The sequence below is a fragment of the Stenotrophomonas sp. YAU14D1_LEIMI4_1 genome, from assembly GCF_003086815.1.
Lineage (GTDB): Bacteria > Pseudomonadota > Gammaproteobacteria > Xanthomonadales > Xanthomonadaceae > Stenotrophomonas.
This window is the reverse complement of record NZ_CP025997.1, coordinates 507,134-965,693: the sequence shown is the minus strand read 5'-3', so window position 1 is coordinate 965,693 and position 458,560 is coordinate 507,134. Positions and strand designations below refer to the sequence as shown.

Genomic DNA, 458,560 nt, shown 5'->3' with positions numbered 1-458,560 from the left:
TGCCTGCAACCAGGCCTGCCTGGACCATGTGTTCGAAAACAAGCTGGCCAGTTGCCTGGTGAACCCGCGCGCCGCGCACGAAACCGAACTGGTCTACCGCCCCACCGCCGCGCCGAAGAAGATCGCCGTGGTCGGCGCCGGCCCGGCCGGGCTGGCTTGCGCCACGGTGGCCGCCGAGCGTGGCCACCAGGTCACCCTGTTCGATGCCGGCGATGAGATCGGCGGCCAGTTCAACGTGGCCAAGCGCATTCCCGGCAAGGAAGAATTCCACGAGACCCTGCGCTACTTCCGCCACAAACTGGCCGAAACCGGGGTGGACGTACGCCTGGGCACCCGCGCCGGCGCCACCGCGCTGGCCGGCTTCGACCACGTGGTGCTGGCCACCGGCATCGTGCCGCGCCGGGTCGATTTCCCCGGTGCCGACCACCCCAAGGTGGTGAACTACCTGGACGTGCTGCTGGGCCGGGTGCAGGTGGGCGCCAGCGCGGCGATCATCGGCGCCGGCGGTATCGGCTTCGACGTGGGCGAATTCCTCAGCCATGACGGCCCCTCACCTGCGCTCGACCCACAGCGCTGGATGGCCGAATGGGGCGTGGATGCCCGCTTCGAGGCGCGCGGCGCGCTGGCCACGCCCGCGGTGGAAGCCTCGCCGCGGCGGCTGTGGCTGCTGCAGCGCAGCCCCGGCAAGCCCGGTGCCCGCCTGGGCAAGACCACCGGCTGGATCCACCGCGCCACGCTGAAGGCCAAGGGCGTGCGCATGCTCGGTGGCGTGGAGTACCTGGGCGTGGACGATGCCGGCCTGCGCATCCGCGTGGACGGCAGCGAACAGCTGCTGCCGGTGGACCACGTGGTGATCTGCGCCGGGCAGGAACCGCAGCGCGCGCTGCAGGCCGAACTGCAGGCGGCGGGCATCACGGCGCAGCTGATCGGCGGAGCCGATGTGGCGGCAGAACTTGATGCGAAGCGTGCGATCAATCAGGGCAGTCGCGTCGCCGCTGCGCTCTGATACGCAGATGAATGGGGGCGCGAATGTGATTTCCATCACGCCCCCGAAGCTGAATGTCAAGCCGAGCGATTCAGGAAACGTTCGGTAACAGCCCCCTACCTTGCGCCAACTTTCCGCTCACCAGCCAGTTTCCGGTGAGCCGGTGCGGTCCTCCCTGATCGGTTCGTGATCAACATTTTGGAGGCCGCCCACGGGGCGGCCCCGATGGCCGCCTCCCCATCACGCCAAGTCGTACCCAGCCCCCCGGCCGCCCCCCGCAGCCGGAACCGCGCGGTGCGGCCCATACGGAGCAAGGAGTCATATGAAACTGGCCTGGATTCTCTGGCTGTCGCAGTTGTTGCCGCAGCCGGCGGCTGATTCGCTGTGTTTGAGCACCACCGTTTACCTGGAAGCCCGCGACCAGACCCTGCGCGGCCAGCAGGCCGTGGCCGAAGTGGCCCTGCGCCGCCTCGACAGCGGGCTGTGGGGCGATTCGATGTGCCAGGTGGTCACCGCGCGCAAGCAGTTCGCGCCCACCCTGGTATCGCCCGGCACTCAGCTGGGCAACGATGCCGCCTGGAGTGAAGCCATGAACGTGGCCTTCGACGCCGAGCGCAACTGGGCGCTGCCGGCCGGCGAACGCCGCGAGATCGTGCCCGGCGCCAGCCACTTCGCCGCACTGGCCATTGCCAGCCCGAACTGGCGCAATGCCTACCAGGTGGCCACCATCGGCGATCACACCTTCTATAAGGTGCAGAACCTCAAGCCTCGCCAGTCGTAACGATCTGTTGCCGGCCGCAGCGTTGCCGCCGCTGCCGGGGCTCTGGGATAGTGGGTGTTTCCACCACGCCCTACCCTGGAGTTCCCATGAAGCTGTACAGCAAGCCCGGTGCCTGCTCCACCGCCGACCACATCGCCCTGCAGTGGACCGGCCAGCCGTTCGAAGTGGAACTGCTGAACAAGGACACCCTGAAGGGTCCGGAATTCCTGAAGATCAATCCGGCAGGCGCCGTACCGGCGCTGGTCGATGGCGACTTCGTGCTGGTGCAGAACGCCGCCATCATGGGTTACATCGCCGACAGCTTCCCGCAGGCCGGCCTGGGCGGCGATGGCAGCCCGCGCCAGCGCGCCGAAGCAGCCCGCTGGCTGTCCTTCGTCAATTCCGACGTGCACCCGGCGTTCTCGCCGCTGTTCGCGCCGGGCAAGTTCATTGCCGACGAAGGCCAGTACGATGCGGTCCGTGCCGCCGCCCGCAAGCGCCTGCGCGCGCTGTTCGAAACCGCCGACAAGCAGCTGGCCGACAAGCCCTGGCTGGCAGGTTTCCGCAGCTTCGCCGACCCGTACTTCTACATCACCCTGCGCTGGGCAGCCGGCACCAAGGTGGACCTGTCCGGTCTGGACAACCTGGCCGCCTACAAGGCGCGCATGGACGCCGATGCAGGCGTGCAGGCCGTGCTGAAGGCCGAAGGCCTGGCCTGATGCCAGTGCGGGGTCGGATCCGCCTGCGCAGCAGGCGGCTCCGACCCCATCGGCTTCAGCGGTACGCTCAACCGATCTCGCGGATCACGTTGCCCTTGCCGTCGCGCAGCTGGGTCGGCACCACCTCGATCTGCAGCGCCGCGTTCAGCGGGTAGACCCCGCGCCGCGCCGGAACCGCCGCAGCCGCCTGCAGGCCGGCCTCGTCCAGCACCCAGTACGCGCTGTCCTCGTCGATCCCGCTGGCAGCCTCTGCCCCGCCTGGCGCGAACGTCCACTGCCGTTCACCGCTGACCAGTTCCAGCGGCTTGCCGTGGCGCAGGCGAAGGCCCAGCAGTTCGGCAACGCTGTGCACCTGGCCCGCGCCGAGCACCAGCGTGGTCACGCCGTCCTGCTGGCGCCAGCGCAGCGTCTCGACGAACAGCATGCCGGTGGTCGACCCTTCGCGCTGGCTGCCTTCCTGCACCTGCGCGGCCAGCGCCGGATCATCCAGCAGGTTGCCGCGGTGCAGATCACTGATCCACAGCGGCATCGCCGGCTGCAGCACCTGCAGCACGCCGCGGGTCGACCAGCGCTTGATCGCTTCCATTTCCTCGTCGGTCAAGCCGACCAGCTGCAGGAACTGCAGATGACCGTTGGCGGTGTCGCGCGGCGGCAGCTGCGGGTCGGCCACGAAGGCCAGGTGGCACAGGCGGGTGTCGGTCTCCAGCGCGATCGGGCCGTTGGCATTCAGATGGTGGCCATCCTCGAACACGTTGCCGCTGCCGAACACATAGCGCGCCAGGTTCTGCAGCAGGTTCATCGGCCACACCGGCGGGGTGCTGCCGGCGCTTTCACCGGCACTGGCGGCCAGGCGGAAGGTCAGCTCGAACCCATAGCCACTGACCTGCGCATCGCTGCTTTCCTTCGCATACAGCTCGGAAAAGCCGTAGGTGACGTAGTGCCAATGCGGTTGCGGCGCATCGGCCCAGTACACGCTGATGCCATCCAGCGGATCCTGGCCGCCCAGCGTATGGGGCAGTGCCGTGCCGAAATGCTGCGGCGTCTGCCCGGCATACAGCGGCGCCAGGGCTGCATTGATCGCATCCCAGCCGGGGGTATCGGTGTCGTCGATGTCGTCCTGCACGTGGCGCTTCCCGTGGAAAGAGCAGGCCACTGTACGCCCTGCATCAGCCGGGCACGACCCCGGCGACGGTGGTGGCCAGGCGCGCCTGGGTTTCCTGCCACCAGCGCTGGGCCAGTGCCGGGCTGCGCGCACTGCCCACGGCCGCAAGCAGTTCCGGGCACAGCCGCTCCAGTGCCAGCGCATCCTTGCAGCGTTCGATCTTCAGCTGCAGGAAGTAGCCCTTCAGGCCCAGATGGCGGCGCACCGCCTCGCTCATTGCGTCATACAACTGCTGGTAAAGCGCCGGATCCTGTTCGCGCCCACTGCTGATACCGCGCGCGGGCACCGCGTCGGCGGCGCCGCCGACCACCTCGATCAGACCCATCGCGCTGAGCTGCTGCAGCGCATCCGCTGGCGCACGCAGGCCGTCGAACAGCGCCTGCAGTTCCGTGTCGTTGCGTTGCCCGTCGACCATCAGCAGCAGCGAACGCAGCGCCGCCGGCAGGCGCCGGCCGCGGTCTTCGATTTCCTGGCGGCCAGCGGCCGTCTTGCCATGCAGCAATGCCATGCATCCCCCTTGCCTGGTGCGCCGTATCTGCGCGCCCTGCGGGGCGCGCTCCCCGAGGCCGAGCTTAGCGCATGTTCCGGGGGGTAGAGTCGAGCTCGCTCGACTGCTCTTGGCTGGGCAGTCGAGCAAGCTCGACTCTACCGGGCTGCCAGAAGCAGTCGAGCAAGCTCGACGCTACCGGGGCAGCGGTCAGCGTCCCAGCGCGCGGCGGATCTCTTCCAACGCGCCCGGATCGTCCAGGGTGGACAGATCGCCCGGGTCGCGCTGTTCGGCCAACGCCTGCAGTGAGCGCCGCAGCAGCTTGCCCGAACGGGTCTTGGGCAGTGCGTTGACCACGTGGATGTGCGCCGGCCGCGCCACTGCACCCAGCGAGGCGGTAACGGCGGCCATCATCTCGGCCACCACCGGCGCCGGATCATCGCCCTGCAACCCTTGCTTCAGCGTGACGAACACCAGCGGCACCTGCCCCTTCAGTTCGTCCTTCACCCCGATCACCGCCGCCTCGGCCACCCGCGGATGGCCGGAAATGGCTTCCTCGATCTCACGCGTGCCCAGCCGGTGGCCGGCCACGTTGATCACATCGTCGGTGCGGCCGAGGATGAAGGTGTAGCCATCGTCATCGCGGATCGCCCAGTCCAACGAGCTGTACAGCAGTTCCTTGAAGTGGCTGAAGTAGCTCTGCATGAAGCGTGCATCATCGTTCCACACCGTGCTCATGCAGCCCGGTGGCAGCGGTGGGGTGACGACCAGCACGCCCTTCTGCCCAGCGGCGACTTCTTCACCCGTGTTCTCATCGATCACCTTCATGCGGTAACCGAGGTTGGGGAAGCCCGGCGAGCCGAAGCGCACCGGCTTCATGTCCAGCCCAGGCAGCAGGGTCAGCGCCGGCCAACCGGTTTCGGTCTGCCAGTAGTTGTCGATGATCGGCTTGCCCAGCGCATCGTTGATCCAGTGCGCGGTAGGCTCATCCAGCGGCTCCCCGGCCAGGAACAGGTACTTCAGCGCGTCCAGGTCATGGCGGTGGATGAAGTCGGCATCGTGCTTCTTCAATACGCGGATCGCCGTAGGCGAGGAGAACATCGTGCGCACGCCGTACTGCTCGCACAGCGCCCACCAGATGCCCGGGTCCGGGTTGGTCGGCAGCCCTTCGTACAGCAGTGACGTGCAGCCGCCGATCAGCGGGCCATACACGTTGTAGGAATGGCCCACGGCCCAGCCCACATCCGAGGTGGAGAACATCACCTGGCCCGGACGGCAGTCGAACACCGTTTCCATCGACTGCGCCATGGCCACCGCATAGCCGCCCACATCGCGCTGCACGCCCTTGGGCTTGCCGGTGGTGCCAGAGGTGTAGAGCAGATAGCTGGGCTCGCTCGATTCAAGCCAGGTGACCGGCACATCCACCTCGCCCACCTGCGCGCGCAGTTCGGCGTAGTCCACATCGCGCCCCGGCACGCGTGGTTCGGCAGCATCCAGCCCGCGCGAGACAATCAGCACATGCGGCGGCGGATTGGCCGCCTCGGCACAGGCGGCATCGACCATGCCCTTGTACGGAATGACCTTGCCACCGCGCATGCCGGCGTCGGCGGCGATCAGCAGCTTGGGCTTGGCATCGTCGATGCGCAGCGCCAGGTTGTGCGCGGCAAAGCCACCGAACACCACCGAATGCACCGCGCCGATGCGCGCGCAGGCCAGCATGGCGAATACGGCCTCGGCCATGTTGGGCATGTAGACCACCACCCGGTCGCCCTTGCCCACGCCCAGGTGCTGCAGCACCGCGGCGAAGTCATTCACTTCGCGATGGAGCTGGCGGTAAGTGATCTCGCGGGTGACGTTGGTTTCGGTGGACACCGCCACCAGCGCCAGCTGGTTGGGGCGATCGGCCAGATGGCGATCGACGGCGTTGTAGCAGAGATTGGTTTCACCGCCGACGAACCAGCGGCGGAACGGCGGGTTGCTGTAATCGAGCACCTGCTTTGGCGGGGTATGCCAATGGATGCGCCTGGCTTCCTCGCCCCAGAATGCCTCCGGCTCGTCGATCGAGCGGCGGTAGGTTTCCTCGTAGTTCATGACGCAGCCCTCCCAGACAAAGTCATTGGTTCGAGCATAGTGCCGGGCTGGCGGCCGGGCCGCCCTACCTTGGTAGGGGGTGGGTGTGTTCTGCAGGGCTTGCAGCCCTGCACCTGCTTGGAGCAACGGCAAAGGCAACGGCAAAAGCAGGGTGTCCGTGGGATGGCGGGGTGGGTCCGGTTGCGGGGGACGCCGCAGGTACGTCCCTGTAGGCTTGGCCGCGGCATCCATGCCGCGGACACCCCCGCAACCGGCCCCACCCCGCCTTCGACAGTTTCCTGCGATCTGTCGGAACGGCATTCTGCTCTGGTAGGTGTCGACCTTGGTCGACACGAATGAATTCATTCGATCAAGAGGCGGGGCGGCGTGGGGTCGGATTCCGTTGCTGCGCAACGGGCTCTGACCCCAGAAGTATTTCGATATCTGACAGATGTGTCGACCAAGGTCGACACCTACCAACAGCCGCGCGGAACGACAGGCGCCGTTGCCAACAGCCGCGTGAACCTGTCAGAGGCGGGGCGGTGTGGGCTTGCAGGACCGCAGGCGCCATGGATGGCGCCTACGAGCCCCCATGGACGGGTTTACGGCGTGTCCTGCAAGCCCACACCGCCCCGCCATCCCACGGAATGCCCGCCTTTGCTGTTGCTTCAGTCGAGCATGGCTCGACTCTACAGCAGGTGCAGGGCTGCAAGCCCTGCCGAAGCCCCTAGAACGGCGCAGCGGACTCGAACGCCAGCGCAGCACCCGTTACCGGATGCGTGAACGCCAACGCGCACGCATGCAGATGCACCCGCTGCGCCAGCGCGGCGCCATACAACACGTCACCGACGATGGGATGGCCAAGACTGGCCATGTGCAGGCGCAACTGATGGCTGCGGCCGGTCACCGGCTCCAACGCCACGCGCGTGGTGCCCGCCTCCACATCGCGCGCCAACACCTGCCAGCGCGTCAGTGCCGGCTTGCCGCGCGCGTGGTCGACCATCTGCTTCGGCCGGTTCGGCCAATCCACGATCAACGGCAGGTCCACGTAACCGGCATCGTCGGCCAGCAGGCCCTGCAGCACGGCCTCGTAACGCTTGCCCACCTGCCGTTGCTCGAACTGCATCGACAACGCCGCCTGCATCGCCTTGCCGCGCGCATGCAGCAGCAGGCCCGACGTCACCTGGTCCAGCCGGTGCACGGTCAGTGCATCCGGGCATACCGCCTGCAGGCGTGTGACCACGCAGTCCTGGTTTTCCTCGCTGCGGCCCGGCACGGACAGCAGGCCGGCCGGCTTCTCGGCCAGCAGCAGCGCTTCATCGATGTAATGCAGGTGAATCATCGGTGTCCGTAGTCATTCAAACGAAAACGGGGAAGCCGAAGCTTCCCCGTTTTCTGCGTACCGGCCTAGGCCCGTATCAGCCCAGCAGGTGGGCCACGCCGGAGCGCTCTTCTTCCAGCTCGGCCAAGGTCTTGTCGATGTACTTCTGGCTGAAGTCGTCGATCGGCAGATCCTTCACCAGGGTGTACTTGCCGTTTTCGGTGGTCACGGCGAAGCCGAAGATCACGCCTTCCGGAATGCCGTAGGAACCGTCGGACGGCACACCCATGGTCACCCACTTGCCGTTGCTGCCCAGCACCCAGTCACGCACGTGGTCGATGGCGGCGTTGGCAGCCGAAGCGGCCGAGGACGAGCCACGGGCTTCGATGATGGCCGCGCCGCGCTTGCCCACGGTCGGGATGAAGGTGTTGGCGTTCCACTCCTGGTCGTTGATCGCATCGGCGATGGAGGCACCATCGGCGGTGGCGAAACGGTAGTCCGGGTACATGGTCGGGCTGTGGTTGCCCCACACCACCAGCTTTTCCATGCCGCCAACCGGCTTGCCCAGCTTGTTCGACAGCTGGCTCAGGGCGCGGTTGTGGTCCAGACGCAGCATGGCGGTGAAGTTTTCCGGCTTCAGGTCCGGGGCCGACTTCATGGCGATGTAGGCGTTGGTGTTGGCCGGGTTGCCGACCACCAGCACCTTCACGTCACGGCTGGCGACCTTGTTCAGCGCCGCGCCCTGGGCGGTGAAGATCTTGGCGTTTTCCAGCAGCAGGTCCTTGCGCTCCATGCCCGGGCCGCGCGGACGCGCGCCGACCAGCAGGGCGATGTCGGCGTCCTTGAACGCCACTTCGGCGTCGTCGGTGCCGACCATGCCGGCCAGCAGCGGGAAGGCGCAGTCTTCCAGCTCCATCATCACGCCCTTCAGGGCGGCCTGGGCCTTGTCCACCGGCAGTTCCAGCAGCTGCAGGATGACCGGCTGGTCCTTGCCCAGCATTTCGCCGGAGGCGATGCGGAACAGCAGGGCGTAGCCGATCTGGCCGGCAGCGCCGGTCACGGCAACACGAACGGGTGCTTTCATGGGGGTTTCCTCTTGCTTGCAAGCGTTGGATAGGACGCCGCGGGCGTGGCCACGCAGGCCTGGCGGGCGGCGGGGAACGTGGAAACGGCCACCCGTGGGTGGCCGTTTCAAAGGGGAATCAGGCGGCGAGGATCTTGTTCCACTCGGCCACGCGATCAGCCTTGGCGGCCAGCGCGGCGTCGACATCGCCTTCCAGGGTGATCGAATGGATCACGTCGCCCTGCTTGACCGAATCCACGATGGCCTGGCCTTCCAGCACCTTGCCGAACACGGTGTGGCGGCCGTCCAGCCAATCGGTCTTGATGTGGGTGATGAAGAACTGGCTGCCGTTGGTGTTCGGGCCGGCATTGGCCATCGACAGCGAACCGACCTCGTGCTTCACGCCGTTGTTGGTTTCGTCTTCGAACTTGTAGCCCGGGCCGCCGGTGCCGCGACCCTGCGGGCAGCCGCCCTGGATCATGAAGTCGGCGATCACGCGGTGGAAGATCAGGCCGTCATAGAAGCCCTGCTTGACCAGGTTCACGAAGTTGGCCACGGTCAGCGGCGCCTTGTCGGCGAACAGCTCGACCTTGATCGGGCCCTGGGTGGTGTCGAAAGTGGCGATGAGGGACATGAAGATCCTTGATGCAAAGGGGAACGCGTCTAGCCACCTAGTTTACACCCGCCCCGCGGCGCTGGCGGCTTCGACCATCGGCGCAGCCCCGGGCCCCCGTTCAGGCCACAGCTGAATGGGGCTCAGGCGGTCCTGCAACATGGGTTTTCGCCAAGCGTCAAGTTAGACGTATAATGTTGGACTTCTTTTTCCAAATCCGGCGCCGACTGGCCCCCTTTCGCATGTCCATCGAAAATCTTCGCAACATCGCCATCGTCGCCCACGTCGACCATGGCAAGACCACCCTGGTCGACCAGCTGCTGAAGCAGTCCGGCACCCTGTCCGAGCGCACCGTCCTCGCCGAGCGCGTGATGGACAGCAACGACCAGGAAAAGGAACGCGGCATCACCATCCTGGCCAAGAACACGGCCATCACCTGGGAAGACAAGAAGACCGGTATCAAGAACCGGATCAACATCGTCGACACCCCGGGGCACGCCGACTTCGGCGGCGAGGTCGAGCGCGTGCTGTCGATGGTCGACACCGTGCTGATCCTGGTCGACGCGATGGACGGCCCGATGCCGCAGACCCGCTTCGTTACCCAGAAGGCCTTCGCGATGGGCTTCAAGCCGATCGTGGTGGTCAACAAGGTTGACCGCCCGGGCTCGCGTCCGGAGTGGGTGATCGACCAGGTCTTCGACCTGTTCGACAAGCTGGGCGCCACCAACGAGCAGCTGGACTTCCCGATCGTCTACGCCTCGGCCCTGAACGGCTATGCTGGCCTGGAAGACACCGTGCGCGACGGCGACATGACCCCGCTGTACGAAGCGATCATGCAGCACGCGCCGAAGCCGGAAGTCGATCCGGAAGGCGCCTTCCAGATGCGCATCAGCCAGCTGGACTACAACAACTTCGTGGGCGTCATCGGCATCGGCCGCATCCAGCGCGGCACCCTGAAGAAGAACATGCAGGTCGCGGTCATCGACCGTGAGGGCAAGAAGCGCAACGGCAAGGTCGCGCAGGTGCTGGGCTTCCTGGGCCTGGAGCGCATCGAGCAGGACACTGCCGAAGCCGGTGACATCGTCGCCATCTCCGGTATTCCGGAGCTGACCATCTCCGACACCCTGTGCCACCCGGACACCCCGGAAGCGCTGCCGGCCCTGACCGTCGACGAGCCGACCATCTCGATGACCTTCCAGGTGAACAACTCGCCGTTCGCCGGCAACAAGGATCTGTCCGGTGGCAAGTTCCTGACCAGCCGCCAGATCAAGGACCGCCTGGACCGTGAAAAGGTCCACAACGTGGCCCTGAAGGTCGAACAGCTGGAAGACGCCGACAAGTTCCTGGTCTCCGGCCGTGGCGAACTGCACCTGTCGGTGCTGATCGAGAACATGCGTCGCGAAGGCTACGAGCTGGCCGTGTCGCGCCCGGAAGTGATCATCAAGGAAATCGACGGCCAGATGATGGAGCCGATCGAGCAGCTGGTGGTGGACATCGAAGAAGTGCACCAGGGCGGCGTGATGGAAAAGCTGGGCACCCGCAAGGGCCAGCTGAAGAACATGGAGCCGGACGGCAAGGGCCGCGTGCGCCTGGAATACTCGATCCCGGCCCGTGGCCTGATCGGTTTCCAGAACGAGTTCAAGACCCTCACCCAGGGTTCGGGCCTGCTGTTCCACGTGTTCGACCACTACGGTCCGAAGGAACAGGGCGCCATCGCCAAGCGCATCAACGGCGTGATGATCGCCAATGCGCCGGGCGTCACCCCCGCCTACTCGCTGGGCCCGCTGCAGGAACGCGGCAAGCTCTTCGCTGCTGAAGGCGACAACGTGTATGAAGGTCAGCTGGTCGGTATCCACTCCAAGGACAACGACCTGACCGTCAACGCGATCAAGACCAAGCCGCTGACCAACATGCGCGCTTCGGGCAAGGACGATGCGATCCAGCTGACCCCGGCGATCAAGTACTCGCTGGAACAGGCCCTGGACTTCATCGAAGACGACGAGCTGGTCGAGATCACCCCGAAGGAGATCCGTCTGCGCAAGAAGTTCCTGACCGAAAGCGACCGCAAGAAGGCCTCGCGCGGCGGCTGAGCCAGCAGACCGTGAGCCAGAACGGCTACAACCCGGATCCGCATCGGCATCCGGGTCTCCATGTCATCGCCCTGCTCGAAGCGAGCAAGGCGATGCTGGCGTTGTTGGCCGCGACCGGGCTGGAAATGCTCGGTCCGCAGCCGCTTCGCGACGGGGTCAATGCCCTGATCCGGCGTTTCAGTCTGGACCCGGATCACGGCACCCTGCCCTCGCTGTTGAACATGATCAGTCCCGACGCGGTGCACCTGGCCGCGGCGGCGATGATCGGCTACGGCCTGCTGCACCTGGTCGAAGCCTGGGGCCTGTGGAAGGCCAAGGCCTGGGCCTCGTGGCTGGGCTGCCTGACCGCCTCGATCTACCTGCCCTTCGATATCTACGCGATCATCCGCCACCCGGGCTGGGCCTCGGGCAGCGTACTGGCCATCAACCTGGTGGTCGTCTACGTGCTGGCGCGCGACCTGCGCAAGCGCAAGCGCTGAGCAGCGGCTAGACTGGCCGCCGGAGCCTCGCACGCCCAGCCATGCGCCTGTCCCTGCCGACCCTGCCCAGCTGTCTGATCCTCGTCCTGGCGGCACTGTCCAGTGCAGGCTGCAGCGCGCCCGCGCCCAGCGCCCATGCCGCCGAACCTGCGGCCAGCAGCGCGCCCTTCCCCTACGCCGAAACCGACGTGGCCGACCTGCAGGCGCGCATGGTGTCCGGCGAACTGGACAGCGTCACCCTTACCGGTGCCTACCTGCAGCGCATCGCCGCGCTGGACCGCGCCGGGCCGCGCCTGCGTGCGGTCATCGAGCTCAATCCCGATGCCTTGAAGGAAGCCGGCGAGCGTGACCGCGAACGCCGCAGCGGGCGCCTGCGCGGCCCCCTGCACGGCATCCCGGTGCTGCTGAAGGACAACATCAACGCCGCGCCCATGGCCACCAGCGCCGGCTCACTGGCCCTGCAGGGCTTCCGCCCGGGCGATGCCTACCTGGTGCGGCGCCTGCGCGAGGCCGGCGCCGTGGTGCTGGGCAAGACCAACCTGAGCGAGTGGGCGAACTTCCGCGATGCCAACTCGGTATCCGGCTGGAGCGCACGCGGCGGCCAGACCCGCAACCCCTACCGGCTCAGCCATTCCCCCTGCGGTTCCAGCAGCGGCAGTGCGGTAGCCGTGGCCGCCAATCTGGGCAGCGTTGCCATCGGCACCGAAACCGACGGCAGCATCGTCTGCCCGGCCGCGATCAATGGCGTGGTCGGGCTGAAGCCCACCGTCGGTCTGGTCAGCCGCGAGGGCATCATCCCGATCAGCTTCAGCCAGGACACGGCCGGGCCGATGACCCGCAGCGTGGCCGATGCGGCCGCCGTACTCACCGCCATTGCCGGTCGCGATGCGGCCGATCCGGCCACCGCCACCATGCCTGGCCGGGCCGTCTACGACTACACCGCCCGGCTGGACCCGGACGGCCTGCGCGGCAAGCGCATCGGGCTGCTGCAGACGCCGCTGTCGCAGTACCCCGGCATGGCCCCGCTGATGCAGCACGCGGCGGCGGAACTGCGCCGCGCCGGCGCCGTGGTGGTGCCGGTGCAACTGCCCAACGCCGGCGCCTGGGCCGACGCCGAGCGCCTGGTGCTGCTGTACGAGTTCAAGGCCGGGCTGGAGCGCTACTTCACCACCTACCACGCACCGCTGCGCAGCCTGTCCGAACTGATCGCCTTCAACCAGGCCAACCGCGGGCAGGAACTGGGCCGCTTCGGCCAATCGCTGCTGGAGGAAGCCAACGCGACCCCGGGCCTGTCCGACCCCGCCTACATCCGCGCGCGCAGCGATGCCCGGCGCCTGGCGGGCCCGGAAGGCATCGATGCCACACTGGCCGCACAACGGCTGGACGCCCTGGTGGCGCCCACCACCGGCACCGCCTGGCCGCTGCGCAGCCGTGGCGACGATTTCCCGGGCGAGAGCTACAGCGTCGCCGCCGTGGCCGGCTACCCCAGCCTGACCGTGCCGATGGGGCAGATCGATGGCCTGCCGGCGGGCCTGCTGTTCATGGGCACCGCGTGGAGCGAACCGAAGCTGATCGAAATGGGCTATGCGTACGAACAGCGCACCCGCGCGCGCCGGCCGCCGCACTTCGATACCGATGCCCTGATCGACACCGGCGATCCCTGATCGCCCGACGCCGCCGCGTTCACCGGGCATGGCCCGGCGCTACCGCTCCGGCAGCGATTCCACCGGCACGATGGCGGCCTCGCCATCCTCGGCACCAGGCGAACGCACATCGGCAGTACGCGCGCGTGGCCCACGCGGCATGTCCATCTCATCATCCTGGTGCAGCCGTGCCCGCACCTGCGGCAGCGCCTGCGGGTGTTCACGGGCCAGGAAATCCAGCATGCGCTCGCGCACCAGGCAGCGCAGATCGAACGCGTCGCCGGAATTGCGCGCACTGACCAGCAGACGCACCTGGATCGCCCGTTCGCTGGTTTCGGTCACCTGGGTCACGCAGACACGACCATCCCACAGCGCCTCGCCGCGACAGATCCGCTCCAGCTCGGTACGGATCGCCGCGATGGGCGCGCGATAGTCCAGCCACAGGAAGGCCGTGCCGAGCAGATCGGCACTGCGCCGCGTCCAGTTCTGGAACGGGTGCTCGATGAACCAGGTCAACGGCACCACCATGCGCCGCTCGTCCCAGATGCGCACCACCACGTAGCTGCTGCCGATCTCTTCGATGCGGCCCCACTCACCTTCCACGATCACCACGTCGTCCAGCCGGATCGGCTGGGTGAGGGCAATCTGCAGGCCGGCAATCAGGTTGCCGAACACCGGCTTGGCCGCGATACCGGCAACCAGGCCGATCAAGCCCGCCGACGCCAGCAGCGCGGTGCCGATCTTCTGCACCATCGGGAAAGTGAGCAGCACCAGCGATGCGCCGAGCACGATGATGCCGCCCATCAGCACGCGACTGAGCACGCGCGTCTGGGTCTGGATACGCCGCGCCTCCAGGTTGTCGGACACATCGATTGGATGGCTGCGCAGGATCGCGCGTTCGCCGGCCGCCACGCCCCGCACCAGCAGCCAGATGAAGCAGGCCGTCAGGCCGATATGCACGCCACGCAGGACCTGGTCCAGCATGCGCTCGGGCAATGGCGTGGCCTGCAGCGCGGGCACCAGCAGCAACAGCGGCAACGCCATCGCCAACGGCGGCCCGATCACCCGACCGATGCGCGCGCGCCGCCGGTCGCGCCCGCGCAGGCGGCGATACAGGGCCAGTACGCCCCACGCGGCCAGGCCGCCGAGCAGCAGCGCCGCACCGATCGGCCACAGATAGTCCTGCACATGTTGCCAGCCCACCGCAGACCCTCGCTCATTGCATGAACCCACAGGGTCGCGCAGGCGGCATGAGCATCACGTCAGCGGGTGGGGTTTGATGCAGGGCCTGCGGCCCTGCAACTGCCTGGAGCAACGTCAACAGCAACGTCAAAAGCGTGCATTCCGTGGGATGGCGGGGCGGGTCCGGTTGCGGGGGACGCCGTAAACCCGTCCATCGGGGCTTAGCCGCACCATCCATGGCGCGGATACCCCCGCAACCGGACCCACCCCGCCTTCGACAGATTTCCGCGGTCTGGTAGATCCACGCCATGCGTGGATGAATCTCAATCGGAATCGAAATGAATCCGGGATCCGACCCCGTGCCGGTCCAACAGATCGCGTGAACCTGTCAGAGGCGGGGCGGTGTCGCAGTGCGGGGTGTCCGCCGCATGGATGCGGCGGCCAAGCCTACACGGACGTACTTGCGGCGTCCCCGCACTGCGACACCGCCCCGCCCACTCGCGGAAAACCCGCTTTTGCCGTTGACGTTGATTCGGCAGGTGCAGGGCTGCAAGCCCTGCCGAAAAACCCCTTACCGCGCCTGTTCCTGCTTGCGCACGATCGCCATCGCGATCTCCAGCGACTGTTCGTAGTTCAGGCGCGGGTCCACCGTCGAGCGGTAGGCGCGCTCCAGATCGCGCTCGGTCAGCTCACGCGCACCGCCGGTGCATTCGGTCACATCCTCACCGGTCAGCTCCAGGTGCACACCGCCCAGCCGCGTGCCCGCCGCCGCATGCAGATCGAAGGACAGTTCCACTTCGCTGCGCACATTGTCGAAGCGACGCGTCTTGAAGCCATTGGCCGTGCTTTCGGTGTTGCCATGCATGGCATCGCACACCCACAGCACGCGGCGGCCATCGCGCTTCACCGCATCCAGCAGCGGCGGCAGCTTTTCCGCAATCTGCGCCGCGCCCATGCGGTGGATGAAACTCAGGCGGCCCGGTTCGTCCTCGGGGTTCAGCACATCGATCAAGCGTAGCAACTGGTCCGGCTGCACCGACGGGCCCACCTTGATCGCGATCGGATTGCGCACCCCGCGCAGGTACTCCACGTGCGCGCCGTCCAGCGCCGCTGTGCGCATGCCGATCCACGGGTAGTGCGTGCTCAGGTTCAACCAGCCCTGCTGGCGCGGCACCTGCCGGGTCAGCGCCTGCTCGTAGGGCAGCAGCAGCGCTTCGTGCGAGGTGTAGAAATCAATGCGGTTGAGGTTGTGGACGCGGGCCCCGGCCAGGGTTTCCATGAAGTGCACGGCGTCGCCGATCGAGGCCACCATCTTCTGGTACTCGGCAGCCAACGGCGAATGCCGCACCCAGTCCAGGTTCCAGTACTCGGGGTGGTGCAGATCGGCGAAGCCGCCATCGATCAGCGCACGCACGAAGTTCATCGTCATCGCCGAATGCGCGTGGGCCTGCAGCATCCGCTTCGGGTCCGGCAGCCGCGCCGCTTCGGTGAAGGCCGGCGCGTTGATCACATCGCCGCGGTAGCTGGGCAGGGTCACGCCGTCGCGGGTCTCGGTGTCGGCCGAGCGCGGCTTGGCGTACTGGCCGGCAAAGCGACCCACGCGGATCACCGGCTGGCGCAGGCCGTGCACCAGCACCAGGCTCATCTGCAGCAGCACCTTCAGCCGGTTGGAAATCGTGCCTGATTCGCAGTCGCTGAAGTTCTCGGCGCAGTCGCCACCCTGCAGCAGGAAGCGCTTGCCTTCCTGCGCGTCGGCCAGCTGCTGCTTCAACGCCAGGATCTCCCAGGAGGTCACCAGCGGCGGCAGGCGCTTGAGCTCGTGCAGGGCGGCATCCAGCGCCACCGGGTCCGGGTAGGTCGGCATCTGCAGCGCGGTCTTGCCGCGCCAGCTTTCCGGCGACCAGGCAGCGCCCACGGCGGCGGTGGCAGGGTCAGCGGCAGGCGTAACGGCGGACAGGCTCATTGCGGACATCCGGAGGAACAAGAGGGGGACGTTCATGGTCGCAGAGGGCGCGGCTGACGCAAAGCACCTGGCCCGGGCCGGCCAGCTGAACGGCACAGAAAGCGCATGCCGATCCGCCACAACCGGCATGCCCACAGCGCCCCGGGCAGGCGCATGATCCGCACTCAGTTGTTAGGAAGTAACACTTCCCGTCATGGACCGGCCCCTCCCTCCCATCGACCCCATCCCGACCATGAAGCCCTCCCCGCTCGCAACGGCCGTCACCCTCGTCCTGGCCCTGGCCAGCCTGCCCACCGTCGCCCTGGCCGCCGACAGCACGTCACCGGCCGTGAAAGACCTCGACGTGGTCACCGTCAGCGCCCAGCTCGACCAGGCGCGCAACGCGCTCTCCCCGGATATCGGCAGCAGCCAGTACCAGATCACCGCCGAGGACATCCAGAAACAGCCGCTGGGCGCCGCAGCGCCGCTCAGCCAGGTGCTGCTGCAGGCACCGGGTGTGGTCCAGGACTCTTACGGCGGCGTGCACGTGCGCGGCGACCACGCCAACCTGCAGTACCGGATCAACGGAGTACTGCTGCCCGAATCCATCTCCGGCTTCGGCCAGACCCTGGATGCGCGCACGATCAAGAGCATCCGCCTGATGGACGGCGCCTTGCCGGCCCAGTTCGGCGAGCGCACCGCCGCGGTGGTCGACATCACCACCCGCAGCGGCGCCGAGTTGGGCAATGGCGGCAGCGCCGGCATCACCACTGGCTCGTACGGCAAGGTGAACCCCAACGCCTCGTGGTGGGGCAGCCAGGGGCGCTGGAGCTGGTTCCTGACCGGCAACTACGACCAGAACGAGGTCGGCCTGGAAAGCCCGACCAACGCCCGCCGGCCGCAGCATGACGACACCCACCAGGGCAAGGCCTTCGCCGACCTGACCTACCTGGTCAACGACAACACCCGCCTCAGCCTGTTCGCCGGCTTTGCCAACAACCGCTTCCAGATTCCGGTGAACCCCGGCCAGGAACCGCAGTTCGGCTATCTGGACACCACCACGTTCGACTCCAGCCAGCTGGACGAAACCCAGCGCGAAACCACCCGCTTCGGCATGCTGGTGCTGCAGGGCAACCTGGGCGACACCGCCTACCAGCTCTCGGCCGGCCAGCGCTACAGCGATGTGGGCTTCAACCCCGACATCGCCGGCGACCTGGTGTTCAGCGGCGTCGCCTCGCAGGTACAGCGCAGCAACCGCGCCAGCACCGTGCAGGCCGATTTCTCCACCCCGCTGGGGATGAACCACACCCTGCGCTATGGCCTGTACGGCAACCACGAGGATGCACGCGCCAGCAACGCCAGCTGGGTGTTCCCGGTGGATGCGCAGGGCCAGCAGGCCAGCACCACGCCGCTGCAGATCGCCGATGCCAACGCATTCACCGCGCGCACCGCCGCCCTGTACGTGCAGGACGAATGGCGCATCGGCGACGACTGGACCGTGAACTACGGCCTGCGCGGCGACCGCTACACCGCCTTCGGCCATACCGAAGGCCAGTTGAGCCCGCGCCTGGGCGTGGTCTGGAACGCCAGCGACAGCACCACCGTCCACGCCGGCTATTCGCGCTACTTCACCCCGCCGGCCAGCGAACTGATCGGCAGCACCGACATCGCCCTGTACGACGGCACCACCAACGCACAGCCCGCCGGCGGCACGACCACACCGCTGGCCGAGCGCAGCGATTACTACGACATCGGCGTTTCGCAGCAGGTCGGTGATCACCTCACCCTGGGCCTGGATGCGTACGACCGCCGGGTGGACCGCCTGCAGGACGAAGGCCAGTTCGGCGCCGCCTACATCTATTCCACCTTCAACTACCGCCGTGGCCATATCCGCGGGCTGGAATTCAGCGCCGACTACAGCAACGGGCCGTTCAGCGCCTACTTCAACGCGGCACTGAGCAAGGCGATCGGCACCGACGTCATCACCGGCCAGTACAATCTGGATCCGGACGCGCTGGCCTATGCGGCCCAGCACTGGATCCACCTGGACCACGACCAGCGGCTGACCTCGTCCGGCGGCTTGAGCTACGCCTTTGCCGGCCACAACCGGGTGGGTGCGAACTATGTGTTCGGCAGTGGCCTGCGTTCTGATACCGACACCGTGCCCAATGGCGGCGAACTGCCGTCCTACCTGCAGGTGAACCTGAGCGCCGGGCACGATTTCAACGCCGACAGCGGCCACCCGCTGCACGTGCAGCTGGCGGTGATCAATGCGCTGGATCGCAGCTACCAGCTGCGTGACGGCGGTGGCGTGGGCGTGTTTGCCCCGCAGTGGGGGCCGCGCCGCGGCGCCTACCTCAGCCTGCAGCAAGACTTCTGAGCAGACAGGGGTCGGACAGGGGTCGGATCCCTTTGCGCAGCAAAGGGATCTGACCCCGCTTGTTTCTCAGCGCGCTACCTTGCGCAGCGACACCACCAGCGCCCACAGCGCCAGCAGCGCGAACCACACGCCCGACCACATCGGCATGGTCAGGCCCAGGAACGTCCAGTCGATGTTGCCGCAGTTGCCAGTGCCGGTCAGCACCGTGCGGAATACCTCCAACGGCCCCATCGTCTCGCTCAGGAAGCTCAGCGGCGGGCCACAGGTCGCGCCCATCTCCGGCGGCAGCAGCTGCACGTACACATGGCGCGCGGCAATGCCGAACCCGACAGCGGCGGCGATGAAGGCGAGAATCCCGTAGGTCGCCCGGCCCGGCCGGTTCGACGGCCCGTGCAGTGCGCCAATCAGGAACAGCAGCCCCAGGGCGGCGAAGGCCAGGCGCTGGAAGATGCACAGCGGACAGGGCTCCAGCCCCATCTTCAGCTGCAGGAAGATGGCATAGCCCAGCAGGCCTGCGCAGATCAGGAAGCCCAGGAAAAACTGGGCGCGGAAGGGCCAGCGCAGTGGATTCATCGTCAACGCTCAAGTGATCAGGCGCCAAGCGTAACCGAGAGCGCGCGCCATTCGAACCGCTGCAGGCCACGCCTGTCGGAACGGTGTGGGTCAGATCCCTTTGCGCAGGCAAAGGGCTCTGACCCGTTGCGCGGCGATCATGGGGTCAGAGCCCGTGCCTGCGGCACGGGATCCGACCCCGGAAACGCAAAAGCCCGGCAGTCGCCGGGCTTTCGCTGTTTCGCGTTGGAGCGGTCCGATTACTCGGCCACTGCCTCGGCCACGGCCGGACGGTCGACCAGCTCGACGTAGGCCATCGGTGCGTTGTCGCCGGCGCGGAAGCCGCACTTCAGCAGACGCAGGTAGCCGCCCGGACGGTTCGCGTAGCGCGGGCCCAGGATGGTGAACAGGTTGCCCACGGCTTCGTTGTCGCGCAGACGGGCGAAGGCCAGACGGCGGTTGGCGACGGAGTCGACCTTGGCCAGGGTGATCAGCGGCTCGGCAACGCGGCGCAGTTCCTTGGCCTTCGGCAGGGTGGTCTTGATCAGCTCGTGCTTGAACAGCGAGGCAGCCATGTTCTTGAACATTGCTTCGCGGTGGGCGCTGGTGCGGCTGAACTTACGGCCAGACTTCTGGTGACGCATGGTGGAATTCCTTGGTTAATGATGAGGCGTTGTGGATCGATGTCGCCTTCCTGGCGTTGCTGCACGGACTGCGGATGGTCCTGGTCATCCGTCCTGGACGACCTGCCCGCGAACCTTCGGTTCGTCGTGGCGTGTTTCGTAAACCGGTTGAAGGCTCCACCGCGAACGGTGGAGCCTTCAGGTACACCAGGAGGCTGTATCAGCCCAGCATGCCGTGGCTGGCGACACCGGCCGGCGGCCAGTTTTCCAGCTTCATGCCTAGCGACAGGCCACGCTGGGCCAGCACTTCCTTGATTTCGGTGAGCGACTTCTTGCCCAGGTTCGGGGTCTTCAGCAGCTCCACTTCGGTCTTCTGGATCAGATCGCCGATGTAGTAGATGCTTTCCGCCTTCAGGCAGTTGGCCGAACGCACGGTCAGTTCCAGATCGTCGATCGGGCGCAGCAGCACCGGATCCACGCCGTTGTTGGCCGGCTTGGCCGCACCGCGGTCGCGGTGGGTGAAGTCACCGAACACCGACAGCTGGTCGCTGAGGATGTCGGCGGCGGTGCGCACGGCTTCCTCGGCGTCGATGGTGCCGTTGGTCTCGATATCGATGACCAGCTTGTCCAGGTCGGTACGCTGTTCGACACGCGCCGCTTCCACGGCGTAGGCGACACGGCGGACCGGCGAGAACGAGGCATCCAGGACCAGGCGGCCGATGGCACGGGTTTCTTCGTCCGGACGACGACGCGCAGCAGCCGGCTGGTAGCCGAAACCACGCTCGATCTTCAGACGCATGTTGATTGCCGTGTCCTTGGTCAGGTGGCAGATCACATGTTCGCCGTTCAGGATCTCCACATTGTGGTCGACCTTGATATCGGCAGCGGTGACAACGCCCGGGCCCTGCTTGGACAGGGACAGGGTGGCGCTGTCGCCGGAGTGCATACGGATGGCCACGTCCTTCAGGTTCAGCAGGACTTCGAGCACGTCCTCCTGCAGACCTTCGACCGTGGTGTACTCATGCAACACGCCGTCGATTTCGACTTCCGTGATGGCGAAGCCCGGGATGGACGACAGCAGCACGCGACGCAGGGCGTTGCCCAGCGTATGCCCGTAACCCCGCTCCAAAGGTTCGATAACGACCTTTGCACGGGTGTCGGTAAGGCGTTCGATCTGCGGACCGCGAGGACGCAGAACCTGGTTGGCGGTAACCGTCATGTTGCGGGTTCTCCTAGTGAACCCCCGGCCGTCGCCGGGGGCTCTCCAATGTGAATTACTTCGAATACAGCTCGACGATCAGCGCTTCGTTGATGTCCGCAGGCAGGTCCGAACGATCCGGAACAGCCTTGAAGATGCCGGTGAACTTACCGGAATCCACTTCGACCCACGACGGGCTCAGGTCATGCTGGGCGGCGACGGTCAGGGCTTCCTGGACGCGCAGCTGCTTGGCAGCCTTTTCCGACAGAGCGATGGCGTCGCCAGCCTTGACCTGGTACGAAGCCAGGTTGACCGACTTGCCGTTCACGGTGACGCCGCGGTGCGACACCAGCTGACGGGCAGCCGGACGGGTCACGGCGAAGCCCATGCGGTAGACGACGTTGTCCAGGCGGGTTTCCAGCAGCTGCAGCAGGTTCTCGCCGGTGTTGCCCTTCTTGGTCGAGGCCTTCTTGTAGTAGTTGCGGAACTGACGCTCCAGCAGGCCGTAGATACGCTTGACCTTCTGCTTTTCACGCAGCTGGGTGGCGTAGTCGGACAGCTTGCCCTTACGGGCAGTGGCGCCGTGCTGGCCGGGCTTCTGCTCCAGCTTGCACTTGGAGTCCAGCGCACGCGCCGGGCTCTTCAGGGACAGGTCGGCGCCTTCGCGACGGGCGAGCTTACAGGTAGGACCGATATAACGAGCCATTTCTTATCGCTCCCTTTAGACGCGACGCTTCTTCGGCGGACGGCACCCGTTGTGCGGGATAGGCGTCACGTCGATGATGTTGGTGATCTTGTAGCCGACGTTGTTCAACGAACGCACGGCCGACTCACGGCCCGGACCCGGGCCCTTGATGCGGACTTCCAGCGACTTCACGCCGTAGTCCAGCGCAGCACGACCGGCCTTCTCGGCAGCCACCTGGGCTGCGAACGGGGTCGACTTGCGCGAACCGCGGAAGCCAGCGCCACCGGAGGTCGCCCACGACAGAGCGTTGCCCTGGCGGTCGGTGATGGTCACGATGGTGTTGTTGAACGAAGCGTGGACGTGGGCAACGCCATCAGTGATGACGCGCTTGATCTTCTTCTTGGTCTTAGCAGCGGGCTTAGCCATTTGTCAGTCCCTTACTTCTTGATCGCCTTGCGCGGACCCTTGCGGGTGCGGGCGTTGGTACGGGTGCGCTGGCCACGCAGCGGGAGGCCACGACGGTGACGCAGGCCGCGGTAGCAGCCCAGGTCCATCAGGCGCTTGATCGCGATACCGATCTCACGGCGCAGATCGCCTTCCACGATGTACTTGCCGACTTCGGCGCGCAGGCGCTCGATTTCCGGCTCCGACAGATCGCGGATCTTGGTGGTCGAAGCAACGCCTGCGACTTCGCAGACCTTCTTCGAACGGGTACGGCCGATGCCGTAAATGCTTTGCAACCCGACCCAGACGTGCTTCTGGGCTGGCAGGTTGACGCCTGCAATACGCGCCATGACGCGGTTCTCCAGCTGAGTGATGGCCGACAGCGCACCGTAGGCGCGCCAATCCGGCAGGATGGATCAAAAAAGTGAACTAGCGATACTAACAAGGTTCCGGTTTACATGGAAGCCCGTGAAACCATTGGTTTCATGAACCCGGCCTGGGGAGTGTGCCCAGGCTCCGGCGCCGGATGGGGTTGGACCTGGAGTTTCCTCCGGGGCCGCCCGCGCTACTCCTGCGCGGGACCACCTCATCACACCCCCACCCGGAACCGCTGCGGGGGCCGCCCTTCGTTTGTGTGGCCGGAGTCCGCGAAGCGGAGGGACCATCACGTCAGGAAGACGAAAGTATAACAGGCTGATCAGCCGCGAGCAAAGCCGCCGCGGTTGCCGCCCTTCAGGTTGGCCTTCTTCAGCAGGCTCTCGTACTGGTGCGACATCAGGTGCGCCTGCACCTGGGCGATGAAGTCCATCACCACCACCACCACGATCAGCAGCGAAGTACCACCGAAGTAGAACGAGGCGTTCAGCTGCGTGCGCATCAGTTCCGGCAGCAGGCAGACGATCACCAGATAAGCCGAACCGGCAGCAGTCAGGCGGGTCAGCACGCCGTCGATGTAGTCGGCGGTGGCCTTGCCCGGACGGATGCCCGGAATCAGCGCGCCCGACTTCTTCAGGTTGTCGGCGGTTTCCTGCGAGTTGAACACCAGCGCGGTATAGAAGAACGCAAAGCCAGTGATCAGCGCAGCGAACACGATCATGTGCAGCGGCTCGCCCGGGCCCAGGGCATTGGCGACCTTCTGCAGGACCTGGCCAAAGGTGCTCTGGTTGGCAGCCTGGCCGGCCCACATGGTCAGCGTGGCCGGGAAGGCCAGCAGGCTGGAGGCGAAGATGGCCGGGATCACGCCCGCCATGTTCAGCTTCAGCGGCAGGAACGAGGTCTGGTTCATGTACGCGTTGCGGCCGCCCTGGCGACGTGCGTAGTTCACCGTGATGCGGCGCTGGCCGCGTTCGACGAACACCACGAAGAAGGTGAAGGCCAGCACCACGATGGCGATCAGCAGCAGCTGGATGAACTGGATGTTGCCGTCGCGGTAGGCATCGAAGGTATGGATGACCGCGGCAGGCAGGCCGGCCACGATGCCGGCGAAGATGATCAGCGACACACCGTTGCCGATGCCGCGCTCGGTCACCTGCTCACCGACCCACATCAGGAACATGGTGCCGGCGGTCAGCGCGATCACGGCGGTGAGCACGAAGCCCATGCCCGGTGCGTAGACGACCGGAGCGCCCGACGGCGAGACCTGGCCCTGCAGCGCCAGGGCGATCGAACCGCCCTGCACCACTGCCAGCACCACGGCGCCGATGCGCGAATACTGGGTGATCTTGCGGCGGCCGGACTCACCTTCCTTCTGCATCGCCTTCAGCGCGGGGAAGATGTGGACGGCCAGCTGCATCACGATCGATGCCGAAATGTACGGCATCACGTTCAGCGCGAAGATGCTGAAACGGTGCAGGGCGCCGCCCGAGAACATGTTGAACATGTCCACGATGCCGCCGCCCTGCTGTTGCATCATGGCAAGCATGGCATCGGGATTGACGCCCGGCACCGGCACGTAGCAGCCAATGCGATAGACGATCAAAGCCCCGACGACGAACAGCAAACGTTGGCGAAGTTCAGTGAACTTGCCCATTCCGCCCGCGAGGTTACCGATGCCAGCTTGCGCCATGATTTTCTTACTCCGTTACGCTGCCGCCGGCAGCTTCGATCGCGGCCTTGGCACCAGCCGTGGCAGCAATACCCTTCAGGGTGAACGCCTTGGTCACTTCGCCCTTGACGACGACCTTGGCCTTCTTGGCAGTGCTCGGGACCAGCTTGGCAGCACGCAGGGCGGCGAAGTCGATCTCACCGGCCGGCAGCTTGTCCAGCGCGTACAGCAGCACTTCAGCGGTGTCCTTGGCGATCGGCGAACGGAAGCCGATCTTCGGCAGACGACGCTGCATGGGGGTCTGGCCGCCTTCGAAGCCAGCCTTGATCTTGCCGCCACCCTTACGGGCGAACGAACCCTTGTGGCCGCGGCCGGCAGTCTTGCCCAGGCCCGAGCCGATACCGCGACCGACGCGGGTGCGCTCGGTGCGGGCGCCCGGTGCCGGGCTCAGTTCATTGAGACGCAGAGTCATGATCGATTACTCCTCAACCTTGACAAGGTAGTGAACGGTGTTGATCAGACCGCGAACCTGCGGGCTGTCCTTCAGTTCACGCACATCGTTGAGCTTGTTCAGACCCAGAGCACGCACCGACAGGCGGTGACGCGACTGAGCACCACGCAGGCCGCGCACCAGGCGCACCTTCACAGTCTTGTTGGACTCATTAGCCATGGTTGAGTTCCTCCACCTTCTTGCCGCGCTTGGCCGCGATGCGAGCCGGCGACTGCGCTGCAGTCAGGCCCTTCACGGTGGCACGCACCAGGTTAATCGGGTTGCGCGAACCGGTGGCCTTGGCCAGCACGTTCTTCACGCCAACCGCTTCCAGCACGGCGCGCATGGCACCGCCGGCGATGACGCCCGTACCTTCCGAAGCCGGCTGCATGAACACGCGTGCAGCGCCGTGGCCATCCTTGATGGTGTGCCACAGGGTGCCGTTGTTCAGGTCAACGCTGACCAGGTTCTTGCGAGCCTGTTCCATCGACTTCTGGATGGCGACCGGCACTTCGCGCGCCTTGCCATAGCCGAAACCGACCTTGCCTTCGCCGTCGCCGACCACGGTCAGGGCGGTGAAGGTGAACTGGCGACCGCCCTTGACGGTCTTGCTGACGCGGTTGACCGCGACCAGCTTTTCAATCATGCCGTCGTCGACTTTCTCTTCGCGGTTGCGGTCGCGATCGCGACCCCGCTGCTGACGTTCTTCTGCCATCTTGATTCCTTGGTTGTTTGGGTATGTACGGCTCGGGGCCGCTTATGGTTGTGGAGTACCGCGTTGTTCCGGTGGGCCGCTGCAGAAGAGCGGCGCCGTCCAGCCTCGCTCAGGCTGGCGAGCAGGCGGGCAGGAGACGAACGTCCCCTGCCCTGACCTCTTAGAACTGCAGGCCGGCTTCGCGGGCGGCGTCAGCCAGGGCCTTGATGCGGCCGTGGTAACGGTAACCCGAACGATCGAAGGCAACCTTCTCGATGCCAGCGGCCTTGGCGCGCTCGGCAACGATGCGGCCAACCTTGGCAGCGGCGTCGGCGTTCTTGCCGTTCTTCAGGCCGTCCTTGACGTCGGCCTGGGTGGTGTTGGCAGCAGCCAGCACCTTGGAGCCGTCGGCGGTGAAGACCTGTGCGTACAGGTGCTGGCCGGTGCGCAGCACCGACAGACGGGCCACACCCAGCTCGCGGATGTGAGCACGGGTCGACTTGGCGCGACGCAGGCGGGCGATGTTCTTGTTCATGATGTGTTTTCCTTGAAAGCTGAAGGTCAGGCTTTTCCCTGGTGAGGGACTCGCGCTTAGGCCTTCTTGGCTTCCTTACGGATGATGACTTCGTCGGAGTACTTCACGCCCTTGCCCTTGTACGGTTCCGGCTTGCGGAACGCACGGATCTTGGCGGCAACTTCACCAACGACCTGCTTGTCGGCGCCCTGGACCAGGATCTCGGTCTGGGTCGGGGTGGAGATGGTGATGCCTTCCGGAGCAACGAACACCACCGGGTGCGAGAAACCGAGCGACAGGCTCAGGTCCTTGCCCTGCATGGCAGCACGGTAACCCACGCCGACCAGCTCCAGCTTGCGCTCGAAGCCTTCGGAAACACCCTTGACCATGTTGGACAGGATGGCGCGGACGGTACCGGTCAGCGGGATCAGATCCGCATTCTCGGTGCTCAGGGTGGCAACGCCGTTCTCGACGTTGATGGCAATGCCGGCCGGCTTCGGCAGCGACAGGGTGCCCTTCGGGCCCTTGACGGTGACGGATTCGGACTGGACGTTCAGTTCAACCTTACCCAGGTCGACGGGCTTCTTGGCTACGCGGGACATATTCTTACTCCTCTCGCCTTAGGCCACGAAGCACAGGACTTCGCCGCCGACGCCCAGCTGGCGCGCCTGCGCATCAGTCATGATGCCCTTGGAGGTGGAAATGATAGAGATACCCAGGCCGTTCATGACCTTCGGCAGTTCGCTCTTGCCGCGGTACTGGCGCAGGCCCGAACGCGAGAAGCGCTTCAGGGTCGCGATGACCGGCTTGCCTTCGAAATACTTCAGCACGATTTCCAGCTCGGACTTGTTGTTTTCCAGCTGGGTCACGCGCAGGTCGGTGATGTAACCCTCGTCCTTCAGGACCTGGGCGATCGCAACCTTGATCTTGGACGACGGGGCTTTCACCGTCTGCTTGCCAACCGCGGCCGCATTCTTGATGCGGACCAGCAGGTCGGCGATGGGATCAGTCATGCTCATATGAGTACCTTTGAGTGCACCGATATCCGCTTTCGCGAAAATCTGTTGTCTCCTGGAAACGGGCCAGGTCCCTTCTTGCGGCAGGCCAATGACCTACCCCTGCAACCCCGCTCGCGCAGGGCAAGACGCGGGAGTATACGCCAAAAGAGCCCGACTTGCGCCGGGCTCTTCGGGTTTTTTTGCTTGGGCAAGCCTGAATGCCTGCCCTGACCTGTTCAGGAACCCCCGGAGGGGTTCCTGGTCGCAGGACCGGCTGGGATTACCAGCTGGCCTTGCGCAGGCCCGGCACGTCGCCGCGCATGGTGGCTTCACGCAGCTTGTTGCGGCCCAGGCCGAACTTGCTGTAGACGCCACGCGGACGGCCCGACAGCTCGCAACGGTTGCGCTGGCGGCTCGGCGACGAATCGCGCGGCAGCTTGGCCAGCTTGGTTGCGGCTTCGATCTTCTCTTCGTAGCTCGACTCCAGCGAGGAGACGATCTTCTTCAGAGCGGCACGCTTGTCGGCGTACTTCTTGGCCAGCTTTTCCCGCTTGATGTCGCGGTTGACCATGGAGGTCTTTGCCATTTCGGTATCCTCGACGAATCAGTTACGGAACGGGAACTTGAACGCTGCCAGCAGCGCCTTCGCTTCCGCGTCGGTCTTCGCAGTGGTGGTGATGGCGATATCCATGCCGCGGATCGCGTCGACAGCGTCGAAGTCGATTTCCGGGAAGATGATCTGTTCCTTCACACCCATGTTGAAGTTGCCGCGACCGTCGAAGGAACGACCGGAAACACCACGGAAGTCGCGCACGCGCGGCAGCGAGATGTTGATCAGGCGATCCAGGAACTCGTACATCTTGTGGCGACGCAGCGTGGTCTTGCAGCCAATCGGCCAACCATCACGGATCTTGAACGACGCAACCGAGATACGCGACTTGGTGACAACCGGCTTCTGGCCGGAAATCTTGGTCATGTCGCCGACGGCGTTTTCCAGGATCTTCTTGTTGGTGGCCGCTTCGCCGACACCCATGTTCAGGGTGACCTTGACCAGCTTCGGCACTTCCATCGGATTGGTGTAGCCGAACTGCTTCATCAGCGCCGGCACCACTTCTTCCTTGTAAAACTTTTCGAGACGGGAAGTCATCTTCACATTCCTCAGGCGTCGAGCGCCTCACCGCTGGAGCGGAACACACGCAGTTTGCGTCCATCCTCCAGCACCTTGAAGCCAACGCGTTCGCCCTTGCCCGAAGCCGGGTTCAGCACATTCACGTTGGAGATATGGATCGACGCTTCACGCTCGACCACGCCGCCGGCAACGCCTGCCTGCGGATTCGGCTTGGTGTGGCGCTTGACGATGTTCACGTTGGCAACGACCACGCGGTCGCCGTCGACGCGAAGCACTTCGCCACGCTCGCCCTTGTCCTTGCCGGCATTGACGACAACCTGGTCGCCCTTCTTGATACGGTTAGCCATGATTATCTCCTGTCGCTCACAGCACTTCGGGAGCGAGCGAGACGATCTTCATGAACTTCTCCGAACGAAGTTCACGGGTCACCGGCCCGAAGATACGGGTACCGATCGGCTCCTGCTTGTTGTTCAGCAGAACGGCAGCGTTGCCGTCGAAGCGGATCAGCGAGCCGTCGGCGCGACGCACACCCTTGCGGGTACGCACCACGACGGCGTCATACACTTCACCCTTCTTGACCTTGCCGCGCGGAATCGCATCCTTCACGGTGACCTTGATGATGTCGCCGATACCGGCGTAACGGCGCTTGGAACCACCCAGCACCTTGAAGCACATCACCTGCTTGGCACCCGAATTGTCCGCGACGTCAAGGTAGCTCTGCATCTGGATCATGATTCAGACTCCTTATTCAGCCGCACGCGTGATGACTTCCACCACGCGCCAGTTCTTGGTCTTGGACATCGGAGCAATCTCGGTCACGCGGACGACATCGCCTTCCTTGCAGGCGTTGTCGGCATCGTGGGCGTGCAGCTTCGTCGAGCGCTTGATGTACTTGCCGTACAGCGCGTGCTTGACCTGACGCTCAACCAGGACGGTAACCGTCTTGTCCATCTTGTTGCTGACGACACGGCCTTCGACCGTGCGCAGCGCCTTGTTTTCAGTATTGTCGCTCATAGCGGCCATCCTTACTTCGTGCTGCCGAGCAGGGTCTTGACGCGAGCAATCTCGCGACGGACCCGGCGGATGTCGTGGGTCTTCGGCAGCTGGCCGGTGACCTGCTGCATACGGACAGAGAACTGTTCCTTACGCAGGTCGATCAGGTGGGCCTTGAGTTCGTCAGCCGACTTTTCACGGAGAGTTTTGATATCCATCAGCGCACCGTCCGGGTCACGAAAGTGGTGGTGACCGAGAGCTTGGCGGCGGCCAGGCGGAATGCCTCGCGTGCCACTTCTTCGGTAACACCCTCGATTTCATAGATCATGCGGCCGGGCTGGATCTGGGCCACCCAGTATTCCACGTTACCCTTACCCGAACCCATTCGAACTTCGATGGGCTTCTTGGTGATGGGCTTGTCGGGGAACACACGGATCCACATCTTGCCGCCGCGCTTGACGTAGCGGCTGATCGAGCGGCGGGCCGCTTCGATCTGGCGCGCGGTCAGCTGACCGTGGGCGGTTGCTTTCAGACCGTACTCGCCGAAGCTGACAGCGTTGGCGCTCCAGCTCAGGCCTTCGTTACGGCCCTTGTGTACCTTGCGGTACTTGGTTCGCTTGGGTTGCAACATTGTCGTTACCTCGCTTCACGAGCCGGGCGCTGACGGTCACCGCGGTCGCCGCGATCGTGACGATCGTTGCGCGACGGGGTGTCGTCCTGCTTTTCCTGGCCAACCTGGGAGAAATCGAAGACTTCGCCCTTGTAGATCCAGACCTTGATGCCGATGATGCCGTAGGTCGTCTTGGCTTCAGCGAAGCCATAGTCGATGTCGGCACGCAGGGTGTGCAGCGGCACGCGGCCTTCGCGGTACCACTCCGAACGGGCGATTTCTGCACCGTTGAGGCGGCCACCGACGTTGACCTTGATGCCCAGGGCACCCAGGCGCATCGCGTTGCCGACCGAGCGCTTCATTGCGCGGCGGAACATGATGCGACGCTCCAGCTGCTGGGCGATCGACTCGGCAACGAGCTGCGCGTCCAGTTCCGGCTTGCGCACTTCGGTGACGTTGATGTGCGCCGGGACGCCCATCATCTCGCTCACTTCCTTGCGCAGCTTCTCGATGTCCTCACCGCGCTTGCCGATCACCACGCCCGGACGGGCGGTGTGGATCGTCACGCGAGCGGTCTTGGCCGGACGCTCGATCAGGATCTTGCTGATGCCGGCCTGAGCCAGCTTCTTGCGCAGCATGTCGCGCACTTTCAGGTCGGCTGCCAGGTAACCAGCGAACTCGGCCTTGTTGGCGTACCACTTGGAGTTCCAGTCCTTGGAAATACCCAGGCGGATACCAATCGGATGAACTTTATGACCCATGGTCTTTTCCTTATCCGCTTACTTGCCGGCGCCCACAACCACAGTGATGTGGCTGGTGCGCTTGAGGATGCGGGTACCGCGGCCTTTCGCCCGCGCCATGAAACGCTTCAGGGTCGGACCTTCATCAACCATGATGGTCTGAACCTTCAGCTCGTCGACGTCGGCGCCCTGGTTGTTCTCGGCGTTTGCAATAGCCGACTCCACCACCTTCTTGATCAGGTGGGCAGCCTTCTTGTCCGAGAACTTCAGCAGGTTGACCGCACGCTCGGCCGGCAGACCGCGCACCTGGTCAGCGACCAGACGAGCCTTCTGCGGGGAGATGCGCGCAGTGCGCAGGATGGCTTTCGCTTCCATTGTCATCTCTCCTTACTTGCCCGACTTCTTGTCACCACCGTGACCCTTGAAGGTCCGGGTGATGGCAAATTCGCCGAGCTTGTGGCCGACCATGTTCTCGTTGACGAGAACCGGGATGTGGTTCTTGCCGTTATGCACGGCAATGGTGATGCCTACCATGTCAGGCAGGATCATCGAACGGCGCGACCAGGTTTTGATCGGCTTCTTGCTGCCCGCAGCGGCCTCCACCTTCTTGACGAGGTGGTGATCGACGAACGGGCCCTTCTTGAGTGAACGTGCCATGGTCGATTAGCCCCTACGATCGCGGACGATGAACTGCTGAGTGCGCTTGTTATGGCGCGTCTTGTAACCCTTGGTCGGAACACCCCACGGGGTGACCGGATGCGGGTTACCCTGGCCGGCCTTCGCCTCACCACCACCGTGCGGGTGGTCAACCGGGTTCATGGCAGCACCACGAACGGTCGGGCGGACGCCGCGCCAGCGCTTGGCACCGGCCTTGCCCAGCTTTTCCAGGCTGTGCTCGTCGTTGCCGACTTCACCGATGGTGGCGCAGCACTCGACCGGAACCTTACGCATTTCACCCGAGCGCAGGCGCAGGGTGGCGTAGATGCCTTCGCGGGCAACCAGCTGCACGGCCGCACCAGCGGCGCGGGCGATCTGAGCGCCCTTGCCGGGCTTCAGTTCGATGCAGTGGATGGTGGTACCGACCGGGATGTTGCGCAGCGGCAGGGTGTTGCCAGCCTTGATCGGGGCGTCCGAACCAGCGATCACCTGATCACCAGCCTTCAGGCCCTTCGGGGCGATGATGTAGCGGCGCTCACCGTCGACGTAGCACAGCAGGGCGATGTGGGCGGTGCGGTTCGGATCGTATTCGATGCGTTCCACGCGCGCCGGGATGCCCAGCTTGTTGCGCTTGAAGTCGATGATGCGGTAGTGCTGCTTGTGGCCACCACCGACGTGACGCACGGTGATGCGGCCGTGGTGGTTACGACCACCCGAGCGGCTCTGCGACTCGACCAGTGCGGCGTGCGGAGCACCCTTGTGCAGGTCGGGAGTAACCACGCGCACGGCCGAACGGCGGCCGGGAGAAGTGGGCTTGAATTTCATCAATGGCATGGGATGTACCTCAGGCCTTGGCCGTTACATCGATCGACTGGCCGTCGGCCAGGCGAACGTACGCCTTGCGCCAATCGCCGCGGCGGCCAGCACGGTTACGGAAGGACTTGTTCTTGCCCTTGACGTTGACCACGTTGACGGCTTCGACCTTGACGTCGAACAGCTGCTCAACCGCGGCCTTTACATCGGCCTTGGTGGCTTCGTTCGAAATTTCGAAGACATACTGGTTGGAGAGTTCCTGCAGGCGCGCGGTCTTTTCGGAGACACGCGGGGCACGCAGCACGCTGAAGATTTTTTCGTTGCTGTTCATGCCAGCCACTCCTCGACCTTCTTGACCGCGTCAGCGGTGATGACGACCGTGTCGGCACCAACCAGGGACACCGGGTCCAGACCCTGCACGTCACGCACTTCCACGTAGGGAACGTTGCGGGCCGACAGGTACAGGTGCTCGGAGGCTTCCTCGGTGACGATCAGCGGGCGCTTGCCCACTTCCAGGCCGGCCAGCTTGGCGATCAGACCCTTCGTGCTGGTCGCTTCGACGTCGAAGGACTCCACGATGGTCAGACGGCCCTGACGGTTCAGCTCGGACAAGATCGCGCACATGGCGGCACGGTACTGCTTACGATTGACCTTCTGCTCGAAGCTGCGCGGCTTGGCCGCGAAGGTGACACCGCCGCCGACGAAGATCGGAGCCGTCAGTGCGCCATGACGCGCGCCGCCGCCCTTCTGCTTCTTCGACTTCTTGGTGGTACCAGCCACTTCGGAGCGAGTCTTCTGCGCCTTGGTGCCGGCGCGACCGGCGTTGCGGTAAGCAACGACGACCTGGTGGACCAGATCTTCGCTGAAATCGCGACCGAACACGGCGTCGGAGACCGAGACCTTGTTGTTGCTACCCGTGATAACGAGTTCCATCGTCATCTCTCCTTATGCCTTGCTCGCCGGACGGACGATCACGTCGCCACCCGCCGCGCCCGGAACGGCGCCGCGAACTGCGATCAGACCGCGCTCGACGTCGACCTTGACCACTTCCAGGTTCTGGGTGCTCTGCTGCACCGCGCCCATGTGGCCCGACATCTTCTTGCCCGGGAAAACGCGACCCGGGGTCTGGCGCTGACCCAGCGAACCCGGCGCGCGATGCGACAGCGAGTTACCGTGGGTTGCATCGCCCATACGGAAGTTGTGGCGCTTGATGGTGCCCTGGAAACCCTTACCCTTGGTGACACCCTGGACGTCGACGATCTGGCCGACTTCGAAGATGTCCGCCTTGACTTCGCCGCCAACGGCGAAATCGCCGAGCTGCGCGTCTTCAACGCGGAATTCCCACAGGCCACGGCCCGCTTCCACCTTCGCCTTGGCGAAGTGGCCGGCTTCCGGCTTGTTGACCAGGGCAGCGCGACGCGCGCCGACGGTCACCTGCACGGCGCTGTAGCCGTCGGTTTCGACGGTCTTGATCTGCGCGATGCGGTTGGGGGTTGCTTCGATCAGGGTCACCGGGATGGAGCGGCCATCTTCAGTGAACACGCGGCTCATGCCAGCCTTGCGGCCCACGAAGCCCAACGAATACTTCTTCGTCATGGTCGTAGTCCTCAGGTCAGCTTGATCTGAACGTCGACGCCGGCAGCCAGTTCGAGCTTCATCAGCGCGTCCACGGTCTTGTCATTCGGGTCAACGATATCGAGCACGCGCTTGTGCGTGCGGGTCTCGTACTGGTCACGCGCGTCCTTGTCGACGTGCGGGGAAACGAGGACGGTGTAACGCTCGATCTTGGTCGGCAGCGGGATCGGGCCACGCACTTGCGCGCCGGTCCGCTTGGCCGTTTCAACGATCTCGCTGGCCGAACGGTCGATCAGACGATGATCGAACGCTTTCAGCCGGATCCGGATCTTTTGGTCCGCCATGGCGGTAGGTTCCTTCGTTAAAAGAGCGACAGACAAAGCCTCTGGGTTGCTTTGTCCCGTGAAATCCCTGAATACAGACGGCCCGCACTCCTGCAGGCCGACAAGGTCAATCCATAGACCCCAAAAACGTAGGCAGGCCAGTTTCCCGGTCTGCCCAGACGTGGAAGCATAATGGCACGCAAGGCAGCTGTCAACAGTTGCCTGTTGACGCCGCCTGAATGGCATTGACCGTTCCTGGTCCGGGGAACACAAGGCACATCCTGTGCCTGCTTTCCCATTTGATACGCCCCGATGCCCTACCCAGGCAACATCGGGGCGCAGATACTACCAGATTACGCGATGATCTTCGAGACCACGCCGGCGCCGACGGTACGGCCGCCTTCGCGGATGGCGAAGCGCAGGCCTTCGTCCATTGCCACCGGGTTGATCAGCTCGACAACCATCTTCACGTTGTCGCCCGGCATCACCATCTCCACGCCTTCCGGCAGGTTGGCCTTACCGGTGATGTCGGTGGTACGGAAGTAGAACTGCGGGCGGTAGCCGTTGAAGAACGGGGTGTGACGGCCGCCTTCGTCCTTCGACAGCACGTACACTTCGCCTTCGAAGGTGGTGTGCGGCTTGATGGTGCCCGGCTTGGCCAGAACCTGGCCGCGCTCGACGTCGTCACGCTTGGTGCCGCGCAGCAGCAGACCGGCGTTGTCGCCTGCCTGGCCCTGGTCCAGCAGCTTGCGGAACATTTCGACGCCGGTCACGGTGGTCTTCTGCACCGGACGGATGCCGACGATTTCGATTTCTTCGCCGACCTTGATCACGCCGCGCTCGATACGACCGGTCACCACGGTGCCGCGGCCCGAGATCGAGAACACATCTTCCACCGGCATCAGGAACGGCTTGTCGACTGCACGCTCCGGCTCCGGAATCCAGGTGTCCAGCGCGTCGACCAGCTTGATGATCGCCGGGACGCCGATTTCGCTCTGGTCGCCTTCCAGCGCCAGACGAGCCGAACCCGAGATGATCGGGGTGTCGTCGCCCGGGAACTCGTACTTGCTCAGCAGTTCGCGGACTTCCATTTCGACCAGTTCCAGCAGCTCGGCATCGTCAACCATGTCGGCCTTGTTCAGGAACACGACGATGTACGGCACGCCGACCTGACGCGACAGCAGGATGTGCTCGCGGGTCTGCGGCATCGGGCCGTCAGCGGCCGAGCACACCAGGATCGCGCCGTCCATCTGGGCGGCACCGGTGATCATGTTCTTGACGTAGTCAGCGTGGCCCGGGCAATCGACGTGGGCGTAGTGACGGGTGGTGGATTCGTATTCGACGTGCGCGGTCGAGATCGTGATACCACGAGCCTTCTCTTCCGGAGCGGCGTCGATTGCCGAGTAATCCTTGAATTCGCCACCGAAGCGCTCGGCACCGATCTTGGTCAGTGCTGCGGTCAGCGTGGTCTTGCCATGGTCGACGTGACCGATGGTGCCGACGTTGACGTGCGGCTTGGTGCGCTCGAACTTACCCTTTGCCATTGTTGTTTACCTTGATTTTGAAAGTGGTTTTCAGGAGAGGCTGAGCGAGGCTCAGCCCTTCTTCATGACGGCTTCGGCGATGTTGTTCGGCGCCGGCTCGTAATGGTCGAATTCCATGGTGAAGGTGGCGCGGCCCTGGGTCTGCGAACGCAGCGCAGTGGCGTAGCCGAACATTTCACCCAGCGGGATCATCGCGTTGATGATCGAAGCGGAGCCGTCACCGGTGGTGTCGGAACCCTGCAGCACGCCGCGACGACGGCTGACGTCGCCCATCACGTCACCCTGGTAGTCTTCCGGGGTCACGATCTCGACCTTCATGATCGGCTCCAGCAGGACCGGCTTGGCCTTGGAGAAGCCCTGCTTGAAGGCCATCGACGAGGCCAGCTTGAACGCCATTTCCGACGAGTCGACGTCGTGGTACGAGCCGAACACCAGCTTCACCTTGACGTCCACGACCGGGAAGCCAGCCAGCGGACCGCTGGTGATGGTTTCGCGCAGGCCCTTTTCGATCGACGGGATGAATTCCTTCGGAATCACACCACCGGTGATGTCGTTGATGAACAGGAAGTCGTCCTTGATCAGCGGAGCGATCTTGGCATCGGCACGGTCTTCAGCGGTGATCGGCGACAGTTCGATCACGACGTGACCGTACTGACCCTTACCACCGGACTGCTTGGCGTGCTTGTAGTCCGACTTCACGTCAGCCAGGGTGATGGTTTCGCGGTAAGCCACCTGCGGCGCGCCGACGTTGGCTTCAACGTTGAACTCGCGCTTCAGGCGGTCGACGATGATGTCCAGGTGCAGCTCGCCCATGCCCGAGATGATGGTCTGGCCGGATTCTTCGTCGGTCTTGACGCGGAACGACGGATCTTCCTGCGCCAGACGGCCCAGGGCCAGACCCATCTTTTCCTGGTCCGACTTGGTCTTCGGTTCGACGGCCATCGAGATCACCGGCTCCGGGAACGTCATGCGCTCCAGGATGATCGGCTGGTCGATCGAGCACAGGGTGTCACCAGTGGTGGTGTCCTTCAGGCCCACAGCAGCGGCGATGTCACCGGCCAGAACTTCCTTGATTTCTTCGCGGTTGTTCGAGTGCATCTGCAGGATGCGGCCGATGCGCTCCTTCTTGCCCTTCACCGAGTTCAGCACGGTGTCGCCGCCATTCAGGGTGCCCGAGTAGACACGGAAGAAGGTCAGCGCGCCGACGAACGGGTCGGTGATGATCTTGAAGGCCAGCGACGAGAACGGAGCCTTGTCGTCGGACTTGCGGGTCATGGCGACGTTTTCGTCGTCCACGTCGGTACCGGTCACGTCCGGCACGTCAACCGGCGACGGCAGCAGCTGGATCACGCCGTCCAGCATGGCCTGCACGCCCTTGTTCTTGAACGCCGAACCGCAGTACATCGGGACGATTTCGGTGGCCAGGGTACGGGTACGCAGCGCGTTGATGATTTCCGACTCGGCCAGCTCTTCGCCGCCCAGGTACTTTTCCATCAGCTCTTCGCTGGCTTCAGCCGCGGTCTCGATCATGAAGGTACGGGCTTCTTCAGCCTTTTCCTGCAGCTCGGCCGGGATTTCGCCGTACTCGAACTTCATGCCCTGCGAAGCTTCATCCCAGTGGATGGCCTTCATCTTCAGCAGGTCGACAACGCCCTTGAAGCCTTCTTCAGCGCCGATCGGCAGCTGCATCGGCACGGCGACGGCGCCGAGCTTGGCCTTCAGCTGGTCACGGACCTTGTAGAAGTTGGCGCCGGTGCGGTCCATCTTGTTGACGAACGCAATGCGCGGCACCTTGTAGCGGTTGGCCTGGCGCCACACGGTTTCCGACTGCGGCTGCACGCCACCGACGGCACACAGCACGAACACCGCACCGTCGAGCACGCGCAGCGAGCGCTCCACTTCGATGGTGAAGTCGACGTGCCCGGGGGTGTCGATGATGTTGAAGCGGTGCTCCGGCAGGGACTTGTCCATGCCCTTCCAGAACGCGGTGGTGGCAGCGGACTGGATCGTGATGCCACGTTCCTGTTCCTGCTCCATCCAGTCCATGGTGGCGGCGCCGTCGTGCACTTCACCGATCTTGTGGCTCTTGCCGGTGTAGAACAGGATGCGCTCGGACGTGGTGGTCTTGCCGGCATCGATGTGGGCCATGATGCCGAAGTTACGGTAACGCTCGATGGGAGTGGAACGGGCCACGGGGAGCCTCTCAGATTTCTTGGATTTCGGATGGCCGAACGCCGCCTTGCGGCGGCCTTCGGATTGGCGCAGCCCTTCTGGGGCCGCGAGGCAGCACCTTGATGGTGCTGCCCTGCCTGTTTTACAAGGCCGTCAAACTCACCAGCGGTAGTGGGCGAATGCCTTGTTGGCTTCGGCCATGCGGTGGGTTTCTTCGCGCTTCTTGATAGCGCCACCACGGTTTTCCGCGGCGTCGATCAGTTCAGCAGCCAGCTTCTTCGGCATGGTGTTCTCACCACGCTTGCGCGCGGAGTCGATCAGCCAACGCATGGCCAGGGCCATCTTGCGCGAGGCGCGCACTTCGACCGGCACCTGGTAGGTGGCGCCGCCGACGCGACGCGACTTCACTTCGACCGCCGGAGCGACGTTGTCCAGAGCCTTCTGCACCAGCTCGATCGAGTTGGCGTTCTTCTCGGAGATGACGTCCATGGCACCGTACACGATCTTTTCAGCGACGGACTTCTTGCCGCTCTGCATGACCATGTTGATGAAACGGGCGATGGTTTCGCTTCCGTGCTTCGGATCCGGCAGGACGGAACGCTGCGGAGTATTACCCTTACGCGACATAGTGCTCTCCCCTTAGGCCTTCGGACGCTTGGCGCCGTACTTGGAACGGGCCTGGCGACGCTTGGCAACGCCGGCGGCGTCGAGCGAGCCACGAACGGTGTGGTAACGCACACCCGGCAGATCCTTGACGCGACCGCCACGGATCAGGACCACGGAGTGCTCCTGCAGGTTGTGGCCTTCACCGCCGATGTAGGAAATGACTTCTTCCTGGTTGGTCAGGCGGACCTTGGCAACCTTGCGCAGAGCCGAGTTCGGCTTCTTCGGGGTGGTGGTGTAGACGCGCGTGCAGACGCCACGGCGCTGCGGGCACTTGTCGAGCGCCGGCGAGGCACTCTTGTACGTAGTAGCTTGCCGCGGCTTGCGGACCAGCTGGTTGATCGTCGCCATCAGTAGGTTCTTCTGATTGGTGGCCGGAAATCCGGCCAGAGATGCGGAAATGTTAAAGCAGGCCAAAATTCTGGCCTGCTGAGACAGACGATTGTAGCAACCTGTCAGGAACGCAGTCAAACGCGTTCTGTCAAGCCCGTTCCTGATCCTGGAACGTTACTGGGGGGCCTCCATGTACCCCGTTCAGGTTGGCGGGGTGAACCGCGAGCGGTCCACCCTGCCCTGTCCCAATCCCGTCGTTGCACGGACGGGGTGGTCCGGCGTTACGGCCGGACCGGTGTTTCAGTCTTCCGAAGCCTGTTCAGCTTCCACTTCGGCGGCCGGTGCTTCAGCCGCGGCCGGGGTACCGGTCAGGGCCTGCATCTCCGAGTCGGTGAGACCCGAAGCGCCACGACGGCGGCTGCTGTGGTAGGACAGGCCGGTACCGGCCGGAATCAGACGGCCGACGATGACGTTTTCCTTCAGGCCGCGCAGGTTGTCCTTGGTGCCGCGGACGGCAGCTTCGGTCAGCACGCGGGTGGTTTCCTGGAACGACGCCGCCGAGATGAACGATTCGGTCGCCAGCGATGCCTTGGTGATACCCAGCAGCACCGGATCGAAGTGAGCCGGCAGTTCGCTGCGGGTAGCCAGGCGCGCATTCTCCTCGATCACGCGCTGACGCTCCACCTGTTCACCGTTCAGGAACTTGCTGCTGCCCTGGTCGGTGATCTCGACCTTGCGCAGCATCTGGCGGGTGATGACTTCGATGTGCTTGTCGTTGATCTTCACGCCCTGCAGGCGGTACACGTCCTGGATTTCCTTCACCAGGTAGGCGGCCAGCGGTTCGACACCCAGCAGACGCAGGATGTCCTGCGGGCTCGGTTCGCCGTCCACGATGGTTTCGCCCTTGGTCACGTGCTCACCTTCGAACACGATCACCTGGCGGTACTTCGGAATCAGCTCTTCGTGTTCCGAACCATCGGTGTCCTTGATGATCAGGCGCTGCTTGCCCTTGGTGTCCTTGCCGAAGCTGATGATGCCCGAACGCTCGGCCAGCACCGCCGGATCCTTCGGCTTGCGCGCTTCGAACAGATCGGCCACGCGCGGCAGACCACCGGTGATGTCGCGGGTCTTGGACGCTTCCTGCGGAATCTTGGCGACCACGTCACCCACGCCGACGGCAGCGCCGTCCTGCAGGTTGACGATCGAGCGCGGCGGCAGCAGGTACTGCGCCGGCAGGTCGGTGCCCGGAATCGACAGGTCGTTGCCCTTGGCGTCGACGATGCGCACGATCGGGCGCAGATCCTTGGCCTGGGTACCACGACGCTTCGGATCGGTGATTTCGCGCGAAGCAAGGCCGGTCAGCTCGTCGGTCTTCTCGATGACGGTGATGCCGTCGACGAAGTCGATGAAGCGGATGAAGCCGGCCACTTCCGACACGATCGGGTGGTTATGCGGATCCCAGTTGGCCACGGTCTGGCCCGCCTTGATCGCATCACCGTCCTTGGACGTGATGGTCGCACCGTACGGCAGCTTGTAACGCTCACGCTCACGGCCGTGGGCATCGAGCACCGAGATTTCGCCCGAGCGCGACACTGCCACCAGCGAGCCGTTGGCATGCTCGACGGACTTGAGGTTGCTGAACTTGACCGAGCCGGTGGTCTTGACGGTGATGTTGTCGACCGCAGCAGCTCGCGACGCCGCACCACCGATGTGGAACGTACGCATGGTCAGCTGGGTACCCGGCTCACCGATGGACTGGGCGGCGATGACGCCGACCGCTTCACCGATGTTGACCAGGTGACCACGGGCCAGATCGCGGCCGTAGCAGCGCGAGCAGACACCGAAGGCCGATTCGCAGGAGATGGTCGAGCGGACCTTGATGGTCTGCACGCCGGCATCTTCCAGCTTGGCCACCCAGGCTTCGTCCAGCAGGGTGTTGCGGGTGACGATCGGATCTTCGTCGTTGCCCGGCAGGAACACGTCCTCGGCAACCACGCGACCCAGCACGCGGTCCTTCAGCGGCTCGACCACGTCGCCGCCTTCCACGATCGGGGTCATGATCAGGCCTTCGGTGGTACCGCAATCCACCTCGGTGATCACCACGTCCTGCGCGACGTCGACCAGACGACGGGTCAGGTAACCCGAGTTCGCGGTCTTCAGCGCGGTATCGGCCAGACCCTTACGGGCACCGTGGGTGGAGTTGAAGTACTCCTGCACGTTCAGGCCTTCGCGGAAGTTCGCCTTGATGGGCGTCTCGATGATCGAGCCATCGGGACGGGCCATCAGGCCGCGCATGCCGGCCAGCTGACGGATCTGCGCCTGGCTGCCTCGCGCACCGGAGTCGGCCATGATGTACAGCGAGTTCATCGACTTCTGGTCGATGGTTTCGCCCTTGGCGTTGACCACCTTTTCGGTACCAATGGTGTCCATCATCGCCTTGGCGATGCGTTCATTGGTACGCGACCAGATGTCGACCACCTTGTTGTAGCGCTCGCCGGCGGTGACCAGGCCCGACTGGTACTGCTCCTGGATTTCCAGCACTTCGGCTTCGGCCTCGGTGAGGATGCCCTTCTTCTCGTCGGGGATCAGCATGTCGTCGATACCGATGGAGACGCCGGCGCGGGTCGCGTAGGCGAAGCCGGTGTACATCAGCTTGTCGGCGAACACGACCGTGTCCTTCAGACCCAGCTGGCGGTAGCTGGAGTTGATCAGGCGGCTGATGTTCTTCTTGGTCAGCTCGGTGTTGGCCAGCGCGAACGGCAGGCCTTCCGGCAGGATTTCAGCCAGCAGGGCGCGACCGATCGTGGTGTCCACGATCGAGGTCTTGTTCTGCTTGTTGCCTTCCTCGTCGGTCACCACTTCGGTGATGCGGACCTTGACGCGCGCGTGCAGTTCCACCACGCGGTTGTCGTAGGCGCGCTTGACTTCGGCGATGTTGGCGAAGGCCATGCCCTCGCCCTTCTTGTTTTCCAGCGAGCGGGTCATGTAGTACAGACCCAGCACGACGTCCTGCGACGGCACGATGATCGGCTCGCCGTTGGCCGGCGACAGGATGTTGTTGGTGGACATCATCAGCGCACGCGCTTCCAGCTGGGCTTCCAGCGAGAGCGGCACGTGGACGGCCATCTGGTCACCATCGAAGTCGGCGTTGAACGCGGTGCAGACCAGCGGGTGCAGCTGGATGGCCTTGCCTTCGATCAGCACCGGCTCGAACGCCTGGATGCCCAGACGGTGCAGGGTCGGCGCACGGTTCAGCATCACCGGGTGTTCGCGGATGACCTCTTCCAGGATGTCCCAGACTTCGGCTTCTTCGCGCTCGACCAGCTTCTTGGCGGCCTTGATGGTGGTGGCCAGGCCACGACGCTGCAGCTTGGCGAAGACGAACGGCTTGAACAGTTCCAGCGCCATCTTCTTCGGCAGGCCGCACTGGTGCAGGCGCAGGTACGGACCGACCACGATGACCGAACGGCCCGAGTAGTCCACGCGCTTGCCCAGCAGGTTCTGGCGGAAGCGACCCTGCTTGCCCTTGATCATGTCGGCCAGCGACTTCAGCGGGCGCTTGTTGGTGCCGGTGATGGCACGGCCGCGACGGCCGTTGTCCAGCAGCGCATCGACCGATTCCTGCAGCATGCGCTTTTCATTGCGCACGATGATGTCCGGCGCGCTCAGTTCGAGCAGGCGGCGCAGGCGGTTGTTACGGTTGATGACGCGGCGGTACAGGTCGTTCAGGTCGGAGGTCGCGAAGCGGCCGCCGTCCAGCGGAACCAGCGGGCGCAGGTCCGGCGGCAGCACCGGCAGCACGGTCATGACCATCCATTCCGGACGGTTGCCCGATTCCAGGAAGGCTTCGATCAGCTTGATGCGCTTGGTCAGTCGCTTCAGCTTGGTTTCCGAACCGGTGCTGGCGATTTCTTCGCGCAGGCGGGTCATTTCCGACTGCAGGTCGATGGTGCGCAGCAGCTCGTACACGGCCTCGGCGCCCATGGCGGCGTCGAAGTCGTCACCGTGCTCCTGGCGGGCCTGCAGGTACTGTTCTTCGGTCAGCAGCTGGCGGCGCTCCAGGGCGGTCAGGCCCGGCTCGGTCACCACGTAGGCTTCGAAGTACAGCACGCGCTCGATGTCGCGCAGGGTCATGTCCAGCATCAGGCCGATGCGCGACGGCAGCGACTTCAGGAACCAGATGTGCGCGACCGGCGACGCCAGGTCGATGTGGCCCATGCGCTCGCGGCGTACCTTGGCCAGGGTCACTTCGGTGCCGCACTTTTCGCAGACCACGCCGCGATGCTTCATGCGCTTGTACTTGCCGCACAGGCACTCGTAGTCCTTCACCGGGCCGAAGATGGCGGCGCAGAACAGGCCGTCACGTTCCGGCTTGAAGGTACGGTAGTTGATGGTTTCCGGCTTCTTCACTTCGCCGAAGGACCACGAACGGATCAGGTCCGGCGAGGCCAGCGCGATCTTGATCGCGTCGAAGTCCAGCGTCTGGCGCTGCTGGTTGAAGAGGTTGAGCAGGTCTTTCATGGTGTTCTCCGAAAGGAGGAATGCTGTGTCGATGGGCTTTCAGTTCACTGCCAGCGGCGCGGCGGCGGTAACCGCCGCGCCGGCATGGATCAGTTGTCTTCCAGTTCCATGTTGATGGCCAGCGAGCGGATTTCCTTCACGAGCACGTTGAAGGATTCCGGCATGCCCGCGACCATCTCGTGCTCACCGTCGACGATGTTCTTGTACATCTGGTTGCGGCCCTGCACGTCATCGGACTTCACCGTCAGCATTTCCTGCAGGGTGTAGGCCGCGCCGTAGGCTTCCAGCGCCCAGACTTCCATTTCACCGAAGCGCTGGCCGCCGAACTGCGCCTTGCCGCCCAGCGGCTGCTGGGTGACGAGCGAGTACGGACCGGTCGAACGGGCGTGCATCTTGTCGTCGACCAGGTGGTTCAGCTTCAGGTAGTGCATGTAGCCAACGGTGGTGTGGCGATCGAAGGCTTCACCGGTGCGGCCGTCGTACAGCTGGGTCTGGCCACTGCTCGGCAGGTCGGCCAGTTCCAGCATGCGCTTGATCTCCGCTTCGGTGGCACCGTCGAACACCGGGGTGGCCATCGGCACGCCGTCGGTCAGGTTGCGGGCCAGGCGCAGCAGTTCCTCGTCGCTGAACTGCGACAGGTCGACACGGTTGGCCACGTTGGTGTCATCGTGGTTGTAGATGTCGTCCAGGAACTTGCGCAGGTCGGCCACGGCCGCCTGGGCTTCCATCATCGCCTGGATCTTGCGACCCAGACCCTTGGCGGCCCAACCCAGGTGCACTTCCAGGATCTGCCCGATGTTCATACGCGACGGCACGCCCAGCGGGTTCAGCACGATGTCCACGGTTTCGCCCGAGGCCATGTACGGCATGTCCTCGACCGGCACCACGTTGGACACCACACCCTTGTTACCGTGGCGGCCTGCCATCTTGTCGCCCGGCTGGATGCGGCGCTTCACGGCCAGGAACACCTTGACCATCTTCAGCACGCCCGGGGCGAGGTCGTCGCCGGCGGTGATCTTGCCGCGCTTGTCGGCGAAGCGACGCTCGAATTCCTTCTCGTGCGCCTGGATCTGCTTCTGTGCGCGCTCGATGGCTTCCGAAGCGTCCTCGTCCTTCATGCGCAGGGCGAACCAGTCGGCCTTCTTCAGACCGTCCAGGAAGGCGTCGGAGATCACGTCGCCCTTCTTCAGGCCGGCGCCACCGTTGACCACCTTGCCCACGATCTGCGAACGCAGACGCATGTAGATGGCCGCTTCCAGGATGCGGAACTGGTCGTCGAAGTCCTTCTTGACGCGCTTGATTTCAGATTCTTCGATCTGACGGGCGCGCTTGTCCTTCTCGATGCCATCGCGGGTGAAGACCTGCACGTCGATGACGGTGCCGTCCATGCCCGGCGGAACGCGCAGCGAGCTGTCCTTCACGTCCGAAGCCTTCTCGCCGAAGATCGCGCGCAGCAGCTTCTCTTCCGGGGTCAGCTGGCTTTCGCCCTTCGGGGTGACCTTGCCGACCATGATGTCGCCGGCGCGGACTTCGGCACCGATGTACACCACGCCGCTTTCGTCCAGGCGGTTCAGCGCCTGCTCGGAAACGTTCGGGATGTCGGCGGAGATTTCTTCCGGCCCCAGCTTGGTGTCACGCGCGACGCAGGTCAGCTCTTCGATGTGGATCGTGGTGTAACGATCCTCTTCCACCACGCGCTCGGAGAGCAGGATGGAGTCTTCGAAGTTGTAGCCGTTCCACGGCATGAACGCGATCAGCATGTTCTGGCCCAAGGCCAGTTCGCCGATGTCGGTGGACGGACCGTCGGCCAGCACGTCGCCGCGGGCGATGATGTCGCCCACCTGGACCAGCGGACGCTGGTTGATGCAGGTGTTCTGGTTCGAACGGGTGTACTTGACCAGGTTGTAGATGTCCACGCCGGCATCGGTGGCGCCGACGATTTCTTCTTCAACCACCTTCACCACGATGCGCGCGGCGTCGATCTGCACGATCTCGCCACCACGACGGGCATTGACGGTCACACCCGAGTCACGGGCCACGGCGCGTTCGATACCGGTACCCACCAGCGGCTTCTGCGCACGCAGGGTCGGCACGGCCTGGCGCTGCATGTTGGCGCCCATCAGTGCACGGTTGGCGTCATCGTGCTCCAGGAACGGCACCAGCGCGGCTGCGATCGACACGGTCTGCATCGGCGAGACGTCCATGAAGTGGACTTCTGCCGGCGGCTTCAGCAGCGATTCGCCCTGGAAGCGGCAGGGAACGAACTGCTCGGTCAGCACGCTGTTGGCGTCGGTCAGCGCGTTGGCCTGCGCAATGACGTACTCGTTTTCTTCGATGGCCGACAGGAATTCGACTTCGTCGTACACCTTGCCGTCCACGACCTTGCGGTACGGGGTCTCGAGGAAACCGTACTGGTTGGTGCGGGCGTACACGGCCAGCGAGTTGATCAGGCCGATGTTCGGGCCTTCCGGGGTTTCGATGGTGCAGACGCGGCCGTAATGGGTCGGGTGCACGTCGCGCACTTCGAAGCCTGCGCGCTCACGGGTCAGACCGCCCGGGCCCAGGGCCGAGACGCGACGCTTGTGGGTCACTTCCGACAGCGGGTTGTTCTGGTCCATGAACTGCGACAGCTGCGAGGAGCCGAAGAACTCCTTGATGGCTGCGGCGACCGGCTTGGCGTTGATCAGCTCCTGCGGGGTCAGGCCTTCGGATTCGGCCATCGACAGGCGTTCCTTGACCGCGCGCTCGACGCGGACCAGGCCCACGCGGAACACGTTCTCGGCCATTTCACCGACCGAACGCACGCGACGGTTGCCCAGGTGATCGATGTCATCGACCACGCCGCGACCGTTGCGGATCTCGGTCAGGACCTTGATCACGTCCAGGATGTCGGAGCTGTCGCCGTGGGCGGCAACCAGGCGCTTGGATTCTTCGTCGTTACGCTCGCCGTAGTACTTGCGGTCGTACAGCACGGCTTCGCCGGTGGTTTCCTTGCGGCCCACGCGACGGTTGAACTTCATGCGGCCGACCGCGGACAGGTCGTAGCGCTCGAAGGTGAAGAACAGGTTGTGGAACAGGTTCTGCGCGGCATCCTTGGTCGGCGGCTCGCCCGGACGCATCATGCGGTAGATTTCGACCAGGGCTTCCAGCTGGGTCTTGGTCGGATCGATGCGCAGGGTGTTGGACAGGTACGGGCCACGATCCAGGTCGTTCACCCACAGGGTGCCCACCGCATCGACGCCGGCCTTGCGGAAGTTCTGCAGCTGTTCGTCGCTGATTTCGTCGTTGGCCTGGGCCAGCAGTTCACCGGTCGACGCATCGACCACGTCGTGCGACAGGATGCGGCCGACGATGTAGTCGTCCGGCACGGCCAGGGCGGCAATGCCCGAGGCTTCCAGCTGCTTGATGTGGCGCGCGGTGATGCGCTTGCCGGCTTCCACGATGACCTTGTCGCCGTCGGCGAGGTCGAAGCCCAGGGTTTCGCCACGCAGGCGCTCGGGCACCAGCTCCAGCTGGACGCCTTCATCCGGGTTGATGTGGAAGGTGTTGATCTCGAAGAACTCGGCCAGCATCTCTTCGTTGCTGTAGCCAAGCGCGCGCAGCAGGATCGACACCGGCAGCTTGCGGCGGCGGTCGATACGGGTGAACAGCGCGTCCTTCGGGTCGAACTCGAAGTCCAGCCAGGAGCCGCGGTAAGGAATGATGCGGGCGCTGTACAGCAGCTTGCCCGAGCTGTGGGTCTTGCCACGGTCGTGGTCGAAGAACACACCCGGCGAGCGGTGCAGCTGCGAGACGATGACGCGCTCGGTGCCGTTGACGATGAAGGTGCCGTTTTCGGTCATCAGCGGGATTTCGCCCAGATAGACCTCCTGCTCCTTCACGTACTTGATGGCCTTGGTCGACGACTCACGGTCGTAGATGACCAGGCGCACGGTAACGCGCAGCGGCGCGCCGTAGCTCATGCCACGCTGGCGGCACTCACGCTCGTCGAAGACCGGGTCGCCCAGCTTGTAGCCGACGTATTCCAGGGCGGCATTGCCGCTGTAGCTGGCGATCGGGAAGACCGACTTCAGCGCAGCGTGCAGGCCGTAATCGGCGCGCTTGGCCGGATCGACGTTTTCCTGGAGGAAATCACGGTAGGAATCCACCTGGATGGCGAGCAGGAAGGGAACTTCCAGGATCGAGCGCTGCTTGCCGAAATCCTTGCGGATGCGCTTTTTTTCGGTGAACGAATAGGACGTCATGAGGTCTTCCACCTTGTTGTGCGGGTCGTGCGTCCACAACCCGAAGGGAACTTGAAATTGTCAGTTGGAAGTCGCTGGTATTGCCGGCACCAGCACGCCTTCTCCCGCTACTTCCAACTGCCAACTCGTCTGCTACCACGCCCCTGCTGCCGCGCGCTACGCTGGCCGGCCGGGGTTTGACTGCAGCCCGTGTTGGGCTTTTTGCCGCTTGTTGCATCCACGCATGGCGTGGATCTACCGATGGGTTCGGATCCACAGCACCGCAGGAACGACCAAAGGCCGGGGGCTTACGCCCCCAGCCTTGGCTGCATCGCCGTGAATCGATGACGATGCAAGGGAAGTGCTTACTTGACTTCGACAGTCGCGCCAGCAGCTTCCAGGTCCTTCTTCATCTTCTCGGCTTCGTCCTTCGAAGCGCCTTCCTTCAGGACGCCACCGGCTTCGGCCAGGTCCTTCGCTTCCTTCAGGCCCAGGCCGGTGATGGCGCGGACGGCCTTGATGACTTCGACCTTCTTGTCGCCGGCAGTCTTCAGGGTGACGGTGAATTCGGTCTGCTCTTCAACAGCGGCAGCCGGGCCAGCGGCAGCAGCCACGGCAACCGGAGCAGCGGCGGAGACGCCGAACTTTTCTTCGATGGCCTTGACCAGCTCCATCACTTCCATCAGGGACTTCTCGGCGATGGCGTCGACGATCTGTTCGTTGGTAAGGGACATGATAATTACCTTTGGATGTTTTTCTGGATTGAGGTTCCGTCAGGAACCACGATTAGTCGAAACTCAGGCGGTCTCGGCGGCCGGTTCAGCAGCGTCGGCGGCGACGTCGCCACCACCCTGCTTGTCGCCGATTGCCTTGATGGCGCGGGCAAACATCGTGACCGGCTCGGTCAGGACGCGGGCCAGCATGGCCAGGGCCTGGTCGCGGGTCGGCAGCGATGCCAGCACGTCGACGTGGCTTGCCGGGAACACTTCACCACCGATGGCGACGACCTTAGCCTTCAGCTTGTCGTTGCCCTTGGCGGCTTCCTTGATCAGGCGACCGGCTGCGCCGGGCTCCTCGAGCGAGAACGCGTACAGCAGCGGACCAACCATCTGGTCCTGTGCGACTGCGAACTCGGTGCCTTCAACAGCGCGCGACGCCAGGGTGTTCTTGACAACCTTCAAGAAAACACCGGTTTCACGAGCCTGCTTACGCATCGCGGTCATCTGAGCGACCGTGGTGCCAGCGTATTCAGCTGCGATCAAGGAGTGGGCCTTGGCGGCGACGTCTGCCAGCTCGGCGACTACTTCTTGCTTCTGGGACAGATTGAGAGCCATTGCACTCCTCCAATTGAACTCCGCTTACGGCTCCTGCCGTGTGCGGTCCTGTGCGGCATCCGTCCTGGACGCCGGGAACATCGGAATGATGTTCCGGGGGTGGGCCGTTCCAGACCTGGAGTGCAATCGGGGAAGATCCCAGACGTGCGTGAACCAGAAAAACTCCAGAAGGGCACCATCTACGCAGGTTGATTCCGGGGAATCGATTAAGCGGTCATTGCTGCGCCGGCGGCGACTCCCTGCCATATCGAGCTTCCGTGCCCGTCGCCGGTATTGCCACGACCGCGCCTGCGGTCTTTGACGGCTACCGCCGGCGGTGTACGGCCGGCGATGCCTTCAAATGTCACGGTCACGGTGCCCGAAGGTACCGTGACCGCTTGAAACAATTACTTCAGGGTCAGCGACGACTGGTCGACGGTGACGCCCGGGCCCATCGTCGAGCTGACCGAAACCTTCTGCAGGTAGGTGCCCTTCGAGGTGGCCGGCTTGGCCTTGATCAGGTCCAGCAGCAGCGCGGTCAGGTTCGACTTCAGCGCGTCTTCGGCGAAGTCGGCCTTGCCGATGGTGCAGTGGATGATACCGGCCTTGTCGGTGCGGTAACGGACCTGGCCCGACTTGGCGTTCTTCACGGCTTCACCCGGGTTCGGGGAAACGGTGCCGACCTTCGGGTTCGGCATCAGGCCGCGCGGGCCCAGCACGGTGCCCAGCTTACCGACGACGCGCATGGCGTCCGGGGTGGCGATGACGACGTCGTAGTTCAGATCGCCGGCCTGCATCTTCTCGGCCAGGTCATCCATACCGACGGCTTCGGCGCCAGCGGCCAGGGCTTCGTCAGCCTTGGCACCGGCCGGAGCGAACACGGCAACGCGGACCGACTTGCCGGTACCAGCCGGCAGCACGGTGGAGCCACGGACCTGCTGGTCGGACTTCTTCGCATCGACGCCCAGGCGCACGGCAACGTCGATCGACTCGACAAACTTGGCCTTGGTGGCGCTCTTCAGGATGTTGATCGCGTCCTCGAAGGCGTACGACTTGCCCGGGACAACGGCGGCCTTGATGGCCTTCTCACGCTTGGTCTGTGCCATCTTATTAACCCTCCACCACGAGGCCCATGGAACGGGCAGAGCCAGCGATGGTACGCACGGCGGCGTCCAGGTCGGCGGCAGTCAGATCCGGTTCCTTCGCCTTGGCGATCTCTTCCAGCTGCTTACGGGTGACCTTGCCGACCTTCTCGGTGTTCGGGCGCTTGGAGCCCGACGAGATGCCAGCGGCCTTCTTCAGCAGGGTGGTGGCCGGGGTGCTCTTGGTGATGAAGGTGAACGTACGGTCCGAGTAGGCCGTGATGATCACCGGAACCGGCAGACCCGGCTCGAGCTTCTGCGTGGCAGCGTTGAACGCCTTGCAGAATTCCATGATGTTCAGGCCGCGCTGACCCAGTGCAGGACCGACCGGCGGCGAGGGGTTGGCCTGACCGGCCTTCACCTGCAGCTTGATGTAACCGACAACTTTCTTTGCCATTTGAGTGCTCTCCGGGTGCTAGCGCCTTTCGACAACAGGCTCCCCATCGGACCGGGAATCACGCGTCCCGGCATCGCGTTTTGAAATCATGCCGAAGGCCACCTTGCGGCGGCCTGGCTCCGCTGGCATCCCAGCGGGAGCCGCGCACTATAGCAGGTTTTTTCTTCACGTGCCTGAAGCGGCACGTAAACGAAGGAAACCGGGCAATGCCCGGTTCCTCTTGTAGAGTCGAGCCATGCTCGACTGCACCACCCTCCGAAGCCGGGAGTCGAGCATGGCTCGACTCTACAGGCGGTCAGACGGCCTTTTCGACCTGGCCGAACTCGAGCTCGACCGGGGTGGCACGACCGAAGATCAGCACCGAGACGCGCAGACGGCTCTTCTCGTAGTTGACTTCTTCGACGACGCCATTGAAATCGTTGAACGGGCCGTCGGTGACGCGGACCATCTGGCCCGGCTCGAACAGCACCTTCGGGCGCGGCTTTTCCACACCTTCCTGAACGCGGTTCAGGATGGCCTCGGCTTCGGAATCGGCGATCGGCAGCGGACGATCGGCAGTGCCGCCGATGAAGCCCATCACGCGCGGGGTTTCCTTCACCAGGTGCCAGCTTTCGTTGTCGATGCGCGGAATACCGGCTTCTTCGTGGGTCTCGATCTGGACCAGCACGTAACCCGGGAAGAACTTGCGCTCGGAGCGACGCTTCTGACCGGCACGCATCTCGACCACTTCTTCGGTCGGGACCAGGACGTCGCCGAAGCGCTCTTCCATGCCGTCACGGGCGATGCGATCACGCAGGGCCTGCGCAACCGACTTCTCGAAGCCCGAATAGGCGTGAACGACGTACCAACGCTTCATGCATTTCTCCTTAGCGGCTCAGGAACCACTGAGTCAGTTTCTGGATCAGGAAGTCGAAGCCACCCAGCAGCAGGCTGAGGATGACCACCACGACAATCACGACCCAGGTCATGCGAACGGCTTCCTGGCGCGTCGGCCAGACCACCTTGCGCAGTTCGAAGCGCGACTCGGAGAGGAATTCGCGGGTGTCGCGCCCCTTGCCGGTCAGCATGAACACGCCGACACCGCCAACCAGACCGACCACCACCGCCAACGCACGCAGCTGACCCGTCCACGCCCCCAACTGGGTGGCACGACCGGAATCAGCGGAGAACCAGAACCAGACGAACAGACCAGCCAGCACCAGCAGCGAGGCCAGGGCGTACTTGACGATATCCCCACCGGGGGCGGAAGTATCCTTGGAGTGTTCGATCTTGCTATTCATCGGGCTATATCTGCTTTAGCGACGGCTGGGCCGCTGGATAGGGTGGCAGATGGCACGCCAGGAGGGACTCGAACCCCCAACCTGCGGTTTTGGAGACCGCTGCTCTGCCAATTGAGCTACTGGCGTACAGATTGAAACTTGCCTTCCCTTAGACGGCGAAGGCGGACCGAGGTTCCCGGCCCGCCATTCGCGTAACCGGCGGCGCTATGCAACCGCCGGCACTGCAGGCTTACGCGATGATCTTCGAGACCACGCCGGCGCCGACGGTACGGCCGCCTTCGCGGATGGCGAAGCGCAGGCCTTCGTCCATTGCCACCGGGTTGATCAGCTCGACAACCATCTTCACGTTGTCGCCCGGCATCACCATCTCGACGCCTTCCGGCAGGTTGGCCTTACCGGTGATGTCGGTGGTACGGAAGTAGAACTGCGGGCGGTAGCCGTTGAAGAACGGGGTGTGACGGCCGCCTTCGTCCTTCGACAGCACGTACACTTCGCCTTCGAAGGTGGTGTGCGGCTTGATGGTGCCCGGCTTGGCCAGAACCTGGCCGCGCTCGACGTCGTCACGCTTGGTGCCGCGCAGCAGCAGACCGGCGTTGTCGCCTGCCTGGCCCTGGTCCAGCAGCTTGCGGAACATTTCGACGCCGGTCACGGTGGTCTTCTGCACCGGACGGATACCGACGATTTCGATTTCTTCGCCGACCTTGATCACGCCGCGCTCGATACGACCGGTCACCACGGTGCCGCGGCCCGAGATCGAGAACACGTCTTCCACCGGCATCAGGAACGGCTTGTCGACTGCACGCTCCGGCTCCGGAATCCAGGTGTCCAGCGCGTCGACCAGCTTGATGATCGCCGGCACGCCGATTTCGCTCTGGTCGCCTTCCAGCGCCAGACGAGCCGAACCCGAGATGATCGGGGTGTCGTCGCCCGGGAACTCGTACTTGCTCAGCAGTTCGCGGACTTCCATTTCGACCAGTTCCAGCAGCTCGGCATCGTCAACCATGTCGGCCTTGTTCAGGAACACGACGATGTACGGCACGCCGACCTGACGCGACAGCAGGATGTGCTCGCGGGTCTGCGGCATCGGGCCGTCAGCGGCCGAGCACACCAGGATCGCGCCGTCCATCTGGGCGGCACCGGTGATCATGTTCTTGACGTAGTCAGCGTGACCCGGGCAATCGACGTGGGCGTAGTGACGGGTGGTGGATTCGTATTCGACGTGTGCGGTCGAGATCGTGATGCCACGCGCCTTTTCTTCCGGCGCGGCGTCGATCGCCGAGTAGTCCTTGAATTCACCACCGAAGCGCTCGGCACCGATCTTGGTCAGTGCGGCGGTCAGCGTGGTCTTGCCGTGGTCGACGTGACCGATGGTGCCGACATTGACGTGCGGCTTGGTGCGCTCGAACTTACCCTTGGCCATGGCTGCTTATCTCGAATTCGTCTGAGAGGTGATGCTTAAGATGGTGCTCACGAAAGGAATCGAACCTTCGACCTCTTCCTTACCAAGGAAGTGCTCTACCGACTGAGCTACGTGAGCCGAGTTTTGCATTATGACACGAACTCGATAATATTCAAAGTTCATTCAATGGAGCGGGAGACGGGAATCGAACCCGCACCATCAGCTTGGAAGGCTGAGGTTCTACCATTGAACTACTCCCGCGCCGGGAATGTCACAACGTGAAACTGGTGGAGGGAGGTGGATTCGAACCACCGAAGGCGTAAGCCAGCAGATTTACAGTCTGCCCCCGTTGGCCGCTTGGGTATCCCTCCTTACCGCCCCATCCCGTGCCGCCGAAGCGGTGCGGTGTGTGGTGGTGAGCCGCTTATTCTGCTGATGAGGCGGGGGGCTGTCAACGCTTTTTTCCACTTTTTTCACACGTTGTTGCAAACCCCTTGATGCACAAGGTTATTGCCCGGGAAGCGGCAGGGGATCGCTGGCGAAAATAGCGACATGTGGCACGCCGTCGGCGCCAATCCAGCCCCGATACATGCCCTGGGTGTTGAACGGCGTGGCCATTTTTCCGTCTGCCGCGAGCACGATCGCGCCACCGTCGCCGCCCATCTTCGGAATCATCTCGTTGATCACCGCCCTGCCCGCCTGTTCCGGCGACTGCGCCTGGTAGCGGATGCGCGCGCAGATCTCGTGCGCCGCCGCGGTACGGATGTAGTACTCGCCCCAACCGGTACCCGACACGGCGCACTGTGCATCGGCCCAGGTGCCGGCGCCGATGATCGGCGAATCACCGACCCGGCCGTAGCGCTTGTTGGTCATGCCGCCGGTGGACGTGCCCGCCGCCAGATGGCCCTGCGCATCCAGCGCCACCGCACCGACCGTGCCGAAATGCCTGGCCGTTTCCAGATCGGCATGGGCCTGGCCACTGGCCTCTTCCTTCAGTGCCCGCTGCAGCTGCTGCCAGCGCTTGTCGGTACGGAAGTAGGAGGGGTCGACCAGGGTGATGCCCTGCTCGGCGGCAAACGCCTCGGCCCCCTGCCCCACCATCATCACGTGGCGGGACTTCTGCATGACCGTCTGCGCCAGCAGGATCGGGTTGCGCACCCGCTGCACGCCCGCCACCGCACCGGCGGCCTGGCTGGCGCCGTCCATCACCGCCGCATCCAGCTCGTTGCGCCCGTCATGGGTGAACACCGCGCCCTTGCCGGCGTTGAAGGTCGGATCGTCCTCCAGCACGGTGATCGCGGCCGTCACTGCGGCCAGCGCGGGGCGGCCCGCGGCCAGCTCGGCGTGGCCTTTCAACAGTGCCGCCTTCAAGGCATCGCGCGCCGCCTTTTCCTCGACAGGCGACAGGTCCTTGCGCTCCACGCCGGCGCCGCCATGGATGACCAGCAGCGGCGAGGGCGCGGCCGCCTGCGCGAGCAGGGGCAGGGACAACAGAGCAGACAGCGCCAGGCGCAGTTTCATCGGGTACGTCTCCAGGGGAATGAGGTTCGGTAGCGCCGGGCCACACCCGACGCTAGCGGCGGGTGAGCTCGATCAGGCCGCCGTCGATGTCAGCCAGCAGCTGATCGTCCACATCGGCCTGGAAATCATCAAGCCGCAGGCGGCCACCCGAGGCCACCACCATGACCGGCACGGCATGGAAGCGCAGCGGCTCGCCTTCGACCAGGTGGTCGGCGCCACGCCCGGGGCGCACCACCCAGACCTTGCCCTGCCCGTCCGCGCTGTAGACACGCGCGTGGCCATCGGGCTCCACGCACAGGGCGGTATCTTCGTCCACGCCGATGCCGACCATGTCCGGATCGCCACTGTCCTGCGCGGCCCGGGCGACGAAGACGATCAGGCGGCCGAGGCGGTCGCGCTTGTCGAAGTGGGTGTCGGTGACCACGCGCTGCAGGTAAGGCATCTGCAGGAAGCCATGGTCGAGGGTGACGGCCGCGCCACGCGGGTCGGCCAACGCACTGGCCGAATCGATGCTGCCGCCATCCAGCGCGCCATAGGCATAGCCGCCCAGGATCGCCAGTCCGGCACTGGTTCCGGCGATCGGCTTGCCGGCGCGGACGTGGGCATTGAGGGCCCGATTGAGCGCCGTGCCCTTCCAGAAGCGGATATAGCGGGCCTGGTCGCCACCGGCAATGAAGATCGCGTCGGCCGCCGCTACCACGCGCAGCACGGCGGGATCGTCGGCACCGCGGCGACTGTCGAAGACCAGGGTCTGGACCGCGGTGGTGCCGCCAATGTCGTTGTGCAGGCGTTGCTGCAGGTCGTCGCCGCCGGAGGCGCGCAGGATCAGCACACGGCCGTTGCCCGCCTGCCGCAGCCACCACTGGAAGGCCTCCGGCACCCACTCGCCGCCGCCCATCAGCATCATCGCCGGCGCGCGCGGGCCCGGTCGGGGCGCGTCGAGGTCGCCGGTCTCGTAATAGGCAAAGCCGGGATCCTGCAGGGTCTGTGCAGCGGCCGGGAGCGCCCACGCCAGCGCCATCCCCGTGCACAGGGCCAGGCGAAGCCAGAGACCGGAAGAGGCCTGTCGCATGCTGATCTCCCTGAACAGAATCGACTTGCAACCGTTTTCACTCTTTGCCAGATAGAAAGACAGTAGTCAAGTACATAAAAAAGGCGTTAAATGCGCGCGCCCATCCGGGAAAACTGAATGGGGGACAGGGCCCCTCCTCTGCGGGCCGGCATCACTTCCGGGAATTCTTCATGCGTAGACAGGCGATGGCGTGGTCGATCCAGCTGGCGTTGATGGGGGTGGCTGCTTCGGCCGCAGCCCAGGACCCGGCGACCGCTTCGGTTCAACAATTGGACGCGGTGCAGGTCACCGGCTCGCGCATTCCGCGTGCGCAGGTGGAAGGCCCGGCACCGATCACCGTGATCAGCGCCGAGCAGATCCAGTCGGCCGGCTTCACCAGCGTGCCGGACGTGCTGCGCGCGATGACCCAGAACGGCGGCGAGACGCAGAGCCAGCAGTCGTCCAGCGGCGCCGACTTTTCGCCCGGCGCACAGCAGGTCGATCTGCGCGGGCTGGGCCCGAACCACACGCTGGTGCTGGTCAACGGCCGCCGCATTGCCGACTTCCCGATGCCGTTCCAGGGCCGCAGCAACTTCACCGACGTGTCCAACATTCCGCTGGGCATGATCGAGCGCATTGAAGTGCTGACCGGCAGCGCCTCGGCCATCTACGGCTCGGACGCGATCGCCGGCGTGGTCAACTTCATCCTGAAGAAGCAGGCCGATGGCACCACGGTGGACGTGCGCATGGGCACCACCACCGAAGGCGGCGGCGACTCGTTCGACATGAGCCTGGCCAGTGGCTTCAGCCGCGGCAACTTCAACGCGGTGTACAGCGTGGAGCTGCAGTCGCAGACCCCGCTGTGGGCGTACGAGCGCGAACAGCAGGATTCGACCCAGGACGGCCCCACCGAGGGCTCGCGCATCGCCCGCCGCGCTTACCTGCGCACCGAGTACAACGATGACTACCTGGACCCGGGCGCAGCCACCTGCGATGCCCTGGCCGGGCAGAACAACGGCAGCACCTACCATGCCTTCCGCCCGCGCTACGGCTACTACTGCGGCAGCGATGCGTCGATCGGCTACGGCACCATCCTCAGCAAGCGCCGCGGCGCCAATGGCTACGCCTCGCTCAGCTACGACTTCGACAACGGCCAGCAATGGTTCGCCGACGTGCAGCTGGGCTACCACAGCCTGGCGCTGATGCGCGATGTCACTTCGTGGGGCCGCATGGCGCCCGATGGTGACGAGTCGGGCTACTTCAACAATGCCGCCACCGGTGAAATCGAGTTCTGGCAGCGCCAGTTCTCGCCGGAGGAAATGGGAGGCCTGCGCAACGCCATGGTGCGCAGCACGCAGAAGACCTTCAGCGTGACCACCGGCTTCAAGGGCAACCTGACCGGCAACTGGGATTACGAAGCCGCGCTGAGCCATTCGCAGTACCAGTCGCGGATCAGCTGGCCGCAGATCGTGGCGGCCAAGGCCAACGATCTGTTCCTGGGCCCGCAGCTGGGCGAGGATGACGACGGCTTCCCGATCTACAACGCCGATCCGGACCGCCTGTACCGTCCGCTGACCCGCGCCGAATACGATTCGATCGCCGCGCGCACCACCTATACGCCGAAGTCGCGCACGGAAACGGCCGCCTTTACCCTGACCAATGGCGCGCTGTTCGGTCTGCCCGGCGGCGATGCCGGCTTTGCCGCCACCGTGGAAGTGGGCCAGCAGGCCTACGCACTGAACCCCGATCCGCTGGCCACGCAGTACTACTACTACAGCTGGAAGGATTCCAACGGCGAAGGCTCGCGCAACCGCTGGGCCACCGCCGCCGAGCTGCGCATGCCGCTGCTGGACAGCGTGAACCTGAGCGTGGCCGGCCGTTACGACCAGTACCGCTATTCGGGCAACACGATCGGCAAGGCCACCTGGAGTGGCGGCCTGGAGTGGCGACCGATCGACACGCTGCTGGTGCGCGGCTCCTACGGCACCGCGTTCCGTGCGCCGGACCTGCACTACGTGTACGCCGGCCCCGGCAACGACGAGACCGCCGGCAACGACTACTACGGCTGCCTGAGCGACGGCGCCGATGACTGCAGCGACTACGAAGAGAACCTGATCCGCAGCCGCGAAGGCAACCGTCGCCTGGGCCCGGAAACCAGCACCTCGTGGAGCGCCGGCTTCGTCTGGTCGCCCGGCGGCGGCTTCGACATCAGCGCGGACTGGTTCGACATCGACATGCGCAACCAGGTGCAGGACATGAACGTGGATGCGATCCTGCGCGACGAGGCGGCCTGCCGCCTGGGCGAGCTGGACGCCACCTCGGCCACCTGCGTGGATGCCCTGGCCCGGGTGACCCGCACCGACGACGGCCGCCTGTACGGCGTGCACGTGAACCCGGTCAACATCGCCCGCGAGCGCACCCAGGGCGTGGACGTGGGCCTGCGCTGGCGCGTGCAGACCGGCATCGGCGAGTTCTCCTTCAACGGCAACCACACCTGGGTGAAGAAGCACGACTTCCAGCAGTTCCCGGGCGATCCGGTGGAAGACCAGTTCGCGGTGAACAGCGGCTTCGACATTCCGCGCACCAAGACCAGCCTGAGCGTGACCTGGGAAAAGGCCGCCTGGTCGGCCACGGTGTACGGTTCGCGCCTGGGCAAGCTGCCGACCTCGGACAGCTACGACCAGGTGTTCGACTGGGACAGCGGTGACAGCCCGTACATCAAGGCGACCTACCGCTACAACGCGTCGGTGCAGTACCGCTTCGACGACCATGCGCGGCTGTCGCTGTCGGTGGTGAACGTGTTCAACAAGATGCCGCCGAAGGACGCCTCGTATACGGCGTACCCCTACTACGATGTTTCCTGGTTCGACACGGTGGGGCGCACGATCAACCTGCAGTACACCCACAAGTTTGGTGGCAGCGCGCTGTAAGGCGGGCTGCAGCGCAGGCTGTGGAGAACAAGGCCCGCCATTGGCGGGCCTTGTTCGTTTCGGAACCGGGCTTTGGTAGATGCCCACCTTGGTGGGCATGAACCTGCCGCGCGCCCACCCAAGTGGGCGACTACCAGAGCGCGCCGCCAGGGTTTTCCACACCGCGCGTGGAAAGCGATGCGAACTTGGTGTGGACAAGTGGGTACGAGCGTTGCCGTACAAGCGTTTGCAGGTGTGGTGATTTTTTGTCCAGGCCCACGTTTGTTTTCCACACGGTACGTGGAGAGCGATGGGAACTTGGTGTGGACAAGTGGGTGCGAGCGTTGCGGCGCAGGCGTTCCGGGGCGTGGTGAAAATTTATCCACCACGCGCTGTGCCAACCAAGGTTGGCACCTGCCTGGCGGGCACCCCATGGTTTTCCACACCGCGCGTGGAAAGTGGTGGGGGTTTGGTGTGGACAAGTGGCTGAGAGCCACGCACGGCAAGCATTTCAGTGCGTGGTGATTTTTTCACCAGCCATCGCCGCGGCGCCAGAAACGCGAACGCCCCGCACAGGGCGGGGCGTTCGGGGTCGATCCGTTGCGGCAGGATCAGACGTTGAAGCGGAAGTGCAGCACGTCGCCTTCCTGCACGCGGTATTCCTTGCCTTCCAGGCGCAGGCGACCGGCTTCCTTGGCGCCGGCTTCGCCCTTGTACTTGATGAAGTCGTCATACGCGATGGTTTCCGCGCGGATGAAGCCCTTCTCGAAGTCGGTGTGGATGACCGCGGCAGCCTGCGGGGCGGTGGCGCCCTTGCGCACGGTCCATGCGCGGACTTCCTTCACGCCAGCGGTGAAGTAGGTCTGCAGGCCCAGCAGGCTGTAGGCCGCGTTGATCACGCGGTTCAGGCCCGGCTCGCTCAGGCCCAGGTCGGTCAGGAAGGTGTCGCGGTCTTCGTCGTCGAGCTGGGACAGCTCTTCTTCGATCGCGGCCGACACCGGCACCACCTGCGCGCCTTCGGCGGCGGCGTGGGCGCGCACGGCGTCCAGGTGCAGGTTGTTCTCGAAACCGTCTTCCAGCACGTTGGCTATGTACATCACCGGCTTGAGGGTCAGCAGGAACAGGTCACGGACCAGCGCCTTCTCTTCCTCGTCCAGGCCGACCGAACGGCCGGACCTGCCGTCGGACAGGGCAGCCTGCAGCTTGGCCAGCACCGGCTTGCGCGCGGCCGCTTCCTTGTCGCCACCCTTGGCGGCGCGCTCGGCGCGGTTCAGGGCCTTCTCGACGCTGTCCAGGTCGGCCAGCGCCAGTTCGGTATCGATGGTTTCGATGTCCGAGATCGGGTCGACCTTGTTGTTGACGTGGATGACGTCGGCGTTCTCGAAGCAGCGCACCACGTGGGTGATCGCATCGACTTCGCGGATGTGGGCCAGGAACTTGTTGCCCAGGCCTTCACCGCTGGCGGCACCGGCGACCAGGCCGGCGATGTCGACGAATTCCACGGCGGTCGGAATGACCTTCTGCGGATTGATGATGCCGGCCAGTTCGCCCAGGCGCGGGTCCGGCACCGGCACGATGCCGACGTTCGGTTCGATGGTGCAGAACGGGAAGTTCGCCGCGGCGATGCCCGCCTTGGTCAGCGCGTTGAACAGGGTCGACTTGCCGACGTTGGGCAGGCCGACGATGCCGCATTTGATACCCATGGGTGACAGCTCTCTGGGGTGAAAGTGATTGGGGAAGCAGCGAGGTAGGCGCTGCTTTTCCAATCATTCTCCGTACCGACCAACGGTCGGTACCTACCGGTCTGGTTGCTTCCGTACCGACCAACGGTCGGTACCTACCGATCTGGTTGATTCCGTGCCAACCAAGGTTGGCACCTACCGGTCTGGCTGATTGTGTGCCAACCAAGGTTGGCACCTGCCAGAAGCGCTATTTCGGGGTGTGCAGGCGCTTCATCGCTTCGTTGAAATCGCCTTGTACGGCCAGCGGCAGCACGTCGATGGCGTCGTCGATGGCACGGGCAATCAGGACGTCGTCGTCCTTGCTCGGGCGACCCAGCACCCAGCCCACGACGCGATCCTTGTGGCCGGGGTGGCCGATGCCCACGCGCAGGCGATGGAACCTGCCGTGGCCGAGCAGGCGCATGGTGTCGCGCAGGCCGTTCTGGCCACCGTGGCCGCCGTCGAACTTCAGCCGCACCGCACCCGGCGGCAGGTCCAGCTCGTCGTGGGCCAGCAGGGTTTCTTCCGGTTCGATCTTCCAGAACCGCTGTGCGGCGGTCACCGACTTGCCGCTGAGGTTCATGAAGGTGGCCGGCTTCAGCAGCCAGACCGTCTGCCCGGCGATTTCGACCTTGGCGGTCTCGCCGAACAGCTTGCTGTCCACGTTCCAGCGCGCACCGGCTTTTTCAGCCAGGGCCTCAACGAAATGAAACCCGGCATTGTGCCGGGTCCGGGCGTGTTCCGATCCGGGGTTGCCCAGACCGACGATCAGTCGCAATCCTGCCATGGTTCCTTCCAGCACGGTGCCTGCCCGAAGGCAGGCACCGCTTGGGTATTACTCGGCAGCCGCTTCTTCGTCGGCCGCGTCGGCCTTGCCGGCCTTGGCGGTGACGATGGCGTCGTCGTGGTCCTTGCCCAGCGCCAGGGCCGGGATTTCCACGCCCTTCGGCAGCTTGATGTTGGACAGGTACACCACGTCACCGGCCTTCAGCTCGCCCAGGTCGACTTCGATCGACTCCGGCAGGTCCTTCGGCAGGCAGGTGATGGTCACTTCCTTCAGTTCGTGGGTGACCACGACGTCGGCAGCCTTGCCAGCCGGCGAGGTCTCTTCGTTGATGAAGTGCAGCGGCACCGAAGCGGTCAGGGCTTCGTTCTCGTTCACGCGCTGGAAGTCCAGGTGCATGATCAGCTGCTTGTACGGGTGGCGCTGCATGTCACGCAGCAGCACCTTCTGCACCTGGCCGTCCAGGTTCAGGTCCAGGATGGAGGCGTAGAACCACTCGTTCTGCTGGGCCAGCCAGATTTCGTTGTGGTCCAGGCTGATGGCGACCGGCTCGGCGTTGCCGCCGTACACGATGGCCGGGATCACACCAGCGTGACGCAGGCGGCGGCTCGCACCCTTACGCTGCAGTTCACGCTTGGTGACCTTGATTTCATGGGTCTTCGACATTTTCGACTACTCAGGTTGTTGCCTTGCCGTGCGGCGAGGCGGTTTGAAGATGCTTCCGCGACCAGAAGCATCCGGGGCATGCCCCCGCCGTTGCCGGCAGGGGCGGATTCTCAATCGACGTACAGCGAGCTGACCGACTCGCCGAAGGCGATGCGGCGCATCGTTTCGGCCAGCATTTCCGCCACGCTGAGCTGGCGGATCTTGCTGCACACGCGAGCGGCGTCCTTCAGCGGGATGGTGTCGGTCACCACCAGTTCGTCCAGCTGCGAGTTGGTGATGTTGTCCACTGCCGGGCCCGACAGCACCGCGTGGGTGCAGTACGCGGCGACCTTCAGCGCACCGCGCGCCTTCAGGGCAGCGGCAGCAGCGCACAGGGTGCCGGCGGTATCGACGATGTCATCGACCATTACGCAGGTCTTGCCTTCGACGTCACCGATGATGTTCATCACGGTGGAGACGTTGGCGCGCGGGCGGCGCTTGTCGATGATGGCCAGGTCGGCATCATCCAGGCGCTTGGCCACGGCGCGGGCGCGGACCACGCCACCCACGTCCGGCGAAACGACGATCAGGTTCTCGGTGCCGTAGGCGCGCCAGATGTCGGCCAGCAGCAGCGGGGACGCATACACGTTGTCCACCGGGATATCGAAGAAGCCCTGGATCTGGTCGGCGTGCAGGTCGACGGTCAGCACGCGATCAGCGCCAGCGGTGCTGAACATCTTCGCCGCCAGCTTGGCGGTGATCGGCACGCGCGAGGAGCGCATGCGGCGATCCTGGCGCGAGTAACCGAAGTACGGCACCACGGCGGTCACGCTGTTCACCGATGCGCGCTTGAGCGCGTCGATCAGCACCAGCAGTTCCATCAGGTTTTCCGCGCTCGGCGCGCTGGTCGGCTGGATCACGAAGACGTCCTGCTTGCGCACGTTCTCTTCGATTTCCACCTGCACTTCACCATCGGAGAAGTGCGAGACCAGTGCCTTGCCCGGGCGAACCCCCAGTTCCTTGCAGATGTTCTGCGCCAGACGTTTGTTGGCGTTGCCGGAAAATACCAGCAGGTTCGGGGACTCTTGCATCATGATTGTCTCGGGCGGGGACGAGTGGCGGGGATCCGGTAGCGGCAAGGACCGTTGGGCCCTTGCTGCTGACAACACCGCGGCTGTTTCCACGTCCCGCGCGGTCGATGCGCTGGAAGGCGCGGACACAGCCGCAATTGGCAGGGGCGGTAGGATTCGAACCTACGAATGCCAGGATCAAAACCTGGTGCCTTGGGCCTCTTGGCGACGCCCCTGCAGTGATGAATCAGTGTTGCTCGAGTGCTTCCAGCAGTGGCGAACGCATGACGCCCGCTGCCACCCTTGCCCGCAACTCCTTCGGCAATTTCGCTCGTCCCTGCTCTGCGGCAGCCTGCGAATCGAACTCGACGAAACAACCACTTCCAGACCCGGTCAAACGTGCCCGGCCTATGCGGCTCAACGCGGCAAGCACCTCCTCGACGGCAGGCTCGCGACGGCGCAGCACCGGCTCGAACACGTTTCCGACCAGAGCGCCGGAAGCGAAGTCCTCTATTTTCGCAACTGGGCTGTCGCGCGTCAAATCCGGGTCAGCAAACAGGGCCGGGGTCGGAACATGAACGCCCGGTTCGGCGATCACATACCAGGCCGCGGGCAGCGCGATCGGCTGCAGGCGCTCGCCCACCCCTTCGGCCCAGGCATTGCGGCCGCGTACGAACACCGGCACGTCGGCCCCCAGCTGCAGGCCCAGCGCGGCCAGCGCATCTTCGTCCAGGCCGGCCTGCCAGAGCCGGTTCAGCACCACCAGCACGGTGGCCGCGTCGGACGAGCCACCGCCGAAGCCGCCGCCCGCAGGAACCCACTTTTCGACGATGATGTCGGCGCCTTGGGCGACATTTGCCGCACTTTTCAGCAACCGCGCGGCGCGCACGGCCAGATCCTGGTCTTCCGCCACGCCGGCCAGGCCGTCACCTTCGCGGCGTACCTGACCGTCTTCACGCAGGCGCAGGCCGATGCGGTCGCCCCAGTCCAGCAGCCGGAACACGGTCTGCAGTTCGTGGTAGCCGTCGGCGCGGCGCCCGGTGATATGCAGGAACAGGTTCAGCTTGGCCGGGGCCGGCCACCAGGACCAGCCGTCGGCGTCAATCTGCGCAGTCATGGGGCGTCGGCGCCCCACTGGTCCACCAGCAGGCGCACCTTGGCGTCCTCGCGGCTGGCCTCGATGCGCCGCGGCAGGGCCGGGCGTCCGTCCTGCGCCGGGTACCAGTCCAGGTACTGGATCAGCCAGCCGGCCTGCTGCATGCGCCGCGGGCGGCCCTCGGCATCACGCTCCACGGCACTTTCGCCGCTGCCGCGCAGCACCAGGCCGCGGGTCCAGTCGGACAGTTCATTGACCGGGATGTCCCAGCCGGTGGCATCGAGCAGCAACAGGCGCGCGTCGTCGCCCGTGCGCGGGCCGTCGCCCAGCCCTTCCAGCCGCGCCCCACCCTGCACGGCGTCGCCCTGCAGGGTCCAGCTCTGGCGGGTGACCGGCGCGCTCAGCTGCACGCGGTACTCGCTGCCCTGCTGCACCCAGTCGATGCGGCCACTGCCGCCGTTCTTGCCCTTGCTGACCGCGACCCGGCCCTGGAAGGCGTAATCCGGCTGCGCACGCAGCGCCTGCACGCGCGCCTCTTCGGCGCGCTCGGCGGCCGGCGAAACGGTGTAGACGACTTCCGGCGCGGGGGTCTTCTGGGTGCCGACGCTGGTGCAGGCACTGACCGCCAGGGTCACCGCCGCCAGCAGCAGCGGGCGGATCGAGGAAACACTCATGGATTGAATTTCTCGCGGGCGCGCAGCAGCGCGCGGTTCTCGGGGTCCAGCTTGGCCGCTTCGTCGAAGAAGTGGCGGGCCTCGTCATGCTTGCCCAGCACCCACAGCACTTCGCCCACGTGAGCGGCTATTTCCGGGTCCTTGGCCAGGGTCCAGGCGCGGCGCAGCTGCACCAGGGCCTCTTCGTTGCGCCCCAGGCGGTAGAGCACCCAGCCGTAGCTGTCGACGATGGCGGCGTTGTCCGGTTCGGCCACGCGCGCACGGTCGATCAGCTCCAAGGCCTCCTGGTAACGCCCGGTACGGTCGGCCAGGGTGTAGCCCAGTGCATTCAGCGCCGGCACGTTTTCCGGCTCGGTCACCAGGATCTTGCGCAGGTCGGCCTCGGCACGGGCGATATCGTCGCGGCGTTCCCAGGCCAGGGCGCGCGCATACAGCAGCGCGTTTTCATCCGGATAGGCGGCCAGGCCACGCGCCAGGGCATCCAGCTCACCGGGCAGATCGTCGGCGCGCTGGCGCAGTTCGGCTTCCAGCAGATAGGCATCGCGGCGCACGTCATCGTCCACCGTCGCGTCGGACTGGATGGCATGCACTTCCTGCAGGGCCAGGTCCTGGCGACCGGCCAGGCCCTGCGCGTTGGCCGCACGCAGGCGCGCCTCGCTCAGTTCTTCACCGCCGGGCACGCTGTGGTACCAGTTCACCGCCTCGGCATAGCGCTGCAGGTACTCGGCGATCTTGCCCAGCAGCAGGCGCTGCGCCGGATCGGGCTTGGCCGCCTGGCGCGACAGTTCGTTGTACAGATTGCCCAGCGCGGCCTTGTCGCCCTGCTTGGCCAGCAATGATGCGCGCATGCCCCAGGTCTGCACGTCCTGCGGGCCGAATGCCAGCACGCGTTCAGCCGCGGCCGGCTGACCCAGGCTGTCATAGGCAATGGCCACCGCGTTGCGCAGTTCGGGGTCCTGGCGGGTCTGCGGCTCCACGCCCTGCAGCAGGGTCAGCGCCTGCCCGGTCTGCCCGGCCTGCTGCAACTGGCTGGCGCGCAGCAGCGCCACCCGCGGTTCCTGCGGGAAGCGGCGCACCACTTCGTCGATCATGCGCTGCGCCAGCTCCGGCTTTTCCATGCGCAGGGCCAGCCGCCCGAACTCCTGCCAGGCCTCGATCCTGGCGGGAATGGCATTGGCATCGACCAGCTCGCCCAGCACCTGCGCCGGCACTGCCGGATCGCGCCCGCCACCGATCAGGGCGGCCAGGGCGAATTTCCAGCCCTGCTCGTCGCGGTCCTGCAGCAGTGATTGCAGTTCGCTGCGGGCCGTCTTCACATTGCCCTGGCGCATGGCCAGGGCGGCCGCGGCGCTGCGCATCGGCAGGGAGGCCGGGGCACGCTGCTGCCACAGGGCCAGCGCCTTTGCGGCATTGGCATCCTCGTTGGCCAGCATGGCAATACGGGTGGCACGCTCGGCCAGGCCAGCGTCGCCGTCGGTCTGCTGGGCCGCCTGCAGGTACCAGCGCGCGGCCTCGGCCAGCTTGCCGGCCTGCAGGGCGAATTCGCCGGCGATCACCGGTTCCAGGGCCAGTGCTTCGGCGGCTGGGGCCCGCGCGGGGGCCTTGGCCGGCGCTGCCGACACCGCCTGGGCACAGGCCAGGGACAGCAGCAGAACACTGGGGATGCGAATCAATGCGGGCATCGTCGGCATCGGGGCCTTAAAATGTCGTCCAATGGCCAGCAGCTTATCGCAAGCAACTGAACAATGACCCTGTGGGTGCTCGGACTGAATCACCAGACCGCACCGGTGGAACTGCGCGAACGCGCAGCCTTCGCCGGTGAGGCGCTGCCGCGCGCGCTCGGTTCGCTGCGCGATACCCCGCAGATCGCCGAGGCGGTGCTGCTGTCCACCTGCAACCGCACTGAACTGTACGCGGTCGCCGATTCGGCGCAGGCGCTGGACCACTGGCTGCAGCAGCAGGCCGGCGATCTGCAGGGCTACCTGTACCAGCATGCCGACGCCGATGCCGTACGCCATCTGTTCCGGGTCGCCACAGGTCTGGATTCCATGGTGCTGGGTGAACCGCAGATCCTGGGCCAGGTGAAGGACGCCTGGTCCACCGCCCGCGATCACGGCCTGCTGGGCCAGCGCCTGGACCGGTTGTTCCAGCAGACCTTCTCGGTGGCCAAGCGCGCCCGTACCGATACCCAGGTCGGCGCCAACCCGGTGTCGGTGGCCTCGGCGGCGGTACGCCTGGCGCAGAACGCGTTCGCGCGCCTGGATGAATCCACTGTGCTGCTGGTCGGCGCGGGCGAGACCATCGAACTGGCCGCCCGCCACCTGAGCGAAGGCAAGGTGCGGCGCCTGCTGATCGCCAACCGCACCCTGGCCCATGCCCAGGAACTGGCCAGCCGCCACGGCGGTGTGGCCCTGCCGCTGACCGAGCTGGAGCGCCATCTGGCCGAGGCCGACGTGGTGTTCTCGGCCACCGCCGCGCGTGAGCCGGTGATCCACCGCGCCGCCGTGGCCAATGCCCTGCGCGCGCGCCGGCACAAGCCGATGCTGCTGTTCGACCTGGCCGTGCCGCGCGACATCGAAGCCGATGTCGCCACGCTGAACGACGCCTTCCTGTACACGGTGGACGATCTTGAGCGTGCGGTGGAAGACAACCGCCGCGGGCGCCGCGAGGCCGCCGCCGAGGCCGAGGCGATCATCGACCTGCAGGTGTCGCGCTATGTGGAAACCCTGCAGGCCAGCGCCCACCAGGCGCCGCTGCGGCAGCTGCGCGCGTTCGGCGAAGCCACCCGCGCCGAACTGCTGGAGCGTGCGCGCCAGCAGCTGGCCAACGGCAAGTCGGCCGACGAAGTCCTGGAACTACTGGCCCATGGCCTGACCAACCGCCTGCTGCACCCGCCCACTGCGGCCCTGCGCGCGGCCGCACTCAGCGGCGATGCCGAGCTGACCCGCGCCGCGCAGCGCCTGTTCCCGGCAACGCCGGGCTACCACCATCCCCCCGTGAGACCCGATGACGCCGACCCTGCGCCGTAAGCTGGAAGCGCTGGCCGAGCGCCGCGAAGAACTGGAACGCCTGCTCGCCGAACCCGACGTGGTCGCCGACAATGCCCGTTTCCGCGATCTTTCGCGCGAATTCGCCCAACTGGAACCGATCGCCACCGCGCTGGCCGAAGAAGCCCGCGCCAAGGCCGACCTGACGGCCGCCGAAGGCATGCGCGCCGATCCGGACCTGCGCGAGCTGGCTGATGAAGAGATCGCCGCTGCCCAGGCGCGCCTGCAGGAACTGGAGCAGGAACTGGCGCTGCTGCTGGTGCCGCGCGACCCGCGCGACGACGGCAACCTGTTCCTGGAAGTGCGCGCCGGTACCGGCGGCGACGAAGCGGCGATATTCGCCGGCGACCTGTTCCGCATGTACGCCCGCTATGCCGAGCGCCAGGGCTGGAAGGTCGAGATCGAATCGGACAGCCCCGGCGAGCATGGCGGCTACAAGGAAGTGGTGGCCCGCGTGGTCGGCCGCGGTGCGTTCTCGCGCCTGAAATTCGAATCGGGCACGCACCGCGTGCAGCGCGTGCCGGCCACCGAATCGCAGGGCCGCATCCACACCTCCGCGGCCACGGTGGCGATCATTCCCGAAGCGGACGAGGTGGATGAGATCGTCATCAACCCGGCCGACCTGAAGGTCGATACGTTCCGTTCGTCCGGTGCCGGCGGCCAGCACGTGAACAAGACCGAATCGGCCATCCGCATCACCCACGTGCCGACCGGCGTGGTGGTGGAATGCCAGACCGAGCGCAGCCAGCACGCCAACCGGGACAAGGCGATGAAGCGCCTGAAGGCGCAGCTGCTGGATGCCGAACGCCAGCGCCAGGACGCCGCGCAGGCCGAATCACGCCGCTTGCAGGTGGGCAGCGGCGATCGCAGCCAGCGCATCCGCACCTACAACTTCCCGCAGGGCCGGATCACCGACCATCGCGTGGAAGGGCTGACCCTGTACGACCTGCCCAATGTGCTGGCGGGCGATCTGGACCCGCTGCTGCAGCGCCTGAACCACGAGCACCAGGTGGACGCGCTGGCCCAGCTTTCGGCGGGCTGAGCACGGTGTCGGCCTGGCAGCAACGGCAGCAACTGCAGCAGGCGCTGGCCCGCCAGCCGGACGATTTCGTTGCCTGGGTGATGCTGGCCGACGTGGAGCTGGAGGCGGGCGACATCGCCGCCGGTGAACACGCCGCGCGGCGCGCACTGCAGCTGCGCCCCGACCACCCCGAAGCGCTGGCACGGCTGGGCCGCGTGGCCTGGATGGCCGGCGCCCATGGCGATGCAGCCACCCTGCTGCGCCAGGCATCCACGCTGGCGCCGCAGCATCCGGGCATTGCCCTGTGGCTGGGCCATGCGCTGGAAGATGCCAACGATGCCGAAGGCGCCGCCGACGCCTATCGGCGCGCGCACACCCTGATGCCGGGCGAGCCTTACATTGCCGCCCAGCGCCTGGCCTGGCAGCGCCGCCTGTGCGATTGGCGCGATCTGGATGCGCTGGCCGCGCAGGTCCGCCGTGCGGTGGCCTCGGGCCAGGGCGTGGTTGAACCGTTTGCTTTCCTGAGCGAAGACGCCAGCGCGGCCGAACAGCTGGCCTGCGCGCGCAGCCGGGCAACCGCCGTGGCTGCCTCGGTGCGCCCCTTGCCGCCGGCGCAGGTGCGCGCGCGTGGGCCGTTGCGGGTGGGATTCCTGTCCAACGGCTTCGGCGCCCATCCGACCGGTCTGCTGACGGTGGCGCTGTTCGAGCAGCTGCGGGCCGATCCGGCGCTGCAGCTGCATCTGTTTGCGCTGAACCGCGACGATGGCAGCCGCATCCGCCAACGCCTGCAGGCGGCCACCACGCTGCATGACGTGGCCGGGCTGCGCCACGCCGAGACCGCCGCACGCATCCGCGCGCAGGGCATCGACCTGCTATTCGACCTGCGCGGCTGGGGCGGCGGCGGCACGCCGGAAGTGCTGGCCATGCGCCCGGCCCCGCTGCAGCTGAACTGGCTTGCGTATCCAGGCACGTCCGGTGCAGCGTGGCTGGATGCCGTGGTGGCCGATGGCTTCGCCCTGCCCGCTGCGCTGGAACCGCATTACAGCGAACGCGTGCTGCGCCTGCCGCGCGCGTTCCAGCCGTCGGACAACACCCGCGTTGTGGAACCGGCGCCCAGCCGCGCCGACTGCGGCCTGCCCGCACAGGGCGTGGTGTTCTGCTGCTTCAACAACAGTTACAAGCTCAACCCGCGCAGCATGGCGCGCGCCTTTGCCGTGCTGCAGGCGGTACCGGGCAGCGTGCTGTGGCTGCTGTCCGGGCCGGGCAAGGCCGATGCGCGCCTGCGCGATGCCGCACGGGCTGCGGGCGTTGACCCGTCGCGGCTGGTGTTCATGGCCAAGCTCGCGCATCCCCAGTACCTGGCGCGCTACGCCCTGGCCGACCTGTTCCTGGACACCCATCCCTACAACGCACACACCACCGCGTCCGATGCGTTGTGGGCCGGCTGTCCGGTGCTGACCTGCCCGGGCGACACCTTCGCCGCACGCGTGGCCGGCAGCCTGAACCATCACCTGGGCCTGCAGGCCATGAACGTGGCGGACGATGCCGCCTTCGTGGCAACCGCCAGCGCGCTGGGCAACGACCCGGCGGCCCTGTCGGCACTGCGCGCGCAGGTGGCGCAGGCGCGCGAGCGCAGCGGCGTGTTCGACATGGCCGGGTTTGCGGTGGATCTGTCCGCGTTGCTGCAGGCGCTGGCGCGTGAGCACGGCTGGACAGGCGTGGCGGGGTAGAGTCGACCGTTGGTCGACTGCCCTTCGCAGGGGCCCAGGAACAGCCCGCGCTGCGCGCGATGGTCGAACAACGGTCGACTCTACCGTCACCGTCCGCGAAACCCCGCGCTGCGCGCGGTAGTCGACCAACGGTCGACTCTACCCCGGCGTCGACATCGGCTGGGCAAGCGCTGCGCTAGGCTCGGGGTTCCTTCACGCGTGGTGCACCCATGGGCAAGCTGAAACGCAAGGACTACGACGCACTGCTGCAGCCGCTGCAGCTGGAACTGACGGCGATGGCGCGCTGGGTACAGCACAGCGGGCAGCGCCTGCTGGTGCTGTTCGAGGGCCGCGATACCGCCGGCAAGGGGGGCGCGATCCAGGCGATCAGCCAGCACCTCAACCCCCGCCAGTGCCGGGTGGTGGCCCTGCCCAAGCCGACCGAGCGCGAAGCCACCCAGTGGTATTTCCAGCGTTACGCCAGCCATCTTCCCGCCGCCGGCGAAATCGTGCTGATGGATCGCAGCTGGTACAACCGTGCCGGCGTGGAACGGGTGATGGGCTACTGCAGCGAGGGCGAGTACCAGCGCTTCCTGCGCCAGGCACCGGTGTTCGAGCAGTTGCTTGTGGATGAAGGCATCCTGCTGTTCAAGTACTGGCTGTGCGTGGACCAGGCCCAGCAGGAAAAGCGCTTCGCCGAGCGGCACGTGGATCCGCTGAAGGGCTGGAAGCTGTCACCGGTGGATCTGAAATCGCGCAGCAAGTACAGCGCGTATACCGAAGCACGCGAGGCGATGCTGCGGGCGACGCACCGCGAGCAGGCGCCGTGGACACTGGTGGATTTCAACGACCAGCGGCTGGGGCGGCTGACCCTGGTGCGCAACCTGCTGGACCGGCTGCCGGACACGCGGGTGGATGCACCGCTGCCGGAACTGCCGGCATTGAAGGGCAAGCTGCACCGCGAGCACTACGACGTGCTGAAGCCGATCGAAGAGTTCCCGGTTGAGGATCGGTAGATCCACGCCGTGCGTGGATGATCCGGGAAGGGGTCAGAGCCCGTTGCGTGGCAACGGGATCCGACCCCGCCGTGTTTTCAGTCGACCAACGGTCGACTCTACCGGGCTGCGGCGATCTGTTGCTCGATGTCGGCGGCGGTGACCGGGCCCAGGAAGGTGTGCGCGAGCTTGCCATCGGGGGCGATCAGGTGGGTGAGCGGCAGCCCGCGCGGAATGGCGAAATCGGCCGGCGGGTCGAAGGGATCGACCACCACTATCGGATAGGTCACCGGGTGCTTGCCCAGGAACGCCTGCATCTGCGGCGCTTCGATTTCCTCGTACGCCAGACCCACCACTTCGATGTTGTTGCGCATGGCGTGCAGCGCCGACAGCTCCGGCATTTCCTTGCGGCACGGCGCACACCAGGTCGCCCAGAAGTTCACCACCACCCACTTGCCGCGATGGGCGGCCAGGTCGTAGTCGCTGCCGTCCACCGCCTTCATCTTCAGGGTGGGAAATTCGGCCGTGGTGCGCTCGGCCGGGGTCTCTTCAACCGGCGCCGGTGCGGCCGGGGTGGGCGCCTGCGCGGGCGGCGCGCTGCTCGCGGGCGCCGGTTCCTGTGCCGGCTTGCAGGCCGCCAGGGCCAGCAGCAGGGCCAGCAGCAACGGGGTTTTGTGCATCATGGGGTGTCTCCGGGAGCGGAATAGATATCGCTGACGCGCCGCTTCAAGCGCTCGCGCAGCGGCAGGCGAAGTTCGTCCAGCGCCGCCAGCGCGGCCTGGCCCAGACTGTCGTCGCGGTAAGGCAGGTGCTGCTCGGCCACCGGAATGCGCAGTTGGGTGCATTCGTACAGATCGGCCAAGCTGACCTGTTCCAGGTCACGCGCCAGCAGCCACTCGCCACGTTCATCGCGGCGCAGCAGGCCGATGTCCTGCAGGTTGCAGACCAGGTCCTGCAGCAGCGAGTCGGTCAGCATCGGCTCCATGCGCAGGATTTCATCGTCATCCAACCCCTTGCCGGCGGCGCGCGCGTAATGGAAGCGGCCGAGCAGGCGCAGCAGGCCATAGAACTCGTAGCCCTGCGGCAATCGCAGTTCCACCGGCTGGTAGCGGAAGGCAGCCATGGACGAGGCCAGCGACGCGCCCAGCAGCACGGCCACCCAGCACAGGTAGATCCACAGCAGCAGGATCGGCACGAAGGCCACGGTGCCGTACAGCTTCTGGTACGACTGGAAACTGCCCAGGTAGGCACCGATGCCCCACTTCACCAGTTCCAGCATCACCGCGGCCAGCACGGCGCCGGGAATCGCGTGGCGCCACTTCACCGTGTGGTGCGGCACCACGCGGTAGACCAGCATGATGCAGATGAATTCGATCAGTACCGGCGCCAGCCGCAGGCCCAGATCGGCCAGCCAGCGCCCTTCCTGAGTGCCGAACAGCGGCAGCGCCAGCACCCGCGCCGACACCGCCAGCGACGCGGCCGCGAGCATCGCGCCCAGGGTCAGCACGGTCCAGTACACCAGGAAGCGGGTGAGCTTGGGCCGGGTCGAGCCGACCCGCCAGATCTGGTTGAAGGTTTCTTCCACGCTGTTGAGCGTGATCAGCAGCGACACCACCAGGGCGATGAAGCCGGCGGCGGTAAGCTGGCCGGCACTGGCCGAGAACTGCCGCAGGTAGCCTTCGGCCGCACGCGCGGCGCTGGGCACGAAGTTGGAGAACACGTAGTCGCTGAGCTGGTCGCTCCAGCGGTCGAAGACCGGGAAGGCCGACAGCACGCCGAACACGACAATTGCCAGCGGCACCAGCGCGAACACGGTGGTGTAGGCCAGCGCGGCGGCGGCCTGGAACAGGCGGTCGTCGAGAAAGCGCCGCCAGAGGAAGCGGCCGAAGCTGGCGGTCCGTGCGCGATCCCGCGCGCGCTCCATCCACAGGTTGAGCGTATCCAGAGGTTCCATCGGCGCAAGGGTACCCGATGCGGAATGCGTGCAGGATAGCCATACTGGCGTCCACACGATGAGGAGACCTGGGCACGATGGGCGAAATCCTGGTGCTGTACTACAGCCGCGGCGGTTCGGTGGCACGGCTGGCGCGCCAGATCGCGCGCGGTATCGGCGAAGTGCCGGGCATGAGCGCGCGCCTGCGCACGGTGCCGCCGGTGGCCGCCGTGACCCAGACCGCGCAGCCCCCGGTGCCCGATGAAGGCGCCCCGTATGTCAGCGTGCAGGACCTGGCCGAGTGCCAGGGCGTGCTGCTGGGCAGCCCCACCCGCTTCGGCAACATGGCCGCGCCGGTCAAGCATTTCCTGGATGGGCTGGGCGCCGAATGGGTGAACGGCACGCTGGCCGGCAAGCCGGCGGGGGTGTTCACCTCCACCGCGTCGATGCACGGCGGCCAGGAATCGACCCTGCTGTCGATGCAGCTGCCGCTGCTGCACCACGGCTGCCTGATCGTGGGCATCCCCTTCACCGAGCCGGCGCTGAGCCACACCACCAGTGGCGGTACGCCCTACGGTGCCAGCCACGTGGCCGGCGCCGCAGACGACCCGCAGCCCAGCGAAGATGAAGCGCTGCTGGCGCGGGCGCTGGGCCGGCGCGTGGCCGATATCGCGCAGCGCCTGGCCCGATGAACCGCGCGCCCCATACCGTGCTGCTGCTGGCGCTGCTGGGCCTGGCCGCGCTGTTCGTGGGCTGGTTCATCAATGACAAGCACTGGCTGGCGACCCAACTGGTGTTCACCGCACCGCCGCTGGCGTTGGCGATCGCCCTGCGCCTGGGCTGGCGCAAGGCCGGCTTCTGGGCCTCGGTGCTGGCGCTGGGTTGGTTCAGCCACGGCGTGATGAGCGCCTGGAGCCACCCGCAGACCCGCGCGCTGGCCCTGATCGAAGTGGCGCTGGCGCTGCTGGTGATCTTCGCCGCCAGCCTGCCCGGCCTGCGGGCCCGCTTCAGCAAGCGGCGCTGACGCTGCGCCCGCCGGGCCGTATCATCTGTGTTCCCGGCCCCGCGCCGCTGTACCAGCCCTGGTTTCGCGCATGCACATGATGGAAGAACTCCTGGTCGTCACCACCGGTGGCACGATCGACAAGATCTACTTCGACGACAAGTCGGACTACCAGATCGGCGACCCGCAGATCGGCATGATCCTGCGCGAGCTGGGGGTGACCTTCCGTTTCAACGTGATTCCGATCCTGCGCAAGGATTCGCTGCACATCAACGATGAGGACCGTGAGCTGATCCGGGCCACCATCGCCGCGCAGCCGACCCGCCACGTGCTGGTCACCCACGGCACCGATTCGATGGTGCAGACCGGCAAGGTGCTGTCGACCATCGCCGACAAGACCATCGTGATGACCGGTGCGCTCAGCCCGGCGCGCTTCCGCGGTTCGGATGCCGAATTCAACATCGGCTGTGCCATCGGCGCGGTGCAGTCGCTGCCGTCGGGCGTATACATCGCCATGAACGGCCGCATCTTCGACCCGCAGCACGTGCGCAAGAACGTGGCCGCCAACCGCTTCGAATCGGTCTGAGGTTCCACGGCGCGCTGTCGCGCGGATGGATTCGGCGTTTCGGTTGCTGCTGGGTTGAGGGGATGATCCCCCGACGCAGGACACGCCGTAAACCCGTCCATGGGGGCCCGTAGGCGCCATCCCTGGCGCCTGCGGTCCTGCATCGGGGGGATCATCCCCTCCTGACAGATCGCCGCGTGCGGCCAGCAGGAGCAAGTACCTTGCACCGCGACGCTTTGATGCAGCCGCCGCCCATGAAAAAAACACCCCGGCCGAAGCCGGGGCGTGCCCTTGCAGAGGGACTTGGGCTCAGTACTGGGCGTTGAGGGTCAGGCCCGAGAAGGTGCTGTAGGCCTTCACCCGCACGTGCCAGGTGCCAGCGGCCGGGCTGTTCACGGTGCAGGTCTCGTTGTTGCCGCTCAGGTACGGGCGGCAGGTGTAGGTGGTATCGGTCGGGGCGCTGCCCTGGCGGATGTACAGATCGGCATCACCGCTGCCACCGCTGATGGCCACGCGCAGCTGGCTGCTGCCGGCCGGCACCTGCACGGTGTAGCTGAGCGAGGCGCCGCTGGACGCGCCCAGGCCGGTCACCGGCACGTTGTTCTGCAGCACGGTGCCACCCGGTTCCGGGGTGGTGCCACCGCCGCCGTTGATGGCGGCCGTGACCGCTGCATCGGCGTCGACGATGCCCGCACCGCAACCGCCGGAGCAGGCGCCCGGAAGCGCACGCGCGGTGCTCTTCAGGATGCTTTCCACCTGCGCCGGGCTGAGCGGGCTCGGTGCCACCGACTGCATCAGCGCGACCACGCCGGCCACGTGCGGTGCCGCCATCGAAGTGCCGTTGTAGGAGGCATAGCTGGCGCTGGCCGGCACGGTGGTGCCGGTGTTGAGGGTGGACAGGATGTTGGCACCCGGTGCCGACACGTCGATGCCGGTGCCGTAGTTGGAGAAGCTGGCGCGGGCGCCGGCCGAGGTGGTGGCGGCCACCGCGATCACGTTCGGGCAGTTGGCCGGCACGGCCGAGGACACGTTGGTGTTGCTGTTGCCGGCGGCGACCACCACGGTGGTGCCACGGCCAACCGCACCGTTGATTGCATTCTGGTAGGTGGTGGAGCAGCTGCCGCTGCCACCCAGCGACATGTTGATGACTTCGGCCGGATTGGCGTTGGCGGGCACGCCGCTGACGGTACCACCGGAGGCCCAGACGATCGCGTCGGCGATGTCGGAGGTGTAACCGCCGCACTTGCCCAGCACGCGCACCGGCACGACCTTGGCGTTGAAGGCGGTACCGGCCACGCCGGTGCTGTTGTTGGTCACCGCGGCGATGGTGCCGGCCACGTGGGTACCGTGCCAGCTGGAGTTTGAAGCCGGGTAGCCGGTGCCGCATTCGTTGGCGGCATACCAGTCGCCTTCGTCGTTCGGGTTGCTGTCACGGCCGCCGCCATCGCGGGCCATGGCGGCATCGCTGATGAAGTCATAGCCGGGCAGGATGTTGGCGTTCAGATCCGGATGGTTGGTGATGCCGGTGTCGATCACCGCCACGACCACGCCTGTGCCGGTGGCCTTGTCCCAGGCCGGGCGGACATTGATCGAGGCGTTGGAGGTGCCGAAGCCCCACTGTTCGCTCAGGCGGGCGTCGTTGGGCACCAGGGTCGGCCGCATGATCTGGTCGACTTCCACGTATTCCACGTTCGGGTCGGCGGCGAGCTTGCGCATCAGCAGCTCGGATTCGGCCTGGTCCAGCGCGCGGTCGGTCTTGACCACGGTCGGGCCGATGGCCAGCTTGCGGACTTCCTGCAGGCCCAGGGCGCGGCCCTGGCTGCTGGACAGGCCGGCCGCAGCGGTCTTCAGGGACGAGGCCAGTGCGGTGGTGTTGGCCACCGGGGCACTGCCTTCACGGTACTTCACGATGAAACGCTGGTGCGTCGCGGCGGACTGCAGGCCGCTGAGCTGGACGTCACCGGCGAAGGCCGGGGCGGCCAGCAGCAGGGAGGTGACAACAGACGCACTGAGAACCACCCACGACTTGCGCGCACGCAGATGCGAAACCTGGGACATCGGAATTTCCCTTTCTAGTGGTGTGAATGCCGGAATCGGCAGAAGCACCGGCGCGAGCGCTTGGCAAGGAACGAGGGCGCGGCTCGGCGTCCGGTGAGCCAGCGGATTCCCCTGTCGATCCGCTGTCAGATGACGCTAAAGGCTCGATCCGGACACCACAAGATTTTCAGTGTCTTTTCAGCAACATGAAATGTCTGTTCTGAGACTTCCTGTGTGGAGGGTTTGTGAAGGTGAAGGAACTTTCACGCCACGTGCACGGACATGACTGGGACTTGGGCTGTCCTGCGATGTCTTTGCCGACATCGGCACCTGCGCTGCCGGGATGGGTTGCCACAACGCAGAAAGCCCGTCGCGGGGACGGGCTTTCTGGGGAAACAAAGCGGAGAGCAGTCGAGCAAGCTCGACTCTACGGACGCGCGGAGGGCGATCAGCCCAGCTTGACCAGCCAGTTGTGGCGGTCCGGCAGGCGGCCGTACTGGATGTCGGTCAGTTCCTTGCGCAGCGACATGGTCACTTCGCCGGCCGGTGCGTTGATGTCGCCCACCGAGAAGCCTTCGCCCTTCAGCTGGCCGATCGGGGTGACCACCGCGGCGGTGCCGCAGGCGAACACTTCGGCGATCTCGCCCGAGGCCACGCCCTGCTTCCACTCATCGATGGTGACCTTGCGCTCTTCGACCTTCATGCCGCGGTCGCGCGCCAGCTGCAGGATGCTTTCGCGGGTGATGCCTTCCAGGATGCTGCCCGACAGTTCCGGGGTGACCAGGGTGCCGTCCTTGTAGACCAGGAAGACATTCATGCCGCCCAGTTCTTCCAGGTACTTGCCTTCCACCGGGTCCAGGAACAGCACCTGCGAACAGCCCTGCGCCTGCGCCTTCTGCTGCGGCAGCAGCGAAGCGGCGTAGTTGCCGCCGCACTTGGCCGCACCGGTGCCGCCCTTGGCCGCACGCGCGTATTCGGTGGACAGCCAGATCGAGACCGGGGCAACGCCCTTGGCGAAGTACGGACCGGCCGGGCTGGCGATGACGTAGTAGCCGGCCTTGTGCGCGCCGCGCACGCCGAGGAAGGCTTCGTCGCCGATCATGAACGGACGGAAGTACAGGCTGGATTCGTCGGCCGACGGCACCCAGGCGCTGTCCAGCGCGATCAGCTGCTTCAGCGATTCAACGAAGATCTCCACCGGCAGTTCCGGCAGCGCCAGGCGCTGGGCCGAGCGCTGCAGGCGACGGCCGTTGGCGTCCGGGCGGAAGGTCCAGATGGAACCGTCGGCGTGGCGGTAGGCCTTGATGCCTTCGAAGATTTCCTGGCCGTAGTGCAGCACGGCGGCGGCCGGGTCCAGCTGCAGCGGGCCGTAGGCACGCACGTTGGCGTTGTGCCAGCCGGCATCCTTGTCCCAGCGCACTTCCACCATGTGGTCGGTGAAGTGCAGGCCGAAGCCCGGCTTCTCCAGGATCTGGGCGCGCTCTTCAGCGCTGCGCGGGTGGTCCGAACGGGTAACGGCGAAGCTGGGGATGGACTGGGACACCGGAGGATTCCTGTTCTGGTTGCGGGTAGTACCGACCCCGCCAGTTGCGGGGCCGTGGGTCAAAGCATGCCGGTTTCGAGCCGCGCAGCCTCGGACATCATGTGCTGGTTCCACGGCGGGTCGAACACCAGCTCGACGTCGGCCTGGGCCACCGTCGGGATCATTTCGAGCTTGCTGCGAACATCGTCCACCAGGATGTCGCCCATGCCGCAGGCCGGCGCGGTCAGCGTCATCTTCACGTCGATCTCGCGCTGGCCTTCGTCCAGGTGCTTGATCTCCACTTCGTAGACCAGGCCCAGTTCGACGATGTTGACCGGAATTTCCGGGTCGAAGCAGGTGCGCAGCTGCTGCCACACCAGTTGTTCGACCTGCTCGTCGGTGGCGTCGTCGGGCAGCTCCAGCGGCGCCGGCGCCTCTTTGCCGATGGCGTCGCCGTCCTTGCCGGCGATGCGGAACAGATTGCCTTCGACAAACACCGAATAACTGCCGCCCAGTGCCTGGGTGATGTACCCATAGCTGCCGGCAGGCAGGGTGACGGTGTCGCCCTGCGGGACCATCACGGCCTCGCAGTCGCGTTCGAAGTGGACAGGTTCGCTGCTACGGGAATACATGGGGATCGATATGGGGCCGCGGACCGGGCCGCGCAAGCCTGCATTCTACCCCGCCCGCCCCACCGACGCCGGTGCGCTGCGGCAAACCACAGTATCCTGTGGCTGACCTTCAGGAAGCTTCGATGTCCTCCAATGCCACACGTGCCAGGACCGTGACCTGGCTTTGGCCCTTCATGCTGCTGCTGGGCCTGCTTGTTGCTCCCATGGCCTGGGTGCTGCTGGCCCTGATGACCGGCCGCCAGGTCGGCTGGATGGCGGTGGTGACCGCGCTGGAACTGGTGTTCATGCTGCGCCTGGGCACGCTGGGCCCGGGCCGGCTGCGCATTGCCCTGGTGGTGCTGGGCACGCTGCTGGTGAGCGCAGTGGCGTACTGGAGCATTGCCAGTGCGTGGATGGGTGGCTCGATCGGGCTGAACCCGATGGATGCCTCGCTGCGGATGGGCCCGCACCTGGCCTGGACCCTGACCAACCTGGCCAACGGGGCGATGGAATGGATCTGGCTGGCGGTGGGCGTGGTGGTCGGCGCCTGGCTGGCGCGCTGAGCGCGCCGATTGCTGACCGCCAGGAGCGTGCGGACCAAGGTCCGCACCTACCGGGTGCAACCTCCGCTCAATGCCCGCCGTCCAGGGCCTTCAATTCGCTGACCAAGGCGGCGGCGGCTTCGGCGCCATCGCCGTACAGCATGCGCGTGTTGTCGGCATAGAACAGGGCGTTTTCAATGCCGGCAAAGCCGGTGCCCTTGCCGCGCTTGATCACCACCACGTTACGCGCGTTCACCACGTCCAGCACCGGCATGCCGTAGATCGGGCTGGCCGGGTCGGTGCGGGCCACCGGGTTGACCACGTCGTTGGCGCCGATCACCAGCACCACGTCGGTGGTGGCGAATTCGGGATTGATGTCGTCCATGTCGGCGATCAGGTCGTAGGGGACACCGGCTTCGGCCAGCAGCACATTCATGTGCCCGGGCATGCGCCCGGCCACCGGGTGGATGGCGAACTTCACCTTCACCCCGCGCTGTCCCAGCCGCTGCGCCAGTTCCCAGATCTTGTGCTGGGCCTGGGCCACGGCCATGCCATAGCCGGGCACGATCACCACGCGTTCGGCGAAGGCCATCATCGCGGCCACGTCGGCCGCATCGATCGGCTTCTGCGACCCGCTGATCGCCTGCGCTTCGCCCGCCGCACCGCCGCCGAAATTGGAGAACAGCACGTTGCGGATCGGCCGGTTCATCGCCTTGGCCATCAGCCGGGTCAGCAGGATGCCGGCCGCGCCGACCATCATGCCGGCGATGATCAGCGCCTCGTTGCCCAGCACGTAGCCCTCGAAGGACACCGCCAGGCCGGTGAAGGCGTTGTACAGCGAGATGACCACCGGCATGTCGGCGCCACCGATTGGCAGCGTCATCAGCACGCCCAAGGCCAGCGCCAGCACGAAGAAGCCGACGATGGCCCAGGTGCTGAGCGTGCTGGCGGCGATGATGCCCAGCACCACCACGGCCAGCGCCACCAGCAGGTTCAGCACCTGCTGGCCGGGCCAGGTCACCCGCTTGTCCAGGCGGCCATCGAGCTTGGCCCAGGCGATGACCGAACCGGACAGCGACACCGCACCGATGGCCGCGCCGACCACCGCCAGCAGCAGCACGGTGGCCGAGGGCTGGCGCGCGGCCAGGTCGGCCAGCGCCTGCGCGCTCCAGTGGCTGGTATCGCGGTGGGCCAGGAAGGCATAGCGCAGCAGTTCCACCGCACCGATGGCCGCCGCCGAACCGCCGCCCATGCCGTTGTACAGCGCCACCATCTGCGGCATGTCGGTCACGGCCACCTTGCCGGCCGACCACCACGCCAGGCCCGCGCCCAGCAGCAGCGCCACCAGGATCAGCGGCACGTTGTGCAGTTCGGGCAGGAAGAAGGTGGCCGCGGTGGCCAGCAGCATGCCCAGCCCGGCCCAGCGGATGCCGCTGCGCGCGGTGAGCGGCGAGGCCATGCGCTGCAGGCCGAGCAGGAACAGGGTGGCGGCCACCAGGTAACTGGCCTTGACCAGCCAATCGAGCAGTTCAACCGTGCTGATGTTCACGCCTGCGGCTCCTTGGCTGCATCCTTGCCGCCCTTGGGCGCGCTGGGCTTGAACATTTCCAGCATGCGCGCGGTCACCACGTAGCCACCGGCGGCATTGCCCGCCCCCAGTACCACGGCCAGGAAGCCCAGTGCCTTTTCCAGCGGTGTCTGTGCGTGGCCCAGCACCACCATGGCACCGATCAGCACGATGCCGTGGATGAAGTTGGAACCCGACATCAGCGGGGTATGCAGGATGACCGGCACCCGCGAAATGATCACGTGGCCGGCAATGGCGGCCAGCATGAAGATGTACAGCGCCACGAACCCGTCACTCATCGGCAACGCCTCCCGCTCTGTCTTCGTCGCCCCATCATAACCACGGGCTGAACCCGCTGCGCGGCCCGGTCAACCGCGGCCGCGCTCACGCGTTGTCGATGGTGACCGTGAACGAGGAACCGTACCCTGTGCTGGTGAGCAGCCCTCTTCCTCCGACCGCTGACAGCGAGGCCTTGCCGGCGTCGCTGGAGGCGTTCCTGGCCGGCGTCGGCCCGCGCGCGTTCCGCTTCGCCGAAGCCGGCCTGCGCCAGCGCGACGATGCGCTGGATGCCGTGCAGGATGCGCTGATGCGCATGCTGGACTACGCCGACAAGCCGGCCGCCGAGTGGGCGCCGCTGTTCTGGAGCATCCTGCGCCGGCGGGTGATCGATATGCAGCGGCGACGCCGCTTCCGCCTGCCGTTCTGGCGCGACAACCAGGACGCCGACGGCGGCGAGATCGACTGGGCCGACCCCGGCCCGGACCCGGCGCAGGCGCACGAGCAGCGCCAGCAGTACCAGCAGCTGGTGCAGGCACTGCGCACCCTGCCCGCCCGCCAGCGCGAAGCCTTCACCCTGCGCGTGCTGCAGGACCTGGACGGCGCCACCACCGCGCGCGCCATGGGCTGCAGCGAAGGTGCCGTCAAAACCCATCTGGCACGCGCCCGACAGGCGCTGCAGGACCATCTGGAGATCGACCCGTGAACCGCTCCCTGCCTTCCGACGACGCCCTGCGCAGCCTGCACGTGCACGCGCTGCAGTCGCTTTCCCCGGCCACCCTGGCGCGGCTGCGCCAGGCCCGGCACGGTGCTGCAGGGGCGCGCCGCGACCGTGGCCGCTGGTGGCTGGCCACCGCGTGTTCGCTGGTGGTTGCGCTGGGCATCGGCGTGCAGTTCACCGGTACCGCCCCGCATACTGCGCCGGTGGCGCCGCCTGCCGTGGCCGCGGTGGACGACAACGGCGCGCTGTACGACGAGAATCCCGATCTGTACCTGTGGCTGGGCGACACCGACCTGGCGATGGAGTGAACCATGCTGCGAGTTTCAACCCTGCCGATCCTGATCGCCCTGGCCGTGCTGCCGGCGGCGCCAGCGCTGGCCCAGTCCCCCGCACCGGCCGCGCCCGCGCGCGTGGCCCCCGCTGCGCCGCTGCCGGCGTGGGAACAGCTGAGCCCAGCCCAGCGTGAGGCCCTGTTGGCGCCACTGCGCGACCGCTGGAACGGCGCCGACGCCGCGCAGCGCCAGCGCATGCTGTCGCACGGCCAGCGCTGGCAGTCGATGAGCCCGGAAGAACGCGACAAGGCGCGGCGCGGGTTGCGCCGCTTCGAGCACATGCGCCCGGAACAGCGCGAGCAGGCCCGCGCCCTGTTCGGGCAGATGCGCCAGCTGAGCCCGGCCCAGCGCGATGCGCTGCGCGAGCGCTGGTCGCAGATGACGCCCGAGCAGCGCAGCGACTGGGTGCGCGACAACCCGCCGCCGGCGAAGCCGCGGTAAGGCGCCGGGAATGGGGTCAGAGCCCTTTGCTGGCGCAAAGGGATCCGCCCCCTGGCCTGGGGGAAACGGGGTCAGATCCCTTTGCCCGAGGCAAAGGGCTCTGACCCCGCGCGGTTCACGGCTGCCAGCGCGTTTTCGCCAGCAGTTCGTCGTCCCAATCGAACGCGACCTGTCCTTCGCGCACGAACAGCGCCACGAAGTTCAGCAGGTTGCGCGCATACATTTCGCTGGCCTGGGTGGCGCCACGACTGGCCAGGTGCAGCGGCCCGTCGATCACCACGCCGTGGTGTTCGATGCACTGGCCCGGCTGGGTCAGTGCACAGTTGCCGCCACTTTCGGCGGCCAGGTCGACAATCACGCTGCCCGCCGCCATGCCTTCGGCCATGGCCTCAGTGACGATCGTCGGCGCCGGTCGCCCCGGCACCGCGGCGGTACAGATCACCACGTCCACGCTGCGCAGGTGCTCGCCCAGCCGCCGCTGCTGTTCGGCGCGCTCCTCGTCGGTCAGCGCGCGCGCATAACCGCCCTCGCCCACCGCGCTCACACCCAGGTCGAGGAAACGCGCACCCAGCGACTGGATCTGCTCGCGGGTTTCCGGCCGCACATCGAAGCCTTCCACCTGTGCGCCCAGACGGCGCACGGTGGCAATGGCCTGCAGCCCGGCCACGCCGGCGCCGATCACCAGCACCTTGGCCGGGCGCACCGTGCCGGCGGCGGTGGTCAGCATCGGGAAGAAGCGTGGCGCGCGGTCTGCGGCGATCAATGCCGCCTTGTAGCCGGCCATGCCGGCCTGCGAACTGAGTACATCCATGGCCTGCGCACGGGTGGTGCGCGGCAGTTGCTGCAGCGGGAACAGCCGCAGGCGGTCGTCGGCCGCCAGCGCGGCCAGGGCGGGATCGGCCGCCGGCGCGAGCAGGCCGACCACGCTGGCACCGGGCTTGAGCGGGTTCAACTGCGCCGCCGGCGGGTTCTGCACGCACAGCAGGATGTCGATCTCGGGCCAGCGCGCCGCGTCGAACGCGCGTGCACCGGCATCGTCATAGGCGGCATCAGGGAAACCAGCGGCCAGGCCGGCGCCGGCTTGGTACCAGACGGTGATGCCCAGTGCGCCCAGCTTCTTCGCCGTTTCCGGCGTCAGCGCCACGCGCCGTTCGCCCGGCGCGGTCTCCTTCATCCCCAGCAACGCCACGGCCATGCAGGTCCCCGCTGATCGGTGAGTTTTCCCGATCCTAGCAGGGGTACCCGGCTCAGTGCAGGGTGGCGCTGCCCGGGTCCAGGCGGTCGATCACGCCCTGCATGGCGCTGTCGAAGGCGCCATCGTCCACGTGGGCGCGCAGGCGGCCCAGGCGCACCATCACCGCCAGTTCTTCCGGCGAGGCCACGCAGAAGCGCACGCCGCGGCGGTTGACGAACAGCAGGCGCGAGGAGATCGGGCTGACCCAGGACAGCTTGCCGGCCTGCACCTTGCCGTCCTTGTCGACGAAGTCGAGCCAGTTGCCGATTTCCATGCGGCGGAAGCGATCGGCGTCGGCGTTGTCGAAATCGTCGGTATCCACCTGCCCGCCCAGTTCGACGGCCGCCGTTTCCGGCGCCGGCGGTGTCGGCAGCGCCACCTGCGGCAGCTCCGGCAGCGCGCGCTGCAGTTCCGGGCGCGATTCGGCAATGCCCTGCAGCGTGTCGTGCAGCGCATCGATCGCCGCGCTGGCGGCATCGCCGTGCACGCCCACGCTGGCAAACACCTTGGCCAGCGCCGGCTGCCAGGCCTGCAGCCACGGCTTGCCGACGATCTGGCGGCGCGCTTCGGCCACTTCTTCCAGCAGGCCATCGCCCAGGCTGAGGGCCTCGGCCACCGAACTGCCCTCTTCCCCCTCGCGCAGCAGCGCCAGGGTCAGGTGGTGCTGCCACGGCTGGCGCAGGAATTCGGCAATGGCCGAGGGCAGCGTGGCGTCGCCGATGCGCCGGTCCAGTTCGGCACCGGCCCGGCTACGGGCCATTTCCAGCTTTTCCTGGCCGCGCTGGGTCTCGGCGGCACGGCGCTCGGCAATTTCCACGCGGCGGCGGTGCTGCACCAGGAATTCGCGGAACTCTTCTTCCAGGGTCAGGAAGATGGCCAGGTTCTCGTTGAACTCGGCCACCAGGCGTTCGATGATTTCTTCCACCTTGGCCATCAGCATGCGCTCGGCCTGGCTTTCGCCGGTGTTGCCCTCGCAGGCCTCGGCCAGCGAATTGAGCAGCTTGCGTGCCGGGTGGGTCTTCTGCACGAACATGCGGCGGTCGAGCATGGCCACCTTCACGAACGGCACCACCAGGCGGCCGATCAGCTCGCGCGAACGACCTTCCAGCTCGCGCTCGTCCAGCATCACGTCGAACAGCATGCCGACCAGATCGATCGCATCCTCGTCCTGCGGGTCCAGGCGGGTCTGGCCGGGATCGGCGCCGAGCCGGGTCGCGCTGGACAGCACTTCACTCTTCAGGCGCTGCGCCAGCGATTCGCCGTCTTCGCCGATGGCCGCCCGCAGCGTGGCGCTGGGCGTGGCCTGCAGCAGCGACAGCACCGACATCATTTCGCGCTGACTGAGCGGGCGATGCTGGCCCACGGCCACCTGCGCGGCCGACGTTGCGTCTTCGCGCACGTGGCGGGTCTGCTGCAGCAGTTCGTGCAGGGCTTCCAGCAGCATGCCCTGCTGGCCGCCGTAGCCTTCACCGGCCGGACCTTCTTCCTCGCCCAGGTGCTGCTGCATGTGCCCACGGCGCTCGGACCAGCGCGCGGCAAAGCGCTGCGCCCAGGCCGGCGCGGCCTGTTCCTCGTCGCTGAAATCGGTGTCGAAGCCAGGCGCGGCGCGCTGTTCGACCAGATCGTCCAGGCCCGGCGGCGGGCGCGACGGCGCGGCGGACGGGGCACGACGCGGCGCGCCCATCTGCGGCATCACCCCGGCGGCGGCCAGTTGTTCGTCCAGCTTTTCGTAGATGCGCCCCACCGGCACGCGCAGGTCGCGCTCGCACAGCTTGATCAGCACCAGGTGCACTTCCGGGGCCAGCTCGCAGTGCGCGAACGCCTCGTGGATGGCCACACCCAGATGCTCGGGGCTGACCGGATTGCGGTCGGCATCCAGTTCGCCGGCGCCGACCAGCCAGCCCAGCCGGCGGTCCAGGCGCGCCAGCATCGGCTTGAAATCGCGCAGCAGCACCGTGGCGAAGTTGCGCACGGCCAGTCGCGATTCCAGTACATGTTCGGGAATCAGGCTCAGGCCTTCTTCGGCCGGCCCGGACAGGGTGGCCTCGGCCGACAGCGGTTCGCCCGTGGCCAGTGCGGCCCAGGCCCGCTGCAGGTGGCCGGCATAGGCGGCCTCGATCTCGGCGCGACGGCGGCGCAGTTCACGCATGGCATCCAGGAACAGCAGCTGCGACGCGCCGGCATTGCCGGCACGGTCGAACAGGGCATCGTCGAAGCGGGCCAGTGCCGCGGCAAATGCCTGGCACAGCGCCGGCAGGACCATGTCCCGGGCAAGCTGAAGCTGGGCCGGGTCACGACCCGGCGATCCCATCGGAGTGGGCGCGCTCATCATTCGGGAAGGCTCCCCACCTTCTCTGTTGCGACTGACATCATGGACATCGCGACGGCCGGTGCACCCCATGCACCGGTACGCCGATGGTAGGCCGGCCAGCCTGTCACGGACAGTGAAACAGTCCTCACTTCAAACCTCACGACCGGCGGCCCGGCAAGACGGGTATCGTAAGCCGTGCGGGGCCTGCGAGGCGAGGGGAAGCGGCGTCGGGCGCCGCGCCAGTGGCATGACGTTCATCACAGTTTGTTATTTGAATGGCAGACGCGACACGACGGGCGTCATCAACCACCCCGACTATAATCATGTGCCCGTGATGACCGGTTCAGACTCCATGCCCGACCCCGCTGCCCTGCTCGCCCTGGATGCCCGCCGCTCGGTGCCCTCGCGGCAGCTGGGCGAACCCGGACCGGACCCGGCCACCGTGCTGCGCATGCTGACCTCGGCGGTGCGCGTGCCCGACCATGGCAAGCGGGTGCCGTTCCGCTTCCTGAAGATCGCCGGCGATGCGCGTCACACTCTGGGCGACTTCCTGGCCGAACGCAGCCGCGAGCGCGATCCGCACGCCGGCGATGCCGTGTTCGAGAAGGACCGGCAGCGCTTCAGCCACGCCCCGCTGGTGATCGTGGTGGTGGCCAGCCCGCGCCCGGACGCCAAGGTGCCCGAGCAGGAACAGCTGATGACCGCCGGTTGCGTCTGCTTCGCCCTGCTGCAGGCCGCGCAGGCGCTGGGCTTCGGCGCCCAGTGGCTGACCGCGTGGATGGCCTTCGACCCGGCCGTGCACGCGCACCTGGGCCTGGCCGACGGCGAGCGGATTGCCGGCTTCATCCATATCGGCACGCCGAAGGCGGCCGTGCCCGAGCGCGAACGCCCGGATGCGGCGGCCCTGCTGCAGGACTGGACCGCACCGTGAATGCCGTGAGCGCCCAGCCCGCGCCGCCGCTGTACCTGGTCGATGCCAGCATCTACGTGTTCCGCGCCTGGCACTCGCTGCCGGACGAGTTCCAGGACAGCCAGGGCTGGCCGACCAATGCCGTGCATGGCTTTGCCCGCTTCCTGCTGGACCTGCTGGAACGCGAGCGCCCCCGGCACATCGCCATCGCCTTCGACGAAGCCCTGGACAGCGGCTTCCGCCACCGCCTGTACCCGGCCTACAAGGCCAACCGCGACCCGGCACCGGAAGCGCTGAAGCGCCAGTTCGTGCACTGCAAGGCGCTGTGCGCCTCGCTGGGGCTGGCGGTGCTGGCCCATCATGATTTCGAGGCCGACGACCTGATCGGCAGCGCCCTGCACCGCCACCGCGGCAGCCACCGCGGGGTGATCATTTCCGCCGACAAGGATCTGTCGCAGCTGCTGCTGGACCACGACGAGCAGTGGGACTACGCGCGCAACCAGCGCTGGGACGTGGCCGGGGTGAAGGCCCGCCACGGCGTGCATGCGCACCAGATTGCCGACTACCTGGCGCTGTGCGGCGATGCGGTGGACAACATTCCCGGCGTCAGCGGCGTGGGCGCCAAATCGGCGGCGGTGCTGCTGGCCCACTTCGGCAGCATGGATGCGCTGTTTGAACGTATCGACGAAGTGCCGTTCCTGCGCCTGCGCGGTGCGGCACAGATGGCCGTGCGCCTGCGCGAACAGCGCGAGCACGCCCTGCTGTGGCGGCAGCTGACCACCATTGCCCTGGACGCGCCGCTGGACGGCAGCGCACCGGGCCTGCTGCGCCAGCCCGCCGACCCGGAGCTGCTGGATGGCCTGTGCCAGACCCTGCGTTTCGGGCCACTGACCCGGCGCCGCCTGTTCGCCGCCACCGGCATGGCCGACCCTCTTCCCACACCCAGCGAGCCCGCATGAGCCAGCGCAACACTGAAGCACCGCGTGTCGTCTACGAAGGCAAGTACCAGCGCATGGTGGTGCGCGGCACCTGGGAGTACAGCGAACGCACCCACGCCGGCGGCCTGGCCGCGATCATCATCGCGGTCACCCCCGAGGACAAGGTGCTGTTCGTCGAACAGTTCCGCGTGCCGCTGCAGGCCCCGACCATCGAAATGCCGGCCGGCCTGGTCGGCGACGTGGATGCGGGCGAATCGATTGAAGCATCGGCGGTGCGCGAGCTGGAAGAAGAAACCGGCTGGACCGCCGACCATGCCGAAGTGCTGATGATCGGCCCGACCTCGTCCGGCGCCAGCAGCGAGAAGATCGCCTTCGTGCGCGCCACCGGCCTGCGCCGGGTGGGCAGCGGTGGCGGCGATGACAGCGAGAACATCACCGTGCACGAGATCCCGCGCAGCGACGCGGCAGCCTGGCTGGTGCAGAAGATGGGCGAAGGCTACGAGCTGGACGCCAAGCTGTGGGCCGGGCTGTGGATGATCGAACACCACCTGGATGGGCGCCCGCGTGGCTGACGCCGACCTGCACGGGCTGCCGGCCCTGCTGGGTGCCGACGACCCGGCCATCTACACCGTCCACCGCGCACAGGGGGCGTCGCCTTACCTGCTGCTGGCCGACCACGCCGGCCAGCAGGTACCGCGCGGCCTGGCCCAGCTGGGCCTGCCGCAGCACGAACTGGATCGCCATATCGGCTGGGACATCGGCATTGCCGGCACCACCCGCGCACTGGCCGGACTGCTCGATGCCTGGGCGATCGAACAGACCTATTCGCGGCTGCTGATCGACTGCAATCGCCCGTTGGCCTCGCCCACGCTGATTCCGGAAGTGAGCGACCACACGGTGGTGCCGGGCAACGCCGGGCTGTCGGCAGCGCAGCGCCAGCAGCGCATCGACGCGATCCACGCGCCCTACCACGCGCGCATCGATGCCGAACTGGACGCGCGCCGCGATGCGGGCCGGCCGACCCTGCTGGTGATGATGCACAGCTTTACCCCGGCGATGAACGGCGTGCAGCGACCGTGGCACGCCGGCGTGCTGTACCACCAGGACACCCGCTTCGCGCAGGCGCTGCTGCAGGCCCTGCGCAACGAGGGCGATCTGCTGGTGGGCGACAACGAACCGTATTCGGTGAACCGCAACAGCGACTACGCGGTGCCGGTGCACGGCGAAGACCGTGGGCTGGTGCATGTGGAACTGGAGATCCGCCAGGACCTGATTGCCGATGCCGCCGGCCAGCAGGCATGGGCGCAGCGGTTGGCGCGGATCTTCAGTGCATTGCAGCCGGCGTTGTTGGCGGCGGCATGAGCGCCATCCACGTAATCAAAGGACGGTAGCGCCGGGCCATGCCCGGCGGCATCGAAATCCACCGCCGCGTTGCGCCTCGCCGGGCATGGCCCGGCGCTACCGCAGGCGGGGCGCGTCCATCCACGGGAACGGCTTGAACCCGTGCACCTGCACGGTCGCGCCGATCGCCTCGAAGTCCTGCTTGATCGCCTGCGCGCGGTTGCGGTCCAGCGCTTCGCCCAGTAGCAGCGGCAATGCACGGCAACGTGCCAGCGCCTCGCCCACCGGCACCCCATGCAGACGGGCCACGCACTGTGCAGCGGCCTTCAGCTGAGCGTCCGGGCAGGCCACCATCTGCAGATCGAACGCGGCGAAGATGCCCGCGCCCACACCGGCTGCGCGCGCCGCCGCCTGCGCGTCGGCCGTGGCTTCGCCCAGCGCCTCGTCAATGCCCTCGACCTGCTGGAACGCGTCGTACTCGTGGTAGTAGGCCAGCGCCGCTGCGTAGTCGGCCAGGCCGGACAACGGATGCTGGCGCTTCTGCACGTCCAGCACGTCGGCAAACGTGGCCGGCTCCAGGTAGGGGGTCAGCCCCAGCGCACGCGCCTGGGCCGGCACCTCGCTGTCATCGTCGAAGGCGGTGTCTTCGTCGGGCGGCAGCCAGAAGCGGGCCTGCAGCAGATCGCCTTCGCTGGCATGCACCCAGCCGAAGGATGCATACACGTCGTGGTCGTCATTGCAGGCCGCGAAGGCCTGCAGCGTCTGTTCCAGGTCCAGCAGTTCGATCATGCGTCATTGGCCAGGCAGGCAGGGGCGTTCGAGTCTACCGTTGCCGGGCGCAGGCCCAGCGCGATCAGCACACCGAACAGGGCGAACAACGCGGCCCCGTATTCGGCGTGCACCAGGCCATCCAACGCAGTGGCCGAACCCGCCGCGCCGGCGCCGGCATTGGCCACCATCACCAGCACCGCCAGGCCCAGTGCGCCGCCGATCTGCTGCGCGGTGGCGGCCATGCCAGATGCGACGCCCTGCTGCGCGGCCGGCACGCCCTGCCCGGCCACGATCCACATCGAGGTCCAGGTCATGCCCTGGCCGATGCTCAACACCACCACGCCCGGCAGTAGCGGCCAGAAGTTCGATCCGTGCGGCAGTGTGGCCGCCACCCAGGCGATGCCCAGGGCACCGGCCAGTTGGCCCAGCACCAGCACCTTGCGTGCGCTCCAGCGCTGCAAGGCCCACTCGGCCAACTGGATGCCCAGCGTGCACACCGCCGTGGCCGGCAGGAATGCCAGACCGGCCTGCAGCGGGCTCCAGCCGTAGCCATCCTGGAAGTACAGCGCCATGAAGTAGTACTGCACGCCATAGCTGCTCATGAAGGCGAAGGTGAGGCCGAGCGCCGCGCGCAGGCCCGGCAGGCGCAGCAGCGCGAACTGCATCAGCGGATCGCGGCTGCGCTGCTCGATCTGCACGAAGGCCACCAGCAACAGCGCCGACAGCACCAGGCAGCCCAGCGTGGCCGGTGCGGTCCAGCCCCATTCCGGCCCCTGCACCAGGGTGGTCACCAGCAGGCTGCCGCCCAGGGTGACGGTGATGCAGCCAGCCAGGTCGAATGAACGGCCCTGCGCACGCGGCCCATCGGCCGGCAGCCACGCACCGGCGGCGATGGCACAAGCGGTGGCCAGCGGCACGATCACCGCCAGCACCGCCGGCCAGCCGAAGACCTGGGTCAACACCCCGCCCAGCAGGGTGCCCAGCGCCAGGCCGACCGCGCTGGCCATGCTCCAGATCGCCAGCGCGCGGTTGCGCACCGGGCCTTCGGCATACAGCGTGTTGATCAGCGCCAGCGTGGCCGGGAACAACAGCGCGGCGCCGATGCCCTGTGCCGCACGCGCGATGATCAGCAGCGTGGCATTGGGTGCCAGCGCGCCCAGCAACGAAGCCAGTGCGAACAGCAGCATGCCCAGCCGGTAGAAGCGGCGGCGCCCGATCAGGTCGGCCGTGCGCCCACCCAGCAGCAGGCTACCGCCGAACGCCACGGTGTAGGCGCTGACCACCCACTGCAGCTGCTGCGCGTTGATCTGCAGCGCGCGGCCCATGTCATGCAGGGCGACGAAGATGATGGTGGCATCCAGGGCGATGATCAGCTGCGCGGTGGCAAGCAGGGTCAGCGCCCAGCGGGGGTGTTTGAGGGGAGGCATCGGCGGTCTGGAGCAAAGGGGGAGCGCAGTCTCATTGATGCAGCACGATCAATAAACCCCTTCGCATCGATATCTGCGATGATTTTTCGCATGAATGGACCGTCAACCGATCTCAACGCCGTGCGCATGCTGGTCCAAGTGGCCGAAGCGCGCAGTTTCACCGTGGCCGCCGGCCAGCTCGGGCTGAGTCAGTCGGGCCTGTCGCGCGCCATTGGGCGGCTGGAGGCCGCGCTGGGAGTGAAGCTGCTGCAGCGGAATACCCGCAACGTGGCGCTGACCCCGGATGGCCGCCAGTTCGTGGACCAGGTAACGCCGCTGCTGTGCGGGCTGGAGGACGCCGAGCGGCAACTGGCCGATCGCCCCTGCATGCCCTCGGGCGTGCTGAAGATCAGCGCGCCCTCGATGTTCGGGCGCAAGGTACTGGTGCCGATGCTGGGGCCACTGCTGGAACGGCATCCGCAGCTGCAGGTGGAGGCCGTGCTCAGCGACCGGCTGGTGGACCTGGTGGAAGAAGGCTTCGATGCGGCCCTGCGCACCGGCCCGATTGCCGACCAGCGCATGGTGGCGCGCGCGCTGCGACCGCTGCGCTGGGTCACGGTGGCCAGCCCGGCCTACCTGGCCCGTTGCGGCACGCCCGTGCAGGTGGCCGATCTGCAGGCCCACGCCTGCCTGGCGGTACGCAATCTGCGCAGTGGGCGCGTGGTGGACTGGCAGTTCATGCAGAACGGCCAGCTGAGCGAAATGGCGCCCGCCACCCGCATGGTGTTCGACAGCGGCGACCCGCTGGTGGAAGCGGCCATCGCCGGCATCGGCATCGTGCAGGTGATGGATTTCGCCGTGGCCGACGCCTTGGCCGACGGCCGCCTGCAGCGCGTGCTGCAGCCGTTCGAAGGCCGCAGCCGCGCCCTGTCGCTGATCTACCCGCCGTCGCGGCAGCACTCACCGAAGCTGCAGGTGTTGGCCGAAGCCCTGCTGGCCGGGCACTGGTAGATCCACGCCACGCGTGGATGCGACCCGCAGTAGATCCACGCCATGCGTGGATGCTTGCGCACGGGGTCAGAGCCCTTTCCGTGGGAAAGGGATCTGACCCCTTCGGCATTACGCGAAGCTGTCGGTGGCGCGCACCAGCGCGTCCACGTTCTCCGCTTCGAACGCCGAATGACCCGACGCCGGGGTGATTTCCAGCTTCGCCTGCGGCCACACCTTGGTCAGGTCCCAGGCGTTGGCCAGCGGGCAGACCACGTCGTAGCGGCCGTGCACGATCACGCCGGGAATATCAGCAATGCGGTGCGCGTCGCGCAGCAGCTGGTCTTCCACCTCGAAGAAGCCGCCGTTGACGAAGTAGTGGTTCTCGATGCGGGCGAACGCCAAGGCGAAGTGCGGGTCTTCGTGGCTGTTGATGAAGTCGTCGTCCACGTGCAGGAAGCTGGTCGCGCCTTCCCACACCGCCCACGCCTTGGCCGCTTCCAGCCGGGTGGTTTCGTCTTCGCTGGTCAGGCGGCGATGGAACGCCGAGATCAGGTCATGGCGTTCGACGGCCGGAATCGGCTTCAGGTAATGCTCCCAGGCATCGGGGAACAGGCGGTTGGCGCCTTCCTGGTAGAACCATTCCAGTTCCCAGCGGCGCAGCATGAAGATGCCGCGCAGTACCAGTTCGGTCACCCGCTGCGGGTGGGTTTCGGCGTAGGCCAGCGCCAGGGTCGACCCCCAGCTGCCGCCGAACACCTGCCAGCGATCCACCTTCAGGTGCTCGCGCAGCTTTTCGATATCGGCCACCAGATCCCAGGTGGTGTTGTCGACCAGGTCCGCGTGTGGGGTGGAGCGGCCAGCGCCGCGCTGGTCGAACAGGATGATGCGGTACTTGGCCGGGTCGTGGAACTGGCGCATCTTGTCGCTGCAGCCGCCACCCGGGCCACCGTGCAGCATCACCACCGGCTTGCCGTCCGGGTTGCCGCACTGTTCGAAGTACAGCGTGTGGCGGTCGTCGACCTTCAGGGTGCCGACGTCGTAGGGGGTGATGGCGGGGTACAGCGTACGCATGCTTGCAGCTCCGTGGTGGTGCCCTGCCGCTGGCAGGAGAACCCCCATTCTAGGCCGGTCGCCGCCCCAGGGTGACCCGGTCGCGCTGTTCAAGGTCCTGCGCGGTGCTTACCTCGGCCAGGCCGGCGGCGTCGAACAGCGCGCGGATGGCCGCGCCCTGGTCCCAGCCGTGTTCGACCAGCAGCCAGCCTCGGGGCTGCAGGTGCGCGCAGGCGCCTTCGGCGATGGCGCGGATGTCGTCCAGGCCATCCACGCCCGACGCCAGTGCCGTGGCCGGTTCGAAGCGCAGGTCGCCCTGCTGCAGGTGCGGATCGTCGCTGGCGATATAGGGCGGATTGCTGGCGATCAGGTCGAAGCGCGCGCCCTGCAGCGGCGCATACCAGTCACGCCCACCTTCGGCGAAGCGCACGTTGCGCAGTTCATGGCGCGTGGCATTGCGCGCGGCGACGGCCAGTGCGGCAGTACTGGCGTCGGTGGCCAGCACCTGCGCCTGCGGCCGTTCGCTGGCCACGGCCAGGGCAATCGCACCGCTGCCGGTGCCGAGGTCGGCTACCTGCAGGGCGCGGTCCAGCGGCAGGCGCTCCAGCGCCAGTTCCACCAGCAGCTCGGTTTCCGGGCGCGGGATCAGGGTAGCGGCGTCGACGTCCAGATCGAGGGTCCAGAAGCCACGGCGGCCGGTCAGGTAGGCCACCGGTTCACCGGCCATGCGGCGGGCCAGCAGCGCCTCGAAGGCGGCCTGTTCAGCTTCCGGCAGCGGATCGGTGGCGTGGGCGAACAGCCAGCTGCGCGGGCGCTCCAGCACGTACAGCAGCAGCAGTTCGGCCTCGTGGCGGGCGTCGAGGCCGCCAAGCCGGGCGCTGGCCGCGGCCACGACCTGGCGCAGCGAGGATTCGGATTCAAAGGACATGCCGCAATTGTAGAGTCGAGCTTGCTCGACTGCTTCGGCAATGCAGTCGAGCATGGATCGACTCTACAAGGCAAAAGCAGTCGAGCAAGCTCGACTCTACAAAGCGGGGTTCGTTCAGGTTACCCGGGCCGGGATAAGGAAGGGCTATCAGGCCCACGCTGCCGGCTCAGGAAATTTTCCTTTATATACAGATAGTTGCATTACGACTAGCGTCCAACTGGCAAGCTGCCCATTGAATTTCAATAGATCGCATCTATTGAATAGATGAAATCAATGCATTGTTCTTATCGATGCGGAATCGGTAACCTAGCTCCTGTCGATTCACCCACTCCCCTTCACCCAGAGGAAAAACGATGTCCCTGATCAACACTCCGATCCAGTCGTTCGAAGCCAATGCCTACCACAACGGCGAGTTCATCAAGGTTTCCGACAACAGCCTGAAGGGCCAGTGGTCCGTCCTGATCTTCATGCCGGCCGCCTTCACCTTCAACTGCCCGACCGAGATCGAAGACGCCGCTGACCATTACGCCGAATTCAAGAAGGCCGGTGCCGAGGTCTACATCGTCACCACCGATACCCACTTCTCGCACAAGGTCTGGCACGAAACCTCGCCGGCCGTGGGCAAGGCCCAGTTCCCGCTGGTGGGCGACCCGACCCACAAGCTGACCCGCGCCTTCGGCGTGCACATTGAAGAAGAAGGCCTGGCCCTGCGCGGCACCTTCATCATCAACCCGGAAGGCGTGATCAAGACCCAGGAGATCCACTCCAACGAGATCGCCCGTGACGTGGCCGAGACCCTGCGCAAGCTGAAGGCCGCCCAGTTCACCGCCGCCAACCCGAACCAGGTCTGCCCGGCCAAGTGGAAGGAAGGCGAGAAGACCCTGACCCCGTCGCTGGACCTGGTCGGCAAGATCTAAAGCGCTACCGGCCTGCGCTGGCCCCACGCCAGCGCGCGCCCTTCATCCCCGTGCCGGCCCCACGCCGGCGTGGGGGTGAACCCAAGACAGCCAACGCACGCCAGCCTTGGCCAGCCAGCCCCTTCCACGGTCGCTGTCTTGGGTTCACCCCTACCCCCCCTGCTGGTCCGCTACCTTCTACAGCGGTGCCACGCCCACGCTTTGCCTGAAACCAGGAGAGAACCATGTTGGACGCCAACCTGCAGTCGCAGCTGAAGACCTATCTGGAACGCGTGACCCGCCCGATCCAGATCACCGCGCGCGCCGACGATGGCGCCAAGTCGCAGGAAATGCTGGAACTGCTGCAGACCCTGGAAAGCCTGTCGGACAAGATTTCGCTGCAGGTGCTGCGCGACGGCCAGGGCCGCGTGCCCTCGTTCGACCTGGGCACCCCGGGCCAGGACATCCACCTGACCTTTGCCGGCCTGCCGATGGGCCACGAATTCACCTCGCTGGTGCTGGCCCTGCTGCAGGTGGGCGGCCATCCGTCCAAGGCCACCGCCGAGCTGATCGAGCAGGTGCAGAACCTGGAAGGCGAGTACAAGTTCGAAACCTACTTCTCGCTGTCCTGCCAGAACTGCCCGGACGTGGTGCAGGCGCTGAACCTGGCCGCCGTGCTCAACCCGCGCATCCAGCACGTGGCCATCGACGGTGCGCTGTTCCAGGAAGAAGTGGAACAGCGCGAGATCATGTCCGTGCCCACCGTCTACCTCAACGGTGAAGTGTTCGACCAGGGCCGCATGACCCTGGAGCAGATCGTGGCCAAGCTGGACACCAACGCCGGCAAGCGCGATGCCGAGAAGATCGCCGCCAAGGACGCCTTCGACGTACTGGTGGTGGGCGGTGGCCCGGCCGGTGCCGCAGCGGCCATCTATGCCGCGCGCAAGGGCATCCGTACCGGCATCGCCGCCGAGCGCTTCGGTGGCCAGGTGCTGGACACCATGGCCATCGAGAACTTCATTTCGGTGAAGGAAACCGAAGGCCCGAAGCTGGCCACGGCGCTGGAACAGCACGTGCGCGAGTACGAAGTGGACATCATGAACCTGCAGCGCGCCAGCGCGCTGGTGCCGGCCGGTGAAGACGGCCTGGTGCAGGTGCAGCTGGAAAATGGCGCGGTGCTGAAGTCGCGCTCGGTCATCCTGTCCACCGGCGCGCGCTGGCGGCAGATGAACGTGCCGGGCGAAGACCAGTACCGCAACAAGGGCGTGGCCTACTGCCCGCACTGCGATGGCCCGCTGTTCAAGGGCAAGCGCGTGGCGGTGATCGGCGGCGGCAATTCCGGCGTGGAAGCAGCCATCGACCTTGCCGGCATCGTGTCGCATGTAACGCTGCTGGAGTTCGATGCCAGCCTGCGTGCCGACGAAGTGCTGCAGAAGAAGCTGCGCAGCCTGGGCAACGTGACCGTGCTGACCAGCGCGCAGACCACCGAAGTGCTGGGCGATGGCAGCAAGGTGACCGGCCTGGTCTACAAGGACCGCGTGGGCGGCGATTCCCACCGCGTCGAGCTGGAAGGCATCTTCGTGCAGATCGGCCTGCTGCCCAACACCGAATGGCTGAAGGACAGCGTGGCGCTGTCGCCGCGCGGCGAGATCGTGATCGACGACCGCGGCCAGACCAACGTGCCGGGCGTGTTCGCCGCCGGTGATTGCACCACGGTACCCTACAAGCAGATCATCATCGCCATGGGCGCCGGTTCCACCGCGGCACTCAGCGCCTTCGACCACCTGATCCGCTCGTCGGTGAGCACCGGCAGTGGTGCGGTGGCCGAAGCGGCCTGATCCACCGTTCCCAGCCCACCGGGAACATCGTTAGCCTGCTGGGTCGACCATGCCGACCGCCGGTCCGTTTTCCCTGGGGTCTGAAGGATGAACCTACGCGATCTGAAGTACCTGGTGGCCCTGGCCGATCACAAGCATTTCGGCCGGGCTGCCGCCTCCTGTTTCGTCAGCCAGCCCACGCTGTCCACCCAGATCCGCAAGCTGGAGGAAGAGCTGGGGCTGCCGCTGGTGGAACGTGCGCCACGCAAGGTGATGCTGACCCCCGCCGGCCAGGAAGCGGCCGCGCGGGCGCGGGTGATCGTGTCCGAAGTGGAGCAGTTGAAGGAAGCGGCGCGGCGCAACCGCGACCCCGAAGCCGGCACCGTGCGCCTGGGCATCTTCCCCACCCTGGGGCCGTACCTGCTGCCGCACGTCATTCCGCGCATCCGCAGCCGCTTCCCGGAACTGGAACTGCTGCTCGTGGAAGAAAAGAGCGACGTGCTGCTGGAGCGCCTGCGCGATGGCAGGCTGGACGCGGCGCTGCTGGCACTGCCGGTGGTGGACGACCAGCTGCATGCCGAATTCCTGTTTGAAGAGCCGTTCCTGCTGGCCGTTTCCGGCCGCCATCCGCTGGCCCGCCGCGAACACATGGATGTGCAGGAACTGGCCACGCAGAAGCTGCTGCTGCTGGAAGACGGCCATTGCCTGCGCGACCAGGCACTGGAAGTGTGCCGCCTGTTCGGCGCCAACGAGAAATCCGAATTCCGCGCCACCAGCCTGGAAACCCTGCGGCAGATGGTCGCCGCCGACGTGGGCATCACCCTGCTGCCCAGCCTGTCGGTGCAGCCGCCGGTGCCGCGCTCGAGCAACATCCGCCTGATCGATTTCGTCGGCGAAGGCCGGCCCAGCCGCCGCATCGCCATGATCTGGCGGCGCAGCTCGGCCATGCATGGCTTCCTGATGGACCTGGCCGAACAGTTCAAACAGCTGCCGCAGGCGCTGTTCACCCTGGACGACCAGGGCGTGCCGGCCGGCGAAGCGCCGGTGGTGGCGCAGCCGCTGCTGAACGGCTGAACCCCGTCGAACCTGCCGCGGCACGGCCGGGAGTCGATTCCGGCCACATTTGTCCCCACAATAGTCCCAGGCGGCGCTCGAAGCGCCGCCTTTTGCATGGTTTTCAACCAAGGAGCACCACCATGAACACCGCCAGCGGCCTGCCGCCGTCGATCACCGTTTCCAGCTTCGACATGGACCGCCTGGAGGCCATGCTCGATTCCCCCGCGCTGAGCCAGACGCCTGCCGCGCTCGCGCTTTCCCAGGAACTCAACCGGGCCACCGTGCTGGCGCCGGATCAGATTCCCGAAGGCATCGTGATGATGCATTCGCGCGTGGAGTGCGAAGATGAGGTCTCGGGCGAGAAGCACGTCCTGACCCTGGTCTTCCCCCGCGAAGCCAATGTCGATGAAGGCAAGGTGTCCGTGCTGGCCCCGGTGGGCAGCGCCCTGCTGGGCCTGGCCGTTGGCCAGAGCATCGACTGGAACGCCCCCGGCGGCCGCAAGCTGCGGCTGCGCGTGACCGCGGTCCACAACGACCGCCCCTGAAACCCGCTGCGCACCGCGCGCGATCCGATTTCCCTGCACCAGGAGCCGTAATGAGCAACACGTCCAAACTGTCCCAGCTGCGCGAACTGTCGGTGGTCGTTGCCGATACCGGTGACTACGACGCGATCAAGCGCCTGCAGCCGGTGGATTGCACCACCAACCCGACCCTGGTGAAGAAGGCACTGGACCTGCCGGTCTATGCCGAGCTGATCGAGCGCGAACTGGCCTGGGGCCGCCAGCAGAACGGCGACCGCGAAGCCGTGGTGCATGCCGTGGCCGACCGCCTGACCATCGGCGTGGGCGCCCTGCTGAGCACCCTGGTGCCGGGCCGCGTGTCCACCGAAGTGGACGCCGACCAGGCCCACGACACCGCTGCGACGGTGGCCAAGGCCCGCCAGTTCATCCAGATGTACGCCGACGCCGGCGTGCCGCGCGAAAAGATCCTGATCAAGATCGCCGCCACTTGGGAAGGCGTGGAAGCGGCGCGCATCCTGCAGGCCGAAGGCATCGACTGCAACCTGACCCTGATCTTCAACCCGACCCAGGCGCTGGCCTGCAGCGAAGCCGGCGCGTTCCTGATCTCGCCGTTCGTGGGCCGCATCCTGGACTGGTACGTGGCCAACGGCCAGACCCCGGCCAGCATCGACGAAGACCCGGGCGTGAAGTTCGTGCGCGGCGTGTATGCCGAGTTCAAGCGCCGTGGTTCGCCGACGGTGGTGATGGGCGCCTCGTTCCGTTCCACCGCACAGATCGAAGCGCTGGCCGGCTGCGACCGCCTGACCATTTCGCCGGACCTGCTGGAAAAGCTGGACGCCGACCACGGCGAGCTGCCGCGCAAGCTGGTGGCCGGTGCGGCCGACGGCGTGGCGGTGACCCCGATCGACGCGGCGAAGTTCGCGGCCGACCTGGCAGCGGACCCGATGGCCACCGAAAAACTGGCCACCGGTATCGACGCCTTCGCCAAGGACCTGCAGGCGCTGCGCGAGCGCATCCGCTCGGAACTCTGATTCCAGCCAACGGCTGAGCCCCTCGTGGCGGGGGCTGGGTTCGGTAGAGTCGAGCTTGCTCGACTGACCGCTGGAACAACAGCCGCGCTGGGTCGGGCGGGTTGGGTTCGCGGGAGACGCCGCGAACCCAACCCGCCCGCCCTCTGACAGTTTCCGGTGGCCGCCCGCCACGGAAGAAAGAAAGAAGAGCAAACGCGGGTGGCGCGCTGCGCTTGCTCGCAGTCGAGCAAGCTCGACTCTACGGGGCAATGCACGATCAAAGAAAAAGGACGCGGCGAAAGCCGCGTCCTTTTTCTTTTCCATCAGTTCGTCACCAGCCCACTGCTCTTGCCCACCGTCACCGGGAAACTGTCGAAGACGGGACGGGGGCGGCTGGCAGGACCGCAGGCGCCATGGATGGCGCCTACGAGCCCCCATGGATGGGTTCACGGCGTGTCCTGCCAGCCGCCCCCGCCCCGCCCAACCATCAGCAACCCAGAGCCGCTTTGGCTTTTGACGTTGACGTTGACGTTGCCCGCCGCAGGCGGACCTCCGCGCGTCAGCGCGGCGCCTCCACATCCAGCCCGATCGGGCAGCTCACGCCGGTGCCGCCAATGCCACAGTAGCCGTTCGGGTTCTTCGCCAGGTACTGCTGGTGGTAATCCTCGGCGTAGTAGTACGCCGGTGCCGGGTACACGATCTCGGTGGTGATCGGCCCGTAACCGGCCGCCTCCAGCTGTGCCTGGTAGGCCTCGCGGCTGGACAGCGCGGCGGCGTACTGCGCCTCGCTCGTGGCGTGGATGGCCGAACGGTACTGGGTGCCGGTGTCGTTGCCCTGGCGCATGCCCTGGGTCGGGTCATGGCTTTCCCAGAACAGCTGCAGCAACCGCTCCAGGCTGACCACCGCCGGATCGAACACGACCTGCACCACTTCGGTGTGGCCGGTCAGGCCCGAACAGACCTCTTCGTAGGTCGGGTTCGGGGTGATGCCACCGGCATAACCCACCGAGGTGCTGTACACGCCCGGCTCGCTCCAGAACTTGCGCTCGGCGCCCCAGAAGCACCCCAGCGCGAAACGGATCTGCTGCAGGCCGGCGAAGCGGTCCTTCAGCGGATGGCTGTTCACGAAGTGCTGGTTGCTGTGCAGCGGCAACGGCTGCTCGCGCCCCGGCAATGCCTCTTCCGCACGCGGCAGACGCTGCTTGAAGGCCCCGATGCCGAGGATGCCCTGGCCAATTCCCAACATGATGCGCTCCTACGCCGGCTGTCCGGCCCAATCGTCTGCATCGGAAATGGGGTCGGCCGGGCCCTGGCCCAAGTCCAGCCCGGCCACGATGTCTTCGGCCTGCGGCCGCGCCGCATCGGGAATGCCGACCCGCAGCACGCCGAACAGCGGCAGCTCACCCATGCCGCCCAGCAGCGATTCGCCGAACACGAAGGCGGGAATGCCTGCTTCTTCCAGCGCGTGCTTCACCAGGTGGGCGTCGAACAGGTTGTCGGCCTTGTACACGATGTGCATGGGGCAGCTCCTCGGGGCAGGGTTCCAGCATACGCCCGGGGCCTGAATCGCGCCGCTGCGCCCGCCGGGCATGGCGGCAAACCCCGGCAGCCCTGGCCGGTACGCGCTAGACTGTTGGTCTTTCTGCCCTTTTTCGCCCCAGACTCATGTCCGAGCACACCCCCGCCAGCCCCGAGACCCCCGCCGACAGCCACGAGAAGCGCGATTTCATCCGCCAGATCGTGCGCGAGGACCTGGCCAGCGGCAAGCACCAGGCGATCAAGACCCGCTTCCCGCCCGAGCCGAACGGCTACCTGCACATCGGCCATGCCAAGTCGATCTGCCTGAACTTCGGCCTGGCCGGTGAGTTCAGCGGCGTGTGCAACCTGCGCTTCGACGACACCAACCCGGCCAAGGAAGACCCCGAGTACGTGGCCGCCATCCAGGACGACGTGCGCTGGCTGGGCTTCGAGTGGAACGAGCTGCGCCATGCCTCGGACTACTTCCAGACCTATTACCTGGCCGCCGAGAAGCTGATCGAACAGGGCAAGGCCTATGTCTGCGATCTGTCGGCCGAGGAAGTGCGCGCCTACCGCGGCACCCTGACCGAGCCGGGCCGCCCGTCGCCGTGGCGCGACCGCAGCGTGGAGGAAAACCTCGACCTGTTCCGCCGCATGCGTGCCGGTGAATTCCCGGACGGCGCGCGCACCGTACGCGCGAAGATCGACATGGCCAGCGGCAACATCAACCTGCGCGATCCGGCCCTGTACCGCATCAAGCACGTCGAGCACCAGAACACCGGCAACGCGTGGCCGATCTACCCGATGTACGACTTCGCCCATGCCCTGGGCGATTCCATCGAAGGCATCACCCACTCGCTGTGCACGCTGGAATTCGAAGACCACCGCCCGCTGTACGACTGGTGCGTGGACAACGTCGATTTCGCCCATGACGATGCGCTGACCCAGCCGCTGGTCGACGCCGGCCTGCCGCGCGAAGCGGCCAAGCCGCGCCAGATCGAGTTCTCGCGCCTGAACATCAACTACACGGTGATGAGCAAGCGCAAGCTGATGGCGCTGGTGACCGAACAGCTGGTGGACGGCTGGGAAGACCCGCGCATGCCGACCCTGCAGGGCCTGCGCCGCCGTGGCTACACCCCGGCCGCGATGCGCCTGTTCGCCGAGCGCGTGGGCATCAGCAAGCAGAATTCGATGATCGATTTCAGCGTGCTGGAAGGCGCCCTGCGCGAAGACCTGGACAGCGCCGCGGCGCGTCGCATGGCGGTGATCGACCCGGTGAAGCTGGTGCTGACCAACCTGGCCGAGGGCCACGAAGAGCAGCTGACCTTCAGCAACCACCCGAAGGACGAGAGCTTCGGCAGCCGCCAGGTGCCGTTCGCACGCGAAATCTGGATCGACCGCGAGGACTTCGCCGAAGTGCCGCCCAAGGGCTGGAAGCGCCTGGTGCCGGGCGGCGAAGTGCGCCTGCGCGGCGCCGGCATCATCCGCTGCGATGAAGTGATCAAGGATGCCGATGGCACCATCACCGAGCTGCGCGGCTGGCTGGATCCGGAATCGCGCCCGGGCATGGAAGGCGCCAACCGCAAGGTGAAGGGCACCATCCACTGGGTCAGCGCCGTGCATGGCGTGCCGGCGGAAATCCGCCTGTACGACCGCCTGTTCTCGGTGCCGAACCCGGACGACGAATCGGAAGGCAAGACCTACCGCGATTACCTGAACCCGGAATCGCGCCGCACCGTCACCGGCTATGTTGAACCGGCCGCGGCCAGCGCCACGCCGGAACAGTCGTTCCAGTTCGAGCGCACCGGCTACTTCGTCGCCGACCGCCGCGACCACACCGAGGCCAAGCCGGTGTTCAACCGCAGCGTGACCCTGCGCGACACTTGGTCGGCCTGAGGAACCGCGCGGGCGCCAGGACGGCGCCCGCATGCCCGCGACAATGACCGCCGCCCCCTCCGCCCTGCTCTGGTTCCTGTCCCAGCACCCGTTGCTGGCGTTGCCGGTGCTGATGGCGCTGGCCGGGCTGCTGTCGTGGTGGCTGCGCACGCCGCTGTACTTCATCGCCATGTTTCCGCTGGCGATGCTGAACGTCTTCCTGGGTTCGTTCGTCAACGCGGCTTGGCTGAACGCGATCGGCGAGCGTGGCGAGGCGGTGATCGTCAAGGCCGAGGAAACCAGTTCCACCCTCAACGACCGCTCTATCTGGCGTTACGAGGCGGTGGTGCACACCGCCGATGGCCAGGATGTGGACGTGGTGTTCCATACCAACACGATCTCGCTGTGGCCGCTGGAAAACGCGATCCGCATTCCGGCGCAGGGCCAGCCTTTCGTGGTGAAGTACGCGCCGGGCTTCCCGCGCAGCATCGTGATCCTCAGCAACGAATCGCCGCATGGGATTGCCCAGTCCCGCGCACGCGCACGCGAGCGGGTGGAGGTGGCCGCGCGCAGGCTGCATTTCAGCCCCGGCAACGAGCGCTTCCGCGCCGATTACCGCCGCGAGCTGGACACCTGGCTGCGCGACCATGGCGATGACCCGCAGCAGCAGGCACAGGCGCAGCGCTACCGCGACGAACGCGAAGCGCTGTGACCGCTGCCCCCTTTCACTGACAGGCCTGACATGACCGCTACCGCCAACCCGTTTCTTCCGCTGCTGATGCAGGTCCTGCACGGCCGCGACATTGCCTGTACCGTCGACGGCACCGAGCTGGTGCTGGACAGCGGCCTGCGCCTGGTCGCGCACGGCGTTGCGTCGAACGCCCGCGACAATGGCGGCTGGCAGACCTCCACGGTGATCGAGGCACGCCATCCGGAACTGTTCGCTGACGGCCTGTTCGAGTACCAGCACGCCGCCGGCGACAGCGAGCAGGATGCAGTGCTGTCCGGCTTCGAAAACTGGGTGCGGGTCGACCTGGCCACCCTGCAGGCGGCCATCGGCGCCGACGATGCGCCGGAGCTGCAGATGCTGACCCTGCGCTACCCGGCCGAGGAAAACGGCACGGCGCTGGCGCGCGCGGTGGTGCTGGGGCCGCTGGCCCACTACCGCAGTGAACCCCGCGATGGAACCGCCGCCTGCAGCGAGGACGACCACGGCTCCTGCCCCTGCTGCCTGTTCACCCAGAGCCTGGAGGCGTTCAACGATCTGCTGAAGACCCGCCAGTTTCTCGGCATCCGCCTGTTCGCCTCGCGCGATGCCGACGGCCAGTGCGAGGCCGACTGCCGGGTGAACGGCCATGATTTCCCCGCCGCCCTGCCCCTGCTGCGCGCCTACGCTGCGCGCTGGCCGCAGGCCGGGCTGGAGTTCCGCAAGCAGTACGTGGTGGTCCGCACCGACACGGACGCCGAAACCGACGCCTGATCCCGCGCCGACACCCCCGCTGCATGCCGCTGCGGCTACACTGCGCGCCGGCTGTTGTTCCTGCCCCACCTTTCCACCCTACGAGGCACCCCCGCGATGCTGTACGCGCAAGTCCACCTGACCCTTCCCGCCTGGATCCACGACCAGATCGACCTGGATCGTCGCTATCCGGGCGACGAGGCCAAGGTCGCACTGGCGATCGAGCTATCGCGGCTGAATGTCGAACACGCCAGTGGCGGCCCGTTCGGCGCCGTCGTGTTCGGCCCCGATGACAAGGTGATCGCCGCCGGTGTGAACCGCGTCGTGCCGCACGCCACCTCGCTGGCGCACGCCGAGAACATGGCCTACATGCTGGCCCAGCAGCGCCTGCAGACCCCGCGCCTGAACGCGGTGCTGTCGCCGGTCACCCTGGCCACCAGCTCGCAGCCGTGCTGCCAGTGCTACGGCGCCACCGTGTGGGCCGGCATCGACCGCCTGCTGATCGGTGCCAGCTCGGCCGACGTGGAAGAACTGACCCCGTTTGACGAAGGCCCGCTGCCGGCCGACTGGGTGGGCGAACTGAACAAGCGCGGCATTGAAGTGGTGCAGGGCCTGAACCGCGAAGCGGCGCGCGGCGTGCTGCGTGCCTATGGGGAAGCCGATGGCACCCGTTACTGAGACCGGTATCGGCCTGCTCTGCCTGTGCCGGCAGGGCTTCGAACCCGAGCTGGCCGGCGAGCTGCAGCACCGCGCCGGCCAGGCCGGTTTCGCCGGCTATGCACGCACCCAGCGCAATGACGGCTACGTGCTTTTCATGTGCGACGAAGCTGCCGCGCTGGCCCCGCGCCTGCCGTGGCGCGAACTGATCTTCGCGCGGCAGAAGCTGGTGGTGCTGGCCGAGCTGCCGCTGCTGGACCCGAGCGACCGCATCACCCCGATGCTGGAGGTGCTGGCCGATGCGCCGCGCTTCGGCGATCTGTGGGTGGAACACCCCGATTCGGATGCCGGCAAGCCGCTGTCCGGCCTGGCCCGCGCGTTCGGCAATGCGTTGCGCCCGGCGCTGCGCAAGGCCGGCAAGCTGACCGACAAGCCGAACCCGCGCCTGCCGCGGCTGCATGTGGTCTTCGTCGATGGCACACATGCGTTCGTCTGCGTGGCCGACCCGGCCGACAGCGCGCCGTGGGCGTTGGGCATTCCGCGCCTGAAGCTGCTGCCGGAAGCGCCGTCGCGTTCGGCGCTGAAGCTGGACGAGGCACTGCTGACCCTGCTGGCACCGGACGAGCGCGAGGCGCTGGTGAAACCGGGCATGCGCGCGGCTGACCTCGGTGCCGCCCCCGGCGGCTGGACCTGGGTGCTGACCCGCCAGCACGTGCATGTGCTCAGCATCGACAATGGCCCGTTGCGCCAGCACGTGCTGGACACCGGGCTGGTCGAACACCTGCGCGCCGACGGCTTCCACTGGCACCCGGACCAGGCGCTGGACTGGATGGTCTGCGACATGGTCGAACAGCCGCGCCGCGTGGCCGAACGCATGGCCACCTGGTTCCGCGAAGGCTGGTGCCGGCACGCGATCTTCAACCTGAAGCTGCCGATGAAGAAGCGCTGGGACGAGACGCGGTTGTGCCTGGACCTGTTCCAGGAACAGGCGGGCAAGCCGCTGGTGGTACGGGCCAAGCAGCTGTACCACGACCGTGAAGAGATCACGGTGCTCGCCTCGCCGCTGCGCTGAAGCGCACACAGCGCGGTGGGTAGGTGCCAACCTTGGTTGGCACAACCTCGGAAACACCTTCGCCCCATCTGGGCCGACGTGGCCTGACAGACGTGCCAACCAAGGTTGGCACCTACCAGAGCGGTCTCGCGCGGTCGACAGGTGGCAGAGCAACGCGCCACGCGGTGGGTGGTACCCGAGCGGCGTGCTGTTCAGACCCCGGCGGCGCGCTTCCAGAATGCCTGTACCACCGGCGGCCACTTGCCCACGCAGCCCAGCGCGCGGCCGCGGGCCAAGGTCAGGTGCATTTCGTCGTTGGAAAACAGCCGGTTGATCGCATCGAAGCTGTAAGCGGCGATCTGGTTGTCACTGCGCCGTTCGCGAGCCCAGCGCTGCAGCCGCTGCGGCGACAGGCGCGGCTGGCCACGGCGCTCGGCCGAGGGTGCCAGCCACTGCTGCAGGGCAGCCACGTCGCGCAGGCCCAGGTTCACCCCCTGCCCCGCCAGTGGGTGCACCACGTGCGCCGCATCGCCCAGCGCCAGCACGCGACCGGACACATAGTGGCGGGCCAGCTGCCGGCGCAGCGGGAACGCCGCGCGCGCCGAGGCCAGGCGCAGTTCACCCAGCCGGCCGGCAAAGGCGCGGGTCAGCTCGCGATTGAACGCGGCGTCGTCCAGCGCCAGCACGCGTGCCGCTTCGTCTTCCGGCAGGGTCCACACGATCGAACTGCGGCGCTCGGCCACCGGCAGCAGGGCCAGCGGGCCGGTCGGCAGGAAACGCTGCCAGGCCGTGGCCTGGTTGGGCAGCGCGCTGTCCACGTAGGCCACCACGCCACGCTGGTGATAATCGTGCGATTCCACCTCGATTCCGGCCAAGCGGCGCAGGGTGGAATCGGCGCCATCGGCGGCCACGGCCAATGCGGCATCCACGCGACGCCCATCGTCCAGCCGCAGGCGTACACCTTCGTCGTCCTGTTCCAGCGCCTCCACCCGCGCCGGGCAATGCAGCTGCACGCCCGCCGCCGGCAATGCCGCCCACAGGCGATCCTGCAGCAACGCGTTCTCAACGATGAAGCCCAGCTCGCGCCGGCCGAAGCGGTCGGCGTCGAACAGCAGGTCATCGCCGCCGGCCGCGTCCCACACCTGCATGCGCCGGTAGGGCCAGGCACGCGCCTGTGCAATGGCCGGCCAGACGCCAAGGCGCTGCAGCAGCTGCACGTTGTCGGCGGCGAAGGCGAACACCCGCAGATCCGGCTGCGCCGCCTGCCAGGCCGGCGGCTCGCGCCCTTCAACCAGCGCCACCGACAGACCGGCATCGGCCAGCGCCAGTGCACACGCGGCACCGACAACGCCGCCGCCCACCACGGCCACATCCGCGCGCATGCGCCGGCTCATGCAGCCTCCCCGCGGCACAGGCGCGGCACGTCACCACGGAAGCCCATGGCACCGCCGACCAGCATCGACTGCACCGTGGCGCGTTGTGCCGCCACCAGGCCCAGGCTGCGCAGCGGGCGCAGCAGCGGTGCCGGATTGCTGGTCAGCCGGGCCAGCCCACCGGAAAACGCCACCGTCTGCTGCCGGTCGTCCGCGCGCCGGGCCACGTAGGCGTGCAGAAGTGCCTCGCGGCCGGCATCTTCATCGGCCGCCTCCAGCAGCTCGGCCAGGGTGAGCGCGTCGCGCAGGCCCAGGTTGAAGCCCTGCGCGCCCAACGGGTGGATGGTCTGCGCGGCGTTGCCCAGCAGCACCGCGCGTTCGCCCACCAGCGCGCGCGCCAGTACCTGCACCAGCGGGTAGGCGCTGCGCGGGCCCGATTCCAGCAAGCGCCCGGCGCGCCAGCCCAGCGTGTGCTGCAGGCGCTGCAGCCAGGCCGCATCGTCCAGCGCCATCACCGCCTCAGCCTGGTCGCGGGCCACGCCATGCACACAGCCGAAGTGGCGGTCGCCGCGCGGCAACAGCGCGGTCGGGCCGGTATCGGTGAAGCGTTCCCACGCGCTGCCATCGGGCGCGCGCTGGCTGCGCACGCGGGCCACGAACAGGGTCTGTTGGAAATCATGGCGGTCCACCGCAATGCCCAGCGCATCGCGCACGCCGCTGGCGGTGCCATCGGCCCCCACCACCAGCCGGGCCAGCAGCACGCGCTCGCCCGCATCGTCAGCCACATGGACCTGCCGGTGGCCGTCGACCACCGCGCCCAGGCCGATGAAACGCATCGGGCGGTAACGCTGCAGTCGTGGCAGTTCCTGCAGCCGCGCCTCCAGGGCCTGGCCGAAATCGCGGGCCACCACCACCTGGCCGAACCACGGCCGGTCGTAATCGGCCGCATCCATCTGCACGCGGCCAAAGTCGCCGGCTCGGCTGACGTGGATGCGACGGATCGGGCCGGGCGGCATCGCCAGCTTCTGCATCACCCCCAACGCAGTCAGTGCGTTCACGGTGGCCGCGGCGAAACTGAGGTTGCGCTGGTCGAACACCGCCGGCAGTTCACCGGCCGGGCTGGCTTCCAGCAGCGCCACGTTGCGGCCCAGCCGCTCCAGGGCGATGGCCAGGCTGGCCCCGACCAGACCGCCACCGACGATCAACACGTCATGTCGTTCACTCATGGGCCCATGATACGCGCTCGCCACGCCATCCAGACCCGGCACGCCGCGCCTGCGCAGGACCGCGCGGCGGGCTAGAATGGAAGCTGAATCCGCCCCACGGGTCTTCGCCATGTCCGACACCGCCCATCGCGCCTTTGTCCTGTCCGTGCTTGTGCTGCTGCTGGCGGCGACCCGGGTGAACCACTTCGCGGCCATCCCCGATGCCTCCTGGGCCGTGTTCTTCATCGGCGGCTTCTATCTGGCCCGCTGGACCCGCTGGGCGTTCCCGCTGCTGATGGTGTTCGCCGTGCTGGTGGACTGGATCGTGATCCGCAGCGCGGGGCTCGACTTCTGGCAGCACTACTGCGTGTCGCCGGGTTACTGGCTGCTGTTGCCGGCGTATTTCTCGCTGTGGGCCGGCGGCCTGCTGCTGGGCCACAACTACCACGGCGCGCACTGGTCGGTGCTGGCCAAGGGCGTGCCGCTGCTGGTGGTGTCGGTGGCGCTGTGCCACCTGCTGGCCCAGGGCGGGTTCTACTGGACCAGCCGCAACGTGGCCGAACCGACCCTGGCCGGCTGGGCACAGAACTATGCCCAGTGGTTCGGGCCATACCTGCGCACCACCGCCATCTACGTGGCCCTGGCTGCGGCGCTGCAACTGGCTGTGGAGCAGATGCTGAAGCTGCACCAGGCCCGCCGCGACATCCACCACTGAGCACCGGCATGGGGCATCGGCTTTCGCGCATCTACACCCGCACCGGCGACGACGGCAGCACCGGCCTGGGCGACGGCAGCCGGGTGGCCAAGGACGATCTGCGGGTCGCCGCCTACGGCACCGTGGACGAAGCCAATGCCGCCCTGGGGCTGCTGCTGGCCGCGCCGCTGCCTGACGACGTGCGTGCGCTGGTGGTGCATCTGCAGCACCAGCTGTTCGATCTGGGCGCCGAGCTGTGCGTGCCTGGCCATGCGGCCATCCATGCCGCCGACGTTTCCGCACTGGAACAGCAGCTGGACCATTACAACGCCGACCTGCCCATGCTGAAGGAATTCATCCTGCCCGCTGGCGGCGAGGCGGCGGCGCGCTGCCACCTGGCCCGCACCATCGTGCGCCGCGCCGAGCGCGAAACGGTCAGCCTGGCCCGGGCGCAGGCCGTGCGCGGCGAAGCCCTGCACTACCTCAACCGCCTGTCGGACCTGCTGTTCGTGCTGGCACGGGTACTGGCCCGCGCCGATGGCCACGGCGAAGCGCTGTGGCAACCACAGCACCGGCAGGCCTGAGCCCGTGCAGGTCTTCACTCATCCGTCCTGCCTGCTGCACGACCCGGGTCCGGGCCATCCCGAATGCCCGCAACGGCTGCAGGTGGTGCTCGACGCCCTGCAGCAGGCCTTCCCCGGCCAGCTGGACTGGCAGCAGGCCCCGCCGGCCAAGTTCGGCGAGCTGAGCCGGGTCCACGACAGCGCCCTGCTCGACTTCGTGCTGCAGCCGCAGACCCTGCCGCTGCGCCAGCTGGACATGGACACCTGGACCTCGCCCGGTTCGGCCAGCGCCGCCGTGCACGCCGCCGGTGCCGGCGTGGCTGCGGTGGACGCGGTAATGCTGGGCGATGACCCGCTGGCGTTCTGCGCGGTGCGCCCGCCGGGCCACCATGCCACCAGCAGTACGGCCATGGGCTTCTGCCTGCTCAACAACATCGCCATCGCTGCCGCCTACGCGCGCGACCGCCACGGGCTGGAACGGATTGCCGTGGTCGACTTCGACGTGCACCACGGCAACGGCACCCAGGACATCTTCCAGCACGACGCGCGGGTGTCGTACTACAGCACCCACCAGGCAGGCCTGTTCCCCAACTCGGGCCTGCGCCGCGACCGTGGCGCAGGCAACCTGATGAACATCCTGCTGCCGCCAGGCAGCGGTGGCTTCCGCTTCCGCAATGTCTGGGCCGACGAGATGCTGCCGGCCATCGACGACTTCCGCCCACAGCTGCTGCTGATTTCGGCCGGTTTCGATGCCCACCTGCGCGACCCGCAGGCGGACCTGATGCTGGAAACCGAGGATTTCGCCTGGATCACCGGCGAACTGCATGCGCTGGCGCGGCGCCATGGGGCCGGCCGGGTGGTGTCCATGCTGGAAGGCGGCTACGACCTGCAGGCGCTGGCCGAATGCAGCGTGGCCCACGTGCAGACCCTGCTGCAGGGCGCCGCTGCGGCACGCCCAGGATGAACCCGAACCGGCCTGGGCCGGACGCCTTCATTGCCCCTATGCAAGGGATGGGGCAATCTACGGTCCGTTTTCGCCCGAATCCGAACCGCGTGCGCCGAGCCCTCCGCCTGCTTCCCCTGCCCCTGAGCATCGCTGTCTGCCTGCCGGCGATGGCCGATGACAAGCCGCTCAACTGGGGCCTGTGCCCGGCCACTGAAGTCATTCCCGCCTTCACCGATGCCCCCACCCCGGTACCGGGGCAGGACGCGGCCGCCGCCAGCGCACAGCGCGAGCAGCAGCCCACCGACATCGAAGGCGACCAGCTGCTGGGCACCACCACCGTGCCGCAGTACCAGGGCAACGTGGCCCTGCGCCGCGGCGACCAGTTCGTGGGTACCGACAAGCTCAGCTTCGATACCGACACCGGCAACTACATCGCCGACGGCAACGTGCGCTACCAGGATTCCTCGATCCGCATGGTGGCCAAGCGCGCCGAAGGCAACCAGGAAAGCGATACCCACAAGATCACCGACATCCAGTACCAGCTGGTGTCGCGCCGTGGCAACGGCGAGGCCGAATCGGTCGACCTGCAGGGCGCCGTGGGCCAGATGCACCGCTCCACCTACACCACCTGCGACCCCTCGCAGCCGGTGTGGAAGCTGACCGCCCCGCAGATCGACGTGGACAACGACGAAGGCTTCGGTACCGCCCGCAACGCGGTGCTGCGCATCGGCAAGGTGCCGGTGCTGTGGGCGCCGTACTTCAAGTTCCCGATCGACGACCGCCGCAAGACCGGCCTGCTGTTCCCGCAGCTGGGCATGTCCGGCCGCAATGGTTTCGACTACACCCAGCCGATCTACCTGAACCTGGCGCCGAACTACGACGACACCCTGATGCCGCGCTACATGAGCGAGCGCGGGCTGATGCTGGACAACGAGTTCCGCTATCTCTACAACGGCGGCCGCGGCGAGCTGCTGACCGCCTACATCCCCAACGACAAGCTGCGCGACCGCGACCGCGGCCGGGTGATGTTCAGTGGCTACCACAACGTGGACAGCCACTGGCAGGCCCGCGCCAACCTGGCCTGGGTGAGCGACGAGCGCTACGTGGAAGATTTCGCCAACCGTCTGCAGGGCGTGACCGCGTCGAACCTGCAGAGCACCATCGGCCTGTACGGCACCGGCAAGAACTGGACCGCCGGCATCATGGCCGACCGCTGGCAGCTGACCGACTACACCCTGACCGAGCGGGCGCTGGCCTACAACCGCCAGCCGCGGGTGTACTTCACCTGGGACAAGCCGCTGCTGCCGTGGATGGAAGCCGGCGTCTATGCCGAAGCGGTGCGCTTCACCCACGATGACATCAACGAGAAGACCGTCGATGCCGAGGGCGAGTACGTGCGCAATGGCACGGTCACCCGCATGTATGGCGGCTCGCGCCTGGACGTGAAGCCCTACGTCTCGTTCCCGTTCAGCGGCGCGGCCTGGTATGTCACGCCCACCCTGGCCTACCGCTATACCGCTTACCAGCTGGACCGCGGCCTGGCCCACGACATCCGCAAGACCGTGTTGACCTCGCAGAACGTGGACGTGACCACGGCCAGCGCCGACCAGCTGCGCGGCAATACCTCGCCCAGCCGTGCGCTGCCGATCGCCAGCCTGGACGCCGGCCTGTTCTTCGACCGCGAAACCACCATCGGTGGCAAGTCCTTCCTGCACACCCTGGAGCCGCGCCTGTTCTACCTGCGCACGCCGTACCGCAACCAGGACGACCTGCCGCTGTTCGACACCCGTGACTTCACCTTCAGCTGGGGCCAGCTGTTCCGCGATTCGCGCTACACCGGCGCCGACCGCCAGAACGATGCCAACCAGCTGACCATGGCCCTGGGCACCCGCTTCATCGACCAGACCACCGGCAAGGAACGGTTCTCGGCCAGCATCGGCCAGATCCAGTACTTCGACGAATCGCGGGTGACCACCACCCCGGGCGGCGCACCGGTTGAAAAGGGCAAGTCGGCCTGGATCGCCGACGCCAACTACATGGTGAACGACCGCTGGACCCTGAGCGCCACCTACCAGTGGGACCCCAAGTACAAGCGTGAGGACCTGGCCAGCTTCCGCGCCCGCTACCTGATGTCCAACGATGGCGTGGTCAACCTGACCTACCGCCACCGCATCAACCCCGACGGCACCGACCTGCTGAAGCAGGCCGACCTGTCGTTCCTGTACCCGCTGAATGCGCGCTGGAGCCTGGTTGGCCGTTACTACTACTCGCTGGAAGACAAGGCGCCGCTGGAAATCATCGGCGGCGTGCAGTGGGACAGCTGCTGCCTGGCCGTGCGCGCCGTGGCCCGCCGGTACGTGCGCAACCGCGAAGGCGACCTGAACAATTCCATCCAGATCGAGTTCGTGCTGAAGGGCCTGAGCTCGCTGGGCCAGGACACGGACCGTACCCTGCGCCGTGCTATCCTCGGGTACAACCGCGACGACCTTTATCTGGTGCCGCCCAGCAATACCGGGGTGACCCGGGACGACTACGATCCGAATCTGATCCCATGACCAAGCGCTTCCCCGTTCTTCTCGCCTCGCTGCTGGCGGTGTCCAGCGTGTCCGCCCCCCTGCAGGTCATCGCGCAGGAGGCCCAGCCGCTGGACCGCATTGCTGCGGTCGTCGACGAGGACGTGGTCCTGCAGAGTGAACTGCAGCGCGCCATCGCCAACATCAAGGCCCAGTACGTTGGCCGCGAAAACCAGCTGCCGCCGGACGACGTGCTCAGCCGCCAGGTGCTGGAGCGCCTGGTGCTGGTGAAGCTGCAGGTGGCCCGCGCCCAGGGCAGCGGCATCCGCGTCAGCGACCAGGAACTGAACCAGGCGATGAACTCCATCGCCCAGCAGAACGGTTCCAACCTGGACAGCCTGCGCCAGCGCCTGGCCCATGACGGCATCGACTTCGAGGAATTCCGTTCCTCGGTGCGCGACGAAATCACCGTGCAGCGCCTGCGCCAGAGCTTCGCGCAGAGCCGCATCAGCGTGAGCGAGGGCGAAGTGGATGCCGCGCTGAAGCAGCAGGCCACCGCCGGCAACCAGTACCACCTGGCGCACATCCTGGTCGCCCTGCCCGACGGCGCCAACGCCGACCAGATCGCCACCGGCCAGAAGAAGGCCGACGGCGTGAAGGCCCTGCTGGACAAGGGCGAGCTGGACTTCAACGCCGCCGCCGTGCGCTATTCGGACAGCCCCAACGCGCTGGAAGGCGGCGATCTGGGCTGGCGCACGCTGGACGAAATCCCGGCGGCATTCGCGCAGATGATGCAGCAGATGAAGGCCGGCGATGTGGTTGGCCCGATCCGCGGCCCCAGCGGCTTCCAGCTGCTCAAGCTGGTGGAAGTGCGTGATGCCAACGCCGCCGCCGGTGCCCACACGGTCACCGAATACCATGCCCGCCATATCCTGGTGCGCGTGGACGGCAACCAGACCGATGCCGCCGCCAAGGCCAAGATCGACACCCTGCGTGCCCGCGTGGCCGGGGGTGCCGACTTCGAGCAGGTGGCCAAGGAATCGTCGGAAGACAGCAACAGCAAGGGCCAGGGCGGCGATCTGGGCTGGTTCCCGGCCGATGCTTTCGGTCCGGCGTTCGGCCAGCAGGTCGAAGGCATCCAGGATGGCGGCGTCAGCCAGCCGTTCCGTACCGATGCCGGCTGGCACATCGTGCAGCGCGTTGCCACGCGCCAGACCGACGTGACCAGCGACAACCAGCGTGCCCAGGTGCGTGAAACCATCGGCCGCCGCAAGCTGGAAGAGGAATACAACCGCTTCCTGCAGGAACTGCGTGGCGAAGCCTACGTCAGCTTCCGCAGCGGCGACCGGGCGGAAAACACCGCCACCCCGCCGCAGTCCTGACCCATGCGCCCCGAGCTCGCGCTGGTACCGGGCGAGCCCGCCGGGATCGGTCCGGAACTGTGTGTCCGCCTGGTACAGCAGCCGCGCGATGATTGCCGGCTGCTGGCCTTCGCCGACCCGGACACCCTGCGCGCGGCCGCTGCCGCGCTGAACCTGCCCCTGCAATTGCTGCCGGAAGATGCGCAGGCGCGTCTACCCGGCGATCTGCGCCTGCGCGTGGTGGCCAACGCCGCGCCCAGCCGCTTCGGCCAAGCCGACCCGGCCAATGCCAGCGCCGTCATCGGCGCCCTGCTCGGTGCCGGCCAGGCCTGCCTGTCCGGCGAACTGCACGGCGTGGTCACCGGCCCGGTGCACAAAGCGGTCATCAACGAAGGCGGCATTGCCTACAGCGGCACCACCGAACTGCTGGCCGACCAGGCCGGGGTGAAGGTGGTGATGATGCTGGCCAACGACATCGTGCGCGTTGCGCTGGCCACCACCCACCTGCCCTTGCGCGAAGTGGCCGATGCGATCACCGCGCCTGTCCTGGAACACACCCTGCGCACGGTGCATGCCGCGTTGCGCGGTGAGTTCGGCCTGGCCGCCCCGCGCATCGCCGTGCTGGGCCTGAACCCGCATGCCGGTGAAGACGGCCACCTGGGCCGCGAGGAACTGGACCTGATCATTCCGCTGCTGCAGCGCCTGCGCGCAGAGGGCATGGATCTGGTCGGGCCACTGCCGGCCGACACCGCCTTCCTGCCGGCCAAGCTGGCCGGGTTCGACACCGTGCTGGCCATGTACCACGACCAGGGCCTGCCCGTACTGAAGTATTCGGGCTTCGAACAGGCGGTGAACCTGACCCTGGGCCTGCCCTACCCGCGCGTGGCGGTCGACCATGGCACCGCGCTGGACCTGGCCGGACGGGGCATTGCCGACCCGTCCAGCCTGCAGGCCGCCACGGCCCTGTGTGCGCAATTGGCCCGGCAACGTACACTGAGCGCATGAATTCCCCGCATTCCCCCTCCGGCCCGGTGTTCACCGCCCCGGCCAAGAAGCAGCTTGGCCAGCATTTCCTGGCCGACCGCCACTACATCGACAAGATCGTGATGGCGGTCAACCCCAAGGATGGCGACCGCCTGGTCGAGATCGGCCCTGGCCAGGGTGCGATCACCCTGCCCCTGCTGCGCGTCCATCCGAAACTGACGGTGATCGAATTTGACCGCGATCTGATCGCGCCGCTCACCGCAGCCGCCGAGCCGCTGGGCGAGCTGACCATCGTCCACCGCGACGTGCTGCGCGTGGATTTCACCGAACTGGCCGCCGGCCAGCCGATCCGCCTGGTCGGCAACCTGCCCTACAACATTTCCTCGCCCATCCTGTTCCATGCGCTGGAACATGCCGCGGTCATCCGCGACATGCACTTCATGCTGCAGAAGGAAGTGGTCGACCGCATGGCCGCCGGCCCGGGCAGCAAGGTCTATGGCCGCCTGAGCGTGATGCTGCAGGCCTACTGCCAGGTCACCTCGCTGTTCGTGGTGCCGCCGGGTGCGTTCCGGCCGCCGCCGAAGGTCGATTCGGCCGTGGTGCGGCTGGTGCCGCGCGACCCGGCCACCATCGCCATCCACGATCACGCGCGCTTTGCCGAGGTGGTCAAAGCCGCCTTCGGCCAGCGCCGCAAAACCCTGCGCAACGCGTTGAGCAAGGTGGTGACCGCCGAACAGTTCGCCGCTGCCGGCGTGCGCCCCGATGCCCGTGCCGAACAGCTGGATGTGGCTGAATTCATCGCTTTGGCCAATGCCACCTGATTACACTGCCGGTATGGAAGACGCTGACGTTTACGCCATCTCCGTTGAAGTTGCCCCGCGCTTCCTCGACGACCAATCCGCGCCGGAAGACGGCCGCTATGCGTTCGCCTATACGATCCGCATCCGCAACCGTGGCCGCGTGGCCGCGCGCCTGGTTGCGCGCCACTGGCGCATCACCGATGCCAACGGTCGCGTCGAGCATGTCGATGGCGATGGCGTGATCGGCGAACAGCCGCGCCTGCGCCCCGGTGAAGACTTCCACTACACCTCGGGTGTCATGCTGGGCACCGACCACGGGACCATGCAGGGCCACTACGACATGGTTGCCGACGATGGCACTGAATTTGCCGCGCCGGTCGCACCTTTCGTGCTGGCCATCCCGCGTACCCTGCACTGACACGGAGGCCGGACGATGAGTGTGTGGGCGATCGGCGACCTGCAGGGCTGCTACGACGTAACCCAGCGCCTGCTGGAAAAGATCCGCTTCGACCCGGCGCAGGACACCCTGTGGTTCTGCGGCGATCTGGTGAACCGCGGTGGGCAATCGCTGGAAACCCTGCGCCTGGTGCATTCGCTGCGCGAGCACAGCGTGGTGGTGCTGGGCAATCATGATCTTTCGCTGCTGGCCGTGGGTGCGCGCACCGAGGAAGAGCAGCGCAAGGTCAACCCAGACCTGCTGCGCATCGTGCAGGCCGAAGACCGCGACGAACTGCTGGAATGGCTGCGCCTGCAGAAGCTGGTGCACGTGGACCGCGAGCTGGGCTGGATGATGGTGCATGCCGGCCTGGCGCCGAAGTGGACCACGCAGATGGCCGAAAAGCATGCCGCCGAAGTGGAAGTGCAGCTGCACGGCGCCGGCTATCGCAAGCTGTTCCGCAACATGTACGGCGACAAGCCCAGCTGGGCACCGAACCTGGCCGGCTATGACCGCTCGCGCGCGATCATCAACGTGCTCACCCGCATGCGCTACTGCACCCCGCGCGGGCGCATCGGCATTGAAGACAAGGGCACGCCCGGCACCCAGGAACAGGGACTGTACCCCTGGTTCGAAGTGCCCGGCCGGGTCGAGCGCGACCTGAAGGTCGTGTGCGGCCACTGGTCGGCGCTGGGCCTGACCATCACCCAGGGCGTGCACGCCATCGATACCGGCGCGGTCTGGGGCGGCAAGCTGACTGCCCTGCAGCTGGATACCGATGAACTGCGCGTGGTGCAGGTGCCGGGGCGCGATGTGCCGGCGCCGGTCGCCAATGCACGGCCGCCGGCACGCCCGCCGCAGCCGCGTGCGCCAGCGGTGCAGACCAAGGAAGGCGGCAACGGCCAGCCGGCCGCACCGGGCAACCGTGGCCCGCGCCGCCGCCGCCGTCGCGGTGGTGGTGGTGGTGGCGGTGGCAACAACGGCGCACCGCCGCCGAGCTGAAGGCACAGCGGTAGAGTCGACTGTCAGTCGACTATCGCGCGGAGCGCGGGGTTTCGCGAGGTCCGAACAAGAGCAGTCGACCAACGGTTGACTCTACCCGGGGTCAGCGACGCACGTAGTGCGCGAAGCGGAACGCGTAGGCGTGGCGTGCGTCGGCCGGGTGCGGCTCGCTGCTGGTTTCCTGCCACACCGCCGGGTCCACTTCGGGGAAATGGGTATCGGCCGGCACCTCGGCGTCCACCCAGGTCAGGTACAGGTCGCTGGCCTGGTCCAGCAGCTGGTGGAAGATCTCGCCACCGCCAATGATGCACAGCTCGCTGGCACCCTCGCCTTCGGCAATGGCCTTGCCTTTGTCCAGCGATGCCACCGCACGCATGCCTTCGAACGGCACCTGGCCGCTGCGGGTCAGCACCAGGTTGGTCCGCCCCGGCAGCACCCGGCCGATCGATTCGGCGGTCTTGCGCCCCATCAGGATCGGCTTGCCCAGGGTCAGCGCCTTGAAATGCTTGAAGTCATCGGGCAGGTGCCAGGGCATGGCATTGCCCTGGCCGATGCCACGGTTGCGGTCCAGCGCTACGACCATCGAAAGTTTCATCGCACTCACACCGCCACCGGGGCCTTGATGGCCGGGTGCGGGTCGTAGCCGTCAATGCGGATGTCGTCGAACTGGAAACCGAACAGATCGGTCACCTCGGGGTTCAGCCACAGCTTGGGCAGCGCGCGCGGTTCACGCGACAGCTGTTCACGGGCCTGCGCGTAGTGGTTCGAATACAGATGGGCATCGCCCAGGGTATGCACGAAGTCGCCCACGCCCAGACCCGTGGCCTGCGCCACCATGTGGGTCAGCAACGCGTAGCTGGCGATGTTGAACGGCACGCCCAGGAAAATGTCGCCGCTGCGCTGGTACAGCTGGCAGCTCAGCTTGCCGTCCACCACGTAGAACTGGAACAGGTTGTGGCACGGCATCAGCGCCATCTGCGAAAGCTCGCCCACGTTCCAGGCACTGACCACCAGCCGCCGCGAATCGGGATTGCGCTTGATCTCGTCCACCAGCCACTGCATCTGGTCGATCTCGCGGCCATCGGCGGTGGCCCAGCTGCGCCACTGCTTGCCGTACACCGGGCCGAGATCGCCATTGGCGTCGGCCCACTCGTCCCAGATGCGTACCTGGTTGTCCTTCAGGTAGCCGATGTTGGTGTCGCCCTTCAGGAACCACAGCAGCTCGTGGATGATCGAGCGCAGGTGCAGCTTCTTGGTGGTGACCAGCGGGAAGCCTTCGTTCAGATCGAAGCGCATCTGCCAGCCGAACACGCTGCGGGTGCCGGTGCCGGTGCGGTCGCTCTTCTCGGCGCCGTGTTCGAGCACGTGCGAAAGCAGGTCCAGGTAGGCCTTCATGCCTTGCCCTCCGCCACCACCAGCGGCTTCGGCTGCAGCACCGGTGCACGGCGCGACAGTGCCAGCAGCACCAGGCCCAGCGCCACCAGCGGCAGGCTCAGCAACTGGCCCTTGGTCAGCCAACCGAAGGCGATGTAGACCCCGTTGTCGGGCATGCGCACGAACTCCAGGCCGAAGCGGAAGATGCCGTACATCAGCGCGAACAGGCCCGACACCAGGTAGCGGTGGCGCGGTTTGGCCGACACCATCCACAGCACGGTGAACATCACCACGCCTTCCAGCGCCGCTTCATACAGCTGCGAGGGATGGCGCGCGTAGGGGTTCAGCGCGCCGGTGGCGAACTGCGCCTTCAGCGTGGCCGCATCCAGCTGGTTCAGCGGTGCCGGCAGGCCCGAAGGGAACACCACGCCCCAGGTGCCGTCGGTGTACTTGCCCCACAACTCGGCGCCGATGAAGTTGCCCACCCGCCCCAATGCCAGGCCGATCGGCACCAGCGGCGCCATGAAGTCGATCGTGTCGAACAGGTGCAGACGCTGCTTGCGCGACCACCACCAGCAGGCCGCCACCACGCCCAGCAGGCCGCCGTGGAAGCTCATGCCACCGTCCCATACCTTGAACAGCAGCACCGGGTTGGACAGGAAATCGCCCAGTGCATAGAACAGCATGTAGCCGATGCGCCCGCCCAGCACCACGCCCAGCATGGCGTAGAACAGCAGGTCGGAAAAACCGTTGGCATCGACACCCGGCAGGCGCCCCTGCGCGATGCGCCTGCGGCCCAGCAGCCAGGCTGCCGTGAAGCCCAGCAGGTACATGATGCCGTACCAGTGCACCTTGATCGGCCCCAGCGAAAGGGCAATGGGGTCGATATCGTGGAAATAGATCATGGAAGGTGCCTTGCAGTTGAACGCCTATTCTCGGGCCAGCGCCGCCGCGGCTCAACCAAGCAGCTGCGGGGTGTTGGGCAGCCCGTCATCGTCGGACCCCGAACCGGGCGGAAAGTGCCCGGCCAGCAGCCCGGAGACTTCATCGATGGCATCGCGCAGGGCCTGCACCGGCTCGCTGCCGCGCAGCCCTTCGCGCAGATGGGTGCAGATGCGCTGCCATTGCGCCGGGCTGACCCGGCCGTGCAGACCGCGGTCGGCCACGATCTCGATGGCATGGTCGGCCAGCAGCAGGTAGATCAGCACGCCGTTGTTATGCGCGGTATCCCAGGTGCGCAGCTGGGCGAAGGCCTGCTCGGCCGCCTGCCGCGGGGTCACCCGCCGCCACAGCGCGTGCAGGGGCAGATCGGCTTCCACCGCGAACATGACCTGGCCGCCGTGGCGCTGTTCACCACTGGCGATGGCCTCGGTGATCGCCTGCAGCGCCGCCGGCGGGAAGGCCCGCCGCAGCGACGGGGAAAACAGGTGCCGCCCGATACGCCTGATCATCACCAGCCCCCCGAAGCGCCACCGCCACCGGAACGGCCACCGCCGCCGCCCCAGCTGCCGCCACCACCGCCGAAACCACCGCCGCCCCCGCCGCCCCAACTGCCACCGCCCCAGCCACCGCCGCCGGCGAAGCGGCCGGGGTGGCCCGAAAGCATGGCCACGATCAGGCCGACGATACCGGCCAGGCCACTGGCCAGCAGCGTGGAGGTGAACAGGAAGGCCGCCAGCGCGGCGCCGCCACCGCCCAGCAGGCCGCGCAGCGGGCGCGGCACCCGCGAGAACACCCCGCGCAGGATACTGCCGGCAAATACGCCAATGAACAGCGCCAGCGCCCAGGTATCGCCGCCGTCGCCGCTGTCAGCGCCGCGCTGGCTGCTGACCGGCGCTGGCAGGGCCTCGCCATCGATCAGCTTTACCAGCACTGCGGTCGCTTCGGTAATGCCGCCGGCGTAGTCATCGGCACGGAAGCGCGGCACCAGGTACTCCTGGATGACCCGGTTGGCAATGGCATCGGGAATCGCCCCCTCCAGCCCGTAGCCCGATTCGATGCGCACCCGTCGATCGTCCTTGGCCACCACCAGCAGCACACCGTCATCCACGCCCTTGCGGCCGATCTGCCATTGATCGAACACGCGGGTGGTGTACTGCGCGATGTCCTCGGGCTGGGTGCTGGCCACCACCAGTACCTGCAGCTGGCTGCCCTTGCGCTGCTGCAGCGCCAGCGCCTGCTGCACCAGCGCCTGCTTCTGCGTGGCGTCCAGCGTGCCGGTGGTGTCGACCACCGGCGAATCCAGCGCCGGAATCGGCGCAAGCTGCTGCGCCTGCGCGGCCAGCGGCAGCCACAGCAGCAGGGCCAGCAGCGCGGTGACCAGGCGCATGGATCAGTTCGCCGGCTGCGCTGCCGGCGGCGGCTGCGGCGCGTTGCCGAAATCGACCGCCGGCGCGTTGGAAATCTGCGCCTCGTTTTCAACGCTGAAGTTCGGCTTGGGCTGGTAGCCGAAGATCTTGGCGGTAATCAGCTGCGGGAACGAGCGGATGTAGGTGTTGTAGTCCTGCACCTGCTGGATGTAGCGGCCACGGGCCACGGTGATGCGGTTTTCGGTGCCTTCCAGCTGCGCCTGCAGGTCGCGGAAGTTGGCGTCGGACTTCAGCACCGGATAGTTCTCGGTAACCACCAGCAGCCGCGACAGCGCACTGCCCAGCTCGCCCTGCGCCTGCTGGAACTGCTTGAGCGAGGCTTCATCATCGGCGTTGACGTTGATCTGGCCGACCCGCGAGCGGGCGTTGGTGACTTCGGTCAGCACGCGCTCTTCCTGGCTGGCGAAGCCTTTCACGGTCTGCACCAGGTTGGGCACCAGATCGGCGCGGCGCTTGTACTGGTTCAGTACTTCGGACCAGCTGGCCTTCACGGCCTCGTCCTTCTGCTGGATGGAGTTGTAGCCGCAGCCGGAGAGCAGGCCGGCCAGCAGCAGCAGAGGCAGGACACGGGTGAACAGGCGCATGGTGGCGATTCCGGCTGGACGATGTGCCGAGCATGCCACGGACGCGGTGAAAGATCGGCCATCGGGCGCCGCCCCCCTCCGCGGTGGTGGTGCTCATCGATCATCGGGGTAGTCCGGGCGGGTGGGCATGGCGGGGGACGCCGTGAATCCGTCCTTGGAGGCTTAGCCGCGCCATCCATGGCGCGGATACCCCCGCCACGCCCACCCGCCCGGCCTCGTACGGTTTCCTGCGCACCGCGGGAAGATCAAAAAAGAGCAAGAGCAAGAGCCGATGCTTCAGGCATTCGTGTCGACCAAGGTCGACACCTACCAGAGCGGGAGGTCGACACGCACCCAAGCGGGAGGCCGTTCCGGCAGACCGCGGGAAACTGTCGAAGGCGGGGTGGGTCCGGTTGAGGGGGCGTGAGCCGCATGGATGCGGCGACCGAGCTTACATGGACGTACTTGCAGCGTCCCCCTCGACCGGACCCACCCCGCCATCCCACGGAATGCCAGCTTTTGACGTTGACGTTGACGTTGACGTTGATTCGGCGGGTGCAGGGCTGCAAGCCCTGCCGCAACCCACCTCCTCAGCAGGCTTCGGCGGCCGGCGCGCGCACCCGCCCCCACCACGCCAGCACCAGCGCGGCAGCGGCCAGCAGACCACCGGCCACCGGAATGGCCGCATAACCCAGGCCCAGGCTGATCACCGCCCCGCCCAGCGCGGCACCCAGCGCATTGCCCAGGTTGAACGCGCCCACGTTGATGGACGACGCCAGGCCCGGCGCCTCGGTCGCCGCCTGCATCACCCGGATCTGCAACGGCGGGACGATGGCGAAGGTGGCCGCACCGAACAACAGCAGCCCCACCGCAGCGGTGGCGTGGCTCATGAACGCCAGCGGCAGCACCAGCATCAGCAGGGCCAGCACCGCCAGCAGGATGCGCGTGGCGCCATCCAGCGACCAGTCGGCCAGGCGCCCGCCAATGCCATTGCCCACGGTGAAGCCGATGCCCACCAGTGCCAGCGACACCGCGATGAATGCATTGGAGGCACCGGTCAGCTCGGTCAGCACCAGCGCCACATAGGTGTACAGGGTGAACATCGCACCGGCGCCCAGCACCGTGGTGGCCATCGCCAGCAGAACCTGCGGCTGCAGGATCGCCTTCAACTCGCGGCGCACGTCCGGGCGCGGGCCCGGCGCCGAAGCCGGCAGGGCCAGGCCCAGCGCGGTGATCGCCACCACGCCCAGCACCGCCGTACCGGCAAAGGACAGGCGCCAGCCCAGCTGCTGCCCGGCCCAGGTGGCCAGCGGCACGCCGCCGATGTTGGCGATGGTCAGGCCCATGAACATGGTGGCCACGGCCGCGGCCTGCTTGTCCTTCGGCACCAGGCTGGCGGCCACCACCGCACCGATGCCGAAGAACGCACCGTGGTTGAGGCTGGTGACCAGCCGCGAGAGCAGCAGCAGGCCATAGTTCGGCGCCAGCGCCGACAGCAGGTTGCCGACCACGAAGATCGACATCAGCAGCATCAGCGCGGTGCGCTTGCCGAAGCGCCCCATCAACAGGGTCATCACCGGCGCGCCCAGCATCACGCCCACCGCGTAGGCGGTGATCAGCATGCCGGCGGTAGGGATGCCCACGCCCACGCCGTCGGCGATGACCGGCAGCAGGCCCATGGGCGCGAATTCGGTGGTGCCGATGGCGAAGGCGCCGACGGCAAGGGCCAACAGAGCGGCTCTGGAGTTGATGGACGTTTCCTGCGTGGGGCAGGCCTGTGAAAAGAAGCGCACAGGGTGCGCGCTTTGCCCGGCCGGATTAAGCCCCGTGGCGGGGAAACAGTGTTGCCCCCGGTTCACAGATCCCCATAACGCAGAACCCCCGGCCAGGCCGGGGGTTCCAGGAAACGCGCTTACCAGTCGCCGGCGCCCGGCACGTGGTGTTCGCGTGCGCGGCGGCGCATCAGCAGGTTCAGCCACTCCACCAGCACCGAGAAGCCCATGGCGGCGTAGATGTAGGGCTTGGGCACGTGCACGTCCAGGCCGTCCAGGATCAGCACCGCACCGATCAGCAGGATGAAGGCCAGCGCCAGCATCTTCACGGTCGGGTTGGCGTCGATGAAGCGGCCCAGCGGGTTGGCGGCCAGCAGCATCACCATGACCGACAGCAGGATCGCGGCCACCATCACCGGAATGTGGTCGGCAATGCCGACCGCGGTGATGACCGAGTCCAGCGAGAACACGATGTCGATGATCGCGATCTGCAGGATGACCATGCCGAACACGCCCGAAGCCTTGCTGGTGGCAGGGTTTTCATCGTCGCCACCGGTGATCAGTTCCTTGATCTCCAGGTAGCCCTTGATGATCAGGAACAGGCCACCGACGATCAGCACCAGGTCGCGGATGGAAATGCCCATGCCGGCCACGTTGAACAGGTTGGCCGACATGTGCGCCAGGTAGGCCAGTGACACCAGCAGCAGGATGCGGGTGATGCAGGCCACGGCGATGCCGAGCTTGCGGGCGAACGGGCGGCGCTCTTCCGGCAGCTTGCTGACGGCGATGGAGATGAACACCAGGTTGTCGATGCCGAGCACGATTTCCAGCGCGCTCAGGGTGAACAGGGTCACCCAGGCATTGGGGTCGGCGAGGAACTCAAAGGACATGGAAACTCTTCAAGGCAGTGGGGAATGGGGGGTTCAGCCGTAGGTGCCGGCCAACAGGTGCGGCACCACGACCAGGGCCCAGCACAGCAGTACGTTCATCATCAGCACGAACACCGCCGCCGAACCCATGTCCTTGGCGCGGCCGGCCAGCTCGTGGATCTCCGGGCCATAGCGCTCGATCACCGCTTCAATGGCCGAATTGGCCAGCTCCATGGCCAGCACCAGCAGCATCGAGCCGATCAGCAGCGCGCGCTCCACCGGGGTCTGGCCCAGCCACAGTGCCAACGGCGCCAGCAGCACCAGCAGGTAGACCTCCAGGCGGAACGAGGATTCGTGCAGCCAGGCGGCGCGCAGGCCCTGCCAGGACCAGCGTGCGGCCTGGAAGATGCGGCGCGGGCCGCGGGGCATGTGGCCGAAGTTGTCAGCCACGGGTGAGGGATCCAGCAACAGGGGCGCGGCGCAGCGACCGCTCAGACGCACGGCAGGAGATCATGAAGGCACAAGGAGGGGCAGATGGCGCCCATTTTGCCACAAGGCCCGCCGTGGCACCCCGGCCCCGGCCGTGCGCCACCTGACAGGGACAAGCGGCCTGCCGGCCCAGCTCCTATGATGAACGTCCTTATTGTTGCGCTGGAGAGCCCGATGACCCGTCGCCGTACCTGCCTGCTGATGCTGGGCCTGCTGACTGCCGCACCGCTGGCGCAGGCGCTCAGCCCGCCGGCATCGCCGTCCGTGCCCGACCAGGTGTCCAACGTGGCCTGGGCCGGCGACATGGCCGCCTTCGCCCAGACCGACCGCACCTCGCCGCCGCCGCGCGGTGGCATCGAGTTCATCGGCAGCTCGTCCATCCGCATGTGGGACACCCTGGCCCGCGACTTCCCCACCCAGCCCGTGTTCAATCGCGGCTTCGGCGGTTCGGAAGTGCGCGACAGCACCTGGTACGCCGACCGCATCGTGGTGCCGTATGCGCCGTGCAAGGTGTTCTTCTATGCCGGCGACAATGATCTGAACAGCGGCCGCAGCGCCAGCCAGGTGCGCGACGACGTGGTGGCCTTCGTGCAGCGCGTGCACCGCGACCTGCCGAAGACGAAGGTGGAATACCTGTCGATCAAGCCCAGCCCGTCGCGTGCGCACCTGCTGCCGGCGATCAACGAGGCCAACGCGCAGATCAAGGCCGCGCTGGCGAAGCTGCCCAACACCGGTTACACCGACATCTACACCCCCATGCTGGGTGCCGATGGCCAGCCCGATGCGAAGCTGTTCCGCGAGGACATGCTGCACATGACCCCGGCCGGGTACGCGATCTGGACCAAGGCGCTGGCGCCGAAGGTCAACTGCAACTGAGCCATGGCGGACGCCGGGCATGGCCCGGCGCTGCCGTCGCCCCATCCACGCATGGCGTGGATCTACCGGATCGGGCGTGGGGTCAGAGCCCGTTGCGCGGCAACGGGATCCGCCCCCGGCCAAACACAGCGGTAGCGCCGGGCCATGCCCGGCGTGGGGTCAGCGGAAGATGACGGTAGCTTCGGTGCCCTTGCCCGGCTCACTGGCCAGGCTGACTGTCCAGCCGAAGCGATCACACAGGCGCCGCACGATCGACAGGCCCAGGCCGGTGCCCTGCGGGCGGTCCGGTTCGGCACGGTAGAACGGCTCGAATGCCCGCGCCAGGGCCTCTTCGGACATGCCAATGCCGGTATCGCGCACCACCACCCGGTCGTCCAGCACATCCACGTCGATGCGCCCTTCGTCGGTGTAGTTGCAGGCATTGCGCACCAGGTTGCTGACCACCACCTGCAGCACCCGCGGCGGGGCGTGCAGCTGCACCGGTCCGGCACTGTGCAGGGCGATGCTGACCGGGCGGTTGCCCAGCAGCTCGCGCGCATTGTCCACTTCGTAGCGCACCACCTCGCTCACATCGAACAGTTCGATCTGCGGTTCGATATCGGCCTCGCGGGCCAGGATCAGGAATGCATCGATCACCGCTTCCATGTCGCGCCCGGCGCGCTGGATGCGCTGCAGGCTGCGGCGCAGGCGCGGTTCCAGGCCGTCGTCGGCCAGCGCCATGTCACTGGCCACGCGGATCACCGTCAGCGGCGTGCGCAGTTCGTGGCTGGCATCACGGGTGAAGTTGCGCTCGCGGGCCACATGATCGCTGACCCGGCTGGCCAGCGAATGCAGCGCGGCGGCCAACTGCCGTGTCTCGCCCTGCATGTCCGCCGGCAGCTTGTCCGGCTCCAGGTCGGCCGCTTCCGGATGCCCCGGGTCCCAGCGCGAGACGCGCCGGGCCAGCCAGTTCACCGGCGAGACCAGGCGTTTGGAGGCACGGTAGGTCACCCAGCTGGCGCCGTACACGGCCAGCAGGGTCAGCAGCACCGGCACGATGCCGAACCAGAACGCCAGCATTTCCGCGCGGGAACGCAGGAACACCAGGTACAGGCGCCCCTCGGGCCGCGCGTCCACCAGCACCAGCTGGTCATCGCCGGGCAGTTCGTGGAAGCCCGGCTCCAGCGCGCGCAGGTTGGGCGGCAGCGACAGGCTGGACTGACCGCGTTCCAGCAGGTAGCCGCGGATGTTCTGGGTGTTGGGCGGCGGTTGTGCCGGCGAGGCCGCGTACAGGGTCCAGTAGTAGGACGCCTCTTCGCGCAGGGCCGCGCCCACCAGGCTGTGCTTGATCACCAGCGCGACCAGCCAGGCACCCAGCAGGATGCCCAGGCTGGCCAGCACGGCCTGCAGGATGAAAACGATGCGGATCTTGCGCGGCAGGCCGTGCGGCATTGCGGGGTCCCGGTCGAAGCGCTGCGATTATAGGCAGCGCCACGTGCCACGGTCGTGCACGGACGGTGACCACACTGGCAACAGGCTGCGCGCCCCCTGCCCCGGGCCCCGGCCAGGGCCGGGGCGGGTCTGTGCCTGCGCCAGCACCGATCAGGCCATCGGCTGGGCGATATCGGCGATGCGGTAACCGGCGCTCTGCACGGTGTGCAGCAGCGGGCGGTCGAACGGCTTGTCGATGATCTTGCGCAGGTTGTACAGATGGCTGCGCAGCGTGTCCGAATCGGGCAGGCCGTTGCCCCAGATCTCGCGCTCGATTTCCTGGCGGGTGACCACGCGCGGCGATTCGCGCATCAGGATGGTCAACAGGCGAAGACCAATCGGCGAAAGCTGCAGTTCGGTACCGGCGCGGGTGGCGCGCATGCTGACCGGGTCGAGCACCAGGTCGGCCACCTTCAGCACTTCCGAACCCACCTGGCGACGCTCGCGGCGAATCAGCGCGCGCAACCGGGCTTCCAGTTCCTGGATAGCGAACGGCTTGGTCAGGTAATCGTCTGCACCAAAGCCCAGGCCGGTCAGCTTGTCGTCCAGGGTGTCGCGCGCGGTCAGCATCAGCACCGGCGTCGACTTGCGTGCATCGTTGCGCAGGCGGCGGCATACCTCGATGCCGTCCAGGCGCGGCAGCATCAGGTCCAGCACGACCACGTCGTAGCTGTTCTCGGCAGCCAGACGGTAGCCGTCCAGGCCATCCTGCGCGTAATCCACCTCGAAGCCACGGCCTTCCAGGTACTCGCCGATCATCTCGGAGATGTTGCGGTTGTCCTCGACCACCAGCACCAAGCCGGAAGTCTCCTTCGTCTGACGCATGTGATTCCCTCTGTCTTCAGCTTTGTGAAACATGCCCCATCGACGGTGGACGCGATGTGAAGTTCCGTCAAGACACGCGGAAACGGTTCATAGCAGGGGTTTGAGCAGCGGCCACACGTTGTCCAGCACCTTCGGCTGCGCCTGGGCGGTGGGGTGCAGGCCGTCGGCCTGCATCAGCCCCGGCTGCAGCGCCACGCCTTCCAGCAGGAACGGCAGCAGCGGCACCTTGTACTGGTCGGCCAGGCCCCGGTAGACCGCAGCCAGACGCTGGCGGTAGCCGGGGCCGTAGTTGGGCGGTACGTCGATGCCCAGCAGCAGCACCTTGGCCCCGGCCTTCTGGCTGGCCTGCACCATTTTTTCCAGGTTGCCGCGCACCTGCGGCGGGGTCAGCCCACGCAGGGCATCGTTGCCGCCCAGCGCGATCACCACCACGCTGGGCTTCTCCCTGGCCAACAGGCCCGGCAGGCGGGTCAGCGCGCCGGCGGTGGTTTCCCCGCTCATGCTGGCATTGACGATGCGCGGCGGGGTTTTCGACTGCTGCCTGACCCGTTTGTCCAGCAGGCTGACCCAGCCGGCATCGGCCGGGATATTGTGGGCAGCACTGAGACTGTCGCCCAGCACCAGCACGGTGCCGCCCGGACCTTTGGCACAGGCCAGCAGGGGCGCCAGCAGCAACCCTAGCAGCAGCGCCATCATCGTGCCGGCTTGCCGGCTCCATCCTGTAACGCGCATTGGAGTCTCCTCATCGACAGCCTGTCCCCCCGCAGCGCGCCCGTCGCCATCGCCGTCGACCAGGTCGGCAAGACCGTGCAGGGCCCGGAGGGTGAAGTCCACATACTGGACAACATCACCCTGACCGTCCATGAAGGTACCAGCGTGGCCATTGTCGGCGCGTCCGGTTCCGGCAAGACCACCCTGCTGGGCCTGCTGGCCGGGCTGGACCTGCCCAGCCACGGTCGCATCGCCCTGGCCGGGCAGGATCTGCGCGCACTGGACGAAGAAGCGCGGGCACAGCTGCGCGCGCGCGAAGTGGGCTTCGTGTTCCAGAGCTTCCACCTGCTGCCGGCGCTGACCGCCGCCGAGAACGTGGCCCTGCCGCTGGAACTGGCCGGCCGCGAAGACCCGGCCCGAGTGCAGCAGGTGCTGGAGGCGGTGGGCCTGGCCCATCGTGCCCGCCACTACCCGCGCCAGTTGTCCGGTGGCGAGCAGCAGCGCGTGGCCCTGGCCCGCGCCTTCGTCAGCCGCCCGCGCATCCTGTTCGCCGATGAGCCCACTGGCTCGCTGGACCAGGCCACCGGCCAGCACATCAGCGACCTGCTGTTCGAACTCAATGCCAGCAGTGGCACCACCCTGGTGCTGGTCACCCATGATCTACGCCTGGCGCAGCGCTGCCAGCACATCCACCGCATCGACAACGGCCGCCTGCAGGACGTCGCCCACGAGGCGCACGCATGAACCTGCTGCGCCATGCCTGGCGCGCGCTGCGCCGTGAAGCGCTGGCCGGCGACCTGCTGACCGTGTTCGCCGCGCTGGTGCTGGGCGTGGCGGTGATGACCGCCGTGGGCACCCTGGTGAACCGGGTGAACCTGGCCCTGACCGGCAGTGCCGCCGAAATGCTGGGCGGCGACCTGGGCGTGGGCAGCCGCAACGAACCGCCGGCCGCCTTTGCCGAGGAAGCGCAGCGGCGCGGCCTGGCCCACACCCGCATTGCCGGCTTCGGCAGCGTGCTGTTCCAGGGTGATGCCAGCCAGATGGCCAGCATCAAGGCGGTGGAAGCGGGCTACCCGCTGCGCGGCAGCCTGCGCGTGCGCGCCACCCCGGGCGGGGCGCTGATCGAGCGCGCCGGCATGCCGCCCAAGGGCCAGGCCTACGCCGACCCACGGCTGCTGCAGGCGCTGGGCCTGAAAGCCGGCGACGATCTGGAGTTTGGCGCGGGCACGCTGCGCATTGCCGGCATCATCGAAGCCGAGCCGGATACCGGCGGCGACCTGCTGACGCTGTCCCCTACCCTGCTGGTGAACCGCGCCGACGTGGACGGTACCGGCCTGCTCGGCCCCGGCAGCCGCATCAACTACCGGTTGATGTTCGCCGGCGAACCGGCGCAGATCGCCGCGTTCCGGCAGTGGCTGCTGCCACAGACCAAGGGCATGCGCGTGCTGAGCGTGGATGACACCCAGCGCGGGGTGCGCCAGGCCTTCGATCTGGCGGGCCGTTTCCTGGGCCTGAGCGCGCTGCTGGCGGTGCTGCTGGCCGGCGTGGCCACCGCCCTGGCCGCCAACCGCTTTGCCCTGCGCCGCATCGACCAGGTGGCCGTGCTGCGCTGCCTGGGCGCACGCCAGCGCGACATCCTGCTGGGCCTGGCCCTGCAGTTGCTGATGCTGGCGGTGCCGGCCTGTGCGGTGGGCATCGCACTGGGCATGGCCGCACAGGAAGGCCTGGTGCAGGCACTGGGCAGTCTGGTGCCGCAGCGCCTGCCGCTGCCTGAAGCCACCCCGGCACTGACCGGCGCCGGCATCGGCCTGTTGCTGCTGTTCGGCTTCGGCTTGCCGCCGCTGCTGCGCCTGCGCGGGGTGCCGCCGATGCGGGTGCTGAACCGCTCGTTCGCCGCACTGCCGCCGGCCTCGCTGCTGGCCTATGTGGCCGCGCTGGGCGCCAGCCTGCTGTTGGCGGTGCAGGTAACCGGCGATCTGAAACTGGCGCTGTGGGTGCTGGGCGGGCTGGCCGCGCTGGCGCTGGCCGCCGGCGTGCTGGGCTTTGTGCTGCTGCAGGTGCTGCGCGGCCTGCAGCACCGCCTGCATGGCAACTGGCGGCTGGGCCTGGCCGCCCTGACCCGGCGCCGCCTGCTGGCGGTGATGCAGCTGGTGGGCCTGTCGCTGTCGCTGTGCGCGCTGCTGTTGCTGGCGGTGACCGGACCAGGCCTGCTGCAGCAATGGCGCGAGCGCCTGCCGGCCGATACCCCCAATTACTTCCTGATCAACATCCAGCCCGAACAGCGCGACAGCGTGCTGGCCACCCTGCGTGGCCTGGGTGCGGACGACGCCAGCATCGAGCCGATGGCCACAGGCCGCCTGATCGCGATCAACGGCAAGCCGCCGCTGCGCGTAGACCAGACCGGCACCGAAGGCAACGGGCCGAACAACGGCCCGCGCGAAGACGACGACGAGAACCGCCCGCTGAACTTCAGTTGGCGCAGTACCTTCCCGCCGGCCAATGCCCTGTTGGAAGGCCGCTTCTGGCAGGCCGACAGCACCGCGGCGGAAGCGTCGGTGGAAACCGGGTGGGCGCGGCGCTATGGCGCGCATCTGGGCGATCGCATCACCATCGCCGTCGGCGAGCAGCAGCGCGAGTTCACCGTTACCAGTATCCGCAAGGCCGACTGGAACACCTTCCGGCCGAACTTCTTCGTGCTGTTGAACCCCAACGCGGTGGGCGATACCCCGCACAACCTGCTGTCGGCCTTCCACCTGCCGGCCGGCCAGGCCGCAGGCCTGGGTGAGCTGGTACGGGCCCAGCCCAACCTGTCCCTGCTGGATGTGGACGCGGTGATTTCGCAGGTGCGCGATGTGATGAACCGGGTCGCGCAGGCGGTGCAGCTGGTGATGGTGTTCAGCCTGCTGGCCGGCGTGCTGGTGCTGCTGGCAGCCCTGCAGGCCACCGCCGGCGAGCGGCGGTATGACAGCGCCGTGCTGCGCACCCTGGGCGCCACCCGCCGCCAGCTGCGTGGCGCGGTGCTGGTGGAATTTGGTGCGCTGGGCACCCTGGCCGCCACGCTGGCCGTGGGTGCGGCGGCGGCGATCGGCCTGCTGGTCTCGCAGAAGGTGTTCGAACTGCCGCTGCTGCCGCCCTGGCCGGGCCTGCTGCTGGGCGGCGTGCTGGGCATCGGCCTGAGCCTGCTGGCCGGCTGGTGGGGTACCCGGCGGATCCTGCACACCCCGCCGGCGCTGGCCCTGCGCGAGGCCTGAGCACCGGCAGCGCGGCGTGGATATGCAGTCCACGCCGCGCTGCGTATGCTTGCCGCCTTTCCCCGAGGGCGTACGCCGATGCCGTTCACCGCTTACCTGTACCCGGTGCTGTTGCTGGTCGCCAGCAACGTGTTCATGACCTTTGCCTGGTACGGGCACCTGAAGTACAAGAGCGCGCCCCTGATGCTGGTCATCATGGTCAGCTGGGGCATCGCCTTCTTCGAATACTGCCTGCAGGTGCCGGGCAACCGCCTCGGCAGCGCGGTGTATTCGGCGCCGCAGCTGAAAGGCATGCAGGAAGTGATCACCCTGCTGGTGTTCGCGGTGTTTTCCGCGTTCTACCTGGACCAGCCGCTGAAGTGGAACCACTGGGCCGCGTTCGCGCTGATCGTGGTAGCCGCGTTTCTGATGTTCAAGGAATAGCAATGAAGTACGGCTCCTGCCTGCGCGTCCTGCTGGTTGGCGTGCCGTTGCTGCTGGCGATAGCGGCCGCATCTGCGCGCACTGCGCCCGGCCTTGCGCCGGACCCGGTACAGGCCTTCGTGCTGGAAACGGTGCTGGCCGACGAAGTGCGTAACTTCCACGAGGGCCGCCCGACCTATCTGGTGACGGCCGACGGGGCGCACACGCGCAGCGCTGCCGAGGTGCTGGACGGGCTGCGTGCGGAGTTCGACCGGTTCTACCAAGGCCAACCGAAGCCGAGGAAGGAGGTCGCGCACATGGCGATCCTCGTCGCGCAGACCGCGCTGCTGCTGCCCGAGCGCACGGCGTGCAGCACCGACCGCGTGCGCTGCAGCGACGCCATCAGGCGCGTGCGCACACGTGATCACGAGGCGAGCCTGCAGGCCACCCTGCGCGCCTTCCAGGAGGCCGGGCTGGACCTGACGACCCTGGGTGCGCCGGCGCCCTGAGCCGGGTGCGTGCCGAGCAAGCTCGGCACCTACCCAAAGCGGAGATAGATCCACGCCACGCGTGGATACGCTGCCCGGAAGAGGCAGTCGAGCATGGCTCGACTCTACAAGGGGGCTTTTTCCACGTACTTGGCGAAGACCTCGTCGATCTGCGCGTCCTTCACCTTCTTCCCATCCTGGATGTCCTGGGCCTGGGTGAACAGCGGGATGATCATCGCCATGCCATCCAGCTTGGTCTTCAGGTGCACGCCCGGGGCCTGGCCGAGGAAGCCGTCCCAGCGCTGGCGCACCTTGCCCCAGTAACCGGCGGTGGCCTTCCAGTAATCGCGGGCCGGGGTGAAATCGACCTCGGTGGTCTTGATGTAGTCGTTGAAACCGAACTCGCGGGCAATTTCCACTTGGCTGCCGTCGGCGTTGCGCTGCACCTTGGTGTTGAACTGCTCGTGGGTCCAGCCGTTCGGGGTCAGCGTGTGGCGGTTGATCACCGCCAGCGCGTTGTAGTCGCTGCGCTTGGTGTACTCACGGCGCGGCAACGGGCGCCAGCTCAGATCGCTGGTCCAGGTCGCCACGTTGTTGTCGTAGCTCCAGCGGCCGGTGCCACAGTAGCGTGGGGCATCGCTCACTTCGTACACGCACTGGGTCCAGGCGCCATGGTTCTGCGCGGCCGGGATGGTACGTACCTGCCAGGTCTGCTCGGCACTGAATTCGAAACGGTTCGGCGCCTCGTACACCCAGTCCTGCCGCCAGTGCTTGGTCACATGGCCGCTCTTTTCATCCAGCAGCAGGTGCTGCAGCACCACGCGCTTGGGGCTGTCTTCCAGCACCACCACCACTTCATTGCCGCCGCTGCGCATGGCCGGCGCGCGTTCGTAGCCCGGCTTCAGCAGCACGGTTTCGTCGAAGGCGAAATCCACGGTGTATTCGCCCTGCATGGCCAGGATGCTGGCGTGGTCGCGGGCGATGTCGGAGGGCTGGGCGTGGGCTGCGCCGGTGGCGGCGAGCAGCAGCATCGCACTGGCTGTCTGCCACTTCATCGAATGTCCTTGGCTCTGTGGTTCATGGAAAGGCCATCCGTGGCCGGCAGTCGTTCCATCAGGAGCGATGCAGCGGGCGCGCGCTTACAGGCGCACCAGCGGCAGATCGTCGGACGCGCGCGGGGCCGCGCGGCGTGCGGCGTCGGCACAGCAGCAGTCATCGATGGCCAGTTCGCCCTCTGCGCCTTCCAGGCGGGCGATGCGGCGCGCGGTGGCCGCCCCCAGCGAGGACAGCGTGGACAGACTGGCGGCCAGCGTACGGCCCTCTTCGGCCGCATGCAGGCGCAGTGCGCACAGGCGCCAGCGCTGCCCGCCCAGGTGGCCGGCCAGGCGCCGCCACAGGCGTTCGCCCACGCTGCCATCGGCATCGCGCGACGGCGCCGACGGCAACGCGGCCACCAGCCGGTCCCAGGCCAGGAAATCACTGTCCGGCAGCAGGTACAGGCGCCACACGCAGCGGCCGCGGGCATCGAGGAAACACAGGCTTTCGCGCAGGCCTTCGCTGTCCACGCCCTGGCAGGCGTGGACCGAAACCGCCTGGCGCCAGCCGCCGATCTCGCTGCCATCGGCGTGGTACAGGCACAGCACGGTGCCGAGCGCAGCCAGCTGCGCCGGCGTGGGCCAGACCTGCAGCGGCACCCGCGGCAGGGACGACGACAGACGACGTGCAGACAGGGCTCGGCTCATGGGATTCACCAGGAAACGGCAAGGCTGGCCGACAGCGTGCGGCCGGGGCTGGTATAGCGGTCCAGCACGCTGCTGCTGGCCGACAGGGTCGAGCCAACGTTGGACCAGTCGATGTAGCGCTTGTCGCCCAGGTTGAACACGCCCACGTTGAAGGTGGCGCCGGGGGCGAAGTTCCAGTGCGCCATCAGGTCGGCCACGCCATAGCCGGCCGGGCGGTAGGCCGTGGCCGACGCGACCCGGTCCTTGCGCTTGACGAAGGTACCGGCCAGCTCGACGCCCCAGCTATCGGTGTCGTACATCAGGCCGACCGTGCCGCGCATCGGGTCCACCGAATCCAGCGGGGTGTCTTCGGTCTTGTTGTCACCGCGCGACCAGGCCACTGCGCTGCGCAGCGCCCAGCCCTGCAGCGCGGGGCTGATCTGGCCGAAATCCACGCCGGCCTTCAGCTCGGCGCCGTAGATGCGCGCATCGGCGATGTTGCGCGACTGGAACACCATCAGGCCCTGCGCGTTGGTGCCCACCAGCGACTGCGACTCGATGAAATCCTTGTAGTCGTTGTAGTAGCCGCTCAGGCTGACGTACGCCGCCGGCGACAGGAAGCGCAGGCCCAGCTCCACGCCATCACTGGTTTCCGGCTTCAGGTCCGGGTTGGGAATGGCGGTGTAGCCGAAGGCGAAGTTGGTGAAGCCCAGGTTGACGTCGTTGTACGGCGGCGAGCGGAAGCCGCGCGAGTAGCCGGCAAACAGCGACCAGGCATCGGTGAAGCGATAGACCATGCCCAGCTTGGGCGAGACGCTGGTCTTTTCCAGCTTGGTGACGGCAACGCCGGGATTATCTTGGGCGAAGATCGAATCCACGTCCGGCTTCAGCTCGTAACGGTCCACGCGTACGCCCGGCACCAGCGACAGCTTGCCGCCGGCCATGCGCATTTCGTCCTGTGCATACAGGCCCAGTTCGGTGGTCTTGCTGATCGGGAAATCGCGCACCGGGAACACATCGGGCAGCAACGTGCTGGTCACCTGGCCATTGGCCAGCACCTGGTAGCCATCGCGCTTCTGCCGGATCTCGGTGCGCGCGCCTTCGAAGCCATAGGTCAGTGCGTGTTCCACGCTGCCGGTGCTGAAGGCCTTGTTGAACTGCGCCTGCAGGCCGTACACCTGCTGGTCGAAGTTGAACTCGCGGTGGCGACGGGTGCGATTGGCACGGTCTTCGTCGGTAACCTGGGTGGTCTCGCTGTGCTGGCTGTAGACCTGCCAGTGCAGGCTGTCGGCGAAGGCCTTGTCCAGCGCATCCATTTCATGGGCGAAGGACACGCGGGTGCGTTCCTGGGTGTCGTGCGCTTTCATGCCGGTGGTCGTGGTGCGGTCGATCAGCGACAGCACATCGGTATCGGTGCTGTCCTCGTTGCCTTCCACGGTCAGGCGGAAGCGCTGGTCCGCGCTGGGCGCGAACACCAGCTTGGCCAGGCCGCTGCGACCGTCGCGATCCTGCGGGTTGGCCGCGGTACGGGTGTTGTTGCGGCTGCGCACGTCGCCCTGGTTGTCGGTTTCCTGGCCCTGGCGGTGGTTGATGTTGACCATGCCGCTCCAGCGGTCGCCGCCGAAGGCGGTGGTGATGCCGCCCAGCAGGCCCTGCCATTCACCGTCGTAGCCGAACTTCAGGCCAACGTAGCTGTCCTTGCCATCCTTCAGGTAATCGGTGGGGTCCTTGGTGACGAAGGCCACCACGCCACCCAGCGCATCGGAGCCGTACAGCGAACTGGCCGGACCGCGCACGATCTCCACGCGCTTGAGCGTGTCCAGATCGGTGAAGTTGCGGTTGGCGTTGGAGAACGAGCCGATGCTGAAGCTGGTCGGCATGGCGATGCCGTCGGTCTGGATGCGCACGCGGTTGCCGTCCAGGCCACGGATGCGGATGCTGCCCAGGCCGAAGCGGGTGGCGCTGCGGCTGGCCGACAGACCCGGCTCGTAGCGGATCAGGTCCTGCAGGTCCTGCACCAGGTGGCGGTCCATCTGTTCGCGGTCGATCACATCCACCGTGGCGGCCACATCGCTCACGGCACGTTCGGTGCGCGTGGCGGTGACCTGCACGCGGTCAAGTTCGCGCGCGTCGGGCGCGGCATCGGCTTCGGCGGCGGCATGGGCGGACAGCGGCAGGGCCATCCACAGGGCGATCGACAGGGCGGTCTGGCGGGTCATCGGTCTTGGGTCTTCGGGCACACAGGGGGAACCCCCGGCCACCGGCACGCAGAACGTGCACGGACAGCCGAGGGGGAGAGAGCGGGAGCGGACGGGTCGCCCACCCTGCCAGCGGGCCGGCAGGTGGGAGGGATGCGGGCGACCGGGCCGCGTTACTTGGTCAGGATCAGCTTGTCGTTGCTGGTGTGGCGCAGCCGATAGAAACGGTCGCCGTGCTGGATCAGGATTTCACGACGGCCCTTGAGCAGGGCTTCGCTGTCGATGACCTCTTCGGCCGGAACGGCACGCACCGGGCGGTCGCGGAGGGTCAGCGTTTCGGGGCGCAGCAGTACAGGTTGAGCATTCATGAGCGTCTGGACTCGTGCGAGGGACGCGATAGATGATAATGATTCTCAGTTGACAATCAACAACCATTCTCAGTTCGGGCGATGAGATTATCTATCGAATGTTTGGATTCAATAGATGGTGGCTATTGATGAGGTAGAGTCGAGCTTGCTCGACTGCTCCTGAGCAAGAGCAGTCGAGCAAGCTCGACTCTACGAAGGGCAAAGGCAGGAGCAGTCGAGCAAGCTCGACTCTACGAAGGGCGTGGGGCGCGGGATTCGGCGCCACCAGGGCGGTCAGACGAACGCGGCTTCCACCCGTGCCCAGCCGGCCTCGTCCATCTGCGCCAGCACGTCCAGCGCCTGCAGGTTCTGCAGCAGCTGCGGCACCCGGCTGGCGCCGAGGATCACGCTGGACACGTTCGGGTTGCGCAGGCACCAGGCGATGGCCAGGCTGGCCGGGGCATGCCCCAGCTCGCGGGCGACCTGGCTGAAACGGCGTACCTGGGCCAGGCGCGCGGCGGCGTTGTCGCCCAGCACCAGGTCCTGCAGCCAGCCCATGCCGTCACGGCCCAGGCGCGCGTCGGCCGGAATGCCATCGTCGTACTTGCCGCTCAACAGCCCCGACGCCAGCGGCGAGAAGATGGTCGTGCCCAGGCCCGGCGCTTCATACAGCGGGGCGTATTCCACTTCCACCCGCTCGCGGTGCAGCAGGTTGTACTGCGGCTGTTCCATCGATGGGCCCTGCAGGTTGTGCCGCGCGGCCACTTCCAGCGCCTGCTGGATCTGCGCGGCCGACCATTCCGACGTGCCCCAGTACAGCACCTTGCCCTGCCGCACCAGGGTGTCCATGGCGTGCACGGTTTCGGCGATGGGCGCGTCCGGATCCGGGCGGTGGCAGTAATAAAGGTCCAGATAGTCCACCCGCAGGCGCTTGAGCGCGGCGTGGCAGGCATCGGTCACATGCTTGCGCGACAGGCCGCGCTGGGTCGGCCGCGGGTCCTTGGCACTGCCGAAGAACACCTTGCTGGACACGCAGTAGCCGTCGCGCGGCAGCCGCAGATCGGCAATCACATCGCCCATCACCTGCTCGGCGCGGCCGTTGGCATAGCCCTCGGCGTTGTCGAAGAAGTTGATGCCATGGTCCCAGGCGGCGGCCACCAGGTTGCGCGACTCGTCCCGGGCGACCTGGTCGCCGAAGGTCACCCAGGCGCCGAAGGACAGGGCGGAAATCGGCAGGCCGGTGGAGCCCAGGCGACGGTAGAGCATGACAATCTCCTGCTGCAGGCCCGCATCCGGGCCGGGATCGAGCCCCCATTCTACCTGTCCCGGCAACCGCCAAGCCCTTGCCGTTGCTGGCTTGTTCGGTGCCGATGGGAACCGGCAGGCGGCTTTTCCTTGCTCCGGCCCCTGCCCTGCACTAGGCTTCCCGTTTTTCGCGACGCCCCAGGGGAGTCACCACATGGTCGAAGGTTTGGGCAGGATCGGCTTCGGCCTGTTCGGGTTGGCGGTGCTGATCGGCATCACCTGGCTGTTTTCCAACAACAAGCGCGCGGTGGACTGGAAACTGGTCGTCACCGGCATCACCCTGCAGATCGCGTTCGCGGCGCTGGTGATCCTGGTGCCGGGCGGCCGTGACGTGTTCGATGCTCTGGGCAAGGGCTTCGTGAAGGTGCTGAGCTTCGTCAACGAAGGCTCGGGCTTCATCTTCGGCTCGTTGATGGACACCAAGAATTACGGCTTCATCTTCGCCTTCCAGGTGCTGCCGACCATCATCTTCTTCTCGGCGCTGATGGGCGTGATGTACCACCTGAACATCATGCAGGGCATCGTGCGCGTGATGGCCTGGTCGATCACCAAGGTGATGCGCGTGTCCGGCGCGGAAACCACCAGCGTCTGCGCCAGCGTCTTCATCGGCCAGACCGAGGCGCCGCTGACCGTGCGCCCGTACATTCCGAAGATGACCCAGTCCGAGCTGCTGACCATGATGATCGGCGGCATGGCCCACATCGCCGGCGGCGTGCTGGCGGCCTACGTGGGCATGCTGGGCGGTGGCGACCCGGTGCAGCAGGCGTTCTACGCCAAGCACCTGCTGGCCGCCAGCATCATGGCCGCGCCGGCCACCCTGGTGGTGGCCAAGCTGTTGATTCCGGAAACCGGTACCCCGCTGACCCGCGGCACGGTGAAGATGGAAGTGGAGAAGACCTCCAGCAACATCATCGACGCCGCTGCTGCCGGCGCCGGCGATGGCCTGAAGCTGGCCCTGAACATCGGCGCCATGCTGCTGGCCTTCATCGCCCTGATCGCCCTGCTGAATGCCCCGCTGACCTGGATCGGTGATGTGACCGGCCTGGCTGCCGCCATCGGCAAGCCGACCAACCTGTCCACCATCTTCGGCTACGTGCTGGCGCCGATTGCCTGGGTGATCGGCACCCCGTGGGCCGACGCCACCACGGTGGGCTCGCTGATCGGCCAGAAAGTCGTGATCAACGAGTTCGTGGCCTACACCGAGCTGTCGCAGATCGTAAACGGCCAGGTGGCCGGCGTGAGCCTGTCCGACGAAGGCCGCCTGATCGCGACCTATGCGCTGTGTGGCTTTGCCAACTTCAGCTCGATCGCCATCCAGATCGGTGGCATTGGTGGCCTGGCCCCGGAACGTCGCCACGATCTGGCCAAGTTCGGCCTGCGCGCGGTGCTGGGCGGTACCATCGCTACCTTCATGACGGCCACCATCGCCGGCGTGCTGACCCATTTCAGCTGAACCCCTGTTTGAGAAAAGATTCCCTATGAGCAGCAGTGTCGTTGTCGTCGGTTCCTTCAATGTCGATCACGTGTGGCGGTGCGAAGCACTGCCGGCACCGGGTGCGACCATTGCCGGCCGTTACAGCACCGGCCCCGGTGGCAAGGGCTTCAACCAGGCGGTTGCGGCCAGCCGTGCCGGTGCCGACACGCACTTCCTGTGCGCGCTGGGCGACGACGCCGGCGGCGCCATGGCCCGTGACCTGGCCGCGCAGGACGGCTTCGCCCTGATCGCCGAGGCCAGCGCCGAGCCGACCGGCACCGCCGGCATCTACGTCGATGCCCGTGGCCGCAACACCATCGTGATCGGCCCCGGCGCCAATGCCGCCCTCAGCACCGACTTCCTGCAGCAGCAGCAGGCCCTGCTGGCCGGCGCCAAGGTGGTGCTGGTGCAGCTGGAATCGCCGGTGCAGACCATCGAAGCAGCGCTGGCTGCGGCCCGCGAAGCCGGTGTGACCACCGTGCTCAACGCGGCCCCGGCCGACGCCCCCTCGAGCATCGGCCTGCTGAAGCTGGCCGATGTGATCACCCCGAACGAGACCGAGTTCGCCGCCCTGCTCGGCCGCCACGTAGGCGAGCGCGTGGACGCCGACGATGTGGCCGCACTGGACGGCGCCAGCCTGCATGCGCTGTGCCGCAAGCTGGTGGGCAACGGCACCGTGGTGGTCACCCTGGGTGCGGTGGGTGTGTTCGTGTCGCATGCCGACGAGCAGCTGCGCGGCGATACCCAGCCCTACTACCGCGTGGGTGCCGAACAGGTGCAGGCGATCGACACCACCGGTGCCGGCGATGCGTTCAACGGCGCACTGGCCGCCTCGATCGCCCAGGTGCCGGACGCCCCGTTCGCCCGCCACGTGCGTTTCGCCAACCAGTTCGCCGGCCGTTCCACCGAAAAGGAAGGCGCTGCCGCGGCCATGCCGCGCTTCACCCCGGCTGACGTGTAAATCCACGCCATGCGTGAATGAGAACCCCGGGCAGGCAAATGCCCGGGGTTTTTTGTGTCCGCCGCCCACCATGGCCCAGCCCTTGGGGCGGTGTAAGCAACCGTCAAGCATCTGCTGATTCCCGTGCGGCATGACCTCGGTCCGGATCGGCCTGAATGGGCGCCCCTGGCAGCGGGCCTTCGTCCCGCCCGCGCCCTACAATGGGCACATGCAGATCGGCCCGTACACCATTGCCCCCAACGTCGTGCTGGCGCCCATGGCCGGCGTCACCGACAAACCGTTCCGCCTGCTGTGCAAACGGCTGGGTGCGGGTCTGGCCGCCTCGGAAATGACCATCAGCGACCCGCGCTTCTGGAACACGCGCAAGTCGATCCACCGCATGGACCATGACGGCGAGCCGGCCCCCATCAGTGTGCAGATTGCCGGCACCGAGCCGCAGCAGCTGGCCGAGGCGGCTCGCTACAACGTCGACCACGGCGCGCAGATCATCGACATCAACATGGGCTGCCCGGCCAAGAAGGTATGCAATGCCTGGGCCGGTTCCGCGCTGATGCGCGACGAGGCGTTGGTAGCCCGCATCCTGGAAGCGGTGGTGAACGCGGTGCCGGTGCCGGTCACGCTGAAGATCCGCACCGGCTGGGACTGCGACCACCGCAATGGTCCGCTGATTGCGCGCATTGCCGAGGACAGTGGCATTGCCGCGCTGGCGGTGCATGGCCGCACCCGCGACCAGCATTACACCGGCCAGGCCGAATACAGCACCATTGCCGAGATCAAGGCCGCGCTGCGCATTCCGGTCATCGCCAATGGCGATATCGATTCGCCGCAGAAGGCCGCGCAGGTGTTGCAGCAGACCGGGGTGGACGCGGTGATGATCGGCCGTTCCGCGCAGGGCCGGCCGTGGATCTTCCGCGAAGTGGCGCACTATCTGGCCACAGGCCAGGAACTGCCGCCGCCGTCGCTGGCCGAAGTGCGCGACATCCTGCTGGGCCATCTGCATGCACTGCACGCGTTCTACGGTGAACCGCAGGGCGTGCGCATCGCCCGCAAGCACCTGGGCTGGTACGCCAAGGACCGCCCGGAAAATGCCGCCTTCCGCGCCGTGGTGAACCGCGCCGAAGACCCGGCCAGCCAGATCGCACTGACGGCCGAGTATTTCGACCGCCTGATCGCCGGGGAGCCGGCCATGCCCACAGCCGCCTGACCGCCAGCCCATTCGCAACGTCGAGCGTGCTCGACCACCGCACTTGTAGAGTCGAGCTTGCTCGACTGATTTTCAAAACAGTCGAGCAAGCTCGACTCTACGCACCCTGCTTCGAGCAAGCTCGACGCTCCCAAGCAAACTCGACCGCCACACGAGCCCGCCATGACCCCGCCGATCTCTTCCCCCACCTACCTGCACGGTTTTTCCGGCACCGAACAGCAGCGCCTGATGACCCAGGCACGCCTGCTGGAATCAAGCATCTTCGGCCAGATCGACTACAGCGGCGCCCGCCGCCTGCTGGAAGTGGGCAGCGGCGTGGGCGCGCAGACCGAGATCCTGCTGCGCCGTTTCCCCGACCTGCACGTGACCGGCGTGGACCTGAGCGAGGCCCAGCTGGCCACGGCGCGCGAGAACCTGGCGCGCACGCCCTGGTGCAGCGACCGCTACACCCTGCAGCAGGCCGATGCCGGTGAACTGCCGTTCGAGGCGCGCAGCTTCGATTCGGCCTTCCTGTGCTGGGTGCTGGAGCACGTGCCTTCGCCGGCCCGCGTATCGAGCGAAGTCCGCCGCGTGCTGGCGCCGGGTTCGCCGGTGTACATCACTGAAGTGATGAATGCCTCGTTCCTGCTCGATCCGTATTCGCCGCACATCTGGCGTTACTGGATGGCCTTCAACGACTTCCAATACGACCACGGCGGCGACCCGTTCGTCGGCGCCAAGCTGGGCAACCTGCTGCTGGCCGGCGGCTTCCGCGACGTGCATACCGAAATCAAGACCATCCACCTGGACAACCGCGAACCGGCGCGCCGCAAGACCATGATCGCGTTCTGGGAACAGTTGCTGCTGTCGGCCGCCGACCAGCTGCTGCAGGCCGGTGCGGTGGATGAGGAGACCGTGGAAGGCATGCGCCGCGAGTTCCGGCTGGTGCAGAACGATCCCAACGCGGTGTTCTTCTATTCGTTCGTGCAGGGCCGCGCCACGGTGTATTGAGCACCCATCCACGCATGGCGTGGATCTACTCGGTGTGCCAGATGCGCTGCCACATCACTGCCAACCGACTCTTCATCGCGGCCCGCGCCTGCGGGCTGCTGTAATCGGTGCGGCGCTGCTCGGGCACGATCGGCTGCCACTGTCCGTCGGCCTGGCGGGCCACGGCGAAGTTGAAGGTGTAGTCCGGCTCCAGGCCCATGCGCAGATCGCTCAGCACCAGCGTGCCATCCACCACCTGCGCGCGCATGAAACCGCGATTGAACCACTGCAGGCGCTGCACCGCAGGTACGTGCGCGGCCTCGCGCAGCGCCTGCACGTTCGAGGCATGCCCTTCGAACTGCATCGGGCCGCTGTCGGCCAACAGCGAACGATCACCCACCACGTAGCCATTGGGCGTCATCGCCACCACCCGCCACAGCAGGGTGTTGAACGGCATCGGCACCGAGAAGCGCGGCGCATCGCCCAGGCCCATCGCGGCCAGGCTCTGCTGCGCGGCCTTGTCCACCTGCGCCTTGGCCACCAGCCCCCAGCCCAGGTAGGCACTGCTGACCAGCAGCGCCACGCCCAGCACCTTGCCGGCCCAGGGCCGCGCGCGACCGAACCAGGCCAGCACGCAGCCCAGCAGCAGCCACACGGTGTAGGCCGGGTCGATGATGAACACACTGGAGCCCATGGCAGGATGCGGCTGCAGCGGCCACCACAACTGCGTGCCGTAGACAGTGAACGCGTCCAGCAGCGGATGGGTCACCAGCGCCAGCTGGATGGCCCAGAACCAGCGCACTGGCGACTGTGCCACGCGCCCATGGCCGAAGCGTTTGAACAGCCACCAGATCGCGGCGGCCACCCAGGGCAGTACCAGCAGCGAGTGGCTGAAGCTGCGGTGCTCGACCATGTTCGCCACCGGGTCGCTGGCGGTGAAGCCAAGCCAGAGCGCGTCCAGGTCCGGCAGAGTGCCCAGCGCCGCGCCAGCCAACAGGGCCGCGCGGCGATGGCCGGGCGGCGCGATGGCAGCAGCTACCGCGCCACCAAGTACGATCTGGGTCAATGAGTCCATGCCGCGATGCTAGCGCGAAGGCGCGCGCAGGGTCGACGTACGGCGGAACGGCGGAACGGCGGAACGGCGGAACGGCGAAACGACGGTAGAGTCGACTGTCAGTCGACTGCTCTTCCGTCATACCGCGAAAATCCCGCGCTGCGCGCGATAGTCGACTGACAGTCGACTATACCCCTCGCGCGGCATCAGGCGGCCTGTCGCATGCGTGCGCCTGGCAGCTCGACCAGGGTCCGGCCGGTGTGGTCGAGCAGGCGCAAGGCGCCGTCATGGTCTTCGGCCAGCGCGGTCAGGCTTTCCACCCAGTCACCATCGTTGGCATAGACCAGGCCACCGCGTTCGATCAGCGCCGCGCGATGGATGTGCCCGCAGACAATCCCGTCCAGCCCCCGCCGGCGCACATCGTCCAGGCCGGCCTGCACGAAGCGCTGGATGTAACGCTCGGCGGCACTGCTGCGCCGCTTCAGGAACTCGGACAACGACCAGTAACGCAGTCCCAGCGGGCGACGTACCGCGTTGAACAGGCGGTTGCCGGTCAGGATGCGGTAGTACAGCCAATCACCGAAGCGCTCCTGCAGGCCGCCGAAGTGGGTGACGCCGTCGTAGTCGTCGCCGTGCACCACCAGCAGGCGGCGGCCATCGGCGGTCACATGTATGGCGCGCCGGCGCACCTGCATGGCCGGCAGCATCATGCCGCAGACCTGGCGCAGCGAGGCATCGTGGTTGCCGGGAATGTAGATGATGTCGGTGCCTGCCCTGCGCAGCGCGTGCAGGGCCTGCACCACATCGCTGTGTGACTGCCGCCAGCGCGCGCTGCGGTGGGCCATCCACCACAGGTCGATGATGTCGCCCACCAGGTACAGCCGCTCACAGCGCAACCGGCCCAGGAAGCCCGCCAGTTCTGCGGCATGGCAATGCGGCGAGCCCAGGTGCACGTCAGACACGAACACGGCCCGATGGCGCGGCGGCAGCGGCGCCACCCCGCTCATGCCACCGCCCCCGCATCGCGCAGGTAGCGCTTGCGCTTGTGTGGCCGGATCGCCTGCAGGTCCACCTCGATCAAGCCGTCGATGGAATCGCTGAAATCCGGATCGACGCCGAAGGCCAGGAAGCGGGCACCACCGGGTTCGCACAGCTCGGTGTATTGCCGGTACAACGTCGGCACCACCGTTCCCAGCGCGGCCAGGTTGGCCTTCAGCACGTCGAAGGCTGCAGCTGCGTCCAGTTCACCGTAGCTGGGCGGCGCGGCGAAGTACTGGAACGGGCGATGCGATTCGACCAGGCCCTGCGCGCCACCGTGGTAATGCTGGTAGTAGGCCACCAGCTGTTCGCGCGCATCGCGCGGCAATGCCGCACTGATGGACACCGCGCCGAACAGGTAGCGGATGCCCGGCTGGCACTGCAGGTAGGCACCGATGCCCTGCCACAGATAATCCAGGCTGCGGCTGCCCCAGTAATCGGGCACCACGAAGCTGCGGCCCAGCTCCAGCCCTTCGGCGATGCGCGGAATGGCATCGTCGGAATAGCGGAACAGCGAAGCGCTGTAGAGGCCGCCCAGACCGCGGCGGGCCAGCGCCTGGGCGCCGCGCATGATGCGGTAGGCACCGGCAATGCGCTGCGCCACCGCATCCCAGATCACGATGTGCTGGTAGTCCAGATCGAACGCGTCCAGATCGCGCGCACGACCGGTGCCCTCGCCCACGCGGCGGAAGGTCAGTTCGCGCAGGCGCCCCAGTTCCAGCAGCAGCGGGCAACCCGCTGCGCAGCGCGCCAGCAGGATCTGCTTGCCGTCACCGGTCTGGCCCAGTTGCTGGGCCGCCGCCACCGCCCTGGCCACCTCGGCCGGCGGCAGCGGTGCGGCCAGCGGTTCCTGCGCCGGCGCGGCCGCGTCGCCGCAGCGCAGGGCGTACAGCGCGCGCCGTACCGCCAGCAGCTGGGCGCTGGCATCACCGTGGGCCAGCTGCATCGGCTGGCCGATCTGCAGCCGCAACGGGCGCCCGCGGCGGGCGAACATCTCGCGCGCCAGCAAGGCGGTGCCGGCCGGCTTGAACAAGGCCGAGGCGCTGTAGAACAGCAGTGAATTGCGCGCCTGCACCCGCACCGGCAGCACCGGCGCCGACGATGCGCGGGCGAAACGGACGAAGCCGCGCTGCCAGCGCCCATCGCGGATGCCATGCACCGACAGCCGCGACACTTCACCGGCGGGGAACACGATCACGCACTGTTCGGCAGCCAGCGCCTGTTCCACCGCCAGCAGGCTGGCGCGCTGCACCTTGCCGCCCAGCATGCGCACCGGCAGCAGCAGGTCCTGCAGCGGCGCCAGCGCGCCCAGCAGGTCGTTGGCCACGATGCGGACATCGCGCCGCACCCGGCCCACCGCGTCCAGCAGGGCCAGCGCGTCCAGCGCCCCGGACGGGTGGTTGGCCACGATCAGCAGCCGCCCCTGCGCCGGAATGCGCTCCAGTGCGCCGGCTTCCAGCTGGTAGGGGCTGCCCAGGAAATCCAGGCTGGCGGCGACGAAGTCGAAGCCGCGCAAACCTTCGCTGCGCTGCAGGAAGGCCTCGATGCGGTCCAGCCGCGACCAGCGACCGATACCGCGCAGCAGGGGCCGGGCAAGCTGCCCCCGGCGGCCATGGAACCATTCGGGGAAGCGTTGCTGGAGGCGCTGCTGCAGTTCCTGCATGGCGTGCTCGCGGGTGCCCGGCGGCCGGATTGGCGCAGAGCCTGCGCCCCGGCCAAGGCAGGCAGATGGCGGTTTGGCGGCAGAAAAATGACGACCCCGCCCCGCGCATCCCCCCGCCCGAGCGGCCCGCCAATGGTCACGCAGATGGAACACTGGCCCTGCAACATCAGGCACTTGCACCCCGCAGGGCCCGTGAAGACGGGCACACCGCCTTAACCACCGGCAACCTGTCTGGGTTCACAATGCACAGGCGGCGCACCCCGTGTATCATGCGCGCCCATCTTTCCATCCGAATCAAGGGATATACCGCCTGATGTCCAGCTATCTCTTCACCTCCGAGTCGGTCTCCGAAGGCCATCCGGACAAGGTTGCCGACCAGATCTCCGATGCGGTGCTGGACGCGATCCTGACCCAGGACCAGCGCGCCCGCGTGGCCTGCGAAACCATGGTCAAGACCGGCGTTGCCATCGTCGCCGGTGAAATCACCACCAGCGCGTGGATCGACCTGGAAGCGCTGACCCGCAAGGTCATCACGGACATCGGCTATGACAGCTCGGACGTCGGCTTCGACGGCGCCACCTGCGGCGTGCTGAACCTGATCGGCAAGCAGTCGCCGCACATCGCCCAGGGCGTGGACCGCAAGAAGCCCGAAGAAATGGGCGCTGGCGACCAGGGCCTGATGTTCGGCTACGCCACCAACGAAACCGACAGCTACATGCCGGCGGCCATCCACCTGTCGCACCGCCTGGTGGAACAGCAGGCCAAGATCCGCAAGAAGCGCAACTCGCCGCTGTCCTGGCTGCGCCCGGATGCCAAGAGTCAGGTCACCCTGCGCTATGAAAACGGCGAAGTCTCGGCCATCGATGCGGTCGTGCTGTCGACCCAGCATGCCCCGGGCATCAAGCAGAAGGACCTGATCGAGGCCGTCCGCGAAGAGATCATCAAGCCGGTGCTGCCGGCCAAGTGGCTGCACAAGGGCACCAAGTTCCACATCAACCCGACCGGCAAGTTCGAGATCGGTGGCCCGGTGGGCGACTGCGGCCTGACCGGCCGCAAGATCATCGTCGACACCTACGGCGGCTGGGCCCGTCACGGTGGTGGCGCGTTCTCCGGCAAGGATCCGTCCAAGGTCGACCGTTCGGCTGCCTACGCGGCCCGCTACGTCGCCAAGAACGTGGTTGCCGCCGGCCTGGCCGACCGTTGCGAAGTGCAGGTCTCCTACGCCATCGGCGTGGCTGAGCCGACCTCGATTTCGGTCACCACCTTCGGCACCGGCAAGATCAGCGACGACAAGATCGAGAAGCTGATCCGCAAGCACTTCGACCTGCGCCCGTACGGCATCATCAAGATGCTGGACCTGATCCACCCGATGTACCAGCAGACTGCGGCCTACGGCCACTTCGGCCGCAAGCCCAAGGAGTTCAGCTACCTCAACGGCGAAGGCGAGACCGTCAACGCCACGGCCTTCTCCTGGGAGAAGACCGACCGCGCCGCCGCCCTGCGCGCCGACGCCAAGCTGAAGTAAAGCCGGCGGGTAGAGCCGGCTGTTAGTCGGCTAACGTAAAAGAAGGGCCGCGCAAGCGGCCCTTCTGCTTTCTGTAGAGTCGAGCTTGCTCGACTGCTCCTGGCTACGGCAGTCGAGCAAGCTCGACTCTACGCGGTCCATGCCCGATACAATCGGGCCATGTCGACCGAACTCAAATCCCACCAGCTGTCCATGACCGTGCTGATGTCGCCGGACATGGCCAATTTTTCCGGCAAGGTCCACGGCGGCGCCATCCTGCGCCTGCTCGACCAGGTGGCCTACGCCTGCGCCAGCCGCTACGCCGGCAGCTACGTGGTCACCCTGTCGGTGGACCAGGTGATGTTCCGCCAGCCCATCGCGGTGGGTGAACTGGTCACCTTCCTGGCCTCGGTGAACTACACCGGCACCTCGTCGATGGAAATCGGCGTGAAGGTGGTGGCCGAGGACATCCTCAAGCGCAGCGTGCGCCACGCCAACAGCTGCTTCTTCACCATGGTGGCCGTGGACGAGGCCGGCAAGCCGACCGCCGTGCCGCCGCTGCAGCTGGAGAACAGCGACGAGCGCCGCCGCCACGCCGCTGCACTCATCCGCCGTCAGCTGCGCCAGGAAATGGAGCAGCGGCATCTGGAACTGCTGGCATCGAACCCGCCCTCTCCAGAGTAGAGTCGAGCTTGCTCGACTGTGTTCTGCGTCAGTCGAGCAAGCTCGACTCTACCGTTGCTAACCCGCCGTCGCCGCAAGATTGAGGCGGGCGCGGCAAGCCCCGAACCCGCCGGGGCCGGTAGCGCCGGGCCACACCCGGCGGATGCAGACGATCAACCGGTGTTCTGCACGCCCTGCGAAACGCCGTTCACGCACGCCACCAGCGCGCGCAGCAGATCGTCATCCTCGCGCCCGCTGGCGCGCCAGCGCTGCAGCAGGTCCACCTGCAGCACGCTGATCGGATCCACGTAGGGGTTGCGCAGGCGGATCGACAGCGCCAGCCGCGCATCGTGGTCCAGCAGCGTCTTCTGGCCCAGCAGCGCCAGCAGCCAGTGCCGGGTCAGTTCAAGCTCGCGCTGCACCTGCGGGAAGAACCGCCCGTGCAGATCGCCGGACAGCAGCGAGAACTGCTCGGCAATGGTGATATCGCCCTTGGACAACACCATGGCGATGTCATCCAGGAAGGTGCGGAAGAATGGCCAGTCGCGCGCCATGTCCCGCAGCCTCTGCTCATGGCCGGCATCCACAGCCGCCTGCAGGCCACTGCCCACGCCATACCAGCCGGGAATGACCGCCCGCGCCTGGCTCCAGGCGAACACCCAGGGAATCGCCCGCAGGTTGCCCAGCGCCGCGTCCTGGCCGAGCCGCCGCGAGGGCCGCGAGCCCAGCGTCATCCGCTCGATCACATCGATCGGCGTGGCGGTGCGGAAGTAGTCCATGAACTGCGGTTGGCCCACGAATGCCCGATAGACCTCGCTGCTGGCGGCAGCCACCTGGTCCATCACCGGCCGCCAGTCGTCTTCGCGTGGCTCGGCCGCACGCGGGCGCAGGCTGGCGCGCAGCACCGCGCCGGTGGACTGTTCCAGCGAGCGCAAGGCCAGCGCGCGGATGCCGTACTTGCGGTGGATCACCTCGCCCTGCTCCGTCACCCGCAGGCGGCCATCGATGCTGCCACGCGGCGAAGCATCCACCGCATGGGTCGTCTTGCCACCGCCGCGGCTGATCGAGCCGCCACGGCCGTGGAAGAAGGTCAGCCCAATGGAATGTTCGGCGGCCACTTCCAGCAGTTCTACCTGGGCGCGCTGCAGGCCCCAGCGCGATGCCGCGATGCCGCCGTCCTTGCTGCTGTCCGAATAACCCAGCATCACCATCTGCACATCGCCCCGTGCGCGCAGGTGCGCGCGATACACCGGGTCGGCCAGCAGGTCGCGCAGGGTGGCGGTGCCGCGCTTCAGATCGTCCACGGTTTCGAACAGCGGGGCGATATCCAGTGGCACCGCGCCCTCGTCATCGACCAGGCCGCCGCGCCGCGCCAGCGCCAGCACGGCCAGCACGTCGCTGCGGTCATGCGCCATGGAAATGATGTAGCTGCCCAAGGCATCGGCACCGTGGCGTGCGCGGGCATCGGCCAGCGCCGCGAACACGGCATCCAGGCGCGCGTTGCCTTCATCGCTGCCGCCCGGCAACGGTGTTTCGCCGCTGGCGTGCGGGCCCAGCAACCGCGCCCGGCCCAGCGCGTCCAGCGCCTGCCATGCCTCCTCACCGCCCAGCACCGCCGCCAGCGCGCGCGCATGCACGCTCGATTCCTGGCGCACGTCCAGCCGCGCCAGATGGAAGCCAAAAGTCTTCACCCGCCACAGCAGTCGCTGCACCGCAAAGCCACCGGCATGCTCGCCGCGGTTGCCACGCAGGCTGTCCAGGATCAGCTGCAGATCGTCGATCAGTTCATCCGGGCCGGCATAGGCACCGTGCGCATCGTCCAGCGTGGCCTGCAGGCGCGCACGCATGCGGTCGTTGAGCAGACGGTACGGCATGTCGGCATGGCGTGGCCGCGACTGCACCTGCGGCAACTGCTGCTGGTACTGCGCCACGCGCGCCTGCAGCGCCTCGCTCACCCCCACCCGCTCGGTGGACTGGCTGAGCAGGCTGGCCAGCTGCAGCAGTTCCTTCTGGTAACGGCCCAGCACCGCCTGTCGCTGCGCATCCAAGGTGTTGCGGATGGTGCCGGCATCCACGTTGGGATTGCCGTCCATGTCACCGCCCACCCAGGTGCCGAAGCGCAGCAGGCGCGGCAGCGGCAGTTCCTGCCCATAGGTATCGCGCAGCGCCTGCTGCAGCGATTCGTACAGCACCGGGATCACCCGGTACAGCACCTGCACCAGATAGAAACCCACGTGTTCGCGTTCGTCATCCACGGTGGGCCGCACCGGCGATGAATCGGTGGTCTGCCATGAAGCGGTCAGCGCCATGCGGAAGCGCGCGGCGTCGGCGGCGGCTTCACCGGGCGTGCGCTGGCCATCCAGGTTGTCCACCAGGCTGGCCACCATCAACTGTTCTTTTTCCAGCAGCGCGCGGCGCACCGCTTCGGTGGGATGGGCGGTGAACACCGGTTCGATGTCGATGCGCGGCAACCACTGTGCCAGTTCGTCCAGGCTCACGCCCTGCGCTTTCAGGTGCTGCAGCGCGTCCTGCAGACCGTCAGGCTGCGGCGCGGCGGTACCGGCACGCTGGTAATCGCGTCGGCGGCGGATGCGGTGCACGCGCTCGGCAATGTTCACCACCTGGAAGTAGGTACTGAACGCACGCACCATGGTTTCGGCCTGCTGCGGCGTGCGCCCGGCCAGGCCCTGCGCCAGTTCGGCCAGCGGCGCCTGGTTCTCGCGGCGGGCGATGGCGCGGGTGCGCACATCCTCCACATCATCGAGGAACGCCGCGGAGACTTGTTCCACCAGCAGATCGCCAACCAGTGCGCCCAGCCGGCGCACATCATCGCGAAGCGGAAGATCGGGGGAAGCGAATTCGATGCTGCTGCGGTACTCGTTCATCGGCGACGCACGAACCTCTGGGCATGATCCGTCGCCAAGCCTACCCCAGTTCGCCGCCGTTGCTGCGGCGCGAAAATGGTTTCATCTGCACGTATCGTCCGGCTACGGATACACCAATCGCGGAAATACCGACGGGGTAGAGTCGACCGTTGGTCGACTGCCGAAATCCCGCGCTGCGCGCGATAGTCGACCAACGGTCGACTCTACCCCGGCGGCCCCCGTTGCAGGGGCCGCCATCACACACGCCTCAGCGCTTCTTCTTCGCCTTGCCCTGCGGCACCGGGCCCAGGGTCTGTTCCAGCCAGCGCTCGCTTTCGGCCAGCATGGTCATGATCGATTCGCGTGCGCGGTAGGCATGCGATTCGTTGGGCAGCATCACCAGCCGCGCGGTGCCGCCCAAGCCCTTCACCGCTGCGAACATGCGCTCGCTCTGGATCGGGAACGTGCCGGAGTTGTTGTCGTCCACACCGTGGATGAACAGGATCGGGTCCTTGATGTCACCGGCGTAATTGAACGGCGACATCTTCTGGTAGACGTCCTGCGCCTGCCAGTAGTTGCGTTCCTCGGCCTGGAAACCAAACGGGGTGAGCGTGCGGTTGTAGGCGCCGCTGCGGGCGATGCCGGCCTTGAACAGGCGCGTATGGGCCAGCAGGTTGGCGGTCATGAACGCACCGTAGGAATGGCCACCGATGGCGATGTGGTCACGATCGGTCACGCCACGGCGCACCACTTCGTCCACCGCGGCCTGCGCGTTGGCCACCAGCTGTTCGATGTAGGTGTCGTTGGGTTCCTTGTCGCCCTCGCCGATGATCGGCATGGTCGGGCTGGCCAGCACCACGTAGCCCTTGGCCAGGAACGCCTGCGGGCCCCAGTAGCTGACCGCGTTGAAGCGGTACGGCGAATCGGTCACCTGGCTGGCCGCGGCGGCACTCTTGAACTCACCCGGGTAGGCCCACATCAGCAGCGGGCGCGGCCCATCGCGCTTGGGGTCGTAGCCCGGCGGCAGCAGCAGCGTGGCGGTCAGGTCCACGCCGTCGGCACGCTTGTAGCGGATCTGCTCCTTCTGCACGCCCTTCAGCTGCGGCAGCGGGTGGGCGAAGTGGGTCAGCGCGCGCGGCGCGGCACTGCCATCGGCCAGCGACTGCACCTGGTAGTTGGCGGGCTCGTCGGGGCTTTCGCGGGTCAGCAGCAACGACGTGCCTTCCTGGTCCAGCAGCGCAACCGGCAGCGAATAGGCCGGCGCCTGCGAATGGAACAGGCGCGTGGCCTGGCGGCTTTCGATGTCGAAACGGTCCACGAACGGACGGTCGCCTTCCGGCGAAGCGCCCTGCCCGTACAGGAAGATGCTGCGGCCATCGGCGGTGGTCTGCAGGCGCGCGCGACCGTTCACATCGCGTACCACGCCGGCACGGCCCGGATCGTTGTAGCGATCCTGCGCATCGCGGTCCCACAGCAGCTGCGGCGCCTGCGCGGCATCGTCCGGGGCGATGCGCCAGGTCTTGCTGTTGCGGGTCTTCCACCACGACTCATTGAGCAGGGCCAGGTCGCCACGGCCCCAGGTGATGCCGGCGAAACGGCTACCCAGCTGGGCCAGGGTCACCGGCGGCTTGTCGAACGGCGCGGCCTGCATGAACACCGCATCGCGCACCTTCGCTTCGCGGTTCGGATCGCCGCCGTCCTGCGCCTCGGCCCAGACCAGGGTGGCGCCGGCGTCGGCGCGCCAGCTGATGTCACGCACGCCGGTCACTTCGGCATCGTTGCCGGTAGGCAGGCCTTCCACCAGCGGCCGCACGGCCACGGTATGGGCCAGCTGGCCATTGCGGTCCAGCACTTCAATGCGGCGTGGGAAGCTGCCCACCGGCACCACATAGGAATACGGACGCTGCACGCGCTGGCTGAGCAGGTAGTTGCCGTCAGGCGATACGCTGAAGTCCAGGTAGATGCCCGCCGCACCCAGCGCGCGGGTCTGCCCGTCCAGGCCGACCTGCATCGGCTGGGCCTTGGCGTAGTAGTCGAACAGGCGCGCGTCGGCCTCGTTCTTCAGCAGGTCCTGGTAGGTGCGGATGGACACCACGCCGCTGCTCTTGCCCGTCTGCTGCACGGCCGGGCCGGTGGGCACGCCATCGGCCGGCGGCGGATCACCTGCGCCTGCCACGCGGGTCATGACGATCAGCCCACGGCTGTCAGGCAGCCACTGGTAGCCCTCGCCAAACACCGTGTTCAGACCGGCCTGCAGGCGGCGGGCGCTGCCAGCGGCCACGTCCACCAGCCACAGTTCGTTGGCACCGCTGGCCGCGTCCACCTGGTTGAAGGCCAGCCACTTCTGGTCGGGCGACCAGGACAGGCCGGCAATCGACAACTGCGCCGGCAGGCCGCTGATCTGCCGCTCCTTGCCATCGGCCACGTTCATCAGCCACAGCTTCTGGCCGAAGCTGAAACGGCTGTCAGAGAAGGTACGCGGGTTGATGCGCACGCCGGCCAGCTTCAGTTCCGGCTGCGCCACCACCTGGATCGACGGCAGCGACGGCATCTGCATCAGCGCGGCCACGTCGCGGCGCGGCGACAGCGACAGCGTGGGCGCACGCGGCGCGTCCACCACCGCCTGCAGCGCGGCCGACGGCAGTTCGTAGCCGGTGGCGGCCTGGGCGGTGGCGGCCGGCACGGTACCGGCCGACCAGGCCAGCGGCGCTACGGCCAGCAGGGCCATCGACAGGACCAGACCGGTCCAGCGCCGCTGGCGGCGCGCGTGCTTGCTCATCGTTCTTCCTGTTTCGGTGCGTGAAGACCCCGACCTTAACAGGCAGCGCCACGGCCCCCATCTGCCGATGGTTGGGGGCCGCGATATACTGGGCGTTCTCCCCTGCCGAGGGGCGCTGCGACCGGAACCCATGAGGCCCGGCCAGGCTCGGTAAGGTGGCTTTGTAACAACGGCGCCCGGCTAGATACGAGCACCCGCTCGTCCACAACCGGAGCTACTGCATGAACGCTGTTGCCAAGACCTTCTCCACCGAAGGCGACTACAAGATCCGCGACATCACCCTGGCCGACTGGGGCCGCAAGGAACTGGACATCGCCGAGCATGAAATGCCGGGCCTGATGTCGATCCGCCGCAAGCACGCCACCAGCCTGCCGCTGAAGGGCGTGCGCGTGACCGGTTCGCTGCACATGACCATCCAGACCGCGGTGCTGATCGAAACCCTGAAGGACATCGGCGCCGATGTGCGCTGGGCCTCGTGCAACATCTTCTCCACCCAGGACCACGCCGCCGCGGCCATCGCCGCCACCGGCACCCCGGTGTTCGCCTGGAAGGGCGAAACCCTGGAAGAGTACTGGGACTGCACCCTGGACGCGCTGACCTTCACCCTGGCCGACGGCACCCTGACCGGTCCGGAACTGGTGGTGGACGACGGCGGTGACGTGACCCTGCTGATCCACAAGGGCTACGAGCTGGAAAACGGCAGCGACTGGGTCAACACCGCTTCGTCCTCGCACGAAGAGCAGGTCATCAAGAACCTGCTCAAGCGCGTGGCCACCGAGCGCCCGGGTTACTGGGGCCGCGTGGTGAAGGACTGGAAGGGCGTCTCCGAAGAGACCACCACCGGCGTGCACCGCCTGTACCAGCTGGCCCAGGCCGGCACCCTGCTGATCCCGGCGATCAACGTCAACGACTCGGTCACCAAGAGCAAGTTCGACAACCTGTACGGCTGCCGTGAATCGCTGGCCGACGGCCTGAAGCGCGCGATGGACGTGATGCTGGCCGGCAAGGTGGCCGTGGTCTGCGGCTACGGCGACGTGGGCAAGGGCTGCGCCGCCTCGCTGCGTGCCTACGGTGCACGCGTGATCGTCACCGAGATCGACCCGATCTGCGCCCTGCAGGCGGCGATGGAAGGCTACGAAGTCAACACCATCGAATCGACCCTGGGCCGTGCCGACCTGTACGTCACCACCACCGGCAACAAGGACATCATCCGCATCGAGCACCTGAGCGCGATGAAGGACCAGGCCATCGTCTGCAACATCGGCCACTTCGACAACGAAATCCAGGTCGATGCGCTGGTGGCGTTCCCGGGCGTGAAGCACGTGAACATCAAGCCGCAAGTGGACAAGTACATCTTCCCCAACGGCAATGCGATCTTCCTGCTGGCCGAAGGCCGCCTGGTGAACCTGGGCTGCGCCACCGGCCACCCGAGCTTCGTCATGTCCAACTCGTTCGCCAACCAGACCCTGGCCCAGATCGACCTGTGGGCCAACAAGGACAGCTACGAGAAGAAGGTCTACCTGCTGCCCAAGCACCTGGACGAAGAAGTGGCCCGCCTGCACCTGGAAAAGATCGGTGTGAAGCTGACCACCCTGACCCAGGAACAGGCCGATTACATCGGCGTGCCGGTGCAGGGCCCGTTCAAGCCGGACCACTACCGCTACTGATCGTGCCGATGCAGCCACGCATGGCGTGGCTCTACAAAGGCTGCGGGTCGGATCCCTTTCCGCAGGAAAGGGCTCTGACCCCCGCAACGGATTTACACAGAACGGGCGCCTTCGGGCGCCCGTTCTGCGTTCCGCGCGCCCTGTCACAGAGCCCTACGAAGTCGCTTGCTACGCTTTCCCCCCCTGCGGCCCCCGCCGCAGGTGTTCCAGTGCCCAGCCCGCTCCGTGCGGCCGCCACGGCGCCCCCGTTCCATGGTTCGCCCCATGCCTGCCGCCAGCAGGCCATGCGCCAGGACGCAGACATCAAAGGATCGACATGCAGCGCAGCAGTGAACGTATGACCCGGGCCCTGAAGCCCCTGATGACCCTGTGCTGGGTGGCCCTGCTGGCCGCCTGCACCCCACCGTCCAGCGACGCCCAGGCCACCGCCCCGGCGGCGGCCAGCGAAGCGGCCGGTGCCGACGGCAAGGGCGCCACCGCCCCGGCTGCCGCCCCCGCAGGCAGCACCGCGTGTGCCGATGGCGCATCGCCGGCGCAGACCCTGATCTGCAAGGACCCGGCCCTGACCGGCCTGGACGCGGACCTGGGCAAGGCCCTGGCCACCGCACAGGCCACCCTGGACAGTGCAGGCCAGACCAGGCTGCAGGCCGAGCAGCAGCGCTGGATCCAGCACACGCGCGACCTGTGCGGCGACGCACAGTGCCTGCAGCAGGTGTTCGCCGACCGCATCCAGGTGCTGACCGCCACCCGTGACGGCCTGGTCGACCAGGACGCCTGCGAAACGCCCGACGGCCAGAAGCAGTGCGTGGACACGCTGGTCCTGCGCGACCCCAACAGCCAGCTGGCAGCCTTCAACACGCTGCTGGGCGAAAACGGCCAGGAAGGCCGGCTGCTGGGCTGCAGCGCCGCCACCAACATGGGCGGCGGCCCCAACGCCCTGCTGGCGGCCAACTGCACCCAGGAAACCACCGCCGGCAAGCGCAACGTGCAGCTGTGCAGCAACCAGATGGTGGGCCAGTTCGCGCTGGAGCCGGCACCGGCCGCCTACGGCGCCCAGGCCACCCGCCAGCTGCTCGGCTTCACCCAGCAGCACTGCGCCGGCTGAGATCCGCCGGGCGCGCCCGGCTCTTTTTTCCTCTTTGAAGGACCATGACCATGGCAACGGATTCCACACTTACCCGCGAACAGCTGTCCACGCTGTTCCTCAACACCGAGCTGGGCGGCAATACCCGCCACCTGGACCACTTCGCATACGCGCAGAAGGGTGCCAGCACCTACTCGTTCGGGTTGGTGCAGTTCGACGTCGGCGGCAACCCGCAGGCCCGGCGCTTCCTGCGCGACAACGGCTTCACCGCCGGTGACATCGAACTGCTGTCGCAGCAGGGCGGGCTGAGCACCCAGCAACTGGCGGCGCTCGACGCCAAGCTGCAGGCCATTCCGCAGGCGAAGATGGACGAGCTCACCAACGCCAAGCTGGACAGCGCCATCGAGCGCGTCGACGACGCCATCGCCAAGGTGCGTGCCACCAACCCGGCCGCCGCCGATGCCATCGCGGCCAACCCGGAACTGCAGCTGGCCATGGCCGACTACGACAACCAGTTCGGCAGCATGGGCCCGCAGTTCATCAACTATCTGGCCGGCAACGCGGAAAAGCTGCAGGGCGGCACCATCCAGGCCGGCAATCCGCCGACCCGCGGCGACGTGCAGAACTTCGTCGATGCCACCAAGTACGGCATCCAGGCGCCGGGCGCCGTGGCCAGCCGCGATGAGCGCTTCGACCGGGCCATGACCCAGATCGGCATCACTCCCACCCATGCCCCCTCGCACGGTTCGCCCGGAACGCCTGCCGGCAACGGCGTGCTGGTCAACGGCAGCAAGGGCGATGAGGTGCAGGCCATGCAGCAGAAGCTGTCCGACCTGGGCTACCTGGGCAAGGACGGCAAGCCGCTGGTGGCCGATGGCGATTTCGGCCCCGGCACCCTGGAAGCGGTCAAGCAGTTCCAGCGCGACCACCAGCTCACTGTCGACGGCAAGGCGGGCGGCGACACGCTGGGCGCGCTGGATGCAGCCACCCAGCAGCACGCGCAGGCGGCCGAACAGGAACGCGCAGCGGCCGAGCCGACCATGGCCAGCCCGGGCCACGCCGACAACCCGCGTTACCAGCAGGTCGTGGAAAAGCTGGAAGCGCTGGAAGAACAGCGCCGCCAGGGCGGCCTGTCGCCGCTGTTCAATGACCGCAACCAGCTCGAGAATGCTGCTGGCCAGGTGGCTTACGAGTCCAAGGTGGCCGGCATGAGCCAGGTCGACACCGTGCTGGCGCGGCCGGACAACCAGGGCGTGTTCGCGGTGCAGGGCCAGCTCGGCGATCCCGCCATGCACCGCACCTACGTCGACCTGTCGCAGGCGGTGAACCAGAACCTGCAGGACAGCACGCGGCAGAGCCAGGCGCTGGACAACGAACTGTCGCAGCGGCAGACCCAGGAACAGATGCAGACCCAGCAGTCGATGTCGCGCTGATTCCGCGTAACGGGGTCGGATACCTTCCCAACGGAAAGGGCTCCGACCCCATGGCCTGGATCTACATGCGCTGCCGGTCATCGTGCAGCGCAGTCTGGCACCGTGCGGCGAAGTCGCGCTGCCAGGCCTCCAAGTCGAAGCCTTCGCGCTGCTGGAAGGAAACAGTCTCGCTGCTCAACACGTAGCAGCGGTTCTGGCTCACACGCAGTGCCGCCAGCGTGTCGCCCGCCTGCCAGCACTGATCAATGCACGCCTGCATCAGCGCATAGTCCGGGTTGGTCTTGGCGCCACCGAAGCCGAATCCCATCTGCTGGGCCATCGCCAGCACGGGATCGCCGCTGGCATCGGCTGTACGCAGGATACGCAGCACACCGGGCTCGGGAATGCCGAACGCCCAGTTTGCCAGAATGGCGGCGCGTGCCGCCGCCACCGCCTCCGCATGCTGGCCCAGGCGCATCTGCTGCCCTGCCAGCATGGCCCACGCACGCTGCAGTTCCGGAAAGCGGCTGCAGGCATCTTCCAGCAGCCCGATTGCCTGGGCCGGCTCAGCGGCCTGCACATGCAGCTGCGCGCGCTCGATCAAGGGCAATGGCGATTCCGCATCCGGGACCGCGTGCTCATGCGGCGCCCCGCCCTCATCGTCGTCTTCCTCCGCGCCACCGGCATCGAGCCACTGCGCGAAGACATCCAGCGAGGAATGGCGGAAGACCATGCGCCCTTCGTCATGGAACATTTCGCAGACCACGGGCGGCTCAGCCTCGCGACCCAATGCCCAGTACAGACCGAACTGATCACCGTTGCCCAGCGCACCTTCGGCGATCGGCCAGAAGCCCTGCGGTGGGTAGGGCCCCGCGCACGGCTCGCTATCCAGGGTCAGGCCATGAAGCAGGTGCGGTGCGCGCATGATGAGATTCCAGACGGTGTGCAGCGCGCATTATCGCAGGGGCCCGCCAGTAGCCTCGGTCAAGGCAGGCCCGCGCCTGCGCGCTACGATGCGTGCATGACCCCCGCCATCAATCTGCTCAAGCGCGAGAAGATCGCCCACACCGTGCGCAGCTACGTGCACGATGCCCACGCCGCCTCCTATGGCAGCGAAGCCGTGGAAAAGCTCGGCCTGGACCCGGCACAGGTGTTCAAGACCCTGCTGGCCAGCACCGAAACCCACGAGCTGCTGGTGGCCATCGTGCCGGTGGCCGGCCAGCTGGACCTGAAAGCGCTGGCCGAAGCCGCGGGTTGCAAGAAGTGCGAAATGGCCACTGCCGATGCCGCACAGCGCGCGACCGGCTATCTGGTCGGTGGCATCAGCCCGCTGGGTCAGAAGAAGCGCCTGCGTACCTTCCTCGACGCAAGTGCGGAACCGCTGCACACGCTGCACGTCAGCGCCGGCCGTCGCGGCCTGGAAGTGGAACTGGCACCGCGCGATCTGCTGCAGCTCACCGGCGGACACTTCGCCGCCATCGGCAGGGCGCGCTGATGCGCTGGCCGTGGTCTGCGGCGCCAGCACCCGTTCTCGACCATGCCCAGGCGCAGGTGCTGCTGCAGGACCTGCTGTCAGGCGACGGCGGGCGCATCACCGACGCCGCGCGTACGCTCGCCCGACTGTTCGATGCCGGGCCGCTGGATGCGCTGGCGCCGCATGCGGCGTTGATCGAGCAGCGCAGCGCGGGCATTGCGCTGGGCGGCATGCTGGTCAGCAACCAGTCGCACCTGAAGGCGGCGCTGCAGCGGCTGCGTTACTGGCAGGCGGGCACTGGCTGCCTGTGCGCACTCAACCCCAGCTATCCGTTCTTCGACCCTCGTCGCCTGATCGAACACGGGCAGATGCAGCTGCTGTCGCTTGACGCAGCGGAGGATGGCTGGGGCGACTGCCACAGCGTCGCCTGCACCCACTGCGGCCAGCAGTGGCAGGCCATCGATCGCGAGTATCACTACCCGTGGTGGGAGTGGAAGACCAGCGGCCGGTGAAGCAGCCACGCATGGCGTGGCTCTACTGCCCTGCCCTTACGGCCGCCAGTTGGCGTTGTTTTCCCAGAATTCCACCGAACGCCGGTACGCCTCACGGTCCAGCGGCACGCCGGAACCACCCTCCTCCACGCCCAGCGCATTGCGCATCATGGTGATCGGGGCCATCGGCACTTCTTCCGGCTCGGCGGTGTAGATGCAGCCGACGATGCCCCAGTCGGCCTCGATCGGCGAACCTTCCTTCGCCAGCTGCTCGGCGCTGTACAGGATCACCACCAGGTAGTTCGCGCGCGGCGATTCCACGCCCTCGAACCAGCGCACCAGTACCGGCAGCTCCTCGCGGTTGCGCGCTTCATAGCCGCTGCGCAGCAGGTGCCGGTTGGCCTCGGTCACCGGTACCGTCAGGCAGCGTGTGCTGGTCCAGTTCTCGTAGACGAACAGCTTGCAGAACGGTGCATAGCCATCCAGCACCTTGAACGGCGCGTGCGCGTTCAGGTGCGCCTGGAACTGCTCGGCGCTGACGTCCTGGATGGTGTTGCCACGCGGCACGCGCGGGAACAGGCGGGGACGGGCGAATTCGGTGAGGACGATGGACATGGTGTGGTGGCAGCAGAAGGTCCAGCACAGGGTAACCGCTGCGCCCGCCTACAGCGCCATCCGCTCGCGCAGTTCCCGCGCCTGCCGTCGTGATACTTCAACCTCGCTGCCATCATCCAGTGCCAGGTCGTAACCATCACCCACGCTGGGGTTCACCGCGCGGATGCGGCGCAGGTTCACCAGCGTATTGCGGTTGGCACGGAAGAACATGTCTGGTGGCAGTCGCGCTTCCAGCGCACTCAGGCTGCGGCTGAGCAGGGCGTTCTCGCCACGGAACCACAGTCGGGTGTAGTTGCCATCCACAACAAGGCGGCGGATCTCGCTGACCGCCACGAACCAGCAGCGCTCGCCGTCGCGCACGAACACCTGGTCATGCGCACCCAGCGTGCCGCGCGCCGCCGGCACTTCGGCCTGCATGTCCTCGCGCTGGCGTGCCCGCTGCAGTGCTTCCAGCAGTCGCGGCGCCTCGACCGGCTTGACCAGGTAATCCAGCGCGTTGGCCTGGAAGGCGCGCACCGCGTAAGTGTCGTAGGCGGTAACGAACACCACCGCCGGCGCGCGCTCCAGCCCGTCGAGCACGTCGAAGCCGCTGCCGGAGGGCATCTGCACATCCAGCAGCACCAGGTCCGGTGCAAGCGTGGCGATCGCCTCGCGTGCCGCCGGCACGTCATCGGCCTCGCCCACGCACTGCACCCACGGCCAGGCCGACAACAGCGTGCGCAGCTCCTGCCGCGCCAACCGCGCGTCGTCGACGATCAATACGCGCAGCAAGCCACTCATTGCGGTATCTCCAGCAGGGCCTGCATGCCCTGGCCCACCGGCTGCAGGGTGAAGCGCCCCTGGCTGCCAAGCTGCGCTCGCAGATAGGCCAGGCCGATGCCATGACCATGGATGTCGTCGCTGCCGCTGGGCCGTGGGTTGTCCACCTGCAGGCGCAGCACGTCGCGGTCCAGCGTTGCACGGATGTGCACCTCGCCACCGCCCGGGCGCTGGGCGATACCGTGCTTGATCGCGTTTTCCACCAGCAGCTGCAGCGCCATCGCAGGCAGCTGTGCCTGCAGGGCATCGGCGTCAATGTGGCGTTGCACCTGCAGGCGCTGCTCGAAGTGGATGCTTTCAATGGCCAGATAGTCATCAACCACGGCCAGCTCCTCGGCCAGGGTGACCTGCTCGCTGCGGTTGTGCGCCAGTGCCTGGCGCAACGTGCGCGACAGCCGGGTGACCATGTCGCGCGCGCGCTCGGGGTCTTCCAGAATCAGCGCGCGCAGGTTGTTCAGTGCGTTGAACACGAAGTGCGGATTGAGCCGGGCACGCAGTGCGTCGCGCTCCAGCGCACTGCGCTCGGCCTCGGCGCGCAGGCGGGCCAGTTCGGCATGGCGCGCACGGCGCACGCTGTGCAGGCCGGCCCACACCGCGGTCCACAGGCCCAGCACCAACACGGTATTGAGCCAGTAGAGCACGCGCGCGAGTGGGCGGAAATCGGCCGGACGGCCAGCGAAATCCACCCATCCCAGCGCCAGTGCCGGCTGCAGCACGGCCGTCAGCAGCAGCTGCGCCAGGGCCGCGCCCAACAGCACCGCCAGCGCCAGGCGCACGGCCAGCGCGCCGACCTCCAGTTGCCACCAGTGACGCGCCACCGCCAGCGCGCGCATGGCGCCGCTGACAGCACACAGCGCAATGGCCAGGCCCACGCTGATCAACGTGCCGCCACTGCTGGCGCCAGCACCGAAGGCCCCGCTCATGGCCAGACTGAGCAGGCCGAACAGCAGCCAGCCGATGCCGTTGATCAGCCAGAAGCGCAGCGTGGAGGTGGGATCAGGCATGGTGGAAACCCAAGGCAGCAAGCATCAGCGGTGGCTGTCCAGGAACGCCTGCACCTGCGCCTGCAGCCACCGCGGATCATCCCACATCAGGAAATGGTGGCCGCTGGCGCTCAGTTCGATGCGCACATCTGGCAGTGCCGCGTACTGCGTCTGGAAGATCGTACGCGCCGAGGCTTCGGTGGCACCGAAGGTCTGGTACGACGCCCACGCACCGAGAACCAGGGTGGGCGAACGGATGCCCGCCACGTCCTGCCGCAGGTCATGCACCAGCAGCGAATACATCGCACCCGCCGTGCTGGCACGGTCGCTGTCGCGGCCCCAGCGCTGCAGTTCCGGCAGTCGCGCGGCGACGTTGGTCAGCGGCGCCAGCGCCGCCTCAGCCTGTGCCTGGTAGCTGGCCGCGTCCGCCGCCAGCATGGACGCGCGCATCTGCCCGGCCAGCGCCCGCACGCTCTGCGCAGTGGCCTGCGGGTTCTGCATGCCAGCGTAGAACGGCACCGCGTCCACGATGATCAACGGCCCCAGCGCATCCGGTTCCTGCACGGCCATGGCCAGGGTCAGCACGCCGCCCAGGCTGTGGCCGATCACTGCCGGATGGTGCAGCTTCCGGGCGTGCACATAGGCCAGCACCTGATCACGCATGGCCGACAGGAAGTCGTCCGGCAGCGGATCGGCGGGCGCCGCGCCTGCAAAACCCGGCAACTGCAGCAGATGGCACTGCACGTCCTTCAGCGCCAGACAGGTCTCGCGCCAGACCTCCGCACTGCTGTTCAGGCCGGGAATCATCAGCAGCGGACGGCCGGTGCCGACGACCTCGACCTCGACGGTGCCGCGGGTCGCGGTGGCGGCGTGCGCCAGCCCGGGCCCCAGCACCGTCATCGCCACGCCCATCATCAACAGCCGTGCCAACAGGCTCTTCATCGCACTGCTCCTTCATCGGGCGAAATTGCCACGGCAGCAGCGTGCCGGTGGAGTGGGGTCAGCGGTTGCGATTCAGGAGCAACGGCCCGGCAGCCGGGTGAACGGTCGCGCGCGACGGGCCAGTTCTTCACACCATGCAACTTCACATCCATCTTGATGGAGCGATATACTCAACCGCACCCGCCGCCATCGCCCGTGCCATGACCGCCATCAGCTTCGAGTTCTACCCGCCCAAGACCGATGAGCAGCGTGGCCAGCTGGACCGTGCCGCCGCCCGGCTGAAGGCCTACGCGCCCGACTATGTGTCCTGCACCTTCGGCGCCGGTGGCTCCACGCTCAGCTACACCTCCGAAACGGTGCGCCACCTCAACCAGCACCATGGCTTCGACGCGGCACCGCACCTGTCCTGCGTGGGCGGCACCCGCCAGGAGATCCGCGAGCTGCTGAAGCTGTACCGCGCCATCGGCTGCCGCCGGCTGGTCGCACTGCGTGGCGACCTGCCCTCGGGCATGGGGTTTCCTGGCGACATGCGCTATGCCGCTGAACTGATCGCCTTCATCCGTGCCGAACACGGCGATGCCTTCCACATTGAAGTGGGCGCCTACCCGGAAACCCACCCACAGGCGTCGGATGCGTTGGCCGATCTGCGGCACTTCAAGGCCAAGATCGATGCCGGCGCCGATGCCGCCATCACCCAGTACTTCTTCAACGCCGATGCGTATTTCCACTTCGTGGATGCCGTGCGCAAGCTGGGCGTGACCGTGCCGATCGTGCCGGGCATCATGCCCATCGCCAACTTCAGCCAGCTTCGCCGCTTTTCCGAACAGTGCGGCGCCGAAATCCCGCGCTGGATCAGCCGCAAGATGCAGGCCTACGGCGACGATGCGGAATCTGTGCGGGCGTTCGGTGCCGAGGTGGTCGCCGGGCTGTGCCAGCGCCTGGTGGACGGCGGTGCGCCGGGCCTGCACTTCTACACCCTGAACCTGGCCAAGCCGACGGTGTCGGTGTTGAAGCTGTTGCAGGGCTGATTACGCACAACTTTATCGGCATCGGCGTTACGCTGGGGCCATGAACCTCGCAATTCCCGCCGTGCTGGCTGTCGTGCTGGCCAGCCTGCCGGTGCTGGCCCACGCGCAGGCCACACGCTTGAACCGCTGCACCGATGCGCAGGGCCAGAGCGTGTACACCGATCGCCCCTGCGACAGCCTGGGCGCGCGGTCGCGGCAACCGCCGCCCGCTCCCGCCGCTGCCACCGCGCAGCGCGACACACTGGGCGCGCAGTGCCCGCGCCGGCTGAGCGAGCTGGTGCAGGCCGTGCAGACCGCCGTGGCGACCGGTGATGTGAACCGGCTGTCGTCGCTGTATCTGTGGGGTGCGGTGTCCGATGCAGGAGCGCAGCGCATCCTGGGGCAGCTGGAATCCGTCGTGCGACGCCCGCTGGTGGATGTGGTGCCGGTGTACCCGCAGCAGGTGGTGGATGAGGGTCAGAGCCCTGCGGTGCAGGGATCCAACCCTGAGGAACCTGAGACGCCTGTGCGCCGGCATCCGGTGGGGCTGCGGCTGGAGCAGACGCTGCCTGGCAGCGCTACACGCGCGGCCACGGTGGTGGGGTTGCGGCGGCAATACGGGTGTTTTTGGATCACCCTTTGAGATCGCATCCAGGGGTGGGGTCGGATCCGCGCGCAGCGCGGCTCTGACCCTGCCTCAACCTCTGACCCCTCAGGTGGGCCACAGGCCGCGGATCGCGGCGATGCCCTGTGCGCCGTGGCGACGGGCGTCGGCCACGTGGTGCGGTTCCATCCCGCCCAACGCGTAGATCGGCAACGACACCTGCGCGCGCAGCGCAGCGAATCCTTCCCAGCCCAGCGGCGTGGCACCGGGATGGCTGGCCGTGGCCTGCACCGGTCCCAGCACTGCGAAGTCACAGCCCAGCTGCTGCGCGGCCTGCAGTTGCGCCAGGTCGTGGCACGAGGCAGCCACCAGCTGGCCGGCCGGCAAGGGCCGTTCGGCCAGCGCCAGCACCTGCTCACTGCCCAGATGTACCCCGACCCCCAGCGCTGCGGCCAGTTCGATATCGCGGTTGACCAACCACTGCGGCCCGCCGCGACGATGGGAGCCGATGGCGCTTTCGATCAGCAGCTGGCGCTGCGGGTGCTGCGGCGGCAGGCGCAACTGGATGCGCTGGTGGCCGGCGGCAACCGCCTGCTGCAGCTGCTGCTGCCACTGCTGTGCCAGTGCGTCGTCGTCGGCCGGCGCCGGGGTGATCAGGTACTGGTCGGGCTGGCGCAGTGCAGCCACCACCGGCAGATCGGCCGGCGGCATCGAATAGCGGCCCAGCTTGTCCTGGGCTACCCAGGTGATGGCCTGGCCTTCGCGCCCGCGCGGGCTGCCCTTCCAGCTGCGCACATGGCGCACTTCCAAGGTCAGGTGCTTGTCGGGGTAATGTTGCGGCACATCCATCAGCCAGTCGCCGATGTCGGCCTCGATGCCCAGCTCTTCGCGCAGTTCGCGCACCAGGGCCTGTTCGGAGGTTTCACCCGGTTCGCGCTTGCCGCCGGGGAATTCCCACAGCCCGGCCATGTCGCGGTTCTCGGTGCGGCGGTTCAGCAGCACGCGGCCGCGGGCGTCGGTGATGACTGCGGCCACCACGTGAATCGATCGTTTCGGGGGAGGCATGGCCAGAGCATGCCCAATCGGCGGCGCCCAGCGCAACCCTGAAAAGGGGGCCCCTTGCGGGGCCCCCGCTCTACATCCACGCGCTGCGCGTGATCAGAACTGCACGTTCCAGGTCATCTGCGCGCCCAGCTCACGCTGACCGCTGCCAAGACGACCCTGTGCGCCCAGTGACAGACGGCTGTGTGCGCCGGTGTTCACCGCCACGCCCAGCTCGGCGATGCCGACGTTGCGGGCCAGCGGCACGCCATCGATGCTGAACGCGCTGCTGCCCACCACGAACTGATGACGCGAACGGCTACGCACATCGCCGGCCGCGTTCTGCCAGGCCAGGCCGGCCACCAGGCGGGCACCGTCGTCCTGGCCAGCACTGATGTCCCAGCTGGCGCGCAGACCGGCGGTCGCGGTCCACATCTCGTCCTTGCTGGCATCGATCACCAGCGCGGTGCTGCCGCCGGTCTCCTGTGCGGCATCGGTGGACAGGCGGGTGTAGGCCACGGCCACGTACGGGGTCAGCACCAGGCGATCCAGGTCCAGGTCCCAGCCGCCTTCGGCGAAGCCGGACACGGCATCGGCGCTGTAGCCGGCGCGCAGGCGCTGCTGCATGCCACCGACGATCGACGCGCGATCGGTATCCAGGTCGTAGTCGGCATAACTGGCACCGGCGGTGAACCAGGCCTCGCCCATGCGGTAGGCGGCGTACAGGCCACCGTGCACGGCATCGACGTCAGCCTTGCTGCTGCGCGCGTCCACCTGCTGGCGCAGGGTCCCGGCACCGGCGGCCAGGCCCACGGTCCAGGCGTCACCGAAGGTCCAGTCCAGGCCGGCCATCAGACCTTCGCGGTGCTGGCGGCTACGGGCGCTGCCGTGGTCGCCGTCCTGGCGATTGGCGGCGACACCGCCGGACAGCCAGAAGCCACCGCCCTGCGCCTTGATCGTCGGGTCCGTGCGCAGGCGCTGGGAAATGCCTTCACGCAGGAAGCGATCGTCCAGCAGCAGCGCACGGTTGCTGGCGTGGATTTCGCCGGACAGGTGATCGAAGGCCAGCCGCGCTTCGTCGGCGTCCAGCATCAGCAGCTGGTTGTACAGCGCCAGCGCCTGCCCGGACTGCTGCAGGGTGTCCAGGGCGCCGGCAATGGCCTGGTGGTTGCCGGTGGTGGCCGCAGCGCCGAATACGGCCGGCGGGGTCACGCCGCCATCCTCCGAACCGGGATCCGGGCCCTGCCCGTCACTCTTGACCCCGATCAACAGACGCACGTCGTTGCCGGTCTGCACCAGGTTGGGGTCGAGGAAGGCCGAACGCGAGATCACGTCATCGAACTGGCCTTCAATGCCGCCGGCCGCACTCAGGATCGTATAGCTCTGGCCCTTCTGGTAGCTGGTGGCCGGGTCCAGCGCGGTGATGCGCACGCCGGTGGCACCATGTTCACCGGAACGAGCGACGTGGCCCAGGTAGGCCTTGCCGGTCACCGTCAGCAGGTCGGCCTGGCCGTTGCCCAGCACGTCCACGTCGTAGAACGCCTTGTCGGCGACCTCCTCGGCGGTGGCAGCCATGTTGTTGAAGTACAGGTCACCATCAGTGGTCATGGTGCCCACACCGTTGTGGCCCGGAGACAGCACCGCGCCGTTGCGCACGACGGTCTGGCCCACGGTGGCGTTGCCGGCCAGCACGCCGCCGTCGAGGACGATGGCGGTCGAGCTGCGGATGATCGCGCTGCCGAAGCCCGCGCCGTAGCTGATCTCCTGCTGGAAGCCCGACGCACCGTTCAGTACCAGGGTGCCGCCGGTCACGGTGATGCCCTGCGGCAGCGCCTGGCTGCTGCCGCTGTAGCCCTGGCCGGTATAGGTATCGGAATTGATGACCAGAGTGCCGCCGCTGACGTTGATGTCGCCGCCAAAGGCGGTCAGGTCACCGTCCAGCGTGGTGCTGCCGGCCAGTTGATGCAGGCCACCGTAGGTCATCGACGCAGAGGAGCTGGCGATGGTGTTGGACAGGGTGATGTCACCGGTGTGGTTGAACAGCAGGCCGCCCCGGCCGTTGTTCATGGTGATCGGCGAACCGTCCAGTTCACCGGCCGCTTCGGCCGCTGCCCACACCGGGCCGCCCGCCCTGGTCCAGTCCTGCAGGCCGCCACCGATGACCAGGTAGCCGTTGTGGTCCAGCGTATAGCCGGTGCCGGCACTGAGCGTGGCACCGTTGTTCACCACCAGCACGCCGAGCGGATCGAACGTGCCCCTGCCGACGGTGATGCCGTTGGCAGCGCTGATGGACGAACCGGCACCACTGACCAGGACCTGTTCGGGGTACAGCTCGATGTCGTGCTTGGGCCACTGCGCGCCACCGGTCACGGTGAGCGTATCGGTGGTGATCTGGGCGCCATCGAGCACCTGCAGGTCGGTGGTGACCTGCATGGCGCCGCTGTTGACCCACTGGCTGCCGGCGCCGGTCAGGGTGGCCCTGGTCCGGCTGCCGTCGGCACTGGCACCGTACGAATTCTGGAGTTTGGCCACGTCCGAACGGATCGCGCCGCCGTTGTCGACCCGCAGACTGGCCGTGGCCTCCACGCGCGCCGACTCAATGGCCGAACCCGCGCCACTCACTTCAATGCGCCCAACCTGCCCCTCGTCGCCGAAGAGCAGGTTCGGCCCTTCGGCGATCAGCGAGGTGGTCGCATGCAGCACGCCACCCTTCTCCACCCGCAGCAGCGCGTGGCCGTAGTGCGCCAGTTCGACCGTATCGGCCTGCACGCTGCTGGCCGTGGACACCAGCAGGGTACCGGTTGTGTCGGTATTCTGGGCGAGCACGATGTCCTTGGCCACCAGGACGCCGCCATCGGTCACCCTGACCGTGCCAGTGACACCGTCGTCTATGCCCACCGCCAGGGTCCGGCCAACGTTGACCGTGCCACCGCTTGCAATGTTCAGCTCGCCGTTGCCGCGCTGGCCGACCAACAGATGGTTGTCGGTGATGTTCAGTACGCCGCCGGTGTCGACCGTGACCGAACCGGTGCTGCCTGATGACGCGCCGATGCGCATGCCGTACGACAGCGGAACGGGCGCGGCGATGGTTTCCACCACGCCGCCGTTGCTGATCACCAGTTCACCGCTGCCGAAGTTGCCGACCTCTAACTGGCGTGCGGTGAACGTTGAACCTGCACCATCGACCCGCACCGCACCGTGGCTGCCGGCCAGGGTGCCCAGCAGCACGTTGCGCCTCACCGCGACGGTGCCGCCGTTGCTCACGTTCAGCGCTCCCCTGCCGGCATCGCCTACGCGCATGTCGTCAAACACGCTGGTCAGACTGACGCGACCGGTACCGGACACGTTCAACGTGCCGACGCCACCGGCCAGCGTGCCCAGGGAAGCAAATCCGTTGGTTGCCAGGCTGCCGCCATCGACAACGTTGACCACCACGGTGCCGTCCGGGCCGACGCGGAAGCCGTCGACGTAGCTGCGCGGATCACTCACCGTGTCGTCGACGGTGAACTCGTACGCGGTCGCCAGTGCCGACTGCGCGGGCAGCACGGCCAGGCCGAGGGCCAGCAGCAGCGCAGTGCGCAGCGATGCGGGGCGGTGGGTGTGGCCGACGCTGGCGCGACCGGGCGCATGCGAAACGGCAAGTTCAGATGCGACCTGCATCTGGCCGGTGGTGCGGTTGAACACCAGGCGATAGATCCTGTTCATGAAGCTCCATGTGGATGTCGATCAGGGATACGCGATGCCGCGGGGGCGACATCGGCGCAGCTCCGCCGGCAGGTTCTGCAGCCCCGCCGCGGGGCTCCAGCAACTTACGGGCGACATCGATGCATGCACATGGCAGGGGTCCGACTTTCCTGTGAGGGTTGCCCCGCCACGTGAGTCGGGCAAGTCTGAAAAATTTCGTTGTGAGCAGACGCTCACAAGAAGCGCGCCCCAGAGTTGGCTGAAGAACCCAAAAAAAAGGGGCCCCTTGCGGAGCCCCCGGTCTACATCCACGCAGTACGCGTGATCAGAACTGCACGTTCCAGGTCATCTGCGCGCCCAGCTCATGCTGGCCGCCACCGGCGCGGCCCTGTGCACCCAGCGACAGACGGCTGTTGTCGCCGATGTTCACCGACACGCCCAGCTCGGCGATGCCGACGTTGCGGGCCAGCGGCACGCCATCGATGCTGAAGGTGCTGCTGCCCACTGCAAAGCGCTGGCGCGAGCTGCTGCGCACATCGCCGGCCGCATTCTGCCAGGCCAGGCCGGCCACCAGGCGGGCACCGTCGTCCTGGCCCGCGCTGATGTCCCAGCTGGCACGCAGGCCGGCCGTCGCGGTCCACACCTCGTCCTTGCTGGCATCGATCACCAGCGCGGTGCTGCCGCCGGTTTCCTGCGCGGCATCGGTGGACAGGCGGGTGTAGGCCACGGCCACGTACGGGGTCAGCACCAAGCGATCCAGATCCATGTCCCAGCCGCCTTCGGCGAAGCCGGACACCGCATCGGCGCTGTAGCCGGCGCGCAGGCGCTGCTGCATGCCACCGACGATCGACGTGCGATCGGTATCCAGGTCGTAGTCGGCATAGCTGGCACCGGCGGTGAACCAGGCCTCGCCCATGCGATAGGAGGCGTACAGGCCACCGTGCACGGCATCGACGTCGGCCTTGCTGCTGCGCGCGTCCACCTGCTGGCGCAGCGTCTCGGCACCGGCGGCCAGGCCCACGGTCCAGGCTTCACCGAAGGTCCAGTCCAGGCCGGCCATCAGGCCTTCGCGGTGCTGGCGGCTACGGGCGCTGCCGAGGTCGCCGTCCTGGCGATTGGCGGCGCCACCGCCGGACAGCCAGAAGCCACCGCCCTGCGCCTTGATCGACGGATCGGTGCGCAGGCGCTGGGAAATGCCTTCACGCAGGAAGCGATCGTCCAGCAGCAACGCACGGTTGCTGGCGTGGATTTCGCCCGACAGGTGATCGAAGGCCAGCCGCGCTTCGTCGGCGTCCAGCATCAGCAGCTGGTTGTACAGCGCCAGCGCCTGCCCGGACTGCTGCAGGGTATCCAGCGCGCCGGCAATGGCCAGGTGGTTGCCGGTGGCGGCAACGGCACCGAACACGGCCGGCGGCGTCACGCCACCGCCCTCGCCCGGAGTACCCGGCGTGCCCGGCGTGCCCGGCGTCCCCGGATCTGGGTTCGGACCCGGGCCAGGCCCCGGGCCGGTCTCGTCACTCTTCACCGCGATCAGCAGACGCACGTCGTTGCCGGCCTGCACCAGGCTGGGGTCGAGGAAGGCCGAACGCGAGATCACGTCATCGAACTGGCCTTCAATACCGCCGGCCGCACTCAGGATCGTGTAGCTCTGGCCATTCTGGTAGCTGGTGGCCGGGTCCAGCGCGGTGATGCGCACGCCGGTCGCGCCGTGTTCACCGGCATAGTTGACCTTGCCCAGGTAGGCCTTGCCGGCCACCGTCAGCAGGTCGGCCTGGCCGTTGCCCAGCACGTCCACATCGTAGAACGCCTTGCCGGCGACCTGCTCGGCGGTAACGGCCATGTTGTTGAAGTACAGGTCACCATCGATGGTGATGGCACCCACACCATTCTGGCCCGGCGACAGCACCGCGCCGTTGCGCACGAAGGTCTGGCCCACGGTGGCGTTGCCGGCCAGCACGCCGCCGTCGCGGATGTTGGCGGTCGAGCTGCGGATGATCGCGCTGCCCAGGCCCGTGCCGTAGTTGATTTCCTGCTGGAAGCCCGACGCGCCGTTCAGCACCAGGGTGCCGCCGGTCACGGTGATGTCCTGCGTCACCGCCTGGCTGCTGCTGGTGTAGCCCTGGCCGGTATAGGTATCGGAATTGATGACCAGGGTGCCGCCGCTGACGTTGATGTCGCCGCCAAAGGCGGTCAGGTCACCGTCCAGCGTGGTGCTGCCGGCCAGCTGGTGCAGGCCACCGTAGGTCATCGACGCAGACGCGCTGGCGATGGTGTTGGACAGGGTGATGTCACCGGTGTGGTTGAACAGCAGGCCGCCCTGGCCGTTGTTCATGGTGATCGGCGAACCGTCCAGTTCACCGGCCGCTTCGGCCGCTGCCCAGGTCGGGCCGTCGGCAGCGGTCCAGTCCTGCAGGCCGCCTCCGATGACCAGGTAGCCGCTGTTGTCCAGCATATAGCCGGTGCCGGCACTGACCGTGGCACCGTTGTTCACCACCAGCACGCCGAGCGGATCGAAGGTGGTGCGGCCGACGGAGATGCCGTTGGCAGCGGTGATGGACGAGCCCTCGCCGCTGACCAGGACCTGTTCGGGGTACAGCGCGGCGGTGCCCTTCGGGAAGTCCGAGCCACCGGACACACTGAGGGTGTCGGTGCTGATGCGGGCGCCGTCGAGCACCTGCAGGTCGGTGGTGACTTCCATCACGCCGGTGTTGATCCACTGGCTGTCGGCACCGGTCAGGGTGGCCTTGGCACGGCCGGCGCCGGTGCCGGCAACGAACGAGTTCTTGATGTTGGCCACGTCCGAACGGATCGCGCCGCCGTTGTCGATCAACAGGCTGGCCGTGGCGTCCACGCGCGCCGATTCGATGGCCGAACCGGCACCGCTGACTTCAATGCGGCCGACCTGGCCCCGGTCACCCGACGAACCGTCCGGCGTTTCGGCGATCAGCGAAGTGGTGGCACGCAGCACGCCACCGTTTTCCACGCGCAGCAGTGCATTGCCGCGTTCGCCCAGTTCGAAGGTGTCGGTCTGCACGGTGCTGGCGCCGGACACGCGCATGGTGGCGGTCGAGCCGGACTCCTGGCCGAGCAGGATGTCCTGGGCCACCAGTACGCCGTCGGTCACGTTGACCGTGCCGGTGGCGCCGTCGACGATGCCCACGGCCAGGGTCTGGCCGACGTTGACGATGCCGCCGCTGGCCACGTTCAGCTCGCCCTGGCCGCGCTGGCCGACGATCAGGTGGTTGTTGGCGATGTTCAGTACGCCGCCGGTGTCGACGGTGACCGAACCGGTGCTGCCTTCGTCCGCGCCGATGCGCATGCCCTGCAGCAGGGTGGAACTGTTGACGGCGGTGGTGTCGACCACGCCACCATTGCTGATCACCAGACTGCCGCTACCGGCCTTGCCGATATCGATCTGGCGTGCGGTGAGCTTGGAACCCACGCCGCTGACCAGCGCTGCACCCTCGCCGCCGGACACGTTGCCCAGCACCACGTTGCGGGCCACGGTCACGGTGCCGCCGCCGGTCAGGTTCAGCACGCCCTTGCCCGCATCACCCACGCGCATGTCGTCGAACGTATTGGTCAGCACGACGCTGCTGCCGAGCCCGGTCACGTTCAAGGTGCCGATGCCGCCGACCGCCGTACCCAGCGATACCGGGCCATTGGAGGTCAGCACCGCGCCCGACACCAGGTCAATGGTGATCGGCGAATTAACACCGATGCGGAAGCCATCGGCGTAGATGGCGCTGTCGGACACGGTCTCGCTATCGGTGAAATCGTACACGGCCGCCAGCGCAGACTGCGCGGGCAGCACGGCCAGCGCCAGCAGCAGTGCGCTGCGCAGCGACGAAGGGCGGAGGACGTGGCCGACGCTGGTGCGGCCCGGCGAATGTGACGTGGTGAGTTCAGATGCAACCTGCACCTGGCCGGTGGTGTGGTTGAACACCTGGCGATAGATCCTGTTCATGAAGCTCCATGTGTTTGTCGATCAGGGATGCGCGGTATCGCGGGGGCGACATCGACGCAGCTCCGCCGGCAGGTTCTGCAGTCCCACCGCAGAGCCCGTGCAACATACGGGCGCGAACGGGAGCTGCCCATGGCGCGGGCCTGACTTTGGTGTGGGGGTTGCCCCGACACGCGGGTCAGATAAATCTGAAAACTCTCGTTATGGGCAATGGCTCACAAGACGCATCTGCCAGAACAGAAAAAGCCCCGCATTTGCGGGGCTTTTGCGACTCAGCTCGGTTTACTCAGCTCAGCTCAGCTGACCGTGGCAGTGCTTGAACTTCTTGCCACTGCCGCACGGGCACGGATCGTTGCGGCCGACCTTGGGCTCGTCGCGCTGGCGCTGAGCCACGCCCTGCTGTGCGGCCTGCACCTGGGCCGCTTCTTCGTCGGCGCTGTAGCCGCCTGCATCCTGGTGCTGGAACTGCGACTGGCTCAGGCGTGCCTGCGCCTGCTGGCGTTCGGCCGCTTCCAGTGCCTGCACCTCCTCGTCGCTGCGGATACGCACGCGGGCCAGCAGGGTCACCACTTCGCGCTTCACGTTTTCCAGCATGTCCGAGAACAGCTCGAAGGCTTCCTTCTTGTATTCCTGCTTGGGCTGCTTCTGTGCGTAGCCGCGCAGGTAGATGCCCTGGCGCAGGTAGTCCATGCGGGCCAGGTGTTCCTTCCAGCTCTGGTCCAGCACGGTCAGCATCACGTGCTTTTCCAGCGCACGCATGGTCTCTTCACCCACGCCGGCTTCCTTCTCGGCGAAGTGCTGGTTCACGCGCTCCAGCACCTTGGCGGCAATGGCTTCGGCGTCCAGTTCTTCGTGCGACTTGACCATGTCGACCAGCGACATCTGCAGGCCGAAATCCGATTCCAGGGTGGCTTCCAGGCCGCGCAGGTCCCACTGTTCGTCGATCGAGTTCGGCGGCACGAAGCGCGCCACCACGTCGAAGATCACGTCGTCGCGGATGCCATCGACGTTGTCCTTCACCGATTCGGCGTCCAGCAGTTCATCGCGCTGGGAGTAGATCACCTTGCGCTGGTCGTTGTTGACGTCGTCGAAGTCCAGCAGGTTCTTGCGGATGTCGAAGTTGTGCGCTTCCACCTTGCGCTGCGCCTTCTCGATCTGGCGGCTGACCAGGCGGTCTTCGATGACGTCGTCTTCCTTCATGCCCATCATGCGCATGGCCTTCTGCACCCAGTCAGAGGCGAAGATGCGCATCAGGTTGTCTTCCAGCGACAGGTAGAAGCGGGACGAACCCGGGTCACCCTGGCGGCCGGAACGACCGCGCAGCTGGTTGTCGATACGGCGCGATTCGTGGCGTTCGGTACCGACGATGTGCAGGCCGCCAGCGGCCTTCACTGCATCGTGGCGCTTCTGCCATTCGGCCTTGATCGCGGCCTTCTGCTCGTCGGTCGCGCCTTCACCCAGCTCGTGGATTTCCGCTTCCAGCGAACCGCCCAGCACGATGTCGGTACCACGGCCGGCCATGTTGGTGGCGATGGTCACGGCGGCCGGGCGACCAGCGTTGGCGACGATGGTCGCTTCGCGGTCATGCTGCTTGGCGTTGAGCACTTCGTGCTTCACACCGGCCTTGCGCAGGTGCTCGGACAGCATTTCCGAGGTTTCGATCGAGGTGGTACCCACCAGCACCGGCTGGCCGCGCTTGGCGCACTCTTCAATGTCGGCCAACACCGCATTGAACTTGCCCTTGCGGTTCAGGAACACCTGGTCCGGGCTGTCCTTGCGGATGGTCGGGCGGTTGGTCGGAATGACCACCACTTCCAGGCCATAGATGCTCTGGAATTCGAATGCTTCGGTATCGGCCGTACCGGTCATGCCGGACAGCTTCTTGTACATGCGGAACAGGTTCTGGAAGGTGATGCTGGCCAGCGTCTGGTTCTCGCGCTGTACCGGCACGCCTTCCTTCGCTTCCACGGCCTGGTGCAGGCCGTCGGACCAGCGGCGGCCGGACAGGGTACGACCGGTGAACTCGTCGACGATGACCACTTCACCATCGCGCACGATGTAGTCCACGTCACGCTGGTAGATGGCGTGCGCGCGCAGTGCGGCGTTCAGGTGGTGGACCACGGTCAGGTTCTGCGCCGCGTACAGGCCTTCGGTCTGGCCGTCGAGGATGCCGGCGTCGACCAGCAGCTGCTCGGCGTGCTCCATGCCCGCTTCGGACAGGTGCACCTGCTTGCCCTTCTCATCGACCCAGAAGTCGCCTTCGCCGTCTTCGGCTTCCTGCTTCACCAGGTTCGGCACGATGCGGTTCACCCGGATGTACAGCTCCGGGGAATCGTCGGCCGGGCCGGAGATGATCAGCGGGGTACGCGCTTCGTCGATCAGGATGGAGTCGACTTCGTCGACGATGGCGTAGTGCAGGCCGCGCTGGTAGCGGTCGGCCTTGGACAGCGCCATGTTGTCGCGCAGGTAGTCGAAACCGAATTCGTTGTTGGTGCCGTAGGTGATGTCGGCGGCGTAGGCTTCGCGCTTGTCGCTGTGCGGCATGCCCGGGTACACCACGCCCACGCTCAGGCCCAGCCAGTTGTACAGCTTGCCCATCTGCGCGGCGTCGCGGCGGGCCAGGTAGTCGTTCACGGTGACCACGTGCACGCCCTTGCCTTCCAGCGCGTTCAGGTACACCGGCAAGGTCGCCACCAGGGTCTTGCCTTCACCGGTGCGCATTTCTGCGATCTTGCCCAGGTGAAGCACCATGCCGCCGATCAGCTGCACGTCGTAGTGGCGCATGCCCAGCACGCGGCGGCCGGCTTCGCGGCAGACCGCGAAGGCTTCGGGCAGCACCTTGTCCAGGGCTTCACCGCCGGCGATGCGCTGCTTGAACTCCGGCGTCTTGGCCTGCAGCTGCTCGTCGGAAAGCTTCTCGATCTCCGGCTCCAGCGCATTGATCTTGGCGACGATGCGGTTGAGCTGGCGCAGCTGTCGTTCGTTACGACTGCCAAATACGCGGGTAAGCAGGCTGTTGATCATTGAAGGAACCGGGTTGGATGGACACAGCGGCCCGGTCGTCCCCCTGGGGATCCGTCCGCCGCAAACGAAACAGGGCGCCTGGCGCCCTGTCGATGGCAACACCCATTGTAGCTTGGGACGGGCGGCAGGGGTTTCAACCCTTGCGTGATGGGGTCAGAGCCCTTCCGCGTTGCGGAAGGGGATCCGACCCCACACGGGAACGGGGTCGGATCCCTTTCGCCACGGCGAAAGGGCTCTGACCCCGACATCGCAATCAGCCGCGGCTGATACGGCCCACCGGCGTGTTGCCGCCGTCACCCAGGAACTTGCGCGGGTTGACCACGTTGCCGTTTTCCCAGACTTCGAAGTGCACGTGGGCACCGGTCGAGCGGCCGGTGGAACCGGCCTTGGCCACTTCCTGGCCGGCGCGCACCAGGTCGCCCACCTTCACCACCAGGCGCGAATTGTGCGCATAGCGGGTCACGTAGCCGTTGCCATGGTCCACGTCCACCACGTTGCCGTAGCCGCCCTTCACCCCGGAGAAGCTGACCACGCCATCGGCCACCGACATCACCGGGTCACCGACGCGGGCGTGGAAGTCCATACCCTTGTGGGTGGCGGCACCGCGACCGAACGGGTCGGCGCGGGTACCGAAATTGGAGGTGATGTAGGTATTGCGGATCGGCATGCGCGAGGGCACGGCGTTCTGCTGCAGCTGGTGGTCGAACATCAGCGATTCCATCACCGACAACTGGCGGCCTGAAGCAGCGAAGCGCTGCTCCAGCACCTGTAAGTCGGCGTTGACATCCTTCACCGGGATGTCCGCGGTCGGGCCGCCGGCATCGCCGTCACCCAGGCCGGGGGTCTCGTTGAAGTCGAATTCGCCGTCTTCCAGCTTGCCCATCTGGGTCAGCCGTTCGCCCAGCGCGTTCAGGCGGGTGGCCTGGGCCTGCAGCTCGCCCAGGCGCGCGGCCAGTGCGTTGACCTGGGTCTGCGCATCGCGCTGGACCTTGGCCAGCTCGGCCTCCTGGCGGTCGACCTTGGCCTGCAGGCGCGAGTCGTTCAGCGCACTGGCGCCGAAGCCGCCGGCAAGGCCGATAATGCAGCCTACCCCGAGCACGCTGCCCAGCAGGGCGCGGGGGCGGTCCTCGAAGTAGAACCGCAGACGCGTGAGCGGCGATTTGGCCTGACGTTCACGCGTTTTGATTACGATCTTTTTGAATGCCATCAGTGAGTTTTCATGTCTGAGCCGAAATCCAGCGTTCGCCCTGCGTCCAAGCCGAAACCGGCCCTGGATGCAGTGATGGCGGACAAAAGCGGGAACCCGCTGCGGCGTGCCTTGTGGCTCGACGCGCTGGACCGTCAGTTGCGCCCCCAACTGCCGCCCCCGCTGCGCAACCGTTGCCGGTTGGCCAATGTGGACGGCGAACACCTCGTTTTTCTCGTCGAATCCCCGGTCTGGCATGCCAAGTTGCGGCTTGCCGAAGCCCAGTTGCTCGACGCGGCCCGGTCCATCGGGCTGAAGGCCACCAAGGTGACCATCAAGACTGCGTCTCCCACTCCCTCGCGCTCCCCAGCGCACGACAACCGGAATGGCCCCCACGCAGTTTCAGCCGCCACGCACAAAGGGCTACGCGACGCCTTGGCAGCCTTGCAGGATGTTCCCCGTAAAGCGGGAAAAGGGTCCTGATGGCAGCGGAGCATCCGGCTCCGCTCCCCGTCGCGCGTGTCACCGCAGCGTGAAACATTTTCGGGGGCCGGGTCGCATCCTAGCGGCACCCCGTGGTCGAGTCGTTAGATTGTTGTTAAAACAACGTTAAATTCAGGCTTTCGATTGGCCAGGTTCACAAAACCGTGACCCGGTGAGCGCATTCACGTCACGCTTCACGTCGCCGGCCAGCAGGGGCCACGGAAACGACAACGCCGCCCTGGAAGGCGGCGTCGTTTCCTTTCAATTCAAAAACTTAGCCCGTTACGCGTAAGCCGGCATGGCATACACCACCGGGGCTTCCACGCTGGGCGATTCATAGGTCACCCACTCCCAGGCGGTGGCATCGGCCATCAGCGCCCGCACCAGCTTGTTGTTGAGCGCATGACCGGACTTGAAGCCCTCGTAGGCCCCCAGCACCTGGCCGCCGGCCAGATAGAGATCGCCAATGGCGTCAAGAATCTTGTGGCGCACGAATTCGTCGGCGTAGCGCAGGCCGTCCTCGTTCAACACGCGGAACTCGTCCAGCACGATGGCGTTGTCCATCGAGCCGCCCAGGCCCAGGTTGCGCTCGCGCATGTATTCCAGGTCGCGCATGAAACCGAAGGTGCGCGCGCGGGAGATTTCCTTGGTGTAGGCCTGGGTGGAGAACTCGATTTCCTGGCGCGACTGCTTGGCCGGAATCATCGGGTGGTCGAACTGGATGGTGAAGCCCAGCTTGTAACCCTCGTACGGGGTGAAGCGGGCCACCTTGTCGCCCTCGGTCACTTCCACGGTCTTCAGCACGCGGATGAAGCGCTTGGGCGCGTTCTGTTCCACGATGCCGGCCGACTGCAGCAGGAACACGAACGGGCCGGAGGAACCGTCCATGATCGGCAGTTCCGGCGAGGACAGTTCGACAATGATGTTGTCCACACCCAGGCCGGCCAGGGCCGACATCAGGTGTTCGACGGTCTGGATCTTGGCGTCGTTGCAGGTCAGGCCGGTGCACAGGGTCACTTCGGTGACCAGTTCGGCCTTGGCAGGCACTTCCACCACCGGGTCCAGATCGACGCGACGGAACACGATGCCATGGTTGACCGGTGCCGGGCGGAGGGTCATGTAGACCTTGTCACCACTGTGCAGGCCAACGCCGGTGGCGCGGATCGTGTTCTTGAGAGTGCGTTGCTGGATCATGGGGGCAGACCGGAAGTGACACACTAGATTAACACGCAGCGTCCCATACCCCGGCTGAAACGCCGTGTAGACGCCGGTGGGACGCGCGAAGCAAGGCGGCCGGGCCCATCCTGGCCCGGCGCCTGTATTTCAGGACATGGTGGCGCAACCCGGGGGGGACAAGCCCCGGGCTACCCCGCTCAGTCCGCCTGGCGGCGCAGGAACGCCGGGATGTCCAGGTAATCGTTCGGCAGTTCTGCCGCCGCCGGCGACGAAGCGCTCGGTGCCGACGGAGTGGACGCGGCCACGCTGTCGCTGCTGGCACGGCGCAGGCCCAGGCCCATGCCGCCCACGGCCTTGGACACCGCATCGCCGCCGTTGTCGAAGTCGCCGAATTCCGGCTGGCCGGTGGTTGCGTTGCGCACCAGCTTGATCGGCGCACGCTCGCCCGGGCGCTGGCTCTTGCTGGCCGAGACACGGTTCAGGCCGGTGGCCACCACGGTCACGCGTACTTCGTCCTGCATGTCCGGGTCCAGCACGGTGCCGACCACCACGGTGGCGTCTTCGGAAGCGAAGCCATCGATGGTGCGGCCGATCTCGTCGAACTCGGCCATGGTGAAGTCGGCGCCGGCGGTGATGTTGACCAGGATGCCGTTGGCACCGGCCAGGTTCACATCGTCCAGCAGCGGGTTCTGGATGGCCGATTCAGCGGCGGCCTGGGCGCGGTCATCGCCACGGGCGGTGCCGGTACCCATCATCGCCAGGCCCATTTCGGACATGACGGTGCGCACGTCGGCGAAGTCGACGTTGATCAGGCCCGGGCGCACGATCAGATCGGCGATGCCCTGCACGGCGCCCTGCAGCACGTCGTTGGCAGCACGGAACGCCTGGATCATGGTGGCGTTGCGGCCCAGCACGGTGATCAGCTTCTCGTTGGGAATGGTGATCAGCGAGTCGCAGTGCTGGCTCAGTTCCTCGATGCCCTTCAGCGCCACCTGCATGCGGCGACGGCCTTCGAACGGGAAGGGCTTGGTGACCACGGCCACGGTCAGGATGCCCATTTCCTTGGCCAGCTGGGCCACCACCGGTGCCGCACCGGTGCCGGTGCCGCCGCCCATGCCGGCGGTGATGAACACCATGTCTGCGCCCTGCAGGGCGTCCATGATGCGCTCGCGATCTTCCAGTGCGGCCTGGCGGCCCACTTCCGGATTCGCGCCTGCGCCCAGGCCCTTGGTGACGTTGGTACCCAGCTGCAGCTGCAGCTTGGCACCGCAATTCTTGATGGCCTGCGAGTCGGTGTTGGCGGTGATGAATTCCACGCCATCCACTGCCGAGTTGACCATGTGCGCCACGGCATTGCCGCCGCCGCCGCCCACGCCAACCACCTTGATCACCGCATTGGGTGCCATCTTTTCGATCAATTCAAAATGCGCCATGTCCGTGTCCTCGTTGTATCCGCTTTCGGTGGCATGGGCGTTCAGGCCTCCTGCCTTTGCGCGTCATGTTGCCGTTGCGGCTGTGTGGGTTGTGTGTTGCCTTGAAGCGGTACTGCAGGTGTTGCGGGTGTTGCCACCGGGCATGCCCGGGTCTTGCAGGTTGCGCGTCAGAACTCGCCGCGGAACCAGGTCTTCAATTTCTTGAACATGCTGCCGGCGCGGCCGGTGGGCAGCGACGGGCGACGCGGGTGTTCGTTCTGGCTGCCCATCAACAGCAGGCCCACGCCGGTGGCATGCACCGGGTTGCCCACCACTTCGCCCAGACCCGTCACGTGCTGCGGAATGCCCACGCGTACCGGCATCTGCAGCATTTCCTCGGCCAGTTCCACCACGCCTTCCATCTTCGATGCACCACCGGTCAGCACCAGGCCGGCGCGCACCAGTTCCTCGAAGCCGGAGCGGCGCAGTTCGGCCTGCACCATCTCGAAGATTTCCTCGTAGCGGCCCTGCACCGCCTGCGCCAGCGAATGGCGCGGCATGCGGCGCGGCGGACGGTCGCCCACCGACGGCACCTGGATACTTTCCTCGGCGGTGGCCAGCTGGGCCAACGCGCAGGCGTAGCGCACCTTGATCTGCTCGGCTTCCGGGGTGGGCGTGCGCAGCATGTGCGCGATGTCGTTGGTCACGTGGTCGCCGGCGATCGGCAGCGATGCGGTGTGGCAGATCGCACCCTGCACGAACACCGCGATATCGGTGGTGCCCGCGCCCATGTCCACCAGCACCACGCCCAGCTCCTTCTCGTCGGCGGTCAGCACCGCCACGCTGGACGCCAGCGAGGACAGCACCAGGTCGTCCACCTGCAGGCCGCAGCGCTGCACGCACTTGCTGATGTTGGCCGCGGCCGACTGCGCGCACACCACCAGGTGCGCATGCACCTCCAGGCGCACGCCGGTCATGCCCACCGGGTTGCGGATGCCTTCCTGCGAATCATCCAGCACGTATTCGCGCGGAATGGCGTGCAGGATCTTCTGGTCGGCCGGGATGGCCACCGCCTTGGCCGCATCCAGCACGCGATCCAGGTCGCCCCAGGTCACTTCACCGTCGCGGATCGGCACGATGCCCGGCGAGTTCTTGCACTGCACGTGGTTGCCGGAAATGGAGGCGTAGACCGAGCGGATCTCGCAGCCGGCCATCAGCTCGGCTTCTTCCACCGCACGCTGGATCGACTGCACGGTCGATTCGATGTCCACCACCACGCCGCGCTTCAGGCCGCGCGATTCATGCGAGCCGATGCCGATCACTTCGATCGGGTTGCCCGGCGAATACTCGCCCACAAGCGCCACCACCTTGGAGGTGCCGATATCCAGGCCGACGATCAGCGATTTGTCACCCTTGCGATTCATGTCCTTTCCTGCGTCCTTCGTGCCGGGGTGGCCGGCGCGTCGGCCGGGGGCGGGGTGCCCCAGCTCAACGTGAAACCATTGGTATAGCGGAGGTCCGCCCGTTCAATCGGTGCGGCCTGGTTGGCCAGCTGCGGCAGCACGCGCACGAAGCGCTGCAGGCGGGAGCGGGCATCGTCGCGGCCCACCACCACTTCGGTGCCATTGCTCAGCAGCAGCGACCAGCTGCCGCGCGCATCCATGCTCAACCGGCGCACATCCACGCCGGCCGGCGCGAACAGCGCGCGCGAATCGTTGTAGAGCTTCACCACTTCTTCGGTCTGGCTGTCCGGGCCGTCCAGCTCGGGCAGCTGCAGGTCGGCCAGCTTCTTCGGCGTGGGGAACAGCTTGCCCTGCTCGGACAGCAGGCGGTCGTTGCCCCAGCGGGCGAACGGCTTGTGCTCGACCAGGGTCACTTCCAGCACATCCGGCCACTGCTTGCGCACGCGCGCGCTTTCCACCCAGGGCAGCTTTTCCAGTGCGTCCTGCGCATCCTGCAGCTTCACCGCGAAGAAACCGGCGTGTGCATACGGCAGCAGTACCTGCTGCAGCTGCTCCGGCGGCACACGCTTGAACTCACCGTGCACGCGCAGCTTCGCCAGCGGCCAGCGCTCGGCGCCGACCCAGCCATTGACCACGGCCACCACCGGCAGTGCTACCACCGACAGCGCCAACAGCCAGACGAAGATGCGCAGCACCGCGTTCATGCGTGCGATGCCTCCAGGGTCTGTTCCAGCACGCGCCACACCAGTTCCTCGAAACCGATGCCGGCCTGTGCTGCCGCCTTGGGCACCAGCGAATGACTGGTCATGCCCGGGGCGGTGTTCACTTCCAGCAGGAAGAAGCGGCCGCTGGCGCGGTCACGCATCACGTCCACCCGGCCCCAGCCACGGCAGCCCGCCGCGCGGAAGGCGGCCAGCGCGATGCGGCCGATCTGTTCCTCGTCGGCGCCGTCCAGGCCCGGGCACAGGTACTGGGTGTCTTCGGCAATGTACTTGGCGTTGTAGTCGTACCACTGGCCCTTGGGCACGATGCGGATCGACGGCAGCGCCACATCGCCCAGGATGGCCACGGTCAGTTCGTCGCCCAGCACCATCTGTTCCATCAGCAGCTGGCCGTCGTAGCGCGCGGCCAGGGCCACCGCTTCGTCCAGGCCGGCGTCGTCGGTCACCCGGCTGATGCCCACGCTGGAACCCTCGTTGGCCGGTTTCACCACCACCGGCAGGCCCAGCTCGGCTGCGTTCGCATGCACGTTCTCCGCGGTCACCTTGCGGTACTGCGGGGTCGGCAGGCCCAGCGACAGCCACACCTGCTTGGTGCGGATCTTGTCCATGCTCAGTGCAGAGCCCAGCACGTTGGAGCCGGTGTACGGCACGCCGAAGGCGTCCATCAGGCCCTGCACGATGCCGTCCTCACCGCCACCGTTGTGGCCGTGCAGGATGTTGAACACGCGGTCGATGCCACCGGCGGCCAGCGCCTTGGTCAGCGCCGGAATGCCGTCGACGGCGAACGCATCGACGCCGCGCGCCTGCAGCGCTTCCAGCACGTTGCGGCCGGAATCGAGCGAGACTTCGCGTTCACTGGACGTGCCGCCCAGCAGCACGGCCACGCGGCCGAACACGGCCGGGTCGGTGCTGCGCAGCGGCGGGAAGGTGAGCGTGCTCACGCCTGGCCCTCCGCCTTGAAACCTTCCACCGCGATCTGGCTGGCCACAGCGCCAATGTCGCCGGCGCCCATCATCAGCAGCAGGTCACCGTCCTGCAGCACGTCCGGCAGCACGCTGGCCAGCTCGGCGGCCTTGCCCACCACCACCGGCTCGCTGCGGCCGCGCGCACGAATGGCGCGAGCCAGCGCGTGCGAATCGGCACCGGCGATCGGTTCCTCACCGGCCGGGTAGACCTCGCTCAGCACCAGCGCATCCACGCTGGACAGCACCGCCGCAAACTTGTCGAACTGGTCGCGGGTACGGCTGTAACGGTGCGGCTGGAAGGCCACCACCAGGCGCTTGTCGGTCCAGCCGCCGCGCGCCGCGGCGAACACCGCTTCCAGCTCGCTGGGGTGATGGCCGTAGTCGTCGATGATGCGCACCTTGGCGCCGCTGGCGGTGGTCACTTCACCCAGATCGTTGAAGCGACGGCCGACGCCGGCGAAGCTTTCCAGCGCACGCGCAATCGCGTCCGGCGCCACGCCCAGCTGCCAGCCCACCGCCGCAGCGGCCAGGGCGTTCAGCACGTTGTGCTTGCCTGGCAGAGCCAGCACCACTTCCTGGCTGGTGCCCTGCGGCAGGCGCAGGGTGAAGCGCATGCGCGAACCTTCCTGCACCACGTTTTCCGCACGCACGTCGGCCTGCGGGCTCATGCCGTAGCTCATCACGTGGCGCGGGGTCTTGGCGGCCAGCGCGGCCACTTCCGGGTCGTCGATGCACAGCACGGCCAGGCCATAGAAGGGCAGGCGCTGCAGGAACTCGGCGAACGCGGCCTGCACGCGGGCAAAATCGTTGCCGTAGTTTTCCAGATGATCGGCATCAATGTTGGTGATGATCGACATCAGCGGGTTCAGGCGCAGGAAGCTGCCATCGCTTTCGTCGGCCTCGGCCACCAGCCACTGGCCACCGCCCAGCTTGGCGTTGGCACCGGCGGCCAGCAGCTGGCCACCGATCACGAACGTCGGGTCCAGGCCGCCTTCGCTCAGCACCGCCGCGGTCAGGCTGGTGGTGGTGGTCTTGCCATGGGTGCCGGCTACGGCGATGCCGCGGCGGAAGCGCATCAGCTCGGCCAGCATGGCCGCGCGCGGCATGATCGGAATGCGCTGGCTGCGCGCTTCCATCAGCTCGGGGTTGTCTTCGCGGATGGCGCTGGACACCACCACGCAGTCGGTGCCCAGCACGTTGGCCGCCGAATGGCCGCGCATGATGCGTGCACCCAGACCGGCCAGGCGGCGGGTGGCTGCGTTGTCGGCGTTGTCCGAACCGGACACTTCGTAGCCCAGCGTCAGCATCACTTCGGCAATGCCGCTCATGCCGGTGCCGCCGATGCCGACGAAATGCACGCGCGGGAACGCGCGCACCAGATCGTTGGTGTCATGCAGGCGGCGGATCATGCGCGGCCTCGCGCGTGGCAGGCGCTATGACAGGCCTTCTTCATACTGCTTCCTCAAGAATGATATCGGCGATGCGCTCGGCGGCATCGACCTTGGCCAGGGCACGCGCGGCTTGCGCCATCTGCATGCGGCGGGCGGGATTTTCGGACAGTTCGCGCAGCAGTGCGGCAATGCCGTCGGCCAGCGTTCCGTCCTGCTTCAGCAACACGGCCGCGTTGCGCTCCACCAAGTACTCCGCGTTGCGGGTCTGGTGGTCATCAACGGCGGCGGGGAATGGCACCAGCACGCTGCCCACGCCCACCGCGCACAGCTCGGCCAGGGTGGACGCGCCGGAACGGCACACCACCAGGTCGGCCCAGGCGAAGGCGTCGGCCATGTCGGCGATGAAGGGCGTGATCTCAGCCTGCACACCAGCCTTGGCATACGCCTCGACCGCTTCGGCGTGCATCTTCTCGCCGCTCTGGTGGCGCACCTGCACCGCCACGCCGGCGCCCAGCGCGGCAATGGCCTGCGGCACGCCGGTGTTCAGCGCACGTGCGCCCTGGCTGCCACCGACCACCAGCACGCGCAGCGGACCGTGGCGGTCGGCGAAGCGCTGTTCCGGCGGTGCGATGGCGGCGATTTCCGCGCGCACCGGGTTGCCGACGAATTCTTCGCCCTTGGCGAAGGTGCCGGGGAAGCCGGTCAGCAGGCGGCGCGCATAGCGCGACAGGATGCGGTTGGTCAGGCCCGGCGCACGGTTCTGTTCGTGCACGATCAGCGGCAGGCCATGCAGGCGCGTGGCCATGCCGCCGGGACCAGAGGCAAAGCCACCGAAGGCGACCACCGCACGCGGCTGGCGCTGGCGGATGATCATGCCGGCCGCGCGCAGTGCGCGCATCAGCCGCCACGGGGCGGCCAGCAGGGCCAGCTTGCCCTTGCCGCGCAGTCCGGTGATGGCCAGCGTATCGATGTGGATGCCGTGCTGCGGCACCAGGCGGGTTTCCATGGCACCGTCGGCGCCCATCCAGGTAACCGGCACGCCACGTTCGCGCAACACGCGGGCCACGGCCAGGCCGGGGAAGATGTGACCGCCGGTACCGCCGGCCAGGATCATCACCGGGCGGTTGCTGGCGGTGGTGGTCGGGGCGGCGCTCATGACAGCCTCCCGAAGGTCGGTTCAATGCGCGACTGCAGGCGGCTGGTGCCGCGCGCGGCTGCAGCCGGGGCCGCCGCAGCCGCCGTGCTGGCCGCAGCGTTGGCCACCGAAGGCGCCGCTGCCGGTGTGGCCGGGGCTGCCGGCGCGCTGGCCGCTGCCACCGGCACGCCTTCGTCGGCCGCGCCGATGCGCACGGCCTGGCGGCGCTCGGCACGCTTCAGTTCGTAGGACACGCGCAGCAGCAGGCCCATCGCCACGCAGGTCATCAGCACCGACGAACCGCCGGACGAGATCAGCGGCAGGGTCAGGCCCTTGGTCGGCAGGATGCCCAGGTTCACGCCGATCGAAACGAAGGTCTGCATGCTGATCCACAGACCGATGCCGAAGGCGATGTAACCGGAGAAGTGGCGCTTCATTTCCACGCAGCGCATGCCCAGCCAGAAGGTGCGGCCCACCAGCAGCGCATACAGGGCGATGATCACGCAGGTGCCCAGGAAGCCGAATTCCTCGGCGGTGACCGAGAAGATGAAGTCGGTATGCGCTTCGGGCAGGTAGTACAGCTTCTGCACCGAATTGCCCAGGCCCACGCCGGTCCACTCACCGCGGCCCACCGCCATCAGCGCGTTGGACAGCTGGTAGCCGTCGCCCTGCTGGTCGGCCCACGGGTCCAGGAACGAGGTGATGCGGCGCATGCGGTACGGCTCGATGATGGCCAGTGCGCTCATGCCCACCAGGCCGATCACCACCGGCATCGACATGCGCGGCATGTTCACCCCGCCCAGCACCAGCATGCCGGCGGTGATGGCCAGCAGCAGGGTGGACGAACCGAAGTCGGGCTGCAGCAGCAGCAGCACCACCAGCGCACCGGCCACGCCCAGCGGCTTCAGCATGGCCGGCCAGGTCGCGTTCACTTCATCGCGGAAGCGCACCAGGTAGCTGGACAGCCAGACAATGTAGAGCACCTTCACCGCTTCCACGGTCTGGAACTTGGAAATACCCAGGTTGATCCAGCGGCGGGCGCCGTTCACGCTGCTGCCCAGGCCGGGAATGAACACCACCAGCAGCAGCGCGAAGCAGCCCAGCAGCAGCACCTGGTTGTACTGCTCGATCGACTTCAGTTCGGTGCGCGCGGCGATGACCGCCAGCACGATGCCCACCGCCAGGAAGATCAGGTGGCGGTTGAGGTAGTAGAACGGGCTGCTCATCAGCGCGATCGAACTGGACGCCACCATCACCACGCCCACGCCCGTGAGCGCGATGATCGCGCCCAGCAGCCACTTGTCGTAGCTGCCTTCGATGGCTTCAAGGCGGGTTGCCTGGCGGGACAGGTCGTTCATGCTCAGCGCACCTTCAACGTGGCCAGGCCGATCAGCACCAGCACCACCGAGATGATCCAGAAGCGCACGATCACGCGCGGTTCCGGCCAGCCCTTCAGTTCGAAGTGGTGGTGGATGGGCGCCATGCGGAACACGCGCTTGCCGGTCAGCTTGAACGAGGCGACCTGGATCATCACCGACAGCGTTTCGATGACGAACACGCCGCCCATGATCACCAGCACCAGTTCCTGGCGGGTGATCACTGCGATCGTGCCCAGCACCGCGCCCAGCGACAGCGCGCCGATGTCGCCCATGAAGACCATGGCCGGATAGGTGTTGAACCACAGGAAGCCCAGGCCCGCGCCGGCAATGGCCGCGCAGATGATGACCAGCTCACCGGCACCGGGAATCTGCGGGATCTGCAGGTAGTTGGCGAACACCACGTTGCCCGACGCATAGGCGAACACGCCCAGCGCGCAGGCCACCAGCACGGTGGGCATGATCGCCAGGCCGTCCAGGCCGTCGGTCAGGTTCACCGCGTTGGAGAAGCCGACGATCCAGAAGTAGGCGATGGCCACGAAGCCGATGCCGGCCAGCGGCAGCGCCACCGACTTGAACATCGGGATGTAGAAGGTCAGCGCCGCCGGCACGTCGGCGGTCTGGAACAGGAAGATGCCCGCAGCCAGGCCGAAGATCGACTGCAGCAGGTACTTCCAGCGCGACTTCAGACCGTTCGGATCGCGGCGCACGATCTTGATCCAGTCGTCGTACCAGCCGATGGCACCGAAGCACAGCATCACGGCCAGCACCAGCCACACGTAGCGGTTGCGCAGGTCGGCCCACATCAGCACCGACAGGGTGACGGTGAGCAGGATCAGCGAACCGCCCATGGTGGGCGTGCCGGCCTTGGAGAAGTGGGTCTGCGGGCCGTCGGTGCGGATCGGCTGGCCGCCCTTGAACTGGGCCAGCCGGCGGATCACCGCCGGGCCAAGCCACAGCGACAGGAACAGCGCCGTCAGCGCAGCCAGGATCGCGCGGAAGGTCTGGTAGTTGAACAGCCCGAACAGGCTCTCCAACTGCTGCAACCATCGAGCCAGTTCATACAACATGCGGGGATTCCTCTCCTTGCGCCAGCAGCGCTTTGACGATCAGGTCCATGGCACTGCCACGGGAACCCTTGACCAGGCAGCGCACACCAGCGTGCAACTCGTCCTGCAGCGCCTTCGACAGCGCATCATGGGTGGCGAAATGGCGGCCACCTTCACCGAAGGCAACCGCGGCGGCGGCGCTGAGCGGGCCCAGCGCGTACAGACGCTTCAGACCAGCCGCGCGGGCGCGCAGGCCGGCCTGCGCGTGCAGGGCCTCGGCATCGGGGCCCAGCTCGCGCATGTCACCCAACACCAGCCAACCCTCTTCCGGCGCGGCGGCCAGGGCGTCGATGGCCGCGGCCAGCGAACCGGGGTTGGCGTTGTAGCTGTCATCGACCAGCACCGCACCGCTGTGCAGGGTGTGGGCGATCTGGCGGCCCGGCACCGGCTGCGCGGCGGCCAGGCCGGCGGCCACCAGCTCCAGGCCGATGCCTGCACCCAGTGCCAGGCTGGCAGCGGCCAGCGCATTGCTGATGTTGTGGCGGCCCGGCAGACCCAGCACCACGCCCACCTCGCCCTGCGGCGACACCAGGGTGAACTGGCTGCCCTGCGCACCGGCACGGATATCGCGCGCGGTGACGTCGGCGCTGTGTTCCAGGCCATAGCGCAGCACCCGGCAACGGGCCGGGGTACCGATGAAATGCTGTTCGAACCAGCGGCCGTAGGCATCGTCGACGTTGATCACCGCCACGCCATCGGCCGGCAGTGCCGCATAGATCGCGCCCTTGGTGACCGCAACGCCGAGCAGGCTGCCCATGCGTTCCAGGTGCGCCGGTGCGATGTTGTTCACCAGCGCGTAGCGCGGGCGGGCGATGTCGGTCAGGTAGGCGATGTCGCCCGGCTTGCCGGCGCCCATCTCGTAGACGGCATAGTCGGCATCTTCCGGTGCATCGATCACCGCCAGCGGCAGGCCGATCTCGTTGTTGCGGTTGCCGGGGTTGGCGTACACCACCTTATGGGCGTGCGCGGCCACCTGCTGCAGGATCGACAGCAGCAGGCTCTTCACGCTGGTCTTGCCGTTGCTGCCGGTGATCGCGAACACCTCGGTGCCGCGGTCCCGCTGCATGCCGGCGGCGATCCTGGCCAGGGCCAGTTCGCTGTCGGCCACCAGCACCTGCGGCACGTCCAGCGGCAGCAGGCGCTCGACCAGCAGCGCACTGGCGCCGCGCGCGTGCGCGCCGGCGGCGAAGTCATGGCCGTCGAAACGCTCGCCGCGCAGGGCCACGTACAGGCTGCCCGCACCGAGGCTGCGGGTGTCATTGCTGACCGCGTCGATGGCCACGTCGTCGCCGTGGATCTCGCCACCGGCCCAGTGTGCGATCAGCGAAAGCAGGGTGCGCTTCATGCCGCGCCCTCCCCTGCCAGCACACCGGCCTTGGCGGCCAGCGCGGCCGCCGACACTTCGGTGTCATCGAAGTCGTGGCGCACGCCCTTCACTTCCTGGTAGGGCTCGTGGCCCTTGCCGGCGATCAGGATGATGTCGCCCGCGCCGGCGCGCTTCACCGCCAGACCAATCGCCCGCGCGCGGCTGCGCTGCACGGTCACGGCCGAGGCATCGGTGAAGCCTGCCAGGATGTCGGCCACGATCGCGTCGCCGTCTTCGCCACGCGGGTTGTCGTCGGTCACGATGACCTGGTTGGCCAGGCGCTCGGCAATGGCCGCCATCTGCGGGCGCTTGCCGGTATCGCGCTCGCCACCGCAGCCGAACACGCAGTACAGCGTGCCCTGCAGGTGGCCGTGCAGGCTGTCCAGCGCCTGTTCCAGCGCGTCGGGCGTGTGTGCGTAGTCGACCACCACGGTGGGCAGGCCGTTTTCGCCGCCCAGGCGGTTCATGCGGCCGCGGATCGGCTGCAACGCCGACAGCACGGCGGCGATACGCTGCAGCGGCTGGCCCAGCGCATGCAGGCTGCCGGCCACGGCCAGCAGGTTGTCCACGTTGAAGCGCCCCAGCAGCGGCGACTGCACCGCAGCGCGCGCGCCGTCGATCACCAGCTCGAAGCCGATGCCGCGGCCATCCAGCTGCAGGGCCTCGGCACGCACGCGGGCGCCCTCGGCGCCACGCGAACTCAGACCAATGGGCTGCACACCGGCCGGCAGACCGGCAAACAACTGGCGACCGAACGCATCGTCCAGGTTCACCACCGCGGCCTTCAGGCCGGGGCGATGGAACAGGCGTGCCTTGGCCGCGCCGTAGCTGGCCATGTCACCGTGGTAATCCAGATGGTCACGGGTGAGGTTGGTGAACACCGCCACGTCGTAGTGCACCGCATCCACGCGGCCCTGGTCGAGCGCGTGCGAGCTCACTTCCATCGCCACGGCCTGCGCACCGTCGGCGCGCAGCTGCGCCAGCAGCGCATGCATCTGCAGCACCAGCGGGGTGGTGAAGCCGGTCGGTTCCACTGCGCCATAAAGACCGGCACCCAGGGTGCCGATACTTCCACTGGGCGTGCCGAGCAGGTGCCAGGCCTGGGCCAGCAGCTGCACGGTGGAGGTCTTGCCGTTGGTGCCGGTCACGCCCACCATGGTCATCGCGCGCGACGGCGCGCCATGGAACTGGTCGGCCATCGCGCCCAGGCGGGCACGCAGGCCGGGCACGGCGATGGCGTCGGCCGGCGCAGGCAGTTCGGCCGGAGCCGGCGGTTCAAACAGGATGGCGCTGGCGCCGGCGGCGCGCGCCTGCTCGACGAAGCCCAGGCCATGCGCACCGAAACCGGCAATCGCCACAAAGGCATTGCCGGGGCGCACGGCACGGCTGTCCAGCACCAGGCCGGTCAGAACGGGATCATTGCCCGCCAGGGCAACGTCGGGAAGCAACTGCGAAAGCAACATCGAAGGGCTCATTGCGTGCCTCCCGCGGGCGGGGCCGGCACATGGTTCTGCGCGCTGGGCAGCGCGGCGTCGAATTCGGCGGCGGCATCGGCCGGCAACGCGGTTTCAGCCGGCGGTGCCGGCAGGATGGACGCCGAATGGCCCATCTTTCCGGACTGCTGGGCGGCCAGCCACGACTGCAGGTCGTCCAGCGGCACATCCATCAGCCGCAGGGTGCCTTCCATCACGTTGTGGTACACCGGCGCCGAAACCAGACCGCCATAGAACTTGCCGCCCTGCGGGTCGTTGATGACGATGACGGTGGCAAAGCGCGGGTTGGTGGCCGGCACCACGCCGGCGAACAGCGAGTTGTAGTGGCCACGCTCATAGCCACCCGGGCCGGCCTTGCGCGCCGTACCGGTCTTGCCGGCCACGTGGTAGCCCAGCACCGCCGCCTGCTTGGCGCCGCCCTGGGTCACCACGGTTTCCATCATGGCCACCACTTCCTTGGCCACGGCCGGATCGATGATCTGCTTGCCTTCGTTGCGCTGGCCCTTCACGAAGGTCGGCGCGATCAGCTTGCCGCCGTTGGCCAGGGCCGAATAAGCCGTGGCGATCTGCAGCGGAGTGACATTCAGGCCGTAGCCGTAGGACATGGTGGTCTTGGACGTACCCGACCAGCGCGCCGGACGCAGCACCACGCCACCGGATTCACCGGGGAAACCACTGTGCGGCACCGAGCCGTAACCGAAGCTGCGGATCGAATCGTAGAAGGTCTGGTCGGGCAGCTTGGCCGCAACCTTGGCAGCGCCCACGTTCGAACTGCGGGTGATCACGCCGGTCACGTTGAGCACGCCGTTGTTGCGTGGCACGTCGCGGATGGTGAAGCGGCCCAGGGTCATGTAGCCCGGGTTGGTATCGATGATGGTGTCCTTGGTCACCACCCCGGCCTGCAGCGCCGTGGCAATGGTCAGCGGCTTCATCGTCGAGCCCGGCTCGACCAGGTCGGTCACGGCGCGGTTGCGGCGCGTGTCCGGCACCGCACCGTTCAGCGAATTCGGGTTGTAGGTGGGCAGGTTGACCATGGCCAGGATCTCGCCGGTGGCCACGTCCATGATCACCATCGAACCGCCGGCGGCCTTGTTGGCCACCAGTGCGTTGCGCAGTTCCTTGAAGGCCAGGTACTGGATGCGGCGATCGATGCTGAGGGTCAGGTCCTTGCCCGGCTCGGCGGCGCGCAGCAGATCGCTTTCCACCGTTTCGCCCTTGCGGTTGCGGATCACCCGCTTGGCGCCGGCCTTGCCGCGCAGCCATTCGTCGAAGGCCAGCTCCAGCCCTTCCTGGCCGCGGTCGTCGATGTTGGTGAAGCCCAGCACGTGCGCCATCGCTTCACCCTGCGGGTAGAAGCGGCGGAACTCGCGCTGCGCGGCCACGCCGGGAATCTTCAGCGCCACCACCTTCTCTGCCTCGTCCGGATTGATCCGGCGGCGCAGGTACATGAATTCCTTGTCCGACTTCTGCGACAGGCGGCTGCTCAGTTCGTCCACCGACATGCCCACGGCCTGGGCCAGCTCGGGAATGCGCTCGGGCGAGCGCAGCAGGTCCTGCGGGTTCACCCAGATAGAGGCGACCGGGGTGGACACCGCCAGCGGCTCGCCGTTGCGGTCGGTGATCATGCCGCGCGAGGTCTTGATCGGCAGCTCGCGCAGGTAACGTGCTTCGCCCTGGCGCTGGTAGAAATCGGCGTTGACGATCTGCACGTAGGCGGCGCGGCCGACCAGCGAGACCGAGCACAGGCCAAGCGCCAGGGCCACCCAGCGCAGGCGCTGGCGCAGGTTGAAGGCGTTGCGCGGGCGGTTGCGGCCGGTCTTGCTCATGGGCGCACCACCACCACGTCGGCAGCTTCAGGGAACTTCATGCCCAGCTTTTCGCGCGCGATGCGGTCCACCCGGTTGGCCTCGGCCAGGGTGGCCTGTTCCAGCTGCAGGCGGCCGAATTCCAGGTTGATGTCATCGCGCGTGCGCTCGGCGCGCGACAGCTCGATGAACGTCTGCCGGTGACGGTGACGCACGAACACGACGCCGATCGCCGAGGCCACGGTGCAGGCCAACAGGATGATCAGCAGCAGCCGGCTCATGCATCGGCCTCCCGCTTCTGGGCCACGCGCAGCACGGCGCTGCGGGCACGCGGGTTGGCGGCCAGCTCTTCGTCGGTGGCCTTGATGGCGCCGCCGATCAGATCCAGGGTCGGCACGAACACTTCTGCTTCGGGCAGGCGGCGGTTGGCCGGCGGCGCCTTGGCCAGGCGGTTCATGTACTGCTTGACGATGCGATCTTCCAGCGAATGGAAGCTGATCACCGCCAGGCGACCACCGGGCTTGAGCCGTTCCACGGCCGCGTCCAGGCCGGCTTCCAGATCGGCCAGCTCGCGGTTGATGTGGATGCGGATGGCCTGGAAGCTGCGCGTGGCCGGGTGGATCTTGTCCTTGCCACGCGGCATCACCGAGGCGATCAGCTCGGCCAGTTCCGCGGTGCGGGTGAACGGCTGCTTCTCGCGGCGGGCCACGATGGCACGGGCGATGCGGCGGCTCTGCCGCTCTTCGCCGTAGGTCCACAGTACGTCGGCGATCTCGCGATCTTCCACGCGGTTGAGCCACTGCGCGGCGCTTTCACCGCTGTCCGGGTCCATGCGCATGTCCAGCGGACCGTCCTTGCCGAAGCTGAAACCGCGTTCGGCCACGTCCAGCTGCGGCGAGGACACGCCCAGGTCGAACAGCACGCCGTCCAGGCCTTCGGCCGTCTCGTTCCACTGCAGCAGCTGGGCGAAGCTGCCGCGGAAGATGGACACGCGCGGGTCCGGCGCGAAATCGCGCTCGGCAACGGCAATGGCTTCCGGATCCTTGTCCATGACCAGCAGGCGCCCCTCGGGACCGAGCTGGGTAAGCACGCCACGTGCATGACCGCCACGACCGAACGTGCCATCCAGATAACGTCCGTTTTCGATCACCCTCAGGCCTTCGATGACCTGGGTGTACAGGACCGGCAGGTGCACCGCCGGCGACTGCGACACCGGAAGGTGACCGGTCTGCGCTTCTGGGCGCATCCGGGCACCCCGGCTCACAACTTCAGGTCGAGAAGCCCATCGCCCAGATCCTCGTCAGACAATGTCTGCTGGATCAGGGCCCGATGCGCCTGCTCGCTCCACAATTCAAACTTGTCGCCCATACCGAGCAATACCGCCTTCTTTTCAATGCCCACCGCACCGCGGTGGCTGGCGGGAATGCTGATTCGACCGTTGCCGTCCAGCTCAAGGTGGGCGGCCGAGCCGACCAGCTTCTGCTGCAACAGGCGCACGACGCGCTGGGTGTTGGGCTTGGACATCACATCGTCGCGGACCCGTTCCCATTCCGACTCTGCATACAGCCACAGGCAGCCGGCTTCGAACGGGTTGTAGGTCAGGACAAGACAGTTGTTGCTGGCACGCGCGACCAGGTCGCGGTAGGCGGTGGGAACCGCCATGCGTCCTTTGTCGTCAACTGTGATGGCCGTCTCGCCCTGGAACACGACGCGTGCACCTATCCTTCGCCCGGTGAAACATTGAACCACGAAAACCCACAAAACACCCGGATTTCCCTCTGATGCCCACCTTAGCAGCGGGCCAAGGGTTGTCAACAACTTTTCAGCGGGGAAATCGCCTGCCGCATCAATGGCTTGCAGTAATGTTTAGAGAATTGTTCAAGGCTTATCCACAAGTTGCTGATCCGTCTCAATTTTTGAGATTGAACCGAAGTTCAGGGGCGTGTAGAGGGCGTGAAACATCGGCCGCGCATTCATCCAGTTCGCGCTGAAAGCGGCGCCGCACTGCGCAAACCGGGCACAATGACGCCATGTGCCTGCTTGCTCTTGGCTGGCTTCAGCACCCGCGCTGGCGGTTGGTGATGGTCGGCAACCGCGATGAGTTCCACGCCCGCCCCACGGCGGCGCTGGCCCCCTGGGAAAACGAACCGGCGATCATCGGCGGGCGCGACCTGCGCTCGGGTGGTGGCTGGGCCGGGGTGGGCACCGCAGGCCGCATGGCGGTGGTCACCAACGTGCGCGACCCGCTGGCCGCACAGAGTGGGCCGTCGCGTGGTGCACTGGTGGCCGATTTCCTGCGCGGGCGCGATGCCGCCGGCGCGCACATGGACCGCCTGGCCGCGGTGGCCGGCGCCTACGCCCCGTTCAACCTGCTGCTGGCCGATGGCGACACTTTGGAGTACCTGGGCAACCACCCCGCCGAACGGCAGACGCTGGACCCGGGCGTGCACGGCATGTCCAACGGCGCGCTGGACGCCCCCTGGCCGAAGACCCGCCGGCTGATGACCGCCCTCTCGGCCTGGCTGGAAGAAGAAGGGGTCGGATCCCTTTCGCAAGGCGAAAGGGCTCTGACCCCGCTATGGGATGCATTGGCCGACGAACATCGCCCGGCCGACAGCGACCTGCCCGACACCGGCATCGGCCTGGAGCGCGAACGCTGGCTCAGCCCCGCCTTCATCCGCGGCGACGACTACGGCACCCGCGCCAGCACCGTGCTGCTGATCGACCACGATGGCCACGGCCAGATGCACGAGCGCCGCTTCGGCGCGCAGGGCATGTTCCTGGGCGAAAGCCACGTCACATTCTAGGTAGAGTCGAGCTTGCTCGACTGTCCTTACGTGTCGCAATGCAGTCGAGCAAGCTCGACTCTACGCACGAGCGGCCCCATGCGTGGGCGAGCCTGATAGATCCACGCCATGCGTGGATGGGCCACTCGAAAAAGGAGGCGGAGCCGGCCGATAAGCCGGGTTCTGTCGTGGACAGTCATTCCTCTAGGCGTTACGTCACCGCAACGCTCAAGCAACCTACCCGGATCCAACGCGGGCCGCGCCAAAGGATCCCTATTTGGTCTTGCTCCAGGTGGGGTTTGCCGTGCCGGTCTGTTACCAGACTCGCGGTGCGCTCTTACCGCACCATTTCACCCTTACCGGCCTTCCGAAGAAGACGTAGGCGGTATCTTTCTGTTGCACTTTCCGTCGGCTTGCGCCGCCCAGGCGTTACCTGGCACCTTGCCCTATGGAGCCCGGACTTTCCTCGGCACCCCCGAAGGGATGACGCGACTGTCTGGCCGACTCCGCCAGCGCACATTCTAGCTTACGCGCGGCCTTCCTGCCCGGTTGATCGCGGCACGCGACGTGTTCCTCCACGCATGGCGTGGATCTACCGGTCCTTCTCCTGCGCCATCACCGCTGCACGCGACTCCAACTCAACCACCACCGTCAGTTCGCGCGCCTGTGGCTGCGAACCGTTCCACTCCGTACGCCGCACGCGCACGTCCACACGGTCGCCCGGCGCATGGGATTTCAACGCCTGGCCGACACCGAACACGGTTTTCACCCGGGTGCCTGCCACCGCCAACACTTCATCGCCCATGCGCAGGCCCGCCCGGCGGGCCGGGCCTGGGCCAGGCTCGGACTCGATCAAGGCCGGCCCCCCCATCTGAACGCCGAGGACCGGACGCAGCGCATCGCTGCGCGTCTCCCCTTCCCCGGCCTTCTCGCGCGCCAGCTCGGCGGCGCCCAGCAGGGCATCGTCCAGCGCCGCATCGAAGTAGGGCGCGTTGTCCACGAACCCGGCACATTCCCATGGCGTACGCTCAGGCACCCGCGTGCGCGCCGCGCGCAGGGCCTGCTGCAGCTCGCGCCACTGCGCCGCACTGACATGGCGCTGCTGGCTGTGCACCAACTGCTGGTAGGCCGCCTCGATCTGCACGCGGTTGCCGGGGGCGCCATGCAGACACGCGTCGTAGTTCTCCAGCGCGTCGCGCGCCATACGGTAGGTCAGGTACCTGCCGTAATGGCCGGCCGACTGAAGCCGCTTGAATTCCACCAGCCCCGGATCGAACAGCGCGTAGCCGACGTACTCCGGGCCGAGGTCCGCTTCGCTCATGGGCTCACTGTCACCTCCTGCGGCGGCTTGGGCGGGCGCGCCAGCCAGCGCCAATAGCAGTGGCAGTGTGGTGGCCAACATGTTCCTTTCCTTCATGAAGGGAATTGCGGGGCGTCTGCCCGTTTCGCCCCATCATTCCGCAGATCGGCCCGCGTTCCAATACACGCCCCGGGAATGCGCTGCGCAGCGGTGCACGCCACTCAGGACGGCGTGCGCAGCTACCGACGGAGATCATCCACCAATCGCTTTCGACTGCTGCGATCGTACTCGGCAGGCGAGAATGGCATCGACGCCTGAGCGTACGCGTCGATCAGTGCCAACAGCGCGTGCTTGTAGATACGTGCGTCCAGAGCCGTGCGTTCATCACTGAGGAGTGCGAGCAGTTGTTCCTGCAGCAGTTCCGTTCTGGCAATACCGGCACCGGTGGACGGGTCGGCGACACACAGGCCGAAGGTGCCGTTGAAGAAGTGCGGGAGCAGCAGTTCGGCCTTTTCGCGCGCCCTGTCAGCACCTCCACGCATGAACCTCGTTCCGCAGGACGCCCGATGATGCCCGGCGCTGCGGGGCTCTGATGACCTGACGCCGATCGGGCATTGATGCTGATCGCGACATCCTTGCATTCCCGCCGCGCTACGCGCTCGCCGGGCATGGCCCGGCGCTACCGGCCGTACAACGCCTTGCGCGGGGCACCGGTCAGCTCGGCGGCCAGCTTGGCGGCGGTGGACGGCGGCAGGTAGTCGCTCAGCTTGGCGTAGACCCGGCGGCCCTCGGCCAGCTTGGCCTCTTCATCGTCGCCGGCGCCCTGCACCATCACCACGAACTCACCCTTGCGCTGGTTGTCGTCGGCTTCCACCTGGGCCAGCAGGCTGGCCAGATCGCCATCAAGCACGGTTTCGAACAGCTTGGTCAGCTCACGCGCCAGCACCGCCGGGCGCTCGCCGCCAAAGATCGCGGCCATGTCGGCCAGCGATTCGGCAATGCGGTGCGAGGATTCATAGAACACCATCGTGCGCACTTCACCGGCCAGTGCCTGCAGGCGGTCACGGCGGCCGCTGGCCTTGGCCGGCAGGAAGCCCTCGAAACTGAAGCGGTCGCTGGGCAGGCCGGCCACACTGAGCGCGGCAATGGCGGCGCAGGCCCCCGGAATGGGGCTGACCTTGATACCGGCCGCGCGGGCCGCACGCACCAGGCGGAAGCCCGGGTCGCTGACCAGCGGGGTGCCGGCATCGCTCACCAGTGCCAGCGATTCGCCGGCCTGCAGCCGCGACACCAGGCGCTGCGCCAGGGCCTCTTCATTGTGTTCGTGAAGGGCCACCAGCGGCTGCTGGATGCCAAAATGGGACAGCAGCTGGCCGCTGCGGCGGGTGTCTTCGGCACAGATGGCCGCCACCGAGCGCAGCACCTCCTGCGCGCGCGGGCTCAGATCGGCCAGGTTGCCGATCGGCGTGGCGACGACATACAGGGTTGGCACACTCATTTCAGCGGTACTCACGGGGCAAGGGTAGAATCGTAGCGTGTACCTGGCCAAGGCCGCTGCCCTCATCGCATGGACCCGATCATGAACAAGCCCGCCGCACGGATCTCCGCCCTGTCGCTCTCGCTGATGCTGCTGGCCGGTTGTGCCACCACCAGCCTGACCAGCGCCCCTGAGTCGCCGGCCCAGAGCCAGGCGCTGGCGCTGATTGAACAGGGCAAACCGCGCGACGCCGCCCTGCAGCTGGAAGCGCAGGCCGCGACCCTGCGCGGCACCGCCCGCAGCAATACCCTGGCCGACGCGGCCTGGGCCTGGCACCTGGCCGGTGACAGCGCCCGCGCGCGCAGCCTGCTGGGCCAGCTGACCGCCCGCCAGCTGAGCGGTGCCAGCCTGCAGCGCTACCAGCTGACCAGCGCCGAGCTGGCACTGGCCGACAAGCAGCCGGCGCAGGCCTTGGCCCTGCTGAAGGAGCACGGCGACAACGTGCACCCCAGCCTGCGCACCCGCTGGTACCTGGCCCGCGCCAGCGCCCTGCAGGCCAGCGGTGACAGCTTCGCCGCCGCCACCGAGCGTGCCCGCGCCCATGCCGGCCTGACCGGCACCGCCCGCAACGAAAACCAGTCCGCGATCGCCGGCCTGCTGGGCACGCTGGACGATGCCACCCTGCGCAGCCGCGCTGCCGCGCTGCCGGCCAACGACCCGCTGTACAACTTCGCCGGCCGCGCCCTGATTGCCCGCGGCCTGCCGCTGCCGCGCCCGTTCGACCGCGACGGCGCGGCCCAGTTCGACACCAGCAAGCGTCCGCCGGCCATGAGCGATGGCTACCGCCCGCCGGCGAAGATGGCCGTGCTGCTGCCGCTCAGCGGCCGCCTGGCCACCGCGGCACAGCCTGTGCGTGATGGCCTGCTGGCCGCGTACTACGGTGAAAGCCGGCGCCGCCCGGAGATCAACTTCTTCGATACCGCCGGCACCCCGGCCGGCGCCCTGGCGGCCTATGACAAGGCGGTCGCCTCGGGCGTCGACTTCGTGGTCGGCCCGCTGGGTCGCGACGAGGTGGACGCGGTGTACGGTCGCGCGCAGCTGCCGGTGCCGGTGCTGGGCCTGAACCGCGGCAAGGATGCGCCGCCGGCCGGCAGCGCCGGGTTCTCGCTGGCGCCGGAAGACGACGGCATCGTCGCCGCCGAATACCTGCGCGGCCGCGAGCGCAGCAAGGCGCTGGTGATCAACAGCAGTGACGACACCGGCCGCCGCGCCGCGGCTGCATTCGCGCAGCGCTTTGCCCAGCGCGGTGGCACGGTTGCTGCCACCGTCAGCATCAGCGACGCGGTGGGCGATGTGGGCGCACAGGTCCGCAACGCGGGCCAGGTCGATGCCGTGTTCCTGGCCGTGCGTGCGCCGCAGGCCCGCCTGCTGGCCCCGCAGCTGGCCCTGGCCGGTGCCGGCGGTGCCACCCGCGTGGGCACCTCGCAGCTGACCACCGGCAGCGGCAAGGTGGAAGAAGACGTGGCGCTGGACGGCATCATCTACCCCAACGAAGCCTGGAACGTGCGCAGCGTGTCCGGCCTGCCTTCGGCCGCCCAGGTGGCGCAGACCCTGCCCAGCGCGCGCGGTGCAGCCAGCCGTCTGTTCGCCTTCGGCGCCGATGCCTGGAAGATCAGCGCCTATCTGGAAAAACTGTCCAACGAAGGCGGCCTGGACGGCGCTACCGGCACGCTGTATCTGGACAGCAACGGCAACATCCTGCGCCAGCCGGCGTGGTCCACCTTCAGCGGTGGCCGCCCGATGCCGATTGCCGGTGGTCGCTGAGCACCTGCAACGGGGCTCGGCGGTGGAAGCCGCCGCCGAGCTGCACCTGCAACAGGCCGGCCTGCAGCGGCGCGCACGCAATGTGCGCTACCGCGGCGGCGAACTGGACCTGGTGATGGAGGACGCCGGCACCGTGGTGTTCGTGGAAGTGCGCTACCGCGCGCGATCGGACTTCGGTAGCGGTGCTGCTTCCATCGACGCACGCAAATGCCGCCGCCTGGCCCATGCCGCGCAGCTCTACCTGCAGGACCATCCTACCCTGGCCAACGCGCCTTGCCGCTTTGATGTGGTGGAAGCTACGGGCGAACCGCCGCAGCTGTCTTGGCTGCGCGACGCCTTCCGGTTGGATGATTGCTGATGGATACCTTCGCTTCGATGGACGCCGACCTTGGTCGGCGCTTCTGTGCCAACCAAGGTTGGCACCTACCCGAGCGCAGCCTGTCCGGCACGACCATGGTGCGTGACTGATGCCTTCGATCATGACCCACGCCGCCGTGCCGCTGGCGCTATGGTGCGCGGCTGATCGCGGCCGCATACCAGCGTGGCTGCTGGCTGCGGGTGTGATGGCGGCGATGTTGCCCGATGCCGATGTACTGGCGTTCGCTTTGCACATCCCCTACGCCGATGCGTTCGGGCATCGCGGGGCCAGCCATTCGTTGTTGTTTGCCGGGGTGTTGGCGATGTTGGCGGCGGTGTGGTGCGTCGTGTGCCAACCAAGGTTGGCACCTACCCAGCGAGGGCCAACGTTGGTATCCACCGTGCAGGCGATGGCGTTCGTCTTCGTCTGCGCGGCCAGCCATCCCCTGCTTGATGCGATGACCTCCGGCGGCCTGGGCGTTGCCCTGGCCTGGCCGTGGAGCGAGCACCGCTTCTTCGCGCCCTGGCGGCCGATCCGCGTGTCGCCCTTCGCGCCGCAGTTCTTCAGCGCACGTGGCCTGGCCACGCTGTTGTCGGAACTGCGCTGGGTGTGGCTGCCGCTGGCCGGCGCCGTTGTTGCCTGGAAACTGATCCAACCTGCCCCTGCTGTCCCGCGAGATCCGTCATGAGTACTGCCCTGCCCGCTGCCCTGGTTGCCGAACTGTCTGCCCTGCTGGGCACCGAGGGCTGGCGCATGGATGACAACGCGCTGGAAGCGAACGCGCAGGACAATTCCTGGCGCCGCCAGCGCCCAGCGGCCGTTGCACTGCCGGCCGATATAGAACAGGTACAGGCGCTGGTGCACGCCTGCCGTTCGCATGGCGTGGCACTGGTCGCGCGCGGCGCCGGCACCGGCACCACCGGCGCAGCGGTGCCGTCGCCGGGCAGCATTGTGCTGTCGTTCACCCGCATGGACCGCATTGTCGAGATCCGTGCCGGTGACCGCTGCGCGGTGGTGCAGCCGGGCGTGCTCAATGGAACGCTTCAGCAGGCGCTGGCGCCGCACGGCCTGTTCTGGGCGCCGGACCCGTCCAGCGCCGAGATCTGCAGCGTGGGCGGCAACCTGGCCTGCAATGCCGGTGGCCCGCGCGCGGTGAAGTACGGCACCAGCCGCGACAATGTGCTGGGCCTGGTCGCGGTCACCGGCACCGGCGAGGTGATTCGCTGCGGTGGTGCCTACACCAAGGATTCCACCGGCTACGACCTCACCCACCTGCTGGTGGGCAGCGAAGGGACGCTGGCGCTGATCGTGGAAGCCACCCTGAAACTGACCCCGCTGCCGGTCAGCCAGGCTGGACTGCGCGTGCTGTACCGCGATGCCGATGCCGCCGCAGCGGCCGTGTCGCGGTTGATGTCGCAGCCGGTAGTGCCCACGCGCCTGGAATTCATGGATGCGCGTAGCCTGGAGCTGCTGCGCCTCAACGGTGCCGAGGTACCCGAGGCCGGCGCGATGCTGCTGGTGGAAGCCGACGGTGACCACGACACGCTGCCCTATCTGCTGCAGGCACTGGCCAGCGCCGCCGAAGGCGCCGGCATGATCGAGCTGGACGTGGCAATGGAGGGCCGCGCGCGTGACCAGCTGTGGGCGGCACGCAAGGCGTTGTCGCCCGCACTGCGCACCGTCGCGCCCGGCAAGATCAATGAAGACGTGGTGGTGCCGGTATCGCGCATTCCGGAGCTGGTAGCTGGCGTGCAGGCGCTGGCGCGCGAGTACACGCTGACCATCGTCACCTTCGGCCATGCCGGCAACGGCAACCTGCACGTCAATATCCTCTATCACCCGGATGATGGAGACGAGAACGCACGCGCACATGCCGCGCTGCCGAAGATCTTCGAACTGACGCTGGCGCTGGGCGGTACGCTGTCGGGTGAACATGGCATTGGATTGGCCAAGCGCGATTTCATGGCGCAGGCATTCAGCCCGGCCACGTTGGCAACGATGCGCGCGATCAAGGCCGCGCTGGACCCGGATGGGATTCTCAACCCGGGCAAGGTACTGCCGCCGACGTAATGCGTGATTGATCGGGGTCGGATCCCATCGCAACGGCGATGGGCTCTGACCCCATCATCTATGCAAAACCAGCCGAGCATGGCTCGGCTCTACAGAAAGATCAGTCGAGCAAGCTCGACTCTACGGTGTCGATCAGCAGCTGGCGGAAATGCGGCAGCAGCACGCGGTTGCCGTGCCCGCTCAGGTGGTCGTTGTCGAAGAAGAGGGGTTGGCCATCCTCCACTGATGAGCAGACGTCGGGACCGCACAACAGTGGCAGCGGGTCCCACACCGTCAGTGATGGATAGCGCGCTGCCAGCTCAGCCAGCAACGCCATCTGCGGCGCACGCAACCTCTCCAGATCGGCGCGCGACATGCTCAGACCACCGGCACAGGCCGGATTGTGGCGGTTGAACCAGTCCGAGCAACGATAAGCACCGGCCCTGAACAGCGGCAGCGGTGCGTCGATCACGACGTGCACTCCCAGCTTCTGCAGACGTCCCACCACGCGCTCAGCCTCATCGCGTGCCGCCTGCGCATGGGCCGGGGTACGCTCGGCAAGCAATTGACGATGGATCTGCTGCGCATCCTGCCGCTGCCAATCGAATCCGCGTAGCTCCGGCATGCGCAAGGCCGCCAGCAGCACGACGTCACCCGGGCGCGCCTCGCGATCGATGGTCGACAACGCGTCTTCAATGAAACCCTGGCAATCGGCTGGGCTCGCACGCAGCAGGTTGACGAAGCTGCAGCCGCCACGATCCTGCTGGCGCAGGTCCATGCCGGTCTGTCGCGCGACCATGCTGGTCATGGTGCGATACGCCGCTGCGTGCGAATCACCCACCACGAACAGTCGCCGCCCTTCCAGAGCAGGTGCACTCACCGGCTCCAGCGGGCGCCACGCCGGGTAGCGGCGCGCCTGCCACGCATAGCCATCGCGGGTAACACTGAGCGAGAGCTGCTCGTGGTATTCCACCGTGGCCCAGGCGCCTGCGCTGCATAGCGCGACCACTGGCAGCGCCATCGCCAGCACCTTGGCCGGTGCCAGGCGCAGCAGTGGTGCCGAGCTGCGCAGCGGACGCTCGATGAAGTGGTAGGAAGCGGCGGATACCGCCAGCAGCACCACCGGGTACAACCACAGTGCCGCGCCCTGCAGACCGTAGGTCCAGCGCAGCAGCACCAGCAGCGGCCAATGCCACAGATACAGCGAGTAAGACAGGCGCCCCAGGTAGGCGAGCGGTGCCCAGCCCAGCGCGCGAGCGATGCGCGATGTACCCGGTGTCGACACACACGCCAACAGCAGCAGGGTACCGGCCACCGTGGCCAGCACGCCCGGCACCGGCATCGCCAGCCCAGGCGCAATCACCACGCCTGCGGCCAGCAGCGCCAGACCCGCCACGGCAACCGCATCACCGCTCTGGCCCGGCGTACGCGTACGCATCCACTGGTACAACAGCGCCCCCGCGGCCAGCTCCCAGAACCGCGCAGGCAGCAGGTAAAACGCTGCCGCTGGTGCCGTGTGGGCCTGCCAGCCTGCCCACGCCAGCGACAGCACGGTGAGCACCGGCAACAACCAGCGCGCCCCCGGCCAGCGCTCACGCCCACGCAGCCACACGAAGAACAGCAGCGGGAAGACCAGATAGAACTGCTCCTCCACGCCCAGCGTCCACGTGTGCAGGAACGGATTGAGTTCGGCGCCGGGTGAGAAGTAATCGTCCTGCTGGCCGGCCAGCACGATGTTGCTGAAGCCAACCAGCGCGGCCCAACCGGTCTGGTCGAACTGTTCATTGCGCCAGGCGCGCGGAATGAACAGCGCCGACAGTACGAAGGTGACCACCAGCATCACCAGCAGCGCCGGCAGCAGGCGCAGCACGCGGCGCCGATAGAAATCGAGCAGCAGCGCTCCCTGTGATGCATTCGCGCGTGCGGCCAGCGACTGGCTGATCACGAAGCCGGAAACCACGAAGAACAGATCCACACCGGTGAAGCCGCCAGGCAGCCAGGTTGCGTTGGCGTGGAAAATCACGACAGCCAGAACCGCCAACGCTCGCAAGCCATCGATGGCGGCGGTGCGGGAATGTTCGGGAGGGGACATGCGGGCACCCGGCAGAAGACAGGGCGGCAGCATGGACACTGTTTACGCTGTCACTCAATGGCCAATCGCGACAGGCATCGACAGGGTTCAGGAAAGGTCCCGGCTCAACGCAGCTGCCGAGCCGGGCACGGCGGCCTTTCCTCAAGGACACGATGCGCCGAGCATCGTTTCGGCTACGCAGCAGCCGCTGGCGGTCGGATCCCAGTGCCGTGGCAATGGGATCCGACCCCACCATCCCTGCTTACCAGCCCAGGCGCATACCCACCTGACCGCTTGCATCGCGGTAGCCGCGGTCACCGCGCTCCACGCTCAGGCCACCCCACGCGCGCAGGCGCTGGCTGATCTTCAGCTCGGCACCGGCCTGCACTTCATAGCGGTTGCGCGGCACGTCCGCACCCAGCCTGTCACCATTGAACTGCAACGCGTTGGTACCGCCGCCACGCAGCCAGTTCACGCCCACATACGGCTGCACCACCGTGCCTGCGCGCTGGCCGAACGCGCGCACACCCACGCGCCCGGCCAGCCCGCCTGCCTCTGCGCCATCAACCACCGTGCCATTGCTTTCCACGTGCCGATCGGCGTCGTAGTCGCTGTAGGTCAGTTGCAGTTGTGGCTGCAGGTACATATTGCCGGAAGCGCCCTGCCACACGTTGAACGTGTAGCCGCCTTCCAGCGAGCCAGTGCGCGTGCGCGCGCTGTAGCGCTCCCGCTCAAGCCCCACGCCCTGCACACGGTTGTCGAAGCGGCCGTACTGCGCGGTCGCATCCACATAGGCACCGCCGGTTCCTTCTGCATCCTGCATCCAGGTGCCGTACACGCCCAACGCCATGCCGCGCACGCGCCCCTTGGCGCTGTAACCGGTCAGGCGCGAGACCACGGTGTTGTCAGCACGGCCGCTGCCCAGCATCACACCGAAGGCAGCGTTGCCCCGCCGCAGCACGTCGCTGCCGATCTGCAGTACCGAGGTGTTGCCATCGACCGACAGCTGGCTGCCCACGGCAGTAAAGTCGGCATTGCTGCGGGCGACCCGAGCCCAGGCGGCGCGATCATCCTCCAACGCAATCGCGCCCATGCGGTCGCCCAGGCGGTGCGCGAACATGTTCACCGCAGCGGACTGATTGGCCAGATAGGCACCCGCTTCCGGGCGCAGTACCGGCGGCGGCAGGATCGGATCGACGATGCCGCCCCCATCTTCGCCCTCACCATCGTCGATGGGGTCCGGGCCGGGATCTACCACACACCCCGGGGCACCTGGGTCGTCCTTGCAGAGGTCGAACCACTGCGAACGCAGGTACCAGTTCCCGTCCGTGGGGTCGCTCAATCCTCCCTGGAACAAGAAGTACTCGTATGAACCACCCACCGCGCGACCGGCCAGCGTATAGGCTGCCAGCGAAGCGCCATCCACCTCGATCAACTGGATACCGTCAGCGGTGGGGGCACCCACACCGCCGATGTTCTTCACCGCGATGCTTGCATCGCCCGAGGTATCACCACGCACGTGCAGGCGGTCGATGGCCGAATCATCGCCGGCCAGCGCGCCTTGGAACAGGTAAGTGGCACCCGCGCTATGCAGGTCGCCGTCCACGGTGAGTGTGTTGAAGGTGCCACTGCCGTCGGACAGTGCAACCGCACTGTCCCGCACCTGCAGATCACCCACCGTGGCATCACCGGTCAATGTCCATTGGCTGCCAGCTTCAAGCGAAAGCGTCTGCACCAGGTCGGAAGACCCCTGCCACAGCGCGCCGTCCGACAGGCGCACGTGCACCTCGGACTGCGGCACCAAGCCGGCGTCTTCATCCTCGGGGGTGATGACAATATCGCCGTGCAGCTGCGAGCCACCTTCCAGCGCCACATCGAAGCGGCCGGCAACGGTTGCATCCAGCGCCAGGCCAATGCCATTGCCGCCGGACACCACCGCGCCGTTGCTCAACGTCAGTGCTGGATCGCGGCTGCTGCGCCACCAGATGCCACCGTGCTGTGCACTCACCAGCGAGCCACCGTCGATGCTCATGCGGCCGTTGTCGTTGATCACCGCAGCCCACGCACCTTCACCTTCAGTACGCACTTGGGTATTGGTCAGCGTCATTTCGCCCGTGCCGCCGGACAGCACGCCATGCGAACTGAGGCCGGTGGTGCGCACCACGCTGTCGGCAAGATGCACCGTGCCGCCAAGGCGCGCGATCGCACCGATGGCGCCATTGCCTTCGGTAAGAATGTCGATCGTGTTGCCATTCGCAACCGCTGAACCGCCTTCCGCATAAAGCCCATGACCGTTCTGACCGAACGTCCGCAGCCGGCTGCCACTCACCCGCGCGTTGCCTCCCAGCACCGAAATAGCCTGCCAATAGGTGCCATCGGCCGTGATGGTCGATCCATCCACCATCAGATCGCCATTCATCACGCGAATGCCAATGCCATTGCGAGTGGTGATGAACGAATCGGTCACACGCGCCACCACATCACGCTGGTTCATGTCGATGCCGGTCGACATGCTGTCGAGCCAGCTGCCGTGCAGGGTGAGGTCCGCGCCTTCGGTCATATGGATGCCGAAGTGACCGGACAGCTCCACTCCATCCAAGCGCAGCACGCCGCCGCCACCAGTGGCGAAGCTGACCGCGGACGCGTGGTCACCCCGTGCATGCACGCTGCCTCCGCGCATCTCAAGCTCACCGCCGACGAACAGCCCCGTGCCAGATCGTTCGTGGGACAGATCGATGTCCACATCTTCCAGCACCGCCCTGCTGCCCAGCCCTACCAGCACGCCCGATGAGCCGGCGCCGCTCCCGTCGATCCGCGCCGAGCGCAGCGTGACATCGCTACCACCTTGCGCCCACACGCCATGACCGGCCCCCGCCACTGCGATATGCAGACGCTCGGCCAACAAAGTTCCATCTCTCGCGTCCAGCCCATTGGACTGGTCGCCAAGAGTCTCGATCGCGCTGTCGCGCACCACTGCCTGCCCCTGCTGCACGCTGATGCCATGGGCCAACCCGCCACGGGTAGTGATCTGCACGTTATCCAGCGAAAGCGCACCGGACAGTACTTCGGCCCCCGACGCGGCCGTGCCGCGCGTCTCGATATGCGTCCCACTGGCCTGCACGTGGCCGCCATTGGCGGCGGAAAGGCCGGCGGCACCATAGCCAGAGGTCAGGACACCGCCCGCCTGCAATTGGATACGGCTTCCTGCACCCTCGGCGCGCGCGGCGGCAGCTCGCTGCCCTTCGGTAATCAGATTGACCGTTCCGGTTGGAATGAGGGTGCCGCCGTTGATGGCAAGGAATGCATGCCCGGCCGGATTACCCGGCTCCACCGGATCAGTAGTGCGGTAGTCACCCGCCGCCGGGTTCTGTTCGTCGCCATCGGCGATGACCTGCTGTGCCATGGCGACCGACGGCGCCAGAGCGGCAGACAAGCCCACGGCAAGCAGATGGGGGCGAAGAAGTACGGGACGCATGCGGGGACGCTCCAATGGAAGGGCCATTACCGTAGGAAGGGGCCGCAAGGGTGGCAATCGAATTGGTTGCATTCCCAAGCCGCTGCAGCGTGCTGTCGCACCCGCGTCCGCATCGGATTCACCACACTGAACATCATCCGTCTCGCGCCTCCAACCGAGCCATGCTTTGCAACTAATTGCATGGGCCGCCGCCCTGCCTCCGCGCAGAATTCGTGCCAATCGAGACACAGGCTTCGCGCTTCGGCCCATCACGCCTGCTTCACGCAAACAGGTCGAAAAGCCACGTGCTTAACGTGCGCCTGAACGATTCTCTGTGTCGACTCTTTCCCAGCAAGGACAAGACCATGCACCCTTATTGCACCCGCGCTGCTTATCCTCATCAACGCACGCTGACCCGTGGCATCGTCCTCGCACTATGCATGCTGCCGCTGGCCGGCGCCTGGGCCGGTGATCTGGACGGTACCGTGGGAACGGTCAACGACGGCGACCCGATTGAGGAATGGACGCTGCACAACAACGCGGTGCTGAACGTGACCGGTGGGCAGACCCGCACCATCAGCGCAGTTGATTCACTGGTGACGTTGTCAGACGCAACGGTCAGCCGCAGTGGCTCACATCAGCGTGCTGTCGAGCTCGATGGCTCTGCCATCCTGCAGTCAGAACGCAGTGTATTTCGAGGTGGCGGTGTCCTGGTGTCGGGCGCGGCATCGGCACACTTGGTGGGCAGTCGCATTCTGGTGACAGCCGCCGAAGGTCTTCCGCCGGACGCAGTGCTCAGCATCGGGTTGTCACTTGGCGGCACCCCCGCAAGTATTCCGCTTCCGGGCGCATGGTCCATGCTGGATTCAACCTATGTGCGCGTCGAGGATGCAGTCGGCGGCAGCGATATTTCCAGCGGATTGGGCGTACGCATGCACAATGGTCATGTTTACATCGTAAACGGCTCTGAGATTGATGCAGATAACGTAGGCGTACTGATGTATGGCACGAGCTATACGCCCGATACACTGCGCCTCGATGTTGACAGCTCCACTATACGGGCCAGGCGCGGCGCGGCCATCCGCGTGGCTGCCGACGACGCTGCTGACTTCGAGATCACCGTGGCAAACGGTGCACAGTTGATCGCGGGCAATGGCGACCTGCTGCAGGTGGACTCGCGCGACGGTATCGCCACCCCCGGCGCCAGCCATGTGCGCTTCAGCGTGGACGACGCGCGCCTGATCGGCAATGTCAGCTTCGATGCCGCCACGGTCGATGGCAGCTTGGACGTCGCCCTGCGCAACAAGGCCCAGATCGACGGCCGCTTCATCAACGTCACCACCGCCAGCATCGACAGCGATGCCACCTGGCTGATGACCGGCGACAGCAACGTTGGCCATCTCACCCTGGGCGCGGGCGGTACCGTGGCGCTGGGCAATGGCAGCAGCTTCAACACGCTCAGCCTGGACGAGTTCACCGGCAACGGCGGCACCCTGCTGTTCAACACCCAGCTGGGTGACGACACCTCGCTGACCGACAGGCTGGTGATTGCCGGTGATGCCACTGGCCAGGCCAACGTGCGCGTGCTCAACGCCGGGGGTGCCGGTGCCAAGACCGATCGCGGCATCGCGCTGATCGACATCGGTGGTGCCTCCAACGCGCAGTTCGATCTGGTCGGCCGCGCCGTGGGCGGGCAGTACGAGTACTTCCTGGTGAAGGATGCCAACGGCAACTGGTACCTGCGTTCGGAACTGGCCACCGCGCCCGACCCGTGCCTGGTGGACCCGACCCTCCCCGAGTGCAAGCCGGTGGACCCGATCGATCCGATCGACCCGCCGCCGCCGATCCTGCGCCCGGAAACCGGCGCCTACCTGGCCAACCAGTTCGCGCTGGACCAGATGCTGCGCCACAGCTACCGCGACCGCCAGGGCAGCGCAGCAGCGGTGGATGGCATCCGTGGCTGGGCCCGTGTGGATGCCACGCAGAGCACGCTGGGGGCGGTGGATGACCAGCTCGACCTGCGCGTGGACCGCTCGCGCCTGCAGCTGGGTGCGGATATCGGCGTGTTCGATGACGGCCGTGGCCGTGTCGGTGTGATGGGCACTGCCGCACGCAGCAGCGCGACTTCGCGTTCGGACGTGACCGGTTTCAGTGCACGCGGCAAGGCGGAAGGTGGCGCGCTGGGCGTGTACGGCAACTGGGCCAACGATGCGCTGTATGTGGATGCCAGCGTGCAGCGCGGCCAGTTCCGCAATCGCGTGCAGGGCGATGGTCTGGCCGAGGAACGCTACGACTCGGATATCTGGCAGTCGTCCGTGGAAGCCGGCTACCGCTTCAACATTGGGCAGATCGGCAATACCGCGCTGAGCCTGCAGCCGGAACTGCAGTTGATCTACACCGATGCGAAGACCGACGTGCACACCGAAGCCAACGGCACGGTGGTACGTGCGCAGGGCGACAGCGGCCTGTCGGGCCGAGCTGGCCTGCGCCTGCAGGGTGAATCGCGCTCGGCCGCGGGGGCTTCGGTCAGCCCGTACCTGGCGGCCAACTGGTACCGCGATGGTGCGGGCAATGGCATCGCCTTCGATGATGACGTGCTGAAGGCCGGCATTCCGCGCAACCGCTATGAGCTGAGCGCAGGTGCACGGGTGGAGTTCCGCTCCGGCTTCAGTGCCTGGGGCGGGTTTGGCGTGATGCGTGGTGATAGTGGATACCGCGAAGCAACCGGCAATCTATCGGTGGCTTACAGCTGGTAATGGCAACAGAACGGCGCCGGAGCAATCCGGCGCCGTTCTGCGCTCTGTAGAGTCGAGCCATGCTCGACTGCCTTTCTCAACTGCGGCCGACAGCAGTCGAGCATGGCTCGACTCTACAGAGAATGTCGCAATCGGCACGTACAGCCACGGTGCTGTCGCCCACCGCGATTTTCCAACAGTTTCGACGTTTCAAACTTTCCTCATTGGCAGCGCGGACGATGCGCGCAAATCATGGGCGGCCACCGACAACGGGTGGCACGGGCTTCCAATCCCGTTTGATTAGTGTCGTTTACGCTTGTCTGTCGGCGTCGCTCCTTCCTTGTTGGGCGGCGTCGGCAGGCAATCCGTCCGCGTGCTTCATGGCGGGCGGTGCGTGGGGGCCTCGTGCCCGCCGGCATTTGGCGACGCTAATCACCGGTATTGGAACCACACACCGTCCGCCACCCTCGCTGTACAGCGGGGTGGCCTCTTCGCCGCATGCATCAGGACGCCGCCATGACCGCCACCCGCCTTCCTTACCTGTTCGCCACCCTGGGCGACGCCGCCACGCGCCTGCCCGATGAACTGGCACGCACGCTCGAAACCACGTTGGCCAGCCTGCAGGCCGAGTCCGCCCACAATGGTGTAACCCTGTTGGGTTGCCTGCAGGCCATCCGCGAAGTAGATGCCGCCGATGGGCAGCCGTTGCCGGTACAGGGGCGAAGCCAGAGCCAGCGCTGGGCCGTGGCGCGTATTGATCGGGCCACGGCCGGGCTGACGCAGCTGCTGGAACTGCTGCACGCCATCGACCGGGTGCGCGTGGATGGCGATGCGTGCCAGCAGGTGGGCGACCACGTGCGCGAAGGCCTGCTGCTGGCCTGCCGGGGGCTGGCCGAGTACGTGGGCTTGCAGGTGCAGGCAGCCTAGCGCTGAGCGATGCCGTTACACCCACGGCTTGGTAGGTGTCGACCTTGGTCGACACGGTTTCGTGCCAACCAAGGTGGCCACCTGCCAGAGCAGCACCGGTGCCGCTACGCGAAGTGCTGGTATCCGCCGTCGGCGGCTTCGCCGTCCACATGCACGCCCTGCCCTTCGGCAATTCGGCCGATGCGGGTGAGCGGCAGGTCGAGCGATTCGGCCAGGTAGTGCAGCGCGTCGCGCTGGCTGGCGGCGGCAGTGAAGCACAGTTCGTAGTCATCACCACCGCGCAGTGCACAGTCACGTGCGCCGTCGCGGCCCAGCAACTCACGCAGGGCATGCGAAACCGGCAACAGATCGGCATCAACATGCGCCGCCACCGCGCTGCGCGTGGCGATGTGGCCCAGGTCGGCCAGCAGGCCGTCGGACACATCCACCGCCGCATGCGCGAACGCGCGCAGACGCAGGCCCAAGGTCACCCGCGGCGTGGGCCGCAGCAGGCGCAGGCGCAGGCTTTCATAGTCGGCCAGCAGCGTGGCCGTGGCTACGTTCAGCGCGCCCTGCTGCCACAGGCGCAGGGCGCCAGCGGCATCGCCCAGCGTGCCACTGACCCAGATATCGTCGCCCACCTGCGCGCGATCACGACGCAGTGCCTGGCCACGGCCGACCTGGCCCATGGCAGTGACCGACAGCGACAGCGGACCGCGCGTGGTGTCCCCACCAATCAGCGCGATGTCGTGCTGGTCGGCCAGGGCGAAGAAACCGTCGGCGAAGGCCTCGATCCATTCTTCGCTCGCTTCCGGCAACGACAGTGCCAGCGTGCACCATGCCGGTCGCGCACCCATTGCAGCCAGATCGGAAAGATTGACTGCCAGCGTCTTCCAGCCGATATCGAAGACCGGGGTTTCTGCCGGGAAATGCACGCCGCTGTTGAGCGTATCGGCGGTGACCACCAGCTGCTCGTTGGCACGCGGCTGCAGCAGCGCGGCGTCATCGCCGATGCCCAGCACGATGTCGTCGCGTTCGACGGTGCGGGCGCGGATGCGGTCGATGAGGGCGAATTCGGCCAGGGACATGGCGTGCTCCCGAGGTAATGGCGATATCAGGCATCAGTGCCAACCAAGGTTGGCACCTACCGAAGGCAGAATCAGGGCATCCGCCAGAAGCGGAACCGGATCAGTGACCCGATTCGACCTTGCGCCATTCCACGGCGGCACGATCCAGCACGCCGTTCACGTAGGTGTGGCCGTGCTCGGAACCGAAGCGCTTGGCCGATTCGATGGCTTCGTTGATGACCACGCGGTACGGCACATCCAGGCGGTAACGCAGCTCGTAGCCGGCCAGGCGCAGCACGGCGCGTTCGATGGCGTCCACTTCTTCGATGCCACGGTCCAGGTACGGCGCCAGGGCTTCGTCGATGTCACGACGGTTGTCCAGCACGCCGTGCACCAGCGCTTCGAAATACGCCAGATCGGCGATTTCGCGCGCCTGTTCGTGGGCGAACTGGGCGATCAGCGACTGGCCGTTGCCACCGGAGATCTGCCATGCGTAGAGCGCCTGCACGGCGCGCCGACGGGCGCGCGAGCGCAGCACCGGGTCGATGCCATCGCGGCGGACGGGTTTACCGGAGGGCTTGCCCTGGGTGTTCTTGTTCATGGCAGTTGCTCCAGCAGATTGACCATTTCCAGTGCGGCGAGTGCGACTTCCTCGCCCTTGTTGCCGTGGCTGCCGCCTGCGCGGGCCTCGGCGTCTTCAACGCGTTCCACCGCCAGCACGCCGTTCAGCACCGGCACGCCGAAATCCAGCTGCACGCGCATCAGGCCTTCGGCGCAGCGGTCGGCCACGTGTTCGTAGTGGCGGGTATCGCCGCGGATCACGCAGCCCAGGGTGAGGATGGCGGCGTGTTCGTGGGCGGCGGCCAGGCGCGCGGCAACCAGCGGCAGTTCCCAGGCACCCGGCACGCGGATCACGTCGATGTTGGCTTCGGTGATGCCGTTGCCGGCCAGGCTCTGGCGGGCGCCAGCGACCAGCGCATCGGTGATGCGGGCGTTCCAGCGGCTGGCCAGAATGGCAAAGCGCGCCGTCTCGGGGGTGCGAAGATCGCCTTCGTAGTGGCTCATAAGCGGCTTGGGGGTTCGATAAGGGGGTAATTCTAGCGTGGATGGGCCCCGACCGTGGTTGGCGGGGGGCCTGGGATCGGCCGGGCATGGCCCGGCGCTACCGGGGTCGGATCCCGCGCCGAGGGCTCCGACCCCATCGGGCACCCTTTACAGGGTCACCGTCTCCACCACTTCCAGACCATAGCCGGCCAGGCCGACCTGGCGGCGGGGGGTACCCAGCACGCGCAGCTTGCCCAGGCCCAGGTCGGACAGGATCTGCGCGCCGGCACCGTTGCGGCGCCACTGGCCCACGTCCTTGTCCTTGCCCGGCACCACCGGCGCCGGCTGCTGGCGCAGGCGGGCCAGCAGGGCCTCGCCGTCGCGCGGGGCCGACAGCACCACCATCACCCCGGCGCCTTCAGCGGCAATCGCACGCAGCGCATCGGTGGCGGCCACGCCGAAATCGTCGCGGCGCCAGTGCAGCAGGTCGGCCAGCGGGTTTTCCACCTGCACCCGCACCAACGTAGGGGTGTCGGCTACCGGGGTACCACGCACCAGGGCGAAATGCAGGTCGTGGGCGATGCGGTCGCGGTAGGTGACCAGCTTGAACGGACCGAATTCGGTGTCGATCTCGCGTTCGTCCACGCGCTCGACGGTCTTTTCGGTGGCCAGACGGTAGGCAATCAGATCGGCGATGGAGCCCATCTTCAGGCCATGCTCGCGCGCGAACACTTCCAGTTCCGGGCGGCGCGCCATGCTGCCGTCCGGGTTGAGGATTTCCACCAGCACGCCCGCCGGTTCCAGCCCGGCCAGCATGGCCAGGTCCACGCCCGCTTCGGTGTGGCCGGCGCGGGTCAGCACGCCACCGGGCTGGGCGATCAGCGGGAAGATGTGGCCCGGCTGGTGCAGGTCGGCCGGCTTCGCGTTCGGCTTCACCGCGGTGCGGATGGTGTGGGCGCGGTCATGCGCGGAAATGCCGGTGGTCACGCCTTCGGCGGCTTCGATGCTGACGGTGAAGTTGGTCTGGAACTGCGCGGTATTGGACTGCACCATCGGCGCCAGGCCCAGATCGGCCGCGCGCGTGCGGGTGAGCGGCAGGCACACCAGGCCACGGCCGTGGGTGACCATGAAATTGATGTCCGACGGCTTGACCAGCTCGGCGGCCATGATCAGGTCGCCTTCGTTCTCGCGGTCTTCGTCATCGACGATGACGACCATGCGGCCCTGGCGGATGTCTTCCAGGATCTCGGGGATGGGGGCGAAGTTCATGCGCGGGCTCCTTCACCCAACAGCCGCTCGACATACCGAGCGACCAGATCGATTTCCAGGTTCACCGCGCTGCCCACGCCGGTGGCGGAGAAGGCGGTGTTGGCCACGGTGTGCGGGATCAGGGCGACTTCAAAGCCTTCGTCGTCCACTTCATTGACGGTGAGGCTGACCCCGTCCACGCAGATCGAGCCCTTCTTGGCGATGTAGCGGCGCAGCGCGGCCGGCGCGGCAAAGCGCCAACGCTGGGCGCGCGCATCTTCGTGGATGGACAGCACCTGACCCAGGCCATCGACATGACCGCTGACCAGATGGCCGCCCAGACGGTCGGTCGGGCGCATGGCGCGCTCCAGGTTGATGACCGCGCCTTCGGCAAGCTGGCCCAGCGTGGTCAGGCCCAGGGTCTCGGTGGACGCATCGGCCTGGAAGCTGCTGGCGTCGAACGCGATGACGGTAAGGCAGACGCCGTTGATGGCGATGCTCTCGCCCATCTGCACGTGATCGAACGGCAGGTTGCCGACGTTGAAGGTGAAGCGGACATCGCCGCCGATGGCTTCGCGCGCGGCCAGACGGCCCACGCCTTCGATGATTCCAGTAAACAAGTAACGTTCTCCGCGGAAAGTGAGCGAAAAACGCCGCAAGGCAAACAGGCGGGCGCAGGGCCGCGAAGGCCCTGTGGCACCGTCTTCTTTCATCCGGACTATACCGTCGGCTCCGGCATTGGACCGGATCTGCTGACCCCCGGCCGTGGGCCGGGGCGCTCGCGGGCTCGTGCTTGCGCACCTACCGCCGGTGGGGAATCGCACCCCGCCCTGAAGACGTTTGTGTACCGGCGAACCGGCGCGGCTAGTGTACCAGCCCGGGCTGAACGGGGTGCCCAAAGGGTCGGATCCCTTTCCAGCGGAAAGGGCTCTGACCCCATTGGCTTATTCCTCCCCGGGGTCAGAGCCGTTTTCCTTCGGAAACGGATCTGACCCCGCCCGCCGCCCCCAGCTGTGACGGGCGTCGCTCGCAATCTGTAAATTTTTCATTAAACTCCCGGTTCGGACGACATGACGTCGCCACGGGCTGCCACGACGGTATCCCGCCAATGGACTGAAATTCTTACAGGAACTTCCATGCGCAAGATTCTGATCGTGGCCGCCCTGCTGGCCGTTGCCCCGCTGTCGGCCCAGGCCGAAGCCCTGAGCTACACCTACGTTGAAGGTGGCTGGACCCAGTTCAAGACCAGCGACGACGACCTGAACGACCCGAAGGTCGACGGCGGTTACCTGCGCGGTTCGATCGCGCTGGCCGAGCAGGTGCACGTGTTCGGCGCCTGGAACTACGCCAGCAAGTCCTACGATTACACCTACGGCACCTTCAAGCTGGAACTGAACCAGCCGGAGCTGGGCATCGGCTACCACATGCCCTTCAGCGACCGCGTGGATTACACCGCCGATATCGCCTGGGTGCGCCAGCAGGCCGAGCTGACCGTGAAGGACGTGGACTTCGGCCGCCTGACCAGCAAGGACCACACCAACCTGGTGCGCGCCACCATGGGCCTGCGTGGCAAGCCGTCGCGCATGACCGAAGCCTGGATCAAGGCCGGCTACATGGACGGTGGCAATGAATTCGAAGGCACCTGGGTCGGCTCGGTCGGCGGTCAGATCAACTTCACCAAGACCTGGGGTCTGGTGGGCGAAGTGGCCGGTTACCGCGACGTCACCCAGTTCTCCGCCGGCGTGCGCGCCAGCTTCTGATTGCTCGATCCTCGTCGTGTAATCGAACGGGCCCCGCAAGGGGCCCGTTTTTTTTCATGCCGATGGGCTAGGCTTGCGCGCCTCTGGAACAGGAAATCCGTCATGAAGACCCCCCTTCGCACCCTGCTGGCCGCCGCGCTGATCGGCACCCCGTTGCTGGCCGGCGCCGCCCCGGCCGCCCTGACCCCCGAACAGACCTTCGACCTGTACGCGCGCGCCCTGCTGGAAGATGACACGGCCGCCACCGCCCGCTTGAACGAAACGCTGAAGCCGGCCTTCGACGGCGAAGACGCGCTGAGCCCGCCGGCCGGTGCGCTGGCCAAGGCGCTGGCCGAACCGTGGCAGGTGGTGCTGGCCGGCGCCGGCGCCAAGGCCGACCCGGCCGCCGCCGAGGCGATGTATGCCAAGGCGCTGCACGGCTCGCAGTGCCGCGCCACCGGCAGCCAGGTGGAAGACAACGAATACGTGGATGACCAGAAGATCGCCACGGTGCAGTTCCGCTGCCAAGCGGTGGATCTGTCCAGCGTGCGCCCGCTGTTCGCGCAAAGCCTGGCCGAAGGCACGCCGGCCACGCGCATCCGCTTCACCCAGGCCTACACCCAGGCCCTGCAGAGCGGCCCGCGCCAGCCGATCACCGGCAGCCTGAAGCTGTACACCGCCAAGGACGGCGCGTTCTGGTACAGCGCCAACTTCGACGATCTGATCGGCCCGGTGGTGGGCGCACTGGCACCGTTCGACGAATGGATGCAGGACGCCGCCGCTGCCGATGCACCGAAGGTGACCGGCGTTCCGGGCTGCGACCTGCTGCTGCAGCAGCACCGCAGCTGCGTGGCGAAGATTGCCCCGGACCAGATCAGTGGCGTGGATGCCATGGCCGAAGAACTGAAGGCCAAGGCGCAGGTGCAGTCCGCCGAGGCAATGACGCAGGAATGCAAGGCACTGCGCCCGATGGCGGAAATGATGTGGACCGACGAATGCGCGTGACGTGTCGGCGCTGAATCGCTGGGGGCTGGCGGCTGCGCTGCTGGCCCCTGTTGCGGCCGATACTGCTGCATGGCCAACCCTGGGCCGCTGGTCGCCAGTGGCCGATCTCTTCCTGCCATTCGTTGAATCGAACGAGCACCTGCCCGACGACGCGGACTGACGCCGCGTCCGATGTTTTCCTGTCAAGGAGCATCTCCGTTGTCACGCCTGCCACTTGCCCTGTTGTTCATGGCGTTCTCTGCGCCCGCTCAGCCTGCGCTTCCCACGGCGGAACAGAGCTTTGATCTGTTCGCGCGTTTCATGCTGGAGAGCGATGCAGATGCCGCCGCGCAGGTCTCGGAACTGACGGGCGCGCTGCTGCGCAGTGAACGCTGGGAAGATGCAGTGGACCGGATGGTGCTGGGCGATGCGCCGGCTGACGACGCGCGCACCCGGCTGGGCCGCGAGCTGTCACGACAGGTCGCGCTGGCACTGCGGCAGACCCAGTGCCGCAGCGCGGGCAGCCAGCGCAGGGGCAACGACGGCCTGCAGATCGCCATCGTTGATTACACCTGCCAGATGCCTGATGCGGCCGCGCAAGGCGATACTTCGCCGGCCGATGCGGGGAGCGAGCACGACGCGCAGCCGGATGTACGCGCGGCCAGCACCCGCCTGCAGCAAGCGCCCCGCCGCGCACAGACCTACCAGGTGATCCTGGCACGCAACAGCGACGGCGATCTCTGGATACCGCAGGATCTGCCCCCACTGCACGTGTGGGTGGAGCGCCTGCTGCTGCCCGAGTAACGACGGCCGCTGGCTGCAGCTGTCCAGGGTCGTGCTCACGGCGTTGATACCCCTGGATGCATGGGACGCTGGCGAGGATGGAGCAGGCGCCTTGGGACGTTGTGCGATCGACTGATCGCTGCAGGCTTTTAGGACAAATTGCATGGAAACGCAGTTACGTCTGAACCAAGCTGTCTTCCCTGCCTCTGCTGGATTCCACAATGCTGCTGCGATGCCTTGCCTTGCTGCTGTCCGTTCCTGCCACCGTTCAAGCCGCCCCTGATGATCGGCTGAGTCCTGAGCAGGCGTTCGATCTGTACGCGCGGACGGCACTGGAAAGCGACACCCAGGCTGCCAACGCGCTTCGTGCGGCAAGGCCTGCGGACGCATTCCTGTCGGACGAGATGATTTCCCGGCTGGCCAGCATGGTGCCGGACATCGTTGAACTTGTCAGCAGAGAGGCACCGAGCCGGAACATCCCTGCTTCGCTTGCAGCCGAGTATGGTGAACTGATGACGGCAACGTATGCGCGCAGCCGCTGCCGAGCCACCGGTCACGACGCTGGCACCGGTCCCGAGGCTCACACTGCCAATAACGAAGTCACCGTCAACTTCAGTTGCCAGGTGCCTGCGTGGGACCTGGACAGCGGCATGCTTGCCGACCCTGTCGTCCGCCAACAGATACGTGGCGATGACGCACAGGCCATGCGCCTGGTGATCGAAGCATTGCGGAGCGCGCCCACACGCACATATACCGGCAGCGCATCAGTCTCTGGCTCTGATGCCACCGGCTACTTCCCCGATGGAATGACCATGGTTTCGCTCAGGCAGGTACTGCAATCGACGGTGCCGATGGCGCTGCTGGAAGACGAGTAGATCCACGCCAAGCGTGGATGGATGTCACGGCATCACGCGCGCAGCAGCAACCGCAGATCCTGGCCTACCTGGCGCTGATCGACCACACGCAAGCGACGCTGCTGCTCCATCGCTTCGATGCCCAGGCCGGCCAACAGCGGTCGACCGTTGTCGCCCAGCAAGGTAGGCGCCTGGTACAGCAGCAGCTCATCCACCCAGCCGCCGCGCAGCAGCGCACCGGCCAGGGTGGCACCAGCTTCGGTATGCACTTCGTTGATGCCGCGCTCGGCCAGCAGCGCCAGCACGGCGCCCAGATCCAACCGCCCATCCACGCTGGGCACACTGGCGAACTCGGCATCGGCTGCATCCGGTGCGCTCACCGCCGCATCGTGCAGGTACAGCGTCGGCGCCCCACCCTCGCGCACGCGGCTGCATTCCAGCGAGCGCAGGCGCGAATCCAGCACCACGCGCAGTGGCGGCAGCACCTCGGTGTCGGCCAGGCGCACGGTCAGCATCGGGTCGTCGGCCAGCACGGTGTCCGCGCCGGTCAGGATGGCGCCTGCGCGTGCGCGCCAGTGCTGCACGTCTTCGCGTGCCGCCGCGCCAGTGATCCACTTCGACGTTCCATCGGCCATCGCGGTGCGGCCATCCAGGCTGGCGGCCAGCTTGACCCGCAGCCACGGCCGCTTGCGTTCCACCCGCGACAGGAAGCCCTTGTTCAATTCGCGCGCCTGCGCGGCCATCAGACCTTCGGCGACGTCAATGCCCGCCGCGCGCAGCAGATCGAAGCCACCGCCATCGACCTGCGGGAACGGATCGCGCATGGCAGCGACTACGCGCGATACGCCGGCTTCGATCAGTGCCAGCGCACACGGTGGCGTGCGGCCGTAGTGTGCGCAGGGTTCCAGGGTGACGTAGGCGGTAGCGCCACGCGCCTCACCGCCCGCTTCGCGCAGCGCGAACACTTCGGCATGCGGGCCGCCGGCACGCTGGTGCCAGCCCAGCCCGACCACGCGCTCGCCGTGGGCGATCACGCAACCGACCATCGGATTGGGGCGGGTGGTGTAAGCGGCACGCTCGGCCAGGCGCAGAGCGTTGGCCATGTGCAGGTGGTCGAGGGCGGAGAACGGGGTGGTCATGGCGCCATGGTAACGCCGTCGATCCCGCCGGGCATGGCTCTGTGCCAACCAAGGTTGGCACCTACTACGGCGGTGGCGGTCAGCCCTTCTTTTTCTTGGTCAGGGCGATCACATCGCCCAGCAGCTGCAGCTGTTCGGTGCTGGACGGCAGGTCGCGTTCCAGCTTCTCGATCTCCTCGCGGAAATCGGCCACGTCTTCGAAGCTGCGGTACACCGAAGCAAACCGCACATAGCCGACATGGTCGAGCTTGCGCAGTTCGTTCATCACGAACTCGCCCACCTTGATCGAGGGCACTTCGCGTTCGCCACTGATGCGCAGCTGATGCACCACCGCGCGCACCGCCGCTTCGATCTTTTCTTCCGGCACAGCGCGCTTCTGCAGCGCGCGGTCGAAGCCGGCGCGGACCTTGCGCTGGTCGAACGCCTCGCGCGTGCCGTCGCTCTTGACGATGGCCGGCAGCTTCAGCTCGACGGTTTCCAGCGTGCTGAAACGTTCGTTGCAGGCTTCGCACTCACGCCGACGACGGATCGTCGCACCGTCTTCAGAGACGCGCGAGTCGATGACCCGGGTATCGGCATGTTGGCAGAAGGGGCAATGCATGGAACGCCTGGCTCAGGGGACGAACGAGCTGCCACGGTCATGGCAGCGTCGCAACGGTACCTGAGAAGCCCTTGGGCGGCAAATAGTTGTCCACGTCAGACCGTGTTCGGGGCATGCCGCAGCCATAGCAGATGCGCTGCGGGCACCAGCAGCGGCGGCCCCAGCACCAGGTAGCCCAGCACCTGCCACGGGCTGCCGGTGGCCCAGGCAAAACCGATATAGCCCACCACGCCCAGCGCCGCCAGCCCGCCCAGCGCCAGCCCGATCCACGGCAGCGCGCGCGCGTGCCGCAAGGCCGCGCGGCCCTGCCGCAGGTAGCACACGCTCAGCCACAACCAGCCGACCAGGCCCGCCAGGCCGGCCGCAGACCACAGCAACAGCACGGTGCCCTCGTCGCCGCGCATGAAGGCACTGCGGGTAAGGAAGGTATAGACCCCGAAGCCGGCCACCAGACCGCCGGCCAGCAGCGCGGGCAGCCCGAACAGCAGGCCATGCGCAATGTAGATGCGCCGATGCGTGCGCTCATGCATGGTCGCGGCCCTGTGCGGCGGACGATGGCGGGCCCAGCCAGCGCAGCCAGAACAGCACGGTGGCAGGCACCAGTAACGACGGCCCGGCGAACAGACCGTTCAACACGGTCAGGCCCAGTTCGGAAAAATAGGTCAGTGCCAGCACCAGCATCGGCAGCGTGGCCAGCATGCCCAGGGCCAGTTGCCACCACCAGCCAGACCAGGCCGCGCGCAGGCCGGCGAAGCCTTCGCGCAGCCAGAATGTGCTGAGCATCACCCAGGCCAGCAGGCCCGAAAGTCCGGCCAGGCCCCACAGCAGCAGGCCGCTGCCGAAGCGCAGGCTGTCTGCATCCACGCGGATGAAGGCGAACACGCCCATCATCGCCGCGATGAAGGCGCCGACCGCGCCCAGCAGCAGGCTGGGCAGGCCGAACAGCACCGCCAGGGCGATGTAGATGTGTTTGAGACGGCGCTCATCCATGCGCGGGGTTCCTGGTGGCGGGGTCAGAGCCCTTCCCTGCGGGAAGGGATCCGACCCCACTCCCCGATCAGCCGTAGACCGGGTACTTGCGGCACTGCGCGCTGACGGCATCGCGCACGCGGGCGATGACAGCTTCATCGGCCGGGGCGTCGAGCACGTCGGCGATCCAGTTGGCCAGGTCCACGCAGTCCTGTTCGACATAACCGCGGGTGGTGACCGCAGGGGTGCCCAGGCGCAGGCCCGAGGTCACGAACGGCGAACGCGGGTCGTTCGGCACCGAGTTCTTGTTGACGGTGATGTGGGCCTTGCCCAGCGCGGCTTCCGCATCCTTGCCGGACACGTCCTTGCCGATCATGTCCACCAGCATCAGGTGGTTCTGGGTGCCGCCGGAAACGATCTTGTAGCCACGCGCGATGAGCGTGGTGGCCATCGCCTGGGCGTTCTTCACCACCTGCTGCTGGTAGGCCTTGAAGCCCGGCTCCAGCGCTTCCTTGAAGGCCACGGCCTTGCCGGCGATGACGTGCATGAGCGGACCGCCCTGGATGCCCGGGAACACGATCGACTGCAGCTTCTTGACCAGGTCTTCGTCAGCCCCCTTGGCCACGATGATGCCGCCGCGCGGGCCGCGCAGGGTCTTGTGGGTGGTGGAGGTGACCACGTGCGCGTGTTCCAGCGGGCTGGGGTACACGCCGGCGGCGACCAGGCCGGCCACGTGGGCCATGTCCACGAACAGGTAGGCCCCGACCTTGTCGGCGATGGCGCGGAAGCGCGCCCAGTCGATCACCTGCGAGTAGGCCGAGAAACCGGCCACGACCATCTTCGGCTTGTGCTCCAGGGCCAGGCGCTCGACTTCGTCGTAGTCGATCAGGCCCTGGTCGTTCACGCCGTACTGCACGGCATTGAACAGCTTGCCCGAGGCATTGACCTTGGCACCGTGGGTCAGGTGGCCGCCGTGGGCCAGGCTCATGCCCAGGATGGTGTCACCCGGCTGCAGCAGGGCGAAGTACACGGCCTGGTTGGCCTGCGAACCGCTGTGCGGCTGCACGTTGGCATAGTCGGCGCCAAACAGCTGCTTCAGGCGGTCGATTGCCAGCTGCTCGGCGATATCCACGTATTCACAGCCACCGTAGTAGCGCTTGCCCGGGTAGCCTTCGGCGTACTTGTTGGTCAGCTGGCTGCCCTGGGCTTGCATCACCGCCGGGCTGGTGTAGTTCTCGCTGGCGATCAGCTCGACGTGGTCTTCCTGGCGCTGGGTTTCGGCGGCGATGGCCTTGGCCAGTTCGGGATCGTAGGTTTCGATGCGGACGTCACGCGGGAACATCGGTCACTCCAGGCAGTAGGGGGACAGCGGGCCCGTAATTGTAAGCGCGCCGGGGGGCGGCGGCGACCGCAGCCAACGGGGCTTGGCACCGCGTACATGGCATGATGTGCTGGCCCTGCTGCGTGCCAAGGAGGGAATGGCCGCTTGGGACAGCGCTTGGTGCTTGAGTTCAATTCAATGAACTGTGATTCAAACCCCTGAAATTCTGAACAATTTAGGCTAGCAAACCTAAAGCCCCACGGATCGCCGCCGATACGCCCTGTCCAAACAGGGGAAAAATCGCGTGATCCATCCGTTCCACAGCTGCAGGGCTGCATTGACGCCAGCCACCCGTCGTACGTCCGCTACCGCACGCCGCGCTTCCTTGCTCGCGCTGGCCGTTGGCTTGGCCATCAGCGCCGGAGCGCAGGCGGTCAACACCGTTCGCACCGCCGATGGTGACTGGTACGACGCGTCAAGCTGGACCGCCGGTGTGCCCAATGACACCAACTCCACCAACTACGCCTATATCGACGGGTACACCGTCGGGCTGACCACCGCCGATACCAAGTCCTGGCATGTCTACCTCGGCAGTTCGGCCGATGCCGTGCTGGATATCTCCGGTGTGGGCGGCTTGACCACCGCCACCGCCACGCTGGGTGTTGCCGCCGGCCACAAGGGCATTGCCATCGTCCACGGCGCAGACGCTTCGTGGCGGATCAACTACGACATCGGCGTGGGACACGAAGGCAGCGGCGAACTGTCCGTGCTGGGCGGCGCCTACCTGTACACGAAAAATGCCTGGGTAGGCTCGATGCCGGGCAGCGATGGCTTCGTGATGGCCGACGGGGCCGGTTCGCTGTGGGAAGCAGACACGATCTACGTCGGCAACGCAGGCAACGGCCGCGTGCAGATCAGCAATGGCGGCAAGGTCAACAGCAGCCAGATGCTGATCGGCAACGTCGCCAACAGTGACGGCCTGTTGCAGGTGGCCCAGGCCGGATCGGAGCTCACGACCGGCAGCCTTGGCGTTGGCGTGCATGGCCAGGGTGAGATGATGGTGATGGGCGGCGCGGTCGTCAGCAGCGATTCGGCCGTCGTGGGTGATGCCGGCGGCACTGGCACAGCCACCGTCAACAACATCGCCTCGCGCTGGTACAACAATGGCCTGCTGACCGTGGGTCGCGGCGGTACCGGCGCGCTGTCGGTCTACAACGGAGCCGGCGTCTATTCCAGCGGACTGGTGATGGCCGACCAGGGCGGCACCGCAACCCTGACCATCGGCAGCGACAGCGGCATGAACACCACCGGTGCGCAGACCGTGATCGGCCGGAACGGTCATGCCACGGCCAACATCTTCAGCCGCTTCTTCGCCAGCGATGTGACCCTGGGCGAAGCTGCTGGCAGCCACGGACGTGTGCTACTGAGCGGCGCAAGCGGCGAATGGATCAGCAATTCGTTGGCGCTGGGCGATGCCGGGCTTGGCCGCTTCACCGTGAGTGACGGCGCTTCGGCGACCATCAATGGGTCGATCCAGCTGGCATCGGCCGCGGGCAGCGAAGGCAGGCTGGTGGTGAGCAACAACGGCGTACTGGCGGTGGGTGACACCACCTCGTTGCTGACGTCCATCAGCACCGGCGCCGGCACGGGTGACCTGGAGCTGTCCGGCGGAGTGCTTCGCAATCCGGGGTGGCTCACGGTTTCCAGCGACATGCGGGTAACCTCCGATTCGCAGTTGGATGCGATCGGCAACCTCGATATCCAAGGCAATATCAGCGGGAGTGGTGGCCTGGCGAAAACCGGGGCCGGCGTGCTGATGCTGAAGGGTGACAACACCTTTGAGGGCGACCTGATCATCAACCAGGGCACGCTGTCCCTGGGCGGCAACCAGGCCGCCGGCAACGGTCGCCTGATCTTCGCCGACGGCACGTCGCTCGGCCTTGTCAACATGACCACCCTGGCCAACAGCGTCCGTTTGCTGGGTACCACCGACGTGCACATTGCCGGCAGTGACAGCGTGATCTTTGCCGGTGGCGTAAGTGGCGCGGCCACTGCCGTATTGGAAAAGCACGACAGCGGCGAGCTGGTGCTGGGCAGCACTCCATTCGCCGGCCAGGTCCGCGTGCTGGGTGGCACGGTGCGCGCGGTCGGCAATGCGCTGCCGACCGGCAACATTGAGATCGGCAGCGCAGGCGTGTTCCAGACCGATACCACCCGCGTGCTGACCTATGCAGGCCAGCTGAGCGGCAGCGGCGTGCTGCGCCAGGGCCGGCATTATTTGGCCCTGACCGGCGACAGCAGCGCCTTCAGCGGCACCGCCTGGGTGAGCGAAGGCCAGCTGGAGGTGGATGGTCTGCTGGGTGGCCAGGTCAAGCTGGACCAAGGCGCCTGGCTGACCGGCCGTGGCAGCGTGGGCGGTGTGCAGCTGCTGTCCGGCAGCGTGCTGTCGCCAGGCAGTGCGACGGCACGTGGCATCGGCCAGCTGCAGGTGAAGGGTGATCTGGCGTTCGACAGCAGCAGCCAGTACCGGGTGGATGTGAGCGCCAATGGCATCAGCGACCACACGCTGGTGACCGGTACTGCAACGCTGGGCAATGCCAGCACGTTGGCCGTGGCCGCTGAAGGCGACTGGCAGGCCTCGACCCGCTACACCGTGCTGACCGCCAATGGCGGCGTGGCCGGCGTATTTACCGGCGCCAGCAGCACCCTGGCGTTCCTGGCCCCGATCCTGGATTACGACGCCAACCACGTCTACCTGACGATGCAGCGCAACGACATCGCGATGCCGGACATCGAACTGGCCTTCCCGGACGTTGTGGTGAATGACAACCAGAAGGCCGTGGCCGGCGCGGTGGAAGCGCTGGGCAATGGCAACGCGGTCTATGACGCGGTGGTGCGCCTGGACGTGGCCGACGTGGTGCCGGCGTTCGACAGCCTGTCCGGCGAGATCCATGCGGCCAACCGTGGCGCCCTGCTGCAGAACCGCTTCCTGCACGATGGCATTGACCGCCATCTGGATGGTGCGGCGATGGCCGGGCAGATTGCCCCGGGCGTGCGTGCGTGGGTGGCCGGCAGCAGCAGCCAGCGGCGTACCGATGCCAGCGCGCAGAACGCCGGGCTGCGCAGTTCGCAGCACGGGCTGATGGCCGGTGCCGGCTGGATGTTCGGCGATGCACTGGAACTGGGTGTGGCCGCAGGCCAGCAGCAGCTGGTCAGCCGCCTGGCCCAGCGCGATGCACGCGCCGAGACTGACAGCACCGAGTACGGCGTGTACGGTCAGTACCGCTGGCAGGGCCTGAGCCTGCGTGCGGGCGTCAGCCGCGCCGACTACCGCACCGACAGCAGCCGCACCGCGCAGGTGGGCAGCACGCTGTCCGAAGGCCTGGCCGCGCGCGAAGACGCCACCGGCACCAGCGCCTTCCTGCGTGCTGGCTGGACCTTCGGCGGTCCGCGCCTGCAACTGACCCCGGAACTGGAACTGGCCCAGGTGCGCCTGCGCAGCGAAGGCAGCCAGGAACACGGCGGGCACAGTGCCCTGCAGCTGGATGGCCAAACCGCCCGCTACCGCACCGGCCTGGCCGCGCTGCGCGCGGACTGGGACATCAGTGGCGGCCAGCGTGACCGTGCGGCACTGACCGCGCGCGTGGGCTGGCAGGTGGCCGGTGGTGATCGCCTGCCGCAGGCCACCGCGCGCTTCGTGGAAGGTACGCAGGACTTCGGCATTGCCGCCGCGCCGCTGGCCCGCCGCAGCGCGCTGGCCCAGCTGGGCGTGGCGGTCAGCCCGACCGACAACAGCCGTCTGTCGCTGCAGATGCAGGGGCAGCGCGGTGATGGCCAGCGCGATGTCGGCGCACAGCTGGATCTGTCGGTAGCGTTCTAAGTGCTGAAAGGGGTCGGAGCCTTTTCCGCTGGAAAAGGGTCCGACCCCGGGATGGTGGGGTCGGACTCCTTCCCGCAGGGAAGGGCTCCGACCCCGTTGCTGCATCAGCGGTTGTTGATGATGTAGTCGGCGATGATGCCGGTGGCCACGGCCACCAGCAGCATGTTGCCGCGGTCGTCGCGGATCCAGTGGTGGCCGTACGGCGGGCGACGCAGGTGGTAACGCGGGTAATCGTTCACCACGTAGATCGGGCCACGGTAGTAATCGCGGTAGCGGTGCCCGCGCTGCCAACCGTAACCCGGGCCCGGGCCATAGCCGGGGCGATACACCACGCGCGGCGGCGGCGCCGGGTGGTAATAGCGGCGGTCGTGGTCGCGGTTCCAGTCGCGGCGGGCATCGCGGCGATCACGTTCGTAGTCGCGACGGGCCTCGCGGACGTCGCGGCGGTACTCGCGACGGTCGTCACGGCGGTCTTCGCGCCACTCGCGGCGGTCACGGTGATCGTTGTCGGCAAACGCCGGGGCGACCGCGCCAAGGGCCAGAACAGAGGCCACGGCTCCGGCCATGATTCGGTTGATGCGCATGAGAAACCTCTGCTCGGGTGGGTGGTGAGGCCAATCTTGCGCATTGCGTCTGAACGGATATTGGCTGGAAACGGTTCCGATTCGCAGGATGTGACGCAGTATTCAGGCAGCGGCCAGCCCCGGGGCCAAAGGCGGCGCGGGTGACAGGCGGTTCCGGCTATAATTGGCGGTATTCCATTTCAGTCTGTGCCCGCTGTCGTCCGGGATCTTCCCGCTGACGGACGGGTGCAGGGCCGCGCCCCTACGGAGACCTCATGTCCTCGCAATACATCTACACCATGAACCGCGTGTCCAAGGTGGTCCCGCCCAAGCGGCAGATCATCAAGGACATCTCGCTGTCCTTCTTCCCGGGCGCGAAGATCGGCCTGCTGGGCCTGAACGGCGCCGGCAAGTCCACCGTGCTGAAGATCATGGCCGGCGTGGACACCGATTTCGAGGGCGAAGCCCGCCCGCAGCCGGGCATCAAGGTCGGCTACCTGGCGCAGGAACCGGAACTGGACCCGACCAAGACCGTGCGTGAAGCGGTGGAGGAAGGCGTGGGCGAAGTGCTGCAGGCCCAGGCCGCGCTGGAAGCGGTGTACGCCGCCTACGCCGAGGAAGGCGCCGACTTCGACGCGCTAGCCAAGGAACAGGAGCGCCTGGAGGCGATCCTGGCCGCTGGCGACGCGCACACCCTGGAAAACCAGCTGGACGTGGCCGCCGATGCGCTGCGCCTGCCGCCGTGGGATGCCATCGTGGGCAAGCTGTCCGGTGGTGAAAAGCGCCGCGTGGCGCTGTGCCGCCTGCTGCTGCAGAAGCCGGACATGCTGCTGCTCGACGAACCGACCAACCACCTGGACGCCGAGTCGGTGGAATGGCTGGAACAGTTCCTGGCGCGCTACACCGGCACCGTGGTGGCGGTCACCCATGATCGCTACTTCCTGGACAACGCCGCCGAGTGGATCCTGGAACTGGACCGCGGCCGTGGCATTCCGTGGAAGGGCAACTACACCGACTGGCTGACCCAGAAGGATGAGCGCCTGAAGCAGGAAGACAACCAGGAAAAGGCTCGCCAGAAGGCGATCCAGAAGGAACTGGAGTGGTCGCGCCAGAACGCCAAGGGCGGCCGCACCAAGGGCAAGGCCCGTCTGGCCCGCCTGGAAGAGCTGCAGTCGGTCGATTACCAGAAGCGCAACGAGACCAATGAAATCTTCATCCCGCCGGGCGAGCGCCTGGGCAATGCGGTGATGGAGTTCAAGAACGTCTCCAAGAAGTTCGGCGACCGCCTGCTGTTCGACGACCTGAGCTTCCTGGTGCCGGCCGGCGCCATCGTCGGCATCATCGGCCCCAACGGCGCCGGTAAGTCGACCCTGTTCAAGATGATCACCGGCCAGGAAAAGCCGGATTCGGGCGAGATCGTGGTCGGCCCGACCGTGAAGCTGTCCTACGTGGACCAGAGCCGCGACGCACTGGAAGGCAACCACAATGTCTTCCAGGAAATCGCTGGCGGCCTGGACATCCTGAACATCAACGGCATCGAGATCCAGTCGCGCGCCTACATCGGCCGCTTCAACTTCAAGGGCCAGGACCAGCAGAAGATGGTCGGTTCGCTGTCCGGTGGTGAGCGTGGCCGCCTGCACATGGCCAAGACCCTGCTGCAGGGTGGCAACGTGCTGCTGCTCGACGAACCGTCCAACGACCTGGACATCGAAACCCTGCGTGCGCTGGAAGATGCGCTGCTGGAATTCCCGGGCAACACCTTCGTCATCTCGCATGACCGCTGGTTCCTGGATCGCATCGCCACGCACATCCTGGCGTTCGAAGGCGATTCGCACGTGGAATTCTTCCAGGGCAACTACCGAGAGTACGAGGAAGACAAGCGCCGCCGCATGGGCGACGATGCTGCGCCGAAGCGCCTGCGCTTCAAGGCGCTGAAGTAAGGCAACCGGAAAGGCCGCGCTCGCGCGGCCTTTCTCTTTCGGTAGGTCACCACCGTTGGTGGTGACACCCAATTGTTGTGAGAACCCCCATGTCCCTGTTCGAACGCCTGTTCCAGCTGCAGCAGCACGGCACCACCGTGCGCACCGAGCTGCTGGCCGGTGTCACCACCTTCCTGACGATGTCCTACATCGTCTTCGTCAACCCGGAAATCCTGGGAACCACGGGCATGGATGCCGGCGCGGTGTTCGTTGCCACCTGCCTGGCAGCGGCGCTGGGTTCGGCAGTGATGGCGCTGGCCGCCAACTTCCCGGTGGGCATGGCGCCGGGCATGGGCCTGAACGCGTTCTTTGCCTTCACCGTGGTCGGTGCCGCCGGTCTGCCGTGGCAGCAGGCGCTGGCAGCGGTATTCATTTCCGGCCTGGTGTTCCTGGTGCTATCGCTGACCGGCGTGCGCGCCTGGCTGGTGGCCGGTATTCCGTCGTCGTTGCGCTCGGCTATCGTGGCCGGCATCGGCCTGTTCCTGGCGATCATCGCGCTGCAGAAATCGGGCGTGATCATTGCCAACGAAGACACTCTGGTAGCGCTGGGTCCGCTGAACACCGCGCCGCCGCTGCTGGCCCTGGGCGGCTTCCTGTTGATTGCGATCCTGGAAGCACGCCGCGTGCGCGGGGCGATCCTGATCGGCATCCTGGCGGTGACCGCCGCAGCGTGGGCGCTGGGCGATGTGCAGTTCAAGGGGCTGGTGTCGCTGCCGCCGAGCCTGGCCCCCACCTTCCTGCAGCTGGACCTGCCCGGCCTGCTGCACCATGACGGCGGCGCGCCGATCGCGGTGCTGCTGCAGGTGGTGCTGGTGTTCGTGCTGGTGGAAGTGTTCGATGCCACCGGCACGCTGTACGGCGTGGTCGGGCGTGCGGGCCTGCTGAAACTGCCGGGTGCGCAGAAGCACTTCGGTCGCGCGTTGCTGGCCGACAGCACGGCGATCGTGGCGGGCTCGCTGCTGGGCACCAGCAGCACCACCGCCTTCGCCGAAAGCGCCTCGGGCGTGCAGGTGGGCGGCCGCACCGGCCTGACCGCGCTGGTGGTGTCGGCACTGTTCCTGGCCGCGCTGTTGTTCTCGCCGCTGGCGGCGATGGTGCCCGGCTATGCCACCGCCCCTGCCCTGCTGTTCGTGGCCGGGCTGATGCTGCGCGAGCTGGTGGAAGTGGACTGGAGCGATCTGACCGAATCGGTGCCGGCGGCATTGTGCGCGTTGGCGATGCCGTTCACCTACTCCATCGCCAATGGCCTGGCCTTTGGTTTCATTGCCTATGCAGCGCTGAAGGCCGGTACCGGGCGTTGGCGCGAGGTGCACCCGGCGGTGTGGCTGGTGGCGGTGCTGTTCGTGCTGCGCTACGCGTTGGAATGACCGTTGAATGGGGTCAGAGCCCGTTGTTGCGCAGCGGGATCCGACCCCGTCGGCTGCGGCTGGGGTCAGATCCCTTTGCGGCGCAAAGGGCTCTGACCCCGCGTTACCGCCCTACCAACGCGGCTGCAGACGGCCGTCGGCGGCGAAGCGCCAGCGGCCTTCCATCCAGCCGCGGCCGAACAGGGTAAGCATCTGCGTGTAGTAGGCCGGCTCGGCGCTGCGTTGCTGTTCCGCCGTTGGCAGGCTGGCCAACAACGCCTGCGCCTGCTGCGTTTCGCCCTGCGCCTGCAGGTACGGCAGCAGCGCGGCACGGAACCCGTAGTTGCCTTCGCCCTGCCCTTGCCCGCTGCGGGTATCCACCTTTTCCCACATCGCGCCGCCGCCGCGCAGGCGCTGCAGTGGGCCAGACAATGCCTGCAGCTGCGGCCGGAACAGCGGGTCGCGCGCGGCGGTCATGCCTGCCCAGGCGTAACAGCGGATGGCATCGTAGCCGCCCACCGGGCCCTTCACCGGGTCCACCACGAACGCGCCCTTGCGCCAGGCCGCCCAATCCGGTGCAAAGCCGTGCGGGCTGGTCTGCTGCAGCAAGGCCACCGTGTTGCGGGCCAGCGCCTGCCACGGGCCCTGCGTGTCCACGGCGGCGAAGCGCCGCAGCAATGGCAACGGCAGATAGCTGGGATTGACCCGCGTGGCATCGTCTTCAATGAACCCCTGCGGGCCCGGCAGCAGCATCGGCCCCAGCCCATCGAGTTCGACGATTTCGCGCGTACGCACCTGCCCCAGCATGCCGGTGGCGATCACCTGCAATGCCGGCCGCCGCCACAACCGCGCGCCTTCCAGCAGCGCGTAAGCCAGCCAAAGATCGGAATCGGAGGCGGGGTTGTCGTCCAGCACGCGCCAGGCGCCCTTACCATCGCGCCCCCACAGCCAGGCCGGCAGCCGTGCGGACATGTCACCGCCGGCCAGGTTGTCCTGGGTCCAGGCCAGCACCCGGTCGAACAAGGCCTGGTCGTTGTCCACCAGGGCGAAGAACAGTGCATAGGACTGCCCTTCGGACGTGGTGCGCTGGTCGTTCTGGCTGCGGTCGATCATGCGCCCGTCGCGGCTCAGGCTGCTGGCCTGCAGCACCTGCCAGGCCGGCCAGCGCGGCGCAGTCTGTGCTTGCGCGCCCACGTGGGCGAGCAGCGGCAGGGTCGCGGCCACCTGCAGCAGGCGGCGGCGCTGCGGATCAGCGGAATTCGCCATAGGGCACCAGCGGGGACACCGGCAACGGCAGGTTGCCCTGCCACGGCTTCAGCGTATAGCGCAGATAGAGCTGGAACGTATTTGGCGAAAAATCGCGGCTGCGCTGCAGCGTACCGGCCGCGCCCAGCACGAAGTGGTCGCCCAGGCGCCGTTCCACCGCCGCGTACAGGCGCGAGCCGGTACCGCTGCTGCGACCACTGCTGGTGTACAGGCCATCCGGGTCGAGCGTGAGCGGGCCGTACTGCGGCTCCAGCTGGGCGATCACCCGCTCGATCAGGGCCTGGTCGGGATAGCGGCTGATGGACGCGGTGCGCGCACTGGACACGCTGAAGGACGCGTCCACGCGCAGCGACCAGTTGTCGCTGCGCCAGGCGAAGCTGGCAGGCAGGCTGAGCGAGGCGTAGCGCTGCGGGCTGTAGTAACCGCCCTGCCCCAGCGAATAACCGCCCAGGTCTTTCTGGTAACGCCAGTACATGGCCGTGGTGCCCACGGCCAGGCGCATGTCCGGCCGCTGGATCAGCTTGTGGTACCACCCGGCCATGGCCCGCGCGCGGGTGTTGTCTTCCACGTTGCGACCGGTCAGGCGGTGCCAGCTCCAGTTCGACCAGATACCGTTGCGGCCACCTTCGTCGTAGCCCAGGCTGAAGGTCACGCCGTTGGCGGTCACCCCGCCCCAGGCAATGCCACTGCGCGGATCCACCGCGCCGGCCTGGGACAGCAGTGAATTGGTCATCGGCCGGCGCGACACCGTGGCGCCCCAGCCCAGCCGGCCCAGGTCACCGTTCAAGGTGACCCCACCCAACCAGTTGCCCACCACGTAGTTGGACGGGGTGTGGCCCAGGTCGATGTTCCAGCGGTCGTCCAGCGTGCGCCAGCCCACGGCGAAACCGGCACCGGAATTGCGCCGCTGGTGCACGTAGCGGCTGCAGCCGGGCGCGCGCAGCGCCGTGCCATCGGCCTGCAGCAGATCCAGATCGCAACTGCCGAAATCTTCGTCGAAGGTGCCATCGTCGCCAGTCTGGAACCGGCCCGCATCGAAGTGCACCTGCTCGATGCGCGCCCAACCCAGGCCACCGGCAAACGGTGCATCCAGGTGGGCGATGCGGGTGTCACGCGAGAGCCGCGACAGGCCCGGCGTGCCGTCGCTGCGGCGGCCGGAATCCTGCATCACCGTCAGCGTCGGGTTCTGCTGCTGGTACAGCGTGTCCACATCGCTGCGCAAGCTGCTGCGCAGCCAGTCATCGCCCTCGGTCTGGCGGCTGGCCAGGGTGAGCGCGCGGTTGTCGCGCGGCGTGGCCTGCGCCGGGGCCAGCAGGCCGTTGTCGGCCATCGCCTGGGCGTACATGTCCAGCGCCTGCTCGGGATCGTCGGCGCGCACCAGCCGCGCCGCATCGCGCCACGACTGCGCATCGGCTTCGGTCTTGCGCGCCAGCAGCCCGCGCAGGATCTGCAGCGCGCGCGCATTTTCATGCAGGTCGGTCCAGATGCCGGCCAACTGCCGCTGCTGGCCCAACGCATCGTCGGCTACCTGCGGTGGCGCGTCGTGCATCTGCTGGCGCGCACGCGGCAGATCGCCCTGCACGATCCACGCCTGCACCTGGCCCAACTGGGCATCCACGTTGTCCGGCTGCGCGGCCAGCACTTGCTGGTAGTAATGCAGTGCCTGTGCCGCATCACCGCGCAGGCGTGCCCATTCGGCCAGCAGCAGGTCGTTGTCGGCGCTGGGCGGTTGCTGCTGCAGCAATGCGATGGCTTCCGGCTCGCGGCCCTGCGCGCGCAGCTCCCACATGTGTTCCACCAGTTGCTGCCGCTGCAGGCGCTGTGACAGCGCACGCATGTCATCGTCCCAGCGCTCGCGCGGCACGCTGTCCAGCACCGCCAGCGCCTGCGGCAGGCGGTCGCTGCCGGACAGGTACAGGGCCTGCGCGTAGCGCGCTTCGCTGCTGTCATTGCGCGCGGCCATGTCGGCCACCACCGCATCGGCGTCGTCGTCGCGGCCGGCGCTGCGCAGTTCATTGCCCAATGCATAGGCCAGCCACGCATCGCCGGGCAGTTCCTGGCGCAACTGCTGGCCCAGGCTTATTGCAGTGGCGGCGTCGCCGGCGGCCAGCGCCTGTTCGCGACGCTCGCGCAGCCGGCTGATCTGCAGTTGCCGCAGATCTTCGGCATACAGCTTCTGCTGCGTGGCCGGCAGCGAATGAATGAAGCTTTCCAGCCGCTGCGGATCGGTGCGCCCATACAGCTGCACCAGCTTGCGGATCACATTGGCATCGCGCGGGGCACGGCGCTGCGCGGCCAGCAGCAGGCGTTCGGCGCTGGCATCGTCGCCCCGGGCCACGGCCACGTCCACCAGCCCCAGCTGTGCATTGATCTCACCGGGTTGCTGGCGGCGCGCGCGCTCGTACAGCGCCTGCGCCTGGTCCACGTTGCCGCTGGCCAGTGCGGCTTCGGCCTGGTCCAGCAGCAGCCAGTAATGCGTACTGGCCAGCAGGTCGGTCCACTTGTCGGTGCTATCACCGGCCGGCGTGGCCTGCACGGCACGCTGGAAATAGCTGATGGCCTGTTCTCGGCGCCCCTGCCGCATTACCGCCATGCCCAGGCCGCCCAGGAAATCGGCTTCGCGCGGATAGCCACGCAAGGCCTGCAGGAAGGCGCGCTCGGCCTCGGCATTGCGATCGCGATCCAGCAGCTGCTGGCCGCGCAGGCCGGCACGCCAGGCCGGGTCGGTCACCCGCTTGTGCTGGTCGGCATAGCGCTCGCGCACCAGCGCGATGTCGTTGAAGTTCGGATTGCGGGTGATGAAGGCCTGCAGCCGGCGTACGTTGGCATCATCGGCCGGCTGGTCCTGCAGGAAGTCCCATTCGGCATCGGCGGCCAGCGTGCGCGCTTCGGGGTTGCGCCCCATGCGCTCGAGCGCGGCCAGCGCTTCGGCATCGCGGCCGGCGGCGAACAACAGCTGCGACAGCGTCTGCAGCAGCGCCGTGTTGCCCGGATAGCTGCGGTCCAGCGCGCTCAGTTCGCGGATCGCCAGCGCGCGGCCATCGGCCTGCGCGCCACGCAGGCGCCAGTACTCCAGGCCCAACTGCAGCCCGGGCGGATCGTCATTGAACAGGCGGCGATAGATCACCAGTGCTTCGTCGCTGCGGCCACCGGCGGCGAACAGCCGCGCCTGCTGCAGGTCCTGCTGCAGATCGCCACGGTACGCCCGCCACAGGCGTTCGCCGGCGGCCAGCTCGCGGCTGCCCGCACCCAGCTGGCGCAGGCGCTGCAGGGTGGCATCGGCGTCGGCCATCTTCTGCTGTGACAGCTGCACTTCCAGGATCGCCAGCAGCGTGCTGCGGTCATCCGGGGCCAGCATGCGCAGCCGCGCCAACGCGTCTTCGATCAGGCCCTGGCGGCCGCTGGCTTCGCCGATGCGCACCTGTTCCAGCAGCCATTGCCGCTGCTCGGCCACCGTACCGCCGGGCGTGGCCGGCAGCGCCTGCGCCTGGCACGCACCAACGCCGGCCAGGCCCAGCAGGACCAGGCCGGAGGCGGCGACCAGCGGATGCCGCGCGCGTGCCATCAGTGGTCCGGGCCCAACCGCTTGGCAGCCACCCAGCGCAGCGTGCGCCACAGCAGGAAGGCCACCATCAGCACCACTACCGTGGCCAGCACCGCCAGCAACGCCGGGTGATCGGCCAGGTGGTACCAGAGCAGCAACCACCACGGCAGCGAGCCGACGTAGTAGTGCTCGCCCACGAACTGGCTGTGGATGCCGGAGGTGCGCAGGATCGCAACCGAACCGGCGATGGCCTGGCGCTTGCCGGTGTCACTGAGCGCCTCGTCCAGCAGGCCGTAATCGGCCGCGCCACTGGCCGCCAGCGAGACGATGCTGCGCTGCGCGTGGTGGGGCGACTGCAGGCCGACAATGGCGGCGAACGGTGCATCGGCGGTCACCGCCACTTCGGTCACCGCCGGGTCACCCTGGCGGCTGCCACGGCGGGCCTGTTCCATCGCCTGCTGCGGCGATGGCGACTGGCCGTTCAACAGGCGCGTGCGCTGGGCGTCGATGAGCAGCGAAAGCTGGTCGCTGCCGCGCAGCTCATCGGGCAGTGCGCCCAGCATCAACAGGTCCGCATCCAACGTGCTGGCCTGCTTCCAATCGTTGGACAGGCGCAGCCCGTAGGCGGGGTAACCGGTCTGCACGCCCAGCCCGCCCACCAGGTTCAGCAGCAGGGTCGCCTGCGCTTCGCTGGCCTGCGCCGGCACCAGCACCACCGTCTCAGACAGATCGGCCATGCGGGTGAACGGGAAACCGCTGAGCGCGAACGCCGACAGGTCCGGCAGGCCCATGTAGTGGTGGAAGCCGGAGAAATCGATGGTCGAATCTTCTTCGATCGCCGCCTGCAGGTTCGGCGGCAGCACGGTCTGGCAATGGTCGCGCTGGGCACTTCCCATCACGCTGGCGAAGTTGAAATCGAAGCGCAGCTGGTTGCGGTCGCCCAGCTTCAGCGACGGAATCAGCAGACGCCCCGCGTCGGCACCGGCGTCACCGGCCAGTACCGGCAGGCGGATTTCTTCCAGGCCCTGCTTGCCGTTGCGGCGCACCAGCGGGAAGCTGGAAATGAACTGGTCGTTGATGGCCACGCCCAACCGCGATTCGTCGCTGCCGAACGGCGGCGTGTAGCGGTAGCGCAGGTTCAACGGAATGCCCTGGTTGCGCCAGATGAACAGATCCGGCGGCAGGTTGAGGTTCACCGTGATCGGCTGCGGGGCCACGCCGTTGGCGTGCAGCTGCTGCGGGTAATCCAGCAGTTCACCCAGGCGCACGGCTCGGTCGGTGCGCACCCAGTTGGGCGCGTCGTATGGCTTGCGCGGCGCCAGCGGTTTGATCTGGTCGATCGCCACCTGCTTGCCGCGGAACAGCACGTTGCCCGCAGCCATGGCCGCCACGGCCTTCTGCAGGTCCTCGTCGTTGCGTCCCAGCACCAGCAGCAGCTTGCGCTGCGGATCGTCCGGCAGCGCCATCAATTCCACCACCGGGCCCTGCACCGGCGCGTGGTTGGCGATCACCGGCGGGAACTTGCCGTTCACCGCCAGCACCACGGCATGACCCTTGTCCGGCAATGCACCGAAGCTGACCGGGAAGCGCGCCTGCCGCCACCAGCCGGCCAGGCTACCGAAGTACGAGGCCATGATCGCGCCGGCACGCTGCTGCGCCAGGGTCGGCGCGGTGCCGTAGACCACCGGCAGTTCCAGCCGCGCGGTGTCGCGCGGGTCGAAGAACGGCAGCGGGAAGTTGGCCAGGTCGTCCTGCATGGCCAGCGGCTGGCCGCCCAGGCGCAGCGTGCTGTTGCTCGATACATTCACCCACAGGGAACTGTGGGTGGGCTCTTCGCAGATATCGGTGTAGTGGCCGACGAACTCCAGCCGCACCTGGTTGAAATCGGCGATCAGCCGCGCGTCCAGCGGCAGCTTGGCCTGCACCGGGCGACCCAGCTGGTCGTTGCTGATCGGCACCACACCCATCATCGCGTCATTCAGATACACCCGCAGGTGCGACAGCGTCGGCAGCAGCGACGGCGACGGGGTGAAGCTCAGGTCCAGCTCGGCCTCGCGCGCCAGGCGATCGCGGCGCACCTGGAATTCCAGCGTGGTGGTGTTGCGCACGCCCGACAGCAGCACATCCTGGCGGCGGCCCAGCTCGGCAAAGGTGCTTTCGCGCTGCCACGGCCAGGCACTGCCTGCCCAGGTTTCGGCCTGCGCCGGTTCCGGCCGCGGCGCGGGCACCACGGCGGCATTCACCGGCGTGGGCACGGCCACCTGCGCCGGTGCGGTGTCAGGCGTGGACCCGGTGGTCGCGGGCAGGCGGGCCGGCGCGGGGGCACTGTTACCCGAAGCGACCGGCAGGGCCAGCAGCGGCAGCAGAAGCCAGCGCAGAGGAGAGGAAATGCTCATGGACGATGCCCTGGGTCAGCGGCTGGGTCAGCCGAGTGGGAGGGAAGCGGACGTTGCGGAGCGAAACTGGCCATCCAGCGCAGCAGGCGCCGGCTCCAGTGCACGGGACGGTCGAGGTCGAACGGGGCGAAATCGCCCATCCGCCGGTAACCGCGCCAGCCCAGCACCAGCACGCTCCACAGGCTGCGCGGCAGGCTCTTGGGCTGGTAGCCGGCATGCCAGTCAAGCCAGGCATCGGCACGGGCGAAGGTGCACTGGGCGAATTCCACGCGCTGGCGTTCGCTGTCGAACTGCAGCAGCAGGCCCAGGCGATGGCCCATGGTGCGCTGCACGCGTGCCGGGAAAGCAAACTCGCGGCGGCCACGGCCCAACAGCACGTGTACGCGCGCGCCTTCGGCCAGGCCGGGGTCGTTGCCCAGCTCCACGCCCACGCCGTCGTTGGAATAGTCCTGCAGCACGCCGCGCAGGCGACGCCCATCGGGCACCTGCAGGGCCATCGGCAGGTGCGTGGTCACGCGGTGCGTGCGCCGCACCTGCTGCACTTCGGCGGCGACCGCCAGCGCGCCGCCGATGATCAGCAGGTTGTACAGCACCCACAGCGAACTGACGATCACCGTGCCACGCTCATCGGCCGGGCCGTGCATGAAGCGCCAGACCGCGAAGCACAGGCCGGCCACGTTCAGCAGCGCCAGCACCAGGTACGGCCGGGCCACGCGCCAGTCGAAGCGGTCGCCATCCTGAGTGCCGCCCTTGTCGGTCACGTTGAACTTGCCGCGGCCGGGGCTGAACAAGGCCACGGTGGTGGGCCGCGCGATGTACCAAGCCAGCACGGTCTCGTACACCTCGCCCCAGAACGGGCGGCGGTATTTGCCCTGGATGCGCGCGTTGGTCAGGCTGGCATGGGCCATGTGCGGCACCACGAACAGCAGGATGGCCAGTGCCGGCGCATAGATGATGTAGACGTGCAGCAGCAGGAACGCCAGCGGCGCGGTCAGGAACACCAGGCGCGGAATACCGGCCAGGAAGTGCAGCATGGCGTTGGCGTAGCAGAACCGCTGGAACAGGCTCAGGCCCTTGCCGATCAGCGGATTGTCGATGCGGAAGATCTGCACCATGCCGCGTGCCCAGCGGATGCGCTGGTTCACGTGCGCGCCCAGGCTGTCGGTGGCCAGGCCCGCCGCCTGCGGAATGCGCAGGTAGGCCGAGTTCCAGCCATTGCGGTGCAGCCGCAGCGCGGTGTGCGCATCTTCGGTGACGGTTTCGGTGGCGAAGCCGCCAATGGCATCGATCGCTTCGCGGCGGATGACCGCGCACGAGCCGCAGAAGAAGGCGGCGTTCCACAGGTCGTTGCCATCCTGCACCAGGCCGTAGAACAGCTCGCCTTCGTTGGGATCGCTGCGGAACACCTGCAGGTTGCGTTCGAACGGGTCGGCCGAGAAGAAGTGATGCGGGGTCTGCACCAGCGCCAGCTTGGGATCGCGGCCGAACCAGCCGCAGGTGACCTGCAGGAACGAACGCACCGGCAGGTGGTCGCAGTCGAAGATGGCCACCAGCTCACCGTCGATCAGCGTCAGCGCATGGTTCAGGTTGCCGGCCTTGGCGTGGCGATTGTCAGTACGGGTGATGTAGTTCACCCCGGTCTGCTCGGCGAATGCGCGGAATTCCTCCCGCTTGCCGTCGTCCAGGATATGGATGCGCAGCTTGTCGACCGGCCAGTCCAGGCCCATCGCGGCGTAGACCGTATGCCGCACCAGCGACAGGTCTTCGTTGTAGGTGGGAATGAGCACGTCGACGGTGGGCCACTGCCGCACGTCGGCCGGCAGCGGCGCCGGGCGCCGGCGCAGCGGCCAGGCCACCTGCACGTAGCCCAGCATCAGCACCAGCCAGGAATAGGTTTCGGCGGCCAGCAGGATCAGGCCACAGACCAGATCGAAGGTGCTGTTCCAGTTCAACGTGGCGGTGTAGCGCCACCACAGGTAACGGCAGGACACGGTGATCGACAGCACCACCAGCACCAGGGTGGCGTAGCGCCCCTGCATGCGCCGCACCAGCAAAGCGATGGCCCACAGCAGCAGCACGAACACGAGCTGCGCCAGGTAGCTGAAGGGCTGGGTGACGCACAGCAGCGCCAGCCCCAGGGTGGCAACACCGATGGCCGCCGTCGCCCAGCGCCGTGCGCGCGGCGACAGGGCGCGCACGCGCTCGCCGGCCCAGGCCATGAACCGGCTGTTCCACACATCCTTGGGGGCATCGCGCATGGTGCGCAGGTAGCGCACGTGGCCGCGACCGGCCGCGCCGCGCAGTTCGGCGATGCGCTGCTGCCGTGCGCGCGCCAGCCGCTGCCGGCGCAGCGATCGGCGCGGCACCAGGCGCACCACCGAAAACCACAGCGCCTGCACCAGCAGACGGATCGGATCGCCCGGGCGCCAGCGGCGGTCACCCTGCAGCTGCGGGAACGCGGCACGCAGCCGCGGTGCCAGGCCCTGCCAGGCGGGTCCTTCCAGGCGCAGCAGCGCCCAGCCCAGGGCCTGCAGCAGCCACAGCACCGCGCGGGTCGGCCAGGCCGCATGCACGCGGTGGCGCAGCCGCCCCCAGTCCAGGTAATAGACCCGCTGGCTCATCATCGCCGGCCCGCCTCCGCCCGTTGCAGGCGCGCCGCTTCCGCCAGGCACCACAGGGCCAGCCCCTGCACATCGGCGGCGGCCAGCGAATCAGCTGCGTGCTGGCCCAGTGACTGCTTGCTGGCCAGCGCCGCCGGCACCTGCGCATCCTCGTGCAGCGGCTGCGGCAGCAGGCCGGCGCCATGGCTGTGCAGCCACAGCTGCATCAGGTCGCGCTGCACCTGCACGGCCGGGTCGTAGCGGTTCACCAGCAGGCGCCGTTCATCCTCGCGCTGGCGGTGCAGCTGCACGTGGCTGGCCGGGTCCACGCAGGCCAGGCGCAGCGGCAGTCGGCATCCACCGTGGGAATTGATGGCTGCCACATGCGCGGGCAGGCGCTGCGGCAGATCAAACAGCACGCAGTCGAACTGTGCCGACAGCGTGGGCAGGCGCTCGGCCCAGGTCTGCGGCGCTGCCGCCAACACGTGTTCCAGCAGCAGGGCTTCGCTGGCATCGACCTGGCCATAGGGCAGCACGGCCAGGCCGGGTGCACAGGCGAATGCCGCCGCGCGCCAGTCAGCACCGTCCAACTGCGCACGGGCCCAGCCGGCGCGCTCGCCGGCGGCCAGGCCCAGGTGCAGGCCCAGCATCTGGTCCGGGCTCATTTCCACCAGCAGCACACGCTGGCCCTGCGCGTGCAGTGCCTGGCCCAGTGCCGCCAGCACCGTGGTCACCCCGGCGCCGCCGCGCACGCCCTGCAGTGACAGGGTCAACGTCATGGCAGGCGCTCCAGCTCGGCCAGCAGCGGCCAGCGCGCCAGTGCCTGGGCGCGTTCGTTGTTCGCGGAAAAATCCACGTACCGCATGTCCGGCATCGCCAGGCTGCGGCGCAGCAGGTCGATGTCGTCCTCTTCCACCGACAGGGTGGCAGGCACCGCCAGGATGTCGGCCATCAGCGCTTGTCCTCCGGGTAAGGGCTCCAGGTCTGGCTGCCCTGCAGCTGCAGCCACGGCTTGCCGTCGTAATCGATGACCTTGGCGCCTTCGTTTTCCGAAACCGAGGGGGTCTGCGGCAGGCCCTGCAGCAGGCTGTTCCAGTCCCGATCAGCCGGCGGCGACTGCGCGTTCAACGCGTACACGCGCGACACCAGTTCGGAAATGGCGAGGAAACTGCTGGGTTCGGGCACGTGGCGCGGGCCACCGGCGGCCGGTGCGCCCATGCCGACCAGCTTCACCCCTACCGGCACATGGGTGATGGACGGGCTGGGAATCTCGCGCATGCCCGGAATCTGCATGCGATCGCCGTGCAGGGCTGCGCCGTGCTCGGGCACGACCACGATCATCGCGCGGCGCCCGCTCTTTTCCACCGCATCAACGAAACCGGCCATGTCGCCCAGCACCATGTTCGCGCGCGCCTTGTAATCGGCGGCGGCGGCACGGCCATCGGCGCCGACGATGCGGTTGCCGTCGTGCAGCGAGATGGTGTTGTAGAACAGGGCCACCTGCGGGCTGGATTCGGCCTGGCGCTGTTTCAGCCAGCCCATCAGCACGTCGCCGTCGCGGCGCAGCGGCGACTTGTCGAACGCCACCAGCGCACGCGGGAAGCCGCTGATATCCATCGGCTTGGCCTGCAGGCCACCGTAGCGCGACAGTTCACCAATGAAATCGTCGAAGTGGCCATCGTGGTTCATCGCCAGTTCGCTCTGGAAGCCCAGCCGCTGCAGGTTGGAGAACAACTGGCATTCGGCCGGCACCGGGTCGAACAGCGCGGTATGCGAGGTCTGGCCGCAGCTGGCGCGCAGCAGGCGGATCGCCGCCGGGCCGCTGTAGGCGGTGGCCGAATTGAAGTCATCGAACACCACGTCCATGTGGTCCAGCAGGTTGTTCTGGCGCAGGCCGATTTCATCCAGGTCGCTCCAGGCCAGCGAGCAGATGTTGAGGATGATGACGTCGAACGGTGCGCCGCTGGCTGGCGCCGGGAACGTGGTCTTCAGCGTGGCCTGCTGCTGGTAGAAGCTGGCCAGCCAGGCGTTCAGCGTATCGTTGCTGGCCGGTGCCAGCGCGCCCGTGGCCGCGCCGCGGGTGCCGGTGGCCGCTACCGCCTGGCCCTGCCCCCAACCCCAGCCCGCCGGCAATGGAAGGGCCAGCACGGCCATGCCGAGCATGCCCAGCACGCTCAGCGTGGTCACCCGCAGCCACGGCTTCAGCAGTACGTAGCCCACCACCAGCAGCGACAGCACCGCCACCATCTGCCAGTTGATGAAACGCTGCGCCAGTTCCAGCCAGTAGTCGGCGGAAAAATCCAGCACGCCCGGCTGCGCCAGCAGGCGCTGGAACGGCGGCCACCAGGTGTCCTGGTAATACAGGGCCACGCCCACCGGCACCGCCACCACCGTGCGCGCGATGCGCGCCCAGCGCCAGCGCAGCGGCACCAGCAGCGCGGCCAGGAACAGCAGGTTGGGCAGCAGTTTCAGGTTCAGCGCGCCCATCCAGGCCAGCGCCACCTTGGACAGGAAATACAGGTTCCAACCGCGCAGGTCGGCCCAGGCGAAGGGCGAGGCGGGCAACGGCTGCGGGCTCATGCAGGCCTCCGCGGCGCACGCTGGCGCACGCCCACGCGGCGCAGCTGGCGCGGCGGCAGCAGGCGCTGCACGGCGCGGCGTGCCATGCGCCAGAGCACGCCCGCCATGGCGCCAAAGGGAATCATCAGTACCGCGCAGGCAACGATCAACGTCCACAGCTGCTGATCGGTGGTCATGCATCCTCTCCCAGCCGCAGTGGCTTCGGTTCAGCAAACGTCGCCACCTGCACCGGCGCCGCCTCGGGCGTGGTGTCAGGGGGCGGCAACGGCTCGGTCTCGGGGTCGCTGCCGGTGGCATTCATCGAGGCCAGGTCGTACTCGGCCAGGCGCTGGTAGCCGTCGAACAACTCGCGCCACGGCAGGCGGAACAGATTGGACAGCGCCTGCTCGATGGCATCGCGGCGACAGCCGAACAGGAACAGGCGCACCTGCCCGCGATAGACGCAGACGACGTCGCCCTGGCGACGGATACGCAGCTGCTGCAGGGTCTGTTCGGCGCGCAGGCCGGCCACCGGCTGCAGCGCCAACACCGCGCTTTCCACGGCACTGCCATCCAGATCGATGCGCTCGCCGGCAATCTGGCGGAAGCGGGCCACGCTGACCAGGCCACTGATCGGCGGCGGCCGGTGCGAGCGGATCAGCGGTTCCGGGTCATCGGCCAGTTGCCCCTGCCAGCGCTGGCGCTGCACGGCATCGAGCAGGGTCAGCAGGCGCGGCAGCGGCGTGTGCGCCGGCACCACCAGGCTGCCGCCACACTGCAGCAGCAGGCGTTCGTCGGCATAGCGCAGGCAGGGCTGCAGCTCGCGCACCACCAGCTTCAGCGCATCGCCGCGCTCGCGGCGCAGGCGGTGCAGCAGACGCGCCAGTGCATCCACCTGCGCGTTTTCATTGATGGCCAGCACCACCGTGGCTTCGTTGGCGCGCAGCGCGGCCGGCATCAACCCCGCCCAGCCGTCGTACAGCTTCCACGCCGACGACAACGGCGGTGCGCCTTCCAGCACATCGGCCTGGGCCAGGAACAGATCACAGTCGCTGCCGCCATCACCGGCCACGCTCACCGCGTCGGTCTGGTCATCGGCGATCCGCTGGAACTGGTTGCCCACCGCTTCCACCGCGAATACCCGCTGGGCCACCACGCCATGGCTGTTGGCCCAGTAGTGCAGCAGCAGCTGCAGTGCGCCCCGGTGCGGGTGCAACTGGGCCACGCCCGCGCAGCTGCGGTTCAACGGCAGCAGGCGCGGGGCCAGGGTGGCCACTTCGCCGTGGCACAACAGCAGCAGCACCTGGCCAGCGCGCTGCGCCCACTGCTGCAGCTGCTGGCACCAGCGTGCCAGACGCGCATCGTCCCAGCCATCCAGCGCCGCCACCGGGAACTGCACGATGCTGAGCGCTGTAGCCGCCGACGAGGCGCGCGGCAGATCGCCCGGCAGGCTGCGCAGGGCCTGCTGCATGCCCGGGTGCGAGCGCTGGAACAGACGCACGCGTGCCGGCCCCTGGTCCGGCTGCAGCAAGGCCAGCAGCGGTTCGACGGTGCGCCCTAGGGTCACCAGCAGCGCCTCGTCCACGTCGGTCGCGGCCGCCAGCGTGCCCGCCCCGAGCAGGTCGGCCGGCGCACTGCCAGCGGCAACGGCCCAGTACACGCCGCCCGGGCGCATCTCCACGAACTCGGCCGCAACGTCTGCCACGGCCAGCCGCGGCGGCGTCACGCCGACATCCTTTCGACAACGATCTGTAGGTTCATGGGCGAGCAGGCAGGAAAAAACTGCAGCGGAGACGGTGCAATTGATGACGCGCGTCACAATTGCGTGGCATGGACGGCATCATACCGTCGATCTTCACGCTTGCGGCATCAACACACAGTCAACACGTCAACCTGACGCGCGCACCCGACGGCACGCGCCGCTGCCTTATGCCGATCCCGCGGGGGGAAGTTCGAACACCTGCCGCAGGTAAGCCAGGTAGCCGGGGTCGTCGCACATGCTCTTGCCCGGCGAATCGCTGAGCTTGGCCACCGGCTGGCCGTTGCAGCGGACCATCTTGATGACGATGTTGAGCGGGGTCGGGCCCAGGTCGTTGGTCAGGTGCGTACCCACGCCGAAGGCCACCTGGCAGCGGCCACGGAAGTAATCGTACAGGCGCATGACCTTGGTGATGTCCAGGCCATCGCTGAACACCAGGACCTTGCTGCGGGCATCCACGCGGCGTTGCTGGAAGTGCGCCAGCATGCGGTCGCCCCAGTCGAAGGGGTCGCCCGAATCGTGGCGCACGCCGTCGAACAGCTTGCAGAAGTACATGTCGAAGTCGCGCAGGAAGGCATCCAGCCCGACCACGTCGGACAGTGCGATTCCCAGGTCGCCGCGGTACTCGCGCGCCCACGATTCCAGCGCCGCCACCTGCGAATCGCGCAGGCGCGGCCCCAGTGCCTGGAAGGCCTGCAGGTATTCGTGGGCCATGGTGCCGTGCGGGGTCATGCCGTACAGGCGGGCGAAATGCACGTTGCTGGTGCCCACCAGCTGCGGGCCCAGCGCATCGCGCAGCAGCGGCAGCAAGCGTGCATGCCAGTCGCGCGAATAACGCCGGCGGCTGCCATAGTCGGCAATGCGGCACTGTTCGAAACCGGGGGTATCGCGCAGCAGCGCGGCCTTGGCCTGCAGGCGGCGCTCGCCTTCGGCGAAATCGGCGGTGGTGGTGTTGCGGAACCAGACTTCGTTGATGATCGCCAGCAGCGGCACTTCAAACAGAATGGTGTGCAGCCACGGCCCGGTGATGTCCAGGTCGATCTCGCCGGGTACGGTCTGCGACGGGCGCAGGCGGATGTACTTGCGGTCCAGGTGGAACAGGCCGAGGAAATCGGCGAAGTCCGGCTTCACGAAGCGCAGGCCGCGCATGTAGTCCAGCTCGGCATCGGTGAAGCGCAGGCTGCACAGATGGTCGATTTCTTCATCGATCTGTTCGATGTAGCGCGCCAGGTCGATACCGGGGTTGCGGCACTTGAACCGGTACTGCACCTGGGCGCTGGGGTACTGGTGCAGCACCGCCTGCATCATGGTGAACTTGTACAGGTCGGTGTCGAGCAGGGACTGGATGATGGCCATGACGCCATTATGCGCCCGATCAGGTGAATCGCGTTCCCGCAATCGGGCCAATACCCCGCCCCTGCCCGGCGGTCAGAGCGCCTTGCGCAGCAACCGGGGGACCAGCATCAGCGCATGCGCCCAGATCGCGCCCCACACCAGCCCCCGCACCGGCCACGAACGCTGCTTCGCCTCGAACTTGCTGAAGTAGCGCCACAGGCCGCGATGCTTGTGCCATTCCACGAAGAACGGCCGTGAGCGGCTGGAGACCCCACGCACATGGGTGACCTGCAGATCGTTGGCGATGGCCACCACCCCGCCCGCGTCGCGCACGCGGCGGCACAAGTCCAGGTCTTCGGCATGCAGGCGGTACCCCGCATCCCAGCCACCGATGCGGTCGAACAGGGTGCGCGGCATCAGCAGCAGCGCGCCGGACAGGGCCGGCACCACCTGCAGCGTCTGCTGCGGATCACGCGGGATGGCCAGCCGGCCACCACGGCGCGGCGAGCGCAGCATGGCCAGGAAATCCGGATCGCGGCGGCGCACGGCATCGTCGGCCTGGCCCTGCTCGTCCACCTGTTCCACCCCCAGCAGCGTATCCCCCAGGCCTTCGGCGCGCGCGCGCAGCGCGGCCAGGGTATCGGGCTCGACCATCAGGTCCGGGTTGATGAAGGCCAGCCAGGGGCTGTGCGAATCGGCCACGCCCTGGTTGTTGGCCGCAGCGAAGCCGGGGTTGTCCGGATTGCCGATGAAGCGCACGCGCGCATCGTGGCTGGCATGGCGCTGGATGATGTCCAGCGTGTCGTCCAGCGAGCCGTTGTCGATGACCCGGATTTCGGCCACGTCCTGCGACTGGCGCAGCCGCGACAGGCAGGCATCGATGGTGCTGCCGCTCTGGTAGGTCACAACGATGGCGGCGATGGCGGACTTCAAGCGGGCGACTCCGGCGGCGATGGCTGCGCGAACAGGTCGCCCTGCCCGCGCGGCATTATCGCCTGCTGCAGCTGCTGTTGCAGATCCTGGCGCAATCCGTGCAGCGGGTCGTGCATCAGGAAATCGGCCAACCGCGGCATCCAGCCGGGCCAGCGCGCGGCCAGCGCTTCCAGGTCACCTTCGCGGCTGGGCGCTTCGCCGGCGCGGCTGACGAAGGCGTTCTCGCACAGCACGTTGCGCCAGCCCAGGCCGGCCATGCGCAGGCTCAGGTCCACCAGCGCGGCGTTCCATCCCAGGTAGCTGTCCACGTCCAGGCCACCGGCACGGCGGCGCGCGTTGCCGCGCACCAGCACCGCATGGGTCACCGCCGAGGGCAGTTCGGGGTGCAGGCTGGGCAAGGCGGCGCAGGTATGTGCCAGCAGGGCCGGATCAGCCGGTTCCGGATTGATCTCACCCAGCCGCGGCCAGGCGGCGGTTTCGCCGGCGTTGCACCAGGGTGTGGCGGTGGCGATAGCTGCATCACGGGCGAAGCAGGCCTGCAGCTGTTGCAGCCAACCGGGCGCTGGCACGCAGTCCGGCGCGAGCACGGCCACATCCAGCCCTTCGCAGGCACGCAGCATTTCATCCAGGTGGGCCACTTCGCCCAACGGTCGCGCGCGACGGGTGTATTCGGCCTGCAGCGGTGTATGCGCCAGCCAGTGTTCAACCACGGCCTGCGCACGCGGCCCGGCCTGTGCATCGTCGGCCAACCAGACGGCGGTACCGGGTGCGGTACCGGCATCCAGCGCGGCCAGGCAGCGGTCCAGTACGGCATCGTCCACGCCCAGCGGCAACAACACGATCGCCCCCATCCCGCCTCCGTGGTTGTCGTTGGGCGAAGGGTAGCACTGGCCGGGTTGCACCCGGCAGCCCTGTAGAGTCGAGCCATGCTCGACTGAAGCAACATCAAAGGCGGGCTATCCGTGGGTTGGCGGGGTGGGTCCGGTTGCGGGGGACGCCGTAAACCCATCCATGGGGGCTTGGCCGCGGCATCCATGCCGCGGATACCCCCGCAACCGGACCCACCCCGCCTTCGACAGTTTCCAGCGATCTGTTGGAACAGCTCGGGGGCGGATCCCGTTGCTGCGCAACGGGCTCTCACCCCAGATGGTTTTGGATATCTGAAAGAGGTGTCGACCAAGGTCGACACCTACCAACAGCATAGGGGAACTGTCAGAGGTGGGGCGGTGTGGGTGGGCAGGACCGCAGGCGCCATGGATGGCGCCTACGAGCCCCCATGGGCGGGTTTACGGCGTGTCCTGCCCACCCACACCGCCCCGCCCCCCACGGAATGCCCGCTTTTGCCGTTGCCGTTGCTGCAGTCGAGCAAGCTCGACTCTACGCGGGTGCAGGGCTGCAAGCCCTGCCGGCCTTATTTCTTGCGGGCGCTGGGGGCGATCGGCTCCATGGCGCGGAAGCGGCTGCTGTATTCGTCGGTCAGCGCGCGCGCTTCCTGGCCGTTGCGCACGATTGTCGGGGTCAGCAGCACGATCACTTCCGAACGACGGCTGTTGCGCGTCTTGCTGCCGAACAGCGCACCCACCACGGGAATCCGGCTCAGGCCCGGAATGCCGTTGTGGCCATCGGTGCCCGAATCGGTGATCAGGCCCGCGAGCATGATGGTGTCGCCACTCTGGATGGCCGCTTCGGTGGACAGCTTGCGGGTGGAAATGCGCGGGTTGCACTGGGTGCGAGTCGGATCGCAGTTGGCCGCCACTTCGCCGGCGCTGCTCACTTCCTGCACGATGTCCATGAACACCGTGCCATCCCGGGTCACCCGCGGGCGCACCTTCAGGATCACGCCGGTGTCGATGTACTGCACCTGGCTGTAGGTGTTGTCGGTGCCCACGCCGGTGTTCACCGACACCGTGCTGATCGGCACCTTGTCGCCCACGTTCAAGGTGGCTTCGGCATTGTTGCGCACGAAGATCGACGGGGTCTGCAGCAGGCGCAGGTCGGTGACCTTGTCCAGCGCGCTGACCACTGCGGCGGCATTCTTGCCCAGGAAGGTCCAGCCCAGCCCTTCGCTGCCGGTGATCGCGCCGGCGAAGGTGCCCCACACGTTGCGGCCCAGGGCGCTGGGCAGGGTGGCATCGCCGGTGGCACCGGGGAAGGTCTGGCCCTGCACGGCGTTCTCGAAGTACCAGTTCACGCCGTAGCTCAGTTCGCCCTGCAGCGAGACTTCGGCCACCTGCGCTTCGATGTGCACCTGCAGCGGCATGACGTCCAGCTTCTCGATCACTTCGCGGATCGACCGCCAGGCCTGCGGGGTGGCGCGTACCAGAAGCGCATTGGTTTCTTCCACTGCCGAAACGCCGACGGTGTCGCCTTCCACGTCCAGGCTGACGCTGATGTTGCCTTCCTGGCGCTGCGGCAGGTTCATGGTGCTGGCCATTCCGCTGCTGCTGGAACCCGTGCTGCCCAGCGTGCTGCTGTCGGTGCGGGTGTCGGTCTGGCCAGTGCTGTCCAGCTGCATCGGCTGCGCACCCGGGGCCAGCGTGGTGGCACTGCCGCGGTTGTTGCGGTTGTTGCTGCTGGCAAACGCTTCGGACAGGCGCTGGGCCAGGTCACGCGCCTTGATGTAGCGCAGTTCATAGGAGAACAGGCGGGCGCTGCCACCGGCGGTGTCGATGCGGTCCAGCCACTGCTGGATCTGGTCCAGGTAGCGCGCCTGCGGGGTGATGACCAGCACGGCGTTGGCGTTTTCCAGCGGCAGGAAACGCAACATGCCGGCGCTGGGCGTCTTGCTGTCTTCGCCGAAGACTTTTTCCAGATCGGCAGCGACCTGCTCGGCCTTGCCGGACTGGATCGGGAACACGCCCACCGACATGCCCGACAGCCAGTCCACATCGAAGATCTCGACGGTGTGCAGGTAGTTTTCCAGTTCGGCACGGGTGCCGCCCAGGGTAATCACGTTGCGCCCGGTATCGACGTTGACGATGGCGTTGGGCCGCGCGTACGGCTCCAGCACCTTCTTCATTTCGCTGGCGGAGATGAACTGCAGCGGGACCACCCGCACCTCGAAGCCACGGGCGCTGGAGGCCGGCGCGGTGCTGGGCGCGACCGTGCCGGCCAGGGCCTGGTCGGCGGCGACGATGTTGTAGCGACCGCCGCTGTAGACCATGCGCGCGTTGTTCCAGCCCAGCACCATCTCCAGCAGGTTCAGTGCCTGTGCCGGCGACACCGGCTTGGGCGTGGCCAGGGTGACCGTGCCCTGCACGCCCGGTGCGATCACGTAGTTCTGGCCCAGCATGTCACCCAGGATGGCCTTGACCACCGCGTGTACCGATTCGCCCTCGAAGTTGAAGGTGGCACTGCCGCTGCTGGCGGTATTGAGCGCCGGCGACGGTGCGCGCGCGGCCTCGCGGTTGATCATGGTGCCGCTGCCACGACGGATGACCGCCTGCGGCGCGCCGCTCTGGCCATCACCTTCGGCCACCTGCGCATCGGCGGCGGCCTGGCCGGCCGGCGGCGTGGGTTGCGGGTTGCCGTTGCGCTGCACGTGCGGGCCGGACACCGTGGTGCAGCCGACCAGCAGCGCAAGGAGGAACGAGGAAGAAAGGAAACGCAGGTTCATGCATTCACTCTATCGGTTGGTGCCATCGCCCGTGGGCGGCGACGGTTGTTGCTGCTGCTGTTGTTGCTGCTGCAGCTGACGGCGACGGGCCTGGATGCGTTCGCGGATGGCCTGCATCTGCGCTTCGCTGGGACCGTTGGCATTGGTGTTGGGGGCGGGCGTGCTCTGCGCCGCCGGACCGGCAGTCGCGGAGGCCGCCAGGTCGACCGGGCGCTGGGCGCTGCTGTTGCTGCCGCTGGCCGGGCTGGGTGGCGGTGGCGGCACCACCACGCCGGCCGGCGGCACCGCACCATTGGCCCCGCGCAGCACGGTCGGCGGTTCGCCGCCCTGCCCGTTGAAGGTGGCCAGTTCCAGCACCTGGTTGCCCGACGGGCCGATCACGGTCGCCTGGCGCGGTTCCAGCGCGACCAGCTGCCAGCCGTCCACGGCCTCGCCGTTCAGGCGCAGGCGCAGCGAGCGGTTCTGTTCGGTGGTGAAGGTGGCCATGCTGAAACTGTCGGTCAGCAGCACGCCGGTCAGGCGCAGGGCCGCGCTGGCGGCCGGTTCGCTGCCGCCCAGCAGGTACGGGCGCGGGCGCCGGTCTTCGGCAAACAGCGGACGTTCGCTGATGGCGCTGTAACTGTCGGCCGCGGCCATGCGTTCGGGCGCCAGTGGCGGCAGCGAGGGCAATGCTGCGGCACGGCCGGTATCGTCCGGGCCCGCTGGCAGGCGGCTGCCCAGGCCGAAGCCGGTGGCCAGCCACAAGGCGCCCGCCCAACCGGCCACGGCCAGCAGCAGCCCCGTGCGCAGGGGTAGCGCATCGAGTTTCATTCGGCGCCCTCCCCTGCATCGGAATCGGCGGCGGCATCCGCGGCCGGCTCAGCCGGGGCGGCTGCTTCCGGTGCAACGACCGCGGCGTTGGCAACCGCCGGCGCTGCGCTGTCGGCGGCCGCGCCGGGCAACAGGTAACCGGCCAGCTCGAAGGACACATCCAGGCCCAGGCCGGATTCATTGGCCGACTGCTGGAAACGCTGCGCGATCAGGTTCAGGTTGTCCACGAACAGACGCGGACTGCCGGTTTCCAGGCTGTGCAGCACGGTGGCCAGTTCGGCCACGCCACAGCGCAGCCGCACCTGCATGGCCACGCGCACGAATTCGGCATCGCGTCGGTTGTCGGTCAGCGGCGTGCGGTTGCTGATGGTGCAGCTGCGGTTGCCGGGGCTGGCCATGGCCACCGCATCCTGCAGCCGTGCGCCCAGCGCGGCGGCAGCCGCTTCGGCAGTGGCTTCGCGCAGGAAGCCGGGGCGCTGTTCCAGCACCTGGCGGGTTTCCGTCAAGCGTTGTTCGATCTGCGGCTGCTGCTGCAGCTGCGCGTGCACGCGCTGCTGGCGTTCGCGCAGCGCGGCCACGTCTTCGTTGATGGCCAGCAGCGGCTGGGTGAACCAGGGGTGCACCAGCAGCAGGTAGGCCACGCCCAGCACGGCCAGCAGCAGGGCCAGCGCCAGCCAGCGGTCACGGCGCGGGTTGGGCATCGGCATCGGCCGCCTCCTTGCGTACAGCGGGGGCGGGAGCGGTCGGCAACGGCTGCAGTTCGGCGGTCAGGGTGAAGCGGTCGCGGCCACTGCTGGCGCCGTCGGCCTGCAGCACGCCGGTCAGGTTCACCTTGCGCCACTGCGGCGCATCCTGCAGCAGCGCCACCAGTTGCGATGCCTGCCCACTAAGCCCGATCAACTGCAGGCTGTTGTTCTCGATCGCCAGTTTTTCCAGATAGGTGCCGTCGGGCAGGCGCCGGGTCAGCTCGGTCCACAGTTCCACCGTGGTGGCACGCTGGCTGCGCTGCTTTTCAAGGAAGGCCGCGCCGTCGATCAGCGCCTGCAGCTGGCTGCGTTCACTGGCCACGCCGCGGGCACTGCGGGCGCTGCGCTCGACCTGTTCGCGCAGGGCGTCGGCGGCGTCGCGCCGGTTGTCCAGCAACTGCAGTGCGGCCAGCACCAGCATCAGCAGCGCCGCAGCCGCCAACACCAGGTTCCAGCGGCGGCTGGGATCCACGCGGCGCTGGCGTTGCGCCGACGGCAGCAGGTTCACCTGCAGCGTGTGGCCGTGTTCGTCGATGGCATCCACGCCGGCCAGGGCATCGGCCCAGTCACCGGCCTGGCTGCGCCAGGTGTCCAGCTGGCGCAGCGGCCAGGCGACCAGCTCGACCTGCAGCAGGCCGTCGCCGACCATGCCCAGGGCGCGTACGTCGTAGCTGACCTGGCCGGCCTCGAAGGGCGTTTGCCGGTCGATTTCATAGCCCACCACGGCGTGCAGGCGATCGGCGGCGGCGCTGGGCAGGCGCAGGCTGCGGCGCAGCACCTGTGCCACCGGCAGCAGCCAGACGCGCGGCAGGCGCCGCAGGCGCGGTTCCAGCACGCGGTCCAGATCGGCCGGCGCCAGCGGCCACGGCAGGCGCACCACGCGTTCGGGGCCGGCACTGCCATCACGCCAGACCTGCACCTGGTCGCCGTCGCGCTGCAGCAGCAGGCGTGCCTGCGACCAGCCCAGCGCCCACTGCCAGCGTGCCGGCACCCAGGCCAGCAACGATTGCCGCCACCAGCGCAGGAAATGGCCGACGCCAGGGCCGATCCGGCCCTGCGCCTGCCGCACGCTGTCCTGCCATGCTGTCATCTTGCTGCCATTCCCTGCTCCCAGCGAAGCACTGTGTAGGTCTGGCCGGGCACTCCGCCCGAGCCGTTGCGTACCACCGCCTTCAGAACCGACTGGCGTCCACTGCCGTCGATGGCGCGGCACTCGATACTATAGGTGCCGCTGCCGCTGGCAAGGGTCGACGTGCCCGCACCTGAATCTTCGTCACGCTCCTGCTGGGCCCGTTGCGCCAATACCTGCTCGGCGTCCAGCCCTAACGCCGCCAGCACCGGGGCAGTGGCGAAGCGCGGATCGGGCCGCGCCGTGCGGCTGTACAGGGTGATGTGCGGCAGCATGGCCTGGTACAGCGCCGCGCGCATGCCCAGCACCCGCTGCAGCTCGCCCAGGGTTTCGAAGCGCTTGTTGCGCGGGCCGTACGGCAGGCCGGCCGCTGCGTAATCGGGCGCTTCGGCGCCGCCGCCGGGCTGCTGCAGACTGTCCTCGTCACGCCAGTCGATGATGGCCCCGGCCAGCCGCTGCGCATCGTCGGGGCTTTCGCCCAATGCCTTCAGGAAGGCGGTGAGCAGCGCGGCGTCGGCGACATTCAGGTTGATCTTGCCGTTCTCGTCCACCACGCGGATATCCACGCGGGCATCGTCGAACTGCCACCGGTAGGTGCGGCCGTCGGCCTGCCAGGCCGGGCGCTGCGGATCGGCGCGCAGGCGCATCAGCGCATATTCCAGGCCGGCACGTGCGCGTTCCTGGCCGCGCCCGTCGTCATCCAGCACCCGCTGCTGCAGGTGCTCGACCCGGGCGGTCAGCGCGAATGCGCCCACCAGTGCGGTCATCAGCGCGATCAGCCACAGCACCAGCACCAGCGCGGCCCCGCGCCTGGTCCTCATCGGATGCCTCCGGCGGCACCACCGGCGCGCAGGGCGACCACCAGCGGCGGCCAGGCCGGGCCGCGCGCGGGCCGCACCTGCACTTCCACCAGCAACGGCAGGCGGCGGGTATCGTCCCAGCGCGGCAACCAGTCGGTCATCTGGCCGCTGGCTGCATCCACGCCGCGGTAGCGCAGCTGCACATCGCGCAGATGCTCGGCCAGCACTTCCGGCGCACGCGGCGGGGTTTCCGGCAGCTGTTCGCCTTCCTGCAGCAGCACCAGGCCCAGCAGCAGGCGGCGCTCGCCGGCCTGGCCCTCCACCTGCAGCGCATGCAGGTAGGGGCCGCCGCGGCCCAGGTAACCCGGCAGATCGGCCACGAACTGCATGCCGCTTTCATCGCCACTGAAGTACACCGGCTCGCGGGTGGGGTCCGGTACTTCCATCGGACTGCGCAGCGCCGCACTCAACTGCCGCCGCAGCAGCCCCTGCACCGCGCGCATGCGCTCGCTGTCGGCGGCGATCTGTTCACCACGCTGGCTGACCGCCATGGCCGAGCGCACGCTGGCAAACGCCAGCGCCAGGCCGCCGGCCAGCAGCACGGTGGCCAGCATCACTTCCACCAGGGTGAAGCCGCGTGCCTGCCGTTTCACCGTGCACGCTCCAGGTCCGGCGGCAGCAGGCGCAGGCTGCGCCAACGCAATTGCTCGCGCGCGCCATCGCCCCAGCGCACCTGCAACTGCAGTTCGGCCAGCCAGGGCGCGCCGGGAGAATCGGCGACCGGCGCGTTGCCTGCGCGCGGCTCCACCCAGGGCTGCACCTGCAGTTCCCACTGGAAGCGCCCCTGCTCCCACTCGCCCTGCTGGCGCCCGGCCTGCAGCGGCTCCTCCACCCCGGCGGCGGCCAGCAACGATTGCGCATGCAGCACCGCGCGGGTACGCAGCTCGGCGTCCTTTACCTGCCGCGCACCGCCGGACAGGCTGCCCAGCAGCAAGGTCAGCGCCAGGCCCAGCAAGGCGAAGGCCACGATCACTTCCAGCAGGGTGAAGCCACGCGCGCGCCGCTTCATTGCGCCTGCCACGGGCCGGAACGTACTTCGCCGGTCAGCCAGCCCACGTCGATGCGCCATTCGGCGCTGTCGCGCTGCAGGCGGATGCGGCCACCACTGGCGCCGCCGTCCGGATGGAACTCGATCACGCCCTGCCCTGCGCCAGTGGACAACTGCGCTGCGCCTTCGAACTGCACCTGCAGGGTTTCCGGCAGCGTGCCCTGGCGCTGGTTGGCACCGGTCCAGCGGTGCTGCGCCGGTTCGATCACGAACCGCTGCGGTTCGCCCCGCGCGATGGCTTGGGCGCGCACCATGCGCAACTGGTTGGCGATGTCCTTGCCGGCACTGCGCAGCTGCATGCCGGCAAAGCCGCGCGACAGGCCGGCGGCGGTGATCAGGCCGATGGCGGCGATCAGCGCGATCACCAGCAGCATTTCCAGCAGCGACAGGCCCGCTGCGCGCCTGCCGTGCAGGCGCGGGCGGGGCAACCGGCGCGGCAGGATGCGGGTCATGCAGGCTTACGGCTCGTAGCGGATATCGGCATCGACACTGCTGCCGCCCTGCTTGCCATCCTTGCCCAGGCTGATCAGATCGTAGGGCTGGCCTTCACCCGGTGCGCGGTATTCCAGCGCATGCCCCCACGGGTCGTTCAGATCGGCCGCCTTGGCATACGGGCCCAGCCAGCCACCGGTACCGGCCGGGGCGTTGATCAGGTCTTCCAGCGTGCCCGGCAGCTTGCCGGTATCGAGCTGGTAGTTGTCGATCTTCGATGCCACGGTCTGCACCTGCGCCTTGGCGATGTTGGCCTTGCCGCGGTCGGCGCCGCCCAGCACGCGGCTGGCGACCAGGGTCAGCACCGCGCCGATCAGCACGATGACGATGATGATTTCCAGCAGGCTCATGCCCGACTGGTGGCGGGCGGCAGTGAAGGAAAGGCGGATCGGTCGACGGGAAGCAATCATGGTCGGTCCTTTCAGGTACGCAACAGCGGGAGTGTGGGAAGGGCCATCATCAACCGATGGCATTGGTCAGGTCGTACAGCGGCACCAGCACGGCCACGATCACCGCGCCTACCACCGAGGCCAGCACCAGGGTGATGGCCGGCACCATGGCCGCCAGCAGGCGATCGATGCGGCGGGCACTGTCCTGTTCGAAGGTGTCGGCCGCCTTCAGCAGCATGGTGTCCAGCGCGCCGGATTCTTCGCCCACCTGGATCATCTGCAGGGCCAGGCGCGGGAAGCGCTTGCCGCGCGACAACGCCAGCGACAGGCCGGCACCGTTCTTCACTTCGTCTGCGGCGCTGTCCACATCGGTGGCCAGCGCGCGGTTGCCCAGCACGTTGCGGGCGATGCCCAGCGCCCCCAGCAGCGGCACGCCGTTGCGCAGCAGGGTGCCCAGGGTACGTGCCAGGCGTGCGGTTTCCAGTTCGCCCAGCAGGCGGCCGATGCCACGGCGCTGCAGCAGCCAGCCATCCAGTGCCAGGCGGAACGCGGGCTGGCGCAGCTTGCGTTCCAGCAGCAGCACCAACACCGCCGGCACCACCAGCAGCAGGATCCACCAGTCGCGCACGAACAGGCCGATCTGCAGCACGATGTTGGTGAACCATGGCAGCGCCACGTCCAGGCTTTCGTACATCTGCGCGAACTGCGGCACCACGTAGCCCAGCAGGAACAGCAGTGCGCCGCCCACCACCACCAGCAGGATGGCCGGGTAGACCAGGGCATTGACCACCTTGCCCTGCAGCGCGCGGCTGCGTTCCAGGTAATCGGCCAGGCGCTGCAGCGTGTCGTGCAGGCTGCCACCGGCTTCGCCGGCACGCACCATGTTCACGTACAGGCGCGAGAACAGACCGTGCTGCCGTTCCAGCGCGGTGGACAGCGGCGCGCCGCCACGCACCACGTCGCGGATGTCGGTGATCGCCCGGCGCGAACGCTCGTCTTCGGGCAGGCCGAGCAGGATCGACAGTGCGCGATCCAGCGGCTGCCCAGCGGCCAGCAAGGTGGCCAGCTGCTGGGTGAACTGCAGCAACGCCGCGCCCTGCAGCGGCCGCGGCCGGAACAGGCCGCGCAGGCTGCTGCCGCCAACGGCGCCGCCATCGGCCAGCCGGGTTTCCATGGGCAGGTGCCCCTGGTCCTGCAGACGCGCGATCAGCTCGGCTTCGCTGGCCGCTTCCATCTGGCCATCGAAGACTTCGCCATGCGGGTTCAGCGCCTTGTAGCGGTAGTTCGGCATGTCAGCAGCAGGCTCCGGCGCGCATCAACCCTCCTCGGTCACGCGCAGTACTTCTTCGATGGTGGTCTGCCCACTCAACGCCTTGGCCAGGCCATCTTCATACATGGTGCGCATGCCGGCCTCGCGGGCGATGCGTTCGATCTCGCCCATGCCGTCGCGGCGCATCACCGCGCGCCGCAGCGCATCGTTCATCACCAGGAATTCCATGATGGTGGTGCGGCCCAGGTAACCGGTGGGCGCCAGCGCCGACGGCTTCGGGCGGAACAGATGGATGGTGCCCTGCGGCTGCAGGCGGCGCAGTTCGAAGCGTTCGATTTCCTCCGGCGAGGCCTCGTAGCGCTCAGCGTGGGTGGGCTCCAGGCGGCGAACCAGGCGTTGGGCCAGGATGCCGTTGATGGTGGACGTCAGCAGATAGTCTTCCACGCCCATGTCGAGCAGGCGGGTGATGCCACCGGCGGCGTTGTTGGTATGCAGTGTGGACAGCACCAGATGGCCGGTCAGCGCCGACTGGATCGCGATGCGCGCGGTTTCCAGATCGCGCATTTCGCCGATCATGATGATGTCCGGATCCTGGCGCACGATGCTGCGCAGCGCGTTGGCGAAATCCAGGCCGATCTGCGGCTTGGCCTGGATCTGGTTGATGCCTTCGATCTGGTACTCGACCGGGTCTTCGACGGTGATGATCTTGACGTCGGCGGTATTGAGCTGGCTGAGCGCGGTGTACAGCGTGGTGGTCTTGCCCGAGCCGGTGGGGCCGGTGACCAGCAGGATGCCGTGCGGCTGTTCCAGCACCTTGCGGAACTGCGGCAGGAAGGCATCGGTGAAACCGAGACGGTGGAAGTCGAACACCACGGTTTCGCGGTCGAGCAGGCGCATGACCACGCTTTCGCCGTGCGCGGTGGGTACGGTGCTGACGCGCAGGTCCAGTTCCTTGCCCTGCACGCGCAACATGATGCGGCCATCCTGCGGCAGGCGGCGCTCGGCGATGTTCAAGCGCGCCATGATCTTGATGCGGCTGATCACCGCCGCGGTCAGGTTGGCCGGCGGGCTTTCGCCTTCCACCAGCACGCCATCCACGCGGTAACGGACTTTCAACCGGCTTTCGAACGGTTCAACGTGGATATCCGAGGCGCGCAGTTCCACCGCCCGCTGGATGACCAGGTTGACCAGGCGGATGACCGGTGCTTCCGAGGCCAGGTCGCGCAGGTGTTCGATATCGTCCACCGCGCCGCCTTCACCATCGGCGGTTTCCACGATGGCGCCCATCGCGCTGCGGCCCTGGCCGAACCAGCGTTCAACCAGATCGTCGATTTCCGCGCGCATGCCCAGCACCGGGGTGACCGGTACGCCCAACGCCAGCTGCACGGCCTGCTGCGGGTAGGGATCGTGCGCATCGGCCAGCCACAGGCGTACCCCGTGTTCGTCCAGCGCCAACGGGCAGACATGGAACTGCTTGAGGAATCGCTGCGACAGCGGCAGCCCTTCGGCCAGCGACTGCGGCGGGGCCTCGGGCAACTGCTTGCCTTCCAGCAGCGGCAGGCCGAGCACGTCGGCGCTGGCCTGCGCCTGGTCACGTTCGGAGACCAGGCCCAGCCGCACCAGCAGCGCCAGCAGGCTGCCGCCGGCTTCGGCATGCAGCGGCCGCGCGCGCGCCAGGTCAGCATCCTTCAACCGGCCACGCGACAGCAGGGCATCCAGGATGCGGCCTTCGGCGTCGTCGTGGGCGGTAGCTGCGAGCGCGTTCACATGACTCTCCTGTCGATCGCCCTGACTTTAGCAGTTTGGCCGGGGTTTCCGCCGTCCTGCACGCGCAGGACCACAAAAGACGACGCCCGTCACCTTCCGGTAACGGGCGCCGCCAATTCACTTACGACAACATGTGCAACCGCTGGGCCGTTACTGGGTAGCCAGGATGGTCACGCCGCCGAATGCCGCCTCGCCCACCACCTTCACGTAGTAGGTGCCGGCAACCGGCTTGGCCACGCGCACGGTTTCGGTGTTGCCCGGGCGGGTCGACTTGGCATCGTTGTCGGTGGCGGTGGGCACGCGGCCCTGCGCCAGGTAGACCGACACGTTGCCGGTGCCGCCATAGGTCAGCACGCTCAGCTGCTTGCCGGCTTCAGCCTGGAAGGTGTAGACGGTTTCGCTGCCGGCAGCGCCGGCCACGCCACTGATGGCCACCTTGTTGGTCAGCGGGATGCCTTCCGGTTCGCAGTTCTCGGTGCACGGTTCCTTCAGCGCGGCATCCAGTGCGGCCTTGGCATCGACGATGCCGGTGCCGATCGGGGTGGCGGCCGGAATGGTGACCGGGAAGCGACGTGCCGACTGCTTCAGCAGCGTTTCCAGTTCAGCCGGGCTGAGCGGATCCTTGCCATTGGCAGCCAGTGCGCTCTGCACCAGGGCGGCCACGGCCGCCACGTGCGGCGAGGACATGGAGGTACCGCCCTTGCCCATCAGCACCCACTCACCGGCATCGGGGGTGGTGTCGGAGCTGGAGCCGACCTGCCAGATGTAGCCGTTCGGGTTGCCGTCCACGCTGCCACCGCCACCCGGTGCGGCCAGATCGACCACCGTGCCGTAGTTGGAGTAGTAGGTGATGCCGCCGGTGACGCGGGTGGCGCCGACCGAGACCACGTTGGCGCAGCTGGACGGACGGTAGTTGGCGGCGTTGTCGGTTTCGTTGCCGGCGGCTACCACCACCAGGGTGCCGCGCGAGACGGCGCCGTTGATCGCATCCTGGTAGGCCGCGTCGCACGCGCCGCCGCCGCCCAGGCTCATGTTGATGATTTCAGCCGGGGTGGTGTTGGCCGGAATGCCGGCCACGGTGCCACCGGAGGCCCAGGTGATGGCGTCGCTGATGTCGGCCAGGGTGCCGCCGCACTTGCCGAGCACGCGCACCGGCAGCACCTTGGCCTTGTAGGCCAGGCCTGCCAGCGCGCTGCCGTTGTTGGTCACTTCGGCGATGGTGCCGGCCACGTGGGTGCCGTGCCAGGAGCTGCCTTCCGGCTGCGAGCCGTTGTAGCACTCGTTGGCCGTTTCCACCCAGTCGCCGTAGTCGGTGGCGCCCGGCGCGCGGCCGTCGGTCGGGCGGCGCGAGGATTCCTTGTCGCTGATGAAGTCGTAGCCCGGCAGCAGGTTGTCGCCGAAGTCCGGCACGCCCGGCAGGATGCCGGTGTCGAGCACGGCCACGACCACGCCTTCGCCCTGCGAGACATCCCACGCCGCCGGCGCGTTCACGCCGCTGGTGGCGTTGTAGAAGTTCCACTGGTACTGGGCGTAGTTCGGATCGTTGGGCACCAGTGCCGGCTGCGCATTGCTGGCGCGCAGGTCCGAACGCTGCAGGCGCACGTTGGCCACGGCGTACTGCACCGACGGATCGGCGTTCAGTTCGGCCAGCACCTTCTTCATTTCCGCGCCGGCCAGGCGCGACTTCAGGCGGATCAGATCGCCACCGGTGCCCAGCTTGCGCTCGACCTGCGGCGACAGCGACAACGCGCGGCTGCTGGTGCCGCTGCTGACAATCGCGCGCGACAGCGCCGACTGCACGACGGTGAGCTTGCTCGAACGGTCACTGGCGGCGGCGGTACCGGTGCGGTACTTGACGATGATGCCGTCCACGGCCTGCTGGTCGGCGCTGGCCACACGGGCCGGTGCGCTGGGCGTGCCCGGATTGATCGCATGGGCGGCACCGACGCCGACCGTCAGCGACAGCACGGCGGCAGCCAGTACGTTGATGCGAAGGTTCTGCTTCTTGGTCACGTTCGAAATCCTCTTCAAGGTCATGGTTGAGCTTTCCTTCTCCACCCATTGCACGGGCGGAGCTCACTACGGCCATCATTCCCTGCGACTGCCCTGGCTGGCCCACCAGGGTTGCCGTGCCTCGCCCCCTCAGGCCTTCACTGCATGACGTGCCGGTGGCACGTGGCCACCGGCACGCGCTTCCCGCTTACCAGCCGAAGCCGGCACCGACGCCGACCGAGGCGTCATCACTGCTGAACGCACCGCCCAGGGTGACCGTGGCGCGATCGCTGATCGCACGCTGGTAGCCCAGCGACATCGCCGATTCACCGCCCTGGAAACCGATGCCGACGCCTACCCGGTTCTGGGTGCGGATGCCGGCGGCACTGGTGGCCATGTTCAGCATGGCCGCGCTCATCGCACCCTGGCGGTCGATGCGGCGATCCATGTGGCGCAGGCGTCCATCAACTTCGCCCTTGAACACATCGAAGCTGTCGGCGACGGCCTGCACGCGGCTGTCGGTGTAGCTGTTGGCGGTGGTGATGCCGCGGTCCAGCTGGCTCTTGTTCACCGCATCGGTGGCGGCCGTACCGGCGGCCACATTGGTGACCTGGCGTTCGTTGCCCTCGCTGCCCACCGACACGGTGTTGGCACGATCGGCAATCGAACCCTGGCCCAGGGCCACCGCGTTGGCGGCCGAGGCCGTCGCGCCCTGGCCGATGGCGGTGGACGAGGCTGCACTGGCGACTGCGCCTTCACCCACGCTGACCGCACCGACGGCGGCAGCCGGCTGTGCGGCGCTGGTGCCACCCACGCTGGGCTTGGCCGGAATGTCGGTGCGCGATGCCACCGGATCCGACTCGGCCGCGGTGGACAGTTCGGCCACCGACGCCTGCGCGGTGGTGCTGGCGCTGCGCAGGCTGGCCGTGGCGGTGCTGGCGGTGCTGGCGCGGCTGGAACCACCGGCGGTGCGCTGGTCCAGCTCGGTCACCTTGCGATCCAGCGCGCCCAGTGCGTCGCCCACGTTGCTGTAGGTGCTGCCCTGGATCACGTAGTTCGGTGCCACGAACACGCCCTGCAGGCCGACGCTGGCGCCACCGCCGAGGAAGCTGGCGGCATCGCTGAGCGACTGGAACAGCTGGCCACCGGTGACCGCCTGGCGGCTGCCGGCGGCGATGCTGCCGGCGCCCACGTTGTCGATCGTGGTGCCGTCGATGCCGGACAGGGTCAGGCGATCGCGGCTGGCATCGTCGTAGCCAACGGCATTGGCGGTGCTGGTTTCCATGGTGGCGATGCGCGAGTCGAAATCACCCACGCGGGTTTCCACCGCACCCACGCGCTGGTTGGTCACGTTCAACTGCGAACCGGTGACCGCATCGGTGCTGCCGGCGGCGATGCGGCCATCGGCCACGTTGACGATGCGGCGGGTGGCCGGACCGGCGGTGCCATTGCCACCACCGACCGACACCACGTTGGCTTCCACGGCGCGCGAACCCGCACCCAGGGCCACCGAGTTGTTGCCGGTGACGCCACTGTTGGCACCCAGCGCCAGTGCGGCGTTGCCGATGGCGGTGGCACCGCTGCCGACCGCATTGCTGCGGCTGCCGCTGGCCGTGGCGTTGGCGCCGATGGCCACCGCGTCGGTACCCGACGCCGTGGCCGTGCCGGTGCCGCTGGCCTGGAAGCGCTGGCCGACCGCATCGGCGGTGGCGGCAACCGCATCCAGCTGGCCCTTGTTCACTGCATCGCTGGCTTCGGTACCGGCGGCGACGTTGGTGATCTGCCGCTGCGCGGTGGCCGTGCCGACCGACACCGTGTTGGCACGGGTGGCCTGCGAACCGCTGCCCAACGCGACGCTGTTGGCTGCGCTGGCGCTGGCATTGGCGCCCAGCGCGGTGGCGTCGGCCGCATCGGCCCAGGCGTTCCAGCCGATGGCGGTGGCGTAGTCGTCGGTGGCCCAGGCACCGGCACCGAACGCGGCCGAGCCGGTACCGCTGGCACGGGCCGGAATCAGGCCGAAGTAGGTGCTTCCACCGATGGCCACGCTTTCAGCGCCGCTGGCCTCGCTGGCATTACCCACGGCCACCGAACCGGCGCCGCTGGCGGTGGCGAACACGCCAGCCGCGGTGCTGTTGGCGCCGCTGGCCAGGGTGCCGTAGCCCAGTGCCGAACCGAGGCGACCGCTGGCTTCGCTGTAGCCGCCCACCGCGGTGGTGCCGTCGGCCGAAGCCGAAGCGCGGAAGCCGCTGGACAGCGACTGCGCGCCGCTGGCGATGGCTTCTGCGCCGTTGGCAGTGCTGTACACGCCGCTGGCCTGTGCGCCGGCACCGGTCGCGGTGCTGCTCACTGCACTGGCGACCGCGCCACTGCCCAGGGCGGCACTGTCTTCGCCGCTGGCCTGTGCGTTGGTGCCGACCGCGGCCGCATTGCCGCCGGTGGCCAGGCTGTTGAAGCCGACCGCGGTGGCGTTGGCCGCAACGGCGGTGGCGCCACTGCCCAGGGCGGTGCTGCCATCGCCGATGGCATTGGCCGCCTCACCGGCCGCCAGCGCGTTCTCGCCTTCCACGTAGGCGCCGGCGTCGCTGTCGTCGCTGCCGCTGGCCTGGAAGTACTTGCTGGTGGCTTCGGCGGCGGCGGCCACTGCATCCAGCTGGTCCTTGTTCACCGCATCGGTGCCCTCGGTACCGGCGGCCACGTTGGTGATCTGGCGCGTATTGCCCGCACCGCCCACCGACACCGTGTTGTCACGGTCGGCAATGGAGTCGGCACCCAGGGCGACGCTGTTGGCGCCCTGCGATTCGGCTGCGTTGCCCAGCGCGGTGCTGTTGGTACCCGGTGCCCAGGCGCCGCCACCGACGGCGGTGGAGTAGTCACCCGATGCTTCGGTGGCCAGCAGGCCGAACAACGAACCACCGACGGCCACCGCATTGGTGCCGGTGGCCAGGCTGCCCTGGCCGGTAGCGGTGCTGTAGGCGCCCGTGGCCTCGGCATCGCCGCCCAGGGCGACGCTGTTGGAACCGGAGGCGTTGGCGAAGTTGCCCAGTGCGGTGGCGTTGAACGCCGATGCGCTGGAATAGCCGCCGATGGCGGTGCTGTAACCGCCGGTGGCTTCGGCACCGATGCCGAAGGCCGCCGAGGCGGTGCCGCTGGCCACGCTTTCGCTGCCCACCGCGGTGGATGCCTCGCCGCTGGCGGTGCTGAAGTAGCCCACGGCCACCGCTTCTTCGCCGCTGGCTTCGGACAGCACGCCGCTGGCGGTACTGCCGGCGCCACTGGCCACGGCGGCCGCGCCGAAGGCGGCACTCTGTTCGCCGCTGGCTTCACTTTCGGCACCGTGCGCAGTGGCGTACTCGCCGGTGGCCTGTGCATTGGCACCGGCCGCGCTGGCGTTGGCGGCGGTGGCCAGAGCGTTGAAGCCGATGGCCTGCGCGTTGCTGCCGATGGCGTTGGCACCGGCGCCGAGCGCGCTGGCACCGTCACCGATGGCATTGGCCGCTTCACCGGCCGCCAGCGCGTTGTCCCCTTCCACATAGGCGCCGGCATCGCTGTCGTCGCTGCCGCTGGCCTGGAAATACTTGCTGGTCGCTTCACCGGCAGCGGCCACTGCATCGAGCTGCGACTTGTTCACCGCATCGGTGGACTGGGTACCGGCAGCCACGTTGGTGACCTGGCGTTCGTTGCCGGCACTGCCCACCGACACGCTGCCATCGCGATCGGCCACCGACCCTGCACCCAGCGCGACCGCATTGCTGCCGCTGGCCGTGCTGCCAGCACCCAGTGCGATGGCGCTTTCACCGCCGGCCACCGTGTTGGTGCCGATGGCGATGCTGTTGATGCTGTTGCCCAGTGCCTGGAAGCCCAGTGCCACGCTGTTGGCGCCGTAGCTGAAGGCGCCACGGCCGACCGCCGTGGAACTGGTGCCGTTGGCCCAGCTGTTGTAGCCGATGGCGGTGGCGCCATTGGCGCTTGCCCATGCGGCCGGGCCGAACGCAGAGGCGTTGCTGCCGGTCGCCCAGGCGCCGGAACCGAACGCGGTGGCGCCCGCTTCGCTGGCGGTGCTGTAACCGCCCACGGCGGTGCTGTCATCGGCCTTGGCAAACGCGCTGTCACCGATGGCGACGGCATAGCTGCCGGTGGCGCGCGACTTGCTGCCCGCCGCGAAGCTGTTGTCGCCGGTGGCCTGCGCGCCGCTGCCGAAGGCATTGCTGGTCAGCCCGGTGGCCTGCGCCGCGTTGCCCACTGCCGTGGAACCGGCCGACGCAGTGGTACCCACCTGCACCGGGTTGCCTTCGTCGTCCAGCAGCGGCTGGTTGTACTCGTCGTAGGCCTGGCCCAGGCCACCCACGGCCACCGCGCCATCGCCGTCGGCGAAGGTGTTGCGGCCCAGTGCCACGGCATCGGCGCCCAGCGCGCCGGCACCGGCACCCTGCGCCAATGCGCCGGCACCGATCGCATTGCTGGCCGAACCGGCCGCGACCGCACCTGCGCCCTCGGCATAGGCACCGGCATCGGTGCCCTCTTCGGCCTGCGCCTGGAAGAAGTGCGCGGTGGTATCGGCGGTGTCGGCCACCGCATCGAGCTGCGCCTTGTTCACCGCATCGGTGGCTTCGGTACCGGCGGCCACGCTGGTGATCTGCCGTTCGTTGCCGCTGCTGCCCACGGCCACGCTGTTGTCACGCACCGCTTCGGAGTTCGCGCCGAGGGCCACGCTGTTGGCGCCGCGCGCGGTGGCGTAGAAGCCGACCGCCGTGCTCTGCGCGCCACTGGCCCAGGTCTGTGCGCCCAGCGCGCTGGACTGTTCACCCGGTGCGTAGGCGAAGTAGCCCACCGCCGTCGCCTCGGCACCCGACGCTTCGGTGAGCGTGCCGTTGGCCGTGGCGTAGTCGCCGCTGGCAATGGCACCGGCGCCGACCGCCGTGGCGGCTTCGCCACTGGCCTGGGTCTGCACGAAGAAGCCCAGGCCGGGAATCAGGTCGGCCGGGCCACCGATGGCCACGCTGCTGGTGCCGGTGGCCACGCTGCTGGTGCCCAGCGCGGTGGAGTAATCGCCAATGGCGTTGGACACGGCGCCGAACGCCGCCGACTGCGCACCGCCGGCATAGGCACCCACGCCGTAGGCGCTGGAGGCGAAGCCACCGGCTTCGGCACTGGCACCGACGGCGGTGCCGCCCACGCCGGCGCTGGTCGCACCGGTATCGACCGGCACGCCGCCGTTGGTGATCAGCGGGTTGCCCTGCTCATCCACCGCGGCACCACCGACGGCCACGCTGCCCGGGCCGACGGCCTGCGCGTTGTTGCCGAAGGCAGCGCTGTTCTGGCCGCTGGCCAATGCGTTGAAGCCCACCGCTGTGGCGTTGCTGTTGACCGCGGTGGCGCCGCTGCCGAGTGCGGTGGTGCCATTGCCCAGGGCATTGGCGGCCTCACCGGCGGCGGTGGCATTGCTGCCATCGGCGAACGCACCGGCGCTGCTGTCATCACTGCCGGTGGCCTTGAAGTAGGTGCTGGTGTTTTCGGCCACGCTGGCCACTGCATCCAGCTGGCCCTTGTTCACCGCATCGGTAGCTTCGGTACCGTCGGCCACGTGGGTGATCTGGCGTTCGTTGCCGTCGGCGCCGACGGCCACCGTGTTGTCACGGTCGGCCTGCGAGGCCGCACCGATGGCCACGCTGTTGCTGCCATTGGCGGTGGCGCTGGCGCCCAGTGCGGTGGACTGCGCACCATCGGCCCAGGCGTTCCAGCCGATAGCCGTTGCATAGTCTTCGGTGGCCCAGGCGCCGGCACCGTAGGCCGCCGCACCGTAGCCGCTGGCGCGCGCCGGAATCAGGCCGAAGTAGGTGCTGCCGCCGATGGCCACGCTCTCATCGCCGCTGGCTTCGCTGGCCTCACCCACGGCCACCGAACCGGCGCCCGTGGCGGTGGCGAACACACCTGCGGCGGTGCTGTTGGCACCGCTGGCCAGGGTGCCGTAGCCCAGTGCCGAACCGAGGCGACCGCTGGCTTCGCTGTAGCCACCCACGGCAGTGGTGCCATCGGCCGAGGCCGAAGCGCGGAAGCCGCTGGACAGCGACTGCGCGCCGCTGGCGATGGCTTCGGCACCGTTGGCGGTGCTGTACACGCCGGTGGCCTGCGCGCCGGTACCGGTCGCGGTGCTGCTCACTTCGCTGGCCACCGCGCCGCTGCCCAGGGCGGCACTGTCGCTGCCGCTGGCCTGCGCGTTGCTGCCCACGGCGGCGGCATTTTCGCCGGTGGCCGAGCTGTTGTAGCCCACGGCCGTCGCGTTGGCCGCAATGGCCAGTGCGCCGCCGCCCAGTGCGGTGGTGCCATCGCCGATGGCATTGGCCGCTTCACCGGCGGCCAGTGCGCTGTCGCCCTCGGCCAGTGCGCCGGCGTCGCTGTCGTCACTGCCGCTGGCCTGGAAATACTTGCTGGTGGCTTCGGCGGCGGCGGCCACTGCATCCAGCTGGTCCTTGTTCACCGCATCGGTGCCTTCGGTGCCGGCGGCCACGTTGGTGATCTGGCGCGTGTTGCCTGCGCCACCCACCGACACGGTGTTGTCACGGTTGGCGATGGAGTCAGCACCCAGGGCGACGCTGTTGTCGCCCTGCGCTTCGGCGGCATTGCCCAGTGCCGTGCTGTTGGTACCCGGCGCCCACGCGCCGCCACCGACGGCGGTGGAGTAATCGCCCGATGCTTCAGTCGCGAGCAGGCCGAACAGGGCGCCACCGACCGCCACGCTGTTGGTGCCGCTGGCAATGCTCGCCTGGCCGGTGGCGGTGCTGTTGGCACCGCTGGCCTGTGCATCACCGCCGACCGCGACGCTGCTGGAGCCAGTGGCGTTGGCGGCATTGCCGACCGCCGTGGCGTTGAATGCAGATGCGTTGGACAAGCCGCCAAGCGCGGTGCTGTAGCCGCCGGTGGCTTCGGCGCCGACGCCGAAGCTGGCCGATGCGGTACCACTGGCGACGCTGCCGGCACCAACGCTGGTGCTGCCGCTGCCGCTGGCCTGGGCCTGCGCACCGACGGCCGTCGCGCTGTCGGCGCTGGCCTGCGCGGCGCTGCCCAACGCGGTGGTGTCGTCGCCGCTGGCCGTGGCGTCGGCGCCGGCGGCCAATGCGCCCTCGCCGTCGATCTGCGCCGCGTCGCTGTCATCGCCGGCACCGTCGGCCTTGAAGTAGCGGCTGCCTTCTGCAGTGGCCGCGGCCAGTGCGGCCCGGGTGGCCTGCGCCTGTGCCTGTGCCTGTGCATCCAGCTGCGCGCGATTTACTGCATCGGTGGCCGCCGTGCCCGCGGCCACGTTGGTGATCTGCCGTTCGTTGCCGCTGGCGCCGACCGACACCGTGTTGGCGCGGTTGGCCGTCGAGCCTGCGCCCAGCGCCACGCTGTTGGCCGCGCTGGCGGTGCTGCCGGTGCCGACCGCAACGGCGTTGCGGCCACTGGCGTTGGCGCTGCCATCGACCACGCACTGGTCGATCACGCTGCTGCTGATCGTTACGCAATTGGCGTTGCCGCCCACTTCCACCGACTGCGCCTGCGCCAGGCTTGTCCAGCCCAGGGCCATCAGCAGGCCGGCGGCAAGCACCGTTGGCGCGCTGCCGCCCTGCTTCTGCCGCTTGTCGACAACCGTACCGGCCTGGTCCGAGGTTGCCAGTTCCGAGGCAACGACCAACTGACCCAATGCTTTGTTCCAGACCTTGCGATAAATCCGATTCATCGATACGGCTCCTGAGTGGACTGGTTTTTAGGCAAAGCAACGCCATCGCTGGGCCATCCGGCCCAACGTCCCCTGGGGGCGTCTATTCGCGTGATTTACGACGGTGTTCGCGCAGAACGCGCAGAGAGGCAAGAGCGCCTTCCGTTGCGCAATGCGTTACTACGAAATGAATGAATTCAAAACGGACTGGCAGTGTTAACGTGAAGATTATCTTCCGTCAAGAGTTTGACGGAACAAAACCTACTGTCGTGAACCAGTTCACCGTTTTATGCGTTTATGCGGTTATTTCGTTAGAACCACGTGAACATGTCGTAGCGCGTGTAACGCGCTGTAACTCGTGGACAGCACACGATATTCACGCAATACAAACAAAAACCCGCCGGGGTTGCCGGCGGGTTTCCATACGTCATCGAATTGGCGCGTGCGCGGGGTGGACGATCAGCCGCACCAGACGCGTGCGTTGCGGAACATCCGCATCCACGGCGAATCACCCTGCCATTCCGCCGGTGCCCAGCTCAGGTTGAGCGCGCGCGGGGTGCGCTCGGGGTGCGGCATCATGATGGTCACCCGGCCGTCGCTGCTGGTCAGGCCGGTGATGCCGTCCGGCGAACCGTTCGGGTTCAGCGGGTACTGGCTGGCCACGTTGCCGTTGCCATCAATGTAGCGCAGCGACACGCGCGCGGCCGCCTGGTCCACCGCATTGGCGAACACTGCACGGCCTTCGCCGTGGGCCACGGCCACCTGCAGGCGCGAGCCGGCCATGCCACGCAGCAGGATCGACGGCGATTCCACCACTTCCAGCAGCGCGGTGCGGGCTTCGAACTGCTCGCTGGCGTTGCGGCGGAACTGCGGCCAGTGCTCGGCACCGGGAATGATGTCCTTCAGCTGGCTCATCATCTGGCAGCCGTTGCACACGCCCAGCGCAAAGCTGTCTTCGCGGGCGAAGAACGCGGCGAAGGCATCGCGCAGTGCGCTGCGTTCCAGCACCGAGGTGGCCCAGCCACGGCCGGCACCCAGCACGTCGCCGTAGCTGAAGCCGCCACAGGCGACCAGGCCGGTGAAGTCCTGCAGGGCCACGCGACCTTCGATCAGATCGCTCATGTGCACGTCGAACGCGCTCAAGCCGGCACGTTCGAAGGCGTTGGCCATTTCAATCTGGCCATTCACGCCCTGCTCGCGCAGCACCGCCACGCGCGGGCGCGCACCTGTGTTGATGAACGGCGCTGCCACGTCCTCGGCGAGGTCGAAGCTGAGCTTCGGCTTCAGGCCCGGTGCGTTGAAGGCACGGGCGATCTCGCGCTCGGCGTCGGCGTTTTCCGGGTTGTCGCGGCGCTTCTGCATGGCGTGGGTGACCGACCACCAGGCGTCGAACAGCGCTTCCCAGCGCCACTCGGCCAGGTTTTCGCCGCCCAGCGATACGCGCACCACCGGTGCGGTGGTCGGCTTGGCGATGCGCTGTGCGCACTCGATCAACGCGTGGCGCTCGACCAGATCGGCGAACGCGGCGCGGTCTTCGCGGGCAATCTGCACCACCGCACCCAGTTCTTCATTGAAAAGGCTGCGGAACGGATCATCGCCCCAGGCATCGAGGGTGATGTCCAGGCCCAGGCGCGAGGTGAAGGCCATTTCGCACAGCGCGGCGAAGGCACCGCCATCGCTGCGGTCGTGGTACGCACGCAGCAGGCCCGCCTGGCGCGCATCGCGGATCAGTTCGAAGAAGCCACGCAGGCGCTGCGGGTCGTCCAGGTCCGGGGCGGCACCGGCAAAGGCCGGCAGATCGCCCTGGTCGGCATGCACCTGGGCCAGGATCGAACCGCCCAGACGCTGCTTGCCGGCACCGAGGCCGATCAGCCACAGCTCGCTGTCCACCTCGCGGTCGAGCAGCGGGGTCAGCTGCTGGCGCACATCGGCCACCGGCGCGAACGCGGATATGACCAGCGACACCGGCGACACGCTCTTGTGGGCTTCGCCCTGGTCGTGCCACTGCGCCTGCATGGACAGCGAGTCCTTGCCCACCGGAATGCTGATGTCCAGCTGCGGGCACAGTTCCATGCCCACCGCCTTCACCGCGTCGTACAGCAGCGCGTCTTCGCCCGGGTGGCCGGCGGCGGCCATCCAGTTCGCCGACAGCTTGATCTCATCCAGCGCGTCGACCGGGGCCGCGCACAGGTTGGTCAGCGCTTCGCCCACGGCCATGCGCGCCGAAGCGGCGGCATCGAGCAGGGCCAGCGGCGTGCGCTCGCCCAGCGACATCGCTTCGCCGGCCACGCCGTCGAAGTCGGCCAGGGTGATGGCCACGTCGGCCACCGGCAGCTGCCACGGGCCGACCATCTGTTCGCGCGCGGTCAGGCCGCCCACGCTGCGGTCACCAATGGTGACCAGGAAGTTCTTCGACGCCACGGTGGGGTGCGCCAGCACGCGCAGACCGGCTTCCTGCAGATCCAGCCCGCCGGTCTTCAGCGCCGGCCAGCGCGGGGCCGGCGGGTGCGCGGTGTCGCGGTGCATCTTCGGCGGCTTGCCGAACAGCACGTCCATCGGCAGGTCGATCGGCGCGTCGGCCGGGGTGTGGCCCGGCACGGCGCCATAGGCCACCACCAGGTGCTCTTCGGCCGTGGCCACGCCCACCGCAGCGAACGGGCAGCGCTCGCGCGCGCACAGCGCGGCGAACTCGGCCAGGCGTTCCTGGGCCACGCCCAGTACGTAGCGTTCCTGCGATTCGTTGCACCACAGCTGCATCGGCGACAGCGACGGGTCATCGGTGGGCACCTTGCCCAGGTCGATCACGCCGCCCACGTTCGAATCGTGCAGCAGCTCGGGGATGGCGTTGGACAGGCCACCGGCGCCGACGTCGTGGAAGAACTTGATCGGGTTGTTGGCGCCCATCGCCACGCAGCGGTCGATGACCTCCTGGCAGCGGCGTTCCATTTCCGGGTTATCGCGCTGCACGCTGGCGAAGTCCAGGTCCTCGGCGCTTTCGCCGGAGGCCACCGAACTGGCGGCACCGCCGCCCAGGCCGATCAGCATGGCCGGGCCACCCAGCACGATGACAGCATCACCGGCCTGCAGCTTGATCTTGTCGACCTGGATGCGATCGATCGCGCCCAGGCCACCGGCCAGCATGATCGGCTTGTCGTAGGCGCGGACCAGATCGGCGCCTTCGGGCAGCTCGAAGCTGCGGAAGTAACCGAGCAGGTTCGGGCGGCCGAACTCGTTGTTGAACGCGGCGCCGCCGAGCGGGCCATCGGTCATGATTTCCAGTGCCGGCGCCATGCGCGGGTTCAGCGCGCGCGGCGCTTCCCACGGCTGCGGCAGCTCGGGAATGCGCAGGTGCGAGACCGAGAAACCGGACAGGCCGGCCTTCGGCTTGCCGCCACGGCCGGTAGCGCCTTCATCGCGGATCTCGCCGCCATTGCCGGTCGAAGCACCCGGGAACGGCGCGATCGCGGTCGGGTGGTTATGCGTTTCCACCTTGATCTGAAACGCGCTGGGCACCTGCGGCTCGCGGCGGTATTCGCCGGTGGCCGGATCAGGGCGGTAGCGCGAGGCCGGATGGCCTTCGATCACCGCGGCATTGTCGCTGTACGCGCTGAGCGTGTGCTGCGGGGTCTGCTGGTGGGTGTTCTTGATCATGCGGAACAGCGAACGGTCCTGTTCCTGGCCGTCGATGGTCCAGCTGGCGTTGAAGATCTTGTGCCGGCAGTGCTCGGAATTGGCCTGCGCGAACATCATCAGTTCCACGTCCGAGGGCGAGCGGCCCAGCGCGGTGAAGCGTTCGCGCAGGTAGTCGATCTCGTCCTGGGCCATGGCCAGGCCGAGGCGCTGGTTGGCGGCCTCCAGCTGGTCCACCGGCACGCGTTCCAGTTCGCCGCGCGCCGGGCTGCTGAACAGCGCTTGGCCCTGCTCGGCCGATTCCAGCACCGACTGCGTCATCGGGTCATGCAGGGCCTTCACCAGGGCCTGCTGGGCGGCGGCATCGGCCGGCCAGCCCAGCACGTCGATGCGCAGGCCGCGTTCCACCCGGCTGACCGGCTGGCCGGCACCGCGCACCAGTTCGGTGGCCTTGCTGGACCACGGCGACAGCGTGCCCAGGCGGGGCACCACGACGCGGCTGACCGCACCGTCGGCCACGGCCTGCGCCTGCGGCTGGGCTTCCAGGATGCGGCACAGGGTGGCCACGTCGGGCGCGGCCGTGCCTTCGGGCTGCACGAAGTAGACGTGCCAGGCGCCGCTGATGCGCAGGGAGGGAGCGATGGACTGCAGGCGGGATTCAAGACGTTCGCGGCGGAACGGCGACAGGGCGGGCGCGCCCTCGAGGACCATCATGTCCGGGGAACCGTAGTTGGGAAACGGGCCCGACATTGTACCGGAACCGGGGGGTGGGCTTCGGCCGGGCGGCGCCCGGCCCCCGCCGAACCCAAGGCGACGGCCAGAGCCGAAGCAAGAGCCAGAGCAACAGCCGGTTCGCTGGGGGCTGGCGGGGGGGGGCCGGGTGGGGGGGACGCCGCAAGGACGTCCCTGTAGGCTTGGCCGCGGCATCCATGCCGCGGACACCCCCGCAACCGGACCCACCTGGCCCAGCTGGGCGGTAGTTGGTATTTCCTGCTGATGGGTCTGGGATCGGCGCTGGCCGGTGCCCTGCTGCTGGCGCGCCGCCCGGCCGGTGCACTGCTGTACGGCGCCGCCTTCGTGGCCACCGCGGTATGGGCACTGGTCGAGCGGTTTCCCGCGAGCTGCCGGAACGGCACAGGGTCGGATCCCGTTGCCTCGCAACGGGCTCTGACCCCGGATGTGTTGCGATATCTGATGGATCCATCCACGCATGGCGTGGATCTACTGGCGGTCCCGGGAACGGGTAGATCCACGCCATGCGTGGATGAGAGCGAAGCGACCGGCTTCTGCTTCTGCTTCTGCTTTTGATCTTTTCTTCTTGTCTTTCGTGGCTGGCGCGCGCAGGAACCTGTCCAAGGCCGGGCGGGTGGGGTCAGGCGGGGTATCCGCGGCATGGATGCCGCGGCTAAGCCCCCATGGACGGGTTTACGGCGTCCCCGCCTGACCCCACCCGCCCGGCCAACCCACGGAAATCCGCTGTTCGCGGCAATCCCCAGCCACGAGGGGGCCCCGCCGATGGCAGCCAACCGCGCGCCAGCGCCGCTCTTCGCGGGAATCGCGGGAACCCCGGAATCGCGGAACCATGCGCTGGCTCACGGATTGACCCGGCAATTGATGACAACGTTGTCCCTACCCGGCCAGCCGGACTCTCTCCCCGGCCCGGCCAGGTACCCCGTCCGCTCCCACCGTCGCCTTCCCCGGCGACGCCCGGACCTGCGTTACGCGCGGTGCCATCGGGGCCCGCGCGCCTCTTGGTCGATCGGAGAAACACCATGTACGACACGTTTGTGCAGAGTGCCGATGTACGCAGTGCCGAACCTTCCCCCCGCCGCTGTCGCCCGCGCCGCCTCGCCTGGCTGCTGGCCCTGGCCGCCGGGGCCGCCGCCCTGCCCGGCCTGGCCCAGGCCGCCAGCTGTGCCGGCGTGGCCGAATGGGACCAGGCCAAGATCTACCGGGCCGGCGATACCCTGCAGAAGGCCGGCGTGCTCTACCGGGCCAACCAGGACATCTGGAACGCCCCACCGGACCACCCGGCCGGTGCGCCGTACTACACCAACCTGGGCGCCTGTGATGGCAGCGGCACCAACCAGCCGCCGGTGGTCAGCCTGACCTCCCCGGCCAATGGCGCCAGCTTCAGCGCCGGCAGCACGATCACGGTCAACGCCACCGCCAGCGACGCCGACGGCAGCGTCAGCAAGGTCGAGTTCTTCCGCGATGGCAGCTCGATCGGGGTGGACACCAGCGCGCCGTACAGCGCAAGCTGGGCCAACGCCAGCGTCGGCAGCCACACCCTGCGCGCGGTCGCCACCGACAACAACAACGCCACCACCAGCACGCCCACCATCACCATCACGGTGAACGCGGCCAGTGGCGATACCACCGCCCCCAGCGTGCCCGGCGGCCTGACGGTGGGAACGCGCACGTCCAGCAGCATCGCGCTCAGCTGGAGCCCGTCCACCGACAACACCGGCGGCAGCGGTGTGGCCGGCTACGACGTGTACCGCAACGGCAGCCTGGTCGGCTCGCCGTCCAGCGCCAGCTATGTCGACGGTGGCCTGACGGCCTCCACCACCTACAGCTACCGCGTGCGGGCCCGCGACAACGCCGGCAATGCCTCGGCGCAAGGCACCGCGACCAGCGCCACCACCCTGGCCGACAGCGGCGGCGGCACCGGCAAGCGGGTCATCGGCTACTTCACCCAGTGGGGCATCTACGGCCGCAACTACCGGGTGAAGAACATCGACAGCAGCGGCTCGGCCGCCCGTCTCACCCATATCAACTACGCCTTCGGCAACGTGCGCAACAACCGCTGCGAAGTGGGCGTCACCCAGGCCTCCGACCCGAACACGGGCGTGGGCGGCGATGCCTTCGCCGACTACACCAAGGCCTTCGGTGCCGGCGAAAGCGTGAGCGGCAGCGCCGATACCTGGGACCAGCCGCTGCGCGGCAACTGGAACCAGTTGAAGCAGCTGAAGGCGAAGTACCCCAACGTGAAGGTGCTGATCTCGCTGGGCGGCTGGACCTGGTCGCGTGGTTTCTCCAGCGCCGCACAACCGGCCAACCGGCAGGCGTTCGTGGCCTCGTGCATCGATGCCTACATCAAGGGCAACCTGCCGGTGACCGACGGCGCCGGCGGCACCGGTGCGGCACTGGGCGTGTTCGACGGCATCGACATCGACTGGGAATACCCCGTGGCCTGTGGCCTGGCCTGCGGCACGCCGGAGGACAACGCCAACTTCACCGCTCTGCTGGCCGAGTTCCGCCGCCAGCTGGATGCGGTGCGCCCCGGGCTGCTGCTGACCGTGGCGGTGGGTGCCGGCATCGACAAGGTGCGGGTGACCGACCCGGCCGCGTACCACCCGTACCTGGACTACATCAACGTGATGACCTACGACTTCCACGGCGCGTGGGATGCGAAGACCAACCACCACTCGGCGCTGTTCGATTCGCCGAATGATCCGTCCACCGGTGATACCGCGCAGTACAACAGCAACGATGCGATCGAGGCGTTCATCAGCCGCGGCGTGCCGGCAGCCAAGTTGAACCTGGGCATCGGCTACTACGGGCGTGGCTGGACCGGGGTGGCCAATGCCAACAACGGGCTGTACCAGACCGCCACCGGTGCGGCGCCGGGTACCTACGAAGCGGGCATCGAAGACTGGAAGGTGCTGAAGAACCTGGCCTGGTCCAGCTACACCGACAACACTGCCGGTGCCACCTGGATCTACAACGGCAGCACGCTGTGGAGCTTCGACACCCCGGCCAACATCACCCGCAAGATGGGGTACGTGAAGACCCAGGCCCTGGGCGGCGCGTTCGTCTGGGAATTCAGCGGCGACGATGCGCAGGGCACGCTGACCAAGGCGGTCAGTGATGGCTTGAAGTAAGGAAAACGTGCGACATCCGCCGGGCATGGCCCGGCGCTACCAACGCGATCCACGGTAGCGCCGGGTCACGCCCGGCGGCAATTCAATCAACGCTTGGCCGACAGCTTTTCCAGCGCGGCGCGCAGCTGTGCCGGCGGCAGGTAGCCGCCCAGCTGGGTGCCGTCGGGCGCGAAGATGGCCGGCGTGCCACTCACGCCCAGCTGCTGGCCCAGTGCGTACTGCATGGCCACCGGGTTGGTGCAGTTCTTGGCCGGCACACTGCCACCGCGCTTGGCGTTGGTCAGTGCCTGGCGGCGGTCGGCCGCGCACCAGACCGAGATCATGTCGGTGTAGTCCTTGCTGCCCAGCCCCATGCGCGGGAACGCCAGGTATTCCACGGTGATGCCGTTGCGGTTGAGCTCGGCGATGTCCTGGTGCAGCTTGCGGCAGTACCCGCACTCAATGTCGGTGAACACGCTGATGGTGTACTTGGCATTCGGCGCGGCGAACACGATGCGGTCGCCATGGTTGGCCTTGGCCAGCAGGCCACGCCGGTAATCCAGCAGCCCGGCACTGTTGGCCGGCCCACGCGCCTGGGTGTCATACGGCTGCGACTGGAACAGGTAGCGGCCATCGTCGGACACGTACAGCAGCTGGCCCGACACCAGCACTTCGCGGAAGCCGGGGAACGGCGCGGCGCCGATGTAGTCGATGGTGAAGCCCGGGTTCAGCGCCGACAGCGCGGTGCGCACTGCCTGTTCGGCGGCAGGGTTGGCCGCCGCCGGCCGGGGGGCCGCAGCAGCAGGGGCCTTGGCGGCGGGCGGTGCCGGCTGCGCACAGGCGGTCAGGCTGAGCGCGCCGAACACAGCGGCAATGGCGAATCGGAGCATGGAGCAACCTGCTGGGAAGATGACTTGCGATTCTGACACAGGCCCGGAAGTGGCACCGCGAACGCGAGCACACACCCGCACGCGCGTTCAGCCGCCCGCTCAGCCGCGTGGGTGGTGGCGGGCGTGCAGCTGCTGCAGGTGCTCGCGCGCCACCAGCGTGTAGATCTGGGTGGTGGACAGCGAGCTGTGGCCCAGCAGCATCTGCAGCGCGCGCAGGTCTGCACCGCGGTTCAGCAGGTGGGTGGCGAAGCTGTGGCGCAGGCCGTGCGGGCTGATCCGCGCCGGATCGATGCCGGCCACCTGCGCGTGCCGCTTGACCAGGTGCCAGAACGCCTGCCGGGTGAGTGCGTGCAGGCTGGGTTCGATGAACAACGGCGTCTGCCCATCGGCCAGGGCCTGCACCTTGCCCTTGCCCACCATCAGCGGGCGCGCGTCGTGCAGGTAACGTTCCAGCCAGTGCTGCGACTCTTCGCCCAGCGGCACCAGCCGTTCCTTGCTGCCCTTGCCGGTCACCCGCAGCACGCCCTGGCGCAGGTTCACGGCCGTGGCCGGCAGCAGCACCAGTTCGCTCACGCGCAGGCCCGCGGCGTACATCAGTTCCAGCATGGCGCGGTCGCGCAGGCCCAGCGGGCTGTCGATATCCGGTGCCGCCAGCAGCGCATCGATCTGGCTCTCGGCCAGGGCCTTGGGCAGCAGGCGCGGCAGCTTCGGTGGGTCCAGCAGCGCACTGGGGTCCTCGCTGCGCTCGCCACGGCGCACGGCATCGGCGAAGAAGGCGCGCAGGGCCGACAGCAGACGGGCGTTGCTGCGCGGCGACCAGCCATGACGCGTGCGCCAGGCCAGGTAATCGAACAGGCCCGGGCGCTCTACCCCGGCCAGTCCGCCATCGCGACCATCCAGCCAGCGCGCCAGGCCTTCCAGATCGCGCCGATAGCTGTCCAGGGTGGCACGGGCCAGGCCGTTCTCGGCCCAGGCCGCGTCCAGGAAACGCTGGATGCGCGCACTGTCTTCGCCGCGCGGCTCGGGCAGTTGCTGGACCAGTTGGCGACGCTCGGCGGGGGTGGAAACAACGGCCATGCACGCAGGATACGTGGGCCGCTGCGGGCAGGGCCAGCTTTGCGTATGCTCGGCGCATGTCCAGCCCCGCCAGTGAAACGGCCTCCGTGGCCGCGCCCGGTTCCGATCGCCCCCGCACGTTGCTGCTGTGGCGCCTGCTGGCCCTGTTCTACGACCTGTGGCCGGTGCTGGCGCTGTGGATGCTGGCCGGCACGGTGTTCACCGTGGCCTATACGGTCAGCGGCCACGCGCAGCGCGAAAACATCGCACCGTTCAGCGCCTGGCAGTGGCTGCTGTGGGCGGTGTGCTGGGTCATCACCGGTGCCTATGCCACGGCCAGTTGGCGGCGCGGCGGGCAGACGCTGGGCATGCGCCCGTGGCGGCTGAAGCTGGAAACGCGCGATGGCACGGCGCTGCGGCGCGGCCAGTTGTGGCGGCGTTTCGCCATGGGCACGCTGTCGCTGCTGCTGGGCGGGCTGGGGTTCTGGTGGGCGTGGCTGGATCGCGAACGCCTGACCTGGCACGACCGCGCCAGCGGCACCCGCATGGTGCGGGTGCCCAAGCGCTGAAGGAATCCGCCGGGCATGGCCCGGCGCTACCGAAGTAGAGTCGAGCTTGCTCGACTGCACCGTTGGTCCGTCGAGCAAGCTCGACGTTACCGGTCCGCCGGCAGGATCACCGCCGGCTGCGCCCACAGTTCGAAGAACTGCGACGAGAACGCGGTGGCCTTGACGTCATCGGGCACCGGAATCTTGCCGTTGAGCTTGCCCTGGGCCTTGGCGAATTCCTGCCACAGCTTCAGGCTGGCCTTCTTCAGGCGCTTCTGCTCACCGGCATCGCTGGCGGCCAGGTACTGCGCGTACACGTCGCGCATCGGCTTGCCCTGTTCCTCGAACGCGGCCGGCAGCTCGGGCAGGCTGGTTTCGGTGAACTCAACGGTTGCCTGCGGCGGCTGGTAGCCCGCGGGCCCGAAGGCGGCCCGCAGATCGTCCTCGGCGTCCAGGTATTCGAAGAAACCGGGCACGTTGAAGAGCTTGGTGCGGTAGTCCGACGACGTGTCCGGGCTGTTGGAGACCACCGTGGTCGGTAGTTCGCCCAGCAGGCCCACATCCCAGCTGCGCGGAATGAACAGGCCGGTCGCCTTCACGTACGGGCCGTCGATCACCACGTCATTGAGCTCGACCTTCGACACCAGCCCGCCGGAATTGGTCTTGTTGGTGACGTACTGCTCGGTGACGATCACGTACTCGCCCAACGTCGGGTTGATCAGGCCACCGATGCCGTCGGCGTAGACCACCATGCGCACCGTGCCGATCTTCTCGCTCTGCAGCCGGTGCTGACCGGGCTCCAGGCTGACCGGTACGGTGGTGTGCGCCGGAATGACGTGCGGCTGCGCGTCGATGGTCAGGGTGACCGGCGTGTCGGTGGGGTTGTCAATCTCGAAGTCGACCGGACCAGAGCAGCCCACCAGCAACAGCAGGGCGGCAAGCGAGGGCAACAGACGTGCGCGGATCATGTTCATCCTTGAAGTAAAGCGAAGCGCGCAACGCGCGCGCTCGCGTTGAAGGCAGGGCCCGCGCGGAAAGGCGCGGACCCGCCGGGTCCTTTGAAACGGGGTGAGGGCGGCCTGCGGCCGTGCCGACGCTACCGGCGCCTGAACAGCCAGCCGGACACCGCCAGCATGACGATGGGCGGCAACGCGTAGGCAATGCGGTAATCGAACTTCAACGCACCGGCCATGCGGCCGAAGAACAACTGCAGCAGCCAGAAGCCCAGCGCGAACAGGATGCCCAGGAACAGGCGCTTGCCCATGCCGCCGCTGCGCAGCGAACCGAAGGCGAACGGCACGGCGGCCAGGCACAGCGCCAGCACGTTCACCGGGTAGAACCAGCGGCTCCAGTACACATCCTCGAAATCACGCGCATCCAGGCCGTTGCGCTCGCGGTAGGCAATGCTGGTGCTCAGCTCGGACACGCTCAGGTTGCGCGGCTTGGCGATGCCGGTGGCCAGCGCGCCGGCATCCAGCTTCGAATTCCACGGTTCGCGGGCCACTTCCTGGCGGGTGGCCGAACGTTCGCCGAAGGTATCGCGGCGCACGCCGGTCAGCACCCAGCCGTCCTTGTCGTGCTCGGCAGTGGCGGCATGGGTGAGCGTGGCGATGCGGCCGTCGTCGGCAATCTGGTACAGGCGTACATCGCGCAGGATCAGCCGCGTGCCCTTCTCGCCTACCAGCTGCTCTTCGCCGCTGGCCGCGTTCAGGAAGGTATCGCCCTCGCGCGCCCACATGCCCGAATAGCGGGCCACGGCGATGTCGGTGCCCCACTTGGCGCTCATCTTCAGCGCATCGGCGCGGTTCTGGCCCCACGGGCCCACCGTTTCGGCACTGATCACCATCAGCCCGGTCAGCAGCGACAGGGCGATGGCCACTGACACGCTCAGGCGCTTGCGCGACAAGCCCAGCGCACGCAGCGCGGTCAGTTCGGAGGTGGCCGCCAGCTGACCCAGACCCATCAGCGCCCCGATCACCGCGGCGGTGGGGAAGAAGGTGTAGGCGCGGCGGGGCACGGTGTACAGCACCCACGCCGCGGCGTGGCCCAGCGAATAGCCGTTCTTGCCGATGTCCTTGAACTCACCGGAGAAGGCCATCACCACGTCCAGGCCGGTCAGCACCGCCCAGGTGAGCAGCACGGTGGTGAACACCGCACGGCCCAGGTAGAAATCGAAACGCATCGGGCGCAGCTTCATGCGCGGCCTCCCTTCGGGCGGGCCAGGCGGCCATCGCGCGCGTACATCCAGATGGCGAACGCCAGCAGCGGCAGGGTCAGCCACCACAGGCCCAGCGCGCCGGGAATCTTGCCGTCGGCGATCCAGCCGGCGCCGATGAAGGTCAGGTTGGTGCCCACCATGTAGGCCAGCAGGGCCAGCATCATGCGCCCGTAGCGCTGCTGGCGCGGCGAGCTGCGCCCCAGCGGCACGGTCAGCAGGGCGAAGGCCAGCGCGATCAGCGGCGGCGCCAGGCGGCGGTGCAGCTGGGCCTGGGCCTCGGGGCGGTCATCGCCGATCAGCTTCGTGGTCGCCATCAGCTCCGGATCATCGTCCTTGCGCGCCTCGGTGCCGTCGGGCAGGGCCACGTCATTGCGGGCGAAGGTGGCCAGCCGGTAATCCAGCGCGCCGGCCAGCGGGCCCTCCAGCTGGTGGCCGTCGTCCAGTTCCAGGAAGCGCTGGCGCTCGCCTTCGAAGTACATGCGGCCGCCGGCGGCGGACACCACTTCCAGGCGGTCGTCCTTCTGCCGCTGCAGGAACACCTTGCCCAGCTGGGTGCCATCGGGCGAGATCGAGGACAGGTAGACCACCCCGCCATTGGGCAGCGGGGTGAACCGGCCCGGCTCCAGGCCGGCCATCAGCACGCTGCGGTTGGCATCCTGGATCATCTGTTCGGCGGTGCGCCCGGCCCAGGGGCCCAGCCACAGCGAACAGGCGCCCACCACCAGCACCACCGGCACCACCAGCATCAGCAGGGGGCGCAGCAGGCGCTTGGGGCCCACGCCAATGGCGGTGATCACCGCCATTTCCGAATCGCGGTAGAGCCGGGCGATGGCCAGCAGCAGGCCCAGCATCAGCGCCAGCGGCAGGATCAGCGGCATGTAGGCGATGAACTGCAGGCCCAGCTGTGAGAACAGCAGCTTGGCCGGGAGGCGTCCGTCGGCGATGTTGCCGAGGATGTCCACCAGCACGCCGCCCACGCTGACCACCAGCAGGACGATCAGGGTAGCCAGGAAACTCTGGACGAAATCGCCCAGCAGGTATCGGTCGAGCTTCAACATGGGGCGGTGGTTTAAACTCTGGGGTTCGTTCGCGGTGCCGCCCAGTCTACTGTCTGGGCGTAAACGGCCTGCGATTGTACGGACTCGCCAATGGAATCTGCTCAATGGCCCTCGAATTCACCCTGAACCACCTCGCTCCGGCTGCCGCCACCGTTGACTGCCTGGTGGTCGGCGCCTATGCCGACCACAGCCTGACCCCGGCCGCGCAGGCGCTGGACGCCGCCAGTGGCGGCCGCCTGGCCGCCCTGGCCCAGCGCGGCGACCTGTCCGGCAAGACCGGCGCCACCACCCTGCTGCACGACCTGCCGGGCGTGACCGCCGCGCGCGTACTGGTGGTCGGCCTGGGCGATGCCGCCCGTTTCGGCGTGCCGCAGTACCTGAAGGCCGTTGGCGACGCCGTGCGCGCGCTGAAGGCCGGCGCCGCCCGCAGCGCGCTGTTCACCCTGTCCGAAGTGGCGATCAAGGACCGCGACGCGGCCTGGGCGATCCGCCAGGCGGTCATTGCCGCCGACCACGCCGCCTACCGCTACACCGCCACCCTGGGCAAGAAGAAGGCCGATGACGCCGGTCTGGCTCAGCTGGCCATCGCCGGTGATGACGCCCAGGCCCTGGCCCAGGGCCAGGCCATCGCCGCCGGCGTGGAGTTCGCCCGCGAACTGGGCAACCTGCCGCCGAACTACTGCACTCCGGCCTACCTGGCTGAAGTGGGTGTGAAGTTCGCCGGTGAGCACGAGGGTGCCGAGGCCGACATCCTCGACGAAGCCCAGATGGAAGCGCTGGGCATGGGCTCGTTGCTGGCCGTGGCCCGCGGTTCGGCCAACCGCCCGCGCCTGGTGGTGCTCAAGTGGTCCGGCGGCGGTGACGCCAAGCCGTACGTGCTGGTCGGCAAGGGCATCACCTTCGATACCGGTGGCGTGAACCTGAAGACCCAGGGCGGCATCGAGGAAATGAAGTACGACATGTGCGGTGGCGCCAACGTCATCGGCACCTTCGTCGCGGCCGTGAAGGCCAAGCTGCCGCTGAACCTGGTGGTGGTGGTGCCGGCCGTGGAAAACGCCATTGACGGCAATGCCTACCGCCCGTCCGACGTGATCACCTCGATGTCGGGCAAGACCATCGAAGTCGGTAACACCGACGCCGAAGGCCGCCTGATCCTGTGCGACGCGCTGACCTACGCACAGCGCTTCGAACCGCAGGCCCTGGTGGACGTGGCCACCCTGACCGGCGCCTGCATGGTCGCCCTGGGCCACCAGACCGCCGGCCTGATGAGCAAGCACGACGACCTGGCCAACGAACTGTTGGCCGCTGGCGAGCACGTGTTCGACCGCGCCTGGCGCCTGCCGCTGTGGGACGAGTACCAGCCCATGCTGGATTCGACCTTCGCCGACGTCTACAACATCGGCGGCCGCTGGGCCGGCGCCATCACCGCCGGCTGCTTCCTGTCGCGCTTTGCCGAAGGGCAGCGCTGGGCGCACCTGGACATCGCCGGCGTGGCCAGCGACGAGGGCAAGCGTGGCATGGCCACCGGCCGCCCGGTGGGCCTGCTCAGCCAGTGGCTGCTGGACCAGGTCGCCCGCGCCTGATGCCGTACCTGCCCCTGGCCGGCGCCCGCCGGCCGGGGCATCCTCCGGCCTGCCCCCGCCCGGCACGCCGGGCCCCTGCCCGACCCGGACCCTGCCATGCCCCGCGCTGATTTCTACCTGATCGCCAAGCCCCGTTTCCTGACCGAGCCGCTGCGGCTGGTCTGCGAACTGGCGCGCAAGGCCAACGACGCCGGGCTGCCCGCCCTGGTGCTGGCCCGCGACCAGGCCCAGGCCGAAGAACTGGACGAACTGCTCTGGTCCTTCGACGAGGACGCCTATATCCCGCACCAGATCGTGGGCGAGGACGTGGACGAGGAAGAGGCCGTGGTGCTCATTTCCATCCCCGGCGACGAAGCGCCGATGCGCCCGCTGGTGATCAACCTGCGCGACGAACCCTGGCTGGGCCAGTGCGAGCGCGTGCTGGAAGTGGTGCCGGCCGACCCGGAAGCACGCGAACCGCTGCGCGAGCGCTGGCGCCAGTACAAGACCGCCGGCTACGACCTGAACAAGCACGACATGTAAGGCCGCGCCGGCCCCCTTGATGGGCCGCTGCCGCGCCCTGATCCTTCAACGATTACCTCCTGGTTCCCCCGCATGACCCAACTCGCCTCCAGCTACGACCCGACGTCCTTCGAGACCGACCTCTACAAGGCCTGGGAAGACGCCGGCCACTTCAAGCCGTCCGGCCAGGGTGAGCCCTACACCATCCTGCTGCCGCCGCCGAACGTGACCGGCACCCTGCACATGGGCCATGCCTTCCAGCAGACCCTGATGGATGCTCTGGTGCGCTACCACCGCATGCGCGGCTACGACACGCTGTGGCAGGTCGGTACCGACCATGCCGGCATCGCCACCGAAATGGTGGTCAGCCGCAATCTGGCCCTGGAAGGCAAGGGCGAGACCCGCGATTCGCTGGGCCGCGAAGGCTTCATCGGCAAGGTGTGGGAGTGGAAGCAGCAGTCCGGTGACACCATCGAGCGGCAGATGCGCCGCCTGGGCACCTCGGCCGACTGGTCGCGCAGCACCTTCACCATGGACCCGCAGCCGTCTGCAGCGGTGGTCGAGGCCTTCGTGCGCTGGCACGAACAGGGCCTGATCTACCGTGGCCAGCGCCTGGTGAACTGGGACCCGGTGCTGAAGACCGCCATTTCCGACCTGGAAGTGGAGAGCGCCGAGGAAGACGGCTTCCTGTGGTCGATCGCCTACACGCTGGACGAGGGCCTGAGCTACGAGCACGTCGAGCGCGATGCCGACGGCGTGGAAACCCTGCGCGAAACCCGCGATTACCTGGTCGTGGCCACCACCCGCCCGGAAACCCTGCTGGGCGACACCGCGGTGATGGTGCACCCGGAAGACGAGCGCTATGCGCACCTGATCGGCAAGCAGGTGGTGCTGCCGCTGATCGGCCGCCGCGTGCCGGTCATCGCCGATGACTACGTGGACCGCGCGTTCGGTACCGGCGTGGTCAAGGTCACCCCGGCGCACGATTTCAACGATTACCAGGTGGGCTTGCGCCACAACCTGCCGATGATCAACCTGTTCACCCCGGTGGCGGCGCTGAATGAAAACGCGCCCGAACGCTTCCAGGGCCTGGACCGCTACGAAGCGCGCAAGGCCGTGCTGGCCGAACTGGAAGACCTGGGCATCCTGGTCGAGACCAAGGCGCACAAGCTGCAGGTGCCGCGCGGCGACCGCACCGGCCAGGTGATCGAGCCCTACCTGACCGACCAGTGGTTCGTGAAGATGGACGAGCTGGCGCGTCGTGGCCTGGAGCTGGTCGAGAACGGCAGCATCGCCTTCGTGCCGCCGAACTGGATCAACACCTACCGCCACTGGATGGCCAACATCCAGGATTGGTGCATCAGCCGCCAGCTGTGGTGGGGCCACCGCATTCCGGCCTGGTTCGATGCCGCCACCGGCAGCTGCTACGTCGGCCGCAGCGAAGACGAAGTGCGCGCAAAGAACAACCTCGGCAGCGATGTGGTGCTGAGCCAGGAAAGCGACGTGCTGGAAACCTGGTTCTCCTCGCAGCTGTGGCCGTTCTCCACGCTGGGCTGGCCAAACGAACAGGCCATGGCCGAGCGCGGCTTCGACCGCTACCTGCCGTCGTCGGTGCTGGTCACCGGCTTCGACATCATCTTCTTCTGGGTGGCGCGCATGATCATGGCCACCGACAACCTGATCGGGAAGATCCCGTTCAAGGACGTCTACTTCACCGGCCTGATCCGCGACGGCCAGGGCCAGAAGATGTCCAAGAGCAAGGGCAACGTGCTCGACCCGCTGGACATCATCGACGGCATCAGCATCGACGACCTGGTGGCCAAGCGCACCGGCGGCCTGATGCAGCCGAAGATGGTGGAGAAGATCGAGAAGGCCACCCGCAAGGAGTTCCCGGACGGCATCGCCGCACACGGTGCCGACGCGCTGCGCTTCACCATCGCCGCGCTGGCTACCCACGGCCGCGACATCAAGTTCGACATGAACCGCGCCGAGGGCTACAAGAACTTCTGCAACAAGCTGTGGAACGCCAGCCGCTTCACCCTGATGAACACCGAGGGGGCCGCGTTCAACGGCGTGCCGAGCCCGCGTACCGACGCCGAGCGCTGGATCCTGGCGCGCCTGGCCGCCGTGTCCGCCGAGGCACAGGGCCACTACGCCAACTACCGCTTCGACCTGCTGGCGCAGTGCCTGTATGAGTTCGCCTGGAACGAGTTCTGCGACTGGTTCCTGGAACTGAGCAAGCCGGCGCTGAACGGTGCCGACGCGGCCGATGCCGACAGCACCCGCCACACCCTGCTGTACGTGCTGGAAGCGCTGCTGCGCCTGCTGCACCCGCTTACCCCGTTCATCACCGAACAGCTGTGGCAGCAGCTGGCCCCGCGCCTGGGCCTGGCCGAAACCACGCTGTCGCTGCGCCCGTATCCGACCGCCGACGAATTCGCCGGTGATTTCGCCCAGGCCGAGGCCGACGTGGAATGGCTGAAGGCGGTGATCAGCGCAGTGCGCCGCGTGCGCAGCGAACTGAACGTGGCCCCGTCCAAGCTGGTGCCGCTGCGCCTGCAGGCCGGCCTCGAACAGGATCGCGTGCGCATCGAACGCTTCAGCGCCTCGCTGTCGTTCCTGCTGAAGCTGGACAGCATCCAGTGGCTGGCCGAAGGCGAAAGCGCACCGCCGGCCGCCGCCGCGATCGTGGGCGAGCTGAAGTTGCTGGTGCCGCTGGAAGGCCTGGTCGACCTGGATGCCGAGCGTGCGCGCCTGGACAAGGAGATCAAGCGCGTAGAAGGCGAGAAGGAAAAGAGCGAGACCAAGCTGGCCAAGTTCACCGACAAGGTGCCGGCGGCCGTGGTCGAGCAGGAGCGCGTGCGCCTGGTCGACTGGAACACCCAGTTGGCGGGGCTGCAGGAACAGCGCGCGAAGCTGTAACGCTGCACGGGTGGGATGTGCTTTGGTAGGTGCGGACCTTGGTCCGCACTGAGCAGTGTGCCAACCAAGGTTGGCACCTACCTCACCGGGCTCTGGTAGGTGCGGACCTTGGTCCGCACTGAGCGACGTGCCAACCAAGGTTGGCACCTACCCTTCTCTGCTGGGGTTGGCCCCCCCCCTCGCATGGCATCATCGGGCGATGCCACTTTCCATCTTCCTGCTGGTGCTGGCCGCTGCTGCGCTGCATGCCAGCTGGAACGCGATCGTCAAACGCGGGCCGGACAAATTCCTCGGCACGGTGCTGGTTACCGGCAGCGCCGCACTGCTGTCAGCGGCCGCCCTGCCCTTGCTGCCGTTTCCCGCAGCCGACAGCTGGCCCTGGCTGGCGGCCTCGGTGGTATTGCAGGTGATCTACTACGGGCTGGTGGCGCGCTGCTACCAGCAGGTGGACATGAGCCTGGCCTACCCACTGATGCGCGGTTGCGCGCCGATCCTGGTCGCACTGGCCGGCAGCCTGCTCGGCCAGTCGCTGCCGCCTGCCGCCTGGCTGGGCGTGGTGCTGGTCAGCACCGGCATCCTGTGCATGGCGCTGGGCGCGCGCGGCGGCCAGCTCGGCCTGCCCCTGCTGACCGCGCTGATGATCGCCACCTATACGCTGGTCGATGCACATGGCGCACGGCAGTCAGGCAACGCATTGGCCTACACGCTGTGGCTGTTCCTGCTGTCGGGCATTCCGCTGCCGGCGTGGGCGCTGTACACCTGCCGCCGCGCCGTGCTGGCCTACGCGCGCCAGCATTGGCCGCTGGGCGTGGCCGGTGGCATCGGCACCACCGCCTCCTACGCGATGGCGCTGTGGGCGATGACCCAGGTACCGGTAGCGATGGTGTCCGCGCTGCGCGAATCGTCCATCGTCTTCGCCCTGCTGATCTCCGTGTTCCTGCTGCGCGAACGCGTGCCGCGCGCACGCTGGCTGGCGGCCGGGTTGATCATGGCTGGGGTGCTGGCACTGCGGTTGGCGTGACGGTAGCGCCGGGCCATGCCCGGCGAGCGCAGCGGCTATTACAGCGGCGGCATCACCTGCACGTCGTCAGCCACCAGCTCGATGGCCATCACCAGCGCATCTTCGCGGCCCTGTGCCGCCGGGTAGTAACGCGGGCGCCGGCCAATCTCGTTGAAGCCTTCGCTGTGGTACAGCCGCAGCGCCGGCGTGTTCGACGGCCGCACTTCCAGGAACACGCGCTGCGCGCCACGGTTGCGCGCCATCTCGACCAGCGCGCGCAGCAGCTGCCGGCCCAGGCCGCGCGACTGCACCAGCGGATCGATGCAGATGTTGAGCACGTGCGCTTCGTCAGCGGCCAGGCTGAGCACGCCATAGCCGATCAGCAGGCCGTCCTGTTCCATCGCCAGCCCGGGGTAACCCGCGCGCAGGCAGTCCAGGAAAATGCCACGGGTCCAGGGGTACGGGTAGCCGCGTACCTCGATGGCCATGACCGCATTGAGATCATTCTCGCGCAGCGCGCGCAGGTTGACCGGCCCCGGCTGGGCGACCGCACTCATGGCGTGCCCCGCTTGCGCAGCGCACGCAGCTGCGGCCACAGCGCGCGCTTGGCGGCCGGGTCACGGCGCAACGTTTCCAGCGGCCAGCTGTCCATCAATGCCTGCGTGGCCGGGTCATTCGGATTGCAGCCCGATGCACGCAGCAGGGCGATCTGCAGGCGGTCGGGCAGTCGCACCGCCGGTTGCCGCGCGTTGCCCGAGGGCAGCGGCCGCGTGGCCGCCGGCGCGGTATCCGGTGCCGCCACCGGGGGCGGCCGCCGCGGCGCAGCGGCGCGCTCGGCACGCGGTTCGAACGGAACATCGGCGCTGTCGGCAGGCGCCGTGCGCGGTGCGGATCGCGCCGGTTCCGGGGCAGGCGTCGACGCTGCCTCGGCTTCGGCCACGCTCAACTGCAGCGCCGCGTCCAGCTCGGCGGCCAGCTGGCCGTCGTGGAACACGGTGTAGCCCATGGCCTGCAGCCAGGCCTGCTGGGCCGGTGACCACAACACGGGCAGGTCCTGGCTCACGCGACCTCGGGCTTCTTGCGCAGGCGTTGCAGCGCCCACATCACCGGGCCGGACAACGCGTACAGCACACCCACCGCCAACAGCACGCGCGGCAGATCAATGACCGCAATGGCGATGGCGATCGGGACCAGGGCCAGCACCAGGAACGGCACGCGATCAGAACGGGTGCCCTTGGCAGCACCGCCCTTGAAGCTCCAGAAGCGCACCCGGCTGACCATCAACAGAGCCGCCACCACGGTGACCGCCAGCGCCACGTAGCGCAGCTGGTCACCGCTCCAGCCCAGGGTGCCATCGGCGAAGGCCCAGACGAAGGACATCATCAAGCCGGCCGCGGCCGGGCTGGCCAGGCCGACGAACCAGCGCTTGTCGACCACCGCCACCTGGGTGTTGAAGCGGGCCAGGCGCAGCGCCGCGCAGGCGGCGTACAGGAAGGCGACGGCCCAGCCGAGGCGGCCGGCCAGTTCACCGTCCAGCTTCAGTTCGGACAGCGACCAGTGGTACATCACCAGCGCCGGGGCCATGCCGAAGCTGACCAGGTCGGCCAGCGAGTCGTACTGCACGCCGAATTCGCTGCTGGTACCGGTCAGGCGCGCCACGCGCCCGTCCAGGCCATCCATCACCGCCGCCACGAACACGGCGATGGCCGCATTGACGAACTGGTCGTTGGCCGCGGCGATGATCGCGTAGAAGCCGGAGAACAGACCGGCAGTGGTGAACAGGTTGGGCAGCAGGTAAATCGTGCGCGAACGCGGCGGCGGTGTGATCGGGTCCATGGAATCCAGTTTAATCGACTTGCCAGCGGTCGGCGGCAATGCTGCAATCGGCGTTCTACGCCCATTCTGTGGAGTTTGCCATGCGTGCCCTGCCCTGCCTTGGTTTCCTGCTGCTGTTGGCCACGGCCACGGCGCAGGCCGGCCCGGTCTACAAGTGGAAGGACGCCAAGGGCGTGACCCAGTATTCGGAAACGCCGCCAGCCGGGGCGAAGTACGAAACCCGCGAGCAGGCACGCAGCCCGCAGGCGCCGGCGGCGCCCGCTGCGGAAGCGGCCCCGGTGCCGGAGCAGTGCAGCACGGCGCGTGCCAACGTGACCCTGCTGGAGGGCAGCGGTCCGGTGATGCAGGACACCGATGGCGATGGCAAGGCCGACACGGCCCTGACCCCGGAACAGCGCACCGCACAGAAAAGCCTGGCCGAAGCCGCCATCAAAGCCTACTGCCCCCCGGCCGGCTGAGGGGGTTCGGCAGGGCTTGCAGCCCTGCACCTGCTGTAGAGTCGAGCCATGCTCGACTGAAGCAACATCAACAGCGGGCTTTCCGTGGGATGGCGGGGCGGTGTGGGTGGTCAGGACACGCCGTAAACCCGTCCATGGGGGCTCGTAGGCGCCATCCATGGCGCCTGCGGTCCTGCCCACCCACACCGCCCCACCTCTGACAGTTGGCCGGCGTCTGTTGGTAGGTGTCGACCTTGGTCGACACATCTGTCAGAAATCGAATGAATTCATCTGTGTCGACCAAGGTCGATACCCACCAAGGCAGAAAGCCGATCTGGCAGATCGCGGAAGTCTGTCGAAGGCGGGGTGGGTCCGGTTGCGGGGGTGTCCGCGGCATGGATGCCGCGGCCAAGCCTACAGGGACGTACTTGCGGCGTCCCCCGCAACCGGACCCACCCCGCCAACCCACGGATAGCCCGCTTTTGACGTTGACGTTGCCGTTGCCGTCGCTCCAAGCGGGTGCAGGGCTGCAAGCCCTGCCAGTACCCCACCCCCCGGCCGGGCTGGCAGAATAGGCGTCTCTGCCGTTATCCCGAAGCCGACGATGCGCCTCTCCCAGTTCCACCTGCACACCACCAAGGAAACCCCCAGCGACGCCGAGCTGACCAGCCACCGGCTGATGCTGCGCGCCGGCATGATCCGCAAGCTCGCCTCGGGCCTGTACACCTGGTCGCCGCTGGGCCTGCGCGTGCTGCGCAAGGTGGAACGCATCGTGCGTGAGGAAATGGACCGCGCCGGCGCCGTGGAATTCCAGATTCCCACCATCCAGCCCAAGGAACTGTGGGAACAGACAGGGCGCTGGGAAAAGTTCGGCCCGCAGCTGCTGAAGATCAAGGACCGCAAGGAACAGACCTTCTGCTACAGCCCCACCGCCGAAGAAGCGGCGTGCGATTTCGCCCGCAGCGAGCTGTCCAGCTACAAGCAGCTGCCGGTGAATTTCTACCAGATCCAGACCAAGTTCCGCGACGAGATCCGCCCGCGTTTCGGCGTGATGCGTGCGCGCGAATTCCTGATGAAGGATGCGTATTCGTTCCACCTGCACGATGAAGACCTGGTGCGCGAATACGAAAACATGAAGGCGGCCTACAGCCGCATCTTCACCCGCCTGGGCCTGGATTTCCGCATGGTGCAGGCCGACTCCGGCGCCATCGGTGGCGACGCGTCGCAGGAATTCCATGTGATCGCCGATTCCGGTGAAGACGCGCTGGTGTTTTCCACCGGCTCCGATTATGCGGCCAACATGGAAGCGGCCGTGGCCGCCGATCCGGCCCCGCGCGCGGCCGCCGCTGAAACCCTGCGCAAGGTGGACACGCCCACCCAGAAGACCTGCGAAGACGTGGCCGCCCTGCTCGGCATCGACCTGCAGCGCACGGTGAAGTCGGTGGCGCTGATGACCGAGGCCGGCTTCGTGCTGGCCCTGGTGCGCGGCGACCACGAAGTAAATGAGATCAAGCTGGCCAAGGTGGCTGGCCTGGAAGACCAGCGTTTTGCCAGCGAAGCGGAAATCGCCGAGCACCTGGGCAGCGTGCCCGGCTTCCTGGGCCCGGTCGGCCCGGCCAAGGCGATCCGCGTGCTGGCCGACCGCGAAGTGGCGGCCATGGCCGACTTCGTGGTCGGTGCCAACGAGGCCGGCTTCCATCTGGCCGGTGTCAACTGGGGCCGCGACCTGCCGGAACCGGAAGTGGTGGATATCCGCAACGTGCGTGCCGGTGACCGCGCCCGCGACGGCGGCGAGCTGAAGATCGCCCGCGGCATCGAGGTCGGCCACGTGTTCCAGCTCGGCCGCAAGTACGCCGAAGCGCTGCAGGCCACCGTGCTGGACGAGAACGGCAAGGCCGCCGTGATGACCATGGGCTGCTACGGCATCGGCATCTCGCGCGTGGTGGCCGCCGCCATCGAACAGAACCACGACGACGCCGGCATCATCTGGCCTGAGGCGATGGCGCCCTGGCAGGTGGTGGTGTGCGTGATCAACCCGAAGGGCGATGCGGGCGTGGCCGAGGCCGCCGCTGCACTGCTGCAGGAACTGCGCGACGCCGGCCTGGATGCAGCGCTGGACGACCGCGGCCTGCGCCCGGGCTCCATGTTCGCCGACATGGAGCTGATCGGTGTACCGCACCGCGTGGTGGTGAGCGAGCGCGGCCTGGCCGCCGGTACGTATGAGTACCGCTCGCGCAAGGCCAGCGAGGCCGAGAGCCTGGACAAGGCCACCCTGCTGCAGCGACTGCAGGGCTGATGGAAAGACCGGGGTCCGCCCCGGTCTTTTTTTTGCGTCCACCGGTGGCATCAGCGTCTGAATATGTCGGCAGTCGCAATTCGTAATATCAGAAACCAATAAATGTTTGTGCTGGCAGTAAATCGACATTACCCTGTCCAGCGACCGCCATGGACCGGCTCGTCCCTGTCCATCACTGCATTTCCCGGAGTATTTGAATGAGCATCGACCTGAGCGGCCTGTCGGCACGTGAGCTGGGCGCCCTGATCCGTACCGCCAAGAAGCAGCAGACCATCGTCGCCAAGCGCCGCCCGATCACCAAGGTCCGCGCCCAGCTGACCAAGCTGGCCAAGACCGAGGGTTACACCATCGACGAGCTGTTCGGTGGCGCTGCCGCCCCGGCACCGCGTGCACGCAAGGCTGCCAAGGCTCCGTCCAAGACCGCCGGCCGCAAGCTGGGCAAGGTGGCACCGAAGTACCGCAACCCGGCCAACCCGAAGGAAACCTGGACCGGCCGCGGCAAGCAGCCGCGCTGGATGGCCGAGCTGACCGCCAAGGGCAACAAGAAGCCGGAAGATTTCCTGATCAAGAAGGCCTGAGTCCTGCCCGGGCTTGAATGAGAAAACGCCGGCGAAAGCCGGCGTTTTTTACTGCCCGGATGTGTGGACCAACGGTCCACACCCACCGGCATCATCACAGGGTCTTGCGCGCCGGCATCAGCAGGTTGCCGAACAGCAGGCCGGCCACCAGCGCCATCACCACGTTCAGTACGGTCAGGAACACGCTCTGGCCGGCGCCCACGTCCTGCTGCTGCACCAGGGTCAGCACGCCGCGCAGGCTGGTGCTGCCGGGCACCATCATGATGATGCCGGGCAGGCGGATGATCGCACCCGGGCGACCCACCAGTCGACCAAACAGATTGCCGCCGGCGGTCAGCAGCATCGCCGACAGGAAAATACCCGCCGGTGCGCCCCAGGCGTGGCCGCCGAATTTGGAAATGGCATAGCCGGCCACCGAGGCGGCAATCACCCATGGGTAATCGCGCCGGTTGGCCTTGAACAACATGGCGAATGCGAAGGCCGCGGTCAGCAGCGAGCCCCATTCCACCCACGGCCCCTGCGGGCGCGAGGCACGGATCACCGGGTCCAGGCCCAGCACATCGGCCAGGGTGACCGCGATCATCGCGCCCACGCTCAGTTTCATGATGGTGGTGAGCGCACCGGCAAAACGCGCCGTGCCCGAAACCCAGTGCTGGCTGGCCAGCTCGTTCACCGCGTTGGTCAACGACATGCCCGGCAGCAGCACCACCAGCGAGGCGATGATGACGGTGTTGAGATTCAGCGCGCCCACGAACGCCGCCACCAGGGTGGCGACCATGCCGGCCAGCAGCGCGGCCAGCGCTTCGCCGGCTTCGCGGGTGGCCGGACGGCGATCGGTCAGCATGCCCAGCAGGCCGATCATCAGGCCGATTACGCCAGCCGTGGCGATATCCAGCCACGGCAGCTTCCACATGCCGGCCACGCCGGCCGCGCCCAGGCTGAAGGACAGGATGGTGCGCAGCTTGCCGCGGCGGCCCGGATCCTTGTCCAGCTGGCGCAGCGCGGTGTGTCCCTGGGCAAGGCTCATGCGCCCGTTGGCCACTTCCTCGGCAATGCGGTCGGCCACGCTCAGCTTGTGCAGGTCGTTCTCGCCCGGCGCCAGGCGGATCACCCGGGTAATGTCACTGGAACCGATGGCGCGCGCGGGATCGCTGAAGCTGAGGATGATGCCGGTGGGGTTCGACCACGGCTCACAATCCAGGTCCAGTTGCCGCGCCAGCGCCACCACGGCGGCCTCCAGGCGCTGGGCCGTGGTGCCATAGCTGTGCAGGCGACCGGCGATCTCGGAAACAAAGGCCACGCGCTGCGCATAGGTGGCCTGGGGCGTGGGGATGGCGTGAGCATCGGCGGACATGCGCCGTAGTATTACCTACAGCGGGCCCGGCAGGAGAAATTCATCCCGGTTCGACGCGACGTGCAATTCAGAACGGTTATGCTGCGACCCGAATGGCCCCCATGACCCCGAACCACAGCCCCCGGCTGGAACAGGATGCCCACGATCCCGGGCTGATCCATCTGTCCGGCCACTGGACCTTGAAGACCGCACTGGCGGCGGCCGAGGTGCTGCGCGACGTTCCCGAGAAACTGACCGGCATCGACGCCACCGCCATCGAACAGCTGGATTCGGCCGGCGTGCTGCAGGTGCTGCGGGTGGCCCATCGTGCCGATCTGGGCGAACAGGCCCTGCACTTCCGGCCCGACCACCAGGCACTGGTGTGCACCATCGAAGAAGTGGCCGACGACCGGCCCAAGCCCAAGCGCGACTTCGGCGTGCTGGCCGCGCTGGAGCGCTTGGGTGTCAGCGTCCACACCACCGGCCACAACATCAAGGCGCTGTGCAGCTTCCTGGGCGAGAACCTGGTCAAGGCCGCGCGCCTGTTCAAGGAACCGCGCCGCTTCCGCCTGACCGCCACCGTGCACCAGATGGAACAGGTGGGCCTGGACGCGGTACCGCTGGTGGCGTTGCTGTCTTACCTGGTGGGCGCGGTGATCGCCTTCCTCGGCTCCACCATCCTGCGCGACTTCGGCGCGGAGATCTACGTGGTGGAACTGGTGAACATCGCCTTCCTGCGCGAGTTCGCCGTGCTGCTGACCGCCATCGTGCTGGCCGGCCGCACCGCCAGCGCGTTCACCGCGCAGATCGGCGCGATGAAGGCGCGCGAAGAGATCGATGCGATGCGCACCCTGGGCCTGGACCCGATCGATCTGTTGGTGCTGCCACGCCTGCTGGCACTGCTGGTCACGCTGCCGCTGCTGACCTTCATCGCGATGGCAGCCGGTCTGGCCGGCGGCATCACCGTGGGTGCGTTCGACCTGGATATTCCGCCGCAGATGTACATCGCGCGCATGCACGAAACCATGGAAGTGCGGCACATGCTGGTGGGGCTGTCCAAGGCGCCGGTGTTCGCCCTGGTGATCGGCCTGATCGGCTGCCTGGAAGGGCTGAAGGTGGAAGGCACGGCGCAGTCGGTGGGCGAACGCACCACGTCCAGCGTGGTGCAGACCATCTCGCTGGTGATCATCATCGACGCCTTCGCTGCGTTGTGGTTCATGCATATGGACTGGTGAGATGAGCACACACCCACACCCCGATGACACCCCGATGCGCGATGACCAGGGCCACGACCTGGCCATCCGCGTGCGCGGGCTGACCAACCGCTTCGGCAGCCAGACCGTGCACGAAGGGCTGGACCTGGACGTGCGCCGCGGCGAGATCCTCGGCGTGGTTGGCGGTTCGGGCACCGGCAAATCGGTGCTGATGCGGTCGATCCTGGGCCTGCGCGTGCCCGACGCCGGGCAGATTGAAGTGCTGGGCCGCGACGCACGCGCCGACGATGCGGAAAGCCGCCTGCACATCGAGCGCAACACCGGCGTGCTGTTCCAGGATGGCGCCCTGTTCTCTTCGCTCAGCGTGGGAGAGAACGTGCAGGTGCCGCTGAAGGAACACCACCGCGAACTGCCCGAACGCTGGCATTACGAACTGGCCCTGCTGAAGGTGAAGCTGGCCGGCCTGCCCGCCGATGCCATCAACAAACTGCCGTCGCAGTTGTCCGGCGGCATGCGCAAGCGCGCTGGCCTGGCCCGTGCGCTGGCGCTGGACCCGCCGCTGCTGTTCCTGGACGAGCCCACCGCCGGCCTGGACCCGATCGGCGCGGCCGCGTTCGACCGCCTGATCAAGACCCTGCAGGAAGCGCTGGGGTTGACCGTGTTCCTGATCACCCATGACCTGGACACGCTGTACGCCATCTGCGACCGGGTGGCGGTGATCGCCGACCACAAGGTGGTGGCCAACGCGCCGCTGCCGGACATCGAGAAACTGGATCATCCGTGGATCCAGGAATACTTCCACGGACCCCGCGCGCGCGCCGCGCGTGGCGAACAGATCGAGAGTGCCTGAGCCATGGAAACCAAAGCCAACTACGTGCTGATCGGCGCGTTCACCCTGATCACCGGCCTGGCCCTGCTGGCCTTCGGCCTGTGGGCGGCCAAGTACTCCTCCGACCGCACCTGGCAGGAATACCGCGTGGTGTTCCGCGAAGCGGTCACCGGCCTGTCGGTGGGCAGCCCGGTGCAGTACAACGGCATCGCGGTGGGGTCGATCACCGAACTGAACCTGGTGCCCGACGACCCGCGCCAGGTCGTCGCGCGCATCCGCTTGAATTCCAACACGCCGGTGAAGACCGACACCCGCGCCAAGCTGGCCATCACCAGTCTGACCGGCCCGTCGATCATCCAGCTCAGTGGCGGCACCCCGCAGGCGCCCACCCTGACCACGGTGAACAAGGACCCGGCACCGATCATTCCGACCACGCCGTCGGCGCTGCAGAACATCACCGACGTGGCCAACCGCATCGTCGAACGCATGGACCAGATCCTGAGCGACCGCAACGTTGCCTCGATCAACGCCACCCTGGCCAATCTGGAAACGATCAGCGGCGGCCTGGCCGACCGTGACCAGGGCACCCAGGCGCTGCTGTTGAGTGCGCGCGACGCGGCACGCAGCCTGGATACCACGCTGAAGACCACCAACGGCACCATCGAGCGCCTGGACAAGAACCTGGTGCAGCAGCTGCCGGGCATCATCGACAAGCTCGATGCCACCCTGGGCAAGCTGGATTCGGCCGCTGGCAACGCCGATTCGATCCTGGGCGAGAACCGCGCGGCCATCAACAGCTTCGCCAACGATGGCCTGGGCCAGCTGGGCCCGACGCTGACCGAACTGCGCGGCCTGATCCGCGACCTGCGCCGGGTCAGCGACCGCCTGGAAAACAACCCCGCGCGCTACCTGCTGGGCCGCGATGCACCGAAGGAGTTCGAACCCAAATGAGCCCGATGACCCTTCCGCGCCTGCTGCTGGCCGCCTCGGCGGTTGCCCTGCTGGGTGGCTGCTCGATCCTCGGCAGCGGCGACAAGAACCCGGTCACCCTGTATTCGCCTGCGGTGCAGGTGAAGGTGGACCCGGCCTGGCCGCAGGGTGACTGGCAGCTGGTGCTGGCCAAGCCCAGCGCCGCGCGCATGGTCGACAGCCCGCGCATCAACGTGCGGCCCACGCCGTCGGAACTGGAGATCTACCGCGGCGCCAGCTGGGCACAGCCGGCCACCGACATGATCGAAGACACCCTGCTGCGCGGCTTCGAAGATTCCGGCCGCCTGCCCGGCGTGGCCCGCGTGGCCGCCGGCATCCGCGCCGATTACAAATTGACCACCGACGTGCGCCGCTTCGAGTCCGACTACCAGGGCCAGGCCACGCCGACGGTGGTGATTGAACTGAACGCCAAGCTCATCCACGTGGCCGACCAGCGCGTGGTGGCCGACCGCACCTTCCGCCAGCAACAACCGGTGGGCAGCACCGACGTACCGGCTGTGGCCGCCGCGTTCGAACGCGGCCTGCAGCAGCTGGCGCAGGACGTGGTGGGCTGGACGCTGGTGAGCGGGCAGCGCGACCGCCAGGCGCTGCCGCGCTGAGATTGCAGGGGTCGGATCCCTTCCCGCAGGGAAGGGCTCTGACCCCGCCTCCATGCCCCCTTCCCGCAGGAACGGGTTCTGACCCCGCCGTCACCCGCGGGGGGGGATCCACCGGAATGTCAGGTTGATGCGCTCGCCCTGCACCCGCGCCATCTTCGGCAGCGCGTGCTGGTAGAAGCGCTGGGTGCTGCCGCCCATCAGCAACAGATCGCCATGGCCCAGCAGGAACTCGGCCTTCCGCGCTGGTTCATCGCGGCGGCGCAGCAGGAAGCGGCGTGCCGTGCCCAGGCTCAACGAGGCGATCAGCGGTCCAGGCCCCAGCTCTGGCTCGTCATCGCTATGCCAGCCCATGTAATCCCCGCCGCTGCGGTAGCGGTTCACCAGCACGCTGTTGAAGCGGCCGATGCCTTCGGCCAGCAGCCGTTCACGCAATGATTGCAGCAGCGGCGTCCACGGCCGCGGTTCGAACAGTGCGCCGGAATAGCGATAGCGCGCCTGCGGATCGCCGATCCAGCAACTCAACCGCGGCGAATCCACCCAGTTGCCGAACATGCGGATGCGGTGGACCTCCCACGGCAGTTGCGCCTGTAGGGCCGGCAGCAGGGCATCGGCCGCAGCGGGGGGCAGCCAACCCGGCAGGTGGCGCACATCCGCGTCGGGCAGTTCATGGGGAAACAGCATCGCCACACGCTAGCACGGCCGCGTTTGCCGTCGTGGCCGCCAGCACCGAAAATGGCGGCATGATCGTTGCCACGCTTCCGCCGCCTGCCATCCACGCCCACTACCGGGGCGCCCAGCCATGAGCGGCGGCCGCCTGCGCCAGGCCCTGTTTCCGCTGCTGCGCGCGGTGTTCCGTGCATTGCCGATGTCGCAGGCACAGCGCGACCGCCTGCGCACCCGTCTGCTGGCCCGACATGGCGACTGGGTGCCCCCGCCGCCGAAGGGGCAGCAGGACACCGGTGGCCCACGGGCCAGCGCGCAGCTGCGCTGGCGCGCCGACGAAGCCGCCATCGGTCACCGCCCGCAGCAGGCGGCCGCGCTGCCGGAGCCGATGCCCGCCACCCTGGTGGCGTTCTACCTGCCGCAGTTCCACACCTTTGCCGAGAACGACGCGTGGTGGGGCAAGGGCTTCACCGAATGGCGCAACGTGACCCGGGCGCTGCCGCAGTTCGAAGGCCACATCCAACCGCGACTGCCGGCCGACCTGGGGTTCTATGACCTGCGCAATCCGCAGGTGATGCGCGACCAGGCGCAGCTTGCCGCCGAGCACGGCATCGGCGCGTTCTGCTTCTATTACTACTGGTTCAGCGGCCGCACGCTGATGGAAGATCCGCTGCGACAGTGGCTGGACGATGACAGCATCACGCTGCCGTTCTGCCTGTGCTGGGCCAATGAAAACTGGGCACGGCGCTGGGACGGCCGCGACGACGACATCCTGATCGGCCAGCAGCACAGCGCCGATGATGACCTGGCATTCATCGCCCACGTGGCGCCGTACCTGCGCGACCGCCGTGCATTGAAGGTCGATGGCCGGCCGATGCTGCTGGTCTACCGCCCGAACCTGCTGCCCGATGCACGCGCCACCGCCGAGCGCTGGCGCCGCTGGTGCCGCGACAACGGCGTGGGCGAGATCCACCTGGCCTATGTGCAGGGCTTCGAACGCCCCGATCCGCGCGACATCGGCTTCGATGCGGCGGTCGAGTTCCCGCCCAACATGAGCAACCCGCGCTCGCTGTCGGCGCAGCAGTGGCTGCTCAACCCCGATTTCAATGGCGATGTGCGTGACTGGCGCGAGCTGGCCAGCGAGATCGCCGCCCGCCCCCTGCCCGATTACCCGCTCTATCCCGGGGTCAACCCAGGCTGGGACAACGAGGCCCGGCGTTCCGGGCGCGGGCGCGTGTATCTGCATGCGTCGCCGCGCGGCTACCGCGACTGGCTGCGCAGCACCGTGCATGAGCGCCTGGCGCAGGCCCCGCAGAACCAGCGCATGGTGTTCATCAATGCCTGGAACGAGTGGGCCGAGGGCGCCGTGCTGGAACCGGACGCACGGCTGGGGCATGCCTGGCTGCAGGCCACCCGTGAGGCGTTGTCGCCGGCAGTGCCGACGCAGCCACAGCCGGCGCTGCACCTGCACGCGTGGTATCTGGAAACCCTGCCGGAAGTGCTGTCGGCAGTGAAGGAAACGGCACTGCCCTGGCGACTGGTGGTCACCACACCGGCAACGCAGGTCGACGCGGTTCGCGTTGCGCTGGTACAGCACGGACTGCAGGGTGACATCGTTGCAGTGGAAAACCACGGCCGCGACATCCTGCCCTTCCTGCAGGTTGCCGAAAGCCTGCTGCAGGATGGGCACGAGGTGGTGCTGAAGCTGCACACCAAGCGCTCCACCCATCGCGCCGATGGTGACCAATGGCGCCAGGAACTGCTGCAGCGGCTGGTGCAGGGTGGCCGCGCCGCACGCATCCTGGCAGCGTTCCAGGCAGACCCGAGCCTGGGTATGGTGGTTGCCGAAGGGCATCTGCTGGCCGTTGCCGATTTCATGGGCGGCAATGGCCCCGCGGTGCAGCGGCTGCGCACGCGCCTGGGCCTGTCGCTGGACCCCGCTGCCAGCGTGTTCGGCGCCGGCAGCATGGGGTGGTGGCGGCTGCAGGCGTTGCGCCCGCTGCTGGACGCGCATCTGTACCGCAGCGACTTCGATCCTGAGCAGGGCCAGATCGATGGCACCCTGGCCCACGCCATCGAGCGCGTGCTGGGCGCCTGCTGCGAACACACCGGTCTGCGTGCAGCCACCGCAGCAGCCTGCCTGGGCGAGCCGGAAGCCAGCGGCACCGACTACGCCTACGCCCGCCGCAGTTGAGCAGCGGGGGCCAACGGCCCCCGTGCGTTCAATCAGGCGCGTGCGAACGCGACGCCGGTCTTTTCCTTCAGTTCGTCATCGCCCACGCCCGGCGCGGCCTCCACCAGCAGCAGGCCGTTGTCGGTCACGTCGAACACGGCCAGGTCGGTGATGATGCGATCGACCACGCCCACGCCGGTCAGCGGCAGCGAGCATTCGGCCAGGATCTTGTGCTCACCGTTCTTGGCGGTGTGTTCCATCAGCACCACCACGCGCTGCACGCCGGCCACCAGGTCCATCGCACCGCCCATGCCCTTGACCATCTTGCCCGGCACCATCCAGTTGGCCAGGTCACCCTTGTCGGTCACCTGCATGGCGCCCAGGATGGCCAGATTCACGTGGCCACCGCGGATCATCGCGAAGCTGTCGTGGCTGCCGAAGTAGCTGGCACCGGCGCGCGCGGTCACGGTCTGCTTGCCGGCGTTGATCAGGTCGGCGTCCACTTCACTGTCGGTCGGGAACGGGCCGATGCCCAGCAGGCCGTTTTCCGACTGCAGCCACACGTCCACGCCTTCGGGAATATGGTTGGCCACCAGGGTCGGCAGGCCGATACCCAGGTTCACGTAGGCACCATCGGTCAATTCACGGGCAGCGCGGGCCGCCATCTCGTCACGGGTCCACGCCATCTCAGTTGCCCTCCGCGCGGATCGTGCGCTGTTCAATGCGTTTTTCGGGATGCGGGTTGTGCACGATGCGGTGCACGTAGATGCCCGGCAGGTGTACCTGGTCCGGATCGATCGCGCCCACCGGCACCACCTCTTCCACTTCCACGATGCACACCTTGCCGGCCATCGCGCAGGCCGGGTTGAAGTTGCGCGCGGTCTTGCGGAACACCAGGTTGCCGGCCTCGTCGGCCTTCCACGCCTTCACCAGGGCCACGTCGGCGCGCAGCGCGGTTTCCATCACATAGTGCTTGCCGTCGAATTCACGGGTTTCCTTGCCCTCGGCCACCACGGTGCCGTAACCGGTGGCGGTGAAGAAGGCCGGAATGCCCGCACCGCCGGCGCGCAGGCGCTCGGCCAGGGTGCCCTGCGGGTTGAATTCCAGTTCCAGCTCGCCGGCCAGGAACTGGCGTTCGAACTCCTTGTTCTCGCCCACGTAGGACGAGATCATCTTCTTGATCTGCCGCGTTTCCAGCAGCTGGCCCAGGCCGAAGCCATCCACGCCCGCATTGTTGGAAATGACCGTCAGGCCCTTGGCGCCACTGTCGCGCAGTGCTGCGATCAGTGCTTCGGGAATGCCACACAGGCCGAAGCCGCCCACGGCCAGGATCTGGCCATCGGCGACCACGCCCTGCAGCGCCTGCGCCGCCGAGGCGAAGCGCTTGCTGCGCTTGCTGCTGGAAGTCGATTGCTGCATTGCTGTACTGCCCTGCACGGTAAGAATGAGGGCATTCTAGCCGCAGGCCCGCCCGGGCCCTGGATGCGCCGCAGCATTGTCGGGGCGTTGCAGGGGCTTTGGGTAGAATGCCGCACCCTCCACGCAGCGTGGTTCGCACCACGCCGCCGCCCCCCCAGGTAGCGATGGCCCTGACCTACACCGACGAAGATCTTCTGCGCTGGATCGACGAACGCACGCTGCAGAAGACCGCACACTACCTGTCCAGCGTGCGCGACCTGCAGTTGCAGGGCGACACGCTGAGTGCCGACGTCCAGGGCAGCGCGCGCCAGCCCTACCATGTGGAAATCGACCTGGCTGCCAGCACGCGCACCGCGCGCAGCCGCCTGCACAGCCACTGCACCTGCCCGGTGGGGCAGAACTGCAAGCACGTGGCCACGGTGCTGGTCATCCAGCTGCTGGAACCCGGCCTGGCCCAGGACCCGGCACCGTTGAGCGCGCAGGACCTGGCCATGCCGCCGCGCGCCGAACTGCTGGACGAACTGTCGCGCTGGCAGGCCACGCGCAGCACGCCGGCGCGCGTACAGCCGCGTGGCATCGCCTTCGACCTGGCCACCATCCAGAACCGGCCGGCAATCCTGCCGCACCGCACCCACCAGGCCGCCGGCGGACCGCTCACCTTCGAAAAGCTGCTGGAGGTCACCCCCGACCTGCTGCTGGAACCGCCCGGCTACCTCAGCCAGGACGACGTGGCCGTGCTGGCGCAGCTGTGGGCGTTGCGCCAGGGCCGCATGAAGGGTCGTCAGTTCGATATCAATGCGACCCTGCAGCTGATCGTGGCCAGCGGCCATGGCTGGATCCATGGCGACGGCCCGGGCCAGCGCGTGCCCGCCCGCAGCGGTGCACCGCGCCGTGGCACCCTGGGCTGGCGCGCCCTGCCGCAGCAGGGCACGACCCTGCCCACCCCCTGGCTGGAGGTGGAAGGCGGTGCGCAGGGCATGGTGCTGGGCCAGTCGGCCTGCTACCTGGACCCGGCCACCGGCGAGGTCGGGCCGCTGCTGCTGGACGTGGCCGTGGCCGACGCCGATGAGTTCCTGGAGCTGCCACCGCTGCTGCCCAACGAAGAACCCATCGTGGCCCAGCTGCTGATGCAGATCGACCCGGCCCTGCCGCGCCCCGGCGGCGACGCCGCGCTGGCCACGCTGCAGGTGCAGGCCATGACCCCGGTGCTGCGCCTGCATACCGTCGAATTCCGGCCCGCCTGGCTGGGCTACCGCGCGCCGTCGCAGTGGGCCGACGTGGCCACCGTGGCGTTCGAGTACGACGAACACGTGCGCTTCCTGGATGACCCCACCCTGTTCGCGCACGATGCCGAGGGCCGCCTGGCCCTGCTGCCGCGCGATCTGGCCGAAGAAGCCCGGCGCGAAACCGAGCTGCGCAGCGCGCAGCTGTACCGCGACCAGAACCCGCGCGCCGTGCTGGAAGGCGCCGGCCCGCAGTTCGACCTGCGCACCCACGACTGGACCCATTTCCTGCTGGATGAAGTGCCGCGGCTGGAGGCACTGGGCTGGAAGGTCGAGCCCGCCGACGATTTCCGCCACCGCATCACCCGGGTGGACGATATCCAGCTGGATATCCAGGCCGACCCGAAGGACGAGGGCTGGTTCACGCTGGCGCTGGACATCCAGGTCGATGACCGCAGCGTGGCCCTGGCGCCGCTGCTGCAGCAGGTGCTGCAGACCGATCCGCGCTGGCTGCGTGGGCAGATCGACAGCATTGGCGACGACGAGAACATCCTGCTGTCGGCCGGCGACAACACGCGCATCGCGCTGCGCGCCGGCCGGCTGAAGCCGGTCATCGCCCTGCTGGCCGACCTGTTCACCCAGCGCGGCGGCGCCCTGCGCCTGTCCGCGCGCGACCGTGGCCGCCTGCGTGCATTGCAGGACGATGCCCGCCTGCAGTTCAAGAGCCGCAAGGACACCCGGGCGCTGGTGCAGCGGCTGATGCAGGCGCCCGCGCTGGGCGAGGTGGAACCGCCCGCCGGCCTGGCCGCCACCCTGCGCCCGTACCAGCGCGAGGGCCTGGCCTGGCTGCAGTACCTGCGCCAACAGGACCTGGGCGGCGTGCTGGCCGACGACATGGGCCTGGGCAAGACCCTGCAGACGCTGGCGCACATCCTGCTGGAAAAAGAGGCCGGGCGCCTGCAGCAACCGGCCCTGGTGGTGGTGCCCACCTCGCTGCTGCACAACTGGCAGAGCGAAGCCGCGCGCTTCACTCCCGACCTGCGCGTGCTGGTCCTGCACGGCAATGACCGCACCGATGACTTCGCCCGCATCGGCGAACACGACCTGGTGCTGACCACCTACCCGCTGCTGTGGCGCGATGAAGCGGCGCTGCAGGCCCACGATTACCACCTGTTGATCCTGGACGAGGCGCAGCAGGTGAAGAACCCGAAGTCGCGCGCCGCGGTCACCCTGCGCACGCTGCATGCACGGCACCGGCTGTGCCTGACCGGCACGCCGCTGGAAAACCACCTGGGCGAACTCTGGACCCAGTTCGATTTCCTGCTGCCCGGCCTGCTGGGCAGCGAGAAACTGTTCAACCAGCACTGGCGGCACCCGATCGAACGCGGCACCGATCCGCAGCGCGCGCACCTGCTGGCGCAGCGCCTGCGCCCGTTCATGCTGCGCCGGCGCAAGGACCAGGTGGCCACCGAACTGCCGGCCAAGACCCTGATCACCCGCAGCGTGGCGCTGGAAGGCGCGCAGCGCGATCTGTACGAAACCGTGCGCGCGTCGATGGAAGCCAAGGTGCGCGAAGCGGTGGCCAGCCAGGGGCTGGGCCGCAGCCACATCGTGGTGCTCGATGCGCTGCTGAAACTGCGCCAGGTCTGCTGCGACCCGCGCCTGCTGCCCGGTGAAGCGCCGGCCCGGCAGGCGCCATCGGCGAAACTGGAACTGTTGCGCGACATGCTGCCGGAGATGGTGGAAGAAGGCCGCCGCATCCTGCTGTTCTCGCAGTTCACCAGCATGTTGGCGCTGATCGGCCAGGCCCTGGACGAGCTGGGCCTGGGCTATGTGCAGCTGACCGGCGACACTCAGGACCGGGCCACCCCGGTGCAGCGTTTCATGCAGGGCGAAGTGCCGATCTTCCTGATCAGCCTGAAGGCCGGCGGCGTGGGCCTGAACCTGACCGCGGCCGACACGGTCATCCATTTCGACCCCTGGTGGAACCCCGCAGCGGAAAACCAGGCCACCGACCGTGCGCACCGCATCGGCCAGCAGCAACCGGTGTTCGTGTACCGGCTGATTGCCGCCGGCAGCATCGAAGAGCGCATCGCCGAGCTGCAGCAGCGCAAGGCCGCGCTGGCCGATACCCTGCTTGAAGGCGCCGATTCGGCCGCACCGCGCTTCAACGATGAGGATCTGGAAGCGCTGCTGGCCCCGCTGCCGGGGGTGACACCGAAGGCGCGGCGACGGCGGAAGGCCAGCACCACCTGAGCCATGCGCCGGTCAGCTGTCGTTGGGGCAATGGAAACGATTCCCACACAGGGCTGGGATTACACTAGCCAGCTGATATCACCAAGGACTCGCTCGATGCCCCTGCCCGCCTTCAAGGCCTATGACATCCGCGGCCGCGTGCCGGAAGAACTGAACGAAGACCTGGCCCGCCGTATCGGCGTGGCCCTGGCCGCGCAGCTCGCCCCCGGTCCGGTCGTGCTGGGCCACGACGTGCGCCTGACCAGCCCGGCCCTGCAGGATGCGCTGGCCGCGGGCCTGCGCGGCGTGGGCCGCGAAGTGATCGACATCGGGCTGTGCGGCACCGAGGAAGTCTATTTCCAGACCGACCACCTGGGTGCGGCCGGCGGCGTAATGGTGACCGCCAGCCACAATCCGATGGACTACAACGGCATGAAGCTGGTGAAGGAAAACGCGCGGCCGATCAGTTCCGATACCGGCCTGTTCGCCATTTCCGATGCCGTGGCCGCCGATACCGGCAGCGAGCAGCCGCCGAGTGCCGCGCAGACCGCGCAGCACGACAAGAGCGCCTACATCCAGCACCTGCTGAGCTACGTGGATGCCAGCAAGCTGAAGCCGCTGAAGCTGGTCGTCAACGCCGGCAACGGTGGCGCCGGCGCCATCGTCGACCTGCTGGCACCGCACCTGCCGTTCGAGTTCATCCGCATCTGCCATGAGCCCGATGGCAGCTTCCCCAACGGCATTCCCAACCCACTGCTGCCGGAAAACCGCGCAGCAACGGCCGAGGCCGTGCGCGAACACGGCGCCGATTTCGGCATTGCCTGGGACGGTGACTTCGACCGCTGCTTCTTCTTCGACCACAGCGGCCGCTTCATCGAGGGCTACTACCTGGTCGGCCTGCTGGCCAAGGCGATCCTGGCGCGCAACCCGGGTGGCAAGATCGTGCACGATCCCCGCCTGGTCTGGAACACCGTGGACATGGTGGAACAGGCCGGCGGCGTGCCGGTGCTGTGCAAGAGCGGCCATGCCTTCATCAAGGAAAAGATGCGCGCCGAAGATGCCGTGTATGGCGGCGAGATGAGCGCGCACCATTACTTCCGCGAATTCGCCTATGCCGACTCGGGCATGATTCCGTGGCTGCTGATCGCGCAGCTGGTCTCTGAAAGTGGGCGTTCGCTGGCCGATTGGGTGGAAGACCGCATGGCGGCCTACCCGTGCAGCGGCGAAATCAACTTCAAGGTGGCCGATGCCAAGGCCGCCGTGGCCCGGGTGATGGCGCACTTCGCGGACCAGGCACCGGCGCTGGACCACACCGATGGCATCAGCGCCGATTTCGGCCAGTGGCGCTTCAACCTGCGCAGTTCCAACACCGAGCCGCTGCTGCGGCTGAACGTGGAAGCCCGTGGCGATGCAGCGCTGATGCAGGCGCGCACCGACGAAATTGCAGCTTTGCTGAAGGCCTGAGCGGAATCCTGCCGATGAGCATCGTCCAACCCGTCATTCTGTCCGGTGGTTCCGGCACGCGCCTGTGGCCGTTGTCGCGCGAAGCCTACCCGAAGCAGTTCCTGCCCCTGGCCGGCGACAGCACCATGCTGCAGGCCACCTGGCAGCGCGTGGCGCCGATCGCCAGCCGCGGCCCGCTGGTGATCGCCAACGAGGAACACCGCTTCGTGGCAGCCGAACAGCTGCAGCAGGTCGGTGCCGAACCGGCCGCGATCATCCTGGAACCGATGGGCCGCAACACCGCCCCGGCCATTGCCGTGGCCGCGCTGGAAGCCACCCGTGACGGTGACGATGCGCTGCTGCTGGTGCTGCCCTCGGACCACGTGATCACCGATGAAGCCGCGTTCCGCAGCGCCGTGCAGGCAGCGGCGGGTGCGGCCGAGGCCGGCAAGCTGGTCACCTTCGGCATCGTGCCGACCGGCCCGGAAACCGGCTACGGCTACATCAAGGCCGCCGACGGCCAGGGCGTGCGTGCGGTCGAGCGCTTCGTCGAAAAGCCCGACCTGGAAACCGCCAGTGGCTACGTGGCCAGCGGCCAGTACTACTGGAACAGCGGCATGTTCCTGTTCAAGGCCTCGCGCTACCTGCAGGAACTGGAGCGCTTCCAGCCGCAGATGCTGGCCGGCAGCCGCAGCGCCTGGCAGCAGGCCCGCCGCGATGCCGACTTCACCCGCCTGGACAAGGACGCCTTCGCCGCGGTGCCGTCGGATTCGATCGACTACGCGGTGATGGAAAAGACCGCCGATGCCGTGGTCGTGCCGCTGGATGCCGGCTGGAACGATGTCGGTTCCTGGACGGCGCTGCGCGATGTGTCGCAGCAGGATGGCGACGGCAACGCCCACCAGGGCGATGTGATCGCCATCGACTGCCGCAACACCTACGCCTACGGCCAGCGCCTGGTGGCCATGGTCGGCCTGGATGATGTGATCGTGGTCGAGACCGACGATGCAGTGCTGGTCGGCAAGGCCGACCGCATGCAGGAGGTCAAGACGGTGGTGGCGCAGCTGAAGGCCGACGGCCGCAGCGAAGCCACCTGGCACCGCAAGGTCTATCGCCCGTGGGGCGCCTACGATTCGATCGACAACGGCGAGCGGTTCCAGGTCAAGCGCATCACCGTCAAGCCCGGCGGCACGCTCAGCCTGCAGATGCACCACCACCGTGCCGAGCACTGGATCGTGGTCAGCGGCACCGCCGAAGTGACCCGTGGCGATGAAGTGATCCTGCTGAGCGAGAACCAGAGCACCTACATTCCGCTGGGCGTGACCCACCGCCTGCGCAATCCGGGCAAGCTGCCGCTGGAACTGATCGAAGTGCAGTCGGGCAGCTACCTGGGCGAAGACGATATCGTGCGCTTCGAGGACACCTACGGGCGCAGCTGAGATGGACCGCTGGGGTCGGATCCCGTTGCTGCGCAACGGGCTCTGACCCCTTCTCTGCTGACCCATGGATCCACGCCAAGCGTGGATCCACAAGTGGAGCGGCGCGTAGGCCGCGACCGCCCTCAGTCGAGCAAGCTCGACGCTACGGGGTGGCAATCTCCGCCATCACCCGCTTCAGGCCGTCCTGCCATGCCGGCAGTTCGATGCCGAAGTCCTGCTGCAGCTTGCGGTTGTCCAGCACCGACCAGGCCGGACGCTTGGCCGGGGTCGGGTACTCGGAACTGGCAATGGCTTCCACCGCCGGCACGTTCGCCAGCACGCCGCTCGCCAGTGCCTGCGCGAAGATCGCCTCGGCAAAGCCATGCCAGCTGGTCTGGCCACTGGCAGTCAGGTGCCAGATGCCGGACAGCTGGCCCGGATGCTGCAGCGCCTGCGCGGTCACATCGGCAATCAGGGCGGCCGGGGTCGGCGTGCCGATCTGGTCAGCCACCACCCGCAGCTGGTCACGCTCGGCGCCCACGCGCAGCATGGTGCGCAGGAAGTTCGCGCCATGCGAGGCATACACCCACGCGGTGCGGAAGATCAGGTGGCGCCCACCTGCGGCACGCACGGCATCCTCGCCGTCGCGCTTGCTGGTGCCGTAGACGCCCAGCGGTGCAGTCGGCTCGTCTTCGCGATACGGCGCGCTGCCCTGGCCATCGAACACGTAGTCGGTCGAGTAATGCACGAACGGCACGCCATGGGCCGCGCACCAGCGCGCGATCACGCCCGGCGCCTGCGCGTTGGCCGCGAAGGCGGCCTCCGCGTCCTGCTCGGCACGATCCACCGCCGTGTAGGCGGCGGCATTCACCACCACCGACGGCTGCAGGCGGTCCAGCAGCGCCGGCAGGCTGTCGGGCTGGCCGAAATCAGCCACTTCACAGGCACTGCCATCGGGCAACTGGCCACTGCGCGTGGTCGCCACCACCGGCCCCAGCGGGGCCAGTGCGCGCAACAGTTCCTGTCCGACCTGGCCGTTACCGCCAAACACCAGCACGGTCATGCGGTGTAGACCGGCAGGCGGTCCTCGGCAATGTCCTTCAGGAACGGCGCGGCCTCATCCTTGGCCGACAGCGTCGGCGCACTGATCGGCCAGTCCACGGCGATATCGGCATCGTTCCAGCGCACGCCGGCATCGAAGTCCTTCAGGTAGACCTCGGTGCACAGGTAGCTGAACACTGCGCGTTCGGACAGCACCGCAAAGCCATGCGCGAAGCCTTCGGGAATCCAGAACTGCTTCTTGTTTTCCGCGCTGAGTACCACCGCTTCCCACTGGCCAAAGGTGGGCGAGCCGCGACGGATGTCGACGGCCACGTCGTACACCTCACCTTCCAGCACGCTGACCAGCTTGCCCTGCGGGCGCGGCCACTGGTAATGCAGGCCGCGCAGCACGCCCTTGGCCGACGTCGACACGTTGCTCTGCACGAAGCGGTCCGGCAGGCCCAGCGCAGCGAAGCGCTCGGCATTCCAGGTTTCGAAGAAGTAACCGCGGGCATCGCCGAACACGGCCGGTTCGATCACCACGCAGCCGGGCAACTTGGTTTCAATCACTTTCACGGAACGACTCCACGCAATGCGAGCTTGTGCAGGTACTGGCCGTAGCCATTCTTGATCAGCGGTGCAGCCAGTGCTTCCAGCTGTTCGGCGCTGATCCAGCCCTTGCCGAAGGCGATTTCCTCGGGGCAGCAGACCTGCAGGCCCTGGCGGGTCTGGATGGTTTCGATGAAGTTGGACGCTTCCAGCAGCGACTGGTGGGTGCCGGTATCGAGCCAGGCGTAACCGCGGCCCAGCGCTTCCAGGTGCAGGTGCCCTTCGCGCAGGTAGCGCTGGTTCAGATCGGTGATCTCCAGCTCGCCGCGCGGCGAAGGCTTCAGCTCGGCAGCATAGTCGCTGGCATTGCCATCGTAGAAGTACAGGCCGGTCACTGCGTAGTTGGAGCGCGGGTTCTCGGGCTTTTCCACCAGATCGATGACCTTGCCGTTCTTGTCGAACTCGGCCACGCCGTAGCGTTCCGGGTCATTCACCCAGTAACCGAACACGGTGGCGCCCTGGTCACGCTGGTCGGCGTTGCGCAGCACTTCGCGCAGGCCGTGGCCGTGGAAGATGTTGTCGCCCAGCACCAGACAGCTCGGCTTGCCGCCGACGAAGTCCTTGCCGATCAGGTAGGCCTGGGCCAGCCCATCGGGGCTGGGCTGCACGGCGTACTGGATATCCATGCCCCACTGCGAACCATCGCCCAGCAGCTGCTGGAACAACGCCTGTTCGTGCGGGGTGTTGATGATCAGCACTTCACGGATGCCCGCCAGCATCAGCACGCTCAGCGGGTAGTAGATCATCGGCTTGTCATACACCGGCAGCAGCTGCTTGCTGACGCCCTTGGTGATCGGATACAGCCGCGTGCCGGAACCGCCGGCCAGGATGATGCCTTTGCGTTGGGTCATGTCGTCTCCCGGGTTCAGGCCGAAGTGCCGATGCGCTGCAGGCGGTAGCTGCCATCCAGCACGCCGTTCACCCACTCCTGGTTGTCCAGGTACCAGTCAACGGTGAAGGCGATGCCCTGTTCGAAGGTGTACGCCGGTTCCCAGCCCAGGTCGTTCTTCAGCTTGGACGCATCAATCGCGTAGCGGCGGTCATGGCCGGGGCGGTCGGTGACATAGGTGATCTGGCTGCTGCGCGGCTGGCCATCGTCGCGCGGGCGGCGTGCGTCGAGCAGCGCGCAGATGGCGTGCACCACTTCAATGTTCTGCTTTTCCGAATTGCCGCCCACATTGTAGGTCTCGCCCACCTGGCCCTTGGCCAGCACGGTACGGATCGCTTCGCAGTGGTCGGTCACGAACAGCCAGTCGCGCACCTGCTTGCCGTCGCCGTACACCGGCAGCGGCTCGCCGGCCAGCGCCTTGGCGATCACCAGCGGAATGAGCTTTTCCGGGAAGTGGTACGGGCCGTAGTTGTTCGAGCAGTTGGTGGTCAGCACCGGCAGCCCGTAGGTGTGGTGGAACGCGCGCACCAGGTGGTCCGAAGCGGCCTTGGACGCCGAGTACGGCGAATTGGGCGCATACGGGGTGGTTTCGCTGAACTTGCCGGTCTCGCCCAGGGTGCCGTACACCTCGTCGGTGGACACGTGCAGGAAGCGGAAGGCCGCGCCCTTGTCGGCCGGCAGGCCCTTCCAGTGGTCGCGCACCGCTTCCAGCAGGCCCAGGGTGCCGACCACGTTGGTCTGGATGAAGGCGCCCGGGCCGTCGATGGAACGGTCCACGTGGCTTTCGGCGGCGAAGTTCAGCACCGCATCGGGCTGATGTTCGGCCAGCAGGCGCGCCACCAGGTCAGGGTCGCCGATGTCGCCCTGCACGAACACGTGGTTCGGGTTGCCGTCCAGGCTGGACAGGGTCTTCAGGTTGCCGGCATAGGTAAGCGCATCCAGGTTCACGACCTTGATGCCGCGGGCAACGGCTTCGAGAACGAAGTTACCGCCAATGAAGCCGGCGCCGCCGGTGACAAGCCAAGTGGGCACTACCTGTTCTCCTGTTAGTGAATTCATCCTGGGAGCACCCGCAGGTGCTCCGACACAGCGCCACAGCATACAGGGCGGCGTTCTTCACGACTGCCTGCACGACGTGAATGGCGCAGGCGGATTCAGCGTTTTTTGACGCAATGCAACAAACCATACGCATTCGCATGGTCACGCAAGGCCAGTTAGAATCCAGATCCCACCCCCGAACCGGTTGCTGTGCGAGGACCGGACGTTTCCCGTTACTGTGAGCCGGCCAACGGCCGGCACTACAAGGATCGAGTACCAGATGAAAATCCTCGTCGCGTACAAGCGCGTGGTGGACTATAACGTCCGCATTCAGGTCAAGCCGGACGGTTCCGGCGTGGTCACAGACGGCGTCAAGCTGTCCCCCAATCCCTTCGATGAAATCGCACTGGAAGAAGCGCTGCGGCTGCGCGACAAGGGCATCGCCACGGAAGTGGTGGTCGCCACCATCGCCCCGGCCGACGCCCAGGCGCACCTGCGCAATGGCCTGGCCATGGGCGCCAACCGCGCCATCCACGTGGTGACCGACCAGGCCATCCAGCCGCTGACCGCCTCGCGCACCCTGCTCAAGCTGATCGAGAAGGAACAGCCGGACCTGGTGATCCTGGGCAAGCAGGCCATCGACGACGATGCCAACCAGACCGGCCAGATGCTGGCCACGCTGTGGGGCCGCCCGCAGGCCACCTTCGCCAGCAAGCTGGACATTGCCGACGGCAAGGCCACGGTCACCCGCGAAGTCGACGCCGGCCTGGAAACGCTGGAAGTGGACCTGCCGGCGGTGGTCACCACCGACCTGCGCCTGAACGAGCCGCGCTTCATCAAGCTGCCGGACATCATGAAGGCCAAGGCCAAGCCGCTGGAAACCCTGCAGCTGGCCGATCTGGGCGTTGAAGCCGCCGACACCTTCAAGACCACCCAGTACGCCGCGCCGTCCAAGCGCAGCAAGGGTGTGATGGTCAAGGACGCGGCCGAACTGGTTGCCGCACTCAAGCAGAAGGGGCTGCTGTAATGAGCAAGATTCTCGTCATCGCCGAGCACCACGACGGCAAGCTCAACGCCGCCACCGCCAAGACCGTCAGCGCCGCCGCCGCCATCAGCGGTGCCAGCATCGACGTGCTGGTGCTGGCTGCCGACCCGGCCGCCGTTGCTGCGGAAGCGGCGAAGATCGCCGGTGTGGCCAAGGTCCTGACCGTGGCCAACGCCGCCAATGCGCAGGCCATTGCCCAGGTGCTGGCCCCGCAGATCGCGCAGCTGGCCAAGGGCTACAGCCACGTGTTCGGCCCGTCCACCACCTTCGGCAAGGACCTGATGCCCTGCGTGGCCGCCCTGCTGGGCGTCAACCAGGTGTCCGACCTGATGAGCGTGGAAGGCAGCCACACCTTCAAGCGCCCGATCTACGCCGGCAACGCGATCATCACCGTGGAAGCGCCGGCCGACCAGATCGTGGTCGCCACCGTGCGCGCCGCCTCCTGGCCGGAAGCGGCCCAGGGTGGCAATGCCACCGTCGAAGCGGCCAGCGTGGACGCGGCCCTGCCGACCCACACCCGCTTCGTCGGCCTGGCCGCCGGTGCCAGCGACCGCCCGGACCTGCAGGCCGCCAAGCGCGTGGTCTCCGGTGGCCGCGGCGTCGGTTCGGAAGAGAACTTCAAGGTGATCTTCCAGCTGGCCGACAAGCTCGGTGCCGCCGTCGGTGCCTCGCGTGCCGCGGTCGACGCCGGCTACGTGCCCAGCGATCTGCAGGTGGGCCAGACCGGCAAGATCATCGCGCCGGAACTGTACGTTGCCGTGGGCATCAGCGGTGCCATCCAGCACCTGACCGGCATCAAGGATGCCGGCACGATCGTGGCGATCAACAAGGATCCGGATTCGCCGATCTTTGAGATTGCCGATATTGGTCTGGTGGGGGATCTGTTTGCGATCCTGCCGGAGCTGGAAGCTGCGCTCTGACATCGGATTGGCTGTTGGTCAGGGCGTCCTTGGGCGCCCTGGTCCACGCCGGAAAGTGCATGACACCAAGATTCCTACGCTTTCTGATTTCTGGCGGCTCCGCCGCCGCTGTGGAGTACGCCGCGTTCTTCCTGCTGCAATCCACCCTGGGGCCTTCCTGGCTGCTGGCCAGTCAGTCGCTCAGCTTCGCGTGTGGTTTTGTAGTCAGCTTCCTGCTGAACCGTCACTGGGTGTTCCATAGCGAGGGGAAGGCCGGACAGGAGCTGCTCAAGTACGGAATCGTCGCGGCTGTCAACCTTGCCGCCGGCAATCTGGCGATGCTGTTGCTGGTGGGAACGGCGGGGATGCATCCGCTCATCGCCAAGTTCATTGTGATGGGAATGATCGCCGCTTGGAATTACCTGATATTTTCCCGACTGGTTTTCAGCACGAGCGCTGCGCAGCGGTGATCGCCCAAGCAAGCCAAGGGTCGCGGGCGACACCAAGAATCCAGTAGCGAACCAGAAGAACAGTATGTTCCGTAGGCATGAACCGGCATCAATCGATGTCGGTTTTTTTTTGCGAACAAGGCGGCCGGTCTCATGATCCGGCACCAATCGCCACGATCAGCAAACTTCCGCCTCCACAGGCCGAACGTACTTCGCAACGTATCAGTCCAGTACACAGCGCAATGTTTCGATACTCAATCACAAATGTGACAGTGCAATGAAGAAGCCCTATGATCCAGCCCGCCAAGGAGTGCCGACCATTCAAGTCAGGCACCTCGCGCATTCCCATTCACGAGAGGCACGCAGGAAGAATTCCTTGGAGATTCTTCCATCTGACTGATGAGCATTAGTATCTTGAACATGTGGCGGCGCTTCCCGGCCTGGGGAACCTGCGTTGCTGGATTGCTGACCGGCGTGTTGCTGTTGCGGATGGGCCGCTATTACACGCATGTCGATCTCCTGTACCTGAGCATCAGCTTCCTGCTGGAACTGGTACTGCTCGATCTGATTACCCACCTTGCACTTGGCATCCGCAACCGCTGGCTGCGGAGCTTGGCCTTGGTGCTTCCCGCAGCGACGGGTTCTGTCTATGTGGCTCAGTTGTACTCAATCTGGCTCTCTGGAGGGCTGATTCCGCCCATTGCCTTCGCCAACCAGGAAGTAACGGGCCTCATCGCGTTCAACGGCATCTACGCGATGCTGGGCGCGTACTTGTTTGCCTTCAGCGGTTTCGCGTTCGTACACCGCATGAAACAACCACAGCTGCGGCCGGGCATCCTAGTGGTGTTCCTCGGCGTGACTGCCGCCGCCTATGCCGGGATGATCCACAACCAACCTCTGGCTCGCGGCATCGTGGTGGCGCGTGGCGAAGCACCTGTGTCATCGATGGTCCGTGCCTACCTGACGTATGCCGGTATGAGCGGCCGTGCACAGCTCAGTGCGGTCGACCTGTTAGAAGCACGAGCGGAATTCTCAAGGCGGACAGTCTTTCAGCAGGGCTTTCCAGCAGAAGTTACAAGCACTCTTGTAGCGCAGCCAAATGTCATTGTGATCTTCACCGAGGGCATGTCGGCCCGCTGGATGGAGACCTACGCTGGCGCACATCCGGGGCTCATGCCCAATCTTGATCGATTCGCGGGTGGCTCGCTGGTTCTGACTAACTATTACAACCACACCGCAGCGACCTTCCGCGGCCTGCGCGGTCAGATCACATCCGGGCACCAGGAGATCGACGGCTACAACAAGGAAGGAACGGGGATTGGCCAGCGCGATGTCTCTGGCGACGTAACCGCAGTCTCCCGCATCAGCATGCCGGAGATCCTACGCGCCCAAGGCTACCGCAGCATGTTCTTCCTGTCCCAGCAGGAGTACATCAACAAGATGGTGGAAACCCTCGGTTTCGACCGCACCCTGGGGCGCGATTACCTGTTCGAAACCCATGTACGAGGTGGCGCATCGTCCGCCATGCCGAAGTACCTGACCGACCCAGAGCTGTTCAACAGTGCGCTGTCGGAGCTGGAGGCGCAACCGCGTGACAGACCATTCTTTGCTGCCATGTACAACTTCCAGACCCATGCGTTCCTGGACGGCGAAGAAAAATATGGGGATGGGCGCAACATTGTCCTGAACCGCTTCCATACCTATGATCGCGATATCGGCCTGTTCATCGAGCGCTTCATGACCAGCCGCCTGCACGAGAACACCATTCTGGTGGTCACGGCGGATCATTCCACCTATCCAGACCCAGTGGCCGTTGATGCGGACAGCCGCATCAAGGGGTACTTTGTCGACACAATACCGTTACTGATCTACTGGAAGGGCATTGAACACCGCGAAATCGACGTTGCAGGCAAGAACTCCCTGGATCTTGCTCCGTCGCTACTGAGTCTGCTGGGCGCCAAGAAGAGCCATAACCTCTTCCTGGGTTGCACATTCTTCGAGCAATGCGAACTCGATCGAGTCTCCAACGTTGGCGGTGAGTACATCCTGACCGATTCAGAGGGCTCGTATCGGGGGCCCGACGTTCCTGAGCTCCTGCGGGCGTCCTACGAGGAGGCAAAAAAGGTCATTGAGCGCTACAAATCGATGGACGTGGTGATCGACACGCAGGCGGAGTAACACCCTCCCCAGGTCACGCAGGCTTGAGGGGGCGTTCCTGCGATACCGTGGAGCAGTAGAGGCGGCGGAGCCGCATGACCCCGCCAAGCCCGCAGTGGCAGCGGAACGCAAATTTCGGGACGTTCAAATTCTGTCAGGAAATGTCGCTAGAATGCCGGGGCAGACTCACTGATACCTTAACCGGAGCTCCGCCAACTTGCGCCCGCTCCCTCCCCGGCCCTCCCAGCCAGCGTTAGCCCCGCGCCGGAGCTGGCGGGGCTTTTTCTTTCTCGCGTTGCTCAGCTCAGCCTATCTGGGGCTGATGCTCTTCGTCGACCGAGACACCCACGTGCTTTCCCGCTTGGCTGAACTGCGCGTACCTCTGGCGCTTTGCGCCTTGATGGTGCTGGGCAGTTTTCTCCTGCGCTACCAGCGCTGGTACTACATGCTGCGTACCCAAGGACATCAGGTGCCTTGGCGCGAAGGTCTACGTGCCTACATCGCGGGATTCGCCTTCACCGCCTCGCCAGGCAAAGCGGGCGAACTGCTGCGGATCCGCTACTTCGGCGACCTGAATGTCCCGGCGCACACGGTGCTGGCGACCTTCATCGCCGAACGTGCCCTGGATCTGCTTATCATCACCTTGCTTGGGGTGGGCGCCGCGGCACTCATCCCCGCCTTTGGCATCTTGACCACTCTGGTGGCCGGTTGCCTGGCCCTGCTCTACCTGGCTGGCCGCTGGCCGTGGCTTCTGCGTCAGATTTCCTGCATCGGCGCCCGTCTGCCGGGCCTCTGGATGCGCCGCCTGGCAGGGTTCATGGTGGCCGGGGTTCGCGACGCGGGCCAGCTGCTGGGTCCACGCGTTGCACTACACGGCCTGCTGCTGGGTACACTGGCGTGGCTGCTGACCGCGCTGGGATTCGCAGGCCTCTGCTCCGTCCTCGGTTTGTCCATGAGTTGGCCACATTCGTTGGGCATCTATCCCATCGCTATGCTGGCTGGTGCCGCATCTTTCGTTCCGGGCGGCGTTGGGACCACCGAAGGCGCCATCGTCCTGATGTTGAATAAAGTGGGCGCCAGCATGGGGATCGCTGTCACAGCGGCTGTAGGCATACGACTTGCAAGCCTATGGCTCGCCATTGCAGTGGGGATGATCGCGATGGCCAGCCTTGAGATACGCCCGGCAAAGCGACGTCCCGAGACGCCCAATGGCACAACGGTCGCTGCACGCCCTCTCGAACTCTGATACCCACATGCACCAACTGCCACCTGGAGTTCCCAATTTTGGCCCTTGAACAACGCGCCCTCTGCGTGGACCTCGACGGCACCCTGCTCCGCTCGGACATCCTGTACGAATCGCTGCTGGCCCTGCTGGCCCACAACCCCCTGTACATCTTCCTGGTGCCGTTCTGGCTGCTGCGTGGCAAGGCCCACGTGAAGCGCCAGCTGGCCTCGCGCGTGCAGCTTCCCGCCGAAACCCTGCCCTACGACGAGCGGGTGCTGGAAATACTGCGCACCACCACCCAGCGCCCGCGCGTGCTGTGCACGGCGTCGGACCGCCTGCTGGTGCAACCGATTGCCGACCATCTGGGGCTGTTCGAGGAAGTGATGGCCAGCGATGGCCACACCAACCTGTCGGGCAACAACAAGGGCGCCGCGCTGGCCGAGCGTTTCGGTGAACGTGGCTTCGACTACATGGGCAACGGCCGCGTCGACCTGAAAGTCTGGGCGCGCGCCGGCGGCGCCATCGTGGTGAACAACGGCAGCAGCCTGGCCCGCGATGCCGCCCGCCAGACCGAAGTCCTGGCCCACCTGCCCGCCCACAACGGCGGCCTGCTGACCTGGATCAAAGCCCTGCGCGTGTACCAGTGGCTGAAGAACCTGCTGGTGCTGGTGCCCTTGCTGACCGCCCACCGCTTCCTGGATCCAGTTGCCATTGCCGACGCAGCGGTGGCCTTCCTGGCCTTCGGCCTGTGTGCTTCCGGCGTCTACCTGCTGAACGATCTGCTGGACCTCACCCCGGACCGCATGCACCCGCGCAAGCGCAAGCGGCCCTTCGCCGCCGGCACGCTGCCATTGCTGCACGGCCTGCTGGTGGCACCGCTGATTACCCTGGCCGGCTTCGCATTGGCACTGTGGTGCAGCCCGGCCTTCGCCGGCGTGCTGCTGTGCTACTACGTGATGACCCTGGGCTATTCGCTGAAGCTCAAGCGCATCGTCATGATCGACGTGGTGTTGCTGGCGGCCTTGTATACGGTGCGCATCATCGGCGGCACAGTGGCGATCAATTCGGAACTGTCGTTCTGGCTGCTGGCGTTCTCGATGTTCGTGTTCCTCAGCCTGGCAATGCTCAAGCGCTACACCGAACTGGCTTCGGCGCTGGCCAACGGCAAGGAAGTGGCCATCGGCCGTGGCTACTCGGTGGCCGACCTGCCGCTGGTGCAGTCGCTGGGTGCCGCCGCCGGCTATATCGGCGTGCTGGTGTTCGCGCTCTACATCAACAGCCCCGAGAGCATGGAGCTGTACAGGAACCCCAAGCTGCTGTGGCTGCTATGCCCGATCCTGCTGTACTGGATCAGCCGCATGTGGATCGTCTCCCACCGCGGCGACATGCACGACGACCCGATCGTGTTCGCGGCCATGGACCGCGGCAGCCAGATCGTCATCGCGCTGTGCGTACTGATCGTGCTGATCGCCATATGAGTGCAGCGCTCGGCCAGTCATGGGGGCGCTACCCGCGGGTCGAACAGCGGATCGTTCCGGTGCTCGACCGCGCGGCCCTGCTGCCGCTGCCGCCGGAAGGCGGCACGGTGCTGCCCCACGGCAATGGCCGCAGCTACGGCGACAGTTGCCTGAACCCGGGCGCCACGCTGCTGACCAGCCGCGCCCTGGACCGCTTCATCGACTTCGATCCGGCCACCGGCATCGTGCGCTGCGAGGCCGGGGTCACCCTGGCCGACATCCTGGATATCGCGTTGCCGCGTGGCTGGTTCCTGCCGGTCACCCCGGGTACGCGCTATGCCACGGTGGGCGGTGCGATCGGCAACGATGTGCACGGCAAGAACCACCATCGCGCCGGCACCTTCGGCCACCACGTGCGCTGCCTGGAGCTGCTGCGCAGTGATGGCGTTCGCCAGCAGCTCAGCCCAGCCGACACCAGTGGCCTGTTCGCCGCCACCGTGGGCGGTCTGGGCCTGACCGGCTTCATCACCTGGGCCGAACTGCAGCTGCGGCGCGTGCCCGGCCCGTGGATCGAAACCGAATCGATCCGCTTCGACAACCTGGACGAGTTCTTCGCGCTGTCGCGCGAATCGGCCAATGACTTCGAGTACACCGTTGCCTGGATCGACTGCCTGGCCAAGGGCAGCGCGCTGGGCCGCGGGCACTTCCTGCGCGGCGACCACGCACCGGGCGACGCGCATGCGGCCACGCCCAGTTCGGCGCCCAAGCGCAGCATGCCGCTGGTGCCGCCGGTGTCGCTGGTCAACAGCCTTACCCTGCGCCCGTTCAATACGCTGTATTACTGGCGCCAGCCAGCGCGCCGCGCACGCCACGTCTCGCACTACCAGAGCTACTTCTATCCGCTGGACGGCATCAACCACTGGAACCGCATGTACGGCCCGCGAGGCTTCCTGCAGCACCAGTGCGTACTGCCGCCAGCCACTGCACGCGATGCCACTGCCTCGCTGCTGGGCGAAATCGCCCGCAGCGGGCGCGGTTCGTTCCTGGCGGTGCTGAAGGAGTTCGGTGACCGGCCCTCACCGGGCATGCTCTCCTTCCCACGCCCGGGTACCACCCTGGCGCTGGATTTCCCCAACGACGGCGCTGACCTGTTGAAGATGCTCGACCGCCTGGACCGCATCGTCAGCGACGCCGGTGGTGCGGTGTATGCGGCCAAGGACGCACGCATGTCCGGCACCCTGTTCCGCCAGGCCTACCCGGCCTGGGAAGCATTTTCCCGCTTCATCGACCCCCGATTCTCATCCGGCTTCTGGCGCCGGGTGATGGAGTAAGCATGCAGAAGATCCTGATCATCGGCGCAACCTCGGCCATAGCCGAATCGGTGGCCCGCCTGTACGCCGCACGCGGTGCCGCGCTCTATCTGGTCGGCCGCAGTGCCGTCAGGCTGGACGCCATTGCCGCCGACCTGCGCGTACGCGGTGCGCCGCACGTGCACAGCGGCGTGCTGGACGTGAACGATGTGGCCGCCCATGACGCCCTGCTGGACAACGCCTGGGGCGCGCTGGGCGGCGTGGACACCGTCCTGATCGCCCACGGTACCCTGCCCGACCAGGCCGCCTGCGATGCCTCGGTCGACCTGTCCCTGCAGGAATTTGCGACCAATGGCACCTCCACCATCGCCCTGTCCGCCGCGCTTGCGCAGCGCCTGCAGTCCGGTGCCAGCCTGGCGGTCATTTCTTCGGTGGCCGGTGACCGCGGCCGCGCCAGCAACTACCTGTACGGCAGCGCCAAGGCCGCCGTCACAGCCTATCTGAGCGGCCTGGGCCAGCGCCTGCGCCCGGCCGGCATCAACGTGCTGGTGATCAAGCCCGGCTTCGTCGACACGCCGATGACCGCCGCGTTCAAGAAGGGCGCCCTCTGGGCCACCCCGGACAAGGTGGCGGGCGGCATCCTCAAGGCCATCGGCAAGCGCAAGGCCGTGGCCTACCTGCCGGGTTTCTGGTGGGCGATCATGATGATCATCAAGAACATTCCCGAAGCCGTGTTCCGTCGCATTTCCCTCTGACCCGCACCACGAACCAGGACGACTCGTATGCCGGATATCGATCGCGATCTCGATGTGCTCTACCAGTACCGGTTTCCCAAGGAAGAACTCGCCAACAAGAACCGGATTTGGCAGGTGCTGTGTGGCGAGTACTTCAGCAGGTTCGTCGATGCCGGCGACACGGTCGTCGATATCGGCGCAGGCTACTGCGAGTTCATCAACAACATTCCGGCCGCGGGCAAGATCGCGGTCGACCTGAATCCCGATGTGCGGCGCTTCGCGGCCGACGGCGTGCGCATCATCAATGAGTCCTGCACGGCAGTAGCCTCGATCCCCGATGCCAGTGTCGATGCGGTGTTCATGAGCAACTTCCTGGAACACCTGCCCAGCAAGGATCTGGTGCTGCAGACGCTGCGCGAGAGCGCGCGCATGCTGAAGCCGGGAGGCCGCGCCATCATCCTGCAGCCGAACATCCGGTTCCTCTATGACGAGTACTGGGACTACTTCGACCACCACACCGCGTTGAGCGACCGCAGCCTGGTCGAAGGCGTCCTGATGGCCGGACTCGAGCCCCGCGTGGTCATTCCCAAGTTCCTGCCCTACACCACCAAGAGCCGCCTGCCGCAGGCGCCATGGCTGGTGTCGCTGTATCTGAAGATTCCGCTGGCGTGGCACATCCTGGGCAAACAAGCGCTGGTCGTGGCTTACAAGCCGCGCTGACCCTATTCCATTAGCAGTCGAGCTGGTCCATGGCAAACAAGAACGACAAGATCGTCATTACCGGCGCAGCCGGCCTGGTGGGGCAGAACCTCATCGTGGAAATGAAGCAGCAGGGCTACACCCGGCTGGTGGCGATCGACAAGCATGCGCACAACCTGGAGATCCTTCGCCAGCTGCACCCGGAGGTGGAGACGGTGCTGGCTGATCTGGCCGAACCCGGCGACTGGGCCGAGCGGTTTGCAGGCGCGCGCCTGGTTGTGCAGTTGCACGCGCAGATCACCGGCAAGACCACCGATCTGTTCGTACGCAACAACATCACCGCTACCGGGCATGTGCTGAAGGCCACACAGGATGCCGCCGTGCCGTACATGGTGCACATCAGCTCCTCGGTGGTGAACTCGGTGGCCAAGGATGACTACACCAACACCAAGCGCGAGCAGGAAGAAATGGTCGTGGCCAGTGGCCAGCGCCACTGCGTGCTGCGCCCTACCCTGATGTTCGGCTGGTTCGACCCCAAGCACCTGGGCTGGCTGTCGCGCTTCATGGCGCGCACCCCGGTATTCCCGATTCCGGGTGACGGCAGGTTCATGCGCCAGCCGCTGTACGAACGCGACTTCTGCCGCTGCATCGCCAAGTGCATCGAAACCGAGCCCAATGGCGAGGTGTTCGACATCGTGGGCGATACCCGCGTTGACTACGTGGACATCATCCGCACCATCAAGCGGGTGAAGAAGCTGCACACGGCGATCGTGCATATCCCAATCGGCTTCTTCGCATTCCTGCTGAAGGTCTACAGCCTGTTCAGCAGCAAACCGCCGTTCACCGCGGACCAGTTGAAGGCGCTCAGCGCCGGCGACGATTTCAAGGGCGTCGACACCGAAGCCGTATTCGGCGTGAAGCAGACGCCGTTCGAGGAAGCGATCCGCGAAAGCTACACCGACCCGCGCTACAGCCACATCGTGCTGCAGCGCTGAACCACCAGAACAGACGGAATCCTATTCGAATGAGCACTTTCGCCATCATCGGCAGTGGCCCGATGGGCCTGATGGCAGCCCTCGAGCTGCTGAAGAAAGGCCACCAGGTTGATGTGTACGAACGCGATGACCGCATCGGCGGCATGTCGGCCGACTTCGACTTCGACGGCCTGCGTATCGAGCGCTACTACCACTTCATCTGCAAGACCGACTATCCGCTGTTCAAGCTGCTGGACGAGATACAGCTGTCTGATCGCCTGCATTGGACCGATACCAAGATGGGCTACTACTACCAGGGCAAGCTGCATAAGTGGGGCACGCCGTTCGCCCTGCTTGGCTTCCCGCACCTGGGCCTGATCGACAAGGTGCGCTACGCCTTGCACGTGATGCACACCAAGGGCATCCAGGATTGGACCGCACTGGACAAGGAAAACGCGCGCGACTGGATCACCCGCTGGATCGGCCCGAAGGCCTACAAGGTGATGTGGGAAAAGGCGTTCGCACTGAAGTTCTTCGAGTACCAGAACGATCTGTCGGCATCCTGGATCGGCACCCGCATCAAGCGCGTGGCGCTATCGCGTCGCAATCTGTTCAACGAGAGCATGGGTTACCTGCAAGGCGGCTCGGCTGTACTGCTCGACAGGATGGCCAAGGAAATCGTTCGCCTCGGCGGGCGCATCCTGCTTTCCCAGCCGATCCAGGAAGTCACCTCTGTCGAGGGCAAGGTCACCGGCATCCGCACGCCCGACGGTCATCATCCCTATGAAACCGTGGTTTCCACCGCGCCCATCCAGTACGTGCCCGGCATGGTTCCGGGCCTGCCGAAGGCGTTTGCCGACCAGGTCGGCGCCATCGAGAACATTCCCGTAGCCTGCGTGATCCTGAAGCTTTCGCACCCGGTCAGCGAGAATTTCTGGATGAACATCAGCGATGATCGAATCACCATTCCCGGCCTGATCGAGTACAGCAACCTCAATCCTGGTAGTGGTACTGGTGAGCACATCGTGTATGCGCCGTACTACATGCCAAAGACCCATCCGAAGTGGCAATGGAGCAACCAGCAACTCATCGATGAGGTCATCAGCTACCTGCCGATGATCAATCCTGCGTTCAGGCCGGAATGGATCAAGGCCACCCATTGCCACCGTTACGAGTACGCGCAGACCATCTGCCCGCCGGGGTTCCAGGAAATGTTGCCGCCGATGAAGACGCCACTGCAGGGATTCTTCATGGCCGACACGGCGTACTACTATCCGGAAGATCGCTCGATCAATGAGAGCATTGCCGTGGGCTCAACGCTGGCTGCGGCTGCTTCAGAAGCCTTCACTGTCTCCTACGGCACTGGAGCGTGAACGGGCTAGCCAGGTCGCCGCACGAAGCAACCAACGAAAACTTGATGACCTTCAGGCAAACAGCATGTCCTTTGGCCACCTCCGCCGATAGGATCGCCTTACTCCACTTACCTTTTGCCATGACATCACTTCCATTGATCACGCCGAGGCGTCACCAAGACTCAGTTGGAAATCGACTGGGAGCATTCCTTGTCGTTCTCTTCGTCATGGCCTACAAGAGCAATGACGCACTGACTCTCCCTCAGTTCTGGGCTGAAGATGCCACTGTGTTCTTCACCGACCAGTACGGTCGCGTGCTACCACAACTATTTACCCCCTACGCCGGCTACCTTTTGGTCATTCCCCGACTGGTAGCCTGGATTGCAGCTTGGCTGCCGGTCGCAAAGGCCCCGCTGCTCTACAATGCTGCGGCCATTCTATTGTCGACGATGGCCATAACCTACACGTGCAGCCGACTGCGTAGCTACGTGCCTGCCTGGATCGTAGCGCTGTCGATGCTGGCCGTGCCCACCAATGGCGAGATCTTTGGCACGATCACCAATGTTCAATGGTTCCTGCAGTTCGCGATGGCAGCCTGCTGCCTGGCTCCGGTGGAACCCACGACGTCGCGCGTCACTCTATGGCTTCGCGCCTTCCTCGTCATGCTCATTGCCCTCACGGGTCCATTCTCCACGCTGCTGTTGTTGGTCATCTGCGCAATCACAGCTGTTGGCTGGCTGACCGCGCGAACGCGCATCGACCCCTTCAACGGTGCTCTCTCTGGCTTCATCGCCAGTCGTGATTGGCATTCCATTGCCGCCATGTCAATTGGCGGGATCGTGCAGGCACTGGTCATCATTTCCTATCCAGAAGCTCAACGCATGGTAGGCATGGCGCCGCTGTGGGTGCTGGACACCACGTTCACCGAGTTGGTTCCGTCTCACATCTTCGGCAGCGACTTCCTGACCGGAACTTCCTGGCTACTCCTCTACGGCCTGCTTATCGGCAGATTGCTACTGACACGCAGTGTAGACGGCAATGCCCGACTGACCGTCCTCGGCTTCGTTGCATTCTCTATCGTCGAAACGTTCGTCCCAATGCTGAGGATGACAGATCCGGGGGCGCTCGTTCCGCTCAATGGCGACCGCTACTTCTACCTCGTGAAGGTCGTCTGGTGGTGGGCCGTATGGCTTGCATTGAGTGGTCAGGCCTTGCGTAGCCGAGTCAATGCCACCGCGATGACCACAGCCCTGATCTGTCTATTCGCACTGACCAATGCGCAGCACCTTCGCCGGCAACCGTTCAAGGACCTCGACTGGAAGGGGCAGTCGGTGCAGCTAGGCCAACCGGGTCCTCATGCCATACCCGTCAATCCCTACGACTGGAAGATAGAGGTGGAAACGGCAGCGCCAAGCGAGAAGGAATGACAACAGCTCCACCGGCCCACGGCGCCGTCCGCAGAATCAAGCCAATGACAGAATCAGAATGATCGAACGTACGCCCTCCACCCAGTTCATGCGCTTCCTGATGGCCAGCGGCGTTGCCGCACTGGTCAATGTTGGCTCGCGCATCCTGCTTAGCCACTGGATGCCCTATGTGCCGGCAATCCTACTGGCGTTCTGCCTTGGCCTGATCACGGCATTCTCGCTCAACAAATTGTTTGTATTCAGCGAGTCAAGCAATCGGCTGCACCATCAGTTTCTTTGGTTCCTGCTGATCAACGTGGCTGCGGTAGCGCAGACCGTCCTGGCAAGCCTGATCACCGCACGCTGGTTGCTGCCGGCATTAAAAGTAGATTTCCATAACGAAACCATCGCTCATGCGATTGGCGTGATGATTCCGGCTATTACCAGCTACATAGGGCACAAGCGCCTTTCCTTCCGTCGCTGAGCATTGGCCCCGCTTCAACAAGCGCCCCCGCTACTTTCAGTCGGCCGGGGGCGCTGCCAGCGTATCGGTTCGATGGACGGTCAACAGAGGTGGCTGACACATCAGCCATTGATCACCATCGCTCTGCAGTACCCGGAAATGGGCCTCCGAAGGCAGTCTGCGGACATCTACATAGGCTTCGTAGCCCGAATAGTCGAGCGTTGACTTTCTGAAGTGGGCCGCCACATCCATACGTGGTACGTTTCTGGCAGGTAGAATCATTGTCCGGCCATCAGGCAACATGGCCAGCAGGGAAATACCACGGTTGGCGACTCCCTTCTCGGCGTTCACCGCGGCCCAGCCACGCACCTTGAACAAGCGACCGGGTAACTGCATTGGTTCGGCCGTTACATCCATCCCACTGACTTGCTCGATATTGCAGTTGCCACCTACGGGGTAGGCCTCTGACGGAAGTCCCTCCTTCCAGGTACCGGTCAGAACACGATCTGCGTCTGCACTCATCGGGATGCGCAGTGGCGACAGAGTCAGGCGGTAACTGTCCTTCCACATGAAACGAGTGCCGCTCTCACCGCGCACACTCATCGACACAACCTTGCGTCCCGCGAGAAAATCGTCGCGATAGTGCGAACCCACTGCAACAAAGCCGGTGCCGTCAGTGATCGTAGGGGACAGCAGGAAGCCAGTCGATGCCATCCCGGCAATCATCCTGAAGGAGGTGACATCTCCATTTTCATAGCGCAGACGGAGCACCAGTTCGGGGGCCTTGTACAGAACGGAGTACAACCTACCCAACAGCGTGGGCCGGAAGTCCAGTGTTGCCCAAACAGGCCCTTCAACACCGGGCACGTCGACATCCTGACCGAGCTTGACATCAATTGGTGTGGTGGACTCAGGAGTGAGTGGAACTGCGCTATTTCCCAGGTGTCCAAGGACCGCGTAACCCGAATCCACGCGTTGAGGCCGGAAGCTGCCGAGCAGCTCCAACCAGCTGGCACCGTCTTCAAGCGCCGGATATCGATTATCGATAGTGGCAGCGTTGAAATAGACCTGCGAAGGTGGATTGCGGCGCAGATGTTCCGCATTGGCCTGAACCAATGACGGCGTGTAAGCGGAGTAGCTCTGCAGGACAGGCCGAGGTTTCCACTTCAATTCCTTGGCAACAAGGATATGGCCAAGCTCATAGGAGTAAAGATCTACTTCTCCGCTCTCTGAGGAGAAGGGAGACTCTGCACGCAGTTCTTCGATACGGCGCTGATACTCACGCCCCATGGCACGCGTGTCGGTCAAGCGCAGCCAAAGGCCTTTCGCAGGCATCGTCACAGCATCGCCGAGCTTGGCGATTGCCTCTCTCGGCTCGGGCGCGCCATATGAGAACACGATGAGTGATGAACCGAGCAGGCCGACAGCAAGCGCAGCAATTCCTCGACCACGCTCGCCACTAGGAGAGATGCAGATCAGCAGCCCAAGCAGTAGCAGACCAGTGGATGCAATCATCGCATGCGCTTGGTCACTTCTGACGAAACCCGCTTTGAAGGTGACAAACAGATAGAGGACCGCCAAGACCGGCGCATACCATCTGCCACGGAGATCGCCCTGCGCTGAGATTGCTACCAATGCCGCAGCCGTTACCAAAAAGAGCGCCAGACTCGTCCAGCCTAGTCCGCCAGAAGAGGACATGCCATTGGTGTAGCCGGACACGATCGGCGCTTGGGCGATGAAATAGCCTGGTAGATCAGGCAGGGACTGGCCCGAGATCAGCCATGCCGCTGGCAACGCAATCAGCTGTGTGATTCCAATTGTGATCGCAGCCCGTGGCGAAGTTCGCCAGCACAAGACGATGGCCATCAGGCTGGCACCCGCCGCAAGCAGACTGAAGCTACCTTTCACCAACGGTAGGAGTGCGATTGCAACAGCAAGCAGGCAGAGGATTCCGACGCGTTGGCTCCCGGACTCATTTCCTCGCACGACGGCCAGCGGAAGCAACAGAGGAAGCAGCATCAATGTCGCGTCTCGCCAGCCGCTTCCGTAGGGCTGCCAGATCAGACCAATGACCAGGGGAAACAACAACAGGAGGATTCGACGTCGAGGCGCAGCAACCTTGAAGATGCCGACAGCCATTGCGACGGCGATCAAGAGTGATCCCCCCACCATCAAGCCATCAGTGCCAGGGTGATACACGTTCGTATAGACAGATGCCCACGGACCAAATGTAAAGATGATGTCCTTACCGAAACGCAGGTGCTCAACCGTCGCGACATTCATCGCGAAGGTGGCAGAGCCATCCAAACTAGAGTTTGGCATGGGCGTAGCGAACGGCGTCAGCAGCAATACCAGCAATAGCCCGCTGATGAGCGAAGCCACCAACCCCCACTTCGTCAAAGCCGATATGTGAGCAGGCGTTTGGGAGTTATCCATGGCACGTCCAGAGAGTACGAATTTATGGCGATCAGCGGCAGGCGTGTGGTGCCAGGAAGAGCCAGGATGCCTTGTGACCAATCACATGCACACCACTTCCCGGCGATTCGCGTGGCGATGGTAGCAGGAGTATTGCTGCTGCGACCATCGTGGAGCGCCATCGCGGTGCGGCCGGCAGTCAGGGAAAGCCGAGCCCGGACGCGTCAACGACGCAACCCCATCAATGATCGATGGACCGGCGTAACGGGTTGATTGGCGATGTCGTAACTGAGGAATGCGAGCATGAACTGAAGACCGCTGACAATCGCGATGGCGGGAAGCACAACGGTTCCCACCGGCGCGGACACGCCAGTCCCCGCAGCGACAATCCAGTTCCAGCCGCCATACAGGGCACCGCCCCCAAGTAGAACGAATGCAGCGACCAGTTCGAGCGAAGCGATGGTCAGATCACGCAGGTAGTAACGATAGGCGATTCGTTTGCAGAAATTTCTGGCATGCTTGAGCGCGAACTCACCAAGTACTTGGCTAATCTTCAGATTGCTCACTTCGTCGCCATAGCGCGCATCCATGGGGACATCCTGAACCACCGCCTGCATTGCGTTGAGCCTGAAAAGCAAGTCGGTCTCAAAGAAATAGCGCGTACTGATCGCTTCCATCGGCAAGCGTTGGGCAACCGCCGCATGGATGGCGGTGTAGCCATTGGTCGGGTCAAACAGCCGCCAATAGCCACTGGATGCCTTGGCCAGAAACGACAGCCCCAGATTTCCGAAGCGGCGAAGCAAGGGCATCTGACTGATCTGGGAGAGGTCCCAGAAGCGATTGCCCTTCGTGTAATCGGCTTCACCATTGAGAATCGGCGCAACGAACGACGGAAGCAGCGTCGGATCCATCTGGCCGTCGCCATCGATCTTGACGATGACGGCCATACCGTCTGCAGCTGCTTGGCGGTAGCCGGCCATGGTTGCACCGCCTACCCCCTGATTCACTTGGTTGTAGAGCACCCGGACGCGGGGGTCGGTGTTGTTCTGCTCAATGAAGCGGCCAGATTGCTCCGGACAGGCATCATCGACGCAGTAGATCGTATCCACTTCAGGACCGATCCCGGCGATGACCCCCAGAATATGCCGGGTGACCTTGTAGCTGGGTATGACCACAGCAATTGCCTGCACTCCCCGCTCCGGCGCGCTATCTGACTGCCCGACCACGTCTCTCTCCTCTTCGTTATTGCCCATCTTGACCTCAAGGATCCAGTCGGTAGAACGCGAGCCCATCTGGACCAGTGGCAACTGGCTTACCAGTTGCGCCCAACTGCCGGTAGCCGGTCAGACAGTACTGCCCATCCAGCACCCTCTCATCCCCTTGCCCCTCCCAGCGATGCACCAGGAGGTGGGTTACGCCGGCATTTCGCAGGATCTCACGGGTCTGCCGCACTTGCGAGCGGCAGAACATCGAGCGCAGATCCTTGGCAAAGAACCCATAGCCAGAGCCGAGCCTGACGTTGAACAGATAATCGCGGCGCGCAAACGGCAGGTAGGGGGTTACGTACATGGAGGGCAGAACCCAGTCCTCACGGCCATTTAGAACAATGGCATAGGCTGGCGCAAGCACTACGGCGTCATCTGGCAGCGCGCGCTCGGCAGCTTGGAAGGCGCGCACATCTGCCTCGTCAATCGGGAAGGTCCATCCCTGATCTGCAGGTGTCACTCCTTTGATATCGATGCTGATGAAACTGATGACTACGGCGAGTGCTACCACCGCGATCACACATCGGCCAATCAGGTCCATTGCCCTACCCTGCAGCAGGCGGGACATATGCGATTGAAGCAATGCATCGACCGTGAGCGCCAGTGTCGCCAGCATTAACGTCCACTGCAGGAACACAGCATACATGGCCAGCAGCCCAACGTAGCGCTGGGTATAGGTACTGAGTAGGCTCGCTTCCAGCGAGTCATGCCCCAGCGTCAGAGTAACGATGTTGGAAGAACGCAAGGCCACGGCTACCGCGACTGCCAGTGCGAACTGGCCAATGACCAACAAGCCAAACGCCTGCCGGCTACGGATCGAAGCGGGAGCGATGGTCAGCATCGCAATGCCCACCAAGAAGGTGAGCATGGCCAGTGGGCGAGTCAACGGCAGCACCGAATGGGCGACCACCTGCTGTGAGTCGGGCAGGTACTGCCCCCCGATTGAAGGCTGCGGACCATGCCACAACTCCCAGGGAAGCACCTGCCATAGGCGATCGACCAACTCAGCCGAGGACCGCCCCAACTCTGCCGGAGCCACCAGCAAACGAAGTCCCAACGTGTTTTCGACGAACTGACGCACTACTGCCGAGGCCTCGGCCAGCAATTGCAGGTAATAGGGATCCGTCACCAGCAGCAAGCTCCCCAGTACTGCCCCACCCAGCAGGCCAAGTAGTGGTAGGCCGAGTTTGCCTCGCCAGCCTTCCACCCGGAACCACAGAGGAAGCGTCAACAGCAACCAAGTCGGGACTGAGAAGCTGACAAATCCAATCGCGAGCGAAGGATTCAACTTGGCTGCCATCGCTCCGGCGATCGGTAGACTGAGCCAAGCCAGCAGCCAAGGCCGACCACTCTTTGCTGGTTCCAACCAGCACAGCATCGGGCAGAGCACTGGAAACAACAGCGTGGAGATAGCCGCCAATCGACCGGTGCTGTTGAGATCATCTACCGGATAAAGGAAGCTTGTGCCGCGCAGGATGCAGTATCCCAGGACAACCACCAGCAGGATTGCCCAAGCGCGAGACATCGTCACTGACAGCTGCCGTTGGCGCATCCACAGAAGTACTACTTCAGCAATGGCGAAGATTGCCAAGGTGGCCTGCAGAACTGGTTGGATTTTGACGAATGGGCCGATATGCAGCCCGAACCCCGGCCACGCCCACAGCGCGGACAGCACGTGCAGCATCTTTGGATACTTTTCCAGCCATACCGTATGCCCGGCCGAAAGCTTCGGATAGCCGGCGATAAACTGATCCAGTGCAAAGGCAATGTGCTGGTGTGTATCAAGGCCAAGTGCCCCCGCACGCATCGAATAGTGCGCACCGGCCTTCAACAAGACCATCGCGGCAAGGAGGACGATCAGCAGCCACACAGCGTCTGCGCGGGAGAGAGCATGCTTGAAGGTGCTCAGCTGCTTGCGACGCCACCACAGTGTGCCCACCATCAACCCCAGGATGCCCAGGGGGAGGCCGTAGGGCAGACCCAGCACTTGTGCCCACACCAGGGTCAGCGGCGAAACCAACAGCCAAAGCACGACCAAGGTCACCTGGCCCAGCAAGATGCGGGTGAAAAAAGCTGGGGACGCAGCCAGTACCTCGAGCCTGAACAGACGGGCGCACATATCACCCAACCAGCCCATGCCCGCAAGGGAAATCCCCAGCAGCATCAAGAATCTCGCCTGATCGAAGCTGTGGATAAAGGGCACTGCAAGCAGCAACAGCACCAGCGCGGCCAACGCAGGGGCCGACCGCGGGATCTGGCCGCTTCTCGGCCAGGCAACACTATTCTTGAGCATTACAGGTCCATTGCATTTACGTGGACAGACCCAACGCAGATGCCGCCTCGTCTGCCACGCGGTCAAAGCTACCAACCTGCAATAGCGCATCATCCATGCTGGCGATAACACCCGGGCGCAGATCTCGAGCTTCGCAGAGGTCAACCAGCTCAATCAATGCGTCGCAGATCGCTTCAGGGGTCATTGCATCTAGCGACACTACGTTGGCCGTAGTCTCGTCCAGACGTTTGTTGTCATAGCGATTGGTGACCACGCCCATCCCGAACGCGGCCATCTCCAGCGGTGGATAGCTGGGATGTGGCGACACCATCAAGGACAGCCCCAAGGCCGAAGTGGACAGCAGCTCAGCGTAGGCATCGATATTCAACTTGCCCAGTGCCTTCAGACTGAACGGCCCGAGGTCCAGGTCGGACTGCAACTCGCCAGGCGCAGCGACCTCCCACTGCGCTGCACGCGCGTCTTTCCATCCCCACAGGCGCAATCCTTCACAGATCAACTCAAACGCGTTTCGCGGCGTACCAGGGCGCGCATAGACCACGATGCGGCGATCACGCGTAGCCGGTGCATTGCGGACACGTTGCAGAGCCGGCCGAAGGCCTTCATGCAGCACCGGCTCGAACACGGAGCGCTGCGCATAGCGCAGATCATGCTGCTCGAAGAAATCGGCAAGCAGGCCCGTGTTGAAGACACCAATATCGCGATCGCAGCGATAAGTACTCAATGCCAGCGCGTACTGGCTGGACCACGGATAGAACCCCGGCTCGAAATCCTGGATGAGATAGACCATCGGGCGATCAACGCCACCGTTCTCCCCCTGCCATTGCGACATGCGCTGTGCTGCATACGCGGTCCACCAGGCTGTCGCCACCCAGATGTCCTCGCCGGCAACCGGCAGTGTCTTCTGGTAGCGATCGCTGAACGGTACGATCTGCCGCATCGCAGTGGATGTCTGATCTGCAGGTACCAGCACGTGGTCGGAGAAGCGCGAGAGCGCTTCTTCATCCGGTGAGCTGTCGACCAGAATGATCCGCGATGCAGGGAAGAAGCGGCACAGCTCGCGATAGATCAGCACGGCCGTGTGGATGCCGCCGAAGTAATGCTGCTTGTTGATAGACGGCAGCACCAGGTTCAGCCGCTTGCCCTCCCAGCCATCATGCCGGGGCGTGCACGGGGTGATCTCGGCAACGTGCGTGTTGGGCGTGGGCGCGCCCGGTGCACTCGCATCCAGACGCGCGGCAATGCGCCGCAGCAGATGGCCCAGACGGCTCATTGCACGCTCCCGCGCAGACGGGGCGAGGAGGCCATGTAGTCCAGGTTCGGACTGAAGAACGGATCGCCCTCTTCGCGGTAGGGGGAATACGCTTCGGCCGAACGCACGAAGTCGCTCTCGGGAATCGCACGCGGGTCGCGGGTCTTGGACTCGTGATGGATCATGACCGAACGCGCCACGTAGACCGTGGCAAGGCCGCGGCCGTGTGCGCGCAGGCACAGCTCGACGTCGCTGCCGCAGACAATGAACGACTCGTCGAATCCGCCCAGCGACTCGAACGTGCCACGTGCCACGACCATGCATGCGCCGGTGACCGCAAGGACCTGGCGCTGCAGTACCGGCGAAACGAACAGATTCTGGTTGTGCACGGGGGTTTCACCCTTGAACACATGGTCGGCCCAGCCGCCCATGCCGATCACCACGCCAGCGTGCTGGATGGTGCGGTCGCCGTACAGCAGCAGCGGCCCACACACGCCTACATCCGGCCGCAGCGCATTCTCGGCCAGCCGCTGCAGCCACTGCCCGTCGATGATCTCGGTGTCGTTGTTGAGGAAGACCAGCACCTCGCCCCGCGCTTCGCGAGCGGCCAGGTTGTTCAGGGCCGACCAGTTGAACGGCACATCGGCGCGGATCACCCGGAAGCTTTCGCGGCGGGACATGGCCTCCAGCCACTGCAGGGTTTCCGCTTGGGTCGAGCCGTTGTCGACGACGATGATCTCGAACGCACGGTAATCCGTCTTGGCGTAGAGCGATTCCACACAGGTGCGCAGCAGGTCCAGGCCGTCGCGCGTGGGAATGATGATGCTGGCCAAGGGCCCCTTGTCCGCGTACGGGTAGCGTACGTCGTAGCAGAACAACTGCTCGCCATCGCTTACCTCTGCGCCGGGATGCGTGGCCTGCACGTGCTGCTGCAGCGCGCGGCGGCCGGCGTGGTGCGCGTACGGCTTGGAACCTGCATTGGCCGCGGTTGAACCGGCGTGTGCACGCCAGTGATAAAGCACCTTCGGCACATGCGCGATGGTGGCCCCGGCCGCGGCACAGCGCAGCACCAGGTCGTAGTCCTGCGAGCCGTCGCAGTCGCTGCGCAGCCCTCCCAGCTGCGCCACCAGCGCAGCATCGAAGCTGACCAGGTGACCCAGGTACATCTGCGAAAGGAACAGATCCAGGTTCCAGTCAGGCTTGAAGTAGGGGTGGCGGAGACGACCGTCCTCTCCGAGCACGTCGTGGTCGGTGTACACGACCCCTGCCGAGGTGGCCACATGGCAGGCGACCACCGCCGCCAGCGCATCCGGCTCCAGCAGGTCATCGTGGTCCAGGAAGGTGATCCAGCGCCCCTTGGCCAGCGCTACAGCGGCGTTGGTCGTGGCGGCGATGCCCTGGCGCTCGCTTGAACGCGAAACGCGCAGGTTCGGCAGCCGTCGTGCCAGTTCGTCCAGCACGCGTGCCACATGTGGCTGATCGGACGCGTCATCGTGGATGCACAGCTCCCAGTTCGGGTAGGTCTGTGCTTCGACGCTGGCCACGGCCTCGCGCAGGAACACTTCCGGCGTGTTGCAGACCGGCATGACGATGCTGATCAGGCCTGCATCGGCCGGCACCGCTGCCGGCGCCTGTCCACGCAACCACTCGGCATAGACGTCCGGCGGGGTGGTGGGGGCTGCGGTGTGCGATCCATTGGCGTACGAAAGAATTGCCCGGACCAGATGCCGCGGGCCCTTGCGTGCAGCGCGGGCCAAGGCAGAAAGGATGGTGCTGGCAGAGACACCCTGCCCTTGCGCGCGACGAACGCTCCAGTACATCCCGCGAATCAGATTACCCAGCTTGGACATCACGCATTACCTCGTTGATCCTGTACGGTCACTTCCCTGTGGCTCCATCGTTTCAAGACGCGATCCAACCCACCAGCGCACCGATGGCCAGGCACCCAAGCGCCAACCCCGCCATGGCTGTCTTCCACTTGCGGCGCGAGCGCAGGTAATCGACCGCGCTTTTCTGCAGACGCTGCTCGAGCTCACGCTCAACATCCAGCGCCTGCGCGCGGGCCACTTCCGAGGCTTCCACCAGTTCACCGATGTGTGCCTGGGCGCTCTGCAGTTGTTGCTGCTCGGCGGCCACGCGCGCTTGCAGATCCTGCTCCCGCAGCTCCCACTCATTACGACTGGCGATCCATACAGCATCGGACGCATCCTTGCCCTGCTGCAATTGCTGAGCGTAGGCAGCGGTGGCGCCCCACTCGCGCTTGGCCACGTCAAGATCGTTCACGTAGGCACCGAGCAGGCGTGCGGTGGATTCCCATTCCTTCTCGGAATTGGCAGTACGCACGGCCAGATCCCGCAGGCCCGCAGCAAGGCCCGTCAACAGCGTTGTGGCCTCCGCATCCAATCCGGCGCGGAACGGCGGATTTTCCTGCAGGCGCGCGGCGTCGCTGTGCAGACGCACGGCCACGCAGTACTCGCGGTAAGGCTGGTCGCTGTGGTCGCCTGCGAACACACGGCTGTTGTAGAGGCGATCTGCAGCGCATACCAGCGGTTCCAACTCGGGGAACTTCACCTTGATGAAGTGTGCGCCCATCAGGCTGGACCAGAGTGCCGCATTGCCTTGGCCGAAGCGCAGCACGGTCATGCCGGCGTTCTCGAATGCCGTCACGATCTCGGCGGTATCGACCAAGCCGAATTCCTTATGTTCCTGCAACCAGACGTAGTCTTCGCCGAACAGCTCGCGCCAACGGCCATTGGCATCGACTTCGGCGTCGCGCACCCAGGGCTGGTCCGGCGGGAAGCCGACAATGACCGCGCGGCCGGCCACGCGTGCCATCTCGGCAGCAGCCTTGGCGCGCAACGGGGCGGGAATATGTTCCAGCACGTCCAGCGACACTACTGCGTCGAAGCCCTGGTCCGGGAACGGCAACGCGGTGGCATCGGCCACAACGAAGTCCTTTTCATCCCCTTCCGCATGCAGATCGGTGTACAGGAAGGACGCATCGGGAACGAACTGCCCCAGCAGCCGCTGACGATTGGCCCCTACTTCCAGCACCCGCGGCGCGGACAGATCCAGCGCCTGCAGCAAGTGCGTTGCCGCGCCGTAGCGCTGGTAATGATCAAAGGGAATATCAAGAAGCGTCGGGGTCATGGACCTTCCACTCATGCGGAATATAGACCACGCCCTCACTGAAGTAGGGCGCGGCCACGGTGAAGACGCTGGCTTCGGACAAGTAGTCCAGGCAGACCAGGCCCTTGTCGGTGAACAGGCCGACATCAACACGGTAACTACCGGTCAGCAGCGTCATCGACGGAATGCAGTAGCTGACCCGGTGCGAGCCACGCGAGGTGGGGATCGTCACGCGTTCCAGATAGGTATTGGGGCCAAAGATATGCAGTCCGTCCATGCCCTTGATCGCCACCCCCAGCAGCAGGCCGTCGACCACTTCGTCGCCTACGGTGTAGCTGATGTCCACGGTGAGCGGTTCGAACGGCGCCAGCATGTCGGTGCTCAGCGCAACCGTTTCAAGATGCGCAGGAATGCTGCCGGGCGCGGGCGCCGGGCGCACTTCTGCATCCTGCGACACAGCCTGGTCCTTGCCGAGTTCGTAATCGCGGAAGCGATCGGCTACAAAGCTTGCCTCGCCATGCAGCTTGACCTTGCCGCCTTCCAGCCACAGGGCGGTCTGGCAGAAGCGTTTCACCTGCTCCAGCGAATGCGAAACGAAGAGGATGGTGGCCCCACGCGCGCGGATCTGCTCGATTCGGGCAAGGCACTTCATCTGGAAGCGGATGTCGCCCACTGACAAGGCTTCGTCGATGATCAGTACGTCCGGCTCGGTGTGGATCGCAACCGAGAATGCCAGGCGCACATACATGCCGCTGGAATACGTCTTCACCGGGCGGTCGAAGAAATCACCGATGTCGGCGAAGTCGATGATCGACTGCAGCTTGTCATCGACTTCCTTGCGGCTCAGACCCAGCAGGGAGGCGCTCAGGTAGACATTGTCGCGCCCGGAGAAGTCGGGGTTGAAACCTGCGCCGAGTTCCAGCAGTGCGGCAAAACGCCCGCGGATGCTGACCGAACCGGACGTCGGCCGCACCGTGCCGCACAGGATCTGCAGCAGGGTCGATTTACCGGCACCGTTGCGGCCGATGATGCCAACCGTTTCCCCTTTGGGCACGACCAGATTGATGCCGTCCAGCGCGCGGAACGTGCGGCTGGCGCGGTCACCCGACGGCTTCAGCAGCGAAACAAGCCGGTCGCGCGGATTTGCGTAGACCGGGTAATCCTTGGTGACTCCCAGGACCTCGATCGCCGCATCGGGGTTGCTCTGGATTGCAGCAGTCTGCGGGTTGTTCATAGGACGTCCGAGAAGCCGCGCGAGAGGCGACGGAAGAGTGCATAGGCCAGCATGGCCGCCACGGCGGAAAGCAGGAAGTGGGGCAGCAGAGCTCCCAGATCGGGCGCCGAGTTCTGCACGGTCACCAGACGCAGCTGTTCGATGGGGGTGACCAGCGGGTTGAAGTACACCAGCCCCCTCGCCGCTTCCGGCATCGCATGCGCCGGGAAGAAGATGGGGCTGAGGAACAGCAGCACGCTGCTGAGAATGCCGACGAACTGGCCGATATCACGCAGATAGACACCCAGCGCCGACAGCGACCACGCGATCGCCAGCAGCATCGGCGTCATCTCCAGCAGGATCAACGGAGCGGTGAGGGCCCAGGCCGAAGGAAGGCCAGACTGCCACATCTGCGCGATCAACAGGATCGCTAGGCCAATACCTGCGGTGGTCAGTGCTGCGGCAACCTTTACGATCGACAGCACTGGCAGGGGAAAGACTACCTTCTTAACGAAATTGGGTTGGCCGGCGATTATGCCGGGGGCGGTAATGAGCACCTCGGACAACAGCGTGAACGGTACAAGACCCGCGAACAGCATCAACGCAAAGTCGCCGGTCGACTCGGCACCCGCCCATCGCGCCTTGAACACGCCACTGAACACCAGCGTATACACGCACAGCATCAACAGCGGCTGCAGCACCAGCCAGAGAACGCCCAGGGCGGTGGTGCGATAGCGCGCCGCCAATTCACGACCCAGCAACTGGCGGAACAGGAACAGGATATTCGCGTGCTTCTGCATGGATCAGCGATTCCCCGCCGCCAGCGCCCTTTCCAGGTCCACCTGCAGATCACCCAGCTCTTCCACGCCCACGCTCAGCCGCACCAACGCATCGCTGATCCCCAGCTGCTCGCGACGTGCCACCGGAATCGAGGCATGGGTCATCACCGCCGGGTGGTTCACCAGGCTTTCCACGCCACCCAGCGATTCGGCCAGGGTGAACAGCTCGGTCTTTTCGCAGAAGCGCTTGGCCGCCTCGAAACCACCCTTCAGCACGATCGAGACGATGCCGCCGAAGCCGGCCATCTGCTTGCCCGCCAGTTCGTGCTGCGGGTGCGAAGGCAGGCCCGGGTAGATTACTTTTTCCACCGCCGGGTGCTTTTCCAGCCACTGCGCCAGTGCGAGTGCATTGGCGCAATGCGCCTTCATGCGCAGCGGCAGCGTCTTCAGCCCGCGCAGAGCCAGGAAGCTGTCGAACGGGCCCTGCACGCCACCAATGGAGTTCTGCAGGAACGCCATCTGCTCGGCCAACGGCGCATCGTCACCGACCACCACCATGCCACCGACCATGTCCGAATGGCCGTTGAGGTACTTGGTGGCCGAATGCAGCACCAGGTCGGCGCCCAACAACAGCGGCCGCTGCAGCATCGGCGAGGCGAAGGTGTTGTCCACCACCACGATCAGGCCATGGCGCTTGGCGATGGCAGCCACCGCGGCGATGTCCACGATCTTCAGCATCGGGTTGGTCGGGGTTTCAATCCAGACCATCTTCGTCAGCGGGGTGATCGCCGCTTCGAAGGCGGCCAGATCGGTCAGGTCGACGAAGCTGAAATCCAGGCCGGCGGTGCGGCGGCGCACGCGCTCGAACAGGCGGAAGGTGCCGCCGTAGATGTCATCCATCGCCACCACGTGGCTGCCGGCGTCCAGCAGTTCCATCACGGTGCTGCTGGCGGCCATGCCCGAAGCGAAGGCGAAACCGCGGGTGCCGCCTTCCAACGAGGCCACGCAGCGCTCGTAGGCGAAGCGGGTCGGGTTGTGCGTGCGCGAGTACTCGAAGCCCTGGTGCTCGCCCGGGCTGGACTGCGCGTAGGTGGAGGTGGCGTAGATGGGCGGCATCACCGCGCCGGTGCTCGGATCGGGCGACTGGCCGCCGTGGATGGCCAGCGTGGCCAGGGCCAGCGTGCGATCGGGCTTGGAAGCGTTGGACATTTCGTTTCCTGAATGGCGCCGGTGTTCGGCGCCGTCGAAGGAGCGGGAGTCTATCAGCGCGCCCTTAACGAGCTTTGACGCGGATAAACCGGAATTCAGCGGCAAACGTGCTTGATCGCGCGCTTACTGCACGCGACGACGCAGGAAGTTCAGCAGGTCGATGCGGGTGATCAGGCCCAGGAAGGCGTTGCCGTCCATGACGATGGCCACCTGGCCGCGGTCGAACACCGGCAGCAGGGCCTCGATGGGCGACTTCACGTCCAGCCGGTCCAGCTTGCTGACCATGGCCGTAGCCACCGGGTCGCGGAAGCGCGCTTCGTCGCCATAGACGTGCAGCAGCACGTCGCTTTCATCGACGATGCCGACCAGCTGGTCGCCGTCCATCACCGGCAGCTGCGACACGTCGTACAGCTTCATGCGCTGGTAGGCGGTGGTCAGCAGGTCGTTCGGGGCGATCACCACGGTGTCGCGCTGGCCGTACGGGCGCAGGATCAGGTCGCGCAGGTCGCCGTGCTGCGGGCGCTGCAGGAAGCCGTTGTCCAGCATCCAGTAGTCGTTGTACATCTTGGACAGGTACTTGTTGCCGGTGTCGCAGACCAGCACCAGCACCTTCTTCGGCGTGGTCTGCTCCTTGCAGTACTTCAGTGCCGCGGCCAGCAGGGTACCGGTGGACGACCCGCCCAGGATGCCTTCCTTGCCCAGCAGCTCGCGCGCGGTGTGGAAGCTTTCGGCATCGCTGATGGCATAAGCCTTCTTGACACGGCTGAAATCGGAGATCGAGGGCAGGAAGTCCTCGCCGATGCCTTCCACCAGCCAGCTGCCGGACTTGTCGTTCAGGTTGCCGTCATTGATGTACTCGGCAAGGATGGAACCCACCGGATCAGCCAGCACCAGCTCGGTCTTCGGCGACAGCTTGGCGAAGGCACGCGACAGGCCGGTCATGGTGCCCGAGCTGCCGCAGCCGAACACGATCGCGTCCAGGTCGCCGCCCATCTGCTCCAGGATTTCCGGGCCGGTGCCGAATTCGTGCGCGGCCGGGTTGTCCGGGTTGCCGAACTGGTTGATGAAGTAGGCGCCGGGGGTCTGCTCGGCGATGGTCTGGGCCAGGTCCTGGTAGTACTCCGGGTGGCCCTTGGCCACGTCCGAACGGGTCAGGCGCACTTCGGCGCCCATCGCCTTCAGGTTGAAGATCTTTTCCCGGCTCATCTTGTCCGGAACCACCAGGATGAGCTTGTAGCCCTTCTGCTGCGCGACCAGGGCCAGGCCCAGGCCGGTGTTGCCGGCGGTGCCTTCCACCAGGGTGGCGCCGGGCTTCAGATCGCCGCGCTTTTCAGCGGCCTCGATCATCGACAGGCCGATGCGGTCCTTGATCGATCCGCCCGGGTTGGCGCTTTCGAGCTTCAGGTAGAGCTCGCAGACACCGGTATCCAGGCGCTGGGCCTTGACGATCGGGGTCTTGCCGATGAGTTCGAGGACGGAAGAATGGATGGGCATTCGGGGACTTTCGTTTCGCGCCGCGCAGGGCCGGACCATGGATTATCCGACGGATGGCGCCGAAAGTCAGGCACCGCGATGCGTGCGCTTATGTAGAGCCGAGCCATGCTCGGCTGGGTAGCGGCCACGGCGGGCCAACCAAGGTTGGCTCCTGCCAGAGCGGCCGACCAAGGCGGGCCAACCAAGGTTGGCCCCCACCAAAGCACGGTCATGCGGGCCAGGAAAGAAGGATGCGGACGGCCCCGGATCGACGAGGAGACCGGTACCGCCCGCATCGGTGGACTCAGGCTGATGGGATGTCCGCAGGCCGGGGCCTGCGGGCCAAGGCACCACCGCCTGTGGTGCCTTGGCGCGGCCGCCGTTTCCGGCGATACCGCGGGGCCAGGTCACGTGCCTGGCCGGGCCTTCGATGGCCGGATCACGCCGTTCCGGGCGTGAGCGCGTGCGTCAGTGCGTGGGGGACGTCGTGGGAAGCGGGGTTTCGTACATACGCAGAAGGCGTTGCTTGGCCAGCAGCTTCTCGCGCTTCATTCGACCCAGGGTGACATCATCGATCGGGAGGACACCCAACTCCGCGTCCATGCACTTCTTGTTCAATTTACGGTGCTGGTCATGGAGTGCCCGGAACTCCGGATCACACGCGCGACGGGCGTCGATCTCGCTCTGGGGCTGATCTTCAAACATGATGGACCTCCTTCGACAGATACACGAACGCCCCGGCCGCAAGGCACGGGGCGTTGTTCATGGAGGAGCGCCGGGAGATAGCCACATGGGTGCGCACCACGACCCGCGGCACTGGCCTGCGCACGTCGGTCTGCTGCGGTTCGCGCCCTGCTTGCATCGGCCCGGCCCTCCCATCGTCCGGTCCGCGGCATTGCGTCCCGGACGATTGACCCTACGCTTGCTGCAGGCCGGGTTCAAGCCCCTGCGACAAAAAGACCGAACCCCGCCGTGGCGGGGTTCAGGCTGAATGCTCAAAGCAACGAAAAACAAACAAATTCAAGCAATTACGGGGCCACGATGACCTCGGCCGAGCGGGCCTTGGTGGACGCGGCCTTCTTGCCGGCCACCTGGATGCGGTTGCCTGCGACACCGGCCGCCACCAGCGCGTCACGCAGGGCTTCGGCACGCTTCTGACCCACGCCGGTGGCGCTGTCGTAGGCCTCGATGCGCACCCGGCCCTTCTTGCCGATGTTCAGGTACTCGGCCAAGGCCTTGGCCTGGTTCTTCGCGCCGCCGGACAGGCCGGCCGCACCGGCGGCAAAGGCGTCGCCGCCCAGGGTGAAAACTTCGCCACGACCGTCGAACTTCGAGCCCGGCAGCTTCTGCCCGGACACCAGCTCGGCCTCTTCACGGGCCAGCTTGGCCGCGTTCTGCTGGGCCGCGCTCAGGCGCTGCTGCTGCTTGCCAGCCACGCTGGTCAGGGCGTTTTCGGCGTCCTGGCGGGCCAGGGTCTCGGCCTCGGCGGCCAGGCGCAGGCGCTCGGACTCCTCGGCCTGCATCTGCGCCTGCATGCGCAGCTGTTCGGCTTCCTGGCGGGCACGGGCCGCGTCGCGGCGGCTGGCTTCGATCAGCAGATCGCTGCGGGTGCGCTCCAGGCGATCCACCTCGCGGGCGGCCAGGGCGGCGCGCACGCTGGTTTCGGCGATGTCCACACGGCGCTCGGCCAGGTAGGTGGCCAGCTCCTGGTCGCGGCGCTTGGCCTTTTCCAGGGTAGCGATGGCCTGCTGGGCCTGCATGCGCTCGAAGGCGCCCAGCTCGGCGGTGTCCGGGTTGGCCTGGATCGCCATCAGGCGCTGGGTCAACTGCCCCACCATGGGGTTGTCGGCAGCCAGGGCCAGGCCCGGCAGGGCCAGCGCGGTGGCCAGCGCAAGGGTGGAAAGCGTCTTCATCGGCGGTCCTCCCCGGTCGACAGCTGGCGCTGCAGCTGGTTCACCTCGTTGCGGCGCAGCTGCAGCTGGGCGGTGGCGGTGGCCTCCTCGCTGCGGGCGCGGGCCAGGTCGGCGTCGGCGGCGGCGCGCAGGGCCAGGGCCGGGGCGTTCTTGCGCTCGCGGCGGTCGCCGGCGGCGCGCTGGGCCTGTTCCAGCCCCTGTCGGGCCAGGCCGATCAGGTCTGGCGCATATTGGTCGGCATCGGCCTGGGTGGCCTTTTCCACGGCCTGCTGGGCCTGGGCCAGTTCCAGCGCGGCTTCCTGCGCCCCAACGGGGGCAGACACCGCGAATGCCAACGCCATCACATACAGGCCCTGGCGCATTTGTGCGAAGCTAAGTCGTTTCATTGGGGAGGCCCGTGCCCGGTTGTCGGTACGTGGCCATTGTCGTCAAGCCGACGCCGTGCTTGCAACGGTCGCTGGCGGTTTCGTTGGGGAAAATTCGCGATGGATATCGGCTACTTCCTGAAGCTGATGACCGAAAAGAACGCCTCGGACATGTTCTTGACCACCGGTGCGCCGGTGTACATCAAGATCGAAGGCAAGCTGTACCCGCTGGGAAATACCGGCCTGCCGCCGGGCATGGTGAAGAAGATCGCCTACTCGCTGATGGACGAAGGCCAGGTGCCGCAGTTCGAGCGCGAGCTGGAGCTCAACATGGCCATCGCCCTGCCCGACGCCGGTCGCTTCCGCGTCAACGTGTTCAAGCAGCGCGGCGAGGTGGGCATGGTCATCCGTGCCATCCGCAGCCGCATTCCCAGCATCGAGGAGCTCAATCTTCCGCAGGTGCTGAAGGATGTGATCATGACCCCGCGTGGGCTGGTGCTGGTGGTGGGGTCCACCGGCTCGGGCAAGTCCACCTCGCTGGCGTCGATGATCGACCACCGCAACAGCACCACCACCGGGCACATCCTCACCATCGAGGACCCGATCGAATACCTGCACAAGCACAAGATGTCGATCGTGAACCAGCGCGAGGTCGGGCTGGACACCCATGCCTTCCACAACGCGCTGAAGAACGCGATGCGTGAAGCGCCGGACGTGATCCTGATCGGCGAAATCCTGGATGCGGAGACGATGGAGGCGGCGATCGCCTTCGCCGAGACCGGCCACCTGTGCCTGGCCACCCTGCATTCCAACAACGCCGACCAGACCATCGAGCGCATCCTGAACTTCTTCCCGGAAAGCGCGCACAAGAACGTGCTGATGAACCTGGCGCTGAACCTGCGTGCGGTGATCAGTCAGCGCCTGGTGAAGAACAAGGCCGGGCGCCGCCTGCCGGCCACCGAGGTGCTGATCAACACGCCGATGATCCGCGACCTGCTGCGCCGCGGCCAGGTGCACGAGATCAAGGCGGCAATGGAATCGTCGCTGGAAGAAGGCATGGAAAGCTTCGACCAGTGCCTGTTCCGGCTGGCCAAGAGCGGCGTGATCGAGCAGGAAGAGGCGCTGCGTGCGGCCGATTCGCGCGATGGTCTGGCGCTGAAGTTCCGCCTGTCCGAAGGCGGCAGTGGCGAACACGATCCCTACGCCGATTTCTCGTCGGCCACCCAGCCCAGCATCACCCACGGGTTCTGAGCCGGCGGCAATCCTGAAGGGTTAAGGGGCTGTCTCACCGAATGAGACAGCCCCTGCGTAGGTTTCGGCCATGGAAACCCTTCGCAAGCTGGCCATCCTGGCCGATGCCGCCAAATACGATGCCTCCTGCGCCTCCAGTGGCGCGGGCAAACGCGATTCGCGCACGTCTGGCGGCATTGGCAGCACCGAGGGCATGGGCATCTGCCACAGCTACACGCCCGATGGCCGCTGCGTGTCCCTGCTGAAGATCCTGCTGACCAACTTCTGCGTGTACGACTGCGCGTACTGCGTGAACCGCGTCTCCAGCAACGTGCCGCGCGCCCGCTTCAGCGTGGAAGAAGTGGTCTCGCTGACCCTGGATTTCTACAAGCGCAACTACATCGAAGGGCTGTTCCTTTCCAGTGGCATCATCCGCAACGCCGACTACACCATGGAACGCATGGTGGAAGTGGCCCGGCAGCTGCGCGAGGAGCATCGCTTCGCCGGCTACATCCACCTGAAGACCATTCCCGAGGCGTCGCCGGAATTGCTGGCCAGTGCAGGCCGCCATGCCGACCGCCTTTCGATCAACGTGGAACTGCCGACCGATGCCGGGCTGGCCGCGCTGGCCCCGGAAAAGACCAGCCATACCATCCGCGGTGCGATGGGCGAGCTGCGCTGGCGCATCGACGAGGCCAAGGAAGCCCGCCGCGCGCCGCCTGCCGTGCCGGCCACGGCCACGCCCACCCGCAGCGCGCGCCCGCGCCCGCCTCGCTTCGCCCCGGCCGGGCAGAGCACGCAGATGATCGTCGGTGCCGACGGGGCCAGCGACCAGCAGATCCTGCTCAGCGCCGATCGGCTGTACGGCAACTACCACATGCGCCGGGTCTACTACTCGGCCTTCAGCCCCATTCCCGATGCCAGCCGCCAACTGCCGGTGCAGCCACCGCCGCTGCAGCGCGAACACCGCCTGTACCAGGCCGACTGGCTGCTGCGCTTCTATGGCTACGGCGTGGATGAGATCACCGACAACAGCGGCGACGGCATGCTGGATCTGGATATCGACCCGAAGATGGCCTGGGCGATCCGCCACCCGGAACGTTTTCCGGTGGATCTGAACCGTGCGCCGAAGGAACTGCTGCTGCGGGTTCCTGGCCTGGGCGTGCGCAACGTGAAGCGCGTGCTGATGGCGCGCCGGCACGGACGGCTGCGGGTGGCCGACGTGGCACGCCTGAAGGCGCCCATGAACAAGCTGCTGCCGTTCGTACAGCTGGCCGACCACCACCCGCGCAGCGCGCTGGACGATCCGGCCGCGCTGCGTGCGCGGCTGGCGCCGCCGCCGCGCCAGGGGTCGCTGTTCGACGCGCCACCGGCGGCCTGACGTGCAACGCTGGTCGCTACGGGTGGACCCGCCGTGGTCGCTGCAGGCCTGGCGCGATGGCGCGCGCGGGGCGCTGCTGGCTGCGGTGCCGCCATCGCAGCTGGACTGGCTGCCGGGCCACGAAGCCTCGCTGCTGGACGCCCCTGCCCTGCCCGACGCGACTTCCAACCCGGCGCAGGGCGCGCAACCCGGCGTGCCGCGCGATTTCCTGGAACTGGCCGCGACCGTGCTGTGCCACCGTGAACCACAACGCATGGCCCTGCTGTACCGGCTGCTGTGGCGGATCACCCATGGCGAACGCGCGGTGCTGTCCAACCCGACCGACGCCGACGTGCTGCGGGCGATGGCGATGGCCCAGGCGGTGCGCCGCGACACGCACAAGATGAAAGCCTTCGTGCGCTTCCGCGAAGTGCCCGGCGAACAGGACGCGTTCATTGCCTGGTTCGAACCGGAGCACCACATCGTGGACCGCGTGGCGCCGTTCTTCGCGCGCCGCTTCGCCGGCATGCGCTGGGCGATCCTGACCCCCGGCCGCAGCGTGCAGTGGGACGGCCAGGCCTTGAGCTTCGGGCCGGGTGGCCGGCGCGAAGATGCGCCGGCCGAGGATGCGCGCGAGGCGTTGTGGCAGACCTACTACGCCAGCATCTTCAACCCGGCGCGGCTGAACACCCGCATGATGCAGCAGGAAATGCCGGCCAAGTACTGGCGGCACCTGCCCGAGGCGCAGCTGCTGCCGGGCCTGGTGCGCGAGGCGGCAGGCCGCGTGCAGGACATGCACGACCGTCCTGCCCAGGCACCTGCGCGGCGGGTGCCGGCGCGGGTGCTGCCGGCCCCTGCCGTGGATGGAAGCCTGGCGGCGCTGCGCGCGCAGGCCAGCACCTGCCAGCAGTGCCCGCTGTGGGAGCCGGCCACCCAGACCGTGTTCGGCCAGGGCCCGGCCGATGCGCGGGTGATGGTGGTGGGCGAACAGCCCGGCGATGTGGAGGACCTGAGCGGCCGCCCGTTCGCCGGGCCCGCCGGGCAACTGCTGGACCGTGCGCTGGCCGAGCTGGGCATCGACCGCGCCACGCTGTACCTGACCAACGCGGTGAAGCATTTCCACCACGAGCGACGCGGCAAGGTGCGCCTGCACAAGCGGCCGGAAAGCCGCCACGTGCATGCCTGCCGCCCCTGGCTGCTGGGCGAGATCGCGCGGGTGCGGCCACAGCTGATCGTGTGCCTGGGGGCGACCGCCGCCATGGCCGTGTTCGGGCGGGACTTCAGCCTGGCCCGCGATCGCGGGCGCTGGCACACGCTGGACGATGGCACCCGCGGCTATGCCACGGTGCACCCGGCGTGGGTGCTGCGGCAGGGCGATGATGCACGCCGCGAAGCCGGCTATCGGCTGTTCCGCGAGGACCTGCGGCAGATGCTGGTGAATGCGCAGGCCGGCCACGCGCGCGGGTAACTCAAGGGTCACACGCTTGGCCAAGTATCGCGGCTTGCACTCGTCGTTGCCGCGTGGCGGCGCGGCGCAAACAGGGCCGATGGACGGTCTGGCTGGACTACTGCCGCAGGCCTCGCAATCGTTGCTGATTGCGAGGCCTGCTCAAACAACGAAGCTACCCAAACCGGACTTGCAGAAAACCGGATGTCAGGGTTCATCTCTTGAAATCACCTGCGACTATAGACGTCGATCTGTTCGTTAGCTGAGTCTGAATTCCCCAGCTTTGTGACATCACTCCACAGATCCGCATTGGGCCGGGGATCTGGACCGGCCGCACTCACGCCCATGAGTTGTGCATTCATACCCAGCTGCCGCAGAAACTCAGTCGTGTACTGCTGCACGGCAGCGGGATTGGCGACCGATCCGCTTGGCAAGTTCCTACCAAGGAGATACTCCGCCCGGTGATCTCCCAGAATTTTGGCGACTTCGACCTTCGCTCGCAGCATGTCCTGCACCGTCTGAGCATCCATTCCCCTCTTGGTAAGCATTGCGTACTCGGCTGCGGCAGCCTCCTCGTATGCATAGAAAGCTCCCAGCGTGGCGGCACTTTTCAATGCAGGCATCGCGCCTGGCACTTGACCTCGCCGGATGAGAGCAATGCCGTACAACATCCTCGATTTCGGATCATCTGATCGCTCAAGTTCCTTCAGGTCGATCCTATCCAGAGCATCCAGTTCCGCCTGAGTGGGATAGTAATGCTTCTCAAGCCAAGCCACCTCTGCCTTGGACAGTGCAACCAGCCGCGGGTCACTGGCCGCAAGCTGCGACGCGGGTACTTGGACAGAATCAATCCGCCCTTCAGCAAGGGAGCTTGCTCCAATGCTCTCCATTGTCCGCCCCCCCGCTTTGACTAAGCCGGATAACGAATCGGAGCCCGCATCGGCGCCCGAAATTGGCTCTGCCGATCCCGTTCGGAACCACATAGCCGCGCCTATCGCCACCCCGGCAGCGACAACTACAGCACCGATGACTGCAAATTTCCCATTGAAGACAGCCATTGAATGACTCACCTCATCGCATCAACCTGATTCTCCGGACGCGCGCGATCAAAGGCGTCCACGGCCTGGCAGGCAGCTTCAATGCGACGCAGCGTCGGGTATGGCGCCAGGTCCAGCCCGAACCGGTGCGCGTTGTACAGCTGCGGCATCAGGCACAGATCCGCCAAGGTGGGACGATCGCCGTGACAGAAGCGGCCGGTGTCGCCACTGCTGGCCAGCATCGTTTCCATCGCCGCCAGCCCTTCGGCCATCCAGTGCAGGGTCCACTGCGTGCGCGCGTCGGCCGGCACCCGCAGATCGCGCTCCAGGTACTGCATCACCCGCAGGTTGTTGATCGGGTGGATATCGCAGGCCACCAGCTGTGCCAGGCCGCGCACGCGCGCACGGCCGGCGGCGTCGGCCGGCAGCAGCGGCACCTGCGGGAAGCGCTCGTCCAGGTATTCCAGGATCGCCAGCGACTGGTTCAGCACATGGCCGTCATGCAGCAGGGTCGGCACCAGTTGCTGCGGATTGAGCGCGGCATAGGCGTCGGCATGCTGCTCGCCACCATCGCGTACCAGATGCACCGGTCGGCCTTCCCAGGCCAGGCCCTTCAGTTCCAGGCCGATGCGTACGCGGTAGGCGGCGCTGGATCGCCAGTAGGTGTACAGCACGATGCCGTCGTCGACCGGGCCGTCATCAACCAGGATGTCCATCGCCGCCTCCATGCTCAGGGCTTGGCCGCTTGTTCGATGCGCTGCTCGATGGCACCGAAGATGCTGTTGCCGGCGGCATCAAGCATTTCAATGCGCACCACATCGCCGAAGGACATGAACGGCGTGCTCGGCTTGCCGTCGCGCAGGGTTTCCACGGTGCGCTGTTCGGCGAAGCAGGACGCGCCCTTGCTGGTGTCTTCATTGGCGATGGTGCCCGAGCCGACGATGGCGCCGGCGCCCAGCGGGCGGGTCTTGGCGGCATGCGCGACCAGCTGGGCGAAGTTGAACTGCATGTCCACGCCGGCTTCCGGAGCACCGAACCAGGCGCCGTTGACGTGGGTCAGCAGCGGCAGGTGCACCTTGCTGTCCTGCCAGGCATCACCCAGTTCATCGGGGGTGACGAACACCGGCGACAGCGCCGAGCGCGGCTTGGACTGCAGGAAACCGAAGCCCTTGGCCAGTTCGCCGGGAATCAGGTTGCGCAGCGAGACATCGTTCACCAGGCCGATCAACTGGATATGGCCGGCGGCCTGTTCGGCGCTGACCGCCATCGGCACGTCGTCGGTGATCACCACCAGCTCGGCTTCCAGATCGATGCCGTAGTCCTCGCTGACCACCTTCACGGCATCGCGCGGGCCATAGAAGGCGGCGCTGGTGGCCTGGTACATCAGCGGGTCGGTGTAGAAGCTTTCCGGCACTTCGGCGCCACGGGCGCGGCGCACGCGCTCGACGTGCGGCAGGTAGGCGCTGCCGTCGACGAATTCATAGGCGCGCGGCAGCGGCGCGGCCAGGGCCTGCGGGTCCAGGTCGAACACGCCATCGGCATCGCCGGCGTTCAGCGATTCATACAGGGCGTTCAAGCGCGGTGCGATGTGGCTCCAGTCTTCCAGCGCCTGCTGCAGGGTGGCGGCGATGCCGGTGGCGCGTACGCCGTGGCGCAGGTCACGCGAGACGACGATGAGGGTGCCGTCGCGGCCGCCTTCCTTCAAAGAACCAAGCTTCATGGGTGGGTGTCCGGAGTCGTGGGCAAACAAGTTTCAAGTGTAATCAAATGCGCGGTGTAGCCAAGCTGCAGCGCGGCATCGGCCCACCCTACCGCAGGAGGGGGTTGGGCAGGGCTTGCAGCCCTGCACCTGCTTAATGCAACGGCAACGGCAACGGCAACGGCAACGTCAAAAGCGGGCATTCCGAGGGATGGCGGGGCGGTGTGGGCTTGCAGGACACGCCGCGAGTACGTCCATGTAGGCTCGTAGGCGCCATCCATGGCGCCTGCGGTCCTGCAAGCCCACACCGCCCCGCCTCTGACAGATTCATGCGGCTGTTGGCAACGGCGCCTGTCGTTCCGCGCGGCTGTTGGTAGGTGTCGACCTTGGTCGACACATCTGTCAGATATCGAATGAATTCATCCACGCATGGCGTGGATCTACTGTGTCGACCACGGTCGACACCTACCGAGGCAGAGCGCCGTTCTGGCAGATCGCGGCCAACTGTCGAAGGCGGGGTGGGTCCGGTCGAGGGGGCGTGAGCCGCATGGATGCGGCGACCGAGCTTACATGGATGTACTTGCAGCGTCCCCCTCGACCGGACCCGCCCCGCCAACCCTCGGAATGCACGCTTTTGCTCTTGCTTCAGCTTTGGCCCGTAGCGGGTGCAGGGCGCAGCCCTGCCGCCCCCTCCCCTTCCCTGAACAGGGGTTTTTGCGTGAGGTCTCAGGCTTCGGTTAGACTAGGCGGGTCTGCAGCGGCCGTCCGTTTCCCTTCGGGATCGCCGGCGACCGGGGTCCGCCCCTTCGCCCGCCCCCACTCCGACACCGTTCGTCACGCATTCCAGCCTGTGCTCCGCGCCGGCTGCACCCAACTTCTCGCAGCGCGGTTCACGGGAACGCTCCGAGTCAGCCGATCAGTTTGATCTGCCCCCGCCTGTCCGATCGGTCAGGCGTTTCTTGTACTTGGAGCAAACTCAATGTCTTTTGAATCGCTGGGCCTGGCGCCCTTCCTGCTGCGTGCGCTTGCCGAGCAGGGCTACGAAAACCCGACCCCGATCCAGCAGCAGGCAATTCCGCTGGCGCTGGCCGGTCGCGACCTGCTGGCCGGCGCACAGACCGGTACCGGCAAGACCGCCGCCTTCGGCCTGCCGCTGCTGCAGCACCTGGGCACCGCATCGCAGGAAGTGCGCAGCGGCCCGCGCAAGCCGCGCGCGCTGATCCTGGCCCCCACCCGCGAGCTGGCCACCCAGGTGCACGACAGCCTGCGCGGCTACAGCAAGTACCTGCGCATTCCCAGCGCCTGCATCTACGGTGGCGTGGGCATGGGCAACCAGCTGGACATCCTGCGCCGTGGCGTGGATCTGCTGGTGGCCTGCCCGGGCCGCCTGATCGACCACCTGGAGCGCCGCAGCATCGACCTGTCCGGCATTGAACTGCTGGTGCTGGACGAAGCCGACCGCATGCTGGACATGGGCTTCCTGCCGTCCATCAAGCGCATCCTGGCCAAGCTGCCGAAGCAGAACCGGCAGACCCTGCTGTTCTCGGCCACCTTCGAGGACAACATCCGCCAGCTGGCGCTGGAGTTCATGCGCAACCCGGAACAGATCCAGGTGACGCCGAAGAATACCGTGGCCGAAACCATCACCCACCGCGTGCACCCGGTCGACGGCGGCCGCAAGCGCGACCTGCTGCTGCACCTGCTGGCGCAGGACAGCCGCGAGCAGACCCTGGTGTTCGCCCGTACCAAGCACGGCAGCGACAAGCTGGCTGCGTTCCTGGAAAAGTCCGGCATCAAGACTGCGGCGATCCACGGCAACAAGAGCCAGGGCCAGCGCCTGCGTGCGCTGGGTGATTTCAAGGCCGGCCGGGTAACCGTGCTGGTGGCCACCGATATCGCCGCGCGCGGCATCGACATCAACGAACTGCCGAAGGTGATCAACTTCGATCTGCCGATGGTGGCCGAAGACTACGTACACCGCATTGGCCGTACCGGCCGCAACGGTGCCACCGGCCAGGCGATTTCGCTGGTCGCGCAGGATGAAGTGAAGCTGCTGCGCGCGATCACGCGTCTGCTGGGCCGCGACATGGATATCCGCGACGTGCCGGGCTTCGAGCTGCAGGTGCCGATCCGCTGGGGCAACAGTGCGCCGGGCAAGGCCGAGCACGAAACCGGCGAACGCGCCCCGCGCAAGAGCCACGCCCGTCGCCCGCACGGCGATGCGCTGCGCCACGCGCATGCCGGCCCGAAGAAGTCGGGCGGCGGCCGTCGCGAAGGCGGTGGTAATGGCCAGCAGCGTGCAGGTGCTGGCGCCGGCCAGAGCCAGCGTCGTGGCGGTGGTGGCAATGGTGGCGGCCGCGGTCGTGGCCAGGGCGGCAACGGCGGCGGTCGCGCCGGCTGATCCTGACTGACGGTTGATGCGCCTCCCGCTGCGCGGGGGGCTATCGAGGGACGGCGCTGACGCGCCGTCCTTTTTTTTGGCTGGCTACCGGGTGGTAGAGCACGCGGCTGGTTCTATCTGGGCGCTGGGACGCGGGGCCGGCGCAAGACACGCCGTTAACCCATCCATGGCGCCTGCGGTTTTGCGCCGCCCCCGCGTCCCAGCGCTGCAGACATTTCCAGCGCCTTCTTGCCCCACCGGGTAGCCGGGAGAAGAAAGATCAAATTCAAATTCAAAGACAAAAGCCGAAGCAGGAGTTCCTGCTTTTGCTTTTGCTTTTGCTTTTGCTTTTGCCCTTGCTCCCGCCTTGGGGTTTGACGCGTCCGCGCCCGCTGGAAACTGTCTGGGGAGGACGGACGGGTTGCGCAGGACCGCAGGCGCCATGGATGGCGCCTACGAGCCTACAAGGACGTACTTGCGGCGTGTCCTGCGCGGCCCCTCCGTCCTCCCCATCCCAGCATCAACAAGGCGCGTAAAGCCTCAACCCCGCGCTTTACTAGGATTCACCAGATTCCCGAAGAAGATCGCGTTGACCAGCAGGCGATCCGTGCCGTGCCAGTACTTGCGGTGCGCCGGATCATCGGCAAACAACACCACGTTGCCCTGCCCCTGCGCCGATACCAGCAGCCAGGCACTGCCCGCCACGCGGCTGCGGTTGCGCTCGGACAGATAACCGTTCACCCGCGGCGGGCTGTCGATGCGCACCACCGTAGAGAACGGATTGGCACTGGGCTGCAGCACCACGGCATTTTCCTTGTTCACCGCCAGCGGCCGGCGCGGTACGCCGAAGGCCAGCGGGTGCGAGGTATCGGCATCGGCGCTGAGGATGTTGCCGCTGACCCGTTCGATCGCGGCGATGTCGCGCTGGTCGCCGAACGCGCGACGGCTCTCGTCGGCGGCGTCCTCATCCTTGCCCAGCGTTTCGCCCTCGGCCAGCTTCTGTTCGATCGCCCACTTCGAGGCGCTGCCATAGGTCACCAGCGAACCGCCGGCGTGCACCCAGCGCTTCAGCGCGGCCACCGCCGCAGCATCCACGCCGGCGTAGTTGCCACCAGAGAGGACCAGGGTGGTGTAGCGATCCAGCGGCACCTTGCCCAGCTGCTGCGGGTCCAGCTTGCTGGCCGGCAGATGCAGTTGCTGGTCCAGCAGGAACCAGGCCGAGCCGATCTCGGTGGCGGTCACGCCCTCGCCCATCACCAGCGCGACCGCCGGCTTGCGCAGTGCCTTGACGCTGTCGCTGCCCAGATCAATGCCATCGCGGCTGCGGCCGCTGGCCAGGGCGTGGGCCTGCACGCCGGCGCTGCGCGTGGCCGCGTTCACTGCATCCAGCAGTGCCGCACCCTGCAGCGACTGCCCCCCTACGGGAATCACGATGCTGCCTGCGGCGAAGGCCACATCACCCTGCGCCGTGCCCGCGGTGAATGGCTTGAACGCGGCACGCGCCAGCACGCCCTTGCCCTGCAATTCGGCCAGGGCACGGCCGGCGTTGTAATCGCGCCAGTCGATGACATACGCGAAGGCTGCCTGGCCACCGACCACACCACCGCCTGCGGCCGGCAGTTCGGTCACCGCAGCACCACCGTCGATGCGGCTGCGGCTGCCGGCGAAGGCCACGCCATAGGCCGGCGCGATCGCATAGCTGGTGCTGCCGTAGAACACATCGCCCTTGATCGGCGGGGTTTCGGCGAAGATCGAATGGACCAGGCGGAACTGCGCCTGCTGCACCGGCACCACGTAGGCGCTGCCTGCGCTGAACGTCTGCCCATCGACGGTGACATCGCGCGGCAGCGCATGCACATCGATCCGGTGCAGCAGCAAGAGCTCAAGCAGACGACGGGTCAGCGCCGGATCATGTGCGTCGCCGAACACGAAGCTCTTTACCGGCTGCTGGCCGGCCTGCTTCAGCGCGCTCTGGAAGAAGCTCTTCTGCAGGTCGAACAGACCACTGCGTTCGGTGACCGCGCCGCGCACGGTGCCCAGCCCGGTGGCTACCTGGTTGCGGATGGTGAACGGGAAGGTCAGCAGACCGTTCACCGATTCCTGCACGCGCCCACGCGAGCTGGCCTGTTCCACCGTCACCCCCACCGCACCGTGGAAATCAGGATAGGTGGAGCCGTAGACCGGGGAGAAGTTGTCGTAGTTTTCGCCGGTGTAGTACAGCGATCCCAACGCATCCAGCGACTGCGCATGGTACTTGGCCAGGGTCTTGTTGAATTCATACGAGGCCGCCGGAATCAGCGGGCTGTGCATGCTCTTCGGCGACGGCTCGAAATAGTAGGTGTTGTCCTTGCCCATCTCGTGGAAGTCGATCTGCACGTTCGGGTACCACTGGTGGAATACCTCCACCTTGGGCCGCGAATCGCGCTGGGTCAGCGCCAGCCAGTCACGGTTGAGATCGGTGAAGTAGTGGTTGGTGCGGCCCTGCGGGAAGGGTTCGACGTGTTCCTTGTCGGCCGGGTCGGCCGAGGCCGGGTCCGAGGCCCAGGCGTTGTGCCAGTTGGCGGCGCGATCGCGGCCATCGGGGTTCTGCGCCGGGTCGAACAGCACCACCGCCTGCTGCAGCCACTGCTGGGTTTCGGCGCTGCGGTTGGCCACCAGGTAGTAGGCGGTCAGCATGGCCGCTTCGCCGCTGGAGGTTTCATTGCCGTGCACGCTGTAGCCCAGCCACACCACCACCGGGCTGTCACCGGCGGCACTGCGCGGCTGCGCCGGATCGACCAGGGTCGCGTGCTGCTGGCGGATCTGCTCCAGCCGGCCCTGGTTGCTGGCGGCGGTGACGGTGGCGATCAGCAGCGGGCGGCCTTCGTAGCTGCGACCGATCTCGCGCACGCTGATCTTGTCCGAATGGCGTGCCAGTTCCTGGAAATAGGCCACCAGCTGGTCATGCCGGGTGAAGCGGCTGCCGATCGGATAGCCCAGGAACTGTTCCGGCGTGGGAATGCTGGCGTCGAAGGCCGCAGCTTCGCTGGCCTGCGGAAAGAAGTAGGCGCTCTGCGCATGGGCCACGCTGGGCGCGGCGAAGACAGTGGCGGCGGCGAGCAGCAGCGGCAGTACGGAACGGCGATGCAAGGACACGGTGTTTTCCCGGAATGCAGGGCAGCGCGACCGGCCAGTGCTGGCCGGTCGCGGCCGGTGGTTCAGAAGCGGTAATCGAAGCCGACGGTGAAGTAGCGCCCGCGCAGGTCGTACTGGGTGAAGTCGTACGGCGCGCGGATACCGGAGAACGAGGCGTCGTACGGCGGTGCCTTGTCGGCCAGGTTCTGCACCTTTGCGTACAGGGTCAGCTGTTCGAAGCCGGTGTAGGCCAGGTACAAGTCCAGCTGGTTGTAGGCATCCACGCGATCCTGCACGGCTGCGGCCGCAGTACTGGCCTTCTGGTCGTAGCCGCTGGTGTAGTACCAGGTCAGCGCCGCCTTTACATCGGCGTAGTGCCAATCCAGCGTGGTGGTAGCCTTGTTCTTGGGCAGGGTGGCGCCCAGGTTGCTGCCGGCGTAATCCACCAGCGGGCCGCCGACCACGGTGGGGCGACGGTAGTCACGCACGTGGGTGAAGGCGCTGGACACGGTGAAGTCGCCGAACGATTCGGTGGGAATGCGCTGGCGCAGTTCCACATCGATGCCCGAGGTCTTCAGGTTGCTCAGGTTCTGGTAGCGGTTGTACACCGCCAGCAGCTTGCCGCGGTCATCGCGCAGCACCGCACCGGGCACGTTGTCGGTCACCAGGGTCTGGCTGTTGTTGGTGCCGACCAGGTTGTCCAGCTCGATCTTGTAGTAGTCCACGCTCAGGTTGGTGTTCGACCACGGCGACAGCACGAAGCCCAGGTTGTAGCTGCGGGTGCGTTCAGGCTTCAGATCGTTGTTGCCTACCGTGAAGAACGTGGGGTTCTGGCGCGAGCCCGGCACGTCCGGATCACGCGGATCGATCACGCTGCCGTAGGAAATGCTGGTGCTGTTGGAGTTTTCCGACAGCGACGGCGCACGGAAGCCCTTCGAGGCCGAGGCGCGCACCAGCAGGATGTCCAGCGGCTGCCAGCGCAGGCCCAGCTTCGGCGAGAACGCATCGCCGAAATCGCTGTAGTGGTCGGCACGCGCGGCGGCGGAAAGTTCCAGCGTGGAGGCCAGCGGAACGTTCACTTCGGCATAGGCCGCGGTGACCTTGCGCTCACCATGCACTTCGGCGATGGCCGGGCGGATCTGCAGGCCGGCGTCGATCTGCCAGGGGTTTTCCGAATCCAGCTTTTCGCGGCGCCATTCGGCACCGGCGGCGAAGCCGATATCACCGGCCCAGGTGCGGCCCAGGGTGCCCGACACCTTGGCATCGATGCCCTGCAGCACCGATTCGGCCGGGCGCAGCGTGCTGATGTTGATCGCGTTGATGACCTCGGCCGGGGTGGCCGACGGGTTCAGCAGGTTGTAGCTGCCCGTGGCCAGCGCATCGGCCAGGGCCCAGCGGTTGGCGAAGCCACCGGACACCGTTTCGCGCTCGCTGCTGCGTGCACCGAAGGCGCCCACTTCCCAATCCCAGTTGTCGGTGCTGCCGCGCAGGCCGACCAGGCCGCGGTAGGCCTGCGAACGGTTGGTCTTGATGGTGCCGCCCAGGTCGAAGAAGGTGTATTCGATGGGAATGGCGCGGCCATACGGGTTGTACGGGCTGCTGGCCGGCAGGCTGGAGGACACCGGTTCGGCCAGCCCGGTATCGGCATTGAGCGCGAAACGGCCACTTTCCAGGGTGAAGTACGGGCTGCTGCCGAACCAGGACACGCCCTTGATATCGCTGTACAGCACTTCGCCGAAGGCTTCGACGTTGTCACTGACGCGGATGGTGCCGTTGACGTAGGCCTGCCAGCGCTTGGTGGACGGAATGAGGGTGGTGTACGGCGCCTGGTTGAAGCCGCAGGTGTTGCCGGCCAGGCCGTCGATCGGCGCGCTGGCCACCAGGGTGGTGCCGGTGGGGCAGTTGCCGTTGGCGTCCAGCATCGGCACCGAGACGCCGTTCACCAGATAGCGTGCGCCCTTGGCCGACCAGCCGTTCCAGCGGCCGCCGGGCTGGTCGCTGTAGATGCCGCTCTTGGTCAGGTCGCGCTGGTCCTGGTCCAGACGATCGCGGTTGTAGCCTTCCAGGCTGACCAGAATGTTGTAGCCATCCTTGTCCAGGTCGCCGATGCCGCCGACGAAGTGCAGCTTCTGTTCGTCCAGCCCGCCCTGGTCGGCGGTGCCGGTGCTGCCGCCGACTTCGGCGCCCTGGAAGTTCTGCCGGGTGATGATGTTGACCACGCCGGCCACGGCGTCCGAGCCGTACACGGCCGAGGCGCCGTCCTTGAGCACTTCGATGCGTTCAACGGCCACCAGCGGCAGCGCGTTGAGGTTGACGAAGGTGTCCGACAGCCCGCCGGCCGGGAAGCCGTAGTTGGCCAGGCGACGGCCGTTCAGCAGCACCAGCGTGTTCTTCTGCGAAAGGCCGCGCAGGCCGATGCCGGCCGAACCCGACGCCCAGCCGTTGTTGGTGGTTTCGTTGGCGGCGTTGCCGGTGTTGGCCGAGATCGAGCGCAGCACGTCGGCCACGGTGGCCTTGCCGCTGGCCTGCAGCTGCTCGTGGCCGATCACCTGCACGGGGTTGGAGGCTTCGGTGTCGGAGCGCTTGATGTTGGAACCGGTAACGCGCACGGCGGCCAGGGTGCTGGCCTCGCCGCTGGCGTCGGTGGAGGTGTCGGCCGCCGCGGACAACGGCGTGGCCAGGGCAGCCGCAAGGGCCGCTGCAAGGAGGGTGTTCTGGGGCATGACGTTCGTGGGGTGGTGGTGACGACAAGTTCCGCAGTAGTCCATGCCCGGCCCGGTCCGGACCAATAACATCTCTTTATACGGATATAAGAGAAGCTAACATCTCTTTATCAAGATGGAAATGAAATGTTTACATCAGCAACCGATGCCAGGGGGCCAGCGCCCGGCGGGCGGCGTACAATCGCGGCATGGAAATCTTCAAAGTCTTCATGCTCGAGGCGGCGCATCGCCTCCCCAACGTGCCGCCGGGGCACAAGTGCGCGCGCCTGCACGGCCACTCCTTCCGGGTGGAACTGAAGGTGGAAGGCGAGCCCGGCGCGCAGACCGGCTGGATCATGGATTTCGGCGACGTGAAGGCGGCCTTCCAGCCGATCTACGAGCGCCTGGACCACCACTATCTAAACGACATTCCCGGCCTGGAAAACCCCACCAGCGAGAACCTGGCCGTGTGGATCTGGAACGAGCTGAAGCCCGTGCTGCCGGCGCTGAGCGAGATCACCGTGCACGAAACCTGCACCTCAGGCTGCCGTTACCGGGGCCCGGGCGGCTGATCAAGCCATTGATCCTGAAGGTATTTTGAAGGCGCCTTGGGCGCCTTCGTTATTTTTGTTGCAATGCCGCATGATCGGCGTATGCTGCATTGCATCAACTTCTTCGACGCAGCCATGGCCAACGCCTTCGCCGATCGTTTCAGTGATGCCACCCGCCAGCTGGCGGCGGCCGCCACCCGTGCAAACCGGATGGCGCTGGAGAACGCGGAAAGCATGTTCGGTGTGCAGTTGAAGGTGATGGAACGCAACCTGACCGCGACCGGCGGCTGGCTGGGCGAACTGGCCCGCAGCGAGGACCCGGCAGGCTTGCTGCCCAAGGGCGCACAGCTGTGGCAGGACAACCTGCAGCGGCTGGGCCAGGCCCAGCAGGACATGGTCGATCTGGGCATGCAGGCCGGAAAGGCCTGGTCTGAACTGGTCCAGGGCCACAACGAATCCCCGGCGGACGCCACGGCCAACAGCCACTGACGTTACGCCCACGCTCATTGCATGGGTCCCTCCCCCCATGCAATCCGGACCCGGCAGATCCCTCCCTCTGCCGGGTCTTTTTTTGCCTGCGGTTCGGCCAGGCCGCATCCACGCATGGCGGGGATCTACCGACGATGGGTCCGGTCGCGTGCATCACGGTAGCGCCGGGCCATGCCCGGCGGGGTGGCGGCGCGTCAGCTGGCCGCGCTGTCCGCACGCGGCAGGCTGAACACGAACAGCGCCCCCTGCGCGCTGTCGCGAAGTTCGATGCGGCGGCCATGCAGCTGCACGATGCGCTGCACGATCAACAGGCCCAGCCCGCCGTTGTCGCCACGCCGCGCGCCCAGCGCTGCCGGTGCCTGGAACAGGCCATCGCGCAGCGCCGGCGCCACGCCGGGGCCATCGTCGGCCACGCTCACCTGCACGCTGTCGTCTGTGGCGCGCAGGGCCAGCGTGACCTGCCCCCCATCCGGCGCGTGGCGCAGCGCATTGTCCAGCAGGTTGGTCAGCACGCGCTCCACCAGGCCCAGATCGGCGCGCACCAGCGGCAGGCCCTGCGGCACGTCGGCGTGCAGCCGCTGCCCGCGTGCCTGTGCCGCCAGTTCGAACTTCTGCAACACGTCCTGCACCAGCTCGGGCAGCGCGAACACCTCCCATTCCAGGCGCACTTCGCCGTGTTCCAGCCGCGCCAGTTCGAACAGCGCGCGTGCCAGCCGGCCCACCTTCGCGCTCTGCGCCAGGGCGATGCCCAGATAGCGGCGGCGTTCATCCGGCGCCAGCGTGGTCTCCTTCAGCGCCATGGTTTCCAGGTAGCCATGCAGCGACGACAGCGGCGTGCGCAGATCGTGCGAGATGTTGGCCACCAGTTCGCGCCGCTGCAGATCCTGCTGGCGCAGCTGCTGCCACTGCTCGCCCAGGCGCTGCGCCATCTGCGCATGGGCATGTTCGAGGATCTTCAGTTCATCGCGCTCACCGGGGCGCAGCGGCGCCAACGGCGGCAGCACCGAAGGCGCGTCGATGTCGAACGCCTGGATGCGCCGGGTCAGCCGCCGCAGCGGCCGGGTGACCCAGTAGAACGCCAGCAGGCCGGCCAGCACGCCCAGGCTGCCGACCAGCACGATCGACCACAGCGTGGTGTTCCACTGGCTGCTGGCGGCCAGATCGTCGGCGAGCATCTGCCGGTGCTCACCCACCAGCACCACGTACACGTAGCCGGCCGGGCGCCCCTGCACCACCAGCGGCGCCACGCTGAAGACCTTGCGGCCGCGCTCGCTGCGCGGATCGTCGCCCAGGATCGGCAGCGGCGCGCCTGCAAGCAGGCGGCGCAGCGGCGCCACGTCCACGCGGTCGCGCCGCAGGTGGCCGCTGGGCGCATCGTGGCCGAGGATGCGGCCCTGCTCGTCCAGCAGGTACACCTCCACGCTGGGGTTGACCGCCATCAACTGGCCGAACAGCGCGCGCACGGCGGCATCGCGCATGCCGCTGGTGTCCATCAGTTCACTGCGCTGGGCAATGTGCTCGGCCAGGCCCAGCGAAAGCCGCTGCACCACTTCCTGTTCGTGCCGGGTATTGGCGCGCATCTGCAGCGCCAGCAGGGCCATGCAGCACACCAGCATCAGCGCGGCGATCACCGCCGCCAGTTTCTGCCACAGGTTGGGCGTGATCATGCGCCCGCCCCGGCCGGGTCCACCAGCTTGTAGCCGCGCCCCCACACCGTCAGCAGGCGGCGCGGGTTGGCCGGGTCGGTTTCAATCTTGCTGCGCAGGCGGTTGATATGGGTGTTCACCGTGTGCTCGTAGCCATCGTGCTGGTAGCCCCACACCTGGTTCAGCAGTTCCATGCGGGCGAACACCTGGTCGGGGTGGCGGGCGAAGAACAGCAGCAGGTCGAACTCACGCGGGGTCAGTTCCAGCGCGTTGCCTTCCACCGAGGCAGTGCGCGCCACCGGGTCCAGCCGCAGCCCACCCAGATCGATCGCGCCGGCATCGATGCGTGCGCTCTGTGCCATGGCTTCGGCACGGCGCAGCAGCGCGCGCACCCGCGCCACCAGCTCGGGCATGGAAAAGGGTTTGGCCAGGTAGTCATCGGCGCCGAGCTCCAGGCCGACGATGCGCTGGGTCTCGCTGCCACGCGCACTGATGATGATGATCGGCACGTAGCGCGCCATCGAACGCGCACGCTGGCAGACCTGCAGCCCGTCCACGCCCGGCAGCATCACATCCAGCACCAGCGCGTCCCACGGGCCATCCTGTTCCAGCAGGTGCAGGCCGGCATCGCCGGTGGCCGCGTGCATCACCGCATAGCCTTCGTCGGCCAGGTGCATGCGCAGCAGATCAGCGATATGGGCATCGTCTTCGACAATCAGGACGCGTTTTGCGGACATCGGCAGCTCGGGGCCAGTGGGGAGGCTGCCTGCATTGTGGCGCGGGAGCGCGGCCGATACCTCACGAAAAATTGAATCCTGCGTGAGGATTCGTTGACCCGGGCGGGCGCAGCATGGCCCTGTCGCCCCTTCCCGGAGTCCGCCATGCCCCTCACCCGACGCCACCTGCTGGGTCTGGGCGGTGCCGCCACCGCCGCTGGCCTGCTGGGCCTGGCCGCCTGCAGCCGGGCCACGCCGGCAGCCGCTGAAGCGCGCCCGCAACGCCAGTTTGAAGTGATGCACAGCGACGCCGAATGGCGCCGCCTGCTGACCCCGGCGCAGTACGCGGTGCTGCGCCAGCAGGCCACCGAACGTGCCGGAAGCAGTCCGCTGGACCGCGAGCACCGCAGCGGCACCTTCGTCTGCGCTGGCTGCGGCCTGCCGTTGTTCTCCTCGTCCACCAAGTTCGACAGCGGCACCGGCTGGCCCAGCTTCTGGGCGCCGCTGCACAACGCCGTGGGCGAGGACCGCGATACCACCTTCGGCATGTTGCGGGTGGAAGCACATTGCCGGCGCTGCGGTGGCCACCTGGGCCACGTCTTCAACGACGGCCCGCGCCCCACCGGGCTGCGCTACTGCATGAACGGGGTGGCGCTGCTGTTCCAGCCCGGCCCGGCACGGCAGGACGCCGCCGGCGGCTGGCGCGTGCCCGTGGGTGCCTCTTCTTCTGCTGCAGGAGCCTGACCATGCTGTTGCTGTTGCTGTCTTACCTGGGCGGTGCCCTGACCCTGCTCAGCCCGTGCATCCTGCCGGTGCTGCCGTTCGTGTTCGCGCGCGCCGACCGGCCGTTCCTGCGCAGCACCCTGCCGCTGCTGCTGGGCATGGCGCTCACCTTCACCGTGGTGGCCAGCCTGGCCGCCGTCGGCAGCCAATGGGTGGCGCAGGCCAACCAGATCGGGCGCTGGGTGGCGCTGGTGCTGATGGCGCTGTTCGCGTTGGCGCTGCTGTGGCCGCGACTGGCCGACCACCTGCTGGCGCCGTTCCAGCGCGTGGGTGCGCGCTTGAGCGCGCGTGCTGACGCCGCCGATGCCGCCGGCCGGGGTGGCGCCGGTACCTCGCTGCTGATCGGCATTGCCACCGGCCTGCTGTGGGCGCCCTGCGCCGGCCCGATCCTGGGGTTGGTGCTGACCGGCGCCGCCCTGCATGGCGCCAGCGTGGGCACCAGTGCCCTGCTGCTGGCCTATGCACTGGGTGCGATGACCGCGCTGGCGCTGGCGGTGTGGGTGGGCGGGCGCGTATTCCGTGCGTTGCAGGCGCGGTTGGGCCTGGGCGACGCCGTGCGCAAGGTGCTGGGCGTTGCCGCGCTGCTGGCCGTGGTGGCCATCGGCATGGGCTGGGACACCGGCCTGCTGACCCGCCTGTCCACGGTCAGCACCGCGCGCATCGAACAGGGTCTGCTCGATGCCGTGCCCGGCGCGCAACCTTCGCCGCCGTCGATGATGATGTCGGCCAGCGCTGCTGCGCCCGATGCGCCGTTGCCCATGGAAGGCACCCTGCCCGCACTGACCGGCGCCACCGGCTGGTTGAACAGCCCGCCGCTGGACCGCGAGCAGCTGCGCGGCAAAGTCGTGCTGATCGATTTCTGGACCTACTCGTGCATCAACTGCCTGCGCGCCATGCCCTACGTGCACGAGTGGGAACGTCGCTACCGCGACCACGGCCTGGTGGTGATCGGGGTGCACACGCCGGAGTTCGCCTTCGAACGCGACCCGCGCAACGTCATGAAGGCCGTGCAGCAGCTGAAGGTTGAATACCCGGTGGCGCTGGACAACCAGTACGCGATCTGGCGCGCGTTCAACAACAACTACTGGCCAGCGCACTACTTCGTGGATGCCCAGGGCAACATCCGTGCGCACCAGTTCGGCGAGGGCAACTATGCGCATTCCGAACAGGTGATCCGTCGCCTGCTGACCGAGGCCGGGCAGACCGATCTGCCGGCACCGGCCGACCCCGCTGCCGCCGACCTGCAGGGCGTGGCCGCGCAGGCCGACATGGGCAACCTGCGTTCGCCGGAAACCTACCTGGGCCATGCGCGTGCCGAACAGTTCGCCTCGCCCGGCGGCCAGCGCGACGACACGTCGTTCGACTACACCCTGCCTGCTGCGCTGCAGTTGAACCAGTGGGGCCTGGCCGGGCGCTGGAAGGTAAGCGATGAAGCGGCGCAACTGCAGCAGAGCGGCGGTCGCATCGGCTTCCAGTTCCATGCACGCGACCTGCATCTGGTGCTGGCCCCCGGCGCGGACGGACGCCCGGTGCGCTTCCGCGTCCTGCTGGATGGCAAGCCGTTGCCCGCCGCCGCTGCCGGCGCAGATGTGCGCGCCGATGGCAGCGGCGTGGTCGACGAGCACCGGCTGTACCAGTTGGTGCGCCAGCGCGGTGCGATAGCGCCGCACCGTTTCGAGATCGAGTTCCTTGATGCGGGCGTACAGGCCTACGCCTTTACCTTCGGTTGAACCGGGAGGATGCGATGAAGCTGTCCTTTGAACAGGGAATTGCCGCCGGCGTGGCCGGCCTGGTCGCCAGCGCACTGGTGGCAGGCGTGCTGTTGCTGGACCGGGGTGCCGTGGCCGCCCCGGTCGATGGCCCGGCGCCTATGGCCTTGCCCGCGCCGACCGGCGCGGCCGCCTTCGCCGACGATGCCACCCATGCCAGCGTGGTGTTCGCCGGCGGCTGTTTCTGGGGCGTGCAGGGCGTGTTCCAGCACGTGAAAGGTGTGAGCAATGCCGTGTCGGGCTATGCCGGTGGCAGCGCCGCCAACGCGCGCTATGAACGGGTCAGCCGCGGTGATACCGGCCATGCCGAAGCGGTGAAGGTGGACTACGATCCGCGCCAGGTCAGCTACGGTCAGCTGCTGCAGGTGTTCTTCGCGGTGGCGCACGACCCCACCCAGTTGAACCGCCAGGGCCCGGACCATGGCAGCCAATACCGGTCGGCGATCTTCAGCGACGATGCCCGCCAGCTGGCCGCCAGCCGCGCCTATGTCGGGCAGTTGCAGCAGGCCGGTGTCTACCGCGCACCGATCGTCACCCAGATCACCAGCGGCCAGCGCTTCTACCCGGCCGAGGCCTACCACCAGAACTACATGGCCAACTACCCGCAGGCCGCGTACATCCGCTATTACGACGCACCGAAGCTGGCCGCGCTGGGCCGCCAGTTCCCGGCGCTATACCGCCGCCAGCCAACGCTGGTACCGATGCGCTGATGGCACCCCACCGTCGAGCGCGCTCGACGTCCGCTGTCGTAGAGTCGAGCTTGCTCGACTGCTTTGCCGATCAGTCGAGCAAGCTCGACTCTACCTGGCTCAGTCGGTCAGGCACGCTCGACGCCACGAACCCGCCGCAAAAAAAACGCACGGCCACCAGGGCCGTGCGCTGCGAAAGTTCGGCCCTGCCCCGATCAGGCCGGGCCGACAGCAACATGCTAGGCTCGCGGGCATTACGGGTACAGAGCCAGACCATGGCCAGAACGATGGATACAGATGAGCAGGCCGGCGTGGCCGCGCCCCGCTACCAGCGCCTGTCCGACGAGCTGGCCGAAGCCATCCATGGCGGGCGGTTACCGGTCGGCAGCCGCCTGCCCTCGCTGCGGCAGATGGCCTCGCAGCGCCAGCTGAGCCTGAACACCGTGATCGCCGCCTACCGGCAACTGGAAGATGCCGGTCTGGTGATCCCGCGCCCCAAGGCCGGCTTCGAGGTGGCGCCGCGGCTGTCCGCGCCGCAGCGCTCGCTGCGCGATGCGCCGTCGGCTCCCACCGCGCCCCAGCAACATGCCCTGATGGCACGGGTACTGGCCGCGCAGCAGCGCCCCGGCGTGGTCGATCTGGCCTTCGCCGGCCCGCGCGGCCGCCAGTTCTACCCCGGCGCGCAGCTGGCCCGGCATACGGCACAGGTGCTGCGCCACGGCCAGCACACGCTGGAAACCTACGCACGCACCAACGGCTCACCGCGGTTGCTGGCGCAGATCGTGCGCCGCGGCCCGCGCATGGGCCTGCACACCCATGCCGACCGGCTGCTGCTGACCCACGGTGCGATGGAAGCACTGCAGCTGGCGCTGCGCGCGGTGGCCGAGCCCGGCGATGCGGTAGGCATTGAAGCGCCGTCCTACTTCAACCTGTACCCGCTGCTGGCCAACCTGGGCCTGCGTGCCATCGAAATTCCCACCCACCCGCAACACGGGCTGGATGTGAACGCACTGGATGCCCTGCTGGACCACACCGCGCTGGCGGCCGTGGTGGTGATGCCCACCGTGCACAACCCGCTGGGCTGCAGCATGCCGGTGGCCGAAAAGCAGCGCCTGGCCGAGCTGGTCAACGCCCGCCAACTGCCCCTGATCGAAGATGCGGTGTACGCCGAACTGCAGTTCAGCGAGCCACCGGCGCCGCTGCTGAAGGCCTTTGATCGCGACGGCTGGGTGATGGTGGTGGGTGGCTTTTCCAAGACGCTGGCGCCGGACTACCGCATCGGCTGGCTCGATGGCGGGCGCTTCGCCGAACGCATCGCGCTGCTGAAATTCCAGAGCACCGGCGGCGAGCCGCAGTTCCTGGCCGATGCCGTGGCCGCCTATCTGGAAGGCGGTGGCTACGAGCACCACCTGCATCGCATGCGCCGGCTGTACCGCGAACAGGTGGGCCGCCTGCGGCAACTGGTGGCCGAGCACTTCCCGGCCGGCACGCGCGCCACCGAGCCGTCGGGCGGCTTCCTGCTGTGGCTGGAAGTGCCCGGCGTGGACACCGGCGAGCTGTTCGAACGCGCGTTGCAGCAGGACATCGTGTTCATGCCTGGGCACGTCTACTCGCGCGGCGCCCGTTACCGCCATTGCCTGCGGCTGTCGTGCTGCCAGAGCCTGGACGCACGGTTCGTCGGCGCAGTGGAACGGTTGGGCGCGATCGCGCGGGCGTTGGCAGCGCGTTGATGCGCGATCGCCGGGCATGGCCCGGCGCTACCGTCATGCGTCGCGCAGATGGGTGCCCAGCTGTGCGCCATCGGCACCGGGCAGATGGGGCAGCCGGCCCCAGCAGGGCATCGGCAGGCGCTGCACCAGCGTGGCCATGTTTTCGTCCTGGCGCTGCATGGCCGGGTCGATGTGGTTGCCGATCCAGCCCAGGCACTCCACGCCGGCCGCCTGCAGCGATTGCGCAGTCAGCCGCGCGTGGTTCACGCAGCCCAGCCGCAGGCCGACCACCAGCACCACCGGCAGCCGCAGCGCGCGCACCAGGTCCAGCTGGTCCAGCTCTGCCGACAGCGGCGCCATCCAGCCGCCCACGCCTTCCACCACCACGGAATCGGCGGTGGCGCGCAGGCGCTCGAAGGCCGCCACGATCGGCGCCAGCTGTACCTGCACGCCGTCTTCGGCGGCGGCCAGCTCCGGCGCCAGCGGCTGCCGCAGCGCATACGGGTTCAGATCGGCATAGGCCGGCACCGGGTCACTGGCCGCCTGCAGCGCCAGCGCATCGTCGTTGCGCAGCCCTTCGCCCAGATCGTGGCTGCCACTGGCCACCGGCTTCATGCCCACAGCACGCAGGCCGCGCCGGCGCAGCGCATGCAGCAGCGCGGTACTGGCCGCGGTCTTGCCGATCTCGGTATCGGTGCCGGTGACGAACAGCGCCGGCGGCAACACGGTGGGCAACGGCATGGCAAGGGCTTCAGCAGGGCAACAGAGCGTTCATTATCGCTGGTCCGGCGCGCTTGCTAGACTGCGGCCATGTTCGCCAACGCCTCGCTTACCGGCAGCAAGCCGGAACAATACGCCCAGCTGCTGGAACAGGCCCGTGGCCTGGTCTACGGCGAGACCGACCGCATCGCCAATGCGGCCAACCTCTCTGCACTGGTCTACCACGCCCTGCCCGACCTGAACTGGGTGGGCTTCTACCTGTACGACGGCAAGGAGCTGGTCGTCGGCCCGTTCCAGGGCCTGCCCGCCTGCGTGCGCATTCCGCTGGACAAGGGTGTGTGCGGTGCCGCCGCCAGCCAGCGCGTGACCCAGCGCGTGGAGGACGTGGATGCCTTCCCCGGCCACATCGCCTGCGATTCGGCCTCGCGTTCGGAACTGGTGGTGCCGCTGCTGCGCGGCGATGAACTGATCGGCGTGTTCGACATCGACAGCCCCAAGGTCGCCCGCTTCGATGGTGACGACCAGGCCGGCCTGGAAGCCATCGCGCGCGTGTTCGTGGAGGCGTTGGGATGAGCGCGGCCAAGCTGCGCAACATCGGCCCGAAGAGTGCGGCCTGGCTGCGTCAGGTCGGTCTGCGCAGCCGCGAAGACCTGGCCGCGCTGGGCGCGGTCGGGGCCTTCGTGAAGGTCAAGCGGGCCGGCTTCAAGCCCAGCCTGAACCTGCTTTATTCGCTGGAAGGCGCACTGCTGGACTGCCACTGGCAGGAGCTGAGCGAGCCGCAGCGCGAAGCGCTGGTACAGGACTACGAAGCGCGCATTGCCGCACACCCGTTGAAGGCCGCCGGCCCGGCCTCGGGCCCGGTGCGCGAGCAGCGCTTCGATGACGGCGACAACGACAACGACAACGACACGGACAGCGCCGACGAAGATTGACGGCGCCGCGCTCGCCGCGTAGCGCTTCGATGAAGCCGTAGAGTCGAGCTTGCTCGACTGGCCTCTGCAACAGCAGTCGAGCAAGCTCGACTCTACAACGGCAGGATCTTGCCGACGCACTCAGGGCTGCTGCAGCTCCAGCAGTTCGCCCACCAACCCCACTTCACCGCGCTCCACCCACACCCGCAGGCGCGTGCCGTGGTCGATGCGCAGCGCCCAGCACAGCGACAGCGGCAGGCCACAGACCAGCGACAGCACCATGCGCAGCGGTCCGCCATGGCTGACCACCACGGTCGGCGCGGCGTCCTCCTCGTCCAGCAGACGGTCCAGTGCGCGCGCGATGCGGCGCTCGAAATGCCCCCAGCTTTCGCCGTGCGGCGGCGGGAACGCATGCGGATCGGCATGGAACGCGGCCAGCGCATCTTCCGGCAGATCGAACAGGCTCTGCCCGTCCCAGTCACCGAAATCCAGTTCCTCCCATTCCTCGTCGGCGTCCACGTCCAGCCCGCGCGGCGTGGCCAGCGCCATGGCGGTGTGCAGCGAACGCAGGCGCGGTGAACTGATCACCCGCTGCCATTCCTGCGCGGCGTAGGCATCGACCAGTTCCTGCGGCAGACGAGCCAGCTGCGGTGGGTCGGTGCGGCCGTCCAGGAATTCATCGCGACCATTGGCGGCGTGGCGGACCAGATCGAGGATCATGCGCAGGTCCTGTGCGGGCAGCGCGGAAACAGCGGGAAACAGCGGGACATCGGCAACGGCACCACGGGAGCGAGGCAGTATTCTACGGGCAGTCGAGCAAGCTCGACTCTACTTCGGGGCCTGATGGCGTAGACTGCGCGCACTTCCAGGTGACCTGCGGCCTTGGCCGGCAGGTTGAAACGGGAAGCCGGTGACGCGTGGCAACACGCCAGGCCGGCGCTGCCCCCGCAACGGTAAGCACGTCAGTTCCAGGCAATACGCCACTGTGCCGCGCGCACGGGAAGGCGCCTGGACGATGGCCTTGGTGTCATCAGGCGGCAAGCCCGGAGACCGGCCCGGAAGCCTCAGGTCGCGATGCGGTGGGCATGGCGCTGGATGACTGCGGCAGCGGCTGCGGCATCGGCGCGTGCCTGCCCTCGTGGCTCCTCCCCTTCGCCGCGCGGGCGTGCGCGGCCCCCGGAGTTCCCCCGATGAAGCCGCAGTCCCGATTGCTGTTCCTGGCCGTGCTGGCCGCCCTGCCCACGCTGGCACTGGCCGATGAAGCCGCCGATGCGCTCGACCCCATCCTGGTCACCGCCACCCGCACCCCGATCGCCCTGCAGGACAGCATCGCGCCGGCGCAGGTGATCGACCGCGAACAGATCGAGGCCAGCCAGGCCACCTCGCTGCAGGAACTGCTGGCCGGCCGTGCTGGCATCAACCTGACCAATGCCGGCGGCCTGGGCAAGCAGACCTCGCTGTTCCTGCGCGGTACCAATTCCTCGCACACGGTGGTGCTGGTCGATGGCGTGCGCATCAACAGCGCCGACCTGAACCTGGCCATGTTCCAGGACCTGCCGCTGGCGCAGATCGAGCGCATCGAGATCGTGCGAGGCCCGCAGTCCAGCCTGTACGGTGCCGATGCCATCGGCGGCGTCATCCAGATCTTCACCCGCCGCAATGCCGGCAGCTTCGCGCCGCACTTCCAGCTGGGCGGTGGCAGCAATGGCCTGCGCCAGGCCAGCGGCGGCATCGGCGGCAGCGGCAGGAATGGCTGGTTCGGCGCCGACATCGCCTACCAGCACAGCGATGGCATCGATGCCTGCCGGGGTTCGGCCACCCTGTTCACCGGCTGCTTCGCCGATGAGCCCGATCGCGATGGCTACCGCAATCTGTCCAAGAGCCTGCGCGGTGGCTACAGCTTCAACGAACAGTGGACGGTGGAAGGCAGCGCACTGCGCGCCGATGGTGAAAACCACTACGACGGCTACTACAACTATTCGGAAACCCGCCAGCAGGTACTGGCCGGCAAGGTGCGTTACACGCCCTCCGAGCGCCTGGCGCTGACCGCCAACGTCGGCCGCAGCGACAACGAGTCGGACAACTTCGGCGACTTCGGTGTGCGTGGCAGCGCGCAGACGCACCGCGACAGCGCGTCGCTGCAGGCCGACATCGGCGTGGCCGACGGCCAGCTGCTGAGCACCGGCGTGGACTGGAGCCAGGACAACCTGGATGGCAGCAGCGCCGGCTACCTGGTCGACAGCCGCCGCAACACTGGCGTGTTCGTGCAGTACCAGGCGCGCTTCGGCCGCCACCAGCTGCAGGCCAGCGCACGCAATGACGACAACCAGCAGTTCGGCAACCATGCCACCGGCAGCCTGGGCTGGGCGTTGGAGCTGGGCCACGGCCTGCGCGTGAACGCCAGCTACGGCACCGCGTTCAAGGCACCGACCTTCAGCGATCTGTACGACCCGTGGAGCGGCGTGCCGACGCTGGATCCGGAGAAATCCAAGAGCGCCAACATCGGCGTTTCCCAGCACGCCCAGGGCTGGCACTGGGGCCTGGATGTGTATGAAACCCGCATCGACGATCTGATTACCTACGACGCGACCACCTTCATGATGCAGCAGGTGGAAAAGGCGCGTATCCGCGGCGCGGAACTGACCGCTGGCGCAGTGCTGGCCGGCTTCGACATCAACGCGCAGCTCAGCTTCACCGACCCGCGCAACCGCACCGCCGGCAGCGGCCAGTTCGACAACTGGCTGGCACGCCGCGCGCAGCAGACCGCGCGCCTGGACGTGGACCGCCGCTTCGGCGACTTCCGCGCCGGCCTGACCGTACAGGGCGCTGGCAAGCGCTTCGACGATGCCGACAATGCGGTGAAGCTGGGCGGCTATGGCCTGCTGGACCTGCGTGCCGAGTACGCGCTTACCCCGGCATGGTCGGTGCTGGCACGCGTGGCCAATGTGTTCGATCGCCAGTACGAAACCATTGCGTGGTTCAACCAGCCGGGCCGCGAGTACCAGCTGAGCGTGCGCTACCAGCCGAAGTGATCGGTTGACGCGCACACGGTAACGCCGGGCCCCGCCCGGCGTTATCGATGCATCACGCCGTCGGCAGGTCGGCGGCCAGGCCCGGCAGTTCGCGCAGATCGTCGATCACCGCCACGGCCTGCGCGGTGTGCAGGTCCAGACCGCGCGGGTAGCCGTAACGCACCAGGGCGATCGGCATGCCGGCGTCCTGCGCGGCGCGGTAGTCGGTGAGCGAATCGCCCACCATCAGGCACTGCGCGACCGGCAGGCCGAAGTGCGCGGCGATCTGCCGCAGCGGTTCACCGCTCGGCTTGCGCTGCGGCAGTGAATCGCCGCCCAGTACCAGTGCGAATGCATCGCCGATGCCCAGGTGCTGTAGCAGCGGCGGCACCAGTGCGGCCGGCTTGTTGGTGCAGATCGCCAGCGGCACCTGCCGCGCACGCAGCTGCTCCAGCGCTTCGGGCACACCGTCGAACAGACGCGGGCTGCGCAGCAGGCAATCGCGGTAGTGCACCATGAACACCGGCATCACCTGTGCCAGGTCCATTTCGCGACCGGCCGCCTGCACCGCCTGTTCCACCAGCCGCCGCACGCCATCACCGATCCAGCCCAGCACGGTTGCTTCGGCCACGCGTGCCAGCCCGATGTCTTCCAGCGTGCGGTTCAGCGCCTCGGCGATATCGGCAGCGCTGTCCACCAGCGTGCCGTCCAGGTCGAACACCACCAACGGATAGGGATAGGACAAGAGACGGTACCTGTACGACGTGGGCCGCCCAGTGTACTCCTGCGGGTCTGCCGATCCGGTCAGCCGATCCGTCGCGCCCGGGTAGCCAGGAACGCGGGCAGGTAGCGTTCGATCAGCACCCGCGGGCGCGGCTGCCAATCTTCCATGAAGCGCTCGATCACGAACCCTGCGTCCAGCTGGCCACCGATCAGATCGCCCAGGCTGTGGCCGAACGTCATCGCCTCGCCACGCGCCTGCTTGGCCTGCCGCTCGTCGGCGGGCAGGTCTTCCAGGTCGGAATAGGGAATGGCGAAGCGTGGCCGCATCAGGCCCTGTTCGGCCAACGGCGCATCGTCGGTGGCCACGAACAGCACCGGGTTGTAGAAGCTGGCCAGCAGCAGGCCATCACGCGCCAGCACGCGGTGGCACTCGGCCCATACCGGCCGCACATCGGGCACGAACAGGTTGGATACCGGATGGAACACCACATCGAAGCTGCCATGGCCGAAGGCCTGCAGGTCACGCATGTCGCCCTGCACCGCCTGCAGGCGCAGGCCATCGCGTGCGGCCACCGCACGGTCCAGCGCCAGTTGCTGCTCGCACAGATCGAATACGGTCACGTCGGCACCAGCAGCGGCCAGCACCGGTGCCTGCTGGCCGCCACCCGAGGCCAGGCACAGGATGCGGCGACCACGCACATCGCCCAGCCAGTCCAGCGGCAGCGCCCGCGGGGTCAGGTGCACCTGCCAGCGCCCAGTGCGGGCGGCGGTGATGGTCCCGGCATCCACCGGCTGGGCTTGCGGCGGCGCCTGCTGCGCGTGCAGTTCCCAGCTCGTACGACGGTGATCCCTCACTACCGTTCCATGGTGCATGCGCTCTCCTTGCCCGTCGGTTGCCAGTCGAGGTCCTGGAAGGCCGGATCGTGCTCGAAGCAGCCGGCCAGGAAATCCAGGAATCGCCGCATGATAGCGGGCTGCTGTCGACGCGATGCGTAGACGGCATGAACGCCCAGCTCGTCCAGCTGGTAGTCCGGCAGCACGGCCACCAGCGCGCCACTGCGCAGCAGCGGCGCCACCTGGTAGCTGGGCAGCATGGCGATGCCCGCATCGGCGCGTACCGCTTCCACCAGCAGCGATGCCTCGTTCGCACTGATGTTGCCGCCCACCGCCACCGACAGCGCGCGGCCGTCGCGGTGCAGGTGCCAGAGGCTGCGGCCCACGTAGTGGTGGGTCAGGCAGTTGTGCGCGGCCAGGTGCTCCGGCGCGGTGGGCGTGCCGTGTGCCTGCAGGTACGCCGGGCTGGCGCACAGCACCGACCGGCAGGTGGCCAAGCGCCGGGCAATCAGGCCCGGATCGATCTGCCGCGCGATACGCACCGCCAGATCCACCCGCTCTTCCACCAGGTTCACCATGCGGTCCACCAGCAGCAGTTCGATGCGTGCGGCCGGGTGGCGCTGCACGAACGCCGCCACGGCGCGGGCCAGATGGCTCTGCCCGAACGACACGCTGGCGGTGATCCGCAACGTACCGTGCGGTTCGGGGTCGTCGCTGGCCAGTTCGCCCTGCAGTTCCTCGCCAATGGCCAGCATCTGCCGGAAGCGCGCCAGTGCCGCCTCACCGGCCGCGGTAAGGCTGATGCGGCGGGTGGTCCGGTGCAGCAGGCGCGCGCCCAGCCAGCCCTCCGCTTCGGCCAAGTAACGGCTGACCATCGCCCGCGACATGTCCAGCACCTCGGCGGCGGCGGTCAGGCTGCCACGCTCGGCCACTTCCACGAACACGGTCATGGCGGTCAATCGGTCCATATGCTCGATCCATGCAACAAACAAGCGCGTTATACGCTGTTTTTCGATCAACTGCAGCGACCTACAGTGGGACCGTTCCCCCAACCAATTGCCCCACGGAGTCCTGCCATGAAGATTGCCCTCGTCGGCGCCACCGGCAACATCGGCCGCCAGATTGCCCGCCACGCCCTGGCCCACGGCCACCAACTGACCGTGATCGTGCGCAGCGCGCAGAACCTGCCCAGCGAACTGGCCGGCGCCCACCCGGTCATCGCCGCCCTGGATGACCGCGACGCGCTGGCTGCCGCCATTGCCGGCCACGATGTGCTGGCCAGTGCCTATGGCCCGCGCCCGGGCGATGACATCGGCCAGATCGCCACCGTCGCCGGCCAGCTGGTGGCCGCTGCCCGCCAGGCCCAGGTACCGCGCGTGGTGGTGGTCGGCGGCGCCGGCAGCCTGGAAGTGGCGCCGGGCGTGCAGCTGGTCGACACCCCCGGGTTCCCCGAGGCTTACAAGCCGTACGCACTGGCCGCGCGTGAAGCGCTGAAGCAGCTGCAGGCCGTGGAGGACATCGACTGGACGTTCTTCTCGCCGGCGGCGGAAATCGGCCCCGGCGACGAACGCGGCCAGTACCGCGTGCAGGCCAAAACCTTTCTGGCCGATGCCGAAGGCCACAGCCGCATCAGCTATGCCGACTACGGCGCCGCTTTCGTGGCGGAACTGGAAGCGGGCAAGTACCCGAAGCAGATCATCACCGCCGCGTATTGATACCGAAACCGTAGAGTCGAGCTTGCTCGACTGACCCCCAAAACCCGTCGAGCAAGCTCGACGCTACCTCGACTGCTATCCCGTCGAGCAAGCTCGACGCTACGAGGAATCGCGCATGCGCAACGCTCTGCTGTTCTCCATGGCGCTGGCACTTGGCACGGCCAGTACACCGCTGCTGGCCGCGCCCGCTGCCACCACCGCTGCAAAGTCACAGCTGCATCTGCAGACCTTCCACCCCGGGCCGCAGGCGATGTTCGCGGTGTCCTCGGTGCTGATCGAAGGCCGCCATGATGCGCTGCTGGTCGATGCGCAGTTCGCTGCCAGCGATGCACGTGCGCTGGTCGAAAAAATCCGTGCCAGTGGCAAGCAGCTGACCACGATCTACATCAGCCATGGCGATCCGGATTACTACTTCGGTCTGGCCACGCTGCAGGATGCGTTCCCGCAGGCACGCATCGTCGCCACCGCGCAGACGGTGGCCCACATCCAGCAGACCCAGGCCGGCAAGCTGGCCTACTGGGGGCCGAAAATGGGCGCCGACGTACCCGCGCGCATCGTCGTGCCGCAGGTGCTGGACGGTGATGCACTGGTCCTGGAAGGCCAGCGCCTGCCGCTGATCGGCCTGGACGGGCCGACGCCGGACCGCAGCGTGCTCTGGGTGCCCTCGCTGCGCGCGATCGTCGGCGGCATTCCGGTGGTCGCTGGCGAACACGTGTGGATGGCCGACACGCAGACGCCGCAATCGCACGCGGACTGGCTGCAGACCCTGCAGCAGTTGCAGGCGCTGAAGCCGACGGTGGTGGTGCCGGGGCATTACGCGCCGGGCGCGGCGCTGGATGCCAGTGCGTTGCGCTTCACCGCCGACTACATCCGTGCATTCGATGTTGAAGCGGCCAAGGCCAAGGACAGTGCGGCGCTGGTGCAGGCCATGCGGGCGCGCTACCCGGCGCTGGCCGGTGTGGAATCGCTGGAACTGAGTGCGAAGGTGGCCAAGGGCGAGATGCAGTGGCCGTAAGGTAAGGGGAGTTTTTTTGCAGGGCTGCGCCCTGCACCTGCTCAATGTCAACGTCAAGAGCGGGCTTGCTGAGGGTCGGCGGGGTGGGTCCGGTTGCGGGGGACGCCGCAACCGGACCCACCCCGCCTTCGACAGTCTGCTGCGATCTGTCGGAACGGCACGGGGTCGGATCCCGTTGCTGCGCAACGGGCTCTGACCCCATGTTTGACGACTAGATTTCTGTGGGATGGGTCGGGTCGTGTCCGAACAACTCACCCTGCACCACCGGTTCCTTTTCGCGAAAACCGCCCAGGCCCACGCCCACCAGGCGATAACGGGTATCGGCCGGCAGTTCCACGCGCGCGCGCAGTGCCAGGGCGATGTCACGCAGCTCCTGTTCCGATTCGGGTGGGCGCTCGGGGGTGAAGCTGCGGGTCAGGATGCGGAACTGGGCGGTCTTCAGCTTCAGCACCACGGTATGGCCAATGCGTTCGGTCTTGCGCGTGGCCTTCCAGGTCTTCTCTGCCAACTGCACGATGGCCTCGGCCAGGTCTTCCAGCAGCAGGTCTTCGGCGAAGGTGTCTTCGGAGGAAATCGACTGCACCTGCTGGTCCGGTTCCACCGGCCGCTCGTCGATGCCACGTGCGCGGTTGTACAGGCTGCGGCCAAAACTGCCGAAGGCTTCTTCCAGGTCCGGCAACGCCCATTGCCGCAGGTCGCCACAGGTGACGATGCCGCGCGCGGCCAGCTTGCCTTCCATCACCTTGCCCACGCCTGGAACCCGGTTCACCGGCAACGGCAGCAGGAAGGCATCCACCCGCTGCGGCGGGATGACGAACTGGCCGTCGGGCTTGCGCCAGTCCGAGGCGATCTTGGCCAGGAACTTGTTCGGTGCGATGCCGGCTGAAGCAGTCAGCTGGGTTTCTTCGCGGATCTGCGCGCGGATGGTGCGGGCGATATCGGTCGCCAGTGCCATGCCGCTCTTCGGCTCGGTCACATCCAGGTAAGCCTCGTCCAGCGACAGCGGTTCGACCAGGTCGGTATGGCGCAGGAAGATCTCGCGCACCTGCCGCGAAACGGCCTTGTAACGGGCGAAATCGGGCGGCACGAAGATCGCATCGGGGCACAGGCGCTCGGCACGCAGCGCCGGCATGGCCGAGCGCACGCCGAACACCCGCGCTTCATAGGACGCGGCACACACCACTGAACGCGCGCCGCGCCAGGCCACCACCACCGGCTTGCCGCGCAGTGAAGGCGCGTCGCGCTGCTCCACCGACGCGTAGAAGGCGTCCATGTCAACGTGGATGATCTTGCGCAGTGCGTTCATGGTCGGCCGACATCATACCTGCACCGTACCCGTCCAGACGCCAAAGTATGGTCGTTGTGCATCAACGGGATGCGCGATTCCGGCGCAGAACACTACGCACGCGTACGGTGTGGCGGTTTGATTCCCGTTGCAACCGTCGTGCATCCTCGGGGGCTTGTTGCCTTGTTTTCGCTTCCAGGAATGCGCTTTCCATGACTCGTCTCCACGCGTTCAACCGCGACCAGCTGCTGGCCAGCGCCCGCGGTGAACTGTTCGGCGCCGCCGCCGGCCGTCTGCCCAACGACCCGATGCTGATGTTCGACCGCATCACCGAAATCCGCGAGGACGGCGGACCGCATGGCAAAGGCATGGTGCGTGCCGAACTGGATATCCGCCCGGACCTGTGGTTCTTCGGCTGCCACTTCATCGGCGACCCGGTGATGCCCGGCTGCCTGGGCCTGGATGCCATGTGGCAGCTGACCGGCTTCTACCTGACCTGGCTGGGTGCCCCCGGCAAGGGCCGCGCCCTGGGTTGCGGCGAAGTGAAGTTCACCGGCCAGGTGCTGCCGGAAGCGAAGCTGGTGCGCTATGAAATCGACATCACCCGCGTGATCAACCGCAAGCTGGTGATGGCCCAGGCCGACGCCCGCATGTACGTGGACGACCGCGAAATCTACAACGCCCGCGACCTGCGCGTGGGCCTGTTCACCGAAACCGGGAGCTTCTGATGCGTCGCGTCGTCATTACCGGCATGGGCATCACCTCCTGCCTGGGCAACGATCTGGACACCGTGTCGTCGGCACTGCGCGACGGCCGCGCGGGCATCACCGCGCTGCCCGACCACGCTGAAGCCGGCCTGCGCAGCCAGATTGGCGGTCGCGTGGACATGGATCTGGATGCGCAGATCGACCGCAAGCAGAAGCGCTTCATGAGCGATGCCGCGGCCTTCGCCTACGTGGCCATGCGCGATGCGATCGCCGATGCCGGCCTTTCCCAGGAACAGGTCAGCGCGCTGCGTACCGGCCTGATCGCCGGTTCCGGTGGTGGTTCCAGCGAATGGCAGGTGGGTGCGGTGGACCTGCTGCGCGCCCGTGGCGTGCGCAAGGTTGGCCCGTACATGGTGCCGCGCACGATGTGCTCGACCGTGTCGGCCTGCCTGGCCACCGCGTTCCAGATCAAGGGCGTCAGCTATTCGCTGTCGGCCGCCTGCGCCACCTCGGCGCACTGCATCGGCGCGGCCGCGGACATGATCCGCCACGGCGCGCAGGACATCATGTTCGCCGGTGGCGGCGAAGACCTGCACTGGTCGATGAGCGTGATGTTCGACGCGATGGGTGCGCTGTCCACCAGCTTCAACGACACCCCGGCCACCGCGTCGCGCCCGTATGACAAGGACCGCGATGGCTTCGTCATTGCCGGCGGCGGCGGCATGCTGGTGCTGGAAGATTACGACCACGCCGTGGCCCGTGGTGCGCGCATCTACGCCGAACTGATCGGCTACGGCGTGACCTCCGACGGTGCCGACATGGTGGCACCGTCCGGCGAAGGCGCGGTGCGCTGCATGAAGATGGCGCTGCAGAATGTTGACCGTCCGCTGGATTACCTGAATACCCACGGCACCTCCACCCCGCTGGGCGATGTGACCGAGCTGGGTGCGATCCGCGAAGTGTTCGGCGATGCCGTGCCGCCGCTGTCGTCGACCAAGGCGCTGTCGGGCCACTCGCTGGGTGCGGCCAGCGTGCACGAGGCGATCTACTGCCTGCTGATGATGCGCGATGGCTTCGTGGCCGGTTCGGCCAACATCACCGAGCTGGACCCGGCGGTGGAAGGCTTCCCGATCCTGCGCGAAAGCCGCGAGCAGAAGCTGGACACGGTGATGTCCAACAGCTTCGGGTTCGGTGGCACCAACGCCGCGCTGGTGTTCGGCCGGGTGTGATGGGAGGGCGTGCCACGTCGCCCTCGTAGAGTCGAGCTTGCTCGACTGCTCGAAAATCGTGCCAACCAAGGTTGGCACCTACCGGAGCGGTGTGGCGTGCCAACCAAAACGGTAGCGCCGGGCCATGCCCGGCGAGGGCGGTGAGGCGTGCCGACCAACGGTCGGCACCCACCAGAGCGGTGTGGCGTACCTACCGCAGCAGTGGCAGCAGCAGGGCGTGTGCGTCCAGCAGCGAGGTCACGATGCGGTGCCCTAGCGCTCGCTGCGCTTCGTCCGGATCAACAAGGTCCGGCACCTGGATCACGGTCATGCCGGCCGCCAGTGCGGCGCGCGTGCCTGCCGGTGAATCTTCCAGCGCCAGGCAGCGCTGCGGGTCCTGCCCGAGCCTGCGGGCGGCCAGCAGATAGATATCCGGCGCCGGCTTCGGCCGCTCCACGTCGTTGCCCGCTACCACTGCATCGAAATACGGCAGCAGCCCGGCCGCGGCCAGCTTGCGGTTGGCCCGCGGCTGCCGGGTCGAGGTAGCGACCGCGCGCGGCACGGCGTGCGCCTTCAGCAGCTCCAGCAATTCCATGATGCCCGGCCGCAGCGGCAGGCCATGCTGGGTGCGTGCGTCGTACAGCGCGTGGCAGGTGTCCACCAGCGTTTCGATCGTGCCCTCGCTCAGCCCTTGCTGCTGCAGCAGCGCGCGGCAGTCGCGGTCGCCCAGGCCCACCATGCGCAGGAAGAAGCTTTCATCCAGCGGCAGCCCGCTGGCCTGCGCCGCCTCGTTCCAGCAGGCCAGTGAGACGCGCTCGCTGTCGATCATCAGGCCGTCCATGTCGAAGATGACGGCGTCGGGCAGGAACGGCAGCGCAGCGATCACGGTCATACGGCGAACAGCGTGTCCAGGTCGGCGGCATCGAGCATGCGCCACTGGCCTTCGTCCAGGCCCTGCAGGTCCATGCCACCCACCCGGCTGCGGTGCAGTGCCTGCACGTGGTTGCCGGAGGCGGCAAACATGCGGCGTACCTGGTGGTAGCGGCCTTCGTGCAGCACCAGCCGCACCTGGCGCGGGCCCAGCACCTCCAGCTCGGCCGGCAGCAGCGGGGTCTTCTCCGATTCCAGCATCAGCGTGCCGCTGGCGAACAGCGCCACTTCATCGCCACGCAGGTCTTCGCTCAGCGCCACGTCGTAGACCTTGGGCAGCTTCGACTTGGGCGAGATGATCCGGTGCAGCAGGCCGCCATCGTCGGTCAGCAGCAGCAGGCCGCTGGTTTCGCGGTCCAGGCGGCCGACGGTGGACAGCACCGGGTCGCGGTCGCGGAAACGCGGCGGCAGCAGATCGTAGATCAGGCGGCCGGTGTCCTTGGTCGAACAGGTGTAGCCGGCCGGCTTGTGCAGGGCAAGGGTCAGGCCCGGCGGCGGGTCCAGCGGCTCGCCATCGACCCGCACCGCCTCGTGCGGCACCTGGTCATCGGCGTACAGCACCTCGCCGTCGGCATCGGTGATGCGCCCTTCGCGGAACATCCACTGCACCTGCTTGCGGCTGCCGTAGCCCAGGTTGGCGATGTGCTTGACCAGCTTCATCGGCCCTTCCCCTTCACCGCTTCCACCAGCTTGAAGCCATCGCGCTCGGCCACCACGCGCACCGCGCCGAAGCTGTCGTTCAAGGTGTGCTCGTACGGCAGGTGGCGGTTGGCCACCACGTACAGGCGGCCACCGGGGCGCAGTGCCTGCGCGGCCACGGCAATGAAGCGCTGGCCGATGTCCGGGCGGTCGGCGCGCGAGGGCGTGTGGAACGGCGGGTTGCTGATGATGACGTCGTAACCCGGCTCGATGCCGGCGGTCACGTCGCGCCACAGGAAACGCAGCGGCAGCGCGCGCGGCGGCGGCGCCAGGTTCAGCTCGGCCAGGGCCAGCGCACGCTGCTCGGCTTCGTACAGGTCCAGCGCGGTGATCTTCGGGCAGCGCTCCAGCAGTTCGCGCGACAGGTAGCCATAGCCGGCGCCCAGGTCTGCGGCACGGCCGGCCAGGTCGGCCGGCAGGTGCTCGGCCAGCAGCGCCGAAGCCGGGTCGATGCGGTCCCAGGCGAACACGCCCGGGCGGCTGAGGAAGCGCCCACCCATGATCGGCCGCACCGCATCCAGTGCGGCCCAGCGCTTGGCCAGGTCGGCATCGTGCTGGCCCTGCAGCGGCGCGGTCCAGTACACCCGGCAATGGTTCTTGGTCAGGCAGCCGCCCAGGCCGGTCAGCTGCTTCAGATCGCCCTCGCCGGAGCGCGCACCTTCATTGTTGGACTGGCAGGCCACGATGCGGCCGCCGTCGGCCACCAGGGCCAGGGCGCGGGCGAACAGCGCGCGGGCTTCTTCGCGCTGGCGCGGCGGCAGCACCAGCACCAGCGGGTAGCGGCCCTTGCCCGCGGCGTCATCCAGCTGGCCGCTGACGGTCCAGCCGCTGGCCTGCAGGGGCTGGGCGAACGGGGCAAAGCTCTGTTCGAAGTGGACCTCGCGGGTGCCGGCGGCTTCGCGCAGCGGCCAGCCATCGCGGGCGCGCAGGAAGGCAACCGGACCCTCCGGCCAGCGCAGGGCGCCGCTGGAAAACGGCAGGAACAGGGTCTGCAGGGGGGCGTCGTCGCTGGCGGCCATCGGCGCGGGTACTGGAAGCGTGAGGGCCGTCCATTGTACCGGCTCGGCCCGCCCCGCCCCGGGCGCGCTTTGCGAAAGTTCAACGGGGCGTTGATGCGCCGCCAACATTGAAGGGTTCAGGGTAAGGGCTCCCCCCGCAACCTATTGGAGCTCCTGCATGCGCGCCTTGTTCGTCGGTGGTGTGGTCGACAACAGTGAAATGGACCTGGAGGGCAGCCATCCGCCCGTGCATTACCCCGAGGACACCGGTGGCGGGCATTCGCGCTACCGCCTGCACCAGATCGGCCATGGCGCCGACGGTGCCGTGGCCTATGCGGTGTATGGGGCCCCGGACCTGGCCGATGACGAAGTCGCCCGCGTGGCCGAGGAACGCGCGTATGCGCGCCGGTTCGAAGCCACGCCTACCGTGTTTGAACATTAGGCAGATCAGCCACCCACGGGGTGGCTGTGCTCATGACCTCGGCGGCAACCTGCGCACGCTGGCGATCTCGTCCAGCCACACATAGTGCTGCTGCACGGGCGCATCGTAGTCGTCCAGGCGCAGCAGGCCATTGGTGCCTTCATCACCGGCGTCATTACGGAACTGCTGCACCGTTGGCCTGACTGCCACGGTGCCCAGCAGGCGACGACCATCCTGCAGGGTCAGTTCCACCTGCGTTTCGCCTTCCAGCTGTGGCAGCAGGGATTCCAGGCGCGCGATCTGCGCCGGGTCGGTATGGATACGGGGAGCGATACGGGACATTCGGCGACCTCCTGCATGCAGGGTCGCCGATCGGCCGTGAATGCTCAGTGCAGTGCGTCGCCGTTGCGCGCCGCCTGCACGTGGCGCACCGCCGCCACCAGCTGGGCCACCGAATACGGCTTGGCCACATGCTCCTGGAAGCCCGATGCCAGCGCCCGACGGCGATCATCGGCGCGCGCCAGCGCGGTTACCGCCACGGCCGGCAGGGTGGTGGCATCCACGCCCATGTCATCGCGCAGCGTGCGCACCAGCCCATAGCCATCCATGCCCGGCATGCCGATGTCGGTCAGCAGCACGTTGTAGTGCAGATGGCCGTTGTCGGCCAGCAGGGCCAGCGCTTCCACGGCCGAGGTGGCCGCCGATACCGATGCGCCCTGCTCTTCCAGCATGCGCCGCAGGTATTCCAGCACTTCCGGCTGGTCTTCCACCGCCAGCACGTGCAGGCCACGCAGCGGGTACGGCTCCACCACCATCGGTTCGACGATGGGGCCGCTGACCACTTCGCGCAGCGGCCGCTTGTCCGCGTCGGGGTAATGCTGCGGCAGGCGCACGGTGAAGGTGGCACCGTGGCCATGGCCCTCGCTGGCCGCGCTGACCGTACCGCCATGCAGTTCCACCAGCTGCTGCACGATGGCCAGGCCCAGCCCCAGGCCGCCATGGCGGCGGGTGGTGGTGCCATCGGCCTGGCGGAACCGGCTGAACAGATGGTTGAGGAATTCAGGCGCAATGCCGTCGCCGGTATCGCGCAGGGTCACCACCCAGTACGCGCCGTCGGCCTGCAGCTGCACGTCGATGCGGCCCTCGGCCGGGGTGAACTTGATGGCGTTGGACAGCAGGTTCCAGAACACCTGCTGCAGGCGCGTGGCATCGCCCAGCACCAGGCAGCGTTCCTCGGGCATCTGCAGGGTGACGTCCAGCGCCTTGCCCTCAGCCACCAGCTCCTGCGCGCCCATCGCTTCGACCAGCTGCCCGCGCAGGTCCAGCGATTCCACTTCCAGCTGCACCTTGCCCAGCAGCATGCTGCTCAGGTCCAGCATGTCCGAGATCAGCCGCTTCTGTGCCGTGGCACTGCTGGCGATCACGTTCAGGCCCTTGAACAGCGGGCTGGTGTTGTCCACGCGCTGCAGCAGCAGTTCGCTCCAGCCCAGGATGGTGGTCAGCGGCGTGCGCAGTTCATGCGACAGCGTGGCCAGGAACTCGTCCTTCAACCGCGCCATGTTTTCCGCCGCGCTGCGTGCTGCGCGTTCGGACTGCAGCAGTTCTTCGCGGGCCAGCTCGATCTCGCGGCGGTCGGTCACGTCCGGGCTGCTGCCGGCCAGGCCAATGAAGCGGCCCATGCGCGAAAAGCGCGGGCGGGCATTCATTTCCAGCCAGCGCCACTGGCCATCGGCACGCCGGGCGCGCACCAGCGCATGCATCGAGCGCTGCGCCTTCAGCGCTTCCTGCAGCTCATACTCGAACACCGAAGCGTCGTCCGGGTGCACCAGTCCGCGCCAGACATCTTCCGGCACACGGGTTTCATCGCCACCGAAGAATTCACTGAAGGCACTGTTGACGAAGCGTGCGTGGCCTTTGTCGTCCAACACCCAGACCGGCATGGGCAGGCCGTCGGCGAGTGCGCTGAAACGGGCCTCGCTTTCGCCCAGCTCCACTTCCATCTGTTTGCGGGCGGTCACATCGAAGAACAGGATGCCCACCATGTCTTCGCCGGCCTGGCCCACGCGCACTGCGTCGACCGAGAACGAGCGCCCCAGCGCGCGCGCTTCCATCTCGAACTGCGCCGGCCGGCCACTGCGTGCCACATCGCCATAGATGCGGAACCAGTCGCTCTCGTGGTTCGGCTCCAGCTCGGTCATGCGCTTGCCGCGCGCGTCCTTCAGGCCGGTGTGGCGCTCGAACGCGTCGTTGACCTCCACGAAGCGGTAATCAACGGCACGGCTGCCCTCGAAGATCACGTGAATCACGCAGAAACCGGCATTGATGCGCTCGAGCACGCCTCGGTGCAGATCGGTTTCCGGCGTGGGGACCAGCGGGGCTGGGCGCTCGGCGAGGGGCGGCAGTGTGGACAAAGGGGGTCGAGGCAAGCCGGTATGGACGCACAGCATCTTCCAAAGGACGTATTCACAGCGTCAAGCGCCGTCGGTCATGCTTGACGAGCATGAATTCGCGGCAACCACGGCCATTTGTGACGCATTTGGCCATTGCTGCGCCTCCGGGGCAGGCTCACACTCGCCCTGAAACCCCGACCGTCGGCCATCCCGGCCGCAGGAGTCCTGCCATGAACCGTTCGCGTTTCACCATCGCCACGTTGCTGCTGGCCTGTGCCCTGGCCGCCGGCAGCGCCACCGCTGCGCCACGCACGGTCACCGCGCCCGATGCGCCCCGTGCACTGCAGGCCGACGGTCCGGTCAGCGTGAAGTGGACCGATCCGGCGCAGTTCACCGAGCTGCGCCAGACCACCAACCGCTTTGAAGCCGAGCGGGGTGACTGGGTGCAGCAGATCGCCCGCTACATCCAGACCACGGCGGCCAAGCCGCTGCAGCCCGGGCAGACCCTGGATGTGACCGTGACCGACATCAAGCGTGCGGGCGACTATGAGCCGTGGCACGGCCCGCGCGGCAGTGACATCCGGGTCATGCGTGACATCTACCCGCCGCGCATCAGCCTGCAGTACACGCTGAAGGATGCCAGCGGCCGCATCGTCAACGAGGGCGAGGCCAAGCTGAGTGACAGCGGCTATCTGCACAACATCGGCGTGCGCAGCGATACCGATCCGCTGCGCTACGAAAAGCGCCTGATCGATGACTGGGTGAAGAAGCAGCTGGCCCCGCAGGTCACCGCCGCGCGGTAAGCCCGCACAGCGCGCACCTACCGGTGCAGCACGCACCGGTAGGTGTCGACCTTGGTCGACACGCAGGGCGCAACGGGCGTCCCTCAACCCTGGTACACCCGCGCCACGCGCTTCACCGCGCACGGCAACTGGTAGGCACTCACGCCGCAGCGCGGGGCCAGTTCGGCCAGAGTCGGTGCGCTGCCCCACAGTTCAACCACGCTGCCCACTGCGGCCTGCGGGTGGGCAGTCAGGTCCACCGTCAGCATATCCATCGACACACGACCGATCAGGCCACCGGGCTGGCCATCGATCAGCACCGGCGTGCCATTCGGGGCGAACTGCGGGTATCCATCGGCGTACCCCAGCGCCACCACGCCCACGCGGGTGCGCACCTTGGCCACGAAGCGGGCGCCATAGCCCACCGGTTCGCCCGGTTCGATCCAGCGCTCGGCAATCACCTGCGACTGCATGGTCATCACCGGGCGCAGGCGCGCGGTCAGCGCGCTATCGTCCGGCAACGGGTTGGCCCCGTACAGCATCAGGCCCGGGCGCACCCAGTCACTGCGCACATCCGGCCAGCCCAGCAGCGCCGGCGAATTGCACACGCTGGTCTCGCCGGACAGGCCGTCGATGGCCGCCTTGAACGTTGCGGCCTGCTCATGCGTGCGCTCGCTGTCCAGCTCATCGGCGCGCGCCAGGTGGGTCATCATCACGATGCGCTCGACCTGCGGCAGCGCCGACAGGCGCGCGTGCGCGGCACGGAAGCCGGCCACGTCCAGGCCCAGCCGGTGCATGCCACTGTCCAGCTTCAGCCAGACCGTCAGCGGGCGCGGGCTGTCGAAGGCGGCCAGCGCCTCCACCTGCCACGGCGAACCCACCGAGAACCACAGGTCATGTTCGGCCACCAGCGGCAGTTCGCTGGCTTCGAAGATGCCTTCCAGCAGCAGGATCGGCGCGCGGATGCCGGCCTGGCGCAGCTCCAGTGCTTCTTCGATGGTGGCCACCGCGAAGCCGTCGGCCTCGCCTTCCAGCGCCTGCGCGCAGCGCACCGCGCCGTGCCCGTAGGCATCGGCCTTGACCACGGCCAGCGCCTTGCCGCCACCCAGTTCACGGGCCAGGCGGTAGTTGCTGCGCAGCGCGCCCAGATCGATCAGCGCGCGGGCAGGACGCATGCGCGGCTCTCCTGCTGGGGGGCGTGGCCGTACTGGCCGTAGCGGAAGATATCCAGGCCCTCGGTGCTGATCTGCGGCTGGCGCGCGCTCATCAGGTCGGCCAGGTAGCGGCCCGAACCACAAGCCATGGTCCAGCCCAGGGTGCCGTGGCCGGTGTTCAGATACAGGTTGCGCAGCGGGGTGGCGCCGATCACCGGCGTGCCATCCGGGGTGGCCGGGCGCAGGCCGGTCCAGAACTGCGCCTTGGCCAGGTCGCCGCCCTTCGGGTACAGGTCGCGCACCACCAGTTCCAGGGTTTCGCGGCGGCGCTGCGACAGCGACAGGTCGAACCCGGCCACCTCGGCCATGCCGCCCACGCGGATGCGGTTGTCGAAACGGGTGACGGCCACCTTGTAGCTCTCGTCCAGGATGGTCGAGGTCGGCGCCATGGCCGGGTCGGTGATCGGCAGGGTCAGCGAATAGCCCTTCAGCGGGTACACCGGCAGGCGCATGCCCAGCGGCGCCACCATGGCCGGCGAGTAGCTGCCCAGCGCCACCACCACCCGGTCGGCGGTTTCCACGCGGTTGCCGATGCGCACGCCGGTCACCCGGTCGCCTTCGACCTGCAGGCCGGTGATGTCCTGGTCGTAGCGGAATTCCACGCCGGCGTCGGCGGCCAGCTGGGCCAGGCGACGGGTGAACAGCTGGCAGTCACCGGTCTGGTCGCGCGGCAGGCGCAACGCCCCCACCAGACCATCCACGTGGGCCAGCGCAGGCTCGGCCTGGATGATGCCGGCGCGGTCCAGCACTTCGTAGGGCACGCCGTACTGGGCCAGGATCTCGATGTCCTGCGCCGAGGCGTCCAGCTGCTGCTGGGTGCGGAACAACTGGGTAGTGCCCAGATCGCGGCCTTCGAACTCGATGCCGATCTGCGCGCGCAGCTCGTTCAGGCAGTCGCGGCTGTATTCGGACATGCGCACCATGCGCGCCTTGTTGATCGCATAGCGTTCCTGGGTGCAGTTGCGCAGCATCTGCCACAGCCAGCGGTACTGGGCCAGGTCCATGCCGGGCTTGATGGCCAGCGGCGCATGCTTTTCGAACAGCCAACCGATCGCCTTCTTCGGCACGCCCGGGGCGGCCCACGGCGAGGTGTAGCCGAACGAGAGCTGGCCGGCGTTGGCAAAACTGGTTTCCAGCGCGGGACCCGGCTGGCGGTCGATGACCGTGACTTCAAAGCCGGCCTGCCGCAGGTACCAGGCACTGGTGGTGCCGATCACGCCGCTGCCAAGAACGAGGACTCGCATGGGGACTCTCCAACCCGATCATTCCCTGCGTTTGAGCACGCCGGGACTACAATTGGGGAAGTATAGGCGCGCATTCCTAGAGCATTTGCCTGTTTTTAGGACTACAGTCAGGCAGTTTCCCTGCGATTCATTCCCCGAGGTTGACGGCCATGGCCACCCGCTCCCGCGAACTGGACAAGATCGACCGCAAGATCCTGCGCATCCTGCAGGCCGAAGGCCGCATTTCCCTCACCGAACTGGGTGAACGGGTGGGCCTGTCCACCACGCCCTGCACCGAGCGCGTGCGCCGGCTGGAACGCGAGGGTGTGATCACCGGGTACCACGCCCACCTGGACCCGACCGCGCTGAAAGCCAGCCTGCTGGTGTTCGTGGAAATCAGCCTGGCCTACAAATCGGGCGACATCTTCGAAGAATTCCGCCGCGCCGCGCTGAAGCTGCCCAACGTGCTGGAATGCCATCTGGTATCGGGCGATTTCGACTACCTGCTGAAGGCGCGCATCAGCGAAATGGCCAGCTACCGCAAGCTGCTGGGCAGCACCCTGCTGACCCTGCCGCATGTGCGCGAGTCCAAGAGCTACATCGTGATGGAAGAAGTGAAAGAGACCTGGGCGCTGCCGATTGCCGATTGAGCGGTGCCGGGTGTGGGGTCAGAGCCCGCTGCGCGGGATCCGCCCCCTGGCGAGAATGTGGGGTCAGATCCCGCATGGCGGGCTCTGACCCCTGATCGTTCACCGCTGCTGCGGGTGCTTCATGCCGCCCTGCTGGCGGTGGTCCTGCTGCTTGCCGCCCTTGTGCGCCTGCTGCGGGTCCATCTGCTGCTGTTGCTGCTGCTGCGGGTTACGGCCCTGCGGTTCCTTGCCGGACGGACGGTTCTGCTGGTTCTTCATGATCGCGATCCATAGGACGAAGGACATGCGCCGACACCATGCCGGCGCAGCGCCACGGTGGTCCCGCAGCGGTTAATCGCAGGCGAAAAAACGGTGATCGGCACGCACGCGTTTTGCTGGGTTCAGCCCGCTACCCCGGCACGCCCTGTTACGGCTTGATCTGCTGCCCGGCACCCTGCGGCACGCTGTCGTAGTAGCGCCCGGTGCGCGAGTCGAACACGCGGTTGGGGCCGACCGGCTTCACCCCCGGCACGATGCGGCCGTTACGGTCGTAGACCTTGTCCGGCAGTGCCGGCGCAGGGGGGGCGGTGATCGGCGCCGGGCCGGTGGCCTTGATCGGCTGGCGGGGCTGCGGTGAAGGCAGCGGTTGCGGCTGCGGGCGTGCCGGCTGCACCGGCGGTGCCACCGGCGGCGGCGCCACCGTGGTGCTGCTGCGGGTGCCGGTCGGGTTGCCGGTGGGCACCTGTGCCTGTGCCACCAGAGGCAGCAGCGCCGACAACAGCAGGACAAGGGGGCGTTTCATGGCACGCTCCAGCGTGGGTTGCCCCCACCATGCGCCCGGCCCCGTGTGCCGCCCATGAATGGCCATCACACTTGCAACGGCGCCCCGCCATCCCCACTTCAGCCAGCATCCCACCGCCCCGGAGAGCCGCATGAGCGCGTTCGACCTCACGCCCCCCACCGCCGCCCAGACCGATGCGCTGGTTGCCGGCCTGAGCGCCGAAGAGCGCCGCGTGCTGCTGCAGCACGGTACCGAGGCGCCGTTCTGCGGCGTGTTCCTGGACAACAAGCGCGACGGCGTCTACTGCTGCCGTCTGTGCGCGCTGCCGCTGTTCCGTTCCAGCACCAAGTTCGATTCGGGCACCGGCTGGCCCAGCTTCTTCGCGCCCTACGACCCGGCCCATGTGCGCGAAATCCGCGACACCAGCCACGGCATGGTGCGTACCGAGATCACCTGCGCCCGCTGTGGCAGCCATCTGGGCCACGTTTTCCCGGACGGCCCGCCGCCCACCTTCGAGCGCCACTGCCTGAATTCGGTCTCACTTTCTTTCACCGGCCAGGGCGAGCCATGGCCCAATCCGCTGCAGCGCGGCGGCGCCGAGACCGGCACGGCGGACTGAACACCCCGGCCGACCGACTTCACACAATTCGCTCTTCAGAAATCCCGGTGGCGCGCCGACAAGGAGATATCCCCCCTCCTTGCGTCACGCCATGCTCATCATCGTTGGATTCCTGGTCGTCATCATCAGCGTGCTCGGCGGCTACCTCGGTGCCCACGGCCGCCTGGGTGCCCTCTGGCAGCCCTACGAACTGGTCATCATCGGCGGCGCCGCCCTGGGCGCCTTCCTGGTCGGTACGCCGGCCAAGACGGTCAAGCAGACCCTGCAGGCCATGGTGGGCGTGTTCAAGGGCCCGCGCTACAAGCAGCAGGACTACATTGATGTCCTCAGCCTGCTCTATGAACTGCTGAACAAGGCCCGCCGCGAAGGCTTCATGGCGCTGGAAGACCACGTCGAACGCCCCGCCGAAAGCGCCCTGTTCGCCAACTACCCCAAGGTGCAGGCCGACCACCATCTGGTCGATTTCATCACCGACTGCCTGCGCCTGATGATCGGCAGCAACATCGAGCCGCACGAACTGGAACCGCTGCTGGAACTGGAACTGGAAAAGCACCACGCCGAAGCCATGGCGCCGTCGCAGGTGCTGACCAAGGTGGCCGATGGCCTGCCCGGCTTCGGCATCGTGGCGGCCGTGCTGGGCATCGTCATCACCATGGGCTCGATCGGTGGCGACATCGTTGAAGTGGGCGGCCACGTGGCAGGCGCGCTGGTCGGCACCTTCCTGGGCATCCTGCTGGGCTATGGCTTCGTCGGCCCGATGGCTTCGGCCATGGAAGCCCGCGCCGAACAGGACAGCCGCATCTACGAATCGGTGAAGACCGCGCTGCTGGCCTGCCTGCGTGGCTACAACCCGAAGATCGCGCTGGAATTCGCCCGCAAGACGCTGCCGTCGAACGTGCGCCCGGCGTTCTCCGATTTCGAGCAGCACCTGAAGACGGTCAAGTAAGCCATGGCCGAGACCAAGCCCACCGTCATCGTCCGCAAGGTCAGGAAGGCCGGCCACGGCGGCCACCATGGCGGCTCGTGGAAGGTGGCCTATGCGGACTTCGTGACCGCGATGATGGCCTTCTTCCTGGTGCTGTGGCTGATGGCCAGCACCAGCAAGCCCGAACGCGCGGCCATTTCCGAATACTTCCGCAACCCCAGCCCGCTGGCCGGGCAGAGCCCCACGCCGGCACCGGGCATGGCCGGCCCGGGCGGCGCCAGTACCTCGATGATCAAGCTGGGCGGCGCCACCGATCTGTCCCGCGGCAACAGCAACGACCCCTTCCAGAACCAGAAGCAGGCCCTGCAGCAGCCGGTGGACCAGCAGCAGCGTGACAAGCAGCAGCTGGAAGCGCTGATGAAGGAGTTGCAGGAAGCGATCAGCCGCAGCCAGGCGCTGGAACCGTTCAAGGACCAGCTGCTGCTGGACCTGACCCCGGAAGGCCTGCGCATCCAGATCGTGGACAAGCAGAACCGGCCGATGTTCGACCTGGGCAGCGCGTCGCTGAAGCCGTACACGCAGCAGATCCTGCACGAGCTGGCCGAGTACCTGAACCACGTGCCGAACCGGATCAGCCTGACCGGCCACACCGATATCACCGCCTATTCGGCCGCGCGCGGTTATGGCAACTGGGAACTGAGCGCCGACCGCGCCAACGCCGCGCGTCGTGCGCTGGTGGACGGTGGCCTGGAAGACAGCAAGATCACCCGCGTGGTGGGCCTGTCCTCGTCGGTGCTGTTCGACAAGGTGGACCCGCAGAACCCGATCAACCGCCGCATCAGCATCGTGGTGATGACCCACGCCGCCGAAGAGGCCGCGCTGGCCGGTGCCGGCCCGCAGGTGGGGCTGTCGGCCACCACGGTCGACCCGGACGTGAAGGCTGCGCAGGGCGAAGCCAGCCCTCCGGCCATGACGCCCTGACCGGAGGTTGGGACGGGGAATCGAGGGGTAGAGTCGACTGTCAGTCGACTGCTCCAGGGCTGGTATCCACCATCCCGCGCTTCGCGCGCCAGTCGACTGACAGTCGACTCTACCGACCCCCGGTCCGCACCTACCAAGGGCAGTACAATGGCGGTCTTTCCTTTTCCAGGTGACCCCACCCATGTCCCAGAACTCCAAGGCCAAGCGCGACAAGCGCAAGAAGCAGCAGGCCAAGCGTCCGTTCCTGCGCCTGAACGCCCAGCAGCAGGTGCAGAACCATGCCGTGCTGACCAACGAGGACGGCCAGCCGGTCGCCGCCATCGGCCTGCAGGGCCGCGAGTGGCTGCTGGCCATCGGCGGCCAGACCATGGGCAACGCCGACAACCCGGTGCCGATGCTGGCCATGCTCAAGCACCTGTCCAACGTGCAGGAAAAGGAAGGCCGCAAGGTCAACCTGGAATATTCCGAGCTGCTGCAGAAGCTGCTGGACACCCTGGCCGCTGAAGCCGGCCAGACCGCCGATGAGTACTTGGACAAGCTGGTGTCCGAGTTCGAAGGCGTGGAAGCCGAAGAAGGCGCAGATGCCGGCGCTGAACCGGTGGTGGCCGAAGAAGTCGTTGCCGACGCCGAGGCCCCGGTGGCCGCTGACGCCGACACCGACGGCAAGCCGCAGGCCTGAGCCGGCCGCGGCGGTGGCGGTCTACGTCGATGACGCGGTGCATGCCTGGCGCGGACAGCGCTGGGCGCACCTGATGGCCGACACCCTGGCCGAGCTGCACGCCATGGCGGCGCAGCTCGGCATTCCACCGCGGGCCTTCCAGAACAAGGCCAGCGGCGCGCACTACGATGTCAACGCCGAACTGCGCGCGCAGGCGATCGCCCTCGGCGCCCGCGCCATTTCCCGGCACAGCGACCGCGCCCTGGTGAAAGCCGTGATCGCCAACGCCCGCGCGCAATACCGGTAGAGTCGACCGTTGGTCGACTGCTCTCCGCCCCGGTCCCGATCAACCCCGCGCTGCGCGCGACAGTCGACCAACGGTCGACGCTACCCCGCCGGGGCGGGCCATCGCTCAGAACGGGTCGCTGCCCAGCCGCACTACGGCGTGAACGCCGAGCTGCGCGCACAGGTGATCGCCAACGCCCGCGCGCAATACCGGTAGAGTCGACCGTTGGTCGACTGCTCTCCGCCCCGGTCCCGATCAACCCCGCGCTGCGCGCGACAGTCGACCAACGGTCGACTCTACCCCGCCGGGGCGGGCCATCGCTCAGAACGGGTCGCTGCCCAGCCGCACTTCCACGTTCAGCAGCGAACACAGCGCCAGCAGCGCATCGTCGTCGCGGGTCAGCGCCATCCAGCCGGTGAAGCCGCCACTGCCAGCATCCACGCTCCACAGCGTGTAGTTGTGCTCGCGCAGGCGGTCGAAGGCGGTGGACATCAGCTGCACCCCGTCCAGGTCTTCGGCGAAATCCTCGTCGTCCAGATCGCCGCCCCAGTCCAGCTGCAGGTTGAAGCGCGCCGACAGCTCGTTCACCGCCGACTGCAGCGATTCCAGATCATCGCGCTCCACCTCGAACCCGGACTGCCAGGCAATGGCGGTGAACAGCGCAGGCAGCCAGTCCGCGTCGGCCTCCAGCGGCTCGCCGGCCTCGGCCAGCATCTCGCGCCAGCGGTTGAACTGCTGCAGGGCCAGCTCATCATCGCCGGGGTTGATCAGTACCAGCAGGTTCCAGATGCGGGCCTCGAAGTCGTCCTCGTCGAAATCGTGGGCGTCTTCCTCGAAGTCGAAATAGTCGCTGTTGTCGGGCATGGCGGGCATTCCTGTGGGGCAGGCCGGCATTCTACGGTTTATCCTGTGCCGCTGAAGCCGGCCGTGGTGGCCGTCACTGTGAATGATGCGATGAGCGATACCCCTCCCGACCACCTGGCCATCAACCCGGCCAGCCCCTTCCACGATGCGCAGGCGCTGGAGCGCGGCGTGGGCGTGCGCTTCAACGATGTCGAACGTGACAACATCGAGGAATACTCGGTCAGCGAAGGCTGGATCCGCGTGCAGGCCGGCAAGGCGCGCGACCGCCGCGGCAACCCGATGACCATCAAGGTCAAGGGCAAGGTCGAGGTGTACTTCCTGGAACAGAAGCCGGAATAACCGCCTTCTGTAGAGTCGAGCCATGCTCGACTGCTCTTCTGCCGGCAAGAGCAGTCGAGCATGGCTCGACTCTACAACTCAGGGTCAGCCGCGCTGGCGCGATTCCAGCAGGTCCAGGTTGCGGATCAGGCGCCGCGAGATCTCATCGGAAATCACCCCGCGCCGGGTCAGCCGGAACAGCTCCTCGCGTTCGGCATTCAGCCCCGCGCTGCGCAGCTGGCGGTAGCCCTGCTCCATCCGCTTCACCTTGTCAGGGTCCACGTCGGGGCCTTCGTTGTCCTTTTCCAGGTGCCGCTGGTACAGCAGGCTCACCCGCGAGGCTGCGTCATTGAACAGCTGCACGTTGTCGGTGTTCTGGTTCATCACCAGCTGCTGGCGCATGCGCTCCACCCCGGCCAGTGCGGCCTTGGAAGACAGCTTGCGGGCCAGGTCCTCTTCCTTGCGCTCGCCCGAATCGGCCGGCAGCTGCAGGCCCTTCAGCAGCTGCGGCAACGCCACGCTGGCGCCCACCAGCGAGAACAGGATGACCGCTGCGGCCAGGAAGATGACCAGGTCACGCGCGGGGAACGGGCTGCCATCGGGCAGGAACAGCGGCAGGGTCAGCACGCCGGCCAGGGTGATGGCACCGCGCACGCCGGCCACCGAAGTGGCCACCACGATGCGCCAGTTCGGTGCCTCGCCGTGCTGCAGGCCACGGCGGCGCGCGCGCAGCAGGTTCCAGCGCAGCGACAGCCAGACCCACAGCAGGCGCAGCGCGATCAGCATGGCGTTGATCACCACCACGTACACCAGCAGCCACCAGGCGCTCTGGTGGCCGGTCTCGTTCATGGTGGTGGTCGCGCGCTCGACGATGCCCGGCAACTGCTCACCCAGCAGCACGAACATGATGCCGTTGAAGCTGAACTGCAGCATGTTCCAGACCCCGGCGCGCTGCACGCGCATGCTGCCGGAAACGCGGCCGGTCAGCTCCACGTAGCTCATCGCAATACCGGCGGCCACGGCCGCGAGGATGCCCGAGGCATGGATTTCTTCGGCCAGCAGATAGGCCGCGAACGGAATCAGCAGGTTCACCAGCATGGCCGCACCGGGCTCTTCGCCGAAACGGCGCCACAGCCAGCGCTGGAAGGTGGACACGCCCAGGGTGACCGCCACGCCCACCGCCAGGCCGGCAACGGCCACCCACAGGAAGGTGAGCGAGGCGGTGGCAAGCGAGAACGATCCGGTCATCACCGCGGCCACGGCGAAGCGGAAGCAGACCAGGCCGGAGGCATCGTTCAACAGCGATTCGCCTTCCAGAATGTGCATCAGCCGCTTGGGAATGGGCGCCTTTGAAGCAATTGCGCCCACCGCCACCGGATCGGTGGGCGAGACGATGGCCGCCAGCGCGAAGCACACCGCCAGTGGCATCACCGGAATCATCCAGTGGATCAGCAGGCCGGCGCCAATGACGGTGAACACCACCAGGCCGAAGGCCAGTTCCAGGATCGCGCCCTTGTCGCGGAACAGGCCTTGTTTGGGAATACGCCAGCCATCGAGGAACAGCAGCGGCGGCAGGAACAGCAGGAAGAACACTTCCGGTTCCAGCGCATGGCCGCGGTTGAACACCCCGGCGATGACTGCGCCCAGACCGATCTGCACCAGCGGCAGCGGCAGTGAAAAGGGCAGGACGCGAACCAGGTAACCGCTGGCGACAACGGCCACCAGCATCGCCAGGACGACTTCGATGGTGTGCATGCTTCTTCCAGGAAGCGGCGCGTGGGGCCGGAAAAACCGGTGTGCGCCGGAGACAGGAAAAAAACTTAGCACAGCTGGCGGCCGCTGCGGCCGCCCGTATGAATGCGCGTCAGGGCGGCGACAGCAAACGCGCCGCGATCCAGTCCCGGGTGTCCTGCTGCATGTCCGCGGACAAGGTATGCCCCACCGGGTAATCACGCAGCCGGTGGGCCACGCCCAGCCCCTGCAGGCGCTGCGAGGCGTCCTGTGCCAGCGCGAACGGCAGCTTGTCATCCTGCCGCCCGTGCACCACCAGGCCGTCCAGCCCGGCGCTGGCTACGTCTGCCGGAATAAGCGGCGCGATCTCCGGCAGGATGCGCCCGCACAGGATCGCGAAGGACTTCACCCGCTCCGGCGCGGTCAGCGCCACGCTGGCGCTCATGATGCCGCCCTGGCTGAAGCCGGCCAGCACGGTCTGCCGCGCATCCAGCCCCAGCCGCTGCTGCTGTACCGCCAACCAGTCGCGCAGCAGCACCCGCGACGCTTCGGCCTGGGCCGGATCGATCACCGGCCCCTGCGCGCCGAAGCGCACGGTGAACCAGCCGAACGCCTGCGGCCCAAACACCAGCGGTGCGCGCGGCAGCAGCACGTGCAGGCGCGGATCGAGCGTGCTGGCCAGCGCGGCCAGCGACTGCTCATTGCTGCCCACGCCGTGCAGCAGTACCACCAGGCCCTGCGCCCTGCCCTGCGCCGGCCGCTCCAGCACGGGCGTCAGCACGGGGTTCATGCGGCCTCCTGCACGGGCGCAGCGCCATCGAAGCGGTACAGGTCCATCGCCAGCATGCCCGCATCGATACCTGCATCGATGCGGGTGGCACCGAAATCATCGCTGCCAGCCGCGCCCATGGCGAAGTACAACGGCAGCAGATGCTCGTCGGTGGGGTGCGCGCGCTCGGCAAACGGCGCCTGGCGGCGGTAGTCGAACAGCGCATCGCGATCGTTGGCCGCCAGGCGCTGTTCCACCCATTCAATGAAGGGGCGCACGTAGGGCGCTTCCTTGCCGTCCTGGTAGTCGCGCCAGTCATGCAGGTTGTGGGTAATGCTGCCTGAGCCGACCAGCAGCACGCCCTGCTCGCGCAGCGGTGCCAGCGCGCGGCCCAGCGCGAACTGGTGCTGCGGCCCCAGCATCGGCTGGATCGACAGCGGCACCACCGGAATATCGGCCTGCGGGCGCAGCAGCCGCAGCGGCACCCAGGCGCCATGGTCCAGCCCGCGCTGCGCATCCAGTGCGACCGGCAGGCCGGCCGCGGCGATGCGCCCGGCCACTTCTTCGGCCAGCGCAGGGTCGCCCGGGGCCGGGTACTGCAGCTCGAACAGCGCGCGCGGGAAACCGCCGAAATCGTGGATGGTGGGTGGCTGCGGATGCGCGCCGACCAGCGGCTGGCGCGCCAGCCAGTGTGCCGACGCCATCACGATGGCGCGCGGGGTGGGCAGGTCACGGGCAAGTTCGGCCAGCCGCACGCCCACCTGGCCCGGGTGCAGGGCGGTCATCGGCGAGCCGTGCGAGATGTACAGCGAAGGCAGGCGGGACATGAGGTTCTCCAGATACGGGGGGAAGCGGCGATCAGCGCGAACGCAGGGTCCAGCGGCCATCGCCCAGCAGGAACAGCACCACCAGCGCCAGCGCCCAGAACGCCGGGTATTCCCAACCACCGCCGGCGTTGGCGAAGCCAAAACCGTTGGCGCCGTGCACGGTCACGATCGTGCCCAGCAGCAGCGGCACGCCCAGCAGGCCCACCCAGCGCGCGTACACGCCCAGCAGCAGGGCCGCCGCGATGGCCAGCTCGACCACGATGGTCAGGTAGCCCAGCGCGCCCGGCAGACCCAGCGATGCAAAGAACGCGGCGGTACCGGCGGGGGTGAACACCAGCAGCTTGGTCAGCGCGTGCACCAGGAACAGGCCGCCCAGGGCCAGGCGCAGCACGGTGGCGGCATACGGGGCCAGCGGCGAAACGGCAGCAGCGGAGGTTTTCATGGGGGCGTACCTCAGGGAGAGTGCGTACAGGTTATTGCGCAGCCATCAGCCGATAAATACGATGAGACGACCGTATTTATTTCAGAAGGCGCAACAATGGACACTCTGGACGCCATGCGCGTGTTCGTGGCCGTGGTCGAGCGCAACGGCTTCAGTGCCGCCGCCGAGGCGCTGGGCGTATCCACGGCCGGGGTTACCCGGCAGGTGGCCGCGCTGGAAAAGCGCCTGTCCACCCGCCTGCTCCACCGCACTACCCGCCGGGTCAGCCCCACCAGCGCAGGCGCCGCCTACTACGCGCAGTGCGTGCGCCTGCTGGCCGAATTCGACGCGCTGGAAGCCAGTGTCGGAGCGCAGGCGCTGGAACCGTCGGGCACGCTGCGCATCAACGCGCCGGTCAGTTGGGGTATCGCCCGGCTGGGGCCGCTGCTGGCCGGCTACCGGCAACGCTACCCGCAGGTGGAACTGGACCTGGCGCTGTCCGACCGTCTGGTGGACATGGTGGAAGAAGGCTACGACGTGGCCCTGCGCATTACCCGCGAACCCAGCCCGACGTTGATCGCCCGGCGCCTGGGCCAGGCCCGCATCACCCTGTGCGCGGCACCGGCGTACCTGGCCGCGCGCGGCACGCCGGCCACGCCGCAGGACCTGGCGGCGCACGACTGCCTGGGTTACAGCTACTGGGCCTCGGGCAACCAGTGGCCGCTGCAGGGGCCCGGCGGCGAAGTACGCGTGGCGGTGAACAGCATCTTGCAGGCCAACAACGGCGACGTACTGCGCGAAGCCGCCATCGCCGGACTGGGCGTGATCCTGCAGCCCGATTTCCTGCTGGAACAGGCGCTGGCCGATGGCCGCCTGGTGCGCGTGCTGCCCGAGTGGGAAGTGCCGCCGATCGGCATCTTCGCGGTGTACACCAGCCGCAGCCATCTGGCACCGAAGGTGCGCAGTTTCATTGATTACCTGGTGGACGCCGGGGTGTGAGGCCCTCCGCCGGGCATGGCCCGGCGCTACCCCCTGCGCCGATGACACGGTAGCGCCGGGCCATGCCCGGCGGGTTTGCACGATCAGGCAACCACTTCGTCCAGCGCCTGGATGATCTTTTCCAGCGGCGCCGGCCGCCCCAGCAGGTAGCCCTGCACCTGGTCACAGCCGTGCGCGGCCAGCCAGTCCAGCTGGCCCTGGGTTTCCACGCCTTCGGCAATGATGGTCAGGCCCATGCTGTGGCCCAGCGACAGCAGCGCGCGGCAGATCGAGGCGTTGCGCGGGTTGGTTTCCACGTCGGCCACGAAGCTGCGGTCGATCTTCAGGATGTCCAGCGGCAGGTGCTGCAGGTAGGACATGCTGGAATAGCCGGTACCGAAATCATCCAGCGACACGCAGATGCCCTGCTCGTGCAGGCGGCGCATGGTCTGCATGGCCTGCGCCGGCTTGCGCATCAGGCTGCTCTCGGTCAGCTCCACGTGCAGCGCGCCGCGGGCCAGGCCGAAATCTTCCTGTGCGCGGGCGAACTCGGCCACCAGGTCGCTGTTGAAGAACTGCACCGCCGAAACATTCACCGCGATCGGCAGCTCGCCCCAGCCGGCATCCATCAGTTGCCGCTGTGCCTGTGCGGCGGCGCGGATCACCCAGCGGCCCAGCGCCAGGATCAGCCCGGTGTCTTCGCACAGCTGGATGAACTCGCTGGGCGGAATGAAGCTGCCGTCCGGCTGCGGCCAGCGCAGCAGCGCTTCCAGCGCCGCCGGGCTGCCATCGCTGGCGTGGCGGATCGGCTGGAAGTACAGCTGGAACTCGTTGTCGATGGCCGCATGGATGCGCCCGGCCAGGCGCAGGCGGTCGGCCAGGCGGGTCGACACGGCCGCATCGAACCAGGCCACCACGTTGCCTTCCACGCGGCCGGCATGTGCTGCCTGCGCGGCCATGCCCACCACCTGTTCGGCGCGCAGCGCATCGCCTTCCTCGCGCACGGCCACGCCGATGCGCGGCTCGAACTGGTGCAGCGAATCCTTGCCGCGCATCGGCGCCGACACGATCTGCAGCAGATCGTCCAGCACCGACTGGGTGTTGTGCTGCGGGGCAATGGCCAGCACGAAGTCTTCGGCCGGCTGGAAGGCCAGCGTGCCGAAGCGCGCGCCCAGCCCACCCAGGCGCGCGGCCATCGACTGCAGGATCGCATCGCCGATGTCACGGCCCAGCGTATCGGCCACCAGCTGCAGGCCGCGCAGCTGCACGTAGGCGATGGTGTAGCCGCGGTCCTGGCTGTCCAGCTGTTCGCTAAGGGCGCGCACGTTCAACAGGCCGGTGGCCGGGTTGTGCCGCGCGCGGTAGGCCAGGTCACGCTCGTAGGCCAGACGCTCGCTCACATCTTCGGCCAGCACCAGGCAGGCGGGCTGGCCGTCGAAATCCAGCTTGGACAGGTGCGCGCGCACTTCGAACACGGTGCCATCCTTGCGCCGGTGCATGCGCACGGCCGCATCCTGCAGTTCGCCCACGCGGGCGCGGGCAATGGCGCCCTTCACTTCCTCCCAGCCTTCGCGCGGGCGGATGTCCAGGATGCTCATGCCGAGGAATTCCTCGCGCGTGTAGCCGTACTGCAGCACCGCCGCTTCGTTCACTTCCAGGAAGCGCAGCGTATCGGGATCGAACACCCAGAACGGCGCCGGGTTGCGGTCGAACAGCAGGCGGAAGCGGCGCTCGACCTGGTTCATCTGCTCCTGCGCCAGATGACGCTCGCTCACGTCGGTCAACGCACCGATCATGCGCCGCTGGCTGTCGGCCAGTTCCACCCGCTGCCCGCGCGCGGACACCCAGCGCACATCGCCGCCGGGCAGCACCAGGCGGAACATTTCATCCAGCACCGCGCCGCGCGCGAACGCTTCATGGAACGCGTGCTGCAGCCGTTCGGCATCTTCGCGGTGCACGCGCCCGAAGAACTCGGCCACCGGCAGGGCATCGGTCTGCACGCCGAAGATCTCGCGCGCCAGCGGCGACCAGTGCAGCAGCGCGGCGTCTTCGTCCACGTACCAGGTGCAGACCCGGCCCACCTGGTGGGCCATGCGCAGTTCGGTGTGGCCGGTGCGCAGTTCGGCCGCCATCCACTGCTGGCTGCGGGTGCTGCGGCGCATCGCGAACAGCAGGCCCAGCAGCACCAGCACGTAGGTCAGCAGGATCGCCACCGCCGCATGCAGGTACGGCCACCACGCGGCCAGCACATCGGCATCGGCCAGCCCCACCTGCACCGCCAGCGGGCTGTGCTCCAGCGTGCTGATGGTGGACATGCGCGGAATCTGGTCGACCACGCCGGGGAAGCTGCCCAGCTCCACCACCGCCGGTCCGCCCACCAGGTTCCGGTACGGCAGGGTGTAGCGGCGGCCCACCGTGCCATAGGGATCAGGCACGCGCGCCAGCATGAAGCCGTCGGCATCGGTGATCGACACCATGCCATTGGGGCCTACGTCCAGGCCGCCGATGATGCGCTGCAGCTCGCCACAGCGCAGCCGCGCCAGCAGCCAGCGGTCGTCGGCCATGGGCAGGGCCAGTGGCACCACCCAGGTGCCATCGTCGGCGCGCTGCGGCGGCCCCAGGTACAGCGCGCTGCCCTGCCCGCGCCGCTGCGGGTCGGCCCACAGCGGCAGTTTCAGTTCGTCGGCACCGCCGGTCAGCGCACGCCCGTAGGCATCGAGCACCACGATGCTGTGCAGTTCCGCGTGCCGCTGCAGCACCCCGGCAATGGCCGCATCCAGCAAGTTCGGCGCCTGCGCCGGCACGTTGCCGAACAGCGCGGCGGCATCGCCGGCAATACCGGCCAGCGCCCGTTCCAGGTTGCGCAGCTCCAGCGCCAGCAGGCGTTCACTGCCCACCGCCAGCGCGCGGCTCTGCCGCTGCGCGGCCTCCAGCCGGCGCTGGTGGTCGTTGGCCAGCATGGCCGCCATGCCCACGGCCAGCAGCACGCCCAGCGCCACGCCGCCCCAGGTGATGGCACGCAACGGCCGGGCCAACGCCCGTTTCAGCGCGGGCATCGGTCGGTATTCCCTGTGCAGACGGCTGGCTTCATGCGCGAACGATTCCTCCACATCCCCGACCAGAGCGGCCGCAGCGCGGCATTCTTGACGCCTGCACCTGCTCCGCGGGCCATTCCCTGTGTGGGTCCCTACCCCGCAGCATGCACCAGCGCGATGACTGCGTGAAGCGCGGCGGCGCGTGTTCAGCCAGATCGCGCACACCCGAACCCGTGCTGGCGCGCGTCCAGCGCCGCCGCAGGGCATTAGACTTGGGGTTTTCCGTCGCAAGAGAAGTACATGTCCAAGCTGCGCCGTCCCACCCTGGCGCTGGCCATTCTCGCCAGCCTGTCCCTGGCCGCCTGCGATCGCCCGGCCGAGCCGGCGGCAGGTACGGCCGCCCCCGCCGAAGCCGCGCCGGCTGCCGCCAAGCCGATGCTGGGCAGCTTCGGCTTCGATGCCAGCGGCATGGACCGCAGCATCGCCGCCGGCGATGACTTCTTCGGTTTCGCCAACGGCAGCTGGGTGAAAAACACCGAGATTCCGGCCGACCGTTCGCGCTTCGGCAGCTTCAACGTGATTGCCGAAAAGACCCAGGCCGATACCCGCGCCATCCTGGAAGGTGCGGCCGGCAACGCGCAGGCCAGCGGCGATGACAAGCTGATCGGCGATTACTACGCCGCCTACATGGATGAAGCCGGCATTGAAAAGCGCGGTCTGGCCCCGGTGCAGCCGCAGCTGCAGGCCATCGGTGCGATCACCGACAAGGCCGGCCTGGCCCGTGCACTGGGCGATGACATGCGCGCCGACGTGGACCTGCTGAACGCCACCAATTTCTACACCGACCGCCTGTTCGGCCTGTGGGTGTCGGTGGATCTGCTGCAGCCCGACCGCACTGCGCCCTATCTGGTACAGGGTGGCCTGGGCATGCCCGACCGTGACTTCTACCTGGGCGATGGACGCATGGCCGAGCTGCGCAAGCAGTACCAGGCCTACATCGCCAAGGTGCTGCAGCTGGCCGGCGTGGCCGACCCGGCCGGCAAGGCGCAGCGCATCCTGGCGCTGGAAACCAAGATCGCCCAGGCGCATGCCACCCAGGAAGAAACCAACGATGTGACCAAGGGCGCCAACCCCTGGACCCAGGCCGATTTCAGCGCCAAGGCGCCGGGCATGGACTGGGCCGCGTTCCTGGAAGCGGCCAAGCTGGGCCAGCAGCAGGACTTCATCGTCTGGCAGCCCAAGGCCGTGGCCGGCCTGTCCAAGCTGGTGGCCACCGAGCCGCTGGATGCCTGGAAGGACTACATGACCTTCCACGCGCTGGACCGTGCCGCCAGCTACCTGCCCAAGACCTTCGCCGACGCCCGCTTCGCCTTCCACGGCACCGCGCTCAGCGGCACCCCGCAGCAGAGCGATCGCTGGAAGCGCGCGGTGGACGATGCCAACCACGCCGTCGGCGAAGCCATCGGCAAGCGCTACGTGGAAAAGCATTTCGACGCGAAGACCAAGGAACGCGCCGACGAGATGGCAAAGAACATCATTGCCGCCTTCGCCAAGCGCATCGACGCGCTGGCCTGGATGTCACCGCAGACCAAGGCCAGCGCCAAGGCCAAGGTGGCCGGCCTGACCGTGGGCATGGGCTACCCGGACAAGTGGCGTGACTACACCGGCCTGGAGATCCGCCGCGACGATCCGCTGGGCAATGCGCAGCGTGCCGAACGCTTCGAATACGAGCGCAACATCGCCAAGCTGGGCAAGCCGGTGGACCACAGCGAGTGGGCCATGCTGCCGCAGACCATCAACGCGATGAACGTGCCGCTGGAAAACCGCCTGGTGTTCCCGGCCGCGATCCTGCAGCCGCCGTTCTTCGACGGTGCCGCCGACGATGCGGTGAACTACGGTGCGATCGGCGCGGTGATCGGCCACGAGATCAGCCATGGCTTCGACAACGCCGGCGCGCTGTTCGATGCCACCGGCAAGCTGCACAACTGGTGGACCGCCGAAGACCTTAAGCAGTTCAACGCTGCCGGTGATGCGCTTGCCGCGCAGTTCAGCAGCTACGAACCGTTCCCGGGCGTGCACGTGAACGGCAAGCTGACCCTGGGCGAGAACATCGCCGACGTGGCCGGCCTGGGCACCGCCTACGATGCCTACCAGCTGTCGCTGCAGGGCAAGCCGGGCCAGACCCTGGAAGGCTTCACCCCGGACCAGCGCTTCTTCCTGGGCTTCGCCCAGGCATGGCGCAGCAAGAGCCGCGAGCAAGCGCTGCGCAATTCGCTGCTGACCGACGTGCACGCACCGGGCCAGTTCCGTGCGCTGACCGTGCGCAACATCGACGCGTGGTACCCGGCGTTTGAAGTGAAGGACGGCCAGAAGCTGTACCTGGCCCCGGAAAAGCGGGTCAAGGTGTGGTGATTTGATGCGAACGGGCGCCGCGAGGCGCCCGTTTCGTTTGCGGGGGGGGGCGGGATGCTCTGGTGGGTGCCAACCCCATCCTCTGGTGGGTGCCAACCTTGGTTGGCACGATCCTTCCGGCACCCCATCCACGCATGGCGTGGATCTACGCTGTGCCAACCAAGGTTGGCACCTACCCAAGGCGGGGCGCCGGGTGCCATCCACGCGTAGCGTGGATCACCGCGCGGCCGGCCACTCGCGCAATACCTCCACCGGCACGCCCATGCGTGCGCACGCCCGGGTGGCCAGGCCGTCGGGCAATGCGCGGCGGAACAGCGGCGCCATGCCCTGCATCAGCTTCGCCGAAGCCGCCGCCTGCGCACGCTGGGCAGTCGTGCGTTCCAGCATCGCCTCGGCCCAGTCGGGCAACAGCGCTGCACCGGCGCCCAGGAACACCGCGCGCGACAGCCCCGGAATCGGCACCGGCAGGTTCACCGCAGACAGCACGTCCAGCACTTCGCGCGAACGCGCATCGGCCATCAACTCGGGCTGGCGCGCACAGAAGTACGCGGCCACTTCCGCCTCGCTGCGCGGCACGTCCACTGCGCCAAGCGCTTCGGCTACGCAGCGGTACTCGTCGTAGTAGCAGTCAGCAATCGCTTCGGGAACCTCGCGCCCATAGCGGCGGTAGCCCTGCAGGAAGCCGTAGGCCTCGGTCACGTGCACCCAGGTCAGCAGGTGCGGATCGTCAGCCGCATACGCCTGGCCCTGCGCGGTGCGGCCGCGGATCTGCGCATGGATGTGGCGCACCTTGGCCACCAGCGTTTCCACCTCGCCACTGGGCGCGTAGCTGGTGCCGGCCACGAAGGCCGTGGTGCGGCGCAGCCGCCCCACCAGGTCCTGGCGGAAATTGGAGTGGTCATACACGCCGGCCAGCGCGCGCGGGTGCAGGGTCTGCAGCATCAGCGCGCACAGCCCGCCGGCCAGCATGGACGGCAGTTCCGCATGCACGCGCCAGGTGATGCTGTCCGGCCCGAACCAGCCAGGATCGCCCTGCGGGTGGTCGTAATCGATGCCGCTCTGGCCACGCGGGAAGGCGTCGAGCACCCAGCGGCGGATGGGCGCGGTAACCGGGCGGGTCAAGCGGTGCAGCAACGGCGGCATACGGGGTCCAGTGGGTGGCGGAATCGACCGGGTTCTGCGCGGTCTGGCTTGATTCTGGGCGATCCGGCGCCCTGCGGCGAGCCCGAGAGCCGCCCCGCAGCGGCATGTGCGCACGCAGCACGATTCACCCTGCGACATCTTGTCGCAGCCTCCGAATGCTATGGTGCGCCGCACCAATCTTCACGCATTCAGGCAAAACCCTTGCGCCCCTTCGCTTTGCGCCCATTGCACCGGCCGCTGGAAGTGCTAGAACTGAATCCGCCACATCGTCCAATGCTGATCGACGCACGTTCCAGAAAGGAGCCAGCCATGATTGCTTTGTTCAAGGGTTTGGGAATGCTGCTGCGGGACAACGAGCTGTACAGCAGCCCGTTCGAAAAACAGGTCGCGCACTGGCGCAACCTGAGCGAGCAGCAGATCCGCGACGAGGTGGCCGTGCTGGCCAAGGCCAAGTGCCAGTGGCTGATGGCCTCCATCGTGGGTTGGCAGGCAGCGTCGCTGCTGATCCTCGGCCTGATCGCCAACTACCTGTGGCGAGACGACTTCCATATCACCTTCACCCGCGTGGTGATCGTGTTCGGTTCGTGGGTGTCGATCCTGTTCGTCATCTGGTTCATGGCCAACATGTTCGACCACACCGCCGGCTTCGAACGCTGGATGAAGGCCTTCAACAGCCGCGCGCGCATCAGCTCCAGTGCCGACAGCGTCGAATGCGTGGCCGAAGCGCTGGACTTGGCCGAGCATTACCCGGAAGTGCTGGACTACAAGCAGGCGGTCACCGCCAGGCGCGAACTGCGCCACGAAGACATCCGCATCATGACCGAGATCGGGCGCATGAAGCAGCACTCGGAACTGGTGGGCCGCCTGAACCACGTGGGCGAGACCGAACACCACCACGACATGACGCTGCAACCGGCGTTCTGATCACCCGGAAAGCGGGGGGAGCCACAGTGCCACCGTGCACTGCCACGGTGGCATTGTTCTTTCTGGCGCCTGCTACATGCCGCGGAACAGGCTCATGAACGGCTGGCTGACCACCAGTGTTTCCGGGCGCTGGCGCAGGCGCAGCACGCCCCTGCCGGTATCGTCGCGGCTGACCGCCGCCACCGCCTTCATGTGCACGATGGTGGAACGGTGGATCTGCCGGAACTGCTGCGGGTCCAGCGCCTCCAGCAGTTCGCGCAGCGGCGTGCGCAGCAGGCTCTCGCCCTCGGCGGTCACCACCGTGGTGTACTTGTTGTCGGCGCGGAAGTAGACCACGTCGTCCAGCATGATCAGCTGCGTTTCGCGGCCATTGCTGGCGGTGATCCAGGCCAGCGGCGGACGCTCGGGCTGCGCCTGCGACGGACCCAGGCGCTGCAGCAGCCGCTCCAGCACGGCATCGTCCTGGCGCGTGGATGGCAGGCGCGACAGGATGCGTTCGCGGGTGGCCAGCAGGCGCTCATCGCTGACCGGCTTCAACAGGTAGTCCATCGCGCCCTGTTCGAACGCATCGATGGCGTACTGGTCGTAGGCGGTCACGAACACTACCTGCGTGCGCGGGCTCAGTTCGGACAGCGAACGGGCCACTTCGATGCCGCTGATGCCCGGCATGCGGATATCCAGGAAGGCGATGTCCGGCTGTTTCTCGGCCAGTTGTTCCAACGCGCTGGCGCCATCCTCGCACGCGGCCACCAGCTTCAGCTCCGGCCACAGCCGCGCCAGTTGGTCCACCAGTGCCTGGCGCAGAAGTTCTTCGTCTTCGGCAATCAGGGCTTCAAGCGGCATGGGTGCGCTCCTTGGCCGGCTGCGGCAGGGTCATGGTAGCGGCCACGCCCGAGGGGAAGTTGGCCACGATCGCCACGCCGGCCTGCTCGCCGCAGGTCAGGCGCAGACGCTCGCGCAGGTTCTTCAGGCCGATGCCGGTGCCGCTGGTGCCTTGGCCGAAGCCCAGCCCATCGTCGGCCACCGTTACGGTCACATGGTCGTCGAAGCCACGCGCCAGGATCCAGATCGTGCCGCCACCCGGCTTGGGCTCGAGGCCGTGCTTGATCGCGTTTTCCACCAGCGTCTGCAGGGCCATGGCCGGCAGGTGCACGCCGTGCAGTTCGTTGGGCACCTGCACTTCCACCGCCAGCCGCGCGCCCATGCGGATACGCAGGATTTCCAGATAGGCGCGCGTGCGTTCCAGCTCCACGCCCAGCGTGGACACCGACTCATCCACCTGCGGCAGCGAACTGCGCAGGTACTGGATCAAGTGCCCCAGCATCTGCTCGGCGCGGCCCGGATCGGTGCGGGTCAGCACCTGCGCATTGGCCAGCGTGTTGTACAGGAAGTGCGGTTCCACCTGTGCGTGCAGCAGGTTCAGGCGTGCCACCGACAGTTCCTTTTCCACCTGGGTCTGTTCGGCAGCGGCCTGTTCGTCGCGGCGCTGGTCGGCCACCCGGCGGCTGATCGCGCGGGTCACCGCTTCGGCGTTCTCATAGTTGCTGCCTTCATCCAGCGCCAGCAGATCGGCCCACCAGCCGGCATCGGGCTCGAACAGCAGGGTGACCGTGCTGGTGCCCTGCCCCGGGGTGACCGTGGCCTGCACGCTGTTGCGCTTGATCGCCAGCCGCGCCGGCAGGTTCCAGCGCGAGGGCTGGCGGCCATTCCAGGGGTCCACGCGGCGCACGTAGGCGCGCACCTGCAGGCTGCCGGCCGAATTTTCCACGTCTTCCACGCGCGGCAGCTCGGCCACCGCCGCCTCGACCACCGCGTAGGCCTGGCCGGCGTCCATGGGCAGTTCCACCTGCCGCCGCTGGCGGCCAGACAGGGTGCTGCCGTCCAGCTTGCCGGCCACCATCCACACCCGGCGCACATGGGTAATGGCGCTGCCCAGCGCGGTGATCATCAGGAACATCGCCAGCAGGCCGAAGATCCAGCCCGGGCCATCGTTCATGCCGCTGAAGATGCCGCTCCAGACCATGCCCGCCACCAGCAGCGCCACGGCCCAGGCCAACAGATGACGGACAATGAGAGTAAGGCTGGCGAACACGGCAGTGCCTTGGTGGGAAGGGGTGAGCCGAGCATAGGCCCGCGCACCGGGCAAACAAGCGTCCTGCGACGAAGCCCCGGAAAGCGGGGATGGAAGCTGTTACAGCAACGCCGGGCATGGCCCAGCGCTACCGGTAGGTGGCGGGGCAGCGCCCCGCCTTGCCTTACTTGCGCTGGTCGGCGCTGGCGTCACGCACGGCGCGGAACGACTCGTCGGCGCTCCAGTTCGGCCAGCTGCGCGAGTTGGCCAGCTGGCTGCCCAGCGTGTAGAGCACTTCCAGGTCGCGTGCCGCACCGGCGAACACCCAGTCCGGCTGCCACTCGTCGCCCTGCTGGTGGTAACGCTTGGCGGTGTAATCGTCGGACGCCTTCTTGCCCGCCGCCACGCCCCCGTCCACCCAGTCCTGGCCGGCCGACCAGGACAGCGCCGGCACGCCGCGCTTGGCGAACGAGAAGTGGTCGGAACGGAAGAACAGGCCTGATTCCGGCTTCGGGTCGGGGGTGTAGCGGATGTCCCAGCCCTTGGCCACGTCCTTCAACTGGTCCAGCAGCTCGAAGCGCGCGGTGCCGTAGATGCCGAAATCACGCGACGGACCGAACGGGGCCATGCCGTCCATGTTGATCATCGCCACGGTCTTTTCCAGCGGGTACAGCGGATGGGTGGCGTAGTACTCCGAACCCAGCAGGCCCTTTTCCTCGGCGGTGACCGCCAGGAACAGCACCGAACGTTCCGGGCGCTTGCCCTTGGCGAAGCCACGGGCCAGTTCCAGCAACGAAGCGGTGCCGCTGGCGTTGTCCAGCGCACCGTTGAAGATGCGGTCGCCACGGGCATCGGGCTCACCCACGCCAATGTGGTCCCAGTGCGCGCTGTAGACGATGGTCTCGTCCGGGTAGCGGCTGCCTTCCAGGCGCGCGGCCACGTTGTGCGAGGTGATCACCTCGGTCTTCACAGCGTACTTCGCATCCAGGCTGGTACCGGTCAGCGGCACCGGGGTGAAGTCGCGCTGCTGCGCCTGCTTCTTCAGCGCCTCGAAATCGAGGCCGGCCGAGCGGAACAGGTCCACCGCCAGATCGCGCTGGATCCAGCCTTCCAGCGTCGGATGGGTGTCGGCGGGATTGTCACGCACCACGTCGAACATGGTGTTGGTGTTGGAGCCGGCCACGGTGGCCCAGCCGTAGGATGCCGGCGCGGTCTCATGCACGATCAGCACGCCCAGCGCACCCTGGCGGGCACCCTCTTCGTACTTGTACGGCCAGCGCCCATACCAGGTCATGCCCTTGCCGTCGAAGTCGCCCTTGCCGGTCTCGAAGTCGGGGTCGTTGATCAGCACCACGGCGATCTTGCCCTTCAGGTCCACGCCCTTGAAGTCATCCCAGTTGCGCTCCGGCGCCTTCACGCCATAGCCCAGGAACACCAGCGGTGCCTTGCTGATATCCACTGCGCTGGCACCGTTCATGGCCGCGCGCACGGCAATCTGCTTGCCCTGCTGCAGCGCCACGGTCTTGCCGCCCTGGTGCAGCGCCAGCTGCGGCGCGCCGACGATATCGCCCTTCAGCAGCGGCACGGCCTGGGTCCACAGGCGCTTGCCATCCTTCAGGTCGCCGCCCGGCTGCAGGCCGGCGTCGGCGAACTGCTTGCTGAGGTAGGCGATGGTCTTCTCTTCGCCGGCGGTGGCCGGCGAACGGCCTTCATACGCGTCGGAGGCAAGCTCCTTCACATCGGCGGAAATACGCGCGCCATCGAACTTCGGCGTGGCCGCCATCAATGCGCTGCTTACCGAAAGGGCCAGCAGGCCCAGTGCCACTCGTTTCATTGCTCTCTCCAGCAGGACAAACCTACCGGAGTGTAAGGGGTTCGGCAGGGCTGCGCCCCGCCCCCCTGTAGAGTCGAGCCATGCTCGACTGACGTCTCGCTCTGGTAGGTGTCGACCTTGGTCGACACGGACCTCGCCCTGGTAGGTGTCGACCTTGGTCGACACGGACACAGACAAGAAGGGGTCAGAGCCCTTTCCCCATGGGAAAGGGATCTGACCCCGCGCGATGTCTTACCAGTTCGGGTCTTCTGCCGGTGCGGCAGCGGCCTTGGGCTTGGGCTTGGCGGCCGGGCGTGCGCTGGCGGCCGGTGCCGCCGATGCGCTTGCCGTGGCAGCCGCAGCCGGCTTGCTGCCCAGCTTCTGCCGCAGTTCGATCTGGCCCGGGCGGAAGCCACCGCGGGTGGCGTCCACACCGTCTTCGATGGTGCCGTACGAGGTCTGCGCGGCCACGCGATCAATGCGGATGGTGCAGCACGGGTGCTCGCTGCGGCCCAGCGAACGACCGGTCTGCGGGTCCTTCAGTTCTTCGCCCAGGCGCACGGCCTGCCAGCGTTGGCCGGCCTGCAGCGTTTCACCGCCCTGGCTCAGCACCACCTGGTCGCCGTCCACAGACACCACTGACACCGGGAACAACGTGGTGACGATGGTCGTGCCGATCTGCCCGGACAGCGATTCCATCATCGAGGCGGCCATGTTGCGGCCATTGACCACGCGCGGCAGCGTGCTGGGGCCAGTCGAGGCCAGCTGGTGGTCGAAGCTGTCGGACATCACCACCTGGCCGGTGGTGGCGTTGACCAGGCGCAGGGTGATGCGGCCGCCACCGGAATACGAGGTGACCTGGCGATCGGACATGCGCAGGTTGCGCACGCTGCGCGGGTACTCGAAGCGTTCGATGGTGGGGATCAGGATCAGATCGGTCGCCAACTGCTGGCCGATGCGTGCGGTGTCCTGCAGGCGCACATTGCCGCTGTTGATGTGGTCGATCTCGGCCTGCAGTTCATCGCCGAACTCGCGGTCCAGCACGATGAAGCGCTGGGTCTGGGTCAGCGTATCGGACAGGCGTGCGCGAATGGCATCGGCCACTTCGCCGGCATCCACGCGACCATCACCCACGGCGTAGCTGCCGGACTTGGTGCGCGGCAGGGCCACCACGATCTTCGGCTTGCCCTGCTCGTCCGGCGCGCGGTACTGGGCAATCTGCGCACGCACGCGCACCTTCCAGTAGCTGCGCATGCTGCGGTGGGTCACGTCCGAATCGAACGAGCTGGCGCCCCGCTTGGCGTCCACCTGTACGTTCTCTTCGTAGTTTTCCTTGTAGCTGGCTTCGGCCGAACCACCGCCGCCGGAGGCCTTTGCCGAGGCCTGGCCCGACGCGCTGGCCGAGGCCGAGCCCTTGAAGCTCCAGCCTTCATCGCTGGCGCGCACGCGGGCAATGGTTTCTTCATCCAGCTGCCGCACTTCGTCCTGCGACAGGATTTCATAGCCCAGCACCGCACCCTGCGAGCCGGCAATCATCTGCTGGGTGAACGCGTCGGCGCGGATATCGCCGACGTGTTCCCCATCCACGTCCACATGCAGGCCTGCGCGCAGGCCCTGCATCTGGCTGGCCACGCGCACGCCATTGACCTGCGCCACTGCCGACTGCAGGGCGGCCAGCACCGCCAGTTCCGGCGTGCTGCCGATGCCATCGGCCTCGCGCGCGACCTGGGTGGTGCCGCCGAAATCCGGCGTGCCGCGCAACGGCGCGTCGTCGGCCGGTGCGTTGCTGGCCAGCGCGCTGGCCGCCTTTTCCTTGGCGGGGGCCGGCGCGGTGTCTGCCGCCGGGGCTTCCTTGTCGCCACAGGCCGCCAGCAAGGCAGCGGCCAGGCCCAGGCCGATCAGTCGGGTGGTGGTGCGCATGGACATGGACCTGCGATCAGAGGCTGTCGAGCAGCGAATCGGCGTTGGACGGCACCTTCACCTTGCTCTTCTTGGCGAAGGTCACGGCCGATTTGGACGAGCTGTACAGGCCCTTGATGAAGCCCGGCGATTCCTTGGCCACCCACGCACCGGCAGCCAGCTTGCGGCCCACGGTGGCCAGCTGGGTGGCGCCCAGGTTCTTCATGCCCGCGGTGAAGTTGCCGGCTTCGCCGCCCAGCTTCTGTGCTTCGGCAGCCGAGGCCAGCATCGACACCAGGCCTTCGGCGTAGTGCTGCTTCGATTCGGCGCTCAGTTCCGGCTGCGCGGCCACGCGCTCATCGATGGCGGCCTGGGCCGACTCGCTCACCGAGACGGACTTCTTCATTGCATCCACGCTCACCGAACCGGACGACAGCGCCTGGCGCTCGGCTTCCAGCAGCTGCACCTGCTCGGCCAGGCCGAAGGCGCGGGCGAACGAGGTCTGCGCCTGCAGCGAATGCGACTGCGAGCTGACGAAACGGCGCACCAGCGCTTCCTGTGCGGCTTCGTCCGGTGCAGCGGCGCTGGAGGCGCTGCTGGAGGTGCCGGTGGCGGCACCGGCCAGATCCTTCAGCTTGCCCAGGCCAGCGTGGGCCGGCATCGACAGGGTGGCGGCGGCAATGGCCACGGCAAGAGCGGTAGTGCGGATCATGGAATTTCCTTTATGAGAGAGACGGCCGCGGTGCGGCACACAGACAACGGGGTAGCGCCGGGCCATGCCCGGCGTTGGAACGCGGTGGATCAGCGAACCGCCTTGACGTTCAGTTCGTTGATCATCTGCTGCGCGGCCTTTTCAGCGGCCAGCTGCAGCGCGTTGGTACGGGCCACGGTCTCGTTCGGGCCGGTACCGGAGTACTGCACCGGGCCGACCGATGACACGGTGCGCGGGAAGCGACCGGTCACGTCCAGCACCTTGCCGGTCACGGTGACGAACACGCGGGTGTTGCCGCTGGCCGGATCGCGATCGCGCATGCCCACGTCCAGCGTGCCCACCGCGATGTACGGAATGTTGGCCGCGCGGATGCCATTGGCGGTATCGCGCAGGGTAGCTGGGGCCAGATCGTTGCCGGTGCTGAAATCCTTGCGGATGCGTTCGATGTTCAGCAGGCCGCGCGACTCACCTTCAACGTACTCCGCCTCCACCACTTCATAGCCGGCGGCGCTGAAGGCACCGGTCATGGCGGTATTCACTTCAGCCGCATTGGCCACCTTCCAGCTGATGTTGTCGCTGCGTGCGGTGGTGCTGCCGCCGGTGGTGACCGACATCGAGCCGTTCTGGTTGATGCTGCCGTTGGTGCTGACCGAATTGCCACGGAACGAATCACCTTCGCGGGTGTTCTCGCTGTAGCTGGTGCTCACGTCGGCGCGGCGGTATTCCTTGTCCTGGAACGACTGCACGGTGTCCTGCGAGCGCGCCATGAACAAGAAGGTCAGCAGCGAACGCTGTGCCGCAGTGGCGCCGGCAACGGCCGAGCCGGCATCCAGCTTGGTCTGCAGCAGCGTGGTGTTGATTTCCGCACGCACGGTCACGCTGTAGGTCTTGGCCTTCTTGTCTTCGTTGTCCGACAGCTGCACGGCGCTGAGCACATAGCGGTCGATTTCACCGATGAACTCGGCGCGGCGCGCTTCGAACAGGCGCAGCTTGGCTGCACCGGTTTCGGCGACGTACGCCTCCAGTGCATTCACCTTGGCCTTTTCCAGGGCTTCGGCACGGGTGCCGGCGCTCAGGCGCAGGCTGTAGCTGGCCGAACCGGTGCCGCGCGAGCTGGCGGACTGCGCCGCCACCGGCGAAGCCACCGCCAGGGCGATGAGGACGAGCAGGATGGTACGCATCAACGACATGACTTGATCAACTCCTGGAGGGCTTGGGTCTGCTGCTGCAACGGGCGGCCGCCCGGCTTCTGTTCGTCCAGCCAGGTGCGCGCATCGGCACGCTTGGCGGCGGCGCCGGCGAAGGCATCAAAGCCCGCCAGCAGGGTTTCGTAGCTGGCCGACCACTGGTCAACCTGCCACTGCGTGACCGGCACCACCTTGGTGGCGCCCTTGCGCAGCGGCTGTTCGAAATAGACCTTGCCCGAGAACGGCTCGGTTACCTTCGCGGTGAAGAACGCGCCGAACAGCATCGTCTTCATCGCCGGGGTTTCTTCGATAACGCCGTTCTTCAGCGCATCCACCTGCACGCTGATCAGGTAATCGGCCTCGGGAATCTTCAGCTGGTAGACCTTGCCGTCGGCAAAGCGCGCGGCCATGGCACCGCCGATCGCCTGGCCCGAGGCTGGCGGCAGCAGACCGACGCCGGTGTTCGACGACAGCGTCTTGGACAGCTCGTGGGCCAGGGTGGCGCGCAGCGTGTCGGCCCACTTCGGGTCCGGCAGCTTGGCCAGCGTGGCATCGGACAGGGTGACCGCGCCCACCTGCAGGCGGCGCGTGGCCGCTTCCGGCAACCTGGCCTGGGCCAGGGCCTGGGCCAGCACCTGCGACAGGCTGGTATCGGCGCTGCCGTACAGCAGGTCGGCCACGATCGCGTCGATATCGTCGCGGTCCGGGCGGTAATCCTGCACGTCAATGCGCTGCAGGGTAAGCGGATAGGACGCAATCACCTGGCGCTCGCGGAAGTCGAAGAACAGCGCCTGCAGGGCCACTTCCACCAGCACTTTGTACTGGTTGCCGATCGGCTCGACCGACACCAGTTCGCGGTCCAGTGCGGCGGCCAGCACGGTAGCACTGGTGGTGCCGTCCAGCATGGCCACCGGCTGGTCGATCAGCTCCAGCTGCGCCGGCTTGCGGCGTTGCAGTGCCCGCCACAGCGTCTGGTTCAACGGCAGCAGGCCGCGCGATTCCAGCACCGCCTGCGCGTGCGGCGTGGACGCCTTTACGGCAGCGGCATCGGCGGTATAGGCGAAACCGGCCCAGTAGGCCTGCTGTGATTTCTCTGCGGCCTGGGTTGCCAGCGGCCAGACGGCCAGGCACAACGCATAGGCAAGCAGGCGCGCAAAAGCGCGCGGCGCGCTCTTCGTCCTTGAAAACATCCAACCGCTCCTGAGTCTACACACGGAATGCGAACGCGTTCACGTTCGCTGGGCGCGAAACATAGCCGCTCAGGCGCCCGCCCACAAGTGCTGCCTTCGTCGGCTTCAGTTTTCCGGGGCTTGGCCGGCCCTTTCCCGCAACACCGCGCGCTCGGCGGCATTGGGGGTCTGTGCCGCCGCCATGGCAAACGCATCCCGCGCATCCGCCTCCCGCCCCAACTGCAGCAGCAGCTCGCCGCGCACCACCTGCAGCGGCGCGTAGCCATGCAGCCGTGCATCCACCAGCAGCGGCTGCAGCAGCGCCCAGGCCGCGAACGCGCCGTCGCTGCGGGATACCGCCACCACGCGGTTCAGTGCCACCACCGGCGAAGGCATGACCTGCAGCAGCTGTGCGTACAACGCCGCGATGCGCGCCCAGTCGGTGTCTGCTGGCTGTCGCGCGGCAGCATGGCAGGCGGCAATCTGTGCCTGCAGCACGTAGGTATCGTGCTGGCCACCGGCGGCCACGGCCTGCGCCAACGCCTGCTGCCCACGCGCGATCTGCAGCCAATCCCAGCGCGCGCGGTTCTGCTGGTCCAACAGCACCGGCATGCCCTGCGCGTCCACCCGGGCTGCCGCGCGCGAGGCCTGCAGTTCCATCAGCGCCAGCAGGCCCAGCACCGGCGGTGCCGGCATGCGATGGGCCAGGATGCGGGCCAGTCGCAGGGCTTCCTCGCACAGCGCCGGGCGCATCCAGTCATCACCAGCGCTGGCCGCGTAGCCCTCGTTGAAGATCAGGTAGATCGCTTCCAGTACCGAACCAAGCCGCTCCGGCAGCGCATCGGCGCGCGGTACCTCATACGGCACCTGCTTCTGCGCCAGCGTGCGCTTGGCGCGCACGATGCGCTGGGCGATGGTGGGCTCGGGCTGCAGGAATGCGCGGGCGATCTCCACCGTGGTCAGGCCCCCCAGCAGGCGCAGGGTCAGCGCCACCCGGGCATCGGCCGGCAGCAGCGGGTGGCAGGCCACGAACATCAACCGCAGCAGATCGTCGCCCAGGTCGTCTTCAAGCATCTGGTTGTCGTCGGGCGCGGGCAGCGCGGCCGGGTGCAGCAGCTCGCCCCACTGCGCGTGCTGCTGGGCCACGCGCTGGTGTTGGCGCAGCACATCGATGGCACGGTTGCGTGCGGTGGTCATCAACCAGGCCCCCGGGTTGTCCGGCATGCCCTGCGCCGGCCAGCGCTCCAGCGCGGCCAGCCAGGTGTCCTGGGCCAGCTCTTCGGCACGGCCCACGTCACCGCCCAGCAGCCGTGCCAGGCGCGCGATCAGCACGGGCGATTCCATTCGCCACAGGGTATCCATGCGCTGGGTCAGGGTGGGCTCGGCCATGTGCCGATCACAGCATCAACGGCCGGGCCCCACAAGCGTGCCGCTCACCCCGGCTCACCGTCCATGTGCGCGATCTCCCACAGATGGCCATCCAGGTCCTGGAAGCCCCGCTGGTACATGAAGCCGTAATCGCGCGCCGGCTGCGGTTCGCGGGCACCGGCCGCCAGCGCCTTGTCCACCAGCGCATCCACCGCCTTGCGGCTGTCTGCCGACAGGCAGGTGATCACCTCGGTGCTGGCCTGTGCATCGGCAATGGCCTTGGTGGTGAACTGCTGGAAGAACGGCTTCACCAGCAGCATCACGAAGATGCTCTCGCTGATGACCATGCAGGCCGCGTTCTCGTCGGTGAACGCGGGATTGAACTGGTAGCCCAGGGCGCTGAAGAACGCCTTGGACGCCTCCAGATCCTGCACGGGCAGGTTGACGAAGATCATCTGCGGTTGCGCTGCACTCATGGTCTGCTTTCCTTGAGTTGAAGGGAGGGCCGGTTACGGCTGCTTCATGCAGTTGACCATCCACGGCTTGCCGAAGCGGTCGATCAACATGCCCCAGCGGTGCGCCCAGAAGGTTTCGGCAATCGGCATCTGCACCTGGCCGCCTTCGGCCAGCGCGGCGAACACGCGTTCGGCCTCCTCGATGCTGTCCACGTCCACGTTGATGGTGGTGGCGCTGCCACCTTCGCCGCCGGGACCATCGGCGGCCATCAGGATCGCCGCCCCGATTTCCAGCTGGCTGTGCGCCACATGGTCCAGCGTTTCCGGCGGCATCTCGCTGCAGCCGGGCTCATCGGACGGCGGCATGTCGCGGTACTTCATTTCCGACGTGACCTGGCCGCCCAGCGCCTTGGCGTAGAACGCCATGGCATCGTGGGTCTGGCCGCTGAAGCCAAGGAAGGGAATCAGTTTCATGGCATTGCTCCATTGGGAAGGCGGGGGCGTGGGTGCCGGGGCGTACCCGGCGATGGCACTACGGCGGGCTCAAGCGTCGATCTGGTTCCGCAGACGCTGTTCCTGTTGCTGTAATTCGGGGGTGAAAGCCTCGCCGAAGTCCTCGGCGGTGATCAGCGGGCGCAGTTCCAGCGCATCACCGGGCTTGAACGGCGCGCGCCGCGCCCACTCGATGGCTTCGTCCAGCGACCGCACTTCCCACAGCCAGAAGCCGGCGATCTGCTGCTCGGCCGGGCCGAACGGGCCGGGCTGCACGGCCGGTGCACCCTCACCGAACTGAATGCGATGGCCGCGGGCGGTGGCGTGCAGGCCTTCGCCGGCGAGCATGATGCCGGCGGCGACCAGTTGTTCGTTGTAGGCGCCCATGGCGGTCAGTTCCGCTGCGCTGGGCATGCGCCCGGCTTCGGAATCGGCGCTGGCTTTGACGATCACCATCACTTTCATGTCGGTCTCCCGCGGGCGGCAGTGGCGCGCCCTTCACTCTTACAACGAACGAGGAGGACGGGGATCGACAGGTTCCTGGAAATTATTTTTCTCGCGGAGAGCGCGCCTTCGGCGGGGATCGGCGAACGGCGGAGCCCCTCCGTGGTGGGGCGCTTCTCGCGCTGCAGCATGATTCCGCGCAGACCTGCGCCATCATGGTCACCCCGCCCGCCACGCCAGGACCACCCCATGCAGCAGTACCTGCTCCTGATCTACATCGAGCCCGCCCTGCTGCAGGCCCTGCCCAGCGAAGAGTTCAACGCGCTGATGCGCGACTGCCTGGCCCACGCCGACCAACTGCAGGCCGAAGGCACCCTGCTGGCCGCACAGAAACTGCAGCCGGTGGACACCGCACAGACCCTGCGCGTGCGCGACGGCCACAGCCGCGTGCTCGATGGCCCCTTCGCCGAAACCCGCGAACTGCTGGCCGGCTTCAACCTGATCGTCGCGCGCAACCGCGACGAGGCGATGGCCATCGCCCGCGACTTCCCCTGGGCACGCTTCGGCAGCATCGAAGTGCGGCCGCTGGAAGACATGGACGCCGAACGCGAACGCTGCGGGGCGCCAGCCGCTACGGCAACAGCCGCACCCTGATCTCGCGCCGGCCAACGCCTTCGTTGCCACTGTAGTCACGCGCACTGGCACGCACGATGTATTCGCCCGGCGGCAGCGCCGCCGGCTGCCAGCGCCCGGTTTCCATCAGGCCATCGCGCACGGTGTTGGTCACCAGGTAGCGGAAGCGGGTAACCGCGCTGCCGTGCACGGTAATGCCGCTGTCCGGCGCATAGGCCACCTTCGCCGCCAGGTTCTGTGGCGGCATGCGGTTGAACACGATATTCCAGCGCGGCTGCTCGTAGCCCTGCAATGCCTGGCCGTTGCCATCCAGGACCTGGTAGCCCACCTGGTACGGCCCCAGCCGGCGGCGCGGCAGGTTGTTGTCCACCTGGTCCCACGCTTCCACCACGATCTGCACGCCACGCCCCTGCCGCGCCACCATCACCACGCCGTCGCTGCCCGGCGCCATGGGTTGGTCGTTGTCGTCCAGCAACGCCACGTCGGTGATACGCGGGACGAAGTGGTCGGCGTAGTTGTGGAAGCCCAGTGCCACCGCATTGGTCTCGAAACCACCGGTGCCCAGCGCCAGGTGCACGTGCGCCTGGCTGTTGATGCTCCCCAGCCGATCCCCCACGTGGATGCGCGTACCACGACGCACGCGGATGCGCTCCAGCGTTCCATCGTCGGCGTACAACGGCTGCCAGCGTGCATCGAAGGGTTCACCGCGCGGTGTGCGGCCCACACGCATGTGGATGTACTTCAGGCGATCTACCGCCAGGCCTTCGCCCTGCCCGCCCAGGCTCCAGGCGGCGATCGGGCTGCTGATCTTGCCCTCGGCAATGGCCAGCACGGTCTGCCCCACATCGCCGCGCACATCGAAACCGCCGTGCAGGTGGTGGCGGCTCTCACCCTTGAAGTTTCCGCGTACCTCGCCCAGCGTGCCCACCACTTCGTGCCAGCCGTCCTGCGGTGCCAGCGGCCAACGTCCGCCCGTATCGGGCAACCCGGCATCGGCGGCCGGACCCACCAGGGCCGGTGCAGGAAGCTCGCCCACCGGCAGCGGGCGCAGGCGATGCAGGCGGTAGGCAGTCGAATCAGCCACCAGCACGCTGCCATCGGCATCCACGGCCAGACCACTGGGGCGCGCCAGGCGGGGCAGGCGGTCGTTGCCCAGCAGCGCAATCTGGTGGCCCTGCGGGGTGATCTGCAGCACGCGCCCATCCAGGTCGCCTACGTACAGCACGCCATCGTGGGTCGTGGCCAACGACAGCGGGGCGTTCATCACCCCGCCACTGCTTACCAGCGTACTGACCGTGCCGTCGGCGCCCACGCGGCGCACCGCGTTGTTGAACAGATCGGCCACCAGCAGCGCGCCATGCGCGTCGAAGGCCAGGGCCACCGGGGTATCGAACCGCGCCTCGCCGCCGATTGCATCGATGAACCCCGGGCGGTCGCCACCGGCCAAGGTCCGCACCTGGCCGTCGGTGCCGATCACGCGGATGCGGTCGTTCCAGGTATCGGCCACGAACACCTGGCCCTGCGCATCCACGGCAATGCCCATCGGCCCATCGAAGCGTGCCTGTGCGGCAGGTCCATCGGCATACCCCTGCTCGCCGCCGGCCAGCGTGGTCACCTGGCCGTCGGCAGAAATGCGCCGGATCGCGTGGTTGCCGGTGTCGGCCACGTACAGGTTGCCCTGCGCATCGGCGGCAATGCCCGAAGGCGTGTGGAAGCTGGCCTGCAGCGCCGGGCCGTCCACGCGCCCCTCGCCCTGCCCGGCCACGGTCTGCACGCGGCCATCGGGCCACCAGCGGCGGATACGGTTGTTGTCGCCAGCATCGGTGAAGTACACCGCGCCCTGCGCCGTGCGCACCACCGCGTAGGGATCGGCGAAGCGCGCCTGCGCGGCCGCGCCATCACGATTGCCGGGATGGCCATCGCCGGCCAGCGTTTCGATCTGCGCCGTCCAGGCCAGGGGCGTGGGTTGCGGCCCAGCGGGTGCGGATACCTCGGTGGCCCGATCAGGCCACCAGGTGGCGGCCAACGCCGCTGCGGTCACCACCACCACGCCCACCACCCACCACTGCCGCTGTGCCATCGCTACGCATCATCCCTGCCGATTTCAGCCCACGACGATAGTCGCTGCACTGTCGTTGTGCCACCACCTGCAGCGCCGGCTACCCGGCCCTTGCTTGCCGCCAGCCGCGCGGCGGGTTTCAATCAGCGCTCACGCCAAGGATGGAACCGCCATGTCCCCTGCCCGCCTGCTGCCACTTGCGCTGTCCGCCGTCCTGCTGGCTGCGCCTTTTGCTGCGGGGGCTGCCGACAGCACCGCCGCCGCGACGTTCCAGCAGCGCTGGGAGAACGCGCAGACCACCGCCACCAGCGGCAACACGCTGGGCGCGATGGTCGAATTCGAGAAACTGATCGACGATCCGCAGTTGGCCACGCTCGCACCCGAAGCACGTGCCGAGGGCGCGCGGGTTGGCGGCATGACCGCGTACCTGCAGCATGACAACCCTCTGGCCCGCCGCTACCTGCAGATGGCGCTGGCGATCGACCCGGGCGACGTAGAGGCCTTGATGCCGCTGGTGTCGGTCGACCTGAGCGAAGAACAGAACGACCTGGCCGTCACCCATCTGCTGCAGGCCACGGCGCATGCGCGCGAGCCGCTCGAATTCGATACCCAAGTGGTCAGCTTCCTGCAGTACACGCTGCGCGACCAGCCTGCGCGCCGGCGCGAGGTGCTCAAGGCCCTGTTCGACAACGGCTGGAAAAGTGATGGTCTGGAGCCAGGCGCCTTCTGGGTGCTGCTGGCCAGCCTGCAGATCGACACCGATTCGGGCCGCGATGTAGCGGCCACGCTTGAACGCGTCCGTACACCGCTGGAACTGATCACCCTGCGCAGCGACAAGCGCTTCGACCGCTACGTGGATCGCGATGACCCACGCTATGACCCGGAGCGCGCAGCGCGCCAGTACCTGGACGAGCTGCGTGTTTCCAGCCTGCTCGATCGCAGCCTGGACGCCGCGCTGGTCGATTTCAGTTCCACCCAGTTGATGTTGGGCGAGAACGAGCAGGTCGTGCAGTTCAGCGACGGCATCGCCGGTTTCGTGGCCGAAGGCAACCTGCCCAATGGCCCCGAGGCGCAATGGCTGGCCTGGCTGCTGAGCAACCGGATGATCGCGCTGCGTCGGCTGGATCGCCTGGACGATTCCGTGGCCACGGCACGGCTGGCCGAGAAGGTGGGTGCACGCGGGCCGGACCATGTCGACCACATCATCAACCTGGCCTTCATGCTGGCTGCCACCGACCAGCTGGACGAGGCCGTGTCGGTGCTGGCGCGGCTGGACGACCTGAGCCCCTATGGCGAATCGGCGCAGGCGCTGGTGGGCTTCCTGGCCGCACGCAAGCGTGGCGACGCCGCCGCCGAAGCCAGCGCGCGGGCCACCCTGGTACGCAACCGCGACACGGCACGCACCTTCCACCGGGAAATGCTGCTGGAAGAAGGCGATCTGGATGGTGCCGCCGCTGCGCTGATCGGCCAGTTGCAGTCGCTCGATGACCGAACCGAGGTGCTGCTGGACCTGCAGGACATGCGCGTCTACCCGTCGCTGCCCACCGAAGTGCAGAGCGATGCACGCTGGCGGCAGCTGAAGCAGCGCGCCGATGTGCGCGCGGCCATCGCCAAGGTAGGCCGGGTGGAGCGCTACGCACTGTATGGAAACGCGTCTTCGCGCTGAATCACCCTACTTCGCCGGCACTTCGCTACGGATGCCCATGGCCTGCCGATAGCGCGCGTACAGCGCCATCACTTTTTCCACGTAGGCCAGGGTTTCCGCGTACGGCGGCACGCCGTTGTAGCGCGCCACCGCACCGATGCCGGCGTTGTAGGCTGCCGCCGCCAACGGGCGGTCGCCGTTGTAGCGGCGCAGTAGGCTGCGCATGTAGCGCGCGCCCCCGTCGATCGATTGCTGCGCCGAAAAGGGATCACGCACGCCGTACTCCACCGCGGTTTCAGGCATCAGCTGCATCACGCCCTGCGCGCCCTTGCGCGAGACAGCAAGCGCATCGAAGTTGCTTTCGGCATGGGCGATCGCACGCAGCCACGCATCGTCCACACCGGTGGCCTTGGCCGCTGCCTTGAACTGCGTTGCATGTGGCGCCAGCTGCGGCGCGCCGACCTTGCCCAGGCCTTCATGGGCCGGCTCGCCCGGCGGCGTGGCCACGGTGAACTTCAGGTACACGCGCGAACCGGGCAGGTTGCGGGTGGAATAGACCAGGGTGCCGTCCTGCTCGCGCTCGTACAGCACGCCGCTGAACACCCCCATGTTGCCCCACAGGTTGGGCGCCTGCACCGCGTTGTCGTCAATCTGTTTTGCCGTACAGCGCGTGCCCGGCTCGGGCGCGGTGGCCAGGCTGACCGTGTTGCCCTGCACGCAGCGGTACACCGTGCGCGCCGCCGCCAGGCCAGGCCACAGGCCCAGCAGCAGCGACAGCGCAACGGCGGCACGGCGGGGGAACATGGCGGCCGGATGATCCGGCCGCGCCCGCTAAATCCGGGTGAATGGGGTCGGGTGAATGGGGTCAGAGCCCGTTGCCACGCAACGGGATCCGACCCCGCAAATCACGTCACCGCTCTGCGGCGCAGCCAGTACCCCACGCCCAGCAGCACGAACCACGCCGGGCTGGCCAGCAGCGCCTGGCGGGTGTCGGCCTGCAGGCTCAGCAGCACCAGCACGGCGGCGAAGAAGACCAGACAGGCCCAGCACATGGCCACGCCGCCGGGCATCTTGAAGATCGATGCGGCATGCCGTTCCGGGTAGCGGCGGCGGTAGACCATGTAGGCCACCAGGATCAGCGACCAGACGAAGATGAACAGCACGGTGGCCAGCGTGGTCACCAGGGTAAAGGCGGTCACCAGGTTGGGAATCAGGTAGATCAGCAGCGTGCCGCCCAGCAGGCACAGGCACGAGAACAGCAGCCCACGGGCCGGCACCGCGGCGCGCGACAGCTTGGAAAGCCCACGCGGCGCGTGCCCTTCTTCGGCCAGGCCGTACAGCATGCGGCTGGTGGAGAAGATGCCGCTGTTGGCCGACGAAGTGGCCGAGGTCAGCACCACAAAGTTGATCAGGCTGGCGGCGGCGGGAATGCCGGCCAGCACGAACAGCTGCACGAACGGGCTCTTGTCCGGCACCACCTGGCGCCACGGCGTCACCGCCATGATCGCCACCAGCGCCAGCACGTAGAAGATGATGATGCGCACCGGGATGGAATTGATCGCCTTGGGCAGGTTGCGCTCCGGGTTGGCGGTTTCCGCGGCGGTGGTGCCCACCAGTTCGATGCCAACGAAGGCGAACACCGCGATCTGGAAGCCGGCGAAGAAGCCGACCAGCCCCATCGGGAACATGCCGCCGTCATTCCACAGGTTCGACAGCGAGGCGGTGTGACCGCTGGGCGAGGTGAAGCCCCAGGCCACCAGTCCGGCGCCAGTGATGATCAGCGCGCAGATGGCCACGATCTTGATCAGCGCGAACCAGAATTCCATTTCGCCGAACAGCTTCACCGTCACCAGGTTCAGCCCCAGCAACAGCAGCACGCACAGCAGCGCCGGTATCCAGGCGGCCAGTTCGGGGAACCAGAACTGCGCATAGGCGGCGATTGCGATCACATCGGCAATGGCGGTCACGATCCAGCAGAACCAGTACGTCCAGCCGCAGAAGAATCCGGCCCACGGACCCAGCAGGTCGGTGGAAAAATCGATGAAGGACTTGTAGTTCAGATTGGACAGCAGCAGCTCGCCCATCGCCCGCATCACGAAGAACAGCATCGCGCCAATGATCAGGTAGACGAAAATGATGGACGGGCCTGCCAGGCTGATGGTCTTGCCCGAGCCCATGAACAGGCCGGTGCCGATGGCACCGCCGATGGCGATCAGTTGCAGGTGGCGGTTGGACAGGCTGCGGCGCAGGTGCTCGGGGGGCGTGGCGGGTTCAGTCATGGACGGGCGCTGGAAGGGGCGGGTGAAGCCCCTGACGGTAGACCTGCGCGGCCCGGAGCGCCAGTCTCAGCCGGATCGCTGCCGTCATCGGTTGTCGTAATTGCCACAATGTGACGGATTATCGGTCCTGCCCCATTCCGCACAGGCGGCCAACATGCTCAGATAGGGCATCCGTCCAAGGATCGGTCGCCATGCCCGCAGCCCTGCCCGCCCGCCCGGAGTTCCGGCCATGAACCGCCTGCGGGTCATCATCCTAGGCGTCTTTGCCGCCCTGCTGGCCGCCATCGTGCCCATTGCCGCCATGGTCTATGCCACCTGGCACAGCGCCGTGGACGTGGAGCAGCAGCGCCTGCATGGCATTGCCGAACGCACCCTGCGGCGGGCCGACCTGTCCTACCAGGAAGCACTGGCAGCACTCAGATCCGCCGAAGCCAGCGCGATGGCCCCGTGCAGCAGCGAGCACGTCCGGCGCATGCAGACCCTGGTGATGACCACCCCGTCCATCGACCAGATGGGCTATTTCGAAGGCGGCCGGCTGCGTTGCACCTCGTGGGGCGCCTTCGAAGGCAACGTGGCACAGCCCGCTGCCGACCATGTCACCAGTGATGGCGCCGGCATCGCCGTGGATATCCGCCCGGCCGCCACCGGCGGGCGCAAGGTGCTGGCCGTACTGTACGGCTCCTACAATGTACTGGTGGACCCACGCCACTTCGTCGGCATCATCGCCGACCCGGATGTGCGCCTGGCCCTGGCCAGCCCGGATGGGCGCCTGCTGACCCGCCAGAGCGGCATTGACCAGACCCTGCTGCTGAAGCTGCTGCGCGACCCGGGCGAAGGCCTGGACGACGAAACGCTGTATGCCAGCGCGCGCAGTGAACAATGGCTGGCCATCGCCACCGCCCCGCGCACCGCCCTGGCGGCCACCTTCCGCCAGCAGGCCTGGCTGTTCGTGCCGGTGGGCCTGCTGCTGGCCGCCCTGGGCGTGGGCCTGGTGGTGTGGCTGTCGCAGCGGCGCCTGTCCATGCGCGGTGAGCTGGCCACCGCCATCCGCCGCCGCGAACTCTACCTGCACTACCAGCCCATCATCGAACTGGATACCGGCATCTGCGTGGGCGCCGAGGCACTGGTGCGCTGGCAGCACCCCGACGGCACCCAGGTACGCCCGGACATCTTCATCCCGCTGGCCGAGGAACACGGCCTGATCCAGGCACTGACCGATGTGGTGATCGAAAACGTGGTGAAGGACATGCGCGAGCTGCTGGTGTCCGACCGCAGCGCGCACATCGCCATCAACCTGGCACCGGATGACATCAGCAGTGGCCGAGCACTGAAAGTGGTGTCCGCACGCATGGCCGGCAGCGGCATCCTGCCGCAGCAGATCTGGCTGGAAGCCACCGAACGCGGCTTCCTGGATATCGACCGTGCCCGCACCATGATGGCCGCCGCACGCCGGGCCGGCCACAGCATCGCCATCGATGATTTCGGCGTGGGCTATTCCAGCCTGCAGTACCTGGAGCAGCTGCCACTGGATGCGCTGAAGATCGACAAGTCTTTCATCGATGCGATCGGCACCGAAAGCGCCACCACGCCGGTCACCCCGCACATCATCGAAATGGCCCGCGAACTGGGCCTGTGGGTGGTGGCCGAAGGCGTGGAAACCGAGGCACAGCTGGCCTACCTGCACAGCCAGCACGTGCAGTTCGGCCAGGGTTGGCTGTTCTCGCGGCCGTTGCCACGCGATGAATTCGTGGCCTTCCACCACCGGCGCCAGCAGCAGTACGGTGCCGCGCGTGAGCACATGCAGAATCCGCGCAGCGTGCCGATCGAGCGCGAATTCTCCGATACCTGACCGTCAGCCCCAGGCCCGCGGCCGGGCCAGCAGCCAGGCCCCGCACACCATCAGCAGGCCCAGCGGCAGCCACGCCAGCTGCTGCGCACCGCCCGCCTGCAGCAGCAACCCGCCGGCCACGCCACCAGCGGCAATGGCCAGGTTCCAGCCGGTCACCAGCATCGACTGGGCAAGATCGGCGGCGGCACCGGCGCGGCGCGCCAGCGCGGTCTGGAACAGCGCCGGCACCGCGCCGAACGCCAGCCCCCACAGCGCCGTTGCCAGCAGCAGTACCTGCGGGCTGCCCGGCCACAGCAGAAGGGCCAGCGCGGCCGCAGCAAAGCCCAGCACCGCCGCCCAGACCAGGGCGCGCAGATGCTGGTCCACGCCCCATGCCGCCAGCGCGATGCCGGCAATGGCCGATACGCCGAACACCAGCAACAGGCGGTCCAGCCAGGCGCCGGCGTGGGCCAGCAGGGCCAGCGGCTCGATGTAGGTGTACAGCACGTTGTGCGCCAGCACGTACAGCGCCATCACCAGCAGGGTGCTGCGCACGCCGGGCAGGCGCCATACCGAAGCCAACGGCGTGCGTTTGCCGCTGCCTGCGGCCGGCAGGTCCGGCAACGCCCAGCGCGCGTAGCCCAGCAGGGCCACGGCCAGCACGCTCATCAGCGCGAACACCCAGCGCCAGCCGATCTGCTGCCCCAGCAGCGTGCCCGCCGGCACGCCCAGCGACAGCGCCAGCGGCGACCCCACCATGGCCACGGCGATCGCCCGGCCCTGCAGCGACGGCACCACCATGCGTGCCGCATAGCCGGCCACCAGCGACCACAGCAGGCCTGCGCAGACACCGGCCAGGAAGCGCGCCACCAGGATCAGCGGATAGCTGCTGCTCAGCGCGGTCAGTGTGTTCACCAGCACGAAGCCGGCAATGGCCGCCAGCAGCAGCGGGCGCCTCGGCAGCCGCTGGGTCAGCGCGGTCATCGGCAGGGCCGCCAGCAGCGACCCCAGCGCGTACACGCTCACCAACTGGCCGGCCGCCGCATCGCTCACGCCCAGGCTGGTTCCAATCGGGCGCAGCACACCGGCCGGCAGGGTTTCGGTCAGCAGGGTGATGAAGCCGCCGCCGGCCAGTGCCAGCAGCGCCGACCACGGCAGCCGCGTGGCCTCGCCTGCGGGCAAGGCGTCTGCCGCTGCATGGCCGCTCATCGCGCACCGTCCAGGTCGGCATAGATCGCATCGCGCAGCGCATCCACGAACGGCCCGTGCATGCCGGCATACAGCGTGTTGGTCAGCGCCACCACGCTCAGGCCCCGCTGCGGATCGACAAACCAACTGTGGCCGTAGGCACCGCCCCAGCGCCAGGTTCCCATGGCCTGCGGCGTGGCGGCGGCAGCGGGGTCAAACAGCACCGCCGCGCCCAGACCGAAGCCCCACCCCGCCGGCTCGGGAGGCCCGGCACGGCCGACCTGCAGGCTGACCATCTGCGCTGCCAGCTCCTGCGGCAGCAGTTGCGAATGATCGACATCGCGCAGCGCTTCCAGTACTGCCATCAGATCGTCGGCGCTGCCCACCAGGCCCGCCCCGGCCGAGGGGAAGCGCGTGGCATCGGTGGCACGCGCCGGGCTGTAGGCAATGCCCACGGTGTCCGCGTAGACCGGCACCGTCTCGCCTTCGCCCAGCCGGTGTGGCTGCGGCAGATCGTCCACGTAGGGCACGGCCAGGCGTTGCCCTTCGGCGGTGGAAAAACCGGTATCGCGCAGCCCCAATGGCCGCGCCAGATGCTGCTCGAACAGGGCCTGCAGGCGCTGCCCGGTGGCAGCCTCGGCCACGGCACCGGCCACGTCCACGCCCAGCGAATACAGCCATTGCGTACCGGGGGCGAACTGCAGCGGCACCTGGCCGATACGCCGCACGTTCTCGGCCAAGGTGATCGGGCTGGCATCCATCCCATCGCTCACCCCTGCCCGCGCATAAGGCCCCTGCGCGTCGGCTTCCAGGAAGCGGTAGCCCAGTCCGCTGCTGTGGCTCAGCAGCTGGCGCAGGCTGATGTCCGGCGTCTCGCCGCTCGCCAATGCCGGGCGGAACTGCGGCAGCCAGCGCTGCACCGGCGCATCCAGATCCAACACGCCCTGCAGCACCAGGCGCAGCACCACCACGGTCAGCAGCAGCTTGCTGACCGACGCCAAGCGGAACAGCTGGTCGCGCTGCATGGGCAGGCCCTGTTCCCGGTCGGCCAATCCGCTGGCGCTGGCGTGGCGACACGCACCGTGCTGCCGCACCAGCACCACCGCCCCCACGATCTGGCCGGGGTGGGCCTGCTGCAGCACGCGCTGCACGGAAGGAAGCACCGGGTCCGGCGCCAACGTGGGGAGTGCATTCATCACGGCGATCCTTGGGAGGGAGGGCCGCCACGTTAGAGCCCACCACCCGCGGGAAAAACCCACGTTGCGCTCCCTACATCGTGGACTGCCCGGTCCGCAATCGGCACCATGGGCGGACCAAGACTACCGCCATGCCCCCGGAACGCCCGCCATGTCCGTGCTCGACAATCTGGCCAACCTGCAGACCTTCATCCATGCCGCTGAAACCCGCAGCTTCGTGGAAACCGGCCGCCTGCAGGGCATTTCCGCATCAGCGGCGGGCAAATGCGTGGCCCGGCTGGAACACGCGCTGGGCGTGCGCCTGTTCCATCGCAGCACACGCAGCATCACCCTCACCGCCGAAGGCCAGTTGTTCCTGGCGCGCTGCCGGCGGATCCTGCACGAACGCGATGCCGCCCGCACCGAACTGGCCCAGCAGAGCGCCTCGCCCAGCGGCACCCTGCGCATCAGCCTGCCGCTGGTGGGCGACCTGACCCTGCCCCTGCTGGCCGACTTCATGGCCGCCTACCCCGATATCCGCCTGGAACTGGATTTCAGCGACCGCCTGGTGGATGTGATTGAAGAAGGCTTTGATGCGGTGCTGCGCGTGGGCGAGCCCAGCGATTCACGCATGAACGCACGGCGCCTGGGCATATTCCCGCGCCGCGTGGTGGCCTCGCCGGCGTATCTGCAGCGCCACGGTGTACCGCGCACGCCCACGGACATGCTGCAGCATCGCCTGCTGCACTATCGCTTCCCCAGTACCGGCAAGCTGGAAACCTGGCCGGTGCAGTGGCCCGACGGCGAAGTGGCGCAGGAACTGCCGGTGAACATGGTGGCCAACACCATTGAAGCGCGCGTGGCCATGGCACTGCGCGATGGTGGGCTGGCCTTCGTGCCCGTGCACTCCGTGCGCCATGCGCTGGCCGACGGTCGCCTGGTCACCGTGCTCGACGACCACGTGCATTCCTGCGGCATCTTCCACCTGCTGTGGCCGTCCGGCCGCCACGTACTACCCAAGCTGCGCGCCTTCATCGACTTCGTCAGCGCCCGCCTGGAAACCGTGCCGTAACCCCCTTCCTGTAGAGTCGAGCCATGCTCGACTGCTCCGCTCGACTGCTCCACGCAGAGCAGTCGAGCAAGCTCGACTCTACCGTTCAGGCAGTACCGCTATACTCGGGTTTCATTCCCCCCAGAGGCTCGCGACCAATGCGCCAGTAATGCCGCCGTCTGCAAACCGGACGGCCTGACTCTTCCCGCCCCTGCGCGCAGGGGAGACATGGCATTGCTTGGAGGTCGCATGACTTCGCATTCCCTCACGCTTGATCGCGTGTCGTATCGGTTGGCCGATGGCCGTCCGATGTTTTCCGATCTGTCGTTTTCCTTCGAACCGCTGGCCACCGGGCTGGTGGGCGGCAATGGCGTGGGCAAGAGCGTGCTGGCGCGCCTGCTCGCCGGCCAGCTGCCGCCCGACAGCGGCCAGATACGCAGCAGCGGGCGTGTGTTCCTGTTGCCCACGCCCGGCTACCCGCCACGCGGCACCGTGGATGAACTGGCGGGCGTTGGCGACGTACTGGCCGCGCTGGCCCGTATCGAGGCCGGCAGCATCGATGAGCAGGATTTCGCCTGCGTGGGCGACCGCTGGGACCTGCGCGAACGCCTGCAGCAGCAGTGGCAGTCCATGGGCCTGCCCGATGATCTGCACGTCGGCCAGCCGGCCGCGCGGCTCAGTGGCGGCCAGGCCATGCGCGTCGCACTGTCCGGTGCGTGGGCCAGCGGCGCCGACTGGCTGATCCTGGACGAGCCCAGCAACCATCTGGACGCCCAGCATCGCCGCCAGCTGCAGGCGCAGCTGCAGCGGTGGCGTGGCGGCCTGCTGGTCATCAGCCATGACCGCGATCTGCTGGGCCACATGCAGCAGATCGTGGAACTGGATGCGCAGGGCCTGCACCGCTACAGCGGACCGTGGCAGCACTATGCCCAGGCGCGTGCCGCCGAGCGCGAAGCGGCGGCCGCGGCGCTGGACCATGCCCGCGCGCAGCATCGCCAGCAACAGCGCAGCGCACGCGAACAGCACGAACGCCAACAGCAGCGCCAGGCACGTGGCGCACGCGATGCCAGGCAGGCCAACCAGGCCCCCATCCTGATGGGTGGGAAGAAGCAACGTGCCGAAGCCAGCCTGGGCCGCGCGCGGCAGATCCAGGAGGCGCGCCTGCAGACCAGCGCCGACCAGCTGCGCACGGCAGCGGCAGGCGTGCACGCAGCGCCCGAACTGGCCTTGTTTGCTGGTGCCGGCGAGCGTGGCAGCGCGCGTGTGCTGCAGGCACAGGACCTCGTGCTGCCGCATGGCTGCACGGCGCCGCTGCAGCTGTCGCTGCGCCGCGGGCAGCGCATCGCCGTGGTGGGCGACAACGGCACCGGTAAATCCACCTTGCTACGGGTGCTGGCAGGACAGCGGCCAGCGCGCAGCGGCCAGGTGCAGCGCCACGCGCCGCTCGCGCTGCTGGACCAGCAGCTGCTGGGGCTGGCCGGTGATCGCAGCATCCTGCAGACCGTGCAGGCCGCCAACGCCGGTGCGGACCCGGCCGAGCTGCGTACGCGCCTGGCCCTGCTGGGCCTGGATGCGCAGCGCATCCAGCGCCCGGCCAGCAGCCTGAGCGATGGCGAGCGGGTGAAGGGTGCCCTGGCCAGCGTGCTGTACGCCGATCCCGCACCGCAGGTCCTGCTGCTGGACGAACCCGGCAACGCACTGGACCTGGCCGCGCTGGACGCATTGGAATCGCTGCTTGCCGCATGGCCAGGCGCATTGATGATGGTCAGCCACGACGCACATCTGCTGCAGGCACTGCGGCCCACGCAGATACTGCAGGTAAGCGCCGACGGCTGGCAGTGGCACGACCCGCAGACGGGGTCGTAGATAGGGTCAGAGCCCTTTTTGCAACGCAAAAGGGCTCTGACCCCACCGACACCGTCATCCACGCATGGCGTGGATCTACTCGCGCACGGCCGTCATCCACGTCAGGCGTGGATGCTGTCGCTTCAACGCTTCCACACCGGAAAGGCCTGCGGCAACTGCTGCCACAGCAACGGCCCGGCACGCAGTTCCTGGTCGTTCAACAGGCAGGCATCCAACGTCGCGCGCACCGCGCGTTCGTCCATGTGCACGCCAATCACCACCAGCTCCTGTCGGCGGTCACCCCATAGCGGGTGCCACAGCCGTGCCAGGGCCGCATGCTCAGCATCATCCGCAAACGCCTCCACGCCCGGCAGCGGCGCGCTCCAGCAATCGGCCTGCTGCCGCGCCCAGCCCAGGTCGCTGTACGGCAGCGGCGTAGGCGGCAGCAGCGGCGTGGTGTCTTCATCACCGGCGCGCACACGCTCGCGCGCCGCATACCAGAACCCGGCCGCCTGGGTACGGGTAGCCGCCCCCACGCTGCTCAGCTCGCCCACCCAGTCCATGCGGTTGGCCAGCCAGAACCAGCCCTTGCTGCGGATCACCCCAGGCATGCCCTGCTGCAGCGCGCGTGCGAAGCGGCCCGGGTGGAACGGCCGGCGCGAGCGGTAGACGAAGCTGCCGATGCCGTATTCCTCGGTCTCCGGCGTGTGCTCGCCACGCAGCTCCTTCACCCAGCCGGGCGCCTGCTGCGCACGCTCGAAATCGAAGCGGCCGGTATCCAGCAGTTCGATCAACGGCACATCGCCGAAGCGCGACAGCACCAGCTTCGCCTCGCGATTCAATCCACGCAGCACGGCCAGCGTGTCCTGCAGCACGTCATCGTCGGTCTGGTCCACCTTGCTGACCACGATCACATCGGCGAATTCCACCTGCTCGCACAGCAGGTCCACCACGCCGCGGTCATCGTCCGGGCCGGCCTGCTGGCCGCGCTCGGCCAAGCGCAGGGTCGATCCGAAATCGGCCAGGAAGGCGCTGCCATCCACCACCGTCACCATGGTATCCAGGCGCGCGATGTCGCCCAGGCTGAAGCCGTGCTCATCACGCACGGCGAAGGTGGCCGCCACCGGCATCGGTTCACCAATGCCGGTCGATTCGATCAACAGGTAGTCATAGCGACCACTGTCGGCCAGGCGCCGCACTTCCTGCAGCAGATCGTCGCGCAGGGTGCAGCAGATGCAGCCGTTGCTGAACTCCACCAGCGTTTCTTCGGTACGGCGCAGCGCGGCCCCACCGTCGCGCACCAGCTGCGCATCGATGTTGACCTCGCTCATATCGTTCACGATCACCGCCACCCGCAGGCCCTCGCGGTTGCGCAGGATCTGGTTGAGCAGGGTGGTCTTGCCTGCGCCCAGGAAGCCGGACAGGACGGTGACCGGCAGGCGGCGATCGGCGCGGGAAACAGGGTTCATGCGGGGCGGGAGGCTGCGGACGGAAATGTTACTGTATAACATTTCCGGATCCATCCACAGTGCCGCCTCCGGGCATGGCCCGGCGCTACTTGCCGTAGCGGCGCAGCAGTTCCACCAGCACCTCGGCCTCGGCGGCGCGCTGCTGCGGGTCTTCAGCGGCCACCACGTGTTCCTGCAGGTGCTCGTGCAGCAGTTCCATCAGCAGGCCGTGGGCGGCGCCGCGCACGGCCGCCACCTGCACCAGCACGCCGGCGCAATCGCCAGGTTCTGCCTCAGGCCGATCCAGCGCCTGCTCCAACGCCGCCACCTGGCCGCCAATGCGGCGCACCCGGGCCAGCAACTGTTTCCGCTGTGTGTGTACATGTGCCATGCGCGAATCATATACCCTATGGGGGTATCCACAAAAGCCACGCCGCCATGCAACTGGACGCCCTCGCCGCCGCTCGCCGCCACGACCATCGCTTCGACGACGGCAACCCACTGGCCGAACGCAACACCCGCCGCGCCCTGTGGCTGACCGTCGGCATGATGCTGGTGGAAATCGTCGGCGGCTGGTGGTTCAACTCCATGGCCGTACTGGCCGATGGCTGGCATATGAGTTCACATGCGCTGGCGTTGGGCCTGTCGGTGTTCGCGTACCGCTGTGCGCGCCGTTATGCCCATGACCCGCGCTTCGCCTTCGGCACCTGGAAGATCGAGATCCTGGCCGGCTACACCAGTGCCATCGCCCTGCTGGGCGTGGCCGCCCTGATGGCGGCGCAGTCGCTGCAGCGGCTGTGGGTACCGGCGCCCATCCACTACGACGAAGCCATCGCCATCGCCGCCGTGGGGCTGGGCGTGAACCTGCTGTGCGCGTGGTGGCTGCATGACAGCCCGGGCCATGCCCACCACCACCATGGTCACGGCCACGGGCATGCACACCCCCACGATCACGATCACAGCCACGATCACGGTCATGACCACGCGCACGGACACGATCTGAACCTGCGCTCGGCCTACATCCACGTGCTGGCCGATGCGGCCACCTCGGTACTGGCCATCGTCGCCCTGCTGGGCGGCAAGCTGTGGGGCGTGGCGTGGCTGGACCCGGTGATGGGCCTGGTGGGGGCAGTGCTGGTAACCGTGTGGGCCATCGGCCTGCTGCGTGACAGCGGCCGCATCCTGCTGGATGCGCAGATGGATGCACCGGTGGTGGCCGAAGTGCGCGAGGTGGTCGAGCAGGGCCCGTGGCAGGCGCGGCTGGCCGACCTGCATGTCTGGCAGGTGGGGCGTGGCAAATACGCGGTGGCCGCCAGTGTAGTCACCCACGATGCAGCCCTGGACGCCGACACCCTGCGCGCAGCCTTGGGCGTCCACGAGGAGCTGGTACACATCACCCTGGAAATCCACCGCACCGCGTAGCGCACCGTAGAGTCGAGCTTGCTCGACTGCTCTGCCGCCCTCGTAGAGTCGAGCTTGCTCGACTGCTCTGCCGCCCTCGTAGAGTCGAGCTTGCTCGACTGCTTCCGTGCAGGGCAGTCGAGCAAGCTCGACTCTACGAAAAGCCTAGAGCTTCAACATCATCCGCAGCAGATACGCCGCCAGCGGCAACGCACTCAGCGCCGCGCCGCCAATCCCCAGCCACGCATGGCGCTCCCCGCGCACCCGCGCGGCCACGGCAAACCCACCGCCCACCAGCACCGATGCCAGTACGGCCACCGCCAGCACCGCCACCGGCGCGCTCGCACCGAACGTCCATGCCGCCAGCCAACCCGCGCCCCAGCCGGCCACCAGCCCCAGCCAGCTCGCGAGCCCACACCACGGTGCCCTGCCCTGTGCCATCGCCACTCCCTCGTTCTTGCCGATTATCTGCACGGGCCGCGCCCGGCTGCTGCCTACACTAGCCGCACCTGCCCTGTGGGGACATCCCATGCGCGCGCTCTGCCTGCTGCTGCCCGGTGCCCTGTTGCTCGCCGCCTGCAGCGGCAACACCCACCTGCCGTTCTCCAGCGATCCCTTGCTGGGCTGTTTCGCGACCAGCACCCGCCGCGCCGCCGAGTTCCGCATCGACAAGGAAGGCGGCCAGTACTTCGTCTCCTTCCAGCGCAATGGCAGCTGGCAGCGTGAACCGAACGCGCTGTACAAGGCCAGCCGCAGCGACATCGGCCAGTACTTCCCCGACGATGCCCAGCAGATCGACAGCGCCCTGATCCGCAGCGCCGGCGGCTTTGGCCTGTTCCACGCAAAGGACGGCGCCACGCTGAAAGCCAAGGCCCGCGACAGCGACTACATGGCCCTGCTCCTGATCGGCGCCGGGCCCGTGTACGCGGTGAAGTGTGAATAATCTGCAACGTTTCTGATGGCGCCGCCGCGCAACCCGCCCCAGGCTGAAGCTTTGCCGGGGCCCCCCATGCTGCTCAGTCTTCTCCTCGCCGCCGCAACGCCTGCCACGCAGGGGTCCTTCGATCAGATACTCACCACTGCCGAAGGTGAAACACTGGTACTGCGCACGATCGTTTGGCCGATCGACGGGGACGCAGGCGAGAGGGTGACCGTGCAATGGGTGCTGGAGGACGATGGCCGAATGCGCTACGAACTTGATCGCCAGCCAGCCGCTACCCGTGCAGCGCACCAGCGCGCCTGCGCGAGAAACGGCATGGTGGCCGGCGACGGAACGTCCTGGTTGGGCGGTGAGGCGGCCACCCACGGCTTCTCCTGCACGTCGGTCCGTACGCGGCCCGCCACGCAACCACCCTAGCGCCAGCGTAGGCGGGTGCCCGCCCGCCACGCACTCACGGCCGGTCAGGTACCATGCCCTCCCCCACCTGCCCCCGGTACCGCCCGTGCCCCATTACTCCGGCCCCCTGCTCACCCGCGACAGCGCGCAGGCGCTGCAGCGCGCGCACGACAAGGGCGCGGGCGACTGGCAGGGCTCACTGGACCTGGGCCGCAGCGAGGAAACCGTCACCCTGGATGCAGAGGGCTTCCAGTTCCGCGGCCAGCACTACCCCTGGCCGGGCAAGCTGAAGGACCGCACCCTGTACTACTGGGATGGCGAGGACTTCGCGCCCATTTCCCGCTACAGCGGTTCGCTCATCAAGCTGGTGCCCACCGAATGGGGCGCGCCGACGTTCGAGATCGACGGCATCAAGATGCTGCCCACCTCCAAGCTGTCGCCGTTCGAAGATGCGCGGCGCAAGGTGGAACTGGTGGCGCCGGCCGGCAAGGTCATCCTGGATACCTGCGGCGGGCTGGGCTACTTCGCCGCCTGTGCGCTGGAAGCCGGTGTCGGCCAGATCCGTTCGTTCGAAAAGAACGCCGACGTGATGTGGCTGCGCACGCTGAACCCGTGGTCGCCCGACCCGGAATCGGCCGCCGCAGGCGGGCGCCTGCAGTTCAGCCATGGCGATGTCTCGCAGCAGATCGAACAGGTGGCCAGCAACAGCGTCGATGCCATCCTGCACGATCCGCCGCGCTTCGGTATTGCCGGCGAACTGTATTCGCAGGTGTTCTACGACCACCTGGCCCGCGTTATCCGCAAGGGCGGCCGGCTGTTCCATTACACCGGCGCGCCGAACAAGCTCACCAGCGGCCGCGATGTGCCGCGTGAAGTGGCCAAACGCCTGGAAAAGGCCGGCTTCAAGGCCGAGCTGGCGCTGGACGGCGTGCTGGCCGTAAAGCGCTGACGCTCACTCGTAATTCACCTTCGCCAACTGCTTCACCCACTGCGGCACCACCGGTTCCCCGGCGAAGAAGTCCTTGGGCTTGTTCTCGGCCATCGCCCAGCGGTGCAGCCAGCTGGGGCCATAGCGGCCGTTGTAGCCTTCGGCACCGCGCGCGTAGGCCGGGTCCTGCAGCGCCTCCTGCAGCGAGACGAAGCGATAGCCCCGCCGCTGGGTGGCGGCCACCAGCTCGGCGAAGGTGGCGGCATTGAGCTCGTTGGCATGCATCAGCCACACCTGCGGCAACGCGTAGCCCAGCAGCGCCTGCGATTGCCGTTCGTAGTAGTCCACCTTGTTCAACATGTACGGCACGTAGCCGCGTCGCAGGCGCTGCAGCAGCGCCTCGCGCGCCGGTGAATCGGCCTGCTCGTTCATCACGTTGGCATAGGCAAACGCCCACACCCATTCGCCGTTGTCCACGGTCACCGGCGCTACGCGGTAGCCATGCTGCTGGAAGAACACGTCCATCTGCGCCCGCTCTTCGGCCGTGCGCCCTGCGCGCAGGTAGGGGTGGCGCATCCACTGTGGCACCTGGCCGCGCTCGGCCAGCAGCGGCCGCAGCGTCTGCTCGCCGCGCAGGAAGTCCTGCTGGAAGGCCGCCACGCCCTTGGCATTCAGATCCATGTGCGAATAGGTGTGGTTGCCCAGTTCGTAACCGGCATCGCGCCAGTCGCGCAGCATCTGCACGCGCTGCGGCTGCAGTTGGCCATCCACTTCCAGCTTGTTCTCATTCACGAAGCCGACCACCGGCACGTTGGCCAGGTGAAGCTGCGCCATCAGTGCAGCATGGCGCTGCTGCAGATCGGCCGGCACGATCTCATCCACCCGCGCCCACGGCAGATCATCGATGGTGACCGCAATGCGGCGGTCCACCTCGGCGGCGTGGGCCACCAGCGAAAGCAGCAACAACGGTACGGCACGCAGCAACGAACGCATCCATCCATCCTTGTTCGGGCAGGAACCGCCACTCTACCTGCGCGCGCCCCGCCACAACCACAGCCCCAACACCACGCCCACCAGCAGCACGGCGGCCAACACCATCGCCAACTGCCCCGGGTTGTGCAGCAGCGTGGCACTGCGCCCCAGGAACAGATCGAAGGCGAGCTGCGGGGTCTGTGCCACCGGCACCGACGGATCACTGGAATCCAGCGCGCAGACCACCGGCGCAAGCTGCTTCACGCTGGCCCACGCACGCTCCTGCCGGAACAGGGTCCACCCGGCCAGGCCCAGCGCGCCGGCCTGCAGCAGCACATAGGTGGTGGCCATTCGCCACACGTGGCCCGTGGCGCCTCGCAGTGCCGACAGCCCCGCCCACAGCGCAGACAGCAGGGCCAGCAGCACCCCGGCGATCGGTAGCCAGCGCAGCTCTTGCCAGAGCTGCAGCGCCTGCGCGCGTTCCAGCATCGCCATCATCACGGCCGTGCGCGCGGCCAGATCGGGATGGGCACAGGCGCCGGCGGCAGGCGCCAGCACATACTGCACGCGCAGGTGCAGGCCGGCCTCGGCCAGGGCCAGCGCCAGCAGGGCCAGCACCGGCAGCACGAACAGCCCGGCGCCTCGCCCGGTCGTCAGTGCCGAAGGCTTCATCCGGCGATGTACTTGGGTGGCACGTGGTCGGTCAGCCATACGCCATTGGCCGAGCGGTAGAAGCGGTGGCCCTCTGCATGCGTGCGGCCGGCGTCCACGCTCAGGATGACCGGCGCGCCACGGCGCGAGCCAACCTGCTGCGCGATCTGTCGGTCCAGCGACAGGTGTACGTGCTGGCGCTCGCCCGGCCGCAGCCCCTGCGAGGCGATGGCTTCCAGGAAGCGCGGCACGGTGCCGTGGTACAGCCACGGCGGCGGCTCCAGCGGCTGCAGCCCCAGGTCCACCGCAATCGAATGCCCCTGGCTGGCACGGATGCGCAGGCCGTCTTCACTGAGCGCGAAACGCTGTTTGTCGTTGGTGTGCACCAGCCGCTGCAGGTCCGCGCGATCGAGCGCATGCCCGTGCTCGGCCATCCGGTGCAGCAGATCGGCAATGTCGGCCCAGCCGTGCGCATCGAGCTGCAGGCCAATCTTCTGCGGCTCGTGCCGCAATACCAGGCTCAGGAACTTGCTGGCCCGGATCAGAGAAACGTCCTTGTCCATGTGCATAGCGTGCCGCAGCCGGCCACACGATGCCAACCCCGACCTTGGCAGGGTGTCATGCCACGAGCGACGCCGCGGGCTGCCGCCACAGCCAGATGCCCACGGCCAACGACGCCAGCAGCTGACCGATCAGCACGATGGCCATCACATCCGGCGCGTGCGGTGGCATCACCCGCGCAGCGTCGAACACCTGGAAGGTCCAGCCCATCGATGCCGCAAGCGAGGCGTCCTCGCGCACCAATGCGTCGGTCATGCAGGCCGCAGGCAGCAGCGTGATATAGGCCTGCCAGACCCGATCGAAGGCGTGCAGCATCGCACCGCCCAAGGCAAGCGCGCCAACCTGCAGCGCTACCAGGCGGCCGGCGCTGACGCGGCACGCTGGGCTGCTGCGCCGCCACTGTTCCACCGAAGCCGCCAATGCGCCCGCCAAGGCCAGCAGCAGCGTGGTGGCCGGCACCCAGGCCAGCGGGTCCCAGTCATCCAGCGCGTTGGCACGCGCCAGAAGATGTTCGGCTACGCGCATGCGCTCGGTGGCATCGTCGCCCCCGCAGGCTGGTGACAGCGGCTCCAGCAGCAATGCAACGCGGTGATGGAAGTAGCCCACCTCCAGCCCCACCGCCAGCAGCGACACGCACTGCAATAGCAACAGCATCAAGCCGGGCCCGAAAACACGGCCGAAGAAAGCGGTCATCGGCCACCTGCGTGGTTGCTTCGAAGAAGGCGCATCCTAGCCAAGCACACCAACGCTGTCGGCTGGCAGATGCGACATCGGCGCGGATCTCCGCCATCATGTGCGTCCTGCACAGGAGGGATGCCGATGCTGGGGCTGTATCTGTTCGTTCGCTTGGTGGGCCCGCTGCTGCTGGGTGGCCTGGTCGCGCTGTTTGCGTCGCGCTGGATCAACGCGCGCCTGGCCAAGCGCCCGGCGCAGCAGATTGCGCTGCCTGCCGAGAGTCTGCTGGACAGCCCAGCTGCAAAGCGCCGCTACCGCCGCATGCGTCGGCGCAGGCCGAATCTGACACACTTTCAGGTGCCGCCGCAGGCACCGCGGCACTGGCTGTGGATCACCGTGGCCGGGGTCATTCTTGCGGCGTTTGGCGCGGCTGCGCTGACACCGGAGGGCGCACGCTTCCAGGTGATGGTGGAAAGTGCCGTGGGTTACCCGTCCACGGTCATCGACGTTCCTATCGACGAAGGGCAACAGGATGCGCTGCTGCAGGCCTGGACCCCCGTGCTGATGCAGGCGGTGCGACCGGTCAGCATGCGCTACCAGCGCGGCCGCTACGGACCACCGTTTGATTCCCATGCGGTGATTGCCGTGCAGGTACGCCGCCACGGCAACCGCCTGCAGATTGCCACGGGCCAGCCGGTACAGGCCGAGCGCCTGCGTGCAGCGCTGGCCACCCTTACCCCCGCTGCCGCGCCGGCCGTGCAGATTTCAGAGCGCACGGTGGCGCCGTGGCGGGAAACCGGCTGGCAGGCCTGGGGGCCGCGCCTGGCGCAGTAAGTCGGCTGCTGCGTGGCTTCGCTCTGCAGGATGCAGTAAGCCCGCCCACTCAGCCGCGCGGAAGCTTCGCCGCCCACATGTTGTCCACCAGGTTCGGATAGCGGCGCCCGTTTTCCTCGGCCCGCTGCCGCGCGGCGTCTTTCTGTGCCTGCGACAGCGGCTGCTTCTTCTGCCCCTTCGGGTTGGGCTTCTTCCAGGGCGGGGTGCGGGGGTTGGCCATGGCCGCAGTATGCCTCTCCGGCCCTACTTCTTCAGGAAGTTCAGCAGAGCCAGGTTGAAGTCATCGGCATGGCTGGTATTGCAGCCGTGCGGCGCGTTCTTCAGCACCACCAGCTCGCTCCCCTCGATCGCCTTGTGCGTGCGCGCCCCCGAGCCTTCCAGCGGCACCGTCGCATCGCTGTCACCGTGCAGCACCAGGGTGGGCACGCTCACCTTGTCCAGATCTGCACGGAAGTCGGTGATGGCGAACGCCTGCATGCAGCCCAGCGCCGCGCGTGGGTCGGACTGGTGGCACAGGGCGATGGCGGCCTGGCGAGTCTCTTCGGTCACCATCAGCTGGCCGTTGGCGCTGAAGAAGTCGCGGGTGAAGCCCTCGAAGAACGTCTCCCGGTTGGCCTGCAACCCTTCGCGCATCGCATCGGCGTTTTCCTGGCTGAGCGGACCGTTCGGGTTGTCGTTGGTCTTCAGCAGATAAGGCGGCACCGCCGCGGCGAATACCACGCTGTGCAGGCGATCCTGGCCATGGTTGGCGATGTAGCGCGCCACCTCGCCGCCGCCCATCGAAAACCCGACCAGGGTGACGTCGTGCAGATCGCGGGTGTCGATGATCGACGCCAAGTCGGCGGCCAGCGTGTCGTAGTCGAAGCCTTCGGCGGGCTTCTCCGAGCGGCCGAAGCCACGCCGGTCGTAACTGATCACCCGGTAGCCGGCGTCGCGCAGCACCGGTACCTGGGCCTTCCAGGCTTCGGCTGACAGCGGCCAGCCATGGATCAGGATGACCGGGCGGCCGGTACCGCCGGTGTCTTCAACGTGCAGGCGAATGGAAGGGGCAGTCATAGCAGCTCCCGTGGGGAAAGGAGGCACCTACCCTAGGCAGGCCCACCGATAGCCGCCGTGAGGGAATCGGCCGCGGCCGTGACACCGCGTGCACGGCGCAGGCCGGACCGTCAGCCCTGCGGACGCTTCATGCGGTCATAGACATCATCGGCCTGCACATCCACGTGGTCGACGCGGGTCACCTTGAAGTTCAGGTAAGTGCGCTGGTCCTTGCGCGAGATATCCAGCGTGGGCGTACCGAAGATGAACACCACGCAGGCTTCACCGCTGGCGGCGAAGCGCTGCAGGCGCTTGATGTGCAGCGCTCCCATCTTCGAAGCATTCAGCGCGCTGTTCCAGACCATCGCCGTGGGCGCCTGCGGCGGGTCCAGCACCTGCTCACCCAGCGTGTCGACGCGCGTCATGAAGCGGATGCGGTAGCCGTCAGGCGTCTGCGCGATCTTCGCCTTGCCCCAGTACACGCGTGCCTGGCCGGACAGACGGGCCCGGCGCGGCGAGAAATTCTCGAACATGTCGCGGTAGCTCAGCGCCGATGTCGCGCCCGCGGTCAGCGTCTGGGTATCGTCCGTTCCATCCCGGCGTGCCTTCAACCAGCGCGACACCAGCGAGGCCACCGAATAGAAATCGGTGCGACGACTGCGCAGGCCCGCCGCATCACCGCCGCCGCCGCGCGTGCTGCCGCTGCCGCCCCCTGCGGCGGGCGCCGCATCACGCACGGTGAAGTAATCGGCCGGGCGCTCGAACAGGAACCGGTCCGGCGGCGGCGCGCCCACTGCATGGGTCTGGCCCTCGCCTGCGGCGCCCGCGTGCTGCGCTTCGCGCTCGGACGCATAAGGACAGCCTTCGGCGTGCGCCGGCCCCTTGTGGAGCACACGGTAATGCGGCTGCACCTGCAGGTTCAGCGCGTCGGTTTCCAGGTTAACGCAGGTATAGCGCGCCGGGCAGCCCTCCTGCGGGCAGGCGAAGGCCCGCCGGTCGTTGATCACCCCCGCCCAGTACAGCTCATAGGCGCGCTCGGCATTGATCACATCGTTGAATTGCTCGCTGTACGCCAGTTCCGTTGCCATCGCCTTCCCGTCCGCTCCGTCAGCGCTGGTGATAGCACTGCACCGCCACGCGCCCAGCGTACCGGGTTTGCATGAACTGGTCCGACAAGCCGGGCACCGATTCCACCGCACATGGCATGGGCGCGCGGTAGCAGCGGTCGCGCAAGCCTGCGCGGCCACGGCTCAGCCCTGCGGGCGGGCCACCCGGATCAGCATCCAGCAGCCATAGCGGCGCGCGAAGGTGTACTGCTCGGCCTGCGCATCGTCGCCCAGGCGTACCTGCTGCCCGCCCTCGGCCAGCGGCGTGATGGCCGAGGTGGCACGCAGCGTGGCGCCCCGCAGGCGACGCAGCCGCGCCGGCCCCGCTTCCCGGTGCACTTCGGTAGCCACCGGGCCGCCCTCGCTGGCCACGCCATAGGCGGGGGTCTCGTATTCCAGCGGATCGGTGGTGTAGCGCATGCGCACCCGGTCATCGGCCGGATCGGTGAAATGGCGCAGGAACTGCGCGAAGTCCTGTGCCGGGCAACTGGGGTCATCGCCCTCGGCCGGCATCGCCTGCGCATGCCCCGAACCGGCCAGTGCGAGCATCCCCATGCCCAGCAGCCAGCGCCTGAATGTGCGCACGTCCATCGTGCCGTTCTCCCCGAAGCATCCTGATCAACCTGCGCGCGCCATCCCCTGCGCCGCAGGCATACAGGCTAGCAATAAACCGGTTACCCACGCAGCCATGGGCGTTCTACACTGCCACCCCAGATCCAGATGCGGCCACACGGAGGCCCCCATGACCCCCGACCACCCCGATTACACCCTTCACCAGCAGATCCGCCAGGGCGTGGCCGCGCTGGACGAAAAGCATGGCCGCAGCTTCGACACCACCAGTGAAAACCTGACCGCCAGCCTGACCGTGAAGGCCCGCGAACAGGGCCTGGAGCGCGCCGACCACGTGGTGGTGAGCAATGCCACGGCCCAGCATCCGGCCGGGCACAACATCTTCGTGGTGCAGGGCGACCCGGCCAACCCGGCCCATCTGCGCGCCATGCTGCCCACCGCCGAAGCGGCCCAGGTGCCGGCAGAGCAATCGCTGCAGAAGCTGGGCATTGCCCCGCAGCAGCCGGCCGTGGGTTTGCAGCCGGAACAGCAGGCGCGTGAGCAGGAGCAGCAGCAGAACCCGGGGCAGCGTTTGGGCTGAGGCGTTGTTTACCCGATGGCTGGAAAGTGTTGCCGATTTCCAGACACCATCCGGCCTTCTGGCATGGGCGAACCTGGGGTAGTGGTATCGGGGCTGCGCTACACCATGCGCGGCCCGGACTGTTCCTGCACTTGCCGCTGCTGCAGATCGTCCTGCGAGCGTGCCTGCGCAGCTTGCGACAGCTCCTGGGCTCGCTCGAACGACGTTTCCGCGGGCGTCTGCGCGGCTACCGCAGTTGCCATGCTCGCACGCAGATGCGCGGGGTCACTCGGTTCACCTTGCACGATGAAGATGTTCTGTGCGGCATCGGCTTGCGCCGTGCGATTGCTCAACAGCACATGATCGACGTGGGTCAGGCCATTGGCCTTGGCCAGGGCGTACAAGCTGGCGCTGATGTTCTCGCTGGTAGTATCGAAAGCACGACCCCGCTCTGCATCCAGTTTTGCCACGCCCTGACTGATCTGCGAGAGCAGCGGGTCGCTGCTGCGGCGAGCCAGGTGATCACCTCCACGCTCCCCCATGCCCTCGGCATCGCTGAGAATGTGCTGCTGGAAACTGCGCCTGTCTGGCATTGGGTTTACTTTCTTCTGATTGAGCTCGCTGTCAGGAAACGGCGGATCAATGCTGTCCACGCCATGGATGTTGCGCAGCGGTCGGAACCCATCCTTGCCTTCGCTCGTGCTGCCCAAGGGAATGCGGGCATCTGGAAGCAATTGACCAATGCCGCCACCCAGCGCGTTCAGGTCGAGACTTCTCTTCCGCTCGATGCCCGCATGATTCAAGGCCGCCCAAGTGAAGTCCACGCAATTGTGGCGCACATCCTTGTATTGCAGATCAAAGCCGAAGTCATCCGGGCGTGCGCCAAAGGCCTCAAGCCGCTTGTACTGTTCTTCGCTGATCTCGAGCGTGCGACTGTATCGGGGGTCCCTGTACTCACCCGCATCGGTCGTCATGACGGCGCCCGGCCCGTTCATGCTTCCGTGCTCTATGGGCGCGAACCCGAAGCTCCTCTTGGATTCGTCCGGCCCATGAAGCACATAGAACATGTGGCCGGGGGCAGATGTCTGCGGAACCCCGTTTACAACTTTCTGCACGCCCCTCTCGTCCACCAACGGCGTACCAGGTGCAGCAATGACGATTTCTACGCTGTAGCGCGGCTTATCCATAAGAAAGTCCTCTGATTCCTCCAGGAATCGGGTGGCTGGCTACTTTCCAGAGAGAGGGTCAGCATGTATCCGCAGCTGCGCCGGGTAGCCCCGTAGCATCACACTCGGCTGTACTGTGCGCACATCCACACGGTAACGGGCGTCCGTCTTCATCGGCAGAGTGACAATGCTCAATCTGTACCGCTGGGCGCTCGTCGATATGTGCATTGCATAGCGCCAATCCGGCGATGCATGCCATTCAGGGAGCGGCTCTCCCAGGTTGTGTGCCCTGGCCTGATAGATGTCAGAGGTAGCCACGTCCTGCCAGGCGCCTGCTACCCAGCGCTGCAGGGACACTTGAAATGGAACGTGAGCGCTACGCATGTCGGGCGCTCTACCATGCTCCTGCCCCTGCCGTTGCACTTCAAGTTCCAGCACATAGGGTCGACCGGGATAGAAGTTGCGGGCATTCGTCTCGAACTCGAACCGCACCGCCTGGTCAGGCCGGGTGATGTCGATCGGCTGGATCAGGTCCAGTGGCTCGGGGGCGTCCGGCAGGCGACTACTGCAGGCGCCAAGGGCAGAAGCCATCGTGGTGATTAGAACCGCACAAAGCCAATGGTGCATCCATCGCATGATTCAGGCCTCTCGGCTCCCTGCCACAGGATCCAACCGTAGCCGCCAATACCCGGCACTGCAATCAGAATAGTCGTAGAACGGAATCGACCATGCTTGGATCACCCCATGCGCGGCCCGGATTGTTCCTGCACCTGGCGCTGCTGCAGCTCGTCCTGCGAGCGCGTCTGCGCGACCTGCGACAGCTCCTGGGCTCGCTCGAACGACGTTTCCGCGGGCGTCTGCGCGGCTACCGCAGTTGCCATGCTCGCACGCAGATGCGCGGGGTCACTCGGTTCACCTTGCACGATGAAGATGTTCTGCGCGGCTTCGGCTTGCGCCGTGCGGTTGCTCAACAGCACATGATCGACGTGGGTCAGGCCATTGGCCTTGGCCAGGGCGTACAAGCCGGCGCTGATGTTCTCGCTCGTGGCGTCGAACGTGCGGCCGTTCTGTGCGTCCAGCGCGGCTACGCCTTGATTGATCTGCGCCAGCATCGGATCGCCCTGCGAACGTGAACCGAACGGCGCGCCGCGTTCGGGAGCCAGCTCCGGGCCATGACTTTCCGAAAGCATCTTCTGCCGCCAGTCACGCTCGGGCATTTCGTTGTAGTGCTCGGTGTTCAGATCACTGTTCGGATACGGTGCCTCGATGCTTTGCACCTCCGGCAGGTTGAAGAGGACCTTCATCTGCCCTTCGTAATCCTTGTCCGCGCCCATCCATGTCTGGCGGTGGATGCCTGCATGGTTCATCGCAGCCCACGCGAAATCGGTGCAACTGTGAGTCACGCCGTGGTACTTCATATCGAACCCGTGGGCAGCAGGATCAGCAGCGAATTCCTGGATCTTCTCGTACTGTTCCTTGCTTATCTCGAGCGTGCGTGAATAATGCGGCTGCAAGTACTGCTCGCTATCCTGCTTTGTCACCGCAGCGGGAACGGCTCCCATCCGCCTGTCCCACTCACCCACCGGCGGGCCAGCAGCGCGAGGCTGCAATCCATAGCTGACGCGGTTGTCACCCTGCCCGATCTCGACATACATATGTCCCGTCAGCGAACTGCCACCATCCTTCAGTGGCGTTCCCGGCGCAGCCAGGTAGATAGTCAGCGTGTATCGCTCATCCTTATCCATCACTTCGCCCTCGGTCCGTATGCAAGCAGCAGTTCAACGTTCATGTCTTTCAAGTCGGGCCTATCTTCCGGCAATGCGATCTGCAAACGGAATCGGCCCGGCTCGATACGCGATGTCTCCGCAATCCTGGCGACTCCGTAAACGGTCCGCTGATCCACGAGGCCGGCCATCCAAAGCGAGCCCGTCGCCACACTGCTTTCCGTCGTGTACGGAATGTCTGCACCAGGCGCGACATGCAGTTCCTCGCGGCGATCTCGCGACCTGTAACTGAGTGCCACCGGGGCTCCGTCACCATCGAGGCGCTGCAGGCTGACACGCGATACCAGCGCGGGCTCTTGGATCCTCTGCTGTTCGGCAATCAGTTTCTTCGCGTCAGCCCCCCATATCCGTAGGCCAATTATCAGTCTCGGCACCTCGTCGGGAGTAACAGGCGGCAGCTCAAACTCCAGATCCACAATCTGCCCCGCCTTGTCCAACGCAATCGGGCGGGTCAGCGGAACCACCGTGCGCGCAGCGGCTTCCTCTGCGGTCAGAACCTTCGGCGGGGGCGGTGGTGGCTGGGCAGCGCAGCCAAGCAGCATGAGCAGGGCTATGGCCAGTGCGACAGTGCGCAGGGGCGGCACGGGGGCGATGTGCATCACGGCGTCCATGGGTCAGATCGGCATTCCATCGGGCCCGTGCCCGCGTGTGGCCAGGCCGATGGCCGAATCTTCGCACAGGCTTGTGAACACGCCTGTAAGGCAAATCTGAAAGGTGACGGGGGCCACGGTTTTCCCGTGGCCCGGAAAGGAAAAAGGCAAGGTCTGCACCCTGCCTTTCCTGCGGAAAGCCGCCAGGCATGGCCTGGCGCTACCCCATCTCCGCTCGCCAGGCATGGCCTGGCGCTACTGTGTTACAGCTGGATGCGGGCGACGCTTTCTTCGCTGCCCTTGGCATCCTTTTCGCCATTCTTGATGCTGACGTACAGCACGTTGTTCTTAGCATCCAGCGCCAGGCTGTTCGGGTGCGTGGGCACGTCGTACGTGGCGACCTTCTGGTAGCTGTTGCTGTCGAAGGCGGTGACCGTGCCGCCATCGCGGTTGGTCACGTACAGGCGCTTGCGCGGTGCATCCAGCAGGATGCCCAGCGGGCCGGCATCGGTGGGGATGCTGGCCAGTTCCTTGCCGGTGCTGCGGTCGAGCACCAGCACGCGCTGGCCCGGGTGCTTGCTGGTGAAGCCCTCGCTGCTCTTGGTCATGTAGTTGCGGATCATCTCCGAACCCTGGTCGGTCACGAACAGGCGCTTGCCGTCCGGGTCCACCGCGATGTTCATCGGCTGCTCGGCGGCGATCTTGTGCTCGGCCACCACCTTCTTCGAATCGGTGCCCACCACCACCAGATCGGCCAGCAGGTTGCTGGTGTACACGCGCTTGTTGGCTGCATCCAGCGCCAGGCCCGGGGCCTTGGCCTTGCCCAGGCCCGGAATGGTGTCGATCAGCTTCAGCGTGGTGGTGTCCACCACGAACAGCACGCTGCCTTCGCCGGAATGACCGGTGACGTACAGGCGGTTGGCCGCGCTGTCGACCACCAGCTCACGCAGGTCGTGGGTGTAGCCGGCCTTGCCGTCCTTGCCCACCTTCTTTTCCATCAGCTGCACGGTGCCGATGGCCTTGTTCTGCGCGGTGTCGACCACGGTCACCGAGGTGTCTACGGTGTTGCCGACGTACAGGCGGTTGTGGGCGTCATCCAGCACCACGCCGAAGGCCTTGCGCTCCAGCGGAATGCGGGTCTGCACGGCCAGCGTGGTCGGGTCCAGGCGCAGCACCTGCGACGGGCCGGCGTTGTCGCCGAAGCCACCGGACGAGGCGACGAACACGGCCCTCTGGCTGGGGCTGTAGGCCAGCTCGTACAGGCCCTGAGCAACGGCCTGGCGCTGCACGGCGGTGGTGGTGCGGGCGGCGGCGGCGTTATCGGCGAAGGCCGACGGCGCGCCCACGCTGAGCGAGATGGCCACGGCCAGTGCGGCCGAGCGGAAAAGCGACAAACGGTTCATGCGAGCATCCTTGAAAGGGCACGGGAGGGTGTCCTGGCTCGCTGGGCCGTACTGCGACGGCCCGCCCCGCATCTGTCTGCGCAGGGTGGGCTGGCTGGGTTAGCAGGCCAATGGTAGCAGGTGGGGCTGGTGCGTGGGCCGCGCGCGGCTGGGCGGCGGGGCTCAGGCCATGCGCGGGCCTTGCGACTGCTGCAGCTGCTGGTCCTCCTGCAGGCGCTGTGCGTCGCGCTGCGGCTGGGCCTGGGCAAGCTGTTCGACGCGCTCGAACGAAGCCGCTACCGGGGTCTGCGCCGCCACATCCGCCGGCAGGCTGGCGCGCAGGTGCGCCGGATCGGCGCGATCGCCCTGCACGATGAACAGGTTGGGCGCTGCATCGCCGCGGCGCTCGCCGAGCAGCACGTCGTCCACGCGGGCGAACTGCTGCTCCTTGGACAGCGCGAGCAGGCTGGCGCTGACGTTGGCGCTGTCTGCGCCAAAGGCATCCATCGCAACGACACGCTCGTGGATCTGATTCAGGCGAGGGTTGTCGGCGTGGCTGGGATCTGCGGGCGTACCGGTCCACGCCAAGGCACCCGCACGGGCGGGATCATTGGCATCGGTGGACCACCGCTGTATCGCGTTGGTCTGCTCGGGCATCGGCTTCCATTCTTCCCGGTCCAGCTCACTGCCTTTCACCTGCGGCCGGATGCTCTGCACCGGCCCGATGTTGTCCAGCACCTTCAAGGTGCCTTCGTACGTCTTGAATTCCCCGAAGATGGTGTTGCCATGGATACCGGCATGGTTCAAGGCGCCCCAGGCGAAATCCACGCAGGAGTTGGAGGCGAGGTTGTAGTTCTTTACATCGAAGCCATGCTTGGCGGGATCTTTCGCGAACTCGACGATCTTCTCGTACTGCTCCTGCGTAATCTCGATCGTGCGTTGATAGCGAGGGTTCTCATACGCACGAAGGTCGTAATCGACAACCTTCCCGAGATCACTGTTACCGGGAATCGGCGTTCGCGTATACCCGAAGCTCTGCTGCGGCTCGCCGGAGCCAACGCGATCAATTGACAGGAACATGTGCCCGACATCGGAGGCGCCAACCTGCTTCCGCTCATTGTTCTCCAATTCCACCAAGGGCGTACCGGGCGCGGCCAGGTGAACGGTCAGGGTGATTCGTTCAGCAGAGTCGTTTTGCATGTTCACTTCCCACGTTGTTGGTAGCCAACCATCACATCAACCTGGAGCCCTTCCAGATCAGGACGATCGTCAAGCAGATCAATCCGCAGGTGATATCGGCCTCGCTCTCCGAGGCCCGCACTGGCCCACTGCAGTTCGCCATAGCTCAGCTGCTGGGAGTACAGCCCCGCCTCGGCCAAGGTGCTCACTGCAACATCCGCGCCCCATAGCCGCTCACCCACAATGTCCGTTGCCAGCTGCACCTCGCTGCGACCGTCATCGGAAACTCTCCACAACGGAACGGGCTTGGGCGAAGGAGTATCCAGCCGTTCCAGTGCTACGCGCGCCTTGAGCCCGTCGCGCTGGATGGCGGCGGTTACTGCGTGCGCCTCTGCCGGCTCCTTACCCTCGCTTCTGAGTCCGATGATCAACGTTGGGGTGGCGGACCGATCGGGCTCCGCTGCATCGAACGTCACATCCACGATCCGCCCCGCTTTATCCAACCGCACGCCGCGGGTGAACGGCACCACGTTACGGGCGTCGGCCTCGGCGCGCGTGAGCAGCTTCGGCGCTTCCGCTGACGAACCACTGCCGCAGCCCACCAGCAAGGCAAGCGCCGCAGACGCAACAACGGCACGCACCGCGCGCATCACTGCTCCTTCAACCGCAGCGAATCGGCCACGTCGGTCTGCGCCGCCACTTCGGTGGCAATGCTGGCGCGGCGGTGCCCGGGGTCGTTGCGGTCGCCCTGCACGATGAAGATGCTGCCGGCGGCGGGGCTGTCCTGGGTGGGGCGACTGAGCAGCACGTGGTCCACGCGTGACAGGTTGTTCTGCTTGGCCAGCACCAGCAGGCTGGCGCTGATGCGCTGGCTGGTGTCATCGAAGGTGCGCCCGTGTGCGGCATCCAGCTCGGCCACTTTCTGGATCAACTGCGCGAACAGACGATGGTCGGGATGCGAGGGGTCCAGCAGCGTACCGGCCACTTCAATGGGCGTGGGCGGCGGCTGATCGTCGGGGCGTACCCCCTGGCGGTGCAGTTCGGCCTCGCGCGCGGGCATCGGGTGGTGATGCTCGGCGTTCAGATCGCTGTCCGGGAACGGTGCGGCAATGCACTGGATTTCCGGCAGGTTGAACAGCACGGCGAATTCGCCCAGGTCGCTGCCACCATCCAGCGGCGCGGGCAGCGGGTGCAGGCGCGCGTAGTTCAGCGCGGCCCAGACGAAATCGCTGCAGCGGTTGATGGTGGCCGGGCGGTCCACGTCGAATTCGAACTCGGCCGGCTCCTCGGCAAAATCGCGCAGGCAGCCGTAATGCTCTTCGGTGATTTCCAGCGTGCGGCTGTAGTAAGGGTCCACGTGCTCGTCGGCATCGTCGTGGCGCACCTGTGCGTACTGCACGCCGCTGGCGGTTTCGCCCGGTGGCAGGCGCGGTGGCGCGAAGCCGTAGCTGTGGGCCTCGTCACCGGCGGCCACCTGCAGGAACATCTGCCCGCGCGGCGAGCTGCCGCCGCTCTTCAGCGGGGTGCCCGGCGCGGCCAGGAATACGGTGACGGTATAGCGTGTTGCCTGCTCCATGCCTGCTTTGCCTTGTTGGGTACTGCGGTCCTGGCCGGATGATCGCACAGGTGGGTGGAGCGGCTGGTGGAGGTGGGGCTGGCGACGCAAATGGCTTGCTGAATGTGTGAACCAGAGAGCATTCCGGTGATTCCGGCAGGGTGTTGCAGCACGCGGCGCTGGAGTGGCGTGGTGCTGTCAAAACACGTGCAACGATCTGCATACTCGGTGCGCTGCATCTTCTCGATATTCAAGATGCAGGGCACGCAGCGTGTATGTGCGTAGCACGCCACTCAAGAATCTCCCGAACCCGCCGCTAATGCCGTTCAAGCGCCCGTTCGAGAACCCGATGAGCACCGAATACAGCACGCCGCCGTCCCAGGCCGCCACCGTCAACCCGATGCGTCTGCCCAACACCCTGCACCTCACTCTGGGCGCATTCGCCATGGTGATGGGCCTGGTGCTGCTGCTGGGCGTCAGTAACGCCGAACAGGTACGCGCCATGGGCCTGGGCTCGGTCGGCCGTGCCATGACCGGCCTGACCCTGCTGCTGTTGGGCGGCGTGCATGTGGGCGTGGCCATGCGCTACTTCCGCTTCACCGTGCTGCCGGGCGAGGCCGGGCAGATTGCGGTGCCGTCGGGCACTGGCTCGGTCAGCAACCACCTGGTGGGGCTCATCAACGACGGCATCACCGTGCGCCAGCGCCCAGATGATCCGCTGCTGTCCATGCTGTATGGCCTGGTGCCGCACCTGATCAACGCGCCGTCGGCCATCCGCTGGCATGCCGAAACCCAGCTGCGCCGCGCCGTGTATCTGGCCGGTGTACTGGTCAGCTTCGCGCTGGCGTGGGTGTTCGCCCAGCCTGCGGCCTTTGCCTGGATGGCCGGCCTGTACTTCGCGCTGGCCGTGCTGCTGCTGAAGCCTTTCGCCACCCTGGCAGCCATCCGCCGCGGCGCCATGGAAGCGGCCCCCGACACCGTGCCCGCACCGCGCTGGGGTGCGATGGTGGCGCTGCTGCTGGTATCCATTGCCGGCCCGCTGGCCATCACCCTGTCGCCGGTGCAGGTGCCGACGCCGCCCTTCGCCGTGGCCACCGTCGTGCTGCCCACCATCGCGGTGCTGGGCAGTGCGCTGATCGCCAGCGCGTTGTTCACCGTTTCGCTCATCGCCCAGACCGGCGGCTACAGCGCCTCGGCCGCGCGCCATCTGGTGCGCGAGGATCTGCAGATGCCCGATCTGACCAGCGGCCTGCTGGAGCGCCTGAAGACGCGCATGCCCTACCCCAGCCAGTACTACGCGCAGGACCACGAGGTCAGCAATGATGCCTTCGACGGTCACCTGCTGCTGGAAACCGAACCGCGCGTGCGCGCTGACCAGAGCGCACCGCGCTTGGCCGAAGCGTTCAGTGCCGCCTGGAATTCGGACACGCAGCGACCGCTGCTGGCGCTGGGCCTGTTCGGACTGGTACTGGGCCTGGTGGGCGTGGTGTTCGCCTTCCTGTACGCGCGCAGCAGCGGCGCGGCCATGATGGGCCTGATCGCGCTGGGCTTCATCTCCTCGGCGCAGTTCGCCCTGGCATCGGCACACAAACTGTGGAACCGCGTGGACTTCCAGTCGACCGTGTACCGGGTCAGCTACCGCGGCACCTACCACCGCGCCAAGCGCGTGGCCGGCAATGCCTACGCCGGCAACGGCACGCTGGCCGAGGGCGCCGTGCGCTTCGGGCCGCTGCGGGTGGCGGTGTGCGTGGCCGAAGTAACCTCGGTGGCCTTCGCGCGTGGCGGCAAGCGCCACATCACCGCGCTGGACCTGCTGCCGGACGAATCGCGCGCCCTGTTCGGCGTCTTTGAGGACTACAGCCGCGACGCGCAGGATCGGGCTGGCCAGTTCTACCAGCAGGAACACCAGGTGCGCGAGGTGATGAGCCAGGGCGCACGCCCGCCGGAGCTGCCGCAACGCCAGCAGACGGTGGAACAGGTGTAATGCACGGCCCCCGAGGTTCGCTTCGGAGGCCATTCTTTGGATGGAACGTGTCGCCAGGCGTTACGCTGGCTGGCACTGGAAACGGAGTTTCCCGATGTCTCGATTCACTGTGATGCTGGCGCTGGCGGCGTTCGCCTGTGGCGCACCTCCTGCTGCAGCCAGCGCCGAAACGCCCGCTGTTACTACCGAGGTGTTCGTAGAGCCTGGTGACAACGCCGGCCTCGTACTGGAACACGCCCCCGCCACGCTGTATGCGCCGCTGCCGCGCCTGCCCGACGGTGTCCAGGCACCGCCGTTGCCGATAGTCGTGGCGGCCGATGTGGATGCCACCGGTGTGGTGACCGATGTGTTGGTGGAGCTCTCCAGCCGCCTGCGTGACGTGGATCGTGCGGCGTTCAGCACGATCAACCAGTGGCGGTTCGAGCCGGTAGTGATCGATGGCGTGGCAGTGCCGGTAAGGTTGCGGGTGAAGGTGCAGTTCCTGGCAGAAGACTGACAGGCGTCTGCCCGGCGGTCGCTGAGTGCACGCGCCGTACAGGCGGTCTAGCCCGCGCTGGCCGCACGCACCTGAATGTCCTGCTGCACGCGCTCGTCCTCCAGCTGCTGCTGCGCAAGATTGGCCGCTGCACGCTGGGCCGCCTCCTGGCTGACCGCATCGAACGCCTGCAGCGATTCCTCCACCGGTGTCTGCACCGCCTGCTCGGTGGGCATGTCGGCGCGCCGGTGGGCGGGGTCGGCCGGATCACCCTGCACCACGAACAGCCGGTGGCCAGCGGGATGCTCCGCGGTGGCGTTGCTGACCAGCACGTGGTCCACCCGCTCCAGGTCGTTGTCCTTGGCCAGCACCAGCAGGCTGGCGGCCACCCGCTCGCTGGTTGCATCGAAGCTGCGGCCGTATCGGGCGTCCAGGTCCTGCACGCGCTCGCAGATCTGCTGGTAAAGCGGGTGGTCGGCATGGCCCGGGCGCGTGGGGTTCGTTGTGTCCTCAGGCGCGCCCTGCAGCGGCTCAACAGCGCCGGGCTGGGGCGCAGATGCGGGTGCCGCAGCTTCGGGCACGGCCTCCTCAAGCACCACCTCGGGCGCTGGCGCAGGCTTGACTGCGGTCTGCTCGCCCTCAGGCGCCACGGCGCGATCGACGGCGGGCTGCTCCGCAGATCCCTCTGGCACAACCTGTGCCGCCTCCGGTTGGTTCTGCAGCGGCGCTGCAGCTTCCATCTGTACGTCCGGCGCAGGGGGCGGGGGCGGCGGGTCTGCGACCGCAGTGCTCGCGTGGGCCATGGGCTCGCGTTCAGAGGGCTCGTCCCGCACACGCTGCGCAGTGACAGGCGCTGCCTCGGCCTGCGTTGGCAGTGACTCAGGCGTAGTGTCGTGGCTCGGCTGCAGCGAGGGCTCGGCAGCCACCGGCGTGGAATGCCTGGGAGAGGCGCTTTCGGCCGCTACCTGCGGCGCCGGGTGCTGCGCCGCTTCGGTGCGCCACTCGGGCTCTGCAGTCTCCTCAACCTGCCGTGATGGCTGGGAGATTCGTGGGTCATCCGTCGGCAGCAGTGCATTGGGATCGCGCTCCCGTGTTGGGCCGGCCGGCAGCACCGGTGGCGCAGCTGCAGCCGTCGGCTCAACGGGCGTGGGCGGGCGATGCCGTTCCGCTGCGCGCTGTGCTTCGGCGACGGCGTCGCCCGCGTCGGCAGGTGCGGGATCGTCCGGCCGCGCATGCTGTGCGGCAGCCAACGCTACCTGGCCCGCATCCACCGTGGCCGCACCCTGCCGATTCGCCTCCTGCAGCGCCTGCTGGTACGCCTCTTGTTCGCGCGGCGACAGTGCGGCAATACGCAGCTCGGGCGACTCGGGTATCGGCGCCTGCTCGCCAGCGCGCTCGCGCACTTCACGCCACGCCGCCTGCAGCTCTTCGGTGCTTGTCGTGGCAACCGGCCGAGCCACACCGTCTTCGCCCACCTGGTAATGGGTAATGG

At 67.1% G+C, this 458,560-nt stretch carries 406 protein-coding genes, 5 tRNA genes, 1 other RNA gene, 1 pseudogene and 3 riboswitches (2 of these 416 cut by a window edge); of the genes and pseudogenes, 149 read left to right on the top strand and 264 right to left on the bottom strand.

The annotated features are described in order from the left end of the window. From C1932_RS04325 to C1932_RS04315, 3 genes are all read left to right on the top strand, one after another. Window positions 1-1,006: the end of an NADPH-dependent 2,4-dienoyl-CoA reductase gene (locus tag C1932_RS04325; protein ID WP_108761330.1), read on the top strand. Its footprint begins 1,025 nt before the window's first position; 1,006 of the gene's 2,031 nt are visible here — the last part of the coding sequence; its start codon lies beyond the left edge, outside the window; its stop codon occupies window positions 1,004-1,006. 301 nt (window positions 1,007-1,307) lie between these two features. Continuing rightward, complete coding sequence (locus C1932_RS04320; RefSeq protein ID WP_108748678.1) at window positions 1,308-1,766, top strand: cell wall hydrolase; 459 nt, start codon at window positions 1,308-1,310, stop codon at window positions 1,764-1,766. 86 nt (window positions 1,767-1,852) lie between these two features. Beyond that, window positions 1,853-2,464 carry a glutathione S-transferase N-terminal domain-containing protein gene (locus tag C1932_RS04315; RefSeq protein WP_108761329.1) on the top strand — a complete coding sequence of 204 codons (612 nt, stop codon included), beginning with the start codon at window positions 1,853-1,855 and terminating at the stop codon, window positions 2,462-2,464. Window positions 2,465-2,531: 67 nt separating this feature from the next. Here the strand turns inward: C1932_RS04315 and C1932_RS04310 are convergent, their stop codons facing one another. The 6 genes from C1932_RS04310 to C1932_RS04285 all read right to left on the bottom strand — a co-directional run bounded on the left by C1932_RS04310 (window position 2,532) and on the right by C1932_RS04285 (window position 9,201). Beyond that, window positions 2,532-3,587 (bottom strand): suppressor of fused domain protein, encoded by a 1,056-nt coding sequence (locus C1932_RS04310; RefSeq protein WP_108761328.1) that lies wholly within the window; start codon window positions 3,585-3,587, stop codon window positions 2,532-2,534. A 43-nt stretch (window positions 3,588-3,630) separates the two neighbouring features. Then, window positions 3,631-4,134, bottom strand: coding sequence for a hypothetical protein (locus C1932_RS04305; RefSeq protein ID WP_108761327.1), 504 nt, complete (start codon window positions 4,132-4,134; stop codon window positions 3,631-3,633). 189 nt (window positions 4,135-4,323) lie between these two features. Next, window positions 4,324-6,204 (bottom strand): propionate--CoA ligase, encoded by a 1,881-nt coding sequence (gene prpE / locus C1932_RS04300; RefSeq protein ID WP_108761326.1) that lies wholly within the window; start codon window positions 6,202-6,204, stop codon window positions 4,324-4,326. A gap of 706 nt (window positions 6,205-6,910) precedes the next feature. Further along, window positions 6,911-7,525, bottom strand: coding sequence for a pseudouridine synthase (locus tag C1932_RS04295; RefSeq protein WP_108761325.1), 615 nt, complete (start codon window positions 7,523-7,525; stop codon window positions 6,911-6,913). 76 nt (window positions 7,526-7,601) lie between these two features. Then, entirely contained in the window at window positions 7,602-8,588 is a 987-nt protein-coding gene (locus tag C1932_RS04290) for a malate dehydrogenase (protein WP_108748672.1), read from the bottom strand. Window positions 8,589-8,706: 118 nt separating this feature from the next. Beyond that, window positions 8,707-9,201, bottom strand: coding sequence for a peptidylprolyl isomerase (locus tag C1932_RS04285; protein ID WP_108748671.1), 495 nt, complete (start codon window positions 9,199-9,201; stop codon window positions 8,707-8,709). A 221-nt stretch (window positions 9,202-9,422) separates the two neighbouring features. On the opposite strand from C1932_RS04285, the gene typA reads away from it, so the two are divergent. Genes typA through C1932_RS04270 form a run of 3 tightly spaced genes read left to right on the top strand, consistent with a single transcriptional unit; the run spans window position 9,423 to window position 13,413 of the window. Continuing rightward, entirely contained in the window at window positions 9,423-11,270 is a 1,848-nt protein-coding gene (gene typA, locus C1932_RS04280) for a translational GTPase TypA (RefSeq protein WP_108748670.1), read from the top strand. 11 nt (window positions 11,271-11,281) lie between these two features. After that, window positions 11,282-11,749, top strand: a complete 468-nt coding sequence (locus C1932_RS04275) for a DUF2127 domain-containing protein (RefSeq protein ID WP_108752281.1) — start codon at window positions 11,282-11,284, stop codon at window positions 11,747-11,749. Between the two features lie 41 nt (window positions 11,750-11,790). Beyond that, the gene (locus C1932_RS04270) at window positions 11,791-13,413 is read left to right on the top strand and encodes an amidase (protein WP_108761324.1); all 1,623 of its coding nucleotides are present in this window, start codon (window positions 11,791-11,793) and stop codon (window positions 13,411-13,413) included. A gap of 39 nt (window positions 13,414-13,452) precedes the next feature. Here C1932_RS04270 and C1932_RS04265 read toward each other — a convergent pair whose 3' ends face one another. Beyond that, window positions 13,453-14,595 (bottom strand): mechanosensitive ion channel family protein, encoded by a 1,143-nt coding sequence (locus tag C1932_RS04265; protein WP_108761323.1) that lies wholly within the window; start codon window positions 14,593-14,595, stop codon window positions 13,453-13,455. A 550-nt stretch (window positions 14,596-15,145) separates the two neighbouring features. After that, on the bottom strand, window positions 15,146-16,537 hold the full coding sequence (locus tag C1932_RS04260) for a 3-deoxy-7-phosphoheptulonate synthase class II (protein WP_108761322.1): 1,392 nt from the start codon (window positions 16,535-16,537) through the stop codon (window positions 15,146-15,148). Between the two features lie 232 nt (window positions 16,538-16,769). On the opposite strand from C1932_RS04260, the gene C1932_RS04255 reads away from it, so the two are divergent. Next, window positions 16,770-18,896 carry a TonB-dependent receptor gene (locus C1932_RS04255; protein ID WP_108761321.1) on the top strand — a complete coding sequence of 709 codons (2,127 nt, stop codon included), beginning with the start codon at window positions 16,770-16,772 and terminating at the stop codon, window positions 18,894-18,896. A gap of 66 nt (window positions 18,897-18,962) precedes the next feature. Here the strand turns inward: C1932_RS04255 and C1932_RS04250 are convergent, their stop codons facing one another. The 47 genes from C1932_RS04250 to C1932_RS04010 form a co-directional block, all read right to left on the bottom strand. After that, entirely contained in the window at window positions 18,963-19,469 is a 507-nt protein-coding gene (locus C1932_RS04250; RefSeq protein ID WP_108761320.1) for a disulfide bond formation protein B, read from the bottom strand. A 239-nt stretch (window positions 19,470-19,708) separates the two neighbouring features. After that, a complete protein-coding gene (gene rplQ, locus C1932_RS04245; RefSeq protein WP_108748664.1) occupies window positions 19,709-20,092 on the bottom strand; it encodes a 50S ribosomal protein L17 in 384 nt (127 codons plus the stop codon). Window positions 20,093-20,291: 199 nt separating this feature from the next. Continuing rightward, window positions 20,292-21,290: a DNA-directed RNA polymerase subunit alpha gene (gene rpoA / locus C1932_RS04240; protein ID WP_010483975.1), complete on the bottom strand. Its 999-nt coding sequence runs from the start codon at window positions 21,288-21,290 to the stop codon at window positions 20,292-20,294. A gap of 55 nt (window positions 21,291-21,345) precedes the next feature. Further along, complete coding sequence (gene rpsD / locus C1932_RS04235; RefSeq protein WP_004145446.1) at window positions 21,346-21,975, bottom strand: 30S ribosomal protein S4; 630 nt, start codon at window positions 21,973-21,975, stop codon at window positions 21,346-21,348. Window positions 21,976-21,990: 15 nt separating this feature from the next. Further along, complete coding sequence (gene rpsK / locus C1932_RS04230; protein ID WP_042614211.1) at window positions 21,991-22,380, bottom strand: 30S ribosomal protein S11; 390 nt, start codon at window positions 22,378-22,380, stop codon at window positions 21,991-21,993. A gap of 11 nt (window positions 22,381-22,391) precedes the next feature. Further along, complete coding sequence (gene rpsM / locus C1932_RS04225; RefSeq protein WP_004154500.1) at window positions 22,392-22,748, bottom strand: 30S ribosomal protein S13; 357 nt, start codon at window positions 22,746-22,748, stop codon at window positions 22,392-22,394. 347 nt (window positions 22,749-23,095) lie between these two features. Beyond that, entirely contained in the window at window positions 23,096-24,463 is a 1,368-nt protein-coding gene (gene secY / locus C1932_RS04220) for a preprotein translocase subunit SecY (RefSeq protein ID WP_108761319.1), read from the bottom strand. A 7-nt stretch (window positions 24,464-24,470) separates the two neighbouring features. Beyond that, entirely contained in the window at window positions 24,471-24,914 is a 444-nt protein-coding gene (rplO, locus tag C1932_RS04215) for a 50S ribosomal protein L15 (protein ID WP_004154498.1), read from the bottom strand. Between the two features lie 6 nt (window positions 24,915-24,920). Further along, window positions 24,921-25,112: a 50S ribosomal protein L30 gene (gene rpmD, locus C1932_RS04210; protein ID WP_004145412.1), complete on the bottom strand. Its 192-nt coding sequence runs from the start codon at window positions 25,110-25,112 to the stop codon at window positions 24,921-24,923. Next, window positions 25,105-25,647 (bottom strand): 30S ribosomal protein S5, encoded by a 543-nt coding sequence (gene rpsE, locus C1932_RS04205; protein WP_053448882.1) that lies wholly within the window; start codon window positions 25,645-25,647, stop codon window positions 25,105-25,107. Before rpsE ends, rpmD begins: the two co-directional genes overlap by 8 nt. A gap of 160 nt (window positions 25,648-25,807) precedes the next feature. Further along, on the bottom strand, window positions 25,808-26,161 hold the full coding sequence (gene rplR / locus C1932_RS04200; RefSeq protein ID WP_093817438.1) for a 50S ribosomal protein L18: 354 nt from the start codon (window positions 26,159-26,161) through the stop codon (window positions 25,808-25,810). 56 nt (window positions 26,162-26,217) lie between these two features. Further along, window positions 26,218-26,742 (bottom strand): 50S ribosomal protein L6, encoded by a 525-nt coding sequence (gene rplF / locus C1932_RS04195; protein WP_108752275.1) that lies wholly within the window; start codon window positions 26,740-26,742, stop codon window positions 26,218-26,220. Between the two features lie 18 nt (window positions 26,743-26,760). Beyond that, the gene (gene rpsH, locus C1932_RS04190) at window positions 26,761-27,159 is read right to left on the bottom strand and encodes a 30S ribosomal protein S8 (protein ID WP_005408210.1); all 399 of its coding nucleotides are present in this window, start codon (window positions 27,157-27,159) and stop codon (window positions 26,761-26,763) included. 259 nt (window positions 27,160-27,418) lie between these two features. After that, window positions 27,419-27,724, bottom strand: a complete 306-nt coding sequence (rpsN, locus tag C1932_RS04180) for a 30S ribosomal protein S14 (protein WP_108748659.1) — start codon at window positions 27,722-27,724, stop codon at window positions 27,419-27,421. An 18-nt stretch (window positions 27,725-27,742) separates the two neighbouring features. Beyond that, window positions 27,743-28,285 carry a 50S ribosomal protein L5 gene (gene rplE / locus C1932_RS04175; RefSeq protein WP_004145361.1) on the bottom strand — a complete coding sequence of 181 codons (543 nt, stop codon included), beginning with the start codon at window positions 28,283-28,285 and terminating at the stop codon, window positions 27,743-27,745. A gap of 11 nt (window positions 28,286-28,296) precedes the next feature. After that, window positions 28,297-28,614, bottom strand: a complete 318-nt coding sequence (rplX, locus tag C1932_RS04170) for a 50S ribosomal protein L24 (protein ID WP_108748658.1) — start codon at window positions 28,612-28,614, stop codon at window positions 28,297-28,299. A 16-nt stretch (window positions 28,615-28,630) separates the two neighbouring features. Continuing rightward, on the bottom strand, window positions 28,631-28,999 hold the full coding sequence (gene rplN / locus C1932_RS04165; RefSeq protein ID WP_010483978.1) for a 50S ribosomal protein L14: 369 nt from the start codon (window positions 28,997-28,999) through the stop codon (window positions 28,631-28,633). A 12-nt stretch (window positions 29,000-29,011) separates the two neighbouring features. Next, a complete protein-coding gene (rpsQ, locus tag C1932_RS04160; RefSeq protein WP_004145355.1) occupies window positions 29,012-29,281 on the bottom strand; it encodes a 30S ribosomal protein S17 in 270 nt (89 codons plus the stop codon). Between the two features lie 11 nt (window positions 29,282-29,292). Further along, on the bottom strand, window positions 29,293-29,478 hold the full coding sequence (rpmC, locus tag C1932_RS04155) for a 50S ribosomal protein L29 (RefSeq protein WP_004154487.1): 186 nt from the start codon (window positions 29,476-29,478) through the stop codon (window positions 29,293-29,295). Then, window positions 29,478-29,891, bottom strand: coding sequence for a 50S ribosomal protein L16 (rplP, locus tag C1932_RS04150; protein ID WP_025879305.1), 414 nt, complete (start codon window positions 29,889-29,891; stop codon window positions 29,478-29,480). Before rplP ends, rpmC begins: the two co-directional genes overlap by 1 nt. A gap of 5 nt (window positions 29,892-29,896) precedes the next feature. Next, window positions 29,897-30,631 (bottom strand): 30S ribosomal protein S3, encoded by a 735-nt coding sequence (rpsC, locus tag C1932_RS04145; protein ID WP_005415414.1) that lies wholly within the window; start codon window positions 30,629-30,631, stop codon window positions 29,897-29,899. An 18-nt stretch (window positions 30,632-30,649) separates the two neighbouring features. After that, the gene (rplV, locus tag C1932_RS04140) at window positions 30,650-30,985 is read right to left on the bottom strand and encodes a 50S ribosomal protein L22 (RefSeq protein WP_080375339.1); all 336 of its coding nucleotides are present in this window, start codon (window positions 30,983-30,985) and stop codon (window positions 30,650-30,652) included. A gap of 12 nt (window positions 30,986-30,997) precedes the next feature. Further along, on the bottom strand, window positions 30,998-31,267 hold the full coding sequence (gene rpsS, locus C1932_RS04135; RefSeq protein WP_005415413.1) for a 30S ribosomal protein S19: 270 nt from the start codon (window positions 31,265-31,267) through the stop codon (window positions 30,998-31,000). A 6-nt stretch (window positions 31,268-31,273) separates the two neighbouring features. After that, window positions 31,274-32,101 carry a 50S ribosomal protein L2 gene (gene rplB, locus C1932_RS04130; RefSeq protein ID WP_108748657.1) on the bottom strand — a complete coding sequence of 276 codons (828 nt, stop codon included), beginning with the start codon at window positions 32,099-32,101 and terminating at the stop codon, window positions 31,274-31,276. Between the two features lie 10 nt (window positions 32,102-32,111). After that, window positions 32,112-32,411 (bottom strand): 50S ribosomal protein L23, encoded by a 300-nt coding sequence (gene rplW, locus C1932_RS04125; protein ID WP_049470489.1) that lies wholly within the window; start codon window positions 32,409-32,411, stop codon window positions 32,112-32,114. Next, window positions 32,408-33,013 (bottom strand): 50S ribosomal protein L4, encoded by a 606-nt coding sequence (gene rplD / locus C1932_RS04120; RefSeq protein ID WP_102944279.1) that lies wholly within the window; start codon window positions 33,011-33,013, stop codon window positions 32,408-32,410. The genes rplW and rplD overlap by 4 nt, the downstream gene beginning before the upstream one ends. A 12-nt stretch (window positions 33,014-33,025) precedes the next feature. Then, complete coding sequence (gene rplC, locus C1932_RS04115; RefSeq protein ID WP_004145336.1) at window positions 33,026-33,676, bottom strand: 50S ribosomal protein L3; 651 nt, start codon at window positions 33,674-33,676, stop codon at window positions 33,026-33,028. An 11-nt stretch (window positions 33,677-33,687) separates the two neighbouring features. Then, window positions 33,688-33,999 carry a 30S ribosomal protein S10 gene (gene rpsJ / locus C1932_RS04110; protein ID WP_005408208.1) on the bottom strand — a complete coding sequence of 104 codons (312 nt, stop codon included), beginning with the start codon at window positions 33,997-33,999 and terminating at the stop codon, window positions 33,688-33,690. Window positions 34,000-34,331: 332 nt separating this feature from the next. Then, window positions 34,332-35,522: an elongation factor Tu gene (gene tuf, locus C1932_RS04105; protein WP_108752273.1), complete on the bottom strand. Its 1,191-nt coding sequence runs from the start codon at window positions 35,520-35,522 to the stop codon at window positions 34,332-34,334. 51 nt (window positions 35,523-35,573) lie between these two features. Next, window positions 35,574-37,715 (bottom strand): elongation factor G, encoded by a 2,142-nt coding sequence (fusA, locus tag C1932_RS04100; protein WP_108748655.1) that lies wholly within the window; start codon window positions 37,713-37,715, stop codon window positions 35,574-35,576. Between the two features lie 138 nt (window positions 37,716-37,853). Next, a complete protein-coding gene (gene rpsG / locus C1932_RS04095) occupies window positions 37,854-38,321 on the bottom strand; it encodes a 30S ribosomal protein S7 (RefSeq protein ID WP_108748654.1) in 468 nt (155 codons plus the stop codon). Window positions 38,322-38,333: 12 nt separating this feature from the next. Continuing rightward, on the bottom strand, window positions 38,334-38,708 hold the full coding sequence (gene rpsL / locus C1932_RS04090; protein ID WP_004145320.1) for a 30S ribosomal protein S12: 375 nt from the start codon (window positions 38,706-38,708) through the stop codon (window positions 38,334-38,336). A gap of 282 nt (window positions 38,709-38,990) precedes the next feature. Next, a complete protein-coding gene (rpoC, locus tag C1932_RS04085; protein ID WP_108761317.1) occupies window positions 38,991-43,211 on the bottom strand; it encodes a DNA-directed RNA polymerase subunit beta' in 4,221 nt (1,406 codons plus the stop codon). 89 nt (window positions 43,212-43,300) lie between these two features. Continuing rightward, window positions 43,301-47,455, bottom strand: coding sequence for a DNA-directed RNA polymerase subunit beta (gene rpoB, locus C1932_RS04080; RefSeq protein WP_108751480.1), 4,155 nt, complete (start codon window positions 47,453-47,455; stop codon window positions 43,301-43,303). A gap of 344 nt (window positions 47,456-47,799) precedes the next feature. Further along, a complete protein-coding gene (gene rplL, locus C1932_RS04075) occupies window positions 47,800-48,168 on the bottom strand; it encodes a 50S ribosomal protein L7/L12 (protein ID WP_108752271.1) in 369 nt (122 codons plus the stop codon). A gap of 63 nt (window positions 48,169-48,231) precedes the next feature. Beyond that, window positions 48,232-48,768: a 50S ribosomal protein L10 gene (rplJ, locus tag C1932_RS04070; protein WP_108748651.1), complete on the bottom strand. Its 537-nt coding sequence runs from the start codon at window positions 48,766-48,768 to the stop codon at window positions 48,232-48,234. A 386-nt stretch (window positions 48,769-49,154) separates the two neighbouring features. After that, complete coding sequence (rplA, locus tag C1932_RS04060) at window positions 49,155-49,853, bottom strand: 50S ribosomal protein L1 (RefSeq protein WP_108748650.1); 699 nt, start codon at window positions 49,851-49,853, stop codon at window positions 49,155-49,157. Between the two features lie 4 nt (window positions 49,854-49,857). Continuing rightward, window positions 49,858-50,286 carry a 50S ribosomal protein L11 gene (gene rplK, locus C1932_RS04055; protein WP_004145248.1) on the bottom strand — a complete coding sequence of 143 codons (429 nt, stop codon included), beginning with the start codon at window positions 50,284-50,286 and terminating at the stop codon, window positions 49,858-49,860. Window positions 50,287-50,581: 295 nt separating this feature from the next. After that, window positions 50,582-51,142: a transcription termination/antitermination protein NusG gene (gene nusG, locus C1932_RS04050; RefSeq protein WP_108748649.1), complete on the bottom strand. Its 561-nt coding sequence runs from the start codon at window positions 51,140-51,142 to the stop codon at window positions 50,582-50,584. Window positions 51,143-51,152: 10 nt separating this feature from the next. Then, window positions 51,153-51,566 (bottom strand): preprotein translocase subunit SecE, encoded by a 414-nt coding sequence (gene secE / locus C1932_RS04045; RefSeq protein WP_108761316.1) that lies wholly within the window; start codon window positions 51,564-51,566, stop codon window positions 51,153-51,155. A 50-nt stretch (window positions 51,567-51,616) separates the two neighbouring features. Then, window positions 51,617-51,692: transfer RNA gene (locus tag C1932_RS04040), tRNA-Trp, on the bottom strand. 103 nt (window positions 51,693-51,795) lie between these two features. After that, the gene (gene tuf, locus C1932_RS04035; protein ID WP_108752273.1) at window positions 51,796-52,986 is read right to left on the bottom strand and encodes an elongation factor Tu; all 1,191 of its coding nucleotides are present in this window, start codon (window positions 52,984-52,986) and stop codon (window positions 51,796-51,798) included. A 41-nt stretch (window positions 52,987-53,027) separates the two neighbouring features. Next, window positions 53,028-53,103: transfer RNA gene (locus C1932_RS04030), tRNA-Thr, on the bottom strand. A 49-nt stretch (window positions 53,104-53,152) separates the two neighbouring features. Continuing rightward, window positions 53,153-53,226 (bottom strand) — tRNA-Gly (locus C1932_RS04025). A 24-nt stretch (window positions 53,227-53,250) separates the two neighbouring features. Continuing rightward, a tRNA-Tyr gene (locus C1932_RS04020) sits at window positions 53,251-53,336 on the bottom strand. A 136-nt stretch (window positions 53,337-53,472) separates the two neighbouring features. Continuing rightward, window positions 53,473-54,486, bottom strand: coding sequence for an isoaspartyl peptidase/L-asparaginase (locus tag C1932_RS04015; RefSeq protein ID WP_108761315.1), 1,014 nt, complete (start codon window positions 54,484-54,486; stop codon window positions 53,473-53,475). Between the two features lie 52 nt (window positions 54,487-54,538). Beyond that, window positions 54,539-55,507, bottom strand: a complete 969-nt coding sequence (locus tag C1932_RS04010) for a cyanophycinase (protein WP_234412365.1) — start codon at window positions 55,505-55,507, stop codon at window positions 54,539-54,541. A gap of 221 nt (window positions 55,508-55,728) precedes the next feature. Between C1932_RS04010 and C1932_RS04005 the strand changes: the two genes are divergently transcribed. Then, entirely contained in the window at window positions 55,729-58,467 is a 2,739-nt protein-coding gene (locus C1932_RS04005; RefSeq protein WP_108761313.1) for a TonB-dependent receptor, read from the top strand. A 590-nt stretch (window positions 58,468-59,057) separates the two neighbouring features. On the opposite strand, the gene ychF is transcribed toward C1932_RS04005, so the two are convergent. From ychF to C1932_RS03965, 8 genes are all read right to left on the bottom strand, one after another. Beyond that, on the bottom strand, window positions 59,058-60,149 hold the full coding sequence (gene ychF, locus C1932_RS04000; RefSeq protein WP_108761312.1) for a redox-regulated ATPase YchF: 1,092 nt from the start codon (window positions 60,147-60,149) through the stop codon (window positions 59,058-59,060). 226 nt (window positions 60,150-60,375) lie between these two features. Then, window positions 60,376-60,954 (bottom strand): aminoacyl-tRNA hydrolase, encoded by a 579-nt coding sequence (gene pth / locus C1932_RS03995; protein WP_100439553.1) that lies wholly within the window; start codon window positions 60,952-60,954, stop codon window positions 60,376-60,378. 48 nt (window positions 60,955-61,002) lie between these two features. Further along, entirely contained in the window at window positions 61,003-61,617 is a 615-nt protein-coding gene (locus tag C1932_RS03990) for a 50S ribosomal protein L25/general stress protein Ctc (RefSeq protein ID WP_108761311.1), read from the bottom strand. 110 nt (window positions 61,618-61,727) lie between these two features. Further along, window positions 61,728-62,687, bottom strand: a complete 960-nt coding sequence (locus tag C1932_RS03985) for a ribose-phosphate diphosphokinase (protein ID WP_108751479.1) — start codon at window positions 62,685-62,687, stop codon at window positions 61,728-61,730. A 138-nt stretch (window positions 62,688-62,825) separates the two neighbouring features. Beyond that, a tRNA-Gln gene (locus C1932_RS03980) sits at window positions 62,826-62,902 on the bottom strand. Between the two features lie 11 nt (window positions 62,903-62,913). Continuing rightward, window positions 62,914-63,783 carry a 4-(cytidine 5'-diphospho)-2-C-methyl-D-erythritol kinase gene (gene ispE / locus C1932_RS03975; protein ID WP_108761310.1) on the bottom strand — a complete coding sequence of 290 codons (870 nt, stop codon included), beginning with the start codon at window positions 63,781-63,783 and terminating at the stop codon, window positions 62,914-62,916. Beyond that, window positions 63,780-64,436 (bottom strand): lipoprotein insertase outer membrane protein LolB, encoded by a 657-nt coding sequence (gene lolB, locus C1932_RS03970; RefSeq protein WP_108761309.1) that lies wholly within the window; start codon window positions 64,434-64,436, stop codon window positions 63,780-63,782. The genes ispE and lolB overlap by 4 nt, the downstream gene beginning before the upstream one ends. Continuing rightward, window positions 64,433-66,118: a tetratricopeptide repeat protein gene (locus tag C1932_RS03965; protein WP_199912005.1), complete on the bottom strand. Its 1,686-nt coding sequence runs from the start codon at window positions 66,116-66,118 to the stop codon at window positions 64,433-64,435. Before C1932_RS03965 ends, lolB begins: the two co-directional genes overlap by 4 nt. Window positions 66,119-66,181: 63 nt before the next feature. Between C1932_RS03965 and hemA the strand changes: the two genes are divergently transcribed. The 4 genes from hemA (at window position 66,182) to ppk2 (ending at window position 71,229) form a co-directional block, all read left to right on the top strand. Next, window positions 66,182-67,465, top strand: a complete 1,284-nt coding sequence (gene hemA / locus C1932_RS03960; RefSeq protein WP_108748631.1) for a glutamyl-tRNA reductase — start codon at window positions 66,182-66,184, stop codon at window positions 67,463-67,465. After that, the gene (gene prfA / locus C1932_RS03955) at window positions 67,443-68,525 is read left to right on the top strand and encodes a peptide chain release factor 1 (RefSeq protein WP_108761307.1); all 1,083 of its coding nucleotides are present in this window, start codon (window positions 67,443-67,445) and stop codon (window positions 68,523-68,525) included. The genes hemA and prfA overlap by 23 nt, the downstream gene beginning before the upstream one ends. A gap of 5 nt (window positions 68,526-68,530) precedes the next feature. After that, a complete protein-coding gene (locus tag C1932_RS03950) occupies window positions 68,531-70,234 on the top strand; it encodes a tetratricopeptide repeat protein (protein ID WP_108761306.1) in 1,704 nt (567 codons plus the stop codon). 209 nt (window positions 70,235-70,443) lie between these two features. Next, a complete protein-coding gene (gene ppk2, locus C1932_RS03945) occupies window positions 70,444-71,229 on the top strand; it encodes a polyphosphate kinase 2 (protein WP_108761305.1) in 786 nt (261 codons plus the stop codon). Window positions 71,230-71,327: 98 nt separating this feature from the next. Here ppk2 and C1932_RS03940 read toward each other — a convergent pair whose 3' ends face one another. Together C1932_RS03940 and C1932_RS03935 are read right to left on the bottom strand one after the other, a co-directional pair. Next, window positions 71,328-71,891 carry a TlpA disulfide reductase family protein gene (locus C1932_RS03940; RefSeq protein ID WP_108761304.1) on the bottom strand — a complete coding sequence of 188 codons (564 nt, stop codon included), beginning with the start codon at window positions 71,889-71,891 and terminating at the stop codon, window positions 71,328-71,330. Continuing rightward, complete coding sequence (locus C1932_RS03935) at window positions 71,888-73,162, bottom strand: YihY family inner membrane protein (RefSeq protein WP_108752257.1); 1,275 nt, start codon at window positions 73,160-73,162, stop codon at window positions 71,888-71,890. The genes C1932_RS03940 and C1932_RS03935 overlap by 4 nt, the downstream gene beginning before the upstream one ends. A gap of 77 nt (window positions 73,163-73,239) precedes the next feature. Between C1932_RS03935 and wrbA the strand changes: the two genes are divergently transcribed. The 3 genes from wrbA to C1932_RS03920 all read left to right on the top strand — a co-directional run bounded on the left by wrbA (window position 73,240) and on the right by C1932_RS03920 (window position 74,730). Then, the gene (gene wrbA, locus C1932_RS03930; protein ID WP_108752256.1) at window positions 73,240-73,833 is read left to right on the top strand and encodes an NAD(P)H:quinone oxidoreductase; all 594 of its coding nucleotides are present in this window, start codon (window positions 73,240-73,242) and stop codon (window positions 73,831-73,833) included. Beyond that, window positions 73,830-74,165 (top strand): DUF2069 domain-containing protein, encoded by a 336-nt coding sequence (locus tag C1932_RS03925; RefSeq protein ID WP_108748624.1) that lies wholly within the window; start codon window positions 73,830-73,832, stop codon window positions 74,163-74,165. The genes wrbA and C1932_RS03925 overlap by 4 nt, the downstream gene beginning before the upstream one ends. A 79-nt stretch (window positions 74,166-74,244) precedes the next feature. Next, window positions 74,245-74,730, top strand: coding sequence for an asparaginase domain-containing protein (locus tag C1932_RS03920; RefSeq protein WP_108748623.1), 486 nt, complete (start codon window positions 74,245-74,247; stop codon window positions 74,728-74,730). Between the two features lie 288 nt (window positions 74,731-75,018). On the opposite strand, the gene C1932_RS03915 is transcribed toward C1932_RS03920, so the two are convergent. From C1932_RS03915 to sufT, 3 genes are all read right to left on the bottom strand, one after another. Then, a complete protein-coding gene (locus C1932_RS03915; RefSeq protein ID WP_108761303.1) occupies window positions 75,019-76,767 on the bottom strand; it encodes a S8 family peptidase in 1,749 nt (582 codons plus the stop codon). A 427-nt stretch (window positions 76,768-77,194) separates the two neighbouring features. After that, window positions 77,195-78,289 (bottom strand): branched-chain amino acid aminotransferase, encoded by a 1,095-nt coding sequence (locus C1932_RS03910; RefSeq protein WP_108761302.1) that lies wholly within the window; start codon window positions 78,287-78,289, stop codon window positions 77,195-77,197. 59 nt (window positions 78,290-78,348) lie between these two features. Continuing rightward, the gene (gene sufT / locus C1932_RS03905; protein ID WP_108748620.1) at window positions 78,349-78,900 is read right to left on the bottom strand and encodes a putative Fe-S cluster assembly protein SufT; all 552 of its coding nucleotides are present in this window, start codon (window positions 78,898-78,900) and stop codon (window positions 78,349-78,351) included. 122 nt (window positions 78,901-79,022) lie between these two features. Here sufT and C1932_RS03900 point away from each other — a divergent pair, with 122 nt between their 5' ends. Continuing rightward, window positions 79,023-79,442, top strand: coding sequence for a hypothetical protein (locus C1932_RS03900; protein WP_108752252.1), 420 nt, complete (start codon window positions 79,023-79,025; stop codon window positions 79,440-79,442). Window positions 79,443-79,509: 67 nt separating this feature from the next. Here C1932_RS03900 and C1932_RS03895 read toward each other — a convergent pair whose 3' ends face one another. Both C1932_RS03895 and C1932_RS03890 read right to left on the bottom strand, forming a co-directional pair. Then, window positions 79,510-80,970: an NAD(P)(+) transhydrogenase (Re/Si-specific) subunit beta gene (locus C1932_RS03895; RefSeq protein WP_108761301.1), complete on the bottom strand. Its 1,461-nt coding sequence runs from the start codon at window positions 80,968-80,970 to the stop codon at window positions 79,510-79,512. Further along, a complete protein-coding gene (locus C1932_RS03890; protein WP_108755481.1) occupies window positions 80,967-81,287 on the bottom strand; it encodes an NAD(P) transhydrogenase subunit alpha in 321 nt (106 codons plus the stop codon). The genes C1932_RS03895 and C1932_RS03890 overlap by 4 nt, the downstream gene beginning before the upstream one ends. A 98-nt stretch (window positions 81,288-81,385) precedes the next feature. Between C1932_RS03890 and C1932_RS03885 the strand changes: the two genes are divergently transcribed. The 3 genes from C1932_RS03885 to C1932_RS03875 are packed head-to-tail and all read left to right on the top strand — an operon-like array spanning window position 81,386 to window position 82,758. Then, on the top strand, window positions 81,386-81,970 hold the full coding sequence (locus C1932_RS03885; RefSeq protein ID WP_108763349.1) for an RNA polymerase sigma factor: 585 nt from the start codon (window positions 81,386-81,388) through the stop codon (window positions 81,968-81,970). Next, window positions 81,967-82,293, top strand: coding sequence for a hypothetical protein (locus tag C1932_RS03880; RefSeq protein ID WP_108761300.1), 327 nt, complete (start codon window positions 81,967-81,969; stop codon window positions 82,291-82,293). Before C1932_RS03885 ends, C1932_RS03880 begins: the two co-directional genes overlap by 4 nt. 3 nt (window positions 82,294-82,296) lie before the next feature. Beyond that, window positions 82,297-82,758 carry a DUF3106 domain-containing protein gene (locus tag C1932_RS03875; protein ID WP_108761299.1) on the top strand — a complete coding sequence of 154 codons (462 nt, stop codon included), beginning with the start codon at window positions 82,297-82,299 and terminating at the stop codon, window positions 82,756-82,758. Between the two features lie 115 nt (window positions 82,759-82,873). Here C1932_RS03875 and C1932_RS03870 read toward each other — a convergent pair whose 3' ends face one another. Both C1932_RS03870 and C1932_RS03865 read right to left on the bottom strand, forming a co-directional pair. Continuing rightward, entirely contained in the window at window positions 82,874-83,953 is a 1,080-nt protein-coding gene (locus C1932_RS03870) for an NAD(P) transhydrogenase subunit alpha (protein ID WP_108761298.1), read from the bottom strand. A gap of 52 nt (window positions 83,954-84,005) precedes the next feature. Next, window positions 84,006-86,324 carry a DUF1631 domain-containing protein gene (locus tag C1932_RS03865; protein WP_108761297.1) on the bottom strand — a complete coding sequence of 773 codons (2,319 nt, stop codon included), beginning with the start codon at window positions 86,322-86,324 and terminating at the stop codon, window positions 84,006-84,008. Window positions 86,325-86,655: 331 nt separating this feature from the next. Between C1932_RS03865 and C1932_RS03860 the strand changes: the two genes are divergently transcribed. From C1932_RS03860 to C1932_RS03845, 4 genes are read left to right on the top strand one after another with little or no spacing between them, the layout of a single operon-like run. Beyond that, complete coding sequence (locus C1932_RS03860) at window positions 86,656-87,234, top strand: nitroreductase (RefSeq protein ID WP_108761296.1); 579 nt, start codon at window positions 86,656-86,658, stop codon at window positions 87,232-87,234. Window positions 87,235-87,239: 5 nt separating this feature from the next. Then, window positions 87,240-88,172 (top strand): 5'-3' exonuclease H3TH domain-containing protein, encoded by a 933-nt coding sequence (locus C1932_RS03855; protein ID WP_108763348.1) that lies wholly within the window; start codon window positions 87,240-87,242, stop codon window positions 88,170-88,172. Then, the gene (locus C1932_RS03850) at window positions 88,169-88,723 is read left to right on the top strand and encodes an NUDIX hydrolase (protein ID WP_108748611.1); all 555 of its coding nucleotides are present in this window, start codon (window positions 88,169-88,171) and stop codon (window positions 88,721-88,723) included. Before C1932_RS03855 ends, C1932_RS03850 begins: the two co-directional genes overlap by 4 nt. Then, complete coding sequence (locus C1932_RS03845) at window positions 88,716-89,513, top strand: N-formylglutamate amidohydrolase (protein WP_108763347.1); 798 nt, start codon at window positions 88,716-88,718, stop codon at window positions 89,511-89,513. Before C1932_RS03850 ends, C1932_RS03845 begins: the two co-directional genes overlap by 8 nt. Window positions 89,514-89,609: 96 nt before the next feature. Here the strand turns inward: C1932_RS03845 and C1932_RS03840 are convergent, their stop codons facing one another. Continuing rightward, a complete protein-coding gene (locus C1932_RS03840; protein ID WP_108761295.1) occupies window positions 89,610-90,281 on the bottom strand; it encodes a hypothetical protein in 672 nt (223 codons plus the stop codon). After that, window positions 90,278-91,690 carry an MFS transporter gene (locus C1932_RS03835; RefSeq protein ID WP_108761294.1) on the bottom strand — a complete coding sequence of 471 codons (1,413 nt, stop codon included), beginning with the start codon at window positions 91,688-91,690 and terminating at the stop codon, window positions 90,278-90,280. Before C1932_RS03835 ends, C1932_RS03840 begins: the two co-directional genes overlap by 4 nt. A gap of 90 nt (window positions 91,691-91,780) precedes the next feature. Here C1932_RS03835 and C1932_RS03830 point away from each other — a divergent pair, with 90 nt between their 5' ends. Then, on the top strand, window positions 91,781-92,680 hold the full coding sequence (locus tag C1932_RS03830) for a LysR family transcriptional regulator (protein ID WP_108763346.1): 900 nt from the start codon (window positions 91,781-91,783) through the stop codon (window positions 92,678-92,680). Between the two features lie 108 nt (window positions 92,681-92,788). On the opposite strand, the gene pip is transcribed toward C1932_RS03830, so the two are convergent. Next, on the bottom strand, window positions 92,789-93,730 hold the full coding sequence (gene pip, locus C1932_RS03825) for a prolyl aminopeptidase (protein ID WP_108761293.1): 942 nt from the start codon (window positions 93,728-93,730) through the stop codon (window positions 92,789-92,791). A gap of 49 nt (window positions 93,731-93,779) precedes the next feature. Further along, a complete protein-coding gene (gene prmC / locus C1932_RS03820) occupies window positions 93,780-94,637 on the bottom strand; it encodes a peptide chain release factor N(5)-glutamine methyltransferase (RefSeq protein ID WP_108761292.1) in 858 nt (285 codons plus the stop codon). A gap of 353 nt (window positions 94,638-94,990) precedes the next feature. On the opposite strand from prmC, the gene ahpC reads away from it, so the two are divergent. The 5 genes from ahpC (at window position 94,991) to C1932_RS03795 (ending at window position 99,958) form a co-directional block, all read left to right on the top strand. After that, complete coding sequence (gene ahpC / locus C1932_RS03815) at window positions 94,991-95,554, top strand: alkyl hydroperoxide reductase subunit C (RefSeq protein WP_107229920.1); 564 nt, start codon at window positions 94,991-94,993, stop codon at window positions 95,552-95,554. Window positions 95,555-95,778: 224 nt separating this feature from the next. Beyond that, entirely contained in the window at window positions 95,779-97,371 is a 1,593-nt protein-coding gene (ahpF, locus tag C1932_RS03810; RefSeq protein ID WP_108761291.1) for an alkyl hydroperoxide reductase subunit F, read from the top strand. A gap of 87 nt (window positions 97,372-97,458) precedes the next feature. Next, window positions 97,459-98,424 carry a LysR substrate-binding domain-containing protein gene (locus tag C1932_RS03805; RefSeq protein WP_108752239.1) on the top strand — a complete coding sequence of 322 codons (966 nt, stop codon included), beginning with the start codon at window positions 97,459-97,461 and terminating at the stop codon, window positions 98,422-98,424. A 122-nt stretch (window positions 98,425-98,546) separates the two neighbouring features. Further along, window positions 98,547-98,951 (top strand): nucleoside diphosphate kinase regulator, encoded by a 405-nt coding sequence (gene rnk / locus C1932_RS03800; protein WP_108752238.1) that lies wholly within the window; start codon window positions 98,547-98,549, stop codon window positions 98,949-98,951. Window positions 98,952-99,001: 50 nt separating this feature from the next. Next, window positions 99,002-99,958: a transaldolase gene (locus C1932_RS03795; RefSeq protein WP_108761290.1), complete on the top strand. Its 957-nt coding sequence runs from the start codon at window positions 99,002-99,004 to the stop codon at window positions 99,956-99,958. A 538-nt stretch (window positions 99,959-100,496) separates the two neighbouring features. Here C1932_RS03795 and msrA (C1932_RS03790) read toward each other — a convergent pair. Both msrA (C1932_RS03790) and C1932_RS03785 read right to left on the bottom strand, forming a co-directional pair. After that, complete coding sequence (msrA, locus tag C1932_RS03790) at window positions 100,497-101,162, bottom strand: peptide-methionine (S)-S-oxide reductase MsrA (RefSeq protein ID WP_199912023.1); 666 nt, start codon at window positions 101,160-101,162, stop codon at window positions 100,497-100,499. 30 nt (window positions 101,163-101,192) lie between these two features. After that, window positions 101,193-101,456 carry a DUF2007 domain-containing protein gene (locus C1932_RS03785; RefSeq protein ID WP_108761288.1) on the bottom strand — a complete coding sequence of 88 codons (264 nt, stop codon included), beginning with the start codon at window positions 101,454-101,456 and terminating at the stop codon, window positions 101,193-101,195. 146 nt (window positions 101,457-101,602) lie between these two features. On the opposite strand from C1932_RS03785, the gene C1932_RS03780 reads away from it, so the two are divergent. The 5 genes from C1932_RS03780 (at window position 101,603) to rlmM (ending at window position 106,518) form a co-directional block, all read left to right on the top strand. After that, on the top strand, window positions 101,603-103,351 hold the full coding sequence (locus C1932_RS03780) for a glutamine--tRNA ligase/YqeY domain fusion protein (RefSeq protein WP_108761287.1): 1,749 nt from the start codon (window positions 101,603-101,605) through the stop codon (window positions 103,349-103,351). Between the two features lie 43 nt (window positions 103,352-103,394). Further along, on the top strand, window positions 103,395-104,042 hold the full coding sequence (locus tag C1932_RS03775; protein WP_108761286.1) for a hypothetical protein: 648 nt from the start codon (window positions 103,395-103,397) through the stop codon (window positions 104,040-104,042). A 30-nt stretch (window positions 104,043-104,072) separates the two neighbouring features. Next, window positions 104,073-104,810 carry a DUF6348 family protein gene (locus tag C1932_RS03770; protein ID WP_108761285.1) on the top strand — a complete coding sequence of 246 codons (738 nt, stop codon included), beginning with the start codon at window positions 104,073-104,075 and terminating at the stop codon, window positions 104,808-104,810. A gap of 96 nt (window positions 104,811-104,906) precedes the next feature. Next, window positions 104,907-105,467: a nucleoside deaminase gene (locus C1932_RS03765; protein ID WP_108761284.1), complete on the top strand. Its 561-nt coding sequence runs from the start codon at window positions 104,907-104,909 to the stop codon at window positions 105,465-105,467. Next, entirely contained in the window at window positions 105,451-106,518 is a 1,068-nt protein-coding gene (gene rlmM, locus C1932_RS03760) for a 23S rRNA (cytidine(2498)-2'-O)-methyltransferase RlmM (protein ID WP_108761283.1), read from the top strand. Before C1932_RS03765 ends, rlmM begins: the two co-directional genes overlap by 17 nt. 191 nt (window positions 106,519-106,709) lie before the next feature. Here rlmM and C1932_RS03755 read toward each other — a convergent pair whose 3' ends face one another. Together C1932_RS03755 and ubiH are read right to left on the bottom strand one after the other, a co-directional pair. Beyond that, window positions 106,710-107,891 carry a UbiH/UbiF family hydroxylase gene (locus tag C1932_RS03755; protein ID WP_108761282.1) on the bottom strand — a complete coding sequence of 394 codons (1,182 nt, stop codon included), beginning with the start codon at window positions 107,889-107,891 and terminating at the stop codon, window positions 106,710-106,712. After that, entirely contained in the window at window positions 107,888-109,096 is a 1,209-nt protein-coding gene (gene ubiH, locus C1932_RS03750; protein ID WP_108761281.1) for a 2-octaprenyl-6-methoxyphenyl hydroxylase, read from the bottom strand. The genes C1932_RS03755 and ubiH overlap by 4 nt, the downstream gene beginning before the upstream one ends. A gap of 109 nt (window positions 109,097-109,205) precedes the next feature. On the opposite strand from ubiH, the gene C1932_RS03745 reads away from it, so the two are divergent. The 9 genes from C1932_RS03745 (at window position 109,206) to C1932_RS03705 (ending at window position 118,374) form a co-directional block, all read left to right on the top strand. Continuing rightward, entirely contained in the window at window positions 109,206-109,790 is a 585-nt protein-coding gene (locus C1932_RS03745) for a hypothetical protein (RefSeq protein WP_108761280.1), read from the top strand. A gap of 8 nt (window positions 109,791-109,798) precedes the next feature. Beyond that, entirely contained in the window at window positions 109,799-110,353 is a 555-nt protein-coding gene (locus C1932_RS03740; protein WP_108761279.1) for a cob(I)yrinic acid a,c-diamide adenosyltransferase, read from the top strand. A gap of 4 nt (window positions 110,354-110,357) precedes the next feature. Continuing rightward, window positions 110,358-111,296, top strand: coding sequence for a histone deacetylase family protein (locus tag C1932_RS03735; RefSeq protein ID WP_108757644.1), 939 nt, complete (start codon window positions 110,358-110,360; stop codon window positions 111,294-111,296). Window positions 111,297-111,385: 89 nt separating this feature from the next. Continuing rightward, window positions 111,386-113,833 carry an LPS-assembly protein LptD gene (gene lptD, locus C1932_RS03730; protein WP_234412299.1) on the top strand — a complete coding sequence of 816 codons (2,448 nt, stop codon included), beginning with the start codon at window positions 111,386-111,388 and terminating at the stop codon, window positions 113,831-113,833. Then, window positions 113,830-115,173: a peptidylprolyl isomerase gene (locus tag C1932_RS03725; RefSeq protein WP_108748591.1), complete on the top strand. Its 1,344-nt coding sequence runs from the start codon at window positions 113,830-113,832 to the stop codon at window positions 115,171-115,173. The genes lptD and C1932_RS03725 overlap by 4 nt, the downstream gene beginning before the upstream one ends. A gap of 3 nt (window positions 115,174-115,176) precedes the next feature. Then, complete coding sequence (gene pdxA / locus C1932_RS03720; protein WP_108761277.1) at window positions 115,177-116,157, top strand: 4-hydroxythreonine-4-phosphate dehydrogenase PdxA; 981 nt, start codon at window positions 115,177-115,179, stop codon at window positions 116,155-116,157. Next, on the top strand, window positions 116,154-116,957 hold the full coding sequence (gene rsmA / locus C1932_RS03715; RefSeq protein ID WP_108748589.1) for a 16S rRNA (adenine(1518)-N(6)/adenine(1519)-N(6))-dimethyltransferase RsmA: 804 nt from the start codon (window positions 116,154-116,156) through the stop codon (window positions 116,955-116,957). The genes pdxA and rsmA overlap by 4 nt, the downstream gene beginning before the upstream one ends. A gap of 13 nt (window positions 116,958-116,970) precedes the next feature. Further along, window positions 116,971-117,354, top strand: coding sequence for a Co2+/Mg2+ efflux protein ApaG (gene apaG / locus C1932_RS03710; RefSeq protein WP_108748588.1), 384 nt, complete (start codon window positions 116,971-116,973; stop codon window positions 117,352-117,354). A gap of 15 nt (window positions 117,355-117,369) precedes the next feature. Continuing rightward, on the top strand, window positions 117,370-118,374 hold the full coding sequence (locus C1932_RS03705; RefSeq protein ID WP_108761276.1) for a symmetrical bis(5'-nucleosyl)-tetraphosphatase: 1,005 nt from the start codon (window positions 117,370-117,372) through the stop codon (window positions 118,372-118,374). Between the two features lie 103 nt (window positions 118,375-118,477). On the opposite strand, the gene C1932_RS03700 is transcribed toward C1932_RS03705, so the two are convergent. From C1932_RS03700 to C1932_RS03660, 9 genes are all read right to left on the bottom strand, one after another. Then, window positions 118,478-118,969: a dihydrofolate reductase gene (locus C1932_RS03700; protein ID WP_108761275.1), complete on the bottom strand. Its 492-nt coding sequence runs from the start codon at window positions 118,967-118,969 to the stop codon at window positions 118,478-118,480. Window positions 118,970-118,974: 5 nt separating this feature from the next. Then, a complete protein-coding gene (locus C1932_RS03695; RefSeq protein ID WP_108752220.1) occupies window positions 118,975-119,769 on the bottom strand; it encodes a thymidylate synthase in 795 nt (264 codons plus the stop codon). Next, window positions 119,766-120,653: a prolipoprotein diacylglyceryl transferase gene (lgt, locus tag C1932_RS03690; RefSeq protein WP_108761274.1), complete on the bottom strand. Its 888-nt coding sequence runs from the start codon at window positions 120,651-120,653 to the stop codon at window positions 119,766-119,768. Before lgt ends, C1932_RS03695 begins: the two co-directional genes overlap by 4 nt. Before the next feature lie 51 nt (window positions 120,654-120,704). Continuing rightward, window positions 120,705-121,199: a TPM domain-containing protein gene (locus C1932_RS03685; protein WP_108748583.1), complete on the bottom strand. Its 495-nt coding sequence runs from the start codon at window positions 121,197-121,199 to the stop codon at window positions 120,705-120,707. After that, window positions 121,199-122,077 (bottom strand): TPM domain-containing protein, encoded by an 879-nt coding sequence (locus tag C1932_RS03680; protein ID WP_108761273.1) that lies wholly within the window; start codon window positions 122,075-122,077, stop codon window positions 121,199-121,201. The genes C1932_RS03685 and C1932_RS03680 overlap by 1 nt, the downstream gene beginning before the upstream one ends. Before the next feature lie 3 nt (window positions 122,078-122,080). Continuing rightward, window positions 122,081-122,701, bottom strand: a complete 621-nt coding sequence (locus C1932_RS03675) for a LemA family protein (protein WP_108761272.1) — start codon at window positions 122,699-122,701, stop codon at window positions 122,081-122,083. 569 nt (window positions 122,702-123,270) lie between these two features. Further along, window positions 123,271-124,431 (bottom strand): MFS transporter, encoded by a 1,161-nt coding sequence (locus tag C1932_RS03670; RefSeq protein ID WP_108763345.1) that lies wholly within the window; start codon window positions 124,429-124,431, stop codon window positions 123,271-123,273. Window positions 124,432-124,592: 161 nt separating this feature from the next. After that, the gene (locus C1932_RS03665; protein WP_108748578.1) at window positions 124,593-125,342 is read right to left on the bottom strand and encodes a TerC family protein; all 750 of its coding nucleotides are present in this window, start codon (window positions 125,340-125,342) and stop codon (window positions 124,593-124,595) included. 33 nt (window positions 125,343-125,375) lie between these two features. After that, window positions 125,376-125,771: a diacylglycerol kinase gene (locus C1932_RS03660; protein WP_108751473.1), complete on the bottom strand. Its 396-nt coding sequence runs from the start codon at window positions 125,769-125,771 to the stop codon at window positions 125,376-125,378. Between the two features lie 213 nt (window positions 125,772-125,984). On the opposite strand from C1932_RS03660, the gene C1932_RS03655 reads away from it, so the two are divergent. Beyond that, complete coding sequence (locus C1932_RS03655) at window positions 125,985-126,686, top strand: SGNH/GDSL hydrolase family protein (RefSeq protein ID WP_108748577.1); 702 nt, start codon at window positions 125,985-125,987, stop codon at window positions 126,684-126,686. Window positions 126,687-126,845: 159 nt separating this feature from the next. Here C1932_RS03655 and C1932_RS03650 read toward each other — a convergent pair whose 3' ends face one another. The 3 genes from C1932_RS03650 to C1932_RS03640 form a co-directional block, all read right to left on the bottom strand. Then, on the bottom strand, window positions 126,846-128,117 hold the full coding sequence (locus tag C1932_RS03650) for a HAMP domain-containing sensor histidine kinase (RefSeq protein ID WP_108761271.1): 1,272 nt from the start codon (window positions 128,115-128,117) through the stop codon (window positions 126,846-126,848). 150 nt (window positions 128,118-128,267) lie between these two features. After that, a complete protein-coding gene (locus C1932_RS03645) occupies window positions 128,268-128,981 on the bottom strand; it encodes a response regulator transcription factor (RefSeq protein WP_002811889.1) in 714 nt (237 codons plus the stop codon). A gap of 87 nt (window positions 128,982-129,068) precedes the next feature. Then, a complete protein-coding gene (locus C1932_RS03640) occupies window positions 129,069-129,713 on the bottom strand; it encodes an arylesterase (protein WP_108761270.1) in 645 nt (214 codons plus the stop codon). Window positions 129,714-129,788: 75 nt separating this feature from the next. On the opposite strand from C1932_RS03640, the gene C1932_RS03635 reads away from it, so the two are divergent. The 4 genes from C1932_RS03635 to C1932_RS03620 all read left to right on the top strand — a co-directional run bounded on the left by C1932_RS03635 (window position 129,789) and on the right by C1932_RS03620 (window position 133,854). Continuing rightward, complete coding sequence (locus C1932_RS03635) at window positions 129,789-130,436, top strand: ATP-binding cassette domain-containing protein (protein WP_108761269.1); 648 nt, start codon at window positions 129,789-129,791, stop codon at window positions 130,434-130,436. After that, complete coding sequence (locus C1932_RS03630) at window positions 130,433-132,943, top strand: FtsX-like permease family protein (protein ID WP_108761268.1); 2,511 nt, start codon at window positions 130,433-130,435, stop codon at window positions 132,941-132,943. The genes C1932_RS03635 and C1932_RS03630 overlap by 4 nt, the downstream gene beginning before the upstream one ends. A 78-nt stretch (window positions 132,944-133,021) precedes the next feature. Continuing rightward, window positions 133,022-133,366 carry a DMT family protein gene (locus tag C1932_RS03625; RefSeq protein ID WP_108748571.1) on the top strand — a complete coding sequence of 115 codons (345 nt, stop codon included), beginning with the start codon at window positions 133,022-133,024 and terminating at the stop codon, window positions 133,364-133,366. 2 nt (window positions 133,367-133,368) lie between these two features. Then, window positions 133,369-133,854 (top strand): hypothetical protein, encoded by a 486-nt coding sequence (locus C1932_RS03620; RefSeq protein ID WP_108761267.1) that lies wholly within the window; start codon window positions 133,369-133,371, stop codon window positions 133,852-133,854. 104 nt (window positions 133,855-133,958) lie between these two features. On the opposite strand, the gene C1932_RS03615 is transcribed toward C1932_RS03620, so the two are convergent. The 5 genes from C1932_RS03615 to C1932_RS03595 all read right to left on the bottom strand — a co-directional run bounded on the left by C1932_RS03615 (window position 133,959) and on the right by C1932_RS03595 (window position 139,365). Further along, window positions 133,959-134,888 carry a DUF6607 family protein gene (locus C1932_RS03615; RefSeq protein ID WP_108761266.1) on the bottom strand — a complete coding sequence of 310 codons (930 nt, stop codon included), beginning with the start codon at window positions 134,886-134,888 and terminating at the stop codon, window positions 133,959-133,961. A gap of 84 nt (window positions 134,889-134,972) precedes the next feature. Then, a complete protein-coding gene (locus tag C1932_RS03610) occupies window positions 134,973-135,575 on the bottom strand; it encodes a Hemin transport protein (RefSeq protein WP_108761265.1) in 603 nt (200 codons plus the stop codon). Window positions 135,576-135,580: 5 nt separating this feature from the next. Continuing rightward, window positions 135,581-137,773, bottom strand: a complete 2,193-nt coding sequence (locus C1932_RS03605; protein WP_325051529.1) for a TonB-dependent hemoglobin/transferrin/lactoferrin family receptor — start codon at window positions 137,771-137,773, stop codon at window positions 135,581-135,583. Window positions 137,774-137,925: 152 nt separating this feature from the next. Beyond that, window positions 137,926-138,120 (bottom strand): hemin uptake protein HemP, encoded by a 195-nt coding sequence (locus C1932_RS03600; RefSeq protein WP_108748566.1) that lies wholly within the window; start codon window positions 138,118-138,120, stop codon window positions 137,926-137,928. Window positions 138,121-138,393: 273 nt separating this feature from the next. Next, a complete protein-coding gene (locus C1932_RS03595; RefSeq protein WP_108752206.1) occupies window positions 138,394-139,365 on the bottom strand; it encodes an aldo/keto reductase in 972 nt (323 codons plus the stop codon). A gap of 193 nt (window positions 139,366-139,558) precedes the next feature. On the opposite strand from C1932_RS03595, the gene C1932_RS03590 reads away from it, so the two are divergent. The 4 genes from C1932_RS03590 to C1932_RS03575 all read left to right on the top strand — a co-directional run bounded on the left by C1932_RS03590 (window position 139,559) and on the right by C1932_RS03575 (window position 144,033). Continuing rightward, entirely contained in the window at window positions 139,559-140,857 is a 1,299-nt protein-coding gene (locus C1932_RS03590; protein ID WP_108748564.1) for a nucleoside transporter C-terminal domain-containing protein, read from the top strand. A gap of 25 nt (window positions 140,858-140,882) precedes the next feature. Continuing rightward, the gene (locus tag C1932_RS03585) at window positions 140,883-141,839 is read left to right on the top strand and encodes a ribokinase (RefSeq protein WP_108752205.1); all 957 of its coding nucleotides are present in this window, start codon (window positions 140,883-140,885) and stop codon (window positions 141,837-141,839) included. Window positions 141,840-142,047: 208 nt separating this feature from the next. Continuing rightward, the gene (gene dusB / locus C1932_RS03580; RefSeq protein ID WP_108757641.1) at window positions 142,048-143,043 is read left to right on the top strand and encodes a tRNA dihydrouridine synthase DusB; all 996 of its coding nucleotides are present in this window, start codon (window positions 142,048-142,050) and stop codon (window positions 143,041-143,043) included. 162 nt (window positions 143,044-143,205) lie between these two features. Next, the gene (locus C1932_RS03575; protein ID WP_108761264.1) at window positions 143,206-144,033 is read left to right on the top strand and encodes a class I SAM-dependent methyltransferase; all 828 of its coding nucleotides are present in this window, start codon (window positions 143,206-143,208) and stop codon (window positions 144,031-144,033) included. Between the two features lie 25 nt (window positions 144,034-144,058). Here C1932_RS03575 and C1932_RS03570 read toward each other — a convergent pair whose 3' ends face one another. The 3 genes from C1932_RS03570 to C1932_RS03560 all read right to left on the bottom strand — a co-directional run bounded on the left by C1932_RS03570 (window position 144,059) and on the right by C1932_RS03560 (window position 147,767). Beyond that, entirely contained in the window at window positions 144,059-145,087 is a 1,029-nt protein-coding gene (locus C1932_RS03570; RefSeq protein WP_108761263.1) for a metal-dependent hydrolase, read from the bottom strand. 185 nt (window positions 145,088-145,272) lie between these two features. Next, entirely contained in the window at window positions 145,273-146,073 is an 801-nt protein-coding gene (locus C1932_RS03565) for a UDP-2,3-diacylglucosamine diphosphatase (RefSeq protein ID WP_108761262.1), read from the bottom strand. Beyond that, complete coding sequence (locus C1932_RS03560; RefSeq protein WP_108761261.1) at window positions 146,070-147,767, bottom strand: GNAT family N-acyltransferase; 1,698 nt, start codon at window positions 147,765-147,767, stop codon at window positions 146,070-146,072. Before C1932_RS03560 ends, C1932_RS03565 begins: the two co-directional genes overlap by 4 nt. Before the next feature lie 313 nt (window positions 147,768-148,080). Here C1932_RS03560 and metK point away from each other — a divergent pair, with 313 nt between their 5' ends. Further along, entirely contained in the window at window positions 148,081-149,292 is a 1,212-nt protein-coding gene (gene metK / locus C1932_RS03555) for a methionine adenosyltransferase (RefSeq protein ID WP_108748558.1), read from the top strand. Between the two features lie 159 nt (window positions 149,293-149,451). Further along, window positions 149,452-149,955: an acyl-CoA thioesterase gene (locus C1932_RS03550; RefSeq protein WP_108761260.1), complete on the top strand. Its 504-nt coding sequence runs from the start codon at window positions 149,452-149,454 to the stop codon at window positions 149,953-149,955. A gap of 152 nt (window positions 149,956-150,107) precedes the next feature. Here C1932_RS03550 and ppc read toward each other — a convergent pair whose 3' ends face one another. Together ppc and C1932_RS03540 are read right to left on the bottom strand one after the other, a co-directional pair. Next, window positions 150,108-152,819, bottom strand: a complete 2,712-nt coding sequence (gene ppc, locus C1932_RS03545) for a phosphoenolpyruvate carboxylase (protein WP_108761259.1) — start codon at window positions 152,817-152,819, stop codon at window positions 150,108-150,110. 247 nt (window positions 152,820-153,066) lie between these two features. Next, a complete protein-coding gene (locus tag C1932_RS03540; RefSeq protein WP_108761258.1) occupies window positions 153,067-155,577 on the bottom strand; it encodes a prolyl oligopeptidase family serine peptidase in 2,511 nt (836 codons plus the stop codon). A gap of 101 nt (window positions 155,578-155,678) precedes the next feature. Continuing rightward, window positions 155,679-155,762: riboswitch (S-adenosyl-L-homocysteine riboswitch) on the top strand. Between the two features lie 36 nt (window positions 155,763-155,798). Here C1932_RS03540 and ahcY point away from each other — a divergent pair. The 3 genes from ahcY to C1932_RS03525 all read left to right on the top strand — a co-directional run bounded on the left by ahcY (window position 155,799) and on the right by C1932_RS03525 (window position 159,761). Then, entirely contained in the window at window positions 155,799-157,244 is a 1,446-nt protein-coding gene (gene ahcY, locus C1932_RS03535) for an adenosylhomocysteinase (RefSeq protein WP_108761257.1), read from the top strand. 337 nt (window positions 157,245-157,581) lie between these two features. Continuing rightward, window positions 157,582-158,349: a lysozyme inhibitor LprI family protein gene (locus tag C1932_RS03530; RefSeq protein WP_234412293.1), complete on the top strand. Its 768-nt coding sequence runs from the start codon at window positions 157,582-157,584 to the stop codon at window positions 158,347-158,349. Between the two features lie 50 nt (window positions 158,350-158,399). Further along, window positions 158,400-159,761, top strand: a complete 1,362-nt coding sequence (locus C1932_RS03525) for a peptidoglycan-binding domain-containing protein (RefSeq protein ID WP_234412292.1) — start codon at window positions 158,400-158,402, stop codon at window positions 159,759-159,761. A gap of 61 nt (window positions 159,762-159,822) precedes the next feature. Here C1932_RS03525 and C1932_RS03520 read toward each other — a convergent pair whose 3' ends face one another. After that, on the bottom strand, window positions 159,823-160,665 hold the full coding sequence (locus tag C1932_RS03520; protein ID WP_108761255.1) for a tetratricopeptide repeat protein: 843 nt from the start codon (window positions 160,663-160,665) through the stop codon (window positions 159,823-159,825). Window positions 160,666-160,761: 96 nt separating this feature from the next. On the opposite strand from C1932_RS03520, the gene ybaK reads away from it, so the two are divergent. After that, the gene (ybaK, locus tag C1932_RS03515) at window positions 160,762-161,235 is read left to right on the top strand and encodes a Cys-tRNA(Pro) deacylase (protein WP_108755429.1); all 474 of its coding nucleotides are present in this window, start codon (window positions 160,762-160,764) and stop codon (window positions 161,233-161,235) included. Continuing rightward, on the top strand, window positions 161,235-161,726 hold the full coding sequence (locus C1932_RS03510) for a hypothetical protein (RefSeq protein ID WP_108761254.1): 492 nt from the start codon (window positions 161,235-161,237) through the stop codon (window positions 161,724-161,726). Before ybaK ends, C1932_RS03510 begins: the two co-directional genes overlap by 1 nt. A 36-nt stretch (window positions 161,727-161,762) precedes the next feature. Here C1932_RS03510 and C1932_RS03505 read toward each other — a convergent pair whose 3' ends face one another. The 4 genes from C1932_RS03505 to C1932_RS03490 are packed head-to-tail and all read right to left on the bottom strand — an operon-like array spanning window position 161,763 to window position 165,064. Beyond that, entirely contained in the window at window positions 161,763-162,320 is a 558-nt protein-coding gene (locus C1932_RS03505) for a DUF3228 family protein (protein ID WP_108761253.1), read from the bottom strand. A 48-nt stretch (window positions 162,321-162,368) separates the two neighbouring features. Further along, on the bottom strand, window positions 162,369-163,100 hold the full coding sequence (locus tag C1932_RS03500; RefSeq protein ID WP_108761252.1) for a LytTR family DNA-binding domain-containing protein: 732 nt from the start codon (window positions 163,098-163,100) through the stop codon (window positions 162,369-162,371). Then, window positions 163,097-164,143, bottom strand: a complete 1,047-nt coding sequence (locus C1932_RS03495) for a histidine kinase (RefSeq protein ID WP_108761251.1) — start codon at window positions 164,141-164,143, stop codon at window positions 163,097-163,099. The genes C1932_RS03500 and C1932_RS03495 overlap by 4 nt, the downstream gene beginning before the upstream one ends. Before the next feature lie 24 nt (window positions 164,144-164,167). Next, window positions 164,168-165,064, bottom strand: coding sequence for an alpha/beta hydrolase (locus tag C1932_RS03490; RefSeq protein WP_234412291.1), 897 nt, complete (start codon window positions 165,062-165,064; stop codon window positions 164,168-164,170). A gap of 200 nt (window positions 165,065-165,264) precedes the next feature. On the opposite strand from C1932_RS03490, the gene metF reads away from it, so the two are divergent. Both metF and C1932_RS03480 read left to right on the top strand, forming a co-directional pair. Beyond that, window positions 165,265-166,092: a methylenetetrahydrofolate reductase [NAD(P)H] gene (gene metF / locus C1932_RS03485; protein ID WP_108748541.1), complete on the top strand. Its 828-nt coding sequence runs from the start codon at window positions 165,265-165,267 to the stop codon at window positions 166,090-166,092. Between the two features lie 40 nt (window positions 166,093-166,132). Further along, complete coding sequence (locus tag C1932_RS03480; RefSeq protein WP_108761250.1) at window positions 166,133-166,714, top strand: DUF4124 domain-containing protein; 582 nt, start codon at window positions 166,133-166,135, stop codon at window positions 166,712-166,714. Between the two features lie 69 nt (window positions 166,715-166,783). Here the strand turns inward: C1932_RS03480 and C1932_RS03475 are convergent, their stop codons facing one another. The 5 genes from C1932_RS03475 to C1932_RS03455 form a co-directional block, all read right to left on the bottom strand. Continuing rightward, the gene (locus tag C1932_RS03475; protein WP_108761249.1) at window positions 166,784-167,740 is read right to left on the bottom strand and encodes a Nudix family hydrolase; all 957 of its coding nucleotides are present in this window, start codon (window positions 167,738-167,740) and stop codon (window positions 166,784-166,786) included. Between the two features lie 93 nt (window positions 167,741-167,833). Continuing rightward, a complete protein-coding gene (locus C1932_RS03470) occupies window positions 167,834-171,421 on the bottom strand; it encodes an autotransporter domain-containing protein (protein WP_108761248.1) in 3,588 nt (1,195 codons plus the stop codon). A gap of 304 nt (window positions 171,422-171,725) precedes the next feature. Further along, window positions 171,726-175,367, bottom strand: a complete 3,642-nt coding sequence (locus C1932_RS03465) for an autotransporter outer membrane beta-barrel domain-containing protein (RefSeq protein WP_108761247.1) — start codon at window positions 175,365-175,367, stop codon at window positions 171,726-171,728. A gap of 288 nt (window positions 175,368-175,655) precedes the next feature. Continuing rightward, window positions 175,656-178,388 (bottom strand): preprotein translocase subunit SecA, encoded by a 2,733-nt coding sequence (secA, locus tag C1932_RS03460; RefSeq protein WP_108752184.1) that lies wholly within the window; start codon window positions 178,386-178,388, stop codon window positions 175,656-175,658. A 253-nt stretch (window positions 178,389-178,641) separates the two neighbouring features. Then, window positions 178,642-179,595, bottom strand: a complete 954-nt coding sequence (locus C1932_RS03455; RefSeq protein WP_108748536.1) for a M23 family metallopeptidase — start codon at window positions 179,593-179,595, stop codon at window positions 178,642-178,644. A 12-nt stretch (window positions 179,596-179,607) separates the two neighbouring features. Here C1932_RS03455 and C1932_RS03450 point away from each other — a divergent pair, with 12 nt between their 5' ends. Beyond that, window positions 179,608-180,057: a DUF721 domain-containing protein gene (locus C1932_RS03450; RefSeq protein WP_108761246.1), complete on the top strand. Its 450-nt coding sequence runs from the start codon at window positions 179,608-179,610 to the stop codon at window positions 180,055-180,057. Window positions 180,058-180,339: 282 nt separating this feature from the next. Here C1932_RS03450 and lpxC read toward each other — a convergent pair whose 3' ends face one another. The 15 genes from lpxC to mraZ form a co-directional block, all read right to left on the bottom strand. Continuing rightward, entirely contained in the window at window positions 180,340-181,251 is a 912-nt protein-coding gene (lpxC, locus tag C1932_RS03445) for a UDP-3-O-acyl-N-acetylglucosamine deacetylase (protein WP_108761245.1), read from the bottom strand. A gap of 179 nt (window positions 181,252-181,430) precedes the next feature. Continuing rightward, complete coding sequence (ftsZ, locus tag C1932_RS03440; RefSeq protein WP_108748533.1) at window positions 181,431-182,666, bottom strand: cell division protein FtsZ; 1,236 nt, start codon at window positions 182,664-182,666, stop codon at window positions 181,431-181,433. 167 nt (window positions 182,667-182,833) lie between these two features. Further along, the gene (gene ftsA / locus C1932_RS03435; RefSeq protein ID WP_079220634.1) at window positions 182,834-184,069 is read right to left on the bottom strand and encodes a cell division protein FtsA; all 1,236 of its coding nucleotides are present in this window, start codon (window positions 184,067-184,069) and stop codon (window positions 182,834-182,836) included. Next, window positions 184,066-184,812, bottom strand: a complete 747-nt coding sequence (locus tag C1932_RS03430) for a cell division protein FtsQ/DivIB (protein ID WP_108748532.1) — start codon at window positions 184,810-184,812, stop codon at window positions 184,066-184,068. The genes ftsA and C1932_RS03430 overlap by 4 nt, the downstream gene beginning before the upstream one ends. Next, window positions 184,809-185,771, bottom strand: coding sequence for a D-alanine--D-alanine ligase (locus C1932_RS03425; protein WP_108761244.1), 963 nt, complete (start codon window positions 185,769-185,771; stop codon window positions 184,809-184,811). Before C1932_RS03425 ends, C1932_RS03430 begins: the two co-directional genes overlap by 4 nt. Next, window positions 185,768-187,204, bottom strand: coding sequence for a UDP-N-acetylmuramate--L-alanine ligase (gene murC / locus C1932_RS03420; protein ID WP_108761243.1), 1,437 nt, complete (start codon window positions 187,202-187,204; stop codon window positions 185,768-185,770). Before murC ends, C1932_RS03425 begins: the two co-directional genes overlap by 4 nt. 40 nt (window positions 187,205-187,244) lie before the next feature. Beyond that, the gene (gene murG / locus C1932_RS03415; protein WP_108752180.1) at window positions 187,245-188,342 is read right to left on the bottom strand and encodes an undecaprenyldiphospho-muramoylpentapeptide beta-N-acetylglucosaminyltransferase; all 1,098 of its coding nucleotides are present in this window, start codon (window positions 188,340-188,342) and stop codon (window positions 187,245-187,247) included. Further along, window positions 188,339-189,679: a putative lipid II flippase FtsW gene (ftsW, locus tag C1932_RS03410; protein WP_108761242.1), complete on the bottom strand. Its 1,341-nt coding sequence runs from the start codon at window positions 189,677-189,679 to the stop codon at window positions 188,339-188,341. Before ftsW ends, murG begins: the two co-directional genes overlap by 4 nt. 2 nt (window positions 189,680-189,681) lie before the next feature. Further along, entirely contained in the window at window positions 189,682-190,767 is a 1,086-nt protein-coding gene (gene mraY, locus C1932_RS03405) for a phospho-N-acetylmuramoyl-pentapeptide-transferase (RefSeq protein ID WP_108752178.1), read from the bottom strand. Next, entirely contained in the window at window positions 190,757-192,151 is a 1,395-nt protein-coding gene (gene murF, locus C1932_RS03400; RefSeq protein WP_108761241.1) for a UDP-N-acetylmuramoyl-tripeptide--D-alanyl-D-alanine ligase, read from the bottom strand. The genes mraY and murF overlap by 11 nt, the downstream gene beginning before the upstream one ends. After that, entirely contained in the window at window positions 192,148-193,647 is a 1,500-nt protein-coding gene (locus C1932_RS03395; RefSeq protein ID WP_108761240.1) for a UDP-N-acetylmuramoyl-L-alanyl-D-glutamate--2,6-diaminopimelate ligase, read from the bottom strand. Before C1932_RS03395 ends, murF begins: the two co-directional genes overlap by 4 nt. Then, a complete protein-coding gene (locus C1932_RS03390) occupies window positions 193,644-195,491 on the bottom strand; it encodes a penicillin-binding protein 2 (RefSeq protein ID WP_108752175.1) in 1,848 nt (615 codons plus the stop codon). The genes C1932_RS03395 and C1932_RS03390 overlap by 4 nt, the downstream gene beginning before the upstream one ends. Continuing rightward, the gene (gene ftsL / locus C1932_RS03385) at window positions 195,488-195,751 is read right to left on the bottom strand and encodes a cell division protein FtsL (protein WP_108748523.1); all 264 of its coding nucleotides are present in this window, start codon (window positions 195,749-195,751) and stop codon (window positions 195,488-195,490) included. The genes C1932_RS03390 and ftsL overlap by 4 nt, the downstream gene beginning before the upstream one ends. Next, window positions 195,748-196,716 (bottom strand): 16S rRNA (cytosine(1402)-N(4))-methyltransferase RsmH, encoded by a 969-nt coding sequence (gene rsmH / locus C1932_RS03380; RefSeq protein WP_108752174.1) that lies wholly within the window; start codon window positions 196,714-196,716, stop codon window positions 195,748-195,750. The genes ftsL and rsmH overlap by 4 nt, the downstream gene beginning before the upstream one ends. Before the next feature lie 14 nt (window positions 196,717-196,730). Further along, a complete protein-coding gene (mraZ, locus tag C1932_RS03375; protein ID WP_108761239.1) occupies window positions 196,731-197,177 on the bottom strand; it encodes a division/cell wall cluster transcriptional repressor MraZ in 447 nt (148 codons plus the stop codon). A gap of 323 nt (window positions 197,178-197,500) precedes the next feature. On the opposite strand from mraZ, the gene C1932_RS03370 reads away from it, so the two are divergent. After that, window positions 197,501-198,277, top strand: coding sequence for an NRDE family protein (locus C1932_RS03370; RefSeq protein ID WP_108761238.1), 777 nt, complete (start codon window positions 197,501-197,503; stop codon window positions 198,275-198,277). Between the two features lie 135 nt (window positions 198,278-198,412). Here C1932_RS03370 and rnpB read toward each other — a convergent pair. The 4 genes from rnpB to rsmI all read right to left on the bottom strand — a co-directional run bounded on the left by rnpB (window position 198,413) and on the right by rsmI (window position 201,054). Continuing rightward, an RNA gene (rnpB, locus tag C1932_RS03365) (RNase P RNA component class A) lies at window positions 198,413-198,764 on the bottom strand. A gap of 84 nt (window positions 198,765-198,848) precedes the next feature. Further along, a complete protein-coding gene (locus tag C1932_RS03360; protein WP_159094496.1) occupies window positions 198,849-199,658 on the bottom strand; it encodes a PDZ domain-containing protein in 810 nt (269 codons plus the stop codon). Window positions 199,659-199,795: 137 nt separating this feature from the next. Then, window positions 199,796-200,098 (bottom strand): DUF6058 family natural product biosynthesis protein, encoded by a 303-nt coding sequence (locus C1932_RS03355; RefSeq protein WP_108761236.1) that lies wholly within the window; start codon window positions 200,096-200,098, stop codon window positions 199,796-199,798. 137 nt (window positions 200,099-200,235) lie between these two features. Continuing rightward, on the bottom strand, window positions 200,236-201,054 hold the full coding sequence (rsmI, locus tag C1932_RS03350) for a 16S rRNA (cytidine(1402)-2'-O)-methyltransferase (protein ID WP_108761235.1): 819 nt from the start codon (window positions 201,052-201,054) through the stop codon (window positions 200,236-200,238). Window positions 201,055-201,135: 81 nt separating this feature from the next. Here rsmI and C1932_RS03345 point away from each other — a divergent pair, with 81 nt between their 5' ends. From C1932_RS03345 to C1932_RS03330, 4 genes are all read left to right on the top strand, one after another. Then, window positions 201,136-202,857 carry a penicillin-binding protein activator gene (locus C1932_RS03345; RefSeq protein WP_108763342.1) on the top strand — a complete coding sequence of 574 codons (1,722 nt, stop codon included), beginning with the start codon at window positions 201,136-201,138 and terminating at the stop codon, window positions 202,855-202,857. Then, window positions 202,847-203,215 carry a YraN family protein gene (locus tag C1932_RS03340; RefSeq protein ID WP_199912004.1) on the top strand — a complete coding sequence of 123 codons (369 nt, stop codon included), beginning with the start codon at window positions 202,847-202,849 and terminating at the stop codon, window positions 203,213-203,215. Before C1932_RS03345 ends, C1932_RS03340 begins: the two co-directional genes overlap by 11 nt. A gap of 109 nt (window positions 203,216-203,324) precedes the next feature. Next, entirely contained in the window at window positions 203,325-203,903 is a 579-nt protein-coding gene (locus C1932_RS03335) for a metal-dependent hydrolase (RefSeq protein ID WP_108761233.1), read from the top strand. Beyond that, window positions 203,900-205,285, top strand: a complete 1,386-nt coding sequence (locus tag C1932_RS03330) for an FAD-linked oxidase C-terminal domain-containing protein (protein WP_108761232.1) — start codon at window positions 203,900-203,902, stop codon at window positions 205,283-205,285. Before C1932_RS03335 ends, C1932_RS03330 begins: the two co-directional genes overlap by 4 nt. Window positions 205,286-205,385: 100 nt before the next feature. Here C1932_RS03330 and C1932_RS03325 read toward each other — a convergent pair whose 3' ends face one another. Together C1932_RS03325 and C1932_RS03320 are read right to left on the bottom strand one after the other, a co-directional pair. Beyond that, complete coding sequence (locus tag C1932_RS03325) at window positions 205,386-207,356, bottom strand: acyltransferase family protein (protein ID WP_234412290.1); 1,971 nt, start codon at window positions 207,354-207,356, stop codon at window positions 205,386-205,388. Window positions 207,357-207,597: 241 nt separating this feature from the next. Then, window positions 207,598-210,810, bottom strand: coding sequence for an autotransporter outer membrane beta-barrel domain-containing protein (locus C1932_RS03320; protein ID WP_108761230.1), 3,213 nt, complete (start codon window positions 210,808-210,810; stop codon window positions 207,598-207,600). A gap of 419 nt (window positions 210,811-211,229) precedes the next feature. On the opposite strand from C1932_RS03320, the gene C1932_RS03315 reads away from it, so the two are divergent. Further along, entirely contained in the window at window positions 211,230-213,545 is a 2,316-nt protein-coding gene (locus tag C1932_RS03315) for an autotransporter outer membrane beta-barrel domain-containing protein (RefSeq protein ID WP_108761229.1), read from the top strand. Between the two features lie 495 nt (window positions 213,546-214,040). Then, a complete protein-coding gene (locus C1932_RS03310) occupies window positions 214,041-214,451 on the top strand; it encodes a hypothetical protein (RefSeq protein WP_108761228.1) in 411 nt (136 codons plus the stop codon). 104 nt (window positions 214,452-214,555) lie between these two features. On the opposite strand, the gene thiL is transcribed toward C1932_RS03310, so the two are convergent. The 5 genes from thiL to C1932_RS03285 all read right to left on the bottom strand — a co-directional run bounded on the left by thiL (window position 214,556) and on the right by C1932_RS03285 (window position 218,409). After that, the gene (thiL, locus tag C1932_RS03305) at window positions 214,556-215,518 is read right to left on the bottom strand and encodes a thiamine-phosphate kinase (protein ID WP_108761227.1); all 963 of its coding nucleotides are present in this window, start codon (window positions 215,516-215,518) and stop codon (window positions 214,556-214,558) included. A 100-nt stretch (window positions 215,519-215,618) separates the two neighbouring features. Beyond that, window positions 215,619-216,098 carry a transcription antitermination factor NusB gene (gene nusB / locus C1932_RS03300; protein WP_108748505.1) on the bottom strand — a complete coding sequence of 160 codons (480 nt, stop codon included), beginning with the start codon at window positions 216,096-216,098 and terminating at the stop codon, window positions 215,619-215,621. After that, entirely contained in the window at window positions 216,095-216,562 is a 468-nt protein-coding gene (ribH, locus tag C1932_RS03295; protein WP_108761226.1) for a 6,7-dimethyl-8-ribityllumazine synthase, read from the bottom strand. Before ribH ends, nusB begins: the two co-directional genes overlap by 4 nt. A 147-nt stretch (window positions 216,563-216,709) precedes the next feature. Then, a complete protein-coding gene (gene ribB / locus C1932_RS03290) occupies window positions 216,710-217,810 on the bottom strand; it encodes a 3,4-dihydroxy-2-butanone-4-phosphate synthase (RefSeq protein ID WP_108761225.1) in 1,101 nt (366 codons plus the stop codon). After that, the gene (locus tag C1932_RS03285; protein WP_108748503.1) at window positions 217,807-218,409 is read right to left on the bottom strand and encodes a riboflavin synthase; all 603 of its coding nucleotides are present in this window, start codon (window positions 218,407-218,409) and stop codon (window positions 217,807-217,809) included. Before C1932_RS03285 ends, ribB begins: the two co-directional genes overlap by 4 nt. A gap of 77 nt (window positions 218,410-218,486) precedes the next feature. Beyond that, window positions 218,487-218,631, bottom strand: a riboswitch (FMN riboswitch). Window positions 218,632-218,925: 294 nt separating this feature from the next. On the opposite strand from C1932_RS03285, the gene C1932_RS03280 reads away from it, so the two are divergent. The 5 genes from C1932_RS03280 (at window position 218,926) to C1932_RS03265 (ending at window position 222,170) form a co-directional block, all read left to right on the top strand. Next, window positions 218,926-219,549 carry an outer membrane beta-barrel protein gene (locus tag C1932_RS03280; RefSeq protein WP_108761224.1) on the top strand — a complete coding sequence of 208 codons (624 nt, stop codon included), beginning with the start codon at window positions 218,926-218,928 and terminating at the stop codon, window positions 219,547-219,549. Between the two features lie 102 nt (window positions 219,550-219,651). Then, on the top strand, window positions 219,652-220,533 hold the full coding sequence (locus C1932_RS03275) for a hypothetical protein (protein ID WP_108761223.1): 882 nt from the start codon (window positions 219,652-219,654) through the stop codon (window positions 220,531-220,533). 1 nt (window position 220,534) lies between these two features. Continuing rightward, window positions 220,535-220,693 carry a hypothetical protein gene (locus C1932_RS19785; protein ID WP_159094495.1) on the top strand — a complete coding sequence of 53 codons (159 nt, stop codon included), beginning with the start codon at window positions 220,535-220,537 and terminating at the stop codon, window positions 220,691-220,693. A 38-nt stretch (window positions 220,694-220,731) separates the two neighbouring features. Further along, window positions 220,732-221,316 (top strand): hypothetical protein, encoded by a 585-nt coding sequence (locus C1932_RS03270; protein ID WP_159094494.1) that lies wholly within the window; start codon window positions 220,732-220,734, stop codon window positions 221,314-221,316. Window positions 221,317-221,516: 200 nt separating this feature from the next. Then, window positions 221,517-222,170 (top strand): hypothetical protein, encoded by a 654-nt coding sequence (locus C1932_RS03265; protein ID WP_108761221.1) that lies wholly within the window; start codon window positions 221,517-221,519, stop codon window positions 222,168-222,170. Window positions 222,171-222,202: 32 nt separating this feature from the next. Here the strand turns inward: C1932_RS03265 and ribD are convergent, their stop codons facing one another. From ribD to glyA, 5 genes are all read right to left on the bottom strand, one after another. Beyond that, window positions 222,203-223,288 carry a bifunctional diaminohydroxyphosphoribosylaminopyrimidine deaminase/5-amino-6-(5-phosphoribosylamino)uracil reductase RibD gene (gene ribD / locus C1932_RS03260; RefSeq protein ID WP_108761220.1) on the bottom strand — a complete coding sequence of 362 codons (1,086 nt, stop codon included), beginning with the start codon at window positions 223,286-223,288 and terminating at the stop codon, window positions 222,203-222,205. A gap of 79 nt (window positions 223,289-223,367) precedes the next feature. Continuing rightward, window positions 223,368-223,889 carry a transcriptional regulator NrdR gene (nrdR, locus tag C1932_RS03255; protein WP_108748499.1) on the bottom strand — a complete coding sequence of 174 codons (522 nt, stop codon included), beginning with the start codon at window positions 223,887-223,889 and terminating at the stop codon, window positions 223,368-223,370. A 95-nt stretch (window positions 223,890-223,984) separates the two neighbouring features. Continuing rightward, a complete protein-coding gene (locus C1932_RS03250; RefSeq protein WP_108761219.1) occupies window positions 223,985-224,419 on the bottom strand; it encodes a hypothetical protein in 435 nt (144 codons plus the stop codon). Further along, window positions 224,412-224,879, bottom strand: coding sequence for a hypothetical protein (locus tag C1932_RS03245; protein ID WP_108761218.1), 468 nt, complete (start codon window positions 224,877-224,879; stop codon window positions 224,412-224,414). The genes C1932_RS03250 and C1932_RS03245 overlap by 8 nt, the downstream gene beginning before the upstream one ends. A 67-nt stretch (window positions 224,880-224,946) precedes the next feature. Then, complete coding sequence (gene glyA / locus C1932_RS03240; RefSeq protein WP_108761217.1) at window positions 224,947-226,200, bottom strand: serine hydroxymethyltransferase; 1,254 nt, start codon at window positions 226,198-226,200, stop codon at window positions 224,947-224,949. Window positions 226,201-226,585: 385 nt separating this feature from the next. Here glyA and C1932_RS03235 point away from each other — a divergent pair, with 385 nt between their 5' ends. Further along, window positions 226,586-230,059: an autotransporter domain-containing protein gene (locus C1932_RS03235; protein ID WP_159094493.1), complete on the top strand. Its 3,474-nt coding sequence runs from the start codon at window positions 226,586-226,588 to the stop codon at window positions 230,057-230,059. A gap of 104 nt (window positions 230,060-230,163) precedes the next feature. Here the strand turns inward: C1932_RS03235 and C1932_RS03230 are convergent, their stop codons facing one another. Continuing rightward, window positions 230,164-230,643: an RcnB family protein gene (locus C1932_RS03230; protein ID WP_108761215.1), complete on the bottom strand. Its 480-nt coding sequence runs from the start codon at window positions 230,641-230,643 to the stop codon at window positions 230,164-230,166. 254 nt (window positions 230,644-230,897) lie between these two features. Here C1932_RS03230 and ettA point away from each other — a divergent pair, with 254 nt between their 5' ends. Continuing rightward, window positions 230,898-232,562 (top strand): energy-dependent translational throttle protein EttA, encoded by a 1,665-nt coding sequence (ettA, locus tag C1932_RS03225; protein ID WP_108748493.1) that lies wholly within the window; start codon window positions 230,898-230,900, stop codon window positions 232,560-232,562. A gap of 89 nt (window positions 232,563-232,651) precedes the next feature. Continuing rightward, window positions 232,652-233,968 (top strand): NCS2 family permease, encoded by a 1,317-nt coding sequence (locus tag C1932_RS03220; RefSeq protein WP_108761214.1) that lies wholly within the window; start codon window positions 232,652-232,654, stop codon window positions 233,966-233,968. Between the two features lie 111 nt (window positions 233,969-234,079). Here C1932_RS03220 and bcsZ read toward each other — a convergent pair whose 3' ends face one another. The 26 genes from bcsZ to purL all read right to left on the bottom strand — a co-directional run bounded on the left by bcsZ (window position 234,080) and on the right by purL (window position 276,492). Next, window positions 234,080-235,213 (bottom strand): cellulose synthase complex periplasmic endoglucanase BcsZ, encoded by a 1,134-nt coding sequence (bcsZ, locus tag C1932_RS03215; RefSeq protein ID WP_108761213.1) that lies wholly within the window; start codon window positions 235,211-235,213, stop codon window positions 234,080-234,082. Further along, window positions 235,197-238,778 carry a cellulose synthase complex outer membrane protein BcsC gene (bcsC, locus tag C1932_RS03210; protein WP_108761212.1) on the bottom strand — a complete coding sequence of 1,194 codons (3,582 nt, stop codon included), beginning with the start codon at window positions 238,776-238,778 and terminating at the stop codon, window positions 235,197-235,199. Before bcsC ends, bcsZ begins: the two co-directional genes overlap by 17 nt. Further along, the gene (gene bcsB / locus C1932_RS03205; RefSeq protein ID WP_108761211.1) at window positions 238,778-241,153 is read right to left on the bottom strand and encodes a cellulose biosynthesis cyclic di-GMP-binding regulatory protein BcsB; all 2,376 of its coding nucleotides are present in this window, start codon (window positions 241,151-241,153) and stop codon (window positions 238,778-238,780) included. Before bcsB ends, bcsC begins: the two co-directional genes overlap by 1 nt. After that, the gene (bcsA, locus tag C1932_RS03200; RefSeq protein WP_108761210.1) at window positions 241,150-243,774 is read right to left on the bottom strand and encodes a UDP-forming cellulose synthase catalytic subunit; all 2,625 of its coding nucleotides are present in this window, start codon (window positions 243,772-243,774) and stop codon (window positions 241,150-241,152) included. The genes bcsB and bcsA overlap by 4 nt, the downstream gene beginning before the upstream one ends. Then, entirely contained in the window at window positions 243,774-244,532 is a 759-nt protein-coding gene (bcsQ, locus tag C1932_RS03195; protein WP_108761209.1) for a cellulose biosynthesis protein BcsQ, read from the bottom strand. Before bcsQ ends, bcsA begins: the two co-directional genes overlap by 1 nt. Then, window positions 244,529-244,705 carry a cellulose biosynthesis protein BcsR gene (gene bcsR, locus C1932_RS03190; protein ID WP_108748486.1) on the bottom strand — a complete coding sequence of 59 codons (177 nt, stop codon included), beginning with the start codon at window positions 244,703-244,705 and terminating at the stop codon, window positions 244,529-244,531. Before bcsR ends, bcsQ begins: the two co-directional genes overlap by 4 nt. Then, window positions 244,705-246,333, bottom strand: a complete 1,629-nt coding sequence (gene bcsG / locus C1932_RS03185) for a cellulose biosynthesis protein BcsG (protein ID WP_108761208.1) — start codon at window positions 246,331-246,333, stop codon at window positions 244,705-244,707. The genes bcsR and bcsG overlap by 1 nt, the downstream gene beginning before the upstream one ends. Next, the gene (gene bcsF, locus C1932_RS03180) at window positions 246,330-246,509 is read right to left on the bottom strand and encodes a cellulose biosynthesis protein BcsF (RefSeq protein ID WP_108761207.1); all 180 of its coding nucleotides are present in this window, start codon (window positions 246,507-246,509) and stop codon (window positions 246,330-246,332) included. Before bcsF ends, bcsG begins: the two co-directional genes overlap by 4 nt. Then, the gene (locus C1932_RS03175) at window positions 246,506-248,038 is read right to left on the bottom strand and encodes a BcsE family c-di-GMP-binding protein (RefSeq protein WP_108761206.1); all 1,533 of its coding nucleotides are present in this window, start codon (window positions 248,036-248,038) and stop codon (window positions 246,506-246,508) included. The genes bcsF and C1932_RS03175 overlap by 4 nt, the downstream gene beginning before the upstream one ends. Window positions 248,039-248,239: 201 nt before the next feature. Further along, the gene (pncB, locus tag C1932_RS03170; RefSeq protein ID WP_108761205.1) at window positions 248,240-249,427 is read right to left on the bottom strand and encodes a nicotinate phosphoribosyltransferase; all 1,188 of its coding nucleotides are present in this window, start codon (window positions 249,425-249,427) and stop codon (window positions 248,240-248,242) included. A 72-nt stretch (window positions 249,428-249,499) separates the two neighbouring features. Then, window positions 249,500-250,339, bottom strand: coding sequence for a glycosyltransferase family 2 protein (locus tag C1932_RS03165; RefSeq protein WP_108761204.1), 840 nt, complete (start codon window positions 250,337-250,339; stop codon window positions 249,500-249,502). Next, the gene (locus C1932_RS03160; RefSeq protein ID WP_108755380.1) at window positions 250,336-251,190 is read right to left on the bottom strand and encodes a glycosyltransferase; all 855 of its coding nucleotides are present in this window, start codon (window positions 251,188-251,190) and stop codon (window positions 250,336-250,338) included. The genes C1932_RS03165 and C1932_RS03160 overlap by 4 nt, the downstream gene beginning before the upstream one ends. A gap of 560 nt (window positions 251,191-251,750) precedes the next feature. After that, the gene (gspD, locus tag C1932_RS03155) at window positions 251,751-253,955 is read right to left on the bottom strand and encodes a type II secretion system secretin GspD (RefSeq protein ID WP_108761203.1); all 2,205 of its coding nucleotides are present in this window, start codon (window positions 253,953-253,955) and stop codon (window positions 251,751-251,753) included. 9 nt (window positions 253,956-253,964) lie between these two features. Further along, the gene (locus C1932_RS03150) at window positions 253,965-254,765 is read right to left on the bottom strand and encodes a general secretion pathway protein GspN (protein WP_108761202.1); all 801 of its coding nucleotides are present in this window, start codon (window positions 254,763-254,765) and stop codon (window positions 253,965-253,967) included. After that, window positions 254,762-255,466 (bottom strand): type II secretion system protein GspM, encoded by a 705-nt coding sequence (gene gspM / locus C1932_RS03145; protein ID WP_234412361.1) that lies wholly within the window; start codon window positions 255,464-255,466, stop codon window positions 254,762-254,764. The genes C1932_RS03150 and gspM overlap by 4 nt, the downstream gene beginning before the upstream one ends. Then, window positions 255,447-256,601, bottom strand: a complete 1,155-nt coding sequence (locus C1932_RS03140; RefSeq protein ID WP_108761200.1) for a PilN domain-containing protein — start codon at window positions 256,599-256,601, stop codon at window positions 255,447-255,449. Before C1932_RS03140 ends, gspM begins: the two co-directional genes overlap by 20 nt. Next, window positions 256,598-257,461 (bottom strand): general secretion pathway protein GspK, encoded by an 864-nt coding sequence (locus C1932_RS03135; protein WP_108761199.1) that lies wholly within the window; start codon window positions 257,459-257,461, stop codon window positions 256,598-256,600. The genes C1932_RS03140 and C1932_RS03135 overlap by 4 nt, the downstream gene beginning before the upstream one ends. After that, window positions 257,458-258,093 (bottom strand): type II secretion system protein J, encoded by a 636-nt coding sequence (locus C1932_RS03130; protein WP_108752133.1) that lies wholly within the window; start codon window positions 258,091-258,093, stop codon window positions 257,458-257,460. The genes C1932_RS03135 and C1932_RS03130 overlap by 4 nt, the downstream gene beginning before the upstream one ends. Beyond that, entirely contained in the window at window positions 258,090-258,509 is a 420-nt protein-coding gene (locus C1932_RS03125) for a prepilin-type N-terminal cleavage/methylation domain-containing protein (RefSeq protein WP_108761198.1), read from the bottom strand. Before C1932_RS03125 ends, C1932_RS03130 begins: the two co-directional genes overlap by 4 nt. After that, window positions 258,506-259,000, bottom strand: a complete 495-nt coding sequence (locus C1932_RS03120) for a GspH/FimT family pseudopilin (RefSeq protein WP_108748473.1) — start codon at window positions 258,998-259,000, stop codon at window positions 258,506-258,508. Before C1932_RS03120 ends, C1932_RS03125 begins: the two co-directional genes overlap by 4 nt. Before the next feature lie 6 nt (window positions 259,001-259,006). After that, window positions 259,007-259,450 (bottom strand): type II secretion system major pseudopilin GspG, encoded by a 444-nt coding sequence (gene gspG, locus C1932_RS03115; protein WP_108748472.1) that lies wholly within the window; start codon window positions 259,448-259,450, stop codon window positions 259,007-259,009. A gap of 49 nt (window positions 259,451-259,499) precedes the next feature. Continuing rightward, window positions 259,500-260,720, bottom strand: coding sequence for a type II secretion system F family protein (locus tag C1932_RS03110; protein WP_108748471.1), 1,221 nt, complete (start codon window positions 260,718-260,720; stop codon window positions 259,500-259,502). A gap of 24 nt (window positions 260,721-260,744) precedes the next feature. Then, entirely contained in the window at window positions 260,745-262,466 is a 1,722-nt protein-coding gene (gspE, locus tag C1932_RS03105) for a type II secretion system ATPase GspE (RefSeq protein ID WP_108752131.1), read from the bottom strand. A gap of 150 nt (window positions 262,467-262,616) precedes the next feature. Continuing rightward, window positions 262,617-264,479 carry a S8 family peptidase gene (locus C1932_RS03100; protein ID WP_108763341.1) on the bottom strand — a complete coding sequence of 621 codons (1,863 nt, stop codon included), beginning with the start codon at window positions 264,477-264,479 and terminating at the stop codon, window positions 262,617-262,619. 187 nt (window positions 264,480-264,666) lie between these two features. Continuing rightward, window positions 264,667-272,169 (bottom strand): ESPR-type extended signal peptide-containing protein, encoded by a 7,503-nt coding sequence (locus tag C1932_RS03095; protein WP_108761197.1) that lies wholly within the window; start codon window positions 272,167-272,169, stop codon window positions 264,667-264,669. Between the two features lie 438 nt (window positions 272,170-272,607). Continuing rightward, window positions 272,608-276,492 (bottom strand): phosphoribosylformylglycinamidine synthase, encoded by a 3,885-nt coding sequence (purL, locus tag C1932_RS03090; protein ID WP_108763340.1) that lies wholly within the window; start codon window positions 276,490-276,492, stop codon window positions 272,608-272,610. A gap of 1,058 nt (window positions 276,493-277,550) precedes the next feature. On the opposite strand from purL, the gene C1932_RS03080 reads away from it, so the two are divergent. Next, entirely contained in the window at window positions 277,551-279,665 is a 2,115-nt protein-coding gene (locus tag C1932_RS03080) for a glycosyl hydrolase family 18 protein (RefSeq protein WP_108761195.1), read from the top strand. Window positions 279,666-279,751: 86 nt separating this feature from the next. Here C1932_RS03080 and C1932_RS03075 read toward each other — a convergent pair whose 3' ends face one another. Then, a complete protein-coding gene (locus C1932_RS03075; RefSeq protein ID WP_108761194.1) occupies window positions 279,752-280,534 on the bottom strand; it encodes a DsbC family protein in 783 nt (260 codons plus the stop codon). 99 nt (window positions 280,535-280,633) lie between these two features. Beyond that, the gene (gene xerD, locus C1932_RS03070) at window positions 280,634-281,611 is read right to left on the bottom strand and encodes a site-specific tyrosine recombinase XerD (protein WP_108761193.1); all 978 of its coding nucleotides are present in this window, start codon (window positions 281,609-281,611) and stop codon (window positions 280,634-280,636) included. A 56-nt stretch (window positions 281,612-281,667) separates the two neighbouring features. Here xerD and C1932_RS03065 point away from each other — a divergent pair, with 56 nt between their 5' ends. Continuing rightward, window positions 281,668-282,159 (top strand): RDD family protein, encoded by a 492-nt coding sequence (locus C1932_RS03065; protein WP_108761192.1) that lies wholly within the window; start codon window positions 281,668-281,670, stop codon window positions 282,157-282,159. 86 nt (window positions 282,160-282,245) lie between these two features. Here C1932_RS03065 and C1932_RS03060 read toward each other — a convergent pair whose 3' ends face one another. The 3 genes from C1932_RS03060 to lptF all read right to left on the bottom strand — a co-directional run bounded on the left by C1932_RS03060 (window position 282,246) and on the right by lptF (window position 285,414). Further along, the gene (locus C1932_RS03060) at window positions 282,246-283,106 is read right to left on the bottom strand and encodes a hypothetical protein (RefSeq protein ID WP_108763339.1); all 861 of its coding nucleotides are present in this window, start codon (window positions 283,104-283,106) and stop codon (window positions 282,246-282,248) included. A 128-nt stretch (window positions 283,107-283,234) separates the two neighbouring features. Further along, window positions 283,235-284,335 carry an LPS export ABC transporter permease LptG gene (gene lptG, locus C1932_RS03055; RefSeq protein ID WP_108752126.1) on the bottom strand — a complete coding sequence of 367 codons (1,101 nt, stop codon included), beginning with the start codon at window positions 284,333-284,335 and terminating at the stop codon, window positions 283,235-283,237. Continuing rightward, a complete protein-coding gene (lptF, locus tag C1932_RS03050; protein WP_108761191.1) occupies window positions 284,332-285,414 on the bottom strand; it encodes an LPS export ABC transporter permease LptF in 1,083 nt (360 codons plus the stop codon). Before lptF ends, lptG begins: the two co-directional genes overlap by 4 nt. 104 nt (window positions 285,415-285,518) lie before the next feature. Between lptF and C1932_RS03045 the strand changes: the two genes are divergently transcribed. The 4 genes from C1932_RS03045 to C1932_RS03030 all read left to right on the top strand — a co-directional run bounded on the left by C1932_RS03045 (window position 285,519) and on the right by C1932_RS03030 (window position 291,441). Next, complete coding sequence (locus C1932_RS03045) at window positions 285,519-286,997, top strand: leucyl aminopeptidase (RefSeq protein ID WP_108761190.1); 1,479 nt, start codon at window positions 285,519-285,521, stop codon at window positions 286,995-286,997. Window positions 286,998-287,093: 96 nt separating this feature from the next. Continuing rightward, window positions 287,094-287,519: a DNA polymerase III subunit chi gene (locus tag C1932_RS03040; RefSeq protein WP_108745936.1), complete on the top strand. Its 426-nt coding sequence runs from the start codon at window positions 287,094-287,096 to the stop codon at window positions 287,517-287,519. Window positions 287,520-287,591: 72 nt separating this feature from the next. After that, window positions 287,592-290,420: a valine--tRNA ligase gene (locus tag C1932_RS03035; RefSeq protein ID WP_108761189.1), complete on the top strand. Its 2,829-nt coding sequence runs from the start codon at window positions 287,592-287,594 to the stop codon at window positions 290,418-290,420. A 199-nt stretch (window positions 290,421-290,619) separates the two neighbouring features. Next, entirely contained in the window at window positions 290,620-291,441 is an 822-nt protein-coding gene (locus tag C1932_RS03030) for an EamA family transporter (protein WP_108761188.1), read from the top strand. Window positions 291,442-291,479: 38 nt separating this feature from the next. Here C1932_RS03030 and rimI read toward each other — a convergent pair whose 3' ends face one another. The 3 genes from rimI to pssA are packed head-to-tail and all read right to left on the bottom strand — an operon-like array spanning window position 291,480 to window position 293,256. Continuing rightward, window positions 291,480-291,977: a ribosomal protein S18-alanine N-acetyltransferase gene (gene rimI, locus C1932_RS03025; protein WP_108761187.1), complete on the bottom strand. Its 498-nt coding sequence runs from the start codon at window positions 291,975-291,977 to the stop codon at window positions 291,480-291,482. Beyond that, window positions 291,974-292,426, bottom strand: coding sequence for a hypothetical protein (locus C1932_RS03020; protein ID WP_199912022.1), 453 nt, complete (start codon window positions 292,424-292,426; stop codon window positions 291,974-291,976). The genes rimI and C1932_RS03020 overlap by 4 nt, the downstream gene beginning before the upstream one ends. A 53-nt stretch (window positions 292,427-292,479) precedes the next feature. Then, window positions 292,480-293,256: a CDP-diacylglycerol--serine O-phosphatidyltransferase gene (gene pssA / locus C1932_RS03015; protein WP_108748455.1), complete on the bottom strand. Its 777-nt coding sequence runs from the start codon at window positions 293,254-293,256 to the stop codon at window positions 292,480-292,482. Between the two features lie 80 nt (window positions 293,257-293,336). Between pssA and C1932_RS03010 the strand changes: the two genes are divergently transcribed. The 3 genes from C1932_RS03010 to C1932_RS02995 all read left to right on the top strand — a co-directional run bounded on the left by C1932_RS03010 (window position 293,337) and on the right by C1932_RS02995 (window position 296,567). Then, entirely contained in the window at window positions 293,337-293,714 is a 378-nt protein-coding gene (locus C1932_RS03010; protein ID WP_108763338.1) for a DUF4124 domain-containing protein, read from the top strand. A gap of 583 nt (window positions 293,715-294,297) precedes the next feature. Further along, a complete protein-coding gene (locus C1932_RS03000) occupies window positions 294,298-295,989 on the top strand; it encodes a proline--tRNA ligase (protein WP_108761184.1) in 1,692 nt (563 codons plus the stop codon). Window positions 295,990-296,186: 197 nt separating this feature from the next. Further along, the gene (locus C1932_RS02995; protein WP_108761183.1) at window positions 296,187-296,567 is read left to right on the top strand and encodes an H-NS histone family protein; all 381 of its coding nucleotides are present in this window, start codon (window positions 296,187-296,189) and stop codon (window positions 296,565-296,567) included. 94 nt (window positions 296,568-296,661) lie between these two features. Here C1932_RS02995 and C1932_RS02990 read toward each other — a convergent pair whose 3' ends face one another. Then, on the bottom strand, window positions 296,662-297,921 hold the full coding sequence (locus C1932_RS02990) for a threonine/serine exporter family protein (protein ID WP_108748451.1): 1,260 nt from the start codon (window positions 297,919-297,921) through the stop codon (window positions 296,662-296,664). A gap of 92 nt (window positions 297,922-298,013) precedes the next feature. Here C1932_RS02990 and C1932_RS02985 point away from each other — a divergent pair, with 92 nt between their 5' ends. Genes C1932_RS02985 through C1932_RS02970 form a run of 4 tightly spaced genes read left to right on the top strand, consistent with a single transcriptional unit; the run spans window position 298,014 to window position 301,532 of the window. Further along, on the top strand, window positions 298,014-299,135 hold the full coding sequence (locus C1932_RS02985; RefSeq protein WP_199912003.1) for an ABC transporter permease: 1,122 nt from the start codon (window positions 298,014-298,016) through the stop codon (window positions 299,133-299,135). 1 nt (window position 299,136) lies between these two features. Further along, a complete protein-coding gene (locus tag C1932_RS02980) occupies window positions 299,137-299,964 on the top strand; it encodes an ABC transporter ATP-binding protein (protein WP_108761182.1) in 828 nt (275 codons plus the stop codon). A 3-nt stretch (window positions 299,965-299,967) separates the two neighbouring features. After that, window positions 299,968-300,894: an MlaD family protein gene (locus C1932_RS02975; RefSeq protein ID WP_108752114.1), complete on the top strand. Its 927-nt coding sequence runs from the start codon at window positions 299,968-299,970 to the stop codon at window positions 300,892-300,894. Then, window positions 300,891-301,532 (top strand): ABC-type transport auxiliary lipoprotein family protein, encoded by a 642-nt coding sequence (locus C1932_RS02970; protein ID WP_108761181.1) that lies wholly within the window; start codon window positions 300,891-300,893, stop codon window positions 301,530-301,532. Before C1932_RS02975 ends, C1932_RS02970 begins: the two co-directional genes overlap by 4 nt. Window positions 301,533-301,622: 90 nt before the next feature. Here C1932_RS02970 and C1932_RS02965 read toward each other — a convergent pair whose 3' ends face one another. Further along, entirely contained in the window at window positions 301,623-302,213 is a 591-nt protein-coding gene (locus C1932_RS02965) for an alpha-ketoglutarate-dependent dioxygenase AlkB (protein WP_108763337.1), read from the bottom strand. Window positions 302,214-302,331: 118 nt separating this feature from the next. Between C1932_RS02965 and C1932_RS02960 the strand changes: the two genes are divergently transcribed. Further along, on the top strand, window positions 302,332-304,389 hold the full coding sequence (locus C1932_RS02960) for a glycoside hydrolase family 99-like domain-containing protein (protein WP_108761180.1): 2,058 nt from the start codon (window positions 302,332-302,334) through the stop codon (window positions 304,387-304,389). 32 nt (window positions 304,390-304,421) lie between these two features. On the opposite strand, the gene C1932_RS02955 is transcribed toward C1932_RS02960, so the two are convergent. After that, the gene (locus C1932_RS02955) at window positions 304,422-305,054 is read right to left on the bottom strand and encodes a CoA transferase subunit B (protein ID WP_108748444.1); all 633 of its coding nucleotides are present in this window, start codon (window positions 305,052-305,054) and stop codon (window positions 304,422-304,424) included. Between the two features lies 1 nt (window position 305,055). Continuing rightward, on the bottom strand, window positions 305,056-305,787 hold the full coding sequence (locus C1932_RS02950) for a CoA transferase subunit A (RefSeq protein WP_108748443.1): 732 nt from the start codon (window positions 305,785-305,787) through the stop codon (window positions 305,056-305,058). A gap of 164 nt (window positions 305,788-305,951) precedes the next feature. Between C1932_RS02950 and C1932_RS02945 the strand changes: the two genes are divergently transcribed. The 3 genes from C1932_RS02945 (at window position 305,952) to C1932_RS02935 (ending at window position 312,127) form a co-directional block, all read left to right on the top strand. Then, a complete protein-coding gene (locus tag C1932_RS02945) occupies window positions 305,952-309,266 on the top strand; it encodes a DEAD/DEAH box helicase (RefSeq protein ID WP_108761179.1) in 3,315 nt (1,104 codons plus the stop codon). 96 nt (window positions 309,267-309,362) lie between these two features. Continuing rightward, entirely contained in the window at window positions 309,363-310,709 is a 1,347-nt protein-coding gene (locus C1932_RS02940; RefSeq protein WP_108761178.1) for a phosphomannomutase, read from the top strand. Window positions 310,710-310,723: 14 nt separating this feature from the next. Next, complete coding sequence (locus C1932_RS02935) at window positions 310,724-312,127, top strand: mannose-1-phosphate guanylyltransferase/mannose-6-phosphate isomerase (protein WP_108761177.1); 1,404 nt, start codon at window positions 310,724-310,726, stop codon at window positions 312,125-312,127. 142 nt (window positions 312,128-312,269) lie between these two features. On the opposite strand, the gene rfbD is transcribed toward C1932_RS02935, so the two are convergent. The 4 genes from rfbD to rfbB are packed head-to-tail and all read right to left on the bottom strand — an operon-like array spanning window position 312,270 to window position 315,677. After that, entirely contained in the window at window positions 312,270-313,169 is a 900-nt protein-coding gene (rfbD, locus tag C1932_RS02930; protein WP_108761176.1) for a dTDP-4-dehydrorhamnose reductase, read from the bottom strand. Beyond that, window positions 313,166-313,723: a dTDP-4-dehydrorhamnose 3,5-epimerase gene (rfbC, locus tag C1932_RS02925; protein ID WP_108748438.1), complete on the bottom strand. Its 558-nt coding sequence runs from the start codon at window positions 313,721-313,723 to the stop codon at window positions 313,166-313,168. Before rfbC ends, rfbD begins: the two co-directional genes overlap by 4 nt. Further along, a complete protein-coding gene (rfbA, locus tag C1932_RS02920) occupies window positions 313,720-314,607 on the bottom strand; it encodes a glucose-1-phosphate thymidylyltransferase RfbA (protein WP_108761175.1) in 888 nt (295 codons plus the stop codon). Before rfbA ends, rfbC begins: the two co-directional genes overlap by 4 nt. A gap of 14 nt (window positions 314,608-314,621) precedes the next feature. Continuing rightward, a complete protein-coding gene (rfbB, locus tag C1932_RS02915; RefSeq protein WP_108761174.1) occupies window positions 314,622-315,677 on the bottom strand; it encodes a dTDP-glucose 4,6-dehydratase in 1,056 nt (351 codons plus the stop codon). A gap of 286 nt (window positions 315,678-315,963) precedes the next feature. Between rfbB and C1932_RS02910 the strand changes: the two genes are divergently transcribed. The 13 genes from C1932_RS02910 (at window position 315,964) to C1932_RS02850 (ending at window position 329,874) form a co-directional block, all read left to right on the top strand. Then, window positions 315,964-316,710: an electron transfer flavoprotein subunit beta/FixA family protein gene (locus C1932_RS02910; RefSeq protein WP_060380126.1), complete on the top strand. Its 747-nt coding sequence runs from the start codon at window positions 315,964-315,966 to the stop codon at window positions 316,708-316,710. Continuing rightward, a complete protein-coding gene (locus tag C1932_RS02905; protein ID WP_108761173.1) occupies window positions 316,710-317,648 on the top strand; it encodes an electron transfer flavoprotein subunit alpha/FixB family protein in 939 nt (312 codons plus the stop codon). Before C1932_RS02910 ends, C1932_RS02905 begins: the two co-directional genes overlap by 1 nt. A 59-nt stretch (window positions 317,649-317,707) precedes the next feature. After that, window positions 317,708-318,097: a GtrA family protein gene (locus C1932_RS02900; RefSeq protein ID WP_159094492.1), complete on the top strand. Its 390-nt coding sequence runs from the start codon at window positions 317,708-317,710 to the stop codon at window positions 318,095-318,097. Between the two features lie 378 nt (window positions 318,098-318,475). Next, window positions 318,476-320,254 (top strand): sulfatase-like hydrolase/transferase, encoded by a 1,779-nt coding sequence (locus tag C1932_RS02895; RefSeq protein WP_234412289.1) that lies wholly within the window; start codon window positions 318,476-318,478, stop codon window positions 320,252-320,254. 301 nt (window positions 320,255-320,555) lie between these two features. Beyond that, a complete protein-coding gene (locus C1932_RS02890; RefSeq protein WP_108763335.1) occupies window positions 320,556-321,479 on the top strand; it encodes a lysylphosphatidylglycerol synthase transmembrane domain-containing protein in 924 nt (307 codons plus the stop codon). A gap of 65 nt (window positions 321,480-321,544) precedes the next feature. Further along, window positions 321,545-322,936, top strand: coding sequence for a UbiA family prenyltransferase (locus tag C1932_RS02885; protein WP_234412359.1), 1,392 nt, complete (start codon window positions 321,545-321,547; stop codon window positions 322,934-322,936). Then, window positions 322,933-324,246, top strand: coding sequence for an FAD-binding oxidoreductase (locus tag C1932_RS02880; RefSeq protein WP_108761170.1), 1,314 nt, complete (start codon window positions 322,933-322,935; stop codon window positions 324,244-324,246). Before C1932_RS02885 ends, C1932_RS02880 begins: the two co-directional genes overlap by 4 nt. Before the next feature lie 2 nt (window positions 324,247-324,248). Then, entirely contained in the window at window positions 324,249-324,980 is a 732-nt protein-coding gene (locus C1932_RS02875) for an SDR family oxidoreductase (RefSeq protein WP_108761169.1), read from the top strand. A 27-nt stretch (window positions 324,981-325,007) separates the two neighbouring features. After that, on the top strand, window positions 325,008-325,679 hold the full coding sequence (locus C1932_RS02870) for a class I SAM-dependent methyltransferase (RefSeq protein ID WP_108761168.1): 672 nt from the start codon (window positions 325,008-325,010) through the stop codon (window positions 325,677-325,679). Window positions 325,680-325,708: 29 nt separating this feature from the next. Beyond that, window positions 325,709-326,653 (top strand): NAD-dependent epimerase/dehydratase family protein, encoded by a 945-nt coding sequence (locus C1932_RS02865; RefSeq protein ID WP_108761167.1) that lies wholly within the window; start codon window positions 325,709-325,711, stop codon window positions 326,651-326,653. 29 nt (window positions 326,654-326,682) lie between these two features. Then, a complete protein-coding gene (locus C1932_RS02860) occupies window positions 326,683-328,005 on the top strand; it encodes an NAD(P)/FAD-dependent oxidoreductase (RefSeq protein WP_108761166.1) in 1,323 nt (440 codons plus the stop codon). 206 nt (window positions 328,006-328,211) lie between these two features. Further along, on the top strand, window positions 328,212-329,411 hold the full coding sequence (locus C1932_RS02855; protein ID WP_108761165.1) for a hypothetical protein: 1,200 nt from the start codon (window positions 328,212-328,214) through the stop codon (window positions 329,409-329,411). A 58-nt stretch (window positions 329,412-329,469) separates the two neighbouring features. Then, window positions 329,470-329,874: a GtrA family protein gene (locus tag C1932_RS02850; RefSeq protein ID WP_108761164.1), complete on the top strand. Its 405-nt coding sequence runs from the start codon at window positions 329,470-329,472 to the stop codon at window positions 329,872-329,874. 36 nt (window positions 329,875-329,910) lie between these two features. Here C1932_RS02850 and C1932_RS02845 read toward each other — a convergent pair whose 3' ends face one another. The 14 genes and pseudogenes from C1932_RS02845 to C1932_RS02785 form a co-directional block, all read right to left on the bottom strand. After that, the gene (locus C1932_RS02845) at window positions 329,911-332,289 is read right to left on the bottom strand and encodes a hypothetical protein (protein WP_159094491.1); all 2,379 of its coding nucleotides are present in this window, start codon (window positions 332,287-332,289) and stop codon (window positions 329,911-329,913) included. Window positions 332,290-332,492: 203 nt separating this feature from the next. Further along, window positions 332,493-333,521 (bottom strand): glycosyltransferase family 2 protein, encoded by a 1,029-nt coding sequence (locus C1932_RS02840; protein WP_108761162.1) that lies wholly within the window; start codon window positions 333,519-333,521, stop codon window positions 332,493-332,495. Between the two features lie 7 nt (window positions 333,522-333,528). After that, window positions 333,529-335,826, bottom strand: a complete 2,298-nt coding sequence (locus tag C1932_RS02835; protein WP_108761161.1) for a hypothetical protein — start codon at window positions 335,824-335,826, stop codon at window positions 333,529-333,531. Window positions 335,827-335,842: 16 nt separating this feature from the next. Further along, a complete protein-coding gene (locus tag C1932_RS02830) occupies window positions 335,843-336,952 on the bottom strand; it encodes a hypothetical protein (RefSeq protein ID WP_234412357.1) in 1,110 nt (369 codons plus the stop codon). Between the two features lie 140 nt (window positions 336,953-337,092). Then, window positions 337,093-338,661 (bottom strand): glycosyltransferase family 2 protein, encoded by a 1,569-nt coding sequence (locus C1932_RS02825; RefSeq protein WP_325051532.1) that lies wholly within the window; start codon window positions 338,659-338,661, stop codon window positions 337,093-337,095. Between the two features lie 316 nt (window positions 338,662-338,977). Continuing rightward, on the bottom strand, window positions 338,978-339,910 hold the full coding sequence (locus tag C1932_RS02820; RefSeq protein WP_234412356.1) for a wsae: 933 nt from the start codon (window positions 339,908-339,910) through the stop codon (window positions 338,978-338,980). Continuing rightward, window positions 339,911-340,225, bottom strand: a pseudogene (locus C1932_RS19995) (methyltransferase domain-containing protein); the annotation flags it as partial. It lies immediately after the preceding gene. Then, complete coding sequence (locus tag C1932_RS02815; protein WP_234412287.1) at window positions 340,206-341,438, bottom strand: ABC transporter ATP-binding protein; 1,233 nt, start codon at window positions 341,436-341,438, stop codon at window positions 340,206-340,208. The gene C1932_RS02815 and the pseudogene C1932_RS19995, both read right to left, overlap by 20 nt. Continuing rightward, a complete protein-coding gene (locus tag C1932_RS02810; protein ID WP_108761160.1) occupies window positions 341,435-342,217 on the bottom strand; it encodes an ABC transporter permease in 783 nt (260 codons plus the stop codon). The genes C1932_RS02815 and C1932_RS02810 overlap by 4 nt, the downstream gene beginning before the upstream one ends. Window positions 342,218-342,220: 3 nt before the next feature. After that, complete coding sequence (locus C1932_RS02805) at window positions 342,221-343,405, bottom strand: cystathionine gamma-synthase (protein ID WP_108761159.1); 1,185 nt, start codon at window positions 343,403-343,405, stop codon at window positions 342,221-342,223. A 123-nt stretch (window positions 343,406-343,528) separates the two neighbouring features. After that, entirely contained in the window at window positions 343,529-344,899 is a 1,371-nt protein-coding gene (locus C1932_RS02800; RefSeq protein WP_108761158.1) for a pyridoxal-phosphate dependent enzyme, read from the bottom strand. Between the two features lie 447 nt (window positions 344,900-345,346). Further along, on the bottom strand, window positions 345,347-345,583 hold the full coding sequence (locus tag C1932_RS02795; protein WP_108748418.1) for a YdcH family protein: 237 nt from the start codon (window positions 345,581-345,583) through the stop codon (window positions 345,347-345,349). 323 nt (window positions 345,584-345,906) lie between these two features. Beyond that, a complete protein-coding gene (locus C1932_RS02790) occupies window positions 345,907-346,791 on the bottom strand; it encodes an OmpA family protein (RefSeq protein WP_108752087.1) in 885 nt (294 codons plus the stop codon). After that, complete coding sequence (locus tag C1932_RS02785) at window positions 346,788-347,153, bottom strand: DUF4398 domain-containing protein (RefSeq protein WP_108748416.1); 366 nt, start codon at window positions 347,151-347,153, stop codon at window positions 346,788-346,790. The genes C1932_RS02790 and C1932_RS02785 overlap by 4 nt, the downstream gene beginning before the upstream one ends. A gap of 123 nt (window positions 347,154-347,276) precedes the next feature. On the opposite strand from C1932_RS02785, the gene C1932_RS02780 reads away from it, so the two are divergent. The 3 genes from C1932_RS02780 to C1932_RS02770 all read left to right on the top strand — a co-directional run bounded on the left by C1932_RS02780 (window position 347,277) and on the right by C1932_RS02770 (window position 351,214). Beyond that, on the top strand, window positions 347,277-348,407 hold the full coding sequence (locus C1932_RS02780; RefSeq protein ID WP_108748415.1) for a PilT/PilU family type 4a pilus ATPase: 1,131 nt from the start codon (window positions 347,277-347,279) through the stop codon (window positions 348,405-348,407). A gap of 70 nt (window positions 348,408-348,477) precedes the next feature. Further along, on the top strand, window positions 348,478-349,767 hold the full coding sequence (locus tag C1932_RS02775) for a putative DNA modification/repair radical SAM protein (RefSeq protein WP_108761157.1): 1,290 nt from the start codon (window positions 348,478-348,480) through the stop codon (window positions 349,765-349,767). A 1-nt stretch (window position 349,768) separates the two neighbouring features. Further along, window positions 349,769-351,214: a UdgX family uracil-DNA binding protein gene (locus C1932_RS02770; protein ID WP_234412285.1), complete on the top strand. Its 1,446-nt coding sequence runs from the start codon at window positions 349,769-349,771 to the stop codon at window positions 351,212-351,214. A 206-nt stretch (window positions 351,215-351,420) separates the two neighbouring features. Here the strand turns inward: C1932_RS02770 and C1932_RS02765 are convergent, their stop codons facing one another. The 3 genes from C1932_RS02765 to C1932_RS02755 are packed head-to-tail and all read right to left on the bottom strand — an operon-like array spanning window position 351,421 to window position 353,950. After that, window positions 351,421-352,251, bottom strand: a complete 831-nt coding sequence (locus tag C1932_RS02765; protein WP_108761155.1) for a hypothetical protein — start codon at window positions 352,249-352,251, stop codon at window positions 351,421-351,423. An 8-nt stretch (window positions 352,252-352,259) separates the two neighbouring features. Further along, window positions 352,260-352,946 carry a maleylacetoacetate isomerase gene (gene maiA / locus C1932_RS02760; protein ID WP_108763330.1) on the bottom strand — a complete coding sequence of 229 codons (687 nt, stop codon included), beginning with the start codon at window positions 352,944-352,946 and terminating at the stop codon, window positions 352,260-352,262. Window positions 352,947-352,960: 14 nt separating this feature from the next. After that, window positions 352,961-353,950 (bottom strand): fumarylacetoacetate hydrolase family protein, encoded by a 990-nt coding sequence (locus C1932_RS02755; protein WP_108761154.1) that lies wholly within the window; start codon window positions 353,948-353,950, stop codon window positions 352,961-352,963. Between the two features lie 958 nt (window positions 353,951-354,908). Between C1932_RS02755 and C1932_RS02750 the strand changes: the two genes are divergently transcribed. Further along, window positions 354,909-356,330 (top strand): DEAD/DEAH box helicase, encoded by a 1,422-nt coding sequence (locus C1932_RS02750; protein WP_108761153.1) that lies wholly within the window; start codon window positions 354,909-354,911, stop codon window positions 356,328-356,330. 519 nt (window positions 356,331-356,849) lie between these two features. Here C1932_RS02750 and C1932_RS02745 read toward each other — a convergent pair. Further along, on the bottom strand, window positions 356,850-359,444 hold the full coding sequence (locus C1932_RS02745) for a M14 family zinc carboxypeptidase (protein ID WP_108761152.1): 2,595 nt from the start codon (window positions 359,442-359,444) through the stop codon (window positions 356,850-356,852). A gap of 62 nt (window positions 359,445-359,506) precedes the next feature. Further along, window positions 359,507-362,146 carry a TonB-dependent receptor gene (locus C1932_RS02740; RefSeq protein ID WP_108761151.1) on the bottom strand — a complete coding sequence of 880 codons (2,640 nt, stop codon included), beginning with the start codon at window positions 362,144-362,146 and terminating at the stop codon, window positions 359,507-359,509. 188 nt (window positions 362,147-362,334) lie between these two features. Between C1932_RS02740 and queD the strand changes: the two genes are divergently transcribed. Together queD and C1932_RS02730 are read left to right on the top strand one after the other, a co-directional pair. Then, window positions 362,335-362,697, top strand: coding sequence for a 6-carboxytetrahydropterin synthase QueD (gene queD / locus C1932_RS02735; RefSeq protein WP_108748405.1), 363 nt, complete (start codon window positions 362,335-362,337; stop codon window positions 362,695-362,697). A 114-nt stretch (window positions 362,698-362,811) separates the two neighbouring features. Continuing rightward, entirely contained in the window at window positions 362,812-363,165 is a 354-nt protein-coding gene (locus C1932_RS02730) for a phasin family protein (RefSeq protein WP_108763329.1), read from the top strand. A 194-nt stretch (window positions 363,166-363,359) separates the two neighbouring features. Here C1932_RS02730 and C1932_RS02725 read toward each other — a convergent pair whose 3' ends face one another. Both C1932_RS02725 and C1932_RS02720 read right to left on the bottom strand, forming a co-directional pair. Next, window positions 363,360-364,832: a HAMP domain-containing sensor histidine kinase gene (locus C1932_RS02725; RefSeq protein ID WP_108761150.1), complete on the bottom strand. Its 1,473-nt coding sequence runs from the start codon at window positions 364,830-364,832 to the stop codon at window positions 363,360-363,362. Next, on the bottom strand, window positions 364,829-365,548 hold the full coding sequence (locus C1932_RS02720; protein ID WP_108761149.1) for a response regulator transcription factor: 720 nt from the start codon (window positions 365,546-365,548) through the stop codon (window positions 364,829-364,831). Before C1932_RS02720 ends, C1932_RS02725 begins: the two co-directional genes overlap by 4 nt. Window positions 365,549-365,692: 144 nt before the next feature. Here C1932_RS02720 and msrB (C1932_RS02715) point away from each other — a divergent pair, with 144 nt between their 5' ends. From msrB (C1932_RS02715) to C1932_RS02700, 4 genes are all read left to right on the top strand, one after another. Then, window positions 365,693-366,271, top strand: a complete 579-nt coding sequence (msrB, locus tag C1932_RS02715) for a peptide-methionine (R)-S-oxide reductase MsrB (protein WP_108761148.1) — start codon at window positions 365,693-365,695, stop codon at window positions 366,269-366,271. A gap of 2 nt (window positions 366,272-366,273) precedes the next feature. Further along, window positions 366,274-368,040: a cytochrome c biogenesis protein CcdA gene (locus C1932_RS02710; RefSeq protein WP_108761147.1), complete on the top strand. Its 1,767-nt coding sequence runs from the start codon at window positions 366,274-366,276 to the stop codon at window positions 368,038-368,040. A gap of 14 nt (window positions 368,041-368,054) precedes the next feature. Next, complete coding sequence (msrA, locus tag C1932_RS02705; RefSeq protein ID WP_108763328.1) at window positions 368,055-368,789, top strand: peptide-methionine (S)-S-oxide reductase MsrA; 735 nt, start codon at window positions 368,055-368,057, stop codon at window positions 368,787-368,789. 266 nt (window positions 368,790-369,055) lie between these two features. Then, window positions 369,056-370,498: a PLP-dependent aminotransferase family protein gene (locus tag C1932_RS02700; RefSeq protein ID WP_108761146.1), complete on the top strand. Its 1,443-nt coding sequence runs from the start codon at window positions 369,056-369,058 to the stop codon at window positions 370,496-370,498. A gap of 33 nt (window positions 370,499-370,531) precedes the next feature. Here C1932_RS02700 and bioD read toward each other — a convergent pair whose 3' ends face one another. After that, window positions 370,532-371,218, bottom strand: a complete 687-nt coding sequence (bioD, locus tag C1932_RS02695; protein ID WP_108761145.1) for a dethiobiotin synthase — start codon at window positions 371,216-371,218, stop codon at window positions 370,532-370,534. Window positions 371,219-371,287: 69 nt separating this feature from the next. On the opposite strand from bioD, the gene C1932_RS02690 reads away from it, so the two are divergent. Further along, entirely contained in the window at window positions 371,288-371,770 is a 483-nt protein-coding gene (locus tag C1932_RS02690; protein WP_108752072.1) for a GAF domain-containing protein, read from the top strand. After that, complete coding sequence (locus C1932_RS02685; protein ID WP_108761144.1) at window positions 371,767-372,129, top strand: TfoX/Sxy family protein; 363 nt, start codon at window positions 371,767-371,769, stop codon at window positions 372,127-372,129. Before C1932_RS02690 ends, C1932_RS02685 begins: the two co-directional genes overlap by 4 nt. Before the next feature lie 120 nt (window positions 372,130-372,249). Here C1932_RS02685 and C1932_RS02680 read toward each other — a convergent pair whose 3' ends face one another. Further along, window positions 372,250-372,828: a histidine phosphatase family protein gene (locus C1932_RS02680; RefSeq protein WP_108752070.1), complete on the bottom strand. Its 579-nt coding sequence runs from the start codon at window positions 372,826-372,828 to the stop codon at window positions 372,250-372,252. 130 nt (window positions 372,829-372,958) lie between these two features. After that, window positions 372,959-373,182, top strand: a riboswitch (cobalamin riboswitch). A 116-nt stretch (window positions 373,183-373,298) separates the two neighbouring features. Between C1932_RS02680 and btuB the strand changes: the two genes are divergently transcribed. Beyond that, entirely contained in the window at window positions 373,299-375,140 is a 1,842-nt protein-coding gene (btuB, locus tag C1932_RS02675) for a TonB-dependent vitamin B12 receptor (protein WP_108761143.1), read from the top strand. Between the two features lie 52 nt (window positions 375,141-375,192). Here btuB and gph read toward each other — a convergent pair whose 3' ends face one another. The 3 genes from gph to C1932_RS02660 are packed head-to-tail and all read right to left on the bottom strand — an operon-like array spanning window position 375,193 to window position 377,644. Further along, window positions 375,193-375,864 (bottom strand): phosphoglycolate phosphatase, encoded by a 672-nt coding sequence (gph, locus tag C1932_RS02670; protein ID WP_108761142.1) that lies wholly within the window; start codon window positions 375,862-375,864, stop codon window positions 375,193-375,195. A gap of 59 nt (window positions 375,865-375,923) precedes the next feature. Beyond that, window positions 375,924-376,697 carry a methyltransferase domain-containing protein gene (locus C1932_RS02665; protein WP_234412283.1) on the bottom strand — a complete coding sequence of 258 codons (774 nt, stop codon included), beginning with the start codon at window positions 376,695-376,697 and terminating at the stop codon, window positions 375,924-375,926. After that, window positions 376,697-377,644 (bottom strand): LysR family transcriptional regulator, encoded by a 948-nt coding sequence (locus C1932_RS02660; RefSeq protein ID WP_108761140.1) that lies wholly within the window; start codon window positions 377,642-377,644, stop codon window positions 376,697-376,699. The genes C1932_RS02665 and C1932_RS02660 overlap by 1 nt, the downstream gene beginning before the upstream one ends. Window positions 377,645-377,752: 108 nt before the next feature. Between C1932_RS02660 and C1932_RS02655 the strand changes: the two genes are divergently transcribed. Beyond that, window positions 377,753-378,391, top strand: a complete 639-nt coding sequence (locus C1932_RS02655; protein WP_108755314.1) for an NAD(P)H-binding protein — start codon at window positions 377,753-377,755, stop codon at window positions 378,389-378,391. A gap of 115 nt (window positions 378,392-378,506) precedes the next feature. Beyond that, window positions 378,507-379,406, top strand: coding sequence for an MBL fold metallo-hydrolase (locus C1932_RS02650; protein ID WP_108761139.1), 900 nt, complete (start codon window positions 378,507-378,509; stop codon window positions 379,404-379,406). Window positions 379,407-379,617: 211 nt separating this feature from the next. On the opposite strand, the gene dinB is transcribed toward C1932_RS02650, so the two are convergent. Beyond that, window positions 379,618-380,712: a DNA polymerase IV gene (gene dinB / locus C1932_RS02645; protein WP_108761138.1), complete on the bottom strand. Its 1,095-nt coding sequence runs from the start codon at window positions 380,710-380,712 to the stop codon at window positions 379,618-379,620. Window positions 380,713-380,903: 191 nt separating this feature from the next. On the opposite strand from dinB, the gene fabA reads away from it, so the two are divergent. Together fabA and fabB are read left to right on the top strand one after the other, a co-directional pair. Beyond that, on the top strand, window positions 380,904-381,419 hold the full coding sequence (gene fabA / locus C1932_RS02640; RefSeq protein ID WP_079220498.1) for a 3-hydroxyacyl-[acyl-carrier-protein] dehydratase FabA: 516 nt from the start codon (window positions 380,904-380,906) through the stop codon (window positions 381,417-381,419). Then, window positions 381,419-382,627 (top strand): beta-ketoacyl-ACP synthase I, encoded by a 1,209-nt coding sequence (gene fabB, locus C1932_RS02635; protein WP_108752061.1) that lies wholly within the window; start codon window positions 381,419-381,421, stop codon window positions 382,625-382,627. Before fabA ends, fabB begins: the two co-directional genes overlap by 1 nt. Window positions 382,628-382,817: 190 nt before the next feature. Here the strand turns inward: fabB and C1932_RS02630 are convergent, their stop codons facing one another. The 3 genes from C1932_RS02630 to C1932_RS02620 are packed head-to-tail and all read right to left on the bottom strand — an operon-like array spanning window position 382,818 to window position 385,254. Further along, a complete protein-coding gene (locus C1932_RS02630) occupies window positions 382,818-383,498 on the bottom strand; it encodes an HAD family phosphatase (RefSeq protein WP_108761137.1) in 681 nt (226 codons plus the stop codon). Next, the gene (locus C1932_RS02625; RefSeq protein WP_108761136.1) at window positions 383,495-384,196 is read right to left on the bottom strand and encodes a pseudouridine synthase; all 702 of its coding nucleotides are present in this window, start codon (window positions 384,194-384,196) and stop codon (window positions 383,495-383,497) included. The genes C1932_RS02630 and C1932_RS02625 overlap by 4 nt, the downstream gene beginning before the upstream one ends. Then, window positions 384,193-385,254 (bottom strand): class I SAM-dependent methyltransferase, encoded by a 1,062-nt coding sequence (locus C1932_RS02620; protein ID WP_108752058.1) that lies wholly within the window; start codon window positions 385,252-385,254, stop codon window positions 384,193-384,195. Before C1932_RS02620 ends, C1932_RS02625 begins: the two co-directional genes overlap by 4 nt. A 157-nt stretch (window positions 385,255-385,411) precedes the next feature. On the opposite strand from C1932_RS02620, the gene C1932_RS02615 reads away from it, so the two are divergent. Continuing rightward, window positions 385,412-385,675, top strand: coding sequence for a hypothetical protein (locus C1932_RS02615; RefSeq protein ID WP_108748382.1), 264 nt, complete (start codon window positions 385,412-385,414; stop codon window positions 385,673-385,675). 30 nt (window positions 385,676-385,705) lie between these two features. On the opposite strand, the gene C1932_RS02610 is transcribed toward C1932_RS02615, so the two are convergent. Beyond that, on the bottom strand, window positions 385,706-385,996 hold the full coding sequence (locus C1932_RS02610) for a DUF3247 family protein (protein WP_108761135.1): 291 nt from the start codon (window positions 385,994-385,996) through the stop codon (window positions 385,706-385,708). Between the two features lie 44 nt (window positions 385,997-386,040). Further along, window positions 386,041-388,101, bottom strand: coding sequence for a PAS domain-containing sensor histidine kinase (locus C1932_RS02605; protein WP_234412281.1), 2,061 nt, complete (start codon window positions 388,099-388,101; stop codon window positions 386,041-386,043). Between the two features lie 173 nt (window positions 388,102-388,274). Here C1932_RS02605 and C1932_RS02600 point away from each other — a divergent pair, with 173 nt between their 5' ends. After that, entirely contained in the window at window positions 388,275-388,847 is a 573-nt protein-coding gene (locus C1932_RS02600; RefSeq protein ID WP_108761134.1) for a DUF3016 domain-containing protein, read from the top strand. A gap of 83 nt (window positions 388,848-388,930) precedes the next feature. On the opposite strand, the gene alr is transcribed toward C1932_RS02600, so the two are convergent. Then, window positions 388,931-390,001 carry an alanine racemase gene (alr, locus tag C1932_RS02595; RefSeq protein WP_108761133.1) on the bottom strand — a complete coding sequence of 357 codons (1,071 nt, stop codon included), beginning with the start codon at window positions 389,999-390,001 and terminating at the stop codon, window positions 388,931-388,933. Continuing rightward, entirely contained in the window at window positions 389,980-391,284 is a 1,305-nt protein-coding gene (locus tag C1932_RS02590) for a D-amino acid dehydrogenase (protein ID WP_108752054.1), read from the bottom strand. Before C1932_RS02590 ends, alr begins: the two co-directional genes overlap by 22 nt. Window positions 391,285-391,433: 149 nt before the next feature. Between C1932_RS02590 and C1932_RS02585 the strand changes: the two genes are divergently transcribed. After that, window positions 391,434-391,913, top strand: a complete 480-nt coding sequence (locus C1932_RS02585; RefSeq protein ID WP_108761132.1) for a winged helix-turn-helix transcriptional regulator — start codon at window positions 391,434-391,436, stop codon at window positions 391,911-391,913. Between the two features lie 99 nt (window positions 391,914-392,012). On the opposite strand, the gene C1932_RS02580 is transcribed toward C1932_RS02585, so the two are convergent. Together C1932_RS02580 and C1932_RS02575 are read right to left on the bottom strand one after the other, a co-directional pair. After that, window positions 392,013-392,198 carry a lana protein gene (locus C1932_RS02580; RefSeq protein ID WP_108761131.1) on the bottom strand — a complete coding sequence of 62 codons (186 nt, stop codon included), beginning with the start codon at window positions 392,196-392,198 and terminating at the stop codon, window positions 392,013-392,015. A gap of 121 nt (window positions 392,199-392,319) precedes the next feature. Further along, a complete protein-coding gene (locus C1932_RS02575) occupies window positions 392,320-392,694 on the bottom strand; it encodes a classical arabinogalactan protein 4 (RefSeq protein ID WP_108761130.1) in 375 nt (124 codons plus the stop codon). 130 nt (window positions 392,695-392,824) lie between these two features. Between C1932_RS02575 and msrB (C1932_RS02570) the strand changes: the two genes are divergently transcribed. The 5 genes from msrB (C1932_RS02570) (at window position 392,825) to C1932_RS02550 (ending at window position 396,163) form a co-directional block, all read left to right on the top strand. Beyond that, window positions 392,825-393,292: a peptide-methionine (R)-S-oxide reductase MsrB gene (gene msrB, locus C1932_RS02570; RefSeq protein WP_108748374.1), complete on the top strand. Its 468-nt coding sequence runs from the start codon at window positions 392,825-392,827 to the stop codon at window positions 393,290-393,292. Between the two features lie 91 nt (window positions 393,293-393,383). Further along, window positions 393,384-394,238 carry a flagellar motor stator protein MotA gene (motA, locus tag C1932_RS02565; protein ID WP_108752051.1) on the top strand — a complete coding sequence of 285 codons (855 nt, stop codon included), beginning with the start codon at window positions 393,384-393,386 and terminating at the stop codon, window positions 394,236-394,238. A gap of 3 nt (window positions 394,239-394,241) precedes the next feature. Beyond that, the gene (motB, locus tag C1932_RS02560) at window positions 394,242-395,198 is read left to right on the top strand and encodes a flagellar motor protein MotB (RefSeq protein ID WP_108761129.1); all 957 of its coding nucleotides are present in this window, start codon (window positions 394,242-394,244) and stop codon (window positions 395,196-395,198) included. A 181-nt stretch (window positions 395,199-395,379) separates the two neighbouring features. Continuing rightward, the gene (locus C1932_RS02555; RefSeq protein ID WP_108761128.1) at window positions 395,380-395,877 is read left to right on the top strand and encodes a hypothetical protein; all 498 of its coding nucleotides are present in this window, start codon (window positions 395,380-395,382) and stop codon (window positions 395,875-395,877) included. A 13-nt stretch (window positions 395,878-395,890) separates the two neighbouring features. Continuing rightward, on the top strand, window positions 395,891-396,163 hold the full coding sequence (locus C1932_RS02550; protein WP_108752048.1) for a DUF4031 domain-containing protein: 273 nt from the start codon (window positions 395,891-395,893) through the stop codon (window positions 396,161-396,163). 300 nt (window positions 396,164-396,463) lie between these two features. Here the strand turns inward: C1932_RS02550 and C1932_RS02545 are convergent, their stop codons facing one another. Beyond that, the gene (locus C1932_RS02545) at window positions 396,464-397,006 is read right to left on the bottom strand and encodes a hypothetical protein (protein WP_108748369.1); all 543 of its coding nucleotides are present in this window, start codon (window positions 397,004-397,006) and stop codon (window positions 396,464-396,466) included. A 90-nt stretch (window positions 397,007-397,096) separates the two neighbouring features. Between C1932_RS02545 and C1932_RS02540 the strand changes: the two genes are divergently transcribed. Then, the gene (locus C1932_RS02540; protein WP_108763326.1) at window positions 397,097-397,345 is read left to right on the top strand and encodes a DUF3297 family protein; all 249 of its coding nucleotides are present in this window, start codon (window positions 397,097-397,099) and stop codon (window positions 397,343-397,345) included. Between the two features lie 84 nt (window positions 397,346-397,429). Here the strand turns inward: C1932_RS02540 and C1932_RS02535 are convergent, their stop codons facing one another. The 4 genes from C1932_RS02535 to C1932_RS02520 all read right to left on the bottom strand — a co-directional run bounded on the left by C1932_RS02535 (window position 397,430) and on the right by C1932_RS02520 (window position 401,093). Next, window positions 397,430-399,079: a Na+/H+ antiporter gene (locus tag C1932_RS02535; protein ID WP_108752047.1), complete on the bottom strand. Its 1,650-nt coding sequence runs from the start codon at window positions 399,077-399,079 to the stop codon at window positions 397,430-397,432. 109 nt (window positions 399,080-399,188) lie between these two features. After that, entirely contained in the window at window positions 399,189-399,845 is a 657-nt protein-coding gene (locus C1932_RS02530) for an alpha/beta fold hydrolase (RefSeq protein ID WP_108761127.1), read from the bottom strand. Beyond that, window positions 399,842-400,651 (bottom strand): class III extradiol ring-cleavage dioxygenase, encoded by an 810-nt coding sequence (locus tag C1932_RS02525; protein WP_108761126.1) that lies wholly within the window; start codon window positions 400,649-400,651, stop codon window positions 399,842-399,844. The genes C1932_RS02530 and C1932_RS02525 overlap by 4 nt, the downstream gene beginning before the upstream one ends. 31 nt (window positions 400,652-400,682) lie before the next feature. Continuing rightward, on the bottom strand, window positions 400,683-401,093 hold the full coding sequence (locus C1932_RS02520; RefSeq protein WP_108752044.1) for a DoxX family protein: 411 nt from the start codon (window positions 401,091-401,093) through the stop codon (window positions 400,683-400,685). Between the two features lie 96 nt (window positions 401,094-401,189). Here C1932_RS02520 and C1932_RS02515 point away from each other — a divergent pair, with 96 nt between their 5' ends. Beyond that, window positions 401,190-402,071, top strand: a complete 882-nt coding sequence (locus C1932_RS02515) for a LysR family transcriptional regulator (RefSeq protein WP_108761125.1) — start codon at window positions 401,190-401,192, stop codon at window positions 402,069-402,071. Between the two features lie 83 nt (window positions 402,072-402,154). Here the strand turns inward: C1932_RS02515 and C1932_RS02510 are convergent, their stop codons facing one another. Next, window positions 402,155-405,106 carry an EAL domain-containing protein gene (locus C1932_RS02510; protein WP_199912001.1) on the bottom strand — a complete coding sequence of 984 codons (2,952 nt, stop codon included), beginning with the start codon at window positions 405,104-405,106 and terminating at the stop codon, window positions 402,155-402,157. A 279-nt stretch (window positions 405,107-405,385) separates the two neighbouring features. On the opposite strand from C1932_RS02510, the gene C1932_RS02505 reads away from it, so the two are divergent. Then, complete coding sequence (locus C1932_RS02505) at window positions 405,386-407,497, top strand: M13 family metallopeptidase (RefSeq protein WP_108752041.1); 2,112 nt, start codon at window positions 405,386-405,388, stop codon at window positions 407,495-407,497. A gap of 216 nt (window positions 407,498-407,713) precedes the next feature. Here C1932_RS02505 and C1932_RS02500 read toward each other — a convergent pair whose 3' ends face one another. Continuing rightward, window positions 407,714-408,640: an oxygenase MpaB family protein gene (locus C1932_RS02500; RefSeq protein WP_108761123.1), complete on the bottom strand. Its 927-nt coding sequence runs from the start codon at window positions 408,638-408,640 to the stop codon at window positions 407,714-407,716. A gap of 309 nt (window positions 408,641-408,949) precedes the next feature. Between C1932_RS02500 and C1932_RS02495 the strand changes: the two genes are divergently transcribed. Beyond that, window positions 408,950-409,564 (top strand): hypothetical protein, encoded by a 615-nt coding sequence (locus C1932_RS02495; RefSeq protein ID WP_108748360.1) that lies wholly within the window; start codon window positions 408,950-408,952, stop codon window positions 409,562-409,564. 72 nt (window positions 409,565-409,636) lie between these two features. On the opposite strand, the gene C1932_RS02490 is transcribed toward C1932_RS02495, so the two are convergent. The 11 genes from C1932_RS02490 to C1932_RS02440 form a co-directional block, all read right to left on the bottom strand. Then, window positions 409,637-410,407: a LytTR family DNA-binding domain-containing protein gene (locus C1932_RS02490; RefSeq protein WP_108755295.1), complete on the bottom strand. Its 771-nt coding sequence runs from the start codon at window positions 410,405-410,407 to the stop codon at window positions 409,637-409,639. Beyond that, window positions 410,397-411,656, bottom strand: a complete 1,260-nt coding sequence (locus tag C1932_RS02485) for a histidine kinase (RefSeq protein WP_108761122.1) — start codon at window positions 411,654-411,656, stop codon at window positions 410,397-410,399. The genes C1932_RS02490 and C1932_RS02485 overlap by 11 nt, the downstream gene beginning before the upstream one ends. Before the next feature lie 163 nt (window positions 411,657-411,819). Further along, window positions 411,820-413,469 (bottom strand): M28 family metallopeptidase, encoded by a 1,650-nt coding sequence (locus C1932_RS02480; protein WP_108761121.1) that lies wholly within the window; start codon window positions 413,467-413,469, stop codon window positions 411,820-411,822. A gap of 231 nt (window positions 413,470-413,700) precedes the next feature. Continuing rightward, window positions 413,701-415,368 (bottom strand): CsgG/HfaB family protein, encoded by a 1,668-nt coding sequence (locus C1932_RS02475; protein WP_108748356.1) that lies wholly within the window; start codon window positions 415,366-415,368, stop codon window positions 413,701-413,703. A gap of 16 nt (window positions 415,369-415,384) precedes the next feature. Then, the gene (locus C1932_RS02470; RefSeq protein ID WP_108761120.1) at window positions 415,385-416,059 is read right to left on the bottom strand and encodes a hypothetical protein; all 675 of its coding nucleotides are present in this window, start codon (window positions 416,057-416,059) and stop codon (window positions 415,385-415,387) included. Between the two features lie 89 nt (window positions 416,060-416,148). Next, entirely contained in the window at window positions 416,149-417,249 is a 1,101-nt protein-coding gene (locus C1932_RS02465) for a hypothetical protein (protein WP_108761119.1), read from the bottom strand. Continuing rightward, window positions 417,240-418,436 carry a hypothetical protein gene (locus C1932_RS02460; RefSeq protein WP_108761118.1) on the bottom strand — a complete coding sequence of 399 codons (1,197 nt, stop codon included), beginning with the start codon at window positions 418,434-418,436 and terminating at the stop codon, window positions 417,240-417,242. Before C1932_RS02460 ends, C1932_RS02465 begins: the two co-directional genes overlap by 10 nt. A gap of 105 nt (window positions 418,437-418,541) precedes the next feature. After that, the gene (locus C1932_RS02455; RefSeq protein WP_108761117.1) at window positions 418,542-419,804 is read right to left on the bottom strand and encodes a sigma-70 family RNA polymerase sigma factor; all 1,263 of its coding nucleotides are present in this window, start codon (window positions 419,802-419,804) and stop codon (window positions 418,542-418,544) included. A 44-nt stretch (window positions 419,805-419,848) separates the two neighbouring features. Beyond that, on the bottom strand, window positions 419,849-420,259 hold the full coding sequence (locus C1932_RS02450) for a VOC family protein (protein ID WP_108752032.1): 411 nt from the start codon (window positions 420,257-420,259) through the stop codon (window positions 419,849-419,851). A 33-nt stretch (window positions 420,260-420,292) separates the two neighbouring features. Continuing rightward, window positions 420,293-420,712 (bottom strand): VOC family protein, encoded by a 420-nt coding sequence (locus C1932_RS02445; RefSeq protein ID WP_108748350.1) that lies wholly within the window; start codon window positions 420,710-420,712, stop codon window positions 420,293-420,295. A 69-nt stretch (window positions 420,713-420,781) separates the two neighbouring features. Beyond that, complete coding sequence (locus tag C1932_RS02440) at window positions 420,782-421,195, bottom strand: YciI family protein (protein ID WP_108761116.1); 414 nt, start codon at window positions 421,193-421,195, stop codon at window positions 420,782-420,784. Window positions 421,196-421,423: 228 nt separating this feature from the next. Here C1932_RS02440 and C1932_RS02435 point away from each other — a divergent pair, with 228 nt between their 5' ends. Beyond that, window positions 421,424-421,828 carry a YciI family protein gene (locus tag C1932_RS02435; RefSeq protein WP_108761115.1) on the top strand — a complete coding sequence of 135 codons (405 nt, stop codon included), beginning with the start codon at window positions 421,424-421,426 and terminating at the stop codon, window positions 421,826-421,828. On the opposite strand, the gene C1932_RS02430 is transcribed toward C1932_RS02435, so the two are convergent. Next, window positions 421,806-423,887, bottom strand: coding sequence for an NHL repeat-containing protein (locus tag C1932_RS02430; RefSeq protein ID WP_108761114.1), 2,082 nt, complete (start codon window positions 423,885-423,887; stop codon window positions 421,806-421,808). The genes C1932_RS02435 and C1932_RS02430 overlap by 23 nt on opposite strands. Before the next feature lie 151 nt (window positions 423,888-424,038). Between C1932_RS02430 and C1932_RS02425 the strand changes: the two genes are divergently transcribed. Continuing rightward, window positions 424,039-425,532 carry a hypothetical protein gene (locus tag C1932_RS02425; RefSeq protein WP_108761113.1) on the top strand — a complete coding sequence of 498 codons (1,494 nt, stop codon included), beginning with the start codon at window positions 424,039-424,041 and terminating at the stop codon, window positions 425,530-425,532. Window positions 425,533-425,538: 6 nt separating this feature from the next. Here C1932_RS02425 and C1932_RS02420 read toward each other — a convergent pair whose 3' ends face one another. Together C1932_RS02420 and cycA are read right to left on the bottom strand one after the other, a co-directional pair. Then, window positions 425,539-426,315: a lytic transglycosylase domain-containing protein gene (locus tag C1932_RS02420; RefSeq protein WP_108761112.1), complete on the bottom strand. Its 777-nt coding sequence runs from the start codon at window positions 426,313-426,315 to the stop codon at window positions 425,539-425,541. Window positions 426,316-426,416: 101 nt separating this feature from the next. Then, window positions 426,417-427,790 (bottom strand): D-serine/D-alanine/glycine transporter, encoded by a 1,374-nt coding sequence (cycA, locus tag C1932_RS02415; RefSeq protein ID WP_108761111.1) that lies wholly within the window; start codon window positions 427,788-427,790, stop codon window positions 426,417-426,419. A gap of 229 nt (window positions 427,791-428,019) precedes the next feature. Here cycA and C1932_RS02410 point away from each other — a divergent pair, with 229 nt between their 5' ends. Then, window positions 428,020-429,639, top strand: coding sequence for an EAL domain-containing protein (locus C1932_RS02410; protein WP_108761110.1), 1,620 nt, complete (start codon window positions 428,020-428,022; stop codon window positions 429,637-429,639). Window positions 429,640-429,642: 3 nt separating this feature from the next. Here the strand turns inward: C1932_RS02410 and C1932_RS02405 are convergent, their stop codons facing one another. Next, complete coding sequence (locus C1932_RS02405; protein WP_108761109.1) at window positions 429,643-430,827, bottom strand: MFS transporter; 1,185 nt, start codon at window positions 430,825-430,827, stop codon at window positions 429,643-429,645. Then, the gene (locus C1932_RS02400; RefSeq protein WP_108761108.1) at window positions 430,824-432,002 is read right to left on the bottom strand and encodes a serine hydrolase domain-containing protein; all 1,179 of its coding nucleotides are present in this window, start codon (window positions 432,000-432,002) and stop codon (window positions 430,824-430,826) included. The genes C1932_RS02405 and C1932_RS02400 overlap by 4 nt, the downstream gene beginning before the upstream one ends. 151 nt (window positions 432,003-432,153) lie before the next feature. Here C1932_RS02400 and C1932_RS02395 point away from each other — a divergent pair, with 151 nt between their 5' ends. Next, complete coding sequence (locus C1932_RS02395; protein ID WP_108761107.1) at window positions 432,154-433,053, top strand: LysR family transcriptional regulator; 900 nt, start codon at window positions 432,154-432,156, stop codon at window positions 433,051-433,053. A 228-nt stretch (window positions 433,054-433,281) separates the two neighbouring features. Then, the gene (locus tag C1932_RS02390; protein ID WP_108761106.1) at window positions 433,282-434,898 is read left to right on the top strand and encodes an ATP-binding cassette domain-containing protein; all 1,617 of its coding nucleotides are present in this window, start codon (window positions 433,282-433,284) and stop codon (window positions 434,896-434,898) included. 122 nt (window positions 434,899-435,020) lie between these two features. Here the strand turns inward: C1932_RS02390 and C1932_RS02385 are convergent, their stop codons facing one another. After that, entirely contained in the window at window positions 435,021-436,346 is a 1,326-nt protein-coding gene (locus tag C1932_RS02385) for a GTP-binding protein (protein WP_108761105.1), read from the bottom strand. 85 nt (window positions 436,347-436,431) lie between these two features. Continuing rightward, window positions 436,432-436,716 carry a metal-sensing transcriptional repressor gene (locus C1932_RS02380; RefSeq protein ID WP_108761104.1) on the bottom strand — a complete coding sequence of 95 codons (285 nt, stop codon included), beginning with the start codon at window positions 436,714-436,716 and terminating at the stop codon, window positions 436,432-436,434. Between the two features lie 47 nt (window positions 436,717-436,763). On the opposite strand from C1932_RS02380, the gene dmeF reads away from it, so the two are divergent. Continuing rightward, window positions 436,764-437,747 carry a CDF family Co(II)/Ni(II) efflux transporter DmeF gene (dmeF, locus tag C1932_RS02375; RefSeq protein WP_108761103.1) on the top strand — a complete coding sequence of 328 codons (984 nt, stop codon included), beginning with the start codon at window positions 436,764-436,766 and terminating at the stop codon, window positions 437,745-437,747. Between the two features lie 144 nt (window positions 437,748-437,891). On the opposite strand, the gene C1932_RS02370 is transcribed toward dmeF, so the two are convergent. After that, the gene (locus C1932_RS02370; protein ID WP_108761102.1) at window positions 437,892-438,167 is read right to left on the bottom strand and encodes a hypothetical protein; all 276 of its coding nucleotides are present in this window, start codon (window positions 438,165-438,167) and stop codon (window positions 437,892-437,894) included. 88 nt (window positions 438,168-438,255) lie between these two features. On the opposite strand from C1932_RS02370, the gene C1932_RS02365 reads away from it, so the two are divergent. The 3 genes from C1932_RS02365 (at window position 438,256) to C1932_RS02355 (ending at window position 440,011) form a co-directional block, all read left to right on the top strand. Then, a complete protein-coding gene (locus C1932_RS02365) occupies window positions 438,256-438,669 on the top strand; it encodes a hypothetical protein (protein ID WP_108761101.1) in 414 nt (137 codons plus the stop codon). A 66-nt stretch (window positions 438,670-438,735) separates the two neighbouring features. Further along, a complete protein-coding gene (locus tag C1932_RS02360) occupies window positions 438,736-439,083 on the top strand; it encodes a hypothetical protein (RefSeq protein WP_234412279.1) in 348 nt (115 codons plus the stop codon). Window positions 439,084-439,168: 85 nt separating this feature from the next. After that, a complete protein-coding gene (locus C1932_RS02355) occupies window positions 439,169-440,011 on the top strand; it encodes an MnmC family methyltransferase (RefSeq protein WP_108761099.1) in 843 nt (280 codons plus the stop codon). A 3-nt stretch (window positions 440,012-440,014) separates the two neighbouring features. On the opposite strand, the gene C1932_RS02350 is transcribed toward C1932_RS02355, so the two are convergent. The 4 genes from C1932_RS02350 to C1932_RS02335 are packed head-to-tail and all read right to left on the bottom strand — an operon-like array spanning window position 440,015 to window position 442,867. Then, window positions 440,015-440,983 (bottom strand): polysaccharide deacetylase family protein, encoded by a 969-nt coding sequence (locus C1932_RS02350; RefSeq protein WP_108761098.1) that lies wholly within the window; start codon window positions 440,981-440,983, stop codon window positions 440,015-440,017. A 33-nt stretch (window positions 440,984-441,016) separates the two neighbouring features. After that, window positions 441,017-441,634 (bottom strand): hypothetical protein, encoded by a 618-nt coding sequence (locus C1932_RS02345; RefSeq protein WP_108761097.1) that lies wholly within the window; start codon window positions 441,632-441,634, stop codon window positions 441,017-441,019. Then, window positions 441,631-442,176: an RNA 2'-phosphotransferase gene (locus C1932_RS02340; protein ID WP_234412277.1), complete on the bottom strand. Its 546-nt coding sequence runs from the start codon at window positions 442,174-442,176 to the stop codon at window positions 441,631-441,633. The genes C1932_RS02345 and C1932_RS02340 overlap by 4 nt, the downstream gene beginning before the upstream one ends. 55 nt (window positions 442,177-442,231) lie before the next feature. Next, window positions 442,232-442,867, bottom strand: a complete 636-nt coding sequence (locus tag C1932_RS02335) for a hypothetical protein (protein ID WP_108761095.1) — start codon at window positions 442,865-442,867, stop codon at window positions 442,232-442,234. A 126-nt stretch (window positions 442,868-442,993) separates the two neighbouring features. On the opposite strand from C1932_RS02335, the gene C1932_RS02330 reads away from it, so the two are divergent. Continuing rightward, entirely contained in the window at window positions 442,994-443,683 is a 690-nt protein-coding gene (locus tag C1932_RS02330) for a hypothetical protein (RefSeq protein ID WP_159094490.1), read from the top strand. Window positions 443,684-443,732: 49 nt separating this feature from the next. On the opposite strand, the gene C1932_RS19915 is transcribed toward C1932_RS02330, so the two are convergent. The 4 genes from C1932_RS19915 to C1932_RS02315 all read right to left on the bottom strand — a co-directional run bounded on the left by C1932_RS19915 (window position 443,733) and on the right by C1932_RS02315 (window position 446,415). Continuing rightward, on the bottom strand, window positions 443,733-443,903 hold the full coding sequence (locus C1932_RS19915) for a hypothetical protein (RefSeq protein WP_199912000.1): 171 nt from the start codon (window positions 443,901-443,903) through the stop codon (window positions 443,733-443,735). A gap of 23 nt (window positions 443,904-443,926) precedes the next feature. After that, the gene (locus C1932_RS02325) at window positions 443,927-444,739 is read right to left on the bottom strand and encodes an alpha/beta hydrolase (protein WP_108761093.1); all 813 of its coding nucleotides are present in this window, start codon (window positions 444,737-444,739) and stop codon (window positions 443,927-443,929) included. A gap of 110 nt (window positions 444,740-444,849) precedes the next feature. Beyond that, window positions 444,850-445,806: a hypothetical protein gene (locus C1932_RS02320; protein ID WP_108761092.1), complete on the bottom strand. Its 957-nt coding sequence runs from the start codon at window positions 445,804-445,806 to the stop codon at window positions 444,850-444,852. A 162-nt stretch (window positions 445,807-445,968) separates the two neighbouring features. Further along, on the bottom strand, window positions 445,969-446,415 hold the full coding sequence (locus C1932_RS02315) for a hypothetical protein (RefSeq protein WP_108761091.1): 447 nt from the start codon (window positions 446,413-446,415) through the stop codon (window positions 445,969-445,971). A gap of 151 nt (window positions 446,416-446,566) precedes the next feature. Between C1932_RS02315 and C1932_RS02310 the strand changes: the two genes are divergently transcribed. After that, a complete protein-coding gene (locus C1932_RS02310; RefSeq protein ID WP_108748322.1) occupies window positions 446,567-446,974 on the top strand; it encodes an XVIPCD domain-containing protein in 408 nt (135 codons plus the stop codon). 98 nt (window positions 446,975-447,072) lie between these two features. Here the strand turns inward: C1932_RS02310 and C1932_RS02305 are convergent, their stop codons facing one another. The 7 genes from C1932_RS02305 to C1932_RS02270 form a co-directional block, all read right to left on the bottom strand. Beyond that, complete coding sequence (locus C1932_RS02305) at window positions 447,073-448,140, bottom strand: XVIPCD domain-containing protein (protein ID WP_199911999.1); 1,068 nt, start codon at window positions 448,138-448,140, stop codon at window positions 447,073-447,075. Between the two features lie 716 nt (window positions 448,141-448,856). Further along, the gene (locus C1932_RS02295; protein ID WP_108761088.1) at window positions 448,857-449,864 is read right to left on the bottom strand and encodes an XVIPCD domain-containing protein; all 1,008 of its coding nucleotides are present in this window, start codon (window positions 449,862-449,864) and stop codon (window positions 448,857-448,859) included. Then, on the bottom strand, window positions 449,864-450,502 hold the full coding sequence (locus tag C1932_RS02290) for a hypothetical protein (protein ID WP_159094489.1): 639 nt from the start codon (window positions 450,500-450,502) through the stop codon (window positions 449,864-449,866). Before C1932_RS02290 ends, C1932_RS02295 begins: the two co-directional genes overlap by 1 nt. A gap of 254 nt (window positions 450,503-450,756) precedes the next feature. After that, window positions 450,757-451,896 (bottom strand): YncE family protein, encoded by a 1,140-nt coding sequence (locus C1932_RS02285; protein WP_108761086.1) that lies wholly within the window; start codon window positions 451,894-451,896, stop codon window positions 450,757-450,759. A 162-nt stretch (window positions 451,897-452,058) separates the two neighbouring features. Then, window positions 452,059-453,075: an XVIPCD domain-containing protein gene (locus C1932_RS02280; protein ID WP_108761085.1), complete on the bottom strand. Its 1,017-nt coding sequence runs from the start codon at window positions 453,073-453,075 to the stop codon at window positions 452,059-452,061. A 2-nt stretch (window positions 453,076-453,077) separates the two neighbouring features. Continuing rightward, complete coding sequence (locus C1932_RS02275) at window positions 453,078-453,704, bottom strand: hypothetical protein (RefSeq protein WP_108761084.1); 627 nt, start codon at window positions 453,702-453,704, stop codon at window positions 453,078-453,080. Next, complete coding sequence (locus C1932_RS02270) at window positions 453,704-454,630, bottom strand: XVIPCD domain-containing protein (protein WP_108761083.1); 927 nt, start codon at window positions 454,628-454,630, stop codon at window positions 453,704-453,706. Before C1932_RS02270 ends, C1932_RS02275 begins: the two co-directional genes overlap by 1 nt. A gap of 298 nt (window positions 454,631-454,928) precedes the next feature. Here C1932_RS02270 and C1932_RS02265 point away from each other — a divergent pair, with 298 nt between their 5' ends. Beyond that, window positions 454,929-456,593, top strand: a complete 1,665-nt coding sequence (locus C1932_RS02265; RefSeq protein ID WP_108761082.1) for a hypothetical protein — start codon at window positions 454,929-454,931, stop codon at window positions 456,591-456,593. A gap of 94 nt (window positions 456,594-456,687) precedes the next feature. Next, the gene (locus C1932_RS02260) at window positions 456,688-457,089 is read left to right on the top strand and encodes a TonB family protein (RefSeq protein WP_159094488.1); all 402 of its coding nucleotides are present in this window, start codon (window positions 456,688-456,690) and stop codon (window positions 457,087-457,089) included. Between the two features lie 47 nt (window positions 457,090-457,136). Here the strand turns inward: C1932_RS02260 and C1932_RS02255 are convergent, their stop codons facing one another. Next, on the bottom strand, window positions 457,137-458,560 hold the 3' portion of the coding sequence (locus C1932_RS02255; protein WP_159094487.1) for an XVIPCD domain-containing protein. 1,756 nt of this gene lie beyond the right edge of the window; 1,424 of the gene's 3,180 nt are visible here — the last part of the coding sequence; the start codon falls outside the window, past its right edge; its stop codon occupies window positions 457,137-457,139.

Bases quoted from the DNA above. Each gene is read 5' to 3' on its own strand.
- C1932_RS04320 (WP_108748678.1), top strand. From the start codon at position 1,308: ATGAAACTGGCCTGGATTCTCTGGCTGTCGCAGTTGTTGCCGCAGCCG.
- C1932_RS04315 (WP_108761329.1), top strand. From the start codon at position 1,853: ATGAAGCTGTACAGCAAGCCCGGTGCCTGCTCCACCGCCGACCACATC.
- C1932_RS04305 (WP_108761327.1), bottom strand. From the start codon at position 4,134: ATGGCATTGCTGCATGGCAAGACGGCCGCTGGCCGCCAGGAAATCGAA.
- prpE (WP_108761326.1), bottom strand. From the start codon at position 6,204: ATGAACTACGAGGAAACCTACCGCCGCTCGATCGACGAGCCGGAGGCA.
- C1932_RS04295 (WP_108761325.1), bottom strand. From the start codon at position 7,525: ATGATTCACCTGCATTACATCGATGAAGCGCTGCTGCTGGCCGAGAAG.
- C1932_RS04290 (WP_108748672.1), bottom strand. From the start codon at position 8,588: ATGAAAGCACCCGTTCGTGTTGCCGTGACCGGCGCTGCCGGCCAGATC.
- C1932_RS04285 (WP_108748671.1), bottom strand. From the start codon at position 9,201: ATGTCCCTCATCGCCACTTTCGACACCACCCAGGGCCCGATCAAGGTC.
- typA (WP_108748670.1), top strand. From the start codon at position 9,423: ATGTCCATCGAAAATCTTCGCAACATCGCCATCGTCGCCCACGTCGAC.
- C1932_RS04270 (WP_108761324.1), top strand. From the start codon at position 11,791: ATGCGCCTGTCCCTGCCGACCCTGCCCAGCTGTCTGATCCTCGTCCTG.
- C1932_RS04260 (WP_108761322.1), bottom strand. From the start codon at position 16,537: ATGAGCCTGTCCGCCGTTACGCCTGCCGCTGACCCTGCCACCGCCGCC.
- C1932_RS04255 (WP_108761321.1), top strand. From the start codon at position 16,770: ATGAAGCCCTCCCCGCTCGCAACGGCCGTCACCCTCGTCCTGGCCCTG.
- C1932_RS04250 (WP_108761320.1), bottom strand. From the start codon at position 19,469: ATGAATCCACTGCGCTGGCCCTTCCGCGCCCAGTTTTTCCTGGGCTTC.
- rplQ (WP_108748664.1), bottom strand. From the start codon at position 20,092: ATGCGTCACCAGAAGTCTGGCCGTAAGTTCAGCCGCACCAGCGCCCAC.
- rpoA (WP_010483975.1), bottom strand. From the start codon at position 21,290: ATGACGGTTACCGCCAACCAGGTTCTGCGTCCTCGCGGTCCGCAGATC.
- rpsD (WP_004145446.1), bottom strand. From the start codon at position 21,975: ATGGCTCGTTATATCGGTCCTACCTGTAAGCTCGCCCGTCGCGAAGGC.
- rpsK (WP_042614211.1), bottom strand. From the start codon at position 22,380: ATGGCTAAGCCCGCTGCTAAGACCAAGAAGAAGATCAAGCGCGTCATC.
- rpsM (WP_004154500.1), bottom strand. From the start codon at position 22,748: ATGGCGCGTATTGCAGGCGTCAACCTGCCAGCCCAGAAGCACGTCTGG.
- secY (WP_108761319.1), bottom strand. From the start codon at position 24,463: ATGGCGCAAGCTGGCATCGGTAACCTCGCGGGCGGAATGGGCAAGTTC.
- rplO (WP_004154498.1), bottom strand. From the start codon at position 24,914: ATGACTCTGCGTCTCAATGAACTGAGCCCGGCACCGGGCGCCCGCACC.
- rpmD (WP_004145412.1), bottom strand. From the start codon at position 25,112: ATGGCTAATGAGTCCAACAAGACTGTGAAGGTGCGCCTGGTGCGCGGC.
- rpsE (WP_053448882.1), bottom strand. From the start codon at position 25,647: ATGGCAGAAGAACGTCAGCAGCGGGGTCGCGATCGCGACCGCAACCGC.
- rplR (WP_093817438.1), bottom strand. From the start codon at position 26,161: ATGAACAAGAACATCGCCCGCCTGCGTCGCGCCAAGTCGACCCGTGCT.
- rplF (WP_108752275.1), bottom strand. From the start codon at position 26,742: ATGTCCCGCGTAGCCAAGAAGCCCGTCGACCTGGGTAAGGTTGAACTG.
- rpsH (WP_005408210.1), bottom strand. From the start codon at position 27,159: ATGAGCATGACTGATCCCATCGCCGACCTGCTGGTCCGCATCAAGAAT.
- rpsN (WP_108748659.1), bottom strand. From the start codon at position 27,724: ATGGCAAAGACCTCCATGGTCAACCGCGACATCAAGCGGGAAAAGCTG.
- rplE (WP_004145361.1), bottom strand. From the start codon at position 28,285: ATGACTTCCCGTCTCGAAAAGTTTTACAAGGAAGAAGTGGTGCCGGCG.
- rplX (WP_108748658.1), bottom strand. From the start codon at position 28,614: ATGGCTAACCGTATCAAGAAGGGCGACCAGGTTGTCGTCAATGCCGGC.
- rplN (WP_010483978.1), bottom strand. From the start codon at position 28,999: ATGATCCAGATGCAGAGCTACCTTGACGTCGCGGACAATTCGGGTGCC.
- rpsQ (WP_004145355.1), bottom strand. From the start codon at position 29,281: ATGAGCGACAATACTGAAAACAAGGCGCTGCGCACGGTCGAAGGCCGT.
- rpmC (WP_004154487.1), bottom strand. From the start codon at position 29,478: ATGGATATCAAAACTCTCCGTGAAAAGTCGGCTGACGAACTCAAGGCC.
- rplP (WP_025879305.1), bottom strand. From the start codon at position 29,891: ATGTTGCAACCCAAGCGAACCAAGTACCGCAAGGTACACAAGGGCCGT.
- rpsC (WP_005415414.1), bottom strand. From the start codon at position 30,631: ATGGGTCATAAAGTTCATCCGATTGGTATCCGCCTGGGTATTTCCAAG.
- rplV (WP_080375339.1), bottom strand. From the start codon at position 30,985: ATGGAAGCGAAAGCCATCCTGCGCACTGCGCGCATCTCCCCGCAGAAG.
- rpsS (WP_005415413.1), bottom strand. From the start codon at position 31,267: ATGGCACGTTCACTCAAGAAGGGCCCGTTCGTCGATCACCACCTCGTC.
- rplB (WP_108748657.1), bottom strand. From the start codon at position 32,101: ATGCCATTGATGAAATTCAAGCCCACTTCTCCCGGCCGCCGTTCGGCC.
- rplW (WP_049470489.1), bottom strand. From the start codon at position 32,411: ATGAACAGCAACGAAAAAATCTTCAGCGTGCTGCGTGCCCCGCGTGTC.
- rplD (WP_102944279.1), bottom strand. From the start codon at position 33,013: ATGGAACTCGTTATCACGGGTAGCAACAACAAGGTCTCGGTCTCCGAC.
- rplC (WP_004145336.1), bottom strand. From the start codon at position 33,676: ATGACGAAGAAGTATTCGTTGGGCTTCGTGGGCCGCAAGGCTGGCATG.
- rpsJ (WP_005408208.1), bottom strand. From the start codon at position 33,999: ATGGCGGACCAAAAGATCCGGATCCGGCTGAAAGCGTTCGATCATCGT.
- tuf (WP_108752273.1), bottom strand. From the start codon at position 35,522: ATGGCAAAGGGTAAGTTCGAGCGCACCAAGCCGCACGTCAACGTCGGC.
- rpsG (WP_108748654.1), bottom strand. From the start codon at position 38,321: ATGTCGCGTAAGGGTAATACTCCGCAGCGTTCCGTCCTGCCGGATCCG.
- rpsL (WP_004145320.1), bottom strand. From the start codon at position 38,708: ATGGCGACGATCAACCAGCTGGTCCGCAAGCCGCGGCAAGCTACTACG.
- rpoC (WP_108761317.1), bottom strand. From the start codon at position 43,211: ATGAAAGACCTGCTCAACCTCTTCAACCAGCAGCGCCAGACGCTGGAC.
- rpoB (WP_108751480.1), bottom strand. From the start codon at position 47,455: ATGACGTCCTATTCGTTCACCGAAAAAAAGCGCATCCGCAAGGATTTC.
- rplL (WP_108752271.1), bottom strand. From the start codon at position 48,168: ATGTCCCTTACCAACGAACAGATCGTCGACGCCATCGCCGAGAAGTCC.
- rplJ (WP_108748651.1), bottom strand. From the start codon at position 48,768: ATGGCTCTCAATCTGTCCCAGAAGCAAGAAGTAGTCGCCGAGCTGGCA.
- rplA (WP_108748650.1), bottom strand. From the start codon at position 49,853: ATGGCACAGACCAAGCGTGAGAAGGCCATCAAGGCCGCCGTTGTCCCG.
- rplK (WP_004145248.1), bottom strand. From the start codon at position 50,286: ATGGCAAAGAAAGTTGTCGGTTACATCAAGCTGCAGGTGAAGGCCGGT.
- nusG (WP_108748649.1), bottom strand. From the start codon at position 51,142: ATGAAGCGTTGGTACGTCGTTCACGCCTATTCGGGCTTCGAGAAGTCG.
- secE (WP_108761316.1), bottom strand. From the start codon at position 51,566: ATGAATAGCAAGATCGAACACTCCAAGGATACTTCCGCCCCCGGTGGG.
- tuf (WP_108752273.1), bottom strand. From the start codon at position 52,986: ATGGCCAAGGGTAAGTTCGAGCGCACCAAGCCGCACGTCAATGTCGGC.
- C1932_RS04015 (WP_108761315.1), bottom strand. From the start codon at position 54,486: ATGAAACTGCGCCTGGCGCTGTCTGCTCTGTTGTCCCTGCCCCTGCTC.
- C1932_RS04010 (WP_234412365.1), bottom strand. From the start codon at position 55,507: ATGGCGCTGGCGTGGGCGCTCCCGGCCGCTGCACAGACCCTGCAGGAT.
- C1932_RS04005 (WP_108761313.1), top strand. From the start codon at position 55,729: ATGCGTAGACAGGCGATGGCGTGGTCGATCCAGCTGGCGTTGATGGGG.
- ychF (WP_108761312.1), bottom strand. From the start codon at position 60,149: ATGGGTATCAAATGCGGCATCGTCGGCCTGCCCAACGTCGGCAAGTCG.
- pth (WP_100439553.1), bottom strand. From the start codon at position 60,954: ATGGCAGGATTGCGACTGATCGTCGGTCTGGGCAACCCCGGATCGGAA.
- C1932_RS03990 (WP_108761311.1), bottom strand. From the start codon at position 61,617: ATGTCGAAGACCCATGAAATCAAGGTCACCAAGCGTGAACTGCAGCGT.
- C1932_RS03985 (WP_108751479.1), bottom strand. From the start codon at position 62,687: ATGCAAGAGTCCCCGAACCTGCTGGTATTTTCCGGCAACGCCAACAAA.
- ispE (WP_108761310.1), bottom strand. From the start codon at position 63,783: ATGACTGCGCAGATTGACGCCGACGGCTGGTCCTGGTGGCCGGCCCCG.
- lolB (WP_108761309.1), bottom strand. From the start codon at position 64,436: ATGAGTGTTTCCTCGATCCGCCCGCTGCTGCTGGCGGCGGTGACCCTG.
- C1932_RS03965 (WP_199912005.1), bottom strand. From the start codon at position 66,118: ATGCCCGCATTGATTCGCATCCCCAGTGTTCTGCTGCTGTCCCTGGCC.
- hemA (WP_108748631.1), top strand. From the start codon at position 66,182: ATGACCCTGTGGGTGCTCGGACTGAATCACCAGACCGCACCGGTGGAA.
- prfA (WP_108761307.1), top strand. From the start codon at position 67,443: ATGACGCCGACCCTGCGCCGTAAGCTGGAAGCGCTGGCCGAGCGCCGC.
- ppk2 (WP_108761305.1), top strand. From the start codon at position 70,444: ATGGGCAAGCTGAAACGCAAGGACTACGACGCACTGCTGCAGCCGCTG.
- C1932_RS03940 (WP_108761304.1), bottom strand. From the start codon at position 71,891: ATGATGCACAAAACCCCGTTGCTGCTGGCCCTGCTGCTGGCCCTGGCG.
- C1932_RS03935 (WP_108752257.1), bottom strand. From the start codon at position 73,162: ATGGAACCTCTGGATACGCTCAACCTGTGGATGGAGCGCGCGCGGGAT.
- wrbA (WP_108752256.1), top strand. From the start codon at position 73,240: ATGGGCGAAATCCTGGTGCTGTACTACAGCCGCGGCGGTTCGGTGGCA.
- C1932_RS03925 (WP_108748624.1), top strand. From the start codon at position 73,830: ATGAACCGCGCGCCCCATACCGTGCTGCTGCTGGCGCTGCTGGGCCTG.
- C1932_RS03920 (WP_108748623.1), top strand. From the start codon at position 74,245: ATGGAAGAACTCCTGGTCGTCACCACCGGTGGCACGATCGACAAGATC.
- C1932_RS03915 (WP_108761303.1), bottom strand. From the start codon at position 76,767: ATGTCCCAGGTTTCGCATCTGCGTGCGCGCAAGTCGTGGGTGGTTCTC.
- sufT (WP_108748620.1), bottom strand. From the start codon at position 78,900: ATGTATTCCCGTAGCAGCGAACCTGTCCACTTCGAACGCGACTGCGAG.
- C1932_RS03900 (WP_108752252.1), top strand. From the start codon at position 79,023: ATGTCCTCCAATGCCACACGTGCCAGGACCGTGACCTGGCTTTGGCCC.
- C1932_RS03890 (WP_108755481.1), bottom strand. From the start codon at position 81,287: ATGAGTGACGGGTTCGTGGCGCTGTACATCTTCATGCTGGCCGCCATT.
- C1932_RS03885 (WP_108763349.1), top strand. From the start codon at position 81,386: ATGGTGACCGTGAACGAGGAACCGTACCCTGTGCTGGTGAGCAGCCCT.
- C1932_RS03875 (WP_108761299.1), top strand. From the start codon at position 82,297: ATGCTGCGAGTTTCAACCCTGCCGATCCTGATCGCCCTGGCCGTGCTG.
- C1932_RS03870 (WP_108761298.1), bottom strand. From the start codon at position 83,953: ATGGCCGTGGCGTTGCTGGGGATGAAGGAGACCGCGCCGGGCGAACGG.
- C1932_RS03865 (WP_108761297.1), bottom strand. From the start codon at position 86,324: ATGATGAGCGCGCCCACTCCGATGGGATCGCCGGGTCGTGACCCGGCC.
- C1932_RS03860 (WP_108761296.1), top strand. From the start codon at position 86,656: ATGCCCGACCCCGCTGCCCTGCTCGCCCTGGATGCCCGCCGCTCGGTG.
- C1932_RS03850 (WP_108748611.1), top strand. From the start codon at position 88,169: ATGAGCCAGCGCAACACTGAAGCACCGCGTGTCGTCTACGAAGGCAAG.
- C1932_RS03840 (WP_108761295.1), bottom strand. From the start codon at position 90,281: ATGATCGAACTGCTGGACCTGGAACAGACGCTGCAGGCCTTCGCGGCC.
- C1932_RS03835 (WP_108761294.1), bottom strand. From the start codon at position 91,690: ATGCCTCCCCTCAAACACCCCCGCTGGGCGCTGACCCTGCTTGCCACC.
- C1932_RS03830 (WP_108763346.1), top strand. From the start codon at position 91,781: ATGAATGGACCGTCAACCGATCTCAACGCCGTGCGCATGCTGGTCCAA.
- pip (WP_108761293.1), bottom strand. From the start codon at position 93,730: ATGCGTACGCTGTACCCCGCCATCACCCCCTACGACGTCGGCACCCTG.
- prmC (WP_108761292.1), bottom strand. From the start codon at position 94,637: ATGTCCTTTGAATCCGAATCCTCGCTGCGCCAGGTCGTGGCCGCGGCC.
- ahpC (WP_107229920.1), top strand. From the start codon at position 94,991: ATGTCCCTGATCAACACTCCGATCCAGTCGTTCGAAGCCAATGCCTAC.
- ahpF (WP_108761291.1), top strand. From the start codon at position 95,779: ATGTTGGACGCCAACCTGCAGTCGCAGCTGAAGACCTATCTGGAACGC.
- C1932_RS03805 (WP_108752239.1), top strand. From the start codon at position 97,459: ATGAACCTACGCGATCTGAAGTACCTGGTGGCCCTGGCCGATCACAAG.
- rnk (WP_108752238.1), top strand. From the start codon at position 98,547: ATGAACACCGCCAGCGGCCTGCCGCCGTCGATCACCGTTTCCAGCTTC.
- C1932_RS03795 (WP_108761290.1), top strand. From the start codon at position 99,002: ATGAGCAACACGTCCAAACTGTCCCAGCTGCGCGAACTGTCGGTGGTC.
- C1932_RS03785 (WP_108761288.1), bottom strand. From the start codon at position 101,456: ATGCACATCGTGTACAAGGCCGACAACCTGTTCGACGCCCACCTGGTG.
- C1932_RS03780 (WP_108761287.1), top strand. From the start codon at position 101,603: ATGTCCGAGCACACCCCCGCCAGCCCCGAGACCCCCGCCGACAGCCAC.
- C1932_RS03775 (WP_108761286.1), top strand. From the start codon at position 103,395: ATGACCGCCGCCCCCTCCGCCCTGCTCTGGTTCCTGTCCCAGCACCCG.
- C1932_RS03770 (WP_108761285.1), top strand. From the start codon at position 104,073: ATGACCGCTACCGCCAACCCGTTTCTTCCGCTGCTGATGCAGGTCCTG.
- C1932_RS03765 (WP_108761284.1), top strand. From the start codon at position 104,907: ATGCTGTACGCGCAAGTCCACCTGACCCTTCCCGCCTGGATCCACGAC.
- rlmM (WP_108761283.1), top strand. From the start codon at position 105,451: ATGGCACCCGTTACTGAGACCGGTATCGGCCTGCTCTGCCTGTGCCGG.
- C1932_RS03755 (WP_108761282.1), bottom strand. From the start codon at position 107,891: ATGAGCCGGCGCATGCGCGCGGATGTGGCCGTGGTGGGCGGCGGCGTT.
- ubiH (WP_108761281.1), bottom strand. From the start codon at position 109,096: ATGAGTGAACGACATGACGTGTTGATCGTCGGTGGCGGTCTGGTCGGG.
- C1932_RS03745 (WP_108761280.1), top strand. From the start codon at position 109,206: ATGTCCGACACCGCCCATCGCGCCTTTGTCCTGTCCGTGCTTGTGCTG.
- C1932_RS03740 (WP_108761279.1), top strand. From the start codon at position 109,799: ATGGGGCATCGGCTTTCGCGCATCTACACCCGCACCGGCGACGACGGC.
- C1932_RS03725 (WP_108748591.1), top strand. From the start codon at position 113,830: ATGACCAAGCGCTTCCCCGTTCTTCTCGCCTCGCTGCTGGCGGTGTCC.
- pdxA (WP_108761277.1), top strand. From the start codon at position 115,177: ATGCGCCCCGAGCTCGCGCTGGTACCGGGCGAGCCCGCCGGGATCGGT.
- rsmA (WP_108748589.1), top strand. From the start codon at position 116,154: ATGAATTCCCCGCATTCCCCCTCCGGCCCGGTGTTCACCGCCCCGGCC.
- apaG (WP_108748588.1), top strand. From the start codon at position 116,971: ATGGAAGACGCTGACGTTTACGCCATCTCCGTTGAAGTTGCCCCGCGC.
- C1932_RS03705 (WP_108761276.1), top strand. From the start codon at position 117,370: ATGAGTGTGTGGGCGATCGGCGACCTGCAGGGCTGCTACGACGTAACC.
- C1932_RS03700 (WP_108761275.1), bottom strand. From the start codon at position 118,969: ATGAAACTTTCGATGGTCGTAGCGCTGGACCGCAACCGTGGCATCGGC.
- C1932_RS03695 (WP_108752220.1), bottom strand. From the start codon at position 119,769: ATGAAGGCCTACCTGGACCTGCTTTCGCACGTGCTCGAACACGGCGCC.
- lgt (WP_108761274.1), bottom strand. From the start codon at position 120,653: ATGATCTATTTCCACGATATCGACCCCATTGCCCTTTCGCTGGGGCCG.
- C1932_RS03685 (WP_108748583.1), bottom strand. From the start codon at position 121,199: ATGATCAGGCGTATCGGGCGGCACCTGTTTTCCCCGTCGCTGCGGCGG.
- C1932_RS03680 (WP_108761273.1), bottom strand. From the start codon at position 122,077: ATGCGCCTGGTCACCGCGCTGCTGGCCCTGCTGCTGTGGCTGCCGCTG.
- C1932_RS03675 (WP_108761272.1), bottom strand. From the start codon at position 122,701: ATGCGCCTGTTCACCCGTGTCCTGCCTCTGCTGCTGCTGGCCGGCCTG.
- C1932_RS03665 (WP_108748578.1), bottom strand. From the start codon at position 125,342: ATGTCCTTTGAGTTCCTCGCCGACCCCAATGCCTGGGTGACCCTGTTC.
- C1932_RS03655 (WP_108748577.1), top strand. From the start codon at position 125,985: ATGACCCGTCGCCGTACCTGCCTGCTGATGCTGGGCCTGCTGACTGCC.
- C1932_RS03650 (WP_108761271.1), bottom strand. From the start codon at position 128,117: ATGCCGCACGGCCTGCCGCGCAAGATCCGCATCGTTTTCATCCTGCAG.
- C1932_RS03645 (WP_002811889.1), bottom strand. From the start codon at position 128,981: ATGCGTCAGACGAAGGAGACTTCCGGCTTGGTGCTGGTGGTCGAGGAC.
- C1932_RS03640 (WP_108761270.1), bottom strand. From the start codon at position 129,713: ATGCGCGTTACAGGATGGAGCCGGCAAGCCGGCACGATGATGGCGCTG.
- C1932_RS03630 (WP_108761268.1), top strand. From the start codon at position 130,433: ATGAACCTGCTGCGCCATGCCTGGCGCGCGCTGCGCCGTGAAGCGCTG.
- C1932_RS03625 (WP_108748571.1), top strand. From the start codon at position 133,022: ATGCCGTTCACCGCTTACCTGTACCCGGTGCTGTTGCTGGTCGCCAGC.
- C1932_RS03620 (WP_108761267.1), top strand. From the start codon at position 133,369: ATGAAGTACGGCTCCTGCCTGCGCGTCCTGCTGGTTGGCGTGCCGTTG.
- C1932_RS03615 (WP_108761266.1), bottom strand. From the start codon at position 134,888: ATGAAGTGGCAGACAGCCAGTGCGATGCTGCTGCTCGCCGCCACCGGC.
- C1932_RS03610 (WP_108761265.1), bottom strand. From the start codon at position 135,575: ATGAGCCGAGCCCTGTCTGCACGTCGTCTGTCGTCGTCCCTGCCGCGG.
- C1932_RS03605 (WP_325051529.1), bottom strand. From the start codon at position 137,773: ATGACCCGCCAGACCGCCCTGTCGATCGCCCTGTGGATGGCCCTGCCG.
- C1932_RS03600 (WP_108748566.1), bottom strand. From the start codon at position 138,120: ATGAATGCTCAACCTGTACTGCTGCGCCCCGAAACGCTGACCCTCCGC.
- C1932_RS03595 (WP_108752206.1), bottom strand. From the start codon at position 139,365: ATGCTCTACCGTCGCCTGGGCTCCACCGGCCTGCCGATTTCCGCCCTG.
- C1932_RS03590 (WP_108748564.1), top strand. From the start codon at position 139,559: ATGGTCGAAGGTTTGGGCAGGATCGGCTTCGGCCTGTTCGGGTTGGCG.
- C1932_RS03585 (WP_108752205.1), top strand. From the start codon at position 140,883: ATGAGCAGCAGTGTCGTTGTCGTCGGTTCCTTCAATGTCGATCACGTG.
- dusB (WP_108757641.1), top strand. From the start codon at position 142,048: ATGCAGATCGGCCCGTACACCATTGCCCCCAACGTCGTGCTGGCGCCC.
- C1932_RS03575 (WP_108761264.1), top strand. From the start codon at position 143,206: ATGACCCCGCCGATCTCTTCCCCCACCTACCTGCACGGTTTTTCCGGC.
- C1932_RS03570 (WP_108761263.1), bottom strand. From the start codon at position 145,087: ATGGACTCATTGACCCAGATCGTACTTGGTGGCGCGGTAGCTGCTGCC.
- C1932_RS03565 (WP_108761262.1), bottom strand. From the start codon at position 146,073: ATGAGCGGGGTGGCGCCGCTGCCGCCGCGCCATCGGGCCGTGTTCGTG.
- C1932_RS03560 (WP_108761261.1), bottom strand. From the start codon at position 147,767: ATGCAGGAACTGCAGCAGCGCCTCCAGCAACGCTTCCCCGAATGGTTC.
- metK (WP_108748558.1), top strand. From the start codon at position 148,081: ATGTCCAGCTATCTCTTCACCTCCGAGTCGGTCTCCGAAGGCCATCCG.
- C1932_RS03550 (WP_108761260.1), top strand. From the start codon at position 149,452: ATGTCGACCGAACTCAAATCCCACCAGCTGTCCATGACCGTGCTGATG.
- ppc (WP_108761259.1), bottom strand. From the start codon at position 152,819: ATGAACGAGTACCGCAGCAGCATCGAATTCGCTTCCCCCGATCTTCCG.
- C1932_RS03540 (WP_108761258.1), bottom strand. From the start codon at position 155,577: ATGAGCAAGCACGCGCGCCGCCAGCGGCGCTGGACCGGTCTGGTCCTG.
- ahcY (WP_108761257.1), top strand. From the start codon at position 155,799: ATGAACGCTGTTGCCAAGACCTTCTCCACCGAAGGCGACTACAAGATC.
- C1932_RS03530 (WP_234412293.1), top strand. From the start codon at position 157,582: ATGACCCGGGCCCTGAAGCCCCTGATGACCCTGTGCTGGGTGGCCCTG.
- C1932_RS03525 (WP_234412292.1), top strand. From the start codon at position 158,400: ATGGCAACGGATTCCACACTTACCCGCGAACAGCTGTCCACGCTGTTC.
- C1932_RS03520 (WP_108761255.1), bottom strand. From the start codon at position 160,665: ATGCGCGCACCGCACCTGCTTCATGGCCTGACCCTGGATAGCGAGCCG.
- ybaK (WP_108755429.1), top strand. From the start codon at position 160,762: ATGACCCCCGCCATCAATCTGCTCAAGCGCGAGAAGATCGCCCACACC.
- C1932_RS03510 (WP_108761254.1), top strand. From the start codon at position 161,235: ATGCGCTGGCCGTGGTCTGCGGCGCCAGCACCCGTTCTCGACCATGCC.
- C1932_RS03505 (WP_108761253.1), bottom strand. From the start codon at position 162,320: ATGTCCATCGTCCTCACCGAATTCGCCCGTCCCCGCCTGTTCCCGCGC.
- C1932_RS03500 (WP_108761252.1), bottom strand. From the start codon at position 163,100: ATGAGTGGCTTGCTGCGCGTATTGATCGTCGACGACGCGCGGTTGGCG.
- C1932_RS03495 (WP_108761251.1), bottom strand. From the start codon at position 164,143: ATGCCTGATCCCACCTCCACGCTGCGCTTCTGGCTGATCAACGGCATC.
- C1932_RS03490 (WP_234412291.1), bottom strand. From the start codon at position 165,064: ATGAAGAGCCTGTTGGCACGGCTGTTGATGATGGGCGTGGCGATGACG.
- metF (WP_108748541.1), top strand. From the start codon at position 165,265: ATGACCGCCATCAGCTTCGAGTTCTACCCGCCCAAGACCGATGAGCAG.
- C1932_RS03480 (WP_108761250.1), top strand. From the start codon at position 166,133: ATGAACCTCGCAATTCCCGCCGTGCTGGCTGTCGTGCTGGCCAGCCTG.
- C1932_RS03475 (WP_108761249.1), bottom strand. From the start codon at position 167,740: ATGCCTCCCCCGAAACGATCGATTCACGTGGTGGCCGCAGTCATCACC.
- C1932_RS03470 (WP_108761248.1), bottom strand. From the start codon at position 171,421: ATGAACAGGATCTATCGCCTGGTGTTCAACCGCACCACCGGCCAGATG.
- C1932_RS03465 (WP_108761247.1), bottom strand. From the start codon at position 175,367: ATGAACAGGATCTATCGCCAGGTGTTCAACCACACCACCGGCCAGGTG.
- secA (WP_108752184.1), bottom strand. From the start codon at position 178,388: ATGATCAACAGCCTGCTTACCCGCGTATTTGGCAGTCGTAACGAACGA.
- C1932_RS03455 (WP_108748536.1), bottom strand. From the start codon at position 179,595: ATGGCATTCAAAAAGATCGTAATCAAAACGCGTGAACGTCAGGCCAAA.
- C1932_RS03450 (WP_108761246.1), top strand. From the start codon at position 179,608: ATGTCTGAGCCGAAATCCAGCGTTCGCCCTGCGTCCAAGCCGAAACCG.
- lpxC (WP_108761245.1), bottom strand. From the start codon at position 181,251: ATGATCCAGCAACGCACTCTCAAGAACACGATCCGCGCCACCGGCGTT.
- ftsZ (WP_108748533.1), bottom strand. From the start codon at position 182,666: ATGGCGCATTTTGAATTGATCGAAAAGATGGCACCCAATGCGGTGATC.
- ftsA (WP_079220634.1), bottom strand. From the start codon at position 184,069: ATGAATCGCAAGGGTGACAAATCGCTGATCGTCGGCCTGGATATCGGC.
- C1932_RS03430 (WP_108748532.1), bottom strand. From the start codon at position 184,812: ATGAACGCGGTGCTGCGCATCTTCGTCTGGCTGTTGGCGCTGTCGGTG.
- murC (WP_108761243.1), bottom strand. From the start codon at position 187,204: ATGATCCGCCGCCTGCATGACACCAACGATCTGGTGCGCGCGTTCCCG.
- murG (WP_108752180.1), bottom strand. From the start codon at position 188,342: ATGAGCGCCGCCCCGACCACCACCGCCAGCAACCGCCCGGTGATGATC.
- ftsW (WP_108761242.1), bottom strand. From the start codon at position 189,679: ATGAACGACCTGTCCCGCCAGGCAACCCGCCTTGAAGCCATCGAAGGC.
- mraY (WP_108752178.1), bottom strand. From the start codon at position 190,767: ATGTTGTATGAACTGGCTCGATGGTTGCAGCAGTTGGAGAGCCTGTTC.
- murF (WP_108761241.1), bottom strand. From the start codon at position 192,151: ATGAAGCGCACCCTGCTTTCGCTGATCGCACACTGGGCCGGTGGCGAG.
- C1932_RS03395 (WP_108761240.1), bottom strand. From the start codon at position 193,647: ATGAGCCCTTCGATGTTGCTTTCGCAGTTGCTTCCCGACGTTGCCCTG.
- C1932_RS03390 (WP_108752175.1), bottom strand. From the start codon at position 195,491: ATGAGCAAGACCGGCCGCAACCGCCCGCGCAACGCCTTCAACCTGCGC.
- ftsL (WP_108748523.1), bottom strand. From the start codon at position 195,751: ATGAGCCGGCTGCTGCTGATCATCCTGTTGGCCTGCACCGTGGCCTCG.
- rsmH (WP_108752174.1), bottom strand. From the start codon at position 196,716: ATGCGCCCAGAAGCGCAGACCGGTCACCTTCCGGTGTCGCAGTCGCCG.
- C1932_RS03370 (WP_108761238.1), top strand. From the start codon at position 197,501: ATGTGCCTGCTTGCTCTTGGCTGGCTTCAGCACCCGCGCTGGCGGTTG.
- C1932_RS03360 (WP_159094496.1), bottom strand. From the start codon at position 199,658: ATGTTGGCCACCACACTGCCACTGCTATTGGCGCTGGCTGGCGCGCCC.
- C1932_RS03355 (WP_108761236.1), bottom strand. From the start codon at position 200,098: ATGCGTGGAGGTGCTGACAGGGCGCGCGAAAAGGCCGAACTGCTGCTC.
- rsmI (WP_108761235.1), bottom strand. From the start codon at position 201,054: ATGAGTGTGCCAACCCTGTATGTCGTCGCCACGCCGATCGGCAACCTG.
- C1932_RS03345 (WP_108763342.1), top strand. From the start codon at position 201,136: ATGAACAAGCCCGCCGCACGGATCTCCGCCCTGTCGCTCTCGCTGATG.
- C1932_RS03335 (WP_108761233.1), top strand. From the start codon at position 203,325: ATGCCTTCGATCATGACCCACGCCGCCGTGCCGCTGGCGCTATGGTGC.
- C1932_RS03330 (WP_108761232.1), top strand. From the start codon at position 203,900: ATGAGTACTGCCCTGCCCGCTGCCCTGGTTGCCGAACTGTCTGCCCTG.
- C1932_RS03325 (WP_234412290.1), bottom strand. From the start codon at position 207,356: ATGTCCCCTCCCGAACATTCCCGCACCGCCGCCATCGATGGCTTGCGA.
- C1932_RS03320 (WP_108761230.1), bottom strand. From the start codon at position 210,810: ATGCGTCCCGTACTTCTTCGCCCCCATCTGCTTGCCGTGGGCTTGTCT.
- C1932_RS03315 (WP_108761229.1), top strand. From the start codon at position 211,230: ATGCTGCCGCTGGCCGGCGCCTGGGCCGGTGATCTGGACGGTACCGTG.
- C1932_RS03310 (WP_108761228.1), top strand. From the start codon at position 214,041: ATGACCGCCACCCGCCTTCCTTACCTGTTCGCCACCCTGGGCGACGCC.
- thiL (WP_108761227.1), bottom strand. From the start codon at position 215,518: ATGTCCCTGGCCGAATTCGCCCTCATCGACCGCATCCGCGCCCGCACC.
- nusB (WP_108748505.1), bottom strand. From the start codon at position 216,098: ATGAACAAGAACACCCAGGGCAAGCCCTCCGGTAAACCCGTCCGCCGC.
- ribH (WP_108761226.1), bottom strand. From the start codon at position 216,562: ATGAGCCACTACGAAGGCGATCTTCGCACCCCCGAGACGGCGCGCTTT.
- ribB (WP_108761225.1), bottom strand. From the start codon at position 217,810: ATGAACTTCGCCCCCATCCCCGAGATCCTGGAAGACATCCGCCAGGGC.
- C1932_RS03280 (WP_108761224.1), top strand. From the start codon at position 218,926: ATGCGCAAGATTCTGATCGTGGCCGCCCTGCTGGCCGTTGCCCCGCTG.
- C1932_RS03275 (WP_108761223.1), top strand. From the start codon at position 219,652: ATGAAGACCCCCCTTCGCACCCTGCTGGCCGCCGCGCTGATCGGCACC.
- C1932_RS03265 (WP_108761221.1), top strand. From the start codon at position 221,517: ATGCTGCTGCGATGCCTTGCCTTGCTGCTGTCCGTTCCTGCCACCGTT.
- ribD (WP_108761220.1), bottom strand. From the start codon at position 223,288: ATGACCACCCCGTTCTCCGCCCTCGACCACCTGCACATGGCCAACGCT.
- nrdR (WP_108748499.1), bottom strand. From the start codon at position 223,889: ATGCATTGCCCCTTCTGCCAACATGCCGATACCCGGGTCATCGACTCG.
- C1932_RS03250 (WP_108761219.1), bottom strand. From the start codon at position 224,419: ATGCATGAGCGCACGCATCGGCGCATCTACATTGCGCATGGCCTGCTG.
- C1932_RS03245 (WP_108761218.1), bottom strand. From the start codon at position 224,879: ATGGATGAGCGCCGTCTCAAACACATCTACATCGCCCTGGCGGTGCTG.
- glyA (WP_108761217.1), bottom strand. From the start codon at position 226,200: ATGTTCCCGCGTGACGTCCGCATCGAAACCTACGATCCCGAACTGGCC.
- C1932_RS03230 (WP_108761215.1), bottom strand. From the start codon at position 230,643: ATGCGCATCAACCGAATCATGGCCGGAGCCGTGGCCTCTGTTCTGGCC.
- ettA (WP_108748493.1), top strand. From the start codon at position 230,898: ATGTCCTCGCAATACATCTACACCATGAACCGCGTGTCCAAGGTGGTC.
- C1932_RS03220 (WP_108761214.1), top strand. From the start codon at position 232,652: ATGTCCCTGTTCGAACGCCTGTTCCAGCTGCAGCAGCACGGCACCACC.
- bcsZ (WP_108761213.1), bottom strand. From the start codon at position 235,213: ATGGCGAATTCCGCTGATCCGCAGCGCCGCCGCCTGCTGCAGGTGGCC.
- bcsC (WP_108761212.1), bottom strand. From the start codon at position 238,778: ATGGCACGCGCGCGGCATCCGCTGGTCGCCGCCTCCGGCCTGGTCCTG.
- bcsB (WP_108761211.1), bottom strand. From the start codon at position 241,153: ATGAGCATTTCCTCTCCTCTGCGCTGGCTTCTGCTGCCGCTGCTGGCC.
- bcsA (WP_108761210.1), bottom strand. From the start codon at position 243,774: ATGAGCCAGCGGGTCTATTACCTGGACTGGGGGCGGCTGCGCCACCGC.
- bcsQ (WP_108761209.1), bottom strand. From the start codon at position 244,532: ATGACGTTGACCCTGTCACTGCAGGGCGTGCGCGGCGGCGCCGGGGTG.
- bcsR (WP_108748486.1), bottom strand. From the start codon at position 244,705: ATGGCCGACATCCTGGCGGTGCCTGCCACCCTGTCGGTGGAAGAGGAC.
- bcsG (WP_108761208.1), bottom strand. From the start codon at position 246,333: ATGAGCCCGCAGCCGTTGCCCGCCTCGCCCTTCGCCTGGGCCGACCTG.
- bcsF (WP_108761207.1), bottom strand. From the start codon at position 246,509: ATGACCACCGATCAGCAGCTGTGGACGTTGATCGTTGCCTGCGCGGTA.
- pncB (WP_108761205.1), bottom strand. From the start codon at position 249,427: ATGGCCATCATCCAGTCCCTGCTCGACACCGACCTGTACAAGTTCACC.
- C1932_RS03160 (WP_108755380.1), bottom strand. From the start codon at position 251,190: ATGGGGGCGATCGTGTTGTTGCCGCTGGGCGTGGACGATGCCGTACTG.
- gspD (WP_108761203.1), bottom strand. From the start codon at position 253,955: ATGAACCTGCGTTTCCTTTCTTCCTCGTTCCTCCTTGCGCTGCTGGTC.
- C1932_RS03150 (WP_108761202.1), bottom strand. From the start codon at position 254,765: ATGAAACTCGATGCGCTACCCCTGCGCACGGGGCTGCTGCTGGCCGTG.
- gspM (WP_234412361.1), bottom strand. From the start codon at position 255,466: ATGCCCAACCCGCGCCGTGACCGCTGGCTGGCGCTGGCCCTGCTGCTG.
- C1932_RS03140 (WP_108761200.1), bottom strand. From the start codon at position 256,601: ATGACAGCATGGCAGGACAGCGTGCGGCAGGCGCAGGGCCGGATCGGC.
- C1932_RS03135 (WP_108761199.1), bottom strand. From the start codon at position 257,461: ATGAGGACCAGGCGCGGGGCCGCGCTGGTGCTGGTGCTGTGGCTGATC.
- C1932_RS03125 (WP_108761198.1), bottom strand. From the start codon at position 258,509: ATGAAGCGGCGCGCGCGTGGCTTCACCCTGCTGGAAGTGATCGTGGCC.
- C1932_RS03120 (WP_108748473.1), bottom strand. From the start codon at position 259,000: ATGACCCGCATCCTGCCGCGCCGGTTGCCCCGCCCGCGCCTGCACGGC.
- gspG (WP_108748472.1), bottom strand. From the start codon at position 259,450: ATGATTGCTTCCCGTCGACCGATCCGCCTTTCCTTCACTGCCGCCCGC.
- C1932_RS03110 (WP_108748471.1), bottom strand. From the start codon at position 260,720: ATGCCGAACTACCGCTACAAGGCGCTGAACCCGCATGGCGAAGTCTTC.
- C1932_RS03095 (WP_108761197.1), bottom strand. From the start codon at position 272,169: ATGAATCGGATTTATCGCAAGGTCTGGAACAAAGCATTGGGTCAGTTG.
- purL (WP_108763340.1), bottom strand. From the start codon at position 276,492: ATGATGGTCCTCGAGGGCGCGCCCGCCCTGTCGCCGTTCCGCCGCGAA.
- C1932_RS03080 (WP_108761195.1), top strand. From the start codon at position 277,551: ATGTACGACACGTTTGTGCAGAGTGCCGATGTACGCAGTGCCGAACCT.
- C1932_RS03075 (WP_108761194.1), bottom strand. From the start codon at position 280,534: ATGCTCCGATTCGCCATTGCCGCTGTGTTCGGCGCGCTCAGCCTGACC.
- xerD (WP_108761193.1), bottom strand. From the start codon at position 281,611: ATGGCCGTTGTTTCCACCCCCGCCGAGCGTCGCCAACTGGTCCAGCAA.
- C1932_RS03065 (WP_108761192.1), top strand. From the start codon at position 281,668: ATGTCCAGCCCCGCCAGTGAAACGGCCTCCGTGGCCGCGCCCGGTTCC.
- C1932_RS03060 (WP_108763339.1), bottom strand. From the start codon at position 283,106: ATGATCCGCGCACGTCTGTTGCCCTCGCTTGCCGCCCTGCTGTTGCTG.
- lptG (WP_108752126.1), bottom strand. From the start codon at position 284,335: ATGAAGCTGCGCCCGATGCGTTTCGATTTCTACCTGGGCCGTGCGGTG.
- lptF (WP_108761191.1), bottom strand. From the start codon at position 285,414: ATGTTGAAGCTCGACCGATACCTGCTGGGCGATTTCGTCCAGAGTTTC.
- C1932_RS03045 (WP_108761190.1), top strand. From the start codon at position 285,519: ATGGCCCTCGAATTCACCCTGAACCACCTCGCTCCGGCTGCCGCCACC.
- C1932_RS03040 (WP_108745936.1), top strand. From the start codon at position 287,094: ATGCCCCGCGCTGATTTCTACCTGATCGCCAAGCCCCGTTTCCTGACC.
- C1932_RS03035 (WP_108761189.1), top strand. From the start codon at position 287,592: ATGACCCAACTCGCCTCCAGCTACGACCCGACGTCCTTCGAGACCGAC.
- C1932_RS03030 (WP_108761188.1), top strand. From the start codon at position 290,620: ATGCCACTTTCCATCTTCCTGCTGGTGCTGGCCGCTGCTGCGCTGCAT.
- rimI (WP_108761187.1), bottom strand. From the start codon at position 291,977: ATGAGTGCGGTCGCCCAGCCGGGGCCGGTCAACCTGCGCGCGCTGCGC.
- C1932_RS03020 (WP_199912022.1), bottom strand. From the start codon at position 292,426: ATGGGCTACACCGTGTTCCACGACGGCCAGCTGGCCGCCGAGCTGGAC.
- pssA (WP_108748455.1), bottom strand. From the start codon at position 293,256: ATGGACCCGATCACACCGCCGCCGCGTTCGCGCACGATTTACCTGCTG.
- C1932_RS03010 (WP_108763338.1), top strand. From the start codon at position 293,337: ATGCGTGCCCTGCCCTGCCTTGGTTTCCTGCTGCTGTTGGCCACGGCC.
- C1932_RS03000 (WP_108761184.1), top strand. From the start codon at position 294,298: ATGCGCCTCTCCCAGTTCCACCTGCACACCACCAAGGAAACCCCCAGC.
- C1932_RS02995 (WP_108761183.1), top strand. From the start codon at position 296,187: ATGAGCATCGACCTGAGCGGCCTGTCGGCACGTGAGCTGGGCGCCCTG.
- C1932_RS02990 (WP_108748451.1), bottom strand. From the start codon at position 297,921: ATGTCCGCCGATGCTCACGCCATCCCCACGCCCCAGGCCACCTATGCG.
- C1932_RS02985 (WP_199912003.1), top strand. From the start codon at position 298,014: ATGGCCCCCATGACCCCGAACCACAGCCCCCGGCTGGAACAGGATGCC.
- C1932_RS02980 (WP_108761182.1), top strand. From the start codon at position 299,137: ATGAGCACACACCCACACCCCGATGACACCCCGATGCGCGATGACCAG.
- C1932_RS02975 (WP_108752114.1), top strand. From the start codon at position 299,968: ATGGAAACCAAAGCCAACTACGTGCTGATCGGCGCGTTCACCCTGATC.
- C1932_RS02970 (WP_108761181.1), top strand. From the start codon at position 300,891: ATGAGCCCGATGACCCTTCCGCGCCTGCTGCTGGCCGCCTCGGCGGTT.
- C1932_RS02965 (WP_108763337.1), bottom strand. From the start codon at position 302,213: ATGCTGTTTCCCCATGAACTGCCCGACGCGGATGTGCGCCACCTGCCG.
- C1932_RS02960 (WP_108761180.1), top strand. From the start codon at position 302,332: ATGAGCGGCGGCCGCCTGCGCCAGGCCCTGTTTCCGCTGCTGCGCGCG.
- C1932_RS02955 (WP_108748444.1), bottom strand. From the start codon at position 305,054: ATGGCGTGGACCCGTGACGAGATGGCGGCCCGCGCTGCCCGTGAATTG.
- C1932_RS02950 (WP_108748443.1), bottom strand. From the start codon at position 305,787: ATGCAGCAATCGACTTCCAGCAGCAAGCGCAGCAAGCGCTTCGCCTCG.
- C1932_RS02945 (WP_108761179.1), top strand. From the start codon at position 305,952: ATGGCCCTGACCTACACCGACGAAGATCTTCTGCGCTGGATCGACGAA.
- C1932_RS02940 (WP_108761178.1), top strand. From the start codon at position 309,363: ATGCCCCTGCCCGCCTTCAAGGCCTATGACATCCGCGGCCGCGTGCCG.
- C1932_RS02935 (WP_108761177.1), top strand. From the start codon at position 310,724: ATGAGCATCGTCCAACCCGTCATTCTGTCCGGTGGTTCCGGCACGCGC.
- rfbD (WP_108761176.1), bottom strand. From the start codon at position 313,169: ATGACCGTGCTGGTGTTTGGCGGTAACGGCCAGGTCGGACAGGAACTG.
- rfbA (WP_108761175.1), bottom strand. From the start codon at position 314,607: ATGACCCAACGCAAAGGCATCATCCTGGCCGGCGGTTCCGGCACGCGG.
- C1932_RS02910 (WP_060380126.1), top strand. From the start codon at position 315,964: ATGAAAATCCTCGTCGCGTACAAGCGCGTGGTGGACTATAACGTCCGC.
- C1932_RS02905 (WP_108761173.1), top strand. From the start codon at position 316,710: ATGAGCAAGATTCTCGTCATCGCCGAGCACCACGACGGCAAGCTCAAC.
- C1932_RS02900 (WP_159094492.1), top strand. From the start codon at position 317,708: ATGACACCAAGATTCCTACGCTTTCTGATTTCTGGCGGCTCCGCCGCC.
- C1932_RS02895 (WP_234412289.1), top strand. From the start codon at position 318,476: ATGAGCATTAGTATCTTGAACATGTGGCGGCGCTTCCCGGCCTGGGGA.
- C1932_RS02890 (WP_108763335.1), top strand. From the start codon at position 320,556: ATGCTCTTCGTCGACCGAGACACCCACGTGCTTTCCCGCTTGGCTGAA.
- C1932_RS02880 (WP_108761170.1), top strand. From the start codon at position 322,933: ATGAGTGCAGCGCTCGGCCAGTCATGGGGGCGCTACCCGCGGGTCGAA.
- C1932_RS02875 (WP_108761169.1), top strand. From the start codon at position 324,249: ATGCAGAAGATCCTGATCATCGGCGCAACCTCGGCCATAGCCGAATCG.
- C1932_RS02870 (WP_108761168.1), top strand. From the start codon at position 325,008: ATGCCGGATATCGATCGCGATCTCGATGTGCTCTACCAGTACCGGTTT.
- C1932_RS02865 (WP_108761167.1), top strand. From the start codon at position 325,709: ATGGCAAACAAGAACGACAAGATCGTCATTACCGGCGCAGCCGGCCTG.
- C1932_RS02860 (WP_108761166.1), top strand. From the start codon at position 326,683: ATGAGCACTTTCGCCATCATCGGCAGTGGCCCGATGGGCCTGATGGCA.
- C1932_RS02855 (WP_108761165.1), top strand. From the start codon at position 328,212: ATGGCCTACAAGAGCAATGACGCACTGACTCTCCCTCAGTTCTGGGCT.
- C1932_RS02850 (WP_108761164.1), top strand. From the start codon at position 329,470: ATGATCGAACGTACGCCCTCCACCCAGTTCATGCGCTTCCTGATGGCC.
- C1932_RS02845 (WP_159094491.1), bottom strand. From the start codon at position 332,289: ATGGATAACTCCCAAACGCCTGCTCACATATCGGCTTTGACGAAGTGG.
- C1932_RS02840 (WP_108761162.1), bottom strand. From the start codon at position 333,521: ATGGGCAATAACGAAGAGGAGAGAGACGTGGTCGGGCAGTCAGATAGC.
- C1932_RS02835 (WP_108761161.1), bottom strand. From the start codon at position 335,826: ATGCTCAAGAATAGTGTTGCCTGGCCGAGAAGCGGCCAGATCCCGCGG.
- C1932_RS02825 (WP_325051532.1), bottom strand. From the start codon at position 338,661: ATGCCGGTCTGCAACACGCCGGAAGTGTTCCTGCGCGAGGCCGTGGCC.
- C1932_RS02820 (WP_234412356.1), bottom strand. From the start codon at position 339,910: ATGGCACGCGTGGCCGGCCGCGCGGTCATTGTCGGCTTCCCGCCGGAC.
- C1932_RS02815 (WP_234412287.1), bottom strand. From the start codon at position 341,438: ATGAACAACCCGCAGACTGCTGCAATCCAGAGCAACCCCGATGCGGCG.
- C1932_RS02810 (WP_108761160.1), bottom strand. From the start codon at position 342,217: ATGCAGAAGCACGCGAATATCCTGTTCCTGTTCCGCCAGTTGCTGGGT.
- C1932_RS02805 (WP_108761159.1), bottom strand. From the start codon at position 343,405: ATGTCCAACGCTTCCAAGCCCGATCGCACGCTGGCCCTGGCCACGCTG.
- C1932_RS02800 (WP_108761158.1), bottom strand. From the start codon at position 344,899: ATGCCCATCCATTCTTCCGTCCTCGAACTCATCGGCAAGACCCCGATC.
- C1932_RS02795 (WP_108748418.1), bottom strand. From the start codon at position 345,583: ATGTTTGAAGATCAGCCCCAGAGCGAGATCGACGCCCGTCGCGCGTGT.
- C1932_RS02790 (WP_108752087.1), bottom strand. From the start codon at position 346,791: ATGAAGACGCTTTCCACCCTTGCGCTGGCCACCGCGCTGGCCCTGCCG.
- C1932_RS02785 (WP_108748416.1), bottom strand. From the start codon at position 347,153: ATGCGCCAGGGCCTGTATGTGATGGCGTTGGCATTCGCGGTGTCTGCC.
- C1932_RS02780 (WP_108748415.1), top strand. From the start codon at position 347,277: ATGGATATCGGCTACTTCCTGAAGCTGATGACCGAAAAGAACGCCTCG.
- C1932_RS02775 (WP_108761157.1), top strand. From the start codon at position 348,478: ATGGAAACCCTTCGCAAGCTGGCCATCCTGGCCGATGCCGCCAAATAC.
- C1932_RS02765 (WP_108761155.1), bottom strand. From the start codon at position 352,251: ATGGCTGTCTTCAATGGGAAATTTGCAGTCATCGGTGCTGTAGTTGTC.
- maiA (WP_108763330.1), bottom strand. From the start codon at position 352,946: ATGGACATCCTGGTTGATGACGGCCCGGTCGACGACGGCATCGTGCTG.
- C1932_RS02755 (WP_108761154.1), bottom strand. From the start codon at position 353,950: ATGAAGCTTGGTTCTTTGAAGGAAGGCGGCCGCGACGGCACCCTCATC.
- C1932_RS02750 (WP_108761153.1), top strand. From the start codon at position 354,909: ATGTCTTTTGAATCGCTGGGCCTGGCGCCCTTCCTGCTGCGTGCGCTT.
- C1932_RS02740 (WP_108761151.1), bottom strand. From the start codon at position 362,146: ATGCCCCAGAACACCCTCCTTGCAGCGGCCCTTGCGGCTGCCCTGGCC.
- queD (WP_108748405.1), top strand. From the start codon at position 362,335: ATGGAAATCTTCAAAGTCTTCATGCTCGAGGCGGCGCATCGCCTCCCC.
- C1932_RS02730 (WP_108763329.1), top strand. From the start codon at position 362,812: ATGGCCAACGCCTTCGCCGATCGTTTCAGTGATGCCACCCGCCAGCTG.
- C1932_RS02725 (WP_108761150.1), bottom strand. From the start codon at position 364,832: ATGATCACGCCCAACCTGTGGCAGAAACTGGCGGCGGTGATCGCCGCG.
- C1932_RS02720 (WP_108761149.1), bottom strand. From the start codon at position 365,548: ATGTCCGCAAAACGCGTCCTGATTGTCGAAGACGATGCCCATATCGCT.
- msrB (WP_108761148.1), top strand. From the start codon at position 365,693: ATGCCCCTCACCCGACGCCACCTGCTGGGTCTGGGCGGTGCCGCCACC.
- C1932_RS02710 (WP_108761147.1), top strand. From the start codon at position 366,274: ATGCTGTTGCTGTTGCTGTCTTACCTGGGCGGTGCCCTGACCCTGCTC.
- msrA (WP_108763328.1), top strand. From the start codon at position 368,055: ATGAAGCTGTCCTTTGAACAGGGAATTGCCGCCGGCGTGGCCGGCCTG.
- C1932_RS02700 (WP_108761146.1), top strand. From the start codon at position 369,056: ATGGATACAGATGAGCAGGCCGGCGTGGCCGCGCCCCGCTACCAGCGC.
- bioD (WP_108761145.1), bottom strand. From the start codon at position 371,218: ATGCCGTTGCCCACCGTGTTGCCGCCGGCGCTGTTCGTCACCGGCACC.
- C1932_RS02690 (WP_108752072.1), top strand. From the start codon at position 371,288: ATGTTCGCCAACGCCTCGCTTACCGGCAGCAAGCCGGAACAATACGCC.
- C1932_RS02685 (WP_108761144.1), top strand. From the start codon at position 371,767: ATGAGCGCGGCCAAGCTGCGCAACATCGGCCCGAAGAGTGCGGCCTGG.
- C1932_RS02680 (WP_108752070.1), bottom strand. From the start codon at position 372,828: ATGATCCTCGATCTGGTCCGCCACGCCGCCAATGGTCGCGATGAATTC.
- btuB (WP_108761143.1), top strand. From the start codon at position 373,299: ATGAAGCCGCAGTCCCGATTGCTGTTCCTGGCCGTGCTGGCCGCCCTG.
- C1932_RS02660 (WP_108761140.1), bottom strand. From the start codon at position 377,644: ATGGACCGATTGACCGCCATGACCGTGTTCGTGGAAGTGGCCGAGCGT.
- C1932_RS02655 (WP_108755314.1), top strand. From the start codon at position 377,753: ATGAAGATTGCCCTCGTCGGCGCCACCGGCAACATCGGCCGCCAGATT.
- C1932_RS02650 (WP_108761139.1), top strand. From the start codon at position 378,507: ATGCGCAACGCTCTGCTGTTCTCCATGGCGCTGGCACTTGGCACGGCC.
- dinB (WP_108761138.1), bottom strand. From the start codon at position 380,712: ATGAACGCACTGCGCAAGATCATCCACGTTGACATGGACGCCTTCTAC.
- fabA (WP_079220498.1), top strand. From the start codon at position 380,904: ATGACTCGTCTCCACGCGTTCAACCGCGACCAGCTGCTGGCCAGCGCC.
- fabB (WP_108752061.1), top strand. From the start codon at position 381,419: ATGCGTCGCGTCGTCATTACCGGCATGGGCATCACCTCCTGCCTGGGC.
- C1932_RS02630 (WP_108761137.1), bottom strand. From the start codon at position 383,498: ATGACCGTGATCGCTGCGCTGCCGTTCCTGCCCGACGCCGTCATCTTC.
- C1932_RS02625 (WP_108761136.1), bottom strand. From the start codon at position 384,196: ATGAAGCTGGTCAAGCACATCGCCAACCTGGGCTACGGCAGCCGCAAG.
- C1932_RS02620 (WP_108752058.1), bottom strand. From the start codon at position 385,254: ATGGCCGCCAGCGACGACGCCCCCCTGCAGACCCTGTTCCTGCCGTTT.
- C1932_RS02615 (WP_108748382.1), top strand. From the start codon at position 385,412: ATGCGCGCCTTGTTCGTCGGTGGTGTGGTCGACAACAGTGAAATGGAC.
- C1932_RS02610 (WP_108761135.1), bottom strand. From the start codon at position 385,996: ATGTCCCGTATCGCTCCCCGTATCCATACCGACCCGGCGCAGATCGCG.
- C1932_RS02605 (WP_234412281.1), bottom strand. From the start codon at position 388,101: ATGCTGTGCGTCCATACCGGCTTGCCTCGACCCCCTTTGTCCACACTG.
- C1932_RS02600 (WP_108761134.1), top strand. From the start codon at position 388,275: ATGAACCGTTCGCGTTTCACCATCGCCACGTTGCTGCTGGCCTGTGCC.
- alr (WP_108761133.1), bottom strand. From the start codon at position 390,001: ATGCGTCCTGCCCGCGCGCTGATCGATCTGGGCGCGCTGCGCAGCAAC.
- C1932_RS02590 (WP_108752054.1), bottom strand. From the start codon at position 391,284: ATGCGAGTCCTCGTTCTTGGCAGCGGCGTGATCGGCACCACCAGTGCC.
- C1932_RS02585 (WP_108761132.1), top strand. From the start codon at position 391,434: ATGGCCACCCGCTCCCGCGAACTGGACAAGATCGACCGCAAGATCCTG.
- C1932_RS02580 (WP_108761131.1), bottom strand. From the start codon at position 392,198: ATGTCCTTCGTCCTATGGATCGCGATCATGAAGAACCAGCAGAACCGT.
- C1932_RS02575 (WP_108761130.1), bottom strand. From the start codon at position 392,694: ATGAAACGCCCCCTTGTCCTGCTGTTGTCGGCGCTGCTGCCTCTGGTG.
- msrB (WP_108748374.1), top strand. From the start codon at position 392,825: ATGAGCGCGTTCGACCTCACGCCCCCCACCGCCGCCCAGACCGATGCG.
- motA (WP_108752051.1), top strand. From the start codon at position 393,384: ATGCTCATCATCGTTGGATTCCTGGTCGTCATCATCAGCGTGCTCGGC.
- motB (WP_108761129.1), top strand. From the start codon at position 394,242: ATGGCCGAGACCAAGCCCACCGTCATCGTCCGCAAGGTCAGGAAGGCC.
- C1932_RS02555 (WP_108761128.1), top strand. From the start codon at position 395,380: ATGTCCCAGAACTCCAAGGCCAAGCGCGACAAGCGCAAGAAGCAGCAG.
- C1932_RS02545 (WP_108748369.1), bottom strand. From the start codon at position 397,006: ATGCCCGACAACAGCGACTATTTCGACTTCGAGGAAGACGCCCACGAT.
- C1932_RS02540 (WP_108763326.1), top strand. From the start codon at position 397,097: ATGAGCGATACCCCTCCCGACCACCTGGCCATCAACCCGGCCAGCCCC.
- C1932_RS02535 (WP_108752047.1), bottom strand. From the start codon at position 399,079: ATGCACACCATCGAAGTCGTCCTGGCGATGCTGGTGGCCGTTGTCGCC.
- C1932_RS02530 (WP_108761127.1), bottom strand. From the start codon at position 399,845: ATGAACCCCGTGCTGACGCCCGTGCTGGAGCGGCCGGCGCAGGGCAGG.
- C1932_RS02525 (WP_108761126.1), bottom strand. From the start codon at position 400,651: ATGTCCCGCCTGCCTTCGCTGTACATCTCGCACGGCTCGCCGATGACC.
- C1932_RS02520 (WP_108752044.1), bottom strand. From the start codon at position 401,093: ATGAAAACCTCCGCTGCTGCCGTTTCGCCGCTGGCCCCGTATGCCGCC.
- C1932_RS02515 (WP_108761125.1), top strand. From the start codon at position 401,190: ATGGACACTCTGGACGCCATGCGCGTGTTCGTGGCCGTGGTCGAGCGC.
- C1932_RS02510 (WP_199912001.1), bottom strand. From the start codon at position 405,106: ATGCCCGCGCTGAAACGGGCGTTGGCCCGGCCGTTGCGTGCCATCACC.
- C1932_RS02505 (WP_108752041.1), top strand. From the start codon at position 405,386: ATGTCCAAGCTGCGCCGTCCCACCCTGGCGCTGGCCATTCTCGCCAGC.
- C1932_RS02500 (WP_108761123.1), bottom strand. From the start codon at position 408,640: ATGCCGCCGTTGCTGCACCGCTTGACCCGCCCGGTTACCGCGCCCATC.
- C1932_RS02495 (WP_108748360.1), top strand. From the start codon at position 408,950: ATGATTGCTTTGTTCAAGGGTTTGGGAATGCTGCTGCGGGACAACGAG.
- C1932_RS02490 (WP_108755295.1), bottom strand. From the start codon at position 410,407: ATGCCGCTTGAAGCCCTGATTGCCGAAGACGAAGAACTTCTGCGCCAG.
- C1932_RS02480 (WP_108761121.1), bottom strand. From the start codon at position 413,469: ATGAAACGAGTGGCACTGGGCCTGCTGGCCCTTTCGGTAAGCAGCGCA.
- C1932_RS02475 (WP_108748356.1), bottom strand. From the start codon at position 415,368: ATGCGCACCACCACCCGACTGATCGGCCTGGGCCTGGCCGCTGCCTTG.
- C1932_RS02470 (WP_108761120.1), bottom strand. From the start codon at position 416,059: ATGATCCGCACTACCGCTCTTGCCGTGGCCATTGCCGCCGCCACCCTG.
- C1932_RS02465 (WP_108761119.1), bottom strand. From the start codon at position 417,249: ATGTCGTTGATGCGTACCATCCTGCTCGTCCTCATCGCCCTGGCGGTG.
- C1932_RS02460 (WP_108761118.1), bottom strand. From the start codon at position 418,436: ATGTTTTCAAGGACGAAGAGCGCGCCGCGCGCTTTTGCGCGCCTGCTT.
- C1932_RS02455 (WP_108761117.1), bottom strand. From the start codon at position 419,804: ATGGCCGAGCCCACCCTGACCCAGCGCATGGATACCCTGTGGCGAATG.
- C1932_RS02450 (WP_108752032.1), bottom strand. From the start codon at position 420,259: ATGAGTGCAGCGCAACCGCAGATGATCTTCGTCAACCTGCCCGTGCAG.
- C1932_RS02445 (WP_108748350.1), bottom strand. From the start codon at position 420,712: ATGAAACTGATTCCCTTCCTTGGCTTCAGCGGCCAGACCCACGATGCC.
- C1932_RS02440 (WP_108761116.1), bottom strand. From the start codon at position 421,195: ATGAAAGTGATGGTGATCGTCAAAGCCAGCGCCGATTCCGAAGCCGGG.
- C1932_RS02435 (WP_108761115.1), top strand. From the start codon at position 421,424: ATGCAGCAGTACCTGCTCCTGATCTACATCGAGCCCGCCCTGCTGCAG.
- C1932_RS02430 (WP_108761114.1), bottom strand. From the start codon at position 423,887: ATGGCACAGCGGCAGTGGTGGGTGGTGGGCGTGGTGGTGGTGACCGCA.
- C1932_RS02425 (WP_108761113.1), top strand. From the start codon at position 424,039: ATGTCCCCTGCCCGCCTGCTGCCACTTGCGCTGTCCGCCGTCCTGCTG.
- C1932_RS02420 (WP_108761112.1), bottom strand. From the start codon at position 426,315: ATGTTCCCCCGCCGTGCCGCCGTTGCGCTGTCGCTGCTGCTGGGCCTG.
- cycA (WP_108761111.1), bottom strand. From the start codon at position 427,790: ATGACTGAACCCGCCACGCCCCCCGAGCACCTGCGCCGCAGCCTGTCC.
- C1932_RS02410 (WP_108761110.1), top strand. From the start codon at position 428,020: ATGAACCGCCTGCGGGTCATCATCCTAGGCGTCTTTGCCGCCCTGCTG.
- C1932_RS02405 (WP_108761109.1), bottom strand. From the start codon at position 430,827: ATGAGCGGCCATGCAGCGGCAGACGCCTTGCCCGCAGGCGAGGCCACG.
- C1932_RS02400 (WP_108761108.1), bottom strand. From the start codon at position 432,002: ATGAATGCACTCCCCACGTTGGCGCCGGACCCGGTGCTTCCTTCCGTG.
- C1932_RS02395 (WP_108761107.1), top strand. From the start codon at position 432,154: ATGTCCGTGCTCGACAATCTGGCCAACCTGCAGACCTTCATCCATGCC.
- C1932_RS02390 (WP_108761106.1), top strand. From the start codon at position 433,282: ATGACTTCGCATTCCCTCACGCTTGATCGCGTGTCGTATCGGTTGGCC.
- C1932_RS02385 (WP_108761105.1), bottom strand. From the start codon at position 436,346: ATGAACCCTGTTTCCCGCGCCGATCGCCGCCTGCCGGTCACCGTCCTG.
- C1932_RS02380 (WP_108761104.1), bottom strand. From the start codon at position 436,716: ATGGCACATGTACACACACAGCGGAAACAGTTGCTGGCCCGGGTGCGC.
- dmeF (WP_108761103.1), top strand. From the start codon at position 436,764: ATGCAACTGGACGCCCTCGCCGCCGCTCGCCGCCACGACCATCGCTTC.
- C1932_RS02370 (WP_108761102.1), bottom strand. From the start codon at position 438,167: ATGGCACAGGGCAGGGCACCGTGGTGTGGGCTCGCGAGCTGGCTGGGG.
- C1932_RS02365 (WP_108761101.1), top strand. From the start codon at position 438,256: ATGCGCGCGCTCTGCCTGCTGCTGCCCGGTGCCCTGTTGCTCGCCGCC.
- C1932_RS02360 (WP_234412279.1), top strand. From the start codon at position 438,736: ATGCTGCTCAGTCTTCTCCTCGCCGCCGCAACGCCTGCCACGCAGGGG.
- C1932_RS02350 (WP_108761098.1), bottom strand. From the start codon at position 440,983: ATGCGTTCGTTGCTGCGTGCCGTACCGTTGTTGCTGCTTTCGCTGGTG.
- C1932_RS02345 (WP_108761097.1), bottom strand. From the start codon at position 441,634: ATGAAGCCTTCGGCACTGACGACCGGGCGAGGCGCCGGGCTGTTCGTG.
- C1932_RS02340 (WP_234412277.1), bottom strand. From the start codon at position 442,176: ATGGACAAGGACGTTTCTCTGATCCGGGCCAGCAAGTTCCTGAGCCTG.
- C1932_RS02335 (WP_108761095.1), bottom strand. From the start codon at position 442,867: ATGACCGCTTTCTTCGGCCGTGTTTTCGGGCCCGGCTTGATGCTGTTG.
- C1932_RS02330 (WP_159094490.1), top strand. From the start codon at position 442,994: ATGCTGGGGCTGTATCTGTTCGTTCGCTTGGTGGGCCCGCTGCTGCTG.
- C1932_RS19915 (WP_199912000.1), bottom strand. From the start codon at position 443,903: ATGGCCAACCCCCGCACCCCGCCCTGGAAGAAGCCCAACCCGAAGGGG.
- C1932_RS02325 (WP_108761093.1), bottom strand. From the start codon at position 444,739: ATGACTGCCCCTTCCATTCGCCTGCACGTTGAAGACACCGGCGGTACC.
- C1932_RS02320 (WP_108761092.1), bottom strand. From the start codon at position 445,806: ATGGCAACGGAACTGGCGTACAGCGAGCAATTCAACGATGTGATCAAT.
- C1932_RS02315 (WP_108761091.1), bottom strand. From the start codon at position 446,415: ATGGACGTGCGCACATTCAGGCGCTGGCTGCTGGGCATGGGGATGCTC.
- C1932_RS02310 (WP_108748322.1), top strand. From the start codon at position 446,567: ATGACCCCCGACCACCCCGATTACACCCTTCACCAGCAGATCCGCCAG.
- C1932_RS02305 (WP_199911999.1), bottom strand. From the start codon at position 448,140: ATGGATAAGCCGCGCTACAGCGTAGAAATCGTCATTGCTGCACCTGGT.
- C1932_RS02295 (WP_108761088.1), bottom strand. From the start codon at position 449,864: ATGGATAAGGATGAGCGATACACGCTGACTATCTACCTGGCTGCGCCG.
- C1932_RS02290 (WP_159094489.1), bottom strand. From the start codon at position 450,502: ATGCACATCGCCCCCGTGCCGCCCCTGCGCACTGTCGCACTGGCCATA.
- C1932_RS02285 (WP_108761086.1), bottom strand. From the start codon at position 451,896: ATGAACCGTTTGTCGCTTTTCCGCTCGGCCGCACTGGCCGTGGCCATC.
- C1932_RS02280 (WP_108761085.1), bottom strand. From the start codon at position 453,075: ATGCAAAACGACTCTGCTGAACGAATCACCCTGACCGTTCACCTGGCC.
- C1932_RS02275 (WP_108761084.1), bottom strand. From the start codon at position 453,704: ATGCGCGCGGTGCGTGCCGTTGTTGCGTCTGCGGCGCTTGCCTTGCTG.
- C1932_RS02270 (WP_108761083.1), bottom strand. From the start codon at position 454,630: ATGGAGCAGGCAACACGCTATACCGTCACCGTATTCCTGGCCGCGCCG.
- C1932_RS02265 (WP_108761082.1), top strand. From the start codon at position 454,929: ATGCCGTTCAAGCGCCCGTTCGAGAACCCGATGAGCACCGAATACAGC.
- C1932_RS02260 (WP_159094488.1), top strand. From the start codon at position 456,688: ATGTCTCGATTCACTGTGATGCTGGCGCTGGCGGCGTTCGCCTGTGGC.